The sequence below is a fragment of the Variovorax glucosi genome (assembly GCF_051216695.1).
Lineage (GTDB): Bacteria > Pseudomonadota > Gammaproteobacteria > Burkholderiales > Burkholderiaceae_C > Variovorax.
The window spans coordinates 956,649-1,418,021 of sequence record NZ_JBPJZE010000001.1 but is presented as its reverse complement, the minus strand read 5'-3'; the positions used below and the strand labels follow the sequence as shown (position 1 = coordinate 1,418,021).

Sequence of the window (461,373 nt, the reverse complement as noted above, 5' to 3'; positions counted from 1 at the left end):
GATTTCTTCAGACGACGCTCGCGCGAACGCCGATGAGCTCTTTGCAGGCCACGGAGATGTTCGCTCGGTTGCAAGAACACTCGACTGGTCGAAGACTCCGCTCGGACCGACGCAGGATTGGTCTCCGGCCGTGCGCACCATGGTGAGATCGATCTTCGACTCGCCCTTTCCGATCTGCCTCTGGTCGGGGCCGAGCTTCGCGCTGATCTACAACGATGCCTACCGCCGCATCCTGGCAGCCAAGCATCCGGCCGCCCTCGGCCAACCCGGCTCGGTCGTCTGGGCCGAAATCTGGGAGCAGCTCGAACCGCAATTCGCTGGCGTTCGTGCGGGGGGCGACCCGGTTCACTTCGAAGACGCGCCGTTCGTGATGGCGAGGCTCGAAGGCGGTGGAACCGAAACCGCCTGGTTCACCTATTCGCTGTCTGCGCTCCGGGATGAAGACGGAAGCGTTGCGGCGGTGCTCAACATCACCCCTGAGACCACCGATCGCGTCTTGCTCGGACGTCGTCTGAAAAAAGAGCAGGCTGCGTTGGCGGCAAGCGAGGCGGCAGCCAGAGTCAATGCGCAGCGGGTACAGCTCGCGCTTGCGGCCGGGGCGATCGTCGGCACCTGGTTCTGGGATATTCCCGGCGACCTTTTCACTGCGGACGAACCCTTCGCGCGCGCTTTCGGCCTTGACCCGGTCGTCGCGAGGGAAGGGATACCGCTTGCATACGTCGTGGATACGGTTCATCCGGATGACCGCGCCGGATTGGGGCAGGCAATTGAGGCGGCAACGGTCAGAGGAGGTGCGTATGCCCATCAATACCGGGTTCGTCGATCCACCGGGAAGTACTACTGGATCGAGGCGAACGGTTGGGTCGAACACGGACCGGACGGACGACCTCTGAGCTTTCCCGGTGTGATCATCGACATCGAGGAACGGCGTGCGGTAGAAAACGAACGCGACCGTGCGACAGCGGCGCTGATCGCTCTCAACGAGACATTGGAACAACGCGTCGCGGAGCGCAGCGAGGAGTTGATGCGGACCGAAGAGGCGCTGCGTCAGTCGCAGAAGATGGAAGCGGTCGGCCAGCTGACCGGTGGATTGGCGCACGATTTCAACAACCTGCTCGCGGGCATCACCGGAAGCCTGGAACTGGTCAAGCGTCGCACGGCGATGGGCTGTTACGACGACCTCGAGCGTTATGTCAACGTCGGGCTCGGCGCTGCGCAACGCGCGGCTTCGCTGACGCATCGCCTGCTGGCTTTTTCGCGCCGCCAGACACTCGAACCGAAGGTTCTCAGCGTCAACCGACACATCGGGGACATGGAAGATCTGATTCGTCGCACGATCGGGTTGCAGATCGACCTGGAAGTCGTGAGCGGCATCGGTTTGTGGCCGGTCATGGCCGATGCCAGCCAGCTGGAAAACGCGTTGCTGAACCTGTGCATCAACTCGCGGGATGCCATGCCCGGTGGAGGCCGGCTGACCATCGAGACCTCCAACCGCAGCGTGGACGAACGCATCGCCAAGACCATGGGAATCGATGTCGGTCAGTACGTGTCGATGTGCGTGAGCGACAACGGCTCGGGAATGACGCCGGACGTCGTTGCTCGTGCGTTCGACCCGTTCTTCACGACCAAGCCGTTGGGCGTCGGAACCGGCCTGGGTCTGTCGATGATCTACGGTTACGCCAAGCAGTCGGGTGGACACGTCAGGATCTACAGCGAACCGGGGGAGGGCACGCTGGTGTGTCTCTATCTGCCCCGCTACGTCGGCTCCGAAGTCGAGGTCGCCATGACGACTGCGACCGCGGGTCCCGAAGTCCAGGGCGACGGCCAGGTGGTTCTGGTGGTGGACGACGAGGCCAGCGTCCGCCTGTTCGTGAGCGAGATTCTGGTGGATCTCGGCTTCAAGGTCATCGAGGCCGCCGACGGTATCGAGGCACTGCGCGTACTGCAGAGCAAGCAACATCTGGACTTGCTGGTCACCGATGTCGGACTGCCCAACGGCATGAATGGACGGCAGGTTGCCGAGGCGGCACGGGTCGAGAAGCCCGAACTGCAGATCCTGTTCATCACCGGCTATGCCGAGAACGCGGTTTTGAGCCATGGACATCTGGACCACGGAATGCACGTGATGACCAAGCCGTTCGAGTTGAATGCCTTCGTCGGTCGAATCGAGCGGCTGATGAAACCGGCCTGAACATCTGGAGCGCCAACAGTCTCTGTGCTTGAAAAGATCGGTATCCGGCCAGTCGAAGCCTTCGCGGTTCAGATCATTCCGGCTTTTGTCATCGTCGCCAGTCAGCCTGAAATCACGTCATCCGACCGCGACCTTGCCGGTGAACAGCAGATTGCGCACTTCGTCGCTCACCTGATTGATTGCGCCGATTCGTTCGATCAGCTGGGCGGGGCGACTGCCGCGCAGGCCGGCGAGTGTCAGCTGCCCGTCGCGGACATAGGTGTACACGCCGCTAACGGCGAATGCGCTCGCTTGGGCCACATGGGCTGCGATGCCTTCGCTGGCTTGTGTGAAGCGGTCGGAGGCGTAGAACGACCGGCGCGTCAACGGCGAGACGAAGGCCAGCTCCAGGATCGCGATGAGGCGGCGCGACGAGGGCACGGTGTGGTCGACATTCGGGGCCGGCGGCGCCGGCTTGTCGTTGTCGTAGGTTTCGGGCAGGTGCATCCGGACTTTCAGCACTGCGTCGCTTGCGGCGAGCGCGCGCGCCAGCCGGTCGACGCATGCACCAAAGGCTTTTGCATCGCCGTGAGCGGCCCCGAAATGCACATGGATCCGGTCCAGGCCGTCGTCGGAATTCGGCGAAGGTTCGGCCACCCGGTCCACCAGCGTGGTCGAACTGTTCGGCAGCGCATAGGCCACGGTGCCGGCGAACATGTTCTGCTCGTCGGCGAACAGGATCGGGCATGCCGCATCGAACAGCGCCTGATCTTCGGCCGAGTGAAAACCGATCTCGACACCGCCGTCGAGCGTGTAGCCGTCGAACGCCGCAACGCCGTCGATGGCGGGCCAGAGATGGGCGTCCTGCTCGCGGTCGAAGTGGTTCTGCACATACCAGCCCAGACCGGGAATGCGCGCGCACAGCGGCCCGTGCACGTCGCGCCAATAGGTCGCGAACAGCTCGTGCGGAACCTGCGGGCGGCGCAGGACGGTGGTGTAGGAGTTGATGACGATGCGGGCATCGCGCTGTGCGTAGTCCGTGGTGGTCGAGAGCTCGGTCATGGGTCGGCTGCGGTTGGGTTGGGTTGGGTTCGAAAGCACAGGCTGCTCCATAACCGTTGTTGCAACGGTAGGCCTTTGGCGGTTTTTGCACCTGTGGAGGCACCCGACGACTTTTTCGATCGCAAGCAGCGCGACGGGCAACATACCCATGGCTATTTGCACGCCCAGGATCGCATGCTGCACGCGTTCAGATCTCTGCACCGTAAGGTGAGATTGAAAACTCCCGCAATGGCGACTCCTATACGGCTGATACCCTTAACAGCCCTATAGCTAGCTGCTCGCAGAAGGCCATGGACGCCGAGATGTCCACTGCTTTAGACCAATGGAGATCCGGTGCATCAAAGACAGCTGCTTTTTTGGTAAGTCCGATCGATTCAAATCGAATCTTGCTCTTTTTTGCCAGCTGTCCAGATAAAACCCCGTTTAACTAATATTTAAGCGTTGAGCATCAGCTATAGCGCGGCGTCCGGGCCGTGCAGCACTTTCGTTCAAAGCCCAGGTTTCGATGACTCTGCTGTCGTCGCGCAGGCCCAGGCCGGCTTCTGCGGCGGCGCAAAAGCGTCTGTTGGCGATCTCCAGCAGCGGCAGTTGCGCGCCGCAGGACTGTCCTGCGGAGGCCACCAGGCCGCTGTCCTTCACGAAGATGTTGATGCTGCTCGTGACCTCCACGTCGGTGCCGGCCACCATCCGAGGACCGCGGTCCGACAGCATCCACGAGCCGGCCGCACCCTTCTCGATGAACTGAAGCACCGCGGCGGGATCGAGGCCCAGCGATCGTGCCAGGCTCAGCGCTTCGGCCGCTGCGGCAATGTGGATCACGCACAGATGCTGGTTCACCACCTTGATGCTCTGGCCGTCTCCCAGCCGTTCGCCGGTGACGCGCACGGTTCCCATGGCGTCGAGTACGGGCCGTGCCGAGGCCACGTCGTTTGGCGCGCCGGCTGCGAAGATAACCAGTTCGCCGGTCTTCGCCCGTGCGACGCCGCCGGTGACGGGCGCATCGATGACGCGGGCGCCTGCCTGGGCGAGGATGGCGCCCTGTTCGCGGATCGCGTCCGGGCCGACCGTGGACATCACGAGCCACAGCTGCCCGCGCACCGAATCTCCGGATCCTGTCACCCGGCCGACGAGGCCCGCGAGTTGCTCGGGCGTGGCGACCATGACGATGACGACGTCGGCCGCAGGCGCGCGGGTGAAGTCGGCGACGGTGTCGATGCCGTTCGCCTTCGCATGGGCGATGACGGTGTCCGACACGTCGACACCGGTGACCGTGTGGCCGGCATTGCGGATTCGAAGGGCCATCGGCAGGCCGATGGCGCCAACGCCGATGAATGTGACGTTCATGGTTGCTCCTTCTTATTCGATCCGCGCAGTCAGACCCAGCCCTTGATCTGCCGGTTCATCATCTCGGTAGAGATGCCGTAGCGGTCGTGCAGGGTGGGCAGCGCGCCGGCATCGAGAAACGCGTCGGGCAATCCGATCTGGCGGAACATGGTCGCGACGCCGGAGCGCATCAGCAGGCTGGCCACGGCCTCGCCCAGTCCGCCGATCACCGAATGGTTCTCCGCCACGACCACCAGGCGTCCGAGCCGCTTCACTTCGGCCAGGATCGTCGCGTCGTCCAGCGGCTTGATCGTCGGCACGTGCAGCACGGCCACGTCGATGCCGTCGGCCTTCAGTTGCTCCGCCACCTCCAGCGATCGCATGGTCATGAAGCCGCTGGAGATGATCAGCACGCCGTTTCCGTCGCGAATGAGCTTGGCCTTGCCGAGCTCGAATTTGTAGTCGTACTCGTCGAGTACCAGCGGCACGTTGCCGCGCGGCAGGCGCATGTAGACAGGACCCTGATGGTCCGCCATCTGCGGCACGGCCTGCTCGATGTCGAGCGCATCGCACGGGTCGATGATCGTCAGGCCAGGAATGCCGCGCATCATCGCGAGGTCTTCGGTCGCCTGGTGGCTCGGGCCGTAGCCGGTGGTCAGGCCGGGCAGCGCGCAGCACATCTTGACGTTGAGGTTTTCCTCCGCGATCACCTGGTGCACGAAGTCGTAGGCGCGGCGCGTGCCGAACACGGCGTAGGTCGTCGCGAACGGGATGAAGCCCTCCTTGGCCATGCCGCCGGCCGCCGCCATCAGCAGCTGCTCGGCCATGCCCATCTGGAAGAAGCGCTCCGGGTACTCCTTGGCGAACAGATGCAGGTCGGTGTACTTGGCGAGGTCGGCGGTCATGCCGACGATCTCCGGCCGCTCGCGGCCCAGATCGACCAGGGCCTTGCCGAACGGCGCCGCCTTGACGCGCTGGCCCTCGCCGGCGATCGAAGCGATCATGGCGGAGGTGGTGAGCCTCGGTTTCTTTTCTGTCGTAGCGCTCATTACACGGCTCCTTGGGTTTGTGTGCTGTCGACATGGCCGATGGCTTGTTGCCACTCCGGCGGGTCGACGCGTATGAAATGGTTCTTCTCGCGGGTTTCGAGGAACGGCACGCCCTTGCCCATCAGCGTGTCGAACAGGATCACGCGCGGCTTGTCTTCCTTCAGCGCCCGGGCGGCGTCGAAGGCTGCGACGACGGCCGCCAGGTCGTTGCCGTCGACGCGCTGCACATGCCAGCCGAACGCGGCCCACTTGTCGGCCAGCGGCTCGAAGCCCATGATCTTTCCGGACGGGCCGTCGGCCTGCTGGTTGTTGATGTCGATCAGGCAGATCAGGTTCGACAGGCGGTGATGGGCCGCGCCCATCGCGGCTTCCCAGGTCGAACCCTCGTCGAGCTCGCCGTCGGACATCGAGTTGTAGACGAACGCCGGGTTCTTCTTCAGGCGCAGGCCCAGCGCCATGCCGACGGCGATCGGCAGGCCCTGGCCGAGCGAGCCGCCGGACATTTCCATGCCCGGCGTGTACGTCGCCATGCCCGACATCGGCAGACGGCTGTCGTCGCTGCCGTAGGTTTCGAGCTCTTCCTCGGGAATGATCTTCGCCTCGATCAGCGCCGCGTAGAAGGCGATCGCGTAGTGGCCGTGCGAAAGCAGGAACCGGTCGCGGCCTTCCCACTCCGGGTCTTCGGGCCGGTAGGTCATGGCGTGCTTGTAGGCCACTGCCAGCACGTCGGCCCAGCCGAGCGCCTGGCCGATGTAGCCCTGCCCCTGGACTTCGCCCATGCGCAATGCATAGCGACGGATGCGATGGGCGCTTTGTCGAAGCGACGGTAAATCAGACATGGGTATCTCCTTGCAAAAATGATGGGACCGGGACGATCAGAGGAATCCGATCGAAATCCACGGTATGGCGGCCACGAGACAGGTACCGATGAAGAGCGCGACCATGTAGCCCACGATCGGCTTCATGCCCTCGTTCGGATGGATGCGGCTGATGGCACAGGCCGCGTAGTAGCCGACGCCGAAAGGCGGCGCGAACAGGCCGATGCCCATCGAGAGGGTCACCACCATCGCGTAGTGGACTTCGTGGATGCCGACCTGGCGCGCGATCGGGAACAGCAGCGGTCCGAGCAGCACGATGGCGGGAATGCCCTCGAGCACCGAGCCCAGGATGATGAAAGCCACCACCGATACCGCCATGAACGTGACGGCGCCGCCCGGCAGCGCGCGCATCGCCTCGGCGAGCGCGGTCGAGAAGCCCGATTGCGTGAGCGCCCAGGCCATGCCCGTCGCGGCGCCGATGATGAACAGGATCGCGCCGGAGAGCGACGCCGTGCTCACCAGCATCGGATAGATCCGCTTCCAGTCGAACTGGCGGTAGAACAGCAGCCCGGCGACCACGGCGTATGCGATGCCGATGGTCGACACCTCGGTCGCAGTGGCCACGCCTTCCACCACCGCGGCGCGGATCACGACCGGCAGCGCCAGGGCGGGAATCGCGAACAGGAACGACTTGCCGATCTCGCGTCCGGTGGCGCGTCGGACGCCGGTCAGGTCCTCGTGCCGGTAGCGCCACCAGACGAGCGCGGCCAGGGTCGCGCCCACCACCACGCCGGGCAGCAGTCCGCCGGTGAACAGGGCCGCGATCGAGACGCCCGTCGCGGAGCCGATCGTGATCAGCAACAGCGAAGGCGGGATCGTCTCGGTCTGCGCGCCCGTCGCCGAAAGCAGCGCCACCAGATCGCCCGGCTTCGCACCGCGCTTACGCATCTCCGGAAACAGGGCCGGCGCCACGGCCGCCATGTCGGCCGCCTTGGAGCCCGAGATGCCCGAAACCAGGTACATCGCACCGATCAGCACATAAGACAGCCCGCCTCTCACGTGGCCGAGCAGGTTCGCCAGGAAATTGACCATCGCTCGCGCGATGCCGGTCATCTCGATCAGCAGGCCCAGCAGCACGAACAGCGGAACGGCGAGCAGGATCAGGTGGCTCATGCCTTCGTCCATCCGGCCGACGACCACCACGGTCGGCGTTCCGGTCGTCAGTGCGATGTAGCCGACCGTCGCAAGACCGAAGGAGAACGCGATCGGCAGACCCAGCAGCACCATGGCGCCGACGCCGAAGACGAAGAAGATCAGCAGGTTCCAGTTGCCCAGGCCCTTCAGCAGCGGCCCGACCAGCGCCATCGCGCCGGCGACGAGCGCCACGAGACAGACCGCCAGCATCACGTCCTTCAGACGGCCGACGCGAAAGATCTGGATCACGCCGACCAGCAACATCATTCCCAGGCCGATGGGCAGAGCGGCTGCGCGCCAGGAATTCGGAATCCCCATGGCGGGTGTCGTCACGAAGGCTTCGTCCGCCGCGAACTCGTAGGCCGGATGGACGACGAAGGCAAGGAACGCGATGGCCGCGGCGATCGATACGAGATCGAGGAGAACGCGCCGGTGCGGCTCGAGCTTGCCGACGATCGCCGTCATCCGCATGTGTTCGCCGCGCTGGAAGGCAACGATCGAGCCGAGCATCGCGAGCCAGAGGAAGAGGATCGAGGCCAGCTCGTCGGACCAGATGAGCGGCTCGTGGAAAACGTACCGGCTCGTCACGCCCATGAGCAGCACGACGACTTCGGCCAGCACCAGAAGTGCGGCCGGAATCTCGATCAGCATGGCAAGCGCCTTGTTCAGGCCTTCCAGCCACGGTATCGGCTCGCGCCAGCCCGTTTCGCCCGCGCTTTCGGGGTCATCGTCAGAGATATTCATGGTCTTCTTTCATGCGACGGGCAGCCTCCGGCTTGCACGGCAAGGCAGAGCCGAGCCTGTCGCTGGTTTTCAATGGAAGGAGCCGTCGGCCGGCGACGGCAGGACGCAGCGGCGCTGCGCGGGACGCGGTCAGCCGAGCTTGCCGGACACCTTTTCGAGCAGGTCCCACGCGGTCGCGCCGTACTTCGTTTTCCACTCGCCGTAGAAGCCGGTGCTGGCCAGTTTCTTGCGAAAGTCTTCGCGGTCGACATCGACGAAGGCGATGTTCCTGGCCTTGAGATCCGCGATGAGGCTGGAGCTGAGCCTGGCCACGTCGGCGCGCTGGTCGGTGGCAGAACGGTCGATCTCGCGCTTGATGATTTCCTGAACGTCCGGCGGGAGCTTGTCGAACGCACGCTTGTTGCCGAGTACCCAGTAGCCGTCCCAGACGTGGCCGGTCAGGCTGCAGGATTTCTGCACTTCGTAGAGCCGCGCCGTCGCGATGATGGCGAGCGGGTTTTCCTGGCCTTCCACCACCTTGGTCTGCAGGGCGGTGTAGAGCTCGTTGAAGTTGATCGGCGACGGCGCGGCTTCCAGCGCCTTGAAGAGCGAAGTCAGCGGCGGTGCCGGTGGGACACGGACCTTGAAGCCCTTGAGGTCGACGGCCGTCTTGATCTCGCGCGTCGACGAGGTGACGTGGCGGAAGCCGTTGTCCCAGATCTTCGAGACCGTGAAGATTGGCGTCTTGGCGATTTCGGCACGCACGTAGTTGCCGAGATCGCCGTCCATCGCCTTCCAGACGTCTTCGTAGTTCTTGAAAGCGAAGCCGACGCTCGTGATGCCCGAGAGCGGCACAAAGGTGGAGAGGATCAGCGAGGACAGATTGAAGAACACCACGAGCCCAGCGGGCTGGTGCGCATCGCGGCGCCGGCGGATTTCTTCGACTTCTTCCTGATGGAATGGGTGTCGGATTTCCTCGCGACCTACCCGAAAGTCCGTCTCGATTTCGTGCTCAGCGACGCCAGGGCAGACCTGATCGCGGAACGCATCGATGTCGCTTTCCGCGGCGGTCCGCTGCTGGATTCGGGCTACGTCGGGCGCAAGGTGCTGGGCGAAGGCCGCAACACGCTGGCCGCCAGCCCGGCATACATCGGTCGCCGGGGCGCGCCGCGCGATCTGCAGGCGCTTGCGGACTGCGACTGCATTGGTTTTGCGCACCCCGGCAGGCATGCCACATGGCGGCTGACCGGGCCCGGCGGCATCGAAGAAGAGGTCCAGGTGGTCGCGCGATTGAGTGGCAACACGGCGCAGGCATTGCGCAGGGCCGCGGTGGCCGGAATGGGCATTGCGCTGCTGCCGCACACGCTCGTGTCCTCCGATCTGAAAGCCGGCAGGCTGGTGCAGGTGCTACCCGAGTACCGCAGCACCGGGTCCGGCCTCAACGTGCTCTATCCCAGCCGGCGTCATCTGCCGCTCGCGGTGGCGGCCTTCATCGAACTGGTGATCGAAAAGCTGGCCTCGCTCGAGACACAAGCGCCGCCGCGACTGCCGTCACCGCGTTAGGCCGCGAGATCGCGGCGTTTCGGCATCGGTTTGCCGAGAGCGGCGATGGGGGAGGGCGAGCGCTTTTTGATGCTGCGCACCGGCGCGGCCGGCGTGGCGGCCGGACCGTCGGCCAGAAGCACGCCGGCCGACACGATGAAGTCCGCCGCGCCCTGCAGATCGCCCGCCAGCGCCTGACCTGCGCCCTGCGCATCGCCTTTTTCGAGTGCGCTGACGATGCGCTCGTGATGGGCGACCGAAACGTGCTCCGTCACCCGCGAAGAATTCGAGCGAAAGTCGTAGTTGAGGATCGGCCCGATGCGCAGCCAGAGCGATTCGATCATCTCCAGCAGCATCGGCATCTGCGCCTGCTTGTAGATGGCGAAGTGCAGTTCCTTGTTGAGCGAGATCAGGTTGGATTCGTTCGGCTTCTTCGCGAAGATTTCCTTGGCGAAACGCTCGTGCACCGACCGGATGTCCGCCAGCGCCGGCGTGTCGATCCGCAGGGCGGCCTGGCCCACCGCCAGACTTTCGAGGTGGATGCGGATGCTGGTGATTTCCGCGAACTGGCTGACCGTCATGGTCGGCACCTTCAGCACGCGGTTCGGCAGCAGCACCAGCGCCTTTTCGGACAGCAGACGGTGCACCGCCTCGCGCACGGGCATCACGCTGACGCCCAGTCCCTCCGCGATGGTGCGAAGCGACAGCTGTTCGCCCGGCATCACCCGGCCGCTCATGAGCAGTTCGCTCAGCTGCTTGTAGACATCGCCGCTCAGCGTCTGGCGTGTCAGCGGCGTAACGAGTTGGGATAGATCCATGGTGGCTTCTTGTGCTTGCGTAGTTGTGATCTTGTAGCACAACGAACCTGATGCCATTGTCATGTCCGTTGCAGTTCGGGCGGCAGGCGCATAGGGCAATCCCTATCGGGATACTGTGATCACAGTGATTAAGATCACGCATCCAAAAGACTCAGGAGCGGGACGTGACTTCAATATCCAATCCACAGAAGCCGCCGGTGGCGGTCGTCGGCGCCGGACTGATCGGCCGCGCCTGGGCCATCGTCTTCGCTCGAGGCGGCCATCCCGTGCGGCTGCACGATGCCGACGCCCGCACCATGGAAGACAGCCTGGCCTACATCGCCGAGCGTCTCGAGGAACTCGCCGGATTCGGGCTGCTGAGCGATTCGCCGGCGGTCGTGCTGTCCCGCATCTGCTGCGAGCCCGATCTGGCGGCGGCGCTGCAGGACGTGGTGATGGTGCAGGAGAACATCCGCGAAACCGTCGAGGCGAAGACTGCGATCTTCAAGCAGCTCGATGCGCTGGCGCCGCCCGACGCGGTGCTTGCGAGCTCCACCTCCTGGCTGCCCGCATCGACGTTCACCGAAGGGTTGCCGGGCCGTTCGCGCTGCCTGGTCGGCCATCCGACGAATCCTCCGTACCTGGTGCCGCTGGTCGAGTTGTGCCCCGCGCCCTGGACCGATCCGGACGTCATGGCGCGCGCTCACGTCATCTACGAAGCGGCGGGCCAGACGCCGGTCTCGCTGACCCGCGAGATCAACGGTTTCCTGCTCAACCGCGTTCAGGCGGCCGTGCTCAACGAATGCTTCACGCTGTTCGAGCAGGGCCTGGCCAGTGCGGCCGATATCGACAAGGTGCTCAAGGACGGTCTCGCGCTGCGCTGGTCGTTCATGGGTCCGTTCGAGACCATCGACCTCAATGCGCCGGCCGGCGTGAAGGATTACGCCAGCCGCTACGGCAAGTCGAATCGCGAAACCATGGCCGGCGTCAAGGCCTTCAGCTGGTCCGGCGAGTCGATCGACCGGGTCGACCAGGAGCGCCGCGCCCAACTGGCCGTCGAAGACATCGGTACCCGCTCCGCGTGGCGCGACCGCCGCCTGATGGCGCTCGCCGCACACAAGCGCGAAGCACCCGCGTCCTGATCCCACGCATCCCGATCCGCCCCCGCACCCTCGTCAACAGACACCACTGGAGTCGCACATGTCCCGCAAAGTCATCATCACCTGCGCCGTCACCGGCGCGATCCACACGCCGTCGATGTCGCCTTATCTGCCGGTGACGCCGCAGCAGATCATCGACGCCGCCCTCGGTGCGGCCGAAGCCGGCGCCGCGATGGTCCACCTGCACGCACGCGATCCGGTCGACGGCAGCCCGTCGCAGGACCCGGCGCTGTTCAGGCAGTTCCTGCCGCAGATCAAGGCGGCCAGCAACGTCGTGATCAATCTCACCACCGGCGGCGCGCCGACGATGTCGATCGACGACCGCCTGCGGCCTGCGCACGAGTTCGCGCCCGAAGTCGCCTCGCTGAACATGGGCTCGATGAACATGGGCCTGTATCCCATGCTGGGCCGCTTCAAGGAATTCAAGCACGACTGGGAGCGTCCGTACCTCGAAGGCAGCCACGACCGCATCTTCAAGAACACTTTCACCGACATCGCGCACATCCTGCAGTCGTGCAGCGACAAGGGAACCCGCTTCGAGATCGAGTGCTACGACATCGGCCATCTCTACACCGCGGCGCATTTCATCGATCGCGGCCTGATCAAGCCGCCGTTCCTGATCCAGTCGGTCTTCGGCATCCTGGGCGGCATCGGTGCGCATCCGGAAGACGTGCTGCACATGCGCCGCACGGCCGATCGCCTGTTCGGCGACGCCTACCAGTGGTCGGTGCTGCCGGCCGGCAAGAACCAGATGCCGATCGGCGCGCAGTCGGCGGCGATGGGCGGCCACGTGCGCGTGGGCCTGGAGGATTCCCTGTGGGACGGCCCGGGCGAACTGGCGAAGACCAATGCCGACCAGGTGCGTCGCATGCGCGGAATCATCGAAGGCCTGTCTTTGACCGTGGCCACGCCGGACGACGCACGCGAAATCCTTCAGCTCAAGGGCGGCGACAACGTCGCCTTCTGACCCCGACACCACCCACATCCACGGAGACAAGCAGATGAAATTCACGTCGAGGCGCGAGCTTCTCAAGATGGCGGCAGCCGGTTCATGCGTATCGGCCTTCGCGCCGACCGCCGTGTTCGCGCAGGGCCCGCAGTGGCCGGACAAGCCGGTGTCGCTCCTGGTCGGCTATCCGCCCGGCGGCCTGACCGACGCCGGTGCGCGCTTCGTCAGCAGGGGCATGGCGACGGCGCTCGGCCAGCCGGTCCTGGTGGAGAACAAGCCGGGGGCGTCGGGCAACATCGCCGCCGGCGAGGTGCAGCGTTCGGGCAATCCGTACCGGCTGCTGGTGGCGAACACCAGCTTCACGATCAATCCGCACACCTATTCGACGCCGTCGCCGGTTCCGACCGAGTTCACGCCGATCGGTCTGATCCTGGAGTCGCAGCTGGTCCTGTGCGTCAATCCGCAGGCGCCGGCCAAGAACTTCCAGGAGTTCGTGGCCTGGGTCAAGGCGGAGAGCAGCAAGGGCTTCAGCTATGCGTCCTCGGGAAGCGGCGGCAACACCCATCTGGCGATGGAGTATTTCCGCGAGCGCACCGGTCTTCCGAAGCTGAGCCAGGTGCCCTACAAGGGCAGCGCGCCGGCGATTCAGGACGTGGTCGGCAACCAGGTGCCCTGCATGATGGACGCGGCCTCGCTGCTGATCCCGTTCATTTCCAGCGGCCGGCTGCGACCCATCCTGGTCACCGGCAGCGCGCGCCTGCCGGCGCTGCCGGACGTGCCGACCGCCACCGAGCTGGGCATCAAGGATTTCGTCGTGACCGTCTTCGTCGGCCTCTGGGGCCCGCCAAAGATGCCGGCGGACGCCGTCGCCAAAGCCAACGCCGCCATGAACACGGCGGTGGCCGACCCTGCCATCAGCTCTCAGATCGTCAAGAACGGCGACATGGTGGGCGGCGGCAGTGCCGAACGCCTCGCCACCCTGACCAGCGACAACTACAAGCTCTGGGGCGAGGTTGCGCGCAGGAACAACGTGAAGGCGGAATAGCGGGTCTCCGCCAGCCGGCCAGCCGGCATCGATGGGGGTAAACACCGTGTTTTCTCTGTGATCACAAATCTATGATTTCGGCAATTCAAACAAGTTCGGAGACATGAGATGTGGAATCAGAATTCGCTGTTCGGCAAGCGCGTGCTGGTGACGGCCGGTGCCGACGGCATCGGTCTGGAGATTGCGCGCGCTTTCGCGTCCGCCGGAGCCAAGGTGCTGGTCTGCGATGTCCAGGAGGCGGCGCTGGCCCGGCTGGAAAGCGAACTGCCGGTCATCCACGGATGCCGCGGCGACGTGTCGGTCGAGTCGGACGTGGCGGGTGTTTTCGAAGTCGTCGATGCGAAGCTCGGCGGCCTTGACGTGCTGGTCAACAACGCCGGCATCGCCGGCCCGACCGGCGGCGTCGAAACGCTCTCCCTCGCCGACTGGGAGCGCACGCTCGCCGTCAACCTGACGGGCCAGTTCCTCTGCGTCCGTCTCGCCGTGCCTCGTCTTCGCAAGAGCGCCGATGCGTCGATCATCAATCTGGCTTCTGCCGCGGGCCATCTCGGCATGCCGGGCCGCTCGCCGTACTCGGCCTCCAAGTGGGGCGTGGTGGGCTTCACCAAGACGCTGGCGATCGAGCTGGGTGCCGACGGCATCCGCGTGAACGCGATTCTTCCCGGCGCCGTCGACGGTCCCCGCATCCGTGCGGTCATCGCAGCCAAGGCGGAGGCCTCGGGCCAGTCGCTCGAAGAAGTGACACGTTCGTACACCTCGCAGGCTTCGCTCGGCCGCATGGTGACGACAAGAGACATCGCCAACATGGTCCTGTTCGCCGCGAGCGACATGGCGGCGAGCGTGACCGGCCAGGAGCTGGTCGTCGACGGCAATACGCAAGCCCTGAGCTGACAAATTCTTTCAACACAAGCAGGAGACAAAAAATGACACAACAGTCGAACACAAGCAGGTTTCTGTTCGCGGGCGCTGCCATGCTGGCCGTGGGTGCCATGCTTTCCGGCGCTGCCCATGCGGCCGACAAGAAGTTCCAGGTGTATCTGTCGATGAGCTACATCGGCAACGATTGGCAGGCCGAGGCGGCCAACATGGTCAAGGCGCTCGCCGCGCACAAGAATTTCGTCGACAAGGTCGACCTCAAAGTGCAGGTCGCGGGCCCCAACGCCCAGCGGCAGATCCAGCAGATCAACGCCATGGTCCAGCAGGGCGCACAGGCCATCGTGGTCTATCCGATCTCTCCGACGGCGCTCAATGCGGCCGTGAAGAACGCCTGCGACAAGGGCGTGGTCATCATTGCCTACGACGCGGCCATCACCGAGCCTTGTGCCTACAACGTGACCATCGACCAGGAGGAAGCCGGTCGCGTCACGGCCGAATGGCTGGCCAAGAAGCTCGGCGGCAAGGGCAACGTGGTCGTCATCAACGGCGTGCCGGGCACCTCGGTCGACACCGGTCGCACCAAGGCGGCAAAGGAAGTGTTCGCCAAGTACCCGGACATCAAGATCGTCAACGAAGCCAACGGCATGTGGAGCCAGGCGGTGGCGCGAACCGAGCTGTCAAAGATCCTCGCGACGCGCAACTGGAGCCAGATCGACGGCCTCTGGATGCAGGTCGGCTGCTACACCGCTAACACCATGCAGCTGGAATCGGGCGCCAAGCCTGCTGATCTCAAGCCATGCGCGGGCGAAGGCTCCAACGGCGGCCGCATCCAGATGCTGCCGGTCGGCACCGTGGTCGACGGCGCGAACGGTACCTACGCGCCCATGGGCGCGCCGCGCATCTCCTATGCGTCGCCGCCGTACTCGGGCGCCTATGCGCTCAGGCTGGCCGTGCAGAAGCTCGAAGGCAAGGAGATTCCCAAGTTCAGCAAGCTGCCCCTGCCGGTCGTGACCAACGACACCATCAAGTACTGCAAGGAAGGCAGCTGGGCCGAGATGAAGGCGGGCTGCAACGCCTTTCCGCCGGCCGTGGTGTCGAACCCGGGCTGGTTCGCTTCGATCTTCTCCGACCAGATGCCGGAGATCGGACTGTCGGCGGCCCTGGTCGGCCAACCCGAGCAGTAATCACCGTGTCTTTCGATCCGCAAACTCCGGGCACCGTGCCCGCGATCGAGATCGCGCACATCGCCAAGTCCTATGGCGCGACGCGCGCCATTGACGACGTGTCGTTCTCGATCATGCCGGGCGGCTCGCATGCGCTGCTGGGCGAAAACGGCGCGGGCAAGTCGACCCTGGTCAAGCTGCTGTCGGGGCTGGTCGTGCCCGACAGCGGATTGATCCGCCTGTTCGGCGAAGAGGTCGCGCTGCGCAGCCCGCGCCATTCGCACGCGCAGGGCATCCAGACGGCGTACCAGGAGATGACGCACGTCAAGGACCTCAGCGTGCTCGACAACATGCTGCTTCCTTACGGCGCCGTGAACGCTTTCGGCATGATGCGCCGCCGACAGGCGCGCGAGCAGATCGGCGGCGCACTGGCGGAACTGGGACTGGGCGACGTCTCGCTCGACGAGGAAGTGCAGTACCTGGAACTGGCTGTGCGCCAGAAGCTGGAAATCGCCCGCGCCGTCATGCGCAGGCCGCGCGTACTGCTGCTCGACGAATCGACGTCCACGCTGTCCGGCAGTGATGTCGACTGGCTCGGTGACCTGATCGTCAAGCAGCGCGCGGCGGGCGTCACGGTGGTGTTCATCTCGCACCGGCTGCCTGAAGTCCGCGCCTTCTGCGACACCGTCTCGGTGCTGCGCGGCGGCAAGCACATTGCCACCGGACCTTCGGCCTCCTACAGCGACGGCGAGATCATCGGCATGATCGCGGGCCGCGAGATGGCGCATGCGTTTCCCGGCCGGCGCGCGGAGCGCACAACGGGCGGCACCGAAGTCCTGGGCGCGGCCGATCTGTCGACCTCCGGCAAGCTCCGGAGCGCATCGTTTTCGCTGCATGCGGGCGAGATCCTCGGCGTCGCCGGGTTGCAGGGGATGGGCCAGCTGGACCTGTTCCTCGCCTGTTTCGGCATGGCCGAGGTCACCGGCGGAACATTGAAGCTCGACGGCCGTCCGGCCGCCGTGCTTTCGCCGGCGGAAGCGGTCAAGGCCGGCATCAGCCTGGTGCCCGAAGACCGGAAGACCGAAGGCCTGTTCCTCGAACTCTCGGGCCGCCACAACGCGTCGATGCCGGTGCTCGACCGCTTCCGCAAGGGCATGCTGATCGATTCCGAGGCGGAGGAAGAAGCCGTCGAGCGCGTGTTCGACCGCATGGAGGTCGACCGGCGCGCGCTGTGGACCCGTGCCGGTGCCTTCTCCGGCGGCAACCAGCAGAAGATCGCGATCGCCAAATGGCTGCTGGCCGAAAGCCGCGTGTTGCTGCTCTACGACCCGACGCGCGGCATCGACGTCGGCACCAAGAACCAGATCTACCAGCTCATGCGCGACTACGCCGACGCCGGCGGCGCGGTGCTCTTCTACTCGACGGAAATTCCCGAACTGGTCCATCTTGCCGACCGCGCCCTGGTGTTCTACGGCGGCGAGATCGCAGCTGAAATCGCCGCCGAAGACCTCAGCGAGGAAGCGCTGCTGCGCGCTGCGCTCGGCTCTGCCGCCACCCATCTGGAGCTCGCTGCATGACGACGGCCGCCATTGACTCACGCTCTCGGCCCAGCCGTGGCGCGTCCGCTTTCCGAAGTCTCCAGAAGCACAGCGGACTGCTGATCGCCATTGCGGCGTTCTTCGCGCTGCTGCTCGCGATCACCAGCGTCGGCACCACGCAGCTCACGTACTACGACCTGTCTTCCGTCGCGACCACAGGTGCGACGCTGGCCATCGCCGGCTTGGGGCAGACCGTGGTCATCCTGTCCGGCGGCTTCGACCTGTCCGCCGGCGCGGTGGTTTCGCTGGTCAACGTGGTGCTGGCATCGGGCTTCGTCGGTCCGGATGCGTCGGCATGGCTGGTGATGGCGCTGGGCATCGGCATCGGCATGGTGGCGGGAGCCTTCAACGGATTGTTCATTTCGCTGTTGCGCATGCAGCCGATCGTGGTGACGCTGTCGACCATGTTCATCCTGCAGGGCATCACGCTGCTTGTCATGGACAAGCCCGGCGGTGCGGTTCCGGCAGGCGTCGGTGAGCTGCTCCTCGGCGACGCGATACCGGGTCTGCTGCCGAAACCGGTGTTGCTGATCGCAGTCGTCCTGGTGCTTTGGGCCTGGCTCAAGCGGACGCGTTTCGGAACCGCCGTCTACGCCATCGGCAGCGATCTGCATGCGGCCCGCGCGGCGGGCGTGCCGACACGGCTGGTCCAGTTCTTCGTCTACGTGATCGCGGGCGGTCTCTATGGCCTTGCGGGAGTTTTCATCAGCGCGCAGACCGGCTCCGGCGACCCGCTGATCGGCGCGCCCATGCTGCTGCAGATCTTCGCGGCCGTGGTGGTCGGCGGCACGCTGCTCGGCGGCGGACGCGGCGGCCTGCTGGGCACCGTCTTCGGCGCCTACGTGCTGATGATGGTGGTCAACATCCTGCTGGTGCTGAACGTTTCCGCGTACTTCTCGACCATCGCCGAGGGCGGCATCCTGATGCTGGCCGTGCTGGCCGGCTCGCTGGGCGCGGAGGCGCCGCTGGCGCGCAATCTGAAGCAGGCGCAGCAGTGGCTGCAGGCCCGGCGTGCCGGTGTGCTGATTTCGCAGCGCAACGCGACGGTTCCGGCCGTCAGGCTGGCGGCGCAGCCCAGCACGGGTAGAACGTCGCAGCTGCCGACCTTCCTGCGGCGGCATGCCGACACACTGCGCTTCGCGGTGCCCGCATACATCGGTTTCGCCGTCATCGTGCTAGTCACGCAGTTCGTGCTCGGCCATTCGCTGACGAGCTGGGGCTACTACAACTCGCTGCTGGTGCTCGGCGCCTGCCTGGTCGTGCTGGCGCTGGGGCAGGGCGCGGTGATCCTCACGGGCGGACTGGACCTGTCGCTGCCCTGGACCATCGCGCTGACCGGCATCGTTCTGGCTGGGACCGTGAAGGGTTCGGATGCGGCGCTGGTCTACGCCCTGCCGCTGACGATCGGCATCGGCGCGCTCATCGGCCTGCTCAACGGGGCCGGCGTGGTCATGCTGGGCGTGTCGCCCATCGTCGTCACGCTGGCGATGAACGGCATCCTGCAGGGCGCCGCGCTGATCTATTCGAACGGCACGCCGGACGGCTTCGCCTCGCCGATGCTGCGAGCCTTCATGACGGAGCGGGTGCTCGGCGTGACGCCGGTGGTGCTCTTCGTCATCGTCTTCGCCGTCGGCGCCGTGCTGCTGCTGGGGCGCACCCGGTTCGGGCGCTCGATCTATGCGGTCGGCAACGGCCAGCGTGTGGCGCAGCTGTCGGGCGTGCGGGTCGGCCGGACGCTGATCGGCGTGTACGTGCTCTCGGGCATCTGTTCGGCCATCGCGGCGATCCTGCTCACGGGTCTGTCGGGCCAGGCCAGCCTGGGCATGGGCGACGACTACCTGCTGCCGTCGATCGCGGTGGTGCTGATCGGCGGGACGCTGATCGTCGGCGGACGCGGCCACTACCTTGGCATGCTGGGCGGTGTGCTGCTGCTCACGGCACTCCAGACACTGCTGTCGGGCACCACGCTTCCCTATGCATCGCGCGCCATCCTGTTCGGCGTGGTGGTGCTGGTGGCCGTGATCGGGCTGCGCGAGCGGCGCTGACACGGCAAGGCCATTTCTGAACCTCAAAATCGCAGGAGACACTGATGAAGATCGAAATCCTTCTCGACGTGAAGACGGAACTGGGCGAAGGCCCGCTCTGGGACGTCGAAGAACAACGCCTCTACTGGATCGACAGCTTCGGCAAACGGGTTTTCCGCTGCACGGCGGACGGCCGGGAGATCCGGGCCTGGGACGTGCCCGAACGCATCGGCTCGATGGCGCTGCGCAGCCGCGGCGGCGCGGTGCTTTCGCTGGCCAACGGCTTTCACTTCCTGGACTTCGGGACCGGCGAGACGCAGCTGATCGTCGATCCCGAGCCGGACAAGCCGGGCAACCGGCTCAACGACGGCAAGGTCGACCGGCGCGGCCGCTTCGTCGCAGGCTCGATGGACATGAACGAAGACGGGCCGAACGGTTCGCTCTACCGGCTCGACACCGACCTGTCGCTGCACAAGCTCGACAGCAGGATCATCTGTTCGAACGGACCGTGCTGGAGTCCCGACGACGCCACCTTCTATTTCTCCGACACCTGGTCGGGCGAGATCTGGGCCTACGACTACAACATCGAAACCGGCAACGTGTCGAACCGCCGCGCCTTCACGAAGCTGGACATGTCGACCGGCGGCGCGGCCGACGGCTCGACCGTCGATGCCGAAGGCTTTCTCTGGAACGCGCAGGTCTACGACGGCAAGCTGATCCGCTACGCGCCCGACGGCACGGTCGACCGCGTGCTCAACATGCCGGTGAAGAAGGTGACCAGCGTCAACTTCGGCGGGCCCGATCTGGACATCCTCTACGTCACCTCGATGTCCAAGCCGCCGCTGCCGCGCTTCCCGAAGGACGGCGTGCAGGGAGGCAGCCTGTTCGCGATCCACGACCTGGGCGTGCGCGGCACGCCGGAGCCGCGATTCGGCGGCTGAGCCGCCTTGGGGCAAACCCTAGGCAATCGACCGAGCGCATTGGTTGATATATGAAGCGCTTCATTTTAAAATAGGAGACGCATACTGAAAGACAGAAGGTGCGTTCGCATCAATTAAATGAAGCGCTTTCAATCAACGAATTCATTCGGAGACACCATGCTGCCATTCAAGAAACTCGTCGCCTTGCTGGCGTGCCTGACCGCTGCTGCGGCCTTCACCGCGCCGGCCGCCCACGCGGCCGACCTCAAGCTGGGCGCGCTGTACCCGTTCAGCGGCGGCCTGGCGCTTCTGGGTGACGAGAGTTTTCGCGGCGTGCAGCTGGCGGTCGACGAGCGCAACGCCGCCGGCGGCGTCAACGGCAACAAGATCGTGCTGGTCAAGGCCGATGCGGTCGATGCCAATCAGGCCGTGGGCGAGGCCCGTCGCCTGACCTCGGTCGAGAACGTGACCGCCGTCTTTGGCAGCTACGCATCGGGCGTCTCGGCTGCGGCAACCCAGGTGACCGAACTCGCCGGCGTGCCGTACTTCGAACTCGGCGCGGTGGCCGACACCATCACCAGCCGCGGCATGAAGTACGTCTTCCGCAGCAACTCGACGGCGAAGAACTTCGCCGAGCGCAGCATCGAGGCGGTCGTGAAAGTGGTCGCTCCGCAACTGAAAGCAGACCCGAAGTCGCTCAAGATCGCGATCATCTTCGAAGACGGTTCCTACGGCACGCTGGTAAGCAGCTTCCAGAAGGACGAAGCCAAGCGACTGGGCCTGAATGTGGTCGAGAGCCAGTCGTACTCCGCGAAAAGCGTCGACCTCTCCTCGCTGATCCTTCGTCTCAAAGGCGCCGGCGCCGACGTGGTGCTGCAGACCTCCTACCAAAACGACACCGCCCTGTTCTTCAAGCAGGCGGCCAATGCCGGCTACAAGCCTAAGGCGATGATCGGCGCGGGCGGCGGCTACTCGCTCACCGACACCGCCAAGCAGCTCGGCACCGCCATCGACGGCGCCTACGACGTCGACTTCCCGCAGGACACCATGGCCGAGAACGGCGCGCCCGGCTTGCGTGCCTTCTCCGCGGCTTATCTGAAGCAGTTCGGCACGGCGCCGCGCTCGGGCCACAGCCTGGTGAACTACGTCGGCGCCAAGGCCTTCCTCGACGTGCTCGCCAACGCCAAGTCGACCGACAAGGACAAGATCCGCGAAGCCGTGCTGGGCTACAAGAAGTCGCCCGGCAGCAGTGCCGCGGGCTGGGGTTTCGACTTCGGCGAGAACGGCCAGAACAAGCTGGCCACCACCAACCTGATGCAGTGGCAGAAGGGCAAGCTGGAAACCGTCTACCCCGAAGGCGTCGCCACGGCCAAGCCGATCGACCGCGCCGACTGAGCGTCGCTCACCCGTCCAACGCTACAGCCGCGCGCCGACCGCGCGCGGCAGGGGAGACCTCATGTCCATTTTTCTCCAGCTGCTCGTCAACGGCCTGCTGCTCGGCGGCGCATACGCCATCATCAGCATCAGCCTGACGCTTATCTTCGGCGTCGTGCGGGTCGTCAACTTCGCGCACGGCGAGCTCCTGATGGTCGGCCTGTACGCCACCTGGTTCATCGCCTCGCACACCGGCATGCACCCGTACGCGACGGTCATCCCGGTCGCGCTGCTGCTGCTGGTGATCGGCGCGGCGACGCAGCGCTTCATCATCCAGCCGCTGCTGTCGGCCGAACCGCACATCCAGATCTTCGCGACGGTCGGCCTGTCGACCGCGCTGCTGAACCTGGCGCTGATGATCTTCGGTGCCGACGTCCGCAGCGTCCAGGCCAGCTTCGGCGCCAACGCCTTCCAGATCGGGCCGATCAGCATCGTCACCGGCCAGCTGGTCACTTTCGTCGTCGCGCTGCTCGTTGCGCTGTGCGTATACCTTTTCCTTCAGCACACCTTCACCGGTCGCGGGTTCCGTGCGCTGGCGCAGAACCGTGCGGCTGCCGCGCTGATGGGCGTGAACGTCAACAAGGCCTACATCCTGGTCTTCGCGCTCGGCACGTCGCTGCTCGGGCTGGCGTCGGGCCTGCTGGCGGTGCAGTACCCGGTGTTCCCGACCGTGGGCCAGTACTTCGTGCTGACGGCCTTCGTCGTCGTCGTGCTCGGCGGGTTGGGCAGCCTGCCCGGCGCGGTGGTCGGCTCGCTGTTCATCGGGCTCATCGACAGCTTCGCGGGCTTCTTCGTGGGCTCGGACCTGAAGGAGGTCGTGTATTTCGTGATCTTCCTGGTGATCCTGACCGTGCGCCCGACCGGGCTCTTCGGTCTCGGCCGCGGTTCTGAATAGCCGAAACAGGGTTCAAGCCATGATCTTTCCAAGAATGACCCATCCGCGCGCCTACGTCGGCGCCGCGGCGCTGCTGACGCTCCTGGTCGCACCGCTTCTGGTCAACTCGCCCTTCGTCTATCACCTCGCCGTCCAGGTCTGCATCTTCGGTGCGCTGGCAACGGCATGGAACATCGTCGGCGGCTATGCCGGGCAGCTGTCGCTCGGGCACGCCGTTTTCTACGCCATCGGCGGCTACGTCACGACCATGCTGGTGATCCACTTCGGCCTCTCGCCGTGGATCGGCATGTTCGGCGGGGCGGCCGTCGCGGTCGTCGCGGCGCTGGTCATCTCCTACCCGACGCTACGGCTGCGGGGACCGTTTTTCGCGCTGGCGACCATCGCCTTCCTTGAAGTCTGCAAGCTTCTCGTCATCCATTTCGAGGGCTTCACCGGCGGTTCCGCTGGCCTGAACGTGCCGCTCAACATCGGCCTGAAATGGATGATCTTCCGGGAGAAGTGGCTTTACCTGGCGATCGCCTTCGGCTTCCTCGCGGTCACGCTGTGGATCAGCTGGATCATCCGCTACTCGCGTTTCGGCTTCTACCTGATCGCCGTGCGCGAGCGCGAGGACGCGGCCCGCGCCGTGGGCGTGAACGCCGTCCGCGTGAAGATCGCCGCGGCGGTCATTTCCGCCGCGCTCACCAGCTTCCTTGGCGCCTTCCACGCGATGTACCTGACCTTCCTGGAGCCGTCCGCCGCGTTCTCGCTCGAACTCTCGATCCAGATCGCGATGTTCGCGCTGATCGGCGGCCTGGGCACCGTGGCCGGCCCGCTGCTCGGCACGGTGCTGGTGCTGCCGGCCGCGGAGCTGTCGCGCGGCTGGCTCAGCGCGCTGGGCAACGGCACGCACGGTTTCGTGTACGGCGTGGTTCTGGTGCTTGTGGTGCTGTTCTTCCCGCGCGGTCTCGTCGGCCACCTGGGCGGACGCGCGCTGGCGCTGATCGACCGGCTGCCGGGTGCGCGCAAGGTCGCGGCCGCATCGGCGCCGGTGTCCACCGCGGTGCGGTCCGCGCCGGCTGCCGCGCGGCCGGGCCAGCCGCTGCTGGTCGCCGAAGGCCTGCAGAAGCGCTTCGGCGGTCTGCAGGCGACGGACAACGTCTCGCTGACGCTGCACGAAGGCGAAATCCTCGGCGTGATCGGGCCGAACGGCGCGGGCAAGACGACCGTCTTCAACCAGCTGTCGGGCTTCATCGCGCCGGACGCCGGCACGGTCAAGGTGCGGCTTGCCGACGGCCAATGGGCGCAGCCCACGTCGCCCGAGGCTTTCGCTCAGAACGGCGTCGGACGCACCTTCCAGATCGTGCAGCCGTTCTCCGGTCTGTCGGTGCGCGAGAACATCATGCTGGGCGCCTTCATGCGCACGCAGAACGCCGCCGAAGCCGAAGCCATCGCGCGCCGGGTCGCCGAACTGACGGACCTGACGAGCCTGCTCGAACATGAGGCGCGCGGCCTCACCGTCGGCGGCATGAAGCGGCTCGAGGTGGCGCGCGCTCTCGCCACCGGGCCGAAGGTGCTGCTGCTTGACGAAGTGCTCGCCGGGCTGAACCCCACCGACGTCGCGCGGGCCATCCAGATGATCCGCAACATCCGCGATTCGGGCGTGTCGGTGCTCATGATCGAGCACCTGATGCAGGCCACCATGGCGCTGTCCGACCGAATCATCGTCATCAACGCCGGCAAGCTGCTACGCGAAGGCAAACCCGCCGACGTGGTCAACGATCCGGCCGTCATTGAAGCCTATCTGGGCAAGGGGTATCTCGATGCTCAAACTGCGTGATATCAGCGCCGGCTACGGCAAGAGCGAAGTGCTGCGCGGCGTTTCGCTGGACGTGCAGCAGGGCGAGGTCGTGACGCTGGTCGGTGCCAACGGCGCCGGCAAGACGACCACGCTCAAGACCCTGTGCGGCCTGCTCCAGGCCACCGGGGGAAGCATCGAGTTCGAGGGCCGGGCGCTCTCGGGCAAGGCGCCGCACGAGATCGTCGAACTCGGCATCAGCATGGTGCCCGAAGGGCGCCAGCTGTTCCCGTTCCTGACGGTGCAGGAAAACCTGCTGATGGGCGCCTACAAGCGCTCGGCCCGCAGCGTGCGCGACCAGAGCCTGGCGGAGGTCCTGAAGATATTTCCGCGCGTCCGGGAGCGGCTGCCGCAACTGGCCGGATCGCTCTCCGGCGGCGAGCAGCAGATGGTGGCGATCGCGCGCGGAATGATGGCCGGACCGAAGCTGCTGATCATGGACGAGCCGTCGCTGGGCCTTTCGCCGCTGTTGGTGGAACAGATGTTCGACGTGGTCCGTCTGGTCGCCTCGCGCGGCACCACCGTGCTGCTGGTCGAGCAGAACGTGTTCCACACGCTGAAGCTGGCCGACCGAGGCTACGTGCTGGAGAACGGCACCATCACGCTGACCGGCACGGGCAGCGAACTGCTGGCAAACCCGCATGTGCGGCGCGCCTACCTGGGACACTAAGATGACGTCGACGAACACACCGGATCGCCTGCACATCGGACGCGTGGTGCTGGTCACCGGCGCGGCGGGCGGCATCGGCTCGGCGCTCGCCGAAGCGTATGCGCATGACGGCGCGGCGGTCGGCCTGGTCGACTTCGACGCGGCGGCCGGACAGGCGCTGGCCGACCGACTCGCCGACGCCGGCCATCGCGTGCATTTCACGCAGGCCGACGTGGCCGACTACGGCGCCTGCGCCGCAGCCTGCGCCGTCATCGAAGCCGCGCTCGGCGCCATCGACACGGTCGTCAACAACGCCGGCATCTCGCCCAAGCATGCGGGCAAGCCTGCCCCGATCTGGCAGATGGACCCGTCGGAGTGGCACCGGGTGATTGACGTCAACCTGCACAGCGTCTTCAACTTCGTGCGCATCCTCTCGCCCGGCATGGTGGAGCGCCGGTTCGGCCGCATCGTGTCGATGTCGTCGGTCGCTGGCAAGGCCTACCTGGACATCGTGGCCGCGCACTACGGGACGACCAAGGCCGCGCTGATCGGCATGACGCGCCACCTGGCCGGCGAGCTCGGGCCGTACGGCATCACCGTCAACGCGCTGGCCCCGGGCCGCATTGACACGCCGATGGTCGCCGGCGCCCCGCGCGCCGCGAACGACGCGGTGATCGACGTCACGCCGCTGCGGCGGCTCGGCAAGCCGGCCGAAGTGGCCGACGCCTGCGTGTTCCTCACCTCGCCGAAGGCCGACTTCGTCACCGGCCAGGTGATCGACGTGGCCGGCGGCTGGCTGATGACCTGATCAAGCCCCCGAACCGAATCAACTGGACTCATCGATGACCGCGCAAATCACCGGAACCACCCGCATCTTCGCCATCCTGGCCGACCCGATCCACCACGTCAAAACGCCACAGGGCATCAATCGGCTGTTCGACGCCCGCGCTTTCGACGGCGTCATGGTGCCCGTCCACGTCGGGCCGGGCGATCTCGCAACCGTGGTGCAGGGCCTGCGCGGCATGAACAACCTGGGCGGCTTCGTCGTCACGGTGCCGCACAAGACGGCGATTCCCGCACTGTGCGACGAGCTGACGCCGGCCGCGGCGCGCATCGGCGCGGTGAACGTCGTGCGGCGTACCGCCGACGGCCGCCTGGTCGGCGGCATCCTCGACGGCGAAGGCTTCGTCGCCGGATTGCGCAGCGTCGGCATCGAGCCGGCCGGCCGCAGCGTCTACCTGGCCGGCGCCGGCGGTGCGGCCAGCGCGATCGCCTACGCGCTGGCGCAGGCCGGCATCTCGCGCCTGACCATCGCCAACCGGACGACAGCCAAGGCTGCCGAACTCGTGAGCCGCATGCAAGAAGACTTCGCCGGCCTGACGCTCGCCGTCGGCACCGACGATCCGTCGCGGCATGACATCGTCGTCAACGGCACGTCGCTGGGGCTGCTCGAAGGCGATGCGCTGCCGCTCGACGTCGACCGGCTCGCGCCCGGGCAGACCGTGGCGGAAATCATCATGCAGCCGGTCGAGACCGCGCTGCTGCGCGCAGCGGCCGCCAGGGGCTGCAGGGTGCATTTCGGCGCGCCGATGCTGGCGACCCAGGTCGCGCTGATGGCCGAATTCATGGGCGGCCCAGCCGCGGAGGCCTCCCCGCCATGAGCGATGCGAAATTGATCGACGCGCTGCATGCCATCGTCGGCGAGCGCGGCGTCGTCACCGGCGCGGACGACCTCGAAACCTACAACGTGGACTGGCGCCACGTCTTTCGCGGCCAGGCCCGCTGCGCGGTGCTGCCGCGCTCGACGCAGGAAGTGGCAGAGGTGGTCCGGCTGTGCGCCGGGCTGGGCATCGCCATCGTGCCGTTCGGCGGCAACACGGGACTCTCGGGCGGCGCGACGCCCGACGGCAGCGGCCGACAGGTCGTGATTTCCCTGGCGCGGATGAGCGCCATCCGGGACATCGACACGCTGGGCGAGACGATGGAGGTCGAGGCCGGATGCATCCTGCAGACCGCGCAGGAAGCCGCGACCGAGGCGGGCCTGATGCTGCCGATCAGCCTGGCGGCCGAGGGATCGGCGCGCATCGGCGGCATCCTGTCGACCAACGCCGGCGGCTCCAACGTGCTGCGCTACGGCATGTCGAGGACGCGGGTGCTGGGCCTCGAAGTCGTGACCGCGCAGGGCGAGATCGTCAGCGGCCTGCGCCGGCTGCGCAAGGACAACGCCGGCTACGACTGGAAGCAGTGGTTCATCGGCGCCGAAGGCACGCTGGGCATCGTCACCGCCGCAGTGCTGCAGCTGGCGCCGCTGTCGAGCCACCGCGTGACCGCGCTGCTGGCTGTGCCGACGCCCGACGCGGCGCTGAAGGTGCTGCGCGCGGCGCGCCGGCAGATCGGCGAGACGCTGAACGCGTTCGAACTGATGTCGGGTGCGGCGCTCGAACTGGTGGCAAAGCACCAGGGCGTGAAGGCGCCGCTGGCGGCCTCCGACTGGTTCGTCCTGGTCGAGGCGAGTTCGTGTCTGCCGGGCCTGCGCGACGCGGTCGAGACGCTGCTCGGCGCGGTGCTCGAAGACGGCGATGCGACGGACGGCGTCATCGCCGAATCGGAGCGCCAGGAGGGCGAGCTCTGGCTGCTGCGCGAATCCATCACCGAAGCCGAATCGCGCGAAGGGCGTTCGCTCAAGCACGACGTGTCGGTGCCCATCGCGCGCATTCCCGCGTTCCTGCAGGAAGCCGACGCTGCGGTGGCGGACGCATTTGTGGGATCGCGCGTCAACGCGTTCGGCCACGCGGGCGACGGCAACATCCACTACAACGTCGTCGTTTCGCCCGAGGCCGACGGTCGCGCGTTGAACATGCTGGTCCACGATCTCGTGGTGCGGCACGGCGGCAGCATCTCGGCCGAGCACGGCATCGGCCAATACCGGGTGAGCGAGCTCGAAAGATGCCGGGCCGCACCCGAACTCGATCTGGCCCGCCGCATCAAGCGGGCCCTGGACCCGGCTGGAACGATGAACCCTGGAAAGGTAATTTCGTCATGAACCTGAACTCACCCATCGGCGAGGAATACGACTACATCATCGTCGGCGGCGGCACCGCCGGCTGCATCCTTGCCAACCGACTCACTGCCTCCGGCTCTCATCGAGTACTCATGCTCGAAGCCGGTGGCGAGCCGGCGAGCATGTGGATCAACATCCCCGCCGGATTCGCCAAGCTGCTTACAAACAAGCAGTACAACTGGCGCTTCCAGACCGAAGCCGAAGAGAACACCGACAACCGCGTAATCTCGGTGCCGCGCGGCAAGGGGCTGGGCGGCTCGACGCTGATCAACGGCATGGTCTACGTGCGCGGGCAGGCCGGCGACTACGAAGCCTGGCGTGAAGCCGGCGCGCTCGGCTGGGGATGGAAGGACGTCGAGCCGTATTTCCGCAAGCTGGAGAACTACGACAAGGGCGGCCCGGCGCGCGGTCACGACGGTCCCATCAGGCTGGCGCAGGTCGCCGAGCGCTTTCCCATTGCCGATGCATTCATCGCAGCGGCGAAGGAAGACGGGCTGCCGTTCAACGACGACTACAACGCCGGGCGCCAGGAGGGCGTTGGCTACTACCAGGTGACGCAGAACCGCGGCCGGCGCTGGAGCGCCTACGACGGCTATCTGCAGCCGGCGTTGGCGCGCAAAAACCTGACGGTTGCCACGCACGCACACGTGCTTCGCCTGGAACTCGAAGGCAAGCGATGCACCGGCGTGACCTACCGCCGGGACGGCAAGGAGATCACGGTCGCCGCGCGGGTCGAGGTGATTCTTGCGGCAGGCGCGATCCAGTCGCCGCAACTGCTCGAGCTCTCGGGCATAGGCCAGCCGGCATTGCTGCAGGCGCACGGCATACCGGTGCGGCACGAACTCAAGGGCGTCGGCGAGAATTACATCGACCACTTCTGCACCCGCATGAACTGGCGTGTGAAGAACGCGATCACGCTCAACGAGATGTCCCGCAACTGGCGGCTCGGCTTGGCGGTGTCGCAGTACTACGCGCGCAAGACCGGCATCCTCACGCTGGGCACCGGGCTGGTGAATGCGTTCGTGAAGACGCGGCCGGAAATGGAAACAGCCGATGTGCAGTTCTTCTTCGTCCACGCCAGCTATGCGAACGCTGCGGAACGCATCCTCGACCGGCTGCCGGGCATGACGATTGGCGTCACTCAATTGCGGCCGCACTCCGTCGGCACAATTCACATCAAGTCGCCCGACACGTATGCCGGACCTTCCATCCGGCCGAATTTCCTGTCGAATCAGATCGACGAGGAGTGCATGGTGCGCGGCATGCAGATCGCACGTCGCATCGTCGCCCAACCGGCATTACGCAATTACGTGGTCGATGAAATGAGTCCGGGCGCGCAGGTGTGCACGGATGCCGAATGGCTTTCGTTCGCACGCCGCAACGGACAGACCATCTATCATCCGATCGGCACCTGCAGGATGGGCGAGGATGATGGCGCCGTAGTCAATCTCCGCCTCAAACTGCGTGGGCTGGAAGGCTTGCGGGTGGTGGATGCGTCGGTCATGCCGAAAATGGTTTCGGGCAACATCCAGGCCGCGGTCATGATGGTCGCCGAGAAGGCGTCCGACCTTATCCTAGAAGATGCAGTCGGACGCAGCTAGACATCTCCGATGAATTTTCTCTTCCCGATGAGTTCCGAACGACGCTCGACACTAGAGGACGTAGCCCGCCTGGCGGGTGTCTCGCTTGGAAGCGCATCGCGCGCACTCTCGATACCGGAGCAGGTCAAGCCTGCGACGTTGGAGAAAGTCCGGCTGGCCGTTGCGCAGCTCGGCTACGTGCGCAACGGCGCGGCGCAGGCGCTGGCTTCGCGTCGCACCCGGATGATCGCGACCATCTACCCGACGCTCAGCAATCCGATCTTTTCCGTGTCCATTCACGAACTGCAGCAGACGCTGTGGAAGAGCGGCTACCAGCTGCTGGTGGCCAGCCACGAATACGAACCTGAGCGCGAAATCGACCTCCTGAAAACGATCGTCGAGCGGGGTGTCGATGCGCTGGTGCTGGTCGGCACCGACCATTCGAGCGAGGTCTTCGAGCTGGCGCGGCAATACGCGCTTCCTTATGTGATGACGTGGTCCATCGACGGCTCTCACTATCCTCACTGCATCGGCTTTTCCTATTACGACGCGGCTTTCGATCTTGCGTCGCTAGTCGCGAAGAAAGGGCATCGCCGCATCGCGCTGTGCAACGGATTCGAAGGCACGAACGAGCGAGCGAGGTCGCGTGCGGCAGGCACACGCGCAGCCTTGAAGGCCGCAGGGCTTTCGCTCGATGCGGCGATGGTGACCGAGCAGCCCTTCAATTTCGAAGGCGGGCGGGAAGCGGTTCGCATTTTCATGACGCATGCCACGCCGCCGACGGTGTTGATCTGCGGCACCGACCTGCAGGCCATCGGCGCCATCGACGAATGCCGCCGTCGCGGCATCCGCGTTCCGGAGGATCTGTCGATCACCGGCTTCGACGATATTGAGCATGCGGCCATCGTGGTACCACCGCTGACGACGGTCCGCGTACCGACCGAATCCATCGGCGTACTGGCAGCGCACCGCATAGTTGCGCTTTTGGAAGGACAGGAAATTCAGCCGAGCAAGCCGCTCGAGACGGCCCTGATCGTGCGTGAAAGTCTTGGGGTCGTACATTGGCCTGCGGCCGCGCTCGATAAGTTACTTCCTTAGGCCGGGAGATCTCCGTACCACTCGACAAAATTTCCAAACGGGCTCGCTTGCGAACCAGCCCGACCTTGGGAGACGCCAACCAGCGAGCGCGAGCGCGAGTGCGCGTTTCGCGACTCGGGAGCGTTATACAGCCGCAGAGGTTGCACTTAGGTACGCTCAGAGGCATTCGAACTGTTTGCTTTCGGTCAGCCATAAAGGCTGGAGCAGTACGGACGTGCTGGGGCAACTGGCTACACGGAGACGACATGACGCACAAAAAGAAAAAGTCCGCTATCTTTTAGATAGCGGACTTTCCATACTGCGATTGGTGCCGGAGAGATGAATCGAACACCCGACCTTCTCATTACGAATGATCAGTTCTCATGCTGCTTTGGCGTTGATCGATGTCGCTTTCAGAGTGTGTTTCAGAGGAGAGAAGTCATCTTGGAACCTCTGATGATTGAACGGTGTTGAACCGAGTTTATTTTTTTCTCTTACCTCGGCCTTACCTCCGCGACGAGGTAAGGGATAATGAGGGATGTCTAAAGTAACTTTGACCGTTGCCCGCATTCAAGCCCTCAAGTGCCCAACTGACAAGGCGCAGGTGTTCCTGTGGGACTTGAATGCCCCGAACCTCGGCGTCCGGCTCAAGCCGAACGGCACGCCTTCGTTCATCTTCCAAGGCTCGCTGCTCGGCAAGTCCATCAGGCTCACCATCGGCCGCTGCGCAACGCTGACGATACCGGAGGCAAAGGCCGAGGCGGTTCGACTGCAGAAGATGATCAACGACGGCCTCGACCCGCGGCTCGAAATGGAGAAAATCCTGGCCGCTACGGTGGCTGCTCAAGACGAGAAGCGAAAGGTCGGAGTGACAGTCGGCCAGGTTTGGATGGATTACATGGATCGTGGGACAGCGAAGAAAGGCCGAGATTGGTCGCTGAGCTACAACGACAAGCGCGCCAACGCGATGAGCCCGGGCGGCAAGCTTCCGAAGAGAGGCACAAAAAAGACTGTGCCAGGCATCCTCTTTAGCTTGAACGGTGTCCTTCTGAAAGACCTCGACGACAACCGCGTCCATGCATGGGCGGTCGCTGAGCTTGCGGCCATTGCGGCGCGGTCAACGAAGAAGAAGACAGCCCGTAAGCCAGGGTACGCTTCGGTGAAGGCCGGGAGCGAATGGCTGAGCGGCATGCTGCGCTGGTGCAGCACTCAAGTCGACTACAAGTCCATCGTGGACGCCCGCGCGGTTCGGAGTTCCACCGTCCAGGACAACATTCCGTCAGGCACAGGCGCGCGGCGAAAGGACCTCCTGGAGGTTGGTCAGTTGGAAGATTTTTTCGCAAGCATGGACCTGATGAAGAACCGCGCCTTTGCTGGCTACTTGACTGTCATTCTGCTCAGTGGAGCTCGACGAGAAGAGGTGTCGGCCGTCAAATGGTCCGACATCGATTTCCGGTGGAAGAAGTTCACGATTCACAACAAGACCACGGAGGACGTTGAGCGCGTTCGAGTGCTGCCGATGACGCCGTACATTGAGAGCGTCTTCAAAGCCATGCCCAAGATTAACGAATACGTATTCGCATCGAAGAGGTCAAAGCGGGGCTATGTCCAAGATTCGCGGAAGTCGCTCGCCCGCGTGCTGGCGGCCGCCAAGCTACCGCATTTAACGATCCACGGATTCAGGCGTACGTACTCGCTTCTGTACGAAGAAGCGGGTTGTGTTGCAAGCGCGATGGAGCAAATCATCGGACATGTCGTCAAGACCATGGATGAACATTACAAGCCGCGTACGGTGGAACAGCTTCGCCCTTGGCTGGAGCGATACGAGAACTTCGTCATCGAAAAAGCAAGGCTGCAATCGTTGTATGTTGAAAAGCCAAAAGTCGAGAAGGTGAAGAAGACCGTAAGACAAAAGGCGACGGCGTAGAGCGATTCAGCGCCGACCTGGGTGTTCATCGAGTGAGGCTTCCTGACTAACAAAGTGTTGGCGACTTCCGGCCTCTCAAGCCAATCCGGATGAACGCCAGAGACGACCCATTGAAGCTCGCTACCTAATCCTGTTGCTGGGCTCGCTCGAACTCGAAGGCCTGCCAGAGAACCTCGATCGTCGGTGCTACCAGTTCAGCCACGTCCACTTTCACCGACACATCCTCGATCCAAACCTCAGGGAAGATGAGGTTGCTCCGATCAGCTTTCGCTGGCGAAAGCTGGAAGAAGTGGTCCTTAATCGCAAATTCGTGGTCAGCGACATGCATCAAAGCGAAGGTCAGGATGGCAGGGCCGCTCATTCCGCATTTCTCGGCGAGTTGGAACGACGCCTGCGCAGCTTGTTCGATGAAGTCTGTGACGATTTTGGACCAGATGAGCTTGCGGCCCTCCTCGCGTTCACTGCCGCCAATCAAAAGGAATTCGAGCCGACCGTCGCGGAACACGTGCGTCATCGCGTTGACGGTGTCGCGACCACCAGGGTGAACGATGAGGCCGTCCAAGTTTAGAGACCGCGAGATGCCGCCACTGCGCCATTTCGGAAGCGCAAGGAAGCCAAAGTCGTCCTTGTGCAGTTTGGCTACGTCGACCTTTGCGCGGCCGGCCAAGCCCGAGAGCGGGACAAATTCGGCCACACAGATGGGAACTGGGTCCATCGGGCGAGGCGTCTGACGGGCGACCACCATCGCCATTCGCTGATTTGTGAGTTCCCGGGCCTTCTCAGCGAGTGACGCTGTGCGATCAAAAGCATTGCGGATTTGGTCGTAACTCATGTCCGTCGTCACCGTTCCGTTCCTGATTGCAAAGCGCCTTTGATCGTTTGAGTTGCGTGTGCAGTGCGGCCCGTCGAAGGAGGCGGGCACGCGGACCACCATCACGTATCCGCCTGGTACAGCCACATACTTGTACTGAATGCCTCGAAGTTTAGGCTCGAGCCATGAATCCAGGGTTTGCACAAAGCGGCGCTGGGCGACTTCGAAAGGCTCGTCGGTGATTGGCACAATGCTTTCTGCCGTGCCACCTGGCCTTTCACCGCTGCCCTTTTCTTCTTTTATGCCGAAGACGATGTCTCCACCATCGGCATTAGCCATGGCAGCGACATCCTTGGCGAGCTCATTCTTGCCAGCATCATTTGCCTTGGTGAGCTCCTGCTTGAAATCCACGGTCTCGGATTCGCTGAAATGGAGTTCGCAAATCTCTTGCATGACTGCGGCATCGATCTTGTTCAGGGTGTACGGAAGCATGTATTCCCTCTCTCTTAAACCAATTTTCGGGTTGTTCCGGATTCCGCGACATTTGGCTCAGGTTGGCGTTGACTTTTTGTACTGCCTGGCGGTTCAAAACCACCGCGCAGGCGGCAATAGTTGTAGGGTCAAATTGACGAAACGCTGCCATCCAACAGATTCTGAAGGTCTGCAATTGACCACATGATTCTTCCCACAACCTTCGTAGATTGAATGGGACCTGATTGTTGGCTTGACCACCGACGCAGCGTTTGCGGCTTCTTGCCCAACACCTTCGCAGCTGCAACATTTTCCAGCATGGTTGACAGCGGGAAAAGTTCAGCGAGCCGGGTCGCAGCCACGCGGCCACGCTGCACGCCGCACTCGCGCCGATCATTTTCGCGCTGTGTTCCCGTTTTTGCGCTTGCACCGATTTGATCGACCACTACAGATCTTAATAAAATTGTCCGGTCATCTGAAAGATTAGTAGGGTCGATACCTTGTTCCGTGCTTCGTTTAATTTTCTTTTTCCCACGGTTGAGTGTTCGAATTTGTATGTCGTCGGCGTTCTCTCTAAGGTCAATTGAGGCGTCATCGCAAGAATTGGGCAAGTCTGAACGAACATCGTCAGACTGTGATTTAATTTGACAGCCGGTTAATTTAACCGTCTCTTGGCCTGCTTGGTTCAAAATTGCAAACAACGCCTCTCGTCCGACGACTGGCCTTCCAGACGGCGAAACCAAAAACGGCACGCCAATGCTGGTTAGAAATTCTCGCTGGTCTGCAAATTCTTCAAAGGGGTGACACAAGTGATCGACCTCTGCAGGGCGAAGAAAAAGCCATACAAATGACTGTTCTGTCGAACTTACGTGTGCTGATTGCAAAGATTTCCGTGCGCTCATGGGGCGGCTCCAGACGCCTAAAAGCGTCGAAACGATCCCGTGCGCGGCAGGCCGAACCTGTGCTTTCAAGCCTGTATTAAGTCGCTGCAAGCGATTCAATGATCGTGGCGCCTCCACGACTCCCCATTGAATGAGGACGGCAAGAACTCGAAGAGGACCGAAATTAGCGGACTTTGGGAATCACCGCATCTCGAAGTCGATCCAGCCTCAGCAACCGCAGCTGGCTTAACCAGCTGCGGGTTTGAGATCATAGGCGGTTTCCGCTACTTTCAAAAGTCTTTTCAACTGATCGGCCTTAATGTGGTGTTGCCGCAACTTAGTGTTAGTGGACGATCAGTCCTTGAGCTTTTTTTCTTTATCTCTGATGGAGGCGTCCCGAGTCCTCGTCGGTAGGTCAAAAGCTTCTGTTGCAAATTTTGCAATCTCGTGAAGCTGTTGCCTTGAGAACCGAAGAACGTCCCAGGTGCCGCCGCCGTAGACCGGGATGGCAATTACCGCATGCACGTGCACGTGTTTTCTGTCGCCGTGCACAACGAAGAGGGATGGCTGTGAGTCGCTCCATCCAAGAAAGTCGAGAGCATCTTTGGCAACTCGGATGGCGTTAGTGCTGTGCGACATGCCTGATGCTGGGGACCGATGGCCATCGGTAGGGCACCGGAGTGTGGAAGTGGAAGCTGGCGAAAAGGAAAAGATGAACTGTACATACCAAACCGCGGGAACGGGGCTGGGTGAGGATGCTTCGCGGCAATACTGGATGAACTGGCGGGTGAGATCATCGGCCGATTCGCCAATTTCAGATCCCCACGGCCTTGCCGTGAGTAATAAGTGATGCAATTCGGGCGGGCCAAGCAATCGCTTGGCACGACTGTGTATGGAAGGCTTGGGTTCAAATAGATAACGAATTAGCCTACGCAGATCGCTTGGGCGTCGTTGTTGCTTGCGCCGATAGTTGCTGATTCTGATTAGCATCCGAGACTTGACCGCAAATTTTCAAGACCAAGGCGAGCATCCCAGTAGATACGTGAAGCTTGATCTTTCGCTTTTTGGCTTCGAATTCTTGGCAGCATTTGCTCCAACACGATTGCGAAAGCCAAAAGTTGATTTGACAAAGTCACGAGATCTGCAGGCGGTACTAGAGATTTTGCTTTGTCGCCCTGTTTCTCGAGCCCAACGCGCCAGATGCCATCTTTCTTGCAACGCTCGATTGCCTGAACAACAAGGTGGGAGCGGCTGACATTTCTGCTTCGCGCAAGTTCCTCCAGCTCGAGAAGTTGATCCGGCGGAAGGCGAAAGCTGATCGGCTTCAACGTTGCGCTTGCCTTTGATCGTGGGGAGCTGACGATGTTGATTTTGCGCGGGTCCGGCATCGATTTACTCATTGCGAAGTACCTGAATGTGTTTGGGGAAAGACACTTGTGGTCCATTCTTAACTACAGACCTTACTGGTTCTTTTCGAATGCGGCCCGCTGTCTTCGTCTGCGACACGTTAAACGAGTAAACAGATCGCTTCCTCGCTCGCAAGCGTCGATTTTCAAGGAGCTTGGATCGACGCTCGGGCCTGCACTTCGTTCGTTGATTGGCAACGTTGAAGCTGCTGCAATACTGGTTCACCAGTAGGCAGGATCAGCGTTGACGACGCGGGGGTCAAGCACTGCTCGTAGAACTTGATGGTGTCGTTGAAGTCCATCACGGCTACGGCTCTAACCTAATTACAAACTCCACTCAAAACTCCTTTGAGTCAATGCCTTTCACACTTCAAACGTATCCCCTGGGGTAGGATGCATCGTGCTCGAACATCGCCATCTAACCCATCCAGATCTGATCAAACGCCTCAAGCGCGCGGATGGTCACCTCCAGAACGTCATCGAAATGATGGTGGCGGGGCGTGAGTGTGCCGACATCGCTCAACAATTGCACGCGGTCGAAAAGGCAGTCATGGCGGCCAAGAAGCTGTTGATCCAGGAGCATCTCGATCACTGCTTCACTGATGTCGGCGTCGGTCCGAGGTCGTCTGCCGATGCGGTTGCCGAACTCAAGAAACTGGCGAAGTACCTGTGAACATCAGGCCCACACGACCTTTTGCAGCGGCTGCACCGCTCGACTGGAAAGCGCTCGTCCAGTGGCTTTTCGTCATGCTGGTCGTGTTCGATCTGGTCAGCTCGCCTTTTCACCAGCATCACCATGACGGAGGGGTCGACAGTTACTCCACTCACGCCGATCAGCATGAGCACAACCGCACGGCGGTCAGTGACGTTGATGAAGGTGATCATGACTCGAACGTTGATGCAGGCGCAGAGCGCAAGGCTCATGGTGGCCACTCGCTTTCGGCGATACGCAGCGCTCCTTCCGACTTGGGTGCATCTGCGTCATCGATCGAGCCTCAGTTCCTGGTCCCACTTTTCTTTTTTTTCAGTCTCCTTGCACGGCCCGTCGCGCAGGCGATTGTTCAGTGGCGGCCTGACCGGAGTCGACCACCGATCCCACTGTTTCGCACCGTTCCGCCAGATGGGCGAGCGCCTCCCATCCTCCCCGTCTAAGCCGCCGCAGCTCGTCCTTCGAGCTGCATCGAACTTGCCGTTCCGGGAACGGCAATACCGCTTACTCGTGGAGTTTTCATGTTCTATCTTCTTGCCAGGCGCGCGCTGCTCGGCTGCCTCCAGACTTTCTTTCTGATTGCCGGCGTCAATGCCGCGACGCCCGTTTCCGCGGAATTTCCGGTCTCGGCTTCGCAGCTACAGGCGCTGGGCGTCACCCTTCTTCCGCTCGAGAAGCAGGCGCCGATCGCCGGCATGGCCTACCCGGCGAAGGTCGTGGTACCTCCCAGCGGTAACCAGGTCGTCAGCGCACCCTTCGGAGGCCGCGTCGAAGAGCTGTTGGTCGATGAGCAGCAGACCGTCAAGGCAGGCCAGCCGCTCTTGCGGCTGAGCAGTCCGGAGTTCGGAGACCTGCAGCTCAAGCTTCTGGAAGCGTCCAGCAAAGCACGGCTGACTGGACAGACGGCCGCTCGTGAGCGTCAGCTCTTCGCAGAAGGCATCATTCCCGAACGCAGGGTCCAGGAAGCCAACGCCAGCAATCAGGAGGCGGTTGCGCGTCTCCGATTCGCCGAGGCATCGCTGAGACTGGCGGGTGTCGATCCGACGGCGATCCGCAAGATGGGTGACAGCGGCAGTCTTCAGGATGGACTGGTCGTGCGCGCCAGGAGCGCAGGCACGGTGGTCGAATTGGAAGTGAAGACAGGTCAGCGCGTCCAGGGCTCCGACGCGCTGCTGCGCCTGGTCAGCACCCAGCAGCTCTGGCTGGACGTGCAGGTGCCGTCCGATCGGCAGCAGGCCCTTTCTTCTGCCAACAACGGCGCCCTCGCAGTCGTGGGGCGTGAAGTCAAGGCCACGCCGATGTCTGTCGGCGCCGTCGTCAGTGACAACCAGAGCGTCACGCTTCGGGCTCGGGTGGTGAGCGGCGCGAACCTGCTTCGCCCCGGCGAGATGGTCCAGGTGCAGGTGCCGTTCACACCGAACGCTGCAGGCTGGGCGCTGCCACTGCCGGCGATTGCCCGCCAAGACGACAAGGCCTACGTGTTCGTCCGCACGGAGAAAGGGTTCGTGGCGAAGGCCGTGACCGTCATCTCCAGCGCCGGGCAGTCGGTCCAGGTGACCGGCGACCTGCGTGCCGGTGAGCAGGTGGCCACGGGATCGGTGATCGCGTTGAAGGCTGCCTGGCTGGGCAAGAGCGGAAGCAACTGACGTGCTGAGCCGTCTGGTCCAATTTGCGCTGACACAGCGCCTGTTCATGCTGCTCGCAACCGCGCTGCTGGCCGGCTTCGGCTGGTATGCGTTTCGCGAACTGCCCATCGACGCCTTTCCCGACGTGTCCAGCACGCAGGTGAAGGTCATCATGAAAGCACCCGGCACGACGCCGGAAGAAATAGAAAGCCGGATCGCTGGGCCGATCGAGGTCGAGATGCTCGGCATTCCCCAGCAACGGATGCTCCGCTCGGTGTCCAAGTACGGATTGGTCGACGTGACGGTCGACTTCCAGGACGGCACCGACATCTACTGGGCCCGGCAGCAGGTGGCCGAGCGACTCGCCAACATCACGGGTGACCTCCCGTCCGGCATCACTGGAGGCATGGCCCCCGTGACGACGCCGCTCGGCGAGATGTTCATGTTCACCGTGGACGCGGAGAAGATGTCGCTCGAAGATCGGCGCGCCTTGCTCGACTGGGTCATCCGGCCGGCGCTTCGCTCGGTGCCCGGCGTTGCCGACGTCAACGCACTGGGTGGCAAGGTTCGCAGCTTCGAGGTGGTGCCCGACCCGGTCAAGCTCGCGGCGCTCGGGGTATCGACCGGTCAGCTCAAGAGCGCGATTGAGGCCAACAACCGCAACGACGGCGCAGGCCGTCTTGGCGAGGGCGGTGAAGTACTGCTGGTCCGCAGCGAAGGCAACATCAAGACTGCAGATGACTTGCGCGCCATCGTCGTGAGCAACAAGGGAACGAGCCCGGCGCGGCTCGGTGATGTCGCAATGGTGCGCGACGGCAGCGTCACGCGGTACGGCGTCGTCACCAAGGACGGCAATGCCGAAGCCGTCGAGGGTCTGGTGCTGGGCCTGGCCGGCGCCAATGCTCAAAAAGTCGTCGAAGGCGTGACCCGGAAGCTCGAGGAACTCAAACCCGCGTTACCGGCCGGCGTGACGATCAACGTGTTCTACAACCGTGCCGAGCTCGTCAAGAAAGCGGTGGGCACCGTGTCTGCGGCTCTCATCGAAGCCACGCTGATCGTGCTGGTGCTGCTGGGTGTCTTTCTTGGCAACCTGCGCGCCGCCGTCGCCGTTGCGGTCATTCTTCCGCTGTCGGCGCTGGGCACATTCATCATGATGCGCGCGGCCGGGATGTCGGCCAACCTCATGAGCCTGGGCGGTCTCGCGATCGCCTTGGGCATGCTGGTCGACGCGGCCGTGGTGGTGGTCGAGAACATCGTCCAGCACCTCGGCAAGGAAACGGCAGGTCGACAGCCGCCGCGCCTGCACGTCGTCCTGCGCGCGGTGCGCGAGGTCTCGGTGCCGGTTTCGGCAGGCATCCTGATCATCATCACGGTGTTCCTGCCGCTCCTGACCCTGCAGGGCCTCGAAGGCAAATACTTCGTTCCCGTGGCCCTGACGATCGTCTTCGCGCTGGTCAGTTCGCTGCTGCTGTCGCTGACCATCATCCCCGTCCTGTCCTCCTTCTTGCTGAAGAAGGTGTCGCACGAAGAACCGTGGCTGCCGCGCAAGCTGCTGAAGCTCTACGAACCGGTCCTGGCATGGGCGATGGGCCATCAGCGCATGGTGTACGTCGTGGCCGGTCTCATGCTCGCGGTGGCCGCGGGTGTGTACACCCAGGTCGGCAAGACCTTCCTGCCGCCGATGGACGAGGGAGACATCATCGTCGGCATCGAGAAGCTTCCTTCGGTGAGTCTCGAAGAGACGGCCGCGCTCGACCTGAAGATTCACCAGGCGCTCATGAGCCAGATCCCCGAGATCACCGGGGTCGTGGCGCGTGCGGGTTCCGACGAGATCGGCCTCGATCCGATGGGACTCAACCAGACCGACACCTTCCTCGTGCTAAAGCCGAGAGCGGAGTGGAAGCTGGCGAGCAAGGATGCGCTGATCGCCCGCGTCCGCGAAGTGCTCGACCAGATGCCCGGCATCAGCTACAGCTTCACCCAGCCGATCGACATGCGGGTCTCCGAGATGATCATCGGCGTTCGCGGCGATCTGGCCATCAAGATCTTCGGGCCCGACCTGGACAAGCTCAACGAGCTCGCGGCCCAGGTGGAGAGCCTGATGAAGACCGTCCCGGGCAACCAGGATGTCTACACGGTGGAGAACGACGGTGTCCAGTACCTCCGGGTGGTCGTCGATCGACTCAACGCGGGCCGCTACGGCCTTTCCATCGAAGACGTGCAGGACGCCCTGCGCTCGCAGATCGAAGGGCAGCGCGCGGGCACCGTGATCGATGGCAACCGTCGCATCCCGATCGTGATCCGCGGTCCCGACAGCGTGAAGATCTCGCCGGCCGAGTTCGCCGCGCTGCGCATCACCACCTCCGACGGACAGACCATTCCCCTGGAGTCGCTGGCGACGCTGACGCGCGAAACCGGCCCGGTGAAGATCGACCGGGAAATGGGAAGCCGCTACGGCGTCGTGATCGCCAACGTCGCCGGTCGCGACCTGGTGAGCTTCGTGGAAGAGGCCAAGGCCAAAGTGGCCTCCGACGTGAAGTTGCCCAGCGGCTACCGCATCAGCTGGGGGGGACAGTTCGAGAACCAGCAGCGGGCAGCCGCCCGGCTCACGCTGGTGGTTCCGCTGGCGATCGGATTCATCTTCCTGATCCTGTTCACGACCTTCGGCTCGATGCGTCAGGCGCTCCTGGTGCTGAGCAACATTCCGTTCGCGCTGGTGGGCGGCATCGTCGCGCTGTGGGTCACCGGCGAATACCTGTCGGTTCCCGCATCGGTCGGCTTCATCGCGTTGCTCGGCATCGCGGTGCTGAACGGCGTGGTACTGGTCAGCTACTTCAACCAGCTCCACGGCGAAGGCCACGACCTCATGACGTGCGTCGTGCAGGGATCGCGCCGGCGATTGCGTCCCGTGCTGATGACGGCGGCCATCACCGCCTTCAGCCTGGTGCCGTTGCTTTTCACCAGCGGACCGGGTTCGGAAATCCAGCGCCCGCTGGCGATCGTGGTGATCGGCGGACTGATCACGGCCACAGCCCTGACGTTGATCCTGTTGCCGGTCCTCTACCTGCGCTTCGCGCATCCGAAGGTCCAGTCGATGTTGGAGGCCAGCCATGACTAAGGTTCATCTCCACCTGATCTGTCCGAGCAGGGCCGAAGAAAAGCTGCTGGACGTGCTGCTGATCAGCGCCGGCGACCAGGTCTTTACCAGCGTCCATGTCTTCGAGCACGGAATCGCATCGGAAAGCCTGAACGCCGAAGAACAGGTCATGGGACGCCGGCGCGCCGTGCACCTGCAGCTGTGCCTTGACGAGGACGCCGCGACATCGATCCTCGAATCCATTCAACGCGAACTCAGGGGCAGCGGCCTCCGCTACTGGGCGACGCCCGTGGCGTTCGAGGGAGAAATCAAATGAAGCTGTTGACCGCGATGATCTTCGCAGGATGGGTGTTGCCAGCAGGCGCCACGACCTCCGCCACACCGCCCGACCTGCCCGCCACCGTGCCGGCCCGGGCGTGGATCGAGCAGGACCCCTCGGTGCGAGGCGCACGAAGCGCCCTGGTCGCTGCGGGTCATACCGCCGCGATGCTGGTGGCATCGCCCAACGAGTGGTCAACGCGGATCGGTGCGCAGCGGCGCAATTACGGCATGGGCGGCGGCGACTCGAAAGAGTGGAGCGTGCAGCTGGAACGTCCCATTCGGATCAACGGCAAGGCCGAGCTCGACCGGCAGCTCGGAGAGATGGAAATCCGGATCGCCGAGTCTCGTGTCGGCGAGGCCATCCACGAAAGCGCACTCGTGCTTCTGGACCTGTGGCTCGACGGCCTTGCCGCCGTGCAGACTGAAAAGCTGTTCAACGAGCAGCGGTCTTTCTCGCAGGCGAACCTGCGGGCCGTGGACAGCCGCAAGCGCGCAGGCGACGCGTCGTCGCTCGATGTGAGCGTGGCTTCGGCTGACCATGCCGAGGTCGAACGGCTGGCCAGCGCAGCAACGTCCAACGTGGCGAAAGCGAGAGCGAAACTGCGCGTGCGATTTCCCGGTGCCCAACTCGCCCTCGAGGCGGCGACCCTCATGCCCGACCCTGTACCAGTGCCCGACACCGAGTCGGCCTGGGTGCAGCGGGTGCTCGAAGCGGCCGATCCTCTTCGGATTGCCGAAGCCCAGTTGCGAAAGGCCGAACTCGCCGCCTCGCGCGCCTCGGCCGATCGCATCCCCAATCCGACGGTCGGTGTCTTTGCGGCGTCAGAGGCCTTTCGCAACGAGCGCATCGTCGGGGTCAGCGTGAGCATTCCGCTGGGCGGCACCTACCGGAACGCGCGTGCGCTCGAAACCCTTCAGGAAGTCGAGATCGCCCGCGAAGCCGTGGACCGACAGCGTCGCGATCTGGAGTCAGGAGTGGCCGAAACCTACGCCGATGCGACAGGGAGTTTTGCTCGTTGGAAGCTTGCCGAGCAGGGTGCAACGGCGGCGGCGGAAAGTGCGCGACTGACGCAACGGGCGTACTCACTCGGCGAAGCGGATCTGCAGGGATTGCTGCTGGCCCGGCGGCAATACCTGGAGGTCGCGCGAGCGGCTCAGGAGGCACGCGCCGCGGCGCTCAAAGCCAACTACCGGTTGTTGGTCGATGCCCACCTGATCTGGGACCTGGCGGTTGATTAATACGATGAAAACCGGGCATCTTTCTCTGCCTGCCGTTCGCGGTGGCTTTCTGGCGTTGCTGGCAGCAGCGCTGTTTGGCGTGAGTACGCCGCTGGTGCAGCATTTCGGCAAGGGTCTGGGCGCCTTCTCGACGGCCGCGCTGCTTTATGCGGGTGCTGCCCTGGTGGGTCTTCTTTCGCGACAGCGCGTGGAACGTGAGGCGCGTCTGGTGCGCGGTGATCTGCCGCGCCTGTTTTCGATGGCGGCTTTCGGCGCGGTCCTCGGCCCGGTGGCGCTGGCCTGGGGTCTGCAGCACACCAGCGGCACGAGCGCGTCGCTGATGCTCACGCTCGAAGCGCTGTTCACGGCCGTGCTGGCGCGCCTGCTCTACCAGGAAACGATGGACCGCCGCGTGTGGGCCGCCATGCTGCTGCTACTGGCCGGTGGCGTGGCATTGGTGCTGGACCAGGGCCGAAGCGGTGGGACCCAGCTGTGGGGCATGCTCGCCGTCCTGGTCGCAACGGCCGCCTGGGGTACGGACAACACGCTGTCGCGCGCGCTGGCCGAACGGGATCCGGGCCAGGTGGTACTTGGCAAGGCTGCGATCGGCGCCGCGGCGACTGCGATGCTGGCGCTGCTCTTCGGTGAACCGCTGCCGTCGCTGACGGCTGCGGTGGTCTTGTTCGCGGTCGGAGCCAGCGGTTACGGGCTGAGCCTGCGTTTCTATCTGTTGGCCCAGCGTGCCTTCGGTGCAGCGCGGACCGGCTCCGTCTTCGCCTTCGCGCCTTTCATTGGCGCAGCCTTGGCCATCGCGCTGGGCGACCGCAGCGGCACCTGGGTGATGGCAGCCGGAGGCGCGCTGATGATGCTCGGCGTCGCGCTTCACCTGATGGAGTCGCACGGGCATGAACACGACCACGAGGCGATGGCGCACGAGCATGCGCACAGCCACGACGATGGCCATCACACCCATGCGCACGAAGACGCGATCGTGGGTTCTCACAGCCACTCTCATGTTCACGCGACTGGAAGGCATGCACATGCACATGTCCCGGATGCCCATCACCGGCATACACATTGATTCGCTCGACCGACCCCGGGGGTTGCTTGACGGCGAGCAGCTCAGATGCGGTTACTCCACGGTCTAGCTGTATCTTTTTACATAGAGGTGTAAGGTAAATTCCACGTTTCTGTTACACGGCTCAATCATGCCCGCCGAACTGATCCTGCAGTATCAAAAACGCATTGCCGAACTCGAAACGGCTTTGGCGGAGGCACAAGCTGCAGCCGACGAGTCCCGGCCGCTCGCCGATCTCCAGAGTCACGGTGAGTTGCCTGTCGACTTTGCACTGGCTGCGGCCAACATCGGACTCTTCAACGTCGACGTCGCGTCGCAGACTGTCCATGTGACGCCCGGCTTCTGCCGGATCTTCGGTTTGAAAGTGCAGTCGTCATTCCCGGCCACGACCCTGGAGGCCATGGTCTTGGTGAACAGCGACGCAATCGAAGGCGTGTCGACGGCCCGGAGCCGACGCGATGGCAGCGCCGCCCAGGTTGTCGAATACCAGATCGCGCGTGCCGACGATGGCGAACACCGGAGGATCGAGCGTCGTGCGAAGGTGCGTCGCGACGAGCAGGGTGAGGTTGTGGATTTTGGCGGCGTGGTCCAGGACATCACGTCGGCCCGACAGGCCAGCGAGGTCATCGCACAGGCGCAGCAGGCACTGAGTGAATTTTCGGCCGGACGCGAGTTCGTGATCAGCCTCACCGCCCAGCAACGCGAGCTGACACAACCGGACAAGGTAATGCGGTTGACGGCCCGGCTTCTTGGGGAGCGGCTGGGCGCGCACCGCGTGGCTTTCTACCGGGTGCTGACGGCATCGACACTGCAATACATCAACGGCTGGAACGACGACCCGTTGCCGGCGCTGTCAGGCATCTTTCCGACTGACAAGTTCGGTTCGGGCGCTGCGGTGTTGCGCGCCGGCGGCACTGTCCTGAGCTTTACGGACAGCAGGCACGATCATGGCGGTCACTTGACCGGCCTGGCCGAGCAGGGGGTCCTGTCGGGGGTCGAGGTGCCGTTGCTCACCAAACAGCGCTGGCATGCCGGCATGGTGGTCCACGGCGCCTCGGTGCGGTCCTGGACGCAGGCCGAGGTTGGCCTCATCCAGGAGGTTGCTCAGCTCGCCTGGCTGGCGGTGGAGCGTGCCGAAGCATTCACGAGGCTTGGTAATCGCATTGAGTTTCAAGAGTTGAAGATCGAGAACCAACTTCAGGAATCAAAAGTCGAGAAGGATGGACGACTACTCGCTGAGGAAAAGGTACGTCAGCTGCAGAAGCTCGAAGCGGTCGGCCAACTCACCGGTGGCATTGCCCACGACTTCAACAACATGCTCGCCGTCATCGTGGGAAGCCTTGCCCTGATGCAGCGCAAGGTCACTCGCGGTGAAGCCAAGATCGCCCACCACATCGAGTCGGCTATGGACGGCGCTCGACGCGCGGCCACGCTGACGAGTCGCTTGCTGGCATTTTCTCGCCAGCATCCGATGGCGCCCGAGGCGACCGATCTCAACCGGCTGGTGGCCGATTTAAGCGACCTCTTGACCCGCACCTTGGGCGAGACGGTGCACTTCGAGATCATCCAGTCAGCCGGACTCTGGGTCACGCGGGTGGATCCCCATCAGCTCGAGAGCGTGCTGATGAACCTGTGCGTGAATGCCCGCGATGCCATGCCTAAGGGCGGCAAACTGACGATCGAGACATCAAACGTGCATGTCGAGCAGGCCTATGCCCTGGAGTTCGACTTGCCGGTCGGCCACTACGTGGTGCTCTCGGTGACCGACAGCGGCGAGGGCATGACGCTCGAGGTCCAGGCCCGCGTGTTCGAGCCGTTCTTCACTACCAAGGCGGTGGGCAAGGGCACGGGCCTGGGCCTGAGCCAGGCCTTCGGTTTCGCGAGCCAGTCGGGTGGCCAGCTGAAGGTCTACTCCGAGGTCGGTCATGGAACGACGTTCAAGCTTTACCTGCCGCGTCACTGGGGTGCGGTCGATAGAACCAGCCGCCGCACGGCGCAGGGCACGACGCGCAAGGGCCGGGTCGAGGAGATCATCCTGCTGGTTGAGGACGATGACCGCCTGCGTGTCATCGCCAGCGAGACGCTGCGCGACTTGGGCTACACGGTCCTGCATGCGGCCAACGGTGCGGAAGCGCTGGCAATGATCGATGCGGGCCAGGATGCCGTGCTGCTGTTCACCGATGTGGTCATGCCGGGCATGACCGGTCGGGAACTGGCCGACAAGGCGCTGGAACGGCTGCCGCACCTGAAGGTGCTCTACACCACCGGCTACACGCGCAACGCGGTGGTGCACAACGGCGTGATCGATCTGGGGACCCATTTTCTGGCCAAGCCCTTCACGATCGAGGCACTGGCCAGCAAGGTGGCCGAGGTGCTGGATGAACCAAAGGTCGAACGAACGATTGAAACGATCCCAAAGGCAGCAGCTTAAGCAAGCATTTGGTAACGTTGTCGTGGGATTGCCGTAATGGCCCTTGCTTTCAACTTCGACTGCCAACACATGCCACTGAACTTTCAGGCGCTGTTCGACGCCTCGCCCAACCCGTATCTGGTGCTTGATCGGTCGCTGAACATCGCAGGGGCCAATCGGGCATACCTCCAGTCCGTACAGCGTGAACTCTCGGACATTGTCGGGCGGTGGGCCTGGGAGGCATTCCCCACCGATCGAGAGACAGAGGCCCAGGCCATCGCATCCATGAGACGGGCTATCGCCACCCGTGAACCGGACGTGATGCCTTTGCTGCGATTCGACATTGCGCGTCCGGATACGCAAGGCGGAGGCCTGGAAAAACGCTACTGGAGCATCAGCCATGTGCCGGTGCTGGATGCTCTGGGTGAGGTGGAGTTCGTCCTGCATCATCCTGTCGATGTAACGGCTCTTGAGCGTCTAAAGGAAGCGCCATCTGAGGACACGGGACCGGCACTTCGCCCGGAACAAGCACGCATCTTCGAAAGAGCCCAGGCCGTCCACGAAAGCAACCTGGCCTTGAAATCGGAAAGTGACAGGCTGCGCAACCTGTTTGCTCAGACACCCAGTTTCATGGCCGTACTTTCAGGTCCGGAGCATCGCTTCGAATTGGCCAACAAAGCCTACGAGCGGTTGGCTGATGCGCGTCCGCTGGTCGGCCGAACCGTACGTGACGTATTCGATGCCGAGGAGGCAACAGCGTTCTTTGATTTGCTCGACCAGGTCTACACCACTGGTGAGCCTTTCGTGGGCCAGGGAGTCAAGTTGCAGCTCAAGTTGACCTCTGGAGATACACGCCGGCATTTACTGGACTTCGTCTACCAACCCATGCGCGATGAAAAGGGTCAGGTTACGGGCATCTTTGTCGAAGGAAACGATGTCACCCTGCTGCGCGACACGATGGAGACGCTGGCACAACGCGAGGCCCGGCTGCGCCTGGTCATCGAAAACTCCAAGGACCATGCCATCCTGACGACCGATCCCCATGGCGCCATTACCCAATGGTCCAGCGGCGCGCAGCAGATTTTTGGGTGGAGTGAAGAAGAAGTCCTGGGGCAAAGCGTCTCCATCATCTTTACCCCAGAGGACCGGGACATGGGGGTGGATTTTCAGGAGTTGGCCACTGCCCGTGCGCAGGGCAGTGCACTCGACAAGCGTTGGCACATCGGTAAGGACGGCCGACGCGCGTTCATGAATGGCACCCTGAACATGCTGCCGCTCGGTCCCGACGGCTTGCCGCAGGGATTCATCAAGATCGCGCGAGATGAGACCGACCGTCATTACGCAGAAGAAGCACTTGTCAAACTCAACGCCACGTTGGAGCAGCGCGTAGAGCAGCGCTCCGAAGCCTTGCAGGCGTCGCAAGAGCAGTTGCGCCAGTCGCAAAAGATGGAAGCGATTGGCCAGCTCACGGGCGGCATCGCGCACGACTTCAATAACATGCTCGCCACCATCACCTCCAGCCTGGAGCTGATGAACCGCCGGATTGCCAGTGGCAAGGGCGGCGACTTGACCCGCTACATCACCCTGGCGTCGACTGCAGCGCAGAGCGCGGCTGCATTGATCAAACGGCTCTTGGCATTTTCCCGCAAGCAGACCCTGGATCTCCGGACCTTGGACGTCAACGCGTCCATTGCGGAGATGGAAAACATGCTGCGTCGCAGCATCGGAGAAAACATTCAATTCGAGCTTTCCTTGCAGCCAGGCCTGCCAAACGTGAGTTCGGACTGCAATCAGCTGGAAAACGCGTTGCTTAACCTGACTATCAACGCGCGCGATGCCATGCCCGATGGTGGACTCATCCGCATCAGCACATCGAGCCGTGAACTCGATGCCAGCTACGTCGCCATGCATCCCGACGTCATCGCTGGTCAGTACGTGATGATCAGCGTCTCGGACAACGGTACGGGCATGTCGCCCGAGGTTGTCGCCAAGGCGTTCGATCCGTTCTTCACAACCAAGCCCATCGGACAGGGCACCGGCCTGGGTCTTTCAATGATCTATGGCTTCACGCGCCAGACACGTGGGCACGCCAGCATTCACTCGATTCAAGGTGAAGGCACGACGGTTAATGTATACATACCTTGCAATTTGAATTCCCTCGAAACGCCAGCGACTCAGCAGCAATCGGTGGCTCGATCGCCCAAGGGCCGCGGAGAAACGATCCTGTTTGTGGAAGATGAGCTAGGCGTGCGGACTGTACTTGGCGAGATTCTGGGCGAGCTGGGCTATGACACCCAGGAAGCGATTGATGCTCCCAGTGCGTTGGAGGTTGAGCGTGGGATGGCGCGAATGGATTTGCTTATTACAGACGTCGGATTGCCCGGCACCAATGGTCGACAGCTCGCAGAGATGATGCGCGAACGACGTCCAGGCTTGAAAGTGTTGTTCATCACCGGCTATGCAAACAAGGCCACCGTAAAGGGTGAGTTCTTGGGGGAGGGCATGGACATGTTGGCCAAACCGTTCACCATCGACGCTCTGGCCCACAAGGTCAAAGGCATGTTGAATCGAGTCGATCCAGAAATCGTTGAAAACCGAGTTTGAACGCCGGCTGTGACGGTCTGCCTTAATGCCGCAGCCAATCTTGCGGCATTTCATTATTTCCATAATAATGGAATCATGAAAGAAGAAATGATTGTCAAGTCTCTGGCTGCGTTGGCTCAAGTCAGCCGTTTGCGGGTGTTCCGTGCGCTGGTTGTGGCGGGCCAGGAAGGACTGACACCGGGTGCGCTCAGCGAGTCCTTGGATCTGCCCGCAACCAGCCTGTCGTTCCACCTGAAGGAACTGACGAACGCAGGTTTGACGTCCCAGGAGCGCCAAGGCCGGCGTCTGATCTACCGCGCATCGTTCGATCATATGAACGCTTTGCTCGGTTACCTCACGGAGAACTGCTGTCAAGGCGAAGCCTGTGCAGTGGATGCCACGTCCGCGGCGTGCGACTGCTGACGTTTTTCCTGCTCTTTCTTTGCTTCCAGCCCGCCCCCCTCTGACTTCTGGATCTGTTCAATGACCGAACGCAAACTCAACGTCCTGTCTGCACCGGCAACTCGGCTCGTTCCATCCTTGCGGAGGGCATGCTCAGCCAGCTCGGCGTCGACCGCTTTCAGGCTTTCTCGGCTGGCAGCCGTCCCAAGGGCGCAGTGCATCCGCTGGCGCTTGCCACACTCAAGCAGCTGCACTTCGACAACACCGGATTCAGCAGCAAGAGTTGAGGTGACTTCGGCAAAGACGGTGCGTTGCCCATGGACTTCGTGATCACGGTGTGTGACCAGGCGGCGGGCGAGGCTTGCCCGGTGTGGCCCGGCCAACCCATCACAGCGCATTGGGGACTGCCAGATCCAGCTGCAGTGGTGGGTTCGGATGAAGTACAGCAACGGACCTTCACCGACACAGCGGTCACGCTCAAGCGCCGCATTAAATTCCTGCTGTCGCTTCCCCTGGACAAGCTGGAAAAGCTCTCTCTCCAGCGCGAAGTCCGCGACATCGGGACCTGCTGAGATGACGACCAACATCCTGATTCTGTGCACGCACAACTCGGCCCGCAGCGTGCTCTCCGAAGGCATGCTGAACCATTGGGCGAAAGAGTTGGGCGTGGATGTGTGGGCTTACAGCGCCGGCAGCGCACCCAGTGGGCGCATCAACCCCATGGCCATCGAGGTGCTGCAAGCTGCAGGCATCGACGCCTCGGGCTACCGAAGCAAAAGCTGGGACGAGTTCACCCGCGAGTCCGCACCGAAGATGCGTGCGGTCATTACCGTCTGCGACAGTGCCGCTCAGGAAACCTGTCCGTACTGGCCCGGCGCTCCGATCCAGATCCACTGGGGGTATCCGGACCCTTCCAACTCGGGCACGAATGAAGCCGAGAAACGTCAGGCGTTCGAGGCAACGCGCCAAGCCATCGGCGAGCGAATGCGCCGGCTTGCCCAAGTGCACTTCGACCTTCTGAACGACGCCGAACTGCGCAAGATCTTGGAAACCTTCTAAGCCGTTGGCCAGCACGTGGCTGGCCTGGTGTTCCCCTAGGGCCATCGCTGCTGTGCACGAGCTTCCCTCCCTTCCTCTTCCTCACCACGACTTGCCCATGCTGCTGGCTCTCCTGATCTTCGTCTTCACGCTCGTGCTGGTCATCTGGCAGCCGCGAGGTCTGGGTATCGGCTGGAGCGCGTCGCTGGGCGCCGTGCTGGCCCTGCTGACTGGCGTCGTGCAGCTCTCCGACATCCCGGTGGTGTGGCACATCGTCTGGAATGCGACCGCGACCTTTATCGCCGTCATCGTCATCAGCTTGCTGCTCGACGAGGCAGGTTTCTTCGAATGGGCCGCACTGCACGTGGCGCGGTGGGGTGGTGGCCAGGGTCAAGGACTGTTCGCCTGCATCGTGCTGCTGGGCGCGGCAGTCTCCACGCTCTTTGCCAACGACGGCGCCGCGCTGATCCTCACGCCGATCGTCATGGCGATGCTAGTGGCTCTCGGTTTCACGCCGGCGGCTACGCTCGCCTTCGTGATGGCCGCTGGCTTCATTGCCGACACCGCCAGCCTGCCGTTGATCGTCTCCAATCTGGTCAACATCGTCTCGGCCGACTTCTTCAAGATCGGTTTTGCCGACTACGCCTCGGTGATGGTGCCGGTGAACGTCGCCTCGGTGGTCGCGAGCCTGGCGGTCTTGCTGCTGTACTTCCGTCGCGACATTCCGGCGCGCTACGACGTGACGCAATTGCAGGCACCCAAGGACGCGATCCGCGACCCCGCCACGTTTAAAGCTGGATGGGTGGTACTCGTGCTGCTGCTGGTCGGCTTCTTCGGCCTGGAGCCACTGGGCGTGCCGGTCAGCGCCGTAGCCGCGGTCGGCGCGGTACTGCTGCTGGCGGTCGCAGCGCGCAGCGCTGCAATCAACACGCGCAAGGTAATCAAGGGCGCGCCCTGGCAGATCGTCGTCTTCTCGCTGGGCATGTACCTGGTGGTCTACGGCCTGAGGAATGCCAGCCTGACCGACCAGCTCGCAACACTGCTGAACGTCTTCGCGCAGGGTGGCGTTTGGGGAGCCGCCTTGGGCACGGGTTTCCTGACCGCGATCCTGTCCTCAGTCATGAACAACATGCCCACCGTGCTGATCGGCGCGCTGTCCATCGATGCGACGGGCGCAACCGGCCTGGTCCGGGAAGCCATGATCTACGCCAACGTCATCGGCTGCGACCTGGGTCCGAAGATCACGCCTATCGGCAGCCTCGCCACGCTGCTGTGGTTGCACGTGCTCTCGAAAAAAGGCATCACGATCGCCTGGGGTGCGTATTTCAAAGTTGGCATCGTGCTGACCGTGCCGGTCTTGGCCATCACACTGGCCGCGCTGGCGATCCGACTGAACATGGGCTGAGCGCGTCCTCCCATCTCAACCTCGAAACCGATCCATGAGCGACATCACGATCTATCACAACCCCGACTGCGGCACCTCACGCAACGTGCTCGCGCTGATCCGCAACACGGGCGAGGAACCCACCGTCGTCGAATACCTGAAGACCCCGCCCGACCGCGCAACCCTGGAGCGACTGATCGCCGCCATGGGCGTGCCGGTGCGCGACGTGCTACGTCAAAAGGGCACTCCCTACAACGAGCTTGGCTTGGCCGACCCAAAGTGGACCGATGACCAGCTGATCGACTTTGTGCTGCAGCACCCAATCCTGATGAACAGGCCGATTGTTGTCACCCCGCTGGCGACCCGCCTGTGTCGGCCGTCGGAAGCTGTCCTCGAAATCCTGCCGACGCCGCAGCGAGGCGCATTCTCGAAAGAAGACGGCGAAGTCGTTGTCGGTGACAAGGGACAGCATGTCTCCAAGTCCTGATTTTCCCGATTTACCCAACCTCGATGCCGGGTCGTTTCAGAGGCCTGATTTGCAGCGCCTGCATCCGATTGCACGGACGATGCATGCACCACGCATCCTGCTGCTCTACGGTTCGTTGCGCGAACGCAGCTACAGCCGGCTCCTGACCGAGGAAGCGGCTCGCCTGCTGCAAGCCCTGGGCTGCGAAACCCGCATCTACGATCCACGCGACCTGCCGCTGCCAGACGGCGCACCAGAGGACCATCCCAAGGTCCAAGAGCTGCGGTATCTCGCGCAGTGGTCCGAAGGCATGGTGTGGACCTCTCCGGAGCGCCACGGCGCAATGACGGGCATCCTGAAGGCGCAGATCGACTGGATTCCCCTGACCATCGGGTCGGTTCGACCCACGCAGGGCAAGACGCTGGCGGTGATGGAAGTGTCGGGCGGCTCGCAGTCCTTCAACGCCGTCAACCAGATGCGCGTGCTCGGGCGCTGGATGCGCATGATCACGATCCCCAACCAGTCGTCTGTGGCCAAGGCATTCCTGGAGTTCGACGATGAAGGGCGCATGAAGCCTTCGCCGTACTACGAGCGGGTGGTCGATGTGATGGAGGAACTGGTGAAGTTCACGCTGCTGACGCGCGATGCTGCGGAATACCTGGTGGATCGCTACAGTGAGCGGCGGGAAAGCGCAGAGGCCCTGTCGAATCGGGTCAACCTGCGTTCCCTCTGAGACCCACTCACCCACATCGCTGTTCAATTGGTCTTTGTCCTGGGCAAAATGCTGGATCAATTCAGACTGGCATGAGCAAGCTGAGCAGGTCTCGTAGGACTGATCAGGCAACCTCGGTCATTCAAACGCGCCCTGACTTCAACCCATTGCCGCGAACCGAAGGTGGCACCTTTTTGCTTGTGGCTTGGCGCTCGTCAGCCAAAGTCTCTACGATCGGGCAATCGGGTCGATCGTCACCGTGGCAGTGGCTCACCAGATGCGCCAACGTGGCCTTCATCGCACTAAGCTCCTGCAGCTTGGCATCAAGGTCTTGCAAATGCGCTTGCGCCAGCGCTTTGACCTGCCGACTCGGCCGCCGCTTGTCCTGCCACAGCCCGAGCAGTTCTCGGATCTGGTCGATGGAGAAACCGAGGTCGCGAGACTGGCGGATGAATCGCAAGGTGCTCACTTCTTGCGTCGAGTATTGGCGGTACCCCGCCTCGGTGCGCAAGGCTTCCGGAAACAGCCCGACCTTCTCGTAGTGCCGGATCATTTTGGCCGAGACCCCGGACGCCTTGGCCGTCTCACCGATGTTCATGAGTGTCATGGTCTGGGTTCAAGCCTTGAGGACAGGGTAGGTCGAAGATGGGGTGGACGACGGAGGTGCGGCTTCCTGCTGCTGCAGCGAACGCCAGCGCCGCAGCAACAGCGCATTGCTGATCACGCTCACGCTGCTGAAGGCCATGGCTGCACCGGCAATCATCGGACTTAGCAGGCCCAGGGCCGCCAACGGGATGCCCAGCGCGTTGTAGCCGAACGCCCACCACAGGTTCTGTTTGATCTTGGCGTAGGTGCGGCGCGAGACATCGATGGCGTCCGCGACGAGGCGCGGGTCCCCGCGCATCACGGTGATGCCGGCCGTCTCCATCGCCACGTCCGTGCCGGTCGCCATGGCGATGCCCACGTCGGCGGCAGCCAGGGCGGGCGCATCGTTGATGCCGTCGCCCACCATCGCCACCACCTGACCGGCCGCGCGCAGTTCCTGCACGATGGCGGCCTTGTCGCCTGGCAGCACCTCGGCGCGCACCTCGGTGATGCCAAGGTCTTCAGCAACCGCGCGAGCGCTGCCCGGGTTGTCTCCAGTGAGCATGACGGTGCGGATGCCCAGTTCCTGCAGCCGAGCCACCGCTTGGCGGGCGGCAGGCTTGACCGTGTCGCCAAACGCCAGCAGTCCCAGCAGATCGACCCGGAACCCGGTGGTGCGCGTGAGCCAGGAGATCGTCCGGCCTTCGTTTTCCAGGCGGGTTGCCTCGGTGGATAGGGCACCGGGATTTACACCCAGTTCCTGCAGCAGGCGGCTGCTGCCCAGCGAGAAGACAGTGCCCTCCACGATGGCCGTCAATCCTCGACCCGGCAGAGCCTTCGCCAGGGAAGCTACAGGCAAGCTCAAACCTTCATCACGCGCCTTGTCCAGCACGGCTTGCGCCAAAGGATGCTCGCTGACGTTCTGCAAGGCGCCCGCGAGCCGCAGGACGTTGTTGCGGTCCTCGCCCGGCGCCGGCACGATCGCGGCCAGCGACGGCCGGCCTTCGGTCAGCGTGCCGGTCTTGTCGAAGGCGACCGTCGTGACCGAATGCGCCACTTCCAGGGCCTGCGCATCCTTGATGAGGATGCCCTGGCGCGCAGCCACACCGGTGCCGGCCATGATGGCCGTGGGGGTCGCCAGTCCCAGCGCGCACGGGCAGGCGATGACGAGGACCGCCACCGCGTTGATCAGCGCCTGCTCCCAGTTTCCTGCGACGGCGACCCACCCAATAAAGGTCAACGCGGCAATCGCCAGCACCACTGGGACAAAGACTGCGCTCACCCGGTCCACGATGCGCTGGATCGGCGCCTTGGCCGCCTGCGCCGACTCGACCATGCGGATGATGCGTGCCAGCATGGTTTCGGTGCCCACCGCCAGCGTCCTGACGGTCATTAGGCCCTCGACATTGATGGCGCCGCCCGTGACCTTCGCGCCCACGGCCTTGGCCACCGGCAGGCTTTCTCCGGTGATGAGCGATTCGTCGACATGGCTGTGGCCCTCGCTCACTTCGCCGTCCACGGCGATCCGTTCGCCCGGACGAACGACGACCAGATCGCCCACGCGCACCTGACCGATGGCGATTTCGACTTCGATGCCGTCGCGACGCACCCGGGCGGTTGCCGGGCGCAGCGCGTTGAGGGCATGGATGGCGGCGGCGGTCTGGCGCTTGGCGCGGCCTTCCAGCCACTTGCCCAGCAGCACGAGCGTGATGACCGTGGCCGAGGCCTCGAAGTACAGGTGAGCCATGCCGTGTGTGCCGTGACGCCACAGCAGGTAGACCGACAGTCCATAGGCCGCCGAGGTGCCCAGCGCCACCAACAGGTCCATGTTGCCCGCGCCAGCGCGCACGGCCTTGTAACCGGCGCGGTAAAAGCGCCAGCCCAGCCAGAACTGGACCGGCGTGGCCAAGGCCCACTGCGCCCAGCCACCCAGCATCCAATCGATGCCCAGCACCTGCAGCAGCATCGGTGCGATGAGCGGCAGCGTCAGCACCGCTGCCACCGCCACCGGCCACCAGTTGGGCCACTGCCACCCAAGCGCGACCGACGCCGACGCCGCTGTCGTTTGCCGGGCCTTCACGGCGTAGCCGCTTTTCTGGATGGCCGCTTCCAGGGTCTGGACTGGCACCGTCGAGAGCATTTCGACGGTCACTTTCTCGGTGGCGAGGTTGACCGATGCACTTGCCACCCCCGGCACCTTCAGAAGCGCCTTTTCCACCCGCGACACGCAGGAGGCGCACGTCATGCCTTCCACACCCAGTTCCACTTGCTGGGTGCTTACCTCGTAGCCGGCCTTGCGCACGGCTGCCACCAGCAACTGCGCATTCACCCCGGGTTCGACCCCCACGGTCGCTTGCTCGGTCGCCAGATTGACCGATGCGCTCACCACCTCAGGCAGTGCCTTAAGGGCTTTCTCCACGCGCATGATGCAGGAGGCGCACGTCATTCCGGTGATGGGAAGCTGCAGGGTCTGGAGGTCAGTGGACGCTGAGGCAGCGCCAGGGAAGTGGGCAGCAGTGTTCATGGGCAAACGGATTGTCAGGACCTTTGACTCTCAGGGTTCCCACAGTGGCAAGGTCAAGGGGTGACCAGAGAGTGCGTGACAGCCGAAGGGGTATCCGTATCAATCCTTGACCTTCTAACTGTGGCAAGGATGAAACTGGCTTCGTCAACTACTTTTCAGCCAGGAAAAACACCATGATCGCCTTTGACATTCAAGACATGACCTGCGGGCATTGCGTCGCCACCATCACCCGGGCCGTGGCGGCCGTCGATGATCGCGCTGCCGTGCGTTTCGATCTGCCGACGCACCGTGTGGAAATTGAGTCCAGCACCGCCAGTGCCCAGGCACTGAGCCAGAGCATCCAGGATGCCGGCTACACCCCGGTAGCTGCCAGTTCGACGCCCGCAGCGGCGGCATCCAAGAAGGGCTGCTGCTGCGGCTGAGCGCCTGCAGGCCGCGCAGCAGCGCGTGAATGGTGTGCATCTGGCTCAGTCATTTTGACGCCGAAGCCGCCAGCTTTCAGTCCGCTGGCGATCGGCGGGATGGCAGGAGATCCCTCGTCGCCGAAGCATGCTGTGCTGTAGAGGTCTGAGGACGGCATCTTTAGTATAGGTATCACCGCCTGTGCATTCGAGGTCGGCTAGGGTTGACACTTTTTGACATTGCCGCATACTGAGCTTCAGCCCCGGCGACGCGTGACGATCCCGCCCCCATACTCGCTGCGGCCGGCGCCACGCCGCAGCCCACCAGGGGTATCAACGTGCGCAACTTCTTACATAACAACCACGACGAGTTGGTTCAACGATGCAAGGACAAGGTCGCATTGCGGCCTTTGCGAGGCGCCACCCCTGCCCAGCTTTCCCATGGCGTTCCGATGTTTCTTCAGCAGCTCACGCGTACGCTTGAAGCCGAGGAGCAAGGTGACGCAGTTGGTGGGATGCAAATTTCCGGACCATCTGGAGGCGATGCTTCGGCGCTCTCGGAGATGGGCGTTTCAGCCACGGTCCATGGAGGCGAATTGCTCGGCCTCGGCTACACCGTTGACCAAGTCGTCCACGACTATGGTGACCTGTGTCAAGCAATCACCGACCTCGCTGTCGAACGCGACGCCCCGTTCTCGGTCGACGAGTTCCGCACGCTGAACCGATGCCTTGACAACGCCATCGCTGACGCCGTTACTGAGTTTGCTGCCCAGCGCGATGTGGAAGTGGCGAGGCGACAGGCCGAAGAGGAGAACGAAAGGCTTGGCTTTCTCGCGCATGAATTACGCAATCACCTCCACGTCGCCAAGCTTGCTTTCGCAGCCCTGGAGTCAGGCAGGCTTCCGGTTGGCGGCTCCACTGGTGCTGTTCTTAAGCGCAGCCTCGGCTCGATGGAAGGTTTGATCGACCATTCTTTGGCGGCGGTTCGTAACGCAGCACTCGCGCCGCTGTATCCGCGCATTTTTTCGCTCGCAATTTTCCTTGCGGATGCCGGTCGCGTTGCCGAACTCTACGCAGCTGACACGGGGTGCACGCTTCGCATTGCGGAAGTAGATGCCCAACTCGCGATCGAAGGCAATCGCGAATTGCTGATGGCGGCACTTGGAAATTTGCTGCAGAACGCTTTCAAGTTCACTCGATCGGGTAGCGAGGTCACGCTGCATGCGCATACGTCCGTTGATTCAATCAACATCGAGGTAGAGGACTGCTGCGGCGGGCTTCCCCAAGGCGTCGTCGATACGATCTTCAAACCTTTTCAGCAAGGTTTCGACGACAAGCGTGGCCTTGGGTTGGGGCTGTCGATCGCAAGGCGAAGTGTCGAGTCCGACCGTGGACGTTTGACTGTGCAAGACATACCAAGCAAAGGATGCGTATTCACGATCAGCTTGCCCCTGCGGCGGCTGACGTAAGGTGATTACCCAAGACGCAAAGTAGTCATCGATCTGTGGCGCCACCAGGCCTGAGAGCATGTACTGTTGAGTCGGGACCGGCGTTACGAATGCGCCAGGGATGCTTGCTGGCTTTGTGACCAGATGTCGTCAGACCAGCCATGGCCAGCGCTGCAGAAGGCCAGACAGCCCTCCACCTTCAGACAGCATCGCCCCTTTCAATCGCCAAGCTTGCTCGTGCGCAAGCGAAGCGAATTTGCGATCACACTGACCGAGGACAGCGCCATTGCGGCGGCTGCGACGACTGGTGAAAGCAGGATTCCGAAGAACGGGTACAGGACGCCCGCAGCGATCGGGATTCCCAACACGTTGTAGCCAAAGGCAAACCACAGGTTCAGTCGAATGTTGCTCATGGTGGCCTGCGAAAGTTGACGGGCTTTCACAATGCCCATCAGATCGCCCTGCAGCAGGGTAATGCCCGAACTTTCCATGGCGACGTCTGTTCCTGTCCCCATGGCGATGCCGACATCGGCTGCTGCCAGCGCAGGTGCATCGTTCACGCCGTCACCAGCCATGGCCACAACGCACCCTTCGCTTTTGAGGCGTTGCACCACCGAAGCCTTGTCCTCCGGCAGCACCTCAGCGACAACCTCGTCGATGCCAAGCTCGCGGGCCACTGCTTGCGCCGTCGTCTTGCCGTCACCGGTCAGCATGACCACGCGGATGTTGCTCTTGCGAAGGCTGGCAATGGCCTGGGCTGTGCTTGCCTTGATGGGATCAGCAATGCCGACGAAGCCCGCAAGTCGACCACCGATGCCGACGAAGATGACCGTCGCGGCTTTGGCCCGGATGGGTTCGGCATCCTGGTCGGCGGCTCCGACCTCGATGGCGTGCTCGGCCAGGAACTTAGCACTCCCGCAAACAACCTGCACACCGTCCACCGTGCCGATCACCCCCTTGCCCACCGGCGAATCGAAGTCGGTGACGGGTGACAGGGTAAGTTTGAGTTCCAACGCGTCAGCCACGATTGCCGCGGCGAGGGGATGCTCGCTGGCACGTTCGACACTCGCGAGTTTCTGTAGCACGTCGTTGGCTTCGAAACCGTTCAAAGGCTGCACTTTGACGACCTTGGGGCGGCCCTCGGTCAAGGTGCCGGTCTTGTCGACGACCAAGGTGTCGACCTTCTCCATGCGCTCCAACGCCTCCGCATCGCGGATCAGAACGCCGCTTTGCGCGCCGCGTCCCACGCCCACCATGATGGACATCGGCGTGGCGAGGCCCAAGGCGCACGGGCACGCGATGATCAGGACAGCCACTGCGGCGATCAACGCATACGAGAAGGCAGGGCTCGGCCCCCAGATGAACCACGCCCCGAAGGTAAGCAGGGCAACGGCGATTACCACAGGAACGAACCACCCCGCCACTTGGTCGGCCATGCGCTGGATCGGGGCGCGGCTGCGCTGGGCGGCCGCCACCATGTGGACGATCTGCGAGAGCAGTGTGTCCGCTCCCACCTTCTCCGCACGCATCACGAAACCGCCGGTCTGGTTCAGCGTGCCGGCAGTGACCTGGGAGTCGACGGCTTTGGCAACGGGCACCGGCTCGCCCGTCACCATGGACTCGTCGACGTTGCCCTTCCCCTCGATGAGCTTGCCGTCAACAGGCACCTTTTCGCCGGGCCGTACGCGCAGCAGATCGCCGACTTGAATGGCCTCGACCTCCACTGTCTCATCCATTCCGTCAGAACTTACCTTTACGGCCGTCTTTGGAGTAAGCCCGAGGAGTGCCTTGATGGCGCCCGAGGTTTTTTCCCTGGCCCGCAGTTCGAGCACCTGGCCGAGGAGGACAAGCACCGTGATCACGGCGGCTGCTTCGAAGTAGACCGCCACCGCGCCTTCCGGTCCGCGAAACTCTGCTGGGAAGACGCCCGGCGCGAGGGTGCCGACGATGCTGTAAATCCAAGCGATGCCCGTCCCCAAGGCGATCAGCGAGAACATGTTGAGGCTGCGGTTTTTCACCGAGGCCGCAGCGCGTACAAAAAATGGCCAGCCGCTCCACACCACCACCGGTGTCGCCAAGACCAGCTGAACCCAGTTGGACAGTTGCGGTGCGATGAACGCATGCAGGTTCACGAGGTGTGCACCCATCTCCAAAATGAAAACGGGCACCGTTAGCGCCAATCCCACCCAGAAGCGCTTGGTCATGTCGCGCAGCTCGGGACTTTCTCCAGTCTCGGTGCTTGCCACCACCGGCTCCAATGCCATCCCGCAGATCGGGCAGCTGCCAGGGCCCATCTGGCGAACCTGGGGATGCATCGGGCAGGTGTATTCGACCTGCCCCTGCCCCGCCGCCGGGGAAGAATTATCAGCCGCGCTGCGCGTTACGTGACCGTGGTGGCCCGCGTGTTCGACAGCGCGCCCCGTCGCTCCCCCGGGTGCTGCATGGTCCGGAGAAACTGTGTGAGAAGGTGGTGCCGAGTCACTTGCGGAGACGCCATCTGAGGCGCTGTCCGGTGCCGTAGCACCGTGCCCGCAATGGGCGTGATCGTGGCTCTGTTTGTCGCTGGGCTGCATGAGATTCCTCTTTCGGAGGTAAGTCTTGCCCTTCCTATTGTGGGAAGGTCAAGACGCACGCGAGCTTCGCGGCATGGGAGGGAGCGCCGAGAGGCGCCAAGGACAACCTACGTGAGAGGTAGCAGGCTACTTCTTCATCGCTTCGCCGGAGTGGCCGTGCTTGGCGAGAAACTTGTCGAGTTCGCCAATCTCCTTTTTCTGCGCCTTGATGACACTTGTGGCCATCCTTCGCATCTGGGGGTCCTTGCCTGCCTGCAATTCAGCTTGGGCCATGTCGATGGCGCCCTGGTGGTGCATTCGCATCATCATCGCGAAGTCGACGTCCGGATTGCCGCTCATGGACATCGAGGCCATCTTGTCGTTCATGTCCTTCATCATGGACTTCATGTCCATGTTGCCCTTCATGCCACCGTGCATGCCGGTAGCACCAGGTGCACCAGCCGTCGGGTGACCGTGCTGCGCCGCTGGCTGTGCAAAGGCCACTGGCTGTAGCAGTGCGACACCAAGGGCGATCACCGAGAGGGGACGTGTCAAAAAATTCATCTTCATGGAAGCTCCTTCAGGGGGGAATTGGTTCGAACTGACGAGGCACCGCTATGAGGCGCCTCGCCGGCGACTGGTGTCAGCGATTGGCGTCCATCTTGGTGACGGTAAATTTCCCGTCCAACTTCTCGGCAACGAAGCGGACCTTGTCACCCGCTTGAACCTTGTCGAGCATTGCCGCGTCCTGGACTTGGAACACCATCGTCATGCCGGGCATGTCGAGGTTTGTGAGCGGACCATGCTTGATGGTGAGCTTCTGGTTCTCTTTGTCAACCTTGCGCACTTCGCCCTCGGCCATCTCGGTCGAAGTGGCAGCAGCGGCAGGTGCGCTCGTGGTCTGCGCGCCGGCAGCGCCAGCCATGGAAATCAAAACGGCTGCGGTCGACGCCGCGATCGAAAAATGGATCTTGTTCATAGCGTTTTTCCTTTGGATGAGGATGCAGGCCCAGCGCTCCGCGCAGAGCCAAACAGGGGTTACTTCAAGTTCTTCGTGGTGGACTTGGCAACGTTGACCGCGCCCTTCATGCCAGCGTCGTAGTGACCTGGCTGCAGGCACGCGAAGTCAATCTTCCCGGCCTTGGTGAACTGCCAGACAACTTCCCCGCTCTTGCCGGGCGCGAGCGTGACCATGTTCGGGTCGTCATGCTCCATCTCGGGATTCTTCTTCATGACCTCGTAGTGCTCCTTGAGCTCCCTCTCGGTGCCCAGGACAAGCTCGTGCTTGATCTTTCCCGAGTTGGTGATGAGAAAGCGAACGGTCTCGTTTTGCTTGACGTCGATGCTCGCGGGGGTGAAGCGCATCGAATCGGTCATGTCCACCTTGACGGTGCGGGTTGCGTTCGCAGCGACGCCGGGCTTGCCGATGGCGTTGTCGCTGCCATGACCACCGGCATGCGTGCCGGCAGCAAAGGCGCTGGCAGCGGCGAGAACGATGATCGCAGCGACTGCTGCAGAGCGAATGGTCTGACTCTTCATGGGATTTCCTTTGTTAAAAAAGACGCGGGATCAATGGCCTGCGTGGCCTTTGGCGGGTTTACGGACTTGCACTTCGATGTTTTTGGCCGGCATGTTCTGCGCCGGCATCGCGGCCGCGCCAGCGTCGCGTGCGCGGGGCGGCTCGGCGGAGGTGCCGTTGAATTCGTAGGCAACGGTCCCTTGTGGGTGCTTGAACCACCCGGGGTTCGAGTAGTCGCCGCGCTTCTGGTCCTTGCGAACCTTCACCACGCTGAACATGCCGCCCATTTCGACGGAGCCAAAGGGGCCTTCGCCAGTCATCATTCGCGCTGTGTTGTCGGGCAGCGGCATTTCCATCTCGCCCATGTCCGCCATGCCTCGCTCGCCCATCACCATGTAGTCGGGCACGAGCTTGGTGACCTGCTTGACAACATCCTTGTGGTCGACGCCGATCATGGTGGGCACGTCGTGACCCATGACGTTCATCGTGTGATGGCTCTTGTGGCAGTGGAACGCCCAGTCACCTTCCTCGTCCGCAAGAAATTCGATCTGGCGCATCTGACCGACTGCCACGTCGGTGGTCACTTCGTATTGCCTGGAAGTCTTCGGCGTTGGGCCGCCGTCGGTGCCGGTGACCAGGAATTCATGCCCGTGCAGATGCATGGGATGGTTCGTCATCGTGAGGTTGCCAATGCGAATCCTGACCTTGTCGTTCTGCCGAACGTTGAGCGAGTCAATCCCGGGGAAGATCCGGCTGTTCCAGGACCAGAGGTTGAAGTCCAGCATCGTCATGATCTTGGGTGTCGCGCTGCCAGGCTCCACGTCGTAGGCATTCAGCAGGAACACGAAATCGCGATCGACTTTTTCGATCAACGGATGCTCGGCCTTGGGATGCGTGACCCAAAAGCCCATCATGCCCATCGCCATCTGCACCATCTCGTCGGCGTGAGGGTGGTACATGAAGGTACCGGGCCGGCGCGCGACGAATTCGTAGACGAAAGTCTTGCCTGGCTGAATTCCCGGCTGATTCAGACCGGTGACGCCGTCCATGCCGTTGGGCAGGCGTTGTCCGTGCCAATGGACGCTGGTGTGCTCGGGCAGCTTGTTGGTCACGAAGATGCGAACCCGGTCGCCTTCAACGACTTCGATGGTCGGACCCGGTGACTGACCGTTGTAGCCCCACAGGTTGGCCTTGAAGCCTGGCGCCATCTCACGCACCACCGGCTCTGCGACCAGGTGGAATTCCTTCACTCCGTTGTTCATGCGCCAGGGCAAGGTCCAGCCATTGAGCGTAACGACTGGGTTGTAAGGGCGGCCTGTTGAAGGCGCCAATGGCGGCATGGTGTCCGGCTTCCCCTGAAAAACCGGTTCTGGCAAGGCAGCCATCGCTACCTTGCTCACCGTGGCGGCGGCGATGGCACCCGTGATGGCCCCCGCGCCGCTTAGAAAATTGCGTCTGTTATTCATGTGTAGTTCTTGAAGATTTGCTCAATGTGCCGGTGCGGCAGCAGCTTGGGAGCTGACGCCGCCGGCAGCCGGTGAGGCCATGGCAGAGGGTTTGCCGATCACAGACGCGGCGAGCGCCGCATCCGCCATCCAGAACTGCTGCTGGGCATTGATCGCGTTCGTCACGCTCGAGATCTGATCGCGTGCTTCGGCCAAGAGCTCGAAGACGCCGATCAGCATTCCGTTGTACCGAAGGACGTTCTCGTCGGCCATCGCTTGGCGCAGAGGGACGATCTCGTCGCGGTAGTGGCGTGCGATGTCGTAGGTCGTGCGATACGCCGAGTAATCCTGGCGCAGTTGCGATGTCGCACCGCGGACGGCTGCGTCGTAGCGGTTGGCAGCCACCAGGGATTGAGCGTTCAATGCGTCGCGCTGAGCGGAGCCCCAGTTGAACAGGGGCAGTCGAATGTCCAGCTCAAAGCCTCGCCCGGTGCTGCGCGTCCCCTCTTGATTGTCGAAGACGGTGTCGCGCCGAATTCCAGCTTCTACGTCGATGAACGTGGAAAGTTGGTTGATGCCTTGCGACTTGCCTGCAACATCCAATTGCGCGCGTGCCTGCTGCACATCCAGACGTTGTGCCCCGGCAGTGCTCGCGACGTCCTGAGCTGGACGGGGTGCCTTGGGCAAATCCGGCAAACGTTCCGGCAGCCGAAGCCTCGCAGCCTGACCCTCGTCCAGGCCCAACGCGCGGACCAGCTCCTCCCGGGCCGAAGTGGTGGCATGACGGACCGAGGCGAGTTGCGTTGTCGCATCGGCGTAAAACACTTGTTGGCGCGCGCGCTGCAGCTTGCTGAAGTTGCCGATCAGTTGCATCCGTCGAGCAAGCTCAGCGCTGGCCTCAGCCGACTGTTTGACTTGCTCGGCGTACTGCAGCAACTGTTGCGCTGCGACAGCACGCACCCAGGCTTGGCGAACCTGGGTCACTTGGTCCACAACAGTGGTCGTCAGCTGGATTTGCGCTCGAATGCCCTGGCTGCGAGCGATGGACATGCGTTGCGGCAGGAGGATCAGGTCCACCAAACCGAAAGACAGAAGCCTTCCAATTTCAAGCTCACTTCCAATTCGCAGCCGCTCAAAGCTGAAAACCGGGTTGGGAATGTTGCCAGCTTGGTTCGCGTTCGAGATTTCAGCCCAACTCTGGGCCACCATCGCCTGCAATGCAGGGCTGTTTGCCAAAGCGAGGCGCACTGCAGCATCTTGCGTCAGAGGCGTGCCAAGAAGCTCATCTGCAACCGCGAGGCGGGCGTCGCGTTGTTCCTTGGTGCGGCTCAGCTCCAAGTTGCCGCCAGTGAACTGAGCAGCAGAGCTGTTGGTCTGCTTGACGGCATCGTCGATGCTGAGGGACGCACAGCCTGTCAGTGCCGCGAGGCCGACTGCGCCCAGCGTTAAACGCAGCGGACGCGTCATGGCTTCTCCTTCGGAGTGGGTACGACATGGCCGGCGTGTGGATCTGACGCTGCAGGCGGTTTGGTGTCAGAGGGTTCGCCACTCGCCTCTTTGGCATAGGCGCGCCATCCACCACGGCCTTTGACGGTGTCGTTGGCGGCCTTCCATGGGATGGCTTTTTCATCAGCGAAGGCTTTGTAGCCGTCCATCGCTGAACTGTAGGAAAGAGAACTCGGCGTAGCCAGGAGAGCGTCCTCAGAGGATGCGGTCTGCGCTCCCGCTGTGAAGGCCACGAATGTGGTCAAGCTGGCCAGCCATGCGGCAGGCGATTTTTTGAACATGGGTTCCTCGCGATGTTCATGAACGAAGTGCCGTCGACCGCCGCAAGGCGGAAGAAACAGCAAGCGATGCATGCGCGTTCAGACGCCGACAGCAAAGCTGCCGGACGGTGAACGCCTTAAACGCGAGGAGGTTTTTGAGGGACGCCGGGCGAAACGATCGCCAGCGCGTAGAGGGGCTCTACCAGGTCGGCCTGCGGGAGGCCGGAGTAAATGACGTCAGCAATGGCCGGGGTAAGCCCGACAGCATGACAAGGGGCGCAGTTGCCGCATTTGTGCCCTGCGTCATCTTGCCCTGAATCAGCGGCATGGTCGTGCGCGTCGACATGGGAGTCATCGTGATGGCCTGCAGCCAAGACCACGTCACCATGATCATGGTGACTGCTCGGAGCGGCCGAGGTTGCTCCCATCGACATTTCTGTCCCCGGCGCGCAAATGGCCATAGCTGCCGCCGCGTAGCCTTGAAAAGGCACCGCTAACATCATGAGCCACAGAAAGATCGAGCGGAAGCTGACCATTACCTCAATTGTACGAGAGCTTCAAAAAAAGTGGACCTGACCTGCTGACAGCTGCAAATCCGCTTGTCAAGGCGTCGTGCGCTCCAACCGTGTGACAGTTGGCTTTCCAGCAATTATCTCGGCCTGAAATTTGACCCTATCGCCTGCTTTGAGCGTCCGTAGCATGTCCGGACTCGACACCTCAAAGGCCATCGTCATGGGCGGCATGCCCAGATTCGGAAGGTCTTCGTGGTCGAGGACGATTTCGCCGGTGTCGCGCAGCACGCGCTCGACCACCGCATGTGTGAGCGGCAGCGTTGTCGAGACGGCCAGGGGCACTGGGGGTTGAGCGCGTGCCGGTGTCTGGGCCAAAGCACAGTTGAAAGCAGGCAGAAATCCAAGCATGACCAGTGCACCCAAATGCAGCGCCAGACTGCGCGAGTTCCTGAATGCAAACGGTTGAGTCGCGTATTTCAAGGCACTTTTCTCTGGTGTGGCACTGCGAACGTAGACGAACGAGTGAAATGTTTGGGCAATTTGCGATGCAGCAGGAACCATGCAGCAGGCACGACGAGCATACTTAGGAGAGGTGCCGTGATCATGCCGCCCACCATCGGCGCGGCAATGCGCGTCATCACCTCTGAGCCGGTACCACTGCCCCACAGGATGGGCAGCAGGCCCGCCATCACGACCGCGACGGTCATCGCCTTGGGTCGCACACGCAGCACGGCACCTTCACGAATCGCGGCCAGCAGGGTCTCGTCATTCATCGGCTCTCCGGCTTCCAGGCGGCGCGCCAGTGCATTCTTCAGGTAAACCAGCATGACAACGCCAAACTCGGCCGCCACGCCGGCCAGGGCGATGAAGCCTACCGCGGTGGCCACTGAGATCGAATGGCCCAACGCCCAGATCAGCCAGAAGCCGCCAATGAGCGAGAACGGCACTGCCGCCATCACCAAAGCCGCATCGACGAAGGACCTGAACAACAAGTAGAGCAGCACAACAATGACCGCCAGCGTGACGGGCACGACCAATTTCAGCCGCTCGGTCGCACGTTCAAGGTATTCGAACTGCCCGGACCACGACACGGCGTAGCCCGCAGGCATCTTCACAGTCTTCCCGACTGCGGTCTGCATGTCGCTGACGGCGGAGCGCAGGTCGCGGCCCCGAACGTCGACGTAGACCCATCCCGACAGCCGCGCGTTTTCGCTGCGAAGCATCGGCGGTCCGTCTTCGATGGTGATCTTCGCCACATCGCCGAGCAGCAATTGCGCCCCCTTTTCGGTCACGAAAGGCAATTGCCGCAGTCGTTCCAGCGAATCGCGGATTTCGCGCGGGTATCGGACGTTGATCGGATAACGCTCGCGGCCCTGGATGACCTCACCGACGTTTTCGCCACCGATGGCCGTGGTTACCACGGCCTGTACGTCCGCCACCGAGAGCCCGTAGCGTGCGGCTGCCAGCCGGTCGACGTCGACGTCGATGTAGCGCCCACCGGTGAGCCGCTCTGCCAGTGCAGACGACACACCGGGAACGTTCTTGACGGCCACCTCGATCTGCGTCGTCAGCGAATCGATGGTGGCCAGATCCGCCCCCGCCACCTTGATGCCGACCGGGCTCTTGATGCCTGTGGCCAGCATGTCGATCCGGTTGCGGATGGGTGGCACCCACACATTGGTCAGGCCCGGCACCTTGACGGCGCGGTCCAGTTCTTCGACCAGCCTGTCCGGTGTCATCCCCGCGCGCCACTGCGCCTTCGGTTTGAATTGGATGGTGGTCTCGAACATCTCAAGCGGCGCGGGGTCGGTGGCGGTGTCCGCGCGGCCGGCCTTGCCGAACACGCGCGCAACCTCCGGCACGGTCTTGATCAAGCGGTCGGTCTGCTGCAGCAGTTCGGAAGCCTTTGACACCGACAACCCGGGAAGCGCGGAAGGCATGTACAGCAAGTCGCCTTCGTCGAGTGGTGGCATGAACTCGCCGCCCAATCGCATCAAAGGAACAGCGGTGAGCGCCAGCAGTACGGCAGCCACAGCCAGCGTTCCCTTCGGAAATCGCAGTACGAGTTCCAGCGCGGGCCGGTACACCGCCATGAGGACGCGGTTGACGGGGTTGGACGCTTCATGCGGGATGCGTCCCCGAATCAGGTAACCCATGAGCACCGGGATGAGCGTCACCGACAAACCTGCCGCCGCTGCCATAGCGTAGGTCTTGGTAAAAGCCAACGGCGAAAACAGCCGGCCCTCCTGCGCCTCCAACGAGAACACCGGGACGAAGGACAGCGTGATCACCAGCAGCGAGAAGAACAGTGCTGGACCCACCTCCACGGAGGCCTCGGACACGAGCTGCCACCGTTCGGCCACTGTGGGCTGCCGGTCGTGCGCCACCTCGAAGGCCTCGATGTGCTTGTGCACGTTCTCGACCATCACGATCGCGCCGTCCACCATGGCACCGATGGCGATCGCGATGCCGCCAAGCGACATGATGTTGGCGTTGACGCCTTGCCAGTGCATGACGATGAACGCTGCCAGCACACCGATCGGCAAGGCCACCACCGCCACGAGCGCCGAGCGCAAATGAAACAGGAACATCGCGCAGACCAGCGCCACCACAATGAATTCCTCGATGAGCTTGCCGCGAAGGTTCTCGACAGCGCGGTCGATCAGCAGCGACCGGTCGTAGGTAGGCACGATTTCCACACCCGGCGGCAGGCTGGGTTTGAGCGCTTCGAGCTTCGCTTTGACGGCCTTGATGGTCGAACGGGCGTTTTTGCCAGAGCGCATCACGATGACGCCGCCCGCCACTTCGCCTTCACCATCCAGTTCGGCAATGCCACGGCGCATTTCCGGCCCAATTTGCACCGTGGCCACGTCGCGCAGCAGCACTGGAGTAGCACCTGTCACAGCAAGAGGGATCGTGCGGAAATCGTCCAGCGACCGTAAGTACCCGCGCGAACGCACCATGTACTCAGCCTCAGCAAACTCGACCACCGAACCGCCAGACGCTTGGTTGGCCTTCTGCAAGGCATTAATCACCGTCGACTGCGTGATGCCGAGCGCGCGCATGCGGTCGGGATCGAGCACCACTTGGTACTGACGCACCATGCCGCCGATGCTGGCGACCTCAGCCACATCAGGCACGGTCTTCAGCTCAAACTTGAGGAACCAGTCGTTCAGCGCGCGCAGTTGACCGACGTCGCGCGTGCCCGCGCGGTCGACCAGCGCGTATTCGTAGACCCAGCCCACGCCCGTGGCATCAGGGCCCAGCGAGGCGTTGGCGCCCGCGGGGAGCTTGCTCTGGACCTGGTTCAGGTATTCGACCACGCGCGAGCGCGCCCAGTACGGATCGGTCTTGTCGTCGAAGAGCACGTAGACGAACGAGTCACCGAAGAACGAATAGCCGCGCACGGTCTTGGCGCCGGGCACGCTGAGCATGGTGGTGGTCAGTGGATAGGTCACAAGGTCTTCGACCACCTGGGGCGCCTTGCCGGGAAAGGGCGTGCGGATGATGACCTGCGTGTCCGAGAGGTCGGGCAATGCGTCGAGTGGTGTTCGGACGACGGACCACCAGCCAGCCGCGACCAGGAATGTGGTCGCGATCAGCACAAGGAACCTGTTGCCGATCGACCAGCGGATCAGGGCGGCGATCATTGCTTGGCGCCTGGTTGCAGGCGCTGCACGGAGACCAGTTCGTAGTCTGTGGGGCCACCCTCCTTGAACTCGAAGCGAACTTGGTCGCCTGGCTTGATTTCCGGGAAGGCGTTCGGCAATGTCTTGGCGAACCCCATCGTCATCGACGGCCACTTGAGCGTCGCAACGGGGCCATGCGAGATGGTGATTTCATCGGGCGCCACGCTTTCGACCTTTCCCTCGGCCTTGTGAGTCACCCCGGCCGGCGTCGAGGCTCCAGCGTTCGGCGGGGCTGCGGGCGCCGTCATGTTGCCCAGCACGGAGCGCAGCCGGGCCTCCGAGTCGATCAAAAACTGACCGCTGGCGACCACCTGATCGCTTTCGCTCAGGCCCGAAACGACTTCGGTCTCATCGCCTTGGTCCGCACCCAGCGACACATCGCGCGGCTCGAAGGCGCCGTCAGCCCTGCGCACAATGACGACAGCGCGCTTCCCCGTGCGGATAACCGTTTCGGACGGCACGACCAACTGGCTGCTGGCGGGGCCGGCCACCTGCAGGCGCAGCAGCATGCCAGGCGTCAGCCTTCCGTTCCTGTTGTCGACCTCAAAGCGGGCCTTCAGAGTGCGGGTCGAACTGTTGATCTCGGGAATGAGCTCGTCGAGCGTTCCAACGAAAGTTTGAGCAGCATCGGCCTGTAGGATCGCCTTGACCTTCTGGCCACGCGTGAGTGTTACCGCCTGCGCTTCCGGAATCTCGGCGACCGCCCAGACCCTTTCCAACCCCGCGATGCGGAACAGCGTCGTGCCGGGAGTGACGGCCACGCCTTCTCGCACGCCCAACTCGGCCACCACGCCATTGGACGGTGCGGAGAGCACGAAGCGCGCCTGCGCGGTGCCGGTCTCTTCGCTGCGCCGGATGAGTTCAGCGGGGATGGACATGGCCCGCATGCGATCACGCGCGGCAGCGACGAGGTCAGGAGTGGCGCCCGAACGTTTGAGGGCGAGCAATTCGTTCTGTGGCCCGAGCCAGTCGGGCGCGAAGACCGTCACCAGTGTTTGGCCCTTGCGCACGCGCTCCATCGGCGCGCGGACCGACAGATGTTCGACATACCCGGCAACGCGCGTCTGCACGGAAACGTTGAGTCGCTCGTCAAATTGCACGGCGCCCACCGCTTCGAAAGACGCAGAGGTTTCCGCTCGCCGCACGCTGGCGTAGCGGATGCCAAGGTTTTGCTGGACCGCAGGGCTGACCGTCACGCCCGTCTTGTTGGCCGCGCCCATCGCGCTGTCGGCGTACATGGGAACGAGTTGCATGTCCATGAACGGTGACTTGCCCGGCTTGTCGAAGCGCTGGCCTGGCACCATGGGGTCGTGCCAGTAGAGAACTTTGCGGCCGTCGGCGCCGGATGCGGAGGTCGCCGTGACCATCGATGGGTCCCCGGTCTGGCCCGTCAAGTGACCAACGTAGAAGGCGCACGTTGCCAGCAACCCGGCCGCCAACAGCGAAAGACCGATCGCACGTGTTCTGTTCATTGGGCCACCTCAGCAGGGAGCGGCCGAAAGGCCAATTGAACCTGGGTTCTGGCCAAGTCGCGCTGCAGCGCCAGCAGCTTGCGCTGCGCTTCGACTTCGGCACGGCGTGCCTCGAACAGGGCGACCAGGCTACCCTGGTTGGATCGGTAGCCCGCCGTGGCAGCAGCCGATCTTTGGCTGGCTGGAACGACGACGCTGGCGCGGTAACCATGGATGCGTTGTTCCAGGCGTTGCGCGTCGTTGAAGAGCGTCCGGTATTCCGAGACGGCGGCTCGGGTCGCCTCGGCCAAGTCGGCGTCGGCCTTCTCGACAAGCGCCATCTTGGCTGCGGTGTCCCGGTCCTGACGTTCCCCCGGCGCAAGGGGCAGCGGAATGCTCACGCCCACCGACACCATGTCGGAATAGCCGGAGCGCTGACCATACGCGACCTCCCAGGTCCAGTTGGGCTTGCGGTTGGAAGCGGTGACGGCAGCCGTCCGCGTGGCCACTTCGACATCGCGCTGCATCGCAACGACCGTGGGGTGTGCTGCAACATAGGCGTCTTCGGCCGGCAGCGCAAAGGCACCCGGCTGCAAGAGATCATCAGGGGGCATGCCAACCCATCGCTGGAAAGCAACTCCTGCGGCGGCCTGCTGTTGCAAGATGCCGGCCGTCTCGTCGTCCGAAATGCCTTTGGCACCGGTCAATGCCAGTACGTCCTGGCTGCTTCCCATGGCCGAAGACAGGCGTGCCAGCGATGCCTCCAATTCTTCGTGCGCATGGTGTGCCACAAGCCTTGCGAGCGTCACGCTCTCGCCAGCGTAGAAGGCGTCGACGTAGGCGAGCGCTGTTTGGCGACGGGTGTCTGCAGCAGCGGCTTGTGCCAGCGCTGCTTCACGGCCGACCGACGCGTCTGCGGCGGCCCGCCGCGCGGCGCGCTTGTCGGCTGACAGCCATTCCTGGCTGATGCCGATGCGCTTCATGGTCATGGAGTCGCGGGCTGTGTGAAAGCGGTCGGTCCCCGTCGCAGGCAGGTTGTCGACACCGATGCGCAACGTCGGATCAGGGAGCTGAGCAGAAGCTTGCGCAGTCTCCGTGGCGCTTAAGGCGCCAGCACGAGCGGCACGCGTGGTTTCGGAGCGTTGAGCTGCGAAGTGGAGCGCCTCGTCCAGGGACAGAGGGGCAGCCGTTGCGAGGTAGGGAAGCAGCGCTGCTGCCGTGACAACAGCGCGCAGAAAAAGGATAGACATGGAAACTCCGCAGACGAACGAGACATTCGCTGGATGCGGACAAGCCGCACCAGCACCGGTCAGTCGACGGAGATTTCAGACGCGAAGTCGGCGCGTGGCGAGAAAGACCGGATTGGGGGGAGGCCGCGGCTCTAGCACGGTCTGCAGGGCCAGGCTCCGGACGTCAGAGAGCAGAACCAACGGAACTATCAGCACCTGCACAACAGCAGGAAGAGACGGCGTTGCCGCCTTCACTTTTTCAAAGGACTGTGATGCGTCGGCAAAATGTTGATGGCAAAGCAACGGTTGGGCGGTGTCCAAGCCTTCGCACGGCGCACCGTCGGCCATTGCCTGCACCATCGCTTCGACGTTGTTCATGCCGGGGCAGACATAACATGCGAGCACCAATTGCGAAAAAACCATCGAGACCATTACGAAGAATGCGATGGCGAAGCGATGGTTTGGGTGACTGCTTTGCATTCTCGACGCAGTGTAGCGTCCGGATGCTGTCTCCGCAGGAGTCACACCACTGTCCTGGACGGGGCAACTCAACATCATCGGTCCACCTCAGGTGCAGCGCACTGCGGTAACAGACGCCGAACTAAAGCTCATCGTCACGGCCGCGAACATCGGAGAGGGCAGCCATCCGGTGAACGGGAACGGCACACCTGTTGCCACTGGAACGCCGGCAAGGCAACGCATTCCCTCCACTGGTCTTCTGGTCCAGCAAATGGATGTTTACACCTCGTACAACTGCCCCCTGATCGCATCACCGACCGTATCTTCGGTACAGGAGGTATTCGGGTACCCGTCAGCGATTCGCGCAGCCAACGTCACGATTTCGAGCGCGTAGTCGGCCATGTTTTCGTCAATCGGATCGCCGGGTCGAATCAGGCCGGCCCGCGCTGCCGCAGCAGCGAACAAAACGCGCGGTTCGTGCGTTGGGTCGCCGTCGCCATCAAGCGGGTGCAGATTCATAGTGTTCAAAACCAGCTCCAGTGAATGGGTTTCAGATCATGCGCGCGCAAACGGCAGATCGGTCCAGCGCGTCGTGTAGTCGGGGGTTTTCAGGTCCTGCTTCATTACCCAGGTGCGTGCCCCCTCGGCAGTCCCTGCGCTGGCCAGCTTAAGAGAGCCGCGACCATAACGGTCGTTGATGGCGTCCATTGCAGTCATAAGTTTGCTGCGGTCTTCGCCTTTATCATGTAGATCGAGCTCGCCCTGTTCGATCGATGCGTCTTGCAGGTCGAGCAGCATCACACCCGCTTTCGCAAACCGAAAGCCTGACCGGTAGATCGCGCACAGCCCGCGCACGGCACTTGATGCAATCAGACCACTGTCTGCGGTGGGCTTTCGCAGCGGCACAGTGATTGATCGTGAGTATTGGGCACCGCCACGAAACGGGCTCGTGTGGATGAACACCAGCACTTGGCTGGCATGCCCGCCTTGCTTCCGCAGCTTCTCGCACGCGCGCGATGCAAATTCGGTAACAGACTCGATCAGATCTGCGATTTCGGTGATCGCGGTGCCGAAGCTGCGGGTGCACGCGATCTCCTTCTTCGACGTCGGCGTGTCCTCGAACGCGATGCACGCTTGCCCCTGCATCTCGCGCACGGTGCGTTCCAACGTCACCGACCAGCGGCGGCGGGCGACCACCGGGTCCATGCGCGCGACATCAAGTGCGGTCTTCAGCCCTTCCTCGCGCAACTGAGCGGCAATGCGTCGGCCGATGCCCCAGATCTCGCCCAGGTCGGTCGCTTCGAGCACCGCGTCGAAGTCGGCTGCAGGCAATGCCGAAAGATTGCACACCCGTGCCAGTTCGGCCGGGTAGCTGCCCGGCTTGCGGTCCGCGCTCTTGGCAATGTGATTGGCCAACTTGGCCAACGTCTTCGTCGGGCCAATGCCGATGCCCACGGGTATGCCGATCCACTGGAGGATCCTCTCGCGCACATCGCCAGAGCGCTTCACCAAGTCGCCGCGGACGCCCTGGAGGTCGATGAACGATTCGTCGATGCTGTAGACCTCCTGCTCTGGACCAAGGCCCGCCGCGATCGACATCATCCGGTTGCTCATGTCGCCGTATAGGCAGAAGTTTGCCGACAGTGCGATCAGTTCGGCATCGGGGTACTTCTTCCGAATTTGAAACCACGGCTCACCCATCGTGATGCCGAGAGCCTTCGCCTCATTCGATCGGGCAATCGCGCAGCCGTCGTTGTTGCTCAGGACAATGACTGGCCGGCCTTGCAGGCTCGGTCGAAAGACGCGCTCGCACGAGACGTAGAAGTTGTTTCCGTCGACGAGCGCGTACATGGCTGCCTCACTGGCGAAAGCGCTTGATCGTCGCCGTCACCACGCCGACGATGATAAGTTCTTGTCCCTCGCTGAATGTGATAGCGGGGAACGTGGCGTTCGCCGCCACAAGCTTGATGCGGTCTGCGCGCTTGTAGAGGTACTTCACGGTGAACTCGCCGTCAACCTGGGCCACAACGATGTCCTTGTGTGCCGGCGTCAGTGCACGGTTCACCACCAGAACATCGCCGTCAAAGATGCCCGCATCCATCATCGACAAGCCGGACACACGCCACATGAATGTTGCAGCCGGGTGCGTGATCAGCAGCTCATTCAGGTCGTGGCGTTTCACCGCGAAGTCGTCCGCGGGAGACGGAAAACCAGCTGGAAGTCGGCTTTGCACGATCGGAATCAGCACGCGCGGCAGCGGTGCTGCCGGAGGAATGATGAAAACGACAGTACTGTTCATGCGTACAGTATAGTTTTGGCATGAACTGTCACGTCAAGGCTTTTTCGAAATGGTGTCCGGTGTTTGACCAGTGAAAAGAAGAACTTCACGAAGTCGGAGCTTCAATCGTGCACTGACGGCAGTGCGCCCAACCGGCGTGGGCTTGCTTTTGAGTCTCGTTGCTGCAATCCAGGTTCCTGGCTGCAGCATCAAGCCGTATACGCTGCCAACTGGCTCTACACAGCGGCCAAGCATTGCCACGACAGCACCACGCGATGAAGGCGCAACTGGCAAGGCGTTCGCTCAGTGTCTGCAGCACTTCCCCGGGTTTGTCCCAGCCGTGGCTTTGCCACGCCGCCAACGCGCACTGTGCTTCGACGGTTTCGCCGTACTGTATTTGGGAGAAAGTAAGACGCCTGTGTATGCAGTCGAAAAGCTGACACTTCAAAGCGTTGAAGCTGCCAAAGGCATCAAACGCATGGACTGCTTCTACCCAGAGGCGCGTTTGCCCGCCATTGAAAGCGCGCAGTTGAGCGATTTCGTGGGAAGCGGTTACGACCGCGGTCACATGGCGCCGACGGGGGACATGCCCAACGAAAACGCCAGCGCAATCCTTTTCGCTTGCGAGCATGGTGCCGCAATCTCCCGAATTGAACTGACGCGGTTGGAACCAGATCAAGCAGGCATTGCGCAAACACGCCACAAGGGCAACGAATGCGTCTGACCTTGCGGCAGTGAGGCCAATGACATTAAGGAAAGTTAGCAACTTAATGGCGAAAAAAAACCGGCCGAAGCCGATTTTGGTCCCACAAATGTGACTCTTCAGGCAATTCTTTTTACGATCTGGCTCACGCGCCCAGGACTCAGCTTGTAAATCCTGGCAATCTCTTTTTGGGGCGCGCCTTGGACAACCGCAGTTTTGATCTCAAGATCACGAAGGCGCTGATCGGTCGACTTGTTTCGAGCATTGCCAACAGCGGTCATTACGCCAACCCGCTGCTGCAAGCCTTTCAGCTGACGCTCAAGTTCCTTGATGCGGTATGAATTTTCATTCGTCTTATCTGTCATAGTAAAATTTCCTTTGAGGGTGGTGTCGAGGTGGCACTGGTGCACTTCTTGCCGGAAGACCAGTGACATCAAAATTCTACCCTCTTTTTTCCGGTGGCATGAAAAGTTTAGCGAAAGTTAAGCGCCAAGAGAAAAAAACTATATGAATCAACGACTTATTGAATGAATGCGAGGGAAGTTAAAGCGTGAAGCTGGTTTCGTAGGGTGAGCGCGTGGAAGGCAAGCCGATGAGACGACAGCCACCGTCCCCGACTGACGGATCGCAGGTCTGCGTATCGACACCCGTTGAAGGTCATCAGCGTTTCCGAGGTGGACAGACGGAAAGCATCGCCGCCTCTAGCATTTTGAGACTGGTTATTCATAGACTAGAAGCCATCTTTGATGGTGTCTACGCCACAGGCCTGTGGCATGCCCAACGCAAGTTTAGGTATTTTGGCTACGTTCTGCGATCGATACCCCTTGCTGTGACCACCTTCCATGCCTACAATGTTAGGCAACGGTTGTGTACCAAGGATTGGAAATGACGACTTCTGAGCTACTTGCTGCGCTTAAGACGATGGTGATGGATGACGAAAAAGTGGCTGCTTTCAAAAAGCGGATGGCAGAACTGGACAAAAAATTGTCGGACGATGCTGAACGCAGGGCTGTGACCAAAGACGATCTTTCAAGAACGTACAGTCTTTGAAAATTATTTGCGCGTAACAACAGCAGCCATTTGGCTGCTTTTTTTTGGTCAAAAAATGGTTCCCTACTTGGTTTGTGGTTTTGATAAATCAACGCTTAGTACTCTCGTAAGAGAATGTTTTGACTCAGAGTTCCCCGACATTTTTCACAAAAAACAAATTGATTATATTTTTCGATACTTACGAGATTTAGAAGCTAAAACAATAGTTTTGGAATTTTCGTACATTGATAAAGACTATTTGGACGACTTTTCTAGATTTTACGTGCGGAGGTTTAGTGGCAAAGGTCACAAATGTGCTCGATTACACTTTTTCTCAGAGAATTTTGATCATTCCGATCTCAGCGAAATGATTGTAACTAACCCACAAGATGCTCGAATAAAAAAACTCAAAGCTTCGTATCTGGGTTTTTCAGTCGTGAAACCACTTCCGCAAACATTCATTGGCAAAACGTGTTTAAAAACATACTCCGCTGAGCCAAATGCCGTCAATCAGAAAAAGCTTGCGCGAGCGTACGAAATAAATTTATTTGGATTAAGTTTGACTGTAGAGTCAATTGCTTTTCAAGAGCAGGATAAAGTGGTTTCTGCCTGCGCAACTACTGCAATTTGGTCAGCTTTGCACGCACTTCAATGGCGACCTGTGCGTGAAATACCTTCTTGCAGCAAGATAACTATAGAAGCAATAAATTTTATTGAAGGCTCAAGCAATAGTTTTCCCAGTAGGGAACTGTCCAACAAACAGATACTGCGAGCGTTAGACGTAGAAGGTCTCAAGCATCATACGGAATCCTTGCGCGGCGTCAGTCAAGAGGATTTATTTAAAAAGATTAAAATCTATTTAGATAGTGACTTGCCACTGATTCTCGGTGTAATGGTTTTTTCGATTTGTAAAGTTAGCAAAAAACTAATCGAACGCGCTGGTCACGCCGTCACAATACTGGGATACAAATCTGCGCCGCACGAAAATGCCATTTATCTTCACGATGATCGTCTCGGGCCTTATGCGAGAGCGACATTTAGAGATTTATGTAACTACGAAAAGTTACCGTTATTTGAACAAATAAATCAAGTCGGACTGGTGCTGCAGGAGAAAAGTGATGACGGAAAATGGCAGCCTCCTCATGAAATTCTTGTGCCTGAAATTCTCATCGCAGCGACAGATAAAAAAGTTAGAATACCGCTAATCGAGGTCACCAATACCATTGCTCGAATCGCAACAATAACGAAGACGCTTGCAGAATCTCTCGCGCCAACAGGCCCAGAACGCTCTGAGCTTGAATGCTCGATAAGACTTGCTGAAATTGGAAAGATAAAGACTGAGATCAGAGAGTCTCTTACAGCTAAAAGCAGAGAAAAAATTGGCGAAACCCCTAACGCATTAATAAGAAAAAATAAAAGATCTTTGACTTTAAAAGAAGAAAAAGATCTTGATTTCCTTACCCAAAGCTTTGCCCGATTTCAATGGGTCGTAGATTTTTATTTTGAAAATAAGCCTGTTTTTTCGATGCTTGTTGATGCAACCGACATTCCACAAGGAGATGCCGTTTCCGCTGTTCGTGTGTATGATTCAGAGGAATTCCAATTTGTTTTTGAAGCGATTAGACGCTATCCTCATCTAGGCACCGAGGATCCTTTTTTAAAAGCAGATTGGGGATTTATAGCGTCTTTTGCAAGAAAATTACAAGATAAAGATCAAGGATTAACTGAGCATTTAAACAAGACCTACGGAGATTTAAGAGCGCCAGCTTATTTCAAGCCGTTGGAGTTGCAAAATGGCGTAATTCAAAAAAATAGTACATCTAAAATCTTTTACGAGCCAACTGAAAAATCAATTGCGGAGCTGTTCCCAATAAATTTTTCCGCGGATGTTGAAGAGAAGGAAAACTGTTTGATTTGGGTAATAACTTATGACGGCGCGTTGTTAATCGGTAAAGAAGTTGATCAAATGGGACACCCATGCCTAACCGAATTTAAACCGGCGCGAATTGCAGGTGAGTTGCACTACATTGATAAAAAATGGCGGATAAATGCCAAATCCGGGCGTTATAGTAAAAGTTATCGAAATTCTGGTGAGTTATTAAAAAACGCTCTTAGAAAATTTCAGAATGTTTTCTGGAAATCTTGCGATCAAATCGTTATTCAAAGTAAACGAAAAAAACAGCCAAGTTCGGTTGCAAGTGCATTAGATCGCATTTGATGGGTCAACTGTCTACGGCGTGGTGCGATGTCCAGTGTTGGTTCGTTTGTTATTCCAACTGATTGGCTGTGCTTTTGGCGCGTCGCGTCGAATAGCCAGCGTTGTCGCTGATCACACTGTATGTCACAGGGTACGTCGACCCTTCGTACCATCGTTCAACCCGACGTCGCACTCGCGTTTACCGGCACGACTCCGTTCACGAGCAGCACGTTGCGCTTCTAACGCTTTTGCACAAGCTTCCTTTCATGGTGCTCATCTCGGGTTACGACAATGCCTTTATCAAGAAATGCTCGCAGGGTTAAACCGAACGGTGTTCCGTGCAAAAACGCACACGGATTGCCACGAGGAAAGCTTGTGGTTCAATTTTGAAACTCCGACAGAACTTTACGTTCCCCGCTACATGGGCGGAAACTTCAGGGACAGGGAAGCGAGCAAGCGAAGGATTGCGCGCGTGAAGCAGAAAATTCTCCGAATGTCACGTCAAGAGCAAGCTTGCATGGGAGCGTGGATGGCTGCGCAGTGCGGCAAGGCCGTACCGGGAGGATCGCCATGACGCAGTCGGCCACTGTGATCACGCGCAACGGCACCATCGGGGTCGAGTTGCCCGACCCTTGGGCTGAGGTGATGTCCGGCGTGCCTTGGGGTGAAATCGGCGCGTTCCCGACCCCCGCATACTTTGCGTACCAAGTGATCGCCCGGCGGCTCACCAACCAGACGGCAACGTATCGGTTGGGACGTTCGCTCGCCCAAGAAGTGGGTGCATGTCTGCTGGGTGGTCACGGCATCCCGGCGCCTGTGGGCCTTGCTGCCTATAACAAGTTGCTCGAAGAAGGTGTCTTTGAAGGACCCGCGCCCTCGGCCGAGCGCCTTGAAACCTTACTCAAGCAGCCGGTCACCATGGGATCCAAAAGCGTCCACTACCGGTTTGCTGCTCAGAAAGCAAAGTACCTGGCAGAAGCTCTCAAAAAGATTCCAAGTGCCCCAAAGACAACTGTCGGCAAACAGCTGCGAGACTGGTTGGTGGAATTGCCAGGGATCGGACCGAAGACCGCATCGTGGATTGCGAGAAACTGGCTTGAAGCCGACGACGTGGCCATACTGGACATTCACATCCTTCGGGTTGGCCAGGCCATTCATCTGTTCCCAAAGTCGTGGTCCGTGGACCGACACTACTCCGATCTGGAAGCCTTGTTCTTGAAGTTCAGCACTGCACTCGACACGCGCGCGTCTGAGCTCGACGCAATCATCTGGTACGAGATGGCCAACTCACCCCAAGCGGTTCGGCATCTCGTAAGTCACCTTCGCAATCCCGAAGAAGCTCGGCGTAGCGATGGACTCTCGGTGCAGACGCAATTTGCGCTGCGCTGAGCCGGTCAGTTGTTCAACGGCTTGAAAGCGCCGCCAGGCCTGCGCCTCTTAGCAGCAGCGTCCCGCCCTGTTCAAGCGGCCAAGGGTCGCCGATCAAGCCCAAGGGGCAAAAATTTAAACCCAGGGCCTCGGCAACGATGGACATGTAGCCCAGAACAACGCCTGCATCCCTCCAGACCAAGCTCTCAGAATGCTCGTACTTGGCCGCCGTCTTACCGGGTTCGCAAATCAGTGCAATAAGCAGCGCACCGCTCATGCTCATCAAAAGCTGAGCTTCCTGCCTCGTTGATGCAGCGGCATCGTTCGATCCAGGAAGCGTCACAAGGGCATGCGCGACAGGGTCGTAACGACGCCAGCACCCACCCGCCTGCGCAACCAAAACGTGGATCGGATGGACCGCACCCGCACCTGGGTGAACACGCGATTCTTGGGGGAAACCATACAAACTTGACCGCTGCGAGCGATTTCGGCAGGAAAGCCAAAGGAAGCTTCCCATGCGTGCCAGCGACGGGACCCCCGCAAAATCACGCCGTGTGCTCCTTTGTTCCACCAGCGCGCACAAGTCGACTGACAGTTCTGCCTCATGCGGTGCCAGTGGAACGAGATCGCCTTGTGGCCACACAAATGGGCGATACGGGTGCGGGGCAATGTGGGGCAGGGGTTCAGGAGACCGGCCCATCGTCGGCACCAAGTTCGGCATACGTTGACAAGTATTTGTAGCAACCACGGCAAGCCCCGCAGGCAACATTCGCCTTATGACAACTGTGGGCCCATGCAAGCAGCGATGACGGCACTTCTGCCCGACGGACGAGCTCGGCGGTTGTCATCTCAATAGCTGGTGCCAACACCTGTAGACCGCCTTCCTGCGATGACACTAATGCGTTCATCTTCGCCACAAAATCCGGTGTTCCGTCATGGTGGCACTCTCGGTCTGACGCCACCGTTCCGATGTACAAAGTCTGTACATTCAATCCAATGGCCCTCATGCATGCCAGCGTGACAAGCAATTGATTGCGATAAGGCCAGAACTCAGTTGTCGGGGCAAACGAACCGGGCGGCGTGTCTGCCATGTCGCCCGAGCCCAATGCCCTGCAGTCCACTGTCAAGACTTCATGGCGCATGGCCAATTCCTTGCACAACTGCGCGGAAGCAGTCTTTTCCCCTTCCGCGGCGAGTTGCCCATAGTCGACAGTGATGCCGATCTTTGGGCGCTTCCACCACGCCAACGCTAAAGAATCCATTCCCCCAGACAGCAAGAGCGCTGTTGTCATAGTTCCACGGCTGCCCACAGGGCTGTGTAAACCGCTGTCGTGAAGTTGTCGCACAAAACGCAGCCCGATCCCTGCATCATCTTTAAATCCTCTCTGCCACTGTGACGCTCGCTGTAGACGATGACTGGCTTTGCCAACGCGCGGGCGTATCCGATCTCGTACACAGTGCCGGCATCGAGGCCATCGGCAATCGCGAATAGCATGTCTGTATCGCGAATGCCCTCTAGGTCTTTCTGCACCACGTTTGCAGCAGTTCCCATGCCGACCTCGTGGAACGGGGAAAACACATTCAAGCCCATGTCTTGAAGCACATGCAACGCCTCTTCAACCATCCACTGCTGCATCAAGTCGAAGAACGGGCCAGCTAGGTAAACACTTCGCTTTTTTCCCGCGAGCGTTTCGGGTGATGGAACGATGGCAGGCGGTTGATACGCGGCAAGTTGCTCTGGAGATGGGAAGGTCTTGGTTTCGCAGTAATACGCTGTGGCGCGAGATGCACGTTCCGCTGCAGCAACTGGCGCAAGAGCTTCGTGCATCCACGCAAGCGCGAAGTGCGCGACAAAGACGTCGCCTGAGCCTATTTTCCATACTGTAGACGTTCGATAAGCGGGCACTTGGGCAACCCCTTGCGGCGTCCAGACAAACGCACCAAGCGGACCCATCTTGATGACCACAACTGCTGCATTCTGCTGACTCGCGATCAGTGGTGCCGATTGTTCAGGGGGTGCGCCAGGTACGCCCGCCATGAGCGCTGCCTCACAAACGTTCAACACCACCGCAAGGAAGTTGGCTGTGGAACCGTTTGCACCAAAGGGAACGCCGCTGCTACCGTTCTGCGGGTCGTAGACGGCCCACTCAGCATGAACGACGGCATCCGTTTCCAACATGCCAAACCGCACAATCTTCTCCTGCGTAAGCTGAAAAGATTCCCAAGGCTGTGGGGGAACATTGTCGATTTGCGGCACCGATAAGTCATGCAAGTATCGAAATTGGACGGTCTTTTGTGTTGTCTTACCCAAAACTCTTAATTTGGGATTCCATGTGGCCAACCCATCAAAGACTGTTTGGGAATCCTTGTCCATGTATGCATGCAAGGCGACCGGCACCTCCATTGCGGCAATGGCAACCGCGGCACGGCCTGCAGATCCATAGATTTCGTTCCATCGAGGCCGAATGCACTGCTCGGCATACACGCCCCCAACAACTTGCATGGTCATGATGCTGCAACCACTCGCACTCTAACTTGGCCTCCATTGATACTGAGGACTATGGCCTCGTACACGAAGCCTTTCTCAATGCACTGCCTCAGCCTAGATGCGTCAGGCCCTGCAAGACCACCGACTAGCGTACTTCCCTTGACTACCTGAACAACTGTCGTCCCGCCAACCACCACTGTTTCAATCGTCAACACGTCGCCGATTGCGATTATCGCAACGCCCGAAGGCTTCGGACTCGCCAGCACCGTCTCAAACTGCATGTATTCGCATGGGACCGGATCGCCCCCACCGCCTCCGCCGCCACCACCACCGCCACCAGACATAGTTCCTCCTTAGATTTATTCGCAACACTTGTCTTACTCAGACGTCTATGCTTTACGAACAGAGTTAACAATTTCGAGACAAATGCATTCTGTAACGAAACAGCCAGACTTTCAGAAAAATTTCGCGTGGCTTGTCAGGTGGTAATTTTTGTGATGGATAAACGCATGCGAGGGTTTTGGTCTGGGGCAAAGCCAAGAGAAGGTGGTGTATTCGGTGATTGGGATCGTGAACGTCGAGCTGTCGCCAATACGGCGTTTATCCGGAAGCACGTCTGTCCAAACAGACCGACCGCAGTGTGCCGACTACGTCGGTAGTGGCGACGACCGCGGACACCTGGCCCCGGGGGCGACATGCCAAACCATTCCGCAACAGTACAGTCTTTCTTGCGCGCAAACATGGTTCCGCAATCGCCACAACTCAACCAGCGCGCTGGATCCAGATCGAGCAAGCAACGCGCAAGTACGCCGCGCGAACGCCGGGTGACGTCTACGTCTTCACCGGCCCGACGTTCTACCAGCGGCCGTCGACCATCGGCGCCGGTGGCGTCTGGGTGCCGAGCCACACGTGGAAGGTGGTCTACAGCCGCCGTGAGGGGAGGGCTTGGGCTTACTGGATGACCAACACCGCAGGATCGCACAGCTTGGAACCGATTGATTAAGGCGAGTTCGAGCGGCGCACGGGGCTTGCACTTTTAAAGCAACCACTGCCCTGATCCGGTAGGCTGAGTTCATGTGCAACCGATACGAAACGCCAAGCCAGATCGAAGTAGAGCGCTACTGGCATCTCGGTCGCGAGAACGTGCCCAAGCTCTGGCCTCGCGCCATCTTCCCGCGTTCACTGGGTCCGTTCATTCGACGAGCGCGTGACGTTGCCGATTACAAACGCGAACTCGTGGTCGGACAGTGGGGACTGATCCCGTGGTTTGCGAAGGAACCAAAGCTCAAGTTCCCCACGAACAATGCACGCAGCGAGGAATTGGAGGCGAAGGCCAGCTACAAGGACCCGTGGAAGCGGGGACAGCGTTGCATCATTCCCGCTGCCGTCTTTGACGAGCCGAACTGGGAGACTGGAAAGAACGTCTGGTGGCAGTTCCGTCGAGTTGACGGCGATCCATGGGGGCTGGCAGGTCTATGGAACACCTGGATCGACAAGGCGACCGGCGAAGTGCACGAGAGTTACACCATGCTGACCATCAACGCGGACGACCATCCGCTGATGCGCCGCATGCACAAGCCGGACCCCAAAGCGCCGCCGAAAAAACAGGACAAGCGGTCGGTAATACCACTGGAAGCCGCAAATTTCGATCACTGGCTTGAAGGAACGGTCGAGCAGGCCAGAGGGTTGATGAAGCTTGCGCCGGTCGACGTATTCGAATCGGGGCCGATTCTTCCCAATGTCGTCTCGTCTGTCGGGCCTGAGGACTAGAAAGATAGCTTGAAGATTACTTGCTGCCACGGTCCTTCGGTCATTGCCAGAAGACGGACTACCACTTCAGACTGGTGATAGTTCACCAGCGCTCGTTTGCGGCGTGCTAGTTTTGGAAGCGAATGCATTGGGCCCAGTAGGCAGGCGTTGGAAACGCACCCAATGCGCCCCAAGCAACGGCTGGCAACACCTCATTGGTCAACGGCCGGCAACACCTCATGGGTCAACGGCGGCAAATCAACGTGCATGACACTTCGCGACAAGTAGATCGCTGCACGTAGGGTCATGACTGGTCGCCCACGGAACTGTCCGATGATGAAAGTTCACTTGCAACCTTAAGAAGCAAGGTGGGTGCGTCGGCGTGTCGATCCGTGCCGTCCCAAGCATCAACGACGACTTGGCGCAGCGTAGCCGCGCCAGAGCTGCTGTGCTTTGCTTCCAAGGAAATTCCTAAGAATTTGCATAACTCCTGATGCATTTCTTACCTAGTCCTTCGGTGTCAGCAAAGCCGTTGGTGAGCAGATGACGAGCGTCTTGCTACCTCGGGTCATTGCCACGTACAGATGACGCCGATTCAGCTTTTGCGGGTCGAGGACAACAGCGACGTCGGCTTCGAGCCCTTTAAGTAGCAGTGTGCTTCCAACTGCGCGACGCGGAACCGACCGGGGCAAATGCCGATTTCGTTCTCGGACCCGAATGGCCTCTTCCAAGAACGTCCCGCCTCGATGCGCGGCCTCCAAGGCGTTGACGCACAGCCTGAACACTTCCGGCCTAAAAATTCGAAGGCTGGCCGCGGCTCGGAAGTCGTTCAAAGTACGCGCCGCGCTTGAGAAATCGCGCTTGTTGAAGAATGCCAGCGCTGCGGTTTCGATGGGCGTAGCCTCTGTTTTAGAGCGGTTAGTTGAATGGGATGCCACCCGCTTGAGCAGCTGCGCTGCGGACAATCCCGTCATCATGTCGGACGCGAATCCCACCAGGTGGTCGAGAGAAGCCGAATGGGCAGGGTCAAAGCTCCGGGCAAATTCGATGAAATCCTTAAGCTCGAGGGCTTCGACCATGAGAGCTCCTGGCGTCCTGATTGCGGTATCGAGCTGCACCCGCTTGTTTGCGCTGTCGACGATGATGACGACAGAGCCGTCGGTACTTGGCGCCTTGAACTGGGCTGCCTTCATCCGCTGCACATACGCTTCGGGTTCATTCCTGGAGAGCTGAACCCAGACGACGTCCTCGGGTGCCCTGGCAAGATCGATCGGAACCCTATTGATTAGCGACTCCCGCACGTTGAGAAGCCATGCACCAAGGTCAGGAGCCTTCGCGTTGTGCCATCGCCAGGGCTTGGCAAGTCGGCCCAGCGAAGGGAACACGGGCAGCACGTCCGTCTTCCACTTCACGGTCGGCCCGCTGAAGTCGAAGATAGCCTGGAGAGGGTCGCCCAAGACCGTGATCGGAAGGACTCGCGACAGTGCAACCACGAGCGCATGTTGATCCAAGTCGCAGTCTTGGTACTCATCAACAAGCACCCGTGAGTACGTGGCGCGCAACGGCACGTCAATGTGCTTGCTCTGCAGGAGCTTGACCGTTGCTTTGCGAATGGCCGGGTAGTCGCTACTGGCGCGCTCGACGCGGAGCACTTTGCTTGTCAGGCCGGTGCGAGCAGGGAAGCGCTGGCCCAGTCGGATCGCCCAGCTGTCTAACGTCGCGACTCGAAATACGGTTGGCGGCACTTTGGCGCGCCGAAGACGTTGCTCGAGCGCGGCGCGCCCCGCATTTGTGTGTGTGAGCACCAGGGCTGGCCGACCTGACTCCATGGTGCGCAGCGAGTCAGCAATCAACTGTGTCTTACCGCACCCAGCCGGTGCGACAACGCTGCCCGACTGCGAGGTCAGGATGTCGATTTCGAGCTCAGCCATGGATCTTCGCGAACAGAGCCTCGAGAGTCCGCCTGAAATCGCCATTGGCATGTCTCAGACGGGGTCCGATGATGCGATCGCCAGCGGCCTCCATCCGGCTTATTGACTTGAACCAACCCCTTCGTGCAGCCTTGCCCTTCTTGGCTTTCGAGCTGAGTTTGGCCGCATCCCCAAGGATTTCGCGAATGTCGGACGCATACACATCGGAAAGTGCGAAGGACTCTCGCACCGACTCGAGTGTGAAATTGCCTTCTGACATCTGCACAATGCTTGAGTCAACTTCCTCTTCCGAGTTGAGTTCAACGGCCAAATCCAGAAGTTCGTCAACTGCAGCGTCAGAGACGTCGTTAAACATCGCCTGCTCGAGTGCGCGCTCTTCTGCCCACAGGAACACGTGCACTCCGGCGTCGCGAGTCTTCTCAAGCTCGGCTTGGTCGATGTTGAGGTCAGAGTCCAGAAAGACGATCGTCTTAAAACCGAGCCTTCGGAAGATCTGAGCTCGTTGAAGCGTGCGCTCGGGCGTTCCGCCGGATGAATCGAGAAAAGAGCATGCAGCTGCGAAAGCCGAGGCCTCGCCCTTGGAGGCCCGGTGGAGATCGATGCCACGTAGAAGCCCTATCTCGCTGGCCCCTTCGCAGACGACGACAGTTCTCGAAAGGAATGCCTCGGGATACGTTCGGAGCGCTCCTTGGATCGCGTCCTCAGTACCGACCTTCGCGACAACGTGCGTCCGAGCGTTGCGACGTACCACGTACACTTGGTCGCCACTCAGCTCGCGGACGGCGACCGGCGAGTGTGTTGTCATGAAGACCTGTAGCGAGTCGTCCTTGTCCTTTGCGCCCAGGGAGTGCAGAAGGCGGATCAAACGATGCGGCTCAAGTCCGTATTCGATTTCGTCGGCCAGGAGGACGTTGGTGTGGGTTGCCGCGCGGCGGTGCAGCCCCGCAAGTAGAAGGCGAGCTGACCCAACGCCGAGTGCTCGCAGCGGAATCCCGCTTTCGGAGTGCAGTGAGATCGCGCCATCCGTGAATGAGACCGCGTGAGTGTCCAGAAGTGCCTTGACCTCCGCGCCGACGTTGATGCCGAGTTCCCTCGCCGTCTCCGTTACCGCCTTCAGAACGCCCGACACCGTCTCGCCGGCTTGCTCCCCGAATGAGGCACGGGCTTCACGAGATGCGTCGATCAACGCCGTTCCCACGCTGACATGACCGTCTGACAGCCTGTTCAAAACCGAACCCCGCGACCAAGAAAGGTTCGAGTTCGAATGGCTTCCAAGCCTTGCAGGCGCGAGCGCCAACCTATCTTTCCAGGCAAGCGATTTGCGATGTTCGCCGTCCTCAGTACGGTCGGAGTAGAGGCGCCACTGGGGCTCTAAATCAGCCTCCACGCGCAGTTCGAGGGTCAGGACGGTCTCACTGCCATGTTTAGGCTCGTCGTCGATCATTTCGAGCTCGTCGTCATAGCTTCGGAGGTAATCGCCGTACGCGTCTAGATCCAGCATGGCGTCAGGGAGAGCACCGATGGTCAGACGAACGTACAGTGGCCTGTTCACTTCCTGATTAAAGAAGTCCGAATCCGAAAAGCTCCAGCTTCGTCGGGCCGACAGGCAAATGTCAATCGCGTCGAGGATCGTAGACTTTCCACTGTCTCCCGGCCCAACAAGACAGTTCGCTCCTGGGGCGGGACACCAATCGAGCGACTTGATCGAGCGAAAGTTTCGAATTTCGATGCATCGGATTTTCGGCATTTTCTCAGTCCATTGCAAATGGCGCAGTTTAAGGTCCATTTTTAACAACACCACTGGTCTTAAAAATTGAGCTAGGAACCACCTCTTCTGATTGCCCCACGATTGTGAAACTGCTGTGATCTAAAAGTAATTGTCCGTGCCGCTTATGGGCATGAAGGCATCGACTGAAAAGCGGTCATTATTGATTGACGGAAACAAGCCGGCGCCGGATAGAGAAGTGTCCTTTTCGGCTGCACATCTCAGAGAATTGCCGCGATCTACATTTCCAAGACCATTATCAACGTCTTTCCGCCGTTGGAGAAGAAAAACCACTGCAAAAGCGAGAATCTGCAAAAGCCACCCTTTCTCTGGACCGGCAGCCCAGCGCCATAAATCGAAATACTAGATTGGTTTTCCAGTCGTGAGAATTAAATCATGGAGTAAAGGCTAACTCTATAAAAAATGACCAAAAGATGCGAATAAAAGACAGATTAGATTGAAAAAAGTGGTCGTGGTATTGCGGATTGCGGGCGTAAAGCCATTGCGCACTTCAAAAGATCAAAAAAGCGGAAGAAATTTCCAGTAGTCCTGGACGAGTTGTGTTGGCAAATGTCAAGATTCACAGTTAGGACTCACTCAGCTGTTTGAATGTCAATGTATTTGATCTGCAAGGTGGAAAAAATTGCCTCGGCGCTTTAAAATGGCCGAGGACAAACGCCACCTTTAAATTAAGACAAATGCTGATAGTAAAGATAATGCTTGTTAATTGATCGATTTATGATTTGAGCAAATGCCGAAGAATTGATTGATTTTGGCGCTAATTTTATTGGCATGTGATTTATTTAATTTAGGCAATCAGCTTTTTTGCGAATGACTACCATTTGAATTAGGTGCAGCCGGAGTGGCAATTCATTCTGTGCCAATATAAATCGAAATTTATTGCTTAAAATTATCTTAGCGTTGATGTTGTCGAAGAATTAGACGAGTGAATGAAAGCAGGCGTTATTCTTCTTTCAGATCTCAATTAAAAAAAAGTGATGCCGACTGAACACCAAAAAAATCACAAGAACGTTCAACAGACCGCCCAAACAAAATTTGATGACGGGAGCACTGGACCTTGGTACTCAAGAATTCAACAAGCCTGGGCAATTTCGCGAGAACTCCAACAGCTCAAACAGACAAAGTATGGTTAATCGTAAAAGTTTTTATGAAAGAAGATTTGAATAAAAATACTTTAAATGAGAGATTGATAATTAAGAAGCCTTGTGGATTTTTTAAAGTCAAGCGGGCTTAGCGCTATCGTAGACAAGCCGCAGAGCGTCGACGGTGGACTGTCTGGCACTTGGAGAGGGATCTCGGACGTAGTGAACTTGATGTTCAAGCTTGACCTTTTGCAGCGTCACACTGGCGCTTCTGCTCGAACGCACACTTCGGCGCCGCTCCTGGTCTCGTGTTTTTTCAAAGCTCAGAGGTGTCCGTGGACGTGTGCAACAGAAGACTCCTTGTTACTCTCGTTCATCATCGTCCGCGTGATGTAAAGCCATGCGCTTTGAAGCAGTTTTTCAGACGACTTCTAACGTCATTTTTTCCATTGATGCCCCTGTTAATGGAAGAGTTTTCCGGGCGTTAATCGCTCAAGTTGCTGGTATGTTTATACACAAAAACGAAGGTCGGAAATCCACCTTCAGGAACGCACTTTAACGCGTTGTTTGGAAACGGAAACAGGATGCGGAAACGGCTCGGTGACGTGCCTTTTTGTGGCTTGGCACACGTGCAAACACCTCAACACAGAGTACTTCTGCCAGATGGAAGTGCGTTGTAAACGAGTCGAGGTTGCTTGCCTAAACCATCGATTCATAAGACGACTCTGACGTTTGAAAGCTCAGAAAGGACGCCGAAGATACTGCGAGGGATCGTCGAGCAGCAGACGTGAATGCAAATTTATTGCATTGTCTTGCTGCCGAAACGACTTATTTTGTTTCGACTGCTCTGTATTTTGTGTCAGAAGCAATGTGAATTGTGTTCAGAGCAATTCAAGTTGCATCGGATGCAATTTGATCGTTTTTTTGGGGGGAAAAAACCATCAAGGAGGAAGGTCACGGCGGCAGACATGCTGGAAGATTTGATTAGCCTATGTTTCCGAACTGAGGCTGCCGCGGTTGGGGATAATCTCAAGATCACTTCATCCGCATTCCCCGTCTCACCATCATCGTGTCCACCGCAGCACACCATGGTCACGCACAGCTCGCCCGCAAGTCTTGCTTACTGCTGCGATCCAGTATGGTGCAAGAGGTTGACGCATTTTCATTTGTGTGACTGTCGTGGCAGTCGCAGTTCAAATAAAGGTTGACATCTGCTTCGATCTGAAGGTTTTTTCGCTCAAATAAATGATTCAGATGCAAGAACAAATTTTAAATTCAGAAAAGCTTTTTGATTTAAAAAAGAGCAGGTTACAGAATTAAAAAAACTATAACCTCGCTTCTGCCATCAAATCTGCGGTCGACATCTTCAACGCAGCAGCAATTCGAAATATAGAAATTACACCTGGATTCTGCATGCCTCTTTCGATGCTGCTCATGTACGACCGGTCAATCGCACTCTGGTGGGCGAGTTCTTCCTGACTGATTCCGAGAGCCTTTCTCGAATGGCGGATTGCTAGTCCGAGAGCGACAAGTGATGGTTCTTCGGCGTGACGTGGGGACGAAATCGGCATGCCATGATCGTCTCCATCCGACTTCGATCACACCACGGACGATCTTCCACATATAATCAAAGGGCGACGGTGGTGGCAAGCTTGATGGTATAGATGTGCGTGAGGACCAGAGTAGCTTCGCTGTGACCTGTCGGCAATTAGAAAGCACGTTTTATTTCTTCTTGCGTTGTAGCCTTTCGAATCAAAGTTATTAACTTCAAAACGAGAACATGCCATGAGCGTTTTTGACATGAACGATCAAATAATGACCGGCGTACTTAAAGGAATGGGTGCGGCCGCAAATCGTTTCGAAGAGCGAATGAGGGCTATTCGAGAAAATTCCGATGAATTGAAGAGAGCAGAGCGCTTTTACAGCCACGCAATGAGTTTAGCGAAGCAAGTGGATGAATTAACCGATGTGATAATGCGACACCATAGAGAAATGATCGAAAAAGAAACTATGCTGAAAAACGCAAACGAGCGAGCTGGTACGTACGATAGAATCTCTAGAGATCATCTAAGGTATTTGGAGTTGGTAGTTAAGAGACTTAATAACGTCGAGGAAACTCTCCAGCGTCAATCTGCTCATTCATTTGCACTCGATGCATTTCGAAGGTATGCACTGCAAGAACTGAAAGACAACCCTGAAACTTCGCAGTCAAGTCTTTTGAACGAACAGTTTCGGGATGAGTTTTTTGCTAAAGCTTGGGATCATTTCATGACCACGAAGACAGTAAAGCGCGGTATTCCAAGATTGGGAATTGACGAGCCCTGAAAAGAATTCGCCATTGGATGACGTCGACTACGCTTTTCAGGCCAATTACTTAATTCACAGACAAGCGTTTGGTCTTGTAAATTGTAGTTCTCAAGCAAACCCTTAATTAATGTTCAAGACGAAATGCCATTGGCTGCTTATTCGATCTAGGCCTGAAATGCAAGGGTGTTGAGCTATTTGTACGGCCAATCACCACAGATTTCCGACAAAACGATACTTGTTTAGAGACCCTTATCCCTTCTTCCGCGTTAAGACTTGCCTGACGCCGCTATGCAGGTCAGCCGCGCTACCTCGCGCCCTGACGCAGTTTCAAGCACCACGTCCTCGTCAATGTCGCTCAGGTTGACAATACCTCCCGTCGTGTTTGTTTTTACTGTCTTGAGAATGACCTGTGCAACTGAAGTTTGCATGGAGCGGCAGGCCTTCACGTCGGACAGGTCATGCAAGGTCATTTGAGGGCCCCAACTGGCTCCAGCCAGGTACACAACGACCACCAACGTTGCTGCTGTCATCTTGCTCCTGTTGATCACGCTAAGAATCGCTCATTTGAGCGAATGTTTTCTATTGCCTCTTTGCACGCAGTTTCGGCGTGCTTTGTCTTATTTCTAAAAACCCATTTTTCGTAATGTCGGTGGCGGTGCATTCTCGAAATCACAAGTTTCGACAGAATGACGATTGCGGGCAAGTGCACGACCAATGGCCATCGTGCTGCGAGTCTTAAAATCGCGCGCGGAGAACCTTTCGACTGCGTTAACCAGCACCGATTTCGAGATTTGGTTTCCGAAGTCGTAGAGGCCGGTGTCTTTCACCACGCGAGCGAAGATGCGTTCGTACATACGAAGGGTTTCGGCGCCGGTGGGTGCGATGACGTGGACGATGTGGAACCTCGACAAGATCGGTTTCGGGATCATGTCGAGTTCGTTGCAGCAGCCGATCCATCGCACGTGGCTTGCGTCGATCCTGATGCCCGGAAGCGACTGGTCTTCGAAGTTCCTGGAGCTTTCGACCTCAAGCAAGCTGTAGAGCGGGCCGAGGGGGTCGTAGCACTTGTTGCCTCCGACCTTGTCGATTTCGTCCAAGAAGCCCACGGGGCACGCTGTCGCCTTCACACCCGCGCGCCCGAACGCCAGGGTCCGGAAGACTTCGCCGGGCGTCGAATTGCCCCAGTGCACGGCTAGGCCGTCAATTGAGCTGCCCGCAGTGGCGGAGGCAAGGTCGACTTTGAACATCGGAGTCTTGAGCACGCCGGCGAGCAGACTGCTGAAGTAGCTTTTTCCAATGCCAGGGGGACCGACAAGCAACAGCGGTGCAGGCCGTGCACGGCCGCCGGCCGCTGCGATCGCGAATGATGGTTCGATCAGCTCGTCGATCGCGGTCTGGAAGTTCGGGAATGCCTCGCGCATCTCGTCGAGCTGACCTTGCCACGCCGGATTCGGCACGACGTAGGGGCGCACTGTGCTGGTCTCGAGCAAGCGCGCCAAAGTGGCCTTCAGACGTGATCTGGAATTCTCGTCCGAACTGAGCAAGGCCACGTTCTCTGCAGCGGCGGTGATGTCGTCCAGGCTGAAGATCTCGACACCAGCATCACGCTCCTCGTGCGAAACGACTTTCACGGTCGGTGCGGCTTTCTGTAGATCATTGAGTTGCTTGATCGCCATGACGGCGCTTTTGAATGCACCGCATCTCTGGCACTTCCAGGACCAGCAATTGCCCCCAAACTCCCTCCGCAGGTCTTTACAGTCGCATGCATCACAGCGGAAGTTGTCAAAAATCAGCTCAATTCCGCGACGCTCGGCGATCGGTCGGACTTCACACAGGCGGTTCATCGTGAAGTTGTAGACCCGATCCGGCGGCGGGCCCTCTGCGTGTTCGAAGTCAAGGCATTGCTGGTTCTCGTTGCGAGTCTTGGCCATGGCGCGATCGAGGTGCGCAAACGGGTCTGCGATTGCAGACGCCGACGACGTGTCGATTTCGTTGTCGTCCACCCTGGTCCCGCACGTGTCGCACGCCCAGTGCCAGGAGCCGCGCGTGACAACGCGCTGAGCCTTCGCTCCAGAGCAATGCTTGCACGACCACACGGATTCGCAGCCTGGCTCTTCGCATTCGGCGGCTGGCGCGCTGAAAGGCGCCAGGCCGAGTTTCTCAAGGGGATCGGCCTGGCGCGCCATCACTTCGCCACCGAGCAGTTGTCGACGGTGAAGAAGTGCGAGCCTTCCGCACCTTCCTCGTGCTTCACGATCTTGCCCGTGATCGTGCCCCCACTGAAGCCCGGCGATGCGGCTTGGCAGATGAAGCCGATCTCATCGGATTTGCGGACGTAGAAGTCCTTCGACCCTTTGCCAAACGGCTTGAGATCGAGCTTCACGCGCTGGAAGATGACTTTGGGGGAGGTAATGCGCTCGCTGCCCTCGAGCTTTTCGACTCGGCGCGCATCGCGAACCAGGTCGGCATAGCTCAGGGTGGCTTGTGCGCACGCGACATCGGCGACGGTGACTGCCGAGAGCAGGGTGGCCAGGGTGATTGCAATCTTCATTTCTTCGTTCTTTCGAACACGGCTGGACGCGATGGCGATCCGGAAAGCCGTGGACAAAGTTGAAGAAGAAGAAAGAGCGTCGCTACACGATCGAGATTCTAGGATGGGTCTCCAGGATCTCAAAATCTGGCCGATGGTGAATCAGGTACACGAAAAAACATCGCTTCCGCCGTCACCATGCCTCTTGGTGGTGGCCCCGCATCTTTGTGATGGGTCGACGCAGTGTTGAGATCTGGCTCTTACCTCCGCCTTACCTCAACCAAAGAAAAAGCCCCGGTGCTCCTGATTTAGGAGCACCGGGGCCTTACTTTCATTGGTGCCGGAGAGATGAATCGAACACCCGACCTTCTCATTACGAATGAGCTGCTCTACCGACTGAGCTACACCGGCTAAGCCTTCGATTATAGCGGGTCGTGGTACCGCGTCACGCGCTCGACTTCATTTTTCGACCCCAACACCACACTCACGCGCTCATGCAGCTTCGTCGGCTGCAGATCGAGGATGCGTTCCTTTCCGTTGGTCGCCGCGCCGCCGGCTTGTTCGACCAGCCAGCTCATCGGATTCGCCTCGTACATCAGTCGCAGCTTGCCGGGCTTGCCCGGCTCGCGCTTGTCCCACGGGTACATGAAGATGCCGCCGCGCATCAGGATACGGTGCACGTCGGTGACCATGCTGGCGATCCAGCGCATGTTGAAGTCCTTGCCACGCGGACCCTCGGTGCCGGCGAGGCATTCGTCGATGTAGCGCTTCACGGGCTCGTCCCAGTGGCGCATGTTGCTCATGTTGACCGAAAACTCCTTGGTGTCGGCCGGAATCTGGATGTTCTCCTTGGTCAGCACGAACGAGCCCTGCTCGCGGTCGAGGGTGAACATCGCGACGCCGTGGCCGACCGTGAGCACCAGCGTGGTCTGCGGGCCGTAGATGCAGTAGCCGGCCGCGACCTGCTTCGCGCCTGCCTGCAGGAAGTCGGCTTCGTGCACACCGGGATGGTCGTCGGGCTTCATCAGCACGCTGAAGATGGTGCCGATGCTGACGTTGACGTCGATGTTGCTGGAGCCGTCGAGCGGGTCGAACAGCAACAGGTATTCGCCCTGTGGATAGCGGTTGGGCACGACGTAGATGCTGTCCATCTCTTCGCTGGCCATGGCCGCGAGGTGGCCGCCCCATTCGTTGGCCTCGATGAGCACTTCGTTGGCGATGATGTCCAGCTTCTTCTGGACTTCGCCCTGGACGTTCTCGCTGTCGGCCGAGCCGAGCACGCCGCCGAGGTCGCCCTTGTTGACGGCCATGCTGATGCTCTTGCACGCGCGTGCGACCACTTCCAGCAGCAGCCGGAGCTGCCCCGGAATGAGGCCGTCGGCGCGCTGCTGCTCGACGAGATAGCGCGTGAGTGAGATTTTCTGTTGTGCCATGTGATTTCCTTTGGTTCAGCCCGCAAGGGCGCGGTTGACGACCTCTTGCGTGTCCTTGCTTAGATCGGGGCGGGCGGCGACGCGCGCGATGGCTTCGCGTGCGGCGCTGCGGTAAGGCTCGGCCAGCTTGCTCCAGCGATCGAGCGATCGTGCGAGGCGGGCGGCGACTTGCGGATTGAGCGCATCGAGCTCGATCACGCGCTCGCTCCAGAAGACGTAGCCCGATGCATCGCGACGATGGAAAGCGCCCGGGTTCGCGCTGCAATAACTGAAGATCACGCTGCGCGCGCGGTTCGGGTTCTTGAGCGAGAAGTCCGGATGCTTCATCAGCTGCTTGACCAGCGGCAGCACGTTGCCGCCGCGGTCCGGCGAACCGGCCTGCAGCGAGAACCACTTGTCGATGACCAGCGCCTCGTTCTTGAAGATTGCGTGGAAGCGTGCCAGCGCCTGCTCGGCCAGCGGATGGCCCGACGACACCAGCGCGCTCAGCGCATTGAAGCGATCGGTCATGTTGGCCGCGTCCTTGAAGCGCTGCAGCGTCTTGCCGGGCCAGACGGTGTCGCCTGAAACCCGTGCGGCGATGCAGAGGTTGGTCAGCGCCATGCCGGCCAGCGCGCGTCGGCCCGACGACAGCGGGTCGGGCGTGTAAGCGCCGGTGTCCTGGTTCTGTGCATAGGCGTGCTCCCACTCGACGAACAGCGAGGTCGCGAGTTGTGTGCGCATGGCATCGCGCACGGCGTGCACCCGCTGCGGATCGACGACGTCGAGCTGCTCCGCGATGTACGTTTCCGACGGCAGCGTGAGAACCAGTTCCTTGAAAGCCGCGTCGAGATCGGTATCTCCGAGCACGCTGCGCATCGCGTTGACATAGGCGTCGTCGAGAAGGGCGGTGCCGGTCGCAAATGCATTGTCGGGCTCCGTCGATGTGACCGCGCGAATCGCGCTCCGCAAAGCGAGCCGCTGGCCGGCCTCCCAGCGGTTGAACGGGTCGATGTCGTTGGCCAGCAGCGTGAGAAGCTGCGCGTCGGTGTAGTCGAAGTCGAGCACCACCGGCGCGCTGAAGCCGCGCAGGATCGACGGCACCGGTTCGGTCTCGACATCCGTGAATACGAATTGCTGCGACGCTTCGGTCACGACCAGCAGGCGCGTGCCTTGCACGGCTTCGAAATCACCCTGGAGCCGCAGCGGCAGGTCGCGGCCGTCCTGGCTCAGCAATCCGAGGTTGACCGGAATGACGACCGGCAGCTTGGTCGGCTGGCCCGGCGTGGGTAGGCTGCTCTGCTCGAAATGTAGCGTGTAGGTGCGTGCATTGGCGTCATACGTGCCGCGGGCGGTGAGGCGCGGCGTGCCGGCCTGACCGTACCAGCGCTTGAACTGCGGCAGCAGGCGCGCGAGTTCCGAGTCGGGGTTTGCGTCGGCGATGGCTTGCGCGAAATCGTCGCAGGTCACGGCATAGCCGTCGTGGCGCTGGAAGTAGAGCGTGATGCCGCGCTCGAAACCGGCCCTGCCCACCAACGTCTGCATCATGCGGACGACTTCGGCGCCCTTTTCATAGATGGTGACGGTGTAGAAATTGCTGATCTCGATGTAGCTGTCTGGCCGCACCGGATGCGCCATCGGGCCTGCATCTTCGGGGAACTGCGCGGTGCGCAGGACGCGCACGTCCTCGATGCGCTTGACCGCGCGGGCCGACGCATCGGCGCACAGGTCCATGCTGAATTCCTGGTCGCGGAAGACGGTCAGGCCTTCCTTGAGCGAGAGCTGGAACCAGTCGCGGCAGGTCACGCGGTCGCCAGACCAGTTGTGGAAATATTCGTGGCCGACGACGCTTTCGATGTTGCCGTAGTCGGCATCGGTGGCGGTCGCCTGATTGGCCAGGACGTACTTCGTGTTGAAGATGTTCAAGCCCTTGTTTTCCATCGCGCCCATGTTGAAGTCGCTGGTGGCGACGATCATGAAGCGGTCGAGGTCGAGTGGCAGACCGAAGCGGGTTTCGTCCCACAGGATCGAGTGCACCAGCGAATTCATCGCGTGCTCGGTCTTGTCCAGGTCGCCGGCGCGCACATAGACCTGCAGCAGATGCTCCTTGCCGGCGCGCGTCGTGATGCGCTGCTCGCGCGCGACCAGCTTGCCCGCGACCAGCGCGAACAGATAGCTCGGTTTGCGGAACGGATCGACCCATTTCGCGAAGTGGCGACCTTCGTTGCCCGGGCCTTCGAGATCGCCGCTGTCGACCAGATTGCCGTTAGACAACAGCACGGGATACGCCTGCTTGTCGGCGCGCAATGTCACCGTGTAGTTCGCCATCACGTCGGGACGGTCGAGGAAGTAGGTGATGCGCCGGAAACCTTCGGCCTCGCACTGCGTGAAGAAGGTGTTCTCGCTCACGAAAAGGCCCATGAGCTTGGTGTTCTTCACCGGGCAGCAGGTGGTGAAGATCTCCAGATCGAAGGCGTCGGGCAGGTTGTCGATCACCAGCTGGTCGGCTTCCATGCGGAACGACGCACTGTGGCCGTCGACCAGCACGCGCGCGAGGTTCAGCTCGTCGCCGTCGAGTCGCAGCGGGCCGGCGGGCTGATCGGGATTGCGGCGCAGACGCATGCGATTGAGTACGCGCGTCTTGACCGGGTCGAGGTCGAAGCACAGGTCCACGGTGTCGATCCACCAGGCGGGTGCGACATAGTCTTCGCGGCGTATCGCCAGCGGTTGTCCTTGGGCGTCACGCGATTGCAGCATCGAGAGTCTCCAGAAAATTGGATTTGGCGAGTTCTTCGTAGTCACGAACCGCCGCGAGCACATGCGGGCCCGCGAGTTCGGCCGCGCTGTGGGTGGTGCAGACCGCGACGGCACGCATGCCGCCGCGGCGTGCGGCTTCGATGCCGAAAGGCGCATCTTCGAAAACAATGCAGCGCTCGGGCGCCACGCCGATGCGGCGGGCGGCTTCCAGAAAAATGGCCGGTTGCGGTTTGCCCGGCAGGCCCTCGTCGCCGCCGACGATGGCGAGCGGCAACGGGTTCATGTGCAAGCGCGACATCACGAACTCGATGTTGTGGCGGTCGCCGGCCGTGCCGACGGCAATCTTCAGTCCGCGCGCTTCGGCCTTCGCTGCAAAAGCCCGAAAGCCTGCGACTTCGACGAAAGCGGCGCCGAACATCTCGCGATAGATCGATTCCTTTTCTGCCGTGATCTCGGCGCTTTCGGCGTCGGTGACCATGCGGCCTATCAGCTCGCAGGCGCATTCGAACGCGTTGCGACCGGTGGTGCGACGCATCAGGTCGGGCACGTCGAGTGCCATGCCGCGGCGGCGCGCGAACTCGATCCACGCCTTCGCGTGCCACGGCATCGAGTCGACCATGGTGCCGTCCATGTCGAAGATGAGGGCCTCTGCACGCATCAGACGCCCTGCTTCAGCGAAGCTTCGATGAACACATCGAGATCGCCATCCAGCACCTTCTGCGTCGCCGAGACTTCGACGTTGGTACGCAGATCCTTGATGCGGCTGTTGTCCAGCACATAGCTGCGGATCTGGTGGCCCCAGCCGACGTCGGTCTTGGTGTCTTCCAGCTTCTGCTGCGCTTCCTGTTGCTTGCGCAATTCGAAGTCGTAGAGGCGCGAGCGCAGCCGTTTCCACGCCACGTCGCGGTTGCTGTGCTGCGAACGTCCGTCCTGGCACTGCACCACGATACCGGTCGGGATGTGCGTCAGGCGCACGGCCGAGTCGGTTTTGTTGATGTGCTGGCCGCCGGCGCCGCTGGCGCGGAAGGTGTCGGTGCGCACGTCTGACGGATTGATGTCGATCTCGATCGAATCGTCGACTTCGGGGTACACGAAGATGCTGGCGAAACTGGTGTGGCGGCCGCCCGACGAGTCGAACGGCGACTTGCGGACCAGCCGGTGAACGCCGGTTTCGGTGCGCAGCAGGCCGAAGGCATAGTCGCCCTCGATCTTGATGGTCGCGCCCTTGATGCCGGCCGTGTCGCCCGCGGTTTCGTCCTCGATCTGCGTCTTGAAGCCCTTGCGCTCTGCGTACTTCAGGTACTGGCGCAGCAGCATGCTGGCCCAGTCGCAGGCTTCGGTGCCGCCAGCGCCAGCCTGGATGTCGACGAAGCAGTTGAGCGGATCGGCCGGGTTGTTGAACATCCGGCGGAACTCGAGCTGCTTGATGTCGGCTTCGAGGATGTCGGCGTCGTCGGAGATGGCCTGCAGGCCATCCATGTCGCCGTCTTCCTTCGACATGTCGAAGAGCTCGGTGTTGTCGGACAGGCCGCTGGTGAGCCGGTCGAGCGTCACGACGACGCCGTCGAGCGACTTCTTCTCGCGGCCGAGTTCCTGGGCTTTCTTCGGGTCGTTCCAGACCGTCGGGTCTTCGAGCGATGCGTTGACCGTCCTCAGACGTTCGGATTTGGCATCGTAGTCAAAGATACCTCCGTAAATCGACCGTCCGGACGCTCAGGTCCGCGAGGGTTGCGCCGATTTGGTTGATTTGCTCTGCATCCATGGGGTGTCCTGACGGTATTCGGGGAAAACCGTGCATTTTCTCATGCCTCGGCGGCATTCAGCTCGAAGCCGGCGCCTGGACCAGCAACGGCAGGGTCACTTTGAAAAGCGAACCTTCGCCGGCAACGCTCTCCAGCGCGATCGTGCCGCCGTGCGCACGCACGATTTCGCGTGTGATGTACAGGCCCAGCCCCAGTCCGGCCGCGTGCTTCCTGCTGTCGTCGGTGCGCTCGAACTGCTCGAAGATGCGCTCCTGATCGACTTCGGCGACCCCTATGCCGCGGTCCCGGACGCTCATGGTCGCCAGACCTTCGATCTGCACGACTTCGACCTGCACTGGCTTGCCGCCGCCATAGCGCAGCGCGTTGGTGAGCAGGTTGGTCAGCACCTGCTCGATACGGAATTCGTCCCAGACGCCTGGAACCTCGTAAGGCGCATCGAGCGTGATCATCGATCCCGCAGCGTCTGCCTGCTGCGCGAGGTTGTCGATCACCCGTTTCGCGAGCACGGACAGGTCAAACGGCTTCGGACGGATCGACAGCGCATCGCGGCGCAAGCGGGTGACGTCGAGCATGTCGTCGATCAGCCGGACCATGTTCTGGATCTGCCGCTGGTCGCGCTCGATCAGCGTCGGCAATTGCTCGGCCGAGAACGGTTTCAGATTGCCTTTTGACAGGTGCATCTTGCGCACCTGCGTTTCCAGGTAGAGCGTGTTGAGCGGCGTGCGCAGTTCGTGCGAGACCATCGACATGAAGTCGTCGCGCACCCGGACTGCGCGCTGCAGCTCGGCCTGCGTCGTCTGCAGCTTCTCGACCAGCGCTTCCTGTTCGCGGTGCGACGCAGCCAGAGCTTCCATCTCGCGCTTGAGCGCCTTGCGGTGGCGGTGCAGGTCGACGAACACATTGACCTTGCTCGTCACCACATAGGCATCGAGCGGTTTCTGCAGGAAGTCGACGGCGCCGCTTTCATAGCCCTGGAACGCATAGTTCATCTCCCGGCCGGCTGCGCTCACGAAGATGATCGGGATGTGGCGCGTGCGTTCGGTGCCGCGCATCAGCTCGGCCAGTTCGAAGCCGTTCATCACCGGCATCTGCACGTCCAGGATGGCCAACGCGAATTCATGCTCGAGCATCAGCGCCAGCGCTTCGTCCGCCGATCCGGCCTGAAACACCGATCTTCCCGGACCGCGAATCAGCGCATCGAGCGCGAGCAGGTTGCCCGGCAGGTCGTCGACGATCAGCAATTTGCTTTCGACATTAATCATCGGTATCGGGTGTGTCCAGTTGCACCAGCAGGCTGCGCAGTTCGCGCAGCGGTAAAACGAAATCCGGTGCGTGCAGCGCGATGGCTGCACGAGGCATGGTAGCGACCTCGGCCTCTTCGGGGTCCTGCACCGCCGTCAGGCCGCCGGCCTCGCCGATGTGCTTCATGCCTTGAGCGCCGTCATGGTTGGCGCCGGTCAGGAGCAGGCCGGCCAGGGCCGGTCCGTAGGCATCTGCTGCCGACGACATCAGCACGTCGATCGACGGTCGCGACCACAGAACCGGCGGCTCGCAGCTCAATGAGAACACGTGTTCCCGTTCGATCGACAGGTGGTAGCTCGGCGGCGCGAAATAGAGCGTGCCTTCCCTGATCTCGGCCTTGTCGGCAGCCTCCAGCACCGGTATTCGCAGGCGCTTGGCGAAGACCTGGGCCAGCAGGCTGTCCCGACCTTCCGGCAGATGCATGACGATCACGATGGGCAGGTGCCATGAAGCAGGAAGGTCGGAGAGCAGCGTCAGCAGCGCCTCGACGCCACCGGCCGATGCACCGACGACGACCGCCTCGGTCCGGCGCCTTGAGATCTTCTTCGGATTCATGAGGCCTTGCGGAAGATGCGTTCTGCCTTGGCCAGCGTATCGAAGCGCGTGGCATAGGCGGAGAAGTCGATGCTTTCCTTCGATCCGAGTCCGAGAAAGCCGCGGTGGCAAAGCGACTCGTGGAACAGCCCGAGCGCGCGGTCCTGCAGGTTGCGGTTGAAGTAGATCAGCACGTTGCGGCAGGACACCAGCTGCGTTTCTGCGAAGACGCTGTCGGTGGCCAGGCTGTGGTCGGCGAAGATCACATCGGCGCAAAGCGACGGGTCGAATTTCGCGGCGCCGTAGGCGGCCGTGTAGTAGTCCGAGAACGCGCTGCTGCCGCCGGCACGCTGGTAGTTGGCGGTGTAGCCCTTGACGACTTCGAGCGGGAATATGCCCTGGCGCGCCTTCTCGATCGATGCCGGGTTGATGTCGGTCGCATAGATCTGCGTGCGTTTAAGCAGCCCTTCCTCGCGCAGCATGATCGCCATCGACCAGGCTTCCTCGCCGGTGCTGCAACCCGCAACCCAGATCTTCACCGAAGGGTAGGTATGGAGCACCGGCACCACCTGCTGGCGCAAGGCCAGGAAATAGGCCGGGTCGCGAAACATCTCGCTGACCGGGATGGTGAGGAACTGCAGCAGCTGCGCGAACACCGCCGGGTCGTGCAGCACGCGGTCCTGCAGCGCCGCGATGTTGGGCAGGCCGAGCTGCGACAGCGCATACGCCACGCGGCGCTTCTGCGAGGCTCCGGTGTAGTCGCGAAAGTCGTAGCTGTACTTGAGGTAGATCGCCTCCATCAGCAGGCGTATCTCGATGTCGGCACTGTTCGGGATGAGGCTCACAGGCGCTCCAGATGGGGCATCCACACCCTCAGCAGCGAGAACAGGCGGTCGAGGTCGACGGGCTTGGCCAGGTAGTCGCTGGCACCGGCCGCGAGGCATTGCTCCTGGTCGTCCTTCATGGCCTTGGCGGTCACGGCGATCACCGGCAGCTTGACGAAGCGCGGGTCCTGGCGCAACCGGCGCGTGGCTTCCAGGCCATCCATCTCCGGCATCATCACGTCCATCAGCACCAGGTCGATGTCGGGCACGCGGTCGAGCTTTTCGAGCGCTTCGCGGCCGTTGCGACCGATCTCGACCAGCGCACCGCGTTGTTCGAGCGCGCTGGTGAGCGCGAAGATGTTGCGCACGTCGTCGTCGACGAGCAGGATGCGGCGACCCTCGAAGACACGGTCGCGGCCGCGCGCGGTCTTGAGCATCGTGCGGCGTTCGCTGCTCATGTCGGCCTCGACCTTGTGCAGGAACAGCGTCACCTCGTCGAGCAATCGCTCCGGCGAGCGTGCGCCCTTGATGATGATCGAGCGCGAATAGCGCAGCAGTTCGGTCTCTTCGTCGCGCGTCAGGTTGCGTCCGGTGTAGACGATCACCGGCGGGAAAGAGCAGATCTCTTCCGTCGCCATTCGCTTCAGCAGTTCGCTGCCCTGCATGTCGGGCAATCGCAGGTCGGTGACCATCACGTCGAAGACGCGCGACCGCAGGAGGCCCATCGCTTCCTCCCCGGATTCGACAGCCGTGATCGCCACGTCGTCGTCGCCGATCAGCTTCGTCACCGCCTCGCGTTGCAGTGCGTCGTCCTCGACCAGCAGCACGCTCTTGACCTTCTGCGTCAGCTTGTCCTCGAACTTCTGGAACACCTGTTTCAGCTGGTCGCGCGAAGTCGGCTTCATCGCGTAGCCGATGGCGCCCATGTGCATCGCGGTCTCGACGTTGTCGGAGGCGGAGACGATGTGCACCGGGATGTGGCGGGTGCGCGGGTCGTCCTTGAGACGTTGCAACACGCTCAGGCCCGGACCGTCGGGCAGGCGCATGTCGAGCAGGATGGCATCGGGCAGGAACTGCGTGGCGAGATCGAATCCGTCGTGCGCGCCGTGCGCGACCAGGCAGCGGTAGCCGAGTTCATGGGCCAGGTCGTAGAGGATGTTCGCGAACTGGGGCTCGTCCTCGATCACCAGCACGCGGCGCGCGGAAGTCGAGGGCAGCAGGCGGTCGTCGGAGAACTGGGGGATCGACGAAGCGGGCGGTGCGGCAACCGGCGAAGCCGAAGCGACGGCGGGCTGCGCGGGCGCCGGGCCACGCTGGATCGGCGGCATCGCGCTTTGACGAGCCGGTGCCTGGCGACTTGATGGCGTCCCGTCGGCGGCCTGTGGTGCGCGGGCAGGCAGCTGCAGCGTGAAGGTGCTGCCGGTACCGGGTGTGCTCCTGACCGTCAGCGTGCCGCCGACCAGGCGCGTGAGGTCGCGCGAAATCGACAGACCGAGACCGGTACCGCCGTAGCGCCGGCTGGTGGTGCCGTCGGCCTGACGGAAGGCTTCGAAGATCGCTTCCTGCTGGGCCACCGGAATGCCGATGCCCGAATCGGTCACGGCAAGAAGCGCGCCGCCATCGGGCCCTCCCGATACCTTGAGCGACACCTCGCCGTGTTCGGTGAACTTCAGCGCATTCGACAGCAGGTTCTTCAGGATCTGTTCCACCCGCTGGCGATCGGTGATCAGCATCGAGGGCGTACCAGGTTCGATTTCGATCCGGAACGCCAGCTGCTTCTGGCCGGCCAGCGGCGTGAAGGTCATGGAGAGGCTGTCGGTCAGCGCGGGCAGCGAGACTTCCTCGATCACCAGTTCGAGCTTGCCGGCCTCGACCTTGGCAATGTCGAGTATGTCGTTGATCAATACCAGCAGGTCGTTGCCCGACGAGTAGATCGAGTCGGCGAACTTCACCTGTTCCGGCGTCAGGTTGCCTTGCGGGTTGTCGCCGAGCAGCTTCGCCAGGATGAGCGCGCTGTTGAGCGGCGTGCGCAGTTCGTGTGACATGTTGGCCAGGAATTCGGACTTGTAGCGGCTCGACCGCTGCAGCTCCTGCGCGCGGTCTTCGAGTTCGCCCTGGACGCGGCGCAACGCAGCGTTGCGCATGTCGAGCGCCTCGGTTCGCTCCGAGAGCTGACTGTTGGTCTGTTCGAGTTCGGCCTGCTGGTTTTCCAGTGTTGCCTGCGATTCGCGCAGGGCGCGCGATTGCTCTTCGAGTTCCTCGTTCGCGGTGCGAAGTTCTTCCTGCTGCACCTGCAACTCTTCATTGAGCTGTTGCGTCTCTGCAAGCACGTCCTGCAGCTGTTCGCGGTACTGCACGGCGGCGATCGAATTGCCGATGTCGTTCGCCACCAGTTCCAGCAATTGCTTCGTGCGGCCCGATGGCGTCTGCAGCAGGCCGAGTTCGATCACGCCGTTGACGCTGCCTTCGTCGCTCACCGGCAGCAGCAGCGCGGCCTTCGGCGCCATGTCGCCAAGCCCCGAATTGACGCGCAGGTAGTCCGAAGCGACCGGTTCCACCGTCATCAGCTGCGCCTGCGCCGCCGCCTGTCCGACCAGTCCGTGGTTCGGGCTGATGAGCTGGGGTGCTGCTTCCGCCTCTGGTGAGAAACCGTAACTCGCGATCCTGCGCAACACGCCGGAACTCTCCTTGACATAGACAGCGCCGACACTGCTGCCGACGTGCTTGGCGAAGAACTTCAGAATCTTGCGACCCATCACCGGCGCGGCGAGTTCGCCGACGAGTTCGCCAGCCAGTTCGGTCTGCGCGCTTCGCAGCCAGGCCTGCTCCTGCAGCGCTTCGCCGTGCGCCGCCTGCTTGCGAAGGACGGTGTCGTAGCTGTCGGAAAGCTCGACCAGCTGCCGGCGGCCGAAGAACGCCAGCAGACCTGTGGTCGCGAGCGTGAAGAAGACGAACAGGCCGATGATCGTCCAGCTGGTGTTGGTCGCTTCCGTGTTGCGCTGGAAGCGCAGCGTCTGCTCGAAATTGACGAAGTTCATGTAGCCCGTACGCATGTCGTCGGAGATCCGCTTGCCGCGTCCCTGGCGCACCACCGCCGCATAGTCGCCGCCCGCACGCCGCATCGCGACAATCTCGTCCGCATACCGGTTCCATGCGGTCTGCAGTGTCGTGATGCGATCGATCCGTTCGACCTGTGCCGGGTTGTCGGAAACCAGCTTGCGAAGGTGGGCCAGGCCGGCGACGAGCCTGGGTTGCGCACTTTCGTAAGGCTGCAGAAACGTCTCGTCGCCGGTGATCAGGAATCCGCGCATGCCCGTTTCCAGGTCGACGCTCAACCGTTGCATCTCGCTCGCTTCGCGTGTGACGCGGTCGGTGTGTTCCACCCAGCCGATCACCGAGAGCAGATAGAAGATGAGCGACACGAACACCACCACGCCGACAAGTCCGCCGATCAGGGGAAGCTTCACGTTGCGTGACAGCACGCGCTGGAAGTCACGGGGATCGATGGATGACGTGGAGGAGTTCATGGGAGCGCTGTGTAAGGCAAAACCCGCGCAGTTTGCATGGGGGAGGTACCTGGAAGTGTCGGAGAAAGTCGCAAGCACGGCCCGTCAGGGTGTCGTGAAGTCTGCGATGAGCGTTGCGATGCGCGCCGGTTGGTCGTGATGGAGCATGTGGCCGGCCTCGTCGACGGTCGCGATGCGAACGTTCGGGACGGCCTTCAGCCGCTCTTGATATTCGGCCCGCGTGTAGCGGTGCTTGCGCCAGTGTGCGAGGCTGCTTTCGGCTGCCTCGACCACCAGCACAGGCGCCTCGATGCGCGCATAGAGCGCCAGCGCTTCCTCGACGCGGTACACATTGGCATTGACCACCTTGTGTGCCGGATGCCCGAGGATCGACCAGCGCTCCGTGCCGTCGGCCTGCCGTGTCGGCGCCGCCCAGTGTCTCGCCAGCCAGCCGGCCTTGTCGGGCGCGAGACGCGGATTGGTCTTCATGAGGCGGCGGGCCACGCCGTCGACATCGGCATAGCTCTGCAGCGCCATTTCGCCGCGCTCCAGCCGCTTGAGTTCGTCGATCCATTGCGCGTAGCGTTCGGGCGCTTCGGTTGCCGGCGTCGCGGCCATTCCGAAGCCTTCGAGGTTGACGAGGCGGCCCACGCGCCCGGGCCGGACGCCTGCGTACTGCATCGCGATGTTGCCGCCCATGCTGTGGCCGACGAGATCGACGGCGGTCTCGCCGGCGAACCGGTCGAGCAGCCAGTCGAGGTCGGCAAGGTAGTCGGGCATCCAGAAGCAGTCGACGGCGCCGCATTCGGTGAGCCCGAATCCGCGCCAGTCCGGTGCAATGATGAAGCGGTCCTGCGCCATGGCGTCGACGACGAACTGCCAAGAGGCGCCGACATCCATCCAGCCGTGGAGCAATATCAGCGGCGGGCGCTCGGCCGAAGGTTCGCCCCAGAGGCGGACGTGATAGCTGAGTTGGCGTACGGAAACGAACTCGCTGCGGGAAAGGCGTCTTGGGACGTACATGCAGCCGATCATAAGAACGGTAAAGTTCCGGCACACATCGCCGCATTCCGTCCGTTCCAAACGGCTTCATCCGTCTTCGAGAGATTCACCATGCAACGCATCCGACTGGGGCAGAGCGATCTGCACGTCACTCCGATCTGTCTCGGCACCATGACCTTCGGCGAGCAGGTCGATGAGCCCACGGCGCACGCCATCCTCGACCGCTCGCTCGAACGCGGCATCGACTTCATCGACACCGCCGAGATGTACGCCGTGCCCGCGCGCGAAGCGACGTTCGGCGCGACCGAAACGATCATCGGCCGCTGGTTCGCGAAGAATCCTGCGGCACGGCAGAAGCTGACGCTGGCCACCAAGGTCGCCGGCCCGTCGCGCGGCATGCCGTGGATCCGCTCCGGCACCGGCATGACGGCCGCCGACATCGTCGCCTCATGCGATGCCAGCCTGAAGCGCCTGCAGACCGACGTCATCGATCTCTATCAGATCCACTGGCCCGAGCGCCATGTGCCAGCCTTCGGCACGATCTACTACGACCCGGCCAAGGAAACGTCCGCCACGCCGATTCACGAGCAGCTCGATGCACTGCAGGGTCTGGTCAAGGCAGGGAAGGTGCGCTACATCGGTCTGTCGAACGAGTCCTCCTACGGAGTCCACGAATTCGTGCGACTTGCGGAGCAGCACGACCTTCCGCGCGTCGCGACCGTGCAGAACGTGTACTGCCTCATCTCCCGCGCGCTTGAGAACGGGCTGGACGAGACGATGCATCGCCTGGACGTGTCGCTCCTGGCCTATTCGCCGCTGGCGTTCGGGCTGCTCACCGGCAAGTACGACGCGAGCGGCATCGATGGCCCCGATGCACCCAGGGGCGCGCGCATCGCGAGCTACGAATCGGTACGGAAGCAACGTTGGGGTCGCCCGGATGCGCTCAGGGCCGCGCGCCGCTACAACTCGCTTGCGCAAGCCAACGGCCTCACGCCGACTCAGCTGGCGCTGGCCTTCTGCTACACCAAGTGGCAGGTTGCCAGCACCATCATCGGCGTCACGTCGGTGGCACAGCTGGACGAAGACATCGACGCGCTCGACATCACGCTGTCGCCCGAAGTGCTGGCCGAGATCGATGCCATCCGTTGGGACATCCGAGACCCGGCGGCCTGAAGAATCAATGGCGAAGAAGCCGAAGAACCAGGTGCATGTCAGCGAGACGCCGGCCACGCAGATGCTGCGGGCGAACGGCGTCGCCTTCACCGAACATCCCTACGAATATCTTGCGCACGGCGGGGCGCAGCACAGTGCCGCCGTGCTCGGATTCGATCCGTTCACGGTGGTGAAGACGCTGGTCATGCAGGACCAGGATGCCCGGCCGCTGCTGGTGCTGATGCACGGCAACCGGACCGTGTCGACCAAGAGCCTGGCGCGACAGATCGATGCCAAGTCGGTCGAACCCTGCAAGCCCGAAGTCGCGCAGCGGCACAGCGGCTACATGGTGGGAGGCACTTCGCCATTCGGTACGCGGCGCGCGATGCCGGTGTATGTCGAATCGACCGTCCTCGCGCTGCCGACGATCTTTCTCAACGGGGGACGCCGCGGCTATCTGGTGGGCATCGTTCCGCAGGTACTGATCGAATTGCTGGGCGCCCGGCCGGTGGAGTGCGCGCTGTCGGAACCGTCAAAATAGGCCGCGCCAGATTTCCGGAGACAAATACTTGAGCTTTCATCTTCCCTCGTTCATCGCGATCGTTCTGTCCTACCTGCTCGGCTCGCTGTCGTTCGCCGTCATCGTGAGCCGATCGCTCGGCATGGCCGATCCACGCAGCTACGGCAGCGGCAATCCTGGCGCCACCAATGTGCTGCGGTCGGGCAACAAGGGCGCTGCGCTTGCCACGTTGTTGCTGGACGCGCTCAAGGGCTGGATCCCGGTTTTTGCGATCCGCATGGCCGGCCCCGATCTCGGCATGGGTGCAGGCACCGCGGCGCTTGCCGGACTGGCCGCCTTCCTGGGCCACCTCTACCCGGTGTTTTTCGGCTTCAAGGGCGGCAAGGGTGTGGCGACCGCGGGAGGTGTGCTTTTCGGCGTCGACTGGCTGCTTGGCCTGGCGACCGGCACGACCTGGGCCATCGTCGCCTTCTTCTTCCGCTATTCGTCCCTCGCTTCGCTCGCTGCTGCCTTCTTCGCACCGGCGTTCTACGTCATCGGCAGCAAGATCGCCTGGCCATTCGATCGCACGGTACTGATCGCGTTGATCGCGATGAGCCTGCTACTGGCCTGGCGCCACCGGGAAAACATCCGTCGCCTGCTCGCCGGAAGCGAGTCGCGGCTCGGTTCCAAGAAATGATTTCGAAAACTAAACCGAGGAAAACCCATGAGTGAACTGAAGCGCTTCCACGTCGGTCCGCGTCTGAGCGAAATGGCCGTGCATAACGGCACAGTCTATCTCGCGGGGCAGGTGCCCGACGACACCACGCTGGACATGGCCGGCCAGACCGCGCAGGTGCTGGCGATGATCGACAAACTCCTGGCCGAGGCCGGCAGCGACAAGACGTGCATCCTCATGACGCAGATCTTCCTGACCGACATCAAGGACATCGTCGTGATGAACGAAGTGTGGGACGCCTGGATTCCCGCCGGCCATACGCCACCGCGGGCCACGGTGCAGGCTTCGCTGGCCAACGGCGCCTACAAGATCGAAGTCGTGGTGACGGCGGCGCAACGCTGAAGTCGCTTCCGTGAACGCAGTTCAGTAGCGTTTTTCGAGCACCATCTGATCGCTGTCGCGGCGCATCGAAAAGCGGCCGATGAAGCTATTGCCCAGCAGCACATACGGCATCGATTGCGGCGATACGACCGCATCGACGCCGGAGACATCGACATCGCCGACCCGCACCGAATCCAGCCGCACGCGGTAGCCGGACACGACGCCGTTCGCGGTACTGATCTGCACCGGCGTGCCGTTCTTGTAGACCAGGCCGATGCGTTCGGCATCTGCAGCGGAGATCGCAACCGACGTGGCACCGGTATCGAGCATGAACGTGACGGTACGGCCGTTGATCGAGCCTTGCGTCATGAAATGACCGCCGCTGCTCGCAGGCAACACGATGCGCGTGTTGCCACTGTTCGTCACCGGCTTGCCGACGCTGACCGGAGTGTCCATGCGCAGGGTGACGCGCTGGTTGCCGGCTTCGACCACTGCCGTACCGTCCTGCAACGAGAGCAGCCGGACGTTCTGGATGCGTTCGCCGACGGCCAGCGTTCTTGGTGCACCGCCGTCGATCACCAGGATCGCGCGGCTGCCGATGGTGCCGGTGAGCGTGACCGATTCTGCATTCGCCAGCGAGGCGAATGCGCCGATTGCAAGCATGAGGAAACCGGCCCGGACGCGTTGCCCCGTTACGGGAGCTTTCGGATCAGTCACGGAAGTTGTCGAAGCTCAAAGGCATGTCGGGCACGTCTTTCTTGATCAGCGCCATCGCGGCCTGAAGATCGTCGCGCTTGGCGCCGGTCACCCGGACCGCATCGCCCTGGATGGCCGCCTGCACCTTGATCTTGCTGTCCTTGATCAGGCGCTGGATCTTCTTGGAGGTTTCGGTCTCGATGCCGCTCTTGATCTTAATGACCTGCTTGACCTTGTCGCCGCCGATCTTCTGCACGTCGCCCTTGTCGAGAAAACGCACATCGACGCTGCGCTTTGTGAGCTTGGCTCGGAGGATATCCTCGACCTGCACGAGCTGGAACTCGGCGTCGCCGATCATCGTGATTTCCTTGTCCTTGAGCTCGACGGCGGCCGACGTGCCCTTGAAATCGAAGCGAGTGCCGATTTCCTTGGCAGTGTTTTCGACGGCATTCTTGACTTCGGGGAGATTGGGTTCGCAGACGGTGTCGAATGACGGCATGAAGGCTCCTGATTGCGCAGCTGCGGCGCGAGTGAATGCGACAATTCTCCCATGATCGTGGAGTCCAACACACCGCTGCAGCCCTACAACAGCTTCGGCATCGTCGCGCGCGCGCAGCATCTCGTACGCATTGCCTCGGAGGCCGACCTGGCCGAACTGCGGGCCGATGCGAAGTGGAGTGACGTACCGAAATTCGTCCTGGGCGGGGGTAGCAATATCGTGCTGACCGGCGACGTGAAGCCGCTCGTCCTCAAGATCGAAATCATGGGTCGGCGTCTGGTCGAGGAAACGCCGCGTGCCTGGATCGTCGAAGCCGGCGCTGGCGAAAACTGGCATGAGACTGTGCGCTGGACCGTCGAGAACGGTTTTCCGGGGTTGGAGAATCTGGCGATGATTCCCGGTACCGTCGGCGGTTCGCCGGTGCAGAACATCGGCGCCTACGGCGTCGAACTGCAGGACCGTTTCGATTCGCTCGATGCGGTCGATCTGGAAACAGGGCAGGCCTTCACCCTGGACGCAGCGCAGTGCGCCTTCGGTTACCGCGATTCGGTCTTCAAGCATGTCGCGAGCGGTACGGACACGTCGCGCGGGTTCGGTCTGGCCGGTCGCGCGGTCATCACCCGGGTGCGTTTCCGGCTGCCGAAGCCGTGGAAGGCCGTGGTGGGGTATTTCGATCTCGAACGCAAGATGGAAGAGGCCGGAAATTTCACGCCCGACGCGATGGATGTCTTCAACTGGGTCTGCGAAGTGCGGCGTGCCAAGCTGCCCGACTGGCGCGTGCTCGGCAACGCCGGCAGCTTCTTCAAGAACCCGACCGTCACGACGGAGCAGTGCGCAGACATCATCGCGCGAGATCCGAAGATCGTGCACTACCCGATGGCCGATGGCAGCATCAAGCTGGCGGCGGGATGGCTGATCGACGCTTGCGGCTGGAAGGGGAAGTCGGTCGGGAATGCCGGTGTTTATGAGCGGCAAGCGCTGGTGCTGGTGAACCGCGGCGGCACTGAAAATCCCGTGACGGGCGGCGAGGTGATGACGCTGGCCAAGGCGATCCAGACCAGTGTGTACGAGCGCTTCGGCATCCGCCTGGAGCCCGAACCTATCGTTGTTTGACTGTTTGATCTTGGAGCGATCTTGCGCCTCGCCTGGATCTAAAACGACCACCCGAGCTATTGCAATGGTTAGTTGCCGTGAGAGGTAGTGTTACAAAGACTGAGCAAAAAGTTACCGGCGACTTTCGGAGTGATCCGATTTGAGTTATTTGCCTTCCGCATAAAACTCCAGACATCGCGACCCGGTAAATTTATCAGTCGATCTGTAACCCCAAGCACGGAATATCATATGTTCGCTACTTCACCAGTCTATTCAATCAACCGGTCAACTGAGCCAAAGTCGTCCGGAGACTTGAAAAACGCAGCAGCCCGAAAACTGTTTACGCGAGCGGCGAGCAATATCGATTCGGTTGGCGCTGTGCGGCCAGCATCAGTGAAAGCGCCGTCGAAAGACAACAACATCGCCGCGAATATGATCAATCCGCATTGGGGTCAAGCTTTCGAGATGCATTTCGATCGGCCAGGCGATAACGAAAACAAAGTACTACCGTTCTGGATTCCAGCTCGCCTGTATAGCGAAAAACAGGATTACCCGCCTCAAGCATTTCCACGTAACAATCCACCAGGGACATCTATATCCACAGCCAATGGACGTCTTGAGCCGGCATTGGTTGCGGGTAACGGTGCGCAGCAGTCAGTGATTTTAAAAAACTCGGATGCATTTGATGCTGAGAATTCCTATGTTCGCATTACGTTCACGAACGGCGTGTTCAATCCGGAATTAAGCGAGAACACCACCGGAGTCGCGCTTAGTCGCGAGTCGTTGAATATGATTCTTAGCCGTGCGCATCTGGCGCTACAAGCAGAATCCATAAACATCCGGTCGAAAATAGGTCAGGCCTATATGGTGATTTAACACGCGAAGGGTCGTCTTATGGGATGCGAGCGCACGATCCAAACCAATTGATCAGCGGTCTCAGAGAGGTAAATACTTTACTTCTTGGACTCATTCGACAATTGAGGAAGCGAAGCACCGCCGCCATGTGCAAGCAGGCCGCTCTTGGTGTAGATCGCCAGCTTGTCGCGGGTATCGACGATGTCGAGATTGCGCATGGTGAGCTGACCGATGCGGTCGGCGGGGGAGAAGGGGGCGTCTTCGACCTTTTCCATGCTCAGTCGCTCGGGCTTGTAGGTGAGGTTCGATGAGACGGTGTTCAAGATTGAATAGTCATTGCCGCGACGCAGCTCGACGGTGACTTCGCCTGTCACCGCGCGTGCGACCCAGCGCTGGGCGGCTTCGCGCAGCATGATGGCTTGCGGGTCGAACCAGCGCCCTTGATAGAGGAGCCGGCCGAGCTTGCGGCCGCTGTCGCGGTACTGCTCGATCGTGTCTTCGTTGTGGATGCCGGTGACGAGGCGTTCGTAGGCAATGAAGAGCAGTGCCAGACCGGGTGCTTCGTAGATGCCGCGGCTCTTGGCTTCGATGATTCGGTTCTCGATCTGGTCGCTCATGCCCAGGCCGTGGCGACCGCCGATGCGGTTGGCTTCGAGGATCAGTTCGACCAGGTCGGGGTACTCGGTGCCGTTCAGGGCGACCGGGCGACCTTCTTCGAAGCGCACGGTGACTTCTTCGCGCTTGACGACGACTTCGTCTTTCCAGAACGCGACGCCCATGATCGGGTTCACGATCTTCATGCTGGTGCCGAGGTCTTCGAGGTCCTTGGCTTCGTGCGTCGCGCCGAGCATGTTCGAGTCGGTCGAATAAGCCTTCTCGGACGACATCTTGTAGCCGAAGCCGGCGGCGGTCATGAAAGCCGACATTTCGGCGCGGCCGCCGAGTTCGTCGATGAACAGCTGGTCGAGCCACGGCTTGTAGATCTTCAGCGCAGGGTTGGTGAGCAGGCCGTAGCGGTAGAAGCGCTCGATGTCGTTGCCCTTGAAGGTGCTGCCGTCGCCCCAGATGTTGACGTCGTCTTCCTTCATGGCCGATACCAGCATCGTGCCGGTCACTGCGCGGCCAAGCGGTGTGGTGTTGAAGTAGGTGACGCCGCCGGTCGTGACGTGGAAAGCGCCGGCTTGCAGTGCTGCAAGACCTTCGGAAGCCAGCTGACTGCGGCAATCGATCAGCCGGGCCAGTTCGGCGCCATACTGCATCGCCTTGCGCGGAATCTCTTCGTAATCCGGTTCGTCGGGCTGACCGAGATTTGCGGTGTAGGCGTAGGGAATCGCGCCCTTGTTGCGCATCCAGTGGAGCGCGGCGCTGGTGTCGAGACCGCCGGAAAAGGCGATGCCGACCTTCTGGCCGGCGGGAACGTGTTGCAGGATGGTCGACATGCGAGAGAACTCCGGTTCAGCCGAAATGGCAAATGTAGCTATAGGGCTCGCCGGACACGCGGATCTGGAAGCTCGAATCGCCCGGGACGCTGAACTTCTCGCCCACACCCGAGGCGACCCACTTTTCACTGCCGCCGAGCATGTACTCGCAGCTGCCGCCGGCACCTTCCATGACTTCCGGCGCGCCAGTGTTGAAGGTGAGGGTCGACGGGAGAATCACGCCAACCGACTTCCTGGTGCCGTCGGCGAGCGTGAGGTTGTGGCTGACGCACTTGCCGTCGAAATAGACATTGGCCTTGGTGACCACCGCAGTGCAGGCGAGTGTTTCGTTGATCGTCGTCATGTGAAAACGTCCGCTGCGACGGAACTCTCTGGCGAGAGCGGCACCGTTCGCCACGGTGCGTCCGTGTGAAAAGGTAGAAGAATGAGAAAAATTCTACCTTCAGCGCCAGCCGCGATGCCCGCCGCCGCCCCAGCCGCGCGAGTAACCCAGGTTCAAGGACACGCCGACCGGCGGGTAATACGGGGCATATCCGTAACCGTAGCCATAACCCGGCTGAACGTAGACCGGTGCCGGATAGACCGGCGCCGCGTAAGCCGGTGCCGCGTAATAGACGGGGGCCGGCGCACGCCGTGCCGTCGATACGACGACCCCTTGCTCCGGCACGACCTGTTCCCATGCCGGCCGACCGTCGGCCGATTCCGAAGGGGCGAGGTCGGACTGCGGTGTTACCGGCATGGTTGCCACGCCATAAGCGCTCACGTCGACCGGAACCGTCGCGCCGGGGAAGCTGGCGGTTCGCGTCGTGTACTGGCGACCGTTGTATTCGTAGGTTACGTTGTAACCACTACCGCTCGCGTCGCGGACCGGGTTGGCAGCGACGACGCGTGCCTGCACCTGGCTACCCTGGCTGTTCTGAGCAAGGGCGCTGCCGCCGACCGTAGCGGCTACTACGGCCACGAGGGAAAAAGCGGCGGTGGTCATGGATGTCATCTTGCGCATAAGGAACTCCTCAAAAGCGGGTCCGAAAAGCGGAAGGACCCCGAAAGACGTTGGGCGAAACAGATTTGACGCCTTTTTGTTCGCCGGGTTCCGGCATTTACCGTGCGGAAACACCGCGTTCCGATGCCCAATGCACCGCATCGAAGCCCGTCGTGACGGTATCTGCGCCATTCCAATCGACCACCGGACGCTTTATCAGGCTCGGGTTGGCGATCAGTACCGTTCGAGCGCTTGCTGCATCGGTAACCGAAGCGCGGGCAGCGTCATCCAGCTTTCGCCAGGTGGTACCGCGACGGTTGACCAGCGCCTCCCAGCCGGGTGAAGCCAACCAGCGGTCGAGCTCGGCCTCGGGTACGCCTTCTTTCTTGAAGTCGTGGAATCGGTAGGCGATGCCGTGTTCGTCCAGCCAGGCGCGCGCCCGCTTGACCGTGTCGCAGTTCGGTATGCCGTAAAGGGTTGTCGTCATGCGGCGATCATGCCGGCCCGGCAGGTCGGCGACAATCCCGGCCTCCATGAAAACCCTTGCCGACTGGCTCGCCTACGCCGAGCAACTGCATGCCAAGACCATCGAACTCGGCCTGGAGCGCGTGCGCACCGTGGCCGACGCGCTGGGCCTGGCCTTCGAATGCCCCGTGATCACCGTCGCCGGCACCAACGGCAAGGGCTCGACCTGCGCCATGCTGGAGTCGATCCTGACGCATGCGGGTTACCGAACCGCCGTCTACACGTCGCCGCATCTGGTGCACTTCGAAGAGCGGCTGCGTCTCGCCGGCGAAGCGGTTGCGGCGGATGCGCTGCTGCCGCACTTCGAAGCCGTCGAAGCCGCACGCGGCGACATTTCACTCACGTACTTCGAGTTCACCACGCTGGCGATCCTGCGTTGCGCGGCCGCGTCGAGACCCGAGGTCGCGATTCTGGAAGTCGGCCTCGGCGGACGGCTGGATGCGGTCAACATCGTCGACGCCGACTGCGCCGTCATCACCAGCATCGACCTCGATCACATGGATTTCCTCGGCAGCGACCGGGAAAGCATCGGCTTCGAGAAGGCCGGCGTCATGCGAGCCGGCCGCCCGGCCGTCGTGAGCGATCCGGTGCCGCCGCAAAGCGTGATCGACCATGCGCAGAAGATCGGCGCCGATCTGTGGCGTTTCGGTTACGACTTCAATGTGTCCGGCGACAAGCAGCAGTGGGGCTGGAGCGGGCGAGGGCGGCGCTACAGCGGGCTGGCCTATCCGGCGTTGCGCGGCGCCAATCAGCTGATCAACGCAGCCGGCGTGCTCGCGGCGCTGGAGGCGATCAGGCCGATCCTGCCGATCACGGCGCAAGCGGTGCGCACCGGGCTGGCAATGGTCGAGTTGCCGGGGCGCTTCCAGATCGTTCCCGGCGAACCGACGCTGGTACTGGACGTCGCACATAACCCGCACGCCGTGGCTGCACTGGCGGAGAATCTCGACGCCATGGGTTTCTATCCGACGACGCATGCCGTGTTCGGTGTGATGGCGGACAAGGACCTGAAGCCGATCCTGGCGCGCATCGGTCCGGTGATCGATCGCTGGTATTTCACCGATCTGCCGACACCGCGCGCGGCTGCGGCTTCCGATGTCATGGCCTGCTGGGAGTCGCAGAACACCCGCAAGGATGCGACCGGAAGCGTCTGTGCTTCGCCCATGGAAGCTCTGGAAGCCGCCATCGCCGCGGCGGACCCGGCTGATAGAATCGTCGTCTTCGGATCGTTCTTCACAGTGGGTGGCGTGCTCCAACACGGAACCCCCCGCATGCAGGCCAAGCACCTCCTGCCCGGCGCCTGATCAGCCTGTTCGTACGGCGCTTTTTTTCTCGCACGCTGCCTCACACTGCACTCATCAGGGATCGAATTCATGGCGTTTTTCAAGTTCCGCTCCAGCGGCCCCAAGGCCGGCGAAGGGCGCAACGCCAACCTGTCGACGGCACCGGCCGAAAGCGTCGATGCGATGCGCCGGCGCGCGCGGCATCGCCTGCTTGGCGCCGCCATCCTCGTGCTGCTCGGCGTCATCGGTTTTCCGCTCTTGTTCGATACCCAGCCACGTCCTGTGGCGGTCGACATTCCGATCGAGATTCCCGACCGGAACAAGGTCGCGCCGCTGGCCATCACGCCTCCGGCGCAGTCGAACGCGCCCGGTGCGAGCGGGCGCGTGGCGCAGTCGCCTGCGACACCGTCGCCTACCGGCAACGGCGCCATCGTCAACAGCGGCGGTGTCATCACCGAGTCGCAGGACGGCACCGAATTTCCTTCCGATCGGCCTGTCACCACCACGCAGCCGGACACTCGTGTCGCACCTGCGCCGCGTCCCGAGACGCGTGCAGCGGTCAAGCCCGAAGTCAAGCCAAAGCCCGATTCGAAACCCGAGCCGGCGAAGATTGCCGCAGCCAAGTCGCCCACGGCGGGCGACGGCGCGCGCGCGCGTGCGCTGCTCGACGGAAAAGTCGCCTCCGCAACGCCGGCCGCTGCCCCGGCTGTTCCAGCTGCGAACGCTGCAAACGCTGCGGCAATCACCGGCGATGCCGGCCGATTCGTGATTCAGGTCGGTGCGTTCGCCGACGATGCCAAGGCGCGCGAAGTTCGCCAGAAGCTCGAAAAGGCGGGCCTGAAGACCTACACCAATGTCGCGAAGACAGCCGAAGGCGATCGCACGCGTGTGCGTGTCGGTCCGTTCGCATCCCGTGCCGAAGCCGACCGTGCCGCCGGGAAGGTCAAGGGCCTGTCGCTGCCTGCATCCGTCCTGAGTTTGTAGCCATGGCGCGCTGAAGTGGCCCTGTTCGACTGGTTGGCCGTTGCGCTGATCGTGATCTCGACGTTGTACGGCCTGATGCGCGGACTGGTGTTCGAGGTGATTTCGCTGACTGGCTGGGTCGCCGCTTTCCTTTGCGCGCAGTGGTTTGCCGGCAGTGTCGCGACTTGGTTGCCTTTCGGCGAAGTCGATGCGGCCTGGCGCTATCCGCTGGCTTTCGTGCTGGTGTTCGTGGCGGTCGCGTTCGGCGTCGGTCTGGTGGCTTCGATCACGCGAAAGCTCGTGACAGTCGTGGGGCTCGGCCCGGTCGACCGGATGCTGGGAGGGATGTTCGGCGCGGCCCGCGGTGCCGTGGCGCTGTTGACCATCGCCGTCGTGGTTCATTTGTTGGCGTTGAGCGACAGTGCCTGGTGGCACGAATCGCAAGGCGCCGTGGTTCTGGATGCGGCATTGCAGGGTCTGAAGCCCGCTTTGCCAGAGAAGTTGGCAAGCTACCTGCCCTGAGAGGATCTTTTCATGTGTGGAATCGTCGGTGTCGTCAGTCAAGCACCCGTCAATCAACTGCTCTACGACGCCTTGCTGCTGCTGCAGCACCGCGGTCAGGATGCCGCCGGCATCGTGACGCTGCTGGAACGCAAGTTCTTCATGCAGAAGGCCAAGGGCATGGTGCGCGACGTGTTCCGTACGCGCAACATGCGTGCGCTGCCCGGCGATGTCGGACTCGGTCAGGTGCGCTACCCGACGGCCGGCAACGCGTACAGCGAAGAAGAGGCGCAGCCTTTCTATGTCAACGCACCGTTCGGCATCGTGCTGGTGCACAACGGCAATCTCACCAATGCGCATGCGTTGCGGGCCGAGCTGTTTTCCACCGACCACCGCCACACCAACACCGAGAGCGATTCCGAAGTGCTGCTCAACGTGCTCGCGCACGAGATCGAGCGTTCGACGCGCGGCGGCAACTTCAATTCGACGACGCTGTTCGCCGCCGTGCGCAACGTGCATCGCCGACTGCGCGGCTCGTATGCGGTGGTGGCGCTCATCGCCGGCCACGGCTTGCTGGCCTTTCGCGATCCGTACGGCATCCGTCCGTTGGCCATGGGCCGAGGCGCTGACGGCACCGTCATGGTCGCCAGCGAATCGGTCGCGCTCGAAGGTTCGGGCCACGTGTTCGAACGCAATATCGATCCCGGCGAAGCGGTGTTCATCGATCTGCAGGGCCAGGTCAACGCCGAGCAGTGCGCCGATGCCCCGACGCTCAATCCGTGCATCTTCGAATTCGTCTATCTGGCGCGTCCCGATTCGGTGCTCGACGGCATTTCCGTCTATCAAGCGCGCCTGAACCTCGGCGAGACGCTGGCCAAGCGCGTGGTCTCGACCGTGCCGCCGAGCGAGATCGACGTGATCATCCCTATCCCCGAATCGAGCCGCCCGAGCGCGACGCAACTCGCGCATCTGCTGGGCATTCCTTACCGCGAAGGTTTCGTGAAGAACCGCTACGTTGGCCGCACCTTCATCATGCCGGGGCAGGGCGTTCGCAAGAAGTCGGTACGCCAGAAGCTGAACGTGATCGCCAGCGAATTCAAGGGCCGCAACGTGCTGCTGGTCGACGACTCGATCGTGCGCGGCACTACCAGCCGCGAGATCGTGCAGATGGCCCGCGACGCCGGTGCGCGCAAGGTCTACCTCGCCAGCGCCGCGCCGCCGGTTCGTTACCCGAACGTCTACGGCATCGACATGCCGACCAAGGACGAACTGGTCGCGCACGACCGCACGGTCGAGGAGATCCGTCAGGTCATCGGCTGCGATGCGCTGATCTATCAGGACGTCGATGCGATGAAGCGCGCGATCGGTTCGCTCAACCCGAAGTTGAACGGCTTCGATGCTTCGTGCTTCGACGGCATCTACGTCACTGGCGACATCGACACCGCAGCCATCACGCGCATGAACGGCAACCGTCCGCGTATCGAGGAGACCGAGGAAGACTCGTCGCGCCTCGCATTGCCCAATCCATCCGTCTGATCCACCGACCATTCGAGCGAGAAGCAAAGTGAACGATCGAAAATTGCCCGAAGGCCTGCACCGCGACACGCTCGCCGTGCGCAGCGGCCTCGCACCGAGCCAGTACGGCGAGAACTCCGAAGCGCTGTTCCTGACCAGCGGTTTCGTGCAGCCCGATGCGGAAACATCCGCGCGCCGGTTTGCCGGTACCGAAGAAGGCTTCACTTACGCGCGTACGTCGAACCCGACGGTCGTGAGCTTCGAGCAGCGGCTGGCTGCGCTCGAAGGCACCGAGGCGGCCATCGGCGCCTCCACCGGGATGGGGGCGATCCTGATGATGTGCATGGGCCTGCTCAAAGCCGGCGATCACGTCATCTGCTCGCGCTCGGTGTTCGGCTCGACGCTGAACCTGTTCGCCAAGGAATTCACCAAGTTCGGTGTCGAGACCACCTTCGTCTCGCAGACCGATGTCGGCCAGTGGCGCGATGCGGTGCGTCCGAACACCAAGCTCCTCTTTGCCGAAACGCCCACGAATCCGCTGACCGAGGTGTGCGACATCCGCGCGTTGGCCGATGTGGCACATGGCGTCGGCGCGGTGCTCGCAGTCGACAACTGCTTCTGCTCGCCCGCTTTGCAACGACCGACCGAACTCGGTGCGGACCTTGTGATCCATTCGGGTACCAAGTATCTGGACGGCCAGGGGCGCGTGATGGCAGGCGCGATCTGCGGTCCTTCGCGCTTGATCGTCGACGTATTCGGTCCCGTCGTGCGAACCGCCGGCATGGCGCTTTCGCCGTTCAACGCATGGGTCGTGCTCAAGGGCCTGGAGACGTTGGGTATTCGCATGCAGGCGCAGTGCGCCAATGCGCTGGCCGTCGCTAAATTTCTGGAGGCGCATCCGGCGGTTAAGCGCGTTCACTATCCCGGTCTCGCATCGCATCCGCAGCATGCGCTCGCGATGCGGCAGCAGTCGGGGATGGGCGGCGCAGTCGTTTCCTTCGACGTTCATGGCAATACGCCCGAAGCGGCGCGTGCGAATGCGTTCCACGTCATCGACAGCACGCGTGTGGTGAGCATCGCGACCAACCTCGGCGACACCAAGTCGATCATCACGCACCCGGGCACGACGTCGCACGGTCGCCTGACCGAAGCGCAGCGTCAGGCCGCAGGCATCAACCAGAGCCTGATCCGCCTGGCAGTCGGCCTCGAACATGTCGGCGACATACAGGCCGATCTGCTGCGCGGCCTCGATACCCTGAAGAACCTTTCGGCATGACCCAGAACACGACCCAAAAAGTAAGAACACGCATCGCGCCGTCCCCCACCGGCTTTCTGCACCTGGGCACGGCCCGCACGGCGCTGTACTCGTGGGCCTACGCGAAGCATCACGGCGGCGAGTTCGTGCTGCGCATCGAAGACACCGACGTGGCCCGTTCCACACAGGATGCGGTCGAGCAGATCCTCGCGTCGATGCAGTGGCTCGGACTCGACTACGACGAAGGCCCGATCTATCAGATGCAGCGGCTCGACCGTTACGACGCAGTCGTCGCGCAGATGCTCGAAGCCGGTACGGCGTACCACTGCTACTGCACGCCTGAAGAGCTCGAAGCGACGCGCGAAGCGCAGCGCGCGCGCAACGAAAAGACGCTGTACGACCGCCGCTGGCGCCCGGAGCCGGGCAAGCAATTGCCGGCAGTGCCGGCCGATGTGAAGCCGGTCGTGCGCTTCCGCAACCCGGTCGACGGCGACGTGACCTGGGACGACATCGTCAAAGGTCCGATCACCATCAACAACCGCGAGATCGACGACCTGATCATCGTGCGTCCCGACGGTGTACCCACGTACAACTTCTGCGTCGTCGTCGACGACTGGGACATGAGAATCAGCCACGTCTTCCGTGGCGACGAACACGTCAACAACACGCCGTGGCAGATCAACATCTTCAACGCACTCGGCGCGCCGTTGCCGCTGTTCGGACACTTGCCCGTGATCCTCGGCGATGACGGGCAGAAGCTGTCGAAGCGACGCGGCGCTGTCAGCGTCACTGCGTACGAGAACGACGGATATTTGCCCGAAGCAATGCTCAACTATCTCGCGCGTCTCGGCTGGAGCCACGGCGACGAGGAACTGTTCACGCGTGCGCAGATGGTGGAGTGGTTCGACGGCAGTCATCTGTCGCGCAGCCCGGCGCAATGGGATCCGGCGAAGTTGAAATGGGTCAACGCGCACTACATCAAGCAGATGGACATCGCCGAACTCTCGAAGCTGGTGTCCGCGCAACTTGCGAAGAAGGGCATCGATAGCGACGAACGTCTTCCCGACATCTGCATGCTGTTCAGGGATCGATGCGACACGACTGTGGCCTTGGCCGGATGGGCGGCGGCGTTCTATGCGGACGTGGAAATTGCGGACGCGGATCGCGCGCAGCATTTGACCGAAAGCGTGCGCCCAGTCATCGCGGCACTTGCCGACAAGCTGTCGGCCGTGACTTGGGAAAAAGCTGCAATCGCAGCCGCGATCAAGGAAATACTCGTCGCAAATGCCCTTAAAATGCCTGCTCTCGCAATGCCGGTGCGCGTACTGCTGATGGGAACATCGCAGACACCATCGCTCGATTCGGTCCTCGCACTTTTTTCTCGTGAAATTGTTGTCAAGCGATTGAAAGTAGTCTGAAATCCGGGCTATAATTCGAGGCTCGACACCTACGGGGGTATAGCTCAGCTGGGAGAGCGCTTGCATGGCATGCAAGAGGTCATCGGTTCGATCCCGTTTACCTCCACCATACATGGCGTCGAGAAGAAAAATGAAAGATGCTGATCACAGCATTTTCCTTAGGTTTTGACCCTATCGTCTAGAGGCCTAGGACACCACCCTTTCACGGTGGCTACCGGGGTTCGAATCCCCGTAGGGTCGCCAGTTTCATGCAAGTGAAGCAGGCAAAACAAGTCGTCAGCACTTGGCTCCGCAAGGAGTGAACGTTGTCTACCAGGAGTGGTAGTTCAGTTGGTTAGAATACCGGCCTGTCACGCCGGGGGTCGCGGGTTCGAGTCCCGTCCGCTCCGCCATCCATTAAGGGTTTGCTGCTATGAAAATAGCAGCAAACCCTTTTTTTATTCCAGATTTGGAATGCTCGTTCATCGACGTTCTATCGGGCGAAGGCTTCGAGCGTTTTGCTTGCCGCCAGCACATCGCCACGTAGACCAGCGATTTCCGCTGCCAGATGCGGCGATCGGCGGTTGCCCCGAACTTGCGAAGGTGCACTTGTCGGGCGCAGCCTTGACCAGCGCCCCCAGAGTTTCTCCGGCGTCGTGGCCGGGATGCTCAGGCGATCATGAAGGCAAACAGCAATTCGGCGAACAGCGAGACCGGCGCGAAGGCCTTGTCCGCGTCGGACAGGCCTCGTCTGCGAACGGCCTAAAGCGGCGAGAGTGTAGCCAGGACGATCTTCGACGGCATGGCGCGGCAGGGAGTGAATCTATGTGGCTGCCTGGTCGGACTCTCATTCAGGCTGGATGCCCGCTTGCGCAGCAACCTTGGCCCACTTGGTCGTCTCGCTGGCGATGAACGCACTGAACTGCTTCGGCGTGCCGCCCACCGGCTCCATGCCGGCGTTCTCGAAGCGCTGGCGCACGTCCGGCATCGCCAGGATGCGATCGACCTCTGCATTGAGGAGGGCGACGGTGGCCGCCGGCGTGCCGGCCGGCGCGAGCAGACCGCCCCAGGTGCTGGTCTCGTAGCCCGGCAGGCCCGACTCGGCGACGGTCGGCACATCCGGCAGCGCGGCAAGCCGCTTTGGCGTGGTCACGGCCAGCGCGCGGAGTTTGCCCGACTTGACCTGCGCGCCGACGGCCGTGAGCGTGTCGAACATCAGCGACACGCGTCGGCCCATCAAATCGGGATGGGCCAGCGTACTGCCCTTGTACGGGATGTGCTGCATGTCGATGCCGGCCAGGCTCTTGAACAGTTCACCCGAGAAGTGCGGCGCGCCACCGTTGCCGCTGGATGCGAAGCTGAGCTGGCCCGGGTTGGCCTTGCCCCAGGCGACCACATCCTTGATGCTCTTAAACGCCGAATCCGGCGCGACGACCAGCACCAGCGGCACGGTGTGCGTCTGCACCACGGCCTCGAAGCTCCTGACCGTGTCGAAAGGCAGTTTCCTGAACATGCTCGGATTGATGGCGTGGCTGCTTGCGACCAGCGCCAGCACATGGCCGTCGGGCGCGCTCTTGGCCACGAAATCGGTGCCGATCACGCCGGTGGCGCCGGTCCGGTTGTCGACCACCACAGGCTGGCCCCAGGCTTCGGTAAGTTTCTGGCCGATCAGGCGAGCGGCCAGGTCGATTGCTCCTCCCGGCGAGGCCGGCACCACGATCGTCATCGGCTTCGTGGGAAATGTGCGGCTCTGAGCACCCGTCAGGATGGGCAAGCCTGCGATGACGGTCGTGATTGCGACCGCCGAGGCGAATGTTCTGCGATGCATCGAACTGCTCCCGGTTTGCTGCTTCATTCGGCACTCGCGCCGGACTTCCTGACCAACTCCGCCCAACGCGGGATTTCGCGTGCCATGTGCGCAGCGAGTTCCTCCGGCGTGCTGCCGACGATTTCCATGGCCAGCTGTCCTTCGAGCTTTTCCCTCACGTCCGGCAGGTTCAATGCCCTGACGATCTCGGCATTGAGCCGGTCAACGATGACCCTGGGCGTCCCCTTCGGCGCATAGACCGCCTGCCAGGACGACATCTCGAAGTTCGGAATGCCGGACTCGATCATCGTGGGCAGTTGCGGCTGCAGTGCGATGCGTTTGCCGGTGGTCACGGCCAGCAGCTTTAATTTTCCGCTCTGCACCATCGGCAGCGCGGCAGTGACCTGATCGAACATGAAGGGCACCAGTCCCGCGGCCACGTCGGTCATCGCCGGCGGCGTGCCCTTGTACGGCACATGCGTGAGCTTCACGCCGATGGCGTCTGCGAACATCTCGCCGGCCAGGTGGGTCGAGGTGCCGGCGCCCGACGACGCGAAGTTGCGCATCGCCGGGTCCTTCTTCAGCAGCGCGACGAGTTCGGCAACGGAATTCACGCCGAGCTGGCTGTTGACGATCAGTACGTTGGGCAGGCGCGCCACCAGCGAGATCGGCTCGAAATCCTTCACCGGGTCGTACGACAGTTTCTTGTAGAGGCTGGCGTTGATTGCGTGCGTGCTGATGGTGCCGCCGAAAAGCGTGTAGCCGTCCGGCTTCGACCTGGCCACAAGGGTGGCGCCGATGCCGCCGGCCTGCCCGGGCCGGTTGTCGACCACCACCGACTGCTTGAGGCTTTCGCCGAGCTTCTGCGCGAGGACGCGGCCGATGATGTCGGTCGAACCGCCGGCGGTGAAGGGCACCACGTAGGTGATCGATTTGACGGTGGGCCAGTCGGCCTGGGCGAAGGCCAGGGCGGGGAGTGTGGCAGGGAGTGTGGCGGCGAATGCTGCGAGTGCTTGACGGCGGCTGATTTTCATTTTTGTCTCCTCAGCGCCCACGCGCTTCGCGCCAGGCGGCGAAGTCGGTGCGGCTCTGCGGGTCGGTCGGTGGATACAGGCCGAGGATCGAGCGTCCTTCCATCACCTGCTCCTGCACGAAATCCTCGAACGCGGTCATCTCTGTCGCCTCCACCGCGATCTCGTCGGCGAGATGCGCCGGTAGCACCAGCACGCCTTCCGCATCCCCGACGATCACGTCGCCTGGGAATACAGGTGCATCGCCGCAGCCGATCGGCCCGTCGATCTCGATGGCCTCATGCAGCGTCAGGTTGGTGGGCGCGCTGGGCCGGCAGTGATACGCCGGCATGGCGTACTTCGCGATGTCGGGGCTGTCGCGAAAACCGCCGTCCGTCACCACGCCGGCCACGCCGCGCTTCATCAGCCGCGCGACGAGAATGCCGCCCGCCGATGCGGCGCGCGTGTCCTTGCGGCTGTCGATCACCATCACCGCGCCGGGCGGACACTCCTCGACCGCCTTGCGCTGCGGATGGTCGCGGTTGAGGAACACCTCGATCCCGTTGCGGTCCTCGCGCGCCGGCATGTAGCGCAGCGTGAACGCCGGGCCGACCATGTTCGGGCCGGCTGGATTCAGCGGACGCACGTTCTGGATCATCTGGCTGCGCAGGCCGCGCTTGAACAGCGCGGTACACAGCGTGGCGGTGCTGACCTTCATCAGCCGGTCGCGGGTCTGGGGATTCATTGGGTGTCTCCGATCAAAAGATGTCAGGTTCCGGCACGGCCTTGCCGAAGGTGGTTTCGAGGAAGTCGAAATCGCAGCCCTCGTTGGCCTGCTTGATGTGGCGGCCGAATATCCAGCCGTAGCCCCGTTCGTAGCGGGGCGGCGGCGGCGTCCATGCGGCGCGGCGAGCGGCCATTTCGTCGTCGCCGATCTCTAGATGGATCGTGCGGGCCGGAACGTCCACCGTGATGACGTCGCCCGTCCTGACCAGCGCCAGCGGTCCGCCGATCGCCGCTTCGGGCGAGCAATGCAGCAGGCAGCCACCGTAGCTGGTGCCGCTCATGCGTGCGTCGGACAGTCGCAGCATGTCCTTGACGCCCTGCTTCAGCAGCTTGGTCGGGATCGGCAGCATCCCCCACTCGGGCATGCCGGCACCCAGCGGGCCGGCGTTTCGCAGGACCAGGATGTCGTCGCCGGTGACGTCCAGATCCGGGTCGTCCACGGCTTTCTTGAGGCTCGGGTAGTCGTCGAAGACCAGCGCGCGGCCGCTGTGGCGCAGCAGGTGCGGCGCCACGGCGCTCGGCTTGATGACGACGCCGTCGGGCGCGAGGTTGCCGCGCAGGACGGCAAGCGCGCCTTCGGCATAGATCGGGTTGTCCAGCGGGCGTATCACATCGTCGTGGTAGACCTCGCTACCGGCGATGTTCTCGCCCAGCGTCCTGCCGTTGACCGTCAGCGCCTCGGTCTTCAGATGACCGCGAATGCGCTCCAGCAATGCGCGCAGACCGCCGGCGTAGAAGAAATCCTCCATCAGGTAGGCATCTCCGCTCGGGCGGATGTTCGCGAGCACCGGCACGCGACGGCTAAAATCGTCGAAATCGTCCAGGCCCACCGGATGGCCGGCACGGCGCGACATCGCGATCAGATGAATGATGGCGTTGGTCGAGCAGCCCATCGCCATCGCGCAGGCGATGCCGTTCTCGAAATTCGCCCGCGTGAGCATCTTTCCGGGCGTCAGGTCGTCCCAGACCATGTCGACGATGCGGCGTCCGCATTCGGCGCTCATGCGCACGTGGTTCGCATCGGCCGCCGGGATGCTCGACGCGCCCGGTAGCGTGAAGCCGACGGACTCGGCGATGCCCATCATGGTCGCCGCGGTGCCCATGGTCATGCAGGTGCCCTGGCTGCGCGCGATGCCGGCTTCCATCTCGTTCCAGGCCCGGTCCGACAGGTTGCCGGCGCGGCGCTCGTCCCAGTACTTGAAGGCATCTGAACCCGAACCCAGGACCTTGCCCTTCCAGTTGCCGCGCAGCATCGGGCCGGCCGGCAGGAAGATGAACGGAACGCCCATGCTGATGGCGCCCATCGTCAGTCCCGGCGTGGTCTTGTCGCAGCCGCCCATCAGGACCGCGCCGTCCACCGGATGGCTGCGCAACAGCTCCTCGGTTTCCATCGCCAGAAAGTTGCGATACATCATGGTCGTCGGCTTGACCATGCTCTCCGACAGGCTGATCGCCGGAAGCTCGAGCGGAAAACCGCCGGCCTGCAGAACGCCGCGCTTGACGTCTTCCACGCGTTGCTTGAAGTGGGTGTGGCACTGGTTGGCATCGCTCCACGTGTTGACGATGGCAATGACGGGTTTGCCGACCCAGTCTTCGTAGCCGTACCCCATCTGCAGCACGCGCGAGCGGTGGCCGAAGGAGCGGAAGTCGTCGGGGGCGAACCAGCGGGCGCTGCGCAGGTCTTCGTAGACGCGTCGGGTCATGAGCGTTTGTCTCCGGGTCACGGGTTGGAATCCCGTTGTTCTTTGAATTAAAACACTAATATATCAGTGCGTCAATTGCGTGTCGGCACAATGCGCGTCGATGAGTTCCCTATCCAAATTCACGCTCGACCGCACCCGGTATGCCGCGCCGCAAGTGCTCGGAAGGTTGCGCGAAGCGATTCTTTCGCTGGAACTGCCGCCCGGCGCCGTGCTCACGCGGCTCGACTTGGCCGAACAATTCGGCGTCAGCCAGACACCTGTTCGCGAGGCCCTGCTCCGGCTGCAGGAGGAGGGCCTGGTCGACGTGTTTCCGCAGCACGCCACCCTGGTGAGCCGCATCAACATCACCGTCGCCCGCGAGTCGCACTTCCTGCGCCGCGCGCTGGAGCTCGAACTGGTCGAGCAACTGGCGATCGAGACGCCAGCGGGCCTGATCGATGGCATGAAGGCGACGATCGCGCTCCAGGCTTCGCTGGCCAGTGCACAGCGCTACAGCGAGTTCGTCGATGCCGACCGCTCGTTCCATCGACAGATGTACGAAGCCGGTGGCGTGACGGCGCTGTGGAATCAGGTGACGAAGAATTCAGGCCACGTCGACCGGTTGCGGCGACTGCACCTGCCGACCGCCGGCAAGACCGAATCGATACTGCACGACCACCGGGCCATAGTGAGCAGCATCGAGGCGCGGGACCCGACCGCTGCACGTTCAGCGCTGCGTCATCACTTGTCGGGCACGCTCAGCGCTGTCGAGGAGATCTGTCGTCAGTACCCGGATTTCGTGGAGATCTGACGACGGGGAGTCGCTGGTGAGCCCTGGATCCGGTGTGCGGTGTATTCGCGTTGGTCATGGCGTGACCATGCCGCCGTTCACGTTCAGGGTCTCGCCCGACACATAACTCGATTCTGCGGAAGCAAGAAACACGTAGGCGGGCGCGAGTTCCGCGGGCTGACCGGAACGCTTGTAGGTACTCTCGTCGTCGAACGTCTTCATCTGCTCGTCGGACACACCGCCCGACACCTGCAGCGCAGTCCAGACCGGCCCGGGCGCGACGACGTTTACCCGAATACCGCGCGACGCGACCTGCAACGCGAGCCCTTTCGAAAAATTGTTGATCGCTGCCTTGGAGGCCGCGTAGTCCAGACGTTCCGGCGACGGCTTGTAGGCTTCCAGCGACGCGGTGTTGATGATGCTGGCACCCGCGGACATGTGTGCCAGGGCTGCCTTGGTAATCCAGAAATTCGCGAACACGTTCGTTCGAAAGGTCAGCTCGAACTGCTCGTCGGACAGATCCGCGATTCGTGAAACGGCCACCTGCTTGCCGGCGTTGTTGACGAGGATGTCGAGTCCACCGAGTACGCCAATGGCTTCCGCGACGAGCGCGCGACAGCGATCCGCGTCCGTGATGTCGGCGGCGATTGCGTGTCCCTTCCTGCCGGCCGCCTCGATGTGGCCGAGGATGTGCGCGGCATCCTCCTGCTCGGCCGGCAGATGGACGATCACGACATCGGCACCCTCGCGTGCGAACGCGATCGCGACGGCGCCGCCGATGCCGGAGTCGCCGCCCGTAATCAACGCCTTGCGCCCCGCGAGGCGGCCGCTGCCGCGATACGTCGTCTCGCCCAGATCGGGCACTGGCGTCATCTGAGCCTGGACGCCTGGCATCGGCTGGTGTTGCACAGGCGGTTCGACGCGGCTGTATTGTTCGACCGGATTTGTGAAGCTGTATTGATCGCGAGACATGGTGTTCCTATCTGGTCAGCGCTCTTGGTACAAGAGCAAGTGGCTGAAACAGTAGGCAGCGTGAAGAGCGCTGCGCGAAGGCTCATCGACCTACGTCTCGTCGGGGCTCGCGTCCCGGAATCGTAGGCGCTCGCCTGCGCCGGGATGGAGCAGGCGACATCTGGCGTTCAAGCCTGCGTCGAAGTTTTCTGCTTGTCCTCCAGCAGCTTCACCAGCGCCCACAGGGTTCGGTTGACCGGCGTTGCAATACCCAGCGCTGCACCGCGTCGCACCACCAAGCCATTGAGGTAGTCGATCTCCGTGCGCTTGTTGCGCGCGAGGTCCTGCGCCGTCGAGGAAGATTGCGCGGGCATGGTCTTCACCAACTGTTCCACGGCCGCGTGCGCATCGCCGGGCAACCGCACGCCTTCGGCCGAAGCCACGGCCATCACCTCGTCCACGACGTCGCGCATCACGTCCTTCACGCCTTCACCGGCCACCACCCGGCCGTAAGGCAGCTGCGTGATCGCAGACAGGGCGTTGTAGGCGCAGTTGACGATCAGCTTGAACCACAGCGCGCCGCGCACGTTGTCCGAGATCTGGGTCGGAATGCCGGCAGCCGTCAGTGCGGCGGCGACGGCAACGCTGGCATGCGAGGGCTCGATCACAAGTTCGCCACGTCCATGATGTCGTACGTGACCGGGGCCGGCCATCTCGGTGGCGACGTAGACCACGGCGGCGGCAACCCGGTCCGGCGGCAACACGGTGCGCAGGCGGTCGGCGTTGTCGACGCCGTTCTGCAGGCAGAGGACCAGCGCATCGGGCATCAGATGGGGGCGGATGTCGGCGCCGGTCGTCTCGGTGTCGCCCGACTTGACGCTGAAGAGCACCAGGTCGGCACCCGCGACCGCGTCGGGTTCGGTGCTGGCATCCAGCTTCACGTGCTCGTCGAAGGTACCGGTCTCGATGTGCAGGCCCGATCGGCTGACCGCTTCCACATGCGAGGCCCGGCCGATCAGCACGACGTCGTGGCCGGCACGGGCCAGCAAGCCGCCGTAGTAGCAACCGACGGCGCCAGCGCCCATCACGGCGACACGAAGTGGAGTGAAAGAGGGAGTGGCCATGGCGTGAGGATAGGAGCAACGAGCAGATGGAGCTTCGAATTATGGTGGCTGGCTTGGCTGTGGCCCCGTGACAGCGCGGCACCTTCACGACACTGAACGTCGAGTCCGAAACAGCGGTCTCTCTACAATTTGATCGACCAACCATTAGAACGACGGAGACACCATGCAGAGACGCAACTTCCTGACGCACGCCGGTGCAGGTGGCGCCATCGCCACCATCGCAGCACCTGCGCTGGCCCAATCCTCGGCCACACCGGAGATCCGCTGGCGCATCGCATCCAGTTATCCCAAGTCCCTTACCTCGATCTATTCGGCGATGGACATGGTCACCAAGCGCGTCGGCGAACTGACCGGCGGCCGTTTCAAAGTCTCGCTGCACGCGGCAGGCGAGCTGGTGCCGGCGCTGGGCGTGTTCGACGCGGTGGAGACCGGCACCATCGAAGCCGGCCACAGCGCGAGCTACTTCTACATCGGCAAGGACCCGGCCTTCGGCTTCGCCACGGCGCTGCCCTTCGGCCTGAACCTGCGCGGGCAGAACGCCTGGCTCTACCAGGGCGGCGGGCAGGCGCTGATCGATCAGTTCCTGGAGCGCTACGGCGTCCTTGCACTGCCGGTGGGCAACACCGGCGCGCAGATGGCCGGCTGGTTCCGCAAGGAGATCAAGAGCGCGGCCGATCTCAACGGCCTGAAGTTCCGGATCGGCGGGCTGGGCGGCATGGTGCTGTCCAAGCTGGGCGTCGTCACGCAGCAGATCGCAGCCGGCGACATCTACCCCGCGCTGGAAAAGGGCGTCATCGACGCCGCCGAGTTTGTCGGCCCGCTCGACGACGAAAAGCTCGGCCTCAGCAAGGTCGCCAAGTACTACTACTACCCGGGCTGGTGGGAGGGCTCGGCGACGCTGTCGCTGTTCATCAACCAGAAGGCCTGGGCTGCGCTGCCGCCTTCCTACCAGGCGGCCGTCAAGGTGTCGGCGGCCGAGGCCAACCAATGGCTCACGGCCAAGTACGACGCGGAAAACCCGCAGGCCCTGCGCCGGCTGGTGGCTGCCGGCGCCCAATTGCGGGCTTTTCCCAGGGACGTGACTCAAGCCTCGTTCAAGGCAGCCACCGAGCTGTACGAGGAGCTGTCGGCCAAGAGCCCGGCGTTCCAGAAGATCTTCCAGGAGTGGTCGAAGTTCCGCGCCGAACAGGTCGTCTGGCAGCAGTTCTGCGATCTGCCGTTCGACAACCTGATGGCCTCCCTGGTACGCCCGCCCAAGCCCTCGTGATGACTGCCGCGATCGACCGGGCGCTGTCCATCGCGGACATCCGCGAGCTTGCGCGGCTCAACTTGCCGCGCTTCGTTTTCGACTTCATCGACGGCGGCGCCGAGGACGAAATCACGCTGACGCGCAATCGCCGGGACTTCGAGGAGATCGGACTACTGCCTCGGGTGCTGGTCGATGTCGCGCGCCCTTCGCTGGCCACGTCCATCCTGGGCGTCGGCAGCGCTGCACCCATGGTCGTCGCACCGATGGGCTCGTGCGCGCTCGGCTGGCCCGATGCCGACGTGGCGATCGCACGCGCGGCAGCGGCTCACGGCATCCCATACACGCTGTCGACCATGGCAACGACTTCGATGGAGACCATGGCGAAAACGGTTCAGGGCCGACTCTGGTTCCAGCTCTACACCTTGCGCGATCGGGCCTTCACAGCGTCCCTGGTGGCCCGGGCCGACGTTGCTGGCTACGAGGCGCTGGTGGTCACGCTCGACCTGGTCACCGGCGGCAAGCGCGAGCGCGATCTCCGCAACGGCGTCTCGGTGCCGTTGCGCCTGGGTGTTTCGCAGGTTCTGCAGATGCTGGCACGCCCGGCCTGGACGATGCGCATGCTTGGTAAGGGGCCGTTGCGTTATGAGAACGTGCGCGATCTGGCGACCGACGGCAATGCCAACCTCACGATCGCTGCCAAGGTGGGGCAGATGCTCGACGCTTCCTTCACATGGGACGACCTCGCCCGCATCCGAGACTGCTGGCCGCGCAAGCTCGTGGTCAAGGGCGTGCAGAACCCGGTCGACGCGGATCGTCTCGCCGCGATGGGCATCGATGCCGTGTGGGTCTCCAACCACGGCGGTCGCCAGCTCGACGGCGCAACCAGCGCCATCGGCTCTCTGCCCGGCGTCGTCGCGGCGGTCCGCGGGCGGGCGGAGGTCATGATCGACTCGGGCATCCGGCGCGGCGTCGACATCGTCAAGGCCATGGCGCTGGGCGCTGGTTGCGTCGCATTCGGCCGGCCGGCGCTATTCGGTGCTTGCGCAGCGGGAGAACGCGGAGCACATCGCGCAATCGCGATCTTGATCGATGAGATGGAGCGGACGATGAAGCTATGCGGCACGCCAGATACAGGCGCTATCGATACGGACCTCATATCGGGCTAGCAGACCACGCAAATCGCTAACCGAGCTCAGGTCACGATACGCAGCACCTCGGACAACGGCAATGCCTTGTTGAAAAGAAAGCCCTGCAACTCGCTACAGTTTTCGTCGCAAAGCAGCTGGCGCTGATATTCGTTTTCGACGCCTTCTGCGATGACTGGTACATCCAGGCTTTGGCACAGCGCAATGATCGACCGCACGATAGCCATGGAACGTGAATTGCGGCCGATGCCGTTCACGAAGCTGCGGTCGATTTTTACTCGCGTGAATGGAAATTCATGCAGTAGATTCAAAGAAGAATAGCCAATCCCGAAATCGTCCATCGCGACACCGACGCCCAGTGAGCGCACTTGACGCAAGATCTTGCGAGGCAGCTCGGCATCGCCGATCATGGTGGTCTCCGTAATTTCGAGCTCGAGTCGCTCCGCGGCCAATCCGGTTGTTTTCAAGACGCCGAGCAGCAGTGCCATGAAGTCCTCGCGCATCAGCTGGCTTGGAGAGACATTTACCGTGACGCGCACATGAGCAGGCCATTGCAGCGCGTCGCGGCAGGCGCGTCGCAATACCCAGGCGCCCAGCTCCGGCATCAAATGATGCTCTTCCGCCACGGGAATGAATTCCAGCGGCGAGACGCTGCCCCTGACCGGATGGGTCCATCGCAGCAAAGCCTCGAGCGCGTTGGTGGCACCGCTTTTTGCATCCAGGATCGGTTGATAGTGCAAATCCAGTTGGTCATGCGTCAGCGCGTGACGCAATTGATGCGCCATGTCCTCCTGCCATCGCAATGGGGTGTTCATGCTCGCTTCGAAGACCCGGTAGCGATTTCGACCGTCGCGCTTGGCTCTGTACATCGCCTGATCGGCCTGCTGCATGAGCGTCTCTATCGTCAGATGGCTGGTGTTGGACAGCACGATGCCAATGCTCACGCCGACGCGCACTTCATGACTGGCTATATCAAAAGCCTGCGTGAGTGCTTCCACGCAGCGCTGTGCAAGATCGGTCGCTTCGTCGATGCGGTGGCACCGGGCCATCAGGATGGTGAATTCGTCGCCTCCGATCCGAAAGACCTGGCCTTTGTCGCGCAGCACATTGTTCAGGCGCAGCGCAGTCAGCTTGAGCAGGAGATCTCCGCTCTGGTGACCCAGCGTGTCGTTGACGGCCTTGAACTGGTCCAGGTCCAGATAAAGGACCGCAAACCTCGCCTGTTCGCCGGCAGTCGCCAGCAGGCGCTGGAGTTCATCCTGGAAGTCCAGGCGGTTGGGCAAGCCGGTCAGCAGATCATGGCGTGCCATGTGTTCGATGCGCTGCTCCCCGCGTCGGCGTTCGGTCACGTCCTCGACTGTCAGCAACAGTCCACCGCCGTCGAGAGGGCGCCGCCCCAGGCAAAGGATCGTCGCCTGATAAGCAAATTCCGCCGTTTGCGTCGCATCCGCCATGGAGCGACCGCCAAGAATCAACCAGCGCAGACGATGACGCTCCGGCGCCGTCATTCCTTGCGCAGCACGCAAGATCGCGCGCACCATGCCGCTGATGCGTCGTCCCGGCCAAAGCGACGTCTCATCCAGTCCCAGCAGATGGCGCCAACGTGCGTTGCAAAGCGTCAGTTGTCCTTCCGCGTCGAAAAGGGCCAAGCCCTGAACCATGCTCTCCAGGGCCAGATCGAGATTGCGCGATGTCGCGACCAAGGCCTGCGTCGTCGCGCGCTGCTCACTGCAGTCGCGGGTGATCTTGGTGTAGCCGTGCAGCATCCCGTTCTCGTCGTAGATCGGCTGAATCACCACATGCGCCCAGAAGCGCGAACCGTCCTTGCGAACACGCCAGCCCTCGGCGTGGCAGCTGCCCTCGCGAAGTGCCTGTTGCAGATTTTCGGCAGGCAATCCCATGGACTGCTCTTCTTCGATGTAGAAACAGGAGAAATGCCGTCCCACGATGTCGTCGGCCGCGTAACCCTTGGCTCGCTCGGCACCTGCGTTCCAGTTGCACACGTTGCCATCTGCATCCAGCATGTAGATCGCATAGTCGAGCACGCCCTTGACCAGCAGTTCGAACTGCCGTGCCTCCGCATGACTTCGCAGCTGCTCCGCGTGAGTCATGGTGCAGACCCGCGCGTCGCTCTCCGGGCCAAGCCCGGCAGTCAACGTCGATCTCCGCAAGTCGGCTTGACGTCCACCTTCGACCTCAATCCGGTCCGGTCTGCACGCGAACCAGTTCTTCCAGCAATGGCCCCATGTCATCGAGCACTACCGAATACTGAACATGGTCCTGCATCAATGCATTGATCGGCATCGTGGGATGGGAGGCTTCGCAGGGCGTCTGCACGATGCGCGAGCCGCCTGCATCGGTGATGGCCAACAGGCCGCGTGCGCCGTCCTTGCCGCGACCGCTGAGGACAACGCCGATGACTCTCGAGCCATGGAGGCGGGCGGCGGACGCGAAAAGATCATCGGCAGCACTCGACTCCGATGACGAGGGCGCCTGCCGCGAAGACGCCGGACCCAGCACTCCCGAGGCGACAAAAACCATCGAATCCTTGCTGGAAATCAAGTGAATCCGACCCTGTATCAACGCTGTGACGTGTTCCACCGCATGGACAACGAGAGTCTCGCCCGTCCGATGGCGGTGCTTGGCGAGTTCTTCCAGGTGCGAAGGGCGAAGGTTGTGGATCACCACGACCATCAGTGCCGGCATGGAAGCAGGGAGCTGATAGAGCAATCGTGTGATGGCGCTGAAGTCTTCCGAAGCGCCTGCGATGACGACCACCGGAATGCTGGAAATCATCGACATCACACAGGCTTTTGGTTTTGTGGAGGGAGGGAGGGTTGGTTGCGGCACTGCTGCGCAATAACACTGTACGATCAAATTTCTATCATTTCAATCGAAAAAGATAGATTTTCAAATGCTTGAGCTGCTTCCAAAGTCACGTGCTCGACGTGTCGGCAGCCTACGACCTGCTTGCGATCAAGCTGGCGAACTCGCAGGCCAGGTGCGAGCGCCATCTGCTTGCACGAGCTGATGCGATCCGACCGGACGGTCTGATATAAAAATCCGCATGAATTCAAATATCGCACCCGTACCGTTGGAAAAAGCATACCGGCTGATCAATCACGGCCCGACCGTCCTGGTGTCCGCGCGCCACGAGGGCGTCGACAACGTCATGGCCGCCGCATGGGCATGCGCGCTCGATTTCAAGCCGCCGAAGCTGACCGTGGTGATCGACAAGATCACCAGGACGCGGGAGCTGGTGGAGAAGTCAGGCGTGTTCATGATTCAGGTGCCGACCGTGGCGCAACTGGAACTGACCTTCCAGGTCGGGCATCGCAGCCTGTCCGACGAACCGCGAAAGCTGGCGCTGAGCGGCGTCCGGACGTTCGACGTCGAAGGTCACGACCTGCCGTTCGTCGAAGGATGTTCCGCATGGCTGGCCTGCAGGCTCGTTCCCGAACCGCACAACCAGCAAACCTACGACCTGTTCATCGGCGAAGTCGTCGGTGCCTGGGCGGATGCACGCGTGTTCCAGGACGGCCACTGGAAGTTCGAGACGGCCGATCCGGCACTGCGCAGTCTTCACTACGTGGCCGGCGGGCATTTCTATGCCATCGGCGAAGCGCAGAAGGTGTTGCACGAATAGAGGGTTTCTACGCGCGCGACGCGAAAAATAGATTGTGAGAATCTCGAACGCGCACAAAGACACAACCGTGTTGCAAGCGTTCGATATTCGCTCGTGTGTAGCAGTCCCACCGTCGATAACAACAGAAAGACTTCATGATCCCAAGACTTGCAACGAAGACCTCGGTCGTACTTTTAGCTGTGGCTGCCATGGTCGGCTGTACCACCATGACGACGCAGGCACCCAATGTTTCGGCAACGCCCGTGCTCTCCAAACTGGAGAACCCCTGGGACATGGCTTTCCTGCCGGACGGCACGATGTTCTTCACCGAGAAATGCCGTGGCGTATCGGTGCGCATGCCGTCGGGCGCGGTCAACAAGCTGTTGGCCGTCAAGGGCGTTGCGGGCTATGCCGATACGGCGGACGACCTGTTCTGCGAAGGCCAGGCCGGCGTCAGCGGTGTGGCGGTCGATCCCCAGTTCGCCACCAACCGTTATATCTACGTCTATTCGGCGTCCAACAAATCCAGTCCCCAGACCAATCGGGTGTTGCGCCTGAAGGTCGGCAACGATTTCGCGAAACTGTCCGACCGCGTGGACATCGTCGCCGACATCTCCTACAAGCCGAAAGCCACCAACCATCCATTCGGCGGTCCGGGCGCGCACAACGGTGGCCGCATCCGTTTCAATCCGGCCGACGGCTTCCTGTACGTGACGACGGGCGACACGCACAACAGCCAGGTCCCTCAGGGTCCCACGATGCTCGGCGGCAAGGTGTTGCGCATCGACCGCGACGGCAAGGCCGCTCCCGGCAACAAGCCGCCACAGGGCTTCGATGCACGCGTCTATGCATACGGCTTCCGCAATCCGCAGGGTATCGCTTTCCGCCCAGGCACGAATCAGCCTTACACGACCGAGAACGGCCCGTGGCATTCGGACGAAGTCAGAGGGCTGGTCAACGGCGGCAACGCCGGCTGGGACCCCCGCCCGAACAGGAGCGGCCGTGGCGATTGCCCGGACAACTATTGCGGCTACAGCCCCAACCAGATGGGTGCCATGGATCCGAAGGAACGCAATGCCTTCATGCCGATGACCGACACACGGCAGTATCCCGACGCCATGAAGCCGGCCTGGAACAACGATTTCCTGTCGCAGGGCCTGTCTGCGGGCACCTTCCTCAGCGGCAGGCAGTGGAAGGACTGGGACGGCCAGATGATCGTCGCGTTCACGGGAATCGGCATTCACGGCACGCCGGTCGGCAACCGGCTGGATCTGCTGAACATCAGCGCCGACGGCCTGTCGGCCAAGCGCACCACCATGTCGCTGCCCATGCCGGCCGGACGTTTCAGGTCCGTGGTTCAGGCGCCGGACGGCACGCTGTATGTGGCGGTCGACGAAGGCACCATCTATCAGATGAAGCCGAACTGATCGTCATGAAGCATTCGAGGAACCTGTAATGCGTCAATTGATGATCGTTTCGATCGCCGTCGGTCTGCTGGGGTGTGCCAGCGCTGCGGTCGCCGACATGGACATGCTGAAGAAGAACAACTGCATCGCCTGCCACGCGGTGGAAAGTGCGGTTTTCGGTCCGTCCTTCAAGGCAGTCGCCAAGAAGTACGCCGATGACGCCACTGCGCCAGCCCGGCTCGCCGCCAAGATCAGGGCCGGCGGCGCGGGTGTCTGGGGCGAGTCGCCGATGCCGCCTCAGCCACAGGTCAGCGAGGCCGATGCGCAGACGCTGGCGAAGTACATCCTGAGCCTGAAGTGACGTGACGTGAAGTGACGGGACAGGCGACCCGAGTCCGAATTCGACGGACTCGGGTTGCGCGGGCCCGCCACGTCAAAGGATCTGCAGCGCCACGGCCTGCGCCTTCAGTTCGCCGCGGAACGACGGGTGAGCGATGGCGATCAGTTCCGTGGCGCGCTGTTTTGCGGACTTTCCACGCAATTGCGCCACGCCGTATTCGGTCACCACGTAGTTGACGTCGTTCTTGCTCGTGCTCACGTGGGTGCCCGGAGACAGCACCGGGACGATGCGCGAAATGCTGTCGTTCCGGGCAGTCGACGGCAGCACGATGAATGCCTTGCCGCCCTTCGAGCGGTTGGCTGCGCGCACGAAATCTGTCTGGCCGCCGGTGCCGGAATACGGTGCCAGCGCGAGGCTTTCCGAGCCGCACTGGCCCAGCAGGTCGATCTGCAGCGTGGCGTTGATCGCCATCAGGTTGTCGTTGAGACCGGCTTTCGCGGGATCGTTGGTGAAATCCGCCGGATGCATTTCCAGCATCGGATTGCGGTCCATGAAGTCGTACAGGCGCCGGGAGCCGAGTGCGAAGGTCGCGACCATCTTGCCGGGCAGGTAATTCTTCAGCCGGTTGGTGATGGCGCCGCATTGCACCAGCGACAGGATGCCATCGCCGATCATCTCGGTGTGAATGCCCAGGTCGTGTTTGTGCGTGAGCTGCATGACCACCGCGTCCGGAATACCGCCGTAGCCGATCTGCAACGTCGATCCGTCGTCGATCATGTCTGCAACATGTTTCCCGATGGCCACCTGCACGGCGCCGATTTTCGGCAGGCCGACTTCGAGCACCGGCGCGTCGTCCTCGACCAGCGCGGTGACCTGCGAGATGTGCACATGGCAGTCTCCGAATGCGAAAGGCACGTTCGGATTCACTTCCAGCACCACCGCGCGTGCCTTTGCAATCGCTGCCATCGTGTAGTCGGCACCGAGACTGAGCGCGAAATTTCCCACTTCGTCCATCGGCGAAGCCAGGCTGAACACCACGTCCGCAGCCATCTGCCCGCGCTCGATCTGCGCCGGAATCTCCGAGAAGCAATTGGGTATGAAATCGATCCATCCGGCCTGGCCGCCGGCACGCGTGGCTCCGCCGAAGAAGAAGGCGACATGGCGGACATTGGCGGTCGTGGCCTGGTCGATGTAGCCGTACTTGCGCATCGCCAAGATCTGCCCGACCTTGACGTCCCGGAACTCGAGCCTGCGTTCGGAGAGTGCCGTCAGGAGCGCCGGCGGTTCGCCGACACCGGTGGGCACGACGATGAAGTCGCCGTCGCGCACCTGCTGCACGGCTTCGGCTGCGGACATTTTTTTCTGCGCGTACATCGACTGGAATGAGGTCATGGCGGATTGTTGGCTGTATCGGGGTCGAGGTGTCCGACTCTGTCGCTCTCCGCCGATCCGGAGATACCCTACGCAGGGTCGCGCCGCAGTGCGATAAAACGCTCGCCGAGCTTGACTATGCTGCGCCGCATGTCTGAAAAACTGATCTATCTCTTCCAGCGGACGATGCGCAAGACCTGGTGGCGTTGCGCGCTGTTTTCCGCCTTCGCCGTCGTCGCGATCGTCCTGTCCACCGTGATCGGTCCGCACATTCCTCAAGACGTTGCGCTCAAGCTGGGGTCGGATTCCATCGACAGCCTGCTCAACATCCTTGCATCGAGCATGTTGACGGTCGCCATCTTTTCGGCCAGCACGATGGTGTCTTCGTTCGGTGCTGTGGCGAACAGCGCCACGCCGCGCGCGTCTCAGCTGCTGATCGAGGACTCGACGGTCCAGAACACGCTGGCCGCCTTCATCGGCGCCTTTCTGTACAGCGTGATCGCGCTCATCGGCCTGCACGCCCATGTCTATGGCGACGGCGGACGCCTCGTGCTTTTCGGCTTCACCATCGTGATTCTTCTGCTGGTGGTGATCGTGCTGTTGCGCTGGATCGACTACCTCTCGGTGCTTGGAAGGCTCGGCGAAACCATCCGGCGCGTCGAAGCGGCAACCGTCAAGGCAATGGATCAGCGACTGGAAAAGCCGTTCCTGGGCGGAACCGGTCAGGCTGCCGGCGAACGTGGGGCGCACGAAGTGCTGGCGCCGACGACAGGGTTCGTCCTGCATGTTTCGATGGATCTGCTTCAGAAGCAGGCGGAGAAACGCGGCATGAAGTTGCACCTCCACGTTCTTCCGGGTGCGTTCGTCGAGCCCGGACGGGCCATCGTCTCCTGCGACGCTGTGCTCGACGACGCATCGCGCAAGGCGATCGCCGATGCGGTCCTTGTCGGTCCCGGCCGCACTTTCGATCACGATCCGCGCTTCGGCCTGATCGTGATGGGAGAGATCGCGGCGCGTTCGTTATCGGCTGCGATCAACGATCCGGGAACGTGCGCCGATGTGATGGCGACTGCCGTCAAGGTGCTGAGTTACTGGTCTAAGCAAAAGTCCGAACGCGACGCAGGCGACCGACCCGCAGTCGAATTCGACCGCGTCAGCGCGCCGGCGATTCGTGAGGCCGGCATGGTGGAGGACGTGTTCGCGCCTATCGCGCGCTACGGCGCGCCGGCTGTCGATGTCGGAATCACGCTTCAACTGGCGCTGAAGTCGCTTCAACGACTGGACGGTGACATTTCTGCAGCAGCTGCGGAGTTGTCACATTACGCCCTGCTGCGAGCGTCACATGCCGGGCTGGCGGATGTGGATCTCGCGCAACTGCGTGAAACGTCAGGGTCGAGAACTGAAGAGTGACGCAAAATTGCACTGAAACGATGCTTTACATGTAAAACGCTTGACTCATATAATACTTTCCCTCTATTTCGAGGGTATCCCCCATCTCGCCAACAGCCTATGGTGAGACTTAATACACAAACCTTCTTATATTCTTCACATGAACATTGAGGCACGTATTCGGTCTTCACCTTAAACGTGCATGTACTTGGCTTCAGCAAATGTCAAAACTTATTATTCTTCCTGTGGGTTTGGCGTTGACTTTGACGCTTGTTTGGGGTTTTGGCTTCGCTTCATTGATCGTATGTTTCGCACTGTCGCTTGCGACACTGCTGTTTTCGTCCGAATCGGCTGATACCGGAATCGAACTGGCGGCCTGAAAGCACCAGTCGCATGTGTTGCAGGATCTCAGATCTTGTGCATGAACAGTTGGGCGATCAGCGTGGCGCCGAGGAACGTGCCCGCATTCGCCATGAACGACACGACGACGATTCGCCATCCAAGCCGGCGGAAAGCCGGCACGTCTTTGGCAATCGATAAACCCGCGAACGCAAGGATCGGCGTCGACAGCGCGAGGAAGTTGATCTTCCCCGTCATCTCGGCAATGGCTGCGGCATAAGGAAACGCGGGGTAGGTCAGCGCCATGCCGACCAGCGATACCCAGATGACGGCCGGAAGCTTGCGGCGTGTCAGCCGATACAGCGCGTAGCCCGCAAGAACGACCCCGACGATGATCGCCATCCCGCCCAGCACCTTCGGGTCGGCGGCCGACGTCTTGTAGTTGATCCAGTTGCCGCACAGCGCAAAGATGCCGACCAGCACCCACACCATGATGTGCGAGGGCAGGCCGAGCGGCGGAGTTTCGTGCTGTACCGTTGCCGCCAGCGAAGAATCGGCTTCAGGCTCGATGCTGGCCTTGGTCTTGCGGCCCAGGATCGGCTCCAGCACCTTGTACGCCCAGATGGTGAATGGCAGCGAGAGGAACAGCGTGAAGTAGGTTCCGATCGTCGTGGTGATCAGGTTGCTGGCGGCTGCGAAAGCGGCCACGTCCTTCGCGACTTCAGGCGTCTGCTGCGCCGCGATGGCACCCGCTGCCGCAGCCATCATGCTGCCCGAGCCGACGCCCGCGCCCATGGCCAGCGCCAGCGGATTGAAGATGTTCAGGCTCGTGATGAGGCCGGCCAGCACGGCGATGAAAACCGCGCCGAAGACCGTACCCGTGAGGTACTCCGCCAGCACGCCCTGGCCTTCTGGCGACTGCATGCCGAAGCGCTCGCCGATGATCGCCAGGCTGGGTTCGCGTCCCACCGAAAAGGTCGCGCCGATGGCCTGGCGCTTGATGCCGAGCAACAGCGCCACCGGCAGGCCGAACAGCATCGTGCCGAAGAAGTGCCCGAATTCCTGCAGCAGTAATCCGGCGCCCGATGCCGCCAGCTTCGGTATCGATCCACCGACCAGCAGGCCGAGCTTTGCGATGAACAGCAGCAGCGCGGGCTGCAGCAACGCCGCGGCGCTTTGCTGAAGCTCTGTCGTGATGCTCATGCCGGGCGGCATTCGCTTGCTGGCCAGCCCGAGCGCCGCACCCATGAGCAGCGCCCACAGCAGCGGAAGCAGGACGACCTTGGCCGGACCGAGCGGAATCGCGATGTTGCCGATGTACTCGGCGATCAGCACGATCAGGAAGGCGGCGAGGTACAGGCGCGCTTGCGAGCCCGACGAAACGGGCCTCGCATCTGCAAAGACAGTGGCGGTTGTCATGGATGAATCTCCGGCGGTGAAGTGGATGTCGAGGACTTGGCGGATTACTTGTCTAGCGACGGCGCATAGCCGAAAGGCTGGTTCGGCGTCGCCGAGGTTTCGACCCAGACGCTTTTGACCTGCGTGTATTCGTGCAGCGCCTCGATGCCGCTCGAACGGCCGTAGCCGCTGGCGTCGTAACCGCCGAAAGGCGATGCCACATTGATCACCTTGTACATATTGATCCAGAAGGTGCCGGCCTTTACCTGCGCCGCAACGCGGAACGCGCGTCCGATGTCCTTGGTCCAGACTGCGCCGGCCAGGCCGAAATCGCTGTCGTTGGCGATGGCGATGGCTTCGGCTTCGGTGTCAAACGGAATCGCGACGACCACCGGGCCGAAGATTTCCGTGCGGGCGACGGCCATCTGATTGGTGACGTTCCTGAGCACCGTCGGGCGCACGAAGAAACCTTCGGCACCGGCTTCATGCGGGCCGCCGGTTCCTTCGGCGATCTCCGCGCCTTCCTGCACGCCGGTCTCGATCATGTTAAGGATATGGCGGTACTGCACGGCGTTCTGGATCGGGCCGACTTCGGTGTCGCCCGAAGTCGGCTCGCCGACGCGGATCTGGCGTGCGCCATCGGCGACCATCCTGACGAACTTGTCGTAGATGCTGCGCTGCACCAGCAGACGCGAACCCGCGACGCAGCTCTGGCCCGCGTTGCCGAAGATCGCGGCCTGCGCGCCGATGCAGGCGCGGTCGAGGTCGGCGTCCTCGAAGACGATGTTGGCCGACTTGCCGCCGAGTTCGAGCAGGCACGGGATGCCGCGAACGGCCGCCGCCGCCGCGATCTTTCCGCCGGTCGGCACCGAGCCGACGAAGACCACTTTCTTGACGGCGCGGTCGCTCAGGGCTGCCTGGCCGGTCGTGTGGCCGAAGCCCGCGAGCACGTTGATCACGCCCTTCGGCATGCCGGCCTGCTCCGCCAGCTTCGCCACGGCGAGCGAGCTCAGCGGCGTCAGCTCCGACGGCTTCAGCAGCACGGCGTTGCCCATGGCGACCGCAGGCGCGATCTGCCAGCCGCATGTGTTGAGCGGCGCATTCCACGGCGTGATCTGCAGCACGACGCCGCAGGGTTCGCGGCGGGTGTAGTTGAGGTGGCCGCTCGGCACGGGAATGACGTTGCCGTAGAGCTTGTCGGTCCAGCCGCCGTAGTACTCGAACATCTCCGCGACGCGCAAGGCTTCGCCGCGGCAATCGCGGATCGGCTTGCCGGCAGAGATCGATTCCAGCTGCGCGAGCGCTTCGAGATTGGTTCGAAGCAGCCGGCCGACTTCCTGCATGACGCGGCCTCGTTCGGCGTGGCTCAGCGCGGCCCAGACGCGCTGGCCGGCGACCGCAGCGACGGCGGCTCGGGATGCGACGGCGGCGCCGGCATCCTTGTACGACAGGAAGGCGACGCCGGTTGCCGGGTTGACCAGCGTGACATCGGCGCCGTCGCCGACCAGCACTTCGCCGTTCACATAGGAGCCGATGACGCCGTCGGGAAAGAAGGGCGCGAAGGCGGCGAGGAGTTGTTCTGTTGCGTTGGAATTCATGATGGGTCTATCGATCTGGAAACGAGGTGATTCAGTACGTGGCGCGGGTGCCGAGTTCGACGATGCGGTTGAAGTCTTCGTCGTCGCCGATGGTTTCGGCGCTGCGCGACCAGAGTTCGGCCACCTTCGCGGACATCGGCAGGTCCATGTCGAGCGCGCCGATGAGTTCCTGCGACAGGCGCACATCCTTGCGCATCAGCTTCATCGTGAAACCCGAGTCGAACTTGTCGTTCATGACCCAGGTCGGGAAGCTGTGTTCGGTGACGAAGCTGCGGCCCGATCCGGCGTTGATGCCCTGCAGCAGTTGCTCGACCGGCACGCCGGCCTTGGCCGCCATCCGCGTGACTTCGCCGGCGACCAGCAGGTGCGAGGCGACGAACAGGTTGTTGGCGATCTTGGCCACGTGACCGGCGCCGATACCGCCGACATGCACGCGCTTCGCGCTCATGGCCGCCAGCACCGGCTCTGCGCGGGCGAGGTCTTCGTCCGCGGCGCCGATGACCATCGTCATCGTGCCGGTGATCGCGCCCTTGGGGCCGCCGCTCACCGGAGCGTCCATGAACTGCATGCCGACCGCAGCGAGTTGCGCTGCAAGGCAGCGGGTGGTGTCGGGATGCGAGGTCGAGGTGTCGATGACCAGCATGCCGGGCTTCGCGTTGCCGATGATGCCATCCGCGCCTGCGACCACCTCGGCGACGATGGCTGCGGTCGGCAGCGAAAGCACCAGCATGTCGCACGCGGCGATCACTTCCCTGATGGAGTCGCGCACCGCGATGCCTTCGCCCGCCAGCGCTTCGCGCGTGGCTGCGGAGGCGTCCGTGCCGAAGACGGTGAATCCGCCGCGCTGGAGTGACAGGGCCATGCCGCGGCCCATGTTGCCGAGGCCGATAACGCCGACCGTGCCGATGTTTTGCATTTCGAGAATCTCTCTGGACTGTGTGGATGGCCGAGAGAATCCCACCGCGACGGAGGGGAATCAATGACAACGTCGGTACAATTTTGTTGCTTTCAAGTCAACGCTCGTCATCGGGCCTTCAAGAACGTATGCCATGGATCCATCTATCGACGACCGGCGGGTCAGGTATCTCTACGAGGCGGTGACCGTCGGTTCGGTCCGTGCCGCAGCCGACAAGATGGACCTGAACGCCTCCGTCGTCAGCCGGCAGATCGCGCAGCTCGAAACCGAACTCGCCATCCCGCTGATGGAGCGCCACGGCCGCGGCGTCAAGCCGACCGATGCGGGCCAGATGCTGGTCGACTACTTCCGCCAGCACCGCGCACATCAGGACGACCTGATGACCAAGCTGCACGAGGTGAGGGGGCTCGCGCGAGGCCATATCGACCTGGTGCTCGGCGAAGGTTTCGTCAGCGACCTGATGAGCAGCCCGTTGCAGAATTTCTGGAAGCAGTATCCGGAACTCACCGTCACCATGCACCTTGCCGGCACCAACGACGTGCTGCGGCAGGTGGCCGAAGATGTGGCGCACATCGGTCTGGTCTACAACCCGCCGGTCATTCCGTCCATCCGGTCGCGCGCTGCGGTGCGCCAGCCGATGTGCGTCATCACGGCGCCCGGCCATCCGCTGGCGGAGTTGCAGCGCCAGCCGCTGCTCAAGCATGTGTGCGCCTATCCGATGGCCTTGATGCACGGCTCGTACGGCACGCGGCAGGTGATCGCGCTGGCCGAGCAGATGGAGCGCCTCCGCATCGAGCCGAAACTCATCACCGACTCGATCTCCGTCATCAAGCAGTTCGTGAAGGCCGGCCTCGGTGTGAGCCTGTTGCCGGAGTTCGCGGTGACGCAGGAAGTCGACGCGGGAGAGCTGGTGGCGCTGCCGATCGACCAACGCCTGCTCGCCGGCGCGGAGGCACACATCGTCACGCGACTGGGTCGGCAGCTGCCGATGGCTGCGAACCAGTTGCTGCTGCAGCTGATCTCGGAGATGCGCGCATTCAGGGACACGCGCCAGAACAAGGGAAAGATACGGACATGACGGAACCGCAAGAAGCGCTGTGGGCGACGCTGGTTCGGCAGGCCCATGAACTCGGGAGAACCTCGCCAGTGCTCGCGCCGGATCTCGACGCGCTGGTGCTCGAAAAGGCATCCTTCGCCGATGCGCTCTGCGCCGTGTTGTCGGGCGCGATGTCCACGGCGGTCCCGCCTTCGATCCGGCTGGACGACGTGTTCGGCAAGGTTCTGCGAAACCATCCCGACATCGCCGAATCGGCGGCCGTCGACCTGCAGAAACTCGCCGCCGTGAATCCGGCCTGTCCCGACGTGCTCACCGGACTGCTGAGCTTCCGCGGCTTCCAGGCGCTTCAGCTTCATCGCATCGATCATGAACTGTGGAAGGGCGGACAGAACCAGCTGGCCGTGCTGCTGCAGAACTGGGGTGCCATCCGGTATTCGATGGACATTCATCCGGCGGCACGGATCGGCAGCGGCGTCTTCCTCGACCACGGCATCGGGCTCGTCGTCGGCGCGACGGCGGTGATCGAGGACGGCGCGAACATCTGGCACGGCGTCACGCTCGGCAGCACGCTGACGCAGGCCGGCGACCGCCATCCCAAGGTCCGCCGCAACGCCACGATCTGCGCCGGCGCGACCGTGCTCGGCAACATCGAGATCGGGGAGGGCGCTATCGTCGCGGCCGGCAGCGTGGTGCTCAAATCGGTCTCGCCCGGCATGGTGGTTGCAGGTGTTCCGGCCCGCGTGATCGGCGTTGCGCCGTCGCAGCTGGACGCCATCGACAGCGCGCAGAAGACAACCTCGACCGAAGCCCAGGAGATCTGAAGATGGCCAATGTGCAGTTCGGAATCGACCATCCCGTGGTCACCGTGCGCGACTTCGACAAGGTGCGCGCCCAGTTCGAGAAGCTCGGCTTTGCGCCGAACCCGGTCGGCTATCACCCGTGGGGCACCAAGCTCTCGCTGATGATGTTCGGGGACAACTTCATCGAACTGATCGCCGTCGACGATGCGTCGAAGTTCGGCACGAATGCGGTGAACGGCTTTTGCTACGGCCGCAACGCCGGCAAGTTCACCGACCGTGTCGAAGGGCTCGGACTCGTCGCGCTGCACAGCAAGGATGCAGCCGCCGATCACCGCATGCTGGTCGGGCGCGGACTGCCGACGCAAGGCCAGATCGATTTCCGGCGGCAGATGAAGAAGCCGGACGGAACGCCCGATGTCGCGATCGTCTCGCTGGGGCTTTTCCTCAACGAGAAGCAGCGCGATGTCTCCAACTTCATCTGCCACCAACATCGCCCGGAACTGATCTGGGTGCCGGAGTGGCAGGCGCATCCGAACGGTGTCGATGCAGTGACGGCGGTCACTTATGTCGCGGCGAATCCCCTGGAACTCGTCGAGCGGTACACGGCGTTCTACGGCGCAGAACGCATCCAGCGCAGCGACGGTCTGGTGATCGCCGACAGCGGCTGCGGCGCGATACGGATCGCGACGCAAACGATGGTCGAGGAACTGTTCGGCCCGGTAGCGCTGCCCGACTGGAAGGGCGACACGCAGCCGCACGGCATAGCGATCACCGTCTCGACGCCGCGCTTCGACGAGCTGGAAGCGCTGTGGATAGCCAACGGCGTCACCTTCACCCGCAGTCCGCGCGGCACGCTGGTCGTGTCGCCGACGCAATGCGGGAACACGATCATGGAGTTCGAGGCGTCCTGACCGGCGCCCTGCCGGTGTTGTCGCTGCTGTTGTTGCTGGCGCTGGTCACGGTCGTCTCGCTCCAGCCGCCGCCCAGCGCCTTGTACAGCGCGAGGCGGTTGGCCTGCTCGACCAGCTGCAGGCCGATGAGCGACTGCTGCGCCGTGTACAGCGAGCGCTGCGCATCCAGCACGTCGAGATAGCCTGCACCGCCGCTCCTGAACAGCGCGTCCGAGAGTTCGAGCGTGCGCGTCGTCGCGGCAAGCAGCGACTGCTGTGCGGCCAGGCGTTCGCCCAGCGTTCGGCGTGCAGCCAGTGCGTCGGCCACCTCGCGGAACGCGATCTGCAACGTCTTCTCGTAGTTCGCGAGCTGGATCTTCTGCTGTACCTCGGCCACGCGCAGGTTCGCGCGATTGGCACCGCCGTCGAAGATCGGAACGCTGATCGACGGCGAAAAGCTCCATGCCGCGCTGCCGTTTCCGAACAATCCCGACAGGCTGCTGCTCGCGGTGCCGGCCGAGCCGGTGAGCGCGATGCGCGGATAGAACGCAGCGCGCGCGGCACCGATGTTCGCGTTGCTGCCGCGCAGTACGTGTTCGGCCGCCAGCACGTCGGGCCGCTGCTGAAGTATTTCGGAGGGCAGACCGGCAGGCGGAGCGAGCAGCCGGGCCGCCGGCGTCGTCGTCAGCGCGCCGGTCGACGGCGTCAGCAGCGCAACCGGCAGCGACGTGCCGACGAGCAGCGTCAACGCGTTGCGGTCCTGCTCGACCAGACTGTCGTAGGCGGCCGCATCCGCGCGCGCGGTGTCGACGGTGCTTTGCGCCTGCGCCAGAGCGAGGCCCGATTGCGCTCCGAGCTCGAAGCTTCGCCGGATCAGATCAAAGGATTTCTGTCGGCTCGCAAGCGTGTCGCGCGCGAACTGCAGGCGTTGCTGGTCGGTGGCCAGCAGCAGCCATGCGTTGGCGACTTCCGCGATCAGGCTGATCTGCGTGCTGCGCCGCGCTTCCTCGGTGGCGAAATAGCTTTCGAGCGCGACATCGCCCAGGTTTCGAATGCGGCCGAAGAGATCGATCTCGTAGCTCGAAAGGCCGACGTTCGCGCTGAAGCTGGAAGCGATGCGTGCCTGCCCGTTGGAGTTGGTGCTTCCCGGCGTGCGGGACCGCGTCGCACCGGCGCCGCCGCTCAGATACGGGTAGACCGACGACAGCGCGATGTCGTAGCGTGCCCGCGACTGCTCGATGTTGAGCGCCGTCACGCGCAGGTCGCGGTTGTTCGCAAGCGCAAGTTCGACGGTGCCGCGCAGACGCTCGTCGACAAAGAAGTCGCGCCAGCCGAGATCGAGCGGTGGGACGGTCGATTCGCCCCCGGTCACAGCCGGTGAAGTCCAGGCCGGCGGCACGGGTGCGCCCGGTGCGACGTAGGTTGGCGCGAGGTTGATGCAGCCCGTGAGCAGCGCAATGGAAGCGGCGACGGCGGCGAGCGAACGCAGCGGCAGTCGACCAAGCCCGATCACCTTGAGACGTGTGCGATGCGTCATGTCAACGGCCTCCCTGCGCAGCGAGTTCCGGCATTCCGCCATCCTGCTTCCCGCCATCCTGTACCCCGCTCGCGCCGTGCTTTTTCTTCTTTTCGCTCCGGCGGTCGAAGAAACCGCGGATCAGCACGAAGAACAGCGGCACGAAGAAGATGCCGAGTGCCGTTCCGACCACCATGCCGCCCAGCACCGCCGTGCCGATCGACTGGCGTCCGCCAGCGCCCGCACCGGTGCCGATGGCCAGCGGCAGCACGCCGAAGCCGAAGGCCAGCGACGTCATCAGAATCGGTCGCAAACGCAGGCGCACTGCCTGCAGCGTCGCGTCGACCACGCTCTTGCCCTGTTCCTGAAGCTGCTTGGCGAACTCGACGATCAGGATCGCGTTCTTCGACGACAAACCGACCGTGGTCAGCAGTCCGACCTGGAAGTACACGTCGTTGCTCAGGCCCCGCAAGCCGGTGAAGAGCAGCGCGCCGACGATGCCCAGCGGCACCACCAGGATCACCGAGAACGGCACCGACCAGCTCTCGTACAGCGCAGCCAGGCACAGGAACACGAACAGGATCGAGATCGCGTAGAGCATCGGCGCCTGCGAGCCCGACAGCCGCTCCTGGTACGAAGCTCCGGTGAACTCGTAGCCGATGCCCTGAGGCATCTGCTTCATGGCATCTTCGACGGCAGCCATCGCCGCACCCGAACTCACGCCGGCCGCCGCATCGCCGACGAACTCGTAGCTGGGGCTGCCGTTGTAGCGGATGAGTTGCGGCGAGCCGTAGGTCCAGCGGGTGCTGGAGAAGGCGCCGAACGGCACCATCTGGCCGAGCGTGTTGCGCACGGTCCATTTCTCGATATCGGCAGGCAGCATGCGGAAGGGCGTGTCGCCCTGTATGTAGACGCGCTTGACGCGTCCGTTGTTCAGGAAGTCGTTGACATACGTGCCGCCCATCGCGCTCGAAAGCGTGCTGTCGATGGCGCTGGTCTGCAGGCTCAAAGCGCCGGCGCGCGCATCGTCGATATCGACCGCGAACTGCGGCGTGTCTTCCAGGTTGTTGCTGCGCACATTCACCATTTCCGCGCGCTTGCCGAGCAGTTCCAGCGCCTTGTCGCGCGCCGCGAGCAATGCATCGTGGCCGAGTGCGTTCTGGTCCTTCAGGAAGAAGTTGAAGCCCGCGTTGGCACCCAGCCCGCGCACCGCCGGCGGCAGCACGACGTACACGCGAGCGTCGCGGATGACGGCCAGATCCTTGTTGGCGCGCCGCGTGATCGCAGCCGCCGAACTGTCCTTGCCGGTGCGTTCCGCCCACGATTTCAACTTCACGAAAGCGCGGGCCGAACTCTGGTCGCCGTTCTGCCCGGTCAGCAGGTTGATGCTCACCACCTCGGGCTGCTTCTGGAAGTACTCCTGCACCTGAGTGACGATCGGCTGCAGCCGCGCATTCGACGATGCCGGCGGCAGCGTGATCTGCACCTGCACGAAGCCCTGGTCTTCGTCGGGCAGGAACGATGTCGGCAGGCGCATGAACATCACGGCCATCGCAATGCAGATCGCCGCGTACACCAGCAGGCTGCGCTTGCTGCGTTTGACGATGCCTCCGACGACGCCGGTATAGCGGTCGGCGGTGCTGTCGAAGCGACGGTTGAAGCCGGCGAAGAAGCGGTCGACCCAGCCCAGCAGGCCTTTGCGCGGCGCACCGTGGGAAGTGTGCGATCCCTTTTCGATCGGCTTCAGCAGCGTCGCGCACAACGCCGGCGTGAGCGTCAGCGCGACCAGCACCGACAGCACCATCGCCGAGACGATCGTGATCGAGAACTGCCGGTAGATCACACCGGTCGAACCGCCGAAGAAAGCCATCGGTATGAACACCGCCGACAGCACCAGCGCGATGCCGACGAGAGCCGGCGTGATCTCGGCCATCGATTTTTTCGTCGCCTCCTTCGGCGACAGGCCTTCCTCGCTCATCACCCGCTCGACGTTCTCGACCACCACGATGGCGTCGTCCACCAGCAGGCCGATGGCCAGCACCATGCCGAACATCGTCAGCGTGTTGATCGAATAGCCGAACACCGACAGCACGCCGAAGGTGCCCAGCAGCACCACCGGCACCGCGATCGCGGGTATCAGCGTCGCGCGGAAGTTCTGCAGGAAGATGTACATGACCACCACGACCAGCACCATCGCCTCGAGCAGCGCCTTGACCACCTCGTCGATCGACGCGCTGACGAACGGCGTGGTGTCGTAGCTAACGAACGTCTCGAGCTGGTTCGGGAAGAGCGGCTTGAGTTCGGCGATCTTGGCGTTGACCGCCTCCGCGACCCGCACCGCATTCGCGCCGTCGGCCAGCACCACGCCCAGGCCGGCGCCGGGCCGGCCGTTGAGCAGGGAGCGCACCGTGAGGTTCTCGGCGCCGAGTTCGATGCGCGAAACATCCCTGAGCCGCACCACCGCGCCGTCGGCGGTCGCACGCAGCACGACAGCGCCGAACTGCTCCACCGTCTGGAGCTTGCTGCGCGCGGTGATGGTCGCGTTGAGCTGCTGCTGCGATGTCGCGGGCAGCGAGCCGAGCTGGCCGGCCGACACTTGCGCGTTCTGTGCCAGCAGCGCAGTGTTCACGTCCGAAGGCATCAGCGCGAACTTGCGCAGCTTGTCGGGATCGAGCCAGATGCGCATCGCATAGCCGGTGCCGAGCGTCTGCACTTCGCCGATGCCGTCGATGCGGCTGATCACGTCGACCAGGTTGCTGGTGATGTAGTCGCCGACATCCACTGCATCGGCGCTGCCGTCGGCCGAGTACATCGACACGATCATCAGGAAGTCGTTGCCGCCTTTCGTCACGGTCACGCCGCGGCTCTGCACCGCCTGCGGCAGCCGCGACATCGCCTGCTGCAGCTTGTTCTGCACCTGCATCTGCGCAACGTCGGAGTCGGTGCCGGGATTGAAGGTCAGCTGGATGCGCGAGATGCCCGATGAATTGCTCGTGCCCTGCAGATAGAGCAGGTTGTCCAGCCCGGTCATCTGTTGTTCGATCACCTGGGTGACCGAGTCTTCGACGGTCTTGGCCGATGCGCCGGTGTAGGTCGAGACGATGGAGACGCGCGGCGGGGCGATGTCCGGATACTGCTCCAGCGGCAGCGTCCGGATCGACATCACGCCGGCGAGCATCACGATGATGGAAAGCACCCACGCGAAGATGGGGCGGTCGATGAAGAATTGCGCCATTCGCCGGTCCTCAGCGCGCGGCCGCCGCGCGCTGCGCCGGGGTGGCCAGCTCGGAGGCGCGAACCGTCTCGCCGACCTTCGCCCGCTGCGAACCCTCGACCAGCACGCGCTCGCCAGCGGTCAGTCCGCCGAGCACCTGCCAGCGGTTGGTCACCGCGCGGCCGACGACGATGTCCCGCTTGACGAGCTTGTCGTCGGGCCCGACCACCAGCGTCGAAGCGCTGCCGTCCGGCGCGCGGGTCACCGCCTGTTGCGGTATCAGCAGCGCGGCTTCGTTCACACCTTCGCGGAGCACGGCGCGCACATACATGCCGGGCATGAGCAGGCGGTCGGGGTTGGGCACCACGGCGCGCAGCGTGACGCTGCCGGTTCCGGAATCTACGGTGACACCCGCGAAGGTCAGCTTGCCGTCGTACGGATACGCGCTGCCGTCTTCGAGCAGCAGCTTGATCGGCGCCTCGTCGGCATTGCCGCGCTGCAGCCGACCTTCGGCAAGATCGCGTTTCAGGCGCAGCAGCTCGGCGCTGGACTGCGTGACGTGCACATGCACCGGATCGAGCTGCTGCACGGTGGTGAGCGCGGTCGCCTGGTTGGCGGTGACCAGCGCGCCGGGCGTGACGGTCGAAAGCTCGACCCAGCCGGTGATCGGGGAACTGATGCGGGTGTAGCCCAGGTTGATGCGTGCCGTCTGCTCGGCGGCGCGCGCCACTGCCACGTCGGCCTCCGCCTGCTGCGCGGCTGCGAGCGTCGACTCGTTCACCTGCTGGCTGATCGCGTCGATCTTGACCAGTTCGGCATTGCGCAGGGCGACGGTGCGCGCCGTCGCCGATGTGGACTCGGCCTTGCGCACATTGGCCTGCGCGCTGGCGTAGGCGGCTTGGAACGGTGCCGGGTCCAGCTGATAAAGCGGCTGGCCGGCCTTGACCTGCGAACCCTCGTTGAAGAGCCGTTTCTGCACGATGCCGCCCACCTGCGGCCGGATCTCGGCGATGACCGGTGCCACGGTCCGGCCGGAAAGCTCGGTGCTGAACGCGATGCGCTCCGGCTTCAGGGTCTGGACGCCGACTTCCTTCGGTTGCGGCGGCGCGGCGGTCTTGGCGCTGTCGTTGCGAGAACAGCCGGTTGCGATCAGGCCGGCGATCAGGCAAAGGGCGATTCCGAATCGTCGGGCAGGGTGGTGCATGGAAACCGTTGGTTGTGTAGACGACGCAAGTGTGAAACGGCAGGCCGCTACTGGTTCAAGTCGCAAGGCTTCCCGACGTCGCCTTTACAAAACTTCACATTGTTTTCTTGAAGATTGCCAAATTATTACCGCCTCCGTGCGGTGGTCGCACCAAGGCCCCGCGCAGGGGCTATGCGCGTCGCCCGCGCAGCCATTCGAGGGCGAGCAGCAGCGCGGTGGTGAACACGATCAGCAGCGTCGCGACGGCCGCGATGGTCGGCGAGATGTTCTCGCGGATGCCGGTGAACATCTGGCGCGGCAAGGTGACCTGGTCGGGGCCGGCCAGGAACAGCGTCACGACCACCTCATCGAACGACGTCGCGAAGGCGAACAGCGCGCCGGAGATCACGCCCGGCGCTATCACCGGCAGCGTGATGCGGCGGAAGGTGTGGAAGGGCGTCTCCCCGAGGCTCAGCGATGCGCGCACCAGGTTGTGGTTGAAACCGGCGAGCGTGGCCAGCACGGTCGTCAGCACGAACGGCGCACCCAGCGCGGCATGCACCGCGATCAGGCCGAAGTAGGTGTCGGCCAGACCGAGCGGCGCGAAGTAGAGGTAGGTGGCGACGCCGACGACCACGATCGGCACCACCATCGGCGAGATCAGCAGGCTCATCAGCAGCCCCTTGAACGCGAAGCTGGTTCGCGACAGCCCGACTGCGGCCAGCGTGCCGAGCACGGTCGCGACCACCGTTGCGGCCGGCGCGATGATGAAGCTGTTGCGCGCGGCACGGGCCCATTCCTGCGATTCGAAGAGGTTGTGATACCACTTGAGCGACCAGCCGGGCATCGGGTAGGCGAGGAAGGAACTCGACGAGAACGACAGCGGCACGATCGCCAGGATCGGCGCCAGCAGGAAAGCCAGCACCAGTACGCAGAAGCAGCGCACCAGCCACCAGCCGAGCTTGTCGGCGAGCGTGAAGTACGCCGGGAACACAGGAAGTTTCATGGTTTCAGCCCAGGCTCAGTTCGGCCTTGCCGATGCGGCGGTACACGGCATAGAGCGCCAGCGTGGTGACCAGCAGCAGCGCGCCGAGCGCACAGGCCATGCCCCAGTTGATCTCGACATTGGTGTAGCGGGCGATGTAGTAGCTCAGCATCTGGTCGTCGGCGCCGCCAAGCAATGCCGGCGTCACGTAATAGCCAATGGCCAGGATGAACACCAGCAGCGCACCCGCGCCAATGCCCGGATAGGTCTGCGGCACATAGACCCGGAAAAACGCCGCGATGGGTGAGCTGCCCAGCGACACGGCCGCGCGCAGGTAGGTCGGCGGCACGCTCTTCATCACGCTGTAGAGCGGCAGGATCATGAAGGGCAGCAGGATGTGGACCATCGAGATGATCACGCCGGTGCGGTTGAACAGCAGCGCGAGCGGCTCGCTGATGAGGCCGATGCCCATCAGGCCGCGGTTGACCAGGCCTTCGGACTGCAGCAGCACGATCCAGGCGGCGACGCGCACCAGGATCGAGGTCCAGAACGGCACCAGCACCAGGATCATCAGGATGTTGGCCTTGCGCGCCGGCAAGGTCGACAGCCACCAGGCCAGCGGATAGGCCAGCAGCAGGCAGAAGAGTGTGACCACAGCGCTGATGTGGAAGGTGCGCAGCAGGATGCCGCCGAACGCGCGCTGGTCTTCGGGCATGCGCTCGACGCTGCCCTGCGCATCGCGGCGCAGGTCGACGGAGGCCAGCAGGTAGTCGGGCGTCCAGCGCGAGCCGTTCTTGGCGATGGCCTGCCAGAACGGAGGCTCGCTCCAGCGCGCGTCGATTTCCAGCATGCGGGCCTTCACTTCGTCGGCCGTACCGGCGATCGGCAGCGCGCGGAAAGTACTCATCACCAGCGAACGGGCGCCCGCGATTTCGGTGTTGAGACGGCGAGCGAGTGCGCCCGCATCGGAACTGTCGGGCATCCGGCCGAGGTCTGCCGCGACCGCCGCGAAGGCGGCCGCGGGCGGCGTGCCGGTGCGGTTCCAGCCGTCAAGCGCGCGCACGGTGAGCGGCAGCGCGTTGGCGACCTCCGGGTTCTCGACCGCGCGCTGGAGCAACGCGACGATCGGCACCACCAGCGTCAGCAGCAGGAAGACCAGCAGCGGCAGCGTCAGCGAGAACGCGCGCCATTTGCGGCGCGATTCCGCACGCGCGAGCGCCTGCTTGAGCCCCGGCGGCGGCGCCTCGGCTGCGAGGGGAGTGACGAGGGTCGCCGTGGCCATGGTGGACGTCCGCTGCGTTTACTGCGTCGCCCAGGAGGCGAAGCGCTTCTCCAGCGCCTCGCCCTGGTCGGCCCAGAAGCCGACGCTGAACTGCAGCGCTTCCTTGGCGTTCGCGGCCGAAGTCGGCAGGTCGGCCAGCACCTTCTTGTCGAGCGAGGCGAGCGCCTTGGTGTTGGTCGGGCCGTAGGCGATGTTCTGCGCGTAGACGGCCTGGTTGGCCGGCTGCATCGCGAACTGGATGAACTTCAGCGAGGCTTCCTTGTTCGGCGCGCCCTTCGGAATGACCCAGTAGTCCAGGTCGTAGATGCCGCCCGGCCAGTAGATCTTCAGGGTGCGGCCTTCGCGGTTGGCCGCGTCGATGCGGCCGTTGTATACGGTGGTCAGCACCACGTCACCCGCGACCAGGAACTGCGGCGGCTGCGCACCGGCTTCCCACCACTGGATGTTCGGCTTGAGTTCGGTCAATTTCCTGAACGCGCGTTCGGCGCCGTCCCTGGTGCCGAGCACCTTGTAGACGTCGGCCGGCTTCACGCCATCGGCCATCAGCGCGAATTCCAGGTTGTAGCGCGCGCCCTTGCGCATGCCGCGCTTGCCGGGGATCTTCTTGACGTCCCAGAAGTCGGCCCAGCTGGTGGGCGCGGTCTTGAGCTTTTCGCCGTTGTAGGCCATCACGGTCGACCAGACGAACACGCCGACGCCGCATTCGGTCACGGCTGCCGGCAGGAAGTCGGCCTTGTTGCCAATCTTCGAATAGTCGAGCTTTTCGAACAGGCCTTCGTCGCAGCCGCGGGCGGCGTCGGGCGATTCGACTTCCACCACGTCCCAGGTCACTTTCTTCGTCTCGACCATGGCCTTGATTTTGGCCTGTTCGCCGTTGTATTCGACCGGCACCACCTTGATGCCGGTCTTCTCGATCGGCTCGTAGTAGGCCTTCTTCTGCGCATTCGCGTTGGCGCCGCCGAAGTTGACGACGGTGATCTGCTGCTGGGCGAGCGCCGGCAGCGCGAAGGCGGCGGCGAGGGTGCAGGCGAGAAGGGTTCTTTTCATGATGGTTCGAGCCTCGTTGGTTAGAGAAGAGATGCGTAGATGCGGGCGTGGTGCGCCGGGAATTCGAGCGATACCGCATCGCCGATCTGCGGCGGCGCGCTGCCGTCCAGGCCGGTGAGCGGCATCTTCACGGTGGCTTCGGCCTGCTCGCCGCCGACGCGGCACAGCAGGCGCAGGTGGTCGCCGTAGTAGATGACGCGGGCAATTTCGGCTGCCAGGCTGTTGGGTCCGGGCTGTTCACCGCGGCGATGCAGCACGACACGTTCGGGCCGTATGCAGAGCTCCACTGCGGCTCCCGCCGCAGCGGAGCTCACGTTCAGGCCTTCGAGCACGCGGCCGTCCGGCAGTGCCATCGCCGGGCGTTCGCCGGCCGCAGCCAGCGTGCCCTTGAGCACCGTGTTGTCGCCGACGAAACCGGCGACGAAACGGTTGGCCGGCATCTCGTAGAGCCGGTCGACCGTGTCGAGTTGCTGGATCACGCCTTCGTTGAACACGGCCACGCGGTCGCTCATGGTGAGCGCCTCGCCCTGGTCGTGCGTCACGTAGACGAAGGTCACGCCGAGCTGGCGATGGATGTCCTTCAGCTCGATCTGCATGTGCTCGCGCAGCTGCTTGTCGAGCGCGCCGAGCGGCTCGTCCATAAGCACCAGCTGGGGCTCGAACACCAGCGCCCGGGCCAGCGCCACGCGCTGCTGCTGGCCGCCCGAGAGCTGACCGGGAAGGCGGTCGGCCATTCCCTTGAGCTGCACCATGTCGAGCGCACGTTTCACGCGGGTGGCCTGATCGTCCTTCGATACCTTGCGCACGGTCAGCGGATAGGCGACGTTCTGTCCGACCGTGAGGTGCGGGAACAGCGCGTAGTTCTGGAACACCATGCCGAAGTGCCGCTTGTGCGGCGGCGTACCGGTGATCTGGCGGCCGTTGAGCAGGATGTCGCCGGAGGTCGGCGACTCGAAGCCGGCAAGCATCATCAGCGTGGTCGTCTTGCCGGAACCCGACGGGCCGAGCAGGCTCAGGAACTCGCCGCGGTGGATGTCCAGGTCGAGCTGGCGCACCACCAGATGCTCGCCGTCGTAGGTCTTCTGGACGCGCTGGAAGCGGACCAGGGGTTCTTCAGTCATGGCTTGGATGCTTGGCAAAATGGGCTGTCCGAAGAGATGCGTGCTCAGCGCAGGGCGGCGAAACTGTCTGCCAGGATCGACAGTCCCTCGTCCACTAGCAAGTCGGATGCCGTCAACGGCACCAGCACCCGGATCACGTTGCCGTAGGTGCCGCAAGAAAGCAGGATCAGCCCGCGTCGCGCGGCTTCCGCCACCACGCTGCGGGTCAGCGCCGCGGCGGGCCGGGCGAGATCGCCCTGCTCGAACAGCTCGATCGCCACCATCGCGCCGAGCCCGCGCACGTCGCCGATGGCCGGTTCGTTCGCGGCGATGGCGCGCAGGCCGGCCTTGAGGCGCTCGCCCAGCTCGCGGCTGCGGGCCAACAATTGTTCGGTTTCGAAAACCTTCAGCACGGCGAGCGCGGCAGCGCAACCGATCGGGCTGCCGGCGTACGTGCCGCCCAGACCGCCGGGGGCCGGTGCGTCCATCACTTCGGCCCGGCCGACCAGCCCAGAAATCGGGAAGCCGCCGGCCATTGACTTGGCCGTGGTGATGAGGTCGGGCGCCACCGGCCACTGCTCGCAGGCGAACCAGGTGCCGGTGCGGCCGGCGCCGGTCTGCACCTCGTCGGCAATCAGCAGGATGCCGTGGCGGTCGGCCAGCGCGCGCAGGCCGGCGACGAATTCGGGCGGTGCCACGTTGAAGCCGCCTTCGCCCTGCACCGGCTCGACGATGAAGGCCGCCACGCGCTCGGGCTCGATGTCGTTCTTGAACAGCAGTTCGACCGAATGCAGCGCGTCTTCGATGCTGACGCCGTGAAGCGTGTTCGGGAACAGCGCGTGGAACACCTCGCCGGGGAAGGGGCCGAAGCCGATCTTGTACGGCGCGACCTTGCCCGTCAGCCCCAGCGTCATCATGGTGCGGCCATGGTAGCCGCCGGTGAAGGCGATCACGCCGGGGCGCTTGGTGTAGGCACGCGCCACCTTGACGGCGTTTTCCACCGCCTCGGCGCCGGTGCTCAGGAAAATCGATTTCTTGGCAAAGTCGCCGGGCGCCAGCGCGTTCAGGCGTTCGGCGAGCTCGACGTACGGTTCGTAGGCCACCACCTGAAAGCAGGTGTGCGAATACATGTCGATCTGCGCCTTGACGGCGGCGCTGATCTCGGGATGGCAGTGGCCGGTATTGAGCACCGCAATGCCGCCGGCGAAGTCGACATACCTGCGCCCTTCGACGTCCCACAGCTCGGCATTGCTGCCGCGGCTGATGAAGATTTCGTGCGTCTGGCCAACGCCGCGTGCCACGGCGGCATGGCGACGGGCCATCAGGGCCGCGTTGCTGAAATGGGGTTCGCGCTGCATGGGTACGACCTGTGCTTGTGAGGGAAAGCAACTTTAGGTTCCGCAATCCGGCACCGCCATGTACACCCGCGACGATGCTTTTGTGGACTGTACAGGTCTTGTATCCTGTACATGGTTTCCTCAATATGGTGCATTCCTGCACATCGGGCCACATCAATGCTGATTCTTCGCCCCGATCTCCCCACGCCGCTGGTCAGCCAGATCGTCGAGGGTCTGCGCGGGCTGATCGGCAGCCAGCGGCTGAAGCCCGAAACCAAACTGCCGTCGATCCGCGCCTTCGCTGCCTCGCACGGCGTCAGCGTGTTCACCGTTGTCGAGGCCTACGACCGTCTGGTGGCGCAGGGTCTGCTGGTGTCGCGGGCGAATTCGGGCTTCTTCGTCAAGCGGCGCAGCGAAGACGGTGCCGGCGCGGCGGTCGCGCCGCGTGCCGATCCGCGCTTCGACGCCCGCTGGTATCTGCAGCAGATCTTCGAGAACCGCAACCTGCCGCTGAAGCCCGGCTGCGGCTGGCTGCCGCACGACTGGCTGTTCGAGGACGGCATGCGCCGCAGCCTGCGCCATCTGGCTTCCGAAGGTACCGACATCGGCGGCTATGGACTGCCATTCGGCCACATGGCGCTGCGCATGGCGGTGGCCGAATCTCTCTCAGAGCACCAGATCGTGGTCGACGCCGACCAGGTGCTGCTCACGCAGGGGTCGAGTCAGGCGCTGGACCTGGTGGCACGCCGCCTGCTCAAGCCCGGCGACGCGGTGCTGGTCGACGATCCGGGCTATCCGAACCTGATGTTCATGCTGCGCTTCCTCGGCGTCGAACTCATCGGCGTTCCGCGCACGCCGCATGGCTACGACCTGCCGGCACTGGAAGCGTTGCTGTCGCAGCACAAACCGAAGGCGTTCTTCACGCAACCGCGTCTGCAGAGCCCGACCTGCTCGATGGCGTCGATGCCGCAACTCGTGCGCCTGCTGCAACTCGCACAGGCGCACGACTTCGTGCTGGTCGAGAACGACATCTACGCCGACATGGACGCCTCGATGCGGCCGTCGCTCGCTAGTCTGGCGCAGCTGCGGCAGGTGGTCTACGTCGGGAGCTTCTCGAAGACCATTTCGCCGAACATCCGGGTCGGCTATGTCGTCGCGCAGCCGGAGTTGCTGGCGGACCTGGCCCAGTTGAAGATGGTGTCGGGTCTGACCTCGTCGGACATCACCGAGCGGCTGGCTTTCAGCGTCGTCACCGACGGCCGCTGGCGCAAGCACCTGAAATCGCTGCGCGAGCGACTGGCGCAGGCGCACGGACAGGTGGCGCACCGGCTGAGCGGACTGGGTTTCGAGCTGTTCGTCGAACCCGCCGCCGGCATGTATCTGTGGGCGCGGCATCCGGACATCGCCGACGGCGCCGAGCTTTCCACCCGGGCGACCAGCGAGGGCATCATGCTCGGCCCGGGCCAGCTGTTCCTGGTGAATCCGCGCCCGACCGGCTGGCTGCGGTTCAACGTCGCCTTCTGCGAGGACGAGCGGCTCTGGCGCTTTCTGGAGCGCAGCATCGCGCAGCAGGGCCAGGGCCTGGAGCTGGCCGGCTAGTCAGCTACCGGTCCACCACCAGCGCCATCGTCTCCTTGATCTCTTCCATCACGATGTAGCTGTGCGATTCCGCCTCCACCGGCAACTTCTTCAACACGTCGCCGAGCAGCCGGCGGTATTCGCTCATGCCGCCGAGACGCGCCTTCACCAGATAGTCGAAACCGCCGGAGACGAGATGGCATTCCTGTACGTCCGGAACGTGCAGCAGTTCCTTGCGAACCTTCTCGAATACCTCGTCGGATTTCGACGCCAGCTTGATCTCGACGAACACCAGCAGCGTCTTGCCGAGCGCCACCGGCGACAGCCGCGCGTGGTAGCCGGTGATGACGCCGTCGCGTTCCATGCGCTTCACGCGTTCGGTGCATGGCGAGGTCGAGAGGCCGATCTGCTCGGCCAGTTCGGTCATCGAAATTCGGCCCTGCCGCTGGAGGATGTCGAGGATTTTCCGGTCGGTCCGGTCGATGTTGGCAGTCATGCGGGTTTTTTCACTCCACTTGTTCGGGATGCACCAAAAGAACAGTTAATTTCACTGCGGCGCACCGAAAGAACAGTCGAATTTACGGGATCTTTCCGCCTAAATTTGTCGAAATTTACTTCGTTCGAGAGGTTCCCCAATGAAAGTCCTTGTCCTGGGCGGCGGTGTCATCGGCATCAGCACGGCGTACTACCTGGCGCGCTCCGGCGCGGAGGTCACCGTGCTCGATCGGCAGGAAGGTCCGGCGCTGGAAACCAGCTTCGCGAACGCCGGCCAGGTGTCGCCGGGCTACTCGACCCCTTGGGCCGCGCCCGGGATTCCGCTGAAGGCGATGAAGTGGATGTTCCAGAAACATGCGCCGCTCGCGATCCGTCTCGACGGCAGCCTGTTCCAGCTGCGCTGGATGGCGCAGATGTTGCGCAACTGCTCGCCGGAGCGCTATGCCGTCAACAAGGAACGCATGATGCGTGTGGCCGAATACAGCCGCACCTGCCTGCAGCAGCTTCGTGCCGATACCGGTATCAGCTATGAGCAGCGCACCGGCGGCACGCTGCAGCTGTTCCGCACGCAGGCGCAGCTCGATGCGGTCCAGCGCGACATCGACGTGCTGCGCGAATGCAACGTGCCCTTCGAACTGCTGACGCGCGACCAGCTGACCCGGGCCGAGCCCGGTCTGGCCCAGGCGCGCGACCGGCTGGTGGGCGGTCTTCGCCTGCCGAACGACGAAACCGGCGATTGCCACATGTTCACCAATCAGCTGGCCGACCTGGCACGCAAACTGGGCGTGGACCTTCGCTTCAACCAGAAGGTCGACGGATTGACGGTGGAAGGCGGGCGCATCGTCGGCGCGCGCGTCAACGGCCAGATCCTGAAGGCGGACCGGTTCGTGATGGCTTTCGGCAGCTACTCGCGCCAGTCGCTGGCACCGCTCGGCATCGACCTGCCGGTGTACCCGGTCAAGGGTTACTCGCTGACGGTTCCGCTGGTCGATCCGGCGCTCGCTCCGCAGTCGACCGTGCTCGACGAGACCTACAAGATCGCGGTCACGCGCTTCGACGACCGCATCCGCGTCGGCGGCATGGCCGAACTCGGCGGCTACGACCTCCGCCTGAACCCGGCGCGCCGCGCGACGCTGGAACTGGTCGTCAACGATCTGTTCCCGGGCGGCGATGTATCGCGCGCCACTTTCTGGACCGGCCTGCGCCCGATGACGCCCGACAGCACACCCATCGTCGGCGCCACCCGCTATCCGAATCTGTTCCTCAACACCGGCCACGGGACGCTTGGCTGGACGATGGCCTGCGGTTCCGGCAAGCTGATTGCCGATCTGGTGACCGGTCAGCGTCCGGAAATCAGCACCGACGGCCTGGGCATTGACCGCTACGGCTCCGTTCCGCGCCGGACGATGCCGGCGCAGCACCTCGGCGCCCGCACCAGCTGACCCGGGCTGATCCGGTCTTGAACGATCAGCGCAGCTGGCCGTTCAGATAGGGCTCCGGGTCGACAGCCGTGCCGTTCTTGCGCACTTCGAAGTGCAGCTTGACGCGGTCGGTGTCGCTCTGGCCCATCTCGGCGATCTTCTGGCCCTTCTGCACCGCGTCGTTCTCCTTCACGAAGATCGTCTGCGTGTGTGCGTAGGCCGTGAGGAAGGTGTCGTCGTGCTTCACGATCACCATGTTGCCGTAGCCGCGCAACTGACCGCCGACATACACAACCCGTCCGTCCGCGGCAGCGAGGATCGGGTCGCCCAGATTTCCCGCGATGTCCAGCCCCTTGTTCTTGTTGCCGTCGAAGCGCGCCAGCGTGGGGCCGGGCGCCGGCCGCAGGAAAGCAGCCGGCGGCTGGGTCGGCTGCGGCTGGGGCGCCTGGTATTGCGGTGTCGGCGACGGCAGCGTGTTCAACGTCGGACTCACCCTGCGGGGCGGCGTCGGATACTGCGAAGTCAGCGGCACGTTGGACGTGCAGGCGGCGAGCGTCGCGGCCAGGACGACGGCGCCCCATGCGGCCGGGCGTGGAAGAAAGCTGGGGATTCGGTGGGCTTGCATCGTGCAATTGGAACAAATGTGCGGAGAACGGGTTCCGCGGGTGATTGAACTACGGTTCTAGACCGACGGCGCGACCATGCGCTGCAGCAGAGGTTGGCGGGCCAGGACCGCATCGCGCGGACCGAAGTCGAGCACGCGACCGCCTTCCATCAGCACCACTGTATCGAAGCGGTCCAGCAGGCTCAGCCGATGGATCGACGCGATCAGGCAGGCCTGTGGAAAAGCCGCTGCGATGCGCTGCAGCACACGCGATTCGGTGCCTGCGTCGAGCGCACTCGTCGGCTCGTCGAGCAGCAGCAACGAGCTTCCGTGCGCCGCCAGCACGCCGCGCGCCAGGCACAGCCGCTGGCGCTGTCCGCCCGAAAGATTGAACCCGCGCTCGGAAATCAGCGTGTCCAGATCGCCGCGCGTCGCCGCAAGCACTTCGTCGAATGCACTGGTATGCAGGGCAGCCTGCAGCGCCGCGTCTTCCGCGGGCTCGCCGAAGGTCAGGTTCTCGCGCAGGCTGGCTTCGAAAACTTCGGTTTCCTGCGGAATCAGCGTGGCGAGCTGACGCAGGCGCGGCCAGTCGACAGGTCGGCCTTCGATCGCGAGCGTTCCCGCGCCTGGTGCATACAGACCGGCCAGCAGGCGCAGCAGCGTGCTCTTGCCGCCGCCACTCGGGCCCACCAGCGCGATGCGCTGGCCCCGGCGCAGCGTCAGCGCAACGTCGTGCAGTCCGCTGTGCACACCGCTCTCGGCCGGTACTTCGCCGCGTGGCGCGTAATGCCAGGCCAGGCCTGTGATGGAAAGCTCGGTCCAGTCCGCACCTGCATCGACAGGCTTCTGCGCGGCACCGATCGGTGCTTCCCAGATCGGCGCCGCGCTGCCGTAGTCGGTGTGCATGCGCGCGAAGAACTGGAAGTTTGCCGCCATCGACGACACCACGCCCGCGGCCTGCTGCGCATACTGATGGATCATGAAGACAGAGCCGAGCATTACCGCCTGCCCCGGGGCCTGAGCCTGCCAGACGTAGAGCACGACCAGTCCCCACGTCAGCGCCATTCCCATCATGTCGACCGCGAACCATTTGCCTTCGTTGAGGACCACGGTGCGCTTGAGCGGCAAGGAAATCGCTTCCATTCGCCGGCGCAGCAATTTGCGCGAAGCTGCCTGCAGGCGCAGGCCGATCACCGTCGACGCGTTGCCGAGGAAATCGAGCAGCGCCGACACATAGCGACGGTCGGCATCGTTTTCGGTACGCGCGAGGCGCATCAGCGCACGGTCGAACTTCAGGACGATGACGCCGATCAGCACATAACCCGCAATCGCCAACCCGCCAGCCGAGCGCGCGAGCAGTGTCAGCGCCACCAGCGGGCCGATGAAATTGACGACGTTCGTCAGGTAGATGAACTGGTTCTGCGCGAAGTCCGACAGCGCCTTGCTGGCCTGGTGCACGCGGTGCTGCAGTTCGCCCGAATGATGGCCGTCGTGCCACACCAGCGGCGCCGAGGCGATGCGTCCGTAAAGGTCGTCCGCGAGCGATTCCCGCACGCGCACGCCGACATTGCGTTCCAGGATGCGTCCCGGCCCATGCACCGCCCACGACATCACGTAGATGCCGGCCAGCGCACCGATCCAGCGCGCCGACGCCGACAGGCTGCCGGCCTGCAGCGCGTTGATCGCCTGACCGGCGAGCCAGGGCATCGTCAGCCGCAGCAGTTGCGACGAAGTCAGCAGGGCGGTGGCGCCGATGAACTGCCGGCGGGCGCCTGCCGCGTAATGCCACAGCGCGCCATACAGCTCGCGGATGGCATTGCCTGGAGCACCGGCTGCGGCACCGACCATCGGTTGCTGCTTACTTCTTCAACGGAATCGGCATCGCGCGGTCCACCGGCACGGCGGTGACGCTGTTCTGCGGCGAGCCGTCGACCAGCCGGTCGGAATACGAGAGATAGATCAGCGTGTTGCGCTTGGCGTCGACCATGCGCACCACGCGAAGGCGCTTGAACAGGATCGACTGGCGTTCGCTGAACACCTCTTCGCTCTGCTTGAGCGGCTCGGTGAAAGACACCGGACCGACCTGGCGGCAGGCGATCGATGCTTCGGCCTTGTCTTCGGCCAGTCCGACGGCGCCCTTGATGCCGCCGGTCTTGGCGCGCGAGACGTAGCAGGTCATGCCCGGCACCTTCGGGTCGTCGTAGGCGTCGACGACGACCTTGTGATCGGGGCCGATCAGCTTGAAGGCCGTGTCGACCTCGCCGACCTGCTCCGCGCCGGCGGAGACTGCGGTGCCCATCGCGGCGCAGAAGCAGGCGATGGAGAGAAGAAGCGCGCGATGCGTCATGAAAACCTTGGGACGAAAAATGAATCGGATCAGTCGAAATCGAGCGTGTGGACGCGATCGAAGCTGCCGCGCCGACGGTCGTCGAAATAGAAGCGCAGCGCCTCGCGCACGGTGCGGAAGGCGATCTCTTCCCAGGGAATCTCTTCCTCGGTGAACAGCTTCGCCTCCATCGTCTCGTGGCCGGGGTCGAAAACCTCGTTCAGCAGCCGGGCGCGATAGAACAGATGCACCTGGCCGACCTTGATGACGCTCATCACCGCGAACAGGCCCTCGATCTCGAACTCTGCGCCGGCCTCTTCGACCGTCTCGCGGGCCGCACCTTGCGCCGTCGACTCGTTCAGCTCCATGAAGCCGGCCGGCAGCGTCCATTTGCCCTTGCGCGGCTCGATGTTGCGCTTGCACAGCAACACGCGGTCGCCGAGCACGGGGATCGTTCCGACCACGTTGTTCGGGTTCTCGTAGTGGATCGTGTGGCACGCCGGGCATACGGCCCGCTCGCGCGTGTCGCCGTCGTCGGGCACCCTGTAGACCACGGCGGTGCCGCAGTTCCTGCAATGCTTGATGGGCAGGTGCACGGCGCGCTCAGCCGATCTTGACGGTCAGTGTCGGCAGGCCGGCGACCGTACCGACCAGCGTGTCGCCGGCCACCACGGCCGCGACGCCTTCGGGCGTACCCGTGAAGATCAGGTCGCCGGGTTGCAGCTCCCAGGCTGCCGATAGATGCTCGATGGTCTCGGCGATGCTCCAGATCAGCTTGCTCACGTTGCTGCGCTGGCGGTCGGTGCCGTTGACCTGCAAGGCGATCTCGGCCTTTTCGACGTCGCCGGCGTCCGCCACCTGGACGATGGGACCGATCGGCGCGCTCTGCTCGAAAGCCTTGCCGATCTCCCACGGGCGGCCCTGTTTCTTCATCTCGTTCTGCAGATCGCGGCGCGTCATGTCGAGGCCGACCGCGTAGCCGTAGATGTGCTTGTGCGCATCGGCCGCGGCGATGTTCTTGCCGCCTGTGCCGATGGCCGCGACCAGCTCGATTTCGTGGTGGAGGTTCTTCGTCAGCGTCGGGTAGGCCATGCTGCCGGTCTCGCCCTCGCCGACGAAACGAACCGCATCGGCCGCCTTCATGAAGAAGAAGGGCGCCTCGCGACCGGTGAAGCCCATCTCCCTGGCATGGTCCTCGTAATTGCGGCCCACGCAGTAGATGCGGTGCACCGGAAAGCCGGCGCTCTGGCCGACCACGGGAATCGACACCACGGGCGCCGGAGGGAACACGTACGCGGAAGACATTGGTTTTCGTCCTGATTCAAGCTGGAACGGCAGTGTGCCAGAGGAGAAAGGCCGCTGCCCGCCGCAACCCGGAGCAGATCGTCGCAGCTATGCTCGGCGCCATGATGAAGCTGTACAACTACTTCCGTTCGTCGTCGTCCTACCGCGTGCGCATCGCGCTCGAGATCAAGGGACTGCCCTACGACTACGCGCCGGTTCATCTGGTGCGCGGCGAGCAGCTGCAGCCGCCGTATGCCGACCTGTCGCCTGACCGCTTGCTGCCGCTGCTGGAGGTGCAGTCCGAGTCCGGTGTCGAGCGTTTTTCGCAGTCGCTGGCGATCCTCGAATACCTCGACGAGACCCATCCCGCATCGCCTTTGCTGCCACCCGATGCCGCAGGTCGTGCACACGTGCGTGCGCTTGCGCAGACGATCGCCTGCGAGATCCATCCGGTCAACAACCTGCGAGTTCTCAAATACCTGGTTGGCGAACTGAAGGCGGATGAGGCGGCAAAGCTCGCCTGGTATCGGCACTGGGTGCGAGAGGGTCTCGAGGGCTTCGAGCGGCAGCTTGCCCAACGCCCGGCCGGTCGCTTTTGCTACGGCGACACGCCGACGTTGGCCGATTGCTGCCTCGTGCCGCAGATCTTCAACGCCCAGCGCTTCGAATGCGAGCTCGGCGGCTTGCCACGCACGATGGCGGCGTACGAAGCGGCAGTGCAGCTCGACGCCTTCCAGCGCGCGCATCCGTCGCGCTGTCCCGATGCGCAATCCTGATATGGGAAGCGTCGAGATCCCGTCGGACTGGCTGATTCCCGACTGGCCTGTGCCGGGCAATGTGAAGGCGTTGTGCACGACCCGCGCAGGCGGCTTTTCCGGCGGGCCGTACGAGGGGCTCAACCTCGGTCTGCATGTCGGCGATGCGCCGACCGATGTCTTGCGCAATCGCGCAGTGCTGCGCGACGCGATCGGCGTGCGTCCGGTTTTTCTGCAGCAGGTCCATGGGACGGATGTGCTGGCGCTCGATTCGCACGATGCCGCGTCGCACGACGGTGCCGTTGCGGATGCGTGCATGGCGGCCGCGCCCGCGACCGGACTGGCGTGCACGATCATGGTGGCCGACTGTCTGCCGGTGCTGTTCGCGGATGCGAGCGGTGCGCGCGTCGCGGCTGCACACGCTGGCTGGCGCGGGCTTGCGGCGGGTGTTCTGGAGCGCACGTTGATCGAACTCGACGTCGAGTCTCCGGTCGCGTGGCTCGGACCATGCATCGGTCCGCACTCCTTCGAGGTCGGTGACGAGGTAAGAGCGGCTTTCGTGGTGTCGACGCCCGAAGCCGCAGACTGCTTCCGAGCGACAGGCGAGCGCGGCAAATGGTGGGCCGATCTTCCGGCGCTGGCCCGTCAGCGGCTGCGTGCGGCGGGCGTCGTTGCCATACACGGCAACGACGGCAGCGATGCCTGGTGCACCGTGCGAAGTCCGTTACGTTTCTTTTCGCACCGGCGCGACGGCGTCAGCGGCCGCTTCGCTGCCTGCATCTGGCTCGACGGCAACGACGACGGCGGCTGAGCGTGCGGCGCTGCGGGCCGCTTCCTGCGCCGCGAGCTCGCGTTCGCGGAGCTTTCGTCGCCGAGCCGGCGTGCTTATCAGGTAAACCACCAATGCGACGGGCGCCACGCCATAGAGTACAAAGGTGAACACGGCGCCGAGGACGGTTCCGGTGGTGCTGGTTGCTTCGGCGATCGCCATCATCAGGGCGACGTAGAGCCAGGCGATGACGACGATATGCATGAGAAGCTGGGTTGGTCCGGGTATGCAGGATACTTTCAAAAGCCGCAACAAACCCGTGCAGGGTGATGATCGAGGAGACACGATGAACCAGCAGGCCACGGCCACAGAGGCCTTCGGGCCGTTCCAGCAGGCGCTGACGGAGGGTTGGCAGAAGGCCATGGCGTCGTTCAAGGACAGTGCGGGTAGCGGGGGCGCCGCCGAGATGCCGAAATTCTCCCTGGCTCCCGAAAAGCTCAAGGAGATCCAGGCGCAGTACGTTTCCGAAGTCACCGAGCTGTGGCGCCAGGGCGCTGCGATCAAACCGGTCGGCGACCGGCGCTTCGCTTCCGAAGCCTGGAGCGGGAATCCGCTTTCGTCCTTCTCGGCGGCGGTTTATCTGCTCAACGCCCGTACCTTGCTCGGCATGGCCGACGCGGTCGAGACCGACGTCAAGACCCGCTCCCGGCTGCGCTTCGCGATCGAGCAGTGGCTGGCCGCGACGTCGCCGAGCAATTCGCTCGCCTTCAACGCCGAGGCGCAGAAGAAGGCGCTCGAAAGCCAGGGCGAAAGCATCGCCAAGGGCATGCAGAACCTGATCCACGACATCCGCCAGGGTCACCTGAGCATGACCGACGAAAGCGCATTCGAAGTGGGACGCAATGTCGCGACCACCGAAGGCGCCGTGGTGTTCGAGAACGAACTGTTCCAGCTGCTCGAATACAAGCCGCTGACAGCCAAGGTCTACGAGCGGCCGTTCCTGCTGGTGCCGCCGTGCATCAACAAGTTCTACATCCTCGATCTGCAGCCCGAGAACTCGCTGATCCGCTATGCGGTCGAGCAGGGACATCGCGTGTTCGTTGTGAGCTGGCGCAATCCGAACGAGTCGATGGGCAGCTACACCTGGGACCAGTACATCGAAGACGCCGCGATCAAGGCGATCCATGTCACGCAGGAAATCGCCGGCGACGGTCCCGACAGCAAGATCAACGCGCTGGGCTTCTGCGTCGGCGGCACGATCCTCGGCACCGCGCTGTCGGTGCTGGCTGCGCGCGGCGAGAAGCCGGTAGCGTCGGTCACGCTGCTGACCACGCTGCTGGATTTCACCGACACCGGCATCCTCGACATCTTCATCGACGAGCAGATGGTCAATTACCGCGAGATGCAGATGGGCAAGGGCGGCCTGCTGCCGGGTGGCGACCTGGCATCGACCTTCAGCTTCCTGCGTCCGAACGATCTGGTCTGGAACTACGTCGTCGGCAACTACCTGAAGGGCGAGACGCCGCCGCCGTTCGACCTGCTGTACTGGAACTGCGATTCGACGAACCTGCCGGGTCCGTTCTATGCCTGGTATCTGCGCAACACCTATCTCGAGAACAAGCTCGCCGAGCCTGGCGCACTCACCGTCTGCGGCGAGAAGATCGACCTCGGCAGCATCGACATTCCGGCCTACATCTACGGCTCGCGCGAAGACCACATCGTGCCGATCGAAGGCGCCTATGCATCGACGCGGCTCCTGACTGGCAAGAAGCGCTTCGTGATGGGCGCATCGGGCCACATCGCCGGCGTGATCAATCCGCCGGCCAAGAAGAAGCGCAGCCACTGGATCCGCGAAGACGGCAAGCTGCCGGCGTCGCAGGCCGAATGGCAGAAGACGGCGGTCGAGCATCCGGGCAGCTGGTGGACCGACTGGTCGCAGTGGCTCAAGGGCAATGCCGGCAAGCAGATCGCTGCACCGAAGAACTACGGCAAGGGCCGCAGCTACAAGGCGACAGAGCCGGCACCGGGCCGCTATGTCAAGGAGCGTGCCTGACAGCGCGCTCTCTTTCCCATTAAAAATTCAAACCAAGCAAAGCAACGGAGAACTCCATGGAAGACATCGTCATCGTTTCGGCCGCACGCACCGCAGTCGGCAAATTCGGCGGGTCGCTCGCGGGCATTGCCGCGACCGAACTCGGCTCGCTCGTCATCAGAGAGGTGCTGGCGCGCGCGAAGCTCGGCAACGACCAGATCGGTGAAGTGATCATGGGCCAGGTGCTCGCGGCAGGCGTCGGTCAGAACCCGGCACGCCAGGCGCTGCTGAAGAGCGGCATCGACAAGATCACCCCGGCGCTGACCATCAACGCGGTGTGCGGCTCCGGCTTGAAGGCGGTGATGCTCGCCGCCCAGGCGGTCGCGACCGGCGACAGCGAGATCGTCGTGGCCGGCGGTCAGGAGAACATGAGCCTTGCGCCGCACGTGCTGCCGAATTCGCGCAACGGCCAGCGCATGGGCGACTGGAAGCTGGTCGACACCATGATCGTCGACGGCCTCTGGGACGTCTACAACCAGTACCACATGGGCATCACGGCCGAGAACGTGGCCAAGAAGTACGAAATCACCCGCGCGATGCAGGACGAACTGGCGCTCGCCAGCCAGACCAAGGCGGCAGCCGCGCAGGACGCCGGCAAGTTCAGGGACGAGATCGTCGGCGTGCACATTCCGCAGAAGAAGGGTGATCCGCTGGTCTTCGACAAGGACGAGTTCATCAACCGCAAATCGACCGGCGACGTGCTGGCCGGTCTGCGTCCTGCCTTCGACAAGGCCGGCAGCGTGACTGCGGGCAACGCATCGGGCCTGAACGACGGCGCCGCCGCCGTGGTCGTGATGACCGCCAAGAAAGCCGCTCAGCTCGGCCTGACGCCACTCGGCCGCATCGCGAGTTACGCCACCGTCGGCCTCGACCCGACGATCATGGGCATGGGCCCGGTCGCCGCGTCGACCAAGGCGCTGGAACGTGCGGGCTGGAAGGCCGCCGACCTGGACGTGCTGGAAATCAACGAAGCCTTTGCTGCGCAGGCCTGTGCGGTGAACCGCGAGATGGGCTGGGACGTGAGCAAGGTCAACATGAACGGCGGCGCCATCGCCATCGGCCATCCGATCGGCGCGTCTGGCTGCCGCATCCTGGTGACGCTGCTGCATGAGATGCAGCGCAGCAATGCGAAGAAGGGCATCGCGTCGCTGTGCATCGGCGGCGGCATGGGCGTGGCGCTGACGATCGAGCGCTGAACGTCCCGGTTGCGTATCTGGAGGGTAACCCCGGGGGGAGCCTTCGCGAATACGAAAGGCACCCTTGCGCATTCGCAGATTGCGCAGCGCGCGCCGACCGTTCACCATGCGATGTACTGGAGACAAACGCATGGGACTTCGATCATTCGCCGGTCGCACCGGTGGCGCCGGCTGGACCGGCGCCACGGCGTTGGCGCTTGCCGCGGCGCTTCTGGGTAGCCTGTTCGCGGTGCCCGCTACGGCGCAACAGGCCGGCTACCCGAGCCGACCCGTCACGCTGGTGGTTCCGCAGGCCGCAGGCGGGACCAACGACATCGTCGGCCGGCTGGTCGGTCAGAAGCTGGGCGAGGTGCTGGCTGCAAGCGTCGTCGTCGACAACCGGCCCGGCGCGGGCGGCAACATCGGCACGCAGCTCGTGGCGAAGGCGCCGAAGGACGGCTACACGCTGCTGATGACGATCAGCAGCAGCCAGGCGATCAACCCGGCTCTGTACAAGAACCCGGGCTTCGATCCCGTGAAGGATTTCCGCCCTGTCGGGCTGATCGGTGCAGTGCCTAACGTGTTGCTGGTCAACCCGTCGTTTCCGGCGAAATCGATGGGCGAATTCCTTGTGCTGGCAAGGCGCAGGGACGCCAACCTGCAGTTCGCCTCGGCCGGCAACGGCACGCTGAACCACCTGCTCGGCGAGATGCTCAACAACATGGCCGGCATCCAGCTGCAGCATGTGCCTTACAAGGGCGTCGCGCCTGCCATCAACGATGTGATCGGCGGGCAACTGCCGATACTTTTCGCCAGCCTGCCTTCCGCCCTGCAGCACATCCGGAGCGGCAAGCTTCGCGCGCTGGCAGTGAGCGGCGACAAGCGCACGCCGTCGCTGCCCGATGTGCCCGCCATCGCGGAATCCGTCCCTGGCTACAACGGCACGCTGTGGATCGGTCTGTTCGCGCCAGCCGGTCTGCCGGCCGAGGTGCAGACGACGCTGCAGGACGCGACACGCAAGGCACTCGCCGCACCGGACCTGCGCGAAAAGCTGGAGCAGCAGGGCGTCGAGATCGCCGCGCCGACCACACCTGAACAGTTCGCGGCGCTGCTGCAGACCGACCTCGCGAAGTGGGCGCAGATCGTGAAATCTTCCGGCGCGGCGGTGGACTGATGACGATGCTCGCGACCCAGGAAGTCGAGGCCCTGCAAGCCTGGCAAGGCCGCAGTGAGACGCTCGACGACCGGATCACCGCCGCGCCCGTGCGTGCGTTGTCGGCCACGCTCGACCGGGACGATGCCGATCCGGAAGCCGGCACGCGCCTGCCCGAACTCTGGCACTGGCTCTACTTCCTGCCGCACCACCGTCAATCCGAGATCGGCGAAGACGGCCATGCCCGGCGCGGCGGATTCCTGCCGCCGGTGCCGTTGCCGCGCCGCATGTGGGCAGGCGGACGGATTACGTGGGAAGCGGTCAATCCGCTGCGCGTCGGCGATCCGGTGCGACGCGTGTCGACCATCGCGTCGGTAAAGCACAAGGCCGGGCGCACGGGCGAGCTGATCTTCGTGCTGGTGCGGCACGAACTGCACAACGCGCGCGGTCTTGCGCTGACCGAGGAACACGACATCGTCTACCGCGCCGCAGCCGCGCCCGGAGAGGTCGCTCCGCCGCCGACACCCGCCCCGCAGGACGCCGCGTTCAGCCGCAGCATCGTGCCGGACGACGTTCTGCTGTTCCGCTATTCGGCGCTGACCTTCAACGGCCACCGCATCCACTACGACCGGCGCTACGTGACCGAGGTCGAGGGCTATCCCGGCCTCATCGTCCATGGTCCGCTGATCGCCACGCTGCTGGTCGATCTGCTGCGCCGGCAGATGCCGGAGGCGACGCTGTCGCGCTTCGAATTCCGCGCGGTGCGGCCGACCTTCGATATTGCGCCTTTCAGGCTCCACGGACGGCCCGATACCGCGACAGACGCCGACGGCAAGACCTTCAGCCTGTGGGGCGAGGACGCCGACGGCTGGCTCACGATGCAGGCGACGGCGACGCTCGCCTGAAACGAACAACGGTCCAGACATGAAAACCCAGATTCCCACCCCCGACGCCCATCAGGAACTGCGTGAAGCGATGCGCGCACTGTGTCGCGATTTCGATTCCGCCTATTGGCAGAAAGTCGATCACGAGCGCGGCTATCCCGAAGCCTTCGTCACCGCACTGACCGATGCCGGCTGGCTCGCCGCGCTGATTCCGGCCGAATACGGCGGCTCCGGTCTCGGCCTGACCGAAGCGTCGGTGATCATGGAAGAGATCAATTTCTCCGGCGGCAACGCGGGCTCCTGCCACGGCCAGATGTACAACATGGGCACGCTGCTGCGCCACGGCAGCGAGGCGCAGAAGCAGCAATACCTGCCGAAGATCGCGACCGGCGAGCTTCGCCTGCAGTCGATGGCCGTGACCGAGCCGACCACCGGCACCGACACCACGCAGCTCAAGACCACGGCGGTGAAGAAGGGCGACCGCTACGTCGTCAACGGCCAGAAGGTGTGGATCTCGCGCATCCAGCATTCCGACCTGATGATCCTGCTGGCGCGCACCACGCCGCTCGCCGAAGTGAAGAAGAAGTCGGAAGGCATGTCGATCTTCATCGTCGACCTGAAGCAGGCGATAGGCAACGGCATGACCGTCCGGCCGATCCTCAATATGGTGAATCACGAGACCAACGAGGTGTTCTTCGACAACCTCGAGATACCGGCCGAGAACCTGATCGGCGAGGAAGGCAAGGGCTTCAAGTACATCCTCGACGGCCTGAACGCGGAGCGCACGCTGATCGCCGCCGAATGCATCGGCGACGCCTATTGGTTCGTCGAGCGCTCGCGCCACTATGCGAGCGACCGTCAGGTCTTCGGACGCGCCATCGGCCAGAACCAGGGCGTGCAGTTCCCCATTGCCGCCGATTACATCGAGACCGAAGCCGCCAACCTGATGCGCTTCAAGGCCTGCGCGCTGTTCGACGCCGGCCAGCCCTGCGGCGCGGAAGCCAACATGGCGAAGTACCTCGCGGCAAAGGCCAGCTGGGAAGCGGCCAACACCTGCCTGCAGACGCATGGCGGCTTCGGCTTCGCCTGCGAATACGACGTGGAGCGCAAGTTCCGCGAAACCCGGCTCTACCAGGTAGCGCCGATCTCGACCAACCTCATCTACTCGTACGTGGCCGAGCACCTGCTCGGGTTGCCACGCTCGTTCTGATCGGCACGCCATGACACGACCGCTCGACGGCATCACCGTCATCTCGCTCGAACACGCCATCGCCGCGCCGTTCTGCACCCGCCAGCTGGCCGATCTCGGCGCCCGCGTCATCAAGGTCGAACGGCCGGGTGGCGGGGATTTCGCGCGGGCCTACGACCAGAGGGTCAACGGCGAGGCATCGCACTTCGTCTGGGTCAACCGGTCGAAGGAAAGCCTGACGCTCGATCTCAAGCAGCCGGCCGCGCTGGCCGTGCTCAAGGAACTGATCGCAGGCGCCGACGTGCTGGTGCAGAACCTGGCGCCGGGTGCGGCCGCGCGCATGGGGCTCGGCTACGAGGCTCTGCAGGCGGACCACCCGGCGCTGATCGTCTGCGACATCTCCGGCTACGGCGACGACGGCCCGTATCGCGACAAGAAGGCCTACGACCTGCTGATCCAGAGCGAGGCGGGCTTCCTGTCGGTCACCGGAACGCCCGACGAGCCATGCAAGTCGGGCAATTCCATCGCCGACATCGCCGCCGGCATGTACGCATACACCAGCGTGCTGGCTGCGTTGCTGCAGCGCGGCAAGACCGGCAAGGGCTCGCACATCGACGTGTCGATGCTCGAATCGCTGGCCGAATGGATGGGCTTCCCGATGTACTACGCCTATGAAGGCGCGCCGCAGCCGCCGCGGAATGCGGCTTCGCACGCGACCATCTATCCGTACGGCCCGTTCCATGCCGGCGACGGCGGCACGGTGATGCTCGGCCTGCAGAACGAGCGCGAATGGCGCGTGTTCTGCGACAAGGTGCTGCTGCAGCCCGCACTTGCCACGGACCCGCGCTTCGAAGCCAATGCACTGCGCAACGCGAACCGCAATGCGCTGAAAACCATCATCCTCGAGACCTTTTCCATGCTGAGCACCGCGCAGGTGCTGGAGCGCCTCGATGCCGCACAGATCGCCAATGCGCGCATGAACGACATGGCCGGGCTCTGGGCGCATCCGCAGCTGCAGGCGCGCGAACGCTGGCGCGACGTGGGCTCGCCGGCCGGCGCGATTCCGGCGCTGCTGCCGCCAGGGCGCCAGAGCGCGTTCGACTACCGCATGGATCCGATTCCGGCCGTTGGCGAGCACACCGAGGCGATCCTGGCGTCCTTGGGACGGAGCGCAGCCGATATCGCTGCGCTGCGCACGACGGAGGCGATCTGATGACCACCGCAGCACTTGCGGCATTCGCCGCCGCGCTCCGCTTCGACGACATACCCGCGCCGGTCGTGCGCCGTGCCGAAGACCTGCTGGTCGATTGGTTCGGTTCGGCCATTGCCGGCCACGGCACGCGGCCGGTCGAAACCATCGCTGCGTTTGCCATGGCGATGGGTCCTTCTGAAGGCGCAAGCGAATTGCTGGTCGGTCGCGGTCGGACCAGTCCGTATTTCGCGGCGATGGTGAATGCTGCCGCGTCGCACGTCGCCGAGCAGGACGACGTGCACAACGGCTCGGTTTTTCATCCGGCCACGGTGGTGTTCCCGGTCGCTCTGGCCTGGGCGCAGGCACTGGGCGCGAGCGGGAAGCAGATGCTGACGGCGGCTGTGGCGGGCTACGAGGTCGGCATCCGCGTCGGCGAGTTTCTCGGCCGATCGCATTACAAGGTATTTCACACCACCGGCACCGCCGGCACCATTGCGGCGGCGGCCACGGCCGGGCATCTGCTCGGGCTGGATGCGACGCAGATGCAGCACGCTTTCGGTTCGGCTGGCACGCAGGCGGCGGGGCTCTGGGAATTCCTGCGCACCGCAGCGGATTCGAAGCAACTCCACACCGCGCACGCGGCCGCCGCCGGATTGATGGCCGCCAGCTTGGCGCGCGACGGTTTCACCGGCGCCGCGCAGATCCTCGAAGGTCCGCAGGGCATGGCTGCGGGTATGTCGACCGACGCCGATCCGGCGAAGCTGGTCGGCGGTCTGGGCACGCGCTGGGCGCTGGCCGAGACATCGTTCAAGTTCCACGCGTCCTGCCGTCACACGCATCCCGCCGCCGACGCGCTGCTGGCCGTCCTGCAGGCCAACGACCTTCGTTCGGACGACATCGAGGAAGTCGTGACGCACGTGCACCAGGGCGCCATCGACGTGCTGGGGCCTGTTGTCGATCCGGTTACCGTGCACCAGTCGAAGTTCTCGATGGGGACCGTGCTGGCGCTCGTCGGGCGATTCGGGCAGGCCGGACTTGCAGAGTTCGACGCGCACTTCCGCGACGACGAGACCCGCGCGTTTTGCAAACGTGTGCGAATGACGCTCGATGCCGAAGTCGATGCCGCCTATCCGCGCCGCTGGATCGGCAAGGTCACCGTGCGCACCCGCGACGGACGCGTGATCGAAGGCCGCGTCGACGAGCCGAAGGGCGATCCGGGCAACACGTTGAGCCGCGAAGAGATCACGGCCAAGGCGCTCCGGCTCGCGGCATTCAGCGGCGGTGCGAATGAACCGGAGATGCGCGATGCCGTCGGCATGCTGTGGCACGTGGCGGATATCGAGAAGATCGGGCCGCTTCTTGTCGGCGAAGCTGCGGTCGACCCGGCCCTTGCCGCCCTCGCTGCGGTGGCCGTATGAGCGCCGTATCGTCGCCGCTGGCCGCTGCACGCACATTCCTGTTCGTGCCGGCGGACCGTCCGGAGCGATTCGCAAAGGCGCTGGCGAGCGGCGCCGATGCCGTCATCGTCGATCTCGAAGACGCCGTGGCGCCAGATGCGCGTCCCGGTGCGCGTGCGGCCTTGCTGGCTGCCTGGCCGGAATGGCCGTCTGCAATGCGCGCCCGCACCGTCGTCCGCATCAATGCCGAAGGCACTCCGTCGCATTCCGACGATATGGCGCTGGTACGCACGCTCGGTGCAGGTGGGCTCGGCGCAGTCATGCTGGCAAAGGCGGAGCGGGCGGAGCCGCTGGTCGCGCTCGGCGATGTCTGTCCCGACGCAGCGCTGATTGCTCTGATCGAGAGCGGCGCCGGACTCGACGCGCTCGACGCCATCGCGAAGGTATCGGGCGTCGTGCGACTGGCGCTCGGCCATATCGATCTGCAGGTCGATCTGGGCATCGCCTGCGGCCCAGACGAAGCGGAGGTGGCGCCCGCGCGATGGGCACTCGTCCGTGCCAGCCGACGCGCCGGTCGGGCTGCGCCGATCGACGGCGTGACGACGGAAACACGCGACATGGCGGTCGTCGAATCCGCAGCGGCAAAAAGCCTGCGGTACGGCTTCGGCGGCAAGCTCTGCATCCATCCCGCGCAGGTGGCTGCGGTGCACGCGGCGTTCATGCCCGGTGAAGACGAGCTTGTGCTGGCACGTCGCATCGTGCAGGCTGCCGAAGCCAGTGGCGGCGGCAGTTGCGCGGTCGACGGACGCATGGTGGATGCGCCCGTCATCGCGATGGCGCGACGGACGCTCGCCCGCGCAGCAGCAACCTGAATACTTGAACAATCCGGAGACAGCATGAAAAAAATCGAATCGTTCCAACGCATCCTGACCGCGACGCTGGGCCTCACGGTCGGGCTTTTCGCGCACGCGAGCAGCTGGGCGCAAGCCGTCTGGCCGGACAAGCCCATCGTCATGGTCGTGCCGTACTCGGCCGGCGGTCCGACCGACGTGGTTGCGCGCATGCTGGCCGTGCCGATGGGCAAGTCGCTCGGGCAGACGGTGATCGTAGAGAACACGGTCGGCGCGGGCGGGACCATCGCACCGGCCCGAGTGGCACGCGCGGCGCCGAACGGCTACACCATCCTGATCCATCACATGGGTATGGCGACCGCACCTGCGCTGTACAAGAAGCTGTCCTTCGACCCGCTCAAGGACTTCGAGTACATCGGCCAGGTCATCGACGTGCCGATGACGCTGCTGTCGCGCAAGGACTTCCCGGCCAACAACTTCCAGGAGTTGCTCACCTACGTGAAGGCCAACAAGGACAAGGTTTCGCTGGCCAACGCCGGCACCGGCGCGGTGTCGCAGCTGTGCGGCCTGCTGTTCGCCAACCAGATCGGCGTTGCCCTGACGACCGTGCCCTACAAGGGTGCCGGCCCGGCGCTGAACGACCTGATGGGCGGCCAGGTCGACCTGCTGTGCGACCAGACCACGCAGACCGCTCCGGTCATCAAGGACGGCACTCGCGTGAAGGTTTTCGGCGTGACCACGCCGAAGCGGCTGGCGAGCATGCCGAACATACCGACGCTCGACGAGCAGGGATTGAAGGGTTTCGACGTGAAGGTCTGGCACGGCGTCTATGCGCCGAAGGGTACGCCGGCCGATGTACTGGCGAAGCTGAACGTTGCGCTGCGTGCCGCATTGCAGGACGACGCGGTGAAGGTGCGCATTGCCGAACTCAGTTCCGAGATCGTGCCGATGGAGAAGGTCACGCCCGAGTCGCTGCGCATGCACCTGACGGCGGAAACCGCGAAATGGGGCAAGGTGATCAAGGCGGCGGGCGTGGAAGCCGACTGAAACACTTTCCCCTCGAACACTCAGTGTTTTCCTGGGCCGGTGTGTGTGAAGAAGTTGGCTAAAGTCGTCAGGCCTGTTGAGGCATCGCACACATATCAAGGAAAAATAATGAGCAAGAAAGTCGCGTATGTCACCGGCGGGATGGGCGGCATCGGAACCGCCATCTGCCAGCGCCTCCACAAGGACGGCTTCACCGTGATTGCAGGCTGCGGTCCGACCCGCGATTTCTCGAAATGGCTGGCGGAGCAGAAGGCGCAGGGCTACGAATTCCACGCATCGGTCGGCAATGTCGGCGACTGGAATTCGACGGTCGAGGCCTTCAACATCTCCAAGGCGGAACACGGCAGCATCGACGTGCTGGTGAACAACGCCGGCATCACGCGGGACCGCATGTTCCTGAAGATGTCGCCGGAAGACTGGAGCGCGGTCATCGAAACCAACTTGAACAGCATGTTCAACGTCACCAAGCAGGTGGTGGGCGACATGGTGGAAAAAGGCTGGGGCCGCATCATCAACATCAGCTCGGTCAACGGCGCCAAGGGCCAGGCCGGCCAGACCAACTATTCGGCTGCCAAGGCCGGCATGCATGGTTTCACGATGGCACTGGCGCAGGAACTCGCCAACAAGGGCGTGACGGTCAATACGGTGAGTCCCGGCTACATCGGCACCGACATGGTGAACGCCATCCGCCAGGAGGTGCTCGACAAGATCATCGGCACGATCCCGGTCAAGCGCCTGGGCAAGCCGAGCGAGATCGCATCGATCATCGCCTGGCTCGCGACCGACGAGGGCGGCTATTCCACCGGCGCCGACTTCTCGGTCAACGGCGGCCTGCACATGCACTGAGCGTCTTCGGAAGCTCTCCACCGAAACCCGCTCCGGCGGGTTTTTTGTTGGCCGCTCGAAGCGAGTTGATACATTGGTGCGATGCCCCACAGCGTTTCACTCATCAACACCATTGCCGCGGGGCTCGGGTTGGCGCTCGTGTTCGGCTTTCTCGCCGTCAAGGTCCGTCTGCCGGCGCTGGTGGGTTATCTGCTCGCCGGCGTGATCCTCGGACCGTTCACACCCGGCTTCGTTGCCGACGCCGGTATCGCTGCGCAGCTGGCGGAGATTGGCGTGATGCTGCTGATGTTCGGGGTGGGCCTGCATTTTTCGCTCGACGATCTGCTGGCTGTACGCAAGATCGCGGTGCCGGGTGCCCTGGTGCAGATCGGCGTGGCCACGCTGCTCGGCGGCGCGCTCGCGACATGGTGGGGATGGCATCTGGGCGCTGCGCTGGTTTTCGGACTGGCGCTGTCGGTTGCAAGCACCGTGGTGCTGCTTCGCGCGCTGGAGAGCCTGGGGTTGATGGACACTTACACCGGCCGCATCGCGATCGGCTGGCTGATCGTCGAAGACCTGGCGATGGTGCTCGTGCTGGTGCTGCTGCCGCCGCTGGCCGGCGTGCTCGGCGGTCAGCCGGACGGTGCCGATTCCGCAGCCATCTGGCAGACGCTAGGGCTCACGCTGCTGCAGGTCGGCGGCTTTATCGTGCTGATGCTGGTGGTCGGCCGGCGCGTGTTTCCGTGGATTCTCTGGCAGGTCACGCGCACCGGCTCGCGCGAACTTTTCACGCTGTGCGTGGTGGCGGCGGCGGTCAGCATCGCTTTCGCGTCGGCGGCGCTGTTCGGCGTCTCTTTCGCGCTGGGCGCGTTCTTCGCCGGAATGGTGATGCGCGAGTCGGAATTCAGCCACCGTGCAGCGCAGGAATCGCTGCCGTTGCGCGACGCGTTCGCGGTGCTGTTTTTCGTCTCGGTCGGCATGCTGTTCAATCCGGCTGTTCTGATCGAGCGACCGCTTCAGGTGCTGGCGGTGGTGCTGGTGATCGTCGTGGGCAAGTCGATCGCAGCGTGCGCGCTGGTGCTGGCATTCCGCTACCCGCTGAGCATCGCGCTCACGGTCAGTGCAAGCCTGGCGCAGATCGGGGAGTTCTCGTTCATCCTGATCGGGTTGGGCGTTTCACTGAAGCTGATGCCTGAAGAGGCGCAGAGCCTGGTGCTGGCGGGAGCGCTGATCTCCATCGCAACCAATCCGTTGTGGTTCACCCTGACGGCGCCTCTGCAGAAATGGCTGCATGCGCACTCCGCGCTGGCACGCCGGTTCGAGTCGCGCGACGATCCACTGGCCGAATTGCCGACCGGAACCGCGGCCAAGTATCTTTCGCGGCAGGTCGTGCTCGTGGGCTACGGCCGCGTCGGCCGACGCATCGCCGCGGAACTGATCGCCAACGAAATCCCTTTCGTCGTTGCTGAGCAGAACCGGGAACTGGTCGAAAAGTTGCGTGCGGGCGGACTTGCTGCGGTCTGGGGCGATGCGGCGGAGCCATCGGTGCTGATCCAAGCGCACATCGCTCGCGCTCGGGTGTTGGTCGTCGCCACGCCGGACGCAATCAACGTGCGCCAGATGATCGAGACGGCGACTGCCTTGAATCCGGCCATCCAGACCGTGATCCGGAGCCACAACGAAGAAGAGGCGCGCTTGCTGACGGAGCAGGAATCCGTCACCGTATTCCTGGGTGAACACGAGCTGGCGCAGGCGATGGCGCGCGATGTGTTGCAGCGCGCATCGGCGGCCTGAACGACTCAGAGGTCTTCGATCACCAGCATCCGGTAACGCTGGGCGATCGAATAAGGCACGGTCCGCACCACCTCCATCAACGCTTCCGCCGCGTCTTCATCGTCCGTCTTGACCATCAGGGCCGTATGGCCGTCGCGGGCAAGCTTCGTATAGGCGCGGACGGTGGCGCCTTCGGTTCCTGCTGAAGGCAGCGGGTCGTCGGCGTCGCTGACGGTCGGCGTGATCTGCGAGAGAACGACTTCCGGCGGGATCAGATAGATCGCGTCTCCTGGCGTTCCGCTTTCGACGAGTTGTCGGCCAACCGTCCTTGCGTTTGCCGCGTCTTCGAACATCACGAACGAATAACCGGTGGGATAGAACGCGCCGCCTATGGTGGCGGTCATGCTGGGATCGAGGCTGAAGTTGTTCATGAGACTCCTTCTATGAGATGTGGCGAACTGCCGAGAGATTTGGAATCTGTCCGAACATAGAAGTCGCCCGACGCCTGGCCTGTAGGAGAACGCATGAACCTATGAGTGAAGTTGGATTGAGTTTGGCGTGACCATGGTGAAACGACGGCGGATCTTTTGACCTGTCAATACGCAGCGTGTCGCATTACAAAACTTAACATGTCATGTAATCGTGACTTTATGTGCTGGCAATACTTCGCCATCTCTTTAGCATCGCAATGCCATTTCACTCGGACCACCGCTTCAATTTATGTCCTTATTGCGGAATATCGCGCTCACAGTGCACGAACTCGAGGATGGCGAGTTCTATTGGGTGTTGATGGAGGCCACCGATCGGTTCGCCGAAGACGACGTGCTGCCCTATCTGCCCCTGGACGCCGCCCCCGAGCCACACGAAAGCTATGCGAATGCGCTTGTCGCCGGCATGGCCGTCCTCCGTCGCCTGTTCGGAATGGACGGTCCCAGAACCTGAGGTTTCCAGGCTGGGCGTCGGATAAGATGCAAACACTTCTCATTTCGCCGTCCGGTCAGTGGAATATTTCAAGAAAATCTGGTTTCAACTGCATTGGTTCGTCGGCATCACTGCCGGCACCGTGCTCATCGCGATCGGACTTACAGGCGCCGTGCTCTCGTTCCGCGAGGAACTGATCGATGCGATGAATCCCGGCGGGCGCCATGTCGGGGCGAACACATCGCCGTTGCTTGCACCTTCGCAATTGCTCGAAGCGGCCGGAAAGGTTCACGGCGAACGGTCGGTCGCCACGCTGGCGTTATTCGCCCAACCCGGAGCCGCTGCACGCATCGTCTTCTCGCCACCGCGAGGCGAACGCCGTGGCGAGACGATCTATCTGAATCCGTACACAGGCGCCGCATTGCCACCGCTGGTGGGTGAGGCCTTTTTCGAATGGAACGAAAGCCTGCATCGCTGGCTCCTGTTGCCGCGTGCGCAGGGCAAGGTCGCGACCGGTGTCCTCTCCGGCGGGCTGCTGATGCTTGCACTTTCCGGCCTTTATCTCCGCTGGCCGAAGCGCGTCCTGGATTGGCGCGCGTGGTTTACTTTCGATCCGGCACTGAAGGGACGGTCTTTTCTCTGGAGCCTGCATTCGGTCCTCGGCACCTTTGCGCTGCTGATGTATCTGGTGTTCACGACCACCGGGCTCTATTGGGCTTTCGACGTCATACGCGACCGCGTCGATGCCTGGGCCGGCGTGCCGGCCGATGCTCCGCGCGTTCGCAGCATGGGGAACTCGAACGCAGCTGCGATGGACATCGCACCCGCATGGACAGCCTTCCTTCAGCGGGCGGGTCGGACATCCGGCGGCGCAGCGGGCTGGAGCCAGGTCGTCCTGCGACTGCCTACCGGCACCGGGCCGTCGGTACTCTTCACCTGGCTCGACGCCGTACCGTCGCATGAAAGGGCACGCAACCGCATGACCGTGCGGCTGCCGGACGGCGAAATCATCCAAGACGAACGCCACAACGCCAAAGATGCGGGAGGTCTGTTCCTGGCGGCGATCTACCCGTTGCACATGGGCACGTATTTCGGGCTGCCGGGCCGCATCGCGATGATGCTGGCTTCGCTGATGCTGCCGGTGTTCTCCGTCACCGGATGGCTTCTTTACCTGGACCGGCGCCGGAAGAAGAAGTCGTTGCGCGAACAACGCGCGCAGATGTCGAAGCACTCCGGCGCAGGAAGCGACGGAAAACCAGGAACGCGCGAAGGCGTGCTGGTCGCATTCGCAAGCCAGTCCGGCACTGCGGAACGCTTCGCGCTGCGCAGTGCAGCCGTGCTGGAGGCCGCCGGCGTGCCGGTGACGGTACGTTCCGTCGCGACGCTCGATGCCGAGCAGTTGCGCCACCATCGCCGTGCGCTGATTGTGGCCAGCACTTTTGGCGAAGGCGATCCGCCCGACATGGCACGCCGCTTCGCGCGGCAGATGGCGCAGGCCGGGCTTTCGCTCCCGCATCTGCAGTACGGCGTGCTGGCGCTGGGTGACCGGCATTTCGCCCGATTCTGCGGATTCGGCCGCACGCTCGATCATTCGCTGAGTGCTGCCGGCGCGCGCGCGCTGTTTCCGATGGTCGAGGTCGACGAGGGCGATACCGCCGCGCTGGGGCGCTGGTCGAAGCACCTGCACGCCGTGATCCAGAGCGACCATATTGCCGATACGGAATCTCCTGCAGGTTTTTCCGTCACCGGGTCCGCATTCCTTCCACCGGAGAACCAGCCGTTCTCCCAATGGCGGCTGTCGTCGCGCGACCTGCTCAACCCCGGCAGTCTCGGAGCGCCTCTCTACCGCGTCGTACTCGAGCCGATCTCTGACGAGTCGGTGCACTGGGAGGCCGGTGCACTTGTCGAGGTGCAGCCGCGCCATGCGGTGCCCGCGCCCGACACGCATCCGCTTGCGCCGCGCCGCTATTCGGTTGCGTCCTTGCCTGGCGACGGGCGCATCGAACTCCTGGTCCGGCAGGTGCGCCATGAAACCGGCCTTGGCGTGGCATCCGGGTGGCTTACCGTGCACGCGCCGATCGGCGCGGACATCGCGCTGCGCCTGCTGCCCAATCCGGCTTTCGGGCCGGCGGAGGGCGACTTTCCCTGTGTCTTCATAGGCAACGGTTCGGGTTATGCAGGGCTGCGCGGTCATCTGTTGGCTCGCATCGCGGCCGGGCAGCGACGGAACTGGGTGCTCTACGGCGAACGTCAGAGCGCGTTCGACAGCGCTTGCGTCGACGAACTCACCCGGTGGCGGTCGCGCGGTGACCTCGCGCAGGTCGACGCCGTTTTTTCACGCGATCAGATTGAACGCGTCTATGTGCAGGACCGCCTTCGTGCCGCACCGGCGATGCTGCGCGAGTGGATCGCGTCGGGCGCAGTGGTCTATGTCTGCGGCAGCCTCGACGGAATGGCTGCCGGCGTCGACGCAGCGTTGTCGGAGGTGCTCGGCGCGACGGGGCTGGACGACCTGATCGCCGAGGGGCGCTACCGGCGCGACGTGTACTGAGATCGTCAACTGGCTATTCGGCCATCTGCTGCAGTCGTTTGCGGTCGAGGATCGTGATGGTCTTGTATTCGAGCGCGAGGATGCATTCGCTTTCGAGCACGCGCAGCGCCTTGTTGATCGTCGGTCGGCTGACCTGCAGCAGCGCAGCGAGGTCTTCCTGGGTGATCTGCAGACGGAGCCTGACCGCATCGCCTTCCGTCGTTCCATACAGCTGCGCGAGACGCTCGACCGTGGCTGCGACACGCTGATTCAATGACCCGATGATGTGCGTCAGCACGGTCGAGTGCATTTCCCTCTTTTGCCTCAGAAGCATGCCGGCCATGTCTTTCCACAGCGACGGTTCCGCATCCAGCAATTCGAGCAGGATCCTGGAAGGCGTGTGGACGACGACGGCATCGGTATGCGCGCGATATCTGAAGCCCGTCCTGGCACCCTGATTCATTGCATAGGAAAGTCCGACGACCGTACCCGGACCGACCAGACCGAGCGCGGAAACCGACCCGTCCGTCATCAGGCGTTCACCCATGAGATAGCCGGACACGACGGCGAGCGTCTCGCAGATCTCCAGCGATTCCTCGGCGAATACGGCGCCACGCTTGTGCCTGCAGGACGGGCGCTTTCGACGAGGGACCGCATGCTGGCTGGCGGCCATCTGCAAAAGCCTTGAGTCAGTCGAAGAGCGCTTTCGACGATCGCTTCGTCGGATGCTTGTGTTGCCATGTCGACAGTCAATTTCTAAAAGGGAAGGTGAGCGTCTCGTTGAATTCGACGATCTTTGGAAACGTTTCTATTGATCTCAATTCTAGGGTTTCGATTTTGCGGATTTCGGTGCATTGAGTGACTGATTCGTTAAATGTCAAAAACTTTCCATTGTTAATTCGCGCTTTAAAACCACATTAAAAAATGATCTTTCTAAATTTGAATTTACAACTGTTGCGAAATATTGCAGGATGTTGTTTTCCAAGTTTGGACGAGGTGAAGCATGGCGGCAGGCTGGTGGACGTTGGCAATAGGTTTGGCGGCTTATTGCCTCTGGATGTTCTGGCGCAAACCGCGCAAGCCCCATGCCAGGGAAGTGCGAACGTCGGCCCTCGCGCCGAAGCCACCAGTCGTTCAGGGAAAAGAAAGCATCGCGATCGATGGCAATCCCGCAGGGAATCCCGTAGGCAATGCGGCAACTGGCGAAATACCGGCCGATCTTGCGGCGCTTACGCTGACGCCTTCACGCTATCTGGCGAACGACGAGCGTGCGTTGATCATGGAAGTGCTCCGGAATATTCCTCGACCGCCTCGCTCGCTGCATGAACTGACATCCGCTGAATTCATGAGCAGAGCATCGTCCGCGGACATTGCGGAACTGGTGCTCAACGAGCCATTGGTGGCTGCGCTGGTGATGGGCAAGATTCATTCGCCGGTCTTCGGCCTGACACAACCTGTCACGCATCTCGGACAGGCAATCACCTTTCTGGGAACGCAAACGGTCCGCAGTATTTGTTTGAGGTATCTGATGGGCGAATCCTTTTCGACCGGCGATCCTCGTGTGAAGCAGGTATTCGACAATTTCGGCGAGGCGAGCACCATCGCAAGCGAACTTTGCCTTCGCTTGTCCAATGCAATGAAGCTGCCCGACTCTTCGTCCATGCGCACGTCGGTCATCCTTTCATTTACCGGGCATCTGGCTGCCGCGGTGCTTCAGATGCGCACGTCGCCGACGGCCGTACCGGCAAATCCGGGACGTCTGCTGCAGCGCGTGATGCAGCAGCAATACGAACTCGGCCTCGCCGCGCCGGAGATCGGGCGACTGCTCATGAGCGAGTGGAACCTGCCGCCGTCCATGGTCGCCGGCGTTGCGGCGATTGACCACGTGCTGGTCGAGCCGGCGCGCCAGTCCGGAACCGAGGACAAGCTGGCCGCCGGCATGTGCTATCTCAGTGCACGGATGGCAGAGCGGCTGGTGATGGGCGAGATTTCTGGTCGGGCGGACATCGAACGATTCCTGGACCAGGATCCGGATTTTTTTCATGTCGGCAGCTATCTCTCCGGCCGAGTGTCCGCCGACTGGCGAAAAGCGCTGCTTTCGGAGGACACGATGGCGGGCTTTCACTCGTAAGGACGCACGATGTATTTCATTCAGGACGTCCTCTCCGGGCAGATCGAACTTCCCATGGTGCCGCGCGTGGTGCAGCGGGTGCTGGCCGTCATCCGGGAGCCCGACGCCAATCTCGCGGAAGTGACGCAAGAGATCGAAAAGGACCCGGTACTCAGTTCCCGCGTGCTGCGACTGGCGAATTCCTCGTTCTTCGGCGGACGGCGGTCGCTTTCCTCGATCTACGACGCGGTATCGACGGTCGGCCTGAATTCGTTGCAGACGCTGCTGATCGCCAGCGGCGCCATGGCTGCCTTTGTCGCCGTGCCTGCGGTGAACCTGCGGCAGTTCTGGATGGTTTCGGCGATCAGCGCCTCTGCCGCCCGGCAGATCGCCGTGCGCCTGGGCGTCGACGGAGAAATGGCTTACTGCGCAGGATTGCTGCAGGGTATCGGCCATCTGATCCTCTGCCAGTGCCGGCCGGAGCAGGCGCAAAAGGCGATGCCCGGCTATCGGCTCATCTGGGGACCCGATCTCGCCGCCGTTGAGCAGCAGGCGTTCGGCGTGTCGCACCCGGTCGTGAGCGCCATCTGGGTCAGCCGGCTGGGCCTTCCCCCCGAAGTGGTCGATGCGTTGCGGCATTCGCTGGAACCCATGAGCGCCGCCGCACCGCGCCTGGGACGTGTGGTGCAGCTCGCGTGCAGCGTCGCGGCCTCGGTCGCGGCAGGCGAAACGGTGGAGCAAGCGATAGCCCGCGTCGATGTGGCGCTGGTCGCGGTTCTCGATCTGGAGGAATACCTGTCGAGCGAAAAGTTCGGTACAGATTTCGGTGAGCTGCAGTCGCTGTCGATGCCGTTGTGAGCAGAAAGCTCGAAGAACGCTTGAAAGGGCCCGCGCACAGATGAATTGGTTCTTTAGACCTGCCTTTTGAGTCGTTTGCCGATGCTGCGCCGCCGCCTAGAGTGGAACCTCGCCATTGCACGGAGCCATCGTCATGTCATCGGAAGTCGAAACCATCGAGCTGCCTGCAGCGCTCGCAGAAGCCCGCGCCGCTGCGGAACGGCACAACCTCGCCTATGCCGGCGGCGTTTCGCCGAGATCGGCCTGGGAGCTCGTCAGTCGGGGTGAAGCGCAGTTGGTCGACGTGCGATCGGGAGAGGAGCGCAAATTCGTCGGACACGTGCCCGACAGCGTTCACGTGCCCTGGGCCACCGGCACCGCGCTCACACGCAATCCCCGCTTCGTGCGCGAACTCGAAGCGAAGCTAGCCGCAGTCGGCGGCAAGGAAGCGGTCGCGCTCCTGCTGTGCCGCAGCGGCAAACGTTCGGCACTTGCAGCCGAAGCCGCGGCAAAAGCCGGATTCAGTCACGTCTTCAATGTGTTCGAAGGATTCGAAGGCGAAATCGACGCCGAACAGCATCGCGGTGTCGGCGACGGCTGGCGTTTTCATGGCTTGCCGTGGATCCAGGATTAACGGTGCGGTTCGACGTCGAACATGTGGTTGCGTCGCTGCGCGAGGCGCGGGGCGAGTGGCGCGAAATGCAGAAACGCCCCCGCGAGCCGGCCGGGCGCGAGTTTCCGTCGCGCGACACGCTTTCCACTCTGATCGAACAGATCAAGGGCGCGCTGTTTCCCATGCGGCTCGGGCCGTCGGACCTGCGCCACGATGGCGAGGATTTCTACGTCGCGCATGCGTTGGACGGCGCTCTTCACGTGCTTCTCGCACAGGCCCGGCTCGAACTCCGGTACGTCGAACGGCACTCGCAGCGCGATCCTGAAGAGATCGAAACGCAGGCGCGCGAAGCCGTGCATGCTTTCGGCAATGCCTTGCCGGGCATCCGCCGGCTGCTCGACAGCGACGTGATCGCGGCCTACCAGGGCGACCCGGCCGCGCACAGCGTCGACGAAGTGCTGCTGTGCTATCCGGGCGTGCTGGCGATGATCTATCACCGCCTGGCACACCAGCTGTACAAGCTTCAGTTGCCGTTGATCGCGCGCATCGTGGCCGAACAGGCGCATGGCCAGACCGGCATCGACATCCACCCCGGTGCGCAGATCGGCAGCGGCTTCTTCATCGACCACGGCACGGGCGTCGTGATCGGCGAGACCGCCGTCATCGGCCAGCGCGTGCGGCTCTATCAGGCGGTGACGCTCGGCGCCAAGCGCTTTCCGGTCGACGCGCATGGCTTGCTCCAGAAAGGGCTGCCACGCCATCCGGTGGTGGAGGACGACGTCGTGGTCTACGCGGGCGCGACGATCCTGGGGCGCGTCACGATCGGGCGCGGCGCCGTCATCGGCGGCAATGTGTGGCTGACGTCGGACGTACCGGCCGGAGCCAACGTCACGCAGGCCGGACCGCAGAACGCGGCAGTGGCGGCTGCAGTAGCTGCAGTAGCGGAGGAGTTGCCTAAGACCCTGCCGCCCGTGTCGACGTCCGGTTCCCGGGCGGCCTCCGTCTCGTGACTGCGCTGGTCGAGCGCTTCGGCGTTGCCGTGCGTCAGCTACGGACCCAGAACGGCTGGTCGCAGGGCCAGCTGGCGGAACTCTCCGATCTCGACCGTTCCTATGTCGGCGAGATCGAGAGAGGGCGCGTCATCGCGTCGATCGTGACGGCCGAAAAGCTCGCGCTTGCGCTGCAGGTCGACGTCGCGACCTTGCTCGACCTCTGCCAGCAAATTCGCGAACAGCGCGCGGGACAGCTCATCAGTTTGGCGGCTATAGCCCGTTGAGGGAAAACCCGAACGCCGGGACACTTTCGGCACTATTTCACGGAGTCTTTCAATGACCGCAACAGTCGGTGGCACCACCGCCCTTGGCGACAACGCCGCACGCCAGCTAGCCAACGCCACGAAGAGCGTTCCGCAACTCGAGACCATCACCCCGCGCTGGCTCACGCACCTGCTGCAGTGGGTTCCTGTCGAAGCCGGCATCTACCGCCTCAACAAGGTCCGCAATCCGGAGTCGATCCAGGTGGTGTGCACGGCCAAGGAGAGCGAGAACCAGCTGCCGCGCACCTGGGTCGACTACGAAGACCATCCGCGCGAATACAACCTGAACGCCGTGAGCACGGTGCTCGACGTGCACACCCGCATCTCCGACCTGTACAGCAGCCCACACGACCAGATCAAGGAACAGCTGCGCCTGACGATCGAGACGATCAAGGAGAATCAGGAAAGCGAGCTCATCAACAACCCCGACTACGGCCTGCTGTCGCAGGTGACCGACGAACAGCGCATCTTTCCGCTGACCGGCGCACCGACGCCCGACGATCTCGACGAGCTGCTGACCAAGGTCTGGAAAGAGCCCGCCTTTTTCCTCACGCATCCGCTCGCCATCGCCGCTTTCGGCCGCGAAGCCACGCGCCGCGGCACGCCGCCACCGACCGTCAGCCTGTTCGGTTCGCAGTTCATCACCTGGCGCGGCATCCCGCTGATCCCGTCGAACAAGGTGCCGGTGGCCGACGGCAAGAGCAAGATCCTGCTGCTGCGCGTGGGCGACAAGCGCCAGGGCGTGATCGGCCTGTTCCAGCCCGGGTTGACCGGCGAACAGAGCCCGGGACTTTCGGTGCGCTTCATGGGCATCAACAACCATGCCATCTCGTCCTATCTGATCTCGCTGTACTGCTCGGTCGCGGTGCTGACTTCCGACGCGCTGGCCGTGCTCGACGCTGTCGAGATCGGCAAGTACCACGACTATCCGGACACCTACAAGTAAGGCGCGCGGTGAGCACGTCTCTCTCGAATCTTTCTCCGCCTTCGCAGACCGAGGCGCCGTTCGATCCGGCCGTTCTCGCGCGCATGGCGACGCAGCTCTTCGCTGCGTTGCCGGGGCAGTCGGTGCCGCTCGGCGTGCAGGCGCCGTCGCAGCTCGCGCCAGCGGGATCGCCGCTGGTCAGCCCGGCCGGCTTCGGCCCGAGCGTGCCGGGAACCCCGATACCGCAAGGCCAGGTGCCGGGCACCAACCTGATTCCGGCTTCGCCGACGCAGGTGCTGTCGCTGGGTAACCGCGCGCCTTCGCTGGCGCCGCATGCGGTGGCCGGCAACGGCGTGCCGGAAACCCTGTACGGTGCAGTGCCGGCCTATGAGCCGCGGCTCGGCGGTGCAGTGCTGAGCGCGCCCGAAGCGCATGCGGCAACGCCGCATCAGGCGAGCGGGCATCCTGCCGCCGGTGCTTCTCCGTTCTATTTTCTGGGCGACAGCTACGGTCAGCCATCGCCATCTGCGTCGTTTCCACGGCAGCAGCCCCTCACCCCGACCCTCTCCCCGGAGGGGCGAGGGAGTCAGCGGCCACCCGCGCCGTCCGCCGTGCCGCAGTACTACTTTGTCGATGCGGTACGGCTGCCCAGCGGCTACGTCACACCGGCCAAGGCCGCACCGCACGGCGATTCCAGAGGCGATGTGCCGAAAGCCACCGAAGGCCAGCGCCAGCCGTTCGACGTGCATGCCGTTCGGCGCGATTTCCCGATCCTGAAGGAGCGCGTCAACGGCCGGCAACTGGTCTGGTTCGACAACGCAGCCACCACGCACAAGCCGCAGTCGGTCATCGACCGCATCGCGCATTTCTACGAACACGAGAACTCGAACATCCATCGCGCCGCGCACGAACTCGCCGCGCGCGCGACCGATGCGTACGAGGGCGCGCGCGAGCGTGTACGCAAGTTCATCAATGCACCGGACGTGAACGAGGTCATCTTCGTGCGCGGCACCACCGAGGCCATCAATCTGGTGGCCAAGAGCTGGGGCGGCCAGCACGTGGGCGAGGGCGACGAGATCATCGTCAGCAACCTCGAACACCACGCCAACATCGTGCCGTGGCAGCAACTCGCTTCCGCCAAGGGCGCGAAGCTGCGCGTGATACCGGTCGACGACTCGGGCCAGGTGCTGCTCGACGAATACCGCAAGCTGCTGAACGACCGAACGAAGATCGTCGCCGTCACGCAGGTTTCGAACGCGCTGGGCACTGTCGTGCCGGTGAAGGAGATCGTCGAACTCGCGCACCGCGCGGGCGCCGTTGCGCTGGTCGACGGCGCGCAGTCGGTTTCGCACATGCGGGTCGACGTGCAGGACATCGGCGCGGACTTCTTCGTCTTCTCCGGCCACAAGGTCTTCGGGCCGACCGGCATCGGAGTGGTGTGGGGTAAGCGTGAAGTGCTGGAAGACATGCCGCCGTGGCAGGGCGGCGGCAACATGATCGCCGACGTGACTTTCGAGAAGACGGTGTTCCAGCCGATCCCGAACAAGTTCGAGGCCGGTACCGGCAACATCGCGGATGCGGTCGGTTTGGGCGCTGCGATCGACTACGTGAACAGGGTCGGCATCGAGAACATCGCGCGCTACGAGCATGAGTTGCTGGTGTACGGCATGCAGCAGCTGCGGACGGTGCCCGGCGTGCGGTTGATCGGCACCGCTGCCGACAAGGCCAGCGTGATGTCGTTCGTGCTGGACGGCTACACGACGGAAGAAGTGGGGCATGCGCTCAACGACGAAGGCATCGCGGTGCGCACGGGGCATCACTGTGCGCAGCCGATCCTGCGGCGCTTTGGAGTGGAGACGACGGTGCGGCCTTCGCTGGCGTTCTACAACACGTTCGATGAGATCGATCTGTTGGTGAGAGTGGTGCGGAAGTTGGCGGGGCAGCGGCGGGTGTAGATGTTTGCAGGCCTGCCGCGGCTGTTGGCTGTGGGCTGTGTGCTGTGTACTGTCGACGCAGCCGACGCCGTCAGCTGACCGCGAGCACCTCAACGGCACCGTCGTGAAGAAAACATGCCTTGTCGAACATCAGCAGGTCCAAAGGATTCGGCAAGCGTACGTCACCAAGCGTCGGCACAGCGCTGGTGCCAGGGTCGAACGAGCGGTCGATCTGCGAGAGCATGACGACGATAAGTCCTCGATCGTCCGCAAAATCCTTCAATGCGCGAACCTGGACGGCCAGCGCGGGATGTTCTCTTTTCTGGTCGAGCAGTTGCAGGTAGTCGATGACGACGACGCTGCCGCGCGGTGCATCAGCGAGCCGCTCGATGATGTATCTCGCGCAGAGGGCGTCTGTGCAGTCGAATTCGAACCGCTCGGTCAGATCCGCCGCGCTGGTGCCGATCTTCTCCAGTCCGCGCAAGAGGTCGTGCAACGTCCACTCTAGGCTGAAGAACCACCCTCGCTGGCCGGATTGCACAGCCTGGACGACGAGTTCGAGCGCCTTCATCGTTTTGCCCTGATGGGGTCTTGACCCGACGAGGACAAGGTCGCCCGGCTCGAGCCGAGCCAACAGGTCGATACCGAGGCTCTGGCCAGACAGCCGGGAAGCCAGCAAGCTCCAGGTCGCGAACCCTTCCTCTTGCGCGATTCGATCCAGCGCGGCGTGCAACGGAATCTTGTCGCCACGCGAAAGCTCCTTCGCCAGTCGCTTCAGCCGATGGACAGGTACGGACAATTTCATGATCAGACCTCTGTTGCGAGCGCTCGTCGCAATCCCTCCTCATGCGTCGCGCTCGAACAGTTGGTTTGCAGGACTTCCCGGCCCTGCATGTCACGTGCTTTCCCTGTGGAGAGAGGGTGGCCCGGGCGGTGGCCTGAGCAGAATGATAGATCATCAACATGCGCCGGCCAAGTCGAATGCGGCCGGATGGACCTCATTCGACGACATGGATCCGGCGGCAGCGCGCCCGCCTGGATCGCCCGTCGACAAGAGGTCGCCGTAACCGTTCCGGCGCGCCACGGTGCGTTCGAAGCTTTCTGGATGAGCAAAGCCGAATTTTGTCGTTTGCTTTCCCGCCAGCGTTTCGTAGAGTCCGCCGCACGGCGCGACAGATGAGCCAGACCGACCCTCCAAACGACACAATCTTCAAGACATCCAGAATGTTCACTCGCCGTACCATCGCCCTCGCAGCCGGCTTCAGCCTTGCGCTCGGCAGTCTTGCTGCCCATGCCGCCCTGCTCATCAGCGCCGACAAGGCGCTGGCTACGGATATCTTCATCCGCGTACAGAAATCCAAGCTGGCGCCGGATCTTGTGCAGAGGATCATCGATGATCCCGAGAACGACGTCACTGTACGGACAGCCCGGCTCCTGAATCTCGGTACCCTGACCGAATGACCCGTTCTTTCCGCGGCGCCGATGCGCTGATCCAGACCCTCCAGGCCGCACGCGTGAAGCGCATCTTCACGCTGTCCGGCAACCACATCATGTCGGTGTTCGACGCCGCATTCGGCGCCGGCGTCGAGCTCGTCCACACCCGCCATGAAGCCAGTACGGTGCACATGGCCGATGCGTGGGCGCGCATCACCGGCGAGGTCGGCATCGCGCTCGTCACCGGCGGTCCGGGGCATGCCAACGCGGTCGCCGCGCTATACACCGCGCAGATGGCCGAAGCGCCGATCGTGCTGCTGTCCGGCCACGCGCCGACCGACCAGCTCGGGCGTGGCGCGTTTCAGGAGATGCGGCAGGCCGAGATGGCCACGCCGGTCTGCAAGGCGGCCTGGACTTGCGTCAGTGCCGATGATGTAGCGGCCGATGTGGCAAAGGCTATTCGCATCGCAAAGTCGGGCCGGCCCGGACCGGTCCACCTGAGCCTGCCGAGCGACGTGCTCGACGCTGTGACTGCCGCCGGTGTTCCGGAGGCGGCCGCGTTCGCGCACGCGCCCATGCCCCTCGACGACGGCGTCGCCGCGCAGTTGGTCGACCGCCTCTCCGGTGCGAAGCGACCGCTGATCCTGGTCGGCCCTTCCTCGATGACGAAGGCCGGACGGCTGCTGACCGACGCGCTGCAGAGGGCGACCGGCGTGCCGGTGATCGGAATGGATAGCCCGCGCGGCGTGGGCGATGCGAGCCTTGGCGCGTTCGCGCAGTTGCTCGCCCGCGCAGACTGCCTCGTGCTTGTCGGCAAGCGGCTCGACTTCACGCTGAAGTTCGGCACGGCCTTTCCTGCGGCAACGCAGGTGCATCAGGTCGATGCGGACATCGTCGAGATCGAGCGCAGCCGCCGCGCGCTGGGCGATCGGCTGCAGCTCACCACGCAGGCCGACGCCGCATCGACGCTGCGTGCGTTGACCCGTGCGGCACGGGGTGCATCGGATTCGGTCTGGTCGACCGAAGCTCGCGATGCCGTGGCGTATCGGCCTCCGGCATGGGACAGTGCGGTATCGCGGGTGCCCGACCGGCTGCATCCGGCGCAAATGCTGCGGCCGCTCCAGGCTGTGCTCGACAGCCATCCGGATGCGGTCCTGGTCTGCGACGGCGGCGAGATCGGTCAGTGGGCGATGGCCTGCCTGCGCGCGCCGCATCGCGTCAACAACGGCGTGGCCGGATCGATCGGCGCTGGGTTACCGTACGCGCTGGCGGCACGCCTTGCGCAGCCCGATGCGCCCGTGGTGGCGGTGATGGGCGACGGCACCGTCGGCTTCCACATCGCCGAATTCGATACCGCGGTGCGCCACGGCCTGCCTTTCCTCGTCGTGGTCGGAAACGACGCGCGCTGGAATGCCGAGTACCAGATCCAGCTGCGCGACTATGGGCCTGAGCACCTGACCGGCTGCGAACTCCTTCCCACGCGCTACGACGCAGTCGCTCAGGCCTTCGGCGCGCACGGCGAGTGCGTCACCGATGCCGCCTCGCTCCCGCAGGCGATCCGCCGCGCACTTGACAGTGGCTTGCCCGCGTGCCTGAACGTGATGATCGAGGGCGTGCCGGCACCGCTGATCAGCCGCTAGCCATCGACGGCGCCGATCATCGGTTTCCGCATGTCGTCATGCGATTTGAGCGCAAGCGGCAGCAGCTCGGCGAAGCAAGATGACGGTCTCTATCGGACCCGCCGCATGACGAAGCCAGCCTCCAGACTTTCGCAAACCACACCGATGCGTTCGACATGGTGGAAGCGCTGCGAGGCGCCGACGCTGGTTCTCGCCGTGCTGATCCATGCAGCCTGGGCGGCCCTGGTCTATTGGCACGCGCTGGTCCCGGGAATCCTGCTTTTCGTGCTGGGCGGCTACCTCGGTCAGCTGCATTTTTCCTTGCAGCATGAGGCCATTCATGCCTTGCGTCCGCTGCCGCGATGGTTGCGCTGGGCGTTGGTATGGCCGCCTCTCAATCTCTGGCTGCCGTATCCGCTGTTCCACCGTAGCCACAGCAGCCATCACGTCAACTTTCATCTCACGCATCCGGAAAAAGACACCGAGAGCGTCTATCACTCGTCGTCGGCTTGGCGAGCCTACGGTCCGCTGCGCCGGGCGGTCATCGGGGCCGACCAGACCCTGGGCTTCCGGCTCACGGTCGGGCCGCTGCTACGCATCTTCGGCTTCCTGCGCGCGGAGTGCGCAAGGCCGATCAGAGGTGATTTCTCGCATGTGCTCGTCTGGGTCGCGCACGTGGCCAGCGTGGCGCCGATCGTCTGGTTCGTCACCGAGGTCGCCGACATGCGCCTCGTCGAGTACCTGTTGTGTTTCGTCTATCCGAGCATGATGCTGGGCGCGCTGCGGTCTTTCACCGAACACCGCTGGGAGAACTCGCCGCATGCGCGCGTGGCCATCGTCGAGTCCAACGCCTTCTTCGGCCTGCTCTATCTCTACAACAACCTCCACCACGTGCATCACCGCTCGCCGACGATGCCCTGGTACGAGCTGCCAGGGCACTTCCGTCGCAATCGTGCAGCCGTGCTGACAGCCAACGGCAACTTCTACTACCGGGGCTACGGCGAAATCGTGCGCCGCTACCTGCTCAAGCCTGTCTTCCGGCCGATCCATCCGCAGTGGTAGCGTAACGACCTGACATGAGAAACTACAGACGAACCCGTCTGGACCTCTACGTCAAGGATAAGCCGTTGATCTTGAAAGAAAAAACTCTTTCCGTTGCACCCATGATGGACTGGACGGATCGCCACTGCCGATACCTCCATCGGCTGATGTCGCGTCGCGCGCTGCTCTACACGGAGATGGTCACGACCGGTGCGCTCGTCCACGGCGACGTGCCGCGGCACCTGCGTTTCAACGCCGAAGAACATCCGGTCGCGCTGCAACTCGGCGGCAGCGAGCCTGCGGATCTAGCCCATTGCGCGAAGCTCGGCGAGGAATGGGGCTACGACGAGATCAACCTCAACTGCGGTTGTCCGAGCGAGCGCGTTCAGCGCGGCGCTTTCGGTGCCTGCCTGATGGCGGAGCCGGCGCTGGTCGCGGACGGCGTGAAGGCGATGGTCGACGTGGTGAGCGTGCCGGTCACGGTCAAGCATCGCATCGGCATCGACAAGGTCGAAAGCTACGAATTCGTGCGCGATTTCGTCGGTACGGTGAGTGAAGCGGGCTGCGGCACTTTCATCGTCCACGCACGCAACGCCTGGTTGCAGGGGCTGTCGCCGAAACAGAACCGCGAAGTACCGCCGTTGCGCTACTCGCTGGTGCATCGGTTGAAGCACGACTTTCCGGCGCTGGCGTTTTCCGTCAACGGCGGCATCACGCAGAACGCGCAGGTGCATGAGCATCTGCGGCTGCTCGACGGGGTCATGGTGGGGCGCGAGGCATATCACAACCCGTGGTGGCTTGCCGAATGGGATGCCGAGTTCTTCGGCGCAGCGCCGAGCGGACTCACGCGGGAAGACGTCGAGCGGCAGATGTGCGACTACATGGTCCGCGAGGCTGCGGAACACGGCACGCCCTGGTCGAACGTCGCGCGCCACATGCTCGGTCTGCGCAACGGCCTGCCGGGTGCGCGCCGCTGGCGGCAGGTGTGGAGCGACCACAAGCTGAAGGGGCTCGACCCGCATGCGGTGATGGCGCTGGCTCACGAGCCTGCACATCAAGCCCGGCTCGAGGAAACCGCCTAGCTTTCGACCGCAGCCTCCAGACCGCTCTTGAAGTGGTCCTGCATCCGGGCGGTCGCCGCTTCGCAGTCGCGTGCCAGCAGAGCAGCCATGATGGCGCGATGCTCGGTCAGCGATTCGCCGATGCGCCCGGCCTTCAGCAGGGAGTTGTGGCGGTTGAGCTTCATGACCTTGCGGAGATCGGCCACCATCTGATCGCGCCAGCGGTTGTCGGCGATGGCAAGCAGGCGCATGTGAAAGCGCTCGTTGACCTCGAAGAAATGCCCGCGATCGACCTTGCCCGGCGCGGCGGCGGCCTCCAGTTCTTCCTGCAAGGCCTTCAGCTCGTGCAATTCGGTATCGGTGGCACGTTGTGCGACGACGCCAGCTGCATCGCTTTCGAGCAATGACAGCAGGTGGTACACGTCGGTCAGATCCTTCTCCGACACTTCCGTCACATAGGCACCGCGGCGCACTTTCATCGTCACCAGCCCCTCGGCCGCCAAGACCTTCAGCGCCTCGCGCATGGGGGTGCGGCTGATGCCGTACTCCTCCGCCAGCTTCATCTCGTCGATCCAGCTGCCCGGCGTCAGGGCGCGCTGGAAGATCCGCTGCCGAAGCAGTTCGGCCACTTCTTCGTAAAGGGCGCGCGGAGTGAGGGTGACAGCGGACATGAGCGCGAATCTACCTCAGAAATGGGATTGAATTAATAATTACAGGCGGGTTAAACTGGTAAAAATCGCGGCCTGTTCCGACACGCCGCGCTGCCACGATCCTGCGAATTTGCGAACAGAGGGCGCCATGAGCCATCCCGAACCGACATTCAAGACCGCCGACCTCGCCGCCTGGACCAAGGCTGCAGCCAAGTCCGCGCCGGGCGGCAACGTCGACGCGCTGAGCTGGCGCACGCCGGACGGCATCACGGTCAAGCCGCTCTACACCGCAGCCGATCTGCAGGGTCTGAAGTACACCGACACGCTGCCGGGCTTCGAGCCTTACCTGCGCGGCCCGCAGGCCACGATGTACGCGGTTCGGCCGTGGACCATCCGCCAGTACGCCGGGTTTTCCACGGCGGAAGAATCGAACGCCTTCTACCGCAAGGCGCTTGCTGCGGGCGGGCAGGGCGTGTCGGTCGCGTTCGACCTGGCGACCCATCGCGGCTACGACAGCGACCATCCGCGCGTGACCGGCGACGTCGGCAAGGCCGGCGTGGCGATCGATTCGGTCGAGGACATGAAGATACTGTTCGACCAAATCCCGCTCGACAAGGTCTCTGTCTCGATGACGATGAACGGCGCCGTGCTGCCGGTGCTGGCCGGCTACATCGTGGCGGGCGAAGAACAGGGCGTATCGCAGGAGCAGTTGAGCGGAACCATCCAGAACGACATCCTCAAGGAGTTCATGGTCCGCAACACCTACATCTTCCCGCCCGCGCCGAGCATGCGGATCATCGGCGACATCATCGAATACACGGCGCAGAAGATGCCGAAGTTCAACTCGATCAGCATCAGCGGTTATCACATGCAGGAAGCCGGCGCCAACCAGGCGCTTGAGCTGGCTTTCACGCTGGCCGACGGCAAGGAATACGTGAAGACTGCCCTGGCCAAGGGCCTGGATGTCGACGGCTTCGCCGGACGCCTGAGCTTCTTCTGGGCCATCGGTATGAACTTCTATCTCGAAGTCGCGAAGATGCGCGCCGCGCGTCTGCTGTGGTGCCGGATCATGAAGGAGTTCGACCCGCAGAACCCGAAGAGCCTGATGCTGCGCACGCACTGTCAGACCTCCGGCTGGTCGCTGACCGAGCAGGACCCGTACAACAACGTCGTGCGCACGACCATCGAGGCGATGGCCGCGGTGTTCGGCGGCACGCAGTCGCTGCACACCAATGCGCTCGATGAAGCCATCGCGTTGCCGACCGAATTCAGCTCGCGCATCGCGCGCAACACCCAGCTCATCATCCAGGAAGAAACGCACATCACCAGCGTCGTCGATCCGTGGGCCGGCAGCTACATGATGGAGCGCCTGACGCAGGACATGGCCGATGCGGCGTGGACCATCATCGAAGAAGTCGAGGCGATGGGCGGCATGACAAAGGCGGTCGACAGCGGCTGGGCCAAGCTCAAGATTGAGGCCGCCGCCGCTGACAAGCAGGCGCGCATCGATTCCGGCCGCGACGTGATCGTCGGCGTGAACAAGTACAAGCTGAAGACCGAAGACGCGATCGACAGCCTTTCCATCGACAACGTGCGCGTGCGCGACGGGCAGATCGCCAAGCTGAAGACGATTCGCGAAACGCGCAACGGCGCTGCTGTTCAGGTGGCGCTCGATGCGCTCACCGCTGCGGCCGAAAGCGGCGAAGGCAATCTGCTGGCGCTGAGCATCGACGCGGTGCGCCTGCGCGCCACGGTCGGCGAGATCAGCGACGCGTTGGAAAAGGTCTACGGCCGCCATCGCGCCGACACGCAGAAAGTTACTGGCGTCTACGCGGCGGCCTACGACTCGGCTGAAGGCTGGGAAGCGCTGCAGCACGAGATCGCCGCTTTCGCCGAAGAGCAGGGCCGCCGTCCGCGCGTGATGATTTCCAAGCTGGGGCAGGACGGGCACGATCGGGGCGCGAAAGTCGTCGCGACCGCATTCGCCGACCTCGGTTTCGACGTCGACATGGGCCCGCTGTTCCAGACGCCCGAGGAATGCGCGCGCCAGGCGATCGAGAACGACGTGCATGCAGTCGGCGTGAGCACGCTCGCGGCCGGCCATAAGACTCTCGTTCCCGCGATCATCGAAGAGCTGAAGAAGCAGGGCGCCGACGACATCATCGTGTTCGTCGGCGGCGTGATTCCGCGCGGCGATTACGAGATGCTGTACGAGGCGGGCGTGAAGGGCATCTACGGTCCCGGGACGCCGATTCCGGCGAGTGCGAAGGATGTGCTCGAGCAGATTCGGAAGGCCGTGGGCAGCGGAGCGTCGGTCGCATGACGGGCGAGGATGTTCGCTGGCAGCAGCGCCTGGACAACTACGTTCGAGCCCTCGCGCAACTGCGCTCAGCCGTGCAACTCGCCGCAACGCGTGAGCTGTCCGAGCTGGAGAACCAGGGAATGATTCAGGCGTTCGAGTTCACGCATGAACTGGCCTGGAACGTGATGAAGGACTATTTCTTCTTTCAAGGCGCGAGCCAGATCACCGGTTCGCGCGACGCGACGCGACAGGCCTTCTCGGTCGGACTGGTCGCTGACGGTGAAGCCTGGATGGAGATGGTCCAGAGCCGGAATCAGTCTTCGCATACCTACAACCGCGCGACGGCACTGTCGCTCGTCGAGCGGATCACCAAGCGGTACGCGGCGTTGTTCGAGCAGTTCGCAGATCGCATGAACGGGTTGCGCAGTGACTGACGCAGGCGCAGACGCCGATACCGATTTCGGGCTAAGCGGTGCGAGCCTGCGTGCGCTCAGGACCGTGCTGTCCGCTCATCGTGAGGTGGTGCGTGCCGACATCTACGGTTCGCGTGCAGTCGGTCGCTTTCGGACAGGTTCCGATATCGACATGACTTTGCGTGGCGAACTCCTGACGATGAACGATCTGCTCTTGATCGATCGCGAGATCGACGAACTCGATCTTCCGTACAAGATCGATCTTTCGCTGTACAGCCAGATCGAAGACCCGGCCTTGCGCGATCACATCGACCGGATCGGGCGTCCGTTGTACGAAGCCGTGCCGTCTCGATGAGCGAGGTCGGTATGTTGTCCTCGATCCTTCAGTCCGACGGCACCCGGCAACGCCGCGCCATCGCCAAGGCCATCACCCTTCTCGAATCCACCCGCGCCGATCACCGCGCGCAGGCCGACGAACTGCTCACCGCGCTGCTGCCCCACACCGGGAAATCCTTCCGCCTCGGTATCTCCGGCGTCCCTGGTGTCGGCAAGTCGACTTTCATCGAAACGCTCGGGCTGTTCCTGATCAAGCAGGGCCATCGCGTGGCGGTGCTCACCATCGACCCTTCGTCGACCGTTTCCGGCGGCTCCATCCTCGGCGACAAGACGCGCATGGAGATGCTGTCGGTCAACGAGAACGCCTACATCCGCCCCAGCCCGTCGAGCGGCACACTCGGCGGCGTGGCCGAGAAGACGCGCGAGGCGATGCTGGTGTGCGAGGCGGCCGGCTACGACATCGTGATCGTCGAAACGGTCGGCGTCGGGCAGAGCGAGACTGCGGTGGCTGGAATGACGGACATGTTCGTGCTGATGCAGTTGCCCAACGCCGGCGACGACCTGCAGGCCATAAAAAAAGGCGTGATGGAAATCGCCGATCTCGTGGTCATCAACAAGGCCGATATCGATCGCGATGCCGCCACGCGCGCGCAGGCTCAGATCACGTCCGCGATGCGCCTCTTCGGACATCACGGCAATCCGGCGCATGCCGAGGCCATGAAAGCCGCGCATGCCGCGCCCGGTTCGGCCGATGCCGAAATCCGCTTCTGGCAGCCGCAGGTCATGCAACTGAGCGCATTGCTCGGAACCGGCGTCGATGCGTTCTGGACTTCGGTGACGCGTTTCCGCGAATTGCAGCTGGCCAACGGCAAGCTCGAGACGCGGCGCGAGAAGCAGGCGCTTTCGTGGATGTGGGAGCGTATCGATGCCGGCCTGAAGCAGGCTTTTCGCCATCATCCGCAAGTGCGCGAAATGCTGCCCACAATCGTTGCGCAAGTCGCGGCCGGTCGACTTCCGGCATCCACCGCCGCGCGAAATTTGCTCGCCGCACAGAATTACACAAGCCCCTCCGATTCATCTTCCTGATCGAACGCCATGAAAGAAATACTCGAACAACTCGAAAACCGACGCGCCCAGGCGCGGCTCGGCGGCGGGCAGAAACGCATCGATGCGCAGCACAAGAAGGGCAAGCTCACCGCGCGCGAGCGGATCGAGCTGCTGCTCGACGACGGCACCTTCGAAGAGTGGGACATGTTCGTCGAGCATCGCTCGACCGACTTCGGCATGGCCGACAACAAGATTCCGGGCGACGGTGTGGTGACCGGCTACGGAATGATCAACGGCCGGCTGGTCTTCATCTTCAGCCAGGATTTCACCGTGTTCGGTGGTGCGCTTTCCGAAGCGCATGCGGAGAAGATCTGCAAGGTGATGGACCAGGCGATGAAGGTCGGCGCGCCGGTCATCGGCCTGAACGATTCGGGCGGCGCCCGCATCCAGGAAGGCGTGGCGTCGCTGGGCGGCTATGCCGACGTGTTCCTGCGCAACGTGATGGCGAGCGGCGTGGTGCCGCAGATCAGCATGATCATGGGCCCGTGCGCGGGCGGCGCGGTGTATTCGCCGGCCATGACCGACTTCATTTTCATGGTGCGCGACAGCTCGTACATGTTCGTGACCGGCCCGGAAGTCGTGAAGACCGTCACGCATGAAGACGTGACGGCCGAAGAGCTCGGCGGTGCGATCACGCACACGACTAAGAGCGGCGTCGCCGACATGGCTTTCGAGAACGACGTCGAGGCGCTGATGATGCTGCGCCGCCTCTACAACTACCTGCCGCTCAACAACCGAGAGAAACCGCCGGTGCGCCCGAGCGGCGATCCGGCCGACCGCGCGGATCTGTCGCTCGACACGCTGGTACCCGAGAACGCCAACAAGCCCTACGACATGAAGGAGCTGATCGCCAAGGTGGTCGACGACGGCGACTTCTTCGAGCTGCAGCCCGATTACGCGAAGAACATCCTGATCGGCTTCGCGCGCATGGAAGGCCAGAGCGTCGGCATCGTCGCGAACCAGCCGCTGGTGCTGGCGGGTTGCCTGGATATCAAGTCGTCGATCAAGGCGGCGCGCTTCGTGCGCTTCTGCGATGCATTCAACATTCCGGTGGTCACCTTCGTCGACGTTCCCGGCTTCATGCCCGGCACCTCGCAGGAGTACGGCGGCATCATCAAGCACGGCGCGAAACTGCTGTACGCATACGCCGAATGCACCGTGCCGAAGATCACCGTCATCACCCGCAAGGCCTACGGCGGCGCTTACGACGTGATGGCATCCAAGCACTTGCGCGGCGACGTCAACCTGGCCTGGCCGCGTGCGGAGATCGCGGTGATGGGCGCGAAGGGCGCGGTCGAGATCATCTTCCGCGAGGACAAGAACGATCCTGAAAAACTTGCCGCGCGCGAGGCCGAATACAAGGCGCGTTTCGCCAATCCGTACGTGGCGAGCACGCGCGGCTACATCGACGACGTGATCCTGCCGAGCGAGACGCGCAAGCGCATCTGCCGATCGCTGGTCATGCTGCGCGAGAAGAAGCTCGAGAACCCGTGGCGCAAGCACGGAAACATTCCGCTGTGACCATGGCCATCTACGCCGACTACGCCAGCTTCAGGATCCGGGCGACCGCCAGCCCGAGCGACGCCAGATCCTCCTCGCTCAAGCGCCCCAACGATTCTTTGAGCCTCGATTTATCGACTGACCGGATGTGTTCGGTGCGTGCCTTGGCTTCAGCACCCATCGACGGCGTGGCGACCAGGATGGGTGGTAACGCGCGTTGCGGCGTCGTCGTCAGCGGCACGACGACCACGGTGCCCCGGCGCTGGTTGATCAGGGTGTCGGAGAGGATGGCGCACGGTCGGGTTTTAGACTGTTCGTGTCCGCGCACCGGGTCCAGTTCGGTCCAGTACACGTCGCCGCGCTTGTACAGGGCTTCGGCTATCGTCACTTGCGCCGAGCCTGGGCGATGGCTGCCTCGCGGGAGAACTTCTCTGCATCGAATTCGGTGTCCCAGTCGTCCGCCGTGCCGGTCAGATCGGCGTTCAGCCAATCGTCGGTCTCCGCAAGAATTCCCGGATTTGCAGTTTCCATCCGGTTCATTGCCTCGCATGCCGCAATCAATTCGGCATCTTCTTTCTCCAGTTCCCGTCGCACCAGATCGACCAGAAACTTGTTGCGTTTGCGAGGTGGCACCGCACGGTTCAGGCGCGCCGCCAGATCTTCGGGCAGGCGGAGGAGAACCTGTTTCGGTGGAGGTGTCGAATGTGTTTGCATGATTCGATGATATCAAGCTACGAAGATATAGAAGTTCGCATGAGCATCCAGACTTTTACCAGCGGGTTATCCGCGGAGACGTTCCATGTTTAAAAAAATTCTGATCGCCAACCGAGGCGAAATCGCCTGCCGCGTCATCAAGACCGCGAAGAAGATGGGCATCCTCACCGTCGCCGTCTATTCCGATGCCGACAAGGACGCCCGTCACGTCGAGCTCGCCGACGAGGCGGTGCACATCGGCGGATCGGCCAGCCGCGACAGCTATCTGCAGGCCGACCGCATCATCGCGGCGTGCAAATCGACAGGTGCCGAGGCGGTGCACCCTGGCTACGGCTTCCTGTCGGAGAACGAAGCCTTCGCCCGCAAGGTCGAGGAAGAGGGCATCGTCTTCATCGGGCCGAAGCACTATTCGATCGCGGCGATGGGCGACAAGATCGCATCGAAGAAGCTGGCGAACGATGCCAAGGTCAACACGATTCCCGGCTGGAACGCGGCCATCGAGACGGCCGAGCGCGCGGTCGAGATCGCGAAGGACATTGGCTATCCGGTAATGATCAAGGCGTCGGCCGGCGGCGGCGGCAAGGGCTTGCGCGTCGCGCACGACGACAAGGAAGCCTTCGAGGGTTTCACCGCGTGCCGCAACGAGGCACGCAATTCATTCGGCGACGACCGTGTCTTCATCGAGAAGTTTGTCGTCGAGCCGCGCCACATCGAAATCCAGGTGCTGGGCGATTCGCAGGGCAACGTCATCTATCTGAACGAGCGCGAATGCTCGATACAGCGCCGCCACCAGAAGGTGATCGAGGAAGCGCCGTCGCCTTTCATCAGCGATGCGACGCGCAAGGCGATGGGCGAGCAGGCGGTGCAGCTGGCGAAGGCTGTGAAATACCAGAGCGCGGGCACGGTGGAGTTCGTGGTCGGCAAGGACCAGAGCTTCTACTTCCTGGAGATGAATACGCGGCTCCAGGTGGAGCATCCGGTGACGGAATGCATCACCGGGCTCGATCTGGTCGAGCTGATGATTCGCGTCGCGGCTGGCGAGCCGTTGCCGCTGACGCAGGCAGAAGTCAAGCGCGAAGGCTGGGCGATCGAATGCCGGATCAACGCCGAAGATCCGTTCCGCAGTTTCCTGCCGTCGACTGGCCGGCTGGTGAAGTTCCAGCCGCCGAAGGAGACGATGTTCTCGGCCGACACCGAGCAGCTGTATGGCGTGCGCGTCGACACAGGCGTCTACGACGGCGGCGAGATTCCGATGTTCTACGACTCGATGATCGCGAAGCTGATCGTGCACGGCAAGGACCGCGCCCACGCCATCGCGCTGATGCGCGAGGCGCTGAATGGCTTCGTGATCCGCGGCGTCAGCAGCAACATTCCGTTCCAGGCTGCGCTGCTGGCGCATCCGAAATTCGTGGCCGGCGATTTCAACACCGGCTTCATCGCCGAGCATTACAGCCAGGGTTTCCATGCCGAGGACGTGCCGCATGCCGATCCGGATTTTCTGGTGGCGCTGGCTGCGTACATGAATCGCCGGTATCGCGCGCGCGCGTCGGGCATCAGCGGACAGCTGAACGGCCACGGAGTGAAGGTCGGTGAGCGATTCGTCGTCGTGACGTTAGGAGCCAACGGCGCTGATGTCCAGACGGCGGTTTCGGTCACCGATTTCAAGGGTTCGGCCGGCTCCAGCGCGGTACAGGTCGGCGACAAGAGCTACCAGATCAGCAGCCAGGGCGCGCTCGGCAACGCGCGTATCGAGGGCATCTGCAACGACCGGCCCTTCGTCGCGCAACTGGAGCGCGGCGTCGGCAAGAACCCGCTGGCATTGCGCGTGTCGCACAACGGCACGCAGATCGAGGCGATGGTGTTGTCGCCGCTCGGTGCACGCCTGCAGAAGCTCATGCCTTACAAGGCGCCGCCCGACCTGAGCAAGTTCCTTATGTCGCCGATGCCGGGACTGCTGGTGGAGGTGTCCGTACAACCCGGCCAGCAGGTGCAGGCCGGCGAGAAGCTGGCCGTGATTGAGGCGATGAAGATGGAAAACGTGCTGTTCGCCACGCAGGATGGCGTGGTCGGCAAGATTTCGGCGGCCAAGGGCGAATCGCTCGCGGTCGACCAGGTCATTATGGATTTCGTCTGATGGGCGCGAACGACATGAGCGGCGCACACGCCGTGACGCTGCATTTCCCGGCTGCCAGTGTTGCCGTTGACGGTCCCTGGTCGGTGGCGGCGGTTCAGGCGCTGCTCGACAGGCCGTTCATGGAACTGCTGTTCGAGGCGCAGACGGTGCATCGCCGGCATTTTCCGGAAGGCGATATCGAACTGGCCACGTTGCTGTCGGTCAAGACCGGAGGCTGCCCGGAAAACTGCGGCTACTGCCCGCAAGCCGCGGAATTCGACACCGGCGTGAAAGCGCAGAAGCTGATGGAAGTCGACGAGGTCGTGCGCGCCGCGCAGGCCGCCAAGGACGCCGGCGCTACGCGCTTCTGCATGGGCGCCGCCTGGCGCGCGCCGAAGGACCGCGATGTCGAGAAGGTGGCGGTGCTCGTCGGCGCGGTGAAGGCGCTCGGCCTCCAGACCTGCGCGACGCTCGGCATGCTGGAGCCGCACCATGCGACGCAGCTGAAAGCAGCCGGCCTCGACTACTACAACCATAACCTCGACACGGCACCCGAGTACTACGCCGATGTCGTCGGAACGCGTACCTACCAGGACCGGCTTGACACGCTGGCCCGCGTGCGCGCAGCCGGCATCAGTGTCTGCTGCGGCGGCATCGTCGGCATGGGCGAGGCGCCGGTGCATCGTGCCGGGCTGATCGCGCAACTGGCGAACATGGCACCGTATCCGGAGTCGGTGCCGATCAACAGCCTCGTGCGGGTGCCGGGCACGCCGCTTGCGGATTCCGAGCCGGTCGATCCGCTCGACTTCGTGCGCATGATCGCGGTGGCGCGCATCACCATGCCGACCGCGCGCGTGCGTCTTTCGGCCGGACGCCAGCAGCTCGGCGATGCGGTGCAGGCACTGTGCTTCATGGCCGGTGCGAATTCGATCTTCTACGGCGACAAGCTGCTGGTCACCGGCAATCCCGACGTGGAAGCGGATGTGCAATTGCTGCGCAAGCTGGGTCTGAAGGCACGGCAGGTTTCGACGACCCAAGGAGATACGGCATGACCGAAGCTGGCAATCGCCCGTTCAAGGTGCTCGGCATCCAGCAGATCGCCATCGGCGGTACCGACAAGCTGCGCCTGCAGACGCTCTGGGTCGACATGCTGGGGCTCGAAGTGACCGGCACCTTCAAGAGCGAGCGAGAGAACGTCGACGAGGACATCTGCACGATGGGCGTCGGGCCGTTCAAGGTCGAGGTCGACCTGATGCAGCCGCTCGACCCGGAGAAGAAGCCGGCCGTTCACACGACGCCGCTGAATCACGTCGGCCTGTGGATCGACGACCTGCCGATGGCGGTGGAATGGTTGACGGCACGGGGCGTGCGTTTTGCGCCGGGCGGCATTCGCCGGGGTGCCTCGGGCTTCGATATCTGCTTTCTGCACCCGAAGGCGAACGAAGAGTTTCCTATCGCGGGGGAGGGCGTGCTGATCGAGCTGGTGCAGGCGCCTGAAGTCGTGGTGAAGGCTTTCGCGACGTTTGCGGCGTCGCCGTCCGACGCGCCGGCCTCGACTTAGGGTTTTCTTGCGTTGCGCGCGCGCGCGAGTGCTGCCGCAACGATGGTGCGCTTGCGATCGGCCGCTGCGTCGGTAGTCGTCGCTTCGGTTTGCGTCGCCGGATCCGGCTCCTTCGACGCCGCATCTGCGGGTGACGCTGGTTGTACGGGTTGCGACGGTTCGTTCGCACGTCGCGCATGAACGGCGTAGCGTGCCAGCGCGGCATCCGCCTGCGCTTTCGACCACGCCTGCCAACCGGTTCGTCCCGGCGTCACGTCTTCCAGCGCGATGCAGTCGACCGGGCACACGGGTATGCACAGTTCGCAACCGGTGCAATGCGGCTCGATCACGGTGTGCATTCGCTTGTTCATGCCGAGGATGGCATCGGTCGGGCAGGCATCAAGACACAAGGTGCATCCGATGCACCACGCTTCGTCGATCACCGCCATGTGGCGCGGGCCCTCGGTGCCGCATGACGGGTCCAGCGGTTCGACCGCGCTTCCGGTCAGCGTCGACAGGCGGGCAATTCCTTCGACGCCGCCCGGTGGACAGCGGTTGATGGCCGCGCCCTCATGCGCGATCGCGTCCGCGTACGCCTTGCAATCCGGATAGCCGCAGCGCGTGCACTGTGTCTGCGGCAGCGCATCGTGGATGCGCGCCGCGAGCATGGTCCGGCCCGCTGCCTGTGCTGCGGGCGCCGTCACTTCAAGCCTTCGGCTTGGCGGCAACGCGCGACGCTTTTTTCCTGGCCGCGGGTGCCGCAGGCGCCGGGCTGGCAGCGGCTACGGCGGTTGCCTTGACGGACGTCGAGCGCTTCTTCGCCGCTGCGCTGGTCGCCACAGGTTTCTCTGCTGCCTTCGCCGGGGCTGCTTTCTTAGCGGAAGCCGACTTCTTCGCGGTCACTGCTGCCTTCACCGGCACTGCTGCCTTGACTTGCTCGGCTTTCGGCTCCGGCTTCGCTTCCGGCTTTGCTTCCGGCGCCGTCATCACAGCGATGGCGGCGGGTGCTTCGACAGCTTTCTCGACAGGCGCGGCCAGAGCTGCTGCCTTCGGCTCCACGATCACCGCGTCTTCGCTGGTCAGCTCTGCCTGCGCATGAGCGCCGTTACGCTTCTGCTTTGCATCGTGCGCGGCGATGAAGGCCTTGACCTTCGGATACACCACATCGCGCCAGCGTCGGCCGGCGAAAATGCCGTAATGGCCCGCGCCCTTGGCTTCGAGGTGTTCGCGCATCTCTGCCGGAATGCCTTCGCACAAGCCGTGCGCGGCCTCGGTCTGGCCGGAGCCGGAAATGTCGTCGAGTTCGCCTTCGACGGTCAGAAGCGCAGTCTTCCTGATGTCCTGCGGCTTGACGCGTTCCAGGGTGCCATCAGCTGCCTTGATGTCCCAGGTGCCGTTCACCAGCAAGAAGTCCTGAAATACCGCGCGGATGGTCTCGAGGTAGTAATCGGCGTCCATGTCGAGGACGGCGTTGTATTCGTCGTAGAACTTGCGGTGCGCTTCGACGCTGGCGTCGTCACCCTTGATCAGGTCCTTGAAGTAGTCGTAATGGCTGGTGGCGTGACGGTCGGGATTCATCGCCACGAAGCCGGTGTGCTGCAGGAAGCCCGGATACACGCGTCGGCCGGCACCCGGAAAATTCTTGGGCACCGGATAGATCACGTTGCTCTCGAACCACTCGTAGCTCTTGTTCATCGCGAGGTTGTTCACGGCCGTCGGCGACTTGCGGGCATCGATCGGACCGCCCATCATCGTCATCGACAGCGGCGTCTGCTCGCCGCGGCTGGCCATCAGAGACACGGCAGCCAGCACCGGTACGGTCGGCTGGCAGACGCTGATCACGTGGCAGTTGCCGTATTCGGTCTGCAGGTGGCGGATGAAATCCTCGACGTAATGGATGTAGTCGTCCAGATGGAAGGAGCCGTCGGCAACCGGAACGGTGCGCGCATTCTTCCAGTCGGTGATGTAGACCTTGTGGTCCTGCAGCATCGTGCGGACCGTGTCGCGAAGCAGAGTGGCGTAGTGGCCAGAAAGCGGCGCGACGATCAGCACCACCGGCTGCGACTTGAGCGTCTTCAGCGTGTCCGGTTCGTCGGTGAAGCGCTTGAAGCGGCGCAACTGGCAGAACGGCTTGTCGAGCGCAATGGCTTCCTGGATGACGACATCGTCTTCGCCGACCTTGACCGACTTGATGTCGAACTCGGGCTTTTCGTAGTCCTTGCCCAGGCGGAACAACAGGTCGTAGCCTGCGGCCATGCGCTGTGCCATCGGCAGTTTCGAGAGCGGGGAGGTGTCGTTGCTGTAGAGCTTGGCGGCAGCCTGTGCAAAGTCGGTCAGCGGTTCCATGAGGGACCGCTGGGCTTCGTAAATCTGGTAGAGCATCGTGGCGGACCCTGGTTGTGAGGGATAAGTTGGAGGTCGGAAAACAAAAAAGCACTGCGCATCGCTCGCGATGCTGCAGTGCAATATATCAACAGATTTGCAGTTTTCCGTAGGGACGAATCCCTACTCCGCATCTCGTGCGACGCTCAGACCACTTTGGCGATGCTCTGGCAGACGTAGTCGATGTTCTTGCTGTTCAGCGCGGCAACGCACATCCGGCCGGTGTCGGTGCCGTAAACGCCGAATTCATTCCGCAGACGAACCATCTGGTCCTTGGTCAGGCCCGAATAGCTGAACATGCCGATCTGTTGGGTGATGAAGCTCATGTCCTGCGCAACGCCGGCCGCCTTCAGGCCTTCGACCAGCTTCTCGCGCATCGCCTTGATGCGGGTGCGCATTTCTGCCAGTTCCTTTTCCCAGACCGCGCGGCGGGCCGGATCGTTCAGCACCGCAGCCACGACGGCGCCACCGTGGATCGGCGGATTGCTGTAGTTGGTGCGGATCGCGATCTTGAGCTGCGACAGCACGCGGCCGGCTTCTTCCTTGTCCGTGCAAAGTACAGACAGCGCGCCGACGCGTTCGCCGTACAGGCTGAAGCTTTTCGAGAACGAGGTCGAAACGAAGAAAGTCAAACCGGCGTCGACGAACTTGCCGATCACGGCGCCGTCTTCCTGGATGCCGTTTCCGAAGCCCTGATAGGCCATGTCGAGGAAGGCGATGAGGTTCTTCGACTTCACGGCGGTCACGACCTGATCCCACTGCGCGGCGGTGATGTCGTAGCCGGTCGGGTTGTGGCAGCAGGCGTGCAGCACGACGATGGTGTTGGCGGCGGCTGCGTTCAGCGCGCCGAGCATCGCGTCGAAATCGACACCGCGTTTGGCCGCGTCGTAGTAAGGGTAGCTTTCGACCGTGAAACCGGCGTTGGTGAACAGCGCGCGGTGGTTTTCCCAGCTCGGGTCGCTGATCAGCACCTTGGCGTCAGGCTGGAGCTTTTTCAGGAAATCGGCACCGACCTTCAGGCCGCCGGTGCCGCCGATGGCCTGCACCGTTGCGACGCGGCCGGAAGTCACGGCTTCGCTGTCGGCGCCGAAAACCAGTCCCTTGACCGCGCTGTCATAGTCGGCGATGCCGTCGATCGGCAGGTAGCCACGGGCGCTCGGCGCCTTCATCATGTCTTCTTCGACCGCCCGAACGCAGGCCAGCAGCGGCAGCTTGCCGTTGTCGTCGTAATAGACGCCAACGCCGAGGTTGACCTTATTTGGGTTGCTGTCGGCGGCGTATTGCTCGTTGAGACCCAGGATCGGATCGCGTGGCGCCATTTCGACGGCGGTGAACATAGACATGAAGAAGTCCTCAGGATGAATCGGATTGCCGGCGGGCGGTTGGCCGCTGGTCATGAGCCTGACGCTGTATTAGGCTTTCAGGTTGCCTTGAATTTTAACGATCGCGCGTCAACTGCCAACGATTGCACACGGACACCCCATGCCGCCAATTTCCGAAGTGATCTCCCATATTCCCGACGAGGGCGCCGATGCCGACGGTGCGAACGTGCCGTCCAAGGAGGGGAAATTCGTCACCTATCCGGGTTCGCCTTTCGAACTTTTCCAGCCTTACCCGCCCGCTGGCGATCAGCCGACCGCCATCGAAGGCCTGGTCGAAGGCGTCGAGAATGGCGAGGTTTTCCAGACCCTGCTGGGCGTGACCGGGTCCGGAAAGACGTTCACCATGGCCAACGTCATCGCGCGGATGGGCCGTCCGGCCATCGTCTTCGCGCCGAACAAGACGCTGGCAGCGCAGCTCTACAGCGAGTTCCGGGAGTTCTTTCCGAAGAACGCGGTCGAGTATTTCGTCAGCTATTACGACTATTACCAGCCCGAGGCGTACGTTCCGCAGCGCGATCTGTTCATCGAGAAGGACAGCTCGATCAACGAGCACATCGAGCAGATGCGGCTTTCGGCGACCAAAAGCGTTCTGGAGCGGCGCGACACCATTATCGTGGCCACGGTCAGCGCCATCTACGGCATCGGCACGCCCGAGGACTACACGCAGATGCGTTTCATCATGCGGGTGGGCGACAAGATCGGTCAGCGCGACGTCATCGGCCGGCTGATCCGCATGCAGTACACGCGCAACGAACAGGATTTCTCGCGCGGCACATTCCGGGTGCGCGGCGACACCATCGACGTCTTTCCGGCGGAGCACAGCGAACTGGCGATCCGGATCGAGCTTTTCGACGACGAGATCGAGTCGCTGCAGCTCTTCGACCCGCTGACCGGGCGCATTCGCCAGAAGATTCCGCGCTTCACGATCTACCCGTCGAGTCATTACGTGACGCCGCGCGACAAGGTGCTGGGCGCCGTGGAAACCATCAAGGCGGAACTCACCGATCGGCTGAAGGAATTCGTCAGCCAGGGCAAGCTGGTCGAGGCGCAGCGCATCGAGCAGCGCACGCGTTTCGACTTGGAAATGCTGGCCGAGATCGGGCATTGCAAGGGCATCGAGAACTACTCGCGCCACTTGTCAGGCGCCGCGCCCGGACAGCCGCCGGCCACGCTGACCGACTACATGCCCAAGGACGCGCTGATGTTCCTGGACGAGAGCCACCAGATGATCGGCCAGCTCGGCGGCATGTACAACGGCGACCGGGCACGCAAGACGACGCTGGTCGAATACGGCTTCCGCCTCCCATCGGCCATGGACAACCGGCCGCTGAAGTTCGAGGAATTCGAATCGCGCATGCGCCAATGCATCTTCGTCTCGGCGACGCCCGCGCAGTACGAGAAAGACCATTCGGGCAACGTCGTCGAGCAGCTGGTGCGCCCGACCGGCCTGATCGACCCGGTGGTCGAGGTGCGCCCGGCCACGCACCAGGTCGACGACGTGCTGCAGGAAATCCGCATCCGCGTCGACAAGAACGAGCGCGTGCTGATCACCACGCTGACCAAGCGCATGGCCGAGCAGCTGACCGATTACCTGGGCGACAACGGCGTGAAGGTGCGTTATCTGCACAGTGACGTCGATACGGTCGAGCGGGTCGAAATCCTGCGCGATCTGCGGCTGGGCACCTTCGACGTGCTGGTCGGAATCAACCTGCTGCGCGAAGGACTGGACATTCCGGAGGTGTCGCTGGTTGCGATCCTCGACGCCGACAAGGAAGGGTTCTTGCGGGCCGAGCGTAGCCTGATCCAGACCATCGGCCGCGCGGCGCGAAACCTGAACGGCCGCGCCATCCTGTACGCCGATCGCATGACCGATTCGATGAAGAAGGCGATCGACGAGACCGACCGGCGGCGCACCAAGCAGATCGCGCACAACGAAGCCAACGGCATCGTTCCGCGCAGCATCGTGAAGAAAGTCCGCGACCTGATCGACGGCGTCTACAGCGAGAAGACCGGCAAGGAAATGGCGAAGCTGGAGCTCGAACGCGCCAAGGTCGAGGACATGAGCGAAAAAGACATCTCGCGCGAGATCAAGCGGCTCGAGAAGCTCATGCTCGAACATGCACGCAATCTGGAGTTCGAAAAGGCTGGCAGGGTGCGCGACCAGCTGGCAGTGCTTCGCGAGCAGGCTTTCGGCGGTGCTGGCGGCGACAACATCGCCATCCTGCCGACTGGCGGCTCCCGCTGAGGCGCTCGCGGCGCGATCGCTGACGCCGCGCTGGGGTTTACCCGAGCGAATGTGAAGGCCTTCTGTTATACTTGACCGAAACAGTCAACAACAAAAGAACTTCGCGATGAAGAACCGAGTTGCCTCTCGATGCGTATCGAATGCGCGTGGAAGCAGGCAAACCGGCCAGGCGGAGACCACGCCACCGTAGCTATCTCGCAACGGTGTCAATGTTACGAAGCACAAGGAGCTTGCGATGCGTCTCACAACCAAAGGGCGGTTCGCCGTCACGGCCATGATCGATCTGGCATTGCGTCAGAACACCGGCCCCGTGACATTGGCCGCAATCAGCCAGCGTCAGCAGATTTCGCTGTCCTACCTGGAGCAGCTTTTCGGCAAGCTGCGTCGGCACGAGCTGGTCGAATCGACCCGCGGTCCTGGCGGCGGCTACAGCCTCGGACGCAAGGCAGCAGAAATCACCGTTGCCGACATCATCGTTTCGGTCGATGAGCCGATCGACGCGACGCACTGCGCCGGCAAGGAAAATTGCCTGGGCGAAGCAGGTCGCTGCATGACGCACGAGCTGTGGGCGTCGCTCAATCAGCGCATGGTCGAGTTTCTCGATTCGGTCACCTTGCAAAAGCTGGTCGACGATCAGATCGCCAAGGGCGTGCAGATCGAGAACAAGCCTGCGATCAAGCGTGCCATTTCGGCGCAGCCGGTGGTCAAGCCGATTCGGGTGAACGCGCCGAATTCGGTGTTTGCCCTCGGCAACGCCTTTGCCAAGTCCTAAGAAACTAAAACCACAGCCAGTCTGAACCAGCCATGGACGTCACCCCACATTTCCCCATTTATCTCGATTACGGCGCGACGACGCCGGTCGATCCGCGCGTCGTCGACGCCATGATTCCCTGGTTGCGCGAGCATTTCGGCAATCCGGCCTCGCGCAGCCACGCTTGGGGCTGGGAAGCCGAAGAAGCGGTCGAGAAGGCGCGTGTCGATGTCGCCGACCTGATCGGAGCCGATCCGCGTGAGATCGTCTGGACTTCAGGCGCGACCGAGTCGAACAACCTCGCCATCAAGGGCGCAGCGCAGTTCTACAAAGGCAAGGGCAAGCACCTGATCACGGTGAAGACCGAGCACAAGGCGGTGCTGGACACGATGCGCGAGCTGGAGCGTCAAGGCTTCGAGGTGACGTATCTCGATGTCCAGGAAGACGGTCTGCTCGATCTGGAGAAGTTCAAGGCTGCGATTCGTCCCGACACGATTCTGGCGAGTGTGATGTTCGTCAACAACGAGATCGGCGTGATCCAGGATGTGGTCGCGCTTGGCAATGCCTGTCGCGAAAACGGCGTGATCTTTCACGTCGACGCCGCGCAAGCGACCGGAAAAATCGAAATCGACGTGACGAAGTTGCCCATCGACCTGATGAGTCTGGCTTCGCACAAGACCTACGGCCCCAAGGGTATCGGTGCGCTGTATGTGCGCCGCAAGCCGCGCGTGCGGCTCGAAGCTCAGATGCATGGCGGTGGTCACGAGCGCGGAATGCGTTCGGGCACGCTGCCGACGCATCAGATCGTCGGTATGGGCGAGGCATTCCGCATCGCGCGTCTCGAGATGAAGGAAGACCTCGCCAAGGCAACGGCGCTTCAGAAGCGTCTGCTCGACGGCCTGAAGGATGTCGAACAGGTGTTCGTCAACGGCGACATGACGCGTCGCGTGCCCCATAACCTGAACATCAGCTTCAACTACGTCGAAGGCGAGTCGCTGATCATGGGCATCAAGGGCCTGGCCGTATCGAGCGGTTCTGCCTGTACGTCGGCCAGCCTGGAGCCGAGCTACGTGCTGCGCGCCCTGGGTCGCAGCGACGAGCTGGCGCACAGCAGCCTTCGCATGACCATCGGCCGTTTCACGACCGAGGAAGAGATCGACTACGCCGTCTCGACTATCAAGCACAACGTCGCCAAGCTGCGCGAACTGAGCCCGCTGTGGGAAATGTTCAAGGACGGCATCGACATCAGCACGATCCAGTGGTCCGCCCACTGATCCGGTAGCTGACGCACCCCAACAATCTAAAAGAGGTACCCCATGGCTTACTCTCCCAAGGTCATCGACCACTACGAAAACCCCCGCAACGTCGGCTCCTTCGAAAAGGGCGACGACAGCGTCGGCACCGGCATGGTCGGCGCGCCGGCTTGTGGCGACGTCATGAAATTGCAGATCAAGGTCAATCCCGAAACGGGTGTGATCGAGGACGCGCGCTTTAAGACCTACGGTTGCGGTTCGGCAATCGCCTCGTCTTCGCTGGTGACCGAGTGGGTCAAGGGCAAGACGCTCGATGAAGCGGCTGCGCTCAAGAATGCGCAGATCGCGGAAGAACTGGCGTTACCGCCGGTGAAGATCCATTGCTCGATCCTTGCAGAAGACGCCATCAAGGCGGCCGTGCTCGATTACAAGCAGAAGCACGCATCTGGCGTGCCGGCCGGTTCGGTTCCTGCCGAAGCCGCGGTTTACTGAGATGGCTGTAACGCTGACCGAGGCGGCTGCCCGCCACGTCAACCGATACCTCGGAAAGCGAGGCAAGGGTGTTGGCGTGCGTCTGGGCGTGAAGACGACGGGCTGCTCGGGTCTGGCTTACAAGCTTGAATATGTCGACGAATTCGCACCGGAAGACGTGATCTTCGAAGATCAGGGAATCAAGGTACTTGTCGATCCGAAAAGTCTTGCTTACATCGACGGCACCAAGCTCGATTTCGTCCGGGAAGGCCTGAACGAGGGCTTCAAGTTCATCAATCCGAACGAACGCGATCGTTGCGGTTGCGGAGAGAGCTTCAGGATCTGATCCCGCGCGTCACGTGCCGCGCCAACAGCCGCCACCATGTCATGTGCTGGCGGCTTTTTATTGCCATGAACCTTCAAGACACCGACTTCGAACTCTTTGCAGTTCCACCCACATTTGCGCAGGACCGGGCCGCGCTCGACGCCCGCTGGAAAGAGTTGCAGCGCGAAGCGCATCCCGACCGTTTTGCCGCTCAGGGTGCGGCTGCGCAGCGCGTGGCCATGCAGTGGTCCGTGCGCATCAACGAGGCGTATCAGCGTCTGAAGGATCCGGTGCGCCGCGCTGCGTATCTCTGCGAACTGCACGACGCACCGGTGAACGCGGAGAACAACACCGCGATGCCGGGCGCTTTCCTGATGCAGCAAATGGAATGGCGCGAGTCGCTCGACGACGTCGGTACGCCGGCTGCTTTGGACGCACTCCAAGCCGAAGTGGAGAGTGGCCGTGCGCTTGCGCTGTCGGCGCTCGACTGGCTCATCGACGAGAAAGGCGACTTCACTGCAGCCGCGCAACAGGTCAGAGCCCTCATGTTCATCGAGCGCTTTGCGCAGGACGTGGAAGCCAAGGCCGACCGTTGGGGACAATAGGACCATGGCACTTCTTCAGATTTCAGAACCCGGTCAGACGCCGGATCCGCACCAGCGGCGCATCGCGATCGGCATCGACCTCGGCACCACGCATTCGCTGGTCGCGGCCGTGCGCAACGGCGTCGCCGAATGCCTGCCGGACGACGACGGCCGCGTGATCCTTCCGTCGGTCGTGCGTTACCTCGAGAACGACCGCCGCCAGATCGGTTTCGACGCACTCGCTGCGCGCGCACAAGACCCTGCGAACACGATCACCTCCGTCAAGCGGCTGATGGGGCGCGGCGTGGCCGACATCGTTCATCGCGACGCGATGCCGTACAGCCTCACCGACGACAGCGGCATGGTCAAGGTGCGGACCATCGCGGGCGACAAGTCGCCGGTCGAGATCAGCGCGGACATCCTTGCCACGCTGCGCTACCGCGCGCAGGACACATTTGACGACGACGAGCTCTATGGCGCCGTCATCACCGTTCCCGCTTATTTCGACGAAGGTCAGCGGCAGGCGACCAAGGACGCGGCGCAACTGGCTGGTCTGAATGTGCTGCGCCTGATCAGCGAGCCGACAGCTGCTGCGATCGCCTACGGCCTCGACAACGCGAGCGAAGGCGTTTACGCGGTCTACGACCTCGGCGGCGGCACTTTCGATATTTCGATCCTGCGGCTGACGCAGGGTGTTTTCGAAGTCATCGCGACCGGTGGCGATTCGGCGCTTGGTGGCGACGACTACGACCACGCACTGGCCGAGCTGGTGCTGTCGAAGCAAACCTTTCGAGTCGACAGCGACGGCGACCGCGCTGCGCTGCTGGTGGCCGCGCGCGCAGCCAAGGAAGCGCTGACCGAATCGGACACCGTCGACTTCGCCGCTGCGCTGGCCGGCGGCGAACTTCGGCTGCCGCTGACACGCGTCGAATTCGAATCCGCAACCAAGCCGCTGACCGACCGCACCATCGCCGCCGTCCGCAAGGCGCTTCGCGATGCGCGCCTGAAGACCGACGAACTGCAGGGCATCGTCCTTGTCGGCGGCGCGACGCGCATGCCGCAGGTTCGCAACGCGGTCGCCGAGTTCTTCGGTCGCCCGCCGCTCACCAATCTGAATCCGGACGAAGTCGTCGCGCTAGGCGCCGCGATCCAGGCCAACCAGCTCGCCGGCAACGGTGGCGCCGACGACCTGCTTCTGCTCGACGTGATCCCGCTGTCGCTCGGCATCGAGACGATGGGCGGGCTGGTCGAACGCATCGTGCCGCGCAATCAGACCATTCCGACCGCGATGGCACAGGACTTCACGACCTACCAGGACGGCCAGACCGCGCTGGCGCTGCACGTCGTGCAAGGCGAGCGCGACCTGGTGGCCGATTGCCGCAGCCTCGCGCGCTTTACGCTGCGCGGCATTCCGCCGATGGCGGCCGGTGCGGCGCGCATCCGCGTGACTTTCACGGTCGATGCCGACGGGCTGCTGTCGGTCGGCGCGAAGGAGCAGGGCAGCGGCGTCGAGGCCAGCGTGACGGTCAAGCCGTCGTACGGCCTGTCAGACGACCAGATCGCCGCGATGCTGCAGGACAGCTTCGCGACCGCGCAGCAGGACATGCAGGCGCGTGCATTGGTCGAGGCACGCGTCGACGCGGAGCGCATGTTGCTCGCGACACGCAGCGCGCTTGCCGCGGACGGCGATCTGCTGTCGGCCGACGAGCGCACCGCCATCGACGCACAACTGACCGCGCTGGATGTCGTGCGCAAGGACAGCAATGACGCCGGCGCCATCGAAGCTGCGACCAAGTCGCTGGCCGACGCAACGGAAGCGTTCGCGGCGCAGCGCATGAATCAGGGCATCGCACGCGCGCTGTCCGGCCGCAAGGTCGAATCACTTTAATCAGAACAAGATGCCCACGATAAAGATCCTTCCCCATCCCGAATACTGTCCGCAGGGCGCCGAAGTCGAAGCGCCGGCCGGCACATCGATCTGCGAGGCGCTGCTCGAACACCACATCAACATCGAGCACGCCTGCGAAATGAGTGCGGCCTGCACGACCTGCCACGTGGTGGTGCGTCAGGGTTTCAGCTCGCTGAACGATTCCGACGAAACCGAGGACGACCTGCTCGACCGCGCCTGGGGCCTGGAGCCGCAGTCGCGCCTGAGCTGTCAGGCGATCCTCGCGCAGGAGAATGTGACGATCGAGATTCCCAAGTACTCGATCAACCATGCCAAGGAAAATCACTAGATGTCGCGTCAGATCGTTCTCGATACCGAAACCACCGGCCTTTCCGCCGACAACGGCGACCGCGTCATCGAGCTCGGCTGCGTCGAGCTGCTCAACCGCAAACTGAGCGGCAACGACCTGCACATCTATTTCAATCCCGAGCGCGAGAGTCATGAAGACGCGCTGAAGGTCCACGGGCTGACGACCGACTTCCTGCGCGACAAGCCGAAGTTCGCCGCGATGGCGGACGAGGTCGTCGAATACCTGCGCGATGCCGAACTCATCATCCACAACGCGGCATTCGACGTCGGCTTCCTGAACAAGGAACTGGAGCGCGTCGGGCTGCCGCCGCTGCGCACTTTCGTGGCCGAGGTGACCGACACGCTGGCGATGGCCAAGATGGTGTATCCCGGCAAGCGCAATTCGCTGGATGCGCTGTGCGATCGTTTCGGCGTCGATCGGTCGAATCGCACGTTTCACGGCGCGAAGCTCGATGCGCAGTTGCTGGCCGATGTGTATATCAACCTCACGCGGGGCCAGGATGCGTTGCTGATCGACGTGGCGTCCGACGAGCCGGCGCTGGGCGGCGCGATCGTCGCTGTGGATCTGCGCAGTTTCGCGCTGCCGGTGATCGTCGCGGCAGAGCAGGAAGTTGCGGCCCACGAAGACGTTCTGGCTCAGCTCGACAAGGCCAGCAAGGGCAAGACACTTTTTCGGCAGCTCGATTTGCAGGTGCAAAACGCTGTGGCATAATCGCGGGCTTCGCTGATTACTGCACGATGCTGGTGATGTAAAAGCGAAGTTGGGGCGGTTAGCTCAGGGGTAGAGCACAGCATTCACACTGCTGGGGTCCCAGGTTCGAAACCTGGACCGCCCACCAATGAATTCTTGAATAAAAGGCTCGGCGCACGCTGGGCCTTTTTCATTTGTGCCGGATTGCCTGCACAAGGCGTTGCCGACTCGTCAGCAGCCAGTCCAGCGTCAGCATCACCACCAGCGAAGCGCCGACCAGCGGAAACGCGATGCCGCCCAGTGCCAGCAGCGCGACGACGACCCGCAGCGTGCGCCGGTCTTCGGGCAGCGGCGGCACGCCAAGTGCCCCGGTCGGCCGGCGCTTCCACCACATCACGCAGGCGCTGACGCACAGCAGCACGATACCGAGACAGGCGATGACGAGCACGGCCTGATTCGGTATGCCGAACTCCTGCCCCAGATGCACGTTGATGCCCCATTCGAGCCAGCGCCCCAGTGGGCCGTAGTCGGCGTAGCGCATGTCGATCAACGGTCGGCCGCTGTATTGGTCGATATGGATCACACGCTGCTGCGCCAGATCGCGCGGATACACCGAAGCGGTGTAGACGCCGGTAGGGCCCTTCGGAAGATTCACGGTGTAGCCGGGCGCAATGCCGAGCCGTTCGAAGATGGCGATGACCTGATTGAGATCGAGCGCTTCGGGTGATGCTCTCGGCGTCGTGCTGGCGGGGCCGGCGTGTTCTACATGACCGTCATGACCTTCGTGTTCTTCATGCACAGACTTCGGCATGCGCGCCTGCGCCAGCGACCACGTCGTCGGGCCGGCATCGCTCAATCGTTGCTGCGACATCGGCACCTGTACCCGCACGCCGGCCGGGTAGCCGAAGTTGTGGCCGTTGGCCCACTTGTTCACCTGATTTCCCCACAGAACCGACCATGGCATGCCGGTGATGGCAAGGAATACCAGCGCTCCGCCGACGAAGATGCCTGTCACCGCATGCAGGTCGCGCCAGAAGACGCGCTGGCGTGACGTGCCGCGCACCGTGACCACGCCGCCTCTGCGGCCAAGGCTCTGCCCGCGCGGCCACCAGAGATAGATGCCTGTCAGCACCAGCAACACCGCCCAGCCAGCGGCGATCTCGATGGCGCCGCGCGCGATCTTGCCGAAGTACTTGAGGCTGTGCAGCTTGCGGATCGTCCAGGCGACGCTGCCGCCGTCGGGCAACGCGCCCAACACCCGCGCACCGTGCGGGTCCACGAACACCGAGAGCGCATCGCCGCCTTCCGTGGCGATGCCGACCTCTGCCGAATCGGTGCTCGAAGCGGCGGGCGTGTACTTTCGCAACGTTCCCGGATGCGTGGCAAGCGCCGCCGCCACGATCTCGTCGTGCGAGCGCGACTTCGTTCCGGTTTCCACGAACTTCAGGTCGTGATGGAAGTACCCGTCGATCTGCGTCTTGAAAACGTAGAGTCCGCCCGTCACGGCAAGCCAGATCAAAAACGGGAGCACCAGCAGGCCGGCATAGAAATGCCAGCGCCACACCGCACGGTAGAAGTTGTTCGTCGGCGTCATCAGAATCTCAGGTTCAGGCTGGCGTACACACCGCGGCCGTCACCGGGCGAAAAGCCCGAAGAGCCGCTGTCGTACCAGGCGTAGACGTACTTGCGGTCGGTGACGTTCTTCACCTGCAGGCCCAACTCCATTGCCGGCGAGAAGCGGTAGCTGGCACCCAGGTTGAGCAGCGCGTACTTGCCGAAACGACCCTGTGTGTTGGTTCGATCGACGTAGTAGTCGCCTTGCGCATTGCCCCAGGCGGACAGCCTGATCCGGTCGGTCGCCTGATAGTCGACGCCGATTGACAGCAGGTAGTGCGGCACGTTCTCGATCTCCTTGCCGAGCGTCGCCGGCGCGCTCGGATCTGGCGCGGTGATGCGCGCCAGCTGGTGCGAATAGGCAACCCATGCCGTGGTGCGTGCATCCGGCTTTGCATTCAACTGGACATCGAATCCCTTGCGCAGTGTCTTGCCGACATTGCCCAGTCCACCCGGGTCCGGCAGGCCGTCGACGCCGAGCACGCGCGCCACTTCACCCGACGCACGCTGCTCCCAGTACGCGACCCGGCCGTCGAGCCACGGCAGCGGCTTGAACTTGACGCCTGCTTCCCAGCCGTCGTTGATCGAAGGCTTGAGGTTGCGCGTCTGCGTGCGATAGGCGTCGATGCCCGTGCCGATCTGGAAGGTGCGCCCCCAGTTGGCGTACACACTGGCTTGCGGGAGGAGGGTGTAGACGACGCTGATCTTCGGCTGCCGGATCGGGCCGTAGTCGTAGACCGGCGAGCGCTTGCCGGTCAGGCGGTCGGTGAAGTTGCCGTCGACGTCGTCGACGCGGAAAGCCGGAATGATCTTCAGCGACTCGATCGGCCGGATCACCGCCTGCACATAGGCGCCTCGCGTGTCGAGGTCGAAGTCCCAGTCGCGGAACTGGGAGGTGCGCACCCGTTCCGTCGTGCGGTAGCGCTGGCCGATGTTGTTCTGCCACTGCGCATCGAAGCCGCCTTCCAGCGTGAATTCATGCGCCCAGTCGACCGTCGGGCGCCAGGTCAGCGAGGTGATCGCACCATGCTGCTTCTCGTCGTTGTAGCGCTCCTGCTGCGCGCCGGCAGCCGAGAAACGGACCCAGCGCCGGTTTTCGTACTGGTTCGTGTAAAGCCTGGTCGACCACGACAGGTCCGGCGTCAGTTCGCCGTCCAGGTGCGCGCCGATCTGGCCGGTCGTGCGCTCGCCGCGGTCCGCCGATGCAAACGCGGGCGAAATGCGTGGCGTGTTCATGGCCTGCTGGTAGGTCAGATAGCCCGATTCGAGCGCCTTGTTCTCGAAGTAGCGTGCACTCAGGCCCGCCCGCCAGCGTCCGTCGTCGGTCGTGTAGGTCCATTTGCCGGAAAACGCACGTTTGGTGGCGTCCGCGTGGTCACGGTACCCGTCCGAATCTCGCCACGAAAGCGAGTAGTTCTGGCTCCAGTTCCCGCTTTCGATGCCCTTGACGACCTGCGCCTCTCTCGTGCCGAAGCTGCCGACGGTGAGGCTGGCCCGGCCCTCGTTGCCGCCGCTGCGCGTCAGCACGTTGGCGTTGCCGGCGATGTTGTTGAGGCCGTAGCGCGGGTCGTTGGTGCCGCGCACGATCTCGATGGCTTCGATGTCGAGCGGAAAGACCGCATCCAGGAACGGCATGCCCCCGGCGTTGTCGTTGCTCGGTATGCCGTCGATCAGCAACTTGACGGCATTGATCCGGCCCTCGCCGTTGAAGCCGCGGAAGGAGAAGCGGCCGGCGTCCGTGCCCTGCTTGAATTGCGTGACCTGCACGCCCGGCGCACGCGACAGCAGCTCCCAGCTGTAGTCGACGTGCTGGTCCTGCAACAGGCTGCCGCCGAGGATGTCGACGGAACTGAAGACATTGCGTGCAGCCAGTGGTCCAGCGGCGCGCGCGTTGATGTCGACGGTGCCGAGTGTCAGCGTGGAATCCGCTTGGGCCCACGCTGAAAGCGGCACCGAAAAAACCGTGCCGAACACGGTCGTGAGCATGGCGAGGCGTGCGGACGACGCACGACGATAGAGACGGTAACGAAACATGAAGGATCTCCGGCGACCGCCAGGGCGGTCGTGAACTGCGGACCGGTTCGGCGCGACGTCGGTACGTCCGCCTGCAAGCCGGATGAGGGAATCAGTTCAGGAGAAGTTCGGCGGACCGCGCGCAGGCAACGGTGCCCGGGTGGCCGCCGCGATGCGCGCAGACGGAATGGGCTGGACCGCATAGGCCAGCGGCAACGGGCTGGGCAGATGCAGGACAGCGACCGAGGGAGGCGCGCCGGCAGCGGCGCACAGCGAGCAGTCCATCGCCATGCGACCCTGCTCTTGCGCGCCGTCGTCCGTGTGAACGATCACCTTCACCGCGCCGGCACTGGAACAAATGATTTCCAGCGATTGCGGATTGACCAGCGGCGCCGCGGCCGCGACGCCCAAAGACAGCATGAACAACGCCAGCACCCAGCGGTGCAGGAAAGCGATGTGGCGTCGATTGGGCATGGACCCGGATTATCAACCGGCTGGAAAGTCTGCCCCCAGCGACGTCGCTTCCCAGTTGTCAAGGTCGTCGCGCACGAAGTCGAGTTTCTTGCGCGCCAGCTCCAGCGCGGCCTTGCCGAGCACGAGGCGCAGCGGCGGCGCGTCCGACAGCGCCGCATCGACGATGGCTTGCGCCGCACGCACCGGATCGCCGGCCTGGTTGCCGCTGCGGGCGGCCGTCTGGCGCCGACGTTCGCCGGCCGTCGCGTCGTAGGCATCGATCCGAGTCGCCGACTGCTTGATCGACGGGCCGGCCCAGTTCGTGCGGAACGGACCCGGCTCGACGATCAGTACATCGATGCCCAGCGGCTTCACCTCGATCGCCAGCGATTCCGAGAGGCCCTCGACCGCGTATTTGGTGGCGTGGTAGTACCCCGTCGCGGCGAAGCTGGTGAGGCCGCCTATCGACGACACATTGATGATCAGGCCGCTCGCCTGGGCGCGCATGGCGGGCAGGACGGCCTTCGTGATGTCGATCAGGCCGAAGACGTTGGTTTCGAACATCGCCCTCACTTCCGCATCGTCGCCTTCCTCGATCGCCGCCAGATAGCCATAGCCGGCGTTGTTGACGAGCGCATCGATGCGCCCGAAGCGCTCGAGCGTCGCCGCGACGACTGCCTGCACCTGCTCGCTGCGATTCACGTCGAGCGCCATCGCCAGTGCGCGGTCTTCGTGCCCTTCGACGATGTCGGCCACCTGGTCGGGATGGCGCGCGGTCACGACGGCACGCCAGCCGCGTTCGAGCACCAGCTTGGCCAGCTCGCGGCCGAAGCCGGTGGAACATCCGGTGATCAGCCAGACGGGATCGGTCTTTTGCATCATTTTCATCACTCCAGTCAGAAGCGGTCAGGCTAGCGCGCCTTGACCGATGCCGCAGGCAAGCCTGCGAATAACCGGTCGCCGGCAGACTGAAGCGAAGCGTCAGAAGTCGATCTGCGCCGACAGCATCAGCGTGCGCGGTGCGCCGACGGTGACGTAGGTGCTGGTCACCCAATAGGCCTTGTCGGCGACGTTCTCCAGGTTGGCGCGGAACACCACAGGCTTGCCGGCGATCTTCGTTGCATAGCGCGCACCGAGGTCCAGACGCGTCCAGCTCGGCATGCGCAGGAGGTTGGCCGCGTCGTAGTAGGTCGACGACGTGTTGATCACGCGGCCGTTCAGGCTCAGCCCCGGCACCCAGGGCATGTCCCAATCCAGTCCGACGTTGAAGGTGCGATCCGGAACGCCGTTGGCATCGTTGCCCTGATTCACGCCGCCGGTCGTCCGGGTGAGCTTCGCGTCGTTGAAGGATGCGCTGGCCATGGCACGCAGTCCACGCTGGATCTCGCCGTACATCGTCAGTTCCAGGCCGCGGTTGCGCTGTTCGCCGCCGAAGCTGTAGACCTGCGTGACGGCATCGGTCGTGGCGTTCGGCCGGGTGATCTGGTAGACGGCGGCCTGTGTGGTCAGCGTGCCCCAGTCGGCCTTCACGCCGGCTTCGTACTGCTTGGATTTCTGCGGCGCGAAGACCTCGCCGCGATTGGCGGCCGTCGGCCCGGCGATGCCGCCCTGCTGCAGACCCGCGGTGTAATTGCCGTAGACGGAGATGTTCTGCACAGGCTTGAAGACCAGGCCGACCAGCGGCGTCACCGAGCTGGCGTCGTAGGCGGTCGAGCCGTTCACGCTCTTCTGGTTGATGGTCTGGTCGCGCAGGCCCAGCGACAGCAGGAAACGATCGCCGAAGAACGACATCGTGTCGACGGCCGCGATGCTGTGCAGTTCCAGCTTGGCCATCTTGCTCGGCTCCCCGCGCGCGAAGTTGATCGTCGGCAGGGCGGACGGGTTGTAGAGGTTCGAAGCGACGGGCACGGTCGTCAGCTGATAGAAATAACCGGTCTCGCGCGACAGGGTGTTGGCTGCCAGCACCACCGAGTGGCCGACGCTGCCGGTCCTGAAGCGCGTGCGCACGCCGACTTCCGCGGACGTCGTCTTGTTGTATTCGTCGTAGTAGCCGTTGTTGACCGAGAAGTTGCCCAGCGAATTGGGGCGGAGGTCGACGGGTCGCGTGACGGCGGTCGGGAAGTTCTGGTCGGTCGAAACGTCGCTGTAGCCCACGCTGCCGTAGACTGAGGTGGTGTCGTTGAGGTCGTATTCGAGGCGGGACATCACTGTCTTGGCCTTGTCGGTCAACTCGGCGCCGGGGTAGAAGCTGGAGCGGTTGTCGGGCACGGCCGGAACCTGCGTGATACCGCTGCGGAATGCGATCTGCGGGCGGAATTCGGTCGTCTTGCCGCTGGTGTACAGAAGGTCGACCGACGCGCGCAGACGGCTGCCGGCGTAGTCGACGCCCAGCGAACCCAGGCCCAGACGCTGACGGCCACCGTCGACGTTGCCTTCGCCGTTGCGCCATACGCCGTTGGCGCGCACGCCCCACTGGTTGTCCTCGCCGAAACGACGGCCCACGTCCAAATGCGTGCCGAACTGGGCGTCGCTCATGTAGGTGGTGGTCAGGCGGGTCAGCGGCGCATCGGCCGCGCGCTTGGTCACCACGTTGATCCCGCCGCCGATGCTGCCGCTCGGACCCGTGCCGTTGGTGAAGGCGCCCGGACCCTTGAGCACTTCCACGCGCTCGATCATCTCCAGCGGAATGCGGGTGGCCGTGGACAGCCCGACCAGCCCGTTCATGCCGACATCCCTGTTCGAGACGTTGAAGCCGCGAATCTGGAAGTCGTCGCCGTAGCCGCCGCGCGCAGCCAGGGTGCGCACCGAGGCATCGTTCATCACCACGTCGGCAATCGTGAGCGCCTGCTGGTTTTCGATCAGTTCCGACGTGTAGTTCGTGGTGCTGAACGGCACGTTCATCAGGTCGGTGATGCCGAGGATGCCGAGACTGCCGCCGCGGGCGAACTGACCGCCCGAATAGGTCTTCTGCAGCCCGCCGATCGCTTCGGCCTGATCGGAAACGACGACTTCCTGAAGCGTCGTCCCCGTGGTCGTCTGCGCAGCCGCACTGGCGGCGACGAGCATCACTCCGGCGCCGAAACATTGGCGGACGAGATGCGGAAGAAGGGACGTGGTCGAAAAGGGCATAAGATGAAATCGAGTTCAAAAATAAGAATGACAACGATTCGCATTCTAGTTAACACTTTTTTGCTCTCGTCACTTTTTATGGTCGATGTCAGTGCCAGCCGACGCGTTTTGCGCACAGATGCTTGCGTTAGATTTGAGTAAGAGTCGTAGAAGGAAGTATTCAAAGGAGTCTTCTCATGGCTACTCTCCCCAACATTCCAGACCTGCCGACACCGATCACCCCCGATCGGCCTGAACCGATCGAGCTTCCGGTGGAGCCTGACCGCGGCATCGTCGGAACGGTGATGTCGGGTCACCGGTTGGGTCGTGGCGGCATGGCTTTTCATTTCCTTGCCAATCGGCAATTCATGTGCGCCGCTGCCTTTCGCTGGCCGCGTGCATCGGCATCCGTTCGCAACGCCTGATTCGCAATCTTTCTTCGCGGTGCCGCTAAGCTTGCGGCATGGAAGATTTCGATTGCGTGGTGATTGGTGCGGGGGTTGTCGGACTTGCGGTGGCGCGAGAACTCGCCTTGCAAGGACGTGACGTCATTGTTCTCGAATCCGAAGGTGCGATTGGTACCGGCACCAGTTCGAGAAACAGCGAAGTCATCCATGCGGGCATCTACTACGCGCGCGACTCGCTGAAGGCCAGGCTGTGCGTGGACGGCAAGGCACTGCTTTACCAATATGCGGCCGAGCGAGGCATACCTCATCGGCGTTGCGGGAAATTGATCGTTGCGACATCGGCGGCGCAGGTCGATGACCTTGCCGGGATCATCGCCAAGGGACACGCGAATGGTGTCGGCGACCTGGTAATGCTGACGCGTGAAGAAGCCCGCCGGCTTGAACCAGACCTCGAATGTCTGGCGGCAGTGAACTCGCCGAGTACCGGCATCGTCGACAGCCATTCGTACATGCTGAGTCTTCAGGGTGATCTGGAGAACGCCGGCGGCATGGTTGCACTGAAGTCGGGGGTTTCCAACGCACGCTGCGACCCGAAGGGCATCGTTCTCGTGACAGACGATGGAACGGAACTGCGCTGCCGGACCGTCGTCAATTCCGCCGGATTGACGGCGCCGGGTCTGGCGTGCCGGTTCGAAGGTCTGTCTCCTGCCTCGATTCCCAAGGCCAGTTTTGCCAAGGGCAACTATTTCACGCTCGCAGGTCGAGCGCCGTTCACCCATCTGATCTATCCGGTGCCGGAGGCAGCGGGGCTCGGCGTGCACCTGACGCTCGACATGGGCGGTCAGGCCAAGTTCGGTCCCGACGTGCAGTGGGTCGATTCGCCGAACGATCTGGTCGTCGATCCTTCGCGGGGAGACGCGTTCTATGCCGAGGTGCGCCGTTACTGGCCGGCCTTGAAAGATGGATCTCTGATTGCCGGCTACGCAGGAATTCGTCCGAAGATTTCCGGGCGCGGCGATCCTGCTGCGGACTTCCGCATCGACGGCCCCGAGACGCATGGCGTACCTGGCCTGGTGAATCTTTTCGGCATCGAGTCGCCGGGCCTGACCAGCAGCCTCGCCATCGCGCGCCACGTGGCCGGCCTGCTTTCAGCAGGATAGACGCCATGTAACATGGTTCGGCACGCTGCTTGCAGTGTCGATATTCCAAACACATCACGGAGGAACGATTCAATGAGTGCATCCAACAATCTGGAAGCTGCCGCCAACGCCGTCGTCGAAGACATGGCGAACGACGTCAAGGGCGTGCTGGGCACCATGGACCTTGCTGCCAATCCGCAGATCAAGGCCTTGCGTCAACGCGTCGAAGCCAAGCTCGCCATCGCGCGCGAACTTGCCGCCGAAAAAAGCAAGCTTGCGGCAAAGAAGGCCAAGGAAGCGGCAAGCACCGCCAATGCCTACGCGCACGACGAACCCTGGCAAATCGCGGCCGGTGCACTGGCGGTCGGCGTGCTGGTCGGCCTGCTGATCGGCAAGCGCAGCTGATTCACAGGACAAACGCCGAACGGCCGCCGAGGGAGGTTGAATGAAGAAACTGTTGTCCTTCCTGGGGCTCGATGCGCGCATCCGCCGCGTCAGGATCGCGGCGGGAGAGGGCGCACTGGCCGTCGAGGACCGCGCGCAACTGCTTCGGATGGCATGGCACGACGAGAAACAGCGACTCAAATCGACGGTGCTGCTCGTGGTTGCCGTGCTTGCGCTCACGACCGTCACGGTGGCCCTGGTTTCCGTGGCCGTGGTGGTCAATTTCTGGGACACCTCCTACCGGGTGACCGCCGCATGGTCTGTCGCCGGTGTCTGGGTTCTTTTATGGCTGGCGGCCGTGCTGTCGCTGATCGGCACGCTGCGCGGCGCTTCAGGCACGCTCGACACGACGCAGAAGACGTTCGAGCGCGACTGGGAATGGCTGCAGAACCGCTTGAGCGTCGGCAAGGGCACGCCGACATCCGAAGATGCCCCGCGTCCCCGCAGACCTGCGACCCGAGACGAGTTGCTGGCCCGCATCGACCGCCAGCGCCAGCGCGTCGCCGTGATGAAGGCTGCACGCGACGATGTCCGGCCCGAGCAGGGAAAGGTACCGGCAAACGAAACGCCCAAGCAGACCGCCATACGGCTGGCGCGCGCGCATCCCGTGGCAACGGGCGTTGCTGCCGCCGTGGTGATTGCTGTCGTGAAGCCCGGCAGGCTGTTGCGCTGGTCGGCGCTTCTCGCACCGATCCTGTGGCGGATTCGCTGAGTTTGCGATTCCCCGATTCACCAAGTAGCAGGGTTCTCGGTCGGGTTCAGGCACTGCGGGCGGCGCGCAGTCCTTGCGCCACCTGCCTCACGAGGCCGGGTCCTCGGTAGATCAGTCCGGTGTAGATCTGCACGACATCCGCGCCGGCGGCCAATTTTGCGACCGCATCTGCAGCACTGAAAACGCCACCCACGCCGACGATCGGGAATCCGCCTCCCAGCGCTGCACGCAGCTGCGAGATGACGCGATTGCTGGCCTCGCGCACCGGCGCGCCCGACAGACCGCCGGTTTCTTCCGAATGCTTCAGTCCGGCGACTGCTTCGCGCGACATGGTCGTGTTGGTGGCGACGACGCCGTCCATGCCGTGTCGTTTCAAGGCACCTGCGATCACGTCGACCTGCGTATGATCGAGATCCGGCGCGATCTTGAGGAACATCGGCACCTGTCTGCCGTGGCGCGCGGACAGGATCGCCCGCCGCTCCATCAGCGTTCCGAGCAGCGCATCGAGTGCCTCGTCGCTTTGCAGGCTGCGCAGGTTCGCCGTGTTCGGGCTCGAAATGTTCACCACCACATAGTCGGCGTGCGGGTAGACGCCTTCGAGGCAAAGAAGGTAGTCGTCGGTCGCACGCTCGATCGGCGTCGATGCGTTCTTGCCGATGTTCAGGCCGAGCAACATCGGCTTGGACTGCGCCGGGCCGGACGTTCGGAACCGTGCGCGCTGAACGTTGGCGACGAATGCGTCGAGCCCGTCGTTGTTGAATCCCAGTCGGTTGATCAGCGCATCGCGTTCCGGCAGCCGGAATATGCGTGGCTTGGCATTGCCGGGCTGCGGCTTCGGCGTGACGGTGCCGACTTCGACGAAGCCGAATCCCATTGCGGAAAAAGCGTCGATGCAGCGCGCGTTCTTGTCGAGCCCGGCCGCGAGACCGACGCGGTTCGGAAAATGCAGGCCGGCCAGCGTGACCGGGTCGGCGACGCGAGGCGTGCCGTAAAGCCGCGCGAGCGGTGTGTTCTGAGTGCGGTCCAGCGCATTGAGCGTGATTTCGTGGGCATGCTCCGCGTCGAGGCCAAACAGGAAAGGGCGGGCGAGTCCATAGAGGGAGGCGGGCAGCAGCATCGGATAATTCACGCTTCGTACAGAAAGAAGGATTCTCCCCGATGACCACCCCGCGCCCCAGCCCGCAACTCACCCAGGACGAACTCAAGGCGCAGGTCGGCCGCGCCGCACTCGACTACGTCGTCGAGGGCGAGATCGTCGGCGTCGGCACCGGCTCCACCGTCAACAAGTTCATCGAGGCGCTGGCCGAGATCAAGGACCGGATCCGCGGCGCCGTATCGAGCTCGGTAGCTTCGACGGAGCGCCTTCGTGCGCTGGGAATCGAAGTATTCGACAGCAATGCGGTCGACGAACTGGCGGTCTACATCGACGGCGCCGACGAGATCGACGGGCATGGCTTCATGGTGAAAGGCGGCGGTGCGGCGCTCACGCGAGAGAAGATCGTGGCTGCGCAGTCGCGCGCGTTCGTGTGCATTGCGGATGCTTCCAAACGCGTCGACGTGCTGGGTGCGTTCCCGCTGCCGGTGGAGGTCATCCCGATGGCGGCGCGGCGCATCATGAAGCAGTTCGAACGCATGGGCGGCATCGCGCAGGTGCGTGAGAAGGACGGCGTCGCGCTCGTTACCGACAACGGCCAGCACATCGTCGACGTGACCGGGCTGAAGATCACCGATCCGCTCGGTTTCGAAACCGAGGTCAGCCAGTGGCCGGGCGTGGTGACGGTGGGTGTGTTCGCACGCCAGCGCGCCACGGTTTGCCTGCTCGGTACGGCGTCAGGCGTCGAGACGCTGCGATTCGACTAGAACTTGATGCCCGCAGGATTTCCGGGCGTCGGGCCTGTCGATGCTGGCGGGATCGGCGGCAACGGCGATGTCGTCGCTTGCGGCGCTGTGGCCGGTGCCGCGGCCGAGGCGTTGGTCACCAGCGGCTGTGCCGGCGGATTCCGGTAACCGGCTGGCAACTGGATGCTCTTGGGATAGCCCGCGGCGTCGAGGTATTGCGACCAGGTCACGTCGGAAAACCCCTTGAGCTGCTGGGCGCCGATGGAGAGCAGCGGCAGCGCATCCTGGCTGCTGAGCCGCAAAAAGGCCTCGCTGTCTTCCGGTGTCCTGATCTGACGTTCGCTGAACGGCACGCCGCGCGAGTTCAGCAGCGCACGCCCCGTGTCGCATGGCGCACAGTCCTCGCGCGTGTAGAGCGTGACCGGGAAACGTTGCACGACCTGACGCAATTCGAAAGGCAGAGTCGCCGTTGCACCGGATGCAGAGCCGTTGGCGGAACCGGCGGAACCGGCTGAACCGATTGCCCCGGAAGCCCCCGCGGGCGCCGGCGCAACCGTGACATCCGTCGCCTGCGGCTGATCGGAAAAGGTCAGCTTGCCGTTCCTGTCGACGTGGCGGAATACCTGCTGGGCAGACGCGTCAGGCACGCCCGACAACGCGCAGCAGGCAACGACGGATGCGAGCAGCAAACCGGCTGAGGCTCGACGAGGGTGAATTTGCATCGGATTTCCCGTGATCTTCATCGCCCGGAGTATCTCAGCCTGCGCACCCCGTGGTTCGGACTTCAGGCCGGCTGCGGTTCGGCCATGCCCTGGTGGCGGAGCAGTGCGTCGAGTTGCGGTTCGCGACCGCGAAACGCCTTGAACGACTCCATCGCGCTGCGGCTACCGCCAGCTTCGAGAATTGCCTGACGGTACTTGCGCCCGGTCTCGATGCTCGGTTCGCCATTGCTTCCGACAGTTTCCTCGAACGCCGCGTAGGCGTCCGCGCTCAGCACCTCGGCCCACTTGTAGCTGTAGTAGCCGGCTGCATAGCCGCCCGAGAAGATGTGGCTGAAGGTGTTCGGCGTGCGGCTGAACGACGGCGAAGGCATCACTGCGAAGTCCTTGCGCACCTGGCCCAACAGCGCCATCACACCGCCGGCCTTCGCATTCGCCGCCTGGTACTCGGTATGCAGCAGCATGTCGAACAGCGAGAACTCGATCTGGCGCAGCGTCTGCAGACCGCTCTGAAAGTTCTTGGCAGCGGTCATCTTGTCGAACAGATCGCGCGGAAGCGGCAGGCCGGTGTCGACGTGTGCCGTCATGTGCTGCAGAACGTCCCATTCCCAGCAGAAGTTTTCCATGAACTGACTCGGCAGCTCGACCGCATCCCACTCGACGCCGCTGATGCCCGACACGTCGCGCTCGTTGATCTGCGTGAGCATGTGATGCAGGCCGTGACCGAACTCGTGGAACAGCGTCGTCACGTCGTCGTGCGTGAGAAGCGGCGGCTTGCCGTCGACGCCTTCGGCGAAATTGCAGACCAGTTGCGCGACAGGCGTCTGCAGCACGCCGGTGTCGGGGCGGATCCAGCGGCCGCGAACGTCGTCCATCCAGGCGCCACCACGCTTGCCGGCGCGTGCCGAAGGGTCGAGATAGAACTGGCCGACGCGCTCACCGGCGCGCTCGATGCGGTAGAACTCGACGGTCGGATGCCACACCGGCGCTTCGTCGCGGCGGATCGACACTTCGAACAGCGTCTCGACGATTTTGAACAATCCTGCCATCACCTTCGGCGCAGGGAAATACTGCTTCACGTCCTGCTCGCTGAACGCGTAGCGCGCTTCCTTGAGCTTCTCGCCGACATAAGTCCAGTCCCAGGGTTGCGGGTCGGCCATGCCGAGTTGTTCGGTCGCGAAGACGCGCAAGTCGGCCACGTCGCGCTCGCCGAACGGCTTGGCCTTGACGCCGAGGTCGCGCAGGAACTTCACGACCTGCTCCGGCGAATCCGCCATCTTCGGAACCACCGACAACTCACCGAAGTTCTTGTAGCCGAGCAGCTTCGCCTCTTCCTCGCGCAGCGCGAGGATTTCGGTGATCAACGCGGTGTTGTCGAAAGCCGGGTCGCCGAACTCGCTGGCACGCGTGACATAGGCGCGATAGAGCGTTTCGCGCAACGCGCTGCTCCTGGCGAACTGCATGACGGGCAGGTAGCTCGGCATCTTGAGCGTGAGCTTGTAGCCGGGCTTGCCGTCGGCTTCGGCTGCGGCACGGGCGGCGGCTATCGTGTCCTCCGGCACACCTTCGAGTTCGCCGGCTTCGGCGTAGTAGCCGAAAGCATCTGTCGCGTCGAGCGCGTGCTCGCTGAATTTCTGGCTCAACTCGGCCTGGCGCTCCTGGATGGCGGCGTACCGCTCCTTGGCCGCGCCCTGCAGATCCGCACCGCCGAGCACGAAGTTGCGCACGGCATTGCGATGCGCCTGACGCTGCTCGATGTTGAGCGTCGCCGGATCGATCGCCTTGTACTTCGCGAACAGCTTCTCGTCGGAACCCAGGCGCGTCCAGAACGCGGTGACGCGCGGCATCGCCTCGTTGTAGGCGGCACGCAGTTCAGGCGTATCGGCCACGGCGTTCAAATGGCCGACGGCGCCCCACGCACGACCGAAGCGCTCCGATGCGACGTCGAGCACGCGGGAAATCGCCAGCCAGTCGGCCGGAAAATCCGGTGCCGTCACCGTCTGAAGCGCGGCTTCGGACTCGGCGAGCAGGGCATCGACCGCGGGCGCGACGTGCGCCGGCTTTATGTGGTCGAACAGCGGAAGGTCGGTGAAATCGAGGAGCGGGTTCAGCGGTTGGTTCATTTGAGTGATCTGGCGACGTGCGCCTCAAGTTCAAGTCAGTCGAGAGTCCGTTCTGCGGCTTCGATGGTGTTCACGAGCAGCATGGTGATGGTCATGGGGCCGACGCCGCCCGGCACCGGCGTGATCCAGCCGGCGACTTCGCCGACGCCGGCGAAATCGACGTCGCCGCACAGCTTGCCTTCGTCGTTCCGGTTCATTCCAACGTCGATCACGACAGCGCCTGGCTTGACCATGTCGGCGGTCAGCACGTTGCGCTTGCCGACCGCCGCGACGATCACGTCGGCCTGGCGGGTCATGGCGCCCAGGTCGGGCGTCGCGCTGTGGCAGATCGTGACGGTGGCGTTCTTGGCCAGCAGCATCAGCGCCATCGGCTTGCCGACGATGTTGCTGCGGCCGATGACCACCGCGTGCTTGCCGCGCAGGTCGTAGCCGATCGATTCGAGCATCTTCATGCAGCCGTACGGCGTGCACGGCCAGAATCCCGGCGCTCCGGTCATCAGCGCGCCGGCGCTGGCGACGTGGAAGCCGTCGACGTCTTTTTCCGGCGATATCGCTTCGATGACTTTTTGCGCGTCGAGGTGCGGCGGCAGCGGCAGTTGCACGAGGATGCCGTGGATGGCGGGGTCGCGATTCAGCGCATCGACGCGGGCGAGCAGGTCGGCTTCGCTCAGGTCGGCCGGGTATTTCTCCATCACGGAGTGCAGGCCGTTGTCTTCGCAGGCCTTGACCTTGTTGCGGACGTAGACCTGGCTCGCCGGGTTCTCGCCGACCAGCACCACCGCCAGGCCGGGCGTCACGCCGCGCGCTTCGAGTGCCGCAGCGCGCACGGCCACGTCGCCGCGCAGCGTGCGGGAGAGGGCGTTGCCGTCGATCAGTTGGGCTTTCATCTGTTTCGATTTTCCAAGTAGAAACGCCCGCTTGCGCAGGCGTCGGGAGCAGTTATCGCTATGCGGGCAATAGCTATGGGTTGTTCAGGAGGTCTTGGCCGCCGGCTGGGTCTGGCCCAGCGCGATCTTCAGCAGGTCGGCGACCGTGTTGGCGTTGAGCTTTTCCATGATGTTGGCGCGGTGCGCCTCCACCGTCTTGATGCTGATGCCGAGATCGTCGGCGATCTGCTTGTTCAGGCGGCCGGCGACGATGCGTTCGAGCACCTGCGCCTCGCGGCCGGTGAGCTTGGACAGCAGCGCGTCGCGGCTGGCGGACTGCTGGTGCTGTGTGAAGGCGCCACGAGCATGCTCGAGCATGCGTTCGACCAGCGTCACGAGTTCGTCTTCGTTGAACGGCTTCTGGATGAAATCCATTGCGCCTTTCTTCATGCTGTCGACCGCCATCGGCACGTCGCCATGACCGGTGATGACGACGATGGGAAGCGGCGACTTGCGCTCGATCAGGCGGTCCTGCAGTTCCAGACCCGTCATGCCGCCCATGCGGATGTCGACGATCATGCAGGCGACTTCGCGCGGGTCGTAGCGGGAGAGGAAGGACTCTGCGGAGTCGAAACATCGGACCCTGTAGTCCTTACCTTCCAGCAGCCACTGGAGGGAGTCGCGTACGGCTTCGTCGTCATCGACGACGTAGACAGTGCCCTTCTTCGGAATCAAACTCATGCGGGTACCTTTGCCTCGTCGTTTGCTATGGAGTTGATAGCGTCCAGCACCGGAATCCAGAAGGAAAAACGGCATCCGACGACATCCGGACCATTGTAGATGTTCTCCGCCTGCATCCGTCCGCGATGCGATTCGACGATGGTTCGGCACAGATTCAGGCCGATGCCCATGCCTTCCGCCTTGGTCGAAAAGAAAGCTTCATAAAGTCGGTCCATGACTTCCGGCGCCAGACCCATGCCGGTGTCGTGAACCGAAAACTCGACCGCGTTCTGCGCCTCGATCACTTTCGGCAGCACGCGCAATTCGACGCTGCGACGGGCCAGTGGCCGCTCGGCCAGATCGATCGACTCGGCGGCGTTCTTCAGAAGGTTCACGAGCACCTGTTCGATCAGGATCGGGTCGACCTGCAGCACCGGCAACCGCGCGGCGACGTAATGGTTCAGCCGCACGTTGCGCCGACGGAGCTCGATACCCGCCAGTTCGACCGCTTCGCTGACCATCGTCGCCACGTCCGACGCCGTCCGGTTCGGCTCGCTGCGCTTCACGAACGAGCGGATGCGCTGGATGATCTGGCCCGCGCGCTGCGCCTGCTTCGATGTCTTTTCCAGCGCAGCGAGAAGCGCTTCGGTGTCGATCTGCTGGTTCTTGATGCGCGACACCATGCCGTTGCAGTAATTGGTGATCGCCGTCAGCGGCTGATTCAGTTCGTGCGCGACGCTCGATGCCATCTCGCCCATCGTGATCAGCCGGCTCGATGCATGGGCACGGTCGGCCTGCGCCGCGGCCTGCTCTTCGGCAACGCGGCGCGGCGTGATGTCCGTGGCGATCACGAGCTGGGCCAGCCGTCCGTCCACCCAAGTCAGGTAGCGCGAGCGGACCTCGAGCCATTTGCCGAGCTCCGGCACGAAGATTTCGTTGTTGGCCGGCTGGGCCGTGGTCAGCGTGTCGATCGGCAGGCCGGCGAACGGATCGACGTCGTCGAGCGTGTCGTCGTGCGCCGCCGAAGCCGGTACGCCCGCCTGCGCCACCATGCCGAGATGGCCGACCGTGTCGGAGCCGAACCAGAGGCGGTAAAGCTTGTTGGCGAACAGCAGTTCCTCGCTGCCGATCGGCGCCACCGACACAGCGGCGTCGAGCGCTTCCAGCACCGTCGTGAAGCGCTCGTACGACGCCGAAAGCTGCTCGCGGATGCGCGTGGGCTCGGTGATGTCGGTCATCGACGTCATCCAGCCGGTCTGGTGGCCGCGCGCATCGATCAGCGGCGACACGTACAGGCGCGCATTGAAGACGCTGCCGTTCTTGCGCTTCACCTTGACCTGGAAGCCGCCGGGCAGCGCGCGGCCATGCAGTTCTTCTTCCAGCCGCTCGTTCATGACGTCGCGGTCGGATTCGAGCCAGTACGGAAACGGCGGTTTCTTGCCGACGAGATCGGGCTCCGACCAGCCGGTCATCGCGCAGAAGGCGGCGTTGACGTAGGTGATGCGGCCTTCGAGGTCCAGCACGCGCATGCCGGTCAGCATGGAGTTTTCCATCGCGCGGCGGAAGTTGGTTTCGGCGACCAGTGCCTGCTGCGTCTGCAGTCGCCGCCGGGTGTGGCGCCAGGTGCCGATCAGCATCCAGGCAGTGAGCACGCTGAGCGCGCCAACCAGCCAGAACAGCCCGTTGCCGACCAGTCCGGGAGACGTGCGATAGGCCTGCGCGCGCAGCACCAGCGCATTGCCTACCGGCGACACCGGCACTTCGTACTCGTTGATGCGGTCGACCCAGGGCAGCGCGCGGGCGACGGCGTCGCGTGGTGTCGTGGTATTGCCGGCCAGCAATCCGCCTTTTGCATCGAGCAGCGCCACTGCGTAACGCGCGCTCACCTCGGGCGGCACGCCGTAGCGCAACAGGCTGTCGACCGAGAACTCTCCCAGCACTTCGCCGGCATACAACCCCTGGTCGTACAGCGGTATGTGCAGCTGCAGCATCGTGACCGGATCGCCGCCCGTCATCGGCTGCGAGAAGACCGGCTGGCGCAGTTCGCGTGCTAGCGCGTAATTGCTCTCGATTTCGCCGGGGCGCAGCACCTCGTCGAGCGCGTGCTGCTGCGACGGATGCACGCTCGGCGCCGCGTAGTTGGCCTTGAAGCGCCTGCGGTCATCGATCCAGCTGACCGCCTGGAGTTCGGGATACTGGCTGACCATGGACTCTGCGCGGCTGGTGAACTCGGGCGAATCGATTTCGCGGTTGGACGCGTCGCGTGCCAGCCGCATCAGCTGTTCCTGGCGTTCGAGCAGCCGCAGGCGCAGGCGTTGCTGCGCATATTCGACGTCGCGCTTGACCGATTCCTGCTCGCGCTCGACTTCCTCGGCACGCAGATACCAGAAGGCGCAGACGATGGCCGCAAGGAACAGCAGCACGGCTGCCAGCGGCGCCAGCATCGCCACCGCGTCCTGCAGCACCGGCGTCTGTCGACGCCACCAGCGTCGCCACCAGAGAAGGGGCGATGCTTTGACGGCGCTGCGTGCGGCGGCGAGCGGGCTGAACAGGGGCATTCTTCGAGTGTAGGGGAAGGTCCTAATGCTGCCGGGCCGAAGGCGCAGCCAAAACGGGTCAGACTGACGAGGGGAGGAAACGTGTGGTTTTTGGCATTTGATCAATGGCTCAAAGGATTCCACATCGTGGAAATCAAAAACACCATTTGAAATTCGTCAGTTTCTGTGCGACATTTCCGCCCAGTTTTCCCAAGCCAAAGCACCCATCAAGGAGACAAGCATGTCGGCAAATCCCGAGAACCAATTCGGCTCGGCCGCGAACGACGCGGATGCGCAAGAAACGCGCGAATGGACCGACGCACTGTCAGCGGTCATTCAGAGTGAAGGTCCTGAGCGGGCGCATTTCCTGCTCGAACAACTGCTCGAACATGCGCGCCAGCACAGCATCGACAAGCCGTTTTCGGCCAACACCGCGTACGTGAACACGATCGAGCCGGATCAGGAAGAGCGTTCGCCCGGCAACCTCGAGATCGAGGAACGCCTGCGTTCGTACATGCGCTGGAATGCGATGGCGATGGTGGTCAAGGCCAACCGCCTGCATCCGCCCGAAGGCGGCGACCTCGGCGGCCACATCGGCTCGTTCGCTTCGCTGGCCAGCATGTTCGGTGCCGGCTTCAATCATTTCTGGCATGCGGAGAGCGAAAACCACGGCGGCGACTGCCTGTACATCCAGGGTCACGTTTCGCCCGGCATCTATGCCCGCGCCTATCTCGAAGGTCGCCTGACCGAAGAGCAACTGCTCAATTTCCGCCAGGAAGTCGACGGCAAGGGTCTTTCGAGCTACCCGCATCCGAAGCTGATGCCGGCGTTCTGGCAGTTCCCGACGGTGTCGATGGGCCTTGGCCCGCTGATGGCGATCTACCAGGCACGCTTCCTGAAATACCTGCATGCCCGCGGCATCGCCAACACCGAAAACCGCAAGGTTTGGGTGTTCTGCGGCGACGGCGAAATGGACGAGGTCGAATCGCTCGGCGCCATCGGCCTGGCCGCGCGCGAGAAGCTCGACAACCTGGTCTTCGTCATCAACTGCAACCTGCAGCGCCTCGACGGCCCGGTGCGCGGCAACGGCAAGATCATCCAGGAACTCGAAGGCGAATTCCGCGGTTCGGGCTGGAACGTGATCAAGCTGATCTGGGGCAAGGGCTGGGACGAACTCCTCGCCCGCGACAAGGACGGCGCGCTGCGCAAGCTGATGATGGAGACGAACGACGGCGACTACCAGTCGTTCAAGGCCAACGACGGCGCCTACGTCCGCAAGAACTTCTTCGGCCGCGATCCGCGCACGCTGGAAATGGTCTCGAAGATGAGCGACGACGACATCTGGCAACTGCGCCGCGGCGGTCACGACGCGCAGAAGGTCTATGCGGCCTTCGACGCGGCCGTGAAGCACAAGGGCCAGCCGACGGTGCTGCTGGTGAAGACCGTCAAGGGCTTCGGCATGGGCAAGATCGGCGAAGGCAAGAACAACGTCCACCAGACGAAGAAGCTCGGCGACGAAGACATCAAGGCCTTCCGCGACCGCTTCAACATCCCGGTGCCGGACAGCCAGCTGGCTGACATCCCGTTCTACAAGCCGGCCGACGACACGCCGGAAATGCAGTACCTGCACGAGCGTCGCAAGAAGCTCGGCGGTTACCTGCCGCTGCGTCGCACCAAGGCCGACGAGAGCTTCACGGTGCCGTCGCTCGAGACCTTCAAGTCGGTGCTGGAGCCGACCGCCGAAGGCCGCGAGATTTCGACCACGCAAGCCTATGTCCGCTTCCTCACGCAGCTGCTGCGCGACCAGGCGCTGGGTCCGCGCGTCGTGCCGATCCTGGTCGACGAAGCGCGTACTTTCGGCATGGAAGGGTTGTTCCGCCAGATCGGCATCTACAACCCGGCCGGCCAGCAGTACACCCCGGTCGATAAAGACCAGGTCATGTACTACAAGGAAGACAAGGCCGGCCAGATCCTGCAGGAAGGCATCAACGAAGCCGGCGGCATGTCGAGCTGGATCGCCGCGGCCACGTCGTATTCGACGAACAACCGCATCATGGTGCCGTTCTACGTCTACTACTCGATGTTCGGTTTCCAGCGCATCGGCGACCTGGCCTGGGCGGCCGGCGACATGCAGGCGCGCGGTTTCCTGCTGGGCGGCACATCGGGCCGTACGACGCTGAACGGCGAAGGCCTGCAGCACGAAGACGGTCACAGCCACATCCTGGCGAACACGATTCCGAACTGCGTCAGCTACGACCCGACCTTCGCGCATGAAGTCGGCGTGATCCTGCACCACGGCCTGAAGCGCATGGTCGAGAAGCAGGAAAACGTCTACTACTACATCACGTTGCTGAACGAGAACTATGCGATGCCCGGCCTGCAGCCCGGCACCGAAGAGCAGATCATCAAGGGCATGTACCTGTGCCGCCAGGCGCCGGTCGTCAAGCCGGCAAAGGGCGCCAATGCTGCGCCGACGGTGCAGCTGCTCGGCAGCGGCACGATCCTGCGCGAAAGCTTCGTCGCGCAAGAATTGCTCGAGAAGGACTGGGGTGTGAGCGCTGCGGTGTGGAGCTGCCCGAGCTTCAACGAGCTGACCCGCGACGGCCAGGACGCCGACCGCTGGAACCTGCTTCACCCGACCGACGCGCCGCAAGTCGCCTACGTCACCGAACAGCTTTCTGCCAGCGAAGGCCCGGTGGTCGCTTCGACCGACTACATGAAGGCGTTCGCCGAGCAGATCCGCCCCTACATCCCGAAGGGCCGCAACTACAAGGTGCTGGGCACCGACGGCTTCGGCCGCAGCGACTTCCGCACCAAGCTGCGCGAGCATTTCGAGATCAACCGTCACTTCATCGTGGTGTCCGCACTCAAGGCGCTGGCCGAAGACGGCGTGATTCCGGCGACCACCGTTGCCGAAGCGATCAAGAAGTACGGGATCGACGCCGAAAAGTCCAACCCGCTGTACGCATAAATACGGAGACAAACGACATGGCAGCAGTGGAAGTCAAGGTGCCGGACATCGGCGATTTCGATGAAGTCGCGGTGATCGAGGTGCTGGTGAAAGTGGGCGACACGGTGAAAGCCGAACAGTCGCTGATCACGGTCGAATCGGACAAGGCGTCGATGGAGATTCCATCGTCGACGGCCGGTGTGGTCAAGGAAATCAAGGTCGAGGTGGGCGGCAAGGTGAAGGAAGGCTCGGTCGTGCTGATCGTGGAAGCCGAAGGTGGCGGCGCTGCGCCGGCGCCCGTCGCCGCGCCCGCTGCGGCTCCGGCGGCTGCGCCCGCACCGGCTGCCGCGGCACCTGCTCCCGCTCCGGCCGTTGCACCTGCAGCATCCGGCCCGGTGGACGTCAAGGTCCCCGACATCGGCGACTTCAAGGACGTGTCCGTCATCGAGCTGCTCGTCAAGCCGGGCGACACGATCAAGGCCGACCAGTCGCTGATCACGGTCGAGTCCGACAAGGCGTCGATGGAGATCCCGTCGTCCGCTGGCGGCGTGCTCAAGGAATTGAAGGTCAAGGTCGGCGACGTCGTCAACATCGGCGACCTGATCGCGGTGCTGGAAGGCGCTGCGGGCGGTTCGGCTGCGCCAGCACCGCAAGCCGCTGCACCTGCTGCTGCCGCTCCTGCTGCACCGGCATCGGCACCTGCGGCAGTCCCCCAGGCGAGCGCAAGCACCGCGTCTGCCTCGGCGTCCGCGCCCGCACCGGCGGCACATGAACCCGGCAAGACACCTGCCACCGGTCTCCCCCACGCATCGCCGTCGGTCCGCAAGTTCGCGCGCGAACTCGGCGTGCCGCTCGACGAGGTCAAGGGCTCCGGTCCCAAGGGCCGGATCACTCAGGAAGACATCCAGGGCTTCACCAGATCGGTGATGAGCGGCCAGACCGCGACCAAGGCTGCGGCAGCGTCCGCCAAGCCTGCCGCTTCGGGCGGCGGCGACGGCGCGGCGCTCGGACTGATCCCGTGGCCGAAGGTCGACTTCGCCAAGTTCGGCACGGTCGAGCGCAAGGACCTGTCGCGCATCAAGAAGATCAGCGGCGCGAACCTGCACCGCAACTGGGTGATGATCCCGCACGTCACGAACAACGACGAAGCGGACATCACCGAACTCGAAGCGTTCCGCGTCTCCACCAACAAGGAGAACGAGAAGTCGGGCGTCAAGGTCACGATGCTGGCTTTCGTGATCAAGGCGGTGGTCGCGGGCCTGAAGAAATTCCCCGAGTTCAACACCAGCCTCGACGGCGACACGCTGGTCTACAAGCAGTACTTCAACGTCGGCTTCGCGGCGGACACGCCGAACGGGCTGGTCGTTCCGGTGCTCAAGGATGCCGACAAGAAGGGCATCATGCAGATCAGCCAGGAAATGGGCGAATTGGCCAAGAAGGCCCGCGACGGCAAGCTCGGCTCGGCCGACATGCAGGGCGGCTGCATGTCGATCAGCTCGCTCGGCGGCATCGGCGGCACGCATTTCACGCCCATCATCAACGCGCCCGAAGTCGCGATCCTCGGCCTCTCGAAGGGTCAGATGAAGCCGGTGTGGGACGGCAAGCAGTTCGTGCCGCGCCTGGTGCTGCCGCTGTCGCTGTCGTACGACCATCGTGTCATCGACGGCGCCCTGGCCGCACGCTTCAATGCCTATCTGGGCCAACTGCTGGCGGACTACCGCCGCATCGTGCTGTAAAGGAACGATCAGCATGAGCGAACAACAGATCATGGTGCCGGACATCGGCGATTTCGACGAAGTCGCGGTGATCGAAGTGCTGGTGAAGGTCGGCGACACGGTGAAAGCCGAGCAGTCGCTGATCACTGTGGAATCGGACAAGGCGTCAATGGAAATTCCATCGTCGGCCGGCGGCGTGGTGAAGTCGATCGCCGTCAAGGTGGGCGACAAGGTCAAGCAGGGCTCGGTCGTGGTGGCGCTGGAAGTCGGCGAAGGCGCCTCTGCTGCGGCACCGGCGGCTGCATCGGCGCCCGCACCCGCACCCGCACCCGCCGCGCCTGCGGCAGGAACGGTCGGCGAGAGTCAGGCGCCCGCACCTTCGCCGGTCGCGGCACCTGCGCAGCGTGCACCTGCACCGGCCGGAACGTACAGCGGACCGGTCGATATCGAATGTGACCTGCTGGTGCTCGGTGCCGGCCCCGGCGGTTATTCCGCTGCGTTCCGCGCAGCCGATCTGGGCCTCAAGGTCGTGCTGGTCGAGCGCTATTCCAAGCTCGGCGGCGTCTGCCTGAACGTCGGCTGCATTCCGTCGAAAGCGCTGCTGCACGTCGCGGCCGTGATGGACGAGGTCAAGCACTTCGCCGATCTCGGCGTGAGCTATGGCGAGCCGGTCATCGACCGCGCGAAGCTACTGGAGCGCAAGAACAAGGTCGTGGGCAAGCTGACCGGCGGTCTGAGCGCGATGGCGAAGATGCGCAAGGTCACGACCGTGCGCGGCGTCGGCGAGTTCGTCGATCCGTACCACCTCAAGGTGCAGGAAACGGAAGGCGAAGGTCGCACGACCACCGGCAAGGCGCCGCAGACGATCAAGTTCCGCAATTGCGTGATCGCGGCCGGTTCGCAGGCCGTGCACCTGCCGTTCATGCCCAAGGACCCGCGCGTCGTCGATTCGACCGGTGCGCTGGCGCTCGGGCATGACCCTAAGCGCATGCTGATCCTCGGCGGCGGAATCATCGGCCTCGAAATGGGCTCGGTGTATTCGTCGCTCGGCGCACGCCTCGATGTGGTCGAAATGCTCGACGGCCTGATGCAGGGCGCCGACCGCGACCTGGTGAAGGTCTGGCAGAAGATGAACGCGCCGCGCTTCGACAACATCATGTTGAAGACCAAGACGGTCGGCGCCGAGGCGACCAAGGACGGTATCAGGGTGACGTTCGAAGGCGAGAACGCGCCCAAGGAACCGCAGCTGTACGACCTGGTGCTCCAGGCCGTCGGCCGCAGCCCGAACGGCAAGAAGATCGGTGCCGAGAAGGCCGGCGTTGCCGTAGGTGACCGCGGGTTTATCGCGGTCGACATCCAGATGCGCACCAACGTGCCGCACATCTTCGCCATCGGCGACATCGTCGGCCAGCCGATGCTGGCGCACAAGGCGGTGCACGAAGCGCACGTGGCGGCGGAAGTCATCGCCGGCGAGATCAAGGGCGACAAGGAACTGGCAAGCGCTGCATTCAACGCCCGCGTGATCCCGAGCGTGGCGTACACCGATCCTGAAGTGGCCTGGGTCGGCCTGACCGAAGACCAGGCCAAGGCCGACGGCATCAAGGTGACCAAGGGCCTGTTTCCCTGGAACGCCTCGGGCCGCGCGATCGCCAACGGCCGCGACGAAGGCTTTACCAAGCTGCTGTTCGACGCCGAAACGCACCGCATCGTCGGCGGCGGCATCGTCGGCACGCATGCGGGCGACATGATTGGCGAGGTCGCGCTGGCGATCGAGATGGGCGCGGACGCCGTCGATATCGGCAAGACGATCCATCCGCATCCGACGCTGGGCGAGAGCATCGGGCTGGCTGCGGAAGCGGCGCATGGGAGCTGTACGGATCTGCCGCCTGTGAAGCGCTAGCGCTCGTTAGCGACAGACAGCAAAAAACCCGCCGCGGCGGGTTTTTTGTTGGGCTCTCGGTATATCGATATCGAAAGCAACGTCGACAGTCCAGCTTACTCGCCAGCCACCTGTCCACCGTCATCCTGCACCCGCCGCGCGCCATCGAAGCGCCGCTGCCAGTAACTCCCGGTCATGTCTTCCACGCGAACCGTGGCACCGGGTTTCGGCGCATGAATGAACTTGCCATCACCAACATAGATGCCGACATGGCTGAAAGCCCGGCGCATCGTGTTGAAGAACACCAGATCGCCCGGCTTCAGATCGCCACGATCGACCTTTTCAGTCGCCGCTGCCTGCTCTTCTGCACGGCGAGGAAGAAGGTGACCAATGGTCTGGTTGTACATCGCTCGGACGAAGCCGCTGCAGTCGAAGCCGGTTTCTGCGGTGTTGCCACCACGCCGGTAGGGAACGCCGAGGAAGCCGATGGCGGTGACGACGAGGTCGGAGGTGCGGTCGACGACGTCGCGACTGACATGCTGGAGGTGGCTGACGATGCCTTTGTCGGCAAGCATCTTGTCCATCTCGTCCGATCTGTCGTTGGAAGGAGCCGCGTGGGCGGCTGAAGCCAGGAGGAGAACGGAAAGTAGGACAGTCAATCGCATGAGTCGTAGGATATTGATGACGAAAGCGTGTGTCAACCTCATTTGCCGCTTAAATCAGCTTCGTAACCCCTTGTTTTTGTTGAACTTTTTGAGTACGCATGCATTGGCTTACAAAGAAAGTATGCATATTGCGGATTTCAAAATCCGATTTGGAAGTAATGCAAAAGTTTGTTGAACCACATTAGCAAATTGAATTGCAACGGAATGCGAACAGACGTTTCCAAATAATCTGCATGGATCTCCTGTCCTCACGCCGCGTGGGCGGCAGGCTGGCAAGAAACATGGCTGGCCCGTCTTCAAGTTACGGCGAAAACCACGGCGGAGGGAAAGTCGGCAACGCGCTAATCCGCGACGCGAAGCTGGGCCCGGACGGCTTCTTATATGTACTGACCGATGAATCCAGGGGAAAGCTGTTGCGCCTGAAGCCGCCATGAGCGGTTTCAATGGCGCTCAGGACGAGCAGCGAGACACAGGCAAGGTGGCAAGGGTCGACTTCCAGAGACGAAGCCATGGCGCCCAGTCGTGACCGCCTTCGGTAGTGAAGACGCGTTCGGGCGGCAGTACGGCGCCCAGAAGCCCGTTGCTGGTCGCGAATCGATCGGCTTTTCCGTAGCCGAGCCAAAGTTGCGGCAGCGTCGCCGCCATGGGCGATCCGTAGCGTTGGAGCGATGTCCATAACGCCGTTTCCCGTTGCGAGCGCACGTCCGAGACAGGATTCGCAGCGGCGGACCAGCGCATCAATCCGCCCGCTTTCGCCACTTCATCGGAGATCGTCGGCGCGCCGAGATAGGGCGCGAGCGCGACCACGCCGGCGATGTCTTCCGGATGTTCCTGCGCGTAGATCAATCCACCGAACCCGCCCAGCGAGATGCCGAAGATCCAGATCGCGCGATAGCCGCGTGACTTGGCCGGTCCGATCACATCCTGGCGCAACCGTTCGACGAACGCGTTCTTGTGGTAGTAACCGAGATGCGCATCGACGCGAACCACGTCCGCCGCGAGGCGGCTGTCCTGCACGGCCTTCACGAAACCTTCGCGGACGAATTCATCGGGATACGAATACACGCCCGGCAGCATGACGATCAGCGTGTCCGCCCGCGCGACGCACTGGCTCGCGTCGGTCTGCGTGTACATCGGCGCGCTGGCGGAGCGCAGATTGACGCAGCCGGTCGCGAAAAGGGCGGCGCAGGAGAGAAGCGCGATGCGACACCGCGCCGCGAATTTCAAGCCGCTCATTTGGCTGACGCCCGATCGGCAGGCCGCGTCGTCACCGGCAGATCGACCATCACCGGCTGTCCGGGCGTCGTGCAACCCGTGTCGCAGCATTTGCCGGGCTGGCGATTGCGCGTGATGGCGCGCGCCGGATCGTGCGGCGCCGCTGCCGGCGATCCGTCGGCCGCGATGCCGCGCTCGAGGATGCGTTCGACCAGTTCCACCTTCGATCCGATCGGATAGTTGCGGTAGATCTCCTGCTTCATCGCAGCCGGCGACCCGCCGCCGTGCAGGCTGATCACGCTGTACCAGCCGCCCTGATAGCCGGCGGTCAGGTCTTCGATGAAGCGGGCGGTTTCGATACGCTGCTCGTACGGCACGTCCGGGTTGGCGCGCAGTACCTCGGAAAGGCGCGCGGCGGTCTCGGGGTTGTGGTCTTCATCCGGGCCGGGGAGGGTGACGATCAGCCCGCCGCTCACGTAGTGCGCGATGCGGTGCATGTCGTAGATCTTGGTTGCCAGCAACAACTTGCCGATGTTGCTGAACACCGGGTCGGGCATGAAGACTTCGCAATGCTCGTCGGCCTTGGCATAGACGCTGGCCGCCACGCCGCAGGCGAAGAAGCTCTCGGTGATGGTGATGAGTTCGACCATCTGCTCGCGCAGGTGCGTTTCCCTGCCCGGATCGAAGCCGTTCGCCTCGCACATCAGCGCGCCGGCGCCGATTAGCAGGTCGCCGAAGCCGGCGCGTGCACCGATGCAGCTGTGGCGGTGGTGCGTCGCGTAGCTGTAGGTCAGGTGGCCGGAATGCTCCCACTCGCCGGCATAGAAGACGTCGTCCCACGGCACGAAGACGCGGTCGAACATGCAGACGCCGGTGCTCTGGCCGTATTTGCGGCTGAAGAGCGCATCGCCATGCTCCAGCTTCTCGCCGGGGCGTCCGGCGGGACGAGCGACGATGGTCAGGCCGGGTGCGTCGAGCGGCACCGCGCAGCAGACGGCGAAGTCGGCGTCTTCCTTGCCCATGTTGCGGCACGGCATCACCAGCAGTTCATGCACATACGGCGCGCCTGTCACGATGGCCTTGGTGCCGGAAATGACGATTCCTTTCGCATTGCGCTCGACGACGTGAAGGTAGCTGTCGATATTGGCCTGCTCGTGCGGGCGTCGGCTGCGGTCGCCCTTGGCATCGGTCATTGCCACGCCGAGCGTCAGGTCCTGGTCCTGGATTCTGTGGAGGTAGTGCTGGAAGCGTGCGGTGTGCTCGGTGCTGCCGCGGGCATCGTCGATGCGGGCCGACACCTGTGCGATCGCGTTGAGCGCATCGTGCGTCAGGTAGCGCTGGGCGCAACCGGTTTCCTGGCAGACGAGACGCACGGCTTCCAGCTTGTTGAGCAGGTCGCCCGAACTGGTGTTGATGTGGGAAAGGCGGTTCACGCGCTTGCCGCTGGTGTGCTGGACGGCCGTCATCAGCCGCTCGTATTCGGGGCGCAGCGCGTAGTCGTAGGTCAGCGCGATGGCGTTGATACCGGGCTGGAAGGCGGCTTCGTCGGCCACGCTTTCCACTTTGCGTCCGTCGACGAAGACGTTGGGCCGGTAGCGTCGTAACGACTCGCGGTATTCGGCGCCGGAAAGAAGATGGGATTGCGGACTGGAAGCGTTCATCGGGTTTGTCTCTCAATGGTCGGTCGCTCATGGCGCCGTGGGTTTTTGTGCGATTCTCCGACGATCCGGAGCAACCTGCTTCGACCCGCTCATTCAAGAATTCCAAGGACTTTCCATGCTGCTCGACGTTTCTCTGTCCCAACTCGTCCTGGTCGACTACCAGGCGCGCCTGATGCCCGCCATCCTCGAAGCCGACGTCGCTGCCGCCAACGCGGTGCGGCTCGGCAGGATCGCGAAGATGCTCGAGGTTCCGGTCTGGGGTACAGAGCAGAACCCGTCGAAGCTCGGCGAAAACCTGCCCGAGATCCGCGCGCTGTGCCAGCAGACGCTGGCCAAGATGCATTTCAGCGGCGTCGAGGAAGGCCTCGGCGAATGGCTGCGCCCGCCGGCCAAGGCGCCGCAGGGCAATGCCCGCAGCCTGCCGAAGCATCTGCAGAAGCCTTCCGGGGCGACCGAGGAGCGCAACACCGTCGTGATCGCCGGCTGCGAAGCCCATGTCTGCCTGATGCAGACGGCGCTCGATCTGCTGGAAGACGAGTTCGAAGTCTGGGTCGTGACCGACGCCTGCAGCTCGCGCACCGAACGCAACCGCGATGCCGCCTTCGACCGCCTTGCCGGCGCGGGCGCGGAGCTGGTGACGACCGAGATGGTCGGCTTCGAATGGCTGCGCACGGCGGAGCATCCGGCGTTCAGGGAATTCCAGGGCCTGATCCGCTGACAGGCACACAATCTGTCGTGCAGCACCGCAAGATAAGCGGGGCGTACCAGGAGACAAAACGACATGACTTCCCCCAGCAACTATGGTGACTTCTATCGCCGGTCCGTCGACGACAACGAAGCCTTCTGGGCCGAACAGGCCGACCTGATCGACTGGCAGACGCCGCCACGCCAGATCCTCGACGCCGGCAATCCGCCGTTTGCGCGCTGGTTCATCGGCGGCACCACCAATTTGTGTCACAACGCCGTCGACCGGCATCTCGATGCGCGAGGCGACCAGCCGGCGCTGATCTGCATCTCGACCGAGACGGGGCTCGAACGCAGCTACAGCTTCCGCGAACTGCATGCCGAGGTACAGCGCACTGCCGCGAGTCTCCTGGCGCTTGGCGTGAAGCGCGGCGATCGCGTGCTGATCTACATGCCGATGATTGCGGAAGCGGCCTTCGCGATGCTGGCCTGCGCACGCATCGGCGCGGTGCATTGCGTCGTGTTCGGCGGTTTCGCCAGCGGCTCGCTGGCCTCGCGCATCGAGGACGCCGAGCCGACCGTCATCGTCAGCGCCGACGCCGGATCGCGTGCCGGCAAGGTGTTGGCATACAAGCCACTGCTCGACGAGGCGATCCGGCTGTCGAAGCACAAGCCGGTCGCCGTGCTGCTGGCCGACCGCGGCCTGGCGCCGATGGCGATGGACGCGGGCCGCGATCACCTGATGCGCGACCTGGCCGAACGGCACCGCGACGCCGTCGTGCCCTGCGTCTGGCTCGAATCGACCGAGATCAGCTACACCATCTACACCAGCGGCACCACCGGCAAGCCCAAGGGCGTGCAGCGCGACACCGGCGGCTACGCGGTCGCGCTGGCGGCCAGCATGAAGCACATCTTCGACGGCCGCGCCGGCGAAACGTACTTCTCCACCAGCGACATCGGCTGGGTCGTCGGCCACAGCTACATCGTCTACGGCCCGCTGATCGCAGGCATGGCGACGATCATGTACGAGGGTTTGCCGACGCAGGGCCTGGACGGCCAGCCGAACGGAGGCATCTGGTGGAGCCTGGTCGAGAAATACAGCGTGACGGTGATGTTCAGCGCGCCGACCGCCGTGCGGGTGCTGAAGAAGCAGGACCCGGCGCTGCTGAAGAAGTACGACCTGTCGAGCCTGCGCGCGCTCTTCCTTGCCGGCGAGCCGCTCGACGAACCGACCGCGCGCTGGATCGCGGACGGCCTCGGCGTGCCGATCATCGACAACTACTGGCAGACCGAATCCGGCTGGCCGATCATCACCATCGCCACGGGCGTCGAGAAGAAGGCGAGCAAATTCGGCAGCCCGGGCGTACCGATGTACGGCTGGCGCGTGAAGATCGTTCACGAGTCGACCGGCGAGGAACTGACCGCGCCGAACGAAAAGGGAGTCGTCGTCATCGAGGGCCCGACGCCGCCCGGTTTCATGCAGACGATCTGGCGGGACGACAGGCGATTCGTGGAAACGTACTGGAAGAGCATTCCCGGCAAGACCGTGTACTCGACCTTCGACTGGGGCATCCGGGACGCCGACGGCTATTTCTACATCCTCGGGCGCACCGACGACGTGATCAACGTCGCCGGCCATCGGCTCGGCACGCGAGAGATCGAGGAGAGCATTTCCGGCCACGCCGGCGTCGCCGAGGTGGCCGTGGTGGGCATCGCCGATGCGCTGAAAGGGCAGGTCGCGGTGGCTTTCGTGGTTTCGCGCGATGCCGCGGAGCCCGATGGAGCCGCGATCCGGGCGTTCGAGGGCGAGATCATGAAGCGCGTCGCCGACGATCTAGGCGCCTTGGCCCGTCCCGCGCGGGTGTATGTCGTGACGGCGCTGCCGAAGACGCGCAGCGGAAAATTGCTGCGGCGCGCCATCCAGGCGGTGTGCGAGGCGCGCGACCCCGGCGACCTGACCACGATCGAGGATCCTTCGTCGCTTCAGCGGATAAAGGAACTTGTGGCGCACTGACGTGCTCCTACAACGCCGCCAGATGCCAACCGGTGTCATCTGGCTGCCGTGGCACAATGCCACAGTACTCAGGCCCTTCCCTAGCCACAGTCGCATCCGCCAATCGGTCCAGCCGTGTAGCGGAAGGTTTCTTAAACCAGCTAATGCTTCCCTCAGGGGAGCGAAAGTCAGCGGAATATGAGCGATTCATCGACGTCAACGACGTCCTCGCACCAGATTTTTCAAGCCTATCAAGGCAACACCTACCTCTTCGGCGGCAATGCGCCTTATGTCGAAGAGATGTACGAGAACTACCTCGCCAACCCCGGCAGCGTCGACGACAACTGGCGTTCGTATTTCGATGCGCTCCAGAACGTTCCCGCGACCGACGGCAGCAGCACCCGCGACGTTCCGCACCTCCCGGTCGTCAATGCCTTCGCCGAGCGCGCCAAGCAGGGCCTGACCCGCGTCGTGCAGGCCAGCGGGGCCGATTCCGAACTGGGTCGCCAGCGCACCGCCGTCCAGCAGCTGATCGCCGCTTACCGCAATGTGGGTGCCCGCTGGGCGGACCTCGATCCGCTCAAGCGCACCGAACGTCCGTCGATCCCGGAGCTGGAGCCGTCGTTCTACGGCTTCACCGACGCCGATCTCGAAACCGTGTTCAACACCAGCAACACGTTCTTCGGCAAGGACACGATGTCCCTGCGCGACCTGCTGAATGCGTTGCGCGAAACGTATTGCGGCACGATCGGCGCCGAATACATGTACACCACCGACCACCAGCACAAGCGCTGGTGGCAGCAGAAGCTCGAAAGTGCCCGCACCAATCCGAAGCTCACGACCGAGCAGAAGAAGAACGTGCTCGAACGCCTCACGGCCGCCGAAGGCCTAGAGCGCTTCCTGCACACCAAGTACGTCGGCCAGAAGCGTTTTTCGCTGGAAGGCGGCGAAAGCTTCATCGTCTCCATGGACGAGCTCATCAACGAAGCCGGCGCCAAGGGCGTGCAGGAAATCGTGATCGGCATGGCCCACCGCGGCCGCCTGAACGTGCTGGTGAATTCGCTCGGCAAATTGCCGGCCGACCTGTTCGCCGAGTTCGATCACACCGCGCCCGAAGAATTGCCGAGCGGCGACGTCAAGTACCACCAGGGCTTCAGCTCCGACGTGACGACGCGTGGCGGCCCCGTGCACCTGAGCCTCGCGTTCAACCCTTCCCACCTCGAGATCGTCAACCCGGTGGTCGAAGGTTCGGTCCGTGCCCGCATGGACCGTCGCGGCGATCCGCTCGGCAAGCAGGTGCTGCCGATCATCGTGCACGGCGACGCGGCCTTCGCCGGCCAGGGCGTCGTGATGGAGACGCTGGCGCTTGCCGAAACCCGTGGTTATTCCACCGGCGGCACGGTGCATATCGTGATCAACAACCAGATCGGTTTCACCACCAGCGACCCGCGCGACAGCCGCTCGACGCTTTATTGCTCGGACATCGTGAAGATGGTCGATGCGCCGGTGCTGCACGTGAACGGCGACGATCCGGAAGCCGTGGTGCTGGCTTCGCAGCTGGCGCTCGAATTCCGCATGGAATTCCAGAAGGACGTCGTCGTCGACATCATCTGTTTCCGCAAGCTGGGCCACAACGAGCAGGACACGCCGTCGCTCACCCAGCCGCTGATGTACAAGAAGATCGCCAAGCACCCGGGCACGCGCAAGCTGTACGCCGACAAGCTGGCCGCGCAGGGCCTGGGCGACACGCTCGGCGACGACATGGTCAAGGCGCAGCGCGCGGCCTTCGATGCCGGCAAGAACACTTCGGACCCGGTGCTGACCAACTTCAAGAGCAAGTTCGCGGTCGACTGGAGCCCGTACCTGAACAAGAAGTGGACGGACGCCGGCGACACCGCCATCCCGACCGCCGAATGGAAGCGTCTGGCCGAGAAGATCACGACCGTTCCTGCCGGTTTCACCGTGCACCCGCTGGTCAAGAAGGTTCTCGACGATCGCGCGGCGATGGGTCGCGGCGACGCCAACGTCGACTGGGGCATGGGCGAGCACATGGCTTTCGCCTCGCTGGTGGCCAGCGGCTATCCGATCCGCCTGTCGGGCGAAGACAGCGGCCGCGGTACGTTCACGCACCGCCATGCCGTTCTGCACGATCAGAATCGCGAGAAGTTCGACACCGGTACGTACGTGCCGCTGCAGAACGTGGCCGAGAACCAGGCACCGTTCGTCGTCATCGACTCGATCCTGTCCGAAGAAGCTGTTCTGGCCTTCGAATACGGCTACGCGTCGAACGACCCGAACACGCTGGTGATTTGGGAAGCCCAGTTCGGCGACTTCGTGAACGGTGCCCAGGTCGTGATCGACCAGTTCATCGCTTCCGGCGAAGTGAAATGGGGCCGCGTCAACGGCCTGACGCTGATGCTGCCGCACGGCTATGAAGGCCAGGGCCCGGAGCACAGCTCGGCCCGCCTCGAACGTTTCATGCAGCTCAGCGCCGACACCAACATGCAGGTCGTGCAGCCGACCACGGCCAGCCAGATCTTCCACATCCTGCGCCGTCAGATGGTGCGCAACCTGCGCAAGCCGCTGATCATCCTGACACCGAAGTCGCTGCTCCGGAACAAGGACGCGACCTCGCCGATGTCGGAATTCACCAAGGGTGTGTTCCAGACGGTGATTCCGGACCACAAGGAACTCAAGGCCGAGAAGGTCAAGCGCGTGATCGCCTGTTCGGGCAAGGTCTATTACGACCTGGCCAAGAAGCGCGAGGAGAGGGGCAGCGAAGACGTGGCGATTATCCGCGTCGAGCAGCTCTATCCGTTCCCGCACAAGGCGTTCTCGAACGAGATCCGCAAGTACCCGAACCTGGTCGACGTGGTCTGGTGCCAGGACGAGCCGCAGAACCAGGGCGCCTGGTTCTTCGTGCAGCACTACATCCACGAGAACATGCTCGACGGCCAGAAGCTCGGCTATTCCGGCCGTGCCGCTTCGGCTTCGCCGGCTGTGGGTTATTCGCACCTGCACCAGGAGCAGCAGAAGGCGCTTGTCGACGGCGCGTTCTCTAAGCTCAAGGGCTTCGTGCTGACCAAGTAAGCAAGGTAAATCATCGAGCGAGCCGCGCGGCTCGCTCTTTTTCATTCCGAACAGAAGAATAGAAGAAACAAATGTCCATCGTTGAAGTCAAGTGCCCGCAGCTTTCCGAATCCGTGTCCGAAGCGACCATGCTCACCTGGAAGAAAAAGGCGGGCGATTACGTCGAAGTCGATGAAATCCTGATCGAGATCGAGACCGACAAGGTCGTGCTCGAAGTGCCGGCTCCGTCGGCAGGTGTCCTTTCCGAAATCGTCCAGCCCGACGGTGCGACCGTCGAAGCCGAACAGGTCATCGCGAAGATCGACACCGATGGCAAGGCCGGCGCCGCAGCGCCCGCAGCCGCACCTGCCGCCGCGGCACCTGCGCCAGCCGCAGCCCCCGCTCCGGCCCAGGCCGCTGCCGCATCCACCGGCGGCTCGAAGTCCGACGTCGCCATGCCCGCCGCCGCCAAGCTGCTGGCCGACAACAACCTGAAGACCGGCGATGTCGCCGGTTCGGGCAAGGACGGCCGCGTGACCAAGGGCGACGTGCTCGGCGCAGTCGCTTTGGGCACCACCGCCAAGGCACCTGCCGCACCGGCGCCGGCGCCAGCCGCCAAGCCTGCTCTGCAGCAAGTCGCCACGTCGTCGAGCCCGAAGGATCTGGGCGAGCGTCCTGAGCAGCGCGTGCCGATGAGCCGCCTGCGCGCCCGCATCGCCGAGCGCCTGCTGCAATCGCAGTCGACCAACGCCATCCTGACCACGTTCAACGAAGTGAACATGGCGCCGGTAATGGACCTGCGCAAGAAGTTCCAGGACGCGTTCACCAAGGAACACGGCGTGAAGCTCGGCTTCATGAGCTTCTTCGTCAAGGCCGCAGTGCATGCGCTGAAGAAATTCCCGGTCATCAACGCGTCGGTCGACGGCAACGACATCGTCTACCACGGCTATTTCGACATCGGCATCGCCGTCGGTTCGCCGCGCGGGCTGGTGGTGCCGATCCTGCGCAACGCCGACCAGATGAGCTTTGCCGACATCGAAAAGAAGATTGCCGAATTCGGCAAGAAGGCACAAGACGGCAAGCTTGGCATTGAAGACATGACCGGCGGTACGTTCTCCATCTCCAACGGCGGCACCTTCGGCTCGATGCTGTCGACCCCGATCATCAACCCGCCGCAGTCGGCGATCCTGGGCGTGCATGCGACCAAGGACCGCGCGGTGGTCGAGAACGGCCAGATCGTGATCCGCCCGATGAACTACCTCGCCATGAGCTACGACCACCGCATCATCGACGGCCGCGAAGCCGTGCTGGGCCTGGTCGCGATGAAGGAAGCGCTGGAAGACCCATCGCGCCTCTTGTTCGACATCTAAGGAAACACAGATGTCCAACAAGCAATTCGACGTCGTCGTCATCGGCGGCGGTCCTGGCGGCTACATCGCCGCGATCCGCGCGGCACAGCTCGGCTACAACGTGGCCTGCGTCGACGAATGGAAGAACAGCAAGGGTGGCCCGGCGCCGGGCGGCACCTGCACCAACGTCGGCTGCATTCCGTCGAAGGCGCTGCTTCAGTCTTCGGAACATTTCGAGCAGGCGGGCCATTCGTTCGCCGATCACGGCATCAACGTGCAGGGGCTCAGCCTCGACATCGAGAAGATGCTGGCGCGCAAGGACACCGTCGTCAAACAGAACAACGACGGCATCCTGTACCTGTTCAAGAAGAACAAGATCGCCTTTTTCCATGGTCGCGCTTCGTTCGTGAAGACCGATGAGACCGGCTACGAGATCAAGGTGACTGGCGCTGCAGAAGAAAGCATTTCTGGCAAGCACATCGTGGTCGCGACGGGTTCCAACGCGCGTTCACTGGCCGGCGCTGAATTCGACGAGGAATTCATCCTGTCGAACGACGGCGCGCTGCGCATCGGCGCGGTGCCGAAGAAGCTGGGCCTGATCGGTGCCGGCGTGATCGGCCTGGAAATGGGTTCGGTCTGGCGCCGTCTGGGTGCCGAAGTCACGGTGCTCGAAGGTCTGCCGACCTTTCTCGGCGCCGTCGACGAGCAGATCGCCAAGGAAGCCAAGAAGTCATTCGACAAGCAGGGCCTGAAGATCGAGCTTGGCGTGAAGATCGGTGAAGTCAAGAAGGGCGCCGATGGCGTCTCGATCGCGTACACCACAGCCAAGGGCGAAGCGCAGACGCTCGACGTCGACCGGCTGATCGTCTCGATCGGTCGCGTGCCGAACACCATCGGCCTGAACGCCGAAGCGGTCGGCCTGGCGCTCGACGAGCGCGGTGCCATCACCGTGGACGACGAATGCAGGACCAACCTGCCGAACGTCTGGGCGATCGGCGACGTGGTGCGCGGCCCGATGCTGGCGCACAAGGCGGAAGAAGAGGGCGTTGCCGTGGCCGAGCGCATCGCCGGCCAGCACGGACACGTCAACTTCAACACCGTGCCTTGGGTCATCTACACGCATCCGGAAATCGCGTGGGTCGGCCAGACCGAGCAGCAGCTCAAGGCGAGCGGTCGTGCATACAAGGCCGGCACCTTCCCGTTCGTTGCAAATGGCCGCGCACGCGCGCTGGGCGACACGACCGGCATGGTCAAGTTTCTCGCCGACGCGACGACCGACGAGATCCTCGGCGTGCACATGGTCGGCCCGCAGGTCAGCGAGCTGATCTCCGAAGCCGTCGTCGCGATGGAATTCAAGGCCAGCGCCGAAGACATCGCCCGCATCTGCCATGCGCATCCTTCGCTGTCGGAAGCGACGAAGGAAGCCGCTTTGGCGGTCGACAAGCGCACGCTCAACTTCTGATCCCTTGAGCGTCAAACAGGCTTACGAAGCGGAGCTCGCTTCGCGCGGCTTCCAGAGCGACCCTGCGCAGTTGCGCGCGGTGGAAGCGCTGGATCGCTGCGCCAACGAATGGGCGAACTACAAGGCGCAGCGCTCCAACGCGCTGAAGAAGCTGATCAACCGCCCGGAAGTGCCGCGCGGCGTCTACATGTACGGCGGCGTCGGTCGCGGCAAGAGCTTTCTCATGGATTGCTTCTTCAACGCCGTTCCGCTCAAGCGCAAGACGCGCCTGCATTTCCATGAGTTCATGCGCGAAGTGCATCGTGAACTTGCGGAGCTGCAGGGCATCGTCAATCCGCTGGACGAACTCGGCAAGCGCATCAGCAAGCGCTACAAGCTGATCTGCTTCGACGAGTTCCACGTCGCCGACATCACCGACGCCATGATCCTGCACCGCCTTCTGGCGGCGCTGTTCGATAACGGCGTGGGTTTCGTGACGACGTCCAATTTCAAGCCCGACGATCTGTACCCCGACGGGCTGCATCGCGACCGCATCCTTCCCGCGATCGCATTGCTCAACGAGAAGCTCGAAGTGCTCAGTGTCGATAACGGCACCGATTACCGGCGCCGCACGCTTGAGCAGTTGCGCATGTACCTGACGCCGAACGGTCCAGAGGCCGATGCGGAGATGGGCGAGGCATTCGACAAGCTGGCCGAGAAGGCGGACGAAGATCCGGTGCTGCACATCGAGTCGCGCGAGATCGTCGCCCGTCGCAAGGCTGGCGGTCTGGTGTGGTTCGATTTCCGCACGCTCTGCGGCGGTCCGCGTTCGCAGAACGATTACCTCGAAATAGCGACGCAGTTCCACACGGTGCTGCTGTCGGACGTCCCTGAGATGTCGGTGAGCAGGGCTTCCGAGGCTCGGCGCTTTACCTGGCTGGTCGATGTTTTCTACGACCGCCGGGTGAAACTCATCGTGTCGGCTGCGGTCGAACCGGCCTTGCTGTACACGGAAGGGCCGCTGGCCCACGAATTTCCGCGTACCGTGTCGCGACTGACTGAAATGCAGTCGGCCGAGTTTCTTGCCCTCGAACGCCGCGTGGTCGACACTCGGCTCACCTGAACCCGATGATCAAAAAAGCGCTGTCTTCGTTCGTTTTGCTGGCTGCGGTGCTGGCCGTGCCCGTGATTGCGCAGGCGCAGTCGATCGCGACCACCGGCAACCTCGACCTTTCGGCCGAGCGCAGTCGGTTGTCGTCCGAGCAGAATGCCATCGACGGGCGTTTCAGGCAGGAGCAGGCGGCGTGCTATCAGCGTTTCGCCGTCGAGGATTGCCTGGCGGACAGTCGCAAGCGCAAGCGTACCGAGGACGATTCGATCAAGCGGCAGCGGGCGTCGATCAACGACATCGAGCGCAAGCAGCGCGGCGCCGCGCAGCTGGAACGTCTCGAGAACAAGGTCGATTCGACTTCGCAGGAAGAGCGAAATCGCTCGGTCCAATCGCAACAGGACCGTGAACAGCGCGCCGCGGACCATGCCAGAGGCCGCGAGGAAACCGCAGCGCAGGCCGAGTCCAATCGCGCGGCATTCCTGCGGAAGCAGGCCGCGCAGGCCGAGGAGCAAGCCAAGGCAGCTCGCTTGCGAGCGCAGGCGCCGGCCAACCGTGCCGACTACGAGCGCAGGGCAGTACAGGCCTCGGAGCGCAAAGCCGAGGTCGAAAGGCGGAACGCCACCCGCACCAAGCCGCGGTCGGCGCCGCTGCCGCAAGTCTCCACGCCGACACCGACGCCGACACAGCAGTGATTTCCTAGTCGATGACGGCGCTTGCGCTCGCTGCTTTCGGCAGGTCTTCGACCTTGAGCACCACGATGGACAGGTTGTCGCCACGACCTCTGGCACGACGCCGCGCTTCGGACACCAGCAATTCGACCGCAGCACGCGGCGGCTGGCTGACCAGCACAGAACCCATCTCCTCGGGCGTGAAGTAGTGCCATAGACCGTCGCTGCAGAGCAGTAACGCGTCTCCGGCTTCGAGCTGCGGCACGGTGTGCAGCGTCAGCGGCGGCATCGTCGTCGTCATGCCGAGACAGCCGAGCAGGATGTTCGATTGCGGGTGGTGCACCGACTCCTCTTCGGAAATCTCTCCGCGATCGATCAGCGCCTGGACATAGGAGTGATCGAGCGTCCGCGTCACCATATGGCCGTCGTGGAAGTGATAGATGCGCGAATCGCCTGCGTGAACCCACGCGCATTTCCCCTGCGGATCGACGAGTACAGCCGCCAGCGTGCTGTGCGGCTCCTGTTCGCTCGACAGCGCGGTGAGCTTTATGACGGTATGTGCGTCTTCCAGCAGTTGGCGCAGCAGTCGTGCCGGGTCGTCGTGCTGGGGCCGATAGCGCGCGAACAGCTGTCGCGCCGTCATGAGCACCTGGTCGGATGCCTTGCGCCCGCCGCTTCGGCCGCCCATGCCATCGGCGACGACAGCCAGAATGCAGCCCGGTGCGCGCGGATGCTCGAGCACCAGAACCTGGTCCTGCTGGTAAGGGCGGTCGCCTTTGTGGAGGCCGGTGGCGGCGGCGAGTCTGAAGCCTCGTGTCATGGCGCGAAAGCGCTCGGGGCGCGGTCTGGGAAGGTCGGTGTTTCGTTGGCGAGGACGTATTATCGAGCGAGAAATCGCCCGATCGCCCTGCCTGTTGCCTCCCATCGAACCCTTTCCCGACGACTACGAATCGCCTGACATGCCCTATGGCGATCAGGTCGCGCAGGCTCGCGCGACAACGGCCGGTGAAGACCTCGTCGCGCAGGTGCGCGAGGCCTTCACCGAAGGCGGCGTGCTTTCACGCGCGGCCGAACAATTCCGCGAACGCGACGGCCAGACGCAGATGGCGCTTGCCGTGGCGGAAACGATCGACGCGGGCGGCGTGCTGGTCGTCGAGGCCGGTACAGGTGTCGGCAAGACTTTTTCCTATCTGGTGCCCGCGCTGCTGAGCGGCGAGCGCGTGCTGCTGTCGACGGCGACCAAAGCGTTGCAGGACCAGCTTTTCGGTCGCGACCTGCCGCGGCTGGTCGAGGCACTGAACCTGCCGGTCCGTACGGCGTTGCTCAAGGGCCGTGCAAGCTACCTGTGCCTTCACCGCCTCGGTCTTGCACGCCACGACGCATCGCTTCCGGAGCGCGGCAGTCTTCGTACGCTGGCCAAGATCGAGCAATGGGCGACCGCCACCCGAACCGGCGATCTGGCCGAGCTCCCCGGTCTGGACGAGCGTTCGCCGCTGATACCGCTGTTCACTTCGACGCGCGAGAACTGCCTCGGCGCGCAATGCCCGCAGTTCAAGCCCTGCCATGTGAATCTTGCGCGTCGAGAAGCGCTGGCTGCCGACCTGGTCGTCATCAACCACCATCTCTTCTTCGCCGATCTGGCCGTGCGCGAATCCGGTATGGCGGAGTTGCTGCCCAGCGTGCGTGTCGTCGTGTTCGACGAGGCGCACCAGCTCAACGAGATCGGAGTGCAGTTTCTCGGTACCCAGCTGGGCACCGGCCAAGCCCTGGACTTCGCACGAGACGTTATGGCCGCCGGCCTGCAGCACGCGCGTGGCCTGGTCGACTGGAACCAGCTTGCCGCGGCGGTCGAGCGTGGCGCGCGAGAGCTGCGAATGGCCGCCGGCAAGCAGTATCCCGGTGCGAAGTTGCGCTGGAACGCCATCGGAGAAGCCACCGCGCCGGAGGGCATCGAGCCGCGGATCTGGGGCGAATCGCTCGATCTGCTACAGCAAGCTTTCGAGCTCGCAGCCGAGGGGCTCGACACCGTCAGCGAGATTTCGCCGGATTTCGTGCGTCTGCATGAGCGGGCGCTCAAACTGGCCGAACGCGCCGGTCGCTTTGCCGATCCGTGCCCGCTCGGATCGGTGCGCTGGCTGGACGTCGGTACGCAGCTGCGGCTGGTCGAATCGCCGCTGGACATCGCCGAAGCGGTGCGCACGCGCGTGCTCAAGAAAGGTGCGGCCGACCCCGAGGATGCCGGCCGCGCATGGATATTCACGTCCGCCACGCTGGGTGACGACGCGAAGCTGAAATGGTTCACGGAGCCGTGCGGGCTGACCGACGCGAGAGTCCTGCGTGTCGAAAGTCCGTTCGATTATGCAAATCAGGCGGCGCTTTACGTTCCCCGTGCGTTTCCGAAGCCGAACGATCCCGCGCACGGGGCGCGCGTCGCGCAGCTCGCAGCACAGGGCGCCCGGTTGCTCGGTGGGCGCACGCTGGTCCTGACCACCACGCTTCGCGCGCTGAAAACCATCGGCGAAGCGATGCGCCGCGAGTTCGAGAACCAGTCCGATGGTTTGCGCCCCGAAGTCCTGGTGCAGGGAGAACTGCCCAAACGCGTGCTGATGGACCGCTTCCGCGAAGGCGCGAATGACGGCGCGACCGGCTGCGTTCTGGTCGCGTCGGCGACGTTCTGGGAGGGCTTCGATGTGCCCGGCGATGCGTTGCAGCTCGTCGTCATCGACAAGCTGCCGTTCCCGCCGCCCAACGATCCGCTGGTCGAAGCCAGATCGCATCGCCTGGAAGCCGAGGGCCGCAATGCCTTCGGCGAATATTCGCTGCCCGAAGCCGCGGTCGCGCTGAAGCAGGGCGCCGGCCGGTTGATCCGGCGCGAAAGCGATGTCGGCGTGCTGGTCATCTGTGACACCCGACTGGTGGCGATGGGCTATGGAAAGCGCCTGCTGGCAGCGCTGCCGCCAATGCGAAGGCTGGATAACGAGCAGGATTTTCTTGGGGCAATCCACGCAATGCGCCCAGACTGACCCCAAAGCGAAGTGCGAAAGCACGAGCAGGCCATCCGGCAGTCGATGGCCGCCCAGCGGCCGAGCGCCGGGCCGCCCCAAGCCGGCCGCGCCCCACCCTCGGGGGGTGGCGAATTACACGCTGCGAAGCAAAGTGAAAAGCCGGGGGGCTCTAGCTACCAGACTTTCCACCACGGATCGTCCTTGCTGCGGAAACCGCGCGCCAGGTACTCGCTCTTCGGATAGTTGGTCGTCAGCACACGGCGTGCGTCGTCGCGCAGGTCGTTCATGCCAAGCTTGTCGTACGACTGGACCATGATGTAAAGCGCTTCTTCCAGCGCCGGCACTTCTCGATAGTCGGCCAATGCAAGCTGCGAGCGGTTGATGGCAGCAAGATAAGCGCCCCGAGCGTAGTAATAGCGGGCGACGTGCACTTCATATTGCGCCAGCGAGTTCACCACGTAGTTCATGCGCTGGCGTGCGTCCGGCGCGTAGCGCGATTCCGGGAAACGCGTGACCAGTTCCTTGAAGGCGAGGAAAGATTCCTTGGCTGCCTTCTGGTCGCGTTCGGACAGATCCTGGCGCGTCATCGAGGCGAACATGCCGAGATCGTCGTTGAAGTTGATGACGCCCTTCAGGTAGAACGCATAGTCGAGTGCAGGGCTGGCGGGATGCAGCTTGATGAAGCGGTCGACGGTGGTGATCGCACCTGGCTTGTCGCCGGACTTGTATTGCGCGTATGCCTTGTCGAGCTGCGCCTGCTGGGCCAGCGGCGTGCCTGCGGCCCGGCCTTCGAGCTTTTCGAACAGCGGGATGGCCTTGTCGTAAGCGCCCGATCCGGCTTCGTCCTTGGCTTCGCTGTAGATGCGATTGGGGCTCCAGTTGGCGGTCTCGTCGACCTTCGTCGTCGAGCATCCAGCCACCACGCCAGCCGCGGCGACGAATGCCAACCAACGCGAGACCACCGATAATTTGGCGTGAAACATCACATGAAGCCTTCTTGAAACAAGTACCTTTGATTATATCGACCGCCTCCCAAGGCGGCGATTCCGGCATTTCGGGTGCTGCGGACCCTGAAAACGGCACCGAACAGGGCGATCAGGGCGACATCACCGAAGCCAGCGAAACGCGGTCATTCGTCATCGGACCGGCTCAGCATGGCGAACGCTTGGACCGCTCGCTTGCCGTGCTGGTTCCCGAGCTTTCGCGCAGTTATCTTCAGCAGCTGATCGAAGCCGGCGCCGTGACACTGCGCGGGCGCGTCACCACAAAGGTTTCGGCGACGGTTCGGGCCGGGGAGGCGGGAACCGTCGAATTGAGGCCGACCCCTGAGAGCCAGGCCTTCAAGGCCGAGCCGATGGACCTGCGCGTCGTCCACGAGGACGCCCATCTGCGAATCATCGACAAGCCTGCCGGCCTCGTCGTGCATCCGGCGCCCGGTCACTGGAGCGGCACGCTGCTCAACGGTCTGCTCGCGCTCGATCCGCAGGCCGCCCGCATGCCGCGCGCCGGCATCGTGCACCGGCTCGACCGCGATACTAGCGGCCTGATGGTCGTCGCGCGCACCCGCGCCACGATGGACGCACTGGTGGCGCTGATCGCCGCGCGTGACGTGTCGCGCCAATATCTGGCGATGGCGCACAGGCCATGGCAAGGCGCGGCGGCACGACAGGTCGATGCGCCGATCGGCCGCGATCCGCGCAACCGGCTGCGCATGGCCGTGGTCGATCTGGCGCGCCATCCCGGCAAGACCGCTCGCACGCTGATCGAGCGGCTCGACGGTCATGCCGACGGCGTCGCGGTGCGGTGCACGCTCGAAACCGGGCGCACGCACCAGATTCGCGTGCACATGGCGTCGATCGGCCATCCGCTGGTCGGCGATGCGCTGTACGGCGGCGCGCCGGCAGCCGGGCTGTCGAGGCAGGCGCTGCATGCGTTCAGGCTGGCGTTCGTGCATCCGATGACGCAGGAGCCGATGACGTTCCTGTCGCCGCCGCCGCCCGACATGGCCGCTGCCTTCGACACCTGGGGCCTGGTTTACAATCGCGCCTGACGGCCCCCGGGCCCCGCCGGCTCGATCGATCCGGCTTGCGTAGCGCCCGCCCAAGTGCCGGCCACGCCATTTCTCGCTTCTTCACTCATCCACCTGAACGTGCGCCACTGGCGCCTGGATAACGCGAACCATGAATACGGCGGATGCCAAGCGCATTCTCGAGACCGCCTTGATCTGTTCGACGCAACCCCTGCCGGTGCGCGAACTGCGCGTTCTGTTCGACGACGAACTGGGCGCGGATACCATCAAGACGCTGTTGCTCGAACTGCAGGAAGACTGGACGCAACGCGGGCTCGAACTCGTGAGCGTCGGCAGCGGCTGGCGTTTCCAGAGCCGGCCGGAGATGCGCGACCATCTCGACCGCCTGCATCCCGAGAAACCGCCGCGCTACACGCGCGCCGCGCTCGAAACTCTGGCAATCATTGCGTACCGTCAGCCGGTCACTCGCGGCGACATGGAAGACATCCGTGGCGTCACCATCAATTCACTGATCATCAAGCAGCTTGAGGATCGCAACTGGATTGAAGTCATCGGCCATCGCGAAACCGTCGGGCGGCCGGCGATCTTCGCGACGACCCGGCAATTCCTCGACGACCTCGGCCTCGGCTCGCTCGACCAGCTGCCGGTCATCGAAACGCCCGCGCAGCACACCGCCATGATCGAAGCGCTGGCCGGGCCTGCCCAGGCATCGTTCGCGCAGGCGGGTCTGCCGATCGGCGATGCGCAATCCTCTCCCTCCACCGATTCCCTGTCGGCTACCGCTCCCGGAAGAACCCCATCATGAGCTCCAACCTTCCCGACGACGCGGCCGTTCCCCCGGTCGACATCGATTCTCAAGCCAACAAAAGCGCCGAAATCGCGAAGCCCAAGCGGCCACGCAAGCGCAAGATCGCGGTTGCTGCGGACGCAGCTGGCACACCGGACGCTTCGGAGGCGGTGGAAGCGGTGGAAGCGGCCGATCCGCCGAACGCCGGGGTGGTCGTTTCCGAGGCTTCTGCGGCCGAAAAGACCGCGGAGCCGATCGTCCTTGATGAACAGGACGATCGCCACGGTGACATCGAGGACGGAAAAGTCGGAAAAGTCGAAGAAGTCGAGGAAGAAGACGAAGAGGACAGCGACGAAGAGGAAGACGATCTCGACCGCGCTCGCCGCGCCGCGGATCGTGCCCAGCGCAACGCGCCACCGACGCAGCCGATCCGTTTTGCCGACGTCATCTCCGGCCAGTTCGACGCCGACGAGGAAAGTCCCGAAGTTCCGGCGCTCAAGCGCGTGTTGTTGCCCGAAGCCGACTCGCCGAAGCTGCACAAGGTGCTGGCGCAGGCCGGACTGGGTTCGCGGCTGGAGATGGAAGCGTTGATTCTTCAGGGTCGCATTTCGGTCAACAGCGAGCCGGCCCACATCGGCCAGCGCATCCAGTACGGCGACCAGGTCAAGATCAACGGCAAGCCGATCCGCTACCGGATCGATCCGCCGCCACCGCGCGTCATCGCGTACCACAAGCCGACCGGTGAAGTCGTCACGCACGACGACCCGCAGAACCGTCCGACCGTGTTTCGCAAGCTGCCGCGCCTGCAACAGGGCAAGTGGCAGTCGGTCGGCCGGCTCGACCTGAATACCGAAGGCCTGCTGCTGTTCACCAGTTCCGGCGAACTCGCCAACCAGCTGATGCATCCGCGTTTCGGGCTGGAGCGCGAGTACGCCGTGCGCGTGCTGGGTGCTCTAAGTGGCGAGGAGAAGAAGAAGCTGCTCGAAGGCGTGCGGCTGGACGACGGCATGGCGCAATTCGGCTCCATCGAGGAGGGCGGCGGCGAAGGCTCCAACCACTGGTACAAGGTCACGATTTCCGAAGGCCGCAACCGCGAGGTGCGGCGCTTGTTCGAGTCGGTCGGTCATGCGGTCAGCCGGCTGATCCGCATCCGCTACGGCGCGATGGTGCTGCCGCGCGGCCTCAAGCGCGGTGCCTGGATGGAACTCGACGAGCGCGACATCGGTGCGCTTTTTCGCGCAGCCGACGGCGGCGCTGGAAGCACCGGTGCCGAACGCACGGCCCGCACGGGCGGTCCGCGCGGTGCGAATCCGCAGGGCGGCAGTGGTGGCGGTGGCGGCAACAACCGCAACAACAACAAGAAGCGCAGTGGCCGCAGCGGTGGACCGCGCGACGATGGTCGTGCCAACGTGCGCGGCGGACCGAACCCCGGAAATGCCGGCTTCGGGCGCAGCGCGGGAGGTCAGGCTGCCGGACCGCGCAATCCGAATGCCCCGCAGGGCGCCGGTCGCGGCGGCCAAAGAGGCAATCCGAACGGGAACGCTCCGGCCCAGGGCGCATCCAACCAACCCGATCCGATGAAGACATCGCTCGGTTACATCGGCGCCGACAGTTTCTCGCGGCAGCGCAAGGAACAGCGGCAAGGACCGCCGCGCCGTGGCGGTAGCGGCGGCGGTTACGGCGGTCCGGCGGGCGGCAAGCGTCGCAGCGGACGCTGACATCGAAGCCGGCTAAAATCATGGGCTTTGCCGAAGCTGCCGGCCGGCGCTTGCAGTTCGGTGGAACTCTTTCAAAATCAACTGCTCAGGAAGCAACGCAATGGCTATCGAACGTACCCTCTCCATCATCAAGCCCGACGCCGTCGCCAAGAACGTCATCGGCAAGATCGTTTCCCGCTTCGAAGACGCCGGCCTCAAGGTCGTCGCAGCCAAGCTGGTCCAGCTTTCGCGCGCCGAAGCCGAACAGTTCTACGCCGTGCACAGCGCACGTCCGTTCTTCAAGGATCTGGTCGAGTTCATGATTTCCGGCCCGGTCTTCGTGCAGGTCATCGAAGGCGAGAACGCCATCTCGAAGAATCGCGACCTGATGGGCGCCACCGATCCGAAGAAGGCCGACGCCGGCACCATCCGCGCCGACTTCGCCGACAGCATCGATGCCAACGCAGTGCACGGTTCCGACGCTCCCGAAACCGCGGCGAACGAAATCGCTTTCTTCTTCGCCGGCCTCAACGTCTACGCACGCTGAGGATCAACCCAGCCCACGCAATGACGACCACTGCCAACCTGCTCGAATTCGACCTGGAAGGTTTGGCCGCGTTCTGCGAACGGCTGGGCGAGAAGCGTTTTCGCGCGACTCAACTCTTCCGCTGGATCCACCAGCGGGGCGCCAGCGATTTCACCCAGATGACCGATCTGGCGAAGTCGCTGCGCGAAAAGCTGGCGACCACGGCGCGCATCGAAGCGCTGCCGGTCACCACGCAACACGAATCCAGGGACGGCACGATCAAGTGGCTGTTCGACGTCGGCGACGGAAATGCCGTCGAAGCCGTATTTATTCCCGAAGACGACCGCGGCACGCTGTGCGTTTCGTCGCAGGCAGGCTGCGCGGTCGGCTGCCGTTTCTGCTCGACCGGGCACCAGGGTTTCAGCCGCAATCTGACGACCGGCGAAATCGTCGCGCAGCTCTGGTTCGCCGAGCATTTCCTCCGCAAGCATCTGAAGCGCACCGAGCGCGTCATCTCCAACGTGGTGATGATGGGCATGGGCGAGCCGCTGCAGAACTACAACGCGCTGGTTCCCGCGCTGCGCACCATGCTCGACGACAACGCCTATGGGCTGTCGCGCCGTCGCGTGACGGTGTCGACATCGGGTGTGGTGCCGATGATCGACCGGCTGGGCAACGACTGCGCGGTGGCGATGGCGGTTTCGCTGCATGCGCCCAACGATGCGTTGCGCAGCGATCTGGTGCCGTTGAACCGCAAATACCCGATCGCCGAACTTCTCGAGGCGTGCAAGCGCTACCTCGAACATGCGCCTCGGGACTTCATCACATTCGAATACTGCATGCTGGATGGTGTCAACGACCAGCCCGAGCACGCAAGACAGCTAGTCGACCTGGTGCGCACGCACGGCGTGTCGTGCAAGTTCAACCTGATCCCCTTCAACCCGTTTCCGGCTTCCGGCCTATTGCGTTCGCCGCGACCGCAGGTGCTCGCATTCGCAAAGATCCTGAGCGAAGCAGGCCTGGTGACGACGGTGCGCAAGACGCGCGGCGACGATATCGACGCGGCCTGCGGGCAGCTTGCCGGCGACGTGAAGGACCGCACCCGCGCCGCCGAGCGCATGGCCGAGCGGCGGCTACCGCACCGTACCGTGGTGCTGCATCCGGTGAAGACCGTCGCTGCGGCGCCCACGCGGCCGCAGGAGCATTGACGCCATGAGTCTCGTTCTTCATGCGCCCGCGAGCTGGTTCGGGTGGTTCGGCACGTTTCTGTCGCTGCTGGTGTTGTCGGGCTGCGTCGGCCAGGGCGGGGTTTCTTCGCGAGCCCTGGGCGGCACGGGCGGAAGCACGGCAGGAAACGGTGCCGACATCGTTACCGCATCGGACGAGCCTGCGCTGCGCAAGCGCGCACGGTTGCGCATGGAATTGGCCATCGGTTACTTCGAGGCCGGGCAGCCGGAAGTCGCGCTCGACGAGGTCAAGCAATCGCTGGTGATCGATCCCGGTTATGCCGACGCCTACAACTTGCGCGGGCTGATCTACATGCGTCTGGACGATGCCGGGCTTGCCGAGGACAGTTTCAGGCGCGCCATTGCAATCAATCCGCGCGAGCCGAACACGCTCCACAACTACGGCTGGTTGTTGTGTCAGCAGAACCGGTTCGGTGATGCGAGCCAGCAATTCGGCTTGGCGCTGGCCGTGCCGGGTTACACCGAGCGACCCAAGACGCTGATGACGCAGGGCCTGTGCCAGCTTCGGGCGGGTAACCGCGTCGAGGCCGAGCGTGTGTTGATGCAGGCTTACGAGCTGGACGCGGGCAATCCGGTCGTCGGATTCAACCTCGCGCAGCTGATGGTGCAACGCAACGAATGGTCGCGTGCGCAGTTTTACGTGCGCCGCGTCAACAACAGTCCTTCGGCGAACGCCGAGACGCTGTGGCTCGGCATCCGGATCGAGCGGAGACTCAACAATCGCGAGGCCATGACGCAGCTTGCTGGTCAATTGCAGCGCCGCTTCCCGCAATCGCGTGAAGCACTCGCCTATGAACGCGGAAATTTCGATGATTGAACGGGCAAGCGAATTCGGCAACTCGGCTGCGGCGCCTCTGGTGACGCCCGGCGACAGAACCAACCTGACGGCCGGCGGCATGTTGCGCGAAGCGCGAGAGGCGCACGGATTGCACATCGACGTCGTAGCCGCGGCTCTCAAGGTACCGACGAAGAAACTCCAGGCGCTGGAAGACGACGACATCGATTCGCTGCCGGACCCGGTATTTGCGCGTGCGCTCGCGGCCAGCGTGTGCCGTGCGTTGCGCGTCGATCCTGCGCCCGTGCTGGCCAAGCTTCCCGGCGCACTGCGACCCGGGCTGGCCGATGCGGACCAGACCATCAGCAGCAGCTTTCGCTCCGGTGCGCCGCGCTCGGGCCGTGGTGGCGGCTTGCCTTCGCGGGCCGTGCTCGTCGTGGTGGCTATGTTGCTGGTCGCCGCTGCATTGCTGTTCTGGCTGCCCCAAGGCGTATTCGGGCGTTTGAGTGCCTCTTTGTCGGGTACGCCTGCCGTCGAAGCTGCGAATAACGCGACTTCGGAGACCGTCGTCGTCGCACCCGCCGGCACGGTGCTCGAGTCCGTGACCACGCCATCGCTGGGCGGCACGACGCCATCGGTTCCGCTGACGGCTTCGATCGCGACCACGAATGCGGCCACGAACGCAACCGCGGCATCTGCGACTGCGGCATCCGCTGCGCTTGCCGACGCCTCGGCGGCAGCGCCGTCAACCGAAGACGTGCTGGTGTTCACGGCCCGCACTGAATCCTGGATTACTGTGAACGAAACCGGGGGCAGGCAATTGCTCCGCCGTACGCTGAAGGCCGGCGAAACCGTTGGTTTGTCCGGCAAGCTCCCGATGTCGGTCGTTATCGGTCGCGCGTCGGGAATCGATGTGAAAGTACGCGGCAAGGCCTTCGAGCTGGCTTCTGTGACCGGCTCGGGCGGCGTGGCGCGATTCGAAGTCAAATAATGAATTTTCAGCAAGCCATCGAGCCCGCGGCTCCCAAGGCAAGGCGCTCCCGCCAGGCCAGCGTGACGTGGGGCCCGCGCGTCGTCACGGTCGGCGGCGATGCGCCGGTTCGTGTGCAATCGATGACGAACACCGACACGGTCGACGCCATCGGCACAGCGATCCAGGTCAAGGAACTGGCGATCGCCGGTTCCGAGATGGTGCGCATCACGGTCAACACGCCTGAAGCGGCGGCGCAGGTACCGTACATCCGCGACCAGCTCGACCGCATGGGCATCGACGTGCCGCTGATCGGCGATTTTCACTACAACGGGCATCGCCTGCTGACCGATTACCCGGCCTGCGCCGAAGCGCTCAGCAAATACCGCATCAATCCCGGCAACGTGGGCAAGGGCCACAAGAAGGACAAGCAGTTCGGCCAGATGATCGAAGCTGCGGTTCGCTGGAAGAAGGCGGTCCGTATCGGCGTCAACTGGGGCAGCCTCGACCAGGAACTGCTCGCGCATCTGATGGACGTCAACAGCCGCCGCGATGAGCCGTGGGCAGCCAAATCGGTCATGTACGAAGCGCTCGTGAGTTCGGCGATCGACTCGGCGACACTTGCGGAATCGATGGGCCTGGACGGCAACCAGATTATCCTGAGTTGCAAGGTGAGCGGCGTGCAGGATCTGATCTCGGTCTACCGCGAGCTTGCCAAACGCTGCGATTACGCACTGCACCTCGGCCTGACCGAAGCCGGCATGGGCACCAAGGGCACCGTGGCCTCGGCGACGGCGCTGTCGATCCTGCTGCAGGAGGGCATCGGCGACACCATTCGCGTCTCGCTCACGCCGCAGCCGGGCGAAGCGCGCACACAGGAAGTGCTGATCGCGAACGAGATCCTCCAGGCCCTGGGATTGCGCGTCTTCGTGCCCAGCGTGACCGCATGCCCGGGCTGCGGTCGCACGACCAGCATGACGTTCCAGGAGCTGGCGAAGACCATCGACGACTACCTCCGCAACCAGATGCCGGTCTGGCGCAAGAAATACCCCGGCGTCGAGAACCTGAAGGTCGCCGTCATGGGCTGCATCGTCAACGGTCCCGGCGAAAGCAAGCATGCCGACATCGGCATCAGCCTGCCGGGCACCGGCGAGGCGCCTGCAGCGCCGGTCTTCATCGATGGCGAGAAGGCCTTGACGCTGCGCGGCGACAACATCGCCGCCGAGTTCCATCAGCTCGTCGAGACATACATCGAAAAGCGCTTCGGCCGCACGCCTGCTGCCGTCTGACATTCCCCTGATCCCTGGAAGCCATGGCTGAGAAACTCAGTGCCGTCAAAGGCATGAACGACATTTTGCCGATCGAATCGGCGCGCTGGGAGTGGCTCGAGGCCATCGTGCGCGACCTGATGGCGCGTTATGCGTACCGAAACGTGCGCACGCCGATCCTTGAGCACACGGCACTGTTCGTGCGCGGCATCGGCGAGGTGACCGACATCGTCGAGAAGGAGATGTATGCCTTCGAGGACCGCTCCGACAAGCATGGCCAGGCCGAGCATCTGGCAATGCGACCCGAGAACACCGCCGGCCTGGTTCGCGCGGTGATCGAGCACAACCTGCTGTACGACGGTCCCAAGCGGCTCTGGTACACCGGCCCGATGTTCCGCCGCGAGAAGCCGCAGCGCGGGCGCTACCGTCAGTTCCATCAGATCGGCGCCGAGGCGCTTGGCTTTGCCGGGCCCGATGTCGACGCAGAACTGATCCTGCTCGCTGCAGCGCTCTGGAAAAGGATCGGCCTGACCGATGTCCGGCTCGAGCTCAACAGCCTGGGTCAGCCGCCCGAGCGCGCGGCGCACCGCGCCGAACTCATAAGGCACTTCGAGCAGCACGCCGAAGCGCTCGACGAAGACGCGAAGCGCCGGCTGCACAGCAATCCGCTGCGGATTCTGGACACCAAGAATCCGGCCATGAAGGAAGTGGTCGAGGCGGCACCCAAGCTGCTCGATTTTCTCGGCGCCGAGTCGCTGAAGCATTTCGAAGGCCTGCAGACCATCCTGCGCGCCAACGATATCGCCTTCACGATCAACCCGCGACTGGTGCGCGGGCTCGATTACTACAACCTCACCGTGTTCGAGTTCGTCACCGATCGCCTCGGCGCACAAGGCACCGTGTGCGCGGGCGGTCGCTACGACGATCTCATCGCGCAGATCGGCGGCAAGCCGGCGCCGGCAGTCGGATGGGCGATGGGTGTGGAGCGCGTGCTCGATCTCGTGAAGGAGCAGGGCACGGTGGTGCCGATGTCCGTGCCCGATGTCTACGCCGTGGTGCCCGAAGCGGGCGCCATGCCTGTCGTCCTGCGGACGCTGCAACAGTTGCGCGATGCCGGCGTTCGGGTGCAGATGCATGCGGCAACGGCCGACGGACTTGGCAGTTTCAAGTCGCAGTTCAAGAAGGCCGATGCCAGCGGTGCCGCGTATGCGCTGGTCTTTGGAGGAGATGAACTCGCGCGCGGCGAGGTCACCGTCAAGTCGCTTCGCGACGGTGGCGGTGCGCAGACCGCTCGGCCGCTCGCCGATCTGGCGGCCTGGGCCGTCACCCTACAATCCCCGGCTCCCAACAACTGACAGCGCATGGCAACCCATCTCGATCTCGAAGAACAGGAACAGCTCGACCAGCTCAAGCATTTCTGGAATACGTACGGCACGCTGATCACATGGATCGTGCTGCTTGCCGCCGGTGCGTTCATGGCCTGGAACGGCTGGAACTACTTCCAACGCAGCAAGGCTGCGCAGGCTTCGGCGCTCTACGACGAAGTCGAGCGCAGCGCGCAGGCCGGCGATGCCGAGCGCATCGAGCGAGCCTTGAACGTAATGAAGGACAAGTTCGCACGCACAGCCTATGCGCAGCAGGCCGGCTTGCTGGCGGCGAAGACGCTGCGCGAGAAAGACAAGGGCGACGCATCGCGCGCCGCGCTCGACTGGGTTGCGCAGAACGCCGTCGATCCCGGTTATCAGGCGATTGCCCGGCTTCGCCTTGCGGCGGAATTGCTCGACACCAAGGCTTATGACGAAGCGCTGAAGCAGCTCGCCAGTCCGACGCCGAAGGAATTCGAGCCGCTCGTTGCAGATCGCAAGGGCGATATCTACATGGCACAGGGCAAGCGGGACGAGGCGAAGGCCGAATACCAGAAGGCTTGGTCAGGGCTGGAAGCCCGTACCGATTACCGCCGGCTGGTGGAGATCAAGCTGAATGCCGTGGGTGTCGACACCCGAAACCTGGCCAAACAGTGAACGAGTCAGTGACCGAAGCCATGAAAAACACCCACCGTTTGCCGACGCTTTCATTGGCGTTGCGCGTCGTAGCCGCTTCGATTCTGGTCGCCGCGCTTGCCGCTTGTTCGGGTACGAGCAAGCCGAAGCCGGCCGAGCTCGGCGCCAACCCTGCTCTGTTAGGCGTGCGCCAGGCCTGGTCGCTGCGCGTTCCGTCGGTGGCATTTCCGTTGCAGACGAACGTCAGCGGCGACACCGTCACCGTCGCGTCTGCCGAAGGCGTCGTGGTTTCGATCGACGCGCGTTCGGGTCAGGAAATGTGGCGCGCCAATGCCGGTGCACCGCTGACGGCAGGCGTCGGCAGCGACGGGACCGTGGCGGCAGTCGTCACGCGCGACAACGAACTCGTTGCACTCGAAGCCGGCAAGGTACTCTGGAAACAGCGACTGAGCGCGCAGGCTTACACGGCCCCGCTGGTGGCCGGTCGCCGTGTGTTCGTGCAGACCGGCGATCGCACCATCACCGCCTGGGACGGCCAGACCGGACGCCGGCTGTGGTCGCAGGCCCGCACGGCCGAAAATCTTGTCCTCAAGCGGCCCGGCGTGATGCTGGCGGTCGGCGATACGCTGGTGGCGGGCGTGGGTGGCCGGCTTGTCGGAATGAATCCGGCGAACGGTACGTCGCGCTGGGAGTCGCCGATCGCGGCACCGCGCGGCACGAACGACGTCGAACGTCTGGTCGATCTGACCGGCCCGGTCAGCCGCGACGGCGAAACCATCTGCGCCCGCGCCTACTACGCCAATGTCGGCTGTGTCGACGCGTCGCGCGGTGTGCTGCTCTGGACCAAGGCCGCATCGGGCGCCGTCGGTGTGAGCGGAGACGATCGCCTGGTCTACGGCACCGAATCGAACGGCAATGTGACGGCATGGCGCCGTGCAGACGGCGAACGCGCCTGGTCGACGGAGATCTTCAGGAATCGGACGTTGACGGCGCCGCTCGCGGTCGGCCGCTCCCTGGTGATCGGAGACGACACCGGGCTGGTGCTTCTGGTTTCGCGCGAAGACGGCAAGATGCTGAATCGCCTGACGCCCGATGGTTCGCCCATCGCAGCGACGCCGGTACTCGCCGGCAATACGGTCGTGATCGTCACCCGCAACGGCGGTGTGTTCGGTTATCGCCCTGAATAACTTTTACGTGAAGGCCCGGCCATGAAGCCAGTCATCGCCCTGGTCGGGCGTCCCAACGTCGGCAAATCGACCCTGTTCAACCGCCTGACGCAGACGCGCGACGCCATCGTCGCAGACTTCGCCGGACTGACGCGGGACCGCCATTACGGCAACGGCCGCCAGGGCCGTCATGAATTCATCGTCATCGACACCGGCGGCTTCGAGCCCGACGCGGGCAGCGGCATCTTCAAGGAAATGGCCAAGCAGACGCGCCAGGCCGTCGCCGAGGCGGATGTCGTCGTGTTCGTGGTCGATGCCCGCGAAGGCCTGTCCGCACAGGATCACGAGATCGCCAAAGAACTGCGCCGGCTCGGAAAGCCGTGCGTGCTGACAGCCAACAAGGCTGAAGGCATGCAGGACGGTACCAAGCTGGTCGAGTTTTACGAACTCGGCCTCGGCGACGTACACGGCGTTTCGGCCGCCCACGGACAGGGCATCCGCGATCTGGTCGATCTGGCGCTGGCACCGCTCAACCTGCCGGACCCGGAAGACGACGAGGAAGACGACGGCGAGGCGAAGCCGATCAAGCTGGCCGTCGCCGGACGCCCGAATGTCGGCAAGTCGACGCTGATCAACACGTGGCTCGGCGAGGAGCGGCTGGTCGCCTTCGACATGCCGGGTACCACGCGTGACGCTATCACCGTGCCTTTCGAGCGAAACGGCCAGCATTTCGAGCTCATCGATACCGCCGGTCTGCGGCGCAAGGGCAAGGTCTTCGAGGCGATCGAGAAATTCTCGGTGGTCAAGACGCTTCAGGCGATCGAATCGGCCAATGTCGTGCTGCTGCTGCTCGACGCAACCCAGGGCGTAACCGATCAGGATGCGCACATCGCCGGCTACATCCTGGAATCGGGTCGCGCCGTAGTGATCGCGGTGAACAAGTGGGATGCCGTCGACAGTTACCAGCGCGAACAGCTCCAGCGCCAGATCGAAACGCGGTTGCCGTTCCTGAAGTTCGCCGCGATGCATTTCATATCCGCCATCAAGCGCCAGGGTCTCGGGCCGGTGTGGCAAGCCATTGCGCAGGCGCACAAGTCGGCAACACGGAAGATGTCGACGCCTGTTCTGACGCGGCTTTTACTGGAAGCGGTGCAATTCCAGGCACCGCAACGCAGCGGCATGTTTCGGCCAAAGCTCCGATATGCGCATCAGGGCGGGATGAATCCGCCCGTCATCGTGATTCACGGCAATTCCCTGGAGCACGTCACAGATTCCTACAAGCGCTTTCTCGAAGGCCGATTCCGAAAGGAATTCGATCTCGTAGGCACGCCGATGCGCATAGAGTTCAAGACGTCTCACAATCCTTACGCCGACAAGGAAAAGGGCTGAGTTCGCGGGCTCGCTAAAGTTCCAGCATTGAAGTGCCGTTATTTTGTCAGGGCCTTGGTCTCAATTGCTGCAGCGCAGAATCGCTGTGTTAAGGTCCAAAGTCCAATAACTTTTCCTTGAACACGGAGAATATCGTGAGCAACAAAGGGCAACTTTTGCAAGACCCGTTCCTGAACACTTTGCGTCGGGAGCACGTGCCGGTTTCCATTTACCTGGTCAACGGCATCAAGCTTCAGGGTCAGATCGAATCTTTCGATCAATACGTCGTGCTCTTAAGGAACACGGTGACGCAGATGGTCTACAAACATGCCATTTCCACCATCGTGCCCGGACGCGCGGTCAACTTCTCGGCTGCCGAGAACGACGACGCAGCTGCCTGACGGACATGTTTCGCGACGGATTCACATCCGTCGCCCTCATTCGTTTTTACTGCAAGGCCTGATTCCGCTTGTCTGAATCTATACCCCGCCAGGACGGCGCCGTCATTCTCGTGGGCGTCGACTTCGGATTGCCGCATTTCGATAGCGAATTGGAAGAACTCGGCCTGCTGGCGCAAACCGCCGGGCTCGTGCCGGTCGAGCGCATCGTCTGCAAGAGAAAAGCACCTGACGCAGCGCTTTTTGTCGGCAGCGGCAAGGCCGACGAAATTCGTGAGCTGGCCGAAATGCATCGCGCCAGCGAAGTCATCTTCGATCAGTCGATCAGCCCGGCACAGCAGCGCAACCTCGAGCGGAAGCTGGAGATTGCCGTCTACGACCGGACCTTCCTCATTCTCGAAATCTTTGCTCAACGTGCGCGTTCCCACGAGGGCAAGTTGCAGGTCGAGCTGGCGCGTCTGCAGTACCTCAGCACGCGACTGGTAAGGCGATGGTCGCATCTGGAACGACAGACCGGCGGTGCAGGTGTGCGCGGCGGTCCGGGCGAAAAGCAGATCGAACTCGACCGGCGCATGATCAGCGAATCGATCAAGCGCACCAAGGAGCGGCTGGCAAAGGTGCAGAAGCAACGCGGCACGCAGCGGCGGCAGCGCGAGCGCCGCGAGACCTTCAACATTTCATTGGTCGGCTATACGAACGCCGGCAAATCGTCGATCTTCAATGCGCTGGTCAAAGCACGTGCCTACGCGGCAGACCAGTTGTTTGCAACGCTCGACACGACCACGCGTCATCTTTATCTGGGTGATGCAAAACGCCAGGCTTCAATTTCGGACACCGTCGGGTTCATCCGAGATCTGCCGCACGGCTTGGTCGACGCCTTCAAGGCAACGCTGCAGGAAGCCGTCGATGCCGATCTGCTGCTGCACGTGGTGGATGCATCCAATCCGCATCATCCCGAGCAGATGGCCGAGGTTCAGAGGGTTCTGCACGAGATCGGTGCCGGCGATGTACCGCAATTGCTTGTATTTAACAAATTGGACGCACTTGAAAGCGCACAGCAGCCGCTCCAGATGCAGGACGAGATGGAAGTCGACGGCGTGCGGATTCCCCGCATTTTCGTCAGCGCGCACAGCGGCGTCGGTTTGCCGGCGTTGCGCGCGGAGCTTGCGACTCGTTCTGGCGTAGTCACGGAGGGCATGCCCTTGGACACGGGTGCTGAATTGCACGATGCGGCCGACTGATTGGGCACAATCGCCCCACTGACATAGAAGCGAATCGAATGAATGCAAAGCCAGTGTGGAGCCGCTTTAGGGGCATGTTCAACCTGAACGACGGGCGTTGGGGCCGAGGCGACGAGCCTTCGTCCAACGGAGAGCGCCCGGCGGCAAACCGGCCCGATGCCGATCAGCCGCCCCCCAGCAATAACGGCGGCAACAACAACAACAACGGCAATCGTCCCCGCGGACAGGGACCCAACCAGGGCCCACCCGATCTGGACGAGCTTTGGCGTGATTTCAACCGCAAGCTCGGTGGCCTTTTCGGCGGCGGACGCGGCGGAAACAATCGTCCGAGCGGCAACAACGGGTCCGGCAGCGGCGGCGGTGGTGGCTTCAAGCCCGACATGAAGAATGCGGGTTACGGTCTCGGTCTGGTGGCGCTCGTCGCCGTCCTGATCTGGCTGGGCACCGGCTTTTTCATCGTGAACGAAGGCCAGCAGGCTGTCATCACCCAGTTCGGTCGCTACAAGACCACGGTCGGCGCCGGCTTCAACTGGCGCTTGCCGTATCCGATCCAGCGCCATGAACTGGTGGTCGTCACGCAGATCCGCTCGACCGACGTCGGTCGCGACAGCATCGTGCGCTCGACCGGCCTGCGCGAGTCGGCCATGCTGACCGAAGACGAAAACATCGTCGAGATCAAGTTCGCCGTTCAATACCGTTTGAGCGACGCGCGTGCCTATCTGTACGAGAGCAAGGCGCCTGCTGATACCGTCGTGCAGGTTGCCGAGACGGCCGTGCGCGAAGTCGTCGGCAAGATGAAGATGGACGCGGCTCTCGCGGAAGAACGTGACCAGATCGCCCCGCGCGTTCGCACGCTGATGCAGACGATCCTCGACCGCTATCAAGTGGGCGTCGAAGTCGTCAACATCAACTTGCAGCAGGGCGGTGTGCGCCCACCGGAGCAGGTCCAGGCTGCATTCGACGACGTGCTCAAAGCCGGTCAGGAGCGCGAACGCGCCAAGAACGAAGCGCAGGCATATGCCAACGACGTGATTCCGCGTGCCACGGGTGCGGCTTCGCGACTGAAGGAAGAGTCGGAGGCATACAAGGCGCGCATCGTTGCGCAGGCTCAGGGCGATGCTTCCCGCTTCGCCGCCGTGCTGGCCGAATACCAGAAGGCGCCACAGGTGACCCGCGACCGCATGTACACCGATGCGATGCAGCAGATGTATGCCAACACCACCAAGGTGCTGGTGGACTCGAGCAAGGGAACCAACCTTCTCTACTTGCCGCTCGACAAGCTGATGCAGACTGCTGGCGCGAACACGACGGCAGCCCCTGCCGACGGCGCGAGCCCGAACGTGGTGGGTGCGGCTTCGTCGCAATCGTCTTCGGTTCCGGCAACGGCGACCACCAACGACGCACGCGTGCGCGACGACCGCTCGCGCGGCCGCGACGGACGCTGATCGTCGAGGAATCAAGAACATGAACAGAATCGGATTCATCGCATCGTCGATCCTGGTGGCGCTCGCGCTGCTCAGCTCGACACTTTTCGTGGTCGATCAGCGCCAGTTCGGCATCGTCTACCAGCTCGGCCAGATTAAGAGCGTGATCACCGAGCCCGGCCTCAACTTCAAGATGCCGCCGCCGTTCCAGAACGTGTCGTACATCGACAAGCGACTGCTCACGTTGTCCAGCATGGAAGCCGAGCCGATGCTCACCGCCGAGAAGCAGCGCGTGGTGATCGACTGGTATGTGCGCTGGCGCGTCTCCAACCCGTCGGAATACATCCGCAACGTCGGTCTCGACGAGAACGCCGGTGCGACGCAGCTCAACCGCGTGGTGCGAAACGCGTTCCAGGAAAACGTCAATAAGCGCACCGTGCGCGACCTGATCTCGGTCCGCCGCGAGGCGCTGATGGCCGACGTACAACGCGAAGTGCTGGCTGTCGTCAAGGGTGCAAAGCCTTGGGGCGTGGACATCATCGACGTGCGGATCACCCGCGTCGATTACGTCGAAGCCATCACCGAGTCCGTGTACCGACGCATGGAAGCCGAGCGCAAGCGCGTGGCCAACGAGCTCCGATCGACCGGCTTCGCCGAGGGCGAGAAGATCCGTGCCGACGCCGACCGTCAACGCGAAGTGACCGTGGCGAACGCCTATCGCGAAGCCCAGAAGATCAAGGGCGAGGGCGACGCGCAGGCTGCCGCTGCTTACAGCGAAGCGTTCGGCCGCGATGCGCAGTTCGCGCAGTTCTATCGAAGCCTCGACGCATACAAGCAGAGCTTCAACAAGAAGAGCGATGTGTTGGTGGTCGATCCGGCTTCTTCCGACTTCTTCCGCGCCTTGCGCGGCTCCGGCAGCGGCACCTCCGCACCGAATCGCTGAGTCGAACCCCGCCGGCGCCAGCGATGCGAAGAGCCAATGCTCTTCGCATAGCTAACGCCCCCGACGAAGCACGCGCAGCCACGCCTTCGCGTCCCGGTAGAATTCCGGTTTAACCACGCTCCGATTCCAATGTCCGCTTGGGTCCTACCGGATCACATTGCCGATGTGCTGCCCTCCGAGGCACGCCATATCGAAGAACTCCGACGCGAACTGCTCGACACCGCTCGTGGCTACGGCTATGAGCTGGTGATGCCGCCGTTGCTCGAGCACCTTGAGTCGCTGCTTTCGGGCACCGGCGAAGCGCTCGACCTGCAAACCTTCAAACTCGTCGACCAGCTTTCGGGTCGAACGATGGGGCTGCGCGCCGATACGACGCCGCAAGTCGCCCGCATCGACGCGCACCTGCTCAACCGTCAAGGCGTGACGCGGCTGTGCTACTGCGGCCCGGTCGTGCACACGCGGCCGGACCGTCCGCATGCGACACGCGAGCCGCTGCAGCTCGGCGCAGAAATCTACGGTCACGCCGGGCTCGAAGCCGACACCGAGATCTTGCGGCTTGCGCTCGACTGCCTGCACGCGGCAGGCGTCGCAAACGGCGCCATCGTCGACATGGCCGATGCGCGCATCGTGGATTCGCTGTTCGATGGCGTGACGACCGATGCCAAGGTGCTGGCGCGCGTTCATGCCGCCTTGGCGACCAAGGATGCGAGCGAACTGCGTTCGCTGACGCGCGATTTCCCGGCCGCGTCTCGCGAAGGTCTGCTTGCACTGGTGCAGCTTTATGGCGATGCAGCGGTCCTCGACGAGGCCGCACGGGTCCTGCCGGCAACGCCGCCGGTCGCCCAGGCACTTGCCGACCTGAAGCTGCTGGCATCGCGTCTCGATGGCGCCAAGGTCAGCTTCGATCTTTCGGATCTGCGCGGCTATGCGTACTACAGCGGCATGCGTTTCGGCATCTATGTCGACGGGGCGGCCGATGCGCTGGTGCGCGGCGGGCGCTACGACGAGGTGGGCGCGGTATTCGGTCGCAACCGGCCGGCGGTCGGCTTCAGCGTTGACCTGCGGGAGTTGGTCGGCGTGCTGCCGGCACGGCCGTTGCGCGCGGCCATCCGCGCGCCATGGAACGACGCTGCGGATCTGCGCGTCGCCATCGCCGCGCTCCGTGCGAGCGGCGAAACCGTGGTCTGCGTGCTTCCGGGACACGACAGCGAAATCGACGAGTTTCATTGCGACCGGGAGCTCGTCGAGCAGTCGGGCCGGTGGAATGTCCAAGCCATTTGAATCTTGAAAAGCGAAACATCATGAGCGTTACCACAGGCAGAAACGTGGTCGTCGTCGGCACCCAATGGGGCGACGAAGGCAAGGGCAAACTGGTCGACTGGCTGACCGAAAGCGCACAAGGCGTCGTCCGCTTCCAGGGCGGCCACAATGCAGGCCACACGCTGGTCATCAACGGCGTGAAGACCGCGCTGCACCTGATCCCGAGCGGCATCATGCGACCGGGCGTGAAGTGCTACATCGGCAACGGTGTCGTGCTGTCTGCGGCCAAGCTGTTCGAGGAGATCGAAGGGCTGGAGAAGGCGGGCGTCGAAGTGCGGTCGCGCCTGCGCATCAGCGAGGCCTGCCCGCTGATCCTGCCTTTCCATGCGGCGCTCGACATCGCGCGGGAGCTCTACCGCGAAAAGGGCGGCATCGAGAAGATCGGCACCACCGGTCGAGGCATCGGTCCGGCGTACGAAGACAAGATAGCCCGCCGCGCGCTGCGCGTTCAGGACCTGAAGCATCCGGCGCGTTTCGCCGAGAAGCTGCATGTGCTGCTCGACCTGCACAACCATGTGCTGACGCAGGTGCTGAACGCGCCGGCGATCGATTTCGATACCGTCTACGACGAAGCGATGCTTCATGCGGAATTGCTGAAGCCGATGATGGCCGACGTGTCGCGCGAACTCAACGATGCGCACAAGGCCGGCGCCAATCTGCTGTTCGAAGGCGCGCAGGGCACGTTGCTCGACGTCGACCACGGTACCTATCCGTACGTCACTTCCAGCAATTGCGTGGCCGGCAACGCCGCGGCAGGCTCGGGCGTCGGTCCAGGCATGCTGCATTACGTGCTCGGCATCACCAAGGCGTACTGCACGCGCGTCGGCGGTGGACCTTTCCCGACCGAGCTCGACTGGGAAACGCCGGGCACGCCCGGCTATCACATGAGCACCATCGGCGCCGAAAAGGGCGTGACCACCGGCCGCAGCCGCCGTTGCGGCTGGTTCGATGCGGCGCTCCTTAAGCGCTCTGCGCAGGTCAACGGTCTTTCGGGCCTGTGCATCACCAAGCTCGACGTTCTGGACGGGCTCGAGAAGCTGGAACTGTGCACCGGCTACGAGCTCGATGGCGAACACACCGACATCCTCCCGATGGGCGCCGACGAGATCTCGCGCTGCACGCCTGTCTACGAAACGCTCGAAGGCTGGACCGACAGCACGGTCGGCGTGACGCAGTACGACAAGCTGCCGGTCAACGCACGGCTGTACCTGCAGCGCATCGAGCAGGTGACCGGCGTGCCGATCCACATGGTTTCGACCAGCCCCGATCGCGATCACACGATCATGATGCGCCACCCGTACCTCGCCGACTGAACAGGACATCCATCATGTTGACCGAAGACGGCAAGCATCTCTACGTCAGCTATGACGAGTACCACAACCTGATCGAGAAGCTGGCGATCAAGGTGCACCAGTCGGAGTGGGAGTTCGACACCATCCTGTGCCTGGCACGCGGCGGCATGCGTCCGGGCGACGTTCTCTCGCGCATCTTCCAGAAGCCGCTGGCGATCATGTCGACCAGTTCGTACCGCGCCGACGCCGGCAAGGTGCAGGGTCATCTCGACCTGGCACGCTTCATCACGACGCCCAAGGGCGAGATCGCAGGCAAGGTGCTGCTGGTCGACGACCTCGCGGATTCCGGCCACACGCTCCATGCGGTGATGAAGATGCTGCGCGACAACTACGCGCCCATCACCGAGTTGCGCAGTGCCGTTATCTGGACGAAGGCAGTATCGACCTTCACGCCTGATTATTCGGTCGAGTTCCTCGCGACCAATCCGTGGATTCATCAGCCGTTCGAGAGCTACGACACCACCGGCCCGGAAAAGCTGCTGACGAAGTGGTCGGTCTGAGAATGCAGAAGCCGATCACCGACCTCATTCATCATCCCTACAAGCCGCCGGCGACCTTTGCCGCGCCGCTTCCCGGTATTCACAAGGCGTCGACGGTATTCTTCGCAGATGTCGCAGCGATGCGCGCGCGCGACTGGAAAACCAAGGCCGGCTATACGTACGGACTGCACGGTACGCCGACCACGTTCACGCTCGAAGCGCGTCTTGCATCGCTCGAAGGCGCGACCGAGTGTCTTCTCGTGCCGAGCGGACTCGCTGCGATCTCGCTGGTGGCTTTCGCGCTGCTGAAGAGCGGCGACGAGGTGCTGATCCCCGACAACGCCTACGGTCCCAACAAGGCGTTGGCCGCTGGCGAACTGGCGAATTTCGGCGTCACGCATCGCATGTACGACGCGATGAACCCGCGCGACCTCGCGGACAAGCTGAGCGATCGCACGAAGCTGGTCTGGCTCGAAGCGGCCGGCTCGGTCACGATGGAATTTCCGGACCTGCCGGCGCTGGTGGCGGTCTGCCGGGCGCGTGGCGTCGTCACTGCGCTCGACAACACCTGGGGCGCCGGTCTGGCGTTCAAGCCTTTCGATTTCAACGGCAGCGGGCAGGGCGTCGATATTTCCGCCCACGCGCTGACCAAGTATCCAAGCGGCGGTGGCGACGTGCTGATGGGCAGCGTCACGACCTGCGACGCGCGCCTGCACCAGGCGCTCAAGCTCACGCACATGCGCATGGGCTGGGGTGTCGGTGTCGGCGACGTCGAGACTCTGTTGCGGGCACTGCCGAGCATCGCTTTGCGCTACGAAGCGCATGACCGTTCCGCACGCGTGCTGGCGCGATGGTTCGAGACGCGCGACGAGATCGCGCAGGTGCTCCACCCGGCCCTCGAAAACTCGCCGGGTCACGAGAACTGGGACCGGCTCTGCGGCGAAAACAATCTCGCCGCCGGATTGTTCTCGGTGGTCTTCGACGAGCGCTTCGGCGCCGAGCAGGTCGACCGTTTCTGTGACGGGTTGAAACTGTTCCGTCTCGGTTATTCATGGGGCGGACCGATCAGCCTGGTGGTGCCCTACGACATCGGCCTGATGCGCGATGCCGGGGTTTCCCATTGGCCGCATCGAGGAACGCTGGTGCGATTCTCGGTCGGACTGGAGGCTGTCGAAGACCTGCAGAACGATCTCGAACGGGCGCTCGGCTCACTTTGAGAGCCAACGGAATCGCGTACAGTCAGACAACATTGCAGTCATCCAGACTGCTTGCCCCAAGGAGAAGAAGTGGCAACACCGAACTACGGCTACGAGAAGCGCCAGAAAGAACTGGCCAAGAGAAAGAAAAAAGAAGACAAGCTTCGCGACAAGGAACAGCGCAAGCTCAGTCCGAGCAGCGACGGGCTTGCACCCGGCGATCCGGAAACCGACGTCGCATCGCTGGAACACGATGCACCGACCGCACCGGTCCTTCCTACGAAAAACGGCTGAGCTTTCGCATTCCGTCGTTCGATAACTGAAAAAGCCGCCGACTGCGCAATGCAGTCGGCGGCTTTTTTGCTTCCTGATCTCGTGAAGTCATCTACTTCGGAAGCAGCTTCCGCAACTCGGGCCAGACGTTGTCCAGCATGCGTGGCTGGGCTGCAGCGACCGGGTGAATGCGATCTGCCTGGAACAAGGTTGCGGCGTCCGGCCCGTCTGCCACGCCGCGCAGAAGAAAAGGCACGATCGCTGCCTTGGTTGCCCTGGCGACGTCCAGAAACATCTGCTCGAAGCGCCGGAGGTAGTCGCCGCCGTAGTTGGGCGGTACCTGAATGCCGACGATCAGCACCTGCGCGCCGGCAGCCTGCGATGCCTTGGTCATCTGCGTGAGGTTGTCCTGCGTGTTCTGGATCGGAAGTCCACGCAGCGCGTCGTTGGCACCGAGTTCGATCACGACCAGCGTCGGCTTGTGCTGCGCGAGCAACGCGCCAAGCCGCGCACGGCCGCCGGAACTCGTGTCGCCGCTGATGCTGGCATTGATCACCGTCGCCGGAATCTTCTGCTGGCCGAGTCGTTTTTCCATCAGTGGCACCCAGCCTTCGCCGCGCTTCAGGCCGTATTCGGCCGACAGCGAATCGCCGACGACCAGAATCACCGGCGAACCCGTTTTGCCTGACGTCGACTGCGCTTGCGCACCGATCCAAGACCCCGCTGAGCCGGCCAGTGTTCCGGCCAAGATAAAGTGACGTCGATTCAACACACCAAGCCTTTCATCCAATCCTTCAATGTCCAAAGTTCCATCCGAAGCGCACGCTGCGATCGTCGCCGTCGAGCATGTTTTCAAGTCCGTCACCGACTCGACCGGGACGCTGGACATTCTGCAGGACATCCATTTCACCCTGGGCGCGCGGGAGACTGCGGCCATCGTCGGCGCCTCGGGTTCCGGCAAGAGCACCTTGCTGTCGATCGTCGCCGGTCTCGACACGCCGACGCGCGGCACGGTGAAGCTGGCCGGTGACGACATCTTCGCCATCGACGAGGATGACCGGGCCGCACTGCGGGCCAAGAAAGTCGGCTTCGTGTTCCAGAGCTTTCAGCTGCTAGCCAACCTCAGCGCGCTCGAAAACGTCATGTTGCCGCTGGAACTCGCCGATCGGCGCGATGCCCGCAAGGCAGCTACGGAAATGCTGGGCCGCGTCGGTCTCGGAAAGCGGCTGAACCACTACCCGAAAGTGCTTTCCGGCGGCGAGCAGCAGCGCGTGGCGCTGGCGCGCGCCTTCGTCGTGCAGCCTCAATTGCTGCTGGCCGACGAGCCGACCGGCAGCCTCGATTTCGCAACGGGGGAGCAGGTCATGAAGCTGATGTTCGACCTCAACCGCGAGCTGGGGACCACGCTGGTGCTCGTGACGCATGATCGCGGCATCGCGGACCAGTGCGAGCGCCGCATCACGATCGATGCCGGGCGCGTTGCGGCCGACGAAAAGCGGGCAGCCTGATCGACGAGGCGCCGCAACCGAACGAACGCCATCGGAGCCCGCCATGACCAATCTTCCGCCCGACGCCATCGCTGCCATCGACCAAGGCGACGTCGTCGAAGCCATCCAGCGGGTCCGCGAGCACACGGGGCTCGATCTTGCGGACGCGAGAGATGCGGTGGATCGCTATCGCAACGGCGACCGACAGGCGCTCGCATCGGTGGCCGCAGCCTCCGCGGCAGCCGCCGAAGCCATCGCGCGTACGAACGCGGCCGAGCACGGCGATTCGATCTTCGCCACCTTCCACGAAGCGCCGTCGACGAAAGCACCCGCGCGCAACAGCGCCGCAGCCATGCTCGGCGATCCGATGGCGGAGCCTGGCCGGGTACGCGGGAGTGCCTGGGGCGCGCCGCTGGTGTGGAGCATCGCGGCGGTCGCGGCCTTGCTGCTCTGGCACTACCTGAAAGGCTGACGAGCGGGGCGCCGGGGATAATCCCCCGATGTCTTCTCCCAAAGTGATTTTCGGCTTCCATGCCGTCGGCGTTCGTATCAAGACTGCGCCTGCCTCGGTGATCGAGGTTCTGTTCGATGTCGGCCGGCGCGATGCGCGCATGAAGCAGTTCATGGCGCGTGCGCAGGATGCCGGTGTGCGTCTGGTCGAGGCCGACGGCCTGCGTCTGTCCAAGCTCAGCGGCAGCCACGGCCATCAGGGCGTCGTCGCCCGCGTCGAACCCATTCCCCAGACCCATTCGCTTGACGAACTGCTCGAAGGCCTGGAGGCGGCCGGCACGGTGCCGCTGCTGCTGGTGCTCGACGGCGTGACCGATCCGCACAACCTCGGCGCCTGCCTGCGCGTGGCCGACGGTGCCGGCGCCCATGCCGTGATCGCGCCCAAGGACCATGCGGCCGGCATCAATGCCACCGTGGCCAAGGTCGCCAGCGGCGCGGCCGAAACGGTGCCGTATTTGATGGTGACCAATCTGTCGCGGACGCTGGGCGAGCTCAAGGAGCGCGACATCTGGTGCGTCGGCACCAGCGACGACGCGCCGGGCACGCTGTACCAGACCGACCTCAAGCGCCCGCTGGCCCTGGTGCTCGGCGCCGAGGGCGACGGCATGCGCCAGCTCACGCGCAAGAGTTGCGACGAGCTGATCAGCATCCCGATGGCGGGTGCGGTGGAAAGCCTGAACGTGTCGGTCGCCAGCGGCGTCTGCCTGTACGAGGCGATGCGTCAACGCTCGATCTGAGCTCCGACGGCGGGCCGGCGGTTCTCGCTCAGACGTCGAGCCAGGGCGATCCGTCCGCCGCGTTGGCGGTCAGCATCTCGTCCTCGCTGGCGCCCAGCGCGTCCGCAAGCGAGCGGCGCACGAGATCCGGCCGGTTGTTCTGCTCGCTCAGGTGCGCCGCGACGACGTGTCGCAAGCCCGGGTGATGAATTGCCCGGGCGATGTCCGCTGCCGCTGCATTCGACAGATGGCCGTAGTTGCCGCCGACGCGCAGCTTGAGAAAACCCGGATAGGCGGAAGCCGCCAGCAGATCGGTGTCGTGATTCGATTCCAGCAGCAGCGCATCGAGCCCGACCAGCCGCGACAGCACATACGGCGTTGCGTGGCCCAGATCGGTCAGCACGCCCAGATGGCGCGCACCGTCGGTGATGCGCAATTGCAGCGGCTCGCGCGCGTCGTGCGGCACGGTGAAAGGATCGACCGACATGTCGCCGAGCGAAATCGTCGCGCCGTCGCGCGCCAGGTTGAGCAGGCCTTCGTAATCGTGCCCGCCGGTCGCGAGCCACGTGCCTTCGCTCATCCAGACCGGAATCCTGCTGCGACGCGAAAGCGCATGCACGCAGCCGATGTGGTCACCGTGCTCGTGCGTGACGAAGATGCCGTCGAGATCGCCCGCGACCAGACCGGCTGCCGCCAGCCGCTTGTCGATCTGCCGGATGCCGAAACCGCAATCGACCAGCAGCCGCGTGCGACGGCCGCCGCTGGTCGATTCGACCAGCGTGGCATTGCCGGTGCTGCCGCTGCCGAGGCTGCGAAAGCGCAGCATTTGTCTCCGTGGTCCTTACTTCAGGTCGTCAGCGATCACCTTGACGATGCGCTGTGCGTTCGCTGAAGTCTCCGGTGCGCCGGCCTGGTTCAGGACCGACACGACGGAGGTTTCGCCGGTGCTCTTGATCACGACGCGGAGCTTGAGCGGCGCCTCGGCAGTGGCCGATTTACCGAAACTCATGACCTTCGCGAAGATGCCCGGCTCTTTCTTGTCGGGATTGGGCGTCACGTAGCGAACGAAGTACGTGCCGGCGCTACGGTCGCGGTCTTCGACGGTGAAGCCGGTGCGGTCCAGCGTCAGGCCGACACGGCGCCAGGCGCGGTCGAAGCCTTCGGCGATCTGGACTACCGGCTGTCCGCCGACCGTCGCCACGCGGGCCGTCTGCATCGGTGCGCCGGTGGCGACCAGCGCCTTCGATTGCTCCTGCGTGACGCCGAGCTTGACCATCAGTCGGCGAGCGAATTCGGCTTCGAGTTCGGGGTCGGCCGCGCGGGGTTGCCAGATGGTGCCGTCCTTCTGGTTGCCGGTGCTGGAGCTGGTGTAGACCTCTTCCATGCCGCGGTGGCTGATGTAGATCTCGGTGCCGGTCGGCGTGCGCTCGAGACGCGTGCGGAAGCGGTCGAGTTCACCGGTCGAATAGACCGAATCGAGCAGCTTGCCGATCGTGCCGCGGATGATGTCCTGCGGCAGCTTGGCGCGGTTCTCGGCCCAGTCGGTTTCCATGATGCCGAGATTGCGCTGGTCGGTGGTCAGCAGAAAGCCGCTTTCCTGCCAGAAATCGCGGATCGGATCCCAGAGCTGGTCGGCAGGACGGTTGACGACGATCCAGCGCTGGTTGCCCGCGCGTTCCATGCGAACGTCGCCGACGGCGGCGACCGCAGTCGGCGCTCCGGGGGCGTTGGTGATGCCGGTCTGGTAGCCGCTGGCGGTCACGGCACCGCCGGGAACCACGTAGCGGTTGTCGCGCGAGAGCTGCGTGAGGTCGGGCGGGACTTCGAGCGTCGGGGCCTTGCCGGCGCTCTTGTAGTCGATCTTGTCGCCCTCGAAAACCGAGCAGGCAGTCAGGCTGGCGATAAGGGCCAGCAGTGCGAATCGCGAAAGGTTCTTCAACGTCGTCTTCCTTGGTGGAATGGGTTCGATCGGTTAGCAGCGGCTCGAGGCCGCGCAGTGTGAGTCGACCTGGCATGAAAAGGTTGCCAAATCGCTCGCACGGTGTCGAAAAGCTCAGTCGGCGAGCAGCCCGGTGGTCCGAAGCGCTGCTTCGACAGCGGGACGATAGCCTTCGGCGAGCGTGGTGAGCGGCAGGCGCAGGGCGCCGCCGCACAGGCCCAGGCGGGACATCGCCCACTTGACCGGAATCGGATTGGGTTCGATGAACAGGTTGCGGTGCAACGCCATCAGTTCGAACTGGAGGCGCATGGCGGTCGCGACGTCGCCGGCCAGCGCTGCCACGCACAGCTCGTGCATCTTGCGCGGCGCCACGTTGGCGGTGACGCTGATGTTGCCCTGACCGCCGCACAGCATGAGCGCGACGGCGGTCGGGTCGTCGCCCGAATACACCGCGAATTCCTTCGGCAGATCGCGTATCAGCCACTGGGCGCGCTCGATGTTGCCGGTCGCTTCCTTGATGCCGATGATGCCGGGCACTTCGGCCAGACGCAGCACGGTGTCGTGCGCCATATCGGCGACGGTGCGGCCCGGCACGTTGTAAAGCACGATCGGAAGGTCGCCCACCGCTTCGGCAATCGCCTTGAAGTGCTGGTACTGGCCTTCCTGGGTCGGCTTGTTGTAGTAGGGCACGACCTGGAGTTGCGAATCCGCACCGACGCTCTTGGCGAACCTGGCCAGCGCAATCGCTTCGCGGGTGGAGTTGGCACCGCAGCCGGCCATGACGGGCACGCGCCCCCTGGCTTGTTCGACCGAGACACGGATGATTTCGCCGTGTTCCTCGACATCGACCGTCGGCGATTCGCCGGTGGTACCGACCACGCCCAGGCAATCGGTGCCTTCCTCGATGTGCCAGTCGATCAGTTTGCGGAGCGCGGGATAGTCGACGCTGCCGTCTTCGTGCATCGGCGTGACCAGCGCGACGATGCTGCCTGTCAGTTGCTCCAAGGGGGTCTCTTTGTCGTTGACGAAAGTAGTCATTCTACCGGGCTCAGTTTGGCGGGAAATGGGAGGGAATCGGACGCGCGAACCGCCGCGATGCGCTGGACGAAACGCGCCCGTCCCTCCAGGAAACCGTTTTCGTAGGCGACCACGTGCAGGCCTTCGCAGGCGCGGAGCAGTTCGCCCGGTTGCAGCAGGAATTCGGGGCGCGACGGGCGGCCGACGGTTTCGTTGCCGGCGGCAAACGTTTCGTACAGCAGTACGCCGCTCGGAGCGACGGCAGCGACGATGTCCGCGAGCAGGGGGCGCCAGAGGTAATTGGTGACGACCACGGTATCGAACGTTCGGCCGGCGAAAGGCCACGGGCCGCCTTCGATGTCGGCGTCGACGATCTCGGCGCCCGTCTTTGCAAGCGAAGCAAGGCTGGCGAGCGCTTCCGGCGAGCGGTCGACGCCCGTCACGCGATGGCCGCGTGCATGCAGCCAGCGCAGATGACGGCCGTTGCCGCAGGCCACGTCCAGCACGCTGCCACCCGGCGCGATCAGATCGCACCAGCGCACGATCCACGGCGAAGGCACCGCCGTCGGAAGCATCAGAAACAGGCCCAGAGCTGGTCGATCATGGTCACCATGAACGCCGGCCGCGTGTAGAGGAGGAATACGGCGCCGAGCACGGCGACCGCCACCACGCCGGCAGCGGTCTTCAGGATCTGATCGCGGACGGCGCGGTGCATGGGTGGATCCGAAATCATGCCGAAATCAGGCCGAAACGGGCGAGGTCGTCGGCCGCACGATGGCGTGTTCCTTCACCGGCAGGTTGATCAGCCCTGCCATCACGCCCAGCGCGATCGACAGATACCAGACCACGTCGTAGCTGCCCGTGCGGTCGTACAGGAAGCCGCCGAGCCAGACGCCGAGGAACGAGCCGACCTGATGGCCCAGGAATATGAATCCGCTGAGCATCGAAAGGTGCGCGATGCCGAAGATCTGCGCCACCAGCGCGTTGGTCGGTGGCACGGTCGACAGCCAAAGGAAACCCATCACGCTGGCGAACACATACACGCTGACCGGCGAGATCGGCACGATCAGGAACAGCGAGATCGCAATTGCGCGCCCGAAATAGATGGCCGACAGGATCTTCCGCTTGGCCAGCCGCTGGCCGAGCGTGCCTGCCACATAGGTGCCGAACACGTTGAAAAGGCCGATGAGCGCCAGCGCATAGCTGGCCACTTCGGGCGACAGGCCCTTGTCCTTGAGATAGCTCGGCATGTGCACGCCGATGAACACCACCTGGAAACCGCAGACGAAGTAGCCGGCCATCAGCAGCCGGAAGCTCGGGTAGCTGAATGCTTCGGCAACGGCCTGGCCGATGCTTTGCTGACGCTGCACGCCGGTCGTGATGCGGCGCGGCTCGCGCAGGCCGAACGCAAGCGGAACGATCAGCAGTACGGCCGCGGCCAGTACGAGCAGCGCCGTATGCCATCCGAGCCGCGCGATCAGCTGGCCTTCGATCGGCACCATGAGGAACTGACCGAAAGAGCCGGCCGCCGCGGCCACGCCCATCGCCCAGGAGCGCCTCTCCGCCGGGATGTTCCGCCCGATCACGCCGTAGATCACCGCGTAGGTCGTGCCGGCCTGCGCGGCGCCGATCAGCACGCCGGCCGTCAGCGCGAACAGCAGCGGCGTCGGCGAAAGCGCCATGCCGGCGAGTCCGGCCGCATAGAGCGCTGTGCCGATCAACAGGACGCGAAAGGCGCCGAGCCGGTCGGCCAGCATGCCGGCAAAAACGCCGATCACGCCCCAGGAGAGGTTCTGGATCGCGATGGCGAAGGAGAAGGTCTGCCGCGTCCAGCCCTGCTCCTGCGTGATCGGTTGCAGCCACAAACCGAACCCGTGCCGGATGCCCATGGACAGCGTGACGATCATGGCGCCGCACAGCAGTACCTGCTTGATGGACAGCGTAGGCCGGGTCGGCGAGGGCAGTGTGGAGGACATCCACCGAATGTAGCCAATCGGGCATTGCCGGGCGGCGCTTCGGCGACAACCATTGTTGATATTTGAGGAGAGCGGCGATGCTCCGGGCGCATCGGCTCCGGGAAAACCATGTGTGAACTGTATGAGCATCCAGTGGTTTTTCGACGCTCACTACAATCCGCCCCATGGCGACCCCTCCCAAGACATCCTCCACAGTTCCTGCACCTTCCTCTGCGCCGGCATATTCGGAAGGTTCGATTCGCGTCCTGAAGGGTCTCGAACCCGTCAAGCAGCGACCGGGCATGTACACCCGCACCGACAACCCGCTGCACATCATTCAGGAAGTGCTCGACAACGCGGCCGACGAAGCGCTTGCCGGGCACGGCAAGAAGATCAGGATCACGCTGCATGCGGACAGCTCCGTCAGCATCGAGGACGACGGCCGCGGCATTCCGTTCGGCATGCATCCGGAAGAAAAAGCGCCGGTCGTCGAGCTGGTCTTCACGCGGCTGCATGCGGGCGGCAAGTTCGACAAGGGCTCTGGCGGCGCGTACAGCTTTTCGGGCGGGTTGCACGGCGTCGGCGTCAGCGTGACGAATGCGCTGTCGACCCGACTCGAAGTGACTTCGCACCGCGAAGGTTCTGTGGCGAAGCTGGCGTTTTCGGCCGGCGACGTGATCGAGCCGCTGGTGATTCGCGCGCTGGAAGCCGGCGAACGCAAGCTCGGCACCACCGTTCGCGCCTGGCCCGACCCGAAGTATTTCGAATCCGCCGCGCTGCCGATGGCCGAGCTGACCCATCTTCTGCGCAGTAAAGCGGTGCTGATGCCCGGCGTGACCGTAACGCTGGTCAACGAAAAGACCAAGGACACGCAGCAGTGGCTCTACAAGGGCGGCCTGCGCGATTACCTGATGCAGACGCTGCATGGCGAGCCTGTGATTCCGCTCTTCGAAGGCGCCGGCCATGCCGACAGGAATGCCGAGAACTTCGCCGTGGGCGAGGGCGCCGACTGGTGCGTCGCATTCACCGAAGACGGACAGCCGGTGCGCGAGAGCTATGTCAACCTGATTCCGACCAGTGCCGGCGGCACGCACGACAGCGGGTTGCGCGACGGCCTGTTCACGGCGGTCAAGAGCTTCATCGAATTCCACTCGCTGCTGCCGAAGGGCGTCAAGCTGCTGCCGGAAGACGTGTTTGCGCGCGCTTCATATGTGTTGAGCGCCAAGGTGCTGGACCCGCAGTTCCAGGGGCAGATCAAGGAACGGCTGAATTCGCGCGATGCAGTGCGGCTGGTGTCGAGCTTCGTTCGGCCGGCGCTCGAACTCTGGCTCAATCAGCATGTCGATTACGGCAAGAAGCTGGCCGAACTGGCGATCAAGGCGGCACAAACCCGCCAGCGCGCCGGCCAGAAGGTCGAGAAGCGGAAGGGCTCCGGCGTGGCCGTGCTGCCGGGCAAGCTGACCGACTGCGAAAGCAAGGACATCGGTCACAACGAAGTGTTTTTGGTCGAGGGCGATTCGGCCGGAGGCAGCGCCAAGATGGGCCGCGACAAGGAATGCCAGGCGGTGCTGCCGTTGCGCGGCAAGGTTCTGAATACGTGGGAAGTCGAGCGCGACCGCCTTTTCGCCAACACCGAAATCCACGACATCTCGGTCGCCATCGGCGTCGATCCGCACGGCCCGAACGACGCGCCAGACATGAGCGGCCTGCGCTACGGCAAGGTCTGCATCCTCTCCGACGCCGATGTCGACGGCTCGCATATCCAGGTGCTGCTGCTGACGCTGTTCTTCCGCCACTTCCCGAAATTGATCGACACCGGCCACGTCTACGTCGCAAAGCCGCCGCTCTACCGCATCGACGCCCCGGCGCGCGGCAAGAAACCGGCCTCGAAGGTGTATGCACTCGACGAAGGCGAACTGGTCGCCACGCTCGACAAGCTGCGCAAGGACGGTGTCAAGGAGGGCGCCTGGAGCATCAGCCGCTTCAAGGGTCTGGGCGAGATGAGCGCGGAACAATTGTGGGAAACCACGCTCAATCCGGACACGCGTCGCCTGATGCAGGTCCAGTTGGGCCGTCTGGATTTCACGGCTACACAGGGTGAAATCACGAAGCTGATGGGCAAGGGCGAAGCGGCCGCACGGCGCGAACTCATGGAGTTGCGCGCCGACGACGTCGAGATCGACGTCTGACCGATTCACGCAATCCATTCACCGACATATGAAAAGGCACGAGATCGTTCGCAAATCGCTGGCGCGCTGGCTCGCGCCGCTGTCGATGTGCGTCGCGCTGCTGGTGTCGCATCAGGCGGTGCAGGCCGCCGACATCTACGGCTACGTCGACAGCAGCGGCACCGCGCATTTCGCCGCAGAGAAGCTGGACGAGCGATACAGGATCTTCTTTCGCGGCGGACAGAGTTTCGACACGGCGAAGGGCATCGGTTCGCCTCTGCTCGGCGGCAAGGTTCCGCATGCATCGCAAACGCTGCTGGCGTTGTTCGAGGCTTCGCCCAGCTACAAGACAGCCAAATCCGCGTTGCAGGCCGCGTCGAGCAAGCACGATATCGACTACGAACTGCTGCAGGCGCTGGTCGCGACCGAATCCGGCTTCAACGCGCAGGCCGTCTCTCCAAAGGGAGCGGTCGGCCTGATGCAATTGATGCCCGCGACCGCGCAGCGTTATGGCGTTGCCGCGGACAAGCGGACGACCATCGAGGACAAGCTGTTCGATCCGCGCATCAACATTGCCGCCGGCTCGCGCTACCTGCGCGACCTGATCGCGATGTTCCCAGGCCAGATCGAACTGGCGCTCGCGGCGTACAACGCGGGCGAAGGCGCGGTGCAGCGTGCGGGCAACAGGATCCCGAACTATCGCGAAACGCAGAACTACGTCCAGACCGTGCTGCAGCTCTATGCGTACCTGAAGCCGGGCGCTACAAGTGGATCGGGCGGATCGGGCCGCGCCGCCGTCGGCGGCAAGTCGCCGGGACGCGTCCGCATGGAGATGGGCGGCGCGATCGGCCGCGGCAACATGCCGTCCGGGCAGCAATTGCAGATTCCTGTGCTACCGACTTCGCCGTACATGCCCGATAGGCCCGCCTCTACTTCGGCCCTGCCACCGGTGCCACCGGCGATTACTGAATAAGCAACCCGATTTTTTCCGAGAACGATTGACGATGGATTCCCAACCCCCGCTCGACCTCCTGCCCGCCGACGACGGCCACGACGGAGGCGGCGGCACGACGCTCACGCTGGCCGACTACGCCCAGACCGCCTACCTCGAATACGCGCTCAGCGTCGTCAAGGGCCGTGCGCTGCCCGACGTGAGCGACGGCCAGAAACCGGTGCAGCGGCGCATTCTCTATTCGATGTCGCGCATGGGGCTCGGCTTCGGCGGCACCAACGGCACGGTCGGCGCCAAGCCGGTGAAAAGCGCGCGCGTGGTCGGCGACGTGCTCGGCCGCTTCCATCCGCACAGCGACCAGGCCGCCTACGACGCGCTGGTGCGCATGGCGCAGGATTTCTCGCAGCGCTATCCGCTGGTCGACGGCCAGGGCAATTTCGGCAGCCGCGACGGCGACGGCGCCGCGGCCATGCGCTACACCGAAGCTCGTCTGGCACGCATCACCAGCCTGCTGCTCGATGAAATCGACGAGGGCACGGTCGACTTCATACCCAACTACGACGGCAGCACCATCGAGCCGCGCCTGCTGCCCGCACGCCTGCCGTTCGTGCTGCTCAACGGCGCGAGCGGCATCGCGGTGGGCCTGGCGACCGAAATTCCGAGCCACAACCTACGCGAGATCGCCGACGCCTGCGTTGCGCTGATCAAGAAGGACGGCAAGCTCAGCGACGAGGAACTGCTGCAGATCGTGCCCGGCCCCGACTATCCGGGCGGCGCGCAGATCATCAGCAGCGCAGCCGATATCGCCGAGGCCTACCGCACCGGTCGCGGTTCGCTCAAGGTGCGTGCGCGCTGGAAGATCGAGGAGCTTGCGCGCGGACAGTGGCAACTTGTCGTCAACGAACTGCCGCCGGGCGTCAGCACCCAGAAGGTGCTTGAAGAAATCGAGGAACTGACCAATCCGAAGATCAAGACCGGCAAGAAGGCGCTCAGCGCCGACCAGACGCAGGTGAAAGCCGCCGTTCTGTCGGTTCTGGATGCCGTGCGAGACGAGTCGAGCAAGGACGCGGCCGTACGGCTGGTGTTCGAACCCAAGACTTCGCGCATCAGCCAGGAAGAGTTCATCACCACGCTGCTGGCGCAAACCTCGCTGGAAACCTCGTCGTCGATCAACATGACGATGGTCGGCATCGACGGCAAGCCGACGCAGAAATCGCTGCGCAAGATGCTCAACGAGTGGATCGCGTTCCGCGAGCAGACAGTCGAGAAGCGTTCGCGGCACCGCCTGGGCAAGGTGCTGGACCGCATCCACATCCTCGAAGGGCGGCAGATCGTCCTGCTGAACATCGACGAGGTGATCGCGATCATCCGCGCGGCGGATGAGCCGAAGACAGCGCTGATCGCGCGCTTTTCGCTCAGCGAACGGCAGGCCGAGGACATCCTCGACATCCGGCTGCGCCAGCTCGCGCGGCTGGAAGCCATCAAGATCGAACAGGAGCTCAAGAGCCTGCGTGAAGACCAGAAGAAGCTCGACGACATCCTCGGCAGTCCGGCGTTGCTGCGTCGCCTGCTGATCAAGGAGATCGAGGCCGATGCGAAGTCTTTCGAAGATCCGCGCCGCACGCTGATCCAGACCGAGAAGCGCGCCGTCGCCGAAGTCAAGGTCATCGACGAACCGGTGACGGTGATCGTTTCGCAAAAAGGCTGGGTGCGGGCGCAGAAGGGCTGGGCCAGCGCTGCGGCACCGGCGGGCGCTGGCGGCGCTGCGGTGACCGAATACAGCTTCAAGTCCGGCGACGCGCTCTATGGCGCATTCGAATGCCGCACGGTCGACACGCTGCTGGTCTTCGGCACGGCGAAGGACAAGAGCGTGCGCGTCTACACGGTGCCGGTGGCTTCGCTGCCCGGCGGTCGCGGCGACGGACAGCCACTGACGACGCTGATCGAGATCGACAGCGGGACGCAGGTCGCGCACTGCTTCGCGGGTGCGGCCGGCGCAAGCCTGCTGATCTCGAACACCGGCGGCTACGGTTTCATTGCAGCGGTCGAAAACATGATGTCGCGGCAACGCAGCGGCAAGGCGTTCATCGACTTGGGCGAGGGCGAGCAGCTCTGCCGTCCGTCGCTGGTGCATGCGGCACAGGCGCCGCTGGGCAAGGGCGTCGTCGGCGTCGAGCCGTTGCCGGCTGCCACGCATGTCGCTTGTGCCTCGGCAGGCGGGCGCATCCTGACCTTCGACATCACCGAGCTCAAGGCGCTTCCGAAGGGTGGACGCGGAATGATGCTGATCGACCTGGAGCCGAAAGACACCTTGGCGGGCGCTGCAGCCTACACGCGCAGCGTGAAGATCGAAGGCATCGGCCGCGGCGGCAAGGAGCGCGACGAGACGCTGGAAATCCGCACGCTGAACAATGCGCGCGGCAGCCGCGGCCGCAAGGGCAAGGCGGCGGACCTGGGCTTCAAGCCGGCGTCGATCGTGCGGGTGCTCTGATGAACTTTTCCAACTTCGATCTGAGCGCGCTCGGTGTGGTGCTGGCCAGCTTCACCGGCGTAGGGAGCTTTTTTCTCGGGCGCCATCTGCGGCGCAAGCGACAGGAAAAGAAGCAGACGAAAGAGCGCGCAGCGCTGGAAGCGACGCAAAGCCGCCAGGTACGAAGGGCGCGCGAGCGCGGGCAGCGAAAGTGATCTGGTAATTGCCCGGCTTCGTCCGACCGGTAGGCCATCCAACCCGTGGCACTATTTGTGCAAAAGCAGCAGAGGAGAAAACATGACCCCCAAGAACGACAACCTCGACGCCACCGCACGGCTGGCCCTCGATCTTCAACTCGCGCTCTACCTCGACCTGGTCGCAGTCCTTGAGAAAGCCGGCGTGGTCAGCTACCGCCAGATGTCGGCGCGTGTGCTGAGCATCAGCATGGATGCGCAGGACGATGGCGAAACAGCGCTGGCGCAGGCGCTGGAAGGCGTTGCGAAGGGCTTTGCCGGGCATGGCGACGGCCTCTCCATCGACCTCATGAAGTCCGCACGCGACGTGCGCGACGACGAAGCCCTGGGCGACGTGCCGCATCGTCCCGAGGACGATCGCTTCCCCTGAACGTCGCCTCGCACGAGGCCCACGTTTCGAAATTCCCCTGCAGGATCGGCGTCAGTCCGGACGTCCAAGGGTAATTGCGGATGCGAGCATGAAACCGGTTTCATAAACTGGACGTCATGCTTTCGTACCCGTTTGCCGAGTCCCGACCGTGAACTACCAGTTCCAGTTCGACGCCGTCTTCGCCGCCTGGCCGCTGTTGCTCAAGGGAACCTGGATCACCGTCCAGCTTTCCCTGGTCGCAACCGTGCTCGGCCTGCTGATTGCGGTGTTCTGCGCCTGGGGCAAGACATCCGGGCCGTTCTGGCTGCGCTTCATCGTCAACGCGTACATCGAGGTCATCCGGAACACGCCGTTCCTGGTGCAACTCTTCTTTTTTTTCTTCGCGCTGCCGGCCATCGGCCTGCGCTGGTCGCCGTACACGGCGGCGCTGACGGCGATGGTGGTGAACCTCGGCGCCTATGCGACGGAAATCATCCGGGCCGGTATCGAGTCGATTCCCAAGGGCCAGATAGAGGCCGGCAAGGCGCTCAACCTGAAGCCCTGGGAAATCTTCCGATTCGTCATCATCAAGCCGGCGCTCAAGGCGATCTATCCGGCGCTGACCAGTCAGTTCATCCTGCTGATGCTGAGTTCGGCAGTGGTGTCGGTCATCTCGGCGGACGACCTGACTTCGGTCGCGGCCAACCTGCAGTCGCAGACCTTCCGCAGCTTCGAGATCTACATCGTCGTTGCCGGCATCTACCTGCTGCTGGCGATGGCGTTTTCGGGTCTGTTCAAGCTGATCTACAAGCGCACGCTCAACTACCCGGATCGCCGCTAGGCCGGAGGACACAGCCATGCGTACCTTCGACTTTTCCGCTTTTCTCTTCATCCTCGAAGCGGCCAAATGGACTTTGGCGCTCTCGCTGATCGCCTTCGTCGGCGGCGCGATCCTGGGGCTGGTCATCGCGCTTGCGCGCACCTCCGAGAGCAAGACTGCGCGCGGCCTGGCGATCGGCTTCATCCAGATCTTCCAGGGCACGCCGCTGCTGCTGCAACTGTTCCTGATCTTCTTCGGCGCGCCGGTGCTGGGGCTGGACATCAATCCGTGGGTCGCGGCCGGCGCTGCGCTGATCCTCAACAGCGCAGCGTTTCTCGGCGAAATCTGGCGCGGGTGCATCGAGGCGATTCCGCGCGGCCAAGTCGAAGCGGCGCAGGCGCTGAATCTCAAGTACGCGGCCCGCATGCGCGACGTGATCCTGCCGCAGGCTTTCAGGATCGCACTCGCGCCGACGGTCGGCTACGTCGTGCAGATCATCAAGGGCACCTCGCTCGCGGCCATCATCGGTTTCACCGAAATCACCCGCGCCGGCCAGATCATCAACAACGCCACCTTCCAGCCGCTGGAAGTGTTCACGACAGTGGCCGCGCTGTACTTCGTCATCTGCTGGCCGCTCTCGCTGCTGGCCGCGCACATGGAACGCAAGCGCGCTCGTGCGCTGGCCCGCTGAATCCCGTCCTTTTCAGAATCTGCAAACCAGGAGACTTCGAATGAACCGTCCCACCTCGATCGCCATCGCACGCACCGCCAAGAAGAGCGATGCCCGCCGTCGCGCCCTCACGCTAGGCATGGCCGCGCTCGGCCTCGGCGCCGCGCTGACCGTGTTCGCGCCGTTCGCCAAGGCGCAGTCGGTCGCCGACATCAAGAAGAAGGGCGAGATCACCATCGGCATGCTGGTCGACTTTCCGCCCTACGGCACGACCAACGCGAAGAACGAACCCGACGGCTACGACGCCGACGTGGCGAAGCTGCTGGCGAAGGATTGGGGCGTGAAAGCCAACATCGTTCCGGTCACGGGACCGAACCGCATCCCGTTCCTGCTGACCAGCAAGGTCGACCTGCTGGTCGCCTCGCTGGCCGTGACGCCGGAGCGCGCCAAGCAGGTGAGCTTCTCGCAGCCGTACGCCGCCGCGACCATCGTGCTGTACGGCAAGAAAGCCACGGCGATCAAGGGTCCGGCCGACCTCAAGGGCCAGCGCATCGGCGTTGCCCGCGCCAGCACGCAGGACGTGGCCGTGACCAAGGCCGCGCCCGAGGGCACGGAAATCCGCCGCTTCGACGACGACGCATCGGCCATGCAGGCGCTGATGTCAGGCCAGGTCGATGCCATCGGCTGCTCGGTGACGGTCGCCGCGCAGATCGCCAAGCGCGTGCCCGCCGACACCTTCGAGAACAAGTTCACGCTGGTGCAGCAGGCGATGGGCATCGCGATGCGCCCGGGCCAGGACGAGCTGACGAAGGCGGTGAACGATTTCGTCGCGAAGAACACGGCCAATGGCGAGCTCAACAAGCTCTATCAGAAGTGGCTCGGCGCCGACCTGCCCAAGCTGAACTGAATCTTTTCGACCCAACATCCATGACCGACACAGCGACTGGCGATCCCATCATCCGCATGGAGGCGGTGAACAAGTGGTACGGCGACTTCCAGGTGCTGACCGGCATCGACCTGTCGGTGCGGACCGGCGAGCGCATCGTGATCTGCGGGCCGTCGGGCTCCGGCAAGTCGACGCTGATCCGCTGCATCAACCGGCTGGAGTCGGTGCAGAAGGGCCGCATCGTGGTCGACGGCATCGACCTCACTGCCGGCGGCAAGAATGTCGATGCGGTGCGAGCAGAAGTCGGCATGGTGTTCCAGCAGTTCAACCTGTTTCCGCACCTCACGATCCTGGAAAACTGCACGCTGGCGCCGATGCGTTCGCGCGGCATGGACAAGGCGCAGGCTGAGGAGGTCGCGATGAAGTACCTCACGCGTGTGCGCATTCCGGAGCAGGCGAAGAAATATCCGAGCCAGCTGTCGGGCGGTCAGCAGCAGCGGGTCGCCATTGCGCGCGCGCTGTGCATGTCGCCCAAGATCATGCTGTTCGACGAGCCCACTTCTGCGCTCGATCCGGAGATGGTGAAGGAAGTCCTCGATACCATGATCGGCCTTGCCGAAGACGGCATGACCATGTTGTGCGTGACGCACGAGATGGGCTTCGCGCGCAGCGTGGCGGATCGGGTGATCTTCATGGCCGACGGCAAGATCGTCGAACAGGCGCCGCCGACCGAGTTCTTCGGCAATCCGAAAGACCCGAAGACGCGCCAGTTCCTGGGCCAGATCCTGAGTTCTCACCAAGGCTGATGTGACTTTTCCCGTTCTGATTTCCCTCTCTTCCTTCGGCGCCGCCGAAGTCGGTCGCCACGGCCAGTTGTGGTGCGCGCAGATGGCCCGTGCGGCCGGTGCCGATTCGGTCGAAGTGCGCGGCGAACTGCTGCGCGATCCGGCTACCGAGCTGCCCGCGATGAACGGCCTCGCGTCGGTCTACAGCAGCCCGGAAGGCCTGTGGGCCGAGGGCGGCTGGCTCGACAGCGCTGCGCTCGCGCGCGGCATCGCGGCTGCGACGGCACTCGGTGCCAAGCGGCTCAAGATGTCGATCGGCGGCTTCCAGGCAATCTCGCACGGCTCGCTGTGGGGCCTGAAGGTGCAGCTGGCCGAGACGCGTATCGAGCTGTTGATAGAGAACGACCAGACCGTCGCCGGCGGCACGCTGCCGGCGCTGCTCAGGTTCTTCAAGGCGGCCGACCATGCCGGGCTCGACCTCGGCATGACCTTCGACATGGGCAACTGGCACTGGGTCGGCGAATGCCCGCTGGAAGCCGCTAAAGCGCTCGGCCACCGCGTGCGTTATGTGCATTGCAAGGGTGCTCAGCGCCTGCCGGCCAAGTGGGTCGCGGTGCCGATGACGGACTCCGTGGCGCCGTGGCGTGCCGTGTTGCGCGCACTGCCTGCCGATGTGCCGCATGCCATCGAATATCCGCTCATCGGCGACGACCTCGCCGCGGTCACCCGCGACCATGTCGCGTCGATCCGCGCCTCGCGCGCACCGTGATGAACAAGCAAGACACCCGATTCGACGTCGCCCTGTTCGGCGAAGCGATGCTGCTGCTGGTTGCCGACCGGCCCGGACCGCTGGAAGACGCAGGGTCTTTCCACAAGCGCACCGCAGGTGCCGAGACCAATGTCGCCATCGGCCTGTCGCGGCTCGGTTTGAAAGTCGGCTGGGCCAGCCGGCTCGGCACCGATTCGATGGGTCGCTACCTTCTTTCGGCGATGAAGAGCGAAGGCATCGACTGCGCGCACGTGATCTGCGACGCATCGCAGCGCACCGGCTTCCAGTTCAAGGGCCGCGTCACCGACGGCAGCGATCCGCCGGTGGAATATCACCGCAAAGGCTCGGCAGCCAGCCAGATGACGGCTGACGATGTCGACGTCGAATGGCTGCGTTCGGCCCGCCACCTGCATGCGACCGGCGTGTTCCCGGCCATTTCGGCGACCACGCTGCCGGCCGCGATCAGGACCATGGACACCATGCGCGCCGCCGGCCGCACGATCTCCTTCGATCCCAACCTGCGACCGACGCTCTGGGCCTCGACCGATGCGATGCGCAACGCCATCAACGACCTCGCGTCGCGCGCCGATTGGGTGCTACCCGGCATCGAGGAAGGCCTGCTGCTCACTGGCGAATCGACACCCGAAGGCATCGCCGCTTTCTACCGCCGGCTCGGCGCGAAGCTGGTCGTGGTCAAGCTCGGCGCCGAGGGCGCCTATTACGACAGCGACACCGCAGGCACCGGACGCGTCCCGGGCTTCCCGGTCGAGGTAGTGATCGATACCGTGGGCGCCGGAGACGGCTTTGCTGCCGGCGTCGTCAGTGCCTTGCTCGAAGGCCGTTCAGTTCCCGACGCCGTACGGCGCGGCAGCTGGATCGGCGCCCGCGCCGTGCAGGTGCTGGGCGACACCGAAGGCCTGCCGACGCGGGCTCAACTCGAGGAGGCCGGGCTGTGAGCATCGAACCGATCCGAAAGAAGGTCCTCGTTTTCCGCGAGCTGCCGGAAGACCAGTTGGCGCGGCTGCATGCCGTACACGACGTCACAGTCGCCAACCCGAAGCTGCCCGAGCAGCGCGACGCATTCCATGCAACTTTGGCCGAAGCACAGGGGCTGATCGGCTCCAGCTACACCATCGACGCCGCGCTGCTCGACGCTGCGCCGAATCTCGAAGCGATCTCCAGCGTGTCCGTCGGCGTCGACAACTACGCGCTGGCGGCATTGCATGCGCGCGGCATCGTCCTGTGCCACACACCCGGCGTGCTCGACGAATCGGTCGCCGATGCGGTGTTCGCGCTGCTGATGGCGACCAGCCGCCGCATCGTCGAAGTGTCGAATCTGGTACGAGAAGGCCGCTGGACGCAGAACATCGGCGAAGAGCTGTTCGGCTTCGACGTGCATGGCAAGACAGTCGGCCTGCTCGGCTTCGGCCGCATCGGACAGGCGATCGCGCGCCGGGCGGCGCTGGGTTTCGGCATGCCGGTGCTGTACCACGCACGCCGTCCGGTCGACCTGTCTGCGCAGGCGCCGGAGCTGCAGGGCAGGGCGGTGCACACGCCGCTCGAGGAGCTTCTTGCGCGTGCCGATTTTGTCGTCGCGATGCTGCCGCTGTCGGACGCCACGCGCGGGATGATCGATGCCAAGGTGTTCGGTGCGATGAAGCCCGGCGCCGTCTTCATCAACGGCGGGCGCGGCGCCACCGTGAACGAAGACGCGCTGCTCGCCGCGCTCGACACCGGCACGCTGCGCGCTGCCGGCCTCGACGTGTTCGCCAAGGAGCCGTTGCCGTCCGCTTCGCCGTTGCGCACGCATCCGCGCGTCACGCCGCTGCCGCACATCGGCTCGGCCACGCACGAGACGCGGCATGCGATGGCCGAGCTGGCGACGACCAATCTCCTGCAGGCGCTGGCCGGCGAACGACCGACTGCGGTGTTCGACACATCGGGTGGCTGAAGGCTGAACACCGTGGGAGTTCGCATACCGCGTCCGCCTCTGTCCAGTTCGGGACGAGCCACCATCGCCGACGTGGCGCAGGCGGCGGGCGTGTCGAAGGCGACGGTGTCGCGCTTCCTGAACCACCGCGAGCGGCTGCTGAGCCCGGACATTGCGACGCGCGTCGAGACCGCCATTGCGGCGCTCGGCTTTTCACCCAATCCGATGGCGCAGGCACTGAGTCGCGGCCGTTCGAAGCTCATCGGGCTGATCGTTGCGGACATCACCAATCCGTATTCCGTCGCCGTGCTGCGCGGCGCCGAGAAGGCCTGCCAGGACGCCGGCTACCTCGTGATGCTGTTCAACCTCGGCAACGAGTACGGCCGCGAGCGCGAAGCGATCAATGCGCTGGCCAGCTACCAGGTCGATGGGTTCATCCTCAACACGCTCGGACGCGGCGCGGGTGCGGTCGATGCGGTGACGATGCACGGCAAACCGGCGGTGCTGGTCGACCGTCGGCATGACGGCATGGAGGCGGATTTCGTGTCGCTCGACAACGTCGGTGCGGTCGATCTGGCCTGCACGCATCTGGTGGACAGCGGCTGGAGCGAGCTGCTCTACGTGTCGGAGCCGGTGAAGGACGTCAGCACGCGTCGCGAGCGCACGGCTGCGTTCGGAGACTTCGTGGCGGCGCATGCTGTGGACGGTGTCGCGGGCGAGATTTTCGAGTGCGATGAGAGTGCGACCGGTGCGCTCGACGAAGCGTTGCGCAAGCTCCACGCACGTTCGACCCCGACGCGCCGCGCCGCGCTGATCACCGGCAATGCGGTCGTTACGCTGCGTATCGCGGCTGCGATGACGCGACTCGGCTGGCAATTCGGCCGGGAGTTGGGCTTCATCGGTTTCGACGATCCGGAATGGGCGCCGCTCGTCGGTCCGGGATTGAGCGCCATCGAACAGCCGACCGACGCCATCGGACGCGGTGCCGCGAACTGCCTGATCGAGCGGCTGAGGGGGCTGGAAGGTCCGGCCCGGCAGCTGATGTTGCCGGGGCACCTGGTGGTGCGCGGTTCCTCGGCAGCGGCGATAGCGGCTACACCGTCAGCTGCGTCGTAGAAAGCACTTCCTTGAGCACCATGAAGCTGCGGATCTGCCTAACGCCCGGCAGATAGAGCAGCTGTTCGGCGTGCAACCGGTTGAAGCTTTCATGGTCGCGCGTTCGCAGCAGCATGAAATAGTCGAACTCGCCTGTAACGACATGGCATTCGAGGCAGCCCGAGACCTTGTGCACTGCCTTCTCGAATTCGGCGAAGGATTCCGGCGTCGAGCGGTCGAGCACCACGCCGATCATCACCAGCATCCCGGCATCGACCGCACGCGGTTCGAGCAGCGCGACGATGCCGCGGATCATGCCGATGGATTTCAGTCGCTCGACGCGGCGCAGGCAGGCTGGCGCGCTCAGGTTGACCTTGACTGCCAACGCCACGTTGGACACCGACGCATCGCGCTGAAGTGCCCGGAGAATCGCCCTGTCGGTGCGGTCGAGCGTGTCTTTGAGCGGCGCTTCCGCAGTGACGCTTTGAGTCTGGCGTTTTGTTGCGTTCATTTGTATATCGACTTAATTTAAAAACGAAAACTGCAGCGATGCGGCGGATCCGTTAGGCAAAGAGCCGATATTTTGCAACCCTGTGGCGCAGCTTAATTCCTAAGATCGATCCATTCCAGCATCGATCTTCTTCAGGACCAACGACCATGAATCTGCAGCAATTCCCGCGCTACCCGCTGACCTTCGGCCCGTCGCCGATCCAGCCGCTCAAACGCCTCAGCGCCCACCTCGGCGGCAAGGTCGAGCTTTTCGCCAAGCGCGAGGACTGCAACAGCGGCCTGGCCTTCGGCGGCAACAAGACCCGCAAGCTCGAATACCTCATTCCCGAAGCGCTCGAAGGCGGCTACGACACGCTGGTGTCCATCGGCGGCATCCAGTCGAACCAGACGCGCCAGGTGGCAGCGGTTGCCGCGCACCTCGGCCTCAAGTGCGTGCTGGTGCAGGAGAACTGGGTCAATTATTCGGACGCCGTCTACGACCGCGTCGGCAACATCGAGATGTCTCGGATCATGGGCGCCGACGTGCGGCTCGACGCCGCCGGATTCGACATCGGCATCCGCAAGAGCTGGGAAGACGCGATGGAGAGCGTGCGCCAGGCCGGCGGCAAGCCGTTCCCGATTCCCGCGGGCTGTTCGGAGCATCCGAAAGGCGGGCTCGGCTTCGTGGCCTTCGCCGAAGAAGTGCGCCAGCAGGAAGCCGAGATGGGCATCAAATTCGACTATGTCGTCGTCTGCGCCGTCACCGGCAGCACGCAGGCCGGCATGGTCGTCGGTTTTGCCGAAGACGGCCGGGCCGACCGCGTGATCGGCATCGACGCATCGGCCAAGCCGCAGCAGACCTACGACCAGGTGCTGCGCATCGCCCGCAACACCGCCGAACTGGTCGGTCTCGGCCGCGAGATCACCGAGAAAGACGTGGTGCTCGATACGCGTTTCGGCGGACCGGAATATGGCCTTCCGAACGAAGGCACGCTCGAAGCGATCCGCCTGTGCGCGCGCCTCGAAGGGATGCTGACCGACCCGGTTTACGAGGGCAAGTCGATGCACGGGATGATCGAGAAGGTGCGGCTTGGGGAATTTCCCGAGGGCTCGAAGGTGCTGTATGCGCACTTGGGCGGAGTGCCTGCGCTGAATGCGTACAGTTTCATTTTCCGGAACGGCTAACACGCCATCTGGTTTTCGGGCTTGGGCCCTGTCACTTGTCCTGCATCAACAGTGCCGAATAGGGCAGGCGCTCGATCGAAACCTTGCTCGTTCCTCTGTTGTTGCCGTAGTGCTCCGGCGGTCCATCGCCAGACGAAACGCGCAACGCATCATTCACGAACAGAAACACTTCACCGCTCGCAGGCGACGCGAAGCTGCCGCTGAAATTCGTTGCGTCGAGGTCCGGCGAGTCGGCAAGCATCCTCACCGGAAAGGTGAAGTAGTGCCCCTTCGCATTCCGAATGGTTACGCCCGGCTGGAAATACTCGGCCGTCAGGATCCGGCGAACAAACGGCAAGAAGGGGCGTTTCCACCAAGTCATCTCGCCGATCGGAAAGCCCAGGGGTGAGGCGGGGATCGTGCCGTGATCGTCGCTCCAGGGCTCATCGACCACGAGCTTCAGACGGTATTGCGCACCTTCCTGAACGACCAGACCAGTGGACCAGCAAGGGTCTTTTGTCGCAAAGAGGCCATCCGCGGTCAAAGACGCCACGCTGACGGGATTGAGTTGTGCTTTCGAGGCGCAGTACATCACGCTCGCGTTCGTCCAAGGAAACAGCAGCGGCACCCGGTAGATGGCCGTTATTGCCACCACGGTGAAGAGCGCGAGGACTGCGAACCCGAAGGCAGTTGGCACAGCCCGCCATTTGAGAAATTGAAAGAAAGTCTGATAGATCGAGTTGGTGCGGAGCCGTTCGATGAGCCGATCGGATGCACTGACCGTCGGCGGCGCGACGGGGGGCGAATCCGATGCCGCCAACGTACGCTTCCAGATGCTGCGCATCACGTCGTCTATCGCGCGCTGGATACCTCGACCTCGCGCCATCAGAAACATTGCACCCCCGGCCAGTCCGACGAAGAGGGCGGGGCTGTTTGCCCAAGCGTGTACCCAGAACCGCAGCACACCCGGAAGCAATTCGCCTGCTGCCGAAACCGCGGGCGACACCAGGCATGTCGGCCCCGAACAGTCGGAGGGGTCATTCATCAGCGGCATCAGAACAAGCAGGATCGTGAAGGTGATGGCAAAGAAGTATGCGACGCGCCTTTGCCATACCTTGTTCCAGACGATTGCAGTGCCCGCCGCCAAGGTGCAGGTTGCCGGACTCGGAACCTGCGCCGTGCCCTCGATTTCGAAGCCGGTGCTGGGCAAGGTAATCGGGCGGTAGCCGTCGGTGCCACCCTTGATGCGGCGAACGACGCTTGGATGCACAACCACCTTCGTCAGGCGGCCATGTGCTTGCCGAGGGTCCGGATCCTGCATCAGTTGCGTACCGGGCTTGGGTTGGGTCAGGCGAGCGCTGAGTCGTCGCGGCTGGTAACGGTAATAGCCCGCGAAGCCCGCGCGTGAGTCGTGCATCGGACCCAACTCGTTCATCTTCTGCTGCACCTTGGTCAGCGCTCCCGCTTCCAGCCTAAGACCACCGACGTTGACTGCGTTCTGCATCATCCATTCGAGCGGAACCAACGACAGGCTGCCATCTGGGTACCCGCCGCCGACGTCCGAATGCATGCCCACGAACCAGACCTGCTTCAAACGATCGGTCATCTCGTCGACTTCGTCCCAAAGCAGCGGATGGAAGGTGTCGCGCTCGTCGTCGAGCGAGAGTGCGTGGCAGGCACCCATCACCTTTTTCGACAACGTATAGTCCTTCAGCGATAGCGGCCAGATCCAGCGGTCGACGCCGCGCGTCAGCTCCGCAATCGGCGTGCCATAGGCCGCTACCGTGTCCCATACGCCGACAAAACGGATGACGTCGTCACCGAGCTCGCGTGCGGCAAGGTCTGGGTCCAGCCCGCGCCGACGCATGGAGGTATGGGCGAGACCGCGCTGGATGCGTACGAACAGGTCGGAGAAGGTCCACTTGTCCAGGCGCATCTCTCGGCGATAGCGCCTGTACATCTCCGACGAATACGACGAGATGCATTGCTCTCCCCGGTAGGGCGCGACCCCGATCCGCGCAAGCAGACCAATCAGCAACCGGATCGTGAAAGCCCCGCGGCTGAAGCCGAAGGCCACGATGCGGTCGCCGGGCTCGTAGTTGCGGCAGATGAAGGAATACAGGTCCAGCACGTTGCGCTTGAGCCCAAAGCCGAACACGCCGCCGAGCATCATGAACAGTTTGCCGCCTCCGCTGCCGACGCCGTCGTCGTAGAAGGCAATCTGTTTGTGCAGTCCGGGCGGAGGCGGGCCAAGGTCCAGTGCCTGGTACATTCGCCAAACATTGGTTTTGCTTATCTTGGCTGCGCTGTTGCCGGTGCCATCGGAGAAAAGGCAGATGGTCTTGCCGAGAGTTTCAGGCGCCGACGTCACGGTTGTCGGATGCTTGTCCATGGGTGGTATTTGCTGCATTACCTACTCATCGGGTAAGCCCCAGATCGCATCCAACTCCGGCAGGAATCGAACCTGTGCGAGCAGCCTGAAGCCGGCCGGCGTCGGATGCAGCTCATTCGCCCATGCATCCTCCGACAAGGTGCCTGACGTCTTCAAGGTGCGGACCGGGCCTGAAGACAACTCAGCAGCCACGTCCTCTTGCATTCTCAGCAGCCTCGCGACGAGATCCTTGAACAAAGGTCGGCGTAGGTCGTCAGGGATCTGGCATCGGTCCATCGGAGCCTTGAGCCAATTGGCGGGCCCGAAGACGCCGTCGCCCGTGGGATAGGCATCGTCGTAGTTGTGCATTACCACGACGGCGTTGGCGTTGAACGACCGGAACTTTGCAATCAACTTGCGGTAGTGCCCTGCAATTGCATTCAGGACCGCATCGGGTTCGCCTGGTGCGTAGCAACTCTGGACGGTGTTGCAAGGTGAGCAATCTGCCTTCACGAGTTTGCGAAAATTTGTGGTGCCTACGATATCGTTACCGCCTCCGCTGAGCAGCAGTGCCTTCACGAGTGGTCCCCTGGCGAACATGTCGAATGTCGTGTCGATGGACCTGGCGTACTTCGTGTCCCATTCCGAGGATTCCGATCCGTTGTACCCCGCAACCACGATCGACTGCAGAGGACGCTGCCTGGCGATCTCGCCGAGCAAATTGTCGAACGGATACCAAAACCACGAATCGCCAACTGCGAGCGCCGTCGGCGAGGCGCCGCGCATGGTTCCGTCATGCGGTCCGTAAAAAAGATTGGGCAAAGCCATGGAGACTCCTGAAGAGAACACTTGGGCGCCTGCTCGACCCGCTCGGCGAGAACGACCTGGCACGCCCACCCCTGTGCCGAGTCTTAATCTGCACGCGCGAGTTCGCCATAGGCCTTCTGACCTAATGCCGAAGTCCAGCCTCAAGTCTTTGGAAAAACTCTTTAAGGATTGAGGCTAGCCCGCCAGCTGCCCCTTCAGATAATCCAGAAAAGCCTGCGCCGTGCGCGACAGCGTGCGGCCCACCAGGGTCTGCACCTCGATGTTGCGCAGGTCCAGGCCCTTGTCCTTCAGCGGCATCGCGACCAGTTCACCGCGCTCGATCTGGTAGCGCACCGATATCTCGCCGCAGATCGTGATGCCCAGCGGCGCGTGCGTCAGGAAGCCGAGCAGGCTGGCGATGTAGGAGCTGGTCAGCACCGGTTCTACCGGCAACCGTTGCCGGTGACAGGCGATGTCGAAGAGCTGGCGCACGGTCGTGTCCGGCTCCGGTAGTGCGAGTGGATACGCCATCAGCTGGCGCAGGCTGACCTGCCCGAATCGCACCAGCGGATGCGTGTGCCGCATCACCGCCATCACCGGCGATGGCTGCAGGTGTTCGATCCTGATGTCCTTCTCCGCGCCGCGGCTCATCACGAGTCCGATGTCGGCATCCCCCAGCAGGATGCGGCGCGTGCTCTCGGCCGGCGGATGCACGCCCAGGTGGAACTGGATGCCGGGGTGCGCCTCGATGAACTTGCCGATCACGCGCGGCAGGAACTCCATCGCGAATCCTTCGGTCGCCACGATGCGCACCCGTCCGCGCTGCATGCCCTGCAGCGCATGCACGTCCGTGACCACGCGCTCCGCGTCGTGTGCCGTGCGGATCGCATGCACGGCCAGCAGTTCGCCGGCCGCGTTCGGCACCATGCCGCGCGCATGCCGGTCGAAAAGACTCACGCCGAGCAACGACTCCAGATGCGCGATGTGCCGGCTGATGGCGGAGCTGGCGACGTTGAGGCGCGTCGACGCTTCGCTGATCGAGCCGCAGCGCACCACCTCCAGGAAGTAGCGCAGGGCCGTGTCCTGGAGCTGGCGCGCGATGAGTTGGGAAGTGGCCATCGGGTGGGACCTGACATGTGTTGGAGCATTGCCGTTTCGGCATCGACCGGGTCGAAATTCTGTAAGGGATGAAACGCAGGTGCGGCTCCATTCTTGCGATTGTTCACGCGAACCGTTCGATTTTTCTTTCAAGGAGCTTGTTATGGAATTTCCATCCACCACTCTGGTGCAACGTGCCATCCTGGCAATGGCGCTTGCCGCCGCCGCAGCTTCGGTGCACGCCGGCAAGGGCAACGACACGCTGACCTACGCCTCCGACAGCGAAGTCGAGAACGTCAGCCCGTATCACAACAACATGCGCGAAGGCGTGATCCTCTCGGCCATGGCCTGGGACACGCTGATCTACCGCGACACCAAGACCGGCGAGTTCAAGCCGCAACTCGCCACTGCATGGAAGTGGGACTCGCCGACCGCGCTCAACGTGACCCTGCGCCAGGGCGTGACGTTCCAGAACGGCGACAAGTTCAGTGCCGACGACGTGGTCTTCACCTTCAACGAAGTCGTCGGCCCCGACGCCAAGATCGCGACGCGCCAGAACACCGACTGGATAAAGAACGTCGAGAAGATCGGCGAATATCAGGTGCGCATCAACCTGAAGACACCGTTCCCGGCCACGCTCGAATACCTGGCTGGCCCGACGCCGATCTACCCCGCCGCGTACTTCAGGAAGGTCGGGCTGGAGGGCTACAGCAAGGCGCCGATCGGCACCGGCCCGTACAAGATCACGGCGGTCATTCCCGGCCAGGGCGTGACGATGGTGAAGAACACGGCATACTTCAAGGACAGCCCGGTGCCGCAGCCGAAGATCGGCAACGTCAGGTTCGTGATCATCCGCGACCCCGAAGCACGCCTCGCGCAACTGATGACAGGCGCCGTCGACTGGATCTGGCGCGTGCCCGCCGACCAGGCCGAATCGCTCAAGGCCGCGCCGAACCTCACCGTGCTCAGCGGCGAGACGATGCGCGTCGGCTTCATGTCGATCAATAACAACGGCACCACGCCGGAATCCACGCCGTTCAAGGACGTGCGCGTGCGCCAGGCGGTGAACATGGCGATCAACCGCAAGGGCCTGGCCGACAGCCTGGTGCGTGGCGGCAGCCAGCCGGTGTATGCGCCTTGCTTCCGCACCCAGTTCGGCTGCGAGACGGCCAAGGTCGTGAAGTACGAATACAACCCGACGAAAGCCAAGGCGCTGCTGGCCGAAGCCGGTTTCCCCAACGGTTTCGACACCGACCTCTGGGCCTATCGCGAGCGCGAATATGCCGAAGCGATGATCGGCGACCTGCGCAAGATCGGCATCCGTGCACGACTGCATTTCGTGCAGTACCCGGCGCTGCGCAACGAACTCCGCTCGGGCCGCGCGCCGCTGTCGTTCCAGGCATGGGGATCGTTCTCGATCAATGACGCATCGGCCTTCGCCGGCAACTACTTCAAGGGCGGCCCGGACGACACGGCCAAGGACCCGCAGACCATCGCATTACTGCAGACCGCCGACGCCACGGTCGACAAGACCGAGCGCAAGGCCAAGTACGGGCAGGCGCTGCAGCGCATCTCGGAGCAGGCGATGTGGGCACCGCTGTTCTCGTACTCGACCAACTACGCATTCACGTCGGACCTGAAGTTCGACGCGCAGCCGGACGAGCTGCCGCGCTTCTTCGCGGCGAGCTGGAAGTAAGCCGACCTGCCGGGCTCGCCACATGCTGATCTACATCTTTCGCCGGCTGCTGGTCGCGCTCAGCGTCATGCTGACCGTGGCCGTCATCAGCTTCATGCTGCTGCACCTCTCGGGCGATCTGGCCACGGCCATCGCCGGGCCGGAATCGACAGCCGCCGACGTGGAGAAGATCCGCGTGCAGTACGGGCTCGACCAGCCGATCGCATCGCAGTTCTTCGACTGGCTCGGGGCAGCGGTGCGGCTCGATTTCGGGCGCTCGTTCTACTTCCAGAACACGGTGGTGGAGCTGATCGGCGAGCGCCTGCCGATCACGCTGAAGCTCGGCGGCGTGGCCTTGCTGCTGGCGGTGATCGTGGCGATCCCGCTCGGCGTGCTGGCCGCGATCTACCGCGACACCTGGATCGATCGGGTCTCTCTGATGATCGCCGTGGTGGGGCAGGCGATGCCGACCTTCTGGTTCGCGCTGACGCTGATCATCGTCTTCTCGGTCGGCCTCAAGTGGCTGCCGGTGGCGGGAAACGGCACCTGGCAGCACTTCGTCCTGCCGGCCATCGCTCTTGGCTACTATGCCATGCCGGCCATGATGCGGCTGACCCGCGCCGGCATGCTCGACGTGCTCGGCTCCGACTACATCCGCACCGCGCGCGCCAAGGGCCTGAGCCCGTCGCGCGTGGTCTTCAAGCATGCGCTGCGCAACGCGATCATTCCGGTGGTGGCCTTGGCTGCGGTGGAGCTGGGCTTCATGCTCGGCGGTTCGGTCGTCATCGAATCGGTGTATTCGATGCAGGGGCTCGGACAGCTCGCGTGGGACTCGATCTCACGCAACGACTACCCGGTGGTGCAGGCGGTCGTGCTGATCATTGCCGTGTTCTACATCGGCCTGACCTTCGTGGCCGACGTGCTGAATGCCGCGCTAGACCCGCGCATGCGCACGCGCTGAGGAGATGAACATGACCGCTTCGACGCTCTCCAATTCCTCCGCGCCGGCGATGCCTGCAAAGCCTTCGCTGACCCTGCCGCCCACACCGGCCTGGCGCAAGCTGCTGCGCCGCGTGCTCGGCCAGCACGGCCTCACCATCGGCGCCGTGATCCTCGGGCTGATCGTGCTGGCCGCGATCTTCGCGCCGTGGCTCGCGCCGCACGATCCGTATGCGCAGGACGTGACACGCCGCCTGATACCGCCGATCTGGCACGACAAGGGCACCTGGGACCACATTCTCGGCACCGACAAGCTGGGCCGCGACTACCTGAGCCGGCTGCTGTTCGGCGCACGCGTGTCGCTGATCATCGGCGGCGTCACGGCCGTGATTTCCGGCGCGATCGGCACGACGCTCGGCGTGCTGGCCGGCTACTACGGCGGGCGTGTCGATGCGGTCATCAGCTACATCATCACCACGCGGCTGGCGATGCCGGTGGTGCTGGTGGCGCTGGCGATGGCATCGCTGGTCGGCGGCTCGCTGCAGGTGGTGATCGTGCTGCTCGGGCTGCTGCTGTGGGACCGTTTCGCCATCGTCACGCGCTCGGCCACGCAGCAGCTGCGCGATGCCGAATTCATCGCCGCAGCCAAGGCGCTGGGGGCATCGACGCCGTACATCCTGGTGCGCGAGTTGCTGCCTAACCTGATGAGCGCGCTGACCGTGGTCGCCACGCTGGAGATGGCCCACGCGATCCTGCTCGAATCGACGCTGAGCTTCCTCGGTCTCGGCGTCCAGCCGCCGACGCCGTCATGGGGCCTGATGGTCGCCGAAGGCAAGGCCTACATGTTCTTTCAGCCCTGGGTGATCGTGATTCCCGGCATCGTCCTGGCGTTGCTGGTACTGGCGATCAACCTGGTCGGCGACGGCATCCGCGACCTCACCGCGCCGGACGGGAGAAACTGAAATGACCGCAATGACAACGCCTTTGCTGGACGTGAAGAACCTGCGCGTCGACCTTCCCACCGAACGCGGCATGCTGCATGCCGTGCGCGGCATCGACTTCCATGTGAACCGAGGCGAGATGCTGTGTCTGGTCGGCGAATCCGGCTGCGGCAAGTCGATGACCTCGCTGGCGCTGATGGGCCTGCTGCCGCGCAAGGCCGTACGCACCGCCGACCACATCCGCTTCGACGGCGTCGATCTGCAGACGCTGCCGGAGAAGGGCATGACCGCGCTGCGTGGCGCGCGCATGGCGATGATCTTCCAGGAGCCGATGACGTCGCTGAACCCGTCGTACACGCTCGGCGACCAGCTCTGCGAGGCGTTGCGCGCGCATCGCAAGGTGACGGCCGCCGAGGCCCGCGACCGCGCGGTGCACCTGCTCGAACGCGCCGGCGTTCCGCAGGCAGCCGACCGCATGCGCCAGTACCCGCATCAGCTGTCGGGCGGCCTGCGCCAGCGCGTGATGATCGCGATGGCACTGATGTGCGGTCCCGATCTGATCATCGCGGACGAGCCGACGACCGCCCTCGACGTGACCATTCAGGCGCAGATCCTGCGGCTGATCCGCGAGCTGCAAAAAGAGTTTGGCACCGCCGTCGTTTTCATTACGCACGACCTCGGCGTGGTGGCGCGCATCGCCGACCGCGTGGCCGTGATGTATGCGGGCGAGGTGATCGAGACCGCGCCGGTCGGCGAGCTGTTCGCGCATCCGACGCATCCGTACACGCGCGGCCTGCTCAACTGCATTCCGGTGCGCGGCAAGACGCTGCCGGGCAGTCATCTTCAGGCGATTCCGGGCGTCGTGCCGAGCCTCGTCGGCGATGTGCAGGGCTGCGCCTTCGCGAACCGCTGCGCGCATGCGCAGCCCGTCTGCGCGCAGACGCCGCCGTACGTGGCGCTGAACGACACACATGCAGCGCGCTGCGTGCTCGCCCGTGAAAAAGTCGAGGAGGCCGCATGAAGGCAGTCAACGATCCGGTTTTCACACCATCGGTCGACGAGATCGCACTGGAGCTTTGCGCGCTGACCCGCGTCTACAAACTCAAGCGCGGCCTGTTCCGCGCGCCGGGCGAAATCAAGGCGGTGAACAACGTTTCGCTTCGCATCCGCAAGGGCGAGACGCTGGGCCTGGTCGGCGAATCGGGCTGCGGCAAGAGCACGCTGGCCAAGATGCTCCTGGGTCTTCTGGCGCCGAGTTCGGGCAACGTGCTGGTCAACGGCAAGGAGATCGATCCGAGCCGGCGCAAGGCGCTTGCGCGGTCGGTGCAGCCGATCTTCCAGGACCCGTATTCGTCGCTGAATCCGCGCCGCTCGGTGGCCGACATCGTCGGCGTGCCGCTGCGGCTTCACGACGTCGGCACGCATGCCGAACAGAGAAAACGCGTGAAGGAAATGCTCGACCTCGTCGGCATGCCGGAGCGCACGCACAGCCAGTATCCGAACCAGCTCTCGGGCGGGCAGCGGCAGCGCGTGGCCATCGCGCGCGCACTGGTACTTCGACCCGACATCCTGATCTGCGACGAGCCGACATCGGCGCTCGACGTTTCGGTGCAGGCGCAGATCCTGAACCTGCTGCTCGACCTGAAAGCCGAATTCGGACTGACCTATCTGTTCATCAGCCACGACCTCGGCGTGGTCGAGCATCTGGTCGACCGCGTGGCCGTGATGCACCAGGGACAGATCGTCGAACTCGGCAGCCGAGAGCAGATTTTCGCGCGGCCGGAGCACCCGTACACCCGCATGCTGCTGGCCTCGGCGCTCACGCCGGAACCGGGGCTCGGCATTCCCGACATCGAGCGCGAAATGCCGTTAGCCGTCGCCTGAGCGTCCTCACACCGTTTTCAAACTTCAGCCCCTTCATTCAAGGTATTTCCATGAGCCGCAACCAAGCCATCGCCCAGACGCTGGCCAGCTTCGACGACGGACGCTTCCAGCAGACGCTGGCCCGCCGCGTCGCCTTCCGCACCGAGAGCCAGGACGCCGCCAGCGGCCCGATCCTTCATGCGTACCTCGACGAAGAAATGACGCCGCAGCTCGAAGCGCTCGGCTTCACCTGCCGCGTGGTCGAGAACCCAGTCGCAGGCAAGAGCCCGTTCCTGTTCGCCGAGCGCATCGAGGCCGATGCCGCCTTCACACTGCTGACCTATGGTCACGGCGACGTCGTGCGAGGCTACGACGCGCAGTGGCGCGCGGGGCTCAATCCGTGGGAGATCGTGGTCGAAGGCAACCGCTGGTACGGCCGCGGCACCGCGGACAACAAGGGCCAGCACACCATCAACCTCAGTGCGCTCGAACAGGTGCTGAACGTGCGCGACGGCAAGCTCGGCTACAACGTGAAGATCATCCTCGAGATGGGCGAAGAGGACGGCTCGCCGGGCCTGAACGATGTCTGCGCGCTACATAGCGAACTTCTGGCCGCCGACCTGTTCATCGCCTCCGACGGCCCGCGCGTCTCGGCTTCGCGCGCCACGATGTTCCTCGGCTCGCGCGGCGTCTTCAACTTCGATCTGCACCTGAAGCTGCGCGATGGCGGTCACCACTCGGGCAACTGGGGCGGGCTGCTGCGCAATCCGGGGATCCGGCTGGCGCATGCCATCGCCAGTCTTGTCGATGCGAAGGGCCGCATCCTCGTGCCCGGTCTGCTGCCGAAGGAATTGCCGGAGAGCGTCCGCATCGCGCTGAAGGACATCGAAGTCGGCGGCGACAAGGGCGACCCGGAAATCGATCCGGACTGGGGCGAGCCCGGCCTGTCGTCGGCGGAGCGCGTGATCGGCTGGAACAGCCTCGAAGTGCTGGCCTTCACCACCGGCAACCCGGCGATGCCGGTTCATGCGATTCCGTCGGATGCGCGCGCGCATTGCCACATGCGCTATGTCGTCGGCAGCGACCACACGCATTTTCTCGACCACATCCGCAAGCACCTGGACGAACACGGTTTCGACGATGTCGAACTGCGTCCGACCGACGTTCGAATGGCCGCGACGAGGCTCGACCCGGACGACGCGTGGGTGCGCTGGGGCCTGGCCTCTATGGCGCGCAGCACCGGCAAGCGGCCCGCGTTGCTGCCGAACCTGGGCGGTTCGCTGCCGAACGAGGTGTTCTCCGAAACGCTCGGCCTGCCGACGCTGTGGGTGCCGCATTCGTACCCGGCCTGCTCGCAGCATGCGCCCAACGAGCACATCCTGGCCGACGTGACGCGCGAGTCGCTGCACATCATGGCTGGGCTGTTCTGGGATCTGGCCGAAGAAGGTCCGGCGGTGTTCAGGGAGCGCGTGTGAGCGCGCGAAATCTGGAATCAGCGTCCGCATGGCTCGGCGAGCAGCGCGGCGCGATGCAGACCGCACTGGCCGATCTGGTCGATATCGACTCGAACAGCTACGACAAGGCCGGCACCGACCGCGTGGCCGACGCGATGCGTGGCTGGCTGCTGGCCGACGACATCGAGGCCCGGCACCTCGCAGATCCTGCCGACGGCGACGTACTGCTGGCGCAGCTGCCCGGCTTGTCGGCGTCCGAAGCACCGGTCGTGCTGATGGGGCATCGCGACACGGTGTTCCCGACCGGCACCGTGCCGCAGCGCCCGTGGCGTGTCGAGGGCGATCGCGGCTACGGCCCCGGCGTCGCGGACATGAAGTCGGGACTGGTACTTCAGTGCTTCGTGCTGATGGCCTTGCGACGCATGGCGCCGCTGCCGTTCCCGGTGCTCGGGCTTTTCACCGCCGACGAGGAGATCGGTTCGCATCGCGGCCGCGTCGCCATCGAGGCGCATGCACGCGGTGCACGCGCTGCGTTCAATGCGGAGCCGGGACGCGTCACCGGCAATCTGGTGACGTCGCGCAAGGGTGGCGCCAACTTCCTCATCGAAGTCGGCGGCCGCGCGGCGCATGCCGGCATGAATCATGCCGACGGCGCCAGTGCCATCGAGACACTGGCGCGCAAGATCATGGCGCTGCATGCGCTGACCGACTACGCGGCCGGCATCACTGCGAACGTCGGGCTGATCAGCGGCGGAATGTCGAGCAACACCGTGGCGCCGTCGGCCGAGGCCAGACTCGACGTGCGCTTCTGCACGCTGGAGCAGCGCGAGACACTGTTCGCGCGCATCGTGGAGATCGTGGCCGAGCCGGGTGTGCCGGGCACCACTGCAACGGTCACGCAGACTTCGGAATTCTTGCCGCTCGAACCGAAGTGGAGCGAGGAATTGCTGGTGCGTTACCAGGCGAGCGCCGCGCAGGTCGGGTTCGCCGTGGAAGGCGAATTCACCGGCGGTTGTTCGGACGCCGGGTTCACTGCATCTCTGGGCATTCCGACGCTCTGCGGCGTCGGGCCGGTGGGCGGCAAGGCGCACACCGACAACGAATATTGCTGCCTGGAAACCCTGGTGCCGCGCGCGCAGGCGTTGCTGCGCACGATCGTCGGACTGGCCGACTAGCCCATCAGGGCAGGCTCCGACTCAGGCCAGTTCGGCAATCAGCTCGATTTCCACGCAGCAGCCCATCGGAATCTGCGCCACGCCGAATGCACTGCGTGCATGCGCGCCGACTTCCGGGCCGAAGACTTCGGCGAACAGCTCGCTGGCACCGTTGGTGACGAGGTGCTGCTCGGTGAAGGTGCCGGTCGAGTTGACCAGGCTCATCAGCTTGACGATGCGGACGATCTTGTTCAGGTCGCCGACGGCTGCATGCAGCGTGCCCATGAGGTCGATGGCGACCGCGCGCGCAGCGAGCTTGCCTTCGGCCGTCTCGACGTTCTCGCCCAGCTTGCCGACCCAGGGCTTGCCGTCCTTCTTGGCGACGTGGCCGGACAGAAAGACCAGCTTGCCGGTCTGCACGAATGGCACATAGGCCGCGGCGGGTGCGGCGACAGGTGGGAGCTGGATGCCGAGTTCGGCGAGCTTGTCGTAGACGTTCATTGAGATGCCTTTGAAGTGAAAGATGAGAGCCGGCGAGCGTAGAAGGCCACCGATGTGCAGTTGTCTCGGAATCGTCCGAGAACCGAAATCTAGTAGCGCGATCCCTGGAACTGGTACATCGGTCCCGACTGTGACTGAAGTTGCGGCATGGCCTGCGACTGAGCCTGGGACTGACCTTGCGACTGTCCCTGCGCCTGCCCCGCACGCAGTTCGGACAGCGGCCTTACCGTCACGCCGACATCCAGCGTATGCCGCGCGCCGCCGTGCAGTACGCCGCGTATCGGCGAAACATCGGAGTAGTCGCGGCCGATGGCCAGCGTCACGTAGTCCTCGCCCGGCTGGCGGCCATTGGTAGGGTCGAAATCCGACCAGTCGCCCGGGCCGTCTTCGCCCGGCAGATAAACGGACACCCAGGCATGCGACGCGTCGGCGCCGATCAGGCGAGGCTTTCCGGGCGGCGGCTGTGTCAGCAGATAGCCGCTGACATAGCGCGCCGGCAGACCCAGCGAGCGGAAGCAGCCGATCATGATGTGCGCGAAGTCCTGGCACACACCCTTGCGCTGGGCCAGTGCCTCAACGGCCGGCGTGTTGATCTCCGTGCTCTGTGCGTCGTAGGCGAAGTCGCGGTAGATGCGGCGCGTGAGGTCCAGTGCGGCGTCGAAGGTCGCGACGCCGGCGGAGAAGCTCGGCCTTGCATAGGTCGCGAAGTCGTCGTGGCGCGGCACATAGGGCGAGGGAAAGACGAAATCCGAAGCCGCGTCGAAACGCGAGCCCTTTGCATACCGGAAGCGCTCGCGCACCGTTTCCCAGGGCAGGAGGCGTGCGACGCTGGTTGCCAGGACCGGCTCGAAGGTCTCGACCACGCTTTCGGCGGTCACGATCAGGTCCTCGTGCGTCGTATCGAGCGCGAAGAAGGCGCGCGTGTTGCCATAGAGATCGGGAATCTCGTTGCGCTGGGCCGGAGGCGGCACGATCGACAGCGTGTGGCTCACCAGGCGTTGCGAAGCCGTGACACGTGGCTTCAGGTGGGCCAGGTGCTGCGCGGTCTCGACCGGCGGCGAATAGTCGTAGCGTGTTTCGTGGGTGACGTGCAGGAGCATGAGCAATTCAGGCGCCGACGGAGCGAAGCGATTCTGATGTGAGGGTGAAATAGCGCGTGCCGAGGGCGTCCGACACATGGTAGGCCGCAGCGGCAAGCGTGGCAAACAGCTTCACCAGCGTCGGGTAGCTGTTGTCGGTGCCGGGTTCGCACAGCGATTCGAGCGTCCACGATGCCGGATCGGGCAACTCGTAGGACAGCGCGGTGAGCTTTCCGGGCGCACTGCCCGCCAGTTTGGCGATGCGTCCGCGCAATGTCTGCGTGACCCAGGCGAGCGAGCGCGGGTTGTCGCCGTCGAGCACCAGCAGGTCGACCAGTGTCGCCACGTCGCGGCGCTGCTGATATCGGGCGTGGAAAGTGATGGTGCTGTCGAACAGCGCGACCATCGCCTCGAAGCCGGCGACCTCATGCACCGCGCCGTCCTTGAAGCCGGCAGCGAGCGCGCCCGAAAGAAAGGCCAACCGCTCGATGTGGCGGCCGATCGACAGCAGCCGCCAGGCATCGTCGCGCGTCATGCGGTCGGTCTGGGCGCCGGTCAACGCGGCGAGGGCGGTGCTGGCAGCTTCGAGCGAGCGCTGGGCCGCGCCGATCGCGAAGCTGCTCTCGCCGGATTCGCCGGCCTGCTCGACGCTGCGGCGTATGAAGTCGGCCTCGGCGCGGACGATCTGGTTCCAGTTGTCCTGCGACAGCCGTTCGCGCACGGCGGCCGCGGCCTGGCGCACGCAGCGCAGGTTGTAGACGACGCTGCCTGCATCGACGTTGGCAAGGTCCGCGATCAGGCTGCGCTCGAACACGCGACGCGATTTCGGTGCCGCCGGAACCTTGGCAGATACCAGTCCGTTGCGCAGCGCCAGCCTGTGCAGCCAGTCGAGCAGCGGCTGCGACGACTGGTCTTCGCCGCCGAGCAGGTCGAGCGACAGGCGTGCGAGGCGTACGGCGTTCTCTGCGCGTTCGGTGTAGCGTCCGAGCCAGAACATGTTCTCCGCCGCGCGACTCGTGACCGGGGCGCGATGCCGGGCCAGCGAGGCTGGCGTGGCATGGGGCTGGAGCAGGGTGGTGCGGTCGATGTGGCCGTGTGTCTGCACCCAGACGTCGGCACTGCTGCCGCCGCGCTGCATCGATGCGATCTGCGCGTCGGAGCCGGCGAGCCGGGCAAGTCCGCCAGGCAGCACGCGCCACGACTGCGCACCGTCGCTCACCGCGAAAACGCGCAGCATCATGGCCCGCGGTTCTATCTGGCCGAGACCGCGCGCCTGCGACCAGGTCGGCATCTGGGACAGCGGCAGATAGCTCTGCACGGTGTGCTCCTCGCCGCGCCGCAGGATGCGTCCGGCCCATTCGTCGAGTTCACGCCGGTTCATCCGGCTGCCGAGCACCGCTTCGAACGCGCCCTGTTCGCTGCCGGGATAGGTCGACTTGATGGCGCAGTCGCGCAGTTGCGGCAACGCGGACTCGAGCGCCGCGCGTTCGCCGCACCACCAGGTCGGCAGTGCGGGCAGGCGGAGCTTTTCGCCGATCAGCCGTCTGGCCAGCGCAGGCAGGAAGCCGAGCAACGCCGGCGACTCCAGGAAAGCCGAACCCGGCATGTTCGCGACCAGCAGATTGCCTGCGCGGATCGCCTGCAGCAGCCCGGGTACGCCGAGCGTCGAGTCGGGCCGCAGTTCAAGCGGATCGAGGAACTGATCGTCGAGCCGCTTGATGAGGCCGTGCACCGGCCGCAATCCCTGCAGCGTCTTGAGGTAGACGCGCTGGTCGCGCACCGTGAGATCGCTGCCCTCGACCAGCGTCACGCCCAGGTAGCGGGCAAGGTAGGCGTGCTCGAAGTAGGTTTCGTTGTACGGGCCGGGCGTCAGCAGCGCGATGTGCGGTGGTTGCCCGGCCGGACACATGCGCTGCAGGCCCTCCATCATCGCGCCGTAGGTGGCGGCGAGGCGCTGCACCTGCAGCTCCTCGAACGCCTCCGGGAACTGGCGCGAGATGGCGAGCCGATTCTCCAGCAGGTAGCCGAGGCCGGAAGGCGCCTGCGTTCGCTGCGAGACCACCCACCAGTTGCCGTCGGGTCCTCGCGCCAGATCGAATGCGGCGATATGCAGCCAGGTATCGCCCGGCGGTTTCACGCCGTGCATCGGACGAAGGTAGCCGGGATGGCCGCGCACCAGCGCCGGCGGCAACAGCCCTTCCGCCAGCAGCAGCTGCGGACCGTAGACGTCGGCCATCACCCGGTCGAGCACGCGCACGCGCTGGATCACGCCGGCTTCGATCTGCGTCCAGCTCTCGGGCGAGATGATGAGCGGGAACAGGTCAAGCGACCAGGGCCGCTGCGGTCCGTCGGCATCGGCGTAGACGTTGTAGGTGACGCCGTTGTCGCGGATCTGACGTTCGAGGCTGATCGCGCGGCGCGGCAGGTCATTGAAGCCGCCGGTGCCGAGGTGGTCGAAAAAACGTCGCCACGGCGGCGCGAGTTCCGGACGAGGAACCGTCGGTCCGGACGGCAGGGGGGCGGCCGAGGGCGGTGGCTGCTGCGACGCGTCGTAGAGAACCGCACCGGACGCCGACGACGCAGCTGCCGGTTTTGGCGGTGTGGCGGCGACTGCCGCTCCACGCAATTCGTCGTAGTGACCGGGCGTCGATGGCGGCGCGAGCGACGACGCCAGGGCAGCGGAAGACTCCGTCGCCTGGGCGTCGAAAAGCGATTCGTTCAGCGGATCGACCATCGCCGCATCGTCATCCGCGGCGCAGGTCGAGCGTGAACGGGAACTCGCGGCTTCCCGCCAGTTCGATCGTGGCAGGCGGCGTGTTCATCAGTCCCGGCGTGTGGCCCATGCGCGAGAAGCGTGAATGGCGACGGCTCTCCGCCTCGTAGGCGTTGACCGGGAACGTGTCGTAGTTGCGACCGCCCGGATGCGCCACGAAATACTGGCAACCGCCGAGCGAACGCTTCATCCAGGTGTCGACCAGGTCGAAGGTCAGCGGTGCATGGGCACCGATGCTCGGGTGCAGCGCAGACGGCGGATTCCAGGCCTTGTAGCGCACGCCGGCGACGAACTCGCCGGTGGTGCCGGTCGGTTGCAGCGGCAGGACCTTGCCATTGACGGTCACCACGTGGCGGCTCTCGTTCAGGCCGGTCACGCGCACTTCGATGCGTTCCAGCGAAGAGTCGACGTAGCGCACGGTGCCGCCCGACGAACCTTCTTCGCCCATGACGTGCCACGGTTCGAGCGCGTTGCGCAGCGACAGCTCGACGCCCATCGCCTGCACCTGGCCGACCAGCGGGAAGCGGAATTCGAGGTGCGGCGCGAACCAGTCCGGATCGAACGGGAAACCGGCCAGACGCATCTCGGCGATCACGTCGTCGAAGTCCATCTTGACGAACGTCGGCAGCAGGAAGCGGTCGTGCAGCTCGGTGCCCCAGCGCGTCGCCGGGGCCTTGTACGGCTCGTCCCAGAAACGCGCGATGAAGGCGCGCAGCAGCAGTTGCTGCGCGATGCTCATGCGGGCATGCGGCGGCATTTCGAAGGCGCGCAGTTCGAGCAGGCCGAGGCGGCCGGTCGAAGAATCGGGCGAATACAGCTTGTCGATGCAGAACTCGCTGCGGTGCGTGTTGCCGGTCACGTCGACCAGGATGTTGCGCAGCGTGCGGTCGACCAGCCAGGCCGGCATGTTCGCGCCATAGATTTCGCGGTTCTTGGCGATTTCCTTCAGCGCGATTTCCAGCTCATAGACCTGGTCGTTGCGGGCCTCGTCGACGCGCGGCGCCTGGCTCGTCGGGCCGATGAACATGCCCGAGAACAGGTAGCTCAGCGACGGATGGTTGTGCCAGTAGAGCAGCAGGCTGGCCAGCAGTTCGGGCCGACGCAGGAACGGGCTGTCGTTGGGCGTGGCGCCGCCCATCACGAAGTGATTGCCGCCGCCGGTGCCGGTGTGGCGTCCGTCGGTCATGAACTTCTCTGCCGACAGGCGAGTCTCGAACGCGGCTTCGTAGAGGAATTCGGTGTGGTCGACCAGTTCCTTCCAGTTGTTCGCCGGATGGATGTTGACTTCGATCACGCCCGGATCGGGTGTGACGGCGAGCATCTTCAGACGCGGATCGCGCGGCGGCGGATAGCCTTCCATCACGACCTTCAGGCCAAGCTGCTCGGAGGTCGCTTCGATCGCGGAAACGAGGTCGAGGTAGTCCTCCAGGCGCGCGAGCGGCGGCATGAAGACGTAGAGCACGCCGGAAGCGCTGCCGACCTTCTCTGCAGCCGGTCCGTTGGCACGACGCGGATCGCGCACTTCGACGCACAGCGCCGTGCGGGTGACCCACGGCGCCGACTCGCCGCGACGCGGCTGGCGCGCGGTGGTCGGATCGTTGCTGCCGACGGCAGTGCCGGGCGCCGAAGCGCCGATGTCACCCGTCGAAGCGGGGAAAGTCGACGTTGCCGACGTTGCCGACGTTGCCGACGTGGCCGATGCACCCGTTGCGGCCGAAGCGGCGCGCGCTTCCTGCATGCGAACGGCGGTCGGCACGGTCGGCGGCGAGCCGAAAGCGTAGGGCACGGCGCCCAGATCGGCACCGGTCGGCGTGCCGGTCGATGCGGTCGGGTAGCGGGCGCGGAAATCGTTCGCGCTCGGCAGGTCGCCGCGCGGCGCGGTCGGGTCGCGGTCGATCTGGTACGGGTAGTCGCCCTTGCTGGCCCACGGCTGCGAGTCGAGCGGCAGGCGGTAGCCCATCGGCGAGTCGCCGGGGATGAGATACAGCCGGTCGTCGCGCATGAACCACGGGCCGGTCTTCCAGCCCGGACCTTCGACCGCAGGCGCGTCGGCATTCGCGTTGCCCGGTTCGATCGGTAGCATGTAGCCGATGACCGCGTCCAGCTTCTGCGTGAAGACGCGGCGCAGGCGCACGCGTTCGAGTTCGTCGTCGAGCTTCGACTCGAACGGATCGACGTTCACCGGCAGGCGGCGTTCGCGCCAGAGGTAGTAGAAGGTGTCTTCGTAGCCCGGCAGAATGTAACGCTCTGTGATGCCGAGGCGGTGCGCCAGCACGGTGGTGAAGCGGCGTGCGTCTTCGCTGGTGTAGTGCGTGGGAACGCGCTCGTCGGCGAAGATTTCGGGGTTGTGCCAGAGCGGCTGGCCGTCGGTGCGCCAGAAGATCGACAGCGCCCAGCGCGGCAGTTGCTCGCCCGGATACCACTTGCCCTGGCCGAAGTGCAGGAAGCCGCCGTCGCCGTATTCGGCGCGCAGCTTCTGCACGAGTTCGGTCGCGTAGCCGCGCTTGGTCGGGCCGAGCGCTTCAGTGTTCCATTCGGGCGCGTCGCGGTCGGTGGTGCAGACGTAGGTCGGCTCGCCGCCCATCGTCAGGCGGACGTCGCCGGCAACCAGGCGCTTGTCGACCGCATCGCCGAGCGCGAGGATCTCGGCCCACTGCGTGTCTGTGTACGGCTTGGTCACGCGCGGCGATTCGTGGATGCGCGTGACGACCATCTCATGGCCGAATTCGACTTCGGCATCGTCGACCACTCCTTCGATCGGCGCGGCGCTCGACGGCGTCGGCGTGCAGGCGAGCGGGATGTGGCCTTCGCCGGCCATCAGGCCCGATGTGGCGTCCAGGCCGATCCAGCCGGCACCGGGCAGATAGACCTCGCACCAGGCATGCAGGTCGGTGAAGTCGACCGTCGTGCCGCTCGGGCCGTCGAGCGCCTTCACGTCCGGCGTGAGCTGGATGAGGTAGCCCGACACGAAGCGCGCGGCAAGGCCCATGTGGCGCAGCAGCTGAACGAGCAGCCAGCCCGAATCGCGGCACGAACCGCTGCCGTTGGTCAGCGTTTCTTCCGGCGTCTGCACGCCGGGTTCCATGCGGATCAGGTAATCGACATCGGACTGAACTTGCTGATTGATGCCGACCAGGAAATCGATGGTGCGTTTTTCGGTGCGATCGATCTTGGCGAGATAGGCCTCGACCAGTGGCGTCATCGCGTCGGCGACGAGGTACTGGGCGAGTTCTTCGGCTTGTTCCGCGCTGTACTTGAACGGGAAGTTCTCGGCTTGCGGTTCGAGGAAGAAGTCGAACGGGTTGTAGACCGCCATCTCGACCACGAGGTCCACCGTCACCTTGAATTCGCGCGTCTTCTCCGGAAACACCAGGCGTGCCTGGTAGTTGGCGAACGGGTCCTGCTGCCAGTTGACGAAATGCAGTTCGGGTTCGATGCGCAGCGAATACGAGATGACGTTGCTGCGGCAATGGGGCGCGGGACGCAGGCGCACGACCTGCGGTCCCAATTGCACCGGCCGGTCGTACTTGTAATGGGTGACGTGGTGTAGAGCGGCGTGAATGGACATTTTTTGGTGGCGTCTTGTTGCGTCGGAGTGCCTCGGGCGACACGCATACTAGCCGACGAACAAAGCAATTAGCGCGCCATCACGAGCGTGCACAGGGGGCGGATTCGGATGAAAACACAGGGAAAAGCGGTCCCGGGCGACAGCCTGGACGACCGCCGGAGCAGTGCGGGCTTCGCTGCGATGGCGGGCTCGGTCGTGGGCACGGCGCTGCAATTGCAGCAGGCTGCGCTGTGGGATGCGAAGGTATATGCAGTATTGGTCGCGATTGCGCTGACGGGTTGGCTTCTGTTGCGCAAGACCAACGCAATTCGCGCCTGTTCATGGCGGCAGCTGGCATTCGCGCTGTCGATCGGGGCGATGGCGGGGCTGGGACTCACCGGCTGGCGCGCCGCGATCTACGCCGATGGCGCACTCGATCCGTCTTTGGAAGGCCGCGATCTGCAGGTCGTCGGCGTCGTCGCGCAGATGCCGCAGCACGGCGACGGCGCGATCCGGTTCCAGCTGGATGTCGAGTCGGCGGGCTGGGCTTCGACGGCGGACCGAGCCGTGTCGATGCCGCGAATCCCTGCGGCGCTCGCGCTCGGGTGGTATGCCAACGGGACAGGGTTGTGGGGTCGAGGTGCGACCGAGACTGCGATCGGCGGCGCGCAGATCGCTGCGCCGGGGCCGCTGCATGCGGGAGAGCGCTGGCGTTTCACCGTCCGGCTGAAGGCGCCGCACGGAAATCTGAATCCTTACGGCTTCGACCAGGAGCTCTGGATGTGGGAGCAGGGCATGCCGGCCAGCGGCTATGTGCGGACCGGCAAGCAGGACGCGACGCCGGAACGGCTTGCCATGACATGGGCGCATCCGGTCGAGCGCGCACGCGAGGCGGTGCGCGATGCGATCCTCGCGCGCATCGACGACCGCCGCCTTGCCGGCGTGGTAGCCGCGCTGGTCACTGGAGATCAGGCGGCCATTGAGCGCGCCGACTGGGATGTGTTTCGCGCCACAGGTGTCGCGCATCTCGTCGCGATATCGGGTCTGCACATCACGATGTTTGCCTGGCTTGCCGCGCTGGCCATCGGTACGGCCTGGCGCCGGAGCACGCGGCTGATGCTGTGGATTCCCGCGCAGCAGGCCGCGCTGGCGGGCGGCGTCTGCCTTGCCGGGCTGTATGCGCTCTTCAGCGGCTGGGGCGTGCCTTCGCAGCGAACCATCTGGATGCTCGCGGCCGTCGCGCTGCTGCGGCTGTCGGGACGCCGCTGGCCGTGGCCGTTCGTCTGGCTGCTGGCCTGCGCGGTGGTGGTCGCCATCGATCCCTGGGCGCTGATGCAGGCGGGGTTCTGGCTCAGTTTCGTCGCGGTAGCGGCGCTCTTTGCGACCGATGCGGCAGAGAACGTCGATGCAAACAACGTCAGTAAGGGTGGCTGGCGACAGCACGCGATGCAGATGGTGCGGGAGCAGGGCGTCGTCACGCTGGCGCTCACGCCGCTGACGCTGTTGCTGTTCCAGCAGTTCTCGGTCGTCGGCCTGCTTGCCAATGCGCTGGCGATTCCGTGGGTGACGCTGGTCGTCACGCCACTGGCGATGCTCGGTGTCGCGCTGCCTGCGTTCTGGGACCTGGCAGCGCTGTCGGTGCAGGCGATGGCGTGGGTGCTGCAGCGGCTCGCCGCCTTGCCGTTCGCCGCTGTGTCGATGGCCGCGCCGCCGCTGTGGCTGGCGATGGCCGGAATCGCGGGCGGCGTGTTGATCGCGATGCGCCTGCCGTGGGCGCTGCGGCTGCTTGGGCTGCCTTTGCTGCTGCCGGTTCTGCTCTGGCAGCTTCCGCGTCCCGCATCGGGCGAGTTCGACCTGCTGGCCGCCGACATCGGCCAGGGCAATGCGGTGCTCGTGCGCACCGCCACGCACAGCCTGCTCTACGACGCCGGCCCGCGCTACAGCCTGGAAAGCGATGCCGGCCATCGTGTCCTAGTTCCGCTGCTGCGCGCGCTCGGCGAGCGGATCGACCTGCTGGTGCTGAGCCATCGGGACAGCGATCACACTGGCGGCGCTGCTGCGGTGCTGGCGACGCAGCCGCAGGCGGAGCTGCTGAGTTCGATCGAGGCGACGCATCCGCTGCAGGCGTTGCGGCCGGTGCGGCGTTGCGTCGCGGGGCAGCGCTGGGAATGGGACGGAGTGGTTTTCGAGGTGCTACATCCGTTGGCGGGCGACGCGTCGGTCAACGGTGGTCTGCCCAAGCCGAACGCGGTCTCTTGCGTGCTGCGCGTCGGCAACGGTCGCGCTTCCGTGCTGCTGGCCGGGGATATCGAGCGGCCGCAGGAGCTGGCGCTGGTGGCGCGCGGTGCGCCGGGTGTGTTGCAGGCCGATCTTTTGCTGGTGCCGCATCACGGGAGCAAGACTTCGTCGACGGTCGAGTTGTTGACCGCAGTGCGACCGAAGCTCGCGATCGTGCAGGCCGGCTATCGGAATCGCTTCGGGCATCCGGCGCCCGTCGTTCTGGAAACCTATGCGGCGCAAGGCGTGACGGTGATCAACAGTCCGCATTGCGGCGCGGCCAAATGGTCGAGCGTTGCGCCGTTGGACGTGCGTTGCGAGCGGGAGGCGCGGGCGAGGTACTGGCATCACCAAGTTCCCTGAACGGCTGCGCCGGCCGGCCGGGTTTTCCCTTGAAAAGTTTCGCCTGCAGCAACTTTCCGCGGTTCTCTTGACGCACCGAAGCCGCGCTGCGTTCAATGCACGACGCGTTCAACGCGTTCCGTAGAACGAAACAAGAGACAACCATGCTTGGACAAACGCGCACCCCGCCTTCCATGCTCGCGCACCGGGCCGTGGAGCCCACGTCGTCGGTCGAGCGCGCCTGCCGCGTGCTGCGCGCGCTGTCGGATCCCGGCGTCACGCGCCTGACCGACATCGCCAGCGCGACCGGGCTCGACAAGACGACCGTGCTGCGGCTGCTCGAAGTGCTCATGAACGACGGCTTCGTCGTGCGCAACCTGCAGACCAAGCACTACAGCCTCGGTCCCGAACTGCTGGTGCTCGGCGCCGCTGCGCTGGCCCGCTTCGACCCGCGTCCGCTGGTGCGGCCGTCGCTGCTGCGGCTGACCGGACACTTCGAGGACAGCGTGATCCTGTCGATTCCGAGCGGCATCGAATCGCTGTGCGTCGATGTGGAGGTCGGCCGCTATCCGATCCGCGCGAACTACCTCTCCATCGGCAGCCGCCGTCCGCTGGGCGTCGGCGCCGGCAGCCTGGCGCTGCTGGCCTGGATGCCGGAAGCCGAGCGGCAGGCCGCGCTGACGGTGATCGCGCCTCAGCTGCAGCGCTATCCGCGCATCACCGCGCAACTGCTCGAAGAACACTGCCTTGAGGCACGCGAGCGCGGTTATGCGGTGTTGCTCGATGTCGTGGTCGAGCGCATGGGCGGGATTTCGGTGCCGATCCTCGGCGTGGACGGCCGGCCGGTCGCGGCGATCAGCATCGCAGCGCTCAACGACCGCATCACATCGCGCGAGGCCGAACTGGCGCAGGCTTTGCGGCGCGAAGCCGCGACCTGCGAAGTGCTGTGGAGCGGCGCCGTGAATGTCGTCAGCGCCGGCGGTGCGACTTCGGGCACACGACGCCCCGGAACACACTGACATGAACACCTCGACCTCGACGGCCTGGATTGCCGGCGTCGGCGGCACCGCCTTCGGCCGGCACGAAGGGCAGGGCGCGCTCGACCTGATGGCGCAGGCCGCCCAGCAGGCGCTGACCGATGCCGGTCTGAAGCGCGCCGACATCGACGGCCTTCTCTGCGGCTATGCCACCACGCTGCCGCACCTGATGCTTTCGACGCTGTTCTGCGAGCGCTTCTCGCTGGACCCGTCCTATGCGCACAGCCTGCAGGTCGGCGGTGCGACCGGCGCGGCCATGTTGATGCTGGCCCGCGAGCTGGTGCGCAGCGGCCGCTGCCGCAATGTGCTGGTGGTCGCCGGTGAGAACCGGCTGACCGGCCAGTCGCGAGACAGCGCGATCCAGACGCTGGCGCAGGTCGGCGATCCCGATTACGAAGTGCCGAACGGTGCATCGGTTCCCGCGTACTACGGTCTCATGGCGTCGCGCTACCTGCACGAAACCGGTACCACCGAGGCCGACCTCGCCGAATTTGCCGTGCTGATGCGTGCCAATGCAGCGCGCCATCCCGGCGCGCATCTCACGGCGCCGATCACGCTGGCCGACGTGCTCGCATCCAGGCCGATCGCCGCGCCGCTCAAGCTCATGGATTGCTGCCCGATCTCCGACGGCGCGATGGCACTGGTGGTATCCGCCGCACCCGGCGACCGGCCCCGCGTCGCCCTGACCGGCGCCGGGCAGGCGCACAGGCACCAGCACCTGAGCGCGATGGCCGACGTCATGCAGTGCGGCGCGGCTGTCGCAGCCGATCGCGCCTTCGCCGAAGCGGGGCTCGACGTGGCCGACATCGACCATCTCGGCATCTACGATTCCTTCACCATCACGCTGGCGATGCTGCTGGAAGAAATCGGCTTCGCACCTCGCGGCGGTGCGGCGCAACGCCTGCGCAACGGCGATTTCTCTTCCGGCGGCGCGATGCCGCTGAATACGCACGGCGGGCTGCTGTCGTTCGGGCACTGCGGCGTGGCCGGCGGCATGGCGCATGCGGTGGAAGTCTTCCGGCAGATGACGGGCCAGGCCGGCGCCCGCCAGGTCGCAAGGCCGCGTCACGCCTTCGTGCATGCCGACGGCGGCGTGATGTCCTCGCATGTCAGCCTGATTCTTTCGCAGGAGCCTTCGCAATGACCGCTGCCATGACTTCGTTCAGCGCGCTGGCCGCACCCTTTCTCGACGGCCTGGCGCACCGGGAGATCCGCTTCCAGCGCTGCACGGACTGCGGTACCGCGCAGACGCTGGCGCGCCATGCCTGCGCGCATTGCGGCTGTGATTCGCTGCTCTGGGAGACGTCGCGCGGCGCAGCCACGCTGCATGCCGTCACCGTGGTTTCTCGCGCGCCATCGGATGCGTTCCGCGCGCTCGTTCCGTACACGCTGGTCATCGCGCAGCTCGATGAAGGCCCGCGCCTGATGGCGCACGGCGAAGCGGATGCACGAATCGGCGACCGCGTATCGGCCGGCTTCTTCGAACACGACGGGCGGACGCTGGTCCGCTTTTCGCCGGCCACCGGATAGCCGCGCGCATCGGGGCATCGGTCAACAAAAAAACCAATGGAGACAACGACATGCATTCGATCCGCTTGCCCTCACGCCGCCATCTGCTCGCTGCTGCGGGCGTCGCGCTGAGCCTCGTCCTGCCGACGATCGCCCAGGCGCAGGGGTACCCGACCAAGCCTGTCAAGCTGGTCGTTCCTTACCCGCCCGGCGGGCCGACCGACATCGTCGCGCGGCTGGTGGCGCAGAAGCTGTCCGAGCAGATGGGGCAGCCGGTCGTCATCGACAACCGGCCGGGCGCGGGAGGCAACCCCGGCGCCGAGATGGTGGCGCGCAGCGCGGCGGACGGTTACACGCTGGTCGTCGCGACCACGGCGCATGCGATCAATCCGTCGCTGTTCAAGAACCTCGGCTATTCGCTGTCGAAAGATTTCGTGCCGATTTCGCAGCTGACCAGCGGCCCGCTGGTGATCGTGGCCAACCCCGGCCTGCCGGCGAACGACGTGGCCGAACTCATCGCGCTGGCGAAATCGAAGCCGGGCGAACTGAACTTCGCTTCGTCCGGCAACGGCCAGTCGACGCACCTCTCGGCCGAGCTTTTCGCGTCCATGGCCGGCGTGAAGATGAACCACATTCCGTACAAGGGCAGCGCGCCGGCCCTCACCGACACGATGGGTGGCCAGACGCAGCTGATGTTCGACACCATGCTGTCCGCCATGCCGCACGTGAAGGCCGGCAAGCTGAAGGCATTGGCCGTGACCAGCGGCACGCGTTCGCCGGTGGCGCCGGATTTGCCGACGGTCGCCGAATCCGGCCTGTCCGGCTACGAGGCGATCGCCTGGAACGGCCTGCTGGCGCCGGCCGGCACACCGCCGGAAGTCGTGTCCCGGCTGAGTGCCGAACTGAAGAAGGTGCTCGCTTCGCCCGATGTAAAGGACAAGTTCGAGGCCCAGGGTTTTGCCGCGAGCTGGAACACGCCGGCCGACTTCGGTCGCTTCCTGACCGCCGAGGTCGAGAAATGGGGCAGGGTGGTGAAGATCTCCGGCGCCAAGGTGGACTGAATGATCGACTTCCACCGACTGAAAGCGTGGCGCTTTGACGAGATCGTGCAGCGCTACGACGCCGACGACACGCTGCGCTATGCGTTGGCACTCGGCCTGGGCAGCGATCCGACCGATGCGAGGCAGCTGCAATTCATCAACGACATGCCGAAAGCACCGCTCGCGCTGCCGACGATGGCCGTGGTGCTCGGCTACCCCGGCTCCTGGATGCAGGACCGTGCCACCGGCATCGACTTCTCGCAGATCGTCCATGGTGAGGAGCGGGTGGTCTGGCACCGGACGCTTCCTGCTGCGGGCTCGGTTCGCGCACGGCATCGCGTCACGCGCATCGTCGACAAGGGACCGGGGCGCGGCGCCACGATCACCTACGACAAGACGCTGCACGACGCCGACAGCGACGAACTGCTCGCCACCGTGACCCACACCACCTTCGCACGCGGCAACGGCGGCTTCGCGACGGCGGATGTGCCCGGCGATGCGCCGCCGTCGCCGCCCGTCCCGATGCCAACCGGCGAGCCCGACGCGATCGTCGACATTCCGACGCTGCCACAGCAGGCCTTGCTCTACCGGCTGTGCGGCGACCGCAATCCGTTGCACTCCGATCCGGCGACCGCGCGCGCGGCCGGTTTCGAACGGCCGATCCTCCACGGCCTCTGCACCTGGGGCATCGCAGCGCACGCGTTGCTGGCGCAATGCGCGGACAGCGATCCGTCGCGCCTGCGCAGCCTGTTCGCGCGGTTCTCCGCGCCGGTTTTTCCAGGCGAAACCTTGCGGCTGGAGTCGATCCGCGACGGCGCCGACGTGCGCTTCCGCGTGCGGGTGCCTGCACGGGATCGCATCGTGCTGGATCACGGTCACGCCGTATTCGACAACCAGAAGGAGACGACATGAAACTGCAGACAATCGGCCGCCGCACCTTGCTGGGCGGCGCTGCCGCCACGGCGCTGGGCGCGCTTTCCATGCCCGGTCTCGCGCAGAGCCCTTACCCGAACCGGTCGGTGAAGTTCACCGTGCCGTTTCCTGCCGGTGGTCCGGTCGACACCACCGGCCGCGCTGCCGCAGATCAAGGCCGGCAAGGTGCGCGCCATCGCGGTCGCGAGCGCCAGACGCTCGGCTCTGCTTCCCGACGTGCCGACGGTGGCCGAGTCGGGCATTGCCGGCCTGTCGGGCTACGAGGCGTATTCCTGGGCGGCTTTCGTCGTGCCTGCAGGAACGCCGAAAGACATCGTCCAGCGCCTGAGCGTCGACATCGGCAAGGCGCTGGCCGATCCGCAGGTGAAGCAGCGTCTCTACGACGCCGGTGCCGAAGCCATGCCGACCACGCCGGAATCCTTCGGAAAGATGCTCCACACCGAGATCGACAAGTGGACGAAGGTGGTCCGCGCGGCGGACATCAAGATCGATTGAACGCAAATTGAAAGAAACGAAATCCATGTCCGATCTGCTCGAATCCGCCCTGAATCCGCAGTCAGTCGCCGTCATCGGCGCGTCCGAAAACATCCACAAGATCGGCGGACGACCGATCTACTACATGCAGAAGCATGGCTTCGGCGGGCGCATCTACCCGATCAACCCTTCCCGGGAAGAAGTGCAGGGGCTCATCAGCTACGCATCGCTGGACGCCTTGCCCGAGGTGCCGGATCTGGCGATGGTCATCGTCGGCGGCGAGAAGGCTGTCGATGCGGTGGCGCAATGCGCGGCACGCGGCGTGAAATCCGCCGTGATCGTCGCATCGGGCTTCGGCGAGACCGGGGAGGAAGGCCGCGCCGTGCAGCGCGCGATGGTCGACACCGCCCGCGCCGCCGGAATGCGGCTTTACGGACCGAACACGCAGGGGCTGGCGAACTTCGGAACCGGTGCCATCGCGGGCTTCTCGACCATGTTCGTCGAGGTGCCGCCGCTGGACGGCCCGGTCGGCATCGTCAGTCAGAGCGGCGGCATGAGTGCGATGGCTTACGGGCTGCTGCGCGGTCGCGGGCTCGGCGTTCGCCACGTGCATGCGACCGGCAACGAGGCCGACATCACCGTTTCCGACCTGGCCTGGGCCGTGGCGCACGACCCGGACGTGAAACTGCTGCTGCTCTACCTGGAAAATATCGCCGATCCCGAACTGCTGGCGCGCACCGCTGCCTACGCCCGGGAGCGCGATCTGCCGATCATCGCGGTGAAGGCCGGGCGCTCCGAGAGCGGCCAGACGGCGGCCGCGTCGCACACCGGCTCGCTGGCCAACGAGGACCGCACGGTCGACGCCTTCTTCCGCCACCACGGTATCTGGCGCGTACGTGATCCGCATGCACAGGCGATGGCGGCGGAGGCGTATCTCAAGGGCTGGAGGCCGGAGGGCCGGCGGCTGGTGATCGTCAGCAATTCGGGCGCGAGTTGCGTGATGGGCGCCGACGCGTCGGAAGATTTCAAGCTGCCGCTCGCCGAATTGGCGCCGGCCACCCGCGCCGAAGTGGCGAGCCGGTTGCCGGGCTTCGCGACGGCGACAAATCCGATCGACATCACGGCTGCGCTGCTGTCGAACAGCGGCCTGTTCGGCGACGTGCTCCCAGCGCTGGCCCAGGACCCGGCCGCAGACATGTTCTTCATCAACATTCCGGTGGCCGGCGCCGGCTACGACGTCGAGGCTTTCGCGCGCGACACGGCCGCATTCGAGCGCGACACCGGCAAGCCTGTCGTCGTCGCGGCATGGCAGGATTCGGTCGCGGCGCCGTTCAAGGCGCAGGGCATACCGACCTACGTCAACGAGAACGACGCGCTGGGCACGCTGGCGCAGCTGGTTTCGCACACCGCGCTGATGCGCAGGAAGATCGTGTCCTGGACGACGGACGCCGCGCGCTCGCTGCCGGCAGGCAACGGGCGCTTTCTGAACGAGGCCGACAGCCTGGCCGTGCTGGCCGAGGCCGGCGTGCCTGTGGTCGCGCACCGGCTTTGCCGGACCGCGAAGGAGGCCGGCGCAGCGTTGCTTGCGGTCGGTGCGCCGGCGGTGGTCAAGGCGTGCTCCGGCGACGTGCCGCACAAGTCGGAACACGGTCTGGTCGCCTTGAACGTCGGCAATGCCGGCGATGCGGAGGCGCTCTTCGAACTGCAATGGGCCAAGCTGGCCGAACTCGGCGCCGCGCAGGAGGGCGTGATCGTCGCTGCCATGCGGCGCGGACAGCACGAATTCATGGTCGGCGCGCGGATCGACGCGGTGTTCGGGCCCGTGGTGGTCGTTGGCGACGGCGGCAAATATGTCGAGGCGTTGCAGGATATCGCGGTGCTGGTACCACCGTTCGCTGTCACGGACGTGACGGACGCGCTGCGAGGCCTTCGCATTGCGCCGCTGCTCGAAGGCGTGCGGGGCGATCCGCCGCTGGACATCGATGCGCTCGCCGAGGTGGTGGTGGCGGTCGGACGGCTGATCGTGGCGGCGGACGGCGTCATCGCATCGATCGACGTCAATCCGGTGTTGGTGGCAGCTCGCGGAGAAGGCGCCGTGGTGCTGGATGCACTGATCGAGCGCGCGGCCTGAACGGCGCACCTGGAGCGTGCAAAGTTCACGGCCGGACCCGGAATTGGCCTTGAACTTGCTAAGCTATGTGCAAGGAGATTAGTGGTTACATGCACAAATTCGATGAGATGTACGAGCAGCTGCCCTATGCAGGCGCTGCAATCCGTGGCCACTACAAGCGCTACGACCAGTGGTTGGCGCGACAGACCGGCGAGGTGATGCGCTCCCGCCGCGAAGAAGCGGAGATGATTTTCCGCCGCGTCGGCATCACCTTCGCGGTGTACGGCGCCAAGGACGAGGACGGATCGGGCACCGAGCGGCTGATTCCATTCGACCTGCTGCCGCGCATCATTCCCGCTCACGAGTGGGAGAGCATGGAAAAAGGCCTGGTGCAGCGCGTCACGGCGTTGAACCGCTTCATCTACGACGTTTATCACGACCAGGACATCGTCAAGGCCGGCATCGTGCCGATCGAACAGATTCGCGACAACGCGCAGTTCCGCCCCGAGATGATGGGCGTCACGGTGCCCAACAACATCTACTCGAACATCTCCGGCATCGATATCGTCCGTGCGCCGGATGCCGATGGCAACGGCGAGTACTACGTGCTGGAGGACAACCTCCGCGTGCCGAGCGGCGTGAGCTACATGCTCGAAAACCGCAAGATGATGATGCGGCTTTTCCCCGACCTGTTCAGCCAGAACCGCATCGCACCCGTCGCCCATTACCCCGACCTGCTGCTCGAAACCCTGCGTGCCAGCGCGCCACCGGCCACCGCCGAGCCGACCGTCGTCGTGCTCACGCCCGGCATGTACAACAGCGCCTATTTCGAGCACGCCTTCCTGGCGCAGCAGATGGGCATCGAGCTGGTCGAGGGGCAAGACCTGTTCGTCAAGGACGACTTCGTCTACATGCGCACCACGCGCGGACCGAGGCGCGTCGACGTCATCTACCGCCGCGTCGACGACGATTTTCTCGATCCCGAAGTCTTCAAGCCCGATTCGACACTCGGTTGCGCCGGCCTGATGCGCGCCTACCGGGCAGGCAACGTCGCGATCTCCAATGCCGTCGGCACCGGCGTTGCAGACGACAAGTCGATCTACCCGTACGTGCCGAAGATGATCGAGTTCTATCTCGGCGAGAAGCCGATTCTGAAGAACGTGCCGACCTACATGTGCCGCAACAAGGACGACCTGCAGTACACGCTCGACAACATGAAGGACCTGGTCGTCAAGGAAGTGCACGGCGCTGGCGGCTACGGCATGCTGATCGGCCCTGCCGCGACGCAGGCCGAGATCGACGACTTCAAGAAGGCCGTGATGGCCAAGCCTGACGGCTACATCGCCCAGCCGACGCTGAGCCTGTCGACATCGCCCACTTTCGTCGACGCCGGCATCGCGCCGCGCCACATCGACCTGCGGCCCTTCGTGCTGTCGGCCAAGGAAGTGCAGATGGTGCCGGGCGGCCTGACCCGCGTTGCACTCAAGGAGGGTTCGCTGGTCGTGAATTCGTCGCAGGGCGGCGGTACCAAGGACACCTGGATCCTGGAAACCGAACGTACGGCGCGCAAGGCTCCGGCGCAGGAACAATCCCAGACACAAACGCAGACGCCATCGGCCGCCTGAAGAAGAACAGCGAAGAAAAGAAAACGGAGAAGCCCAGATGCTGTCACGCACCGCCGATCACCTCTACTGGATGTCGCGCTACACCGAGCGAGCCGAGAACACGGCCCGCATGCTCGATGTCAACTACCAGACCTCGCTGCTGCCGCAGTCGGCCGAGGTCGCCAAGTTCGGCTGGCAGGGTCTGCTGTCGATCAGCGAACTGCTGCCCGCGTACGACAAGAAATACCAGCAGATCACGCCCAACGACGTGATGGAATTCATGGTCAAGGACGAGGAAAATCCGTCTTCGATCGTCTCCTGCCTGAAAGCCGCTCGCGAAAACGCGCGTGCCGTGCGCGGCGCGCTCACCACCGAAGCCTGGGAAACGCAGAACGCGACTTGGCTCGACGTCAACCGCATGCTGCGTTCCGGAGAGTTCGAACGCGAACCGGCTCAGTTTTTCGAGTGGGTGAAGTTCCGCTCGCATCTTTCGCGCGGCGTGACGCTTGGAACGATGCTCCAGGACGAGGCGTTCTATTTCGCCCGCCTGGGCACTTTCCTGGAACGCGCCGACAACACGGCCCGCTTGGTCGACGTCAAGTTCCACGCGCTGAACAGCGAATTCTTCGGCACCGCGACCGAGGAAGATCAGGAATACGACTTCTATCACTGGAGCGCGATCCTGCGCAGCGTCTCGGCCTTCGAGACGTACCGCAAGGTCTACCGCGACGTCATCAAGCCGGAGCGCGTGGCTGAACTGCTGATCCTGCGTGCCGACATGCCGCGCTCGCTGCATCACAGCCTTCATGAAGTCGTGAGCAATCTCGCCAAGGTGCAGAACGACCAGAGCGCAGAGACGCAGCGCCGTGCCGGCAAGCTGCTGGCCGATCTGCAATATGCGCGCGTCGACGAGATTCTCGCGACCGGGCTGCATGCTTATCTGACGCAGTTCCTCGATCGTGTCAACGAGATTGGTGGGCGGATCAGCCAGGACTTCCTGGTGCCTGCGGTGAACTGACGAAAACTTTTATTTTCGGTTGTTAAGCGCGACGTTCAAACCTCTGTACTTTCGTCTGCAGCGCCTGTCAGAGTGAATTTTCGATCGTTGTATCTTCGTTGCCGGTCGGACAGATCGTCCGGCTTCATGACGCGGAGGAGTCAAGAAACTGCAATCGCGCAGTCGCTCACCGCGTCTCGATAACGAGGGAGTAAAACTCATGACGTTTCATAAAGTACCGGGCGCCAATGGCGAAGAAGAGTCCAGCTTGGTCTGCGACAAATATCCAGTCCCTGCCGCTGAGGTGACCGAAGTTCTTCAGAAGGGGGCGGGGAAGGAGTCGTTCGATTCCGGTGCCATGTATCGATTCAAGGCTTATGCGAGCGACCAGATCGAAACCTTGCCGTGGCCCGAGGAACTGCCCATCTACAACCCGGCTTTCTGGGGAGAAAAACCACCGGCGACGGGTGGGGCCGACGGTGGTGCATCGATGGCATCGCAAACCAACAAGCTCATCGAGGCGATGGCTGGATTCGTCGTACCGCCGGGCCCGGCCTTGTCACCTTCGATGACTCCGATCGGCTTCTATCCGGATCTGGCTGTCGGATTGGGCTGAAGTCAGGCAGGTGGCCCTCAAACCGTCGTCGCCTGCCGCACGGCACGTTCCCACCGCGCCATCGCTTCTTCTGCCTGAGCACGGCCCATCGTCGGCATGAAGCGCCGCTCCACGCGCCACAACGTCGACAGCTGCTCCATGTCCTTGAAATAGCCGGTCGACAGCCCGGCAAGACAGGCGGCGCCCAGCGCCGTCGTCTCCGTGACCTCCGGTCGCAGCACCGGAATGCCCAACAGATCGGCCTGGAACTGCATCAGCAGATCGTTCACGCAGGCCCCGCCATCCACACGCAACTCGGCCACCGGTGCGCCGCCCGCAGCGACCGCGTCGCGGCTCATCGCCTGCAGCAATGCGGCGCTCTGGTAGGCGATGCTTTCCAGCGCGGCGCGGGCGATGTGCGCGACGGTCGTTCCTCGCGTCAGGCCGGTGATCGTGCCGCGCGCTTCGGCGTTCCAGTAGGGTGCGCCGAGGCCTGTGAAAGCGGGGACCATCATCACGCCGCCGGCGTCGGGCACGCTCTCGGCAAGGCCCTGGACTTCAGCGCTGCCCTTGATGGCTTGCAGCCCGTCGCGCAGCCACTGCACGACCGCACCGCCGACGAAGACGCTGCCCTCCATCGCGTACTGCGGCTCGGCGGGACGTGTCTGCGCGGCGCTCGTCACCAGCAAACCGTTGCGCGAAGGCTGGAATTCGCCTCCGGTATGCATCAGCAGGAAGCAACCGGTGCCATAGGTGTTCTTGGCCATGCCCGCCTTGAAGCAGGCCTGTCCGAACAGCGCGCTTTGCTGGTCGCCGGCGACGCCGCCGATCGGCAGCGAGCATCCGAGCAATTCGGCATCCGTGTCCGCAAAATGCGCGCTCGACGGTTTGACGTCGGGCATCAGCGACGCCGGAATGTCGAGCGCATCGAGCAGCTCGGCATCCCACCGGTTTTCGTGCACGTTGAAAAGCATCGTGCGCGACGCGTTCGTGACGTCTGTGACGTGCACCTTGCCGCCCGTCAGCTGCCAGATCAGCCAGCTGTCGACGGTGCCGAAAGCCAGTTCGCCGCGCTCGGCCTGCGCGCGCGTGTCGGGCACGTTGTCGAGCAGCCAGCGCAGCTTGGTGCCGGAGAAGTAGGCGTCGATGACCAGGCCGGTCTTGTCGCGGATGGTGTCGGTAAGCCCGTCTTCGCGCAGCTTAGCGCACAGCGGTTCGGCGCGGCGGTCCTGCCAGACGATGGCGTGATGCACCGGGTGGCCGGTCTTGCGGTTCCAGAGCAGCGTGGTCTCGCGCTGGTTGGTGATGCCGATCGCGTGGATGTCCGCCGGCTTCAGCTTCGCCTTGGCAAGCACCTCGCGCGCCGTCGCGAGCTGGGCCTGCCAGATCTCCATCGGATCGTGCTCGACCCATCCGGGCTGCGGGTAGATCTGCGGCAACTCGCGCTGGGTGACGGCGACGATGCGGCCGTCGCGGTCGAAGACGATGCTGCGCGAGCTGGAGGTGCCCTGGTCGAGAGCGAGCAGATATTTGGTCATGGGCGATCCGTGTGTTGCATTGCTCCTTCCCCTCCCGGGGGAAGGCAGGGATGGGGGCCGCCCGTCGATGAAGCGCGGCTTGTCACGGTTCTCGGGCGATTTCGAGGCGCACCTTGGCGCTCTCCAGGAGCGCAGGAAACGGTGCGGGCGGCTCCGCATCGGTGAACAGCCGGTGGATCTGCGAAAGCGTACCCAGCTGGATCATCGCGGGCCGGTTGAACTTGCTGGCATCTGCCGCCAGCCAGACCTCCTCGGCCTGCGCGATGATGGTTTGAGCGACCTTGACCTCCCGCAGGTCGAAGTCGCGCAGCGACCCGTCCGACTCGATGCTCGACACGCCGATCAGCGCGATGTCGACCTTGAACTGTCGGATAAAATCGATCGTTGCCTCGCCCACCACAGCCCGGTCGCGTGCGCGCACCGAACCGCCGGCGACGATCACTTCGCAGGCCGTGTTGCCGCTCAGGATCGTGGCCACATTGAGGTTGTTGGTGATCACCCGCAGCCCGGAGTGGCGCATCAGCTGCTGGGCGATGGCTTCCGTCGTCGTGCCGATGTTGAGGATCAGCGAGCAGTCGTTCGGCACGCGTTTGGCCACGGCACGCGCAATGCGCGCCTTGCCTTCGGCGTTGAGCGATGCGCGCTGCTGGTAGGCGATGTTCTCGGTGGTCGAACGCGGCATTCGCACGCCGCCGTGAAAGCGCGTCAGCAGGCCTTCGTCGGCCAGCCGCTGCACATCGCGCCGCACTGTCTGCAACGTCACGCCAAGCATGTCGGCGAGCTGTTCGACCGTCACCGAACCGCGTGTGCGGACGGTGTCCAGCAGGTTGATCTGGCGGGGATTTGAGTTCACGTGGAGTGTTCGCAGAGAGGGTTGCTACTCTAGAACGAAAGAAAACGAATTCCATCGAGGGTAAACCACGACGAAAATCGCACATTAAGGAACCAAAATGAAGCAACACGAAAATAACGAAGCCGCTGCCGTGACCGTTGTCTCTTCCTCTACGTCCTCTGATTCCACCGACTGCGATGTCCTCATCATCGGCGGCGGCATCAACGGTTGCGGCATTGCGCGCGACCTCGCCGGGCGCGGCTGGCGCGTGATGCTCTGCGAGAAGGACGACCTCGCTTCGCACACGTCGTCGTCTTCCACAAAGCTGATCCACGGCGGCCTGCGCTACCTGGAGTACTACGAATTCGCGCTGGTGCGCAAGGCGCTGCAGGAGCGCGAAGTGCTTCTGAAGAGCGCGCCGCACATCATGTGGCCGCTGCGCTTCGTGATGCCGCACGATCCGTCGACGCGTCCGGCCTGGATGATCCGCATCGGCCTGTTCATGTACGACCATCTCGCCAAGCGCGAAGTGCTGCCGGGCTCGCGCGGCATCGACCTGCGCACGCATGTCGCCGGCAAGCCGCTGAACCCCGTATTCAAGCGCGGCTTCGTCTATTCGGATGGCTGGGTCGACGATGCGCGACTCGTTCTGCTGACCGCCATCGACGCTCGTTCGCGCGGTGCCGAGATACTGACCCGCACCCGCTGCACCAGCGCACAGCGCGCTGCCGACGGCTGGACTGCCGTGCTCGAAGGCCCGCAAGGCACGCGCACCGTGCGTGCTCGGGCCGTCGTGAATGCGGCCGGCCCATGGGCGGAGTCGTTCCTGCGCGGCGTCGCCCATTCGGCGCACGGCGAGCAGATGGCGACGAAGAGCTTGCGTCTGGTCAAGGGCAGCCATCTGGTCGTCAAGCGCCTTTTTGAACACGACCACGCCTACATATTCCAGAGCCCGGACAAGCGGATCATCTTTGCGATTCCCTACCAGGACGACTTCACGCTGATCGGCACGACCGACGTCGAACTCAAGGGCGACGACCCCGGCGCCGCGAAGATCGGCAACGACGAGATCGTCTATCTGTGCGAGCAGGTCAGTCGCTATTTCAAGAAGCCGGTGACACCTGCAGACGTGGTCTGGACCTACTCCGGCGTGCGTCCGTTGCTCGACGACGCAGCGGGGGATCCGTCGGCCGTCACGCGCGACTACCTGCTCGAATCCAATGTCGACGGCGCGCCGCTGCTGTCGGTGTGGGGCGGAAAGATCACGACATTCCGCAAGCTGGCCGAGGATGCGGCTGACGAGGTCGGGAAGATGCTGGGGCAGGACCGTACGCAGCGTCCCGCCTGGACCGAAACCGCGTTTCTTGCCGGCGGCGATCTGTCGGCGTGGATCGGCCAGCCGGTCAAGGGCGCGCGGCCGGCCGCCGAATTCGAGCGTTTCGTCGTGGCTGTGCAGGCGCGCTATTCGTGGCTCGATGCGAATCTGGCTCGCCGCCTGGCGCGCGCCTACGGCGCACGTGTTTCCGAGCTCATCGGCGATGCGGCATCGATGGACGACATGGGAGCCGTCGTGGCGCCCGGACTGTACGAGCGCGAGTTGCGCTTCATGCAGGACGCCGAATGGGTGCAGACCGGCGACGACGCGCTCTGGCGCCGTTCCAAGCTCGGCCTGCACTACACGCCGGCACAACGCGAGACGGTCGACGCCTGGCTGCGCGCACACAAGAACAATTGAAAAGACGAGATCAACAGATCGAAACGAGGAAGACGGGATGCAACTGACACTCGAGCGCGTCACCAAGAAGGTGGGCGCCCAGACCTGGCTCTACGAGCAGAGTATCGCGCCGCGCAGTGGCGCGGTGACGGTGCTGCTCGGCGCCACGCAGGCCGGCAAGACCAGCCTGATGCGCCTGATGGCGGGGCTCGACACGCCGACTGCGGGCAAGGTCATGGTCGACGGCAAGGACGTCACCGGCATGCCGGTGCGCGAGCGCAACGTCGCCATGGTCTATCAGCAGTTCATCAACTATCCGTCGCTCACGGTCGCCGACAACATCGCCTCGCCGCTCAAGCTGCGCGGTGAAAAGAACATCGACGCGCAGGTTCGCGCGCTGGCCGACAAGCTGCACATCGGCATGTTCCTCGAACGACTGCCGGCCGAACTTTCGGGCGGCCAGCAGCAGCGCGTGGCACTAGCGCGCGCGCTGGCCAAGAATGCGCCGCTGATGCTGCTCGACGAGCCACTGGTCAACCTCGACTACAAGCTGCGTGAAGGTCTGCGCGAAGAGCTCACGCAGCTTTTCGCTAGCGGCGATTCGACCGTGATCTATGCGACGACCGAACCCGGTGAAGCGTTGCTGCTTGGCGGTTACACGGCCGTCATGGATGCTGGAGAGTTGCTCCAGTACGGCCCGACTTCGGAGGTCTTCCACGAGCCGAAGTCGCTGCGCGTGGCACGCGCGTTCAGCGACCCGCCGATGAACCTGCTCGCCGCTACCGTCATCGCAGGTGGCGTGCAGCTTGCGGGCGGGCCGAAGCTGGCCGTCGACCTGCCCGCCGGCACGTCCGGTGCACTGACGATCGGCCTGCGATCGGGTGCGTTGCACGTCGAGCAGGGTGCGGGCGATCTGGCGTTGCCGGGCAAGGTGGAGCTGGCCGAGATTTCGGGCTCCGACACTTTCGTCCACGTGCATACCGCCGTCGGCGAACTGGTGGCACAACTCACCGGCGTGCACCGTTTCGAACTGGGCGCTTCGCTGACGCTCTATTTCAGTGCATCGCAGGCCTACGTGTTCGACGCGAGCGAGCGGCTGGTTGTAGCGCCTCGCTGGCGCAGGGGGCACTGACATGGCGCGTATCGACCTCGATCTCGCGCACGCTTATCGTGCAAACCCGCAGCAGGACAGCGACTACGCGCTGATGCCGCTGAAGATGAGTTTTCGCGACGGCGGCGCTTATGCCTTGCTCGGCCCTTCCGGCTGCGGCAAGACGACCATGCTCAACATCATCTCGGGTCTGGTGGCGCCGTCGCACGGCAGCGTCACCTTTGACGGCCGAGACGTGACGCAGGCCAGTCCGCAGGAACGCAATATCGCGCAGGTGTTCCAGTTCCCCGTGATCTACGACACCATGACGGTCGCCGAGAACCTCGCGTTCCCGCTGAGGAACCGCAAGGTGCCCGAGGCGCAGATCAGGAAGCGTGTCGGCGAGATAGCCGAGATGCTCGACATGAGCGCGCAGCTCAATCAGCGCGCGGCAGGTCTTGCCGCTGATGCGAAGCAGAAGATCTCGCTGGGTCGCGGACTGGTGCGCAGCGACGTGTCGGCAGTGCTTTTCGACGAGCCGCTGACCGTGATCGATCCGCACCTGAAGTGGCAACTGCGGCGCAAGCTCAAGCAGATCCACCGCGAACTCAAACTCACGCTGATCTACGTCACGCACGACCAGGTCGAGGCGCTGACCTTTGCCGAAGAGGTCGTTGTGATGACGCGCGGCAAGGCGGTGCAGGTCGGCAGTGCGGAGGCATTGTTCGAGCAGCCGGCGCACACCTTCGTCGGCCACTTCATCGGCTCGCCGGGCATGAACTTCCTGCCGGCGCACAGCAACGGCGATTCGATCGACGTCGCGGGCACGACGCTCGCTGCACTGAGGTCGCTGCCCGCAGGTGAGCTCAAGATCGGCATTCGCCCCGAGTACCTGCGTATCGCCGAACCCCATTCGCCCGGCGCGGTACCGGCCGCCGTGACGCAGGTGCAGGACGTCGGCACGCATGCGATGTTGTCTGCCGACGCCAGCGGCAGCAAGCTCAAGGCGCGGCTGCATTCGGATGCAGTGTTGCCGGGCGTCGGCGACACGGTCTGGCTGCGCGTGCTCGACGCTCATTCCTGCTACTACCGCAACGAGGAACTGGTCGCATGAACGCCACCAACAAACCCATCAACCAGAAGGCCTGGTGGCTGATTCTGCCGGTGCTGATCTGCGTCGCGTTCTCGGCCATCGTGCCGCTGATGACGGTGGTGAACTACTCGGTGCAGGACATCATTTCGCCCGAGAGGCGCGTGTTCGTCGGCACCGAATGGTTCGCTGCGGTGATGCGCGACGACGAGCTGCATTCGGCGCTGCTGCGGCAGCTCGGTTTCTCTTTCTCGGTGCTGCTGGTCGAGATTCCGCTGGGCATCGCGCTGGCGCTGTCGATGCCGGCCAAGGGCTGGAAATCGTCGGCGGTGCTGGTTGTGATTTCGCTCTCGCTGCTGATCCCGTGGAACGTGGTCGGAACGATCTGGCAGATCTACGGGCGCGCGGACATCGGCCTGCTCGGCTACACGCTGCAGAAGATCGGCATCGACTACAGCTACACCGGCAATGCGACCGACGCCTGGCTCACAGTGCTGGTGATGGACGTCTGGCACTGGACGCCGCTGGTCGCCCTGCTCGGCTTCGCCGGACTGCGCTCGATACCCGATGCCTACTACCAGGCAGCGCGCATCGACGGCGCGAGCAAGTTCGCGGTGTTCCGCTACATCCAGCTGCCGAAAATGCGCGGCGTGCTGATGATCGCGGTGCTGCTGCGCTTCATGGACAGCTTCATGATCTACACCGAGCCCTTCGTGCTGACCGGCGGCGGTCCAGGTAATGCGACGACGTTCCTGAGCCAGTACCTCACGCAGAAGGCGGTCGGCCAGTTCGACCTCGGCCCTGCGGCTGCTTTTTCGCTGATCTATTTCCTGATCATCCTGCTGCTGTGCTTCATCCTCTACAACTGGATGCAGCGCGTCGGAACCCAGAAGGTGGAGGTGGAGCAATGAACGAAAAACGCTTCCAGAAGCGCACGATCTTTTTGCTGCTCTACATTTTGTTTGCCCTGTTGCCCATCTACTGGATGATCAACATGAGCTTCAAGACGAACGAGGAAATCCTGTCGAGCTTCTCGTTCTTCCCGCAGCACTTCACCTGGGCCAACTACGTCAAGATCTTCACCGACGAGTCGTGGTACTCGGGCTACATCAACAGCCTGATCTACGTCGCGATCAACACGGTGATCTCGCTGACCGTGGCACTGCCTGCGGCCTATGCGTTCTCGCGTTATTCGTTCCTCGGCGACAAGCATGTGTTCTTCTGGCTGCTGACCAACCGCATGACGCCGCCGGCCGTGTTCCTGCTGCCGTTCTTCCAGCTGTACAGCACGGTCGGACTGATGGACACGCACCTCGGCGTGGCGCTCGCGCATCTGTTGTTCAACGTGCCGCTGGCGGTCTGGATCCTCGAAGGCTTCATGAGCGGCATTCCGCGCGAGATCGACGAGACGGCGTACATCGACGGCTACAGCTTTCCGAAGTTCTTCATCCGCATCTACCTGCCGCTGATCAAGGCTGGCGTGGGCGTGGCGGCGTTCTTCTGCTTCATGTTCAGCTGGGTCGAACTGCTGCTCGCACGCACGCTGACCAGCGTGAACGCGAAGCCGATCGTCGCGACGATGACGCGCACGGTGAGCGCCTCGGGCATGGACTGGGCGACGCTGGCTGCGGCCGGTGTGCTGACGATCGTGCCGGGCGCGATCGTGATCTGGTTCGTGCGGCATTACATCGCCAAGGGATTCGCGATGGGTCGGGTTTGAGGAGATATTGATGTTCGACTGGATGGTCTGGACCACCCCGGTGGCCGTGTTCTTCACATGCATCGGGCTCATGCTCGCTGGCATGACCGTGTGGGAGAAAAAATCTCCCACGACGATGCGCCGCGGCTGGTTGCCGCTGGACACCACCCGCGGCGACCGGCTCTTCATCGGCCTGCTGATGGCCGCCTACGTCAACCTGATCTTCATCGGCCTTGCCGGCAAGTTCCAGGAATGGATGAGCCTCGAAGCAGAACCGTCGATCTGGATCAGCTTCGTGCTTTCGATGCTGTTGCTCGGCGTTGTGATGCGCAAGGGCTGAACGATTTTTCAACCGTCCGGCTCTCCGTTCCCCGGAGCCGGATTCGACATGACCGGGGACGCAACCGTTGAGGAGACAAAACATGAAGATGCGCTATACGGCATTGGCACTGGCGGCGGCGATGTTCGCCGCTCAAGGTGCGTCGGCCGGCGAGGCCGAAGCCAAGAAATGGATCGACGCGGAGTTCCAGCCATCCACCTTGTCCAAGGACAAGCAGATGGAGGAAATGAAGTGGTTCATTGACGCGGCGAAGAAGTTGCAGGGCAAGGGCGTCAAGGAGATTTCGGTTGTTTCCGAAACGCTCACCACGCATGAATACGAGTCGAAGACGCTTGCCAAGGCCTTCGAGGAGATCACCGGCATCAAGGTCAAGCACGACCTGATCCAGGAAGGCGACGTGGTCGAGAAGCTGCAGACGTCCATGCAGTCCGGCAAGTCGATCTATGACGGCTGGGTGTCCGATTCCGACCTGATCGGCACGCACTACCGCTACGGCAAGATCATGTCGCTGACCGAGTACATGGGCGGCGCGGGCAAGGAATTCACCAACCCCGGCATCGATCTCAAGGACTACATCGGCACCAGCTTCACGACCGCGCCCGACGGCCAGATGTACCAGCTGCCCGACCAGCAGTTCGCCAACCTCTACTGGTTCCGCGCCGACCTGTTCGCGCGCAAGGACCTGCAGGACAAGTTCAAGGCCAAGTACGGCTACGACCTGGGCGTGCCGCTCAACTGGAGCGCCTACGAAGACATCGCCGAGTTCTTCAGCGTCGACGTCAAGACCATCGACGGCAAGCCGATCTACGGCCACATGGACTACGGCAAGAAGGACCCGTCGCTCGGCTGGCGCTTTACCGACGCGTGGCTGTCGATGGCCGGTGCCGCCGACAAGGGCATCCCGAACGGCATGCCGATTGACGAATGGGGAATCCGGGTCGCCGAAGACAAGTGCACGCCCACCGGCGCGTCCGTGTCGCGCGGTGGTGCGACGAACTCGCCGGCCGCCGTGTATGCGCTGACAAAGTACATCGACTGGATGAAGAAGTACGCGCCCAAGGAAGCCATGGGCATGACCTTCGGCGAGTCCGGTCCTGTGCCGGCGCAGGGCCAGATCGCGCAGCAGATCTTCTGGTACACGGCCTTCACCGCCGACATGACCAAGAAGGGCCTGCCGGTCGTGAACGAAGACGGTTCGCCGAAGTGGCGCATGGCGCCCGGCCCGAACGGTCCGTACTGGAAGCAGGGCATGCAGAACGGCTACCAGGACGTCGGTTCCTGGGCCTTCTTCAAGGGTCATGATGCGAACAAGACGGCGGCGGCATGGCTGTACGCGCAGTTCATCACCGCCAAGACGACCTCGCTCAAGAAGTCGATCACCGGCCTTACCTTCATTCGCGACAGCGACATCCGCTCGGACTACTTCACGCAGAACGCCAACAAGTACGGCGGCCTGATCGAGTTCTACCGCAGCCCCGCGCGCGTCGCCTGGACGCCGACCGGCACCAACGTGCCCGACTATCCGAAGCTTGCGCAGCTCTGGTGGAAGAACGTCGCCGAAGCAGTGACCGGCGAGAAGACCCCGCAAAAGGCGATGGACAACCTGGCCGACGAAATGGACAACGTGATGGCTCGCCTCGAGCGTGCCGGCATGGCCCACTGCGCGCCCAAGCTGACCGCCAAGGGCGATCCGAACAAGTACCTGAGCGACGACCACGCACCGTGGAAGAAGCTGGCGAACGAAAAGCCGAAGGGCGCGACCATCGACTACAACAAGCTGCTGACCGCCTGGAAGGAAGGAAAAGTTCGCTGATCCTTTGTCGCATCGGGTGACGGGCTGCTGCGCTGCGAGGTGCAGCAGCCCTTTTCGTTTAGGGGTTGGACTGCGCTTTGCTAGCCTCGGGGCTGCGCGTTGTTCTTCACCGTGTCGAAGGATTCTTTTTATGCGAAGACGTGAGATTGCGGCACTGGCCTTGTTGTCCTGGGTGGGTGCCCAGGCGGCCGACGGAGATGCCTTCGCCGACCTGTTGCGCAACGGCCGATGCGCCGTCCTGTTTCGCCACGGCCAGACCGTGTCGGGCATCGGCGACCCGCCCGGCTTTCGCCTCGACACCTGCAGCACCCAGCGGAATCTGAATGATGCTGGCCGCACGCAGTCGCAGCGGATCGGCGAATGGTTTTCGACGCGCCAGCTCAGGCCGCTCGCCGTGCGAAGCAGCGCATGGTGCCGGTGCAAGGACACCGCACAACTTGCCTTCGGAAAGGCCGATGTCTGGCCGCCGCTCAATTCGACTTTCGACGATTCGGCGCTGTCGCCTGCGGCAACGGCCCTGCTGCGCGAAGCCCTGCACACCATTTCGGCGAACGGCTTCGAGGTGTGGGTGACGCATCAGGTGAACATCACCGCGCTGACCGGGGAGTTTGCGCAGATGGGTGAGGGGGTGTTGGTCGATGCCGTGGGTGTGGTGCGTGCGCGGCTTACTGTCCCATCGAGGGTGTAGCCAAAGCTAAAGAACCGAGCGAAATCCGACCAGGTTTCTTGCGGTTCGCGACAAACCCTGCTTCAGCAGAATCTCCAGGTAACGGTCGACGCTCAACGCAGGATTCTTGAGAGTGCCTCGTTGCTCGCGAGCTGCAGTTACCACGGCTGCCGGATCCAGATCGAACAGGTTGTCGATGAAGTCGTCAGGATGCTGTGCCTCGATCCCAAATACCGTCAGCGCGTCCGGGATGGCGCTGTTCATCAACTCGATGGTTCGTTGAAGTTGATCTGGCTGAAGATCAGGTCGGTTCTTCAGCAGGTTGCGTTGCCATTCGTCATGGATGAGTCGCGTCCAGCGAGCGCGGAATCGGCCAGACAGGGCCAGCCACATCAGGAAGTCGCGCAGCGGGGCGGGATACAGAACACAGGCATCGGAGACGGCAGTGAACGGAGAACTCTTCATTCATAACCCAAGTTCAATTCCTGGGATTGCCTTGCCAGTTCCTCCATCGCGACAGCGCTCGATTTTTTCTGGGCTTCCTTGAATGCCAGCAGTTCCGCAAAACGCACACGACGATGCTTGCCCGTCCTGTGAAATGCGAGCACACCGGATTCCAGAAGCTTGACCAGATGCGGCCTGGACACATTGAGCAGATCGGCAGCTTCCTGCGTGGTCAGCTCTGCGTGGATTGGAACCACTTTCACCGCGTTGCCGTCTGCCAGTTCGGCAAGGATGTCGACCAACAGGCGCAAGGCGGACGTCGGCAACTCCACCGTGTGAGCTTCGTTTCTGTCGTCGAAGATCTGGATCTGCTGGGTTTCGAGCTGGGTGGAAAGGAATGCCGCCAGTGCTCTTTGGCCCTGCGTGGCGGCAGCAACCTCCCGTGCAGCAGGTAGGGAGGCTTGAAATGCGTGGTGCTGTGTCACGGTGAATTACTCCTGAAAGAAGAAATCCAGCCATATTATTCGAAACTAACGAAATTCGAAGTAAACGAAACGTAGGTCCTTAAGGTCTTGCTATTGCCCCAGCACAGCCTTGACCTCATTCCCCAGATCCAGCACCGACATCGCGTAATAACTGCTCCAGTTGTAGCGCGTGATCACGTAGAAATTCTGCGTTCCGGCGACATAGCTCGGCGCCTCGTCGCCGTTCTGCAGTTCGATCAACGCCAGCAGCCCGGGGAACGTTTGCGCTTTCGGCGGAAGCACCGCGCCGGCTGCCATGAAGCTGTCCGCGCTGAAGGTCGGCTTGATGTCGTGTTCCATCAGCACCGGCATCTTCAGCCGCGCCGTGTCGAAGCTCACCGGAAACGTCGACGGCATGCCGGGCTGCCAGCCGAACGCCTTGAAGTAGCTCGCCACCGAACCGATCACGTCGACCGGGTTGTTCACCAGGTCGATGCGCCCGTCGCCGTCGAAATCCACCGCGTACTTCGCGATGCTGCTCGGCATGAACTGTGGCATGCCCATCGCGCCGGCGTAACTGCCGACAGGCGTCATCGGGTCGTGCGACGTGCGGCTCTCGATGCTCAGGAAACTCTCGAGTTCGCCGCGGAAGAATGCTTCGCGCTCGGCCGCGCGCGGATGCGATTGCGGGAAGTCGAAAGACAGCGTCGCCAGCGCATCGATGACGCGGAAGCTGCCCATGTTGCGACCGTAGATCGTCTCGACGCCGATGATGCCGACGATGATTTCCGGCGGTACGCCGTAGGTCGATTCGGCGCGCGCCAATGTGGCTGCGTTGTCGCGCCAGAACTTCACGCCGGCGGCGATGCGGACCGGGTCGATGAAGCGGCTGCGGTACACGCGCCAGTTCTTGGCCGTGCCGCGCGGTGCCGGCAGCATCAGGCGCGGCACGTTCGGCAGCATGCGGGCGCCGCCGATGGTGCGGCGCACCCAGTCGCGATCCAGGTTGCGGCGCGCGGCCACGTCATCGGCGAAAAGCATCGCGTCGTCGCGGGTGGCGTAGAGCGGTGCGCCGGGCGCCGTTTTCTTCGCAGCGGGAGTGGCGTTGCTGCGGGCGTTTTTCTGGGCGTGACCGACCGCAGGCAAGGAGCAGGCGAGGAGGGCGACGAGCGCAGCTGCCAGCGCGGTGAAAGAGGCTTTGTGCATGGCTGTCGGTGGGAGGCGTTGCATCGGGTCGATTGTGCCGAAGCGGATGCGTCGGCTGTGGGGTGTCATTGCGCAGTTTCGATGGTGGGCGTTCGACGGCGCGCCGGCCAGGAGATGCGGCGGAACTCGCCGCGCAAGGATGCGACACCGGCGCCGCTGCCTCTTTCGTCCGAAGCCGCCGCATAGCGCTGCGCCTCCAGTTTCAGCAGCCAGTCGTGAGCCGGTCGCGCGGATTCGCCGAAATGCGCAATGGCTGCATTCGCCATGCGGCGCGGCGGTGCGGCATCGGGTAGCGGGAGGCCGGCCTTGACCAGCTTCGCACGCGCACGTCCGAGCAGGCGCAGCCACGGATCGTGCTGCGATCGTTCCCACAGCGTCCATCCCGCGCCGCCGACGGATACGGCGATCAGCAGCCAGAGCAGCACGATCGCCAGGTCCTGCAGGCTCGGCGTCTCGAAGCCGAGGTTCTTGAGCAGATCGAGCTGGCGGCTCTGCGTGTAGTTCAGCACCCACTGGTTCCAGCTGTTGTTGGCGGCTTCCCAGGCGGCGCGCAGGTTCTGTGCCAGCGTGGGGCTCATGGTGCCGAGCGCGTCGGCGAAGAAGCCGGGCTGCGGCGCCAGTCGCTGGAAGGCACCGACGCGCCCGGGAGAGACGGCACCGGTCGGGTCGATCCGCACCCAGCCCCTGCCGGCTTCCCACACTTCGGCCCATGCATGCGCATCGGATTGCCGCACCACCCAGAAGCCATCGACGCCGTTAAGTTCGCCGCCCTGGTAGCCGGTAACGATGCGCGCCGGCACGTCGAGCGAGCGCATCAGCACGACGAAAGCCGAAGCGATGTGCTCGCAAAAGCCTTCCTTGCGGTCGAACCAGAATTCGTCCGCTGTATCGTCGCCGTAGACGCCGGGTTCCAAAGAGTAGAGGTAGCCGCCTGTGCGCAGGCGCTCAAGCGCGGCCTGCACGTAGCCGGGCGTGCCGGCGCCTACGAGGGCGGGATCGCGCTTCATCTGCGCCGCGAGTTCAGCGGTTCGCGGATTCGTACCGGCCGGCAACGCGACGTAGCGTTCCAGCGCGGCCGTCCGTCGCACCGGGCCACTCTCGAAGTCCGGATAGCTCGCAACGCGATAGCGCAGCAGATCGCCCACCGGGCGGTTCGCTACCAGCTGAAGATCGGGCGTCGTCACGACGCGCATGCCGGGTACATCGGGCGCCTGCTGCGGTACGTCGAGTGCCAGCAGCCACGGCCGGTTGCTCGGTTCGAGCGTGACTTCATAGCGCAGGGGCTCGCCGCGCACGCGCAGTTCCGCACTCAGGAAGCCGCGCTCCCACGGTGCCGGCGCAGTCCATTGGCGACCGTCGAAATCCGACAGCACCGGTCCGCGGAAATACAGCGAGCGCTGCGACGGAATCGCGCCGTCGTCGAAGCGAATGCGCGCCGCGATGCCGTCGTCGAGCGCGAGGCGCGCGATGGTGCCGACGCGCATCGTGTTCGAAAGCCCGCTGCGCCCGGTCATCTCGTCGTTCGGCGTTCCCCAGAGCGGTGCCATGCGCGGGAACAGCATGAACAGCGCCAGCATCACCGGCGCACCGAGCAGCGCCATCGTGAAAGCCGTGCGAGCCGACTGAGCCAGCGGCGGCCGGCCGACAGGCTTGTGCGCATTGACCAGCGCGGTCAGCAGTCCGAGTAGCGCCAGCAGCATGACGAAAGCGGTCGTCAGCGACTGCGAATGGAAGAAGTTCGTGAGCATCGCGAAGAAGCCCAGGAAGAAGATGACGAAGGCATCGCGCCGCGCGCGCATCTCCAGCGTCTTGAGCGCGAGCAGCACGATCACCAGCGTCACGCCCGCATCCCGGCCCAACAGCGTCTTGTGCGCCGCGAAGACGCCGAACAGCCCGAGCGCGAGCAAAGCGACACGCCAGCGCATGCCCGGCAGCGGCCTGCCCTGCACGGCGATCCAGCCGCGCCAGAGCAACGCGACGAGCGTGAGCAGCACGCAGGCGAGCGGCAACGTGCCGGCCTGCGGCAGCACGATCAGCGCGATCACGCACAGCAGGAACAGCGTGTCGCGTGCTTCGCGCGGCAACGCTTCCAGTCGTCGGAGCCAAGAGATGGTCAACATGTCGCCAATGCCTCCAGGCAGGCACGGCGATGCGCTTCGCCTTGCGATGGCTTCAGCGTGCGTCCGCCGATGCGAAGGCCGTAGTCGAGGCCGAGCCGGTCCGCCATCAGTACCCACGCGCAGAGGCGCGAGATGCGGGCTTCTGCATCGGGAAGATTCGCGTCCCGCGCGTCGAGCCAGAGTTCGTCGCGCTGAGCGTGTTGCGTGTCGCGGCTGACCAGCTCGCTCGATCCGGCTGCTTGTGCGCGTGCAGCTTTCTTCCAGACGACCAGCTTCAGCGGGTCGCCCCGGCGGTATGCGCGCACGCCGTCGTACTCGCCCGCAAGACTGGTACGCGATGCGGCAGCGGCGGCGTCGCCGGACAGCGCTTCACCGACGGGCAACGGCGGCGGGCTGGCTTCAGGCGCCGGATACACGAGAAGCTGCGCAGCCGGTTTCCATACGGTCCAGATGCGGAAGGTGCCCAGCGGAAATCGGGTCTCGGCGGTCAGCGGCGGCACCGGATGCAGGCCACGCCGCTCGGGCAGGAATGCGACCGCGACAGATTCGCTGCCCTGCGCCGGCACGTCGCTCCATGCCCATTGCCCGCTCCCGCGCACCGACAGTCCGATGCCGAAGCGCACGCTGCGCCGCGCGTTGTGCAGCACGACGCGAAGCATCGCCGCGCTGCCCGCATGCTGCGCTTCCGGCGGCATCAGATGCAGCGTGAGTCCGCGCAGCGTCGCGTGGCCGACATGCATGCCGACCGCGACGCAGCCTGCCAGCAGGAAAGTCAGCAGGTAGCCGAGATTGAGCTGGTAATTGATCGACGCGACCAGTAGCACCAGCAATGTCGCGCCGAGCATCCAGCCGGCGCGCGAAGGCACGATGTAGACGTTGCGCTGCGTGAGTTCGAGCGTGTCCGATGGCGGCCGGCGCGACAGGAACCAGCTGTCGAGACGCCTGCGAACGGCCGCAAGCGGATTCACGGAAGAGGGACCGCGGCAATCATCGCGCGCACCTGTTCGAAAGCGCCGCGACCGGCATCGCCGACCGGCGTGACGCGATGAGCGACCGTCTGCGGCAGCACCGCCTGGACATCGTCGGGCGCGACGTAAGCCCGATTGGCCAGCAGCGCCTGCGCCTTGGCTGCACGCAGAATCGCGATGCCCGCACGCGGCGACAGGCCCTGAAGGAACCAGCGGCCGTTGCGCGTGGCGGCGAGCAGGTCCTGCAGATAGTCGAGCAGCGGCGGCGCTGCGTGGACCTGCTGCACGCGCTGCTGCAGCGCCTTGAGTTCGCCCGCATCGAGCAGCGCTGGCAGCGTGGCGAGCATCTCGCGGCGGTCCGCGCCGGAGAGCAGTTCGCGTTCTGCGGCGCGGTCGGGATAGCCGAGCGAAATCCGCATCAGGAAACGGTCCAGCTGCGACTCCGGTAGCGCAAAAGTGCCAAGCTGGTCGTGCGGGTTCTGCGTCGCGATGACGAAGAAGGGGGTCGGCAGCGGGCGGGTTTCGCCTTCGACCGTGACCTGCTTTTCTTCCATCGCTTCGAGCAGCGCGCTCTGCGTCTTGGGGCTGGCGCGGTTGATCTCGTCGGCAAGCAGCACCTGCGCGAAGATCGGTCCCGGATGAAAGACGAAAGCCTGCTGGCCGCGGTCGTAGATCGCGACGCCCGACAGGTCGCCCGGCATCAAGTCGGCGGTGAACTGGACACGCGAGAACTGAAGCCCGAAGGTGTGGGAGAGCGCATGCGCCAGGGTCGTTTTTCCGACCCCCGGAACGTCCTCGATCAGCAGGTGGCCGCCTGCCAGAAGACACGCCACGCAGTCCCTGACCTGGGCCTCTTTGCCCACGATCACCGTGTTAAGCTGACCGAGCAAACTGGCGAGCTTCGCGGCAACGTCCATTTTTGTATCCATATGCAAACAATACCGCAAGGCCCGCCGGCCCCACGCCGCGTGAGGTCGCAGACGACCGAGACATGGGAAAAACTGGCTACTTCACCCACCGCGATTGCCGGAAGCACGACATGGGCGCCGGGCACCCCGAGTGTCCGCAACGCCTCGACGCCATCGAAGACCGGCTGCTGCTGACCGGCGTTGGCGATGCCCTCGAACGCGGCGACGTACCGCTCGCCACGCTCCCGCAAATCACGCGCGCCCACAGCGTCGCGCACCTCGAACATCTCGAAGAACTCAGCCAGCGACTGATCGCGGACGAATCCGTTGGCGGTCCCGCGCATGCGCTGCTCGATCCCGATACCGTGCTGATGCGCTACACCGTGCTGGCTGCGCGTCGGGCCGCTGGCGCTGCCATCGCGGCGACCGACGCCGTGATGTCCGGCGAGCTCGAGAACGCTTTCTGCGCCGTGCGGCCGCCCGGTCACCATGCGTGCAGAGAACAGGCGATGGGGTTCTGCTTTTTGAACAACGTGGCCATCGCCGCAAGACATGCACTCGAAGTGCACGGACTGGAACGCGTGGCCGTCGTCGACTTCGACGTGCATCACGGCAACGGCACCGAAGACATCCTGGCCGGCGATCCGCGCGTGCTGATGGTCGGCATCTTCCAGCACCCGTTCTATCCGTTCGGCGACTTCGATCATCCGGCCGCGAACATGCTCAACGTACCCGTGCCCGCATATACGAAAGGCATGGACGTGCGCGAACTGATCGAGATGATGTGGATGCCGCGGCTCGAAGAGTTCAAGCCGCAGATGATCTTCATCAGCGCCGGTTTCGACGCCCACCGCGACGACGACCTCGGCCAGTTGCGGCTCAACGAAAACGATTTCGCCTGGATCACCGAGCGCGTGCGCGGCGTGGCCCAGCGACACGCGAAGGGGCGCATCGTGTCGATGCTCGAAGGCGGCTACAACCTCGATGCGCTGGCGACCAGCGTCGAGGCACATATCCGCGTGCTGGCCGACCTTTGAACCTCGACGCTTTCCTGCAGCGCCTGGGACAGATGCAGGCTCGAAGCGTCTGGGTCGAACTGGCCGCACTCGCCGCCTGCGTCGGTCTGGCCTGGGGTCTGAGCCGCTGGTTCGGACGCGACCAGCCGAAGGACTCGATCTGGTTCGGCGCGCGCGTGTTCGACGGCCTGATGTTCCCGCTGCTGGCGCTGGTCTTCACCGATCTGGCACGGCGCTGGGCACTCGAGTACCAGGTGGTCGTGGTGCTGCGGATCGCGGTGTCGGTGTTCGTCTCGCTGGTCGTCATCCGGCTCATCGCCCGCGTGATGCGCGCGGTGTTTCCGGGCTCGGCGCTGGTGGCGCTGGTCGAGCGCACGGTGTCTTGGGTCGCCTGGGTCGGCGCGGTGCTGTGGATCGTCGGCCTGCTGCAGCCTGTGCTTGTCGAGCTTGACCAGATCACGCTGGCTTTCGGGAAGACCCGGGTGAGCGTGCTGATGATGCTGCAGGGCGCCTTGTCGGCCGGTCTGGTGCTGGTGATCGCGCTGTGGATCGCGTCGACCATAGAGAAGCGCGTCTTGCGGACGCACGTGACCGATCTGTCCATGCGCCGGGTGGCGTCCAACGCGGTCCGTGCATTGCTGCTGCTGATCGGCATGCTGTTCGCGTTGTCGGCGGTGGGTGTGGACCTGACGGCGTTGTCGGTGCTCGGCGGCGCGCTGGGCGTCGGTCTGGGTTTCGGCCTGCAGAAGCTGGCGGCCAACTATGTGAGCGGTTTCGTGATCCTTCTCGAACGCTCGATCCGCATCGGCGACAACGTGAAGGTCGACAACTTCGAGGGCCGCATCACCGACATCAAGACCCGCTACACGCTGATCCGCGCCGGCAACGGGCGCGAAGCCATCGTGCCGAACGAATCGCTCATCACCAGCCGTGTCGAGAACCTGTCGCTGGCCGACCTCAAGTTCAACATCACGACGAACATCGTCGTCGGCTACGACAGCGACGTGGCACAGGTCCTGGCCATATTGACCGGCGCGGCGACGGCACAGGCGCGCGTTTTGGCCGAGCCGGCGCCGGTCGCCTACCTGACCACGTTCGCGCCCGACGGGCTGGAATTCGTTCTCAACTTCTGGATCGCCGATCCGGACAAGGGAAAGGACAACGTCCGCTCTGCGATCAACATCGCGATCCTCCAAGGCTTGCGCGCTGCCGGTGTCGACATTCCGTATCCGCAGCGCGTGCTGCGCGTGGCGTCGCTGCCCGAAGGCTTCGTGGCGACGGTGCCATTGGCATCGGCATCGGAGGCCACATGAAGATTCTTTATAATTCTGAAAAAAGAACGATCGTTCTTTTTTGAATTCATCGGCGGGTTTACGGGGGTGATCGAAACGGACACCGCCCTGAAAACACCGCCTCTAGAATGTTTTGCAAATCAACGGAGTCAACCCAATGAAGGTTTTGGTCCCAGTCAAACGCGTCGTCGACTACAACGTCAAGGTGCGCGTGAAGTCCGACGGTAGCGGCGTCGACATCGCCAACGTCAAGATGAGCATGAATCCCTTCGACGAAATTGCCGTTGAAGAAGCGGTCCGCCTCAAGGAAAAGGGCGTCGTCACCGAGATCATCGCCGTCTCCTGTGGCGACACGAAGTGCCAGGAGACGCTGCGCACTGCGATGGCCATCGGCGCCGACCGCGCGATCCTGGTCGAGACCACCGAAGAGCTCCAGCCGCTGGCCGTTGCCAAGCTGCTCAAGGCGCTGATCGACAAGGAGCAACCGCAGCTCGTGATCCTCGGCAAGCAGGCCATCGACGACGATGCCAACCAGACCGGCCAGATGCTTGCCGCGCTGGCCGATCTGCCGCAGGCCACCTTCGCCTCGAAGGTCGAGGTCGCCGACGGCAAAGTCACCGTGACCCGCGAAGTCGACGGCGGCGCCGAGACGCTGACGCTTACGCTGCCGGCAGTCGTCACCACCGACCTGCGCCTGAACGAGCCGCGCTATGTCACGCTGCCCAACATCATGAAAGCCAAGAAGAAGACGCTCGACGTCTTCAAGCCCGAAGACCTGGGCGTCGACGTCAAGCCGCGCCTGAAGACATTGAAGGTCAGCGAACCGCCGAAGCGCGGAGCAGGCATCAAGGTGGCCGACGTGGCCGCACTCGTGGACAAACTGAAGAACGAAGCGAAGGTGATCTGACCATGACCGTACTTGTTATCGCCGAACACGACCACGCGACCGTCAAGCCCGCGACCCTCAACACCGTGACTGCGGCCATCGCCTGCGCGAGCGGCGATGTGCACGTGCTGGTGGCCGGCGCAAACGCCGCCGAAGCCGGCAATGCCGCCGCGCAGATTGCCGGCGTCAGCAAGGTGATCGTCGCAGACAGCCCGAGCCTGGCGGAAAACCTGGCCGAGAACGTCGCCGCTCAGGTGCTCGCCATCGCGTCGAACTACAGCCACATCCTGTTCCCGTCGACCGCCAACGGCAAGAACGTCGCACCGCGTGTCGCAGCCAAGCTGGATGTCGCCCAGATCAGCGACATCACCAAGGTCGACGCGCCCGACACCTTCGAGCGCCCGATCTACGCTGGCAACGCCATCGCCACCGTGCAGAGCAGCGACGCGATCAAGGTGATCACCGTGCGCACCACCGGCTTCGACGCGGCTGCGGCAACCGGCGGCAGCGCCACCGTCGAAACAGCAGAAGGCGTGGCCGACAGCGGCAAGTCGAGCTTCGTCGGGCGTGAAGTCACCAAGAGCGAACGTCCGGAATTGACGGCGGCGAAGATCATCGTGTCGGGTGGCCGAGCGCTGGGCAGCTCTGAGAAGTTCGCCGAAGTCATGGCGCCGCTGGCCGACAAGCTCAACGCCGGCCTCGGCGCGAGCCGCGCTGCGGTGGATGCGGGCTATGCGCCGAACGACTGGCAAGTGGGCCAGACCGGCAAGATCGTCGCACCGCAGCTCTACATCGCTGCCGGCATCTCGGGCGCGATCCAGCATCTGGCCGGCATGAAGGATTCGAAGGTGATCGTCGCGATCAACAAGGACGAGGAGGCGCCGATCTTCTCGGTGGCCGACTACGGACTGGTGGCGGATCTGTTCGTCGCCGTGCCGGAACTGACCAAGTCGCTCTGAGCCCGTTTTTCCGATGAGCCTCGAGGCTCACGGCAAGAAGAGAGGCATCGTTCGCGATGCCTTTTTTTCATCTGGAGACAAGACATGAACTACATCGCACCCGTCAAGGACATGCTGTTCGACATCGAACATCTGTCGCGCATCGACGAGATCGCCCGCTTGCCCGGCTTCGAGGATGCCACGCTTGAAACCGCGCAGGCGGTGCTGGAGGAATGCGCGCGCTTCAACCAGGACGTCGTCGCGCCATTGAACGTCGAAGGCGACCGCAATCCGTCTTCGTTCAAGGACGGCAAGGTCACGACCACGCCTGGATTCAGGCAGGCCTTCGCGCAGTACGCCGAGGGTGGATGGCAGGGCTTGCAGCATCCGGTCGATTTCGGCGGGCAAGGCCTGCCGAAGACCATCGGCGCTGCCTGCGTCGAGATGCTGAACTCGGCCAACATGAGCTTTGCGCTGTGTCCGTTGCTGAGCGATGGCGCCATCGAGGCACTGCTCACGGCCGGCTCCGACGACTTGAAGGCCACGTATCTCGGCAAGCTGGTGAGCGGACAGTGGACCGGCACCATGAACCTCACCGAGCCGCAGGCCGGCAGCGATCTGGCGATGGTGCGCAGCCGGGCCGAGCCTGCGGGCGACGGCACCTACAAGGTCTTCGGCACCAAGATCTACATCACCTACGGCGAGCACGACATGGCCGAGAACATCGTGCATCTCGTGCTGGCTCGCGTGACCGGCGCGCCGGAGGGCGTGAAGGGCATCAGCCTGTTCGTGGTGCCGAAGTTCATGGTGGGTGCCAACGGTGCGATCGGAGAGCGCAACGACGTGCATTGCGTGAGCATCGAGCACAAGCTCGGCATCAAGGCCTCGCCGACTGCGGTGCTGCAGTACGGCGACAACGGCGGTGCGGTCGGCTATCTGGTCGGCGAGGAGAACCGCGGCCTCGAGTACATGTTTATCATGATGAATTCGGCGCGCTACGCGGTCGGTGTGCAGGGCATCGCCATCGCCGAACGCGCATATCAGCACGCGGTGACCTACGCACGGGATCGGGTGCAAAGCCGCCCGGTCGACGGTTCGATGCCTGCGAGCGCGCCGATCATCCATCACCCGGACGTGCGTCGCATGCTGATGACGATGCGCGCGTACACCGAGGGCTGCCGCGCGATGGCGAGCGTCGCCGCAGCGGCCTACGACGCGGCGCATCACCATCCCGATGCCGACGCGCGCAAGCAGAACGCGACCTTCTACGAATTTCTCGTGCCGTTGATCAAGGGTTACAGCACCGAGATGAGCCTCGAAGTGGCGTCGCTCGGCGTGCAGGTGCACGGCGGCATGGGCTTCATCGAGGAGACCGGCGCGGCTCAGTACCTGCGCGACGCGAAGATCCTGACGATCTACGAAGGCACGACGGCCATCCAGGCGAACGACCTGGTCGGCCGCAAGACGGCGCGCGACGGCGGGCAGTCGGCCAAGGCCATCGCGCAGCAGATCGCGTCGACCGAGGTCGAGCTGACCGAGAGCGGCAGCGCCGATGCACTGGCTGTATGCAGGCGCCTGAAAGCGGCACGCGAAGCCTTCGTCGACGTGGTCGAGTTCGTTGCAGCCAGGACGCGCTCGGCGCCGAACGCCGTGTTCTCGGGCAGCGTGCCGTACCTGATGCTTGCCGGCAATCTCATGGCCGGCTGGCAAATTGCGCGCTCGCTGCTGATCGCCGAGAGGCTCGCTGCGACCGGCACCGAAACCGCGTTCATGCAGGCCAAGATCGCGACCGCGCGCTTCTACGCGGAGCACATCCTGAACAAGGCGCCGGCCGTGCGCGACAGCATCGTCGACGGTTCGGACAGTGTGACGGCGATGGCCCTTGACGCGTTCTGAGAACAACCAACAAATAAAACGGAGACCGGTCCATGTCCAAACTTCCTCCCGTGCTCGCGAACCTGCCGCTGCCGATCATCGGTTCGCCGCTGTTCATCATCAGCACGCCCAAGCTGGTGATCGCCCAGTGCAAGGCCGGCGTCGTCGGTTCGATGCCCGCGCTCAACGCGCGTCCCGCAGCCCAGCTCGAAGACTGGCTGATCGAGATCACCGAAGAGCTTGCCGCATACGACAAGGCCAATCCCGACAAGCCGGCCGCGCCGTTCGCCATCAACCAGATCGTTCACAAGAGCAACGACCGGCTCGAACACGACATGGCGATGGTCGTGAAGTACAAGGTGCCGATCGTCATCACGTCGCTCGGCGCGCGCGTCGACGTGAACGAGGCGGTGCACAGCTATGGCGGCGTCACGCTGCACGACATCATCAACAACACCTTTGCGAAGAAGGCGATCGAGAAGGGCGCCGACGGGCTGATCGCGGTTGCGGCAGGCGCTGGCGGGCATGCGGGCGTGAAGAGCCCGTTCGCGCTGATCCAGGAAATCCGCCAGTGGTTCGACGGCCCGATCGCCCTGTCGGGCTCCATCGCCAGCGGCGACGCGGTGCTGGCAGCGCAGGCGATGGGCGCGGACTTCGCGTACATCGGCACCGCCTTCATCGCGACCGAGGAAGCGCGTGCCAGCGATGCCTACAAGCAAGCCATCGTCGACGGCGATTCGGACGACATCGTCTACTCGAACCTTTTCACCGGCGTGCACGGCAACTATCTCGCGCCGAGCATCGTGGCGGCCGGCATGGACCCGGCGAACCTGCCCGAAGGCGACGTGAAGACGATGAACTTCGCCAGCGGCGACGGTGCCAAGGCCAAGGCTTGGAAGGACATCTGGGGCTCGGGGCAGGGCATCGGCGCGATCGGGGAAGTGACATCGGCTGCGGTGTTCATCGACAAGCTGAAGCGCGAATACCAGGCGGCGCGCCAGCGGCTGGCGCTCTAACGCACCAAATCTAAAAATCAGCTGACCGCCTCGCCAAGCGGGTTTCACACACTTCCTTGATCCAGGACAAGGCGCAGTCGCTAGACTTCATGTAATTTCAGTAAATACTGAAAATTCAAGAAGTTAAAAAGTGAACCGCCATTCCGCATCGCTCCCTGCACCCGTCTCGCGCGCACCTGCCGTGGGCGTGGCAGGCGCGACGGCAGCAGTGTCGGTCAGGTTTGGTGCGTGGGTTCAAGGCGGCGCTGCCCTGGTGTGGTTGCCTCAGGCCGCGCTTCTCGCGATGGCGACCCAGGGTTTGCGAGACGGCCTGGGTTTCGGCGCGGTCTTGCTGCCCGCCATCGGTTTCCTGATGCTCGGCGTGTTGCGGGCCGCCTGCGAAGCCTGGGGTTCACGGCAGGTCTTCGGCGCGGCAAGGTCGCGGCTTTCCGCTGTTCGCGCACGGGCGGTGTCGGCTCTGGCCGCACGGTCGCCGCTCGACAGCAGCCGCCCGGCTTCCGGGCTTGCCGCCAGCGTGCTCGCCGAGCAGGCAGAAGCGCTGGTGCCCTATCTGGCGCGCTTTCAGCCTGCCCGCCGGCGCGCGATGCTGGTGCCGCTGGTCTTCATCCCCGTCATTGCCTGGTTCTCCTGGGTGGCCGCGCTGGTCCTGCTGATCGCCGCGCCGCTGATCCCGATGTTCATGGCCATCGTCGGCTGGCGCGCCAAGGCGATGAGCGAGGCGCAATTGGTCGAGCTGGGAGGAATGAACGCGTTTCTGCTTGATCGTCTGCGCGGCCTGGCGACGCTGCGCTCTCTCGGCGCGGTCGACGTCACTGCTCGTCGGCTGGGCGAATCTGCGCAGTCGCTGCGCCGCCGGACGATGGCCGTGCTGCGCATCGCTTTCCTGTCGTCGGCTTTGCTGGAACTGTTCTCTGCGTTGGGCGTGGCGATGGTTGCCGCTTACATCGGTTTCTCGCTGCTGGGCGCCTTCACTTTTGGCACCTGGGGCCGGCCGCTGAGCCTGGGCGAAGGCTTTTTCGTGCTGTTGTTGGCACCTGCATTCTTCGATCCTCTGCGTGAACTCTCGGCCGTTTGGCACGACCGCGCCGCGGGCGAGGCGGCGCTCGATGCGCTGGAGCAGCTTTCAGACGGCGGTCTGCGGATGGTCGACGCGCCGGCGCAGGCTCACGGCGAGGTTGCATCGTCAGGCGTTGCGCCGTCCGTCGAAATTCGAGGCCTGGATTTCGTCCACGCCGGCGAATCCGCCGTCTTCCACGGCTTCGATCTGCGAATCGCCGCTGGCGAACACGTCGCGGTGACGGGTCCGAGCGGCGCTGGCAAGACCGCGCTGCTGAGTTTGATCGCCGGCCTCGTCCCGGCGACGGCGGGCGACATCGCGATCGGCGGCGTCGATCTGACGCCCGACTCGGCCGCTGTGCTGCGCCGGCGGATCGGCTGGATGGGCCAGCGTCCGCACGTCTTCGCAGGCTCGGTGCAGGACAACGTGTCGCTCGGCCGCGCCGGCATCGACCGCGCGCAGGTCGATGCGGCGATGCGCATCGCCGACCTCGGCAGCGTGGCGCAGGCGCATCCCGGTGTCGCGCTGGGCGAGGGCGGAAGCGGCATGTCGGGCGGCGAAGCGGCGCGGCTGGCGCTGGCCCGCATCGCTGCGCCGTCGCACGCGAATCTGCTGCTGGTCGACGAACCGACCGCGCACCTCGACACAGAAACGGCCGGGCGCGTCGCCGATGCGCTGATCGAACTCGCGCGCGGCAAGACGCTGATCGCGGTCACGCACGACCCTGTTTTCGCGGCACGCATGGACCGCGTGATCCGTCTGGAGGCTGTCGCATGAACGCCCGCGCCATTCCCATTCCTGTTTCCGAGATGGATCGGGAGCCGGCGTCGCGACCTGCGCCGCCTGCGCAGCCCGTGTTGCCTTCTCGCCACCGCCGGATGCGGGAACTGCGCGTGGTGCTGCAGTCGTTCCTCTCCAGCGCCCCGCGTCGCCTCGCGCTCGGCGCCGCGATGGCTGCGCTCACGGTGCTGGCCGGCATGGCGCTGCTCGGGCTTTCGGGCTGGTTCATCACCGCCACCGCCATCGCGGGAGCAAGCACCACGACCGCGCTGATGTTCGATGTCTTCATGCCCTCGGCCGGCATCCGGCTGCTCGCGCTCGGCCGCACGGCGTCGCGCTACGGCGAGCGGCTGGTGACGCACGACGCCACCTTCACCGCGCTGGCGGATCTGCGCGAACGCCTGTTCCGCGGCTGGGCCCGGCCCGATGCAGCGCGGCAGTTGCTGGCGCGTCCGGCACGGCTGCTGTTTCGTCTCACCGCCGACATCGACGCGCTCGAATCGCTCTACCTGCGCCTGATGGTTCCCGCATTCGCCGCGCTCGGCGCAGCGCTGCTGGCCGGCATCGTGCTCGGCGCGATGCATCTGTGGCTGGGCATCGGACTGGCGCTGTGGCTGGTCGGCGCCGGCTGGGGCATCGCCTGGACGGTGTCGCGCCTCGCGCACCCGGCAGCCGTGCGGCGCGCTCAGGCCATCGAGGCACTGCGCCAGCGCACCGTGGACCTGATCGCCGGCCAGACCGAGCTTGCGATGGCCGGCCGGCTCAGCGCGCAGTGCGATGCGCTGGCCGCCGCCGATGCGCGGCTCGCGCGTGCCGATCTGGCGCTCAACCGGCTGGACACGAGCGCCGGATTCGCTTTCGGTCTGGCTGGCACGCTGACGTTGACCGCTGTGCTGTTGGCCGTCGGTCTGCTGGTCGAGCGAAGCACCATCGGTGTGCCGGCCGCGGTGCTGGCATTGCTGATCGCATTGACGGCGACCGAGCCCTTTGCTGCGCTGCGCCGCGGTGCGCTGGAAGCCGGTCGGACCTGGCTGGCCGTGCGTCGCCTCGCGCCGCGCATGGCGGCGGACGATTTCGCTCCGATAACACCCGAAAAAGCGACTTCAGCGGTCCGTTTCGATCGCGTCACCGCCGCTCACGCCGGCAGCCGAATCGACGCGCTGCACGACATTTCGCTGACCGTCTGCGCCGGCGAACGCGTCGCGCTGATCGGTGCCAGCGGCGCCGGCAAGTCGACGCTGCTGTCGGTCGTCGCCGGGGAACTCGCGCCGCGCGCCGGCCGTGCGCGCATGCCGGCGCACTGCCTGCTCACGCAACGCACCGAGCTGTTCCAGGACAGCCTGCGCGACAACCTGCGGCTGGCCGATCCGGCTGCCAACGATGCGCGGCTCTGGGCCGTGCTCGAAGCCGCCGGACTGGCCGCCGACATCCGCAACACGGCGCGCGGCCTCGACACGCCGCTCGGCGAAGGCGGGCTCGGCCTGTCGGGCGGCCAGTTGCGCCGTCTTGCACTTGCCCGCCTGCTGCTGCGCGACGTGCCGCTCTGGCTGCTCGACGAAGCGACCGAAGCGCTGGACGCCGGAACCGCGCACGACGTGCTGCGGTGTCTTTCAGCGCAGGCCGACGGCCGCACGCTGATCTTCGCCACGCATCTGCGCCGCGAAGCCGAAACCGCCGACCGCCTGCTGTGCATGGAGGGTGGCCGCATCGTCGCCGACCTGTATCGCGGCGACCCCGCATTCACGGCCGCGCTCCTGGCGCTGCGGCCCGACTGAAAAGAGAAAAGGAAGAAGGAAACCACCATGGACCTCGACATCGTTGCCCTGTCCCGACTGCAGTTCGCCCTCACGGCGCTGTATCACTTCATCTTCGTCCCGCTGACCATCGGGTTGTCGGTGATCCTCGCGATCATGGAGACGGTCTACGTCATGACCGGCCGAACGGTCTGGCGCGACATGACCAAATTCTGGGGCGTGCTGTTTGGCATCAACTTCGCGATGGGCGTCGCGACCGGCATCGTCATGGAATTCCAGTTCGGCATGAACTGGAGCTACTACAGCCACTATGTCGGCGACATCTTTGGTGCGCCGCTGGCCATCGAGGCGCTCATGGCGTTCTTCCTCGAAGCCACCTTCGTCGGCCTGTTCTTCTTCGGCTGGGACAAGCTTTCCAAGCGCGGCCATCTGATGACGACCTGGGCCGTGGCGCTCGGCTCCAACCTGTCGGCGCTCTGGATTCTGATCGCCAACGGCTGGATGCAGAACCCGGTCGGCTCGGCATTCAACCCGCAGACCATGCGGATGGAAGTCACCGACTTCGCCGCCGTGCTGACCAACCCGGTCGCGCAGGCCAAGTTCGTGCACACGGTTTCGGCCGGCTACACGGTGGCCGCCATGTTCGTGCTGGGCGTCTCGGCGTATTACCTACTCAAGGGCCGCAACGTGCAACTTGCCAAACGTTCGATGACGGTCGCGGCGGCTTTCGGGCTTGCTGCTTCGCTGTCGGTCGTTGTGCTCGGCGACGAGAGCGGCTATCTCTCCAGCGAGCACCAGAAGATGAAGCTTGCCGCCATCGAGGCGATGTGGAAGACCGAGCCCGCGCCCGCTGCGTTCACCGCGTTCGGCTTCCCCGATCAGGCTGCACGCGAGACGCACTATGCGGTGCATATTCCCGCCGTCATGGGTCTCATCGGCACCCGCTCGCTCGACACCGTCATCCCCGGCATCGAGGAACTCGTGCAGCGCGCCGAGAAGAACATCCGCGACGGCATCGTCGCCTACGACGCGCTGCAGACCATCCGCGCAGCCGGCAGCACCGGTGCGATACCCGAAGCCGCCCGCCAGGCCTTCGAGACGCACGGACGGTCGATGGGTTACGCGCTGCTGCTCAAGCGCTATGTCGACGATCCCCGCCAGGCCACCGAAGCGCAGATCGCCAAGGCCGCCTGGGACACGGTGCCGGCCGTGGCGCCGCTGTACTGGTCGTTCCGCATCATGGTCGCGCTCGGCATGTTCTTCATCGTGCTGACGGCCACGTTCTTCGTGTTGTCCGCACGCCGCAAGCTCGATGCCTATCCGTGGCTGCTGAAGGTGGCGGTGGCCTCGATTCCGCTGCCGTGGATCGCAGCCGAAGCGGGCTGGATCGTGGCCGAGGTCGGCCGCCAGCCGTGGGTGATCGAAGGCGTGCTGCCGACGGCGGTGGCGGTGTCGAGCCTGGGGGCGACGACGCTGCTGATCACGATTGCCGCCTTCGTCGCGATCTACACCGTGCTTCTCGTCATCGGCATGAAGCTGATGATCGGCGCGATCCGCAAGGGCCCCGATGCGCATCCGGTGCCGCCGCCGGCCGTCTATCGCGCCGAAGCCGCCCCCGAATTGAACCCACTCTGAACCGGAGCCCATCATGGTCCTTCACGAACTCGTTTCCTACGACGTCCTGCGCCTCGTCTGGTGGGCGCTGATCGGCGTGCTGCTGGTCGCCTTCGCCATCACCGACGGCTTCGACCTGGGCGCCGGCATGCTGCTGCCCTTCGCCGGCCGAACCGACCTGGAGCGTCGCACCGTCATCAACAGCGTCGGCCCGGTGTGGGAGGGCAACCAGGTCTGGCTGATCCTCGGCGGCGGCGCGATCTTCGCGGCCTGGCCGCAGCTCTACGCGGTGTCGTTCTCCGGCTTCTACCTCGCGATGTTCGTGATCCTCGTCGGGCTGATCCTGCGGCCGGTGGCCTTCAAGTTCCGCAGCAAGCACGAGGACGCGAAGTGGCGCAGCCGCTGGGACGCGGTGCTGTTCTTCTGCGGCATCGTGCCTGCGCTGATCTTCGGCGTGGCCATCGGCAACGTGCTGCAGGGCGTGCCGTTCCGCTTCTCCGAAGACATGCACATCTTCTACGACGGCACTTTCTTCGGATTGCTCAACCCGTTCGCGCTGCTCTGCGGCCTGGTGTCGGTCACGATGCTGGCGATGCACGGCGCGACCTGGCTGCAGCTGAAGACCGACGGCCCGGTCGCGGCCCGCGCACGCGCCATCGGCAGCGTCGCGGCGGTGCTCACGCTGGTGCTTTATGCGGTCGCCGGTCTGGCACTGTGGATGTGGATCGACGGCTATCGGGTGACGAGCGCGCTGTCGACGACCGGCCCCTCCAACCCGATGCTCAAGACCGCCGAAGTGGCGCCAGGCGCCTGGTTCGCGAACTACGCGGCGCATCCGTGGACGCTCGCCGCGCCAGTGCTCGGCTTTACCGGCACGCTGCTCACGTTGCTCGGTCTGCGGCTGCGCCGCGAGGTGTTCGCGCTTTCGTTCAGCGCACTGGGAATTGCCGGCATCATCCTGAGCGTCGGGGCTTCGATGTTCCCGTTCATCCTGCCGTCGTCCATCGACCCGCGCGCCAGCCTCAACGTGTGGGATTCATCGTCGAGCCATCTGACGCTCTTCATCATGCTGGTGGTCGCCGCGGTCTTCGTGCCGCTCATCGTCATCTACACCGGCTGGGTCTACAAGGTGCTGTGGGGGAAGGTCGACGCCGTAGCCATTCGCGACAAGCGCGGTCACGCTTACTGAATCCAAGAAAAGGAATCGATCATGTGGTACTTCGCCTGGATCCTCGGCCTGCCGCTGGCAGCCACCTTCGCCGTGCTCAATGCCATGTGGTACGAGCTGATGGAAGACGACGCCATCCGGCACGACAAGCTCGACGCACCGGCGTCCTGATACGGCACCTGATATTCAGCCTTCGACCAGTCTTCTCAGCAGCGCCTCGTTGTCCGAGCAGGTGTGGCGGAATCCGGCACCGATTCGCTCGTCGCCGGCAGCCATAGCCCAGAAGACGAGAGCTGCCGCTGCGGCGTCTTGCCACGCGGCTTCTTCCGTCGGCATCGGCAGTCGCGGAACGTAGCTTCTCGGAGGCAGTTCGACGCCGCGGACCGGCGCGTAGGTCATCGGCAGCATGTCGTAGATCGGCGCTACGGCGAAGGCAGTGCCGCCGGCATTCGTCACCGGTATGAACGACAGGTTGCCGTCGTGCATGTCGGTGTTGCCGATGAGTTGTCCGAACAGCCATGTGCGCAGGATGCGGCCGACTTCGTCTGTGGACAGCCATCCCTTCTGCACCAGCGGTCGCACGGCTTCCGCCCACGGCCGTCCGGCATCGCCGACGAAGGTGCCGTTCAAAGAAAGCCAAGACACCATCGGCGACCGGCCGAGCGCGCCGTGACGGTCGAAGCGCTCGACTTCGAGAAAGGTTCGACCGGCGTGGACATGAATCTTTGTGTTCGCGCAGCCAATGCCGGTGGTTTCTTGCAGCGCGCGTCCAGCCAGGTGTTCGCACACCAGAAGATCGGCCCAGCGCCGGGTGCCGGGCGAGTCGTCGGAACCGGAGAACTTGACTAACACTTGTTGCTGCGTACCGTCGCTGCGTTGCCGCAAAACGGGGAACTTCGGAAACTCGCCACCGGCCGATGAACCTGCCACGCCCAGTTCCAGCGCGCGAACCGCGAACTTGGGATATGCCTCGGCAACCCGTGAGTCCGGCAAGCCTGGCAATGCCATCCCCGCCTTCGTTTGCTGTACGTTGTCCAGCCACAGCCGGCATGCCTGCGCGCCGACCAGCAAGTCGCCCGGAACGTCCTGCCCAAGGACCGACAGCGCGTACAGCACGTCGTCGTCCGACCATGTCGTCGGGTCCTCCTTGACTTGCAGCATCGCCGCATGGTGCCGCGCGAAATTGCGGCCCAAAAATCCTTGCGGCCGCATGTCCTGCATCGGATAGGGCAAGCCGTCGAACCAACCATCGCGCATCCGGTCGTCCAGCGGCCAGCCGAAGTCGCCTATGAAATTCGCCGCCGTACCGTCCGGATAGATCAGGTCGAGATCGGCGATGTGATGCGGTGTGCCAGTCTTGTCGATGCGGAACAGCGGGAGAGATTCCAGCGATCCGCGAAGTGCCCGGCGTGCGGAATACGTCGTGCGCCGAGCGCGTCCGCGCACGAAGACGGCATCGCCGGCAGCCTGAATCGCGCGGCTCAGCGTGGGCCGGCTGGCGCCCATGAGCTCGAGCAGCCTGCTTGCCGGAAGCGGGCCGTTGGCGCGGAGCAGGGCGACGGGATCGACAGCCATGGTGAAACGATCTTTCGGGCCGGAATCGGCCTCATTTCATTGGAGAAAATCGTTTCGTGACCCCTAAGGATGAAACGATCAATGAAACGATTCTACACGCCAGAGTCCGTTTTTCTGCCTTTTCCCCCACCCGTCAGCCGATCCTTCAACCCCAGCACCTTCGTCACCGTCGCTCCCATGCCCATCAGCTGCATGGCTGTCTCAGGCGCCAGGCGCTGCACGTCGTCGAACCACTTCATCAGCCGGTCGATCAGACCGTGCATCTCGCGCATGCGCTCCTGCGCGTGCTTTTCTTCGTCGCTCGACGGTCTTTCCAGCAGCGCCATGCGCAGCATCGACAGCGTCGGTTCGATCTCGCGGCGGCGACGCTCCTCGGCCAGCACTCGGAAAATTTCCCAGACATCGGCAGGTGCCTCGAAATACTCGCGACGGTCGCCGGGCTGATGGCGCAGCTTCACCAGTCGCCAGGCCTGCAGCTCCTTCAAGCCCATGCTCACGTTCGAGCGTGAGAAGGCCAGTACTTCGGCGATCTCGTCGGCATTGAGCGCGCGCTGCGAAATGAAGATCAGCGCGTAGATCTGACCAACGGTCCGGTTGATGCCCCACTTGCTGCCCATCTCTCCGAAATGGGCGATGAACTGGCGGTTGAGGGGAGGTAGTTCGGCGTGCGTAGGCATCGTTCAGCGGCCGGTCGGGATGCGGGCGAGGTCGGCGAGCCAGACTTCGGCTTCGGAATCGCTCGGCGCACGCCAGTCGCCGCGCGGAGAAAGCGAGCCGCCGGAGCCGACTTTCGGACCGTTCGGCACGCAGGAGCGCTTGAACTGGCTGGTCTTGAAGAAGCGGTACAAGAAGGTGTGCAGATGGCGGCGGATGTCGTCGAGCGAATAGGCGTTGTGCTCGCCGTTGAGCATGTCGGGCCACTTGCCGAGCGTGCGATCGTGCCATGCCGCGTGCGCCAGGAAAGCCACTTTCGACGGCCGGAATCCGAAGCGGACGATGTAGTAGAGATGGAAGTCCTGCAGCTCGTACGGCCCGATGGTGTCCTCGGTCTTCTGGCTCGGCTGCTCCTGTTGGGCATCCGACGGCACGAGCTCCGGGCTGACTTCGGTCGCGACCACCGCGCGCAGCGTGTCGCTGCCCGCCGCATCGAGGATGCCGGCCTCGGCCACCCAGTGCACCAGGTGCTTGATGAGCGTCTTCGGCACGCTGGCGTTCACGTTGTAGTGCGACATGTGATCGCCGACGCCGTAGGTGCACCAGCCGAGCGCCAGCTCGCTCAGGTCGCCGGTGCCGATCACGATCGCGCCGTTGTGATTCGCCAGCCGGAACAGATGGCTGGTGCGCTCGCCGGCCTGCACGTTCTCAAAGGTGATGTCGTACTGCGGCTTGCCGTCGGCGAACGGATGGCCGAGGTCTTCGAGCATCTGCCTGCAACTCGGGCGGATGTCGATTTCCTTCGCCGTGCAGCCGATCGCCGTCATCAACTGGTGCGCCTGCTGCAGCGTGCGGCCGCTGGTCGCATAGCCTGGCATCGTGTAGCCGAGGATGTCGCTGCGCGGCCGCTTCAGCCGGTCCATTGCCTGCGCGCAAACCATCAACGCGTGCGTCGAATCGAGCCCGCCCGAGACGCCGATCACCACCTTGCCGATGTTGCTGGCCTGCAGCCGCTGCACCAGCGCCTGCACCTGGATGTTGAAGACTTCGCGGCAGCGCTCGTCGAGCGTGACGGGGTCGGCCGGCACGTACGGAAAGCGCTCGACCGTGCGGCGCAATCCGCCCGGCGACGGCACTTCGGCTGGTGACAGGTCGAAGTCGATCGTTCGCCAGGTGCGCAACGTCGCCGAATGCCGCTGCGCCGAGACGCCGAAGGAGTTCTGGCGCATGCGCTCGTGCGCCATGCGTGCCAGATCGGCGTCGGCGGTGATCGTGTGCGAGTCGTCGGCGAAGCGTTCGCTCTCGGCCAGCATCTCGCCGTTTTCGTAGATCAGCGACTGGCCGTCCCAGGCGAGGTCGGTGGTCGATTCGCCAATGCCGGCCGACGAATAAAGATACGCCGCCAGACAGCGCGCCGATTGCAGATCGACCAGCTTTCGCCGGTAGTCGGCCTTGCCGATCACGATGTTCGATGCCGACAGGTTGACCAGCACCGTCGCTCCGGCCAGCGCCGCATAGCTCGACGGCGGAATCGGCACCCAGAGGTCTTCGCAAATTTCGACGTGGAAGGTCAGCAGCGGGAAATCGCGCGCCTTGAACAGGATGTCGGCGCCGAAGGGCACGCGCATGCCGCAGACGTCGATTTCGGTGGCAAGTGCGCTGTCTGCGGCGCTGAACTGCCGGCCTTCGTAGAACTCGCCGTAGTTCGGCAGGTAGGTCTTCGGCAGCACGCCGAGCACCTTGCCGCCGGCTACGACGGCCGCGCAGTTGAAGAGCCGATGGTCGACGCGCAGTGGCAGGCCGACGATGGCGATGGTCTTCACGTCGCGCGATGCCTCGATCACTTCGCGCAACGCCGCCTCGCAGCCTTCGAGCAGCGCATCCTGATGGAACAGGTCGTCGCAGGTGTAGGCCGAGAGTCCGAGTTCCGGGAAAGCGATCAGCACGGCGCCGTCTGCGGCGGCTTCTTTGTACATGCGCACCGTCTCGCGGCCGTTGTATGCCGGATCGGCGACGCGATTGCGCGGCACCGCGACGGCCAGGCGCACGAAGCCGTGCGCCATCGGATGGTCGAAGGGAAGGTCGGGTGTCATGGGCGAAGTCCTGATATCGGCTGAATCCATGAATTTTCCCGGTTTTGCGGATAATCCCGCGCCATGAGCGGCAATACCTTCGGCAATCTTTTCGCAGTCACCAACTTCGGTGAATCCCACGGCCCGGCCATCGGCTGCGTCATCGACGGCTGTCCGCCCGGAATGTCGCTGACCGAGTCCGATATTCAGGCCGATCTCGACCGCCGGCGTCCTGGCACCAGCCGCCATGTCACGCAGCGTGCGGAGCCGGACACGGTACAGATTCTTTCCGGCGTCTACGAAGGCAAGACCACCGGCACGCCGATCGCGCTGCTGATCCAGAATACCGACCAGCGCAGCAAGGATTACGGGCAGATCGCGCAGCAGTTCCGTCCCGGCCATGCGGACTTCACCTACTTCAAGAAGTACGGCATCCGCGATCCGCGCGGCGGCGGGCGTTCGTCGGCACGGATGACCGCACCCACGGTGGCGGCCGGCGCAGTTGCGAAGAAGTGGCTGGCCGAGCGCTATGGCGTGGTGTTCCGCGGTTGCATGACGCAGATCGGCGAGGTCGTCATTCCGTTCGAGGACTGGAGCCACGTTCCGAACAACCCGTTCTTCGCACCCGTCGCCGATGTTTCCCAGCTGGAAAGCTACATGGATGCGCTGCGCAAGGCCGGCGATTCGTGCGGCGCGCGCATCCGCGTGACGGCGTCGAACGTGCCGGTCGGCTTGGGCGAACCTCTGTACGACAAGCTCGATGCCGACATCGCCTTCGCGATGATGGGCATCAATGCGGTCAAGGGCGTGGAGATCGGCGCCGGTTTCGCCAGCGTCACGCAGCGAGGCACGACGCACGGCGATTCGATCACGCCGGATGGTTTCGTCACCAACAATTCGGGCGGCGTGCTCGGCGGCATCAGCACCGGGCAGGATCTGGAAGTGAGCATTGCGATCAAGCCGACAAGCTCGATCATCAGCCCGCGCCAATCCATCGACGTCAACAACCAGCCGGTCGAAGTCGTGACCAAGGGGCGCCACGATCCGTGCGTCGGCATTCGCGCGACGCCGATTGCCGAGGCGATGCTGGCGCTGGTGGTGATGGAGCATGCGTTGCGGCATCGCGCGCAGTGCGGCGAGACGGGAACGAAAGCGGCCGACAGCGCTCCATTGGCAGAGATGGCACTTCAGTCGTCGTTCCTTTAAAGAGCTTCCCGCCCATGTTTTCGATGCCTCCCGCTACCCAGGCGCTGATTCTCACCAGCGTCGTCGTGTTCTTCCTGCAGTCGATGGGCGTGGACGGCATCGCGGCATTTGCCCTCTGGCCGGTGGGCTCGGGCAATTTCCTGCCGTGGCAGGTCTTCAGCTACGCCTTCCTGCATGGCGGGATTTCGCATCTGGTCTTCAACATGTTCGGCATCTACATGTTCGGCGCGGAACTGGAGCGGGTCTGGGGCGCGAAACGGTTCCTGGTGTTCTTCTTCGCCAGCGTGCTCTGCGGCGCGCTCGCGCAGTTGCTGATCGCTTCGTGGAGCGGCAGCAATGTGCCGACCATCGGTGCGTCGGGCGGGCTGTTCGGCCTGCTTGCCGGTTTCGCGATGCTGTTCCCCAAGCGCACCATCGTCCCGCTGATTCCGCCGATCCCGATGCCGGCCTGGCTCTTCGTGGTGATCTACGGCGTGATCGAATTGACACTTGGTGTCACCGGCAGCATGAGCGGCGTCGCGCATTTCGCACATCTGGGCGGTATCGCCGGCGGCGTGCTGACGCTGCGCTACTGGCGCGGTCAGGTGCCGTTCGGCAAGCGGCTTTGAACTGATTTTTCCGAAGCGACCTCCCGCAGCATGCGCGCGGCGTGGTCCGTATCGGCATCGGCCCAGCTGAAGTTGCCGTCCGGGTAGTGCCGCATCCAGTCGCGATAGGGAATCAGGTCTGCACGAACGCCGTGGTAGTGCGGGAATGCGGGGCCGTATTCGGTGTTCGCGGACCAGTGGGTGGCAACAACCGGAATGCGCATCTCCAGGAACTCGCGGATGTTCAGGCCGTAGGCTTCGGCGCGATGCAGCGACAGATACACGTCGGCCATGCGCTGGAACGCGACCTGCTCTGCATCCGAGAAATCCATCCTGATCAGGCGGATGTTGCCGGCCGTGCCGATCATTTCCCGAAGCTCTTTTTCCACGATACGGGTCGATTTCGAGCAGCGCATCTTGATCAGCAGAACATGGCTGGCGCTGGTGCCAAATGCTTTCTGCCAAGCCTCGACATGCGCCCACGGATTCTTGCGCTCGGGACAGGCCTTGATATCCATGATCGCGATGCCCAGAAATGCGTCGGCGGGTACGTCGAACTTGGTTCGACGCATCGCCGGGATCGTCAGATCGACCTCGACATGGTGCGGCACGACGACGACCGGCAGCGACGAAGCCGCGCTGATTGCCGCCTGCGAAAACGCCGATGGCGTCCAGATCTCGTCGACGATGCGCAGCGCGAAACGCCACGAACCTGGAAACACAGCGTTTTCCCACGCCCAGAGGCCGGTGCGGTGGGCGCCGGCAATCTGGTCCGGGCGGAACAGTCGCAGCGCGCGTCGGTAGCGGTTCGGCTGGCACAACAGGTAAAGCCGCGACACCGGTTGCGACAGGTTCCTGCCGGTGACGGGCAACTCGCCGGCTTTGGTGGGCGAAAGGCTCAGCAGGATCAGGCCGGGGTGCCGCAGTCGCAACTTGGCGGCCTCGTAGCTCGCGGCGCGGCACAGGCCGGTCTTGCCGCCGAAATCGCCCACCGCGACGATGCAGCCTTGTTCTTCGTCCAGCAGCGGCGTTGCGGGATCGCGGCGATACGGGCGCGACATCTTCCAGTTGGAGAAACCGAGGCGCCAGCGTTTCAGCGGCTGTCCCATCAGATGCAGAAGATGTCCGAACCCCGAGCGGCGCAGCGCCTGCGGAAAGCGCATGAATGCCGCCGGTGCGAGTGGAACGGGGAACAGCGGGGGTCGGTCGGGCGGTAGCATGAAGGCCGGCAGTCTATCCAAACGCCTTGGAACCGAAGAAGGAGCAGAACTTGTTCGATGCGCCAGTCCCGAATCCGCAGAACTTTCCACCCCAGGGCCTGACCCCGACGCACGAGCAGATCCTGCGGCACTTGCGCCGCTCGAACACCGTCGCACAACGCGCCGTCGGGCTCGGTCATCATCCGTTCGGTGCAGTGCTGGTCGGGCCGGACCAGGAAACGGTGCTTCTGGAGCAATGCAACATCGACACGGTCAACCATGCCGAATCGACGCTGGCACGCGTTGCCGCCACCAACTTCACACCGGAGTTTCTCTGGAGCTGCACGCTCTACACGGCCGTCGAGCCTTGCTGCATGTGCGCCGGTACCGCCTACTGGGCCAACATCGGCCGCGTCGTCTTCGGGATGACCGAAGCACAGTTGCTGGCGGAAACCGGCAGCCATGCCGAAAACCCGACGATGAGCGTCGACTCGCGCTATGTTTTCGACCATTGCCAGAAGTCGGTCGAACTGATCGGGCCGGTGCCGGAGATTGCTGCGGAGACGGTGGCGATGCAGCGAGCGTTCTGGGCAAGTCGGACCTGATATTTGTACTTCTTAATGTACATATCTGCGTTTTCAGCGCATTATGTGGCGCATGAAGGACAAAATCAGGTTGCCCATTGAACTTGGCGAAGCCATCAAAGCCGAGCGCAAATCGTCGCGATTGAAGGCGACCGATATCGCAATCCGTTCCGGTCGGGCGCGCAATGTTCTCTACCGACTCGAACGCGGAGAAGACATCACGGTCGGCTCGCTGATGGACATCCTGCGAGCGATGAGTCTCACGATTCGCCTGGAAAGCCTCGGCATGCCGACGCTCGACGAGGTCAAGCGCCGGTTTGCACAGGACGACGACGATGCTGCCTGAAAAGATCAAACAGCTCGAAGTCGACATCGACGGTGCGTGTGCCGGTCAGTTGCTGAAGCATTCGGTCTACGAGTTCAGGTATCTGGACAGCGAAATCGAACAGCCCGCCGTCGCGCTGCTGATGCCGCCCAGCCAGCCCACGTACCAGGATGGCGACCTGTTCGCGGTGATGGACCAGAACCTGCCGGAAGGCGATCTGTATCTGCGCCTACGCGCGATGTTCCCCAAGCAGCAGCTCACGCCGATGCACCTGCTCGCGCTGGTGGGGTCCAATGGCATCGGCCGGTTGAATTTCAGGCTGCACGACCGTCCGGCCCCGGCTCCGGCCGCGCCGATCGACCGTCGAACCTTGCTGGCAACGCGCTACACACCCGAGGTCTTCGACGAACTGGTCCGCGCCTACCTGAGCACGGGCGCTGGCATCGCGGGAATGCAACCCAAGATCATGGTGCCCGACCGCCCGACCATTCCTGTGCCGACCCTCATCGTCAAGACGGCATCCACGGCCTATCCCGGGCTGGCCGCTAACGAGTTCCTGTGCCTGACCGCGGCACGGCGCGCCGGAATCCTGACGCCCACTTTCGATCTCTCGCACGACGGGCAAATGCTCCTGGTCGACCGGTTCGATGTCGAGCCGGATGGGAGCAGGCTCGGCTTCGAGGACGTCGCCGCGCTCATGGGATTGCGGGTGCGAGACATCCAGTCGGACCGCAAATACCAGGGCAGCTACCAGCGTGTCGCCGAACTGCTGCGTTACATCCAGCTCGACGACGAAAGCCTGGCCCGATTCTTCGAGCAGGTCGCCTTCAGCATCATGGTCCGCAACGGCGACGGGCACCTCAAGAACTTCGGTGTGCTCTACACCTCGGTCCACGATTGCCGACTGGCGCCGATGTTCGATGTCGTCACCACGTCTATCTATCGCTACACCCGCTACGAGGGCGGGCCGGAACTGGAAGACCGGACGCTGGCGCTGAAACTGTTCGCGGGCAGGCATCACACCAAGGCTTATCCGACGACCGAGGAACTGCTTCGGTTCGGGAGTGTCGTTTGCGGCGTTGCGAAGCCGGCCGTCGTGCTGGCACGCATCACGGACGCAATGGAGCGGACGCTGAGCGAAGCAGTCGGCGACGACCGGATTCCTAAGAATCTTCTGGAGTCGATGGCGGAAGCGTGGCGGATCGGAATGGCGCATTCGCCCTGATGCAGGTCGACGCAGGCCAACGCAGGCCAACGCGGGCCAACGCGGGCCGACACCTCCGTCAGTGGGGAAATGCTTGTATGCGATTGAAACCCGCGCAACCGCCGCCATCATTGAAGCCATGACCACCCATCTCACCATCGATTTCGTCTCCGACGTCTCCTGCCCGTGGTGCGCTGTCGGTCTTGGAGCGCTCGAAACCGCGTTGAAGAACGTCGCGCCCGACATCCAGGCCGAACTCCGCTTCCAGCCTTTCGAGCTCAATCCGAAAATGCCGCCCGAAGGCCAGGACATCACCGAGCACATCCAGCAGAAGTACGGCTCGACGCTCGAGCAGCAAATGCAGTCGCGCGAGGCGATACGCCAGCGGGGCGAGTCGGTGGGCTTCACTTTCACTTCGGGCGCACGCAGCCGTATCTACAACACCTTCGATGCACATCGGCTGCTGCATTGGGCTGAACTGGAAGACGTGGCATTGCAGCGCGCGTTGAAGAAGGCGCTGTTGAAGGCGTATTTCACCGATGGCGAGAACCCTTCGGACCACGAGGTGCTGTTGCGCATCGTCGGCGAAGTCGGGCTCGACGTGAACCGCGCGCGCGAAATCCTGGCTGGCGAGGCGTTTGCAGCTGAAGTGCGCGAGCGCGAGGAGCTCTACACAGGCGCGGGCATTCACTCCGTGCCCGCGGTCGTCATCAACAATCAGCACCTCATTTCCGGTGGGCAACCCGTGGAAGTCTTCGAGCGCGCGTTGCGCCAGATTGCCGGCGCCGCCCCGCCGATGGTCCAATCGGCCTGAGCTTTACCTTGGCGCATGAGTTGCCCGGTCAACGGGAGGCTCCGGTCGACGGTTGAGCATTCACCGTCAACATATGTCGAGACAAGGAGCTTCGATGAGGACATCCCGCAAGGGCATGCGCTTGCTCGCCATGGTCATGTCGTCCGCGCTGCTGCTCGCAGGCTGTGCTGCGCCGAGAACCTTAGGCCCGGCGCCGAACGTCGCGGCAGTCGGCGAGGCCACGCAACTGCGCTGGCTCGACCGGGTGACCTGGGGCGCCAACGCGAGCAGTGCCGCGCAGCTCGCAAAGGAGGGCCTCCCGGTCTGGTTGCGCGACCAGTTGCATCCGCTCCCGGCCAGGTTGCCTTCCGCGGCACAGGCGCAGATCGACGCGATGACGATCTCCCAAACGCCGGTCGAGCAGCTCGCCATCGCGCTCGACGCACAGCGCAAGGCTGCAGACGCCTTGCCCGACGTAGAGCAGAAGAAGGCCGCGCGCCAGGCTTACCAGCAGCAGTTGCAGCGGCTGTTGCGCGAGTCGCAGCAGAGATTCCTGCTGCGCGCCCTGTACTCCCCCAACCAGTTGCAGGAGCAGATGACATGGTTCTGGATGAACCATTTCAACGTCAATGCGCGCAAGGACAACATCCGTGCGCTGGTCGGCGACTATGAAGAAACGGCCATCCGTCCCCATGCGCTCGGCCGGTTCCGCGATCTGCTCGGCGCGACGGCGCGGCATCCGGCCATGCTGCGCTATCTCGACAACGCGCAGAACGCGGCCAACCGCATCAACGAGAACTACGCCCGCGAGCTGATGGAGCTGCACACGATGGGCGTCGGCAGCGGCTACTCGCAGGGCGACGTGCAGGAACTGGCGCGCGTGCTCACCGGCGCCGGCATCGCTTCGCTGAATGCAGATGCGCCGCCGCCCAACGTGCGTCCGGCGCTTCGCGGCGACTACGTGCGGCACGGAATGTTCGAGTTCAACCCGAACCGGCACGACTATGGCCCAAAGACGCTCCTGGGTCGGCCGATGGTCCAGCACGGACTGGTCGAGACCGACGAGGCGCTCGACCGGCTGGCAAGCGCGCCGGCGACGGCGCGTTTCGTGTCGACCAAGCTGGCGATCTATTTCGTTGCCGACATGCCGCCCGTCGCGCTGGTCGACCGCATGAGCGCCACGTTCCAGCGCAGCGACGGCGACATCGCTGCCGTGCTGACGACGATGTTCGAGTCGCCGGAATTCACCGTGTCGCTCGGCGGCAAGTTCCGCGATCCGGTGCACTACGCGATCGGCAGCGTGCGGCTGGCCTACGACGACCGTGTGGCGACCGATTTCAATCCGCTGATCGGCTGGATCGCGCGCATGGGCGAGCCGCTCTACGGCCACGAGACGCCCGACGGCTATCCGCTGACCCAGGACGCCTGGGCCAGCGCCGGCCAGATGGCGACGCGCTTCGAGATCGCCCGCGCCATCGGTACGGGCGGCGCGGTGCTGTTCCGCACCGAAGACAAGGCACCTCCGGAGAGGCCCGCCTCTCCTTCGTTTCCGCCGCTGGCCGAATCGAGCGCCGTGCGCACCCGCATCCCCACACTCGGTGCCGGCACGCGCGATGCGCTGGCGCAGGCGAAGACGCCGCAGGAATGGAACACCTTCCTGCTCGCCTCGCCGGAGAACATGCACCGCTGAACGCGAAGGAATTGCCATGCAACGCCGTGATCTTCTGAAGCTGCTCGCCACGGCGCCCATCGCCGGTGCCGTCTCCAATGTCGGCGCCCAGGTCGTGGCCGCACCTGCTGCCGGGGGCGCCAAGCTGCTCGTCGTCTTTCTGCGCGGTGCGTACGACGCAGCCAACCTGCTGGTGCCGGTCGACAGCGATTTCTATTACGCATCGCGGCCGACCATCGCCGTCCCGCGTCCCGTCCAGCCGAACGGCGCCCTGGCGCTCGAGGGTGGCTGGGGTCTGCACCCGGCGCTGGCCGCGAGCGTGATGCCGCTGTTTCAGAAGAAGCAGGCAGCCTTCATCCCGTTCGCCGGTACCGACGACCTGAGCCGCAGCCATTTCGAGACGCAGGACTCGATCGAACTCGGCCAGGCGCTCGACCAAAGCCGCAACTACCGCTCCGGCTTCCTCAACCGGCTGGCCGGCGTGCTCGGCGCCGGTCCGCTGACCGACGTGTCGCCGATCGCATTCACCGACCAGATGCCGATCTCTCTTCGCGGCGATGCCAGGGCAGCCAACATGGCGCTGGCCTCGGTCGGCCGCAGCGGTATCGACGCGCGTCAGAGCGCCGTCATCGAGGCGATGTACCGCAACACCGCGCTGGCGCAACCTGTGGTCGAAGGTTTTTCGGTGCGCGACGAGGTGCAGCGCGCGGTCAAGGCCGAGATGGACGCGGCCAGCCGCGACGCGATGACATCCAAGGGCTTCGAGCGGGTCGCGCGGCGCATGGCGCTGCTGATGCGCGACCGCTTCGACCTCGGCTTCGTCGACGTCGGTGGCTGGGACACGCATGTGGGGCAGGGCGCGGGCACCGGCTATCTGGCGAACCGGCTGGAGGAACTCGGGCGCGGCGTGGCCGGCTTTGCCGAAGCGATGGGCGACGACGCTTGGCGCGAGACGGTCGTCGTGGTCATCAGCGAATTCGGCCGCACCTTCCGCGAGAACGGCAACAAGGGCACCGACCACGGGCACGGCACCGTCTACTGGGTGTTCGGCGGCGGGCTGTCGGCGCACGCGGGCGGACGCGTGGTCGGCGAGCAGGTCGAAGTGACGCAGAAGAACCTGTTCCAGAACCGCGACTATCCGGTGCTGAACGAATACCGAGCGGTTTTCGGCGGGCTGTTCTCGCGCATGTACGGGCTGACGCCGACGCAGCTGGACCGGGTGTTCGCGGGCGTTGCGCCGAAGGATCTGGCGCTGATCTGATCCGCGCTGTCGCGGCGCGGTAACCGTGGCCCGGTATGGTCAGGTCCGGTCCAGTCTCGCTGGGCACAATGGCGCGCCCGCTCTTCAGCCCCGATCCCCGACCCCGACCCCGACCCCGACCCGTTCTCATGTTCGACAAACGCTATTACCCGCGCCTGGCCGTCGCATCCGGCGGCAACCGCTGGGACTGGGCCTTCCTGCCGCTGGTGCTGGCCGTGCTGTTCGCGCTGGCCTACGGCGGTTCGCAGATGGCGCGGCCGTACGAGCTGGGCCAGTCGCTGCCGATCAGCCTCGATCCGTGGTCGCTGCCGTACTACCTGCTGCGTACCACGCTGCGGATGTTCATCGCGCTCGGTGCGTCTCTCGTCTTCGCCTGCATCTTCGCAGCGGTGGCGGCCAAGTACCGCGCCGCCGAGCGGGTGATGGTGCCGATGCTCGACATCCTGCAGTCGATCCCGATCCTGGGTTTTCTGTCGATCACCGTCACCGGGTTCATCGCGCTGTTTCCCGGCAACCTGCTCGGCGTCGAATGCGCGGCCATCTTCGCGATCTTCACTTCTCAGGCCTGGAACATGGCCTTCAGCCTCTACCAGTCGCTGCGCACCGTGCCGGCCGAATTGCGCGAGGCGTCGAATGTGTTCCAGCTCTCGGGCTGGCAGCGTTTCTGGCGGCTGGAGATGCCGTTCGCGATGCCCGGACTGCTCTGGAACATGATGATGTCGATGTCGGGCGGCTGGTTCTTCGTCGTCGCGTCGGAAGCGATCTCGGTGTCGAACCAGAACATCAAGCTGCCGGGCGTCGGCTCGTACATCGCGATGGCGATCGAGGCGCGCGACCTGGGCGCGATCGGCTGGGCCATCGGCGGCATGCTGGTAGGCATCGTGCTGTACGACCAGCTGTTCTTCCGCCCGCTGATCGCCTGGGCCGACAAGTTCCGCTTTGAGGAAGGCAGCAGCGAAGACACCCCACGCTCATGGCTCCTGACCTGGCTGCGTCGCACCGACCGGCTGCAGCGCGCCGGCGTGCTTGTCGGCCGGGTGCTGGAGCGCACGCTGCTCGTGTTCCGGAGAGACCACGACGGCACGTCGATCAAGGCGCGCCCGAAGCCACCGAACGCCACGGTGGCGCGGGTGTGGGACGCCGTACTTGCTGCCGCCGTCGCGCTGGCAGTGGTCTGGCTGGGGCGCTTCATCCATGCCGAAGTCGGCTGGGCGGAGGTCGGCCATGTCTTCGTGCTGGGCTTCTACACGCTGGTGCGGGTGCTGGTGCTGATCGCGCTGGCGGCGCTCGTCTGGGTGCCGATCGGCGTCTGGGTCGGCATGAACCCGCGCTGGGCCGGGCGGCTGCAGGGCGTTGCGCAATTCTTGGCTGCATTTCCGGCAAACCTGATGTTTCCGGTGGCGGTGCTTTTCATCGTGCGCTGGCACCTGAACCCGAACATCTGGCTGGCGCCGCTGATGGTGCTGGGCACGCAGTGGTACCTGCTTTTCAACGTGATCGCCGGCGCATCGAGCGTGCCGACCGAACTGCGCTACGCCGCCAGCAACATGGGCCTGAGCGGCTGGCTCAAATGGCGGCGCTACCTGCTGCCGGCCGTGTTCCCGAGCTTCGTCACAGGCGCCATCACCGCCAGCGGCGGCTCCTGGAACGCCAGCATCGTCGCGGAATACGTGACCTGGGGCGACACCACGCTGCAGGCGACCGGGCTGGGCAGCTACATCGCCCACATGACTGCCATCGGCGACTTTCCGCGCATCGCGCTGGGCATCGGCGTGATGTGCGTCTTCGTGATGGCGATGAATCATTTTGTCTGGCGCAAGCTCTATGCGCTGGCCGAAAACCGCATGCACTTTTAAGTTGGCTGACATGACAGAACAGATCGTTGAACTTCAGGGCGTCGGCAAGTCGTTCCGTTCGGCCGACGGCACCGCTCGGACGGTGCTGGACGGCGTCGATTTCCACCTTGCCGAGGGTGAGATCGTGGCGTTGCTGGGCCAGTCGGGCTCGGGCAAGTCGACGTTGCTACGGATCATGGCGGGGCTGATTTCCGTCGACGGCGGCAGCGTGCGTTACCGCGGGCAGCCGCTTTACGGACCGGCGCGCGGCATCGCGATGGTGTTCCAGTCTTTCGCGCTGTTTCCGTGGCTCACCGTGCAGCAGAACGTCGAATTGGGGCTGGAGGCGCGCGGCGTCGAGCGCAAGGAGCGCGCGAAGCGTGCCGGCGCCGCCATCGACCTGATCGGGCTGGCCGGCTTCGAGGGTGCCTTGCCGCGCGAGCTCTCGGGCGGCATGCGCCAGCGCGTCGGCATCGCGCGCGCGCTGGTGGTCGAGCCTGAAGTGCTGCTGATGGACGAAGCTTTCTCCGCCCTCGACGTGCTCACCGGAGAACGCCTGCGCGACGACATCCTCCAGCTCTGGGACGGCGGCGCGATGCCGACCAAGGCGATGCTCGTGGTGTCGCACAACATCGAGGAGGCAGTGCTGATGGCCGACCGCGTGCTGATCTTCGCGAGCAATCCGGGACGGGTGCGGGCCGAGTTGCCGATCACGCTGCCGCGTCCGCGCGACGTCGACAGCCTCGAAGTGCGCGCGCTGATCGACGAGGTCTACAAGCTGATGACGGTGGGCGAAGCGCCGAGCGCGGGCCGTTCGCGCGGTCAGCCGGCGCACATGCACCTGAGCGACCGCCTGCCGGACGCCGATGTCGACCGCATGGAAGCGCTGCTCGAACTGCTGGTCGACGACGGCCACGACGGCCGGGCCGACCTGCCGCAACTTGCGGAGGAGGCCGAACTCGCCGATCACGAGCTGCTGCCGCTGGCCAAGGCGCTGGCGCTGCTCGGCTTCGCTGACTTGGCGGACGCCGATCTGCACTTGACCGTGCTCGGACGGCGTTACGTCGAAGGCACGCACACGCTGCGCCAGCAACTCTTCGGCCAGCAGCTGCTCGCGCATGTGCCGCTGGCTGCGCACATCCGCCACAGCCTGGAGCAGGCGCCATCGGGCGAGTTGCGCGAGGAGCCGTTCCTGCAACTGCTGCGCGAAAGCCTGGATGCGGCTGTGGCCGAGCGCGTGCTGCGCACGGCGATCGAATGGGGTCGCTATGGCGAGGTCTTCGAGTACGACTTCCATACCGGGCTGATCCATCTGCCGGTCGGCGATGCGGTCGTGCCGGAGAGCGACGAGAGACCCTGAGCCTGCCGCGCCGCGCCGAACAGCGCTCCGTTCACAGTGCGTTACTTCATGCGGCTGCCCAAAGCGTTCCAATAGAGCCATGCGCCTTTCGGCGCCGTCGATGCTCTTCAAAGGAATTCCGCCCATGTCTAACCGCGATCCCGTACGCGCCCGAGCAAATCTGCGTGACGATTTCAGGCCCAGCGAGGAAAGATCCCGCGTGCCTCTCGTCATCGGCTTGCTGATCCTGATCGTCGCAGGGGCCACCGGCTGGTGGTACTGGACCTACGGCCCTCACAGGAATACCGCTCAGCCCGAACCGACGCCCGCAGCCGCTGCCGCACCGGCACCCGACGATGCGCCGGCCAGGCCGCCAGAACCGGTGGCGCTGGGCCCGCAGAACCCTGTCGATGCCATCGCCAAGCCCGATGCCGTGCTGCCTGCGCTTTCGGACGCCGATGCGCAGGTCACTTCCGCGCTCACGCAGCTCTTCGGTGCCGGTCCGCTGGCCTCGTTCCTCAATACCGACGGCTTCGTCCGACGCACTGTGGCGACCGTCGACAACCTCACGCGCCAGCAGGCGCCGTCGCGCATGTGGCCGGTGCATCCGACGCCGGGGCGTTTCACGGTGCAGCCGGGCGCGCAGGGCGGCGCGAACGGCGAGCAGACCATCGATGCGGCCAATGCGGGCCGTTACTCTGCAATTACCGCCTTTGCAGAGGCGGTCGATGTCGATCGCGCGGCCAAGCTCTACGCGCGGCTCTACCCGCTGTTTCAGCAGGCGTACGAGGAACTGGGCTATCCGGGGCGTTATTTCAACGACCGGCTGGTGACCGTCATCGACCATCTGCTGGCGGCGCCGGAGCCTGACGGCCCGGTGCGCGTGAAACTGACCGAAGTGAAGGGCGAATACGACGCGCCGAACCCATGGACACGCTACGAGTACGTCGATCCGTCGCTCGAATCGATGACCAGCGGCCAGAAGATGATGGTGCGCGTCGGGCCGGTCAACGAGCGCCGGCTGAAGGCGAAGCTGGCCGCGTTCCGGGCGCAGATCGCGACCGGCCCGGGCGCATCGGCAAGCACATCGGCGCCGGTCAGGAAGTAGCCGCCGCCTCGTCCGTCCTGTCGTAGGCGTCGACGGGAAGGCAACTGCAGAACAGGTTCCGGTCGCCGTATACGTTGTCGACCCGGCCGATCGGCGACCAGTATTTCGACTGCCGGAGCGCAGCCAGCGGATAGGCCGCCAGCTCGCGCGCATAAGGCCGCTTCCATTCCGTCGCGAGCAGGCTGGCCGCCGTGTGCGGCGCATGCTTCAGCGGGTTGTCGTCCTTCGGCCAGACGCCTTCCTCGACGCGCCGGATCTCGCCGCGGATGGCGATCATCGCTTCGATGAACCGGTCGAGTTCGGCCAGCGGCTCGCTCTCGGTCGGCTCGACCATCAGCGTGCCGGGCACCGGGAAGCTCAGCGTCGGCGCGTGGAAGCCGTAGTCGATCAGGCGCTTGGCCACGTCTTCGGCAGTGACGCCGGACGTTTCCTTCAGCGGACGCAAGTCGAGGATGCATTCGTGCGCGACGTGACCATTGGGGCTTGCGTACAGCGTCGGGTAGTGGTCCTTGAGGCGTGCGCTGATGTAGTTGGCGCTGAGGATCGCGGTTTCGGTCGCGGCCTGCAGGCCGGCTGCGCCCATCATCCGGCAGTACATCCAGCTGATCGGCAAGACGGCCGCATTGCCGAGTGGTGCGGCGGAAACTGCGCCTACGACAGGCTCAGGGCGAACGGGTGCATCGGAGCGAACGGTCTGTGACGTCGCATGGCCCGGCAGGAAAGGCACGAGGTCCGCCACCACGCACACCGGACCGACGCCCGGACCGCCGCCACCGTGCGGAATGCAGAAGGTCTTGTGCAGGTTGAGGTGGCTGACGTCGCCGCCGAATTCGCCCGGCGCAGCCACGCCGACCAATGCGTTCATGTTGGCGCCGTCGACGTAGACGCGACCGCCGTGGGAATGCACCAGTTCGCAGAGTTCCTTGACGCGCGTCTCGAAAACGCCATGCGTGCTCGGGTAGGTGATCATCACGGCGGCGAGCTGCGCGCCGTGTTTTTCGCAGGCGCGCTGCAGGTCGTCCATGTCGACATTGCCTTGCGCGTCGCAGGCGGTCACCACGACCTGCATGCCGGCCATCTGCGCGCTGGCCGGGTTGGTGCCGTGGGCGGAGGACGGAATCAGGCAGATGTTGCGCTGTCCTTCGCCTTTCGAGTCGTGGAAGGCCTTGATCGCCAGCAGGCCGGCGTACTCGCCCTGCGAACCTGCATTCGGCTGCAGGCTGATGCCCGCATAGCCGGTGGCTTCGCAAAGCCATTCGAGCAGTTGCCGGTCGAGTTCGGCATAGCCCAGGAGTTGGTCGGCGGGTGCGAACGGATGGATGTTCGCGAATTCGGGCCAGGTGATCGGGATCATCTCGCTCGTCGCGTTCAGCTTCATCGTGCAACTGCCGAGCGGAATCATGCTGCGGTCGAGTGCCAGGTCCTTGTCGGAAAGGCTGCGGATGTAGCGCAGCATCGCCGTCTCGCTCTTGTGCGTGTTGAACACGGGGTGCGCGAGGAAGTTACTGGTGCGGCGCAGCGCTTCGGGAATGCGCGGTGCGGCAATGTCGGCCAGCTTTTCGAAGCGCGGCATCGCGACGCCTTCGGGCACGAACAGCGCCCACAGCGTTTCGATGTCGGCGCGCGTCGATGTCTCGTCGAGCGAAATGCCCAGATGTTGCTGCAACCGATGGCGCAGATTCACGCCAGCGGCATCGGCACGGGCGAGCACGGTGGGCGTGTCTTCGGCGGTCTTTACCGTCAGCGAGTCGAACGCAGTCGTGTTGACGAGCACGCGACCCATCTGCTCCAGCCCGTCGGCCAGCACGGCCGTCAGCGCTGCAACCCGCTGCGCGATGCGAGTGAGGCCTTCCGGGCCGTGATAGACCGCATACATGCTCGCAACCACCGCCGGCAGCACCTGCGCGGTGCAGATGTTGGATGTCGCCTTTTCACGGCGGATGTGCTGCTCGCGCGTTTGCAACGCGAGCCGATAGGCCGGCGCGCCGTGTGCATCGACGCTGACGCCGACCAGCCGTCCGGGCAGCGAACGCTTGAACGAATCGCGGCAGGCCAGATACGCCGCATGCGGACCGCCGTTGCACATCGGCATGCCGAAGCGCTGCGTGGTGCCGCAGACGATGTCGGCATCCCACTCGCCGGGCGGCATCAGCAATGTCAGGGCCAGCAGATCGGCCGCGACGCAGAGCGCGGCGCCGCATGCGTGCGCGTGACCGGCGAGCGGGCGCAGGTCGTGTACCTGCCCGGTAGTGCCCGGGTATTGGGCGAGAGCGCCGAAGAATTCGGTGCTTGCCATCAGGTGCGGCAGGGTTTCGGTCGCGGTACTGACGCGGATCTCGATGCCCAGCGGGCCGGCGCGGGTGCGCAGCACTTCGATGGTCTGCGGATGACAGTCGCCGGCGACGAGGAAGACGTTGCTCTTGCTCTTCACGCTGCGCTTGGCCAGCGTCATCGCCTCGGCTGCGGCTGTCGCTTCGTCGAGCATTGACGCGTTGGCTATCGCCATGCCGGTCAGGTCGCAGACCATCGTCTGGAAGTTGACCAGTGCCTCCATCCGGCCCTGTGAAATCTCGGCCTGGTAGGGCGTGTACGCGGTGTACCAGGCCGGGTTCTCCAGGATGTTGCGCAGGATCACGCCCGGCGTGTGCGTGCCGTAGTAGCCCTGGCCGATGAAGTTTCGCGCGACCTTGTTCTTCGACGCCATGCGCTTCAGCTCGGCCAGCGCGTCGGCCTCGCTTACCGCCGCGGGCAGGTTCATCGGTTTCGTGCGGCGGATGGCGGCGGGCACGATGCCGTCGATCAGCTCCTCGCGCGTCGCCGAGCCGATGACCGGCAGCATGCGCGCCTCGTCCGCCGGTTCGATGCCGATGTGACGAGCGACGAACTCGTCGGCGTTCTCGAGTTCGCGGAGGGTGGGGAAGGGTGCCGGCATGTTCAGGAAGCAGCGAATTTGTCGTAATCGGCTTCTTCGAGCAGGGCGTCGATCTGCGTCGGATCGCTCGGTTTCACCTTGAAGAACCAGCCGGTCGCGAGTGGATCGCTGTTCGCCAGCGACGGGTCGGCGCGCAATGCTTCGTTGACCTCGACGACTTCGCCGGAGATCGGCATGAACACGTCCGCAGCCGCCTTCACCGACTCGACCACGCCGGCCACTTCGCCTTGCGCGAAGGTCTTGCCGACTTCGGGAAGATCGACGAAGACCACGTCGCCGAGCGCATCCTGCGCATGAACGGTGATGCCGACGACGGCGGGCGCATCGCCCTCGGTCTGGACCCATTCGTGGTCCTTGGTGTACTTGATGCTCATGGTTGCTCCTGGAGGGGAAAAAGAAAAAACAGAATCCGTGGAATTCAAGCTGGAAACCAACCGTTCGGGCTGAGCTTGTCGAAGCCCTTCGACAAGCTCAGGGCGAACGGTCGGTGTCAGCCGCGGAAGTAGTTGGCCGGAATGAAAGGCAGCGTACAGACTTCCATCGGCACCGGCTTGCCGCGAACGATCGCCTGTATGCGGGTGCCGGGTTCGCTGTAGGCGGTCGCGACGTAACCCATCGCCACCGGGCGGTCGACGCTCGGTCCGAGCAGGCCGCTGGTGACCTGCCCGATCGGCTGGCCTTCGAAGGATTCGAGCGGCGTGCCGTCGCGCACAGGGATGCGTTCGAGCGCCACCAGTCCGACGCGCTTGCGGCGCAGTGTGTGATGGTCGGCACTGGCCGGCAGGGCGGCGGCGGTTGCCGCGCCGGCCTGTGAGATTTCCAGCTGCGCCAGTATCTTGTCGGCGCCGGGGAACCCGCCGGCACGTGCCCCGCCGGTGCGACGCACTTTCTGGATCGCCCAGTTCAGCGAAGCCTCGACCGGCGTGGTGGTGGTGTCGATGTCGGCGCCGTAAAGGCACAACCCGGCTTCGAGCCGCAGCGAGTTGCGCGCGCCGAGACCGATCGGCTTGACCTCCGGTTGAGCCAGCAGCAGTCGGGCTAGCGCTTCGGCATCGCCGGCCGCAACCGAAATCTCGAAGCCGTCTTCGCCGGTGTAGCCGCTGCGGGTCACGAACGCCGGCACGCCGACCGATTCGTCTCCGATCCTCACCGCACCGCCGGTCATGAAGACGAAGCGCTCGATGCCCGGTGACAGCCGCGCCAGCACGGTGACGGCCTGCGGACCCTGGAGCGCGAGCAGTGCGTGATCGGGCATCGGCTGCACATCGCAGCGGTCGCCGATCCGGGCCCGGATATGCGCGATGTCAGCCGCCTTGCAGGCGCCGTTGACAATCACGAACAGCGTGTCGTCGCCCTCGTTGAAGAACATCAGGTCGTCGAGGATGCCGCCTTCGTCGTTCAGCAGCAGGCCGTAGCGCTGCCTGCCGGGCGCGAGGCCGATCACGTCGACCGGCATCAGCGTCTCGAAAGCCGCTGCGGCATCGGGACCGACGAGCCGTAGCTGGCCCATGTGCGAGATGTCGAAAAGGCCGGCTGCGCTGCGCGTGTGCCGGTGCTCCGCCATGAGCCCGGCGGGATACTGCACCGGCATCGAGTAGCCGGCGAAGGGAACCATGCGGGCGCCGAGTTCGACGTGCAGGTCGTGCAGCGGGGTCTTGTGCAGGGGCGCGGAGACGGAGACGGGGCCGGGGCCGGGGCCGGGTAGATCGTCGGGGGAACGGGAAGAGGAAGTCATGGTGCACTCCGGGTTGCCCGAACGAGTTTAGTGGAACTACTTGAACCCCATCACCCTCGGCAGCCATGTGCTCAGTGCGGGCACGAAGGTCAGGATCATCAGCACCGCGCCGTGCGCCCAGAGGAACGGCACCAGCTCGCGCACCAGCGCCGACATCGGCACCTTCGACACGTTGCAGGTCACGAACAGCAACCCGCCGACCGGCGGCGTGATCATGCCGAGCGTCAGGTTGAAGATCACGATCATCGCGAAATGCACCGGATCGACGCCCAGCTTGAGTGCGACCGGCGCGAGGATCGGCGCCAGCACCATCACGCCCGGCAGCGGTTCGATGAAGATGCCGAACAGCAGCAGGAAGATGTTCACGATGATCAGGAACATCCACGGCGAAAGATTCATGCCGATCAGCCATTCGGCCATCTGCTGCGGAATGCCTTCGATCGTCAGCACCCAGGCGAACGACGCCGACAGGCCGATGATGATCAGCACCGATGCCGACAGCAGGGCGGACCGTTCGAGGATGTTCGGCAGCGCCTTCCATTCGAGCGTGCGGTAAACGAACTTGCCGACCAGCAGCGCGTAGAAGACCGCGACCACCGAAGCTTCCGTCGGCGTGAACCAGCCCGCGCGCATGCCGCCGAGGATCACGACCGGCAGCAGGATCGCCGGCAGCGCCTTCCAGCTGGTGATGAGGATCTCGCGCAGCGGCGGCAGCTTGCCGTCGCCCTTGTAGTTGCGCTTCTTCGAGACGTGGAAATTGACCGCGCACATCGCCACCGCGATCAGGATGCCCGGCAGGATGCCGGCGGCGAACAGCGTGCCGACCGAAACCGATTCGTCCTGCAGCGCGTAGATGATCATGATGATCGACGGCGGAATGATCGGCCCGACGATCGCCGTCGAAGCTGTGAGCGCCGCGGCATACGACCGGTCGTAGCCGGCCTTGTCCATCATCTTGATCAGCATCGAGCCGGGGCCGGCCGCATCGGCCAGCGCCGAGCCGGAAATGCCCGAGAAGAAGGTGAGCGACACCACGTTGGTGTAGCCCAGCCCGCCGCGCTTGTGGCCGACGAACTGACCTGCGAAGCGCAGTAGTACCTCGGTCAGCGAGCCGCCGCTCATCAGCTCTGCAGCGAGGATGAAGAACGGCACCGCCATCAGCGGGAAGGAATCGATGCCGGTGAAGGTTTCCTTCAGCAGCACCATCAGCGGATAGTTTTCCGCGAGGATCAGCGTGGCCGCGGTGGCCAGGCCGAGCGCGAAGGCCACCGGCACGCCGATGGCCAGGAACACGCAGGCCGAGACGATGAGAACGATGCTTGCATCCATGCCGCCCCCTTACAGCGAGGCCGAAGCCGTGGCGTCGAAATGCGCGTCCGAAGCGAACTTGCGGTCCACCACGTAGCCTTTCACGACCAGCAGGAAATGCACGATCAGCAGAATGCCGCCGATCATCATCGCGCTGTAGATGTAGGCGAACGGAATCTGAGTCACGGCCGTGAGCTGGAACATGGTGCGCTGCATGTAGAGCCAGCCGTACCAGACCATGAAGCCGAAGAATCCGAACAGCAGCGCGGCGACGACCATTCGCATCGCCATCGCGCCCTTGCGCGGCAACGAATCCTGCAGGTTCTCGACCGCGATATGTCCGCCGTAGCGCAGCACCGGACCGGCGCCCAGGAAGGTTAGCCAGATCATCATGTGACGAGAGACTTCCTCGGCCCATTCGAGCGACTGGTCGGTCAGGTAGCGCAGGGCAACGTTGGTGAAGATGATGACCGACATCGCTGCCAGCAGTGAAATCAGCGCCCAGCGGTTGGCGGCGAGAAAGTAACGCTCGAATGCTTGCACGTTCAGCTGACCCCGATTACCTGACGTCCGCGATCTTCTTCAGGTTGTCCGCGCCGAATTCCTTTTCGTAGCCGGCGTAGGCCGGTTTCAGGGCAGCGCGGAATGCAGCACCGTCGACAGTGCGAGTGACTTTCATGCCGTCCTTCTCGAGCTGGGCGATGCCGTTGTTCTCGTCGTCGTTCACTTTCTTGCGTTGCGCGATCGAGGCCTTCTGCGCCGCCGCGACGAACACCTTCTTGTCGGCATCCGAAAGCTTGTTCCAGACCCTCGGCGACAGCAGCAGCAAGGCGGGCGAGTAGACGTGGCCGGTCAGCGAGAGGTGCTTCTGCACCTGCGAGAACTTGGAGGCCAGGATCACCGGGATCGGATTTTCCTGACCGTCGACGGTGCCTTGCTGCAGCGCGCCGAACAATTCCGGGAAGGCCATCGGCGTCGGCAGGATGCCGAAGGTGCGATAGCCGTCCATGTGGACCTTGTTCTCCATGGTCCGCATCTTCAGGCCCTTGGCATCTTCCGGCTTGACGATGTCGCGCTTGTTGTTCGTCATGTGGCGGAAGCCGTTCTCGGTCCAGGCCAGCGCGATGATTCCCTTGCTAGGGAACTTGGTCAGGATGTCCTGGCCGATCGGGCCGTCCATGACCTTGCGCGCATGGTCGTAGTCTCGGAACAGGAACGGCACGTCGACGATCTTTACCTCGGGCACGAAGTTGCCGACCGGTCCGGTGGATGTGTTGACGAGGTCCTGCGTACCGAGCTGGACCGCTTCGATCTGCTCGCGCTCGCCGCCGAGCGCCGAACTCGGAAACTGCTGGCACTTGAATCTGCCCGCCGTGTTCTTCTCGATCTCGTCGCAGAACACCGTCGAACCCACGCCGTAATGCGATTCCTTCGTCGTGGCGTAGCCGATCTTCAACGTGGTGGTCTGGGCGAGTGCCTGGGCGCCGAAACCCAACGTGAGGCACGCGAGCGTGCCGGCTGCAATGAGGCCGAGTTTCATTTTTTTGTCTCCGGGAGTTGGTATGCCGAACCCTGGGGCTCGGCCGTCGAAAGTCGTCGGACGCGACTATGCCGCAGATGTCGACCGACGCGCGTCGGGAGTTTCACCGACGGAATCCACTCGATGGAGACGAAACGGGCAGTGCCGACACTGCCTGCGGCCCAAGTGCCGCTCGGCTGCGGCTCAGCTGCGGCTCAGCTGCCGCTGTCGAGGCGCTTCTGCATTGCCGCTGCACGCGCGGTCGAAGGCGGGTGCGAACTCAGCAGCGAATTCCCGGCGCTCTGGCCTTCGCTGAGCTTGGCCAGCTTCTGGAAACCGGTGACCAGGCCCTTGCGCTCGAGCTTGCGTTCGCCCAGCAGATCGAAAGAGTAGCCGTCGGCGGCACTTTCCTGCGATTGCGAGAACTGGGCGTTGACGAATTTTTCCGCCAGGTCGCCAGCCTGCGACTGCGACAGCTGGCCCGCGATGCCGCCGACCGCACTGGCCAGCCCGCGCGCAGCCGACGCCGCATATGCCGTCTGCATGCGCGTCTTGGAATGGCCCAGCGCCACATGCCCGATTTCATGGCCGATCACGCCGCGCAATTCGTCGTCGTTCATCAGGTCCATCAGTCCGCTGTAGACGCGGATGCAACCGTTGGCCATCGCCCAGGCGTTTACGTCCGGCGTGATGTAGACCTTGTAGTCGGCGGTCTTGTCGTTCACCGTCGTGGGCATGGCCCGGATGACCTGGGTCAGGCGCATCGCATATTTGTTGCCGGCGGGCGCGATCTGGTTCTTCTGGTCCATGGCGGCGCACGACTGGTCGGACATCCTGGCGATTTCGCCATCGTTCAGCGACATGGCCTTCATGGCCGTGCCGCCGATGTCGGAGAGTTTGCTCGTGTCCATCGTTTGCAGGGTCTCGCAGCCAGCAAGCGAAAAGCACAGGGCGACTGCGGCCAGGGAAAGTGTTTTATTCATGGAACGAATGGAACAAATGGAATGAATGTTTGGGTAGATTTCAGCTTCGGTCCGGCCGCCGTGCCGACTTCGGTCGGAAAGCACTGCAAACGGATTCGTCCGTTTCGATGTACGGCCCGCCAATCAGATCGATGCAATACGGCACTGCCGCGAATATCCCGGCAACGGCCGGCGAACCGTCGGCGTTCTTCAGCCCTTCGAGCGTCTCCGCGATCGCCTTCGGCTGGCCCGGCAGATTCAGGATCAGGCTTGCATCGCGCACCACCGCGACCTGCCTCGAAAGGATCGCCGTCGGCACGAAGCGCAGGCCGATCTGCCGCATCTGCTCGCCGAATCCGGGCATCTCCTTGTGCGCGACTGCCAGCGTCGCCTCTGGCGTGACGTCGCGCAGCGCCGGGCCGGTACCGCCGGTCGTCAGCACCAGCGAACAGCCGGCATCGACGAGTTCGATCAGCGTCGCGCTGATCAGCACCTGTTCGTCGGCGATCAGGCGAGGCTCGAACGTGATCGGGTTGCGCAGGGCGCGCGTGAGCCAGTCCTTGAGCGCCGGCAGACCCTTGTCTTCGTAGACGCCGGTCGATGCGCGGTCGCTGACGGAGACGATGCCGATGCGAACCGGCTCGAAGGCCGATTCGGTCATGCGTCGGTCTCTCGCGACTGTTCGGCTGCGGCCTCGGCATGGTCCGCGCCGCCGTGTGCGCCGAGCTGCGCTCGCACCAGCTGGAACACTTCGCGATAGGCCTTGCCCTGGCGCGGCGCTTCGCCCGGCTTGCCGGCCTTGATGTCCTTGCGGGCCTGGCGCACCAGGGCGCGCAGTTGCTGGATGTCGGTGCCGGGATGCGTTTCGATCCAGCCGCCGATCGCGTCGTCGTCGGCGATCAGCCGGTCGCGCCAGCGTTCGGCTTCGTGCAGCGTGGCGGTTTCTTCGGCCGGCGCGCTGTGCTGTTCGCCGATCGCGACGCGCACCAGGTCGAGCGTGGCCGGATCGAGCAGGCGCATCAGCTTGCCGATGAACTGCATCTGGCGGCGTTTGCCTTCGAAATTGGTGATGCGGCGCGCTTCGATCACGGCATCGACCAGCTTTTCGCTGAGCGGCAGCTTGTCGAAGAGGCTGGCGCGCAGCGTGAGCAGGTCTTCGCCGATCTTCTGGAGCTCGGTGCTCTCGCGCTTGAGGTCGGTCTTGCTGGCTTCGTCGGTGCCCTTGAGCTCGCGCTTGAGCTCCAGGTCGAGTTCGCTGCCTTCTGCAACGAATTCGCCACGGACGTAATAGCCTTTTTTGGGTTTGCGGGACATAGGTCGATCTTGGCCGCAATGCACAGCGCTGTAGAGGGAAAGGGGGGCGCAAGTATCATAGCCAACACATGAAGACTTCTACCTCGCGCGCCGAATCCGGCTTCGCCTACAGCCGTTCCTTTTTTGAAAACCTGGTCGATTCGGCCCTGGCGCATGCCAAGAAGCTCGGTGCGACCGATGCCGGCGCAGAAGCGTCGGAAGGCTGCGGCCTGAGCGTTTCGGTGCGCAAGGGCGAGCTCGAGAACGTCGAGCGCAACCGGGACAAGTCGCTGGGCATCACCGTCTACGTCGGTAATCGCAGGGGCAACGCCAGCACGTCGGACTTTTCGGAGCCCGCCATCGCGCAGACCGTGCAGGCCGCCTACGACATTGCCCGTTTCACCGCGGAAGACCCGACCAGCGGTCTGCCCGACGAGGACGACATCGTCAAGGAACAGCCCGACCTCGACCTGTTCCATCCGTGGGACATCGACAGCGAAGGCGCAGCGAAGATGGCGCTGGAATGCGAAGCGGCGGCGCTGTCGACCGACAAGCGCATCACGAACAGCGAAGGCGCTGGCGTTTCGGCCCAGCAGAGCCATTTCTTCAGCGCCCACACGCACGGTTTCCGCGGCGGCTATGCCAGCTCGCGGCATTCGATTTCGGTCGCGCCGATCGCCGGCAAGGGCAGCGACATGCAGCGCGATGCCTGGTACAGCTCGATGCGCTCTGCCGATGCGCTGGCGAGCCCGCAGTCGGTCGGCCGGTATGCCGCCGAACGTGCGTTGTCGCGGCTCAAGTCCCGCAAGATCAAGACGACGGAATGCCCGGTGCTGTTCGAATCGCCGCTGGCTGCTGGCCTGCTCGGCGGCTTGGTGCAGGCGGTCAGCGGTGGCGCGCTGTACCGCAAGAGCACTTTCCTGCTCGATTCGCTCGGCAAGCAGGTGCTGCCCGACCATCTCGACATCTCGGAAGACCCGCACATCCTGCGTGGCAAGGGGAGTTCGCCGTTCGACGACGAGGGTGTGACGACGCGTGCGCGCAAGGTCGTCGACGCGGGTCGGCTGGAAGGCTATTTCCTCAGCACCTACTCGGCGCGCAAGCTCGGCATGAAGACGACGGGCAATGCCGGCGGGTCGCACAACCTGGTGCTCAGCTCGCGCCTGACGCAAGACGGCGACGATCTCGACGCGATGCTGCGCAAGCTCGGAACCGGCCTGCTCGTGATCGAGCTGATGGGGCAGGGCGTGAACTACGTGACCGGCGACTATTCGCGCGGCGCGAGCGGCTTCTGGGTCGAGAAGGGGCGCATCGCGTTCCCGGTCGAAGAGATCACCATCGCCGGCAACCTGAAGGACATGCTGATGGGCATCCAGGCAGTCGGCGCCGATGCGTACAACTACGGCGCAAAGACCACGGGTTCGATCCTGATCAACCGGATGAAGATCGCCGGGTCCTGAGATTCAGGTGACCGGGTGCGCGGCCAGCCATTCGCGCAAACGCTCGATGGTCTGGCGATACGGCAACGCAAAGCCGTCCAGCGATTCTTCGGACGTCAGCCAGCGAAACCGGAAGACGAGACCGTCTTCCTCGGGGCTGCCACTGGCGACATGCTCGAACGCTTCGGGCAAGGCCGCATCGGTCCGCATCAGATAGAGATGCCACAGCTGTGCGTGACGATGCACATTGCCTTCGATGCCGGCTTCGCAATCGCGGTCCAGCGTGCCGAGTGGAACAAGCGGGCCGTCGAATCGAATGCCGGATTCCTCCAGCAATTCACGCCGCACCGCGTCTTCCGGTGCCTCGCCCGCTTCGACCGTGCCCTTGGGCAACTGCATGCCACCGTCTTCGGGGTGATCGAATACCAGCAGGCGCCCGCGCCGATCCACCAGGCAGGCGCAGGCCTTCGGAACCGGCTGTTTCATCTCAGGCGCCCGAAAGCGCGGCCTTGACCGCTACGCTGACCTGGCCCATGTCGGCCTTGCCGGCCAGCTTTGCTTTCACCGCGCCCATCACCTTGCCCATGTCGCCGGGGCCGCTGGCGCCGAGTTCGGCGACGATGGCTTTCACTTCGACCAAGACTTCATCCGCGCTCAGGCGTTTCGGCAGATAGACCTCCAGCACCTTGATTTCGCTGGCTTCCTTGTCGGCCAGGTCGGTGCGGCCACCTTGCGTGAAGGCGGTAACCGAATCCTTGCGCTGCTTGACCAGCTTGTCGACGATGGCGATCACGGCGGCATCGTCGAGCTCGATGCGCTCGTCGACCTCCTTCTGCTTCATCGCCGCGAGTAGCAGGCGGACCGTGCCGAGGCGTTCCGAATCCTTGGCGCGCATGGCGGTCTTCATGTCTTCGGTGATCTGTTCCTTGAGGCTCATGGCGACTCCTTTGAATGGAAAGTGATTCTTCTGGAAAAACAAAAGCCGCGGCAGGCTGACCTGGCGCGGCTCGGTGCGGAGCAAAGCTCTTCGTCTAATTGCTTAGTAGAGCTTCTTGGGCAGCTGCATGCTGCGCACGCGCTTGTAATGACGCTTGACGGCCGCAGCCTTCTTGCGCTTGCGCTCGGCGGTCGGCTTCTCGTAGAACTCGCGGGCACGCAGGTCGGTCAGCAGGCCGAGCTTTTCGATGGTGCGCTTGAAGCGGCGAAGGGCGACGTCGAACGGCTCGTTTTCTTTAACGCGGATGGTGGTCATTTAAAAATCGTTGAATTGAATTTGGCCGGGGGAGATCGAGGCCCACAGCCGGGGTTCCTCAACTGAAACTTTTTGAGGCCGTTGAGGGAAGGCCAGAGTTAGCCCGAAATTATAGCGTGCTTGCTAGGGCGATCCCGAGACGAGTGAATTGGCACACGCAAAAGCGCTGGCCCAGGCCCACTGGAAGTTGTAGCCGCCGAGCCAGCCGGTGACGTCCACCACTTCGCCGATGAAATACAGCCCCGGCTGCTTCGATTCCATCGTCTGGGAAGAAAGATCGCGCGTATCGACGCCGCCAGCCGTCACTTCGGCTTTCTTGTAGCCCTCGGTGCCGCTCGGCGTGATCTGCCAGCGCGCGATGCGCTCGGCCAGCGCCGAGAGCGCGCGGTCGGCGGCTTCGTTGATCGGCCGCTGCAGTGCCGGGTCTTCGCCGACCCATGCATCTGCGAGCCGCGACGGCACCATCGTCGCGAGTTCGTTGGCGATGCGCTTGCGCGAGCGCGACTTGGCCTCGCCGAGCGCAACCGACACGTCGGTGCCCGGAGCGAAATCGATGCCGAGCGGAACGCCTTCCTTCCAGTAGCTCGAAATCTGCAGCACCGCCGGCCCGGAAAGCCCACGGTGGGTGAAGAGCAGATCTTCCAGAAAAGCCACGCGTTCCTTCTTGGCACCGACGGCGATCTGCACCGGCAGCGCCAGACCGGCCAGCGCCGCGTAGGGCGCCCAGCCTTCACCGGCAAAGGTCAGCGGCACCAGCGCCGGACGCGGCGTCACCATGCGCAAGCCGAACTGCGCCGCCAGCCGGTAGCCGAAATCGCTCGCGCCGAGTTGCGGGATCGACAGGCCGCCGGTCGCCACGACGATCTGCGCGGTGTGGACCGCGCCGCGCTCGGTGTCGATGCGGTAGCGATCCGCCGTCGCCGCGTCGGCATCGAAGGTCACGCCGCGCACCTTGCACGGCTGCCAGCGCTCGACGGCGCCCGCAGCACACTCGGAGAGCAGCATGTCGATGATCTGCTGCGAAGGTCCGTCGCAGAACAGCTGGCCCTTGTGCTTTTCATGGTGCGCGATGCCGTAGCGGTCGATCAGGGCGATGAACTGCTGCGGCGTGTAGCGCGACAGCGCCGAGCGGCAGAAGTTCGGGTTTTCGCCGACGAAGTGCTTTTGCGGCGCGCGTATGTCGATGTCGCGGTTGGTGAAGTTGCAGCGACCGCCGCCCGAGATGCGAATCTTTTCGGCGACACGCTCGCTGTGGTCGACGATCAGCGTTTTCAGCCCGCGCTGGCCGGCCTGTGCAGCGCAAAAAAGGCCGGCTGCGCCTGCGCCGATGACGACGACGTCGAAATGGAGTGACAAGTGTATTCAGCCTCTTTGTGGAGGCGGAATTCTAGTTTCCGCAACTGCCGGCGCTGCTCGCGCTCCGCAAGGCCGGAACATCGCTTGCCGCCGCGATGCCGCGCAGCACGTCGCCGACCACGATCACCGACGGGCTTCCGAGCCCGGCTTCGGCAATGGCGCCGCACATGGCGCCCAGGGTCGTCACGATGTGCCGCTGGTGCGGCAGGCTCGCATGCTGCACCACGGCGACCGGCGTTTTGCCCGGCAGACCCTGCAGAAGTTCGCGCTGGATGTGGGCAGAACCGGCAACCCCCATATATATGACCAGAGTGAGGCGAGCGTTGTGCACCGTGGCCGCCAGCGCGCGCCAGTCGGTCGGGTCGTCCTGTGCGCCGGCGCCGGTCTTTGCATGGCCGGTGACGAAGACGACGCCTTGCGCATGGTCGCGGTGCGTCAGCGGCACGCCGAGCGACGTCACGGCCGCGAGGCCGGCCGTGATGCCGTTCACCACCGCCACTTCTATGCCTTCATCGCGCAGGTGCTCGACCTCTTCGCCGCCCCGCCCGAAGATGAACGGATCGCCGCCCTTGAGGCGCACCACGGTTTCGCCTTCCCGCACGGCGGTGATCATGAGTTTTTCGATAAACGCCTGCGGCGTGCTCTTGCAGCCGCCGCGCTTGCCGACGTAGACGATGCGGGCGTCCGGCCGGGCATGGACCAGGACCGCTTCGTTCACCAGATCGTCGACGAACAGCACCGTGGCTGCACCGATTGCCTTGACCGCCTTCAGTGTCAGCAGATCCGGATCGCCGGGGCCGGCGCCGACCAGCGTGCAGCGGCCGTTGAACGGGAGATTGAAAGAGTTGTTCATCATGCGTGGGTCGCGAGTTGTTTGATGTGCGCGACCTGCACGGCGATCGCATGCGGCACCGGCAGGTCGCCGGTCAGCACGCTGCGTGTGTAGGCGGCGGTGGTCTGGATGTCGATGGCGGTCGGCAGGCCGGGTACTTCCGTGGCGGTGCCGGGCTGCTGGGCCTGCAGTTCGCTGCGGACGCCGCGCACGAAGCCGTCGATCTGCGCGGTGCGGCGCGGGTCGGAAACGACTTCGCCTTCGAGGCCGCGCGAGAGCAGTGCGGTGATGCCGGTCATCGCGAAGGTTTCGGCCATCGTCAGCGCGTACTCGGGATGCGTGTAGCTGGCGACGATCACGCACGGCCCGGTCGTCGGCTGCATCAGCTTGACCACGCTGTGGCCCGGATTGCGCAGGCCGACGATGCGGCGCACGTCGAGCAGCCGCTTGAGCGCCGGGTTGAGCAGCTCGGTCGGTGCGAAGGCGACTTCGCCCGGCGAGATTGCGCGTATCGCTTGCAAGGGCGGCACGTCCAGAGCCGCGAGCACGTCCCAGGCCAGGATGCGGGTCGATTCGCTGGCGCTTCCGTGCACCAGCACCGGCAGGCCCTCGCGGGCCAGCAGCAGCGCCAGCAGCGGCGTCAGCACCGGCAGCTTTCGCGCGCCGTTGTAGCTCGGCAGCACGACCAGCGCAGGAGCGCCGGGCTCGCCGGCCGGCACATGCGCAAGGCGGGCCTGCGTCGCGTCGAGAAAGCCGGCCATTTCTTCCGGCGTCTCGCCCTTGATGCGCATCGCCAGGCAGAACGCGCCGATTTCCAGGTCGGTGATGCCGCCGTCGAGCAGCTGTCCGAACAGATCGGCCGCCTGAGCGCGCGCCAGCGGCTTGGCGCCTCGCGCGCCACGGCCGATTTCCTTGATGTAGTGACTTATTCCCATGGGTCCGGAGATTGTCCTATGCCGCGGCAGTCGCAGTGGCCTCAACGGCCGCAGCGGGCACGATGGCGATGCTGCGAACGCGGCGCTTGAGTTCGGGAATGCAGGAGCCGCAGTTGGTACCGCACTTCAGCGCTTCCTGCAGACAGGAGAGACGCCCGGCGTCGTCGCCGGCGGTTTGCCTCAGCAGATCGTCGATCGCGGTTTCGGTCACGCCGAAGCAGCTGCAGACCAGTTTGCCGCGCGCGGCGACCCCGGCCGGCGCGGTCGCACCCGGTCGCAACAGTTGACGGCCGAACGATTGCGCGGGCAGGCGGTCGAGCAGCAGCGCCTTGATCCAGGCTTCGGCCCGTGTGTCGCCGGCCAGCAGGAAGCCTTCGAGCCGCGCCTCGTCGCTGTCGGGTGCCGGTCGGACCAGTCGCATCCGGCGCTGCTGACCTTTCCGCTCGTCCGAATAGCGCAGAACGTCCGCCGTCGCCAGGCCCATCAGTGCCTCGATGCGCACCAGCAGTTCTGCCGGCGGCGCTTCGTGGCCGGCAGCGCGAAAAAGGATGCCGGTCGGGTCCGGCACGCCCGCCTGGAGCGGCGCGCCGCTGCCGAAAGGCACGCAGCTCGCGAAGTGGAATTCGGTCATCAGCGCGCGCAAGGCCTGCTGCACCGACAACACGCGGTCCGCAGGCAACCAGGCCGCCGTCACCAGCGACCAGGGCAGCGCGGCCCTGGAAATGCGGACGGCCGCGTGCTTGAGTTCGGGCTGTTTCGAATCGGGGCAGTAGGCGGACGTCGTGACCGCGTTGATGCCGGCGATGCGACTGCCGTCGGCGGAGCGGCCGCTCAACGCTTCCTCGCCCCAGTGCATCGCGATGTAGCTCTGGCGCATGCCGATGTCCGTGCTGCCCTGTGCGGGCAGAACCACCGCGCCGCGCCGCGACGCCACCTCGACCAGTTCGCCTTCGCCGATCTGGCAGCGTGCCATGTCCTGCGGATTCATCTGCACCACTGGTTCAGGCGCGTGGCCGAACAGCCGGCCCAGCGTGCCGGTGCGGCTCATGCCGTGCCACTGGTCGCGCAGCCGCCCGCTGTTGAGGGAGAACGGAAAGCGTGCGTCCCGCGCTTCGGCCACCGGCTTGAACGGCGCGTCGAAGAAACGGGCACGGCCATCGGCTGTCGGGAAGATGCCGTCTTCGTAGAGCCGCACGCGGCCGGTCGTCGCGCCTTCGGGCAGAGGCCATTGCTGCGGACCTTGCGCGTCGAGCATCGACCAGCTCAGCCCGGTGATGTCCAGGTCGCGACCGCGCGTGGTCTCCCGATGCTCTTTCCAGATGGCTTCGGCGCCGGCTTCGCTGTCGAGCGCATAGGGAAAAAGCGAGGTGGCCTCGCGCGCGGCCATCCGCGCTTCGAGGCGCTGCGCGAAATCGGTCACGGCCGACCAGTCGTGACGCGTTTCGCCGGGCGCCGCGACAGCCGGCCGGACGCGCGAGATCCGGCGTTCGCTGTTGGTCACCGTGCCGACCTTCTCGCCCCACGTCGTCGCCGGCAGCAACAGGTCGGCGTAGTTGCAGGTCGCGGTCGTCGCGAAGGCTTCCTGCACGACGACGAATTCGCAGCGTTCCAGGGCGCGCCGCACGGTTGCCTGATCGGGCATCGACTGGGCCGGATTGGTGCACGAAATCCACAGCGCCTTGATTTCGCCGTCGGCCGCTGCCTGGAACATGTCGACCGCCGTCTTGCCCGGTTGCGACGGCACGCTGTCGACACCCCAGAGCGCCGCCACTTCGGCGCGGTGCACCGGATTCGCCAGATCGCGATGCGCGCTCAGCAGGTTCGCCATGCCGCCGACTTCGCGCCCGCCCATCGCATTCGGCTGGCCGGTCAGCGAGAACGGCCCGGCGCCGGGACGACCGATCTGCGCCGTCGCCAGATGCAGGTTGATGAGTGTCGCGTTCTTGGCGGTGCCCGAGCTCGACTGGTTCAGGCCCTGGCAATACAGGCTCAGCGTCGCGGGTGAGGTCGCGAAGAGCCGCGCGGCTTCGATCAGCGCGGCCTCGTCGATGCCGCAGATCTGCGCGACACGGTCGGGCGTGCAGTCGCGCACGGTCGCCTCGAGCGCGTCGAAGCCGCTGGTGTGGGCGGCGATGTAGTCGGGCCTGGTCCATCCTTCCCGCAGCATCAGGTGCAGCAGGCCGTGGAACAGCATCACGTCGGTGCCCGGCTGGATCGGCAGGTGCAGGTCGGCGATCTCGCAGGTGTCGGTGCGGCGCGGGTCGACGACGACGGTCTTCATCGACGGATTCGCGCGCTTCGCGTCCTCGATGCGCCGGAACAGGATCGGATGCGCCCAGGCGGTGTTGCTGCCGACGATGAACAGGCAGTCGGCATCGTTGAAGTCGTCGTAGCAGGCCGGCGGCGCATCGGCGCCCAGCGTCTTCTTGTAGCCGGCGACCGCGCTGCTCATGCACAGGCGCGAATTGGTGTCGACGTTGTTGGTGCCGATCAGGCCCTTGGCCAGCTTGTTGAAGACGTAGTAGTCCTCCGTCAGCAGCTGGCCGGAGATGTAGAAGCCGACGGCGTCCGGGCCGTGGTCGGCGATGACCTGCGCGAACTTGTCGGCGGCGGTGTCGAGTGCGTGGCTCCAGCCGACAGGCTGCGGTGCGGTATCGCGTTGCAGTCGCTGCATCGGTTGCAGCAGGCGTGTCTGCAGCGTGACTTCGGCCGTCGCGGTGAGATGCAGCGTCGAGCCCTTGGTGCAGAGGCGTCCGAAGTTCGCCGGATGGTCCGGATCGCCCCGCACGCCGGTGATCTGCGCGCCGTCGGATTCGATGACGACGCCGCAGCCGACGCCGCAGTAGGGGCAGGTTGATCTGGTTTCCAGCATGTGCATCTTTTTCTTCTTCTTGTTCTTCAGCATGCGGTGGCGTCGCCGAACATCAGCGTCTCGCGGATGTCTCTCACGCTGCGGCCTTCGCGCAGCAACTGGTAATACCAGCTGCCGTCGACGGTGTCGCCGAAAAGGCAGGCACCGATCAGCTTGTCGTCCTTGATCACCAGTTTCTTGTAGACGCCGCCGAAAGGGTCGTTGAGCACGATTTCTTCCGTGCCTTCGCCGCCTGTGAAATTTCCTGCGCTGAAGAGGTCGATGCCGGTCACCTTGAGCTTTGTCGACGTCAGCGAGCCGAGGTAGCGGCCGTAGCCCATCTCCGCCAGGTGGTTGGCGGCGACCTTCGCCTGCTCGAACAGCGGCGCCACCAGGCCGTAGGCGATGCCGCGGTGCGCCGCGCATTCGCCGACCGCGTAGATGCGGGCGTCGGTCACGGTCTGAAGCGTGTCGTTGACGACGATGCCCCGGTTGCAGTGCAGGCGCATCGATTCGGCCAGCTTCACGTTCGGGCGGATGCCGACCGCCATCACGACCAGGTCGGCCGCTTCCTCGGAGCCATCCTTGAAGCGGATCGCCTTCACGCGGCCGGCCTTGCCGTCGTCCGCGTCGCCGACGAGTTCCTGCGTGTGGGCGCCCAGCCGGAAGTTGAGGCCGCGCGCTTCGAGTGATCGGCGCAGCAGGCCGCCGGCCGTTTCGTCGAGCTGGCGGTCCATCAGCCAGGCATTGACGTGCACGACGGTCACTGTCATGCCGCGCAGCATCAGACCGTTCGCTGCTTCCAGGCCGAGCAGGCCGCCGCCGATCACGACTGCATGCCTGTGCGTCCTGGCGGTGTCGATCATGTTCTGCGTGTCGGCGATGTCCCGGTAGGCGATCACGCCTTCGAGATTCTTGCCCGGAACGGGAATCATGAAAGGATCGGAGCCGGTGCACAACAGCAGGCGGTCGTAGGGCGTCTCGATGACGCCGCCTTTGCCGTTGCCATCCTCGGCGCGCACGAGCCGCCTGACGCGGTCGACCTCGAACACCTTGCATCCCGCGTGCACGGTGATCCCGTTCTCTTCGTACCAGGACCACGGGTTCAGCACGATTTCGTCGATCGTCTGCTCGCCGGCCAGCACCGGCGACAGCATGATCCGGTTGTAGTTGGGATGCGGCTCGGCGCCGAATACGGTGATCTCGTAGAGATCGGGGTCGATCTTGATCAGCTCCTCGAGCGTGCGCACGCCGGCCATGCCGTTGCCGACCAGCACCAGTTTCAGCTTCTTCGCACGCATGTCCATCGCCGTTCTCCGCTATCCATCGCTTTGAGTGGTGCCCTGGAAAAACAAAAAGGCGTCCGCATGGTGGGGCCCGGCGTGAGCCGGGCTGTCATGCGGACGCCTTTGTCCTGAGAATTCCCTGCGACATCCTTACCGCCGGGAATCTTGCGAGGTTGGCATGCAAGCGCCATGCCAGCAGGGACGCTTTGCATTGGTGCGCGTTCAATCGTGTCCTGCGGGCACAATCGCGCCCTTTGGCCGCAGCGAGGAGCGCATCTTGAGTATTTCCACACAGGCGCCGGGTGCGACCGATCCGTCGCCAACGCCTGCGCCGCATGCGAACGCGCGCGTGATCCTGATCGCCGCCGTCGCCGCGCTCGGCGGGTTTCTCTTCGGGGCCGACACGGCGGTGATCAACGGCGCGGTGAACGCGATCCGACTGAGCTTCGGCCTGAACGCCGCCTTCACCGGCTTCGCCGTCTCTTGCGCCTTGCTCGGCTCCGCCGTCGGCGCCTGGTATGCCGGCCGTATCGCCGACCGCTGGGGCCGCGTGCGCACCATGCAGGTGGCTGCGGTGCTGCTGGCATTGAGCGCACTCGGTTCGGGGATGGTGTTCGGCGTCTGGGACCTGATCCTGTGGAGGCTGGTCGGCGGCATCGGCGTCGGGATGGCTTCGGTGATCGCGCCGGCCTACATCGCGGAAGTGTCTCCGGCGCATGTTCGCGGCCGGCTGGGTTCGCTGCAGCAACTGGCGATCGTGCTCGGCATCTTCTGCGCGCTGGCGACCGATGCCTTGCTCGCCCATCTCGCCGGCAGTGCATCGGCCGAGCTTTGGCTAGGCCTCGCGGCATGGCGCTGGATGTTCATCGTGATGGTGCTGCCGGCGGTGATCTGGTGCGTGCTCGTCACGAGGGTGCCCGAATCGCCGCGTTATCTGGTGGCCAAGGGCGACAAGGCGATGGCGGCCGGCGTGCTGTCGCAGCTGCTCGGCATCGACGGCCGCACCGCAATGCGCAAGGTGCGCAACATCCAGCAGAGCCTGCAGGCCGAATACCGTCCGCGCCTGGCCGATCTGCGCGGCCCGGCGATGGGGCTGCTGCCGGTGGTGTGGATCGGCATCCTGCTGTCGGTGTTCCAGCAGTTCGTCGGCATCAACGTGATCTTCTATTACTCGTCGACGCTCTGGCATTCGGTCGGCTTCAGCGAGGCCGATGCCTTCAGGATCACCGTCGCGACGTCGGTGGTTAACGTCGTCATCACGCTGGTGGCGATGGCGCTCGTCGACCGCATCGGCCGGAAGCCGCTGCTGGTGGTCGGTTCGGCCGGCATGGCGCTGACGCTGGGTGTGATGGCCTGGTGTTTCGCGCAGGCAACGGGCAGCGGCGCGGAAATCAGCCTGCCAGCGCCCTGGGGACCCGTGGCGCTGGTCGCCGCCAACCTTTATGTCGTTTTCTTCGGCGTCAGCTGGGGACCGGTGGTCTGGGTGCTGCTCGGCGAGATGTTCCCGAACCGCATCCGTGCCATCGCGCTCGCCGTCGCCGCAGCGGCGCAGTGGCTGGCGAACTTCGCGATCACCAGCAGCTTCCCGAAGCTGGCCGAGCTCGGCCTGACCTTCGCTTACGGGCTCTATGCGTTCTTCGCGGTGCTGTCGCTGGTCTTCGTGCTCGCGGCGGTGCGCGAGACGAAGGGCGTGGAGCTGGAAGACATGAAGGACTGATGCTGAACCGATGAGCTCTCAGGCAGCCTTCTCGACGTGCCCCTGACGCGTGTACAGGAAGTCGATCACCGCCTTGCGGTAGTGAACGTAGTCGCGGTCTTCGGCCAGCTCGACCCGGTTGCGCGGCCGCTTCAGCTCGACGCTCAGCACTTCGCCGATGGTCGCCGATGGCCCATTGGTCATCATCACGATCTTGTCCGAGAGCAGCACTGCCTCGTCGACATCGTGCGTCACCATCACGACGGTGCTCTGCGTCTTCTGCACGATGGCGAGCAGTTCGTCCTGCAGCCGTGCGCGGGTCAGCGCGTCGAGTGCGCCGAAGGGCTCGTCCATCAGCAGGACCTTCGGCTCCATCGCCAGCGCCCGGGCGATGCCCACGCGCTGCTTCATTCCGCCGGAAATCTCGCCGGGCCGCTTCTGCGTGGCAGGCGTCAGGCCGACCAGCGCCAGCGCCGCGTCGGTGCGTGCGCGCAATTGCGCCTTCGACTCGCTCGGGCCAAACACGCGTTCGACGCCGAGGTAGATGTTCTCGAAGCAGGTCAGCCAGGGCAGCAGCGAATGGTTCTGGAACACGACCGCGCGCTCCGGTCCCGGGCCGCCGATTTCGCGGTTGCCGCAGAGCAGCGTGCCGTGCGTCGGCATCGTCAGGCCGGCGATCAGATTGAGCAGCGTCGACTTGCCGCAGCCGGAATGGCCGATCAGCGCCACGAACTCGCCCTTGGCTACCGTCAGATTGATGTCGCGCAACGCCTGGAAGCTGCCCTTGGCCGTCTTGAAGGTCTGCTCGACGTCCTGGATGTCGATGAATTTCTTGTCGTCGTTCATGATTTCACCTCTTCGAACGTGAATGCGGTTGCGATCTTGATGAGTGCGAATTCGAGGATCAGGCCCACCACGCCGATGACGAAGATCGCGATGATGATGTTGGCGACGTTCAGGTTGTTCCATTCGTCCCACACCCAGAAGCCGATGCCGACGCCGCCGGTCAGCATTTCGGCCGCGACGATCACCAGCCAGGCTGTGCCGACGGCCAGGCGCACGCCGGTCAGCATGTACGGCAGCACGGCCGGGAACAGGATCTTCGTGATGATCTTCCACTCGCTCAGGTTCAGCACCTTGGCTACGTTCATGTAGTCGCTCGGTACGCGCTGCACGCCGACGGCCGTGTTGATCACCATCGGCCAGATCGAGCAGATGAAGATGGTCCAGATGGCTGCCGGGTTGGCGCCCTTGAACACCAGCAGCCCGATCGGCAGCCAGGCCAGCGGCGAAACCGGGCGCAGCAGGCTGATCAGCGGATTGAACATGCGCGCCAGGAATTCGAAGCGCCCGATGGCGAAGCCGGCCGGAATGCCGACGATCGCGGCCAGTCCGAAGCCGAAAGCCACGCGCTGGAGCGACGACAGGATGTTCCAGCCCACGCCCTGGTCGTTCGGTCCCTTGCTGTAGAACGGATCGCTGAAGACGACCATTGCCTGCTTGAAGGTGGTCATCGGCGTCGGAAACCCGTTGGTGCTGCTCACCGCGATCAGTTCCCAGATCACGAGCAGCACGCCGAAGCCGACCAGCGGCGGCAGGACGCGCATCCAGAAGGCGCGGATGTCGAATGCCTTGCGTGGCGTGGCGGCGACCGTCACCTTGGGCGGCAGGGTCACGGTGCTGGCAGCGACGCCGGCCGTGGTGGACAGAGGCGCGGAGGCCTCCAGCGGGGAGTGAAAAACAGCGCTGACCATGGTGTTCTCCTTAAACCTTGACCTTGAAGGAATCCGCGTACTTCGCAGGCTCCTTGCCATCCCAGACCACGCCGTCCATCAGCTTGCTGGTGCGCATCGGCGATGCCGGCACCGGCGTCTTGCTGGCCGTGGCGGCCTGCTTGTAGATATCGATGCGGTTGATGTCGGTGGCGACCTTGAGGTAGTCGGGATGCGCCTTCAGCAAGCCCCAGCGCTTGTGCTGCGTCAGGAACCACATGCCGTCCGACAGGTACGGGAAGTTCACCGCGCCGTCGTTGTAGAACTTCATGTAGTTCGGGTCGTCCCAGTTCTTGCCCATGCCGTTGGTGTAGCGGCCCAGGATGCGCTGGTTGATGGCGTCGACGCTGGTGTTGACGTAGCTCTTGTCGGCGATGGTTTCGGCCATCTTGTTCTTGTTCTGCAGGCCGGTGTCGATCCACTTGCCGGCTTCAAGGATGGCGGCGGTCACTGCGCGGGCCGTGTTCGGGTACTTCTTGGCGAAGTCGGCGGTCGTGCCCAGCACCTTTTCGGGATGGTCTTTCCAGATGTCCTGGGTGGTGATCGCGGTCACGCCGATGTTGTCCATGATCGCGCGCTGGTTCCACGGCTCGCCGACGCAGAAGCCGTCCATGTTGCCGATGCGCATGTTGGCGACCATCTGCGGCGGCGGAACGACGATGTTCTTCACGTCCTTGAACGGGTCGATGCCGGCCGAAGCGAGCCAGTAATAGAGCCACATCGCGTGGGTGCCGGTCGGAAACGTCTGGGCGAAGGTGTATTCGCCCTTTTCCTTGGCTATGTACTTGGCCAGCGAGGGTGCGTCGACCACGCCCTTTTCCGCCAGCTTCTTCGACAGCGTGATCGCCTGGCCGTTGTTGTTCAGCGTCATGAGCACCGCCATGTCCTTCTTGGTGCTGCCGACGCCCAGATGCACGCCGTAGATCAGGCCGTACAGCACATGCGCCATGTCGAGGTCGCCGTTTACCAGCTTGTCGCGCACGCCGGCCCAGCTCGACTCCTTGCTCAGCGCGAACTTCACGCCGTACTTCTTGTCGATGCCCAGCACCGAAGCCATCACGATGCTGGCGCAGTCGGTCAGCGGAATGAAGCCGATCTTGACCTCTTCCTTTTCAGGCTTGTCGGAGCCTTGGGCATAGACCGCGGCGCGCAGCGCCGGGTCGATGGCGAGGGCGCCGATGGCTGCGGCTTGCAGCACCGTTCGGCGGCTGAGATTGGGTTTCGGTAGCAAATCGGACATGAGGCGGACTCCGGAAGAAGAAACGTGAAAAACAAAAAAGGCGTCCGCATCGCGCCGGGCTGTTCGAAAACGAGCCCTTGCGGATGCGGACGCCTTTGTCCGTTGCGGCTGGCGCCACCCGCCTTTGGATGCTGCCTGCCTGATGACCTTCGTCGGTCCATGCGCTGAACGATGCAAACGGCGTGCCAGCTTTTCGTCCTGCTTTTGTCGCCCCTTTCCGCACGTTCGTTGTGCGCCGCACCAAAGCGGTTCGCCGCGATCAGCTGCGCTCGTGAATGGGAAGGTAGTCCGCCATCGCCAGCACCGATTCGGCCACGTCGACCAGGCGCCGGTTCTGGTTCATCGCGGTCTGGCGCAGCATCTTGTGTGCATCTTCTTCGCTCAGCTTCCGGTGCGCCATCAGCAGACCCTTGGCGCGCTCGACTAGCTTTCGTTCGTTGAGCGCGCCGCGGACGGTGTCGAGCTCGTCGCTCATCGCCTGGAGGCGGCGCGATTGGTCCTGCACCAGCTCGAGGATGGCCCGCTCAAGCTGACGGCCGTACAGCGCGGTGTTGGACGCCGGCCGGGTCGGCGCCGCTTCGGACGATACGGAAGGCGCGGAGTCGAAGAAGGCGGCGGCCGAAGGCGAGGAGGGTGATCGGGTCGCGATCTGGGTCAGCAATTCGGTGTGCGCCGCCATCTCGACGCGCACGCTTGCCGTCTTTTCACTGCACAGCTGGCGCAAATCGGCTGCGAGGCGCGTTTCGACCGTCTGCATGGCATCGATCCGGCGCGTGCAGCAGTCGAACCAGAGCGCGCTGAGTTCGGGGTCGAGCGCCACGCCGGCCGGCGCGGCGCAGGCGATGCGGCGCATCCGCTCCAGCTCCGCCGTGTGGGCGGGCGGCAGGTTGGCCAGCCATTGCGCCTCGAGTGCCGGGCCGGAGAATTCGGAGAACACCTGGAAACAACGCTCCTGCGATTCGATCAGGTGCAGCCACTGCTCCTGACGCGCGCTGTCGTTGCGCCCCGAAGTGAAGGCGGCTGCACCGCAAGCCCGCTCCTGGCCGGCGAATTCCTTGCCCTGCATGAAATTGAACATCGCCACCAGCAAGCGCGAAATCTCGGGGTCGGTGGCACCATCGGCGGCTTCGAACACCACCGCGAGCAACCCGGCAATCAGCTTCACGAAGGCCGTGGTGGAATCGGCGACCGTGACATTCAGCGTACCGATGCGTCGTCGAAGATCGGGCAGGGCGTCCAGTCCCGGAATGACCCAGGCGATGCGGCTGAACAGGCGCGTTCCGTTGCCCAGGCGACCGGGATCGGTCTCCAGCCGGTCGAAGCATTCGCGTACCCGCTCCTCGAGCTGGAGCGACTCGGCGATCTGCGCTCCCAGTTCGGCGACGAAGCGCTTTCCGCCTGATGCCAGGACCACGTTGGAGATCCCGCGTTCCCGCTGGAGACCGTGCACCAGACGGCCGATCGCACCCACGAGTTCGCTGGTGCGCCCGAGTTGATCGAGTTCGTCTATTTCGCTTCGCAGTGCGGCGACAAGAAAGCTCAGTCCGGATTTCATCGTGAAGGACTTCCAGCAACATCCGTGCCCCATTCGGGGGCGGCACCTACACTCGGCGAATGCTGGTCCTCGGAATCGAATCATCTTGCGACGAAACGGGCGTGGCCCTCGTCGAAACATCGCAAAGCCCCGGCGTTCTCCCGGCGCTGCTGTCCCACGCGCTGCACAGTCAGATCGTCATGCACCAGGCCTACGGCGGCGTGGTGCCGGAGCTGGCCAGTCGCGACCACATCCGCCGCGTGCTGCCGCTGACGCAGCAGGTCTTCGACGAGGCCGGCAGATCGCTTGCCGATGTCGACGTCGTGGCCTACACGCGCGGCCCCGGCCTGGCAGGGGCATTGCTGGTGGGCGCCGGGGTGGCATGTGCCCTGGGCGCTGCGCTCGACAAGCCTGTGCTTGGCGTGCATCACCTGGAGGGGCATCTGCTGTCGCCGTTCCTCAGCGTCGATGCTCCGGAATTTCCGTTCGTCGCGCTGCTGGTGTCCGGCGGACACACGCAGCTGATGCGTGTCGACGGCGTCGGCCGCTACGAAATCCTCGGCGAAACCATCGACGACGCAGCCGGCGAGGCGTTCGACAAGTCGGCCAAGCTGATGGGCCTGCCGTATCCCGGCGGCCCTTGGCTGGCGAAGCTGGCGGAAGCGGGCGATCCGGCGGCGTTCAAGTTGCCACGACCGTTGCTGCACAGCGGCAATCTGGACTTTTCGTTTGCCGGCCTGAAGACCGCCGTGCTCACGCAGGCCCGGAAGCTGGGCGACGATCTGGAAGCGCGAAAGGCGGATCTCGCAGCATCGACGCAGGCGGCGATCGTCGAAGTGCTGCTGAAGAAGTCGCTCGCCGCGTTGCAGGAGACCGGGCTCAGGCGCCTCGTCGTCGCGGGCGGGGTCGGCGCGAACCGCAAGCTTCGCGAGCAACTCGATGCTGCCTGCGCGGCGCGCGGCGTGCGGGTCCACTATCCCGAACTGCATCTGTGCACCGACAACGGCGCGATGATCGCGATGGCCGCGGCGATGCGGCTGCAGTCGGGCATCCAGTCGGCGACCGATGTCTATGCGTTCGACGTCAAGCCGCGCTGGCCGCTGGACACGATCGTGACTGCCTCGTCCGATTCGGCCAAATCGTCCAATTCGGCCGTCCCAGTCTGAAACCGGTCATTCCTGTCGTTCGGACCTTCCGGCCGGAAAGTCGTCGTCGTCGAAAGTCATGCCCGGCCGGTAGCGTACGGATTCCTTTGCCAGCCGGTCGAATTCCGCTGCATACGGCGCGACTATCGCGGGCCATCGACGGAACAGGTTGAAGTTCTCGGCATTCTTCTGGGCGCCGGCCCGTGTGAAGTTCATCGACCCGAGCCCGATCGTGTCGGCATCGACGATCAGGAACTTGTGGTGCATCACCGGATAGCGCGCATTGATCCAAAGTGGGACGCCGTGGTTGTGAAAGTAGGTCGCGCTGGAATATTTCTGCGTGACTTGCGACCGGTCGAGCACCACGCGAACGTCGATGCCGCGCGCATGCGCCTGGTCCAGCGCCTTGGCGATCGTGGCTGAAGTGAAGTAATAGCCGGCGAGCCAGACGCGGCTGCGGGCACTGGAGATGAGCGCGGCGATCGCCTTGTCGGTGTCGGCGCCGGGGGAAAAGAAGACTTCGGCGCTGGCTTTTGTGGAGGCTGCCGGCAGCGCAACCACCGTGCCTGCGTCGGCATTCGATGTTGCTGTCAATCCGGTTGCGAGTGCGCCGGCCAGTGCGGCGACGGAGGCGAGGGTGCTGAAAGAGATCACGTTGCTTCGGTGCGCCCTGGGGCGTGGCTTTGGGGCGCGTATTGTCGGCCCCGACCTGCAACTTTCAGGAGCCGTGTTCGAGCGCCGGCGTTTCGGCCGCGAGAACGGGCAACGGCAGTACGTGCAACATGTCGCGCCACAACTGAGACCATTGCGGCCAGTCGTGGCCGCCTTCGGTCGTGAAGACATGGCCTTCTGGCAGGGCGTCGGCAAGCAGGCGGTGATTGGGCGCGAAGCGATCGGCGAGTCCGTAGCCCAGGTAAAGCGGCGGCATTTCTGCCGCAGTTTCCGGCGTGACATAGCGCTGCAGGAACGGCCAGAGCTCGCGGTCGATTTCCTGGTCGGGCGGTGGGCCTTCGGGTTTCTGCCAGACGCGCAAGCCGCCGGCCTTCTGGATTTCCGCACCCAGCGGTCGGCGCCCGAGGTATGGCGCCAGCACCACGATGCCCTCGACCAACCCCGGCTGCAGCAATTCGTGTGTCAGGGCTCCGAAGCCACCGATCGAGATGCCGACCAGCCAGATCGATTTGTAACCCTGGTGACGGGCGGGAGCGAGTACGCCTTCGCTCAGACGCCGGACAAAAGTCTGGTCGTAGTAATAAGAGACGTTGGCATCGACCAGCATCACATCCGTCGCGTACCGATGACTGCGCACTGCGCTGACGAAGCCCTGATGCTCGAACTCCTCCGGCTGCAGGAACGCACCGGGCAGGAACACCAGCAAAGTGTCGGAGCGCGTGCCGGCGACGGCGGAATGCAGATGTGTTTCCAAGGCGGAGCCCCTTTTGTCGGGGCGCGCTGCCAGGAGCTGTCAGCAAGACCGCGACCTCAAGTTAGTAATAAAGTTCGTTAAAACATACACTTTGAGTGATGTTTTACACACATTTCGCATTCAAACATAAAAAAAAGCCAGTCGGATGACGACTGGCGAAAAATCTGCGGTTGTCCGATTTAACCCATCGGACAAGATGTTCGCGATCAGTTGATCGACAGCTGATGTACCTTGTTTATCGGCACCAGCTTGCCGAGCTTTAGGGTCAGGACACCGTTTTCGAGCTTTGCTTCGCTGACGGCGGCGTCGATCTCCTGCGGCAGCTCGTAGACTTTCTTCACGCGCCGCTTGGCTTCGGGTTTGCTTTCGATGCGGACACAAGCACCTTCGATGCCAATGCTGAGGTCGTCGCGTGAAAGCCCCGGCACGTCTAGCGACAGGGTCCAGCTCTTTTCATCCTGCTCGACCTCCGGCACCGACTGCGGACCGGACAGGAGGGCGCCGTTGACGAAGCGCTCGAAGTTGCGATCCGACGCGCGTGGAACGAAATGGGCGGTGCGGAATTCGGGTGCGAAGAACATGAAAGGCTCCAAAAAGGATTGAAAACAATCGGGACAAGCGTGTCCCGTACACTGCGCGGCCCTTCACTATCGAGTGCCGCTTGCCATCCCATCTAGGCCTGCCGGCAAGCGTTTCAAGACAATGAACCAGCGCTTTCTTTCTCGCCGCAAGACCTTGAAATTTGCGGCCACGGCGCTATGCGCGACAGCCGCTTTCCAGGTTTCCCGGATCGTCCATGCGGCCCAGGCGCAGCCCGAGATCGCCGGCGGCAACGCACCCATCAAGCTGGCCCTGATCGAAAGCATGAGCGGCCCTTTCGCCAATACCGGTGAGGCCGTTTTCCGAAACGTCCTCTGGGCCGTGGAACGCGTCAACGCTCGTGGCGGCATCAGGCTGCCCGGCGGCGCACGTCGGCTGGAAATCGAGCGCTACGACAGCAAGGGCCAGAACGAAGAAGCACTGTCCGCCCTGCGCGCAGCCATGGATGACGGCGCGCGCATCGTGCTGCAAGGCAATTCGTCGGCGACGGCTGCGGCGCTGCTCGATGCGATCGACAAGAACAACGCACGCGATCCGTCGCGCCGCGTGATCTTCCTGAACTATTCGGCTGTCGATCCGGTGCTCACCAACGAGCGCTGCAGCTTCTGGCACTTCCGTTTCGACGCCCATTCCGACATGCGCGTGACGGCGCTGATGGACGTGGTCAAGGACGACGCGGCGCTCAAGCGCGTCTACCTGATCGGGCAGGATTACAGCTTCGGTCAGTCGGTGCTGCGCGAATCGAAACGCCAGCTTGGCGCGCTGCGACCCGATGTGCAGGTCGTCGGCGAGGAGCTGCATCCGATGGGACGCGTGAAGGATTTCGCGCCTTACGCAACCAAGATCCTGGCCAGCGGTGCGCAGGCAGTGGTCACCGGCAACTGGGGCAACGACCTGACATTGCTGGTGAAGGCAGCGCGCGAAGCGGGTTTCAACGGCACTTTCTACACGTTCTACGGCAATGCGCTGGGCGCCCCGGCCGCCATCGGCGATGCCGGCATCGGCCGCGTGATCGCGGTTGCCGACTGGTTGCCGAACGTGCAGACGCCGCAGTCCGAAGCCTTCTATCGCGAATTTCGCACCCGCTTCCCGAAGGCGTCCGACGATTACGTGCACATGCGCATGCAGCTGATGATCGAAGCGCTGGCGCAGGCTGTTCAGAGTGCCGGCAGCACCGATGCGGTGGCGGTCGCGCGCGCGCTGGAGCGTGCCGACGTGACGCTTGCCGGACAACGCGGCCGCATGCGCGCCGAAGATCATCAGTTCCAGCAGCAACTGGTGGTCGGCGTGATGGATCGGCAGGGTACGCCGGGCGTGAAATTCGACGTCGAAGGTTCGGGGTACGGCTTCCGGGTTTTGAAGACCGTCGCTCCTGAAAAAGCAGAAATGCCCACCAGCTGCAAGATGCAGCGCCCTTGAGGAAAAACATGCGTCAAGCCATTCAGGATCTCGAAGCCTCCAGGATTCGCGAAGTCGCGAATGCCGGTATCGGACGCGACGACGTGCTCGCGTTCTGGTTCGGAGAAAGCGACGAAGGAACACCGGACGTCGTGCGTCAGGCGGCCATCGAGTCGCTAGAGCGCGGCGAAACCTTCTATTCCCACAACCTCGGATTGCCCGAATTGCGGGAAGCGGTCGCGCGCTACATCGGCGCGTTGCATCCGCCGGTCGACGCGTCGCGCATCGCCATCACATCCGGCGGCGTCAACGCGCTGATGCTGGCTGTGCAGGCACTGGTCGATGCCGGGGACGAGGTCGTTGCAGTGACGCCGGTCTGGCCGAACCTGGTCGCGCAACCCGCCATCATGGGGGCACGCGTGCGCTGCGTTCCACTGCAGCCGGCCGACGGCGAATGGACGCTCGACCTCGACGCCCTGCGTGCCGCGGTCACCCGGGGCACGAAGCTGCTGATCCTCAATGCACCCAACAATCCGACCGGCTGGACGCTCACGCGCGACGAGCAGCGCACCATACTGGATCACTGCCGCAAAACCGGCACCTGGATCCTCGCCGACGAGGTCTATGAAAGGCTCTATTACGAGCCGACACCCAACGGATGCGCGCCGAGTTTTCTGGATATCTCGGCTGCCGACGATCGGCTGGTGGTGGTGCACAGCTTTTCCAAGAGCTTCCTCATGACCGGCTGGCGCCTCGGCTGGCTGGTGATGCCGCCTTCGATGGTGGACGGCATGGGAAAGCTGATCGAGTTCAACACGTCCTGCGCGAGCGTGTTCACCCAGCGTGCCGGATTGGCAGCGCTGGCGCACACCCAGGACATCACGCCGCGCGTGGTCGCCCACCTCAAGTCCTGCCGCGATGTGCTGGTTCCGCTCCTGGCCGCGGTGCCTGGCGTGCAGGTGGCGCCCGCGAAGGGCGGCATGTACGCTTTTTTCAAGCTGGAAGGATTTCCTGACTCGCTCGAAACCGCAAAGCGCCTGGTCGTGGAAGCCGGGCTCGGACTGGCGCCCGGCAACGCTTTCGCTCCGGAAGCGCAGGGCTGGCTGCGTTGGTGCTTCGCGTCGAAAGATCCGCAGCGTCTGGTCGAAGGCGTCGAGCGCCTGAAGAACTGGCTGGCGGCGCAACCGAGCTGAGCTGCTGCGCCGAGCTATAATCCGCGAGCTTTGCATGCTGCAAGGCACACGGTAAGTGCAGTTCCAGCGCCTACCGCAAGTCAATACACCGATATCGGCATCGATATCTCGGAACAAGGAAATCAAAATGATCGCAGCTTCCATCAAGGCCGAAGTCGTCAAAGACAACGCCCGCGCCGCCAACGACACGGGTAGCCCAGAAGTGCAAGTCGCACTGCTGACCGCTCGCATCAACGAACTCACCCCTCACTTCAAGACGCATGCCAAGGACCATCACGGTCGTCGCGGTCTGTTGCGCATGGTGAGCCGTCGCCGGAAGCTCCTGGACTACCTCAAGTCCAAGGATGCAGAACGCTACACCGCGCTGATCGCCAAGCTGGGTCTGCGCAAGTAAGTCGGATCGCATGAAAAAACGCCTGGGTTAGTCCGCTAGCTCAGGCGTTTTTTACTTCGCGAACCCTAGTTTCGGAGTGCCGCACAGAGCGAAGCTGTGTCATTCCAACGAAATTCAGCTTTCCAGGGCAGAGTTTCGCTGGAATGGCATCGTGTTCTGAAAGCGCTTCGTACCCTGCGGAACGATGCAAGCGTGTTTCTTGCGCCGGTTCGCTTTTCAACAGGAGCAAAACATGAGCCTCTTCAATAAAGTCACCAAGTCGTTCCAATGGGGCGACAAGAAGGTCGTGCTGGAAACGGGCGAAATCGCCCGCCAGGCGAGCGGCGCCGTCGTCGTTGATATCGAAGGTACCGTCGTGCTGGCCACCGTCGTGGCTTCCAAGTCGGCCAAGCCCGGCCAGGACTTCTTCCCGCTGACCGTCGACTACATCGAGAAGACCTATGCCGCGGGCAAGATCCCCGGCAGTTTCTTCAAGCGCGAAGCCAAGCCCAGCGAACACGAAACCCTCACCAGCCGCCTGATCGACCGTCCGATCCGCCCGCTGTTTCCGGAAGGTTTTCTGAACGAAGTGCATGTGGTCATCCACACGCTGTCGCTCAACCCTGAAGTCGATGCAGACATCGCCGCCATGATCGGCGTCAGCGCCGCGCTGTCGATTTCCGGCATTCCGTTCAGCGGCCCGATCGGCGCTGCGCGCGTGGGCTACATCAACGGTCAGTACGTGCTGAATCCGGGTCAGACCGCACGCAAGGATTCGCAGATGGACCTGGTCGTTGCCGGCACCGAAGCGGCCGTGCTCATGGTCGAGTCCGAAGCGCTGCAACTGAGCGAGGAAGTCATGCTCGGCGGCATCGTGTTCGGTCACGAGCAGGCGGCCATCGCCATCAACGCGATCCACGAACTGGTGCGCGACGCCGGCAAGCCGATGTGGGACTGGAAGGCGCCTGCAGAGGACGAAAACTTCGTTGCCAGGATCAACGGCCTGGCCGAAGAAAAGCTCCGCGCGGTCTACCAGATCCGCAGCAAGCAGGCCCGCACGCAGGCCCTGCGCGAAACCACCGCCGGTGTGATGTCGTCGCTGAAGGAAAGCGGCGAGCCGTTCGATTCGGGAAAGGTCAACGATCTGCTGTTTGCGATCGAATCGAAGATCGTGCGCAGCCAGATCCTCGAAGGCGAGCCGCGCATCGACGGCCGCGACACGCGCACCGTGCGCCCGATCGAGATCCGTAACTCCGTGCTGCCACGCACCCACGGTTCGGCCATCTTCACGCGCGGCGAAACGCAGGCGCTGGTCATCACGACGCTCGGAACCGAACGCGATGCCCAGCGCATCGACGCGCTGGCCGGCGAGTACGAAGACCGCTTCCTGTTCCACTACAACATGCCTCCGTTCGCCACCGGCGAAGTCGGCCGCATGGGTTCGACCAAGCGCCGCGAAATCGGCCACGGCCGCCTGGCCAAGCGAGCCCTGGTGGCCGTGCTGCCGAGCAAGGAAGAGTTCCCGTACACGATCCGTGTGGTTTCGGAAATCACCGAATCGAACGGTTCGTCGTCGATGGCTTCGGTCTGCGGCGGCTGCCTGTCGATGATGGACGCCGGCGTGCCGGTCAAGGCGCACGTCGCCGGCATCGCCATGGGCCTGATCAAGGAAGGCAATCGCTTTGCGGTGCTGACCGACATCCTGGGCGACGAAGATCACCTGGGCGACATGGACTTCAAGGTGGCCGGCACGACCGCCGGCATCACCGCGCTCCAGATGGACATCAAGATCCAGGGCATCACCAAGGAAATCATGCAGGTCGCGCTGGCGCAAGCCAAGGAAGCGCGCGTGCACATCCTCGGCAAGATGCAGGAAGCACAGGGTTCGGCCAATACCGAGGTGTCGCAGTTCGCACCGCGCATGACCACGCTGAAGATCAATCCGGAGAAGATCCGCGACGTGATCGGCAAGGGCGGCGCCGTCATCCGCGGCCTGCAGGAAGAAACCGGCACGACGATCAACATCGACGAAGACGGCACCATCACCATCGCGTCGACCGATCCGGAGAAGGCCGAAATCGCCAAGAAGCGCATCGAGCAGATCACGGCGGAAGTCGAAATCGGCAAGGTGTACGAAGGCCCGGTCACGAAGATCCTCGACTTCGGCGCGCTGATCAATCTGCTGCCCGGCAAGGACGGCCTGCTGCACATCAGCCAGATCGCCCATGAACGCGTCGAGAAGGTCACCGACTACCTGAGCGAAGGCCAGATCGTCAAGGTCAAGGTTCTCGAGACCGACGAGAAGGGCCGCGTCAAGCTGTCGATGAAGGCCCTGACCGAGCGTCCGGCCGGCATGGAATTCAGCGAGCGTCCGCGCGAAGACCGTGGCGATCGCGCACCTCGTGGCGACCGCAACGACCGTGGCGACCGCGGTGGCGATCGCACTCCGCGTGGCGACCGTGCGCCACGTTTCGAAGGAAACGACCGCAACGAACGAAACGATCGTGGCGGCGACCAGCAGCAACAGCCGCAGCAGTCCTTCCAGCAGAACCAGCCGATGTCTGCGCCTGTCGAATCGAGCGAGCAGCAGCAGCAGCCGACGCAAGACGGTTTCCGTCGCGACTCGCAGTCCTGATGTCCGTGGCGGCGGAATTCGCCGCTCGGTCTTGTGCAACCGACGTCCCTTCACGGGGCGTCGCAGCCTGGAATATCCATGAAAGCCATTGAGATCGAATCGTTCGGCGCCCCGGAGGTGCTGCGTCTGGTCGATCGTCCGGACCCTGTCTCGGGCGCCGGCGAATTGCTGATTCGGGTTGCAGCCAGCGGCGTCAACCGGCCCGACGTGCTGCAGCGAACCGGCAACTATCCTGTACCGGCGGGCGCATCGGACCTGCCGGGTCTTGAAGTGGCCGGCGTGATCGTTTCGGGTGACGCGCAAGCCATGGCAGAGGCAGGCTTCGCGGTCGGCGACCACGTGTGTGCACTGGTTGCAGGCGGCGGTTATGCATCGCTGTGCGTTGCGCCGGTAGCCCAGTGTCTGCCGGTTCCGAAGGGCTGGAGCGATGTCGAAGCGGCCACGTTGCCGGAGACGTTCTTCACGGTGTGGAGCAACGTGTTCGAGCGCGGACGTCTGCAAAAGGGCGAAACGCTGTTGGTGCAGGGTGGTTCCAGCGGCATCGGCGTCACGGCCATCCAGATCGCCAAGGCGATGGGCGCTACCGTGATCGTCACGGCAGGGAGCGATGAAAAGTGCGCGGCCTGCGTTGCTTTCGGCGCCGACCATGCGATCAACTACAAGACGGCCGATTTCGTCGCGGAGGTCAAGCGCCTCACCGACGGTAAGGGCGTCGACGTGGTGCTGGACATGGTGGCCGGCAGCTATGTGGCGCGAGAAATCGAATGCATGGCCGAAGACGGCCGGCTGGTGATCATCGGCGTTCAGGGCGGCGTCAAGGCGGACTTCAACGCAGGCATGGTGCTGCGGAAACGCCTGGTCGTCACCGGTTCGACATTGCGTCCGAGGCCGGTGGCTTTCAAGGCCGCCATTGCCAGGGCGTTACGCGAAAAAGTATGGCCGCTGCTCGAAAACGGCGCGGTCAAGCATGCGATCCACAGCACTTTCGCTGCGGACAACGGAGCGCTGGGCGGGCCAAGCGGTGCGGCCCAGGCGCACACCCTCATGGAATCCAACCAGCACATCGGCAAGATCGTGCTGAAGTGGTGAACTGGAAAAAACAGAGATGACGACGCGGAAACTGATCGCCGGCAACTGGAAGATGAACGGAAGCCTCGCTGCAAACGAGGCGCTGGTCGCAGCTCTGCTGCAAGGCATAGATGGGGACCCCGGTTGCGACGTGGCCCTGTGCGTGCCAGCGCCTTACTTGTGGCAAGTGCAGGCCTTGACTGCGAATTCGCCGGTGTCCGTCGGTTCGCAGGATGTGTCTGCGCAGACGCATGGCGCTTTCACGGGCGAGAAGTCGGCCGCGATGCTCAAGGACTTCGGCATCCGGTTTGCGATCGTCGGACACTCGGAGCGTCGTCAATACCATGGCGAAACGGACGAAGTCGTTGCGGCAAAAGCGGCGGCGGCGCTGGTGGCCGGCATCACACCCATCGTTTGCGTGGGTGAGACACTGGCAGAACGTGAATCCGGACAGACCGAAGAAGTGGTGAAGCGCCAGCTGGCTGCGGTCATTCATGTCAACGGCCATTGCATCAGCGAGATCGTCGTCGCGTATGAACCTGTCTGGGCCATCGGTACCGGCAAGACGGCCTCTCCGGCGCAGGCCCAGGCCGTGCATGCGCTGCTGCGGGCGCAACTGCATCACGCTGCGAGCGAACACGCTGCCGGTATCCGCATCATCTATGGCGGCAGCATGAACGCCGCCAATGCAGCCGAATTGCTTCAGCAGGCAGATATTGACGGCGGCCTCATCGGCGGCGCCTCGCTCAAGGCGCCCGATTTTCTGCAAATCATTGCCGCGGCGCGTTGAGCGCCGGGCTGTCTCATCTAGGAGTTAATGACAATGAACGTGGTTCTCAATATTCTGGTCGGCGTGCAGATGCTGACTGCGCTGACGATGATCGGTCTGATCCTCGTCCAGCACGGCAAGGGCGCCGACATGGGCGCCGCTTTCGGTAGCGGCAGCGCCGGTAGCCTGTTCGGTGCGAGCGGAAGTGCCAACTTCCTGTCGCGCACGACGGCAGTGCTGGCGGCGGTGTTTTTCGTGACGACGCTCTTGCTGGCTTACTTCAGTCATGCGCAACCCGCCGGCGGCAACAGCCTGCTCGAGCGTGCTGCAATCACTGCGCCGGTGGCTGCACCTGCGCCTGCTGCATCCGGTGCGGCAATCCCTTCGACTTCGGTGCCGACGGCACCGGTCGTGCCTGCATCCGGTGCGGCACAGATTCCGACTAAATAATCTGTACGAATCCGTGCAGTCGCAAAGAGAAACGGCTGTATTTCAGGGTAAACTCTTAAGCTGCACCGGAAAGCCAAAACCCTAACGGGTTCCTCATGCCATCCGGGCAAAAAACCGCGGTCGTGGTGAAATTGGTAGACACGCTATCTTGAGGGGGTAGTGGCGAAAGCTGTGCGAGTTCGAGTCTCGCCGACCGCACCAAATCTCATCGACGGTGAGCAACAACGAAGTTGCTTTCCGTCGATGTCAAGCGGTGATAGAACCCCCTGATGAACCTCGATTCCTACCTTCCCGTCCTGCTGTTCATCCTGGTCGGTATTGCTGTTGGTATCGCACCTCAGGTGCTGGGCTACATTCTTGGCCCGAATCGGCCCGACGCGGCCAAAAACTCCCCTTATGAGTGCGGCTTCGAAGCTTTCGAAAATGCCCGCATGCAGTTCGATGTGCGCTATTACCTTGTCGCCATCCTGTTCATTCTTTTCGACCTCGAGATCGCTTTCCTCTTTCCGTGGGCCGTCGCGCTCAAGGAAGTCGGTGCAACCGGTTTCTGGGCGGTCGTAATCTTCCTGGCGATCCTCGTCGTGGGCTTTGCCTACGAATGGAAAAAGGGCGCACTTGACTGGGAATAGCCGCAAGCCGGCAACAAGGTACAGCCATGGCCATTGAAGGCGTTTTCAAAGAAGGCTTCGTCACCACGTCCTACGACTCGGTGGTGAATTGGGCAAAGACCGGTTCGCTGTGGCCCATGACTTTCGGTCTGGCCTGCTGCGCGGTCGAGATGATGCATGCCGCCGCCGCGCGCTACGACATCGGTCGCTTCGGCGCCGAAGTCTTCCGCGCCAGCCCGCGACAGTCGGATCTCATGATCGTCGCTGGCACGCTGTGCAACAAGATGGCCCCTGCGCTTCGCAAGGTCTATGACCAGATGGCGGAGCCACGCTGGGTGTTGTCGATGGGCTCTTGCGCCAACGGCGGCGGGTACTACCACTACAGCTATTCGGTCGTGCGCGGTTGCGACCGAATCGTGCCGGTCGATGTGTATGTGCCGGGTTGCCCGCCAACGGCCGAAGCCCTGATCTACGGAATCATCCAGCTGCAGCAGAAGGTCCGCCGCACCAACACCATTGCTCGCGCCTGAACGGGACGGACCATTCATGACAGTTTTTGCGATCGATCCCGCCGTCCTGAAGGACACTCTGACGCTGGCACTTGGCGACAAGGTCAAGAGCATCTCTCTTGCACTCGGCGAAGTGACGGTGACGCTGAAGGCGGCTGATTATCTGGCTGCCATGCAGATCCTGCGCGACGCGCCCGAATGCAAGTTCGAGCAGCTTGTGGATATCTGTGGTGTCGACTATTCGGCGTATCGCGACAGCGAGTGGGAAGGTCCGCGCTATTGCGCCGTGTCTCACCTGCTGTCGGTGAGTCTGAACCAGCGTGTTCGCGTCAAGGCGTTCTGCCCCGATGACGACTTTCCGGTGCTTCCGTCGGTCATGCACCTCTGGAGTTCGGCCAACTGGTTCGAGCGCGAGGCGTTCGACCTCTATGGCATCGTTTTCGAAGGTCACGAAGACCTGCGCCGCATCCTCACCGATTACGGCTTCATCGGTCACCCTTTCCGCAAGGATTTTCCGCTGTCCGGACATGTGGAGATGCGCTACGACCAGGATCTGAAACGCGTCGTCTATCAGCCCGTCACGATCGAGCCGCGCGAAGTCACGCCCCGGATCATCCGCGAAGAAAACTACGGTGGCCTAAAGTGATGTGTTGCACGTTCGTCGCAGACTTCGCCTGAACGCCTGAGTAAAAGACATGGCTGAAATCAAGAACTACACGCTCAATTTCGGGCCTCAGCATCCTGCCGCCCACGGCGTGCTGCGCCTCGTGCTCGAACTGGACGGCGAAGTCGTACAGCGCGCCGATCCGCACATCGGATTGCTCCACCGCGCGACCGAGAAGCTGGCCGAGGGCAAGACATACATCCAGTCGCTGCCGTACATGGACCGTCTCGACTATGTGTCGATGATGAGCAACGAACACGCGTACTGCCTGGCTATCGAAAAGCTGCTGGGCCTCGAGGTGCCGATTCGTGCGCAATATATCCGGGTGATGTTCGCCGAGATCACGCGCCTGCTGAACCATCTGATGTGGCTCGGTTCGCACGGCAACGACTGCGGAAGCTCGACGATCCTGATCTATGCGTTCCGCGAACGCGAAGATCTGTTCGACGTCTACGAAGCGGTTTCGGGTGCGCGCATGCATGCGGCTTATTTCCGTCCGGGCGGCGTGTATCGCGACCTGCCGGATTCGATGCCGCAGTACAAGGTCAGCAAGATCAAGAACGCCAAGGCGCTGGCGCGGATGAACGAGAACCGTCAGGGTTCGGTGCTGGATTTCATCGATGACTTCACGAAGCGTTTCGTGAAGCACATGGAGGAATACCACACGTTGCTCACCGACAACCGCATCTGGAAGCAGCGCACGGTCGGCATCGGCGTCATGACGCCGGAGCGCGCGCTGAATCTCGGCCTCACCGGTCCGATGCTGCGTGGTTCGGGCATTGCCTGGGATCTGCGCAAGAAGCAGCCGTACGACGTGTACGACAAGATGGATTTCGACATCCCGCTCGGCAAGACCGGTGATTGTTATGACCGCTACCTGGTGCGCATGGAAGAGATGGTTCAGTCGAATCGAATCATCAAGCAGTGCGTCGACTGGCTGCGCGTGAATCCGGGTCCCGTGATTACCGACAACCACAAGATCGCCGCGCCTGCCCGTGAGTCCATGAAGGGCAACATGGAAGAGCTGATCCACCACTTCAAGCTGTTCACCGAAGGCTTCCACGTGCCGGAAGGCGAGGCCTACGCAGCTGTGGAGCATCCGAAGGGCGAATTCGGCATCTATCTGGTCAGCGATGGTGCCAACAAGCCTTATCGACTGAAGATCCGCGCGCCCGGATTCGCACATCTCGCTGCGCTCGACGAGCTGACGCGCGGACACATGATCGCGGACACCGTTGCCGTGATCGGTACCCTGGACATCGTTTTCGGAGAGATCGACCGATGAGTACGACCCACACGGTGAACGAAATGCTGGCTTCCGTGGCGCTGAGCCAGTCCACCATGGACCGCTTTGCACGCGAAGTCTCCAAATATCCGGCCGAGCAGGCGCAGTCCGCCGTGATGGCCTGTCTGGCAATCGTCCAGCAGGCGCATGGCTACGTCAGTCTCGACCACGAGAAGGTCATTGCCGACTATCTGGGCATGCCGCAGATCGCCGTGCACGAAGTCACGACCTTCTACAACATGTACAACCAGCATCCGACAGGGCGCTTCAAGCTGAACGTCTGTACGAACCTGCCTTGCCAGTTGCGTGATGGCGTGACTGCGCTGGTGCATCTCGAGAAGAAGCTGGGCATCCAGATGGGCGGCACAACCGCCGATGGCATGTTCACGCTGCAGCAGAGCGAATGCCTCGGTGCGTGTGCCGATTCGCCGGTGATGCTGGTGAACGACCGCACGATGTGCAGTTTCATGAGCAACGAAAAGCTCGACCAGCTCGTCGACGGCCTGCGCGCGTCGGTGAGCGGTTCGGTGCAAGGAGCAAATTGATGTCTCCCGAACAAGTCCTCTCGCAATTCCAGGCGACCGGTGTCCAGACCTGCTTCCACGATCGGCACATCGGTGCGCAGATCTACGCCGGACTTGACGGCACCAACTGGCGTCTGGCCGACTATGAAGCACGTGGTGGTTATCAGGCGCTGCGCAAGATTCTGACCGAAGGCTTGACGCCCGATCAGGTGATCGCCGAAGTGAAGGCGTCGGGCCTTCGCGGTCGCGGCGGCGCGGGTTTTCCGACGGGTCTGAAGTGGAGCTTCATGCCCCGCCAGTTCCCGGGCCAGAAGTACCTCGTCTGCAATTCCGACGAAGGGGAGCCTGGAACCTGCAAGGATCGCGACATCCTGCAATTCAACCCGCACATCGTGATCGAAGGCATGGCCATCGCTGCCTACGCGATGGGCATCAGCGTGGGCTACAACTACATCCACGGCGAGATATTCACGTCCTACGACCGCTTCGAGGAAGCTCTGGAGGAAGCGCGCGCGGCCGGTTATCTGGGCGATGCCATCATGGGCAGCGCATACAACTTCCAGCTGCATGCGGCCCACGGCTTCGGTGCATACATCTGCGGCGAAGAAACTGCGCTGCTCGAATCGCTCGAAGGCAAGAAGGGACAGCCGCGCTTCAAGCCACCGTTCCCTGCAAGCTTCGGCCTGTACGGCAAGCCCACGACGATCAACAACACCGAGACTTTCGCTGCGGTGCCCTGGATCATCCGCAACGGCGGTCCGGCATACCTCGAATGCGGCAAGCCGAACAACGGCGGCACGAAGATCTATTCGGTCAGCGGCGACGTCGAACTGCCGGGCAACTACGAAGTGCCGATGGGCACGCCCTTCAGCAAGCTGCTCGAACTCGCCGGCGGTGTGCGCAAGGGCCGTCAGCTCAAGGCAGTGATCCCGGGTGGATCGTCTTCGCCGGTGCTTCCCGCCAAGGTCATCATGGACTGCACGATGGACTACGATTCCATCGCCAAGGCCGGCTCGATGCTGGGTTCCGGCGCCGTCATCGTGATGGACGACAGTCGCTCGATGGTCGAATCGCTCAAGCGTCTTTCCTACTTCTACATGCACGAGTCGTGCGGTCAGTGCACGCCTTGCCGTGAAGGCACGGGCTGGCTGTGGCGCGTGGTCGACCGCATTCATGGCGGACAAGGCAAGGCGACCGACATGGACCTGCTCAATTCCGTTGCAGACAACATCCAGGGCCGCACGATCTGTGCGCTCGGCGACGCTGCGGCGATGCCGGTGCGCGCCATGATCAAGCATTTCCGTCACGAGTTCGAAGCGCTGATACCGGGCCATGCGCCCCAAGCGCCCGCCAAGGCCTGAGCGCTGCTGGAAAACACATATGGTTGAAATCGAACTCGACGGCAAGAAGGTCGACATCATCGAAGGCAGCATGATCATGCATGCGGCCGAGAAGGCGGGGACATACATCCCGCACTTCTGTTATCACAAGAAATTGAGCATCGCGGCGAACTGCCGGATGTGTCTTGTCGACGTGGAAAAGGCGCCGAAGCCGATGCCGGCCTGCGCGACGCCGGTGACGCAGGGGATGGTCGTTCGCACCAAGAGCGAAAAAGCGATCAAGGCGCAGCAGTCGGTGATGGAGTTCCTGCTCATCAATCATCCGCTCGACTGCCCGATCTGCGACCAGGGTGGCGAATGCCAGCTTCAGGATATCGCTGTCGGATATGGCGGCTCTTCTTCGCGTTACGAAGAAGAGAAGCGTGTCGTGTTCCACAAGGATGTCGGCCCGCTGATCAGCATGGAAGAAATGAGCCGCTGCATCCATTGCACGCGCTGCGTCCGCTTCGGCCAGGAAGTGGCTGGCGTGATGGAGCTCGGTATGATCCATCGTGGCGAGCATTCCGAGATTACGACCGTGGTGGGCGAGACCGTCGACTCCGAACTGTCGGGCAACATGATCGACATCTGCCCGGTCGGTGCGCTCACCAGCAAGCCGTTTCGCTACAGCGCCCGCACTTGGGAGCTGTCGCGCCGCAAGTCGGTGAGCCCGCACGATTCGACCGGTGCCAACCTGATCGTCCAGGTCAAGAACAACCAGGTGATGCGCGTCGTTCCGCTCGAGAACGAAGACGTCAACGAATGCTGGATCGCCGATCGCGATCGCTTCTCCTATGAATCGCTCAACGGCGACGAGCGCCTGACCCAGCCGATGCTGAAGCAGGGCGGTCAATGGCAGTCCGTCGACTGGCAGACGGCGCTCGAATACGTGGCCAACGGCCTGCGCCAGATCAAGACCGACCATGGCGCTTCTGCCATCGGCGCACTGGTCAGCCCGCACAGCACGCTTGAAGAACTCACGTTGGCGGGCGCTCTGGTTCGTGGCCTCGGCAGCGAAAACATCGACTACCGCCTGCGAAATGCCGATTTCACGACGAGCAGCGGCATCCGCTGGCTCGGAACTTCCATCGCGTCGCTTTCGAATCTACAGCGCGTACTGGTTGTCGGATCGAACCTGCGCAAGGACCATCCGCTGTTCGCGCAGCGCATCCGTCAGGCCGCACGCAAGGGTGCGGCGGTCAGCGTGATCGCATCCGAAGCCGAACTGGCATCGCCCGAAGCGTGGGCAATGCCGCTCGCAAGCGTGACGACCGTCGCCGCTGGCGGCTGGGCGCAAGCGCTTGCGGACGTGGCCACAGCCATCGGTGCGGAGAAGGGCGTCGATGCGCCGGCCAAGGGCAATGCAAGCGACGATGCCAAGGCTTTCGCGAAGTCGCTGATCGGCGGCGAGCGCAAGGCGATCCTGCTGGGCAACGCGGCCGCTCACCATGCGCAGGCTTCGCAATTGCTGGCGATCGCTCAATGGATCGGTGCGCAAACGGGTGCCAGCGTCGGTTATCTGACCGAGGCAGCGAATACCGTCGGCGCGCAGTGGGCTGATGCCGTGCCGGGTGCTGGCGGACTCAATGCAGCACAGATGTTGTCCGGTGGCTTGAAGGCGGTTCTGCTGCTGAACAACGAGCCAGAGTTCGACTCGGCTGCCGGCGCGAAGGCGTCCGCAGGACTGGAGCACGCACAGATGGTCGTGACATTGAGCCCGTTCAAGGCCAATCTCGCCTTCAGCGATGTGCTGCTGCCGATCGCGCCGTTTTCGGAGACGCCCGGTACGTTCGTGAATGCAGAAGGGCGCGTCCAGAGTTTCCACGCGGTGGTGAAGCCGCGCGGTGAAGCGCGTCCGGCCTGGAAGGTGATTCGCGTGCTGGCCAATCTTCTCGGTCTGCAGGGCTTCGATTTCGAATCGTCCCAGGATGTGCTGGCGCACGTTCGCGGTGCGGTCGACAAGAGTGCAACTCACGTACCCGCGGATCGTCTGAACAACGCTTCCACGGTTGCCATCGATCTCGCAGCAACAGCGGATCCAGTCGCGACGCCGGTCGTCGCGCGAATCTATGAGCTGGACGGACTCACCCGCCGTGCGCCGTCGCTGCAACTGACGGCCGATGCACGCGGCAGTTCGCATGCAGCGTTCGGTGTTCCGCTGGGTCAGCAGATCGCGCAAGTCGAGGTGACCGCATGATCGATTCCATCTACGGTTTCGGCCGCGGTCTGATTGCGGCCAACTGGTGGACAGTCGGCGGCTGGCCGGTGATCTGGTCGCTGATCAAGATCATCTGCGTGCTGCTTCCGCTGCTTGGCGCCGTCGCCTATCTGACGTTGTGGGAACGCAAGTTCCTCGGCTTCATCCAGGTGCGTCACGGCCCCAACCGTGTCGGACCGTTCGGTCTGCTGCAGCCGATCGCCGATGCCGTCAAGCTGCTGACCAAGGAAATGATCAGCCCGTCGGCTGCCAGCCCCGGTCTGTTTCGCCTCGGCCCGATCATGGCCATCATGCCGGCGCTTGCTGCGTGGGTAGCGATTCCGTTCGGACCGGAAGCGGTTCTGGCCAATGTCAATGCCGGTCTGCTGCTGATCATGGCAATCACCTCGATCGAGGTCTACGGCGTGATCATTGCCGGCTGGGCATCGAATTCGAAGTACGCCTTTCTAGGTGCCTTGCGCGCATCGGCTCAGATGGTGAGCTACGAAATCGCAATGGGCTTCTGCCTGGTCGTGGTGATCATGGTGTCGGGCAGTCTGAACCTCGGTGACATCGTCGCGGTGCAAGGCAAGGGGATGGGCGCCGACCTGGGTCTGGGTTTCCTGTCGTGGAACTGGTTGCCGCTGCTGCCGATTTTCGTGGTCTACGTGATCTCCGGCGTGGCCGAAACCAACCGCCATCCGTTCGACGTGGTCGAAGGCGAAGCCGAAATCGTGGCCGGTCACATGGTCGAGTACTCGGGCATGGGCTTTGCGATCTTCTTCCTGGCCGAGTACGCCAGCATGTGGCTCGTCTCGATCCTCGCGGCGCTGATGTTTCTCGGCGGATGGCTGTCGCCGATCGGCTTCCTCGACTTCATTCCGGGCTGGATCTGGCTGGGCGCCAAGACCTTCTTCGTGGTCTCGCTGTTCATCTGGATTCGCGGTACTTTCCCGCGCTTCCGCTACGACCAGATCATGCGTCTGGGCTGGAAGATCTTCATTCCGGTCACCCTGGTGTGGCTGCTGGTGGTCGGGGGCTGGATGCAGACGCCCTGGAACATCTGGAAATAAGCGGAGCTATACAAGATGTCGGCTGTTGTTGCCTCCCCATCCTCGTTTTCGGTCAAGGACTTCCTCAAGAGCTTCATGCTCACCGAGTTGTTCAAGGGCATGGTCCTGACCGGACGTTATGCGTTCAAACGCAAGATCACGGTCCAGTTTCCAGAAGAGAAGACACCGCTGTCGCCGCGTTTTCGCGGCCTGCATGCGCTGCGTCGCTATGAAAATGGCGAAGAGCGCTGCATTGCCTGCAAGCTTTGCGAAGCCGTGTGTCCTGCGGTGGCGATCACGATCGAGTCCGACGTGCGCGAAGACGGCTCACGCCGTACCACGCGCTACGACATCGATCTGACGAAATGCATCTTTTGCGGCTTCTGCGAAGAGAGCTGCCCGGTCGATTCGATCGTCGAAACGCACATCCTCGAGTACCACGGCGAAAAACGCGGCGATCTGTACTTCACCAAGGACATGTTGCTTGCCGTCGGCGACCGCTACGAACCCGAGATCGCAGCCGCCAAGGCTGCCGACGCGAAATACCGTTAACGGCAGACGCCCTCAAAAGAAAAGATCCATGGACGTCAAGACAGGCTTCTTCTACGTGTTCTCGCTCGTGCTGCTTTTTGCGGCATTCCGAGTCGTCACCGCGCGCAATCCCGTGCACGCCGTGCTTTACCTCATGCTTGCGTTTTCGCAGGCTTCCGCAGTCTGGTTGCTATTGCAGGCCGAGTTCCTGGCCATCGTGCTGGTTCTCGTCTATCTCGGTGCCGTGATGGTGCTGTTTCTGTTCGTAGTGATGATGCTCGACTTGAACGTAGACAGTCTGCGACAGGGTTTTTGGAAGCACTTTCCGCTCGCGGCGCTGGTCGGTGTGGTCATCGCCCTCGAAATGGCCTATGTGCTGATGGGCGGCTTCCGCAGCGTCCCGGTCACGCCCATGCCGGGCGACATCGCGCAGCTGTCGAACACCAAGGCGCTCGGCATCCTGCTCTACACCGAGTATCTGTATCCGGTGCAGATCGCTGCCGTGATCCTGGTGGTTGCCATGATCGCAGCCATCGCACTGACGCTGCGCCAGCGCAAGGACACCAAGTTCGTCGACGTCAGCACGCAGATTCACGTCAAGGCGCGCGATCGCCTCAGTGTGGTGAAGGTCGATGCGACACGGGCGGCGCCACCTGCACCACCCGCAGCATCAGTTGAAGTTCCTGCGGAGAAGAAGCCATGACGTTGACACTCTCCCACTACCTGACGCTGGGCGCGATCCTGTTCGCGATGTCGGTGATCGGCATTTTTCTGAACCGCAAGAACCTGATCGTCCTGCTGATGTGCGTCGAGCTGATGCTTCTCGCGGTCAACATGAACTTCGTCGCGTTCTCCCACTATCTGGGTGACATGCACGGACAGATCTTCGTGTTCTTCATCCTGACGGTGGCTGCGGCCGAATCGGCCATCGGCCTGGCTTTGCTGGTGCTGCTGTTCCGCAACAAGTCGAACATCAACGTCGACCAACTGAATTCGCTCAAGGGATAACGAGTCAAGCCATGAGCGCAACCCTCTCTGCATCGATGCTGCTGGCCGTACCGCTGGCACCCCTGGTCGGCGCCACGCTGGCCGGCCTGTTCGGCACCAAGTTCGGCGGCGATCACCTCGGCCGCAAGGTCACGCATTCGCTGACCATCCTCGGCGTGCTGGTCGCCTTCATCATCTCGGCGATGACGCTGAAGAGCGTTGTCGTCGACGGCGCGCGATTCAATGCGACGCTGTACGAATGGATGGTCGTCGGCGGCCTGAAGATGGAAGTTGGCTTCCTGGTCGACGGCCTGACCGCCATGATGATGTGCGTCGTGACCTTCGTGTCGCTGATGGTCCACATCTACACCATCGGCTACATGGAAGAAGACGAGGGCTACAACCGTTTCTTCGCGTACATCTCGCTGTTTACGTTCTCGATGCTGATGCTCGTCATGAGCAACAACATGCTCCAGCTGTTCTTCGGCTGGGAAGCGGTGGGCCTGGTGTCCTATCTGCTGATCGGCTTCTGGTACAACAAGCCGACCGCGATCTTCGCGAACATGAAGGCGTTCCTGGTGAACCGCGTGGGTGACTTCGGATTCATCCTCGGCATTGGCCTGATCGCGGCGTATGCCGGCACGCTGAACTACGGCGAAGCATTCGCGAAGGCAAACACGCTGGCCGGCATCACGTTCCCGGGCACCGAATGGATGCTGGTGACGGTGATCTGTATCTGCCTGTTCATCGGCGCGATGGGCAAGAGCGCGCAGTTCCCGCTGCACGTCTGGCTGCCGGATTCGATGGAAGGCCCGACCCCTATCTCGGCGCTGATCCACGCAGCGACGATGGTGACCGCCGGCATCTTCATGGTGGCTCGCATGTCGCCACTGTTCGAGCTGTCGGATACCGCACTGTCGTTCATCATGGTGATCGGTGCGATCACGGCGCTGTTCATGGGCTTCCTGGGCATCATCCAGAACGACATCAAGCGCGTGGTCGCGTATTCAACGCTGTCGCAGCTTGGCTACATGACGGTCGCGCTCGGCGCTTCGGCCTATTCGGTCGCCGTGTTCCATCTGATGACGCACGCATTCTTCAAGGCGTTGCTGTTCCTCGGTGCCGGCTCGGTGATCATCGGCATGCATCACAACCAGGACATCCGCTGGATGGGCGGCGTGCGCAAGTACATGCCGATCACGTGGATCACGTCGCTGCTGGGTTCGCTGGCGCTGATCGGCACGCCGTTCTTCTCGGGTTTCTACTCGAAGGACAGCATCATCGAAGCAGTGCACGAGAGCCATCTGTGGGGCTCCGGTTTTGCCTATTTCGCAGTGCTGGCCGGTGTTTTCGTGACCGCGTTCTATTCGTTCCGCATGTACTTCCTGGTGTTCCACGGGAAGGAACGCTACGACCAGAATCCCGATGCGCATCACGATGACCACGGCCATGATGCGCACGATGCTCATGACGCCCACGGTTCGCACGGTCATGACAGCCATGCTCACAAGCCGCACGAGTCTCCGCTGGTCGTCTGGCTGCCGCTCGTGTTGCTCGCGATCCCGTCTGTGATCATCGGTTTCTTCACCATCGACGCGATGCTGTATGGGGATTTCCTCAAGGATGCGATCTCGTTCAATCTCGACAAGCATCCTGCGATGCGCGAGATGGCCGAAGCGTTCCACGGTCCGGTCGCGATGGCGATCCATGGCCTGAGCACCGCGCCGTTTTGGCTGGCAGTCGCCGGTGTCGCGCTGTCTTATTACATGTACGTGATCAACCCGGCACTGCCGGCTGCGATCAAGCGCGGTTTCAGTCCCGTCTATCGCTTGCTCGAGAACAAGTACTACCTCGACTGGATCAACGAGAACATCGTTGCACGCGGTGCGCGTGCACTCGGCACCGCTTTCTGGAAGGGAGGCGACCAGGCCGTGATCGACGGCGCCATCGTGAACGGTTCATGGAGAACGATCGGCCGTATCGCCGGGTTGGTGCGTCGGGCGCAATCCGGCTTCATCTACCACTATGCGATGGCGATGCTGTTGGGCATCTTCGTGCTCATGACGTATTTCGTCTGGTTCAACAAATAAGCGTTTCGCTGGAGAAGAATAAAAATGGGTTTGTTGAGCCTCGCCATCTGGGTTCCGATCGTGGTCGGCGGCCTGCTGTTGGCTTTCGGTCGGGATGACCGTGCGAACGTCACGCGCTGGGTCGCACTGGCGGGTTCCATCGTCGGTTTCCTCGTCACGATTCCGCTTTACACACGATTCCAGCTCGGTACGTCTGCGATGCAGTTCGTCGAGAAACACAGCTGGATCCAGCGTTTCAACATCAACTATCACGTGGGCGTCGACGGACTGTCATTGTGGATGGTGTTGCTGACGGCCTTCATCACCGTCATCGTCGTGATCTCGGCATGGCAGGTGATCACGGAGCGCGTGAACCAGTACATGGGCGCATTCCTGATCCTGTCGGGGCTGATGATCGGCGTGTTCGCTGCGCTCGACGGCCTGCTGTTCTACGTGTTCTTCGAAGCCACGCTGATTCCGATGTACCTGATCATCGGTATCTGGGGCGGCTCGAACAAGATCTACGCCGCGTTCAAGTTCTTCCTCTACACGCTGCTCGGCTCGCTGCTGATGCTCGTCGCGCTGATCTACCTCTACAACAAGTCGGGTGGCAGCTTCGACATCGCGGCCTGGCACAAGCTGCCGCTCGCGGCGAGTGCGCAGACGTTCCTGTTCTTCGCGTTCTTCTCGGCATTCGCCGTCAAGGTGCCGATGTGGCCGTTCCACACCTGGCTGCCCGACGTGCACGTCGAGGCGCCAACCGGCGGCTCGGCCGTGCTGGCCGCGATCATGTTGAAGCTCGGCGCTTACGGCTTCCTGCGTTTTTCGATGCCGATCGCGCCCGACGCATCGCGCGAATGGGCCTGGCTGATGATCGCGCTGTCGCTGATCGCCGTCATCTATGTCGGCCTCGTCGCGCTGGTGCAGAAGGACATGAAGAAGCTCGTCGCTTATTCGTCTGTCGCGCACATGGGCTTCGTGACGCTCGGCTTCTTCATCTTCAACGACCTCGGCGTTTCGGGCGGCATCGTTCAGATGGTGGCGCACGGCTTCGTGTCTGCTGCGATGTTCCTGGGCATCGGCGTGCTTTACGACCGCATGCATTCCCGTCAGATCGCGGACTACGGCGGCGTGGTCAACACGATGCCCAAGTTCGCGGCATTCGCATTGCTGTTCGCGATGGCCAATTGCGGCCTGCCGGGTACGGCTGGATTCGTCGGTGAATGGATGGTGATTCTGGGTGCGGTTAAGGCGAACTTTTGGGTCGGCCTGGGTGCCGCCAGCGCGCTGATCTTCGGTGCTTCCTACACGCTTTGGATGTACAAGCGCGTGTACCTGGGCCCGGTCGGTAACGACCACGTCAAGGAACTGAAGGACCTCAACGGTCGCGAATTCCTGATCATGGCAATCCTCGCGATCGCCGTGCTGTGGATGGGCGTCTATCCGAAGCCCTTCACCGATGTGATGGATGCGTCCGTGAGCGACCTGCTTCGCCATGTGGCGATGTCGAAGATCCCAGGCTGACCCGAGAGACAGAGAACGAGATGATTGACAAACTCAGCCTGATAACGATCTACCCGGAAATCGTGTTGCTGGTCATGGCCTGCATCATTGCCCTGGTCGACCTGTCCACCACAGACGCACGCCGCAACCGCACCTATGTGCTGACGCTGCTAACGCTGGCGGTTGTCGCTTTCCTGACCGGCATGAACGCGGTCAACGGCCAGACGATCTACGGTTTCGGCGGCATGGTCGTGAATGACCCGATGGGCAATTGGCTCAAGTGCTTCGCGACCATCGCATTGATGGTCAGCCTGGTCTATGGCCGACCCTACGCGGGCGACCGCGGCATGCTGCGCGGCGGCGAGATCTTCACGATCAGCATGTTCGCGTTGCTCGGCATGTTCGTGATGATCTCCGGCAGCAACTTCCTGCTGATCTACCTCGGACTCGAACTGCTGACGCTGTCGAGCTACGCGCTGGTCGCACTGCGCCGCGACGACGCGACTGCCAGCGAAGCCGCGATGAAGTATTTCGTGCTCGGCGCGATGGCCAGCGGTTTCCTGCTTTATGGCCTGTCGATGATGTATGGCGCGACCGGTTCGCTGGACGTCAACGAAGTGTTCAAGGCGATCTCGAGCCGTCAGGTCAATCACCAGGTCCTGGTGTTCGGCCTGGTGTTCATCGTCGCCGGCCTGGCTTTCAAGGTCGGTGCCGCCCCGTTCCACATGTGGGTGCCCGACGTCTACCAGGGCGCGCCGACCGCGGTCACGCTGCTCATCGGCGCAGCACCCGAACTGGCGGCTTTCGGCATCATCATCCGCTTGCTGGTGGAAGGCATGCTGCCGCTGGCAATCGACTGGCAGCAGATGCTGGCGGTGCTGGCGATTGCGTCGCTCGTTGTCGGCAATCTGGCCGCGATCGCGCAGACCAATCTGAAGCGGATGCTGGCCTACTCGACCATTGCCCAGATGGGCTTCATGCTGCTCGGTCTGGTGGCGGGCGTGGTCAACGGCAACAGCTACAACGCCGAGTTCGCGTACAGCGCGGCGATGTTCTATGTCGTGACCTACGTGCTCACCACGCTGGCGAGCTTCGGCATCATCCTGCTGCTCGCACGCGAGGGCTTCGAGAGCGAGGACATCGTCGATCTGGCGGGTCTCAACCAGCGCAGCCCGCTCTACGCCGGCGTGATGGCGGTGGCGATGTTCTCGCTGGCCGGCCTGCCGCCGCTGGTCGGCTTCTATGCCAAGCTGGCCGTACTGCAGGCGTTGATCGCTTCCGGTCAGGCGATCTACATCGGTCTTGCCGTGTTCGCGGTGATCATGTCGCTGATCGGTGCGTTCTACTACCTGCGGATCGTCAAGGTCATGTACTTCGACGCACCGACGATCACGACGCCTGTGTCGGCACCGCGCGATGTGCGCGCCGTGCTGACGCTCAACGGTGCGTTGATCCTGATCCTCGGCATCGTTCCCGGCGGCCTGATGACGCTTTGCGCGCAGGCCATCGTGGCAACGTTGGCCAAGTAAGCCGCAAGCGGCCTGAGCGACTCGAGCGGAGTGACGCAAACGGTTTCCGTCTGGGTGGTGCTGCTGCTGGCTTTTGTCGCGGCTAATCTGCCGTTCGCCAACGAACGGCTGATGGCCGTCGTTCCCCTCAAGTCGACGACGAAGCCGCTCTCGATTCGCATCGGCGAACTTCTGGTGTTCTACGTGTTGTCGGGCGCGGTCGGTTTTCTGTTCGAACGTCGCGTCGGCCAGATCGCGCCGCAGGGCTGGGAGTTCTACACGGTCACCGGCGCACTTTTCATCGTGCTGGCATTTCCGGGTTTCACCTGGCGCTATCTGCTCAAACACAGGAAACAACGCACATGACGAATCAGCGCACGGCGAATCCGGCGGAATCGCATCTGGTCGAAAAGAAGGTCAGCGGCGAAGTGCTGGTAAAAGGCAACTTCCTTCACGCCTGTCGCGATACCGTGCGACTTCCCGATGGGGCGACGGCCACGCGTGAATATGTGATTCATCCTGGCGCGGTGGTGGTGATTCCGCTGCTGGACAACGGGGACGTCGTGCTGGAGCGCCAGTTCCGATATCCCGTCGCGCAGGTGATGACAGAGTTTCCGGCAGGCAAGCTGGACGCCGGCGAAGATCCGCTGTTGTGCGGCCAGCGCGAACTGCAGGAAGAAACCGGCTACACCGCCGACGAATGGGCCTACGCCGGGCTGATGCATCTGGCGGTCGCCTATTCGACGGAAATCATCCACGTGTACTTCGCCCGGGGCCTTTCGCTCGGGGAACGGAAGCTGGACGATGGCGAGTTCGTCGATGTTTTCACGGCCAGCCCGGAAACGCTGTCCGGATGGTGCTGCGATGGTACCGTGACCGACGCGAAAACGCTCACATGCATGCTCTGGCTGCAGAACGTCCGGACCGGCGCTTGGTTGCTCGACTGGCAGGCAGCCTGATCGCTGGCTCGCCGCCGATAATCGGCGCATGAAGGTTCTCGATCTCCGCTGCGTGCAAGGCCATGGCTTCGAGGGCTGGTTCGCGTCCGGCGATGCGTTCGAATCGCAGCTTTCCAGTGGATTGGTCGAGTGTCCGGTTTGCGGCGAGAGGAACGTGGTCAAACTTCTGGCTGCGCCCAGACTCAACCTCAGCGGCGCCAAGGCGCCGCCCGCATCGCAGACGACCGCCACGCCGGACGCCGGAACGCACGTCGGCTCGTCGGTCGACGACAACTCTCACGCTGCTCAATGGATGCGCGCGGTCCGGGAGGTCATGGCAAGGACGGAAGACGTCGGCGAGCGTTTCGCCGACGAAGCGCGAAAGATGCACTACGGCGAGACCGAAGAGCGCGGCATCCGCGGCCGCGCTACCCGGGCCCAGGCCGAAGCGCTGGTGGAGGAGGGCATCGACGTCATGCCCTTGCCGGTGCCCGATGCGCTAAAGGAAACGCTTCAGTAGCTCAGACTTCCAGCATCGCCGAATCGACGACCGTGTCGTTCGCGTAATTCAAGGCACGCTGCAGCACGCGGCAGACCATGTCTATCTCGCTGTCGGACAGCGTGTGATAGACCGGCAGACACATGATCCGGCAGGCGAGGGAGTCTGCAATCGGCGTGTACTGTTTGCCAACGTAGTTCAGGTTCGAAAGCGACGGATAGAAATACCGGCGCGGGAAGATGCGGTGGTTGTTCAGTTCCTGGATCACGCGCAGCAGCACTTCTTCCGATTCGACGATCACCGGGAAGTAGGCGTAGTTGCTTTCGGCATCGGGCTGCATCTGCTGCAGTTCCACGTTCACGCCTTCGAGCTTGGCTACATACCGTTCGTAGATCGATTTCCGGCGTGCCAGGATTTCGTCGACGTAGGGCAGGTTGCAAAGTCCCATCGCGGCGTGAAACTCGGAATTCTTGCCGTTGATGCCGACGCCGCCGAACTCCGCTGGATTGATGTGGCCGAAATTGCGCATCATCGCCAGCTCTCGCAGGGTTTCCGGATCGGGCGTGATGACGGCGCCGCCTTCGGTCGTATGAAAGAGCTTCGTCGCATGAAAGCTGCAGGCCGACGCGTTGCCGTAGTCGAACACCGTCTTGCCCTTGTAGCGCGTGCCGAACGCATGCGCGGCGTCGTAGATCACCTTCAGATTGCGACGTTTGGCGATCTCGTCGATCGCTTCGATATTGCATGGGTTGCCGAACACGTGCGTGGCCAATATGCCGGTCGTACGTTCGGTAATGGCGGCCTCGATTTTCGATGCGTCGATGTTGAGCGTTCGCGGGCAGATGTCGACCATCACCGGGTTGCAGTTCTCCCAGACCAGGCTGGAGGTCGTGGCGACGTAGCTGAACGGCGTCGTGATGACCTCGCCTTCGAGTTTCAGCGCCTTTATCGCCAACTGGAGCGCGATCGTGCCGTTGGTCACGAAGAGCAGATGCTGGAGTTCCAGCCTGTCCTTGAGCTCGAGTTCCAGTTCGTTGACCAGCGGCCCGTTATTGGTCAGCCACTCGCGGGCCCAGATGCCCTCGATCTGGGTTTGATAGTTCGCCATCGGCGGGAGAAACGGCTTGGTGACGGTGATGTGCACAGCGATGACTTTCTGCGAAAAGTGCGGATTTGATGGCGATCAGGCGGCGTTGCCGAGCGCCCAGTTCCACGCGAGACGTGGCGTCAGCAACATCGCCAGCACGGCAAGTCCGCGCGGCGAGAGGCGCTTCCGCCAGGACCAGGCATCGGAGCGGTAGAGGTTCCAGGCTTCTCGCCGCTCGCCGTCGCGAACATGGCGCACTGTTGCAGTCATGGCCATCAGGTTGAAGCGCTTGCGCTTCAGCGATTCGAATTCCGGCGGTACGCGAAGACTGGTCGATATCTCGAAGCGACGATGCACATCCACGCCTCGGCCCGAGGACGTGCTCGACGCTGCCTGCACGCGGTAATACGACATGTCCTGAGCGATGAAGCGAGCACTCGCCCCGTCGTTTGCAAGCCTCACGACGAAACCGAAATCGCCGACGTTGCCGTCCCTGCTTCCTTCCATCAGCTTGCGGTAGTCGTCGGTTCCCACGAGAAAGGAATTGGGAGGTATCGATTCATGGAGACACCATTCCCACATCTGTCGCACGGAACCGGTGTGACCCCGGCCGTACCAGACGTTGTGGGCATCCGAATCGATCACGTCCACCTTTCCGACGGAGTCCATGATGATGTTGCGACCGAACCACAGTCGGATGTTCGGATCGATTTCTTGCTTGCACGCAGCGACGAGTTGCGAGATGGCACCAGCGCAGAGCGCGTCGTCGTCGTGCAGAAACATGATGTGGGCGTACCGCGCCTGCCGGGCCAGAAACCAGTGATTGGGGTAGCACCCCAACGACGGCGAATGATGGAAGTAGCGGATCAGCGAGCGCAGCTCGCTGGCGGCGATCACCGCCTGGTTGGCCTTGGCTTCGTCTGCCGGACTGTCATCGCTCACGATGATCTCGCCGATCAGCGATTGGTCCTGCATTGCCAGGCTCGCCAGCGCTTCTTCCAGCTGGTGTGGCCGCCGATATGCGGTGACGAGTACCGAGATGCGGAAGACCGCCGAAATCGTTCTCGGAGGAGTGATCGCCGGTTTGCGGCGCTCGAACTTTTCGAGCGCGACCTTTTCGGCGGTGACGGATGCTGGTGCATCTTGAGCGAGGTCCAATATCATCGATTCCACTCCTTTGCATTTACGGGTTCGCGGCGCGCGACTTTGTGACTGCAAGCTGACTTGAGCAACAGCATGTATGTGATTGTTAATGCTTTTGGCTCAATTTCAAAGGAATCTTGATGAAAATGTTAACCAATATCTCGAGAATGTCACTCCTGTTAACAGTTTATGGCTTTTGTTAGATAAACCAGATGGCCAGGCTTCGAGCTCAGGCGACGAACTGCAGCGCGGCCAGTTTTGCGTAGACGCCGCCCTTCGCCACCAATACCGCGTGGGTTCCCTGTTCGACGATCTGGCCATGATCGAGGACCACGATGCGATCGGCTTTCTGTACGGTTGCAAGCCGATGGGCTATTACCAAGGTCGTACGCCCCGCCATGGCGGATTCCAGCGCGGCCTGCACCATGCGTTCGCTTTCGGCGTCCAGCGCGCTCGTGGCTTCGTCTAGCAGCAGCAGAGGTGGGTTCTTCAGCATTGCGCGCGCAATGGCGATGCGCTGGCGCTGTCCGCCCGACAAGCGCACGCCACGTTCCCCGAGAAAAGTGTCGTAGCCCTCGGGCAATGCCTTGAGGAAATCGTCGGCGAAGGCAGCGCGAGCGGCGGCGTAGACCTCTTCTTTCGAAGCCTCCGGCCGGCCGTACCGGATGTTCTCGAACGCGCTGGCCGAGAAGATGACCGCGTCTTGCGGCACCAGTCCGATCCGGTGACGTAGATCGTCGAGAGACAGCGCATCGAGTTGTGCGCCGTCCAGCACGATGTGTCCGGCTTGCGGGTCGTAGTAACGCAGCAGCAACTGGAAGACCGTGCTCTTGCCGGCGCCGCTGGAGCCGACGAGCGCGACGGTTTCGCCTGGCGCCACGTCGAGGCTGAAGTCGCGCAGTGCGGGCGTGTTGGGACGCGACGGGTAATTGAAGGACACCGAATCGAGCGCGATGGCGCTGCCGGCTGGCGGAACCGCGACGGAAACGGGTTGCGCCGGAGATGCGATGGCGGAGCGTGCGTGAAGCAGTTCCATCAGTCGCTCGGTGGCGCCGGCCGCACGCAGCACGTCGCCGTAGACCTCACCCAGCACGGCCGCCGCGCTGGCCAGGATGATCACGTAGACGACGGTCTGGCCGAGATGGCCGGCCGTGATTTCGCCGCGAAGCACGGCTTGCGTGCCTTGATACAAGCCCCAGAGCAAGGCAGCCGACGTCGCGCTGATGATGAACGCGACCAGCACCGAGCGGGCCTTCGCGCGCCGGATGGCCGTGTGGAAGGCGTCGTCGGTCGACGCGTCGAAGCGAGCGGATTCGCGCGCTTCCGACGTATAGCTCTGAACGACCGGGATGGCGTTCAGCACTTCAGCGGCAATGGCACTCGAATCGGCCACGCGGTCCTGGCTGGCGCGCGACAGTTTGCGCACCCTGCGCCCGAACCACATGCTCGGCAGCACGACCAGCACCAGGATGCCAAGCACCTGAACCATCACATACGGGTTCGTCCAGACCAGCACGCCCAGCGCGCCGGCAGCCATCACCGCATTGCGCAGTCCCATGCTCAGCGACGAGCCGACCACCGTCTGAACCAGTGTCGTGTCGGCGGTCAGGCGCGACAGCACTTCGCCGGTCTGCGTGGTCTCGAAGAAGGCCGGGCTCTGCCGCAGCACATGCGCGTACACCGCGTTGCGCAGATTGGCCGTGATGCGCTCGCCGAGCCAGCTCACGGTGTAGAAGCGCGCCGCGGAAAACACGCCCAGCGCCACGGCCACCGCAAACAGCAGGAAGAAATGGTCTCGGAGCGCCATCGTCTGCGCGCCGCGATCGGTCGTCACCAGGCCGCCGTCGATCAGCTCGCGCAGCGCCAACGGAAAAGCCAGCGTCGCGCCCGCCGCAAGCACCAGGAACAGGCCGGCCAGCGCGATCTGCAGCCGATAAGGACGCAAGAACGGGAGAAGTCCGGAGAGGGATTTGGGTGCGCCTTTGGCGGCATTTCGGGAGACGGTTTCGGCCATTCGCCAATTCTAGCCAGCGGTTGCCGTTGCAAAGGTCGCCTTGACAGTAATTGCCTAAGCAAATAATATCTCGAACCGATGAAAGAAGCTGATCCCAACCTGCGGTCGCAGGACAACCTTGCCGTTCCAACTTTCTATTCGGCCGAGACTTATCGCGCCGAAGAGAGCGTCGGATATCTGATGCGGCGCATCCTGACCGCCGTCGGTCAGGCTGTGGAAGGCCAGATGTGCGACCCTGGCAGTCCGACCTATCCGCAGTGGATTCCGCTGCACAAACTGCACATGGGCACCGCAACCACCGTGGCCGAACTCGCACGCGAGTGCCTGCTCGACGCCGGTGCGATGACGCGCCTTCTCGATCGTCTCGAAGCCAAGGGGCTCTGCCGTCGCGTGCGCTCCGTGGAAGACCGGCGCGTCGTCAACATCGAGCTGACCGACGAAGGCCGCGTCGCCGCGCAGCAGGTGCCGGAAATCCTCGCCCGCGTCCAGAACGAGCATCTCTCCGGTTTCAGCGAAGCCGAATGGGGACAGCTCAAGGGCTTTTTGCGCCGCATTCTGGACAACGCGCAGACGCTCGCTACCCGTGAGGACAAGAAATGATCCGCTCCGCTCCCATCGCCTTCACCGCAGCCTTTCTGCTCGCGCTTTCCGGCTGCGCCGACATGGCCGGCATCGATTCCCACGCAACGATGCGCAATGCGAAATCGCTCGGACTCGAAGCCGCCGCACCTGAAGCCGTCGTTGCCGATCCCTCCGCGCTTCCTGCCGGCGTCGACAGCCGCTGGTGGTTGTCGCTCGGCGATCCGCAGCTCGATGCGCTGATCGACGAAGCGCTCGCCGGCAGTCCCAACCTTCAGACCGCGCGTGCGCGGCTCGAGCGTGCGCAGGCCGCGATCGCGACCAACCAGGCAGCGGAGCGTCCGCAGCTGAACGGCGCGGCCGACTTCACGCGGCAGAAGTTCAGCAGCAACTACATCTACCCGGCACCGCTCGGCGGCTCGCTGCAGAACATCGGTTCGCTGCAGCTGAGCGGCGGCTGGGAGATCGATTTCTTCGGCAAGAACCGCACCGCGCTGGACGCCGCCATCGGCAACGCCAACGCCGCTGCGGCGGAAGCGGATGCCTCGGCGGTGCTGCTGGCCAGCAATGTCGCGCGCGGGTACGTGCAATGGGCGCGGCTTTCCGATCAGCTGACGGTGGCGCGGCGCACGCTGGCCCAGCGCGACGAGACGCTCAAGCTGGTGCGCGATCGCGTCTCCGCCGGGCTCGACACGCGGCTGGAGCTTCGCCAGAGCGAGGGCGGCCTGCCCGAGGCGCGCCTGCAGATCGAAGCGCTCGCCGAGCAGATCGCCTTCGCGCAGCACGCGCTCGACGCATTGGTCGGCCGCCCGAACGCAACGCTGTCGCTGCCGTCGCCGACGCTGGCGTCGATCCGCGGCATGGCGCTGCAGCCGAACATTCCGGCCGATCTGCTCGGTCGACGCGCCGACATCGCAGCCGCGCGCTGGCGTGTCGAGGCGGCCCGCAGCGATGTCGCCAATGCGCGGACGCTCTTCTATCCGAACGTCAACCTGACGGCGTTCGTCGGACTGCAGAGCCTGGGTTTCGGCAATCTTCTGAAGTCGGACAGCGCGCAGTGGGGCGTCGGCCCGGCGATCCGGCTGCCGATCTTCGAAGGCGGTCGCCTGCGGGCCGGCTTGCGCGGCAAGGCGGCAGATCTCGACGCCGCCATCGAAAGCTACAACGCCAGCGTGATCGACGCGGTGCGCGATGCGGTCGACCAGGTCAGCAGCGTGCAATCGGTGGTTCGTCAACAGGCGCAGCAGCGCGAGGCGCAAGCCGCGGCGGAAGGCGCCTACGAGATCGCCGTGCAGCGTTACCGTGCCGGGCTTGGCAACTATCTCAATGTGCTGACGGCCGAGACCGCCGTGCTGGCGCAACGCCGCGAAGGCGTCGACCTGGCCTATCGCGCGCTCGACACGCAGATCGGCCTGGCGCGCGCGCTCGGCGGCGGCTGGCAACCGGCGACAGCGGTCGCCGGGACCGCGGGCGCTGCGGCATCCGCGCACAACTGAACACGACGGCATCGCCAGAACTGGAAGGAAACTGAAAATGGACAACAACAATACAGTCGCCGCCGCTCCCGACAATGGAAAGCGCAAGCGCGGGCTCATCGCGATCGCCGCCGTGGTCGTCATCGCCGGCGGTGCCTGGGGCGCGTACGAATGGCTGGTCGGCAGCCATTACGAATCGACCGACAACGCCTACGTGCAGGGCAACGTGATCCAGATCACGCCGCAGATGGCCGGAACCGTGATGTCGATCATGGCCGACGACACCGATTTCGTGAAAGCCGGCCAGCCGCTGGTGCAGCTCGATCCCGCGGATGCGAAAGTGGCTTTCGAGCAGTCCGAGGCCGCGCTCGCGCAGGCCGTGCGCCAGGTCCGCACGCTGTACGCGAACAACGGCTCGCTGGCCGCACAGGTCACGCTGAAGCAGTCGGACATCGCCAAGGCGCAGAGCGACATCGCGAGAGCGCAGGAAGACCTGAACCGGCGCAAGGCGCTGACCGGCAACGGCGCGGTGTCGAAGGAAGAACTCAACCACGCGGAAACCACGCTCGCCAACGCCAAGAGCGCGCTTGCCGCCGCGCAGGCCGGCGTCGCCGCCGCACGAGAGAACCTCGCGAGCAACCAGTCGCTGACCGACGGCACCAGCGTCGAGCAGAACCCCAGCGTGCTCGCAGCTGCTGCGCGGGTGCGCGAAGCCTGGCTCGGCACGCGCCGCGCGGTGCTGCCGGCGCCGGTCGACGGCTACGTGGCGCGACGCACGGTCCAGCTCGGCCAGCGCGTGGCCGCAGGCACCACGATGATGTCGATCGTTCCGCTGAACCAGTTGTGGGTCGATGCCAACTTCAAGGAAGTGCAGCTGCGCAACATCCGCATCGATCAGCCGGTGAAGCTCACTGCCGATCTCTACGGCAAGAAGGTGAGCTACGACGGCAAGGTCGCGGGACTCGGCGTCGGGACCGGCGCGGCCTTCGCGCTGCTGCCGGCGCAGAACGCGACCGGCAACTGGATCAAGGTGGTGCAGCGCGTGCCGGTGCGCATCGCGCTCGATGCGGAGCAGCTCAAGGCGAATCCGCTGCGCGTCGGCCTGTCGATGGATGCGGAGATCGACATCCGCGAGCAGGGTGGCAAGTCGCTTGCCGATGCGCCGCGTACCAATGCCTTCGCACAGACGCAGGTTTACAGCACCTTCGATCAGGGCGCGGATGCCGAGGTGCAGCGAATCATCGCGGCGAACCTCGGTCGTGCCGCGACACCGGTTCGCACGGCGCCGTCTGCCGCTCCTCCGGCTGCGCCAGCCGCGCGCGATTCGCTGCACCCTGCAGCTTCGAACGGCGCGGGCGCCAGGACGGCCACGCGCGCTGCGCACGGCTGATCGCGTCCCGCCATGGCAACCGCTTCCGTATCGGCCGCCGCGCCTGCACCCGCTGCGCCGGCCCACGTTCCCCATCCGCCGCTCGAGGGCTCGGCACGCGTCTGGGGCACCGTCGCGCTGTCGGCAGCGACCTTCATGAACGTGCTGGATTCGTCGATCGCCAACGTGTCGCTGCCGGCCATCTCGGGCGACCTCGGCGTCAGTTCGACGCAGGGTACCTGGGTCATCACCAGCTTCGCGGTGGCCAACGCCATCGCGGTGCCGCTCACCGGCTGGCTGACGCAGCGCTTCGGCCAGGTGAAGCTTTTCATGGGCAGCATCGTGCTGTTCATGATTGCGTCGTTCCTGTGCGGCATCGCGCCGAACATGACGGTGCTGATCCTGTTCCGCGCGCTGCAGGGCTTCGTCGCCGGACCGATGATTCCGCTCTCGCAGACGCTGCTGCTGTCGAGCTATCCGCGCGCCAAGGCCGGTCTGGCGATGGCGATGTGGTCGATGACGACGCTGGTCGCGCCGGTCATGGGTCCGCTGCTGGGCGGTTACATCACCGACAACATCTCGTGGCCGTGGATCTTCTACATCAACATACCCGTAGGTATTGGCGCTGCAGCCATCACCTGGGCGCTGTACCGCAAGCGCGACAGCCCGACGCGCATCGTGCCCATCGACGCCATCGGCCTGGCGCTGCTGGTGCTGTGGGTCGGCGCGATGCAGCTGATGCTCGACAAGGGCAAGGAGCTCGACTGGTTCAATTCGCCGGAGATCGTCGTCCTGGCGGTAGTGGCGGTGGTCGGGCTGGCGTTTTTCCTGGTGTGGGAGCTGACCGAGAAACATCCGGTGGTCGACCTGTCGCTCTTCAAGCGGCGCAACTTCTGGTCGGGTGCCGTGGCGACCGCCGTGGGTTACGGGCTCTTCTTCGGCAACGTGGTGCTGCTCCCGCTCTGGCTGCAGCAGTACATGGGCTACACGGCGACGCAGGCCGGCATGGTGCTGGCGCCGGTCGGCGCGCTGGCCATCGTGCTGTCGCCGGTGGTGGGGCTCACGGTCGCCAAGGTCGATCCGCGCCGCTACGCGACCTTCTCGTTTCTGGTCTTCGCGCTGGTGTTGTGGATGCGATCGAACTTCAACACCAACGCCGATATCGCCACCATCATGGTGCCGACCATCATCCAGGGCGTGGCGATGGCGTTCTTCTTCATTCCGCTGGTGACGCTGACGTTGTCCGGCCTGACGCCGGACCGTATTCCGTCCGCATCGGGCCTGTCGAACTTCCTGCGTATCACGGCCGGTGCGATGGGCACGTCGATCGTCACGACGGTCTGGGACAGCCGCGCGACGGTGCATCACGCGCAGCTGTCGGAGTCGATCACGCAGGGCAACGCGGCGGCGACCAGTGCCATCGCCGGCCTGCAGGGCAGCGGCTACAGCTCCGAGCAGGTGCTGGGGACGATCAACCGCCTGATCGATCAGCAGTCGTTCATGCTGGCGGCAAACGACGTGTTCTACGCGTCGGCGGTGCTGTTCATCTTCCTGGTGCCGCTGATCTGGCTGGCACGCCCGCAGATAGGCGGCGCGGGTTCGGCGGATGCGGCGGCCGGTGCGCACTGAGGCTTGGGCACTGTCGGCCCGCGATGCGCTCGCGTGCTGACAGTGTGCTGACGCCGGAGTGCGGCGTCCGGTTTCTGGTTGCAGTGCAGCATAGGCATTTGCCCCAGTAGGCAAGGGCAGGGGGGTCGCGAACAATGCGCCGCATGCCCGACATCATTCTCGAAACGCGACAACTCACAAAAGAATTCAGGGGCTTCACCGCAGTCAGCAAGGTCGACCTCAAGGTCGAGCGCGGATCGATCCACGCCTTGATCGGTCCGAACGGCGCCGGCAAGACCACCTGCTTCAACCTGCTGACCAAGTTTCTCGAGCCGACGACCGGCACGATCCTCTTCAACGGCGAGGACATCACGCGCGAACGTCCGGCGCAGATCGCACGGCGCGGCATCATCCGCTCGTTCCAGATCTCGGCCGTGTTCCCGCACCTCACGCTGCTCGAAAACGTGCGACTCGGACTGCAGCGTTCGCTCGGCACGTCTTATCACTTCTGGAAAAGCGAGCGCACGCTGAAGCCGCTCGACATCCGCGCCCGCGCACTGCTCTCCGAAGTCGGCCTCGACCACCTCGCGGACGAGCTGACGGTCAACCTTCCCTATGGCCGCAAGCGCGCACTGGAGATCGCCACCACGCTCGCGATGGACCCCGAACTGATGCTGCTCGACGAACCGACGCAGGGCATGGGCCATGAAGACGTGCACCGCGTCGCGGAACTCATCAAGCGCGTTTCGGCCGGCCGCACCATCCTGATGGTGGAGCACAACATGAGCGTGGTCTCGACCATCGCCGACACCATCACCGTGCTGCAGCGCGGTGCCGTTCTGGCCGAAGGCCCGTATGCGCAGGTCTCGAAGAATCCGCAGGTGATGGAGGCCTACATGGGTACCACCGACGGCCAATTGCAGGGAGCGCACTGACATGGCCGCACCCGCACTGGAAATCAGCGGCCTGCACGCGTGGTACGGCGAATCGCATGTCCTGCACGGCGTCGACCTCGTCGTGCAGCCGGGCGAGGTCGTCACGCTGCTCGGGCGCAACGGGGCAGGCCGCACGACCACGATGCGCGCCGTGATGGGCCTGACCGGCGCACGCAAGGGCAGCATCAAGGTCCACGGCGTCGAGACGATCGCGATGCCGACCTACCGCATCGCCCATCTGGGAATCGGCTATTGCCCCGAAGAGCGCGGCATCTTCGCCAGTCTCTCGACGGAAGAAAACCTGATGCTGCCGCCGCCGCTCAAGGGCATGGGGCCGGGCATGTCGATCGACGAGATCTACGCGATGTTCCCGAATCTCGCCGAACGTCGCCACAGCCAGGGCACGCGGCTTTCGGGCGGCGAGCAGCAGATGCTGGCCGTCGCGCGCATCCTGCGCACCGGCGCCAAGCTGCTGCTGCTCGACGAGATTTCCGAAGGTCTGGCCCCGGTGATCGTGCAGGCGCTGGCCCGGATGATCACGATGCTGCGCAGCAAGGGCTACACGGTCGTGATGGTGGAGCAGAACTTCCGCTTTGCCGCGCCGCTGGCCGACCGCTTCTACGTGATGGAGCACGGGCGCATCGTGGAGAAGTTCGGCGCCTCGGAGCTCGAGACCAAGATGCCGGTGCTGACCGAACTGCTCGGCGTCTAGATTTTTTCGTTCGATTCATAGAATTTTTTCGACTCGCTGGAGACACACATGAACAAGCAAATCACCGCAATCGCCCTGGCCATCGGCACACTCGCGCTGGCCTCTACTGCAGTGCAGGCGCAAGAAAAGGTCAAGATCGGTTTCATCACCGACATGTCCAGCCTCTACGCCGACGTCGAGGGCAAGAACGGTCTGGTCGCGATCCAGATGGCGATCGACGACTTCGGCGGCAAGGCGCTCGGCCAGCCGATCGAGCTCTTTTCCGCCGACCACCAGAACAAGGCCGATATCGCAGCCTCCAAGGCCCGCGAATGGATCGACACGGCAGGCGCGACGATGATCTTCGGCGGCACCAATTCGGGCACGGCGCTGGCCATCGCGAAGGTCGCGGCCGAGAAGAAGCGTGTCTACTTCAACAGTGGCGCCGGCACCTCCGCGCTCACCAACGACCAGTGCACGCCGTACACCGTCCACTATGCGTACGACACGGTCGCGCTGGCCAAGGGCACGGGCGGTGCGGTCGTCGACAAAGGGGGCAAGAGCTGGTTCTTCCTGACCGCCGACTACGCCTTCGGCCAGGCGCTCGAAACCGACACCACCGCCGTCATCAAGGCCAAGGGCGGCACGATTGCCGGCGCGGTCCGGCATCCGCTCAACGCTTCCGACTTCTCGTCGTTCCTGCTGCAGGCGCAGAACTCCAAGGCGCAGATCCTGGGACTGGCCAACGCGGGCGGCGACACCATCAACGCCATCAAGGCGGCACGCGAATTCGGCATCAACAAGACGATGAAGACCGCCGGCCTGCTGGTGTTCCTGACCGACATCCACAGCCTGGGCCTGAAGAACACCGAAGGCCTGCTGCACACGACGAGCTGGTACTGGGACCTGAACGACGACACCCGCAAGTTCGCCAATGCCTTCTTCGCCAAGACCAAGCGCATGCCGACGGACGTGCAGGCGGCCGACTACTCGGCGACCATGACCTACCTTAAGGCCGTGACCGCCGTCAAGACGACCGACTCCGACAAGGTGATGGCCGAACTGAAGAGCATGAAGATCGACGACTTCTACGGCAAGGGCCAGATCCGTGCCGACGGCAGCTTCATCCATGACATGTATCTGGTGGAAGCCAAGGCACCCGCCGATTCCAAGAAGCCATGGGACTACCTGAAGGTGATCCAGAAGCTGCCGGGCGAACAGGTGTTCACCTCCAAGGCCGACACCAAGTGCCCACTCTGGAAATAATTGTTGCTCGCCCCCAGGCTTGCGCACTTCGTGTCGCAGCGCCAACCCCCTGCCGGGGGCGACACCAGCGGCCGGGCGAAGCCCGTTCCGCGGTGTCTCCGGTGAATACACCGGTAAATACACCGCCAACTTTTCGAATCGCACGATCATGAGAACCATCGCTAATCTTTCCGCTGTTTCGATCGCCGTCGCGCTGGCGGCCGGTGCCGTCCAGGCGCAGCCGGCGCCGGACAGGGTGAAGATCGGCTTCATCACCGACATGTCGAGCAATTACGCCGATGTCGAAGGCAAGAACGGTGCGGTCGCGATCCAGATGGCGATCGACGACTTCGGCGGCAAGGTGAACGGCATGCCGATCGAATTGCTCACGCTCGATCATCAGCAGAAGCCCGATATCGCCGCGAGCAAGGCACGCGAGTGGATCGACACGCAGGGCCTGACGATGCTCTTCGGCGGTTCCAATTCCGGCGTCGGGCTGGCGCTCGCAAAGGTCGCCGCGGAGAAGAAGCGGGTCTATTTCGTCAATGGCGCGGGCGCGTCGCAGCTCACCAACGAGCAGTGCACGCCCTACACGATCCATTACGCCTACGACACCGTCGCGCTGGCCAAAGGCACGGGCGGCGCCATCGTCGCGCAGGGCGGCAACAGCTGGTTCTTCCTGACCGCCGACTATGCCTTCGGGCAGGCGCTGGAGGCCGACACGACCAAGGTCGTGAAGGCGGCCGGCGGCACGGTGGCCGGAAGCGTCAGGCACCCGCTGAATGCGCCGGACTTCTCGTCCTTCCTGCTGCAGGCGCAGAACTCCAAGGCACAGATCCTGGGGTTGGCCAACGCAGGTGGCGACACCATCAATGCGATCAAGGCGGCGCGGGAGTTCGGCATCAACAAGACCATGAAGACCGCCGGCCTGCTGGTGTTCCTCAGCGACATCCACAGCCTCGGCCTGAAGAACACCGAAGGTCTGCTGCTGACGACCAGCTGGGACTGGAACCTCGACGACCGTACACGCGCGTTCGGCAAGCGTTTCTTCGACAAGACCAAGCGCATGCCCACCGACATCCAGGCCGCCGACTACTCCGCGACCACGACCTACCTGAAGGCGCTGCAGGCGGTGAAGACGACGGATGCCGACACGGTCATGGAACACATCAAGAAGACGCCCATCGATGATTTCTATGCCAAGGGAACGGTGCGTGCCGATGGTCGATTCGTGCACGACATGTACCTCATGCAGGTGAAATCGCCCGCCGAGTCCAAGGTGCCGTGGGACTACTACAAGGTGGTCTCCAGATTGAAAGGCGAAGACGTCTTCACGACCAAGGCGGAGAGCAGGTGCGCGTTATGGAAGTGATCGTTGCTTGCCCACATCCTTGCGCACTTCTTCCCGGGGCAACACCAGCTGCCGGGCAGCGCCCGTTCCACGGTGTTGTCGGTGAAGTGAATCTCCTCTTTCGACTATGAATATCTCTCTTCCCGCCTTGCTCAGCCAGCTCCTGCTGGGGCTGGTCAACGGCTCGTTCTACGCGATCCTGAGCCTGGGACTGGCCGTGATCTTCGGGCTGCTCAACGTCATCAACTTCGCGCATGGCGCGCTGTTCATGATGGGCGCCATCCTCAGCTGGATGGCGATGGAATATCTGGGCATCAACTACTGGGTGATGCTGCTTGTGGCGCCGGTGATCGTCGGGCTGTTCGGCGTGCTGATCGAACGCTTCCTGCTGCGCTGGATCTACAAGCTCGACCATCTCTACGGCCTGCTGCTGACGCTCGGGCTGACACTGCTGATCGAGGGCGCGTTCCGCTCGGTCTACGGTGTATCGGGGCTGTCCTACGACGCGCCCGACGCGCTTTCCGGCGCAACCGACGTCGGCTTCATGGTGTTGCCGAACTACCGCGCCTGGGTCGTCGTCGCGTCGCTGGTGATCTGCTTCGCGACCTGGTTCGTGATCGAGAAGACCCGGCTGGGCGCCTATCTGCGCGCCGGAACCGAGAACCCCCGGCTGGTCGAGGCTTTCGGCGTCAACGTGCCGCTGATGATCACGCTGACCTATGCGTTCGGCTGTGCGCTCGCTGCATTCGCCGGCGTGCTGGCCGCACCGGTGATCCAGGTATCGCCGCTGATGGGACAGAACCTGATCATCGTGGTGTTCGCGGTGGTCGTGATCGGCGGTATGGGTTCGATCATGGGCGCGATCCTCACCGGTCTCGGCCTCGGTATCGTCGAGGGTCTGACCAAGGTCATCTACCCCGAAGCTTCTTCGACAGTGGTGTTCCTCATCATGGTGATCGTGCTGCTCATCCGTCCCGCCGGCCTGTTCGGCAAAGAAAAGTGATGCGGGCCGCAGCATGAAAAAACTATCTCTCGTCATCTACGCGCTATTGCTAGTCGGACTCATCGTGGCGCCGTTCTTCGGTGCCTACCCGGTGTTCGTGATGAAGCTCATGTGCTTCGCGCTCTTCGCATCGGCGTTCAACCTGCTGCTGGGCTACACCGGCCTGCTGTCTTTCGGTCACGCGGCTTTTCTCGGCGGCTCCGCCTACGTCGCAGGCTACGGCATGAAGTCTCTGGGCTTCACGCCCGAGGTCGGCCTGCTTGCCGGCACGCTGGCCGGCGCTCTGATGGGCTGGCTCTTCGGTGTGCTCGCTATCCGCCGGCAGGGCATCTACTTCGCGATGATCACGCTGGCGCTCGCGCAGATGATGTTCTTCGTTGCGCTGCAGGCGAAATTCACCGGTGGCGAAGACGGGCTGCAGGGCGTGCCGCGCGGCAAGCTGTTTGGGCTGATCGACCTGTCGAACGACCTGACGATGTACTACTTCGCACTGGTGGTGGTGGTGCTGGCTTTCCTGCTGATCGTGCGGACGATTCATTCGCCGTTCGGCCAGGTGCTGAAGGGCATCAAGGAGAACGAACCGCGTGCGCTGTCGCTGGGCTACGACGTGGCCCGGTTCAAGCTGCTCGCCTTCGTGCTGTCTGCGGCGCTGTCCGGGCTCGCCGGTTCGCTGAAGACGCTGGTGCTCGGCTTCGCGACACTCTCGGACGTGCACTGGACTGCGTCGGGCCAGGTCATCCTGATGACGCTGGTCGGCGGTCTCGGCACGCTGTCGGGTCCGCTGGTCGGGTCGGCGGTCGTGGTGCTGCTCGAGAACAAGATCGGCGACTTCGGCACCTTCCTCGGACGTGTGACCGGCGTCGAATGGTTCAACACGCTGGGCGAATCGGTGACGATGGTGACAGGTCTGATCTTCGTGATCTGCGTGCTGGCGTTCCGCAAGGGAATCATGGGCGAGATCATCGCCTTCATCGACCGCATGCGCAGCCGCGACTCGGCGCGCTGACATGCCGGAGATGCGCCTGCCGCGCTGCTACATCCGGAGTTTCGCGGCGTAGCCCGTCATTTCCAGGTAGCCGCGGCCGACGCGGCGACCCTGTGCGTCGCGGAGCTCGCTCAAGCCTTCCCAATAGACGGCGCCGGTCGAGCCGGTGCTGTCGAGTTCCTGGTTGTCGAGCAATGCGTGGACTGTGAAGTTGCCGGATGGCGTTTCGACGGCCCATTCGACCGGGTAGCTCGCCTTCGTCTGCGGGTTGTTCCAATGGCGTCGGGCGGCAAAACGCACTTCGTCCGCCTTGAAGATGCGGGCCACGCCGCCCTTCGGCCTGAACGATCCTCCCGCCCATAACGCGTTGCCGTCGGCGCGACGCAGATGGAAGGCCGTCAGCGTGCTGCCGTCGTCGAGGTTCATGCCGATCCAGTCCCAGCCGACGGCCTCCGGGTGGAGCAGCGCTTCGCTCCATTCGTGGTCGAGCCACGCGGTTCCCGACTTCAGATCGAAGGTTTTTCCCTGCAACGTGATGCGTCCCCCGGCCGCGAGTTGCGGTTCGCTGTAGTAGTAACTGGCTTGCGCTGCATCGGGGCCTTTGCGCGAGAGACCGGCGTCGCCCTGCAGCAGAACGGGCTGGGTCGGCGCGAAGTCGAGCGCCAGTGCGAAATCGTCGGACGGCAGGCTGGCGGTGTAGCGACCCGTGTCGGATTTGCGGCTCAGCGACCAGTCGCGCAACCGCACGGACGTATCGGACTCCTCGGCGCCCGCGATGTCGAAACCCGCGCGCGCAATGCGCTGGTCGTGCCAGAGCTTCCGGCCCTGCAGATCGGTGACGGCCGCATGCGCGAAAACCAGCTGACGCGCGGCGAAGGCGGACTTCATCTGCTGCGTGCCGTCGATGCGCGAGCGGAAGAAAGTCAGCTGGAATCCGAATTCGCGATCGCCGGATTCGGCATGGCCGGTGATGTACCACCACTCGGTACGCAGGTCGGGATGGCTGCCGAAGTCGCGCGGAAACTGCAGAGGGCGAGGCGGCAGCGCGAGAACGCCTGTTGCTGTCGATGCCAGCGCGGCCAGCAGCAGGCTGCGTCGGTGCATGCGGAAACCGGAATCGCTCATCACCAATCCTCTTTTACGGCCAGCACGGCGTCGCGACCCGCGGCCGCACGTCCCGCAAGCCATGCGGTCAGGGTGCCGGCCGCGACCACCGCGGCGCACAGCGCAACGAGCCGCAGCCACGGCACCAGCAGGTCCATCGTCCAGTGGAAGCTCTGCGGATTCACCACGCGCACCAGCACAACCGACACCGCAAGTCCTAGCGCCAGCCCCGCCACTGCGCCGATGGCCGTCCAGGCCGCGCCTTCGCCCGCGACGATGGCGAGCACCTGCGCGCGCGTGAAGCCGAGATGCGCGAGCAGCCCGAATTCCTTGCGCCGCGCCAGCACCTGCGCGCTGAAGCTTGCCGCGATCCCGAAGAGCCCGATGGCGATCGCCACCGCCTGAAACCAGTAGGTGACCGCAAAGCTGCGGTCGAAGATGCGCAGCGACGTCGCGCGGATCTGGCTGACCGATGACATCTCGATCGCGTCGGGGCCGAGACCGGGCGTGCGTGCCGACAGAGCGCGCACGGCGTCCTGGACTTGCGCTTCGGCAGAATTCGATTCGAGCCAGATCGACACATCGCTCACGGTGCGGTCGCCGGTCAGGCGCACGAAATCTCGCGTGTCGAGCGTGATCGCCCCGAACTGGCGTGCGTAGTCGCGCCAGACACCGGCGACGAAGAACACCGGCGATGCAGCGGCGGGCGACGCGGAAGCCTGCGCATTCGCCATCGCGCGAGTCAGCGGCGCGAAGGTCGTTCCCGGTTTCGCGCCGTAGAGATCGACCATCGCCTCGCTCACGTAGATGCCGACCTGACCGTCGGGCACCGGCAGCGCGTCGCCAACCAGCGGCAATGCGCGCGCAGGACCATCCTCCAGCTCGCGCGAGATCAGCGTG

At 63.7% G+C, this 461,373-nt stretch carries 411 protein-coding genes, 6 tRNA genes and 2 pseudogenes (1 of these 419 cut by a window edge); 256 read left to right on the top strand and 163 right to left on the bottom strand.

Annotation, left to right across the window (positions count from 1 at the left end; translation table 11 throughout):
• The first annotated feature begins 139 nt into the window (after nt 1–139).
• Nucleotides 140–2,191, top strand: coding sequence for an ATP-binding protein (locus tag ACSFA3_RS06665; RefSeq protein ID WP_435504583.1), 2,052 nt, complete (start codon nt 140–142; stop codon nt 2,189–2,191).
• A gap of 117 nt (nt 2,192–2,308) precedes the next feature.
• Here the strand turns inward: ACSFA3_RS06665 and ACSFA3_RS06660 are convergent, their stop codons facing one another.
• The 6 genes from ACSFA3_RS06660 to ACSFA3_RS06635 form a co-directional block, all read right to left on the bottom strand.
• Entirely contained in the window at nt 2,309–3,232 is a 924-nt protein-coding gene (locus ACSFA3_RS06660; protein ID WP_435504582.1) for an EthD domain-containing protein, read from the bottom strand.
• Between the two features lie 423 nt (nt 3,233–3,655).
• Nucleotides 3,656–4,576 (bottom strand): NAD(P)-dependent oxidoreductase, encoded by a 921-nt coding sequence (locus ACSFA3_RS06655; RefSeq protein ID WP_435504581.1) that lies wholly within the window; start codon nt 4,574–4,576, stop codon nt 3,656–3,658.
• A 29-nt stretch (nt 4,577–4,605) separates the two neighbouring features.
• A complete protein-coding gene (locus ACSFA3_RS06650) occupies nt 4,606–5,604 on the bottom strand; it encodes a transketolase family protein (RefSeq protein WP_435504580.1) in 999 nt (332 codons plus the stop codon).
• Nucleotides 5,604–6,443 (bottom strand): transketolase, encoded by an 840-nt coding sequence (locus ACSFA3_RS06645; RefSeq protein WP_435504579.1) that lies wholly within the window; start codon nt 6,441–6,443, stop codon nt 5,604–5,606. The genes ACSFA3_RS06650 and ACSFA3_RS06645 overlap by 1 nt, the downstream gene beginning before the upstream one ends.
• Nucleotides 6,444–6,479: 36 nt before the next feature.
• Nucleotides 6,480–8,360: a TRAP transporter large permease gene (locus ACSFA3_RS06640; protein WP_435504578.1), complete on the bottom strand. Its 1,881-nt coding sequence runs from the start codon at nt 8,358–8,360 to the stop codon at nt 6,480–6,482.
• 129 nt (nt 8,361–8,489) lie between these two features.
• Nucleotides 8,490–9,233, bottom strand: a complete 744-nt coding sequence (locus ACSFA3_RS06635) for a TRAP transporter substrate-binding protein (protein WP_435504577.1) — start codon at nt 9,231–9,233, stop codon at nt 8,490–8,492.
• 18 nt (nt 9,234–9,251) lie between these two features.
• Between ACSFA3_RS06635 and ACSFA3_RS06630 the strand changes: the two genes are divergently transcribed.
• Nucleotides 9,252–9,902, top strand: a complete 651-nt coding sequence (locus tag ACSFA3_RS06630; RefSeq protein WP_435504576.1) for a substrate binding domain-containing protein — start codon at nt 9,252–9,254, stop codon at nt 9,900–9,902.
• Here the strand turns inward: ACSFA3_RS06630 and ACSFA3_RS06625 are convergent.
• Nucleotides 9,899–10,699 (bottom strand): GntR family transcriptional regulator, encoded by an 801-nt coding sequence (locus ACSFA3_RS06625; protein ID WP_435504575.1) that lies wholly within the window; start codon nt 10,697–10,699, stop codon nt 9,899–9,901. The genes ACSFA3_RS06630 and ACSFA3_RS06625 overlap by 4 nt on opposite strands.
• Before the next feature lie 164 nt (nt 10,700–10,863).
• Here ACSFA3_RS06625 and ACSFA3_RS06620 point away from each other — a divergent pair, with 164 nt between their 5' ends.
• From ACSFA3_RS06620 to ACSFA3_RS06535, 18 genes are all read left to right on the top strand, one after another.
• On the top strand, nt 10,864–11,820 hold the full coding sequence (locus ACSFA3_RS06620; protein ID WP_435504574.1) for a 3-hydroxyacyl-CoA dehydrogenase: 957 nt from the start codon (nt 10,864–10,866) through the stop codon (nt 11,818–11,820).
• Between the two features lie 58 nt (nt 11,821–11,878).
• Nucleotides 11,879–12,805 (top strand): 3,5-dioxohexanoate:acetyl-CoA acetone transferase, encoded by a 927-nt coding sequence (gene kce, locus ACSFA3_RS06615; RefSeq protein WP_435504573.1) that lies wholly within the window; start codon nt 11,879–11,881, stop codon nt 12,803–12,805.
• 34 nt (nt 12,806–12,839) lie between these two features.
• Nucleotides 12,840–13,832, top strand: a complete 993-nt coding sequence (locus ACSFA3_RS06610; protein WP_435504572.1) for a Bug family tripartite tricarboxylate transporter substrate binding protein — start codon at nt 12,840–12,842, stop codon at nt 13,830–13,832.
• Nucleotides 13,833–13,940: 108 nt separating this feature from the next.
• Complete coding sequence (locus ACSFA3_RS06605; protein WP_435504571.1) at nt 13,941–14,723, top strand: SDR family oxidoreductase; 783 nt, start codon at nt 13,941–13,943, stop codon at nt 14,721–14,723.
• Between the two features lie 32 nt (nt 14,724–14,755).
• On the top strand, nt 14,756–15,892 hold the full coding sequence (locus ACSFA3_RS06600) for a sugar ABC transporter substrate-binding protein (protein ID WP_435504570.1): 1,137 nt from the start codon (nt 14,756–14,758) through the stop codon (nt 15,890–15,892).
• Between the two features lie 5 nt (nt 15,893–15,897).
• Complete coding sequence (locus ACSFA3_RS06595) at nt 15,898–17,448, top strand: sugar ABC transporter ATP-binding protein (RefSeq protein WP_435504569.1); 1,551 nt, start codon at nt 15,898–15,900, stop codon at nt 17,446–17,448.
• Complete coding sequence (locus ACSFA3_RS06590; RefSeq protein WP_435504568.1) at nt 17,445–19,514, top strand: ABC transporter permease; 2,070 nt, start codon at nt 17,445–17,447, stop codon at nt 19,512–19,514. Before ACSFA3_RS06595 ends, ACSFA3_RS06590 begins: the two co-directional genes overlap by 4 nt.
• Before the next feature lie 44 nt (nt 19,515–19,558).
• Entirely contained in the window at nt 19,559–20,434 is an 876-nt protein-coding gene (locus ACSFA3_RS06585; RefSeq protein WP_435504567.1) for an SMP-30/gluconolactonase/LRE family protein, read from the top strand.
• 156 nt (nt 20,435–20,590) lie between these two features.
• On the top strand, nt 20,591–21,808 hold the full coding sequence (locus tag ACSFA3_RS06580; protein ID WP_435504566.1) for an ABC transporter substrate-binding protein: 1,218 nt from the start codon (nt 20,591–20,593) through the stop codon (nt 21,806–21,808).
• Nucleotides 21,809–21,869: 61 nt separating this feature from the next.
• Entirely contained in the window at nt 21,870–22,742 is an 873-nt protein-coding gene (locus ACSFA3_RS06575; RefSeq protein WP_435504565.1) for a branched-chain amino acid ABC transporter permease, read from the top strand.
• A gap of 22 nt (nt 22,743–22,764) precedes the next feature.
• Complete coding sequence (locus tag ACSFA3_RS06570; protein WP_435504982.1) at nt 22,765–24,561, top strand: branched-chain amino acid ABC transporter ATP-binding protein/permease; 1,797 nt, start codon at nt 22,765–22,767, stop codon at nt 24,559–24,561.
• Entirely contained in the window at nt 24,545–25,249 is a 705-nt protein-coding gene (locus ACSFA3_RS06565; protein WP_435504564.1) for an ABC transporter ATP-binding protein, read from the top strand. Before ACSFA3_RS06570 ends, ACSFA3_RS06565 begins: the two co-directional genes overlap by 17 nt.
• A 1-nt stretch (nt 25,250) precedes the next feature.
• Nucleotides 25,251–26,036 carry an SDR family oxidoreductase gene (locus ACSFA3_RS06560; RefSeq protein WP_435504563.1) on the top strand — a complete coding sequence of 262 codons (786 nt, stop codon included), beginning with the start codon at nt 25,251–25,253 and terminating at the stop codon, nt 26,034–26,036.
• A 34-nt stretch (nt 26,037–26,070) separates the two neighbouring features.
• Complete coding sequence (locus tag ACSFA3_RS06555) at nt 26,071–26,889, top strand: shikimate dehydrogenase family protein (RefSeq protein WP_435504562.1); 819 nt, start codon at nt 26,071–26,073, stop codon at nt 26,887–26,889.
• Complete coding sequence (locus ACSFA3_RS06550; protein ID WP_435504561.1) at nt 26,886–28,271, top strand: FAD-binding oxidoreductase; 1,386 nt, start codon at nt 26,886–26,888, stop codon at nt 28,269–28,271. Before ACSFA3_RS06555 ends, ACSFA3_RS06550 begins: the two co-directional genes overlap by 4 nt.
• Nucleotides 28,268–29,890 carry a GMC family oxidoreductase gene (locus tag ACSFA3_RS06545; RefSeq protein WP_435504560.1) on the top strand — a complete coding sequence of 541 codons (1,623 nt, stop codon included), beginning with the start codon at nt 28,268–28,270 and terminating at the stop codon, nt 29,888–29,890. Before ACSFA3_RS06550 ends, ACSFA3_RS06545 begins: the two co-directional genes overlap by 4 nt.
• A 9-nt stretch (nt 29,891–29,899) precedes the next feature.
• A complete protein-coding gene (locus ACSFA3_RS06540) occupies nt 29,900–30,967 on the top strand; it encodes a LacI family DNA-binding transcriptional regulator (RefSeq protein WP_435504559.1) in 1,068 nt (355 codons plus the stop codon).
• 517 nt (nt 30,968–31,484) lie between these two features.
• Nucleotides 31,485–32,873 carry a tyrosine-type recombinase/integrase gene (locus ACSFA3_RS06535; protein ID WP_435504558.1) on the top strand — a complete coding sequence of 463 codons (1,389 nt, stop codon included), beginning with the start codon at nt 31,485–31,487 and terminating at the stop codon, nt 32,871–32,873.
• 124 nt (nt 32,874–32,997) lie between these two features.
• On the opposite strand, the gene ACSFA3_RS06530 is transcribed toward ACSFA3_RS06535, so the two are convergent.
• The 4 genes from ACSFA3_RS06530 to ACSFA3_RS06515 form a co-directional block, all read right to left on the bottom strand.
• Nucleotides 32,998–34,176, bottom strand: coding sequence for an AlbA family DNA-binding domain-containing protein (locus ACSFA3_RS06530; protein WP_435504557.1), 1,179 nt, complete (start codon nt 34,174–34,176; stop codon nt 32,998–33,000).
• 128 nt (nt 34,177–34,304) lie between these two features.
• Nucleotides 34,305–35,057 carry a DUF4224 domain-containing protein gene (locus tag ACSFA3_RS06525; protein ID WP_435504556.1) on the bottom strand — a complete coding sequence of 251 codons (753 nt, stop codon included), beginning with the start codon at nt 35,055–35,057 and terminating at the stop codon, nt 34,305–34,307.
• Between the two features lie 333 nt (nt 35,058–35,390).
• Complete coding sequence (locus tag ACSFA3_RS06520; RefSeq protein WP_435504555.1) at nt 35,391–35,675, bottom strand: hypothetical protein; 285 nt, start codon at nt 35,673–35,675, stop codon at nt 35,391–35,393.
• A gap of 344 nt (nt 35,676–36,019) precedes the next feature.
• Complete coding sequence (locus tag ACSFA3_RS06515; protein WP_435504554.1) at nt 36,020–36,436, bottom strand: ribbon-helix-helix protein, CopG family; 417 nt, start codon at nt 36,434–36,436, stop codon at nt 36,020–36,022.
• A 406-nt stretch (nt 36,437–36,842) separates the two neighbouring features.
• On the opposite strand from ACSFA3_RS06515, the gene ACSFA3_RS06510 reads away from it, so the two are divergent.
• The 15 genes and pseudogenes from ACSFA3_RS06510 to arsH all read left to right on the top strand — a co-directional run bounded on the left by ACSFA3_RS06510 (nt 36,843) and on the right by arsH (nt 53,506).
• Entirely contained in the window at nt 36,843–37,115 is a 273-nt protein-coding gene (locus tag ACSFA3_RS06510; RefSeq protein ID WP_435504553.1) for a metal-sensing transcriptional repressor, read from the top strand.
• Complete coding sequence (locus ACSFA3_RS06505) at nt 37,112–37,594, top strand: hypothetical protein (RefSeq protein WP_435504552.1); 483 nt, start codon at nt 37,112–37,114, stop codon at nt 37,592–37,594. The genes ACSFA3_RS06510 and ACSFA3_RS06505 overlap by 4 nt, the downstream gene beginning before the upstream one ends.
• Before the next feature lie 78 nt (nt 37,595–37,672).
• Complete coding sequence (locus ACSFA3_RS06500; RefSeq protein ID WP_435504551.1) at nt 37,673–38,797, top strand: efflux RND transporter periplasmic adaptor subunit; 1,125 nt, start codon at nt 37,673–37,675, stop codon at nt 38,795–38,797.
• A gap of 1 nt (nt 38,798) precedes the next feature.
• Nucleotides 38,799–41,894, top strand: a complete 3,096-nt coding sequence (locus ACSFA3_RS06495; protein ID WP_435504550.1) for an efflux RND transporter permease subunit — start codon at nt 38,799–38,801, stop codon at nt 41,892–41,894.
• Entirely contained in the window at nt 41,887–42,189 is a 303-nt protein-coding gene (locus tag ACSFA3_RS06490) for a DUF3240 family protein (RefSeq protein ID WP_435504549.1), read from the top strand. The genes ACSFA3_RS06495 and ACSFA3_RS06490 overlap by 8 nt, the downstream gene beginning before the upstream one ends.
• Nucleotides 42,186–43,433, top strand: coding sequence for a TolC family protein (locus ACSFA3_RS06485; protein WP_435504548.1), 1,248 nt, complete (start codon nt 42,186–42,188; stop codon nt 43,431–43,433). Before ACSFA3_RS06490 ends, ACSFA3_RS06485 begins: the two co-directional genes overlap by 4 nt.
• 4 nt (nt 43,434–43,437) lie before the next feature.
• The gene (locus tag ACSFA3_RS06480; protein ID WP_435504547.1) at nt 43,438–44,493 is read left to right on the top strand and encodes a DMT family transporter; all 1,056 of its coding nucleotides are present in this window, start codon (nt 43,438–43,440) and stop codon (nt 44,491–44,493) included.
• Nucleotides 44,494–44,620: 127 nt separating this feature from the next.
• Nucleotides 44,621–46,921: an ATP-binding protein gene (locus ACSFA3_RS06475; protein ID WP_435504546.1), complete on the top strand. Its 2,301-nt coding sequence runs from the start codon at nt 44,621–44,623 to the stop codon at nt 46,919–46,921.
• Between the two features lie 36 nt (nt 46,922–46,957).
• Nucleotides 46,958–49,504 (top strand): PAS domain-containing protein, encoded by a 2,547-nt coding sequence (locus ACSFA3_RS06470; RefSeq protein ID WP_435504545.1) that lies wholly within the window; start codon nt 46,958–46,960, stop codon nt 49,502–49,504.
• A 75-nt stretch (nt 49,505–49,579) separates the two neighbouring features.
• On the top strand, nt 49,580–49,906 hold the full coding sequence (locus tag ACSFA3_RS06465) for an ArsR/SmtB family transcription factor (protein ID WP_435504544.1): 327 nt from the start codon (nt 49,580–49,582) through the stop codon (nt 49,904–49,906).
• 53 nt (nt 49,907–49,959) lie between these two features.
• Nucleotides 49,960–50,457: pseudogene (locus tag ACSFA3_RS06460) on the top strand (arsenate reductase ArsC).
• 1 nt (nt 50,458) lies between these two features.
• Nucleotides 50,459–50,944 (top strand): arsenate reductase ArsC, encoded by a 486-nt coding sequence (locus ACSFA3_RS06455; protein WP_435504543.1) that lies wholly within the window; start codon nt 50,459–50,461, stop codon nt 50,942–50,944.
• A gap of 97 nt (nt 50,945–51,041) precedes the next feature.
• Nucleotides 51,042–52,328, top strand: a complete 1,287-nt coding sequence (locus ACSFA3_RS06450) for an arsenic transporter (RefSeq protein WP_435504542.1) — start codon at nt 51,042–51,044, stop codon at nt 52,326–52,328.
• Between the two features lie 34 nt (nt 52,329–52,362).
• Nucleotides 52,363–52,794: an arsenate reductase (glutaredoxin) gene (arsC, locus tag ACSFA3_RS06445; RefSeq protein ID WP_435504541.1), complete on the top strand. Its 432-nt coding sequence runs from the start codon at nt 52,363–52,365 to the stop codon at nt 52,792–52,794.
• The gene (gene arsH, locus ACSFA3_RS06440; RefSeq protein WP_435504540.1) at nt 52,778–53,506 is read left to right on the top strand and encodes an arsenical resistance protein ArsH; all 729 of its coding nucleotides are present in this window, start codon (nt 52,778–52,780) and stop codon (nt 53,504–53,506) included. Before arsC ends, arsH begins: the two co-directional genes overlap by 17 nt.
• Before the next feature lie 121 nt (nt 53,507–53,627).
• On the opposite strand, the gene cueR is transcribed toward arsH, so the two are convergent.
• Together cueR and ACSFA3_RS06430 are read right to left on the bottom strand one after the other, a co-directional pair.
• On the bottom strand, nt 53,628–54,083 hold the full coding sequence (cueR, locus tag ACSFA3_RS06435) for a Cu(I)-responsive transcriptional regulator (protein WP_435504981.1): 456 nt from the start codon (nt 54,081–54,083) through the stop codon (nt 53,628–53,630).
• A gap of 18 nt (nt 54,084–54,101) precedes the next feature.
• A complete protein-coding gene (locus ACSFA3_RS06430; protein ID WP_435504539.1) occupies nt 54,102–56,594 on the bottom strand; it encodes a heavy metal translocating P-type ATPase in 2,493 nt (830 codons plus the stop codon).
• 173 nt (nt 56,595–56,767) lie between these two features.
• Between ACSFA3_RS06430 and ACSFA3_RS06425 the strand changes: the two genes are divergently transcribed.
• Nucleotides 56,768–57,016, top strand: a complete 249-nt coding sequence (locus ACSFA3_RS06425) for a heavy-metal-associated domain-containing protein (RefSeq protein ID WP_435504538.1) — start codon at nt 56,768–56,770, stop codon at nt 57,014–57,016.
• Nucleotides 57,017–57,333: 317 nt separating this feature from the next.
• On the top strand, nt 57,334–58,464 hold the full coding sequence (locus ACSFA3_RS06420; protein ID WP_435504537.1) for a sensor histidine kinase: 1,131 nt from the start codon (nt 57,334–57,336) through the stop codon (nt 58,462–58,464).
• 197 nt (nt 58,465–58,661) lie between these two features.
• On the opposite strand, the gene ACSFA3_RS06415 is transcribed toward ACSFA3_RS06420, so the two are convergent.
• The 16 genes from ACSFA3_RS06415 to ACSFA3_RS06340 all read right to left on the bottom strand — a co-directional run bounded on the left by ACSFA3_RS06415 (nt 58,662) and on the right by ACSFA3_RS06340 (nt 75,364).
• Nucleotides 58,662–61,016 carry a copper-transporting P-type ATPase gene (locus ACSFA3_RS06415; protein ID WP_435504536.1) on the bottom strand — a complete coding sequence of 785 codons (2,355 nt, stop codon included), beginning with the start codon at nt 61,014–61,016 and terminating at the stop codon, nt 58,662–58,664.
• 126 nt (nt 61,017–61,142) lie between these two features.
• Nucleotides 61,143–61,565, bottom strand: a complete 423-nt coding sequence (locus ACSFA3_RS06410; protein ID WP_435504535.1) for a DUF305 domain-containing protein — start codon at nt 61,563–61,565, stop codon at nt 61,143–61,145.
• A 73-nt stretch (nt 61,566–61,638) separates the two neighbouring features.
• Nucleotides 61,639–61,974, bottom strand: a complete 336-nt coding sequence (locus tag ACSFA3_RS06405) for a copper-binding protein (protein WP_435504534.1) — start codon at nt 61,972–61,974, stop codon at nt 61,639–61,641.
• A 59-nt stretch (nt 61,975–62,033) separates the two neighbouring features.
• Nucleotides 62,034–62,534, bottom strand: a complete 501-nt coding sequence (locus ACSFA3_RS06400) for a cupredoxin domain-containing protein (RefSeq protein ID WP_435504533.1) — start codon at nt 62,532–62,534, stop codon at nt 62,034–62,036.
• Nucleotides 62,535–62,564: 30 nt separating this feature from the next.
• On the bottom strand, nt 62,565–63,980 hold the full coding sequence (locus ACSFA3_RS06395) for a multicopper oxidase family protein (protein WP_435504532.1): 1,416 nt from the start codon (nt 63,978–63,980) through the stop codon (nt 62,565–62,567).
• Nucleotides 63,981–64,001: 21 nt separating this feature from the next.
• Entirely contained in the window at nt 64,002–65,426 is a 1,425-nt protein-coding gene (locus ACSFA3_RS06390; protein WP_435504531.1) for a TolC family protein, read from the bottom strand.
• Complete coding sequence (locus ACSFA3_RS06385; RefSeq protein ID WP_435504530.1) at nt 65,423–65,746, bottom strand: hypothetical protein; 324 nt, start codon at nt 65,744–65,746, stop codon at nt 65,423–65,425. Before ACSFA3_RS06385 ends, ACSFA3_RS06390 begins: the two co-directional genes overlap by 4 nt.
• Before the next feature lie 116 nt (nt 65,747–65,862).
• Nucleotides 65,863–66,261: a hypothetical protein gene (locus ACSFA3_RS06380; protein ID WP_435504529.1), complete on the bottom strand. Its 399-nt coding sequence runs from the start codon at nt 66,259–66,261 to the stop codon at nt 65,863–65,865.
• 66 nt (nt 66,262–66,327) lie between these two features.
• The gene (locus tag ACSFA3_RS06375) at nt 66,328–66,717 is read right to left on the bottom strand and encodes a copper-binding protein (protein ID WP_435504528.1); all 390 of its coding nucleotides are present in this window, start codon (nt 66,715–66,717) and stop codon (nt 66,328–66,330) included.
• Nucleotides 66,714–69,887, bottom strand: a complete 3,174-nt coding sequence (locus ACSFA3_RS06370; RefSeq protein WP_435504527.1) for an efflux RND transporter permease subunit — start codon at nt 69,885–69,887, stop codon at nt 66,714–66,716. The genes ACSFA3_RS06375 and ACSFA3_RS06370 overlap by 4 nt, the downstream gene beginning before the upstream one ends.
• Complete coding sequence (locus ACSFA3_RS06365) at nt 69,884–71,398, bottom strand: efflux RND transporter periplasmic adaptor subunit (RefSeq protein ID WP_435504526.1); 1,515 nt, start codon at nt 71,396–71,398, stop codon at nt 69,884–69,886. Before ACSFA3_RS06365 ends, ACSFA3_RS06370 begins: the two co-directional genes overlap by 4 nt.
• Nucleotides 71,395–72,360, bottom strand: a complete 966-nt coding sequence (locus tag ACSFA3_RS06360) for a TolC family protein (protein ID WP_475544571.1) — start codon at nt 72,358–72,360, stop codon at nt 71,395–71,397. The genes ACSFA3_RS06365 and ACSFA3_RS06360 overlap by 4 nt, the downstream gene beginning before the upstream one ends.
• A 342-nt stretch (nt 72,361–72,702) precedes the next feature.
• On the bottom strand, nt 72,703–73,086 hold the full coding sequence (locus ACSFA3_RS06355) for a hypothetical protein (RefSeq protein WP_435504524.1): 384 nt from the start codon (nt 73,084–73,086) through the stop codon (nt 72,703–72,705).
• A gap of 258 nt (nt 73,087–73,344) precedes the next feature.
• A complete protein-coding gene (locus ACSFA3_RS06350) occupies nt 73,345–73,584 on the bottom strand; it encodes a hypothetical protein (RefSeq protein ID WP_435504523.1) in 240 nt (79 codons plus the stop codon).
• Nucleotides 73,585–73,620: 36 nt separating this feature from the next.
• Nucleotides 73,621–74,916: a Y-family DNA polymerase gene (locus tag ACSFA3_RS06345; protein ID WP_435504522.1), complete on the bottom strand. Its 1,296-nt coding sequence runs from the start codon at nt 74,914–74,916 to the stop codon at nt 73,621–73,623.
• A gap of 7 nt (nt 74,917–74,923) precedes the next feature.
• Entirely contained in the window at nt 74,924–75,364 is a 441-nt protein-coding gene (locus ACSFA3_RS06340; RefSeq protein WP_435504521.1) for a LexA family protein, read from the bottom strand.
• Nucleotides 75,365–75,506: 142 nt separating this feature from the next.
• Here ACSFA3_RS06340 and ACSFA3_RS06335 point away from each other — a divergent pair, with 142 nt between their 5' ends.
• Entirely contained in the window at nt 75,507–76,067 is a 561-nt protein-coding gene (locus tag ACSFA3_RS06335) for a DNA/RNA non-specific endonuclease (RefSeq protein ID WP_435504520.1), read from the top strand.
• Between the two features lie 98 nt (nt 76,068–76,165).
• On the opposite strand, the gene ACSFA3_RS06330 is transcribed toward ACSFA3_RS06335, so the two are convergent.
• Entirely contained in the window at nt 76,166–76,480 is a 315-nt protein-coding gene (locus ACSFA3_RS06330; RefSeq protein ID WP_435504519.1) for a hypothetical protein, read from the bottom strand.
• Between the two features lie 451 nt (nt 76,481–76,931).
• Between ACSFA3_RS06330 and ACSFA3_RS06325 the strand changes: the two genes are divergently transcribed.
• The 3 genes from ACSFA3_RS06325 to ACSFA3_RS06315 all read left to right on the top strand — a co-directional run bounded on the left by ACSFA3_RS06325 (nt 76,932) and on the right by ACSFA3_RS06315 (nt 80,661).
• Nucleotides 76,932–77,096, top strand: coding sequence for a hypothetical protein (locus tag ACSFA3_RS06325; RefSeq protein WP_435504518.1), 165 nt, complete (start codon nt 76,932–76,934; stop codon nt 77,094–77,096).
• Between the two features lie 7 nt (nt 77,097–77,103).
• A complete protein-coding gene (locus ACSFA3_RS06320; RefSeq protein ID WP_435504517.1) occupies nt 77,104–79,293 on the top strand; it encodes a hypothetical protein in 2,190 nt (729 codons plus the stop codon).
• 549 nt (nt 79,294–79,842) lie between these two features.
• Nucleotides 79,843–80,661 carry an 8-oxoguanine DNA glycosylase gene (locus ACSFA3_RS06315; RefSeq protein WP_435504516.1) on the top strand — a complete coding sequence of 273 codons (819 nt, stop codon included), beginning with the start codon at nt 79,843–79,845 and terminating at the stop codon, nt 80,659–80,661.
• A gap of 13 nt (nt 80,662–80,674) precedes the next feature.
• Here the strand turns inward: ACSFA3_RS06315 and ACSFA3_RS06310 are convergent, their stop codons facing one another.
• The 3 genes from ACSFA3_RS06310 to ACSFA3_RS06300 all read right to left on the bottom strand — a co-directional run bounded on the left by ACSFA3_RS06310 (nt 80,675) and on the right by ACSFA3_RS06300 (nt 83,149).
• Entirely contained in the window at nt 80,675–80,917 is a 243-nt protein-coding gene (locus tag ACSFA3_RS06310) for a nitroreductase family protein (protein ID WP_435504515.1), read from the bottom strand.
• Nucleotides 80,918–81,323: 406 nt separating this feature from the next.
• Complete coding sequence (locus ACSFA3_RS06305; protein ID WP_435504514.1) at nt 81,324–81,932, bottom strand: 7-cyano-7-deazaguanine synthase; 609 nt, start codon at nt 81,930–81,932, stop codon at nt 81,324–81,326.
• Nucleotides 81,929–83,149: a nucleoside 2-deoxyribosyltransferase gene (locus ACSFA3_RS06300; RefSeq protein ID WP_435504513.1), complete on the bottom strand. Its 1,221-nt coding sequence runs from the start codon at nt 83,147–83,149 to the stop codon at nt 81,929–81,931. Before ACSFA3_RS06300 ends, ACSFA3_RS06305 begins: the two co-directional genes overlap by 4 nt.
• Before the next feature lie 619 nt (nt 83,150–83,768).
• Between ACSFA3_RS06300 and ACSFA3_RS06295 the strand changes: the two genes are divergently transcribed.
• Both ACSFA3_RS06295 and ACSFA3_RS06290 read left to right on the top strand, forming a co-directional pair.
• Nucleotides 83,769–84,131, top strand: a complete 363-nt coding sequence (locus tag ACSFA3_RS06295) for a DNA/RNA non-specific endonuclease (protein WP_435504512.1) — start codon at nt 83,769–83,771, stop codon at nt 84,129–84,131.
• 71 nt (nt 84,132–84,202) lie between these two features.
• Nucleotides 84,203–84,898, top strand: a complete 696-nt coding sequence (locus tag ACSFA3_RS06290; RefSeq protein ID WP_435504511.1) for an SOS response-associated peptidase — start codon at nt 84,203–84,205, stop codon at nt 84,896–84,898.
• 485 nt (nt 84,899–85,383) lie between these two features.
• Here the strand turns inward: ACSFA3_RS06290 and ACSFA3_RS06285 are convergent, their stop codons facing one another.
• From ACSFA3_RS06285 to ACSFA3_RS06275, 3 genes are all read right to left on the bottom strand, one after another.
• Nucleotides 85,384–86,808 (bottom strand): UvrD-helicase domain-containing protein, encoded by a 1,425-nt coding sequence (locus tag ACSFA3_RS06285; RefSeq protein WP_435504510.1) that lies wholly within the window; start codon nt 86,806–86,808, stop codon nt 85,384–85,386.
• Nucleotides 86,801–88,594 (bottom strand): ATP-dependent nuclease, encoded by a 1,794-nt coding sequence (locus ACSFA3_RS06280; RefSeq protein WP_435504509.1) that lies wholly within the window; start codon nt 88,592–88,594, stop codon nt 86,801–86,803. The genes ACSFA3_RS06285 and ACSFA3_RS06280 overlap by 8 nt, the downstream gene beginning before the upstream one ends.
• A 2,407-nt stretch (nt 88,595–91,001) precedes the next feature.
• Nucleotides 91,002–91,247: a helix-turn-helix domain-containing protein gene (locus tag ACSFA3_RS06275; protein ID WP_435504508.1), complete on the bottom strand. Its 246-nt coding sequence runs from the start codon at nt 91,245–91,247 to the stop codon at nt 91,002–91,004.
• A 214-nt stretch (nt 91,248–91,461) separates the two neighbouring features.
• On the opposite strand from ACSFA3_RS06275, the gene ACSFA3_RS06270 reads away from it, so the two are divergent.
• Complete coding sequence (locus tag ACSFA3_RS06270) at nt 91,462–92,001, top strand: hypothetical protein (RefSeq protein WP_435504507.1); 540 nt, start codon at nt 91,462–91,464, stop codon at nt 91,999–92,001.
• A gap of 248 nt (nt 92,002–92,249) precedes the next feature.
• Here ACSFA3_RS06270 and ACSFA3_RS06265 read toward each other — a convergent pair whose 3' ends face one another.
• From ACSFA3_RS06265 to ACSFA3_RS06205, 13 genes are all read right to left on the bottom strand, one after another.
• Nucleotides 92,250–92,513 carry a hypothetical protein gene (locus ACSFA3_RS06265; protein WP_435504506.1) on the bottom strand — a complete coding sequence of 88 codons (264 nt, stop codon included), beginning with the start codon at nt 92,511–92,513 and terminating at the stop codon, nt 92,250–92,252.
• A gap of 93 nt (nt 92,514–92,606) precedes the next feature.
• Nucleotides 92,607–93,986 carry an AAA family ATPase gene (locus ACSFA3_RS06260; RefSeq protein WP_435504505.1) on the bottom strand — a complete coding sequence of 460 codons (1,380 nt, stop codon included), beginning with the start codon at nt 93,984–93,986 and terminating at the stop codon, nt 92,607–92,609.
• Nucleotides 93,987–94,168: 182 nt separating this feature from the next.
• Nucleotides 94,169–94,534 (bottom strand): hypothetical protein, encoded by a 366-nt coding sequence (locus ACSFA3_RS06255; protein WP_435494501.1) that lies wholly within the window; start codon nt 94,532–94,534, stop codon nt 94,169–94,171.
• Nucleotides 94,535–94,848: 314 nt separating this feature from the next.
• Nucleotides 94,849–94,924: transfer RNA gene (locus ACSFA3_RS06250), tRNA-Thr, on the bottom strand.
• Nucleotides 94,925–94,935: 11 nt separating this feature from the next.
• Entirely contained in the window at nt 94,936–95,946 is a 1,011-nt protein-coding gene (locus tag ACSFA3_RS06245; RefSeq protein WP_435504504.1) for a class 1 fructose-bisphosphatase, read from the bottom strand.
• 15 nt (nt 95,947–95,961) lie between these two features.
• A complete protein-coding gene (pepN, locus tag ACSFA3_RS06240) occupies nt 95,962–98,682 on the bottom strand; it encodes an aminopeptidase N (RefSeq protein WP_435504503.1) in 2,721 nt (906 codons plus the stop codon).
• A complete protein-coding gene (locus ACSFA3_RS06235; protein ID WP_435504502.1) occupies nt 98,666–99,340 on the bottom strand; it encodes an HAD family hydrolase in 675 nt (224 codons plus the stop codon). Before ACSFA3_RS06235 ends, pepN begins: the two co-directional genes overlap by 17 nt.
• Nucleotides 99,340–100,444 (bottom strand): peptide chain release factor 2 gene (gene prfB / locus ACSFA3_RS06230; protein WP_435504501.1). Its coding sequence is split into 2 segments (ribosomal slippage): nt 99,340–100,362 and nt 100,364–100,444, totalling 1,104 coding nucleotides; the frame shifts between segments, so codons are not numbered across the junction. Before prfB ends, ACSFA3_RS06235 begins: the two co-directional genes overlap by 1 nt.
• Nucleotides 100,445–100,501: 57 nt before the next feature.
• Nucleotides 100,502–101,707, bottom strand: a complete 1,206-nt coding sequence (locus tag ACSFA3_RS06225) for a hybrid sensor histidine kinase/response regulator (protein WP_435504500.1) — start codon at nt 101,705–101,707, stop codon at nt 100,502–100,504.
• On the bottom strand, nt 101,700–102,302 hold the full coding sequence (locus tag ACSFA3_RS06220) for a chemotaxis protein CheB (RefSeq protein ID WP_435504499.1): 603 nt from the start codon (nt 102,300–102,302) through the stop codon (nt 101,700–101,702). The genes ACSFA3_RS06225 and ACSFA3_RS06220 overlap by 8 nt, the downstream gene beginning before the upstream one ends.
• Nucleotides 102,299–103,126, bottom strand: coding sequence for a CheR family methyltransferase (locus tag ACSFA3_RS06215; RefSeq protein ID WP_435504498.1), 828 nt, complete (start codon nt 103,124–103,126; stop codon nt 102,299–102,301). The genes ACSFA3_RS06220 and ACSFA3_RS06215 overlap by 4 nt, the downstream gene beginning before the upstream one ends.
• Entirely contained in the window at nt 103,123–106,632 is a 3,510-nt protein-coding gene (locus ACSFA3_RS06210) for a response regulator (protein ID WP_435504497.1), read from the bottom strand. The genes ACSFA3_RS06215 and ACSFA3_RS06210 overlap by 4 nt, the downstream gene beginning before the upstream one ends.
• Nucleotides 106,633–106,716: 84 nt before the next feature.
• Nucleotides 106,717–107,634, bottom strand: a complete 918-nt coding sequence (locus tag ACSFA3_RS06205; RefSeq protein ID WP_435504496.1) for an alpha/beta fold hydrolase — start codon at nt 107,632–107,634, stop codon at nt 106,717–106,719.
• 90 nt (nt 107,635–107,724) lie between these two features.
• Between ACSFA3_RS06205 and ACSFA3_RS06200 the strand changes: the two genes are divergently transcribed.
• Genes ACSFA3_RS06200 through ACSFA3_RS06185 form a run of 4 tightly spaced genes read left to right on the top strand, consistent with a single transcriptional unit; the run spans nt 107,725 to nt 110,345 of the window.
• On the top strand, nt 107,725–108,786 hold the full coding sequence (locus ACSFA3_RS06200) for an aldo/keto reductase (RefSeq protein WP_435504495.1): 1,062 nt from the start codon (nt 107,725–107,727) through the stop codon (nt 108,784–108,786).
• A 7-nt stretch (nt 108,787–108,793) separates the two neighbouring features.
• Nucleotides 108,794–109,306, top strand: a complete 513-nt coding sequence (locus tag ACSFA3_RS06195; protein WP_435504494.1) for an aminoacyl-tRNA deacylase — start codon at nt 108,794–108,796, stop codon at nt 109,304–109,306.
• A 28-nt stretch (nt 109,307–109,334) separates the two neighbouring features.
• Nucleotides 109,335–109,964: a glycerol-3-phosphate 1-O-acyltransferase PlsY gene (gene plsY, locus ACSFA3_RS06190; protein ID WP_435504493.1), complete on the top strand. Its 630-nt coding sequence runs from the start codon at nt 109,335–109,337 to the stop codon at nt 109,962–109,964.
• Between the two features lie 27 nt (nt 109,965–109,991).
• The gene (locus ACSFA3_RS06185) at nt 109,992–110,345 is read left to right on the top strand and encodes a RidA family protein (RefSeq protein WP_435504492.1); all 354 of its coding nucleotides are present in this window, start codon (nt 109,992–109,994) and stop codon (nt 110,343–110,345) included.
• Nucleotides 110,346–110,366: 21 nt separating this feature from the next.
• On the opposite strand, the gene ACSFA3_RS06180 is transcribed toward ACSFA3_RS06185, so the two are convergent.
• Nucleotides 110,367–110,987, bottom strand: coding sequence for a retropepsin-like aspartic protease family protein (locus ACSFA3_RS06180; protein ID WP_435504491.1), 621 nt, complete (start codon nt 110,985–110,987; stop codon nt 110,367–110,369).
• 46 nt (nt 110,988–111,033) lie between these two features.
• On the bottom strand, nt 111,034–111,519 hold the full coding sequence (locus ACSFA3_RS06175) for a YajQ family cyclic di-GMP-binding protein (RefSeq protein WP_435504490.1): 486 nt from the start codon (nt 111,517–111,519) through the stop codon (nt 111,034–111,036).
• A 51-nt stretch (nt 111,520–111,570) separates the two neighbouring features.
• Between ACSFA3_RS06175 and murB the strand changes: the two genes are divergently transcribed.
• Both murB and ACSFA3_RS06165 read left to right on the top strand, forming a co-directional pair.
• Nucleotides 111,571–112,632 carry a UDP-N-acetylmuramate dehydrogenase gene (gene murB / locus ACSFA3_RS06170; protein ID WP_435504489.1) on the top strand — a complete coding sequence of 354 codons (1,062 nt, stop codon included), beginning with the start codon at nt 111,571–111,573 and terminating at the stop codon, nt 112,630–112,632.
• Nucleotides 112,633–112,923: 291 nt separating this feature from the next.
• Nucleotides 112,924–113,487 (top strand): hypothetical protein, encoded by a 564-nt coding sequence (locus ACSFA3_RS06165; protein WP_435504488.1) that lies wholly within the window; start codon nt 112,924–112,926, stop codon nt 113,485–113,487.
• Between the two features lie 77 nt (nt 113,488–113,564).
• Here the strand turns inward: ACSFA3_RS06165 and argG are convergent, their stop codons facing one another.
• The 4 genes from argG to ACSFA3_RS06145 form a co-directional block, all read right to left on the bottom strand.
• Nucleotides 113,565–114,905, bottom strand: coding sequence for an argininosuccinate synthase (gene argG, locus ACSFA3_RS06160; protein ID WP_435504487.1), 1,341 nt, complete (start codon nt 114,903–114,905; stop codon nt 113,565–113,567).
• 16 nt (nt 114,906–114,921) lie between these two features.
• Complete coding sequence (gene ppnP / locus ACSFA3_RS06155; RefSeq protein WP_435504486.1) at nt 114,922–115,248, bottom strand: pyrimidine/purine nucleoside phosphorylase; 327 nt, start codon at nt 115,246–115,248, stop codon at nt 114,922–114,924.
• A 99-nt stretch (nt 115,249–115,347) separates the two neighbouring features.
• Nucleotides 115,348–115,908 (bottom strand): hypothetical protein, encoded by a 561-nt coding sequence (locus ACSFA3_RS06150; RefSeq protein ID WP_435504485.1) that lies wholly within the window; start codon nt 115,906–115,908, stop codon nt 115,348–115,350.
• Between the two features lie 97 nt (nt 115,909–116,005).
• A complete protein-coding gene (locus ACSFA3_RS06145; RefSeq protein WP_435504484.1) occupies nt 116,006–116,374 on the bottom strand; it encodes an ArsC family reductase in 369 nt (122 codons plus the stop codon).
• Nucleotides 116,375–116,420: 46 nt separating this feature from the next.
• Between ACSFA3_RS06145 and folC the strand changes: the two genes are divergently transcribed.
• From folC to ACSFA3_RS06100, 9 genes are all read left to right on the top strand, one after another.
• A complete protein-coding gene (folC, locus tag ACSFA3_RS06140; protein ID WP_435504483.1) occupies nt 116,421–117,716 on the top strand; it encodes a bifunctional tetrahydrofolate synthase/dihydrofolate synthase in 1,296 nt (431 codons plus the stop codon).
• A 69-nt stretch (nt 117,717–117,785) separates the two neighbouring features.
• Entirely contained in the window at nt 117,786–118,679 is an 894-nt protein-coding gene (locus ACSFA3_RS06135) for an SPOR domain-containing protein (RefSeq protein WP_435504482.1), read from the top strand.
• Between the two features lie 15 nt (nt 118,680–118,694).
• Nucleotides 118,695–119,180, top strand: a complete 486-nt coding sequence (locus ACSFA3_RS06130) for a CvpA family protein (protein ID WP_435504481.1) — start codon at nt 118,695–118,697, stop codon at nt 119,178–119,180.
• Nucleotides 119,181–119,192: 12 nt separating this feature from the next.
• A complete protein-coding gene (gene purF, locus ACSFA3_RS06125) occupies nt 119,193–120,695 on the top strand; it encodes an amidophosphoribosyltransferase (RefSeq protein ID WP_435504480.1) in 1,503 nt (500 codons plus the stop codon).
• A 28-nt stretch (nt 120,696–120,723) separates the two neighbouring features.
• A complete protein-coding gene (locus tag ACSFA3_RS06120; protein ID WP_435504479.1) occupies nt 120,724–121,950 on the top strand; it encodes an O-succinylhomoserine sulfhydrylase in 1,227 nt (408 codons plus the stop codon).
• Complete coding sequence (gltX, locus tag ACSFA3_RS06115) at nt 121,947–123,347, top strand: glutamate--tRNA ligase (protein WP_435504478.1); 1,401 nt, start codon at nt 121,947–121,949, stop codon at nt 123,345–123,347. The genes ACSFA3_RS06120 and gltX overlap by 4 nt, the downstream gene beginning before the upstream one ends.
• Before the next feature lie 33 nt (nt 123,348–123,380).
• Nucleotides 123,381–123,456, top strand: a tRNA-Ala gene (locus ACSFA3_RS06110).
• A gap of 58 nt (nt 123,457–123,514) precedes the next feature.
• A tRNA-Glu gene (locus ACSFA3_RS06105) sits at nt 123,515–123,590 on the top strand.
• A 72-nt stretch (nt 123,591–123,662) separates the two neighbouring features.
• A tRNA-Asp gene (locus ACSFA3_RS06100) sits at nt 123,663–123,739 on the top strand.
• Nucleotides 123,740–124,173: 434 nt separating this feature from the next.
• Here ACSFA3_RS06100 and ACSFA3_RS06095 read toward each other — a convergent pair.
• Genes ACSFA3_RS06095 through araD form a run of 4 tightly spaced genes read right to left on the bottom strand, consistent with a single transcriptional unit; the run spans nt 124,174 to nt 128,632 of the window.
• Complete coding sequence (locus tag ACSFA3_RS06095) at nt 124,174–125,154, bottom strand: tripartite tricarboxylate transporter substrate binding protein (protein WP_435504477.1); 981 nt, start codon at nt 125,152–125,154, stop codon at nt 124,174–124,176.
• Nucleotides 125,155–125,177: 23 nt separating this feature from the next.
• Complete coding sequence (locus tag ACSFA3_RS06090) at nt 125,178–126,167, bottom strand: Bug family tripartite tricarboxylate transporter substrate binding protein (protein WP_435504476.1); 990 nt, start codon at nt 126,165–126,167, stop codon at nt 125,178–125,180.
• 10 nt (nt 126,168–126,177) lie between these two features.
• Complete coding sequence (locus ACSFA3_RS06085; protein WP_435504475.1) at nt 126,178–126,888, bottom strand: ribonuclease activity regulator RraA; 711 nt, start codon at nt 126,886–126,888, stop codon at nt 126,178–126,180.
• Between the two features lie 13 nt (nt 126,889–126,901).
• On the bottom strand, nt 126,902–128,632 hold the full coding sequence (gene araD, locus ACSFA3_RS06080; RefSeq protein WP_435504474.1) for an L-arabinonate dehydratase: 1,731 nt from the start codon (nt 128,630–128,632) through the stop codon (nt 126,902–126,904).
• 100 nt (nt 128,633–128,732) lie between these two features.
• On the opposite strand from araD, the gene ACSFA3_RS06075 reads away from it, so the two are divergent.
• On the top strand, nt 128,733–129,422 hold the full coding sequence (locus tag ACSFA3_RS06075) for a GntR family transcriptional regulator (protein ID WP_435504473.1): 690 nt from the start codon (nt 128,733–128,735) through the stop codon (nt 129,420–129,422).
• 54 nt (nt 129,423–129,476) lie between these two features.
• Here the strand turns inward: ACSFA3_RS06075 and ACSFA3_RS06070 are convergent, their stop codons facing one another.
• Together ACSFA3_RS06070 and ACSFA3_RS06065 are read right to left on the bottom strand one after the other, a co-directional pair.
• Entirely contained in the window at nt 129,477–130,274 is a 798-nt protein-coding gene (locus ACSFA3_RS06070; protein WP_435504472.1) for an SDR family oxidoreductase, read from the bottom strand.
• A 266-nt stretch (nt 130,275–130,540) separates the two neighbouring features.
• Nucleotides 130,541–131,476, bottom strand: a complete 936-nt coding sequence (locus ACSFA3_RS06065) for a ketopantoate reductase family protein (RefSeq protein ID WP_435504471.1) — start codon at nt 131,474–131,476, stop codon at nt 130,541–130,543.
• A 163-nt stretch (nt 131,477–131,639) separates the two neighbouring features.
• Between ACSFA3_RS06065 and ACSFA3_RS06060 the strand changes: the two genes are divergently transcribed.
• Both ACSFA3_RS06060 and ACSFA3_RS06055 read left to right on the top strand, forming a co-directional pair.
• On the top strand, nt 131,640–132,743 hold the full coding sequence (locus ACSFA3_RS06060; RefSeq protein WP_435504470.1) for a TRAP transporter substrate-binding protein: 1,104 nt from the start codon (nt 131,640–131,642) through the stop codon (nt 132,741–132,743).
• On the top strand, nt 132,743–133,891 hold the full coding sequence (locus ACSFA3_RS06055; RefSeq protein ID WP_435504469.1) for an alpha-hydroxy acid oxidase: 1,149 nt from the start codon (nt 132,743–132,745) through the stop codon (nt 133,889–133,891). The genes ACSFA3_RS06060 and ACSFA3_RS06055 overlap by 1 nt, the downstream gene beginning before the upstream one ends.
• Before the next feature lie 26 nt (nt 133,892–133,917).
• On the opposite strand, the gene ACSFA3_RS06050 is transcribed toward ACSFA3_RS06055, so the two are convergent.
• Complete coding sequence (locus ACSFA3_RS06050; protein ID WP_435504468.1) at nt 133,918–136,026, bottom strand: sensor domain-containing protein; 2,109 nt, start codon at nt 136,024–136,026, stop codon at nt 133,918–133,920.
• 40 nt (nt 136,027–136,066) lie between these two features.
• Nucleotides 136,067–136,672 (bottom strand): chemotaxis protein CheB, encoded by a 606-nt coding sequence (locus ACSFA3_RS06045; RefSeq protein WP_435504467.1) that lies wholly within the window; start codon nt 136,670–136,672, stop codon nt 136,067–136,069.
• A gap of 265 nt (nt 136,673–136,937) precedes the next feature.
• On the opposite strand from ACSFA3_RS06045, the gene ACSFA3_RS06040 reads away from it, so the two are divergent.
• The 3 genes from ACSFA3_RS06040 to ACSFA3_RS06030 all read left to right on the top strand — a co-directional run bounded on the left by ACSFA3_RS06040 (nt 136,938) and on the right by ACSFA3_RS06030 (nt 139,262).
• Nucleotides 136,938–137,516: a flavin reductase family protein gene (locus tag ACSFA3_RS06040; protein ID WP_435504466.1), complete on the top strand. Its 579-nt coding sequence runs from the start codon at nt 136,938–136,940 to the stop codon at nt 137,514–137,516.
• A 188-nt stretch (nt 137,517–137,704) separates the two neighbouring features.
• Nucleotides 137,705–138,922: a PQQ-dependent sugar dehydrogenase gene (locus tag ACSFA3_RS06035; RefSeq protein ID WP_435504465.1), complete on the top strand. Its 1,218-nt coding sequence runs from the start codon at nt 137,705–137,707 to the stop codon at nt 138,920–138,922.
• A 28-nt stretch (nt 138,923–138,950) separates the two neighbouring features.
• Nucleotides 138,951–139,262: a c-type cytochrome gene (locus ACSFA3_RS06030; protein WP_435504464.1), complete on the top strand. Its 312-nt coding sequence runs from the start codon at nt 138,951–138,953 to the stop codon at nt 139,260–139,262.
• 72 nt (nt 139,263–139,334) lie between these two features.
• On the opposite strand, the gene ACSFA3_RS06025 is transcribed toward ACSFA3_RS06030, so the two are convergent.
• The gene (locus ACSFA3_RS06025; RefSeq protein ID WP_435504463.1) at nt 139,335–140,633 is read right to left on the bottom strand and encodes an acetyl-CoA hydrolase/transferase family protein; all 1,299 of its coding nucleotides are present in this window, start codon (nt 140,631–140,633) and stop codon (nt 139,335–139,337) included.
• A 129-nt stretch (nt 140,634–140,762) separates the two neighbouring features.
• On the opposite strand from ACSFA3_RS06025, the gene ACSFA3_RS06020 reads away from it, so the two are divergent.
• Nucleotides 140,763–142,022 (top strand): DUF2254 domain-containing protein, encoded by a 1,260-nt coding sequence (locus ACSFA3_RS06020; RefSeq protein ID WP_435504462.1) that lies wholly within the window; start codon nt 140,763–140,765, stop codon nt 142,020–142,022.
• 387 nt (nt 142,023–142,409) lie between these two features.
• Here ACSFA3_RS06020 and ACSFA3_RS06015 read toward each other — a convergent pair whose 3' ends face one another.
• Genes ACSFA3_RS06015 through ACSFA3_RS06005 form a run of 3 tightly spaced genes read right to left on the bottom strand, consistent with a single transcriptional unit; the run spans nt 142,410 to nt 146,243 of the window.
• Nucleotides 142,410–143,759 (bottom strand): DUF3100 domain-containing protein, encoded by a 1,350-nt coding sequence (locus ACSFA3_RS06015; RefSeq protein WP_435504461.1) that lies wholly within the window; start codon nt 143,757–143,759, stop codon nt 142,410–142,412.
• 44 nt (nt 143,760–143,803) lie between these two features.
• A complete protein-coding gene (locus tag ACSFA3_RS06010; RefSeq protein WP_435504460.1) occupies nt 143,804–145,336 on the bottom strand; it encodes an aldehyde dehydrogenase family protein in 1,533 nt (510 codons plus the stop codon).
• Nucleotides 145,337–145,367: 31 nt separating this feature from the next.
• On the bottom strand, nt 145,368–146,243 hold the full coding sequence (locus tag ACSFA3_RS06005; RefSeq protein ID WP_435504980.1) for an NAD(P)-dependent oxidoreductase: 876 nt from the start codon (nt 146,241–146,243) through the stop codon (nt 145,368–145,370).
• 142 nt (nt 146,244–146,385) lie between these two features.
• Here ACSFA3_RS06005 and ACSFA3_RS06000 point away from each other — a divergent pair, with 142 nt between their 5' ends.
• The 3 genes from ACSFA3_RS06000 to ACSFA3_RS05990 are packed head-to-tail and all read left to right on the top strand — an operon-like array spanning nt 146,386 to nt 149,020.
• Nucleotides 146,386–147,330, top strand: a complete 945-nt coding sequence (locus tag ACSFA3_RS06000) for a LysR family transcriptional regulator (RefSeq protein WP_435504459.1) — start codon at nt 146,386–146,388, stop codon at nt 147,328–147,330.
• The gene (locus tag ACSFA3_RS05995) at nt 147,327–148,130 is read left to right on the top strand and encodes a serine acetyltransferase domain-containing protein (protein ID WP_435504458.1); all 804 of its coding nucleotides are present in this window, start codon (nt 147,327–147,329) and stop codon (nt 148,128–148,130) included. Before ACSFA3_RS06000 ends, ACSFA3_RS05995 begins: the two co-directional genes overlap by 4 nt.
• Before the next feature lie 2 nt (nt 148,131–148,132).
• Nucleotides 148,133–149,020, top strand: a complete 888-nt coding sequence (locus tag ACSFA3_RS05990; protein ID WP_435504457.1) for a VOC family protein — start codon at nt 148,133–148,135, stop codon at nt 149,018–149,020.
• On the opposite strand, the gene ACSFA3_RS05985 is transcribed toward ACSFA3_RS05990, so the two are convergent.
• The 8 genes from ACSFA3_RS05985 to gabT all read right to left on the bottom strand — a co-directional run bounded on the left by ACSFA3_RS05985 (nt 148,998) and on the right by gabT (nt 160,684).
• Complete coding sequence (locus ACSFA3_RS05985) at nt 148,998–150,536, bottom strand: efflux transporter outer membrane subunit (RefSeq protein WP_435504456.1); 1,539 nt, start codon at nt 150,534–150,536, stop codon at nt 148,998–149,000. The genes ACSFA3_RS05990 and ACSFA3_RS05985 overlap by 23 nt on opposite strands.
• Nucleotide 150,537: 1 nt before the next feature.
• A complete protein-coding gene (locus ACSFA3_RS05980) occupies nt 150,538–153,750 on the bottom strand; it encodes an efflux RND transporter permease subunit (RefSeq protein ID WP_435504455.1) in 3,213 nt (1,070 codons plus the stop codon).
• Nucleotides 153,751–153,760: 10 nt separating this feature from the next.
• Nucleotides 153,761–154,933: an efflux RND transporter periplasmic adaptor subunit gene (locus tag ACSFA3_RS05975; RefSeq protein WP_435504454.1), complete on the bottom strand. Its 1,173-nt coding sequence runs from the start codon at nt 154,931–154,933 to the stop codon at nt 153,761–153,763.
• Between the two features lie 169 nt (nt 154,934–155,102).
• Nucleotides 155,103–155,918 carry an ABC transporter permease gene (locus ACSFA3_RS05970; protein WP_435504453.1) on the bottom strand — a complete coding sequence of 272 codons (816 nt, stop codon included), beginning with the start codon at nt 155,916–155,918 and terminating at the stop codon, nt 155,103–155,105.
• Between the two features lie 4 nt (nt 155,919–155,922).
• Nucleotides 155,923–157,179 (bottom strand): ABC transporter permease, encoded by a 1,257-nt coding sequence (locus ACSFA3_RS05965; protein WP_435504452.1) that lies wholly within the window; start codon nt 157,177–157,179, stop codon nt 155,923–155,925.
• An 18-nt stretch (nt 157,180–157,197) separates the two neighbouring features.
• Nucleotides 157,198–158,226, bottom strand: a complete 1,029-nt coding sequence (locus ACSFA3_RS05960) for an ABC transporter substrate-binding protein (RefSeq protein WP_435504451.1) — start codon at nt 158,224–158,226, stop codon at nt 157,198–157,200.
• A 20-nt stretch (nt 158,227–158,246) separates the two neighbouring features.
• Nucleotides 158,247–159,347, bottom strand: a complete 1,101-nt coding sequence (locus ACSFA3_RS05955) for an ABC transporter ATP-binding protein (protein WP_435504450.1) — start codon at nt 159,345–159,347, stop codon at nt 158,247–158,249.
• A 44-nt stretch (nt 159,348–159,391) separates the two neighbouring features.
• On the bottom strand, nt 159,392–160,684 hold the full coding sequence (gabT, locus tag ACSFA3_RS05950) for a 4-aminobutyrate--2-oxoglutarate transaminase (protein WP_435504449.1): 1,293 nt from the start codon (nt 160,682–160,684) through the stop codon (nt 159,392–159,394).
• 156 nt (nt 160,685–160,840) lie between these two features.
• Between gabT and ACSFA3_RS05945 the strand changes: the two genes are divergently transcribed.
• Entirely contained in the window at nt 160,841–162,262 is a 1,422-nt protein-coding gene (locus tag ACSFA3_RS05945; RefSeq protein WP_435504448.1) for an aminotransferase-like domain-containing protein, read from the top strand.
• 4 nt (nt 162,263–162,266) lie between these two features.
• Here ACSFA3_RS05945 and ACSFA3_RS05940 read toward each other — a convergent pair whose 3' ends face one another.
• Nucleotides 162,267–162,737 (bottom strand): winged helix-turn-helix transcriptional regulator, encoded by a 471-nt coding sequence (locus ACSFA3_RS05940; protein WP_435504447.1) that lies wholly within the window; start codon nt 162,735–162,737, stop codon nt 162,267–162,269.
• Between the two features lie 139 nt (nt 162,738–162,876).
• On the opposite strand from ACSFA3_RS05940, the gene ACSFA3_RS05935 reads away from it, so the two are divergent.
• Nucleotides 162,877–164,178 carry a D-amino acid dehydrogenase gene (locus ACSFA3_RS05935; protein WP_435504446.1) on the top strand — a complete coding sequence of 434 codons (1,302 nt, stop codon included), beginning with the start codon at nt 162,877–162,879 and terminating at the stop codon, nt 164,176–164,178.
• A gap of 25 nt (nt 164,179–164,203) precedes the next feature.
• Here ACSFA3_RS05935 and ACSFA3_RS05930 read toward each other — a convergent pair whose 3' ends face one another.
• From ACSFA3_RS05930 to ACSFA3_RS05910, 5 genes are read right to left on the bottom strand one after another with little or no spacing between them, the layout of a single operon-like run.
• Complete coding sequence (locus ACSFA3_RS05930) at nt 164,204–164,782, bottom strand: murein hydrolase activator EnvC family protein (protein WP_435504445.1); 579 nt, start codon at nt 164,780–164,782, stop codon at nt 164,204–164,206.
• A gap of 57 nt (nt 164,783–164,839) precedes the next feature.
• Complete coding sequence (locus tag ACSFA3_RS05925; protein WP_435504444.1) at nt 164,840–166,609, bottom strand: ABC transporter ATP-binding protein; 1,770 nt, start codon at nt 166,607–166,609, stop codon at nt 164,840–164,842.
• A gap of 10 nt (nt 166,610–166,619) precedes the next feature.
• Entirely contained in the window at nt 166,620–167,108 is a 489-nt protein-coding gene (locus ACSFA3_RS05920) for a CreA family protein (protein WP_435504443.1), read from the bottom strand.
• Nucleotides 167,109–167,137: 29 nt separating this feature from the next.
• Nucleotides 167,138–167,683 carry an NUDIX hydrolase gene (locus tag ACSFA3_RS05915; RefSeq protein WP_435504442.1) on the bottom strand — a complete coding sequence of 182 codons (546 nt, stop codon included), beginning with the start codon at nt 167,681–167,683 and terminating at the stop codon, nt 167,138–167,140.
• 7 nt (nt 167,684–167,690) lie between these two features.
• Nucleotides 167,691–168,392, bottom strand: coding sequence for a fumarylacetoacetate hydrolase family protein (locus tag ACSFA3_RS05910; protein WP_435504441.1), 702 nt, complete (start codon nt 168,390–168,392; stop codon nt 167,691–167,693).
• Nucleotides 168,393–168,496: 104 nt separating this feature from the next.
• On the opposite strand from ACSFA3_RS05910, the gene maiA reads away from it, so the two are divergent.
• Together maiA and pgeF are read left to right on the top strand one after the other, a co-directional pair.
• Entirely contained in the window at nt 168,497–169,147 is a 651-nt protein-coding gene (gene maiA / locus ACSFA3_RS05905; protein ID WP_435504979.1) for a maleylacetoacetate isomerase, read from the top strand.
• Nucleotides 169,134–169,937: a peptidoglycan editing factor PgeF gene (pgeF, locus tag ACSFA3_RS05900; RefSeq protein WP_435504440.1), complete on the top strand. Its 804-nt coding sequence runs from the start codon at nt 169,134–169,136 to the stop codon at nt 169,935–169,937. Before maiA ends, pgeF begins: the two co-directional genes overlap by 14 nt.
• Here the strand turns inward: pgeF and ACSFA3_RS05895 are convergent.
• Complete coding sequence (locus ACSFA3_RS05895; protein WP_435504439.1) at nt 169,851–170,159, bottom strand: hypothetical protein; 309 nt, start codon at nt 170,157–170,159, stop codon at nt 169,851–169,853. The two genes, pgeF and ACSFA3_RS05895, sit on opposite strands and share 87 nt — an antisense overlap.
• 82 nt (nt 170,160–170,241) lie before the next feature.
• Here ACSFA3_RS05895 and phaC point away from each other — a divergent pair, with 82 nt between their 5' ends.
• The 11 genes from phaC to ACSFA3_RS05840 all read left to right on the top strand — a co-directional run bounded on the left by phaC (nt 170,242) and on the right by ACSFA3_RS05840 (nt 183,494).
• On the top strand, nt 170,242–171,948 hold the full coding sequence (gene phaC, locus ACSFA3_RS05890) for a class I poly(R)-hydroxyalkanoic acid synthase (RefSeq protein ID WP_435504438.1): 1,707 nt from the start codon (nt 170,242–170,244) through the stop codon (nt 171,946–171,948).
• 56 nt (nt 171,949–172,004) lie between these two features.
• Entirely contained in the window at nt 172,005–173,183 is a 1,179-nt protein-coding gene (locus ACSFA3_RS05885; protein WP_435504437.1) for an acetyl-CoA C-acetyltransferase, read from the top strand.
• Nucleotides 173,184–173,313: 130 nt separating this feature from the next.
• Nucleotides 173,314–174,336, top strand: a complete 1,023-nt coding sequence (locus tag ACSFA3_RS05880; protein ID WP_435504436.1) for a tripartite tricarboxylate transporter substrate binding protein — start codon at nt 173,314–173,316, stop codon at nt 174,334–174,336.
• A 5-nt stretch (nt 174,337–174,341) separates the two neighbouring features.
• A complete protein-coding gene (locus ACSFA3_RS05875; protein ID WP_435504435.1) occupies nt 174,342–175,220 on the top strand; it encodes an HTD2 family dehydratase in 879 nt (292 codons plus the stop codon).
• Nucleotides 175,221–175,239: 19 nt separating this feature from the next.
• Complete coding sequence (locus ACSFA3_RS05870; protein ID WP_435504434.1) at nt 175,240–176,409, top strand: acyl-CoA dehydrogenase family protein; 1,170 nt, start codon at nt 175,240–175,242, stop codon at nt 176,407–176,409.
• Nucleotides 176,410–176,419: 10 nt separating this feature from the next.
• Entirely contained in the window at nt 176,420–177,601 is a 1,182-nt protein-coding gene (locus ACSFA3_RS05865) for a CaiB/BaiF CoA transferase family protein (protein WP_435504433.1), read from the top strand.
• On the top strand, nt 177,601–178,998 hold the full coding sequence (locus ACSFA3_RS05860; RefSeq protein WP_435504432.1) for an MmgE/PrpD family protein: 1,398 nt from the start codon (nt 177,601–177,603) through the stop codon (nt 178,996–178,998). The genes ACSFA3_RS05865 and ACSFA3_RS05860 overlap by 1 nt, the downstream gene beginning before the upstream one ends.
• Entirely contained in the window at nt 178,995–179,849 is an 855-nt protein-coding gene (locus tag ACSFA3_RS05855; RefSeq protein WP_435504431.1) for an HpcH/HpaI aldolase/citrate lyase family protein, read from the top strand. The genes ACSFA3_RS05860 and ACSFA3_RS05855 overlap by 4 nt, the downstream gene beginning before the upstream one ends.
• Before the next feature lie 24 nt (nt 179,850–179,873).
• Entirely contained in the window at nt 179,874–180,875 is a 1,002-nt protein-coding gene (locus ACSFA3_RS05850) for a tripartite tricarboxylate transporter substrate-binding protein (protein WP_435504430.1), read from the top strand.
• Between the two features lie 108 nt (nt 180,876–180,983).
• On the top strand, nt 180,984–181,721 hold the full coding sequence (gene phbB, locus ACSFA3_RS05845; RefSeq protein WP_435504429.1) for an acetoacetyl-CoA reductase: 738 nt from the start codon (nt 180,984–180,986) through the stop codon (nt 181,719–181,721).
• Between the two features lie 81 nt (nt 181,722–181,802).
• Nucleotides 181,803–183,494, top strand: coding sequence for a cation:proton antiporter domain-containing protein (locus tag ACSFA3_RS05840; protein ID WP_435504428.1), 1,692 nt, complete (start codon nt 181,803–181,805; stop codon nt 183,492–183,494).
• Nucleotides 183,495–183,499: 5 nt separating this feature from the next.
• Here the strand turns inward: ACSFA3_RS05840 and ACSFA3_RS05835 are convergent, their stop codons facing one another.
• A complete protein-coding gene (locus ACSFA3_RS05835; protein WP_435504427.1) occupies nt 183,500–183,904 on the bottom strand; it encodes a hypothetical protein in 405 nt (134 codons plus the stop codon).
• 319 nt (nt 183,905–184,223) lie between these two features.
• Here ACSFA3_RS05835 and ACSFA3_RS05830 point away from each other — a divergent pair, with 319 nt between their 5' ends.
• Both ACSFA3_RS05830 and ACSFA3_RS05825 read left to right on the top strand, forming a co-directional pair.
• Nucleotides 184,224–184,415, top strand: coding sequence for a hypothetical protein (locus ACSFA3_RS05830; RefSeq protein ID WP_435504426.1), 192 nt, complete (start codon nt 184,224–184,226; stop codon nt 184,413–184,415).
• Between the two features lie 58 nt (nt 184,416–184,473).
• On the top strand, nt 184,474–186,945 hold the full coding sequence (locus tag ACSFA3_RS05825) for a PepSY domain-containing protein (RefSeq protein WP_435504425.1): 2,472 nt from the start codon (nt 184,474–184,476) through the stop codon (nt 186,943–186,945).
• 13 nt (nt 186,946–186,958) lie between these two features.
• Here ACSFA3_RS05825 and ACSFA3_RS05820 read toward each other — a convergent pair whose 3' ends face one another.
• Nucleotides 186,959–187,597, bottom strand: a complete 639-nt coding sequence (locus ACSFA3_RS05820; RefSeq protein ID WP_435504424.1) for a Crp/Fnr family transcriptional regulator — start codon at nt 187,595–187,597, stop codon at nt 186,959–186,961.
• A 330-nt stretch (nt 187,598–187,927) separates the two neighbouring features.
• On the opposite strand from ACSFA3_RS05820, the gene ACSFA3_RS05815 reads away from it, so the two are divergent.
• The 7 genes from ACSFA3_RS05815 to ACSFA3_RS05785 all read left to right on the top strand — a co-directional run bounded on the left by ACSFA3_RS05815 (nt 187,928) and on the right by ACSFA3_RS05785 (nt 194,679).
• Nucleotides 187,928–189,055: an HDOD domain-containing protein gene (locus ACSFA3_RS05815; protein WP_435504423.1), complete on the top strand. Its 1,128-nt coding sequence runs from the start codon at nt 187,928–187,930 to the stop codon at nt 189,053–189,055.
• 9 nt (nt 189,056–189,064) lie between these two features.
• Nucleotides 189,065–189,892, top strand: coding sequence for an HDOD domain-containing protein (locus ACSFA3_RS05810; protein WP_435504422.1), 828 nt, complete (start codon nt 189,065–189,067; stop codon nt 189,890–189,892).
• A 133-nt stretch (nt 189,893–190,025) separates the two neighbouring features.
• Nucleotides 190,026–190,505, top strand: coding sequence for a rhodanese-like domain-containing protein (locus ACSFA3_RS05805; protein ID WP_435504421.1), 480 nt, complete (start codon nt 190,026–190,028; stop codon nt 190,503–190,505).
• Nucleotides 190,506–190,507: 2 nt separating this feature from the next.
• Complete coding sequence (epsC, locus tag ACSFA3_RS05800; protein WP_435504420.1) at nt 190,508–191,494, top strand: serine O-acetyltransferase EpsC; 987 nt, start codon at nt 190,508–190,510, stop codon at nt 191,492–191,494.
• Nucleotides 191,491–191,760: a helix-turn-helix domain-containing protein gene (locus tag ACSFA3_RS05795; protein ID WP_435504419.1), complete on the top strand. Its 270-nt coding sequence runs from the start codon at nt 191,491–191,493 to the stop codon at nt 191,758–191,760. The genes epsC and ACSFA3_RS05795 overlap by 4 nt, the downstream gene beginning before the upstream one ends.
• Before the next feature lie 52 nt (nt 191,761–191,812).
• A complete protein-coding gene (locus ACSFA3_RS05790; RefSeq protein ID WP_435504418.1) occupies nt 191,813–192,745 on the top strand; it encodes a family 2A encapsulin nanocompartment shell protein in 933 nt (310 codons plus the stop codon).
• 83 nt (nt 192,746–192,828) lie between these two features.
• Nucleotides 192,829–194,679: a family 2A encapsulin nanocompartment cargo protein cysteine desulfurase gene (locus ACSFA3_RS05785; RefSeq protein WP_435504978.1), complete on the top strand. Its 1,851-nt coding sequence runs from the start codon at nt 192,829–192,831 to the stop codon at nt 194,677–194,679.
• Nucleotides 194,680–194,749: 70 nt separating this feature from the next.
• On the opposite strand, the gene ACSFA3_RS05780 is transcribed toward ACSFA3_RS05785, so the two are convergent.
• A complete protein-coding gene (locus ACSFA3_RS05780) occupies nt 194,750–195,463 on the bottom strand; it encodes a DNA helicase (protein WP_435504417.1) in 714 nt (237 codons plus the stop codon).
• A 371-nt stretch (nt 195,464–195,834) separates the two neighbouring features.
• Here ACSFA3_RS05780 and ACSFA3_RS05775 point away from each other — a divergent pair, with 371 nt between their 5' ends.
• The 4 genes from ACSFA3_RS05775 to dusA all read left to right on the top strand — a co-directional run bounded on the left by ACSFA3_RS05775 (nt 195,835) and on the right by dusA (nt 199,834).
• A complete protein-coding gene (locus ACSFA3_RS05775; RefSeq protein ID WP_435504416.1) occupies nt 195,835–196,119 on the top strand; it encodes a hypothetical protein in 285 nt (94 codons plus the stop codon).
• Nucleotides 196,116–197,732 carry a thiamine pyrophosphate-binding protein gene (locus tag ACSFA3_RS05770; protein ID WP_435504415.1) on the top strand — a complete coding sequence of 539 codons (1,617 nt, stop codon included), beginning with the start codon at nt 196,116–196,118 and terminating at the stop codon, nt 197,730–197,732. The genes ACSFA3_RS05775 and ACSFA3_RS05770 overlap by 4 nt, the downstream gene beginning before the upstream one ends.
• A gap of 105 nt (nt 197,733–197,837) precedes the next feature.
• Nucleotides 197,838–198,773, top strand: a complete 936-nt coding sequence (locus tag ACSFA3_RS05765) for a fatty acid desaturase (RefSeq protein ID WP_435504414.1) — start codon at nt 197,838–197,840, stop codon at nt 198,771–198,773.
• A gap of 14 nt (nt 198,774–198,787) precedes the next feature.
• Entirely contained in the window at nt 198,788–199,834 is a 1,047-nt protein-coding gene (dusA, locus tag ACSFA3_RS05760; protein WP_435504413.1) for a tRNA dihydrouridine(20/20a) synthase DusA, read from the top strand.
• On the opposite strand, the gene ACSFA3_RS05755 is transcribed toward dusA, so the two are convergent.
• Nucleotides 199,831–200,484 carry a GntR family transcriptional regulator gene (locus ACSFA3_RS05755; protein ID WP_435504412.1) on the bottom strand — a complete coding sequence of 218 codons (654 nt, stop codon included), beginning with the start codon at nt 200,482–200,484 and terminating at the stop codon, nt 199,831–199,833. The genes dusA and ACSFA3_RS05755 overlap by 4 nt on opposite strands.
• Nucleotides 200,485–200,611: 127 nt before the next feature.
• Between ACSFA3_RS05755 and scpA the strand changes: the two genes are divergently transcribed.
• The 5 genes from scpA to ACSFA3_RS05730 are packed head-to-tail and all read left to right on the top strand — an operon-like array spanning nt 200,612 to nt 206,142.
• On the top strand, nt 200,612–202,786 hold the full coding sequence (gene scpA / locus ACSFA3_RS05750) for a methylmalonyl-CoA mutase (protein ID WP_435504411.1): 2,175 nt from the start codon (nt 200,612–200,614) through the stop codon (nt 202,784–202,786).
• Nucleotides 202,783–203,199, top strand: coding sequence for a nucleotidyltransferase substrate binding protein (locus ACSFA3_RS05745; RefSeq protein ID WP_435504410.1), 417 nt, complete (start codon nt 202,783–202,785; stop codon nt 203,197–203,199). Before scpA ends, ACSFA3_RS05745 begins: the two co-directional genes overlap by 4 nt.
• Nucleotides 203,192–203,533, top strand: a complete 342-nt coding sequence (locus tag ACSFA3_RS05740; RefSeq protein WP_435504409.1) for a nucleotidyltransferase domain-containing protein — start codon at nt 203,192–203,194, stop codon at nt 203,531–203,533. Before ACSFA3_RS05745 ends, ACSFA3_RS05740 begins: the two co-directional genes overlap by 8 nt.
• Nucleotides 203,530–204,600 carry a methylmalonyl Co-A mutase-associated GTPase MeaB gene (gene meaB, locus ACSFA3_RS05735; RefSeq protein ID WP_435504408.1) on the top strand — a complete coding sequence of 357 codons (1,071 nt, stop codon included), beginning with the start codon at nt 203,530–203,532 and terminating at the stop codon, nt 204,598–204,600. Before ACSFA3_RS05740 ends, meaB begins: the two co-directional genes overlap by 4 nt.
• Nucleotides 204,601–204,609: 9 nt before the next feature.
• Complete coding sequence (locus ACSFA3_RS05730; RefSeq protein WP_435504407.1) at nt 204,610–206,142, top strand: acyl-CoA carboxylase subunit beta; 1,533 nt, start codon at nt 204,610–204,612, stop codon at nt 206,140–206,142.
• Between the two features lie 19 nt (nt 206,143–206,161).
• Here the strand turns inward: ACSFA3_RS05730 and ACSFA3_RS05725 are convergent, their stop codons facing one another.
• Both ACSFA3_RS05725 and ACSFA3_RS05720 read right to left on the bottom strand, forming a co-directional pair.
• Nucleotides 206,162–206,509: a type II toxin-antitoxin system PemK/MazF family toxin gene (locus tag ACSFA3_RS05725; protein WP_435504406.1), complete on the bottom strand. Its 348-nt coding sequence runs from the start codon at nt 206,507–206,509 to the stop codon at nt 206,162–206,164.
• Nucleotides 206,506–206,835, bottom strand: coding sequence for a hypothetical protein (locus tag ACSFA3_RS05720; RefSeq protein WP_435504405.1), 330 nt, complete (start codon nt 206,833–206,835; stop codon nt 206,506–206,508). The genes ACSFA3_RS05725 and ACSFA3_RS05720 overlap by 4 nt, the downstream gene beginning before the upstream one ends.
• Nucleotides 206,836–206,920: 85 nt before the next feature.
• Here ACSFA3_RS05720 and ACSFA3_RS05715 point away from each other — a divergent pair, with 85 nt between their 5' ends.
• The 3 genes from ACSFA3_RS05715 to ACSFA3_RS05705 are packed head-to-tail and all read left to right on the top strand — an operon-like array spanning nt 206,921 to nt 210,509.
• Nucleotides 206,921–208,969 carry an acetyl-CoA carboxylase biotin carboxylase subunit gene (locus ACSFA3_RS05715; protein WP_435504404.1) on the top strand — a complete coding sequence of 683 codons (2,049 nt, stop codon included), beginning with the start codon at nt 206,921–206,923 and terminating at the stop codon, nt 208,967–208,969.
• The gene (gene bioB / locus ACSFA3_RS05710) at nt 208,969–210,000 is read left to right on the top strand and encodes a biotin synthase BioB (RefSeq protein ID WP_435504403.1); all 1,032 of its coding nucleotides are present in this window, start codon (nt 208,969–208,971) and stop codon (nt 209,998–210,000) included. Before ACSFA3_RS05715 ends, bioB begins: the two co-directional genes overlap by 1 nt.
• Nucleotides 209,997–210,509 (top strand): VOC family protein, encoded by a 513-nt coding sequence (locus ACSFA3_RS05705; RefSeq protein ID WP_435504402.1) that lies wholly within the window; start codon nt 209,997–209,999, stop codon nt 210,507–210,509. The genes bioB and ACSFA3_RS05705 overlap by 4 nt, the downstream gene beginning before the upstream one ends.
• On the opposite strand, the gene ACSFA3_RS05700 is transcribed toward ACSFA3_RS05705, so the two are convergent.
• The 3 genes from ACSFA3_RS05700 to ACSFA3_RS05690 all read right to left on the bottom strand — a co-directional run bounded on the left by ACSFA3_RS05700 (nt 210,506) and on the right by ACSFA3_RS05690 (nt 214,213).
• Nucleotides 210,506–211,156: an RnfABCDGE type electron transport complex subunit B gene (locus ACSFA3_RS05700; RefSeq protein ID WP_435504977.1), complete on the bottom strand. Its 651-nt coding sequence runs from the start codon at nt 211,154–211,156 to the stop codon at nt 210,506–210,508. The two genes, ACSFA3_RS05705 and ACSFA3_RS05700, sit on opposite strands and share 4 nt — an antisense overlap.
• 37 nt (nt 211,157–211,193) lie before the next feature.
• Nucleotides 211,194–212,870 (bottom strand): polyhydroxyalkanoate depolymerase, encoded by a 1,677-nt coding sequence (locus ACSFA3_RS05695; RefSeq protein WP_435504401.1) that lies wholly within the window; start codon nt 212,868–212,870, stop codon nt 211,194–211,196.
• Nucleotides 212,871–213,016: 146 nt separating this feature from the next.
• A complete protein-coding gene (locus tag ACSFA3_RS05690; RefSeq protein WP_435504400.1) occupies nt 213,017–214,213 on the bottom strand; it encodes an amino acid aminotransferase in 1,197 nt (398 codons plus the stop codon).
• A 139-nt stretch (nt 214,214–214,352) separates the two neighbouring features.
• On the opposite strand from ACSFA3_RS05690, the gene uvrB reads away from it, so the two are divergent.
• The 10 genes from uvrB to ACSFA3_RS05640 all read left to right on the top strand — a co-directional run bounded on the left by uvrB (nt 214,353) and on the right by ACSFA3_RS05640 (nt 222,977).
• On the top strand, nt 214,353–216,497 hold the full coding sequence (uvrB, locus tag ACSFA3_RS05685; RefSeq protein ID WP_435504399.1) for an excinuclease ABC subunit UvrB: 2,145 nt from the start codon (nt 214,353–214,355) through the stop codon (nt 216,495–216,497).
• Nucleotides 216,498–216,732: 235 nt separating this feature from the next.
• Nucleotides 216,733–217,269 (top strand): Fe-S cluster assembly transcriptional regulator IscR, encoded by a 537-nt coding sequence (gene iscR / locus ACSFA3_RS05680; RefSeq protein WP_435504398.1) that lies wholly within the window; start codon nt 216,733–216,735, stop codon nt 217,267–217,269.
• Nucleotides 217,270–217,301: 32 nt separating this feature from the next.
• Nucleotides 217,302–218,522, top strand: a complete 1,221-nt coding sequence (locus ACSFA3_RS05675) for an IscS subfamily cysteine desulfurase (protein ID WP_435504397.1) — start codon at nt 217,302–217,304, stop codon at nt 218,520–218,522.
• Nucleotides 218,523–218,564: 42 nt separating this feature from the next.
• The gene (gene iscU, locus ACSFA3_RS05670) at nt 218,565–218,993 is read left to right on the top strand and encodes a Fe-S cluster assembly scaffold IscU (protein WP_435504396.1); all 429 of its coding nucleotides are present in this window, start codon (nt 218,565–218,567) and stop codon (nt 218,991–218,993) included.
• 1 nt (nt 218,994) lies between these two features.
• The gene (iscA, locus tag ACSFA3_RS05665; protein ID WP_435504395.1) at nt 218,995–219,318 is read left to right on the top strand and encodes an iron-sulfur cluster assembly protein IscA; all 324 of its coding nucleotides are present in this window, start codon (nt 218,995–218,997) and stop codon (nt 219,316–219,318) included.
• 65 nt (nt 219,319–219,383) lie between these two features.
• A complete protein-coding gene (gene hscB, locus ACSFA3_RS05660; RefSeq protein ID WP_435504394.1) occupies nt 219,384–219,902 on the top strand; it encodes a Fe-S protein assembly co-chaperone HscB in 519 nt (172 codons plus the stop codon).
• A 4-nt stretch (nt 219,903–219,906) separates the two neighbouring features.
• The gene (gene hscA, locus ACSFA3_RS05655) at nt 219,907–221,769 is read left to right on the top strand and encodes a Fe-S protein assembly chaperone HscA (protein WP_435504393.1); all 1,863 of its coding nucleotides are present in this window, start codon (nt 219,907–219,909) and stop codon (nt 221,767–221,769) included.
• A gap of 10 nt (nt 221,770–221,779) precedes the next feature.
• Nucleotides 221,780–222,118: an ISC system 2Fe-2S type ferredoxin gene (gene fdx / locus ACSFA3_RS05650; protein ID WP_435504392.1), complete on the top strand. Its 339-nt coding sequence runs from the start codon at nt 221,780–221,782 to the stop codon at nt 222,116–222,118.
• A complete protein-coding gene (gene dnaQ / locus ACSFA3_RS05645) occupies nt 222,119–222,850 on the top strand; it encodes a DNA polymerase III subunit epsilon (RefSeq protein ID WP_435504391.1) in 732 nt (243 codons plus the stop codon).
• A 52-nt stretch (nt 222,851–222,902) separates the two neighbouring features.
• Nucleotides 222,903–222,977: transfer RNA gene (locus tag ACSFA3_RS05640), tRNA-Val, on the top strand.
• 42 nt (nt 222,978–223,019) lie between these two features.
• On the opposite strand, the gene ACSFA3_RS05635 is transcribed toward ACSFA3_RS05640, so the two are convergent.
• The 5 genes from ACSFA3_RS05635 to ACSFA3_RS05615 form a co-directional block, all read right to left on the bottom strand.
• Entirely contained in the window at nt 223,020–224,423 is a 1,404-nt protein-coding gene (locus tag ACSFA3_RS05635) for a PepSY-associated TM helix domain-containing protein (protein ID WP_435504390.1), read from the bottom strand.
• Nucleotides 224,423–226,429, bottom strand: coding sequence for a TonB-dependent receptor (locus ACSFA3_RS05630; RefSeq protein WP_435504976.1), 2,007 nt, complete (start codon nt 226,427–226,429; stop codon nt 224,423–224,425). The genes ACSFA3_RS05635 and ACSFA3_RS05630 overlap by 1 nt, the downstream gene beginning before the upstream one ends.
• Before the next feature lie 144 nt (nt 226,430–226,573).
• Nucleotides 226,574–226,930, bottom strand: a complete 357-nt coding sequence (locus ACSFA3_RS05625; RefSeq protein ID WP_435504389.1) for a DUF2946 family protein — start codon at nt 226,928–226,930, stop codon at nt 226,574–226,576.
• 12 nt (nt 226,931–226,942) lie between these two features.
• Nucleotides 226,943–227,791 (bottom strand): oxidoreductase, encoded by an 849-nt coding sequence (locus tag ACSFA3_RS05620; protein WP_435504388.1) that lies wholly within the window; start codon nt 227,789–227,791, stop codon nt 226,943–226,945.
• 99 nt (nt 227,792–227,890) lie between these two features.
• Complete coding sequence (locus tag ACSFA3_RS05615) at nt 227,891–230,038, bottom strand: TonB-dependent receptor (RefSeq protein WP_435504387.1); 2,148 nt, start codon at nt 230,036–230,038, stop codon at nt 227,891–227,893.
• 176 nt (nt 230,039–230,214) lie between these two features.
• Between ACSFA3_RS05615 and ACSFA3_RS05610 the strand changes: the two genes are divergently transcribed.
• From ACSFA3_RS05610 to ACSFA3_RS05595, 4 genes are all read left to right on the top strand, one after another.
• Nucleotides 230,215–230,442: a hypothetical protein gene (locus ACSFA3_RS05610; RefSeq protein WP_435504386.1), complete on the top strand. Its 228-nt coding sequence runs from the start codon at nt 230,215–230,217 to the stop codon at nt 230,440–230,442.
• Nucleotides 230,443–230,480: 38 nt separating this feature from the next.
• Entirely contained in the window at nt 230,481–231,584 is a 1,104-nt protein-coding gene (locus ACSFA3_RS05605) for an NAD(P)/FAD-dependent oxidoreductase (RefSeq protein ID WP_435504385.1), read from the top strand.
• A gap of 72 nt (nt 231,585–231,656) precedes the next feature.
• Complete coding sequence (locus tag ACSFA3_RS05600; RefSeq protein ID WP_435504384.1) at nt 231,657–231,968, top strand: glycine zipper domain-containing protein; 312 nt, start codon at nt 231,657–231,659, stop codon at nt 231,966–231,968.
• Between the two features lie 40 nt (nt 231,969–232,008).
• Entirely contained in the window at nt 232,009–232,719 is a 711-nt protein-coding gene (locus ACSFA3_RS05595; RefSeq protein ID WP_435504383.1) for a phage holin family protein, read from the top strand.
• A 46-nt stretch (nt 232,720–232,765) separates the two neighbouring features.
• Here ACSFA3_RS05595 and ACSFA3_RS05590 read toward each other — a convergent pair whose 3' ends face one another.
• Nucleotides 232,766–233,836, bottom strand: coding sequence for a quinone-dependent dihydroorotate dehydrogenase (locus ACSFA3_RS05590; protein WP_435504975.1), 1,071 nt, complete (start codon nt 233,834–233,836; stop codon nt 232,766–232,768).
• Nucleotides 233,837–233,877: 41 nt separating this feature from the next.
• Between ACSFA3_RS05590 and rpiA the strand changes: the two genes are divergently transcribed.
• Nucleotides 233,878–234,579 (top strand): ribose-5-phosphate isomerase RpiA, encoded by a 702-nt coding sequence (rpiA, locus tag ACSFA3_RS05585; protein ID WP_435504382.1) that lies wholly within the window; start codon nt 233,878–233,880, stop codon nt 234,577–234,579.
• Here rpiA and ACSFA3_RS05580 read toward each other — a convergent pair.
• From ACSFA3_RS05580 to ACSFA3_RS05560, 5 genes are all read right to left on the bottom strand, one after another.
• Entirely contained in the window at nt 234,576–235,280 is a 705-nt protein-coding gene (locus tag ACSFA3_RS05580) for a DUF4124 domain-containing protein (protein ID WP_435504381.1), read from the bottom strand. The two genes, rpiA and ACSFA3_RS05580, sit on opposite strands and share 4 nt — an antisense overlap.
• Nucleotides 235,281–235,342: 62 nt before the next feature.
• Complete coding sequence (locus tag ACSFA3_RS05575) at nt 235,343–237,400, bottom strand: M3 family metallopeptidase (protein WP_435504380.1); 2,058 nt, start codon at nt 237,398–237,400, stop codon at nt 235,343–235,345.
• A gap of 35 nt (nt 237,401–237,435) precedes the next feature.
• The gene (gene folD, locus ACSFA3_RS05570) at nt 237,436–238,287 is read right to left on the bottom strand and encodes a bifunctional methylenetetrahydrofolate dehydrogenase/methenyltetrahydrofolate cyclohydrolase FolD (RefSeq protein ID WP_435504379.1); all 852 of its coding nucleotides are present in this window, start codon (nt 238,285–238,287) and stop codon (nt 237,436–237,438) included.
• An 84-nt stretch (nt 238,288–238,371) separates the two neighbouring features.
• Nucleotides 238,372–239,007 (bottom strand): response regulator transcription factor, encoded by a 636-nt coding sequence (locus ACSFA3_RS05565; protein ID WP_435504378.1) that lies wholly within the window; start codon nt 239,005–239,007, stop codon nt 238,372–238,374.
• Entirely contained in the window at nt 239,004–241,544 is a 2,541-nt protein-coding gene (locus tag ACSFA3_RS05560; protein WP_435504377.1) for a PAS domain-containing sensor histidine kinase, read from the bottom strand. The genes ACSFA3_RS05565 and ACSFA3_RS05560 overlap by 4 nt, the downstream gene beginning before the upstream one ends.
• Nucleotides 241,545–241,764: 220 nt before the next feature.
• Between ACSFA3_RS05560 and aceE the strand changes: the two genes are divergently transcribed.
• Genes aceE through lpdA (ACSFA3_RS05545) form a run of 3 tightly spaced genes read left to right on the top strand, consistent with a single transcriptional unit; the run spans nt 241,765 to nt 248,088 of the window.
• The gene (gene aceE, locus ACSFA3_RS05555; RefSeq protein WP_435504376.1) at nt 241,765–244,494 is read left to right on the top strand and encodes a pyruvate dehydrogenase (acetyl-transferring), homodimeric type; all 2,730 of its coding nucleotides are present in this window, start codon (nt 241,765–241,767) and stop codon (nt 244,492–244,494) included.
• A gap of 17 nt (nt 244,495–244,511) precedes the next feature.
• Nucleotides 244,512–246,209, top strand: coding sequence for a dihydrolipoyllysine-residue acetyltransferase (gene aceF / locus ACSFA3_RS05550; protein ID WP_435504375.1), 1,698 nt, complete (start codon nt 244,512–244,514; stop codon nt 246,207–246,209).
• 13 nt (nt 246,210–246,222) lie between these two features.
• A complete protein-coding gene (gene lpdA, locus ACSFA3_RS05545) occupies nt 246,223–248,088 on the top strand; it encodes a dihydrolipoyl dehydrogenase (protein WP_435504374.1) in 1,866 nt (621 codons plus the stop codon).
• A 95-nt stretch (nt 248,089–248,183) separates the two neighbouring features.
• On the opposite strand, the gene ACSFA3_RS05540 is transcribed toward lpdA (ACSFA3_RS05545), so the two are convergent.
• Nucleotides 248,184–248,732: a C40 family peptidase gene (locus ACSFA3_RS05540; RefSeq protein WP_435504974.1), complete on the bottom strand. Its 549-nt coding sequence runs from the start codon at nt 248,730–248,732 to the stop codon at nt 248,184–248,186.
• Nucleotides 248,733–248,965: 233 nt separating this feature from the next.
• On the opposite strand from ACSFA3_RS05540, the gene ACSFA3_RS05535 reads away from it, so the two are divergent.
• Nucleotides 248,966–249,166, top strand: coding sequence for a hypothetical protein (locus ACSFA3_RS05535; protein WP_435504373.1), 201 nt, complete (start codon nt 248,966–248,968; stop codon nt 249,164–249,166).
• 16 nt (nt 249,167–249,182) lie between these two features.
• On the opposite strand, the gene ACSFA3_RS05530 is transcribed toward ACSFA3_RS05535, so the two are convergent.
• Both ACSFA3_RS05530 and ACSFA3_RS05525 read right to left on the bottom strand, forming a co-directional pair.
• A complete protein-coding gene (locus ACSFA3_RS05530) occupies nt 249,183–249,968 on the bottom strand; it encodes an alpha/beta hydrolase-fold protein (RefSeq protein ID WP_435504372.1) in 786 nt (261 codons plus the stop codon).
• On the bottom strand, nt 249,965–251,608 hold the full coding sequence (locus ACSFA3_RS05525; protein ID WP_435504371.1) for a 4-hydroxyphenylacetate 3-hydroxylase family protein: 1,644 nt from the start codon (nt 251,606–251,608) through the stop codon (nt 249,965–249,967). Before ACSFA3_RS05525 ends, ACSFA3_RS05530 begins: the two co-directional genes overlap by 4 nt.
• Before the next feature lie 115 nt (nt 251,609–251,723).
• On the opposite strand from ACSFA3_RS05525, the gene ACSFA3_RS05520 reads away from it, so the two are divergent.
• The 7 genes from ACSFA3_RS05520 (at nt 251,724) to ACSFA3_RS05490 (ending at nt 261,947) form a co-directional block, all read left to right on the top strand.
• Nucleotides 251,724–252,326, top strand: coding sequence for an isochorismatase family protein (locus ACSFA3_RS05520; RefSeq protein WP_435504370.1), 603 nt, complete (start codon nt 251,724–251,726; stop codon nt 252,324–252,326).
• Nucleotides 252,327–252,389: 63 nt separating this feature from the next.
• Nucleotides 252,390–254,306, top strand: a complete 1,917-nt coding sequence (locus tag ACSFA3_RS05515) for a propionate--CoA ligase (RefSeq protein ID WP_435504369.1) — start codon at nt 252,390–252,392, stop codon at nt 254,304–254,306.
• A 177-nt stretch (nt 254,307–254,483) separates the two neighbouring features.
• The gene (locus ACSFA3_RS05510; RefSeq protein WP_435504368.1) at nt 254,484–257,375 is read left to right on the top strand and encodes a 2-oxoglutarate dehydrogenase E1 component; all 2,892 of its coding nucleotides are present in this window, start codon (nt 254,484–254,486) and stop codon (nt 257,373–257,375) included.
• A 71-nt stretch (nt 257,376–257,446) separates the two neighbouring features.
• A complete protein-coding gene (gene odhB, locus ACSFA3_RS05505; RefSeq protein WP_435504367.1) occupies nt 257,447–258,724 on the top strand; it encodes a 2-oxoglutarate dehydrogenase complex dihydrolipoyllysine-residue succinyltransferase in 1,278 nt (425 codons plus the stop codon).
• A gap of 10 nt (nt 258,725–258,734) precedes the next feature.
• A complete protein-coding gene (gene lpdA, locus ACSFA3_RS05500) occupies nt 258,735–260,165 on the top strand; it encodes a dihydrolipoyl dehydrogenase (RefSeq protein ID WP_435504366.1) in 1,431 nt (476 codons plus the stop codon).
• 4 nt (nt 260,166–260,169) lie between these two features.
• Nucleotides 260,170–261,267, top strand: coding sequence for a cell division protein ZapE (zapE, locus tag ACSFA3_RS05495; protein WP_435504365.1), 1,098 nt, complete (start codon nt 260,170–260,172; stop codon nt 261,265–261,267).
• Between the two features lie 5 nt (nt 261,268–261,272).
• Entirely contained in the window at nt 261,273–261,947 is a 675-nt protein-coding gene (locus tag ACSFA3_RS05490) for a hypothetical protein (RefSeq protein ID WP_435504364.1), read from the top strand.
• A gap of 4 nt (nt 261,948–261,951) precedes the next feature.
• On the opposite strand, the gene ACSFA3_RS05485 is transcribed toward ACSFA3_RS05490, so the two are convergent.
• Nucleotides 261,952–262,743: a PP2C family protein-serine/threonine phosphatase gene (locus tag ACSFA3_RS05485; RefSeq protein WP_435504363.1), complete on the bottom strand. Its 792-nt coding sequence runs from the start codon at nt 262,741–262,743 to the stop codon at nt 261,952–261,954.
• Nucleotides 262,744–262,882: 139 nt separating this feature from the next.
• Here ACSFA3_RS05485 and ACSFA3_RS05480 point away from each other — a divergent pair, with 139 nt between their 5' ends.
• Nucleotides 262,883–264,946, top strand: coding sequence for a DNA repair helicase YoaA (locus ACSFA3_RS05480; RefSeq protein ID WP_435504973.1), 2,064 nt, complete (start codon nt 262,883–262,885; stop codon nt 264,944–264,946).
• Between the two features lie 155 nt (nt 264,947–265,101).
• Here ACSFA3_RS05480 and ACSFA3_RS05475 read toward each other — a convergent pair whose 3' ends face one another.
• Nucleotides 265,102–265,911 (bottom strand): outer membrane protein assembly factor BamD, encoded by an 810-nt coding sequence (locus tag ACSFA3_RS05475; protein ID WP_435504362.1) that lies wholly within the window; start codon nt 265,909–265,911, stop codon nt 265,102–265,104.
• A gap of 68 nt (nt 265,912–265,979) precedes the next feature.
• On the opposite strand from ACSFA3_RS05475, the gene ACSFA3_RS05470 reads away from it, so the two are divergent.
• The 21 genes from ACSFA3_RS05470 to ACSFA3_RS05370 all read left to right on the top strand — a co-directional run bounded on the left by ACSFA3_RS05470 (nt 265,980) and on the right by ACSFA3_RS05370 (nt 287,408).
• Nucleotides 265,980–266,978 (top strand): RluA family pseudouridine synthase, encoded by a 999-nt coding sequence (locus ACSFA3_RS05470; protein ID WP_435504972.1) that lies wholly within the window; start codon nt 265,980–265,982, stop codon nt 266,976–266,978.
• Nucleotides 266,979–267,108: 130 nt separating this feature from the next.
• On the top strand, nt 267,109–267,762 hold the full coding sequence (gene scpB, locus ACSFA3_RS05465; protein ID WP_435504361.1) for an SMC-Scp complex subunit ScpB: 654 nt from the start codon (nt 267,109–267,111) through the stop codon (nt 267,760–267,762).
• Entirely contained in the window at nt 267,759–269,462 is a 1,704-nt protein-coding gene (locus ACSFA3_RS05460; RefSeq protein ID WP_435504360.1) for a pseudouridine synthase, read from the top strand. The genes scpB and ACSFA3_RS05460 overlap by 4 nt, the downstream gene beginning before the upstream one ends.
• Nucleotides 269,463–269,562: 100 nt before the next feature.
• The gene (gene ndk / locus ACSFA3_RS05455; RefSeq protein ID WP_435504359.1) at nt 269,563–269,988 is read left to right on the top strand and encodes a nucleoside-diphosphate kinase; all 426 of its coding nucleotides are present in this window, start codon (nt 269,563–269,565) and stop codon (nt 269,986–269,988) included.
• 20 nt (nt 269,989–270,008) lie between these two features.
• Complete coding sequence (gene rlmN / locus ACSFA3_RS05450) at nt 270,009–271,175, top strand: dual-specificity RNA methyltransferase RlmN (RefSeq protein WP_435504358.1); 1,167 nt, start codon at nt 270,009–270,011, stop codon at nt 271,173–271,175.
• Nucleotides 271,176–271,179: 4 nt separating this feature from the next.
• On the top strand, nt 271,180–272,031 hold the full coding sequence (gene pilW, locus ACSFA3_RS05445; RefSeq protein ID WP_435504357.1) for a type IV pilus biogenesis/stability protein PilW: 852 nt from the start codon (nt 271,180–271,182) through the stop codon (nt 272,029–272,031).
• The gene (locus ACSFA3_RS05440; protein ID WP_435504356.1) at nt 272,024–272,980 is read left to right on the top strand and encodes a helix-turn-helix domain-containing protein; all 957 of its coding nucleotides are present in this window, start codon (nt 272,024–272,026) and stop codon (nt 272,978–272,980) included. The genes pilW and ACSFA3_RS05440 overlap by 8 nt, the downstream gene beginning before the upstream one ends.
• Nucleotides 272,980–274,248, top strand: a complete 1,269-nt coding sequence (gene ispG, locus ACSFA3_RS05435; protein WP_435504355.1) for a flavodoxin-dependent (E)-4-hydroxy-3-methylbut-2-enyl-diphosphate synthase — start codon at nt 272,980–272,982, stop codon at nt 274,246–274,248. The genes ACSFA3_RS05440 and ispG overlap by 1 nt, the downstream gene beginning before the upstream one ends.
• 23 nt (nt 274,249–274,271) lie before the next feature.
• The gene (gene hisS / locus ACSFA3_RS05430; RefSeq protein ID WP_435504354.1) at nt 274,272–275,582 is read left to right on the top strand and encodes a histidine--tRNA ligase; all 1,311 of its coding nucleotides are present in this window, start codon (nt 274,272–274,274) and stop codon (nt 275,580–275,582) included.
• Nucleotides 275,583–275,588: 6 nt separating this feature from the next.
• Nucleotides 275,589–276,248, top strand: coding sequence for a YfgM family protein (locus ACSFA3_RS05425; RefSeq protein ID WP_435504353.1), 660 nt, complete (start codon nt 275,589–275,591; stop codon nt 276,246–276,248).
• 20 nt (nt 276,249–276,268) lie between these two features.
• Nucleotides 276,269–277,414: an outer membrane protein assembly factor BamB gene (gene bamB, locus ACSFA3_RS05420; protein ID WP_435504352.1), complete on the top strand. Its 1,146-nt coding sequence runs from the start codon at nt 276,269–276,271 to the stop codon at nt 277,412–277,414.
• Between the two features lie 21 nt (nt 277,415–277,435).
• The gene (der, locus tag ACSFA3_RS05415; RefSeq protein ID WP_435504351.1) at nt 277,436–278,782 is read left to right on the top strand and encodes a ribosome biogenesis GTPase Der; all 1,347 of its coding nucleotides are present in this window, start codon (nt 277,436–277,438) and stop codon (nt 278,780–278,782) included.
• Nucleotides 278,783–278,916: 134 nt separating this feature from the next.
• The gene (gene hfq, locus ACSFA3_RS05410; protein ID WP_012747311.1) at nt 278,917–279,162 is read left to right on the top strand and encodes an RNA chaperone Hfq; all 246 of its coding nucleotides are present in this window, start codon (nt 278,917–278,919) and stop codon (nt 279,160–279,162) included.
• A 68-nt stretch (nt 279,163–279,230) separates the two neighbouring features.
• On the top strand, nt 279,231–280,400 hold the full coding sequence (gene hflX, locus ACSFA3_RS05405; protein ID WP_435504350.1) for a GTPase HflX: 1,170 nt from the start codon (nt 279,231–279,233) through the stop codon (nt 280,398–280,400).
• 74 nt (nt 280,401–280,474) lie between these two features.
• Nucleotides 280,475–281,845: an FtsH protease activity modulator HflK gene (gene hflK, locus ACSFA3_RS05400; protein ID WP_435504971.1), complete on the top strand. Its 1,371-nt coding sequence runs from the start codon at nt 280,475–280,477 to the stop codon at nt 281,843–281,845.
• A gap of 19 nt (nt 281,846–281,864) precedes the next feature.
• A complete protein-coding gene (gene hflC, locus ACSFA3_RS05395; protein WP_435504349.1) occupies nt 281,865–282,767 on the top strand; it encodes a protease modulator HflC in 903 nt (300 codons plus the stop codon).
• Nucleotides 282,768–282,896: 129 nt separating this feature from the next.
• On the top strand, nt 282,897–284,048 hold the full coding sequence (locus ACSFA3_RS05390; RefSeq protein WP_435504348.1) for an ATP phosphoribosyltransferase regulatory subunit: 1,152 nt from the start codon (nt 282,897–282,899) through the stop codon (nt 284,046–284,048).
• A gap of 20 nt (nt 284,049–284,068) precedes the next feature.
• On the top strand, nt 284,069–285,400 hold the full coding sequence (locus ACSFA3_RS05385; protein ID WP_435504347.1) for an adenylosuccinate synthase: 1,332 nt from the start codon (nt 284,069–284,071) through the stop codon (nt 285,398–285,400).
• A gap of 14 nt (nt 285,401–285,414) precedes the next feature.
• Nucleotides 285,415–285,939, top strand: coding sequence for a phosphoribosyltransferase (locus tag ACSFA3_RS05380; protein WP_435504346.1), 525 nt, complete (start codon nt 285,415–285,417; stop codon nt 285,937–285,939).
• A 2-nt stretch (nt 285,940–285,941) separates the two neighbouring features.
• The gene (locus ACSFA3_RS05375) at nt 285,942–287,135 is read left to right on the top strand and encodes a PLP-dependent transferase (RefSeq protein WP_435504970.1); all 1,194 of its coding nucleotides are present in this window, start codon (nt 285,942–285,944) and stop codon (nt 287,133–287,135) included.
• A gap of 69 nt (nt 287,136–287,204) precedes the next feature.
• Nucleotides 287,205–287,408 (top strand): hypothetical protein, encoded by a 204-nt coding sequence (locus ACSFA3_RS05370; protein WP_435504345.1) that lies wholly within the window; start codon nt 287,205–287,207, stop codon nt 287,406–287,408.
• Between the two features lie 91 nt (nt 287,409–287,499).
• On the opposite strand, the gene ACSFA3_RS05365 is transcribed toward ACSFA3_RS05370, so the two are convergent.
• Complete coding sequence (locus ACSFA3_RS05365; protein ID WP_435504969.1) at nt 287,500–288,099, bottom strand: arylesterase; 600 nt, start codon at nt 288,097–288,099, stop codon at nt 287,500–287,502.
• A gap of 85 nt (nt 288,100–288,184) precedes the next feature.
• Here ACSFA3_RS05365 and ACSFA3_RS05360 point away from each other — a divergent pair, with 85 nt between their 5' ends.
• From ACSFA3_RS05360 to rlmB, 3 genes are read left to right on the top strand one after another with little or no spacing between them, the layout of a single operon-like run.
• On the top strand, nt 288,185–288,895 hold the full coding sequence (locus tag ACSFA3_RS05360; RefSeq protein WP_435504344.1) for an ABC transporter ATP-binding protein: 711 nt from the start codon (nt 288,185–288,187) through the stop codon (nt 288,893–288,895).
• Between the two features lie 43 nt (nt 288,896–288,938).
• Nucleotides 288,939–289,346 carry a hypothetical protein gene (locus tag ACSFA3_RS05355; RefSeq protein ID WP_435504343.1) on the top strand — a complete coding sequence of 136 codons (408 nt, stop codon included), beginning with the start codon at nt 288,939–288,941 and terminating at the stop codon, nt 289,344–289,346.
• Between the two features lie 28 nt (nt 289,347–289,374).
• The gene (gene rlmB / locus ACSFA3_RS05350) at nt 289,375–290,121 is read left to right on the top strand and encodes a 23S rRNA (guanosine(2251)-2'-O)-methyltransferase RlmB (protein ID WP_435504342.1); all 747 of its coding nucleotides are present in this window, start codon (nt 289,375–289,377) and stop codon (nt 290,119–290,121) included.
• 28 nt (nt 290,122–290,149) lie between these two features.
• Here rlmB and ACSFA3_RS05345 read toward each other — a convergent pair whose 3' ends face one another.
• The 6 genes from ACSFA3_RS05345 to ACSFA3_RS05320 all read right to left on the bottom strand — a co-directional run bounded on the left by ACSFA3_RS05345 (nt 290,150) and on the right by ACSFA3_RS05320 (nt 295,032).
• Nucleotides 290,150–290,926: an MBL fold metallo-hydrolase gene (locus tag ACSFA3_RS05345; RefSeq protein ID WP_435504341.1), complete on the bottom strand. Its 777-nt coding sequence runs from the start codon at nt 290,924–290,926 to the stop codon at nt 290,150–290,152.
• A 15-nt stretch (nt 290,927–290,941) separates the two neighbouring features.
• A complete protein-coding gene (gene bamC / locus ACSFA3_RS05340) occupies nt 290,942–292,039 on the bottom strand; it encodes an outer membrane protein assembly factor BamC (protein WP_435504340.1) in 1,098 nt (365 codons plus the stop codon).
• A 114-nt stretch (nt 292,040–292,153) separates the two neighbouring features.
• The gene (dapA, locus tag ACSFA3_RS05335; protein WP_435504339.1) at nt 292,154–293,077 is read right to left on the bottom strand and encodes a 4-hydroxy-tetrahydrodipicolinate synthase; all 924 of its coding nucleotides are present in this window, start codon (nt 293,075–293,077) and stop codon (nt 292,154–292,156) included.
• Nucleotides 293,074–293,631 (bottom strand): class I SAM-dependent methyltransferase, encoded by a 558-nt coding sequence (locus ACSFA3_RS05330; RefSeq protein ID WP_435504338.1) that lies wholly within the window; start codon nt 293,629–293,631, stop codon nt 293,074–293,076. The genes dapA and ACSFA3_RS05330 overlap by 4 nt, the downstream gene beginning before the upstream one ends.
• Entirely contained in the window at nt 293,631–293,771 is a 141-nt protein-coding gene (locus tag ACSFA3_RS05325; RefSeq protein WP_435504337.1) for a hypothetical protein, read from the bottom strand. The genes ACSFA3_RS05330 and ACSFA3_RS05325 overlap by 1 nt, the downstream gene beginning before the upstream one ends.
• 25 nt (nt 293,772–293,796) lie before the next feature.
• Nucleotides 293,797–295,032, bottom strand: a complete 1,236-nt coding sequence (locus ACSFA3_RS05320; RefSeq protein WP_435504336.1) for an MFS transporter — start codon at nt 295,030–295,032, stop codon at nt 293,797–293,799.
• Nucleotides 295,033–295,196: 164 nt separating this feature from the next.
• Here ACSFA3_RS05320 and ACSFA3_RS05315 point away from each other — a divergent pair, with 164 nt between their 5' ends.
• From ACSFA3_RS05315 to ACSFA3_RS05255, 13 genes are all read left to right on the top strand, one after another.
• Nucleotides 295,197–297,200: a DNA topoisomerase IV subunit B gene (locus ACSFA3_RS05315; protein ID WP_435504335.1), complete on the top strand. Its 2,004-nt coding sequence runs from the start codon at nt 295,197–295,199 to the stop codon at nt 297,198–297,200.
• An 85-nt stretch (nt 297,201–297,285) separates the two neighbouring features.
• On the top strand, nt 297,286–298,152 hold the full coding sequence (locus tag ACSFA3_RS05310; RefSeq protein WP_435504968.1) for a lytic transglycosylase domain-containing protein: 867 nt from the start codon (nt 297,286–297,288) through the stop codon (nt 298,150–298,152).
• Between the two features lie 31 nt (nt 298,153–298,183).
• Nucleotides 298,184–300,622, top strand: a complete 2,439-nt coding sequence (parC, locus tag ACSFA3_RS05305; protein WP_435504334.1) for a DNA topoisomerase IV subunit A — start codon at nt 298,184–298,186, stop codon at nt 300,620–300,622.
• On the top strand, nt 300,622–300,816 hold the full coding sequence (locus tag ACSFA3_RS05300) for a hypothetical protein (RefSeq protein ID WP_435504333.1): 195 nt from the start codon (nt 300,622–300,624) through the stop codon (nt 300,814–300,816). The genes parC and ACSFA3_RS05300 overlap by 1 nt, the downstream gene beginning before the upstream one ends.
• Before the next feature lie 82 nt (nt 300,817–300,898).
• A complete protein-coding gene (locus ACSFA3_RS05295) occupies nt 300,899–301,225 on the top strand; it encodes a hypothetical protein (RefSeq protein ID WP_435504332.1) in 327 nt (108 codons plus the stop codon).
• A 148-nt stretch (nt 301,226–301,373) separates the two neighbouring features.
• Nucleotides 301,374–302,045 (top strand): amino acid ABC transporter permease, encoded by a 672-nt coding sequence (locus ACSFA3_RS05290; RefSeq protein ID WP_435504331.1) that lies wholly within the window; start codon nt 301,374–301,376, stop codon nt 302,043–302,045.
• Between the two features lie 16 nt (nt 302,046–302,061).
• On the top strand, nt 302,062–302,715 hold the full coding sequence (locus tag ACSFA3_RS05285; protein WP_435504330.1) for an amino acid ABC transporter permease: 654 nt from the start codon (nt 302,062–302,064) through the stop codon (nt 302,713–302,715).
• Between the two features lie 118 nt (nt 302,716–302,833).
• Complete coding sequence (locus ACSFA3_RS05280; RefSeq protein ID WP_435504967.1) at nt 302,834–303,601, top strand: transporter substrate-binding domain-containing protein; 768 nt, start codon at nt 302,834–302,836, stop codon at nt 303,599–303,601.
• A gap of 20 nt (nt 303,602–303,621) precedes the next feature.
• Nucleotides 303,622–304,386 (top strand): amino acid ABC transporter ATP-binding protein, encoded by a 765-nt coding sequence (locus ACSFA3_RS05275; RefSeq protein ID WP_435504329.1) that lies wholly within the window; start codon nt 303,622–303,624, stop codon nt 304,384–304,386.
• Nucleotide 304,387: 1 nt separating this feature from the next.
• Nucleotides 304,388–305,134, top strand: a complete 747-nt coding sequence (locus ACSFA3_RS05270; RefSeq protein WP_435504328.1) for a sugar phosphate isomerase/epimerase family protein — start codon at nt 304,388–304,390, stop codon at nt 305,132–305,134.
• Complete coding sequence (locus ACSFA3_RS05265) at nt 305,134–306,090, top strand: sugar kinase (RefSeq protein WP_435504327.1); 957 nt, start codon at nt 305,134–305,136, stop codon at nt 306,088–306,090. The genes ACSFA3_RS05270 and ACSFA3_RS05265 overlap by 1 nt, the downstream gene beginning before the upstream one ends.
• Nucleotides 306,087–307,085 carry a 2-hydroxyacid dehydrogenase gene (locus ACSFA3_RS05260; RefSeq protein WP_435504326.1) on the top strand — a complete coding sequence of 333 codons (999 nt, stop codon included), beginning with the start codon at nt 306,087–306,089 and terminating at the stop codon, nt 307,083–307,085. Before ACSFA3_RS05265 ends, ACSFA3_RS05260 begins: the two co-directional genes overlap by 4 nt.
• A 39-nt stretch (nt 307,086–307,124) precedes the next feature.
• Entirely contained in the window at nt 307,125–308,180 is a 1,056-nt protein-coding gene (locus ACSFA3_RS05255; RefSeq protein ID WP_435504966.1) for a LacI family DNA-binding transcriptional regulator, read from the top strand.
• Here the strand turns inward: ACSFA3_RS05255 and ACSFA3_RS05250 are convergent.
• The gene (locus tag ACSFA3_RS05250) at nt 308,158–308,670 is read right to left on the bottom strand and encodes an Lrp/AsnC family transcriptional regulator (RefSeq protein WP_435504325.1); all 513 of its coding nucleotides are present in this window, start codon (nt 308,668–308,670) and stop codon (nt 308,158–308,160) included. The genes ACSFA3_RS05255 and ACSFA3_RS05250 overlap by 23 nt on opposite strands.
• 146 nt (nt 308,671–308,816) lie before the next feature.
• Between ACSFA3_RS05250 and ACSFA3_RS05245 the strand changes: the two genes are divergently transcribed.
• Entirely contained in the window at nt 308,817–309,833 is a 1,017-nt protein-coding gene (locus tag ACSFA3_RS05245; RefSeq protein WP_435504324.1) for a 1-aminocyclopropane-1-carboxylate deaminase, read from the top strand.
• A gap of 31 nt (nt 309,834–309,864) precedes the next feature.
• Here ACSFA3_RS05245 and ACSFA3_RS05240 read toward each other — a convergent pair whose 3' ends face one another.
• The 3 genes from ACSFA3_RS05240 to ACSFA3_RS05230 form a co-directional block, all read right to left on the bottom strand.
• Nucleotides 309,865–312,204 carry a DUF2235 domain-containing protein gene (locus ACSFA3_RS05240; RefSeq protein WP_435504323.1) on the bottom strand — a complete coding sequence of 780 codons (2,340 nt, stop codon included), beginning with the start codon at nt 312,202–312,204 and terminating at the stop codon, nt 309,865–309,867.
• Between the two features lie 21 nt (nt 312,205–312,225).
• Nucleotides 312,226–313,011, bottom strand: coding sequence for a GDSL-type esterase/lipase family protein (locus ACSFA3_RS05235; protein ID WP_435504322.1), 786 nt, complete (start codon nt 313,009–313,011; stop codon nt 312,226–312,228).
• Between the two features lie 174 nt (nt 313,012–313,185).
• Entirely contained in the window at nt 313,186–314,109 is a 924-nt protein-coding gene (locus ACSFA3_RS05230) for a LysR family transcriptional regulator (protein ID WP_435504321.1), read from the bottom strand.
• Nucleotides 314,110–314,296: 187 nt separating this feature from the next.
• Between ACSFA3_RS05230 and ACSFA3_RS05225 the strand changes: the two genes are divergently transcribed.
• Genes ACSFA3_RS05225 through ACSFA3_RS05195 form a run of 7 tightly spaced genes read left to right on the top strand, consistent with a single transcriptional unit; the run spans nt 314,297 to nt 322,135 of the window.
• A complete protein-coding gene (locus ACSFA3_RS05225) occupies nt 314,297–315,784 on the top strand; it encodes an ABC transporter substrate-binding protein (protein ID WP_435504965.1) in 1,488 nt (495 codons plus the stop codon).
• 22 nt (nt 315,785–315,806) lie between these two features.
• Nucleotides 315,807–316,724: an ABC transporter permease gene (locus ACSFA3_RS05220; protein WP_435504320.1), complete on the top strand. Its 918-nt coding sequence runs from the start codon at nt 315,807–315,809 to the stop codon at nt 316,722–316,724.
• Between the two features lie 49 nt (nt 316,725–316,773).
• Nucleotides 316,774–317,664 (top strand): ABC transporter permease, encoded by an 891-nt coding sequence (locus ACSFA3_RS05215; protein WP_435504964.1) that lies wholly within the window; start codon nt 316,774–316,776, stop codon nt 317,662–317,664.
• Between the two features lies 1 nt (nt 317,665).
• Nucleotides 317,666–318,664 (top strand): ABC transporter ATP-binding protein, encoded by a 999-nt coding sequence (locus ACSFA3_RS05210; protein ID WP_435504319.1) that lies wholly within the window; start codon nt 317,666–317,668, stop codon nt 318,662–318,664.
• Nucleotides 318,661–319,527 (top strand): ATP-binding cassette domain-containing protein, encoded by an 867-nt coding sequence (locus tag ACSFA3_RS05205; RefSeq protein ID WP_435504318.1) that lies wholly within the window; start codon nt 318,661–318,663, stop codon nt 319,525–319,527. Before ACSFA3_RS05210 ends, ACSFA3_RS05205 begins: the two co-directional genes overlap by 4 nt.
• Before the next feature lie 50 nt (nt 319,528–319,577).
• Complete coding sequence (locus tag ACSFA3_RS05200) at nt 319,578–320,981, top strand: M20 family metallopeptidase (protein WP_435504317.1); 1,404 nt, start codon at nt 319,578–319,580, stop codon at nt 320,979–320,981.
• Nucleotides 320,978–322,135 carry a M20 family metallopeptidase gene (locus tag ACSFA3_RS05195; RefSeq protein WP_435504316.1) on the top strand — a complete coding sequence of 386 codons (1,158 nt, stop codon included), beginning with the start codon at nt 320,978–320,980 and terminating at the stop codon, nt 322,133–322,135. The genes ACSFA3_RS05200 and ACSFA3_RS05195 overlap by 4 nt, the downstream gene beginning before the upstream one ends.
• A gap of 21 nt (nt 322,136–322,156) precedes the next feature.
• Here ACSFA3_RS05195 and ACSFA3_RS05190 read toward each other — a convergent pair whose 3' ends face one another.
• The 4 genes from ACSFA3_RS05190 to ACSFA3_RS05175 form a co-directional block, all read right to left on the bottom strand.
• Nucleotides 322,157–322,615 carry a RidA family protein gene (locus ACSFA3_RS05190; protein WP_435504315.1) on the bottom strand — a complete coding sequence of 153 codons (459 nt, stop codon included), beginning with the start codon at nt 322,613–322,615 and terminating at the stop codon, nt 322,157–322,159.
• A gap of 89 nt (nt 322,616–322,704) precedes the next feature.
• Nucleotides 322,705–323,715: a transglutaminase family protein gene (locus tag ACSFA3_RS05185; protein WP_435504314.1), complete on the bottom strand. Its 1,011-nt coding sequence runs from the start codon at nt 323,713–323,715 to the stop codon at nt 322,705–322,707.
• A 7-nt stretch (nt 323,716–323,722) separates the two neighbouring features.
• A complete protein-coding gene (locus tag ACSFA3_RS05180) occupies nt 323,723–326,428 on the bottom strand; it encodes a circularly permuted type 2 ATP-grasp protein (protein WP_435504313.1) in 2,706 nt (901 codons plus the stop codon).
• Between the two features lie 10 nt (nt 326,429–326,438).
• Nucleotides 326,439–330,035 (bottom strand): transglutaminase family protein, encoded by a 3,597-nt coding sequence (locus ACSFA3_RS05175; protein ID WP_435504312.1) that lies wholly within the window; start codon nt 330,033–330,035, stop codon nt 326,439–326,441.
• 180 nt (nt 330,036–330,215) lie between these two features.
• Between ACSFA3_RS05175 and ACSFA3_RS05170 the strand changes: the two genes are divergently transcribed.
• The 11 genes from ACSFA3_RS05170 to ACSFA3_RS05120 all read left to right on the top strand — a co-directional run bounded on the left by ACSFA3_RS05170 (nt 330,216) and on the right by ACSFA3_RS05120 (nt 342,953).
• Nucleotides 330,216–332,654: a DNA internalization-related competence protein ComEC/Rec2 gene (locus tag ACSFA3_RS05170; RefSeq protein ID WP_435504963.1), complete on the top strand. Its 2,439-nt coding sequence runs from the start codon at nt 330,216–330,218 to the stop codon at nt 332,652–332,654.
• 143 nt (nt 332,655–332,797) lie between these two features.
• Nucleotides 332,798–333,652, top strand: coding sequence for an IclR family transcriptional regulator (locus ACSFA3_RS05165; protein ID WP_435504311.1), 855 nt, complete (start codon nt 332,798–332,800; stop codon nt 333,650–333,652).
• Between the two features lies 1 nt (nt 333,653).
• Nucleotides 333,654–334,814 carry a thiolase family protein gene (locus ACSFA3_RS05160; RefSeq protein WP_435504310.1) on the top strand — a complete coding sequence of 387 codons (1,161 nt, stop codon included), beginning with the start codon at nt 333,654–333,656 and terminating at the stop codon, nt 334,812–334,814.
• A complete protein-coding gene (locus ACSFA3_RS05155; protein ID WP_435504309.1) occupies nt 334,811–335,200 on the top strand; it encodes a Zn-ribbon domain-containing OB-fold protein in 390 nt (129 codons plus the stop codon). The genes ACSFA3_RS05160 and ACSFA3_RS05155 overlap by 4 nt, the downstream gene beginning before the upstream one ends.
• Nucleotides 335,201–335,250: 50 nt before the next feature.
• Nucleotides 335,251–336,240 (top strand): tripartite tricarboxylate transporter substrate binding protein, encoded by a 990-nt coding sequence (locus tag ACSFA3_RS05150; RefSeq protein WP_435504308.1) that lies wholly within the window; start codon nt 335,251–335,253, stop codon nt 336,238–336,240.
• A complete protein-coding gene (locus tag ACSFA3_RS05145; protein WP_435504307.1) occupies nt 336,241–337,131 on the top strand; it encodes a MaoC family dehydratase in 891 nt (296 codons plus the stop codon).
• A 135-nt stretch (nt 337,132–337,266) separates the two neighbouring features.
• Nucleotides 337,267–337,647, top strand: coding sequence for a tripartite tricarboxylate transporter substrate-binding protein (locus ACSFA3_RS05140; protein ID WP_435504306.1), 381 nt, complete (start codon nt 337,267–337,269; stop codon nt 337,645–337,647).
• 25 nt (nt 337,648–337,672) lie between these two features.
• On the top strand, nt 337,673–339,757 hold the full coding sequence (locus ACSFA3_RS05135) for an acetate--CoA ligase family protein (RefSeq protein WP_435504305.1): 2,085 nt from the start codon (nt 337,673–337,675) through the stop codon (nt 339,755–339,757).
• An 89-nt stretch (nt 339,758–339,846) separates the two neighbouring features.
• Nucleotides 339,847–341,361 (top strand): circularly permuted type 2 ATP-grasp protein, encoded by a 1,515-nt coding sequence (locus ACSFA3_RS05130; protein ID WP_435504304.1) that lies wholly within the window; start codon nt 339,847–339,849, stop codon nt 341,359–341,361.
• A 37-nt stretch (nt 341,362–341,398) separates the two neighbouring features.
• Nucleotides 341,399–342,358, top strand: a complete 960-nt coding sequence (locus tag ACSFA3_RS05125) for an alpha-E domain-containing protein (RefSeq protein WP_435504303.1) — start codon at nt 341,399–341,401, stop codon at nt 342,356–342,358.
• A gap of 199 nt (nt 342,359–342,557) precedes the next feature.
• Nucleotides 342,558–342,953 (top strand): hypothetical protein, encoded by a 396-nt coding sequence (locus ACSFA3_RS05120; protein ID WP_435504302.1) that lies wholly within the window; start codon nt 342,558–342,560, stop codon nt 342,951–342,953.
• Nucleotides 342,954–342,970: 17 nt separating this feature from the next.
• Here the strand turns inward: ACSFA3_RS05120 and glpK are convergent, their stop codons facing one another.
• Together glpK and ACSFA3_RS05110 are read right to left on the bottom strand one after the other, a co-directional pair.
• Nucleotides 342,971–344,470 carry a glycerol kinase GlpK gene (glpK, locus tag ACSFA3_RS05115; RefSeq protein WP_435504301.1) on the bottom strand — a complete coding sequence of 500 codons (1,500 nt, stop codon included), beginning with the start codon at nt 344,468–344,470 and terminating at the stop codon, nt 342,971–342,973.
• An 82-nt stretch (nt 344,471–344,552) separates the two neighbouring features.
• Nucleotides 344,553–345,323, bottom strand: a complete 771-nt coding sequence (locus ACSFA3_RS05110; RefSeq protein ID WP_435504300.1) for a DeoR/GlpR family DNA-binding transcription regulator — start codon at nt 345,321–345,323, stop codon at nt 344,553–344,555.
• 97 nt (nt 345,324–345,420) lie between these two features.
• On the opposite strand from ACSFA3_RS05110, the gene glpD reads away from it, so the two are divergent.
• The 8 genes from glpD (at nt 345,421) to ACSFA3_RS05070 (ending at nt 353,736) form a co-directional block, all read left to right on the top strand.
• Nucleotides 345,421–347,037 (top strand): glycerol-3-phosphate dehydrogenase, encoded by a 1,617-nt coding sequence (gene glpD, locus ACSFA3_RS05105; protein ID WP_435504299.1) that lies wholly within the window; start codon nt 345,421–345,423, stop codon nt 347,035–347,037.
• 37 nt (nt 347,038–347,074) lie between these two features.
• Nucleotides 347,075–348,148 carry an ABC transporter ATP-binding protein gene (locus tag ACSFA3_RS05100; protein WP_435504298.1) on the top strand — a complete coding sequence of 358 codons (1,074 nt, stop codon included), beginning with the start codon at nt 347,075–347,077 and terminating at the stop codon, nt 348,146–348,148.
• Nucleotide 348,149: 1 nt separating this feature from the next.
• The gene (locus ACSFA3_RS05095) at nt 348,150–349,220 is read left to right on the top strand and encodes an ABC transporter ATP-binding protein (protein WP_435504297.1); all 1,071 of its coding nucleotides are present in this window, start codon (nt 348,150–348,152) and stop codon (nt 349,218–349,220) included.
• Nucleotides 349,217–350,107 (top strand): carbohydrate ABC transporter permease, encoded by an 891-nt coding sequence (locus tag ACSFA3_RS05090; protein WP_435504296.1) that lies wholly within the window; start codon nt 349,217–349,219, stop codon nt 350,105–350,107. The genes ACSFA3_RS05095 and ACSFA3_RS05090 overlap by 4 nt, the downstream gene beginning before the upstream one ends.
• Nucleotides 350,104–350,916: a carbohydrate ABC transporter permease gene (locus ACSFA3_RS05085; protein ID WP_435504295.1), complete on the top strand. Its 813-nt coding sequence runs from the start codon at nt 350,104–350,106 to the stop codon at nt 350,914–350,916. The genes ACSFA3_RS05090 and ACSFA3_RS05085 overlap by 4 nt, the downstream gene beginning before the upstream one ends.
• Nucleotides 350,917–350,926: 10 nt before the next feature.
• Nucleotides 350,927–351,235 (top strand): DUF2160 domain-containing protein, encoded by a 309-nt coding sequence (locus tag ACSFA3_RS05080; protein ID WP_435504294.1) that lies wholly within the window; start codon nt 350,927–350,929, stop codon nt 351,233–351,235.
• 82 nt (nt 351,236–351,317) lie between these two features.
• The gene (locus ACSFA3_RS05075) at nt 351,318–353,048 is read left to right on the top strand and encodes an ABC transporter substrate-binding protein (RefSeq protein ID WP_435504293.1); all 1,731 of its coding nucleotides are present in this window, start codon (nt 351,318–351,320) and stop codon (nt 353,046–353,048) included.
• Nucleotides 353,049–353,178: 130 nt separating this feature from the next.
• Complete coding sequence (locus ACSFA3_RS05070) at nt 353,179–353,736, top strand: histidine phosphatase family protein (protein ID WP_435504292.1); 558 nt, start codon at nt 353,179–353,181, stop codon at nt 353,734–353,736.
• Between the two features lie 6 nt (nt 353,737–353,742).
• Here ACSFA3_RS05070 and ACSFA3_RS05065 read toward each other — a convergent pair whose 3' ends face one another.
• The 6 genes from ACSFA3_RS05065 to ACSFA3_RS05040 form a co-directional block, all read right to left on the bottom strand.
• Nucleotides 353,743–354,180, bottom strand: a complete 438-nt coding sequence (locus tag ACSFA3_RS05065) for a VapC50 family PIN domain-containing toxin (RefSeq protein WP_435504291.1) — start codon at nt 354,178–354,180, stop codon at nt 353,743–353,745.
• Entirely contained in the window at nt 354,177–354,644 is a 468-nt protein-coding gene (locus ACSFA3_RS05060; RefSeq protein ID WP_435504290.1) for a helix-turn-helix domain-containing protein, read from the bottom strand. Before ACSFA3_RS05060 ends, ACSFA3_RS05065 begins: the two co-directional genes overlap by 4 nt.
• A gap of 90 nt (nt 354,645–354,734) precedes the next feature.
• Nucleotides 354,735–355,829, bottom strand: coding sequence for a lytic murein transglycosylase B (gene mltB / locus ACSFA3_RS05055; protein WP_435504289.1), 1,095 nt, complete (start codon nt 355,827–355,829; stop codon nt 354,735–354,737).
• Nucleotides 355,830–355,894: 65 nt separating this feature from the next.
• Nucleotides 355,895–357,949 carry a transglutaminase TgpA family protein gene (locus ACSFA3_RS05050; RefSeq protein WP_435504288.1) on the bottom strand — a complete coding sequence of 685 codons (2,055 nt, stop codon included), beginning with the start codon at nt 357,947–357,949 and terminating at the stop codon, nt 355,895–355,897.
• Nucleotides 357,943–358,917 (bottom strand): DUF58 domain-containing protein, encoded by a 975-nt coding sequence (locus ACSFA3_RS05045; protein WP_435504287.1) that lies wholly within the window; start codon nt 358,915–358,917, stop codon nt 357,943–357,945. Before ACSFA3_RS05045 ends, ACSFA3_RS05050 begins: the two co-directional genes overlap by 7 nt.
• Nucleotides 358,914–359,834: an AAA family ATPase gene (locus ACSFA3_RS05040; protein WP_435504286.1), complete on the bottom strand. Its 921-nt coding sequence runs from the start codon at nt 359,832–359,834 to the stop codon at nt 358,914–358,916. Before ACSFA3_RS05040 ends, ACSFA3_RS05045 begins: the two co-directional genes overlap by 4 nt.
• Nucleotides 359,835–359,908: 74 nt before the next feature.
• Between ACSFA3_RS05040 and ACSFA3_RS05035 the strand changes: the two genes are divergently transcribed.
• The 11 genes from ACSFA3_RS05035 to cydX all read left to right on the top strand — a co-directional run bounded on the left by ACSFA3_RS05035 (nt 359,909) and on the right by cydX (nt 373,392).
• Nucleotides 359,909–360,862: a histone deacetylase family protein gene (locus ACSFA3_RS05035; RefSeq protein ID WP_435504285.1), complete on the top strand. Its 954-nt coding sequence runs from the start codon at nt 359,909–359,911 to the stop codon at nt 360,860–360,862.
• A gap of 32 nt (nt 360,863–360,894) precedes the next feature.
• Nucleotides 360,895–362,154: a mechanosensitive ion channel family protein gene (locus tag ACSFA3_RS05030; RefSeq protein ID WP_435504962.1), complete on the top strand. Its 1,260-nt coding sequence runs from the start codon at nt 360,895–360,897 to the stop codon at nt 362,152–362,154.
• 136 nt (nt 362,155–362,290) lie between these two features.
• Complete coding sequence (locus ACSFA3_RS05025; protein ID WP_435504284.1) at nt 362,291–363,040, top strand: electron transfer flavoprotein subunit beta/FixA family protein; 750 nt, start codon at nt 362,291–362,293, stop codon at nt 363,038–363,040.
• Nucleotides 363,041–363,042: 2 nt separating this feature from the next.
• On the top strand, nt 363,043–363,978 hold the full coding sequence (locus ACSFA3_RS05020) for an electron transfer flavoprotein subunit alpha/FixB family protein (RefSeq protein WP_435504283.1): 936 nt from the start codon (nt 363,043–363,045) through the stop codon (nt 363,976–363,978).
• Between the two features lie 84 nt (nt 363,979–364,062).
• Complete coding sequence (locus tag ACSFA3_RS05015; protein ID WP_435504282.1) at nt 364,063–365,853, top strand: acyl-CoA dehydrogenase; 1,791 nt, start codon at nt 364,063–364,065, stop codon at nt 365,851–365,853.
• 32 nt (nt 365,854–365,885) lie between these two features.
• Nucleotides 365,886–366,848 carry an NAD(P)H-dependent flavin oxidoreductase gene (locus ACSFA3_RS05010; RefSeq protein WP_435504281.1) on the top strand — a complete coding sequence of 321 codons (963 nt, stop codon included), beginning with the start codon at nt 365,886–365,888 and terminating at the stop codon, nt 366,846–366,848.
• A 283-nt stretch (nt 366,849–367,131) separates the two neighbouring features.
• The gene (cydD, locus tag ACSFA3_RS05005; protein ID WP_435504961.1) at nt 367,132–368,682 is read left to right on the top strand and encodes a thiol reductant ABC exporter subunit CydD; all 1,551 of its coding nucleotides are present in this window, start codon (nt 367,132–367,134) and stop codon (nt 368,680–368,682) included.
• Nucleotides 368,683–368,783: 101 nt separating this feature from the next.
• Entirely contained in the window at nt 368,784–370,460 is a 1,677-nt protein-coding gene (locus ACSFA3_RS05000; RefSeq protein ID WP_435504960.1) for an amino acid ABC transporter ATP-binding/permease protein, read from the top strand.
• Nucleotides 370,461–370,487: 27 nt separating this feature from the next.
• Entirely contained in the window at nt 370,488–372,074 is a 1,587-nt protein-coding gene (locus ACSFA3_RS04995; protein WP_435504280.1) for a cytochrome ubiquinol oxidase subunit I, read from the top strand.
• Between the two features lie 13 nt (nt 372,075–372,087).
• Nucleotides 372,088–373,242: a cytochrome d ubiquinol oxidase subunit II gene (cydB, locus tag ACSFA3_RS04990; RefSeq protein ID WP_435504279.1), complete on the top strand. Its 1,155-nt coding sequence runs from the start codon at nt 372,088–372,090 to the stop codon at nt 373,240–373,242.
• Between the two features lie 21 nt (nt 373,243–373,263).
• Nucleotides 373,264–373,392, top strand: coding sequence for a cytochrome bd-I oxidase subunit CydX (gene cydX, locus ACSFA3_RS04985; protein WP_435504278.1), 129 nt, complete (start codon nt 373,264–373,266; stop codon nt 373,390–373,392).
• A gap of 15 nt (nt 373,393–373,407) precedes the next feature.
• Here cydX and yjjJ read toward each other — a convergent pair whose 3' ends face one another.
• From yjjJ to ACSFA3_RS04970, 3 genes are all read right to left on the bottom strand, one after another.
• The gene (gene yjjJ / locus ACSFA3_RS04980) at nt 373,408–374,796 is read right to left on the bottom strand and encodes a type II toxin-antitoxin system HipA family toxin YjjJ (RefSeq protein WP_435504277.1); all 1,389 of its coding nucleotides are present in this window, start codon (nt 374,794–374,796) and stop codon (nt 373,408–373,410) included.
• A 92-nt stretch (nt 374,797–374,888) separates the two neighbouring features.
• Nucleotides 374,889–375,473, bottom strand: coding sequence for a GbsR/MarR family transcriptional regulator (locus ACSFA3_RS04975; protein WP_435504276.1), 585 nt, complete (start codon nt 375,471–375,473; stop codon nt 374,889–374,891).
• Between the two features lie 3 nt (nt 375,474–375,476).
• Nucleotides 375,477–377,543: an NAD(+) synthase gene (locus ACSFA3_RS04970; protein WP_435504275.1), complete on the bottom strand. Its 2,067-nt coding sequence runs from the start codon at nt 377,541–377,543 to the stop codon at nt 375,477–375,479.
• A gap of 63 nt (nt 377,544–377,606) precedes the next feature.
• Between ACSFA3_RS04970 and aroC the strand changes: the two genes are divergently transcribed.
• Together aroC and ACSFA3_RS04960 are read left to right on the top strand one after the other, a co-directional pair.
• Nucleotides 377,607–378,728: a chorismate synthase gene (gene aroC / locus ACSFA3_RS04965; protein ID WP_435504274.1), complete on the top strand. Its 1,122-nt coding sequence runs from the start codon at nt 377,607–377,609 to the stop codon at nt 378,726–378,728.
• Nucleotides 378,729–378,742: 14 nt separating this feature from the next.
• On the top strand, nt 378,743–379,336 hold the full coding sequence (locus tag ACSFA3_RS04960) for a rhomboid family intramembrane serine protease (protein ID WP_435504273.1): 594 nt from the start codon (nt 378,743–378,745) through the stop codon (nt 379,334–379,336).
• Here ACSFA3_RS04960 and ACSFA3_RS04955 read toward each other — a convergent pair.
• Entirely contained in the window at nt 379,309–380,478 is a 1,170-nt protein-coding gene (locus ACSFA3_RS04955) for a glycosyltransferase (protein WP_435504272.1), read from the bottom strand. The two genes, ACSFA3_RS04960 and ACSFA3_RS04955, sit on opposite strands and share 28 nt — an antisense overlap.
• A gap of 83 nt (nt 380,479–380,561) precedes the next feature.
• On the opposite strand from ACSFA3_RS04955, the gene ACSFA3_RS04950 reads away from it, so the two are divergent.
• The 9 genes from ACSFA3_RS04950 to ACSFA3_RS04910 all read left to right on the top strand — a co-directional run bounded on the left by ACSFA3_RS04950 (nt 380,562) and on the right by ACSFA3_RS04910 (nt 390,632).
• A complete protein-coding gene (locus tag ACSFA3_RS04950) occupies nt 380,562–381,119 on the top strand; it encodes a nucleoside deaminase (protein WP_435504271.1) in 558 nt (185 codons plus the stop codon).
• A 70-nt stretch (nt 381,120–381,189) separates the two neighbouring features.
• Complete coding sequence (locus ACSFA3_RS04945) at nt 381,190–381,444, top strand: helix-turn-helix domain-containing protein (protein WP_435504270.1); 255 nt, start codon at nt 381,190–381,192, stop codon at nt 381,442–381,444.
• A complete protein-coding gene (locus ACSFA3_RS04940; protein ID WP_435504269.1) occupies nt 381,434–382,648 on the top strand; it encodes a type II toxin-antitoxin system HipA family toxin in 1,215 nt (404 codons plus the stop codon). The genes ACSFA3_RS04945 and ACSFA3_RS04940 overlap by 11 nt, the downstream gene beginning before the upstream one ends.
• A gap of 118 nt (nt 382,649–382,766) precedes the next feature.
• Nucleotides 382,767–383,441 carry a DsbA family oxidoreductase gene (locus ACSFA3_RS04935; protein WP_435504268.1) on the top strand — a complete coding sequence of 225 codons (675 nt, stop codon included), beginning with the start codon at nt 382,767–382,769 and terminating at the stop codon, nt 383,439–383,441.
• A 94-nt stretch (nt 383,442–383,535) separates the two neighbouring features.
• Nucleotides 383,536–385,110 (top strand): DUF1800 domain-containing protein, encoded by a 1,575-nt coding sequence (locus ACSFA3_RS04930; RefSeq protein ID WP_435504267.1) that lies wholly within the window; start codon nt 383,536–383,538, stop codon nt 385,108–385,110.
• Between the two features lie 16 nt (nt 385,111–385,126).
• Complete coding sequence (locus ACSFA3_RS04925; RefSeq protein WP_435504266.1) at nt 385,127–386,350, top strand: DUF1501 domain-containing protein; 1,224 nt, start codon at nt 385,127–385,129, stop codon at nt 386,348–386,350.
• Between the two features lie 128 nt (nt 386,351–386,478).
• The gene (locus tag ACSFA3_RS04920) at nt 386,479–388,206 is read left to right on the top strand and encodes an ABC transporter permease (protein WP_435504265.1); all 1,728 of its coding nucleotides are present in this window, start codon (nt 386,479–386,481) and stop codon (nt 388,204–388,206) included.
• 10 nt (nt 388,207–388,216) lie between these two features.
• Nucleotides 388,217–389,545, top strand: a complete 1,329-nt coding sequence (locus ACSFA3_RS04915) for an ABC transporter ATP-binding protein (protein ID WP_435504264.1) — start codon at nt 388,217–388,219, stop codon at nt 389,543–389,545.
• Between the two features lie 124 nt (nt 389,546–389,669).
• A complete protein-coding gene (locus tag ACSFA3_RS04910) occupies nt 389,670–390,632 on the top strand; it encodes a DUF3014 domain-containing protein (protein ID WP_435504263.1) in 963 nt (320 codons plus the stop codon).
• Here the strand turns inward: ACSFA3_RS04910 and gcvP are convergent.
• The 9 genes from gcvP to yjgA all read right to left on the bottom strand — a co-directional run bounded on the left by gcvP (nt 390,622) and on the right by yjgA (nt 400,402).
• Complete coding sequence (gene gcvP, locus ACSFA3_RS04905) at nt 390,622–393,564, bottom strand: aminomethyl-transferring glycine dehydrogenase (protein ID WP_435504262.1); 2,943 nt, start codon at nt 393,562–393,564, stop codon at nt 390,622–390,624. The two genes, ACSFA3_RS04910 and gcvP, sit on opposite strands and share 11 nt — an antisense overlap.
• 2 nt (nt 393,565–393,566) lie before the next feature.
• Nucleotides 393,567–393,938: a glycine cleavage system protein GcvH gene (gene gcvH, locus ACSFA3_RS04900; RefSeq protein WP_435504261.1), complete on the bottom strand. Its 372-nt coding sequence runs from the start codon at nt 393,936–393,938 to the stop codon at nt 393,567–393,569.
• Nucleotides 393,939–394,054: 116 nt separating this feature from the next.
• The gene (gcvT, locus tag ACSFA3_RS04895) at nt 394,055–395,179 is read right to left on the bottom strand and encodes a glycine cleavage system aminomethyltransferase GcvT (RefSeq protein WP_435504959.1); all 1,125 of its coding nucleotides are present in this window, start codon (nt 395,177–395,179) and stop codon (nt 394,055–394,057) included.
• A gap of 156 nt (nt 395,180–395,335) precedes the next feature.
• On the bottom strand, nt 395,336–396,628 hold the full coding sequence (locus tag ACSFA3_RS04890) for a TRAP transporter large permease (RefSeq protein ID WP_435504260.1): 1,293 nt from the start codon (nt 396,626–396,628) through the stop codon (nt 395,336–395,338).
• A gap of 9 nt (nt 396,629–396,637) precedes the next feature.
• Complete coding sequence (locus ACSFA3_RS04885) at nt 396,638–397,150, bottom strand: TRAP transporter small permease (RefSeq protein ID WP_435504259.1); 513 nt, start codon at nt 397,148–397,150, stop codon at nt 396,638–396,640.
• Between the two features lie 16 nt (nt 397,151–397,166).
• Nucleotides 397,167–398,147: a TRAP transporter substrate-binding protein gene (locus ACSFA3_RS04880; RefSeq protein WP_435504258.1), complete on the bottom strand. Its 981-nt coding sequence runs from the start codon at nt 398,145–398,147 to the stop codon at nt 397,167–397,169.
• Nucleotides 398,148–398,341: 194 nt separating this feature from the next.
• A complete protein-coding gene (locus ACSFA3_RS04875; RefSeq protein ID WP_435504257.1) occupies nt 398,342–399,109 on the bottom strand; it encodes a M48 family metallopeptidase in 768 nt (255 codons plus the stop codon).
• A gap of 40 nt (nt 399,110–399,149) precedes the next feature.
• The gene (gene mog, locus ACSFA3_RS04870) at nt 399,150–399,749 is read right to left on the bottom strand and encodes a molybdopterin adenylyltransferase (protein WP_435504256.1); all 600 of its coding nucleotides are present in this window, start codon (nt 399,747–399,749) and stop codon (nt 399,150–399,152) included.
• A complete protein-coding gene (gene yjgA, locus ACSFA3_RS04865) occupies nt 399,746–400,402 on the bottom strand; it encodes a ribosome biogenesis factor YjgA (RefSeq protein WP_435504255.1) in 657 nt (218 codons plus the stop codon). The genes mog and yjgA overlap by 4 nt, the downstream gene beginning before the upstream one ends.
• A 68-nt stretch (nt 400,403–400,470) precedes the next feature.
• Here yjgA and pmbA point away from each other — a divergent pair, with 68 nt between their 5' ends.
• The gene (gene pmbA, locus ACSFA3_RS04860) at nt 400,471–401,841 is read left to right on the top strand and encodes a metalloprotease PmbA (protein WP_435504254.1); all 1,371 of its coding nucleotides are present in this window, start codon (nt 400,471–400,473) and stop codon (nt 401,839–401,841) included.
• A 3-nt stretch (nt 401,842–401,844) separates the two neighbouring features.
• Here the strand turns inward: pmbA and ACSFA3_RS04855 are convergent, their stop codons facing one another.
• The 8 genes and pseudogenes from ACSFA3_RS04855 to ACSFA3_RS04820 all read right to left on the bottom strand — a co-directional run.
• Nucleotides 401,845–402,306, bottom strand: a complete 462-nt coding sequence (locus ACSFA3_RS04855) for an NUDIX domain-containing protein (RefSeq protein WP_435504253.1) — start codon at nt 402,304–402,306, stop codon at nt 401,845–401,847.
• A 1-nt stretch (nt 402,307) separates the two neighbouring features.
• Nucleotides 402,308–402,757: a GatB/YqeY domain-containing protein gene (locus ACSFA3_RS04850; protein ID WP_435504252.1), complete on the bottom strand. Its 450-nt coding sequence runs from the start codon at nt 402,755–402,757 to the stop codon at nt 402,308–402,310.
• Between the two features lie 102 nt (nt 402,758–402,859).
• Entirely contained in the window at nt 402,860–403,072 is a 213-nt protein-coding gene (gene rpsU / locus ACSFA3_RS04845) for a 30S ribosomal protein S21 (protein WP_007833691.1), read from the bottom strand.
• A 123-nt stretch (nt 403,073–403,195) separates the two neighbouring features.
• Entirely contained in the window at nt 403,196–404,434 is a 1,239-nt protein-coding gene (locus tag ACSFA3_RS04840; protein ID WP_435504958.1) for a BaiN/RdsA family NAD(P)/FAD-dependent oxidoreductase, read from the bottom strand.
• A 25-nt stretch (nt 404,435–404,459) separates the two neighbouring features.
• Complete coding sequence (gene cobA, locus ACSFA3_RS04835) at nt 404,460–405,281, bottom strand: uroporphyrinogen-III C-methyltransferase (RefSeq protein ID WP_435504251.1); 822 nt, start codon at nt 405,279–405,281, stop codon at nt 404,460–404,462.
• Complete coding sequence (ybiB, locus tag ACSFA3_RS04830) at nt 405,281–406,195, bottom strand: DNA-binding protein YbiB (protein ID WP_435504250.1); 915 nt, start codon at nt 406,193–406,195, stop codon at nt 405,281–405,283. Before ybiB ends, cobA begins: the two co-directional genes overlap by 1 nt.
• Before the next feature lie 16 nt (nt 406,196–406,211).
• A complete protein-coding gene (locus tag ACSFA3_RS04825) occupies nt 406,212–409,067 on the bottom strand; it encodes a nitrate reductase (protein ID WP_435504957.1) in 2,856 nt (951 codons plus the stop codon).
• A gap of 38 nt (nt 409,068–409,105) precedes the next feature.
• Nucleotides 409,106–410,347: pseudogene (locus tag ACSFA3_RS04820) on the bottom strand (NAD(P)/FAD-dependent oxidoreductase); the annotation flags it as partial.
• A gap of 262 nt (nt 410,348–410,609) precedes the next feature.
• Between ACSFA3_RS04820 and ACSFA3_RS04815 the strand changes: the two are divergent.
• Nucleotides 410,610–412,049 (top strand): sugar porter family MFS transporter, encoded by a 1,440-nt coding sequence (locus ACSFA3_RS04815; RefSeq protein ID WP_435504249.1) that lies wholly within the window; start codon nt 410,610–410,612, stop codon nt 412,047–412,049.
• 18 nt (nt 412,050–412,067) lie between these two features.
• On the opposite strand, the gene ACSFA3_RS04810 is transcribed toward ACSFA3_RS04815, so the two are convergent.
• From ACSFA3_RS04810 to ACSFA3_RS04795, 4 genes are all read right to left on the bottom strand, one after another.
• On the bottom strand, nt 412,068–412,874 hold the full coding sequence (locus ACSFA3_RS04810; protein WP_435504248.1) for an ABC transporter ATP-binding protein: 807 nt from the start codon (nt 412,872–412,874) through the stop codon (nt 412,068–412,070).
• On the bottom strand, nt 412,871–413,782 hold the full coding sequence (ntrB, locus tag ACSFA3_RS04805) for a nitrate ABC transporter permease (protein ID WP_435504247.1): 912 nt from the start codon (nt 413,780–413,782) through the stop codon (nt 412,871–412,873). Before ntrB ends, ACSFA3_RS04810 begins: the two co-directional genes overlap by 4 nt.
• Before the next feature lie 10 nt (nt 413,783–413,792).
• Nucleotides 413,793–415,040, bottom strand: a complete 1,248-nt coding sequence (locus ACSFA3_RS04800) for a CmpA/NrtA family ABC transporter substrate-binding protein (RefSeq protein WP_435504246.1) — start codon at nt 415,038–415,040, stop codon at nt 413,793–413,795.
• 259 nt (nt 415,041–415,299) lie between these two features.
• Complete coding sequence (locus ACSFA3_RS04795) at nt 415,300–416,595, bottom strand: nitrate- and nitrite sensing domain-containing protein (RefSeq protein WP_435504245.1); 1,296 nt, start codon at nt 416,593–416,595, stop codon at nt 415,300–415,302.
• Nucleotides 416,596–416,654: 59 nt separating this feature from the next.
• Between ACSFA3_RS04795 and tsaD the strand changes: the two genes are divergently transcribed.
• A complete protein-coding gene (gene tsaD, locus ACSFA3_RS04790) occupies nt 416,655–417,740 on the top strand; it encodes a tRNA (adenosine(37)-N6)-threonylcarbamoyltransferase complex transferase subunit TsaD (RefSeq protein ID WP_435504244.1) in 1,086 nt (361 codons plus the stop codon).
• A 6-nt stretch (nt 417,741–417,746) separates the two neighbouring features.
• On the opposite strand, the gene ACSFA3_RS04785 is transcribed toward tsaD, so the two are convergent.
• The 3 genes from ACSFA3_RS04785 to ACSFA3_RS04775 form a co-directional block, all read right to left on the bottom strand.
• Nucleotides 417,747–418,373, bottom strand: a complete 627-nt coding sequence (locus ACSFA3_RS04785; RefSeq protein WP_435504243.1) for a phospholipase D family nuclease — start codon at nt 418,371–418,373, stop codon at nt 417,747–417,749.
• 64 nt (nt 418,374–418,437) lie between these two features.
• Complete coding sequence (locus ACSFA3_RS04780) at nt 418,438–419,145, bottom strand: alpha/beta fold hydrolase (protein WP_435504242.1); 708 nt, start codon at nt 419,143–419,145, stop codon at nt 418,438–418,440.
• 206 nt (nt 419,146–419,351) lie between these two features.
• On the bottom strand, nt 419,352–419,726 hold the full coding sequence (locus tag ACSFA3_RS04775) for an Hsp20/alpha crystallin family protein (protein ID WP_435504241.1): 375 nt from the start codon (nt 419,724–419,726) through the stop codon (nt 419,352–419,354).
• Between the two features lie 121 nt (nt 419,727–419,847).
• Here ACSFA3_RS04775 and ACSFA3_RS04770 point away from each other — a divergent pair, with 121 nt between their 5' ends.
• The 25 genes from ACSFA3_RS04770 to ACSFA3_RS04650 all read left to right on the top strand — a co-directional run bounded on the left by ACSFA3_RS04770 (nt 419,848) and on the right by ACSFA3_RS04650 (nt 443,905).
• Complete coding sequence (locus ACSFA3_RS04770) at nt 419,848–421,164, top strand: branched-chain amino acid ABC transporter substrate-binding protein (protein ID WP_435504240.1); 1,317 nt, start codon at nt 419,848–419,850, stop codon at nt 421,162–421,164.
• A gap of 8 nt (nt 421,165–421,172) precedes the next feature.
• Complete coding sequence (locus ACSFA3_RS04765) at nt 421,173–422,336, top strand: pyridoxal phosphate-dependent aminotransferase (protein ID WP_435504239.1); 1,164 nt, start codon at nt 421,173–421,175, stop codon at nt 422,334–422,336.
• 127 nt (nt 422,337–422,463) lie between these two features.
• Entirely contained in the window at nt 422,464–422,730 is a 267-nt protein-coding gene (gene rpsO / locus ACSFA3_RS04760) for a 30S ribosomal protein S15 (RefSeq protein WP_056579564.1), read from the top strand.
• A gap of 232 nt (nt 422,731–422,962) precedes the next feature.
• Complete coding sequence (pnp, locus tag ACSFA3_RS04755) at nt 422,963–425,344, top strand: polyribonucleotide nucleotidyltransferase (protein WP_435504238.1); 2,382 nt, start codon at nt 422,963–422,965, stop codon at nt 425,342–425,344.
• A gap of 78 nt (nt 425,345–425,422) precedes the next feature.
• The gene (locus ACSFA3_RS04750; protein WP_435504237.1) at nt 425,423–426,433 is read left to right on the top strand and encodes an NAD(P)H-quinone oxidoreductase; all 1,011 of its coding nucleotides are present in this window, start codon (nt 425,423–425,425) and stop codon (nt 426,431–426,433) included.
• A 16-nt stretch (nt 426,434–426,449) separates the two neighbouring features.
• Complete coding sequence (gene tpiA / locus ACSFA3_RS04745; protein WP_435504236.1) at nt 426,450–427,202, top strand: triose-phosphate isomerase; 753 nt, start codon at nt 426,450–426,452, stop codon at nt 427,200–427,202.
• 33 nt (nt 427,203–427,235) lie between these two features.
• A complete protein-coding gene (gene secG, locus ACSFA3_RS04740) occupies nt 427,236–427,631 on the top strand; it encodes a preprotein translocase subunit SecG (protein ID WP_435504235.1) in 396 nt (131 codons plus the stop codon).
• A 116-nt stretch (nt 427,632–427,747) separates the two neighbouring features.
• A tRNA-Leu gene (locus tag ACSFA3_RS04735) sits at nt 427,748–427,832 on the top strand.
• Between the two features lie 68 nt (nt 427,833–427,900).
• Nucleotides 427,901–428,260 carry an NADH-quinone oxidoreductase subunit A gene (locus ACSFA3_RS04730; protein WP_435504234.1) on the top strand — a complete coding sequence of 120 codons (360 nt, stop codon included), beginning with the start codon at nt 427,901–427,903 and terminating at the stop codon, nt 428,258–428,260.
• Between the two features lie 26 nt (nt 428,261–428,286).
• Nucleotides 428,287–428,769, top strand: coding sequence for a NuoB/complex I 20 kDa subunit family protein (locus ACSFA3_RS04725; protein WP_140839331.1), 483 nt, complete (start codon nt 428,287–428,289; stop codon nt 428,767–428,769).
• A gap of 16 nt (nt 428,770–428,785) precedes the next feature.
• Entirely contained in the window at nt 428,786–429,394 is a 609-nt protein-coding gene (locus ACSFA3_RS04720) for an NADH-quinone oxidoreductase subunit C (RefSeq protein WP_435504233.1), read from the top strand.
• Nucleotides 429,395–429,443: 49 nt separating this feature from the next.
• On the top strand, nt 429,444–430,697 hold the full coding sequence (locus ACSFA3_RS04715; RefSeq protein ID WP_435504232.1) for an NADH-quinone oxidoreductase subunit D: 1,254 nt from the start codon (nt 429,444–429,446) through the stop codon (nt 430,695–430,697).
• 23 nt (nt 430,698–430,720) lie between these two features.
• Nucleotides 430,721–431,242: an NADH-quinone oxidoreductase subunit NuoE family protein gene (locus ACSFA3_RS04710; RefSeq protein ID WP_435504956.1), complete on the top strand. Its 522-nt coding sequence runs from the start codon at nt 430,721–430,723 to the stop codon at nt 431,240–431,242.
• Complete coding sequence (gene nuoF / locus ACSFA3_RS04705) at nt 431,242–432,582, top strand: NADH-quinone oxidoreductase subunit NuoF (protein WP_435504231.1); 1,341 nt, start codon at nt 431,242–431,244, stop codon at nt 432,580–432,582. Before ACSFA3_RS04710 ends, nuoF begins: the two co-directional genes overlap by 1 nt.
• A gap of 19 nt (nt 432,583–432,601) precedes the next feature.
• Nucleotides 432,602–434,797: an NADH-quinone oxidoreductase subunit NuoG gene (gene nuoG, locus ACSFA3_RS04700; protein ID WP_435504230.1), complete on the top strand. Its 2,196-nt coding sequence runs from the start codon at nt 432,602–432,604 to the stop codon at nt 434,795–434,797.
• Nucleotides 434,794–435,870: an NADH-quinone oxidoreductase subunit NuoH gene (gene nuoH / locus ACSFA3_RS04695; RefSeq protein WP_435504229.1), complete on the top strand. Its 1,077-nt coding sequence runs from the start codon at nt 434,794–434,796 to the stop codon at nt 435,868–435,870. Before nuoG ends, nuoH begins: the two co-directional genes overlap by 4 nt.
• 15 nt (nt 435,871–435,885) lie before the next feature.
• Nucleotides 435,886–436,401, top strand: coding sequence for an NADH-quinone oxidoreductase subunit NuoI (gene nuoI / locus ACSFA3_RS04690; RefSeq protein WP_435504228.1), 516 nt, complete (start codon nt 435,886–435,888; stop codon nt 436,399–436,401).
• A 28-nt stretch (nt 436,402–436,429) separates the two neighbouring features.
• Entirely contained in the window at nt 436,430–437,083 is a 654-nt protein-coding gene (locus ACSFA3_RS04685) for an NADH-quinone oxidoreductase subunit J (protein ID WP_435504227.1), read from the top strand.
• A complete protein-coding gene (gene nuoK / locus ACSFA3_RS04680) occupies nt 437,080–437,388 on the top strand; it encodes an NADH-quinone oxidoreductase subunit NuoK (RefSeq protein WP_435504226.1) in 309 nt (102 codons plus the stop codon). Before ACSFA3_RS04685 ends, nuoK begins: the two co-directional genes overlap by 4 nt.
• 11 nt (nt 437,389–437,399) lie before the next feature.
• The gene (gene nuoL / locus ACSFA3_RS04675) at nt 437,400–439,457 is read left to right on the top strand and encodes an NADH-quinone oxidoreductase subunit L (RefSeq protein ID WP_435504225.1); all 2,058 of its coding nucleotides are present in this window, start codon (nt 437,400–437,402) and stop codon (nt 439,455–439,457) included.
• Nucleotides 439,458–439,481: 24 nt separating this feature from the next.
• A complete protein-coding gene (locus ACSFA3_RS04670; protein WP_435504224.1) occupies nt 439,482–440,960 on the top strand; it encodes an NADH-quinone oxidoreductase subunit M in 1,479 nt (492 codons plus the stop codon).
• Between the two features lie 20 nt (nt 440,961–440,980).
• Entirely contained in the window at nt 440,981–442,468 is a 1,488-nt protein-coding gene (nuoN, locus tag ACSFA3_RS04665) for an NADH-quinone oxidoreductase subunit NuoN (protein ID WP_435504223.1), read from the top strand.
• 30 nt (nt 442,469–442,498) lie between these two features.
• Nucleotides 442,499–442,813 carry a DUF2818 family protein gene (locus tag ACSFA3_RS04660; RefSeq protein WP_435504222.1) on the top strand — a complete coding sequence of 105 codons (315 nt, stop codon included), beginning with the start codon at nt 442,499–442,501 and terminating at the stop codon, nt 442,811–442,813.
• On the top strand, nt 442,810–443,406 hold the full coding sequence (locus ACSFA3_RS04655; protein ID WP_435504221.1) for an NUDIX domain-containing protein: 597 nt from the start codon (nt 442,810–442,812) through the stop codon (nt 443,404–443,406). The genes ACSFA3_RS04660 and ACSFA3_RS04655 overlap by 4 nt, the downstream gene beginning before the upstream one ends.
• Before the next feature lie 28 nt (nt 443,407–443,434).
• Entirely contained in the window at nt 443,435–443,905 is a 471-nt protein-coding gene (locus ACSFA3_RS04650; protein ID WP_435504220.1) for a DUF1178 family protein, read from the top strand.
• Nucleotide 443,906: 1 nt separating this feature from the next.
• On the opposite strand, the gene ACSFA3_RS04645 is transcribed toward ACSFA3_RS04650, so the two are convergent.
• The 3 genes from ACSFA3_RS04645 to ACSFA3_RS04635 form a co-directional block, all read right to left on the bottom strand.
• Nucleotides 443,907–445,028 (bottom strand): DegT/DnrJ/EryC1/StrS family aminotransferase, encoded by a 1,122-nt coding sequence (locus tag ACSFA3_RS04645; protein WP_435504219.1) that lies wholly within the window; start codon nt 445,026–445,028, stop codon nt 443,907–443,909.
• Nucleotides 445,029–445,067: 39 nt separating this feature from the next.
• Nucleotides 445,068–446,135 (bottom strand): glycosyltransferase family 2 protein, encoded by a 1,068-nt coding sequence (locus tag ACSFA3_RS04640; RefSeq protein ID WP_435504218.1) that lies wholly within the window; start codon nt 446,133–446,135, stop codon nt 445,068–445,070.
• A gap of 208 nt (nt 446,136–446,343) precedes the next feature.
• Complete coding sequence (locus ACSFA3_RS04635) at nt 446,344–448,128, bottom strand: ABC transporter transmembrane domain-containing protein (RefSeq protein ID WP_435504217.1); 1,785 nt, start codon at nt 448,126–448,128, stop codon at nt 446,344–446,346.
• A gap of 78 nt (nt 448,129–448,206) precedes the next feature.
• On the opposite strand from ACSFA3_RS04635, the gene ACSFA3_RS04630 reads away from it, so the two are divergent.
• From ACSFA3_RS04630 to ACSFA3_RS04585, 10 genes are all read left to right on the top strand, one after another.
• Nucleotides 448,207–448,728, top strand: a complete 522-nt coding sequence (locus tag ACSFA3_RS04630; RefSeq protein WP_435504216.1) for a MarR family winged helix-turn-helix transcriptional regulator — start codon at nt 448,207–448,209, stop codon at nt 448,726–448,728.
• Entirely contained in the window at nt 448,725–450,203 is a 1,479-nt protein-coding gene (locus tag ACSFA3_RS04625; protein ID WP_435504215.1) for an efflux transporter outer membrane subunit, read from the top strand. The genes ACSFA3_RS04630 and ACSFA3_RS04625 overlap by 4 nt, the downstream gene beginning before the upstream one ends.
• Before the next feature lie 37 nt (nt 450,204–450,240).
• On the top strand, nt 450,241–451,572 hold the full coding sequence (locus ACSFA3_RS04620; protein WP_435504214.1) for an HlyD family secretion protein: 1,332 nt from the start codon (nt 450,241–450,243) through the stop codon (nt 451,570–451,572).
• Nucleotides 451,573–451,584: 12 nt separating this feature from the next.
• Entirely contained in the window at nt 451,585–453,180 is a 1,596-nt protein-coding gene (locus tag ACSFA3_RS04615; RefSeq protein ID WP_435504213.1) for a DHA2 family efflux MFS transporter permease subunit, read from the top strand.
• A gap of 143 nt (nt 453,181–453,323) precedes the next feature.
• Nucleotides 453,324–454,094, top strand: coding sequence for an ABC transporter ATP-binding protein (locus ACSFA3_RS04610; protein WP_435504212.1), 771 nt, complete (start codon nt 453,324–453,326; stop codon nt 454,092–454,094).
• A 1-nt stretch (nt 454,095) separates the two neighbouring features.
• Nucleotides 454,096–454,806 carry an ABC transporter ATP-binding protein gene (locus tag ACSFA3_RS04605; protein ID WP_435504211.1) on the top strand — a complete coding sequence of 237 codons (711 nt, stop codon included), beginning with the start codon at nt 454,096–454,098 and terminating at the stop codon, nt 454,804–454,806.
• A gap of 48 nt (nt 454,807–454,854) precedes the next feature.
• A complete protein-coding gene (locus ACSFA3_RS04600) occupies nt 454,855–456,051 on the top strand; it encodes an ABC transporter substrate-binding protein (protein WP_435504210.1) in 1,197 nt (398 codons plus the stop codon).
• A 148-nt stretch (nt 456,052–456,199) separates the two neighbouring features.
• Entirely contained in the window at nt 456,200–457,402 is a 1,203-nt protein-coding gene (locus ACSFA3_RS04595) for an ABC transporter substrate-binding protein (protein WP_435504209.1), read from the top strand.
• 106 nt (nt 457,403–457,508) lie between these two features.
• Nucleotides 457,509–458,384 (top strand): branched-chain amino acid ABC transporter permease, encoded by an 876-nt coding sequence (locus ACSFA3_RS04590; protein ID WP_435504208.1) that lies wholly within the window; start codon nt 457,509–457,511, stop codon nt 458,382–458,384.
• Between the two features lie 13 nt (nt 458,385–458,397).
• Entirely contained in the window at nt 458,398–459,390 is a 993-nt protein-coding gene (locus ACSFA3_RS04585; RefSeq protein ID WP_435504207.1) for a branched-chain amino acid ABC transporter permease, read from the top strand.
• A 27-nt stretch (nt 459,391–459,417) separates the two neighbouring features.
• Here the strand turns inward: ACSFA3_RS04585 and ACSFA3_RS04580 are convergent, their stop codons facing one another.
• Both ACSFA3_RS04580 and ACSFA3_RS04575 read right to left on the bottom strand, forming a co-directional pair.
• Nucleotides 459,418–460,494 carry a lipocalin-like domain-containing protein gene (locus ACSFA3_RS04580; RefSeq protein ID WP_435504206.1) on the bottom strand — a complete coding sequence of 359 codons (1,077 nt, stop codon included), beginning with the start codon at nt 460,492–460,494 and terminating at the stop codon, nt 459,418–459,420.
• A protein-coding gene (locus ACSFA3_RS04575) for an ABC transporter permease (RefSeq protein ID WP_435504205.1) crosses the window boundary here: on the bottom strand, nt 460,494–461,373 show its final stretch. The gene runs 1,700 nt beyond the window's last position; 880 of the gene's 2,580 nt are visible here — the last part of the coding sequence; its start codon lies beyond the right edge, outside the window; the stop codon is at nt 460,494–460,496. Before ACSFA3_RS04575 ends, ACSFA3_RS04580 begins: the two co-directional genes overlap by 1 nt.

Coding starts and splice junctions, on each gene's coding strand:
- cobA (WP_435504251.1), bottom strand. CDS start 405,281: ATGAACAACTCTTTCAATCTCCCGTTCAACGGCCGCTGCACGCTGGTC.
- ACSFA3_RS05600 (WP_435504384.1), top strand. CDS start 231,657: ATGAGTGCATCCAACAATCTGGAAGCTGCCGCCAACGCCGTCGTCGAA.
- ACSFA3_RS05360 (WP_435504344.1), top strand. CDS start 288,185: ATGTCCAAAGTTCCATCCGAAGCGCACGCTGCGATCGTCGCCGTCGAG.
- ACSFA3_RS06095 (WP_435504477.1), bottom strand. CDS start 125,154: ATGCATCGCAGAACATTCGCCTCGGCGGTCGCAATCACGACCGTCATC.
- ACSFA3_RS04970 (WP_435504275.1), bottom strand. CDS start 377,543: ATGACACCCGACCTTCCCTTCGACCATCCGATGGCGCACGGCTTCGTG.
- ACSFA3_RS06500 (WP_435504551.1), top strand. CDS start 37,673: ATGTTCTATCTTCTTGCCAGGCGCGCGCTGCTCGGCTGCCTCCAGACT.
- mltB (WP_435504289.1), bottom strand. CDS start 355,829: ATGCACAAAGCCTCTTTCACCGCGCTGGCAGCTGCGCTCGTCGCCCTC.
- ACSFA3_RS04730 (WP_435504234.1), top strand. CDS start 427,901: ATGAACCTCGATTCCTACCTTCCCGTCCTGCTGTTCATCCTGGTCGGT.
- ACSFA3_RS05565 (WP_435504378.1), bottom strand. CDS start 239,007: ATGAGTTTGATTCCGAAGAAGGGCACTGTCTACGTCGTCGATGACGAC.
- ACSFA3_RS05210 (WP_435504319.1), top strand. CDS start 317,666: ATGACCGCAATGACAACGCCTTTGCTGGACGTGAAGAACCTGCGCGTC.
- ACSFA3_RS04595 (WP_435504209.1), top strand. CDS start 456,200: ATGAGAACCATCGCTAATCTTTCCGCTGTTTCGATCGCCGTCGCGCTG.
- ACSFA3_RS05390 (WP_435504348.1), top strand. CDS start 282,897: ATGTCCGCTTGGGTCCTACCGGATCACATTGCCGATGTGCTGCCCTCC.
- uvrB (WP_435504399.1), top strand. CDS start 214,353: ATGCCGCCAATTTCCGAAGTGATCTCCCATATTCCCGACGAGGGCGCC.
- ACSFA3_RS06365 (WP_435504526.1), bottom strand. CDS start 71,398: ATGAACAGAACACGTGCGATCGGTCTTTCGCTGTTGGCGGCCGGGTTG.
- ACSFA3_RS05920 (WP_435504443.1), bottom strand. CDS start 167,108: ATGACGCATCGCGCGCTTCTTCTCTCCATCGCCTGCTTCTGCGCCGCG.
- ACSFA3_RS06085 (WP_435504475.1), bottom strand. CDS start 126,888: ATGAATCCCCAGACCCGCGACCGGCTGATGAAGGTCAGCACCGCCACG.
- pnp (WP_435504238.1), top strand. CDS start 422,963: ATGAGCCTCTTCAATAAAGTCACCAAGTCGTTCCAATGGGGCGACAAG.
- ACSFA3_RS05130 (WP_435504304.1), top strand. CDS start 339,847: ATGCACAAATTCGATGAGATGTACGAGCAGCTGCCCTATGCAGGCGCT.
- ACSFA3_RS06285 (WP_435504510.1), bottom strand. CDS start 86,808: ATGGCTGAGCTCGAAATCGACATCCTGACCTCGCAGTCGGGCAGCGTT.
- ACSFA3_RS05320 (WP_435504336.1), bottom strand. CDS start 295,032: ATGTCCTCCACACTGCCCTCGCCGACCCGGCCTACGCTGTCCATCAAG.
- der (WP_435504351.1), top strand. CDS start 277,436: ATGAAGCCAGTCATCGCCCTGGTCGGGCGTCCCAACGTCGGCAAATCG.
- ACSFA3_RS05150 (WP_435504308.1), top strand. CDS start 335,251: ATGCATTCGATCCGCTTGCCCTCACGCCGCCATCTGCTCGCTGCTGCG.
- aceE (WP_435504376.1), top strand. CDS start 241,765: ATGTCGGCAAATCCCGAGAACCAATTCGGCTCGGCCGCGAACGACGCG.
- ACSFA3_RS05755 (WP_435504412.1), bottom strand. CDS start 200,484: ATGTCCGCTGTCACCCTCACTCCGCGCGCCCTTTACGAAGAAGTGGCC.
- odhB (WP_435504367.1), top strand. CDS start 257,447: ATGTCCATCGTTGAAGTCAAGTGCCCGCAGCTTTCCGAATCCGTGTCC.
- ACSFA3_RS04930 (WP_435504267.1), top strand. CDS start 383,536: ATGAGGACATCCCGCAAGGGCATGCGCTTGCTCGCCATGGTCATGTCG.
- ACSFA3_RS05590 (WP_435504975.1), bottom strand. CDS start 233,836: ATGCTGCTGCCCGCCTCCCTCTATGGACTCGCCCGCCCTTTCCTGTTT.
- ACSFA3_RS05990 (WP_435504457.1), top strand. CDS start 148,133: ATGGCCAATGTGCAGTTCGGAATCGACCATCCCGTGGTCACCGTGCGC.
- ACSFA3_RS05785 (WP_435504978.1), top strand. CDS start 192,829: ATGGCGACGCAGCTCTTCGCTGCGTTGCCGGGGCAGTCGGTGCCGCTC.
- nuoH (WP_435504229.1), top strand. CDS start 434,794: ATGATCGATTCCATCTACGGTTTCGGCCGCGGTCTGATTGCGGCCAAC.
- fdx (WP_435504392.1), top strand. CDS start 221,780: ATGCCCACGATAAAGATCCTTCCCCATCCCGAATACTGTCCGCAGGGC.
- tpiA (WP_435504236.1), top strand. CDS start 426,450: ATGACGACGCGGAAACTGATCGCCGGCAACTGGAAGATGAACGGAAGC.
- ACSFA3_RS04920 (WP_435504265.1), top strand. CDS start 386,479: ATGTTCGACAAACGCTATTACCCGCGCCTGGCCGTCGCATCCGGCGGC.
- ACSFA3_RS05120 (WP_435504302.1), top strand. CDS start 342,558: ATGACGTTTCATAAAGTACCGGGCGCCAATGGCGAAGAAGAGTCCAGC.
- secG (WP_435504235.1), top strand. CDS start 427,236: ATGAACGTGGTTCTCAATATTCTGGTCGGCGTGCAGATGCTGACTGCG.
- ACSFA3_RS05010 (WP_435504281.1), top strand. CDS start 365,886: ATGTCCAAACTTCCTCCCGTGCTCGCGAACCTGCCGCTGCCGATCATC.
- ACSFA3_RS05870 (WP_435504434.1), top strand. CDS start 175,240: ATGAAAACCCAGATTCCCACCCCCGACGCCCATCAGGAACTGCGTGAA.
- ACSFA3_RS05790 (WP_435504418.1), top strand. CDS start 191,813: ATGACCGCAACAGTCGGTGGCACCACCGCCCTTGGCGACAACGCCGCA.
- ACSFA3_RS05460 (WP_435504360.1), top strand. CDS start 267,759: ATGAGCTCCAACCTTCCCGACGACGCGGCCGTTCCCCCGGTCGACATC.
- ACSFA3_RS06610 (WP_435504572.1), top strand. CDS start 12,840: ATGAAATTCACGTCGAGGCGCGAGCTTCTCAAGATGGCGGCAGCCGGT.
- ACSFA3_RS04795 (WP_435504245.1), bottom strand. CDS start 416,595: ATGAAATCCGGACTGAGCTTTCTTGTCGCCGCACTGCGAAGCGAAATA.
- ACSFA3_RS06280 (WP_435504509.1), bottom strand. CDS start 88,594: ATGGACCTTAAACTGCGCCATTTGCAATGGACTGAGAAAATGCCGAAA.
- ACSFA3_RS04995 (WP_435504280.1), top strand. CDS start 370,488: ATGGACCTCGACATCGTTGCCCTGTCCCGACTGCAGTTCGCCCTCACG.
- ACSFA3_RS06370 (WP_435504527.1), bottom strand. CDS start 69,887: ATGATCGCCGCCCTGATCCGCTGGTCGATCGGCAACAGGTTCCTTGTG.
- ACSFA3_RS05075 (WP_435504293.1), top strand. CDS start 351,318: ATGAAGATGCGCTATACGGCATTGGCACTGGCGGCGGCGATGTTCGCC.
- ACSFA3_RS05090 (WP_435504296.1), top strand. CDS start 349,217: ATGAACGCCACCAACAAACCCATCAACCAGAAGGCCTGGTGGCTGATT.
- ACSFA3_RS05540 (WP_435504974.1), bottom strand. CDS start 248,732: ATGCGATTGACTGTCCTACTTTCCGTTCTCCTCCTGGCTTCAGCCGCC.
- ACSFA3_RS06540 (WP_435504559.1), top strand. CDS start 29,900: ATGAATTTTCTCTTCCCGATGAGTTCCGAACGACGCTCGACACTAGAG.
- pgeF (WP_435504440.1), top strand. CDS start 169,134: ATGCGCAATCCTGATATGGGAAGCGTCGAGATCCCGTCGGACTGGCTG.
- dapA (WP_435504339.1), bottom strand. CDS start 293,077: ATGACTACTTTCGTCAACGACAAAGAGACCCCCTTGGAGCAACTGACA.
- ACSFA3_RS05180 (WP_435504313.1), bottom strand. CDS start 326,428: ATGGTCGATCCGCTGAACGAATCGCTTTTCGACGCCCAGGCGACGGAG.
- ACSFA3_RS05085 (WP_435504295.1), top strand. CDS start 350,104: ATGAACGAAAAACGCTTCCAGAAGCGCACGATCTTTTTGCTGCTCTAC.
- lpdA (WP_435504366.1), top strand. CDS start 258,735: ATGTCCAACAAGCAATTCGACGTCGTCGTCATCGGCGGCGGTCCTGGC.
- ACSFA3_RS04715 (WP_435504232.1), top strand. CDS start 429,444: ATGGCTGAAATCAAGAACTACACGCTCAATTTCGGGCCTCAGCATCCT.
- ACSFA3_RS06380 (WP_435504529.1), bottom strand. CDS start 66,261: ATGGTCAGCTTCCGCTCGATCTTTCTGTGGCTCATGATGTTAGCGGTG.
- dusA (WP_435504413.1), top strand. CDS start 198,788: ATGAGAAACTACAGACGAACCCGTCTGGACCTCTACGTCAAGGATAAG.
- ACSFA3_RS05025 (WP_435504284.1), top strand. CDS start 362,291: ATGAAGGTTTTGGTCCCAGTCAAACGCGTCGTCGACTACAACGTCAAG.
- ACSFA3_RS06045 (WP_435504467.1), bottom strand. CDS start 136,672: ATGTCGATGATTTCCAGCATTCCGGTGGTCGTCATCGCAGGCGCTTCG.
- ACSFA3_RS05220 (WP_435504320.1), top strand. CDS start 315,807: ATGCTGATCTACATCTTTCGCCGGCTGCTGGTCGCGCTCAGCGTCATG.
- araD (WP_435504474.1), bottom strand. CDS start 128,632: ATGACCCGACGCGTCTACGAAGACCTGCGCAGCGCCCGCTGGTTCGCC.
- ACSFA3_RS06270 (WP_435504507.1), top strand. CDS start 91,462: ATGAGCGTTTTTGACATGAACGATCAAATAATGACCGGCGTACTTAAA.
- dnaQ (WP_435504391.1), top strand. CDS start 222,119: ATGTCGCGTCAGATCGTTCTCGATACCGAAACCACCGGCCTTTCCGCC.
- ACSFA3_RS05910 (WP_435504441.1), bottom strand. CDS start 168,392: ATGTCTTCCGCGTACGTGTTCCCTCCGGCGCCCGTGGTGTCGATTCCC.
- ACSFA3_RS05240 (WP_435504323.1), bottom strand. CDS start 312,204: ATGGACAAGCATCCGACAACCGTGACGTCGGCGCCTGAAACTCTCGGC.
- ACSFA3_RS06040 (WP_435504466.1), top strand. CDS start 136,938: ATGAATTCAAATATCGCACCCGTACCGTTGGAAAAAGCATACCGGCTG.
- ACSFA3_RS06010 (WP_435504460.1), bottom strand. CDS start 145,336: ATGAATTCCAACGCAACAGAACAACTCCTCGCCGCCTTCGCGCCCTTC.
- ACSFA3_RS06655 (WP_435504581.1), bottom strand. CDS start 4,576: ATGAACGTCACATTCATCGGCGTTGGCGCCATCGGCCTGCCGATGGCC.
- arsH (WP_435504540.1), top strand. CDS start 52,778: ATGTCTCCAAGTCCTGATTTTCCCGATTTACCCAACCTCGATGCCGGG.
- ACSFA3_RS05560 (WP_435504377.1), bottom strand. CDS start 241,544: ATGCCCCTGTTCAGCCCGCTCGCCGCCGCACGCAGCGCCGTCAAAGCA.
- ACSFA3_RS06455 (WP_435504543.1), top strand. CDS start 50,459: ATGACGACCAACATCCTGATTCTGTGCACGCACAACTCGGCCCGCAGC.
- ACSFA3_RS05380 (WP_435504346.1), top strand. CDS start 285,415: ATGTTGACCGAAGACGGCAAGCATCTCTACGTCAGCTATGACGAGTAC.
- ACSFA3_RS05510 (WP_435504368.1), top strand. CDS start 254,484: ATGAGCGATTCATCGACGTCAACGACGTCCTCGCACCAGATTTTTCAA.
- ACSFA3_RS06430 (WP_435504539.1), bottom strand. CDS start 56,594: ATGAACACTGCTGCCCACTTCCCTGGCGCTGCCTCAGCGTCCACTGAC.
- ACSFA3_RS05630 (WP_435504976.1), bottom strand. CDS start 226,429: ATGCTCACGACCGTGTTCGGCACGGTTTTTTCGGTGCCGCTTTCAGCG.
- ACSFA3_RS06385 (WP_435504530.1), bottom strand. CDS start 65,746: ATGTTCAAAAAATCGCCTGCCGCATGGCTGGCCAGCTTGACCACATTC.
- ACSFA3_RS04925 (WP_435504266.1), top strand. CDS start 385,127: ATGCAACGCCGTGATCTTCTGAAGCTGCTCGCCACGGCGCCCATCGCC.
- ACSFA3_RS06625 (WP_435504575.1), bottom strand. CDS start 10,699: ATGGATCTATCCCAACTCGTTACGCCGCTGACACGCCAGACGCTGAGC.
- ACSFA3_RS05330 (WP_435504338.1), bottom strand. CDS start 293,631: ATGCTTCCGACGGCGGTGCCTTCGCCGTGGATCGTGCGCTGGTGCGAT.
- ACSFA3_RS06660 (WP_435504582.1), bottom strand. CDS start 3,232: ATGACCGAGCTCTCGACCACCACGGACTACGCACAGCGCGATGCCCGC.
- cydX (WP_435504278.1), top strand. CDS start 373,264: ATGTGGTACTTCGCCTGGATCCTCGGCCTGCCGCTGGCAGCCACCTTC.
- gcvH (WP_435504261.1), bottom strand. CDS start 393,938: ATGAGCATCAAGTACACCAAGGACCACGAATGGGTCCAGACCGAGGGC.
- ACSFA3_RS06590 (WP_435504568.1), top strand. CDS start 17,445: ATGACGACGGCCGCCATTGACTCACGCTCTCGGCCCAGCCGTGGCGCG.
- ACSFA3_RS05275 (WP_435504329.1), top strand. CDS start 303,622: ATGACCGACACAGCGACTGGCGATCCCATCATCCGCATGGAGGCGGTG.
- ACSFA3_RS05995 (WP_435504458.1), top strand. CDS start 147,327: ATGACGGAACCGCAAGAAGCGCTGTGGGCGACGCTGGTTCGGCAGGCC.
- ACSFA3_RS05975 (WP_435504454.1), bottom strand. CDS start 154,933: ATGCACCACCCTGCCCGACGATTCGGAATCGCCCTTTGCCTGATCGCC.
- ACSFA3_RS06490 (WP_435504549.1), top strand. CDS start 41,887: ATGACTAAGGTTCATCTCCACCTGATCTGTCCGAGCAGGGCCGAAGAA.
- ACSFA3_RS05625 (WP_435504389.1), bottom strand. CDS start 226,930: ATGCCCAATCGACGCCACATCGCTTTCCTGCACCGCTGGGTGCTGGCG.
- aceF (WP_435504375.1), top strand. CDS start 244,512: ATGGCAGCAGTGGAAGTCAAGGTGCCGGACATCGGCGATTTCGATGAA.
- scpA (WP_435504411.1), top strand. CDS start 200,612: ATGAGCCATCCCGAACCGACATTCAAGACCGCCGACCTCGCCGCCTGG.
- ACSFA3_RS04670 (WP_435504224.1), top strand. CDS start 439,482: ATGGGTTTGTTGAGCCTCGCCATCTGGGTTCCGATCGTGGTCGGCGGC.
- ACSFA3_RS05720 (WP_435504405.1), bottom strand. CDS start 206,835: ATGCAAACACATTCGACACCTCCACCGAAACAGGTTCTCCTCCGCCTG.
- ACSFA3_RS04750 (WP_435504237.1), top strand. CDS start 425,423: ATGAAAGCCATTGAGATCGAATCGTTCGGCGCCCCGGAGGTGCTGCGT.
- ACSFA3_RS05925 (WP_435504444.1), bottom strand. CDS start 166,609: ATGGTCGGTGCCGCAGCCGGTGCTCCAGGCAATGCCATCCGCGAGCTG.
- ACSFA3_RS05160 (WP_435504310.1), top strand. CDS start 333,654: ATGAACACCTCGACCTCGACGGCCTGGATTGCCGGCGTCGGCGGCACC.
- ACSFA3_RS06290 (WP_435504511.1), top strand. CDS start 84,203: ATGTGCAACCGATACGAAACGCCAAGCCAGATCGAAGTAGAGCGCTAC.
- ACSFA3_RS05705 (WP_435504402.1), top strand. CDS start 209,997: ATGACCGAAGCTGGCAATCGCCCGTTCAAGGTGCTCGGCATCCAGCAG.
- ACSFA3_RS05175 (WP_435504312.1), bottom strand. CDS start 330,035: ATGTCCATTCACGCCGCTCTACACCACGTCACCCATTACAAGTACGAC.
- ACSFA3_RS05700 (WP_435504977.1), bottom strand. CDS start 211,156: ATGCTCGCGGCGCGCATCCACGATGCGCTGCCGCAGACACAGTGCACG.
- hscB (WP_435504394.1), top strand. CDS start 219,384: ATGAACCTTCAAGACACCGACTTCGAACTCTTTGCAGTTCCACCCACA.
- tsaD (WP_435504244.1), top strand. CDS start 416,655: ATGCTGGTCCTCGGAATCGAATCATCTTGCGACGAAACGGGCGTGGCC.
- nuoG (WP_435504230.1), top strand. CDS start 432,602: ATGGTTGAAATCGAACTCGACGGCAAGAAGGTCGACATCATCGAAGGC.
- ACSFA3_RS05805 (WP_435504421.1), top strand. CDS start 190,026: ATGTCATCGGAAGTCGAAACCATCGAGCTGCCTGCAGCGCTCGCAGAA.
- ACSFA3_RS05030 (WP_435504962.1), top strand. CDS start 360,895: ATGCAGGCTCGAAGCGTCTGGGTCGAACTGGCCGCACTCGCCGCCTGC.
- ACSFA3_RS04810 (WP_435504248.1), bottom strand. CDS start 412,874: ATGAACGACGACAAGAAATTCATCGACATCCAGGACGTCGAGCAGACC.
- ACSFA3_RS06480 (WP_435504547.1), top strand. CDS start 43,438: ATGAAAACCGGGCATCTTTCTCTGCCTGCCGTTCGCGGTGGCTTTCTG.
- murB (WP_435504489.1), top strand. CDS start 111,571: ATGATCGTGGAGTCCAACACACCGCTGCAGCCCTACAACAGCTTCGGC.
- ACSFA3_RS04960 (WP_435504273.1), top strand. CDS start 378,743: ATGTTTTCGATGCCTCCCGCTACCCAGGCGCTGATTCTCACCAGCGTC.
- ACSFA3_RS05525 (WP_435504371.1), bottom strand. CDS start 251,608: ATGAACGCTTCCAGTCCGCAATCCCATCTTCTTTCCGGCGCCGAATAC.
- ACSFA3_RS05070 (WP_435504292.1), top strand. CDS start 353,179: ATGCGAAGACGTGAGATTGCGGCACTGGCCTTGTTGTCCTGGGTGGGT.
- ACSFA3_RS06565 (WP_435504564.1), top strand. CDS start 24,545: ATGCTCAAACTGCGTGATATCAGCGCCGGCTACGGCAAGAGCGAAGTG.
- pilW (WP_435504357.1), top strand. CDS start 271,180: ATGAGTCTCGTTCTTCATGCGCCCGCGAGCTGGTTCGGGTGGTTCGGC.
- ACSFA3_RS05965 (WP_435504452.1), bottom strand. CDS start 157,179: ATGGCCACGGCGACCCTCGTCACTCCCCTCGCAGCCGAGGCGCCGCCG.
- ACSFA3_RS05780 (WP_435504417.1), bottom strand. CDS start 195,463: ATGAAATTGTCCGTACCTGTCCATCGGCTGAAGCGACTGGCGAAGGAG.
- ACSFA3_RS05945 (WP_435504448.1), top strand. CDS start 160,841: ATGCTGATTCTTCGCCCCGATCTCCCCACGCCGCTGGTCAGCCAGATC.
- ACSFA3_RS06200 (WP_435504495.1), top strand. CDS start 107,725: ATGCAACGCATCCGACTGGGGCAGAGCGATCTGCACGTCACTCCGATC.
- ACSFA3_RS05125 (WP_435504303.1), top strand. CDS start 341,399: ATGCTGTCACGCACCGCCGATCACCTCTACTGGATGTCGCGCTACACC.
- ACSFA3_RS05065 (WP_435504291.1), bottom strand. CDS start 354,180: ATGAAGAGTTCTCCGTTCACTGCCGTCTCCGATGCCTGTGTTCTGTAT.
- ACSFA3_RS06075 (WP_435504473.1), top strand. CDS start 128,733: ATGAGTTCCCTATCCAAATTCACGCTCGACCGCACCCGGTATGCCGCG.
- ACSFA3_RS05605 (WP_435504385.1), top strand. CDS start 230,481: ATGGAAGATTTCGATTGCGTGGTGATTGGTGCGGGGGTTGTCGGACTT.
- ACSFA3_RS05035 (WP_435504285.1), top strand. CDS start 359,909: ATGGGAAAAACTGGCTACTTCACCCACCGCGATTGCCGGAAGCACGAC.
- ACSFA3_RS05960 (WP_435504451.1), bottom strand. CDS start 158,226: ATGAAAAGAACCCTTCTCGCCTGCACCCTCGCCGCCGCCTTCGCGCTG.
- ACSFA3_RS04590 (WP_435504208.1), top strand. CDS start 457,509: ATGAATATCTCTCTTCCCGCCTTGCTCAGCCAGCTCCTGCTGGGGCTG.
- ACSFA3_RS05080 (WP_435504294.1), top strand. CDS start 350,927: ATGTTCGACTGGATGGTCTGGACCACCCCGGTGGCCGTGTTCTTCACA.
- ACSFA3_RS05840 (WP_435504428.1), top strand. CDS start 181,803: ATGCCCCACAGCGTTTCACTCATCAACACCATTGCCGCGGGGCTCGGG.
- nuoK (WP_435504226.1), top strand. CDS start 437,080: ATGACGTTGACACTCTCCCACTACCTGACGCTGGGCGCGATCCTGTTC.
- folD (WP_435504379.1), bottom strand. CDS start 238,287: ATGAAAGCCCAACTGATCGACGGCAACGCCCTCTCCCGCACGCTGCGC.
- ACSFA3_RS06360 (WP_475544571.1), bottom strand. CDS start 72,360: ATGAAGCGCATCGGCATCAGCCAGGAATGGCTGTCAGCCGACAAGCGC.
- ACSFA3_RS05580 (WP_435504381.1), bottom strand. CDS start 235,280: ATGCAAATTCACCCTCGTCGAGCCTCAGCCGGTTTGCTGCTCGCATCC.
- ACSFA3_RS04600 (WP_435504210.1), top strand. CDS start 454,855: ATGAACAAGCAAATCACCGCAATCGCCCTGGCCATCGGCACACTCGCG.
- ACSFA3_RS05185 (WP_435504314.1), bottom strand. CDS start 323,715: ATGCTCCTGCACGTCACCCACGAAACACGCTACGACTATTCGCCGCCG.
- ACSFA3_RS05765 (WP_435504414.1), top strand. CDS start 197,838: ATGACGAAGCCAGCCTCCAGACTTTCGCAAACCACACCGATGCGTTCG.
- ACSFA3_RS05940 (WP_435504447.1), bottom strand. CDS start 162,737: ATGACTGCCAACATCGACCGGACCGACCGGAAAATCCTCGACATCCTC.
- ACSFA3_RS06425 (WP_435504538.1), top strand. CDS start 56,768: ATGATCGCCTTTGACATTCAAGACATGACCTGCGGGCATTGCGTCGCC.
- phbB (WP_435504429.1), top strand. CDS start 180,984: ATGAGCAAGAAAGTCGCGTATGTCACCGGCGGGATGGGCGGCATCGGA.
- ACSFA3_RS05615 (WP_435504387.1), bottom strand. CDS start 230,038: ATGCCCTTTTCGACCACGTCCCTTCTTCCGCATCTCGTCCGCCAATGT.
- ACSFA3_RS05355 (WP_435504343.1), top strand. CDS start 288,939: ATGACCAATCTTCCGCCCGACGCCATCGCTGCCATCGACCAAGGCGAC.
- ACSFA3_RS04580 (WP_435504206.1), bottom strand. CDS start 460,494: ATGAGCGATTCCGGTTTCCGCATGCACCGACGCAGCCTGCTGCTGGCC.
- ACSFA3_RS05265 (WP_435504327.1), top strand. CDS start 305,134: ATGAACAAGCAAGACACCCGATTCGACGTCGCCCTGTTCGGCGAAGCG.
- ppnP (WP_435504486.1), bottom strand. CDS start 115,248: ATGACGACGATCAACGAAACACTCGCCTGCACTGCGGTGGTCACCAAG.
- ACSFA3_RS04720 (WP_435504233.1), top strand. CDS start 428,786: ATGACAGTTTTTGCGATCGATCCCGCCGTCCTGAAGGACACTCTGACG.
- ACSFA3_RS05930 (WP_435504445.1), bottom strand. CDS start 164,782: ATGCAAGCCCACCGAATCCCCAGCTTTCTTCCACGCCCGGCCGCATGG.
- hflK (WP_435504971.1), top strand. CDS start 280,475: ATGTTCAACCTGAACGACGGGCGTTGGGGCCGAGGCGACGAGCCTTCG.
- ACSFA3_RS05225 (WP_435504965.1), top strand. CDS start 314,297: ATGGCGCTTGCCGCCGCCGCAGCTTCGGTGCACGCCGGCAAGGGCAAC.
- ACSFA3_RS06310 (WP_435504515.1), bottom strand. CDS start 80,917: ATGAGCGGTGCGCTGCTTATTGCACTGATTTGCGAACCCGGTAAGACG.
- bamB (WP_435504352.1), top strand. CDS start 276,269: ATGAAAAACACCCACCGTTTGCCGACGCTTTCATTGGCGTTGCGCGTC.
- ACSFA3_RS05300 (WP_435504333.1), top strand. CDS start 300,622: ATGAACTTTTCCAACTTCGATCTGAGCGCGCTCGGTGTGGTGCTGGCC.
- ACSFA3_RS04935 (WP_435504268.1), top strand. CDS start 382,767: ATGACCACCCATCTCACCATCGATTTCGTCTCCGACGTCTCCTGCCCG.
- ACSFA3_RS05230 (WP_435504321.1), bottom strand. CDS start 314,109: ATGGCCACTTCCCAACTCATCGCGCGCCAGCTCCAGGACACGGCCCTG.
- ACSFA3_RS05675 (WP_435504397.1), top strand. CDS start 217,302: ATGGACGTCACCCCACATTTCCCCATTTATCTCGATTACGGCGCGACG.
- ACSFA3_RS04710 (WP_435504956.1), top strand. CDS start 430,721: ATGCTGGCTTCCGTGGCGCTGAGCCAGTCCACCATGGACCGCTTTGCA.
- ACSFA3_RS05425 (WP_435504353.1), top strand. CDS start 275,589: ATGGCAACCCATCTCGATCTCGAAGAACAGGAACAGCTCGACCAGCTC.
- ACSFA3_RS06315 (WP_435504516.1), top strand. CDS start 79,843: ATGACGCAGTCGGCCACTGTGATCACGCGCAACGGCACCATCGGGGTC.
- ACSFA3_RS05535 (WP_435504373.1), top strand. CDS start 248,966: ATGGATCTCCTGTCCTCACGCCGCGTGGGCGGCAGGCTGGCAAGAAAC.
- kce (WP_435504573.1), top strand. CDS start 11,879: ATGTCCCGCAAAGTCATCATCACCTGCGCCGTCACCGGCGCGATCCAC.
- ACSFA3_RS06265 (WP_435504506.1), bottom strand. CDS start 92,513: ATGACAGCAGCAACGTTGGTGGTCGTTGTGTACCTGGCTGGAGCCAGT.
- gcvP (WP_435504262.1), bottom strand. CDS start 393,564: ATGCCGGCACCCTTCCCCACCCTCCGCGAACTCGAGAACGCCGACGAG.
- ACSFA3_RS05480 (WP_435504973.1), top strand. CDS start 262,883: ATGCCCTATGGCGATCAGGTCGCGCAGGCTCGCGCGACAACGGCCGGT.
- ACSFA3_RS05280 (WP_435504967.1), top strand. CDS start 302,834: ATGGCCGCGCTCGGCCTCGGCGCCGCGCTGACCGTGTTCGCGCCGTTC.
- ACSFA3_RS05885 (WP_435504437.1), top strand. CDS start 172,005: ATGGAAGACATCGTCATCGTTTCGGCCGCACGCACCGCAGTCGGCAAA.
- ACSFA3_RS05015 (WP_435504282.1), top strand. CDS start 364,063: ATGAACTACATCGCACCCGTCAAGGACATGCTGTTCGACATCGAACAT.
- ACSFA3_RS05775 (WP_435504416.1), top strand. CDS start 195,835: ATGAGCCAGACCGACCCTCCAAACGACACAATCTTCAAGACATCCAGA.
- ACSFA3_RS04765 (WP_435504239.1), top strand. CDS start 421,173: ATGCGTCAAGCCATTCAGGATCTCGAAGCCTCCAGGATTCGCGAAGTC.
- ACSFA3_RS06405 (WP_435504534.1), bottom strand. CDS start 61,974: ATGAACAAGATCCATTTTTCGATCGCGGCGTCGACCGCAGCCGTTTTG.
- bioB (WP_435504403.1), top strand. CDS start 208,969: ATGGGCGCGAACGACATGAGCGGCGCACACGCCGTGACGCTGCATTTC.
- ACSFA3_RS06525 (WP_435504556.1), bottom strand. CDS start 35,057: ATGAGCGCACGGAAATCTTTGCAATCAGCACACGTAAGTTCGACAGAA.
- ACSFA3_RS05475 (WP_435504362.1), bottom strand. CDS start 265,911: ATGTTTCACGCCAAATTATCGGTGGTCTCGCGTTGGTTGGCATTCGTC.
- scpB (WP_435504361.1), top strand. CDS start 267,109: ATGAATACGGCGGATGCCAAGCGCATTCTCGAGACCGCCTTGATCTGT.
- ACSFA3_RS05205 (WP_435504318.1), top strand. CDS start 318,661: ATGAAGGCAGTCAACGATCCGGTTTTCACACCATCGGTCGACGAGATC.
- ACSFA3_RS05155 (WP_435504309.1), top strand. CDS start 334,811: ATGACCGCTGCCATGACTTCGTTCAGCGCGCTGGCCGCACCCTTTCTC.
- folC (WP_435504483.1), top strand. CDS start 116,421: ATGAAAACCCTTGCCGACTGGCTCGCCTACGCCGAGCAACTGCATGCC.
- arsC (WP_435504541.1), top strand. CDS start 52,363: ATGAGCGACATCACGATCTATCACAACCCCGACTGCGGCACCTCACGC.
- ACSFA3_RS06345 (WP_435504522.1), bottom strand. CDS start 74,916: ATGTACGCGCTCGTCGACGGAAACAACTTCTACGTCTCGTGCGAGCGC.
- ACSFA3_RS05530 (WP_435504372.1), bottom strand. CDS start 249,968: ATGAGCGGCTTGAAATTCGCGGCGCGGTGTCGCATCGCGCTTCTCTCC.
- ACSFA3_RS04640 (WP_435504218.1), bottom strand. CDS start 446,135: ATGATATTGGACCTCGCTCAAGATGCACCAGCATCCGTCACCGCCGAA.
- ACSFA3_RS06000 (WP_435504459.1), top strand. CDS start 146,386: ATGGATCCATCTATCGACGACCGGCGGGTCAGGTATCTCTACGAGGCG.
- ACSFA3_RS06535 (WP_435504558.1), top strand. CDS start 31,485: ATGTCTAAAGTAACTTTGACCGTTGCCCGCATTCAAGCCCTCAAGTGC.
- ACSFA3_RS06055 (WP_435504469.1), top strand. CDS start 132,743: ATGACTGCCGCGATCGACCGGGCGCTGTCCATCGCGGACATCCGCGAG.
- ACSFA3_RS04855 (WP_435504253.1), bottom strand. CDS start 402,306: ATGAAACAGCCGGTTCCGAAGGCCTGCGCCTGCCTGGTGGATCGGCGC.
- ACSFA3_RS05250 (WP_435504325.1), bottom strand. CDS start 308,670: ATGAACGCAACAAAACGCCAGACTCAAAGCGTCACTGCGGAAGCGCCG.
- ACSFA3_RS06585 (WP_435504567.1), top strand. CDS start 19,559: ATGAAGATCGAAATCCTTCTCGACGTGAAGACGGAACTGGGCGAAGGC.
- gltX (WP_435504478.1), top strand. CDS start 121,947: ATGACCCAGAACACGACCCAAAAAGTAAGAACACGCATCGCGCCGTCC.
- ACSFA3_RS05170 (WP_435504963.1), top strand. CDS start 330,216: ATGGCGGGCTCGGTCGTGGGCACGGCGCTGCAATTGCAGCAGGCTGCG.
- ACSFA3_RS05310 (WP_435504968.1), top strand. CDS start 297,286: ATGTGCGTCGCGCTGCTGGTGTCGCATCAGGCGGTGCAGGCCGCCGAC.
- ACSFA3_RS04940 (WP_435504269.1), top strand. CDS start 381,434: ATGCTGCCTGAAAAGATCAAACAGCTCGAAGTCGACATCGACGGTGCG.
- ACSFA3_RS06245 (WP_435504504.1), bottom strand. CDS start 95,946: ATGGCACAACAGAAAATCTCACTCACGCGCTATCTCGTCGAGCAGCAG.
- rpsU (WP_007833691.1), bottom strand. CDS start 403,072: ATGACCACCATCCGCGTTAAAGAAAACGAGCCGTTCGACGTCGCCCTT.
- ACSFA3_RS04655 (WP_435504221.1), top strand. CDS start 442,810: ATGACGAATCAGCGCACGGCGAATCCGGCGGAATCGCATCTGGTCGAA.
- ACSFA3_RS06350 (WP_435504523.1), bottom strand. CDS start 73,584: ATGAATCTGCACCCGCTTGATGGCGACGGCGACCCAACGCACGAACCG.
- ACSFA3_RS06300 (WP_435504513.1), bottom strand. CDS start 83,149: ATGACCATGCAAGTTGTTGGGGGCGTGTATGCCGAGCAGTGCATTCGG.
- ACSFA3_RS06330 (WP_435504519.1), bottom strand. CDS start 76,480: ATGTCACTGGTCTTCCGGCAAGAAGTGCACCAGTGCCACCTCGACACC.
- ACSFA3_RS05040 (WP_435504286.1), bottom strand. CDS start 359,834: ATGGACGTTGCCGCGAAGCTCGCCAGTTTGCTCGGTCAGCTTAACACG.
- ACSFA3_RS06580 (WP_435504566.1), top strand. CDS start 20,591: ATGCTGCCATTCAAGAAACTCGTCGCCTTGCTGGCGTGCCTGACCGCT.
- ACSFA3_RS05895 (WP_435504439.1), bottom strand. CDS start 170,159: ATGCATATCGTCGTCATCGCCTGGCTCTACGTCGCCCTGATGATGGCG.
- ACSFA3_RS04620 (WP_435504214.1), top strand. CDS start 450,241: ATGGACAACAACAATACAGTCGCCGCCGCTCCCGACAATGGAAAGCGC.
- ACSFA3_RS05440 (WP_435504356.1), top strand. CDS start 272,024: ATGATTGAACGGGCAAGCGAATTCGGCAACTCGGCTGCGGCGCCTCTG.
- ACSFA3_RS06415 (WP_435504536.1), bottom strand. CDS start 61,016: ATGCAGCCCAGCGACAAACAGAGCCACGATCACGCCCATTGCGGGCAC.
- ACSFA3_RS06395 (WP_435504532.1), bottom strand. CDS start 63,980: ATGAATAACAGACGCAATTTTCTAAGCGGCGCGGGGGCCATCACGGGT.
- ACSFA3_RS04850 (WP_435504252.1), bottom strand. CDS start 402,757: ATGAGCCTCAAGGAACAGATCACCGAAGACATGAAGACCGCCATGCGC.
- ACSFA3_RS06515 (WP_435504554.1), bottom strand. CDS start 36,436: ATGAGTAAATCGATGCCGGACCCGCGCAAAATCAACATCGTCAGCTCC.
- ACSFA3_RS05880 (WP_435504436.1), top strand. CDS start 173,314: ATGGGACTTCGATCATTCGCCGGTCGCACCGGTGGCGCCGGCTGGACC.
- ACSFA3_RS05100 (WP_435504298.1), top strand. CDS start 347,075: ATGCAACTGACACTCGAGCGCGTCACCAAGAAGGTGGGCGCCCAGACC.
- iscA (WP_435504395.1), top strand. CDS start 218,995: ATGGCTGTAACGCTGACCGAGGCGGCTGCCCGCCACGTCAACCGATAC.
- ACSFA3_RS05165 (WP_435504311.1), top strand. CDS start 332,798: ATGCTTGGACAAACGCGCACCCCGCCTTCCATGCTCGCGCACCGGGCC.
- ACSFA3_RS04910 (WP_435504263.1), top strand. CDS start 389,670: ATGTCTAACCGCGATCCCGTACGCGCCCGAGCAAATCTGCGTGACGAT.
- ACSFA3_RS05820 (WP_435504424.1), bottom strand. CDS start 187,597: ATGGCCGCCAGCCAGCATGCGGTCCCTCGTCGAAAGCGCCCGTCCTGC.
- hflC (WP_435504349.1), top strand. CDS start 281,865: ATGAACAGAATCGGATTCATCGCATCGTCGATCCTGGTGGCGCTCGCG.
- ACSFA3_RS06605 (WP_435504571.1), top strand. CDS start 13,941: ATGTGGAATCAGAATTCGCTGTTCGGCAAGCGCGTGCTGGTGACGGCC.
- hisS (WP_435504354.1), top strand. CDS start 274,272: ATGGCTGAGAAACTCAGTGCCGTCAAAGGCATGAACGACATTTTGCCG.
- ACSFA3_RS05520 (WP_435504370.1), top strand. CDS start 251,724: ATGCTGCTCGACGTTTCTCTGTCCCAACTCGTCCTGGTCGACTACCAG.
- ACSFA3_RS04585 (WP_435504207.1), top strand. CDS start 458,398: ATGAAAAAACTATCTCTCGTCATCTACGCGCTATTGCTAGTCGGACTC.
- ACSFA3_RS06225 (WP_435504500.1), bottom strand. CDS start 101,707: ATGATTAATGTCGAAAGCAAATTGCTGATCGTCGACGACCTGCCGGGC.
- ACSFA3_RS05245 (WP_435504324.1), top strand. CDS start 308,817: ATGAATCTGCAGCAATTCCCGCGCTACCCGCTGACCTTCGGCCCGTCG.
- ACSFA3_RS06205 (WP_435504496.1), bottom strand. CDS start 107,634: ATGTACGTCCCAAGACGCCTTTCCCGCAGCGAGTTCGTTTCCGTACGC.
- ACSFA3_RS05690 (WP_435504400.1), bottom strand. CDS start 214,213: ATGTCTATGTTCACCGCCGTCGAAATGGCGCCACGCGATCCGATCCTG.
- ACSFA3_RS06060 (WP_435504470.1), top strand. CDS start 131,640: ATGCAGAGACGCAACTTCCTGACGCACGCCGGTGCAGGTGGCGCCATC.
- iscR (WP_435504398.1), top strand. CDS start 216,733: ATGCGTCTCACAACCAAAGGGCGGTTCGCCGTCACGGCCATGATCGAT.
- ACSFA3_RS06145 (WP_435504484.1), bottom strand. CDS start 116,374: ATGACGACAACCCTTTACGGCATACCGAACTGCGACACGGTCAAGCGG.
- ACSFA3_RS06640 (WP_435504578.1), bottom strand. CDS start 8,360: ATGAATATCTCTGACGATGACCCCGAAAGCGCGGGCGAAACGGGCTGG.
- glpD (WP_435504299.1), top strand. CDS start 345,421: ATGAAGCAACACGAAAATAACGAAGCCGCTGCCGTGACCGTTGTCTCT.
- ACSFA3_RS05135 (WP_435504305.1), top strand. CDS start 337,673: ATGTCCGATCTGCTCGAATCCGCCCTGAATCCGCAGTCAGTCGCCGTC.
- ACSFA3_RS04605 (WP_435504211.1), top strand. CDS start 454,096: ATGGCCGCACCCGCACTGGAAATCAGCGGCCTGCACGCGTGGTACGGC.
- ACSFA3_RS05235 (WP_435504322.1), bottom strand. CDS start 313,011: ATGGCTTTGCCCAATCTTTTTTACGGACCGCATGACGGAACCATGCGC.
- ACSFA3_RS05375 (WP_435504970.1), top strand. CDS start 285,942: ATGCAGAAGCCGATCACCGACCTCATTCATCATCCCTACAAGCCGCCG.
- ACSFA3_RS04630 (WP_435504216.1), top strand. CDS start 448,207: ATGAAAGAAGCTGATCCCAACCTGCGGTCGCAGGACAACCTTGCCGTT.
- ACSFA3_RS04725 (WP_140839331.1), top strand. CDS start 428,287: ATGGCCATTGAAGGCGTTTTCAAAGAAGGCTTCGTCACCACGTCCTAC.
- ACSFA3_RS04615 (WP_435504213.1), top strand. CDS start 451,585: ATGGCAACCGCTTCCGTATCGGCCGCCGCGCCTGCACCCGCTGCGCCG.
- ispG (WP_435504355.1), top strand. CDS start 272,980: ATGAATTTTCAGCAAGCCATCGAGCCCGCGGCTCCCAAGGCAAGGCGC.
- ACSFA3_RS05875 (WP_435504435.1), top strand. CDS start 174,342: ATGCTCGCGACCCAGGAAGTCGAGGCCCTGCAAGCCTGGCAAGGCCGC.
- ACSFA3_RS05020 (WP_435504283.1), top strand. CDS start 363,043: ATGACCGTACTTGTTATCGCCGAACACGACCACGCGACCGTCAAGCCC.
- ACSFA3_RS05295 (WP_435504332.1), top strand. CDS start 300,899: ATGACCCCCAAGAACGACAACCTCGACGCCACCGCACGGCTGGCCCTC.
- ACSFA3_RS06355 (WP_435504524.1), bottom strand. CDS start 73,086: ATGCAAAGCAGTCACCCAAACCATCGCTTCGCCATCGCATTCTTCGTA.
- ACSFA3_RS06220 (WP_435504499.1), bottom strand. CDS start 102,302: ATGAATCCGAAGAAGATCTCAAGGCGCCGGACCGAGGCGGTCGTCGTC.
- ACSFA3_RS05770 (WP_435504415.1), top strand. CDS start 196,116: ATGACCCGTTCTTTCCGCGGCGCCGATGCGCTGATCCAGACCCTCCAG.
- ACSFA3_RS05385 (WP_435504347.1), top strand. CDS start 284,069: ATGAGCGTTACCACAGGCAGAAACGTGGTCGTCGTCGGCACCCAATGG.
- ACSFA3_RS06485 (WP_435504548.1), top strand. CDS start 42,186: ATGAAGCTGTTGACCGCGATGATCTTCGCAGGATGGGTGTTGCCAGCA.
- maiA (WP_435504979.1), top strand. CDS start 168,497: ATGAAGCTGTACAACTACTTCCGTTCGTCGTCGTCCTACCGCGTGCGC.
- ACSFA3_RS06030 (WP_435504464.1), top strand. CDS start 138,951: ATGCGTCAATTGATGATCGTTTCGATCGCCGTCGGTCTGCTGGGGTGT.
- ACSFA3_RS06340 (WP_435504521.1), bottom strand. CDS start 75,364: ATGAACAGTACTGTCGTTTTCATCATTCCTCCGGCAGCACCGCTGCCG.
- ACSFA3_RS05595 (WP_435504383.1), top strand. CDS start 232,009: ATGAAGAAACTGTTGTCCTTCCTGGGGCTCGATGCGCGCATCCGCCGC.
- meaB (WP_435504408.1), top strand. CDS start 203,530: ATGAGCGAGGTCGGTATGTTGTCCTCGATCCTTCAGTCCGACGGCACC.
- ACSFA3_RS05745 (WP_435504410.1), top strand. CDS start 202,783: ATGACGGGCGAGGATGTTCGCTGGCAGCAGCGCCTGGACAACTACGTT.
- ACSFA3_RS05145 (WP_435504307.1), top strand. CDS start 336,241: ATGATCGACTTCCACCGACTGAAAGCGTGGCGCTTTGACGAGATCGTG.
- ACSFA3_RS05955 (WP_435504450.1), bottom strand. CDS start 159,347: ATGACTGAAGAACCCCTGGTCCGCTTCCAGCGCGTCCAGAAGACCTAC.
- ACSFA3_RS05855 (WP_435504431.1), top strand. CDS start 178,995: ATGAGCGCCGTATCGTCGCCGCTGGCCGCTGCACGCACATTCCTGTTC.
- rpsO (WP_056579564.1), top strand. CDS start 422,464: ATGATCGCAGCTTCCATCAAGGCCGAAGTCGTCAAAGACAACGCCCGC.
- ACSFA3_RS05620 (WP_435504388.1), bottom strand. CDS start 227,791: ATGATGCAAAAGACCGATCCCGTCTGGCTGATCACCGGATGTTCCACC.
- ACSFA3_RS06025 (WP_435504463.1), bottom strand. CDS start 140,633: ATGACCTCATTCCAGTCGATGTACGCGCAGAAAAAAATGTCCGCAGCC.
- nuoF (WP_435504231.1), top strand. CDS start 431,242: ATGTCTCCCGAACAAGTCCTCTCGCAATTCCAGGCGACCGGTGTCCAG.
- ACSFA3_RS05850 (WP_435504430.1), top strand. CDS start 179,874: ATGAAAAAAATCGAATCGTTCCAACGCATCCTGACCGCGACGCTGGGC.
- ACSFA3_RS04825 (WP_435504957.1), bottom strand. CDS start 409,067: ATGCTGGAAACCAGATCAACCTGCCCCTACTGCGGCGTCGGCTGCGGC.
- aroC (WP_435504274.1), top strand. CDS start 377,607: ATGAGCGGCAATACCTTCGGCAATCTTTTCGCAGTCACCAACTTCGGT.
- ACSFA3_RS04890 (WP_435504260.1), bottom strand. CDS start 396,628: ATGGATGCAAGCATCGTTCTCATCGTCTCGGCCTGCGTGTTCCTGGCC.
- ACSFA3_RS05865 (WP_435504433.1), top strand. CDS start 176,420: ATGACACGACCGCTCGACGGCATCACCGTCATCTCGCTCGAACACGCC.
- rlmB (WP_435504342.1), top strand. CDS start 289,375: ATGTCTTCTCCCAAAGTGATTTTCGGCTTCCATGCCGTCGGCGTTCGT.
- ACSFA3_RS05000 (WP_435504960.1), top strand. CDS start 368,784: ATGCGGGAACTGCGCGTGGTGCTGCAGTCGTTCCTCTCCAGCGCCCCG.
- ACSFA3_RS06015 (WP_435504461.1), bottom strand. CDS start 143,759: ATGACAACCGCCACTGTCTTTGCAGATGCGAGGCCCGTTTCGTCGGGC.
- nuoI (WP_435504228.1), top strand. CDS start 435,886: ATGTCGGCTGTTGTTGCCTCCCCATCCTCGTTTTCGGTCAAGGACTTC.
- cueR (WP_435504981.1), bottom strand. CDS start 54,083: ATGAACATCGGTGAGACGGCCAAGGCGTCCGGGGTCTCGGCCAAAATG.
- ACSFA3_RS06575 (WP_435504565.1), top strand. CDS start 21,870: ATGTCCATTTTTCTCCAGCTGCTCGTCAACGGCCTGCTGCTCGGCGGC.
- ACSFA3_RS06175 (WP_435504490.1), bottom strand. CDS start 111,519: ATGCCGTCATTCGACACCGTCTGCGAACCCAATCTCCCCGAAGTCAAG.
- ACSFA3_RS06465 (WP_435504544.1), top strand. CDS start 49,580: ATGAAAGAAGAAATGATTGTCAAGTCTCTGGCTGCGTTGGCTCAAGTC.
- ACSFA3_RS06545 (WP_435504560.1), top strand. CDS start 28,268: ATGAACCTGAACTCACCCATCGGCGAGGAATACGACTACATCATCGTC.
- yjjJ (WP_435504277.1), bottom strand. CDS start 374,796: ATGGCTGTCGATCCCGTCGCCCTGCTCCGCGCCAACGGCCCGCTTCCG.
- ACSFA3_RS06305 (WP_435504514.1), bottom strand. CDS start 81,932: ATGACAACAGCGCTCTTGCTGTCTGGGGGAATGGATTCTTTAGCGTTG.
- ACSFA3_RS06400 (WP_435504533.1), bottom strand. CDS start 62,534: ATGAAGAGTCAGACCATTCGCTCTGCAGCAGTCGCTGCGATCATCGTT.
- gabT (WP_435504449.1), bottom strand. CDS start 160,684: ATGCAGCGCGAACCCCATTTCAGCAACGCGGCCCTGATGGCCCGTCGC.
- ACSFA3_RS05575 (WP_435504380.1), bottom strand. CDS start 237,400: ATGAACCAACCGCTGAACCCGCTCCTCGATTTCACCGACCTTCCGCTG.
- cydD (WP_435504961.1), top strand. CDS start 367,132: ATGGCGACCCAGGGTTTGCGAGACGGCCTGGGTTTCGGCGCGGTCTTG.
- ACSFA3_RS05635 (WP_435504390.1), bottom strand. CDS start 224,423: ATGACGCCGACGAACAACTTCTACCGTGCGGTGTGGCGCTGGCATTTC.
- ACSFA3_RS05835 (WP_435504427.1), bottom strand. CDS start 183,904: ATGAACAACTTCAGCCTCGATCCCAGCATGACCGCCACCATAGGCGGC.
- ACSFA3_RS06550 (WP_435504561.1), top strand. CDS start 26,886: ATGAGCGATGCGAAATTGATCGACGCGCTGCATGCCATCGTCGGCGAG.
- ACSFA3_RS06650 (WP_435504580.1), bottom strand. CDS start 5,604: ATGAGCGCTACGACAGAAAAGAAACCGAGGCTCACCACCTCCGCCATG.
- ACSFA3_RS05285 (WP_435504330.1), top strand. CDS start 302,062: ATGCGTACCTTCGACTTTTCCGCTTTTCTCTTCATCCTCGAAGCGGCC.
- iscU (WP_435504396.1), top strand. CDS start 218,565: ATGGCTTACTCTCCCAAGGTCATCGACCACTACGAAAACCCCCGCAAC.
- ACSFA3_RS06410 (WP_435504535.1), bottom strand. CDS start 61,565: ATGAAGATGAATTTTTTGACACGTCCCCTCTCGGTGATCGCCCTTGGT.
- ACSFA3_RS06180 (WP_435504491.1), bottom strand. CDS start 110,987: ATGCTTGCAATCGGCGCATTCGCCTCGCTGGCGAATGCAGAATCGGTC.
- ACSFA3_RS06090 (WP_435504476.1), bottom strand. CDS start 126,167: ATGAAAATCAGCCGCCGTCAAGCACTCGCAGCATTCGCCGCCACACTC.
- ACSFA3_RS06035 (WP_435504465.1), top strand. CDS start 137,705: ATGGTCGGCTGTACCACCATGACGACGCAGGCACCCAATGTTTCGGCA.
- ACSFA3_RS04625 (WP_435504215.1), top strand. CDS start 448,725: ATGATCCGCTCCGCTCCCATCGCCTTCACCGCAGCCTTTCTGCTCGCG.
- ACSFA3_RS04880 (WP_435504258.1), bottom strand. CDS start 398,147: ATGAAACTCGGCCTCATTGCAGCCGGCACGCTCGCGTGCCTCACGTTG.
- pmbA (WP_435504254.1), top strand. CDS start 400,471: ATGAAGACTTCTACCTCGCGCGCCGAATCCGGCTTCGCCTACAGCCGT.
- ACSFA3_RS04800 (WP_435504246.1), bottom strand. CDS start 415,040: ATGTCCGATTTGCTACCGAAACCCAATCTCAGCCGCCGAACGGTGCTG.
- ACSFA3_RS05485 (WP_435504363.1), bottom strand. CDS start 262,743: ATGACACGAGGCTTCAGACTCGCCGCCGCCACCGGCCTCCACAAAGGC.
- ntrB (WP_435504247.1), bottom strand. CDS start 413,782: ATGGTCAGCGCTGTTTTTCACTCCCCGCTGGAGGCCTCCGCGCCTCTG.
- ACSFA3_RS06275 (WP_435504508.1), bottom strand. CDS start 91,247: ATGCCGATTTCGTCCCCACGTCACGCCGAAGAACCATCACTTGTCGCT.
- ACSFA3_RS06475 (WP_435504546.1), top strand. CDS start 44,621: ATGCCCGCCGAACTGATCCTGCAGTATCAAAAACGCATTGCCGAACTC.
- ACSFA3_RS05815 (WP_435504423.1), top strand. CDS start 187,928: ATGGCGGCAGGCTGGTGGACGTTGGCAATAGGTTTGGCGGCTTATTGC.
- ACSFA3_RS05325 (WP_435504337.1), bottom strand. CDS start 293,771: ATGCACCGCGCCGTCCGCGATCAGATCCTGAAGACCGCTGCCGGCGTG.
- ACSFA3_RS05345 (WP_435504341.1), bottom strand. CDS start 290,926: ATGCTGCGCTTTCGCAGCCTCGGCAGCGGCAGCACCGGCAATGCCACG.
- ACSFA3_RS05095 (WP_435504297.1), top strand. CDS start 348,150: ATGGCGCGTATCGACCTCGATCTCGCGCACGCTTATCGTGCAAACCCG.
- ACSFA3_RS05970 (WP_435504453.1), bottom strand. CDS start 155,918: ATGAAACTTCCTGTGTTCCCGGCGTACTTCACGCTCGCCGACAAGCTC.
- ACSFA3_RS04975 (WP_435504276.1), bottom strand. CDS start 375,473: ATGCCTACGCACGCCGAACTACCTCCCCTCAACCGCCAGTTCATCGCC.
- ACSFA3_RS06065 (WP_435504471.1), bottom strand. CDS start 131,476: ATGGCCACTCCCTCTTTCACTCCACTTCGTGTCGCCGTGATGGGCGCT.
- ACSFA3_RS05935 (WP_435504446.1), top strand. CDS start 162,877: ATGAAAGTCCTTGTCCTGGGCGGCGGTGTCATCGGCATCAGCACGGCG.
- gcvT (WP_435504959.1), bottom strand. CDS start 395,179: ATGGTTCCCTTCGCCGGCTACTCGATGCCGGTGCAGTATCCCGCCGGG.
- ACSFA3_RS04685 (WP_435504227.1), top strand. CDS start 436,430: ATGGACGTCAAGACAGGCTTCTTCTACGTGTTCTCGCTCGTGCTGCTT.
- ACSFA3_RS06255 (WP_435494501.1), bottom strand. CDS start 94,534: ATGAAGATTGCAATCACCCTGGCCACCCTGCTCTCGGCAGTCACCGTC.
- ACSFA3_RS04775 (WP_435504241.1), bottom strand. CDS start 419,726: ATGTTCTTCGCACCCGAATTCCGCACCGCCCATTTCGTTCCACGCGCG.
- purF (WP_435504480.1), top strand. CDS start 119,193: ATGTGTGGAATCGTCGGTGTCGTCAGTCAAGCACCCGTCAATCAACTG.
- ACSFA3_RS05695 (WP_435504401.1), bottom strand. CDS start 212,870: ATGCTCTACCAGATTTACGAAGCCCAGCGGTCCCTCATGGAACCGCTG.
- ACSFA3_RS05050 (WP_435504288.1), bottom strand. CDS start 357,949: ATGTTGACCATCTCTTGGCTCCGACGACTGGAAGCGTTGCCGCGCGAA.
- ACSFA3_RS04635 (WP_435504217.1), bottom strand. CDS start 448,128: ATGGCCGAAACCGTCTCCCGAAATGCCGCCAAAGGCGCACCCAAATCC.
- ACSFA3_RS06195 (WP_435504494.1), top strand. CDS start 108,794: ATGGCGAAGAAGCCGAAGAACCAGGTGCATGTCAGCGAGACGCCGGCC.
- ACSFA3_RS04915 (WP_435504264.1), top strand. CDS start 388,217: ATGACAGAACAGATCGTTGAACTTCAGGGCGTCGGCAAGTCGTTCCGT.
- ACSFA3_RS06150 (WP_435504485.1), bottom strand. CDS start 115,908: ATGCGCAAGATGACATCCATGACCACCGCCGCTTTTTCCCTCGTGGCC.
- ACSFA3_RS04955 (WP_435504272.1), bottom strand. CDS start 380,478: ATGCGCTTTCCGCAGGCGCTGCGCCGCTCGGGGTTCGGACATCTTCTG.
- mog (WP_435504256.1), bottom strand. CDS start 399,749: ATGACCGAATCGGCCTTCGAGCCGGTTCGCATCGGCATCGTCTCCGTC.
- ACSFA3_RS05980 (WP_435504455.1), bottom strand. CDS start 153,750: ATGGCGCAATTCTTCATCGACCGCCCCATCTTCGCGTGGGTGCTTTCC.
- ACSFA3_RS04610 (WP_435504212.1), top strand. CDS start 453,324: ATGCCCGACATCATTCTCGAAACGCGACAACTCACAAAAGAATTCAGG.
- ACSFA3_RS05490 (WP_435504364.1), top strand. CDS start 261,273: ATGATCAAAAAAGCGCTGTCTTCGTTCGTTTTGCTGGCTGCGGTGCTG.
- cydB (WP_435504279.1), top strand. CDS start 372,088: ATGGTCCTTCACGAACTCGTTTCCTACGACGTCCTGCGCCTCGTCTGG.
- glpK (WP_435504301.1), bottom strand. CDS start 344,470: ATGACCAAATATCTGCTCGCTCTCGACCAGGGCACCTCCAGCTCGCGC.
- rlmN (WP_435504358.1), top strand. CDS start 270,009: ATGACGACCACTGCCAACCTGCTCGAATTCGACCTGGAAGGTTTGGCC.
- ACSFA3_RS05985 (WP_435504456.1), bottom strand. CDS start 150,536: ATGACGCATCGCACACGTCTCAAGGTGATCGGGCTTGGTCGACTGCCG.
- parC (WP_435504334.1), top strand. CDS start 298,184: ATGGATTCCCAACCCCCGCTCGACCTCCTGCCCGCCGACGACGGCCAC.
- nuoL (WP_435504225.1), top strand. CDS start 437,400: ATGAGCGCAACCCTCTCTGCATCGATGCTGCTGGCCGTACCGCTGGCA.
- ACSFA3_RS05730 (WP_435504407.1), top strand. CDS start 204,610: ATGAAAGAAATACTCGAACAACTCGAAAACCGACGCGCCCAGGCGCGG.
- ACSFA3_RS06520 (WP_435504555.1), bottom strand. CDS start 35,675: ATGTCGCACAGCACTAACGCCATCCGAGTTGCCAAAGATGCTCTCGAC.
- nuoN (WP_435504223.1), top strand. CDS start 440,981: ATGATTGACAAACTCAGCCTGATAACGATCTACCCGGAAATCGTGTTG.
- ACSFA3_RS04770 (WP_435504240.1), top strand. CDS start 419,848: ATGAACCAGCGCTTTCTTTCTCGCCGCAAGACCTTGAAATTTGCGGCC.
- ACSFA3_RS06390 (WP_435504531.1), bottom strand. CDS start 65,426: ATGACGCGTCCGCTGCGTTTAACGCTGGGCGCAGTCGGCCTCGCGGCA.
- pepN (WP_435504503.1), bottom strand. CDS start 98,682: ATGCTGCAATCGCGTGACGCCCAAGGACAACCGCTGGCGATACGCCGC.
- argG (WP_435504487.1), bottom strand. CDS start 114,905: ATGTCGACCATCCTGCAACACGTTCCCGCCGGCCAGAAGGTCGGCATC.
- ACSFA3_RS06235 (WP_435504502.1), bottom strand. CDS start 99,340: ATGCGTGCAGAGGCCCTCATCTTCGACATGGACGGCACCATGGTCGAC.
- hscA (WP_435504393.1), top strand. CDS start 219,907: ATGGCACTTCTTCAGATTTCAGAACCCGGTCAGACGCCGGATCCGCAC.
- ACSFA3_RS05715 (WP_435504404.1), top strand. CDS start 206,921: ATGTTTAAAAAAATTCTGATCGCCAACCGAGGCGAAATCGCCTGCCGC.
- ACSFA3_RS05215 (WP_435504964.1), top strand. CDS start 316,774: ATGCCTGCAAAGCCTTCGCTGACCCTGCCGCCCACACCGGCCTGGCGC.
- ACSFA3_RS05200 (WP_435504317.1), top strand. CDS start 319,578: ATGAGCCGCAACCAAGCCATCGCCCAGACGCTGGCCAGCTTCGACGAC.
- ACSFA3_RS05860 (WP_435504432.1), top strand. CDS start 177,601: ATGACCACCGCAGCACTTGCGGCATTCGCCGCCGCGCTCCGCTTCGAC.
- ACSFA3_RS05515 (WP_435504369.1), top strand. CDS start 252,390: ATGACTTCCCCCAGCAACTATGGTGACTTCTATCGCCGGTCCGTCGAC.
- lpdA (WP_435504374.1), top strand. CDS start 246,223: ATGAGCGAACAACAGATCATGGTGCCGGACATCGGCGATTTCGACGAA.
- phaC (WP_435504438.1), top strand. CDS start 170,242: ATGAACCAGCAGGCCACGGCCACAGAGGCCTTCGGGCCGTTCCAGCAG.
- ACSFA3_RS05810 (WP_435504422.1), top strand. CDS start 189,065: ATGTATTTCATTCAGGACGTCCTCTCCGGGCAGATCGAACTTCCCATG.
- ACSFA3_RS06470 (WP_435504545.1), top strand. CDS start 46,958: ATGGCCCTTGCTTTCAACTTCGACTGCCAACACATGCCACTGAACTTT.
- ACSFA3_RS06450 (WP_435504542.1), top strand. CDS start 51,042: ATGCTGCTGGCTCTCCTGATCTTCGTCTTCACGCTCGTGCTGGTCATC.
- ACSFA3_RS06665 (WP_435504583.1), top strand. CDS start 140: ATGGTGAGATCGATCTTCGACTCGCCCTTTCCGATCTGCCTCTGGTCG.
- ACSFA3_RS04650 (WP_435504220.1), top strand. CDS start 443,435: ATGAAGGTTCTCGATCTCCGCTGCGTGCAAGGCCATGGCTTCGAGGGC.
- ACSFA3_RS05190 (WP_435504315.1), bottom strand. CDS start 322,615: ATGAACGTCTACGACAAGCTCGCCGAACTCGGCATCCAGCTCCCACCT.
- ndk (WP_435504359.1), top strand. CDS start 269,563: ATGGCTATCGAACGTACCCTCTCCATCATCAAGCCCGACGCCGTCGCC.
- ACSFA3_RS06555 (WP_435504562.1), top strand. CDS start 26,071: ATGACCGCGCAAATCACCGGAACCACCCGCATCTTCGCCATCCTGGCC.
- ybiB (WP_435504250.1), bottom strand. CDS start 406,195: ATGGGAATAAGTCACTACATCAAGGAAATCGGCCGTGGCGCGCGAGGC.
- ACSFA3_RS06210 (WP_435504497.1), bottom strand. CDS start 106,632: ATGAACTCCTCCACGTCATCCATCGATCCCCGTGACTTCCAGCGCGTG.
- ACSFA3_RS06135 (WP_435504482.1), top strand. CDS start 117,786: ATGGCGTTTTTCAAGTTCCGCTCCAGCGGCCCCAAGGCCGGCGAAGGG.
- yjgA (WP_435504255.1), bottom strand. CDS start 400,402: ATGTCCCGCAAACCCAAAAAAGGCTATTACGTCCGTGGCGAATTCGTT.
- ACSFA3_RS05315 (WP_435504335.1), top strand. CDS start 295,197: ATGGCGACCCCTCCCAAGACATCCTCCACAGTTCCTGCACCTTCCTCT.
- rpiA (WP_435504382.1), top strand. CDS start 233,878: ATGACCACCCCGCGCCCCAGCCCGCAACTCACCCAGGACGAACTCAAG.
- ACSFA3_RS05610 (WP_435504386.1), top strand. CDS start 230,215: ATGGCTACTCTCCCCAACATTCCAGACCTGCCGACACCGATCACCCCC.
- ACSFA3_RS06530 (WP_435504557.1), bottom strand. CDS start 34,176: ATGCTTCCGTACACCCTGAACAAGATCGATGCCGCAGTCATGCAAGAG.
- ACSFA3_RS06600 (WP_435504570.1), top strand. CDS start 14,756: ATGACACAACAGTCGAACACAAGCAGGTTTCTGTTCGCGGGCGCTGCC.
- ACSFA3_RS04875 (WP_435504257.1), bottom strand. CDS start 399,109: ATGAATAAAACACTTTCCCTGGCCGCAGTCGCCCTGTGCTTTTCGCTT.
- ACSFA3_RS06645 (WP_435504579.1), bottom strand. CDS start 6,443: ATGTCTGATTTACCGTCGCTTCGACAAAGCGCCCATCGCATCCGTCGC.
- ACSFA3_RS06185 (WP_435504492.1), top strand. CDS start 109,992: ATGAGTGAACTGAAGCGCTTCCACGTCGGTCCGCGTCTGAGCGAAATG.
- ACSFA3_RS06325 (WP_435504518.1), top strand. CDS start 76,932: ATGACGACTTCTGAGCTACTTGCTGCGCTTAAGACGATGGTGATGGAT.
- ACSFA3_RS06070 (WP_435504472.1), bottom strand. CDS start 130,274: ATGACGCCAGTGCCCGATCTGGGCGAGACGACGTATCGCGGCAGCGGC.
- ACSFA3_RS06020 (WP_435504462.1), top strand. CDS start 140,763: ATGTCTGAAAAACTGATCTATCTCTTCCAGCGGACGATGCGCAAGACC.
- ACSFA3_RS06560 (WP_435504563.1), top strand. CDS start 25,251: ATGACGTCGACGAACACACCGGATCGCCTGCACATCGGACGCGTGGTG.